Origin of the sequence: Bosea sp. RAC05, assembly GCF_001713455.1 — a bacterium.
In the GTDB taxonomy this organism is placed as follows: domain Bacteria; phylum Pseudomonadota; class Alphaproteobacteria; order Rhizobiales; family Beijerinckiaceae; genus Allobosea.
This window is the reverse complement of the sequence record NZ_CP016463.1, coordinates 170,291-617,413: the sequence shown is the minus strand read 5'-3', so window position 1 is coordinate 617,413 and position 447,123 is coordinate 170,291. Positions and strand designations below refer to the sequence as shown.

At 62.4% G+C, this 447,123-nt stretch carries 457 protein-coding genes, 23 tRNA genes and 1 pseudogene (2 of these 481 only partly in view); 220 read left to right on the top strand and 261 right to left on the bottom strand.

Features of this window, described 5'->3' with window-relative positions:
• Window positions 1-311 carry the 5' portion of a hypothetical protein gene (locus tag BSY19_RS03150; protein WP_069052840.1) on the bottom strand. Its footprint begins 130 nt before the window's first position, so 311 of the gene's 441 nt are visible here — the first part of the coding sequence; the start codon lies at window positions 309-311; its stop codon lies off the left edge, out of view.
• A gap of 18 nt (window positions 312-329) precedes the next feature.
• Here BSY19_RS03150 and BSY19_RS03145 point away from each other — a divergent pair, with 18 nt between their 5' ends.
• Window positions 330-1,214 (top strand): hypothetical protein, encoded by an 885-nt coding sequence (locus BSY19_RS03145; protein ID WP_069052839.1) that lies wholly within the window; start codon window positions 330-332, stop codon window positions 1,212-1,214.
• Window positions 1,215-1,222: 8 nt separating this feature from the next.
• Here BSY19_RS03145 and BSY19_RS03140 read toward each other — a convergent pair whose 3' ends face one another.
• Entirely contained in the window at window positions 1,223-2,596 is a 1,374-nt protein-coding gene (locus tag BSY19_RS03140) for a hypothetical protein (RefSeq protein ID WP_069052838.1), read from the bottom strand.
• A 223-nt stretch (window positions 2,597-2,819) separates the two neighbouring features.
• Between BSY19_RS03140 and BSY19_RS28575 the strand changes: the two genes are divergently transcribed.
• Window positions 2,820-3,206 carry a glycine zipper domain-containing protein gene (locus BSY19_RS28575; RefSeq protein ID WP_171905073.1) on the top strand — a complete coding sequence of 129 codons (387 nt, stop codon included), beginning with the start codon at window positions 2,820-2,822 and terminating at the stop codon, window positions 3,204-3,206.
• A 451-nt stretch (window positions 3,207-3,657) separates the two neighbouring features.
• Here the strand turns inward: BSY19_RS28575 and BSY19_RS27400 are convergent, their stop codons facing one another.
• Window positions 3,658-4,020: a hypothetical protein gene (locus tag BSY19_RS27400; RefSeq protein ID WP_150129460.1), complete on the bottom strand. Its 363-nt coding sequence runs from the start codon at window positions 4,018-4,020 to the stop codon at window positions 3,658-3,660.
• 90 nt (window positions 4,021-4,110) lie between these two features.
• Here BSY19_RS27400 and BSY19_RS03130 point away from each other — a divergent pair, with 90 nt between their 5' ends.
• Complete coding sequence (locus BSY19_RS03130) at window positions 4,111-5,157, top strand: hypothetical protein (RefSeq protein ID WP_069052836.1); 1,047 nt, start codon at window positions 4,111-4,113, stop codon at window positions 5,155-5,157.
• A 44-nt stretch (window positions 5,158-5,201) separates the two neighbouring features.
• On the opposite strand, the gene scpB (BSY19_RS03125) is transcribed toward BSY19_RS03130, so the two are convergent.
• The 5 genes from scpB (BSY19_RS03125) to BSY19_RS03105 form a co-directional block, all read right to left on the bottom strand.
• Window positions 5,202-5,729: an SMC-Scp complex subunit ScpB gene (gene scpB / locus BSY19_RS03125; RefSeq protein WP_069052835.1), complete on the bottom strand. Its 528-nt coding sequence runs from the start codon at window positions 5,727-5,729 to the stop codon at window positions 5,202-5,204.
• Between the two features lies 1 nt (window position 5,730).
• On the bottom strand, window positions 5,731-6,648 hold the full coding sequence (locus tag BSY19_RS03120) for a hypothetical protein (protein WP_150129459.1): 918 nt from the start codon (window positions 6,646-6,648) through the stop codon (window positions 5,731-5,733).
• Between the two features lie 105 nt (window positions 6,649-6,753).
• The gene (locus tag BSY19_RS03115) at window positions 6,754-7,119 is read right to left on the bottom strand and encodes a hypothetical protein (protein WP_069052833.1); all 366 of its coding nucleotides are present in this window, start codon (window positions 7,117-7,119) and stop codon (window positions 6,754-6,756) included.
• A 146-nt stretch (window positions 7,120-7,265) separates the two neighbouring features.
• Window positions 7,266-7,577: a hypothetical protein gene (locus BSY19_RS03110; RefSeq protein WP_069052832.1), complete on the bottom strand. Its 312-nt coding sequence runs from the start codon at window positions 7,575-7,577 to the stop codon at window positions 7,266-7,268.
• A 619-nt stretch (window positions 7,578-8,196) separates the two neighbouring features.
• The gene (locus BSY19_RS03105) at window positions 8,197-8,832 is read right to left on the bottom strand and encodes a DotI/IcmL/TraM family protein (protein WP_069052831.1); all 636 of its coding nucleotides are present in this window, start codon (window positions 8,830-8,832) and stop codon (window positions 8,197-8,199) included.
• A gap of 183 nt (window positions 8,833-9,015) precedes the next feature.
• On the opposite strand from BSY19_RS03105, the gene BSY19_RS03100 reads away from it, so the two are divergent.
• Together BSY19_RS03100 and BSY19_RS03095 are read left to right on the top strand one after the other, a co-directional pair.
• Window positions 9,016-9,411 (top strand): hypothetical protein, encoded by a 396-nt coding sequence (locus BSY19_RS03100; protein ID WP_069052830.1) that lies wholly within the window; start codon window positions 9,016-9,018, stop codon window positions 9,409-9,411.
• A 244-nt stretch (window positions 9,412-9,655) separates the two neighbouring features.
• Window positions 9,656-10,504 carry a hypothetical protein gene (locus BSY19_RS03095; protein WP_150129458.1) on the top strand — a complete coding sequence of 283 codons (849 nt, stop codon included), beginning with the start codon at window positions 9,656-9,658 and terminating at the stop codon, window positions 10,502-10,504.
• Here BSY19_RS03095 and BSY19_RS03090 read toward each other — a convergent pair.
• From BSY19_RS03090 to BSY19_RS03070, 5 genes are all read right to left on the bottom strand, one after another.
• Complete coding sequence (locus tag BSY19_RS03090; RefSeq protein WP_069052828.1) at window positions 10,501-10,929, bottom strand: hypothetical protein; 429 nt, start codon at window positions 10,927-10,929, stop codon at window positions 10,501-10,503. The genes BSY19_RS03095 and BSY19_RS03090 overlap by 4 nt on opposite strands.
• 2 nt (window positions 10,930-10,931) lie before the next feature.
• Entirely contained in the window at window positions 10,932-11,573 is a 642-nt protein-coding gene (locus BSY19_RS03085; protein WP_069052827.1) for a hypothetical protein, read from the bottom strand.
• Between the two features lie 127 nt (window positions 11,574-11,700).
• Window positions 11,701-12,486 carry a helix-turn-helix domain-containing protein gene (locus tag BSY19_RS28555; protein ID WP_083247352.1) on the bottom strand — a complete coding sequence of 262 codons (786 nt, stop codon included), beginning with the start codon at window positions 12,484-12,486 and terminating at the stop codon, window positions 11,701-11,703.
• A gap of 181 nt (window positions 12,487-12,667) precedes the next feature.
• The gene (locus BSY19_RS03075) at window positions 12,668-16,234 is read right to left on the bottom strand and encodes an AAA family ATPase (RefSeq protein WP_083247351.1); all 3,567 of its coding nucleotides are present in this window, start codon (window positions 16,232-16,234) and stop codon (window positions 12,668-12,670) included.
• Window positions 16,231-17,019, bottom strand: a complete 789-nt coding sequence (locus tag BSY19_RS03070; protein WP_069052825.1) for a thioredoxin domain-containing protein — start codon at window positions 17,017-17,019, stop codon at window positions 16,231-16,233. Before BSY19_RS03070 ends, BSY19_RS03075 begins: the two co-directional genes overlap by 4 nt.
• Window positions 17,020-17,414: 395 nt before the next feature.
• Between BSY19_RS03070 and BSY19_RS03065 the strand changes: the two genes are divergently transcribed.
• Window positions 17,415-17,744: a hypothetical protein gene (locus BSY19_RS03065; protein ID WP_150129457.1), complete on the top strand. Its 330-nt coding sequence runs from the start codon at window positions 17,415-17,417 to the stop codon at window positions 17,742-17,744.
• A gap of 7 nt (window positions 17,745-17,751) precedes the next feature.
• Here the strand turns inward: BSY19_RS03065 and BSY19_RS03060 are convergent, their stop codons facing one another.
• The gene (locus BSY19_RS03060; RefSeq protein WP_083247350.1) at window positions 17,752-18,969 is read right to left on the bottom strand and encodes a 2'-deoxycytidine 5'-triphosphate deaminase; all 1,218 of its coding nucleotides are present in this window, start codon (window positions 18,967-18,969) and stop codon (window positions 17,752-17,754) included.
• A gap of 244 nt (window positions 18,970-19,213) precedes the next feature.
• Here BSY19_RS03060 and BSY19_RS03055 point away from each other — a divergent pair, with 244 nt between their 5' ends.
• Window positions 19,214-19,930 (top strand): DNA-methyltransferase, encoded by a 717-nt coding sequence (locus tag BSY19_RS03055; protein WP_171905072.1) that lies wholly within the window; start codon window positions 19,214-19,216, stop codon window positions 19,928-19,930.
• 9 nt (window positions 19,931-19,939) lie between these two features.
• Window positions 19,940-21,190 carry a hypothetical protein gene (locus BSY19_RS03050; RefSeq protein ID WP_069052822.1) on the top strand — a complete coding sequence of 417 codons (1,251 nt, stop codon included), beginning with the start codon at window positions 19,940-19,942 and terminating at the stop codon, window positions 21,188-21,190.
• On the opposite strand, the gene BSY19_RS03045 is transcribed toward BSY19_RS03050, so the two are convergent.
• Window positions 21,097-21,828, bottom strand: a complete 732-nt coding sequence (locus BSY19_RS03045) for a hypothetical protein (protein WP_069052821.1) — start codon at window positions 21,826-21,828, stop codon at window positions 21,097-21,099. The two genes, BSY19_RS03050 and BSY19_RS03045, sit on opposite strands and share 94 nt — an antisense overlap.
• Window positions 21,829-21,949: 121 nt before the next feature.
• Here BSY19_RS03045 and BSY19_RS03040 point away from each other — a divergent pair, with 121 nt between their 5' ends.
• Complete coding sequence (locus BSY19_RS03040; protein WP_150129456.1) at window positions 21,950-23,173, top strand: hypothetical protein; 1,224 nt, start codon at window positions 21,950-21,952, stop codon at window positions 23,171-23,173.
• Window positions 23,174-23,224: 51 nt separating this feature from the next.
• On the opposite strand, the gene BSY19_RS03035 is transcribed toward BSY19_RS03040, so the two are convergent.
• The 4 genes from BSY19_RS03035 to BSY19_RS03020 form a co-directional block, all read right to left on the bottom strand.
• Window positions 23,225-24,298: a hypothetical protein gene (locus tag BSY19_RS03035; RefSeq protein WP_150129455.1), complete on the bottom strand. Its 1,074-nt coding sequence runs from the start codon at window positions 24,296-24,298 to the stop codon at window positions 23,225-23,227.
• Between the two features lie 5 nt (window positions 24,299-24,303).
• Window positions 24,304-25,425 carry a hypothetical protein gene (locus BSY19_RS03030; protein ID WP_069052818.1) on the bottom strand — a complete coding sequence of 374 codons (1,122 nt, stop codon included), beginning with the start codon at window positions 25,423-25,425 and terminating at the stop codon, window positions 24,304-24,306.
• Between the two features lie 40 nt (window positions 25,426-25,465).
• The gene (locus tag BSY19_RS03025) at window positions 25,466-25,945 is read right to left on the bottom strand and encodes a hypothetical protein (RefSeq protein WP_150129454.1); all 480 of its coding nucleotides are present in this window, start codon (window positions 25,943-25,945) and stop codon (window positions 25,466-25,468) included.
• A gap of 162 nt (window positions 25,946-26,107) precedes the next feature.
• Entirely contained in the window at window positions 26,108-26,428 is a 321-nt protein-coding gene (locus BSY19_RS03020; RefSeq protein WP_150129453.1) for a hypothetical protein, read from the bottom strand.
• Window positions 26,429-26,559: 131 nt separating this feature from the next.
• On the opposite strand from BSY19_RS03020, the gene BSY19_RS03015 reads away from it, so the two are divergent.
• Complete coding sequence (locus tag BSY19_RS03015) at window positions 26,560-28,215, top strand: hypothetical protein (RefSeq protein ID WP_069052815.1); 1,656 nt, start codon at window positions 26,560-26,562, stop codon at window positions 28,213-28,215.
• An 82-nt stretch (window positions 28,216-28,297) separates the two neighbouring features.
• Here BSY19_RS03015 and BSY19_RS03010 read toward each other — a convergent pair whose 3' ends face one another.
• Window positions 28,298-28,915: a GcrA family cell cycle regulator gene (locus tag BSY19_RS03010; RefSeq protein WP_069052814.1), complete on the bottom strand. Its 618-nt coding sequence runs from the start codon at window positions 28,913-28,915 to the stop codon at window positions 28,298-28,300.
• Window positions 28,916-29,121: 206 nt separating this feature from the next.
• Between BSY19_RS03010 and BSY19_RS27820 the strand changes: the two genes are divergently transcribed.
• Both BSY19_RS27820 and BSY19_RS03000 read left to right on the top strand, forming a co-directional pair.
• Window positions 29,122-29,763, top strand: a complete 642-nt coding sequence (locus BSY19_RS27820; RefSeq protein WP_069052813.1) for a hypothetical protein — start codon at window positions 29,122-29,124, stop codon at window positions 29,761-29,763.
• A complete protein-coding gene (locus BSY19_RS03000) occupies window positions 29,763-30,965 on the top strand; it encodes a DNA cytosine methyltransferase (protein ID WP_069052934.1) in 1,203 nt (400 codons plus the stop codon). The genes BSY19_RS27820 and BSY19_RS03000 overlap by 1 nt, the downstream gene beginning before the upstream one ends.
• Before the next feature lie 10 nt (window positions 30,966-30,975).
• On the opposite strand, the gene BSY19_RS02995 is transcribed toward BSY19_RS03000, so the two are convergent.
• Both BSY19_RS02995 and BSY19_RS02990 read right to left on the bottom strand, forming a co-directional pair.
• Window positions 30,976-31,497 carry a DUF262 domain-containing protein gene (locus tag BSY19_RS02995; protein ID WP_069052812.1) on the bottom strand — a complete coding sequence of 174 codons (522 nt, stop codon included), beginning with the start codon at window positions 31,495-31,497 and terminating at the stop codon, window positions 30,976-30,978.
• A gap of 14 nt (window positions 31,498-31,511) precedes the next feature.
• Entirely contained in the window at window positions 31,512-33,008 is a 1,497-nt protein-coding gene (locus tag BSY19_RS02990; RefSeq protein ID WP_069052811.1) for a ribonuclease J, read from the bottom strand.
• 124 nt (window positions 33,009-33,132) lie between these two features.
• Between BSY19_RS02990 and BSY19_RS02985 the strand changes: the two genes are divergently transcribed.
• From BSY19_RS02985 to BSY19_RS02965, 5 genes are all read left to right on the top strand, one after another.
• Window positions 33,133-33,978 carry a hypothetical protein gene (locus BSY19_RS02985; RefSeq protein WP_150129452.1) on the top strand — a complete coding sequence of 282 codons (846 nt, stop codon included), beginning with the start codon at window positions 33,133-33,135 and terminating at the stop codon, window positions 33,976-33,978.
• A gap of 171 nt (window positions 33,979-34,149) precedes the next feature.
• Entirely contained in the window at window positions 34,150-35,061 is a 912-nt protein-coding gene (locus tag BSY19_RS02980; protein WP_210184374.1) for a hypothetical protein, read from the top strand.
• A gap of 64 nt (window positions 35,062-35,125) precedes the next feature.
• Complete coding sequence (locus BSY19_RS02975; protein ID WP_069052808.1) at window positions 35,126-36,229, top strand: hypothetical protein; 1,104 nt, start codon at window positions 35,126-35,128, stop codon at window positions 36,227-36,229.
• Window positions 36,226-37,191, top strand: coding sequence for a hypothetical protein (locus BSY19_RS02970; protein ID WP_069052807.1), 966 nt, complete (start codon window positions 36,226-36,228; stop codon window positions 37,189-37,191). The genes BSY19_RS02975 and BSY19_RS02970 overlap by 4 nt, the downstream gene beginning before the upstream one ends.
• A gap of 2 nt (window positions 37,192-37,193) precedes the next feature.
• On the top strand, window positions 37,194-38,315 hold the full coding sequence (locus BSY19_RS02965; protein WP_069052806.1) for a hypothetical protein: 1,122 nt from the start codon (window positions 37,194-37,196) through the stop codon (window positions 38,313-38,315).
• Here BSY19_RS02965 and BSY19_RS02960 read toward each other — a convergent pair.
• A complete protein-coding gene (locus BSY19_RS02960) occupies window positions 38,312-38,893 on the bottom strand; it encodes an adenylate kinase family protein (protein WP_069052805.1) in 582 nt (193 codons plus the stop codon). The genes BSY19_RS02965 and BSY19_RS02960 overlap by 4 nt on opposite strands.
• Window positions 38,894-39,062: 169 nt before the next feature.
• Between BSY19_RS02960 and BSY19_RS02955 the strand changes: the two genes are divergently transcribed.
• Window positions 39,063-39,908 carry a DNA adenine methylase gene (locus tag BSY19_RS02955; protein ID WP_069052804.1) on the top strand — a complete coding sequence of 282 codons (846 nt, stop codon included), beginning with the start codon at window positions 39,063-39,065 and terminating at the stop codon, window positions 39,906-39,908.
• Here BSY19_RS02955 and BSY19_RS02950 read toward each other — a convergent pair whose 3' ends face one another.
• From BSY19_RS02950 to BSY19_RS02925, 6 genes are all read right to left on the bottom strand, one after another.
• Entirely contained in the window at window positions 39,909-40,796 is an 888-nt protein-coding gene (locus BSY19_RS02950) for a hypothetical protein (protein ID WP_150129451.1), read from the bottom strand.
• 72 nt (window positions 40,797-40,868) lie between these two features.
• On the bottom strand, window positions 40,869-41,264 hold the full coding sequence (locus BSY19_RS02945) for an ATP-binding protein (protein ID WP_069052802.1): 396 nt from the start codon (window positions 41,262-41,264) through the stop codon (window positions 40,869-40,871).
• Window positions 41,261-41,698, bottom strand: a complete 438-nt coding sequence (locus BSY19_RS02940; protein WP_069052801.1) for a hypothetical protein — start codon at window positions 41,696-41,698, stop codon at window positions 41,261-41,263. Before BSY19_RS02940 ends, BSY19_RS02945 begins: the two co-directional genes overlap by 4 nt.
• Window positions 41,699-41,745: 47 nt before the next feature.
• Window positions 41,746-42,552: a hypothetical protein gene (locus BSY19_RS02935; protein WP_150129450.1), complete on the bottom strand. Its 807-nt coding sequence runs from the start codon at window positions 42,550-42,552 to the stop codon at window positions 41,746-41,748.
• Window positions 42,507-43,379: a nucleotidyl transferase AbiEii/AbiGii toxin family protein gene (locus BSY19_RS02930; RefSeq protein WP_069052799.1), complete on the bottom strand. Its 873-nt coding sequence runs from the start codon at window positions 43,377-43,379 to the stop codon at window positions 42,507-42,509. The genes BSY19_RS02935 and BSY19_RS02930 overlap by 46 nt, the downstream gene beginning before the upstream one ends.
• An 85-nt stretch (window positions 43,380-43,464) precedes the next feature.
• On the bottom strand, window positions 43,465-44,514 hold the full coding sequence (locus tag BSY19_RS02925; protein ID WP_069052798.1) for a hypothetical protein: 1,050 nt from the start codon (window positions 44,512-44,514) through the stop codon (window positions 43,465-43,467).
• A 218-nt stretch (window positions 44,515-44,732) separates the two neighbouring features.
• Here BSY19_RS02925 and ndk point away from each other — a divergent pair, with 218 nt between their 5' ends.
• Together ndk and BSY19_RS02915 are read left to right on the top strand one after the other, a co-directional pair.
• Complete coding sequence (gene ndk, locus BSY19_RS02920) at window positions 44,733-45,152, top strand: nucleoside-diphosphate kinase (RefSeq protein WP_069052797.1); 420 nt, start codon at window positions 44,733-44,735, stop codon at window positions 45,150-45,152.
• A 26-nt stretch (window positions 45,153-45,178) separates the two neighbouring features.
• A complete protein-coding gene (locus BSY19_RS02915; protein WP_069052796.1) occupies window positions 45,179-45,931 on the top strand; it encodes a hypothetical protein in 753 nt (250 codons plus the stop codon).
• Here the strand turns inward: BSY19_RS02915 and BSY19_RS02910 are convergent.
• From BSY19_RS02910 to BSY19_RS02900, 3 genes are all read right to left on the bottom strand, one after another.
• A complete protein-coding gene (locus BSY19_RS02910) occupies window positions 45,928-47,046 on the bottom strand; it encodes a hypothetical protein (RefSeq protein ID WP_069052795.1) in 1,119 nt (372 codons plus the stop codon). The genes BSY19_RS02915 and BSY19_RS02910 overlap by 4 nt on opposite strands.
• Window positions 47,043-48,149 (bottom strand): hypothetical protein, encoded by a 1,107-nt coding sequence (locus BSY19_RS02905; protein ID WP_069052794.1) that lies wholly within the window; start codon window positions 48,147-48,149, stop codon window positions 47,043-47,045. Before BSY19_RS02905 ends, BSY19_RS02910 begins: the two co-directional genes overlap by 4 nt.
• Window positions 48,150-48,212: 63 nt before the next feature.
• A complete protein-coding gene (locus BSY19_RS02900; protein ID WP_069052793.1) occupies window positions 48,213-48,932 on the bottom strand; it encodes a hypothetical protein in 720 nt (239 codons plus the stop codon).
• A gap of 85 nt (window positions 48,933-49,017) precedes the next feature.
• On the opposite strand from BSY19_RS02900, the gene BSY19_RS26885 reads away from it, so the two are divergent.
• Entirely contained in the window at window positions 49,018-50,187 is a 1,170-nt protein-coding gene (locus tag BSY19_RS26885; protein WP_236840346.1) for a DNA cytosine methyltransferase, read from the top strand.
• A 40-nt stretch (window positions 50,188-50,227) separates the two neighbouring features.
• Here the strand turns inward: BSY19_RS26885 and BSY19_RS02890 are convergent, their stop codons facing one another.
• The 3 genes from BSY19_RS02890 to BSY19_RS02880 form a co-directional block, all read right to left on the bottom strand.
• Complete coding sequence (locus BSY19_RS02890; protein ID WP_069052791.1) at window positions 50,228-50,563, bottom strand: low affinity iron permease family protein; 336 nt, start codon at window positions 50,561-50,563, stop codon at window positions 50,228-50,230.
• A 189-nt stretch (window positions 50,564-50,752) separates the two neighbouring features.
• On the bottom strand, window positions 50,753-51,328 hold the full coding sequence (locus BSY19_RS02885; RefSeq protein WP_150129448.1) for a hypothetical protein: 576 nt from the start codon (window positions 51,326-51,328) through the stop codon (window positions 50,753-50,755).
• Between the two features lie 63 nt (window positions 51,329-51,391).
• Entirely contained in the window at window positions 51,392-51,619 is a 228-nt protein-coding gene (locus BSY19_RS02880) for a hypothetical protein (protein ID WP_150129447.1), read from the bottom strand.
• A gap of 202 nt (window positions 51,620-51,821) precedes the next feature.
• Between BSY19_RS02880 and BSY19_RS02875 the strand changes: the two genes are divergently transcribed.
• Window positions 51,822-52,232: a hypothetical protein gene (locus tag BSY19_RS02875; RefSeq protein WP_210184373.1), complete on the top strand. Its 411-nt coding sequence runs from the start codon at window positions 51,822-51,824 to the stop codon at window positions 52,230-52,232.
• On the opposite strand, the gene BSY19_RS02870 is transcribed toward BSY19_RS02875, so the two are convergent.
• The gene (locus BSY19_RS02870; RefSeq protein ID WP_069052787.1) at window positions 52,233-53,072 is read right to left on the bottom strand and encodes an HD-GYP domain-containing protein; all 840 of its coding nucleotides are present in this window, start codon (window positions 53,070-53,072) and stop codon (window positions 52,233-52,235) included.
• Between the two features lie 361 nt (window positions 53,073-53,433).
• Here BSY19_RS02870 and BSY19_RS02865 point away from each other — a divergent pair, with 361 nt between their 5' ends.
• Complete coding sequence (locus BSY19_RS02865; RefSeq protein WP_210184372.1) at window positions 53,434-54,168, top strand: ATPase, T2SS/T4P/T4SS family; 735 nt, start codon at window positions 53,434-53,436, stop codon at window positions 54,166-54,168.
• 13 nt (window positions 54,169-54,181) lie between these two features.
• Here the strand turns inward: BSY19_RS02865 and BSY19_RS02860 are convergent, their stop codons facing one another.
• The 6 genes from BSY19_RS02860 to BSY19_RS27390 all read right to left on the bottom strand — a co-directional run bounded on the left by BSY19_RS02860 (window position 54,182) and on the right by BSY19_RS27390 (window position 60,130).
• Window positions 54,182-55,300, bottom strand: a complete 1,119-nt coding sequence (locus tag BSY19_RS02860) for a hypothetical protein (protein ID WP_069052785.1) — start codon at window positions 55,298-55,300, stop codon at window positions 54,182-54,184.
• Window position 55,301: 1 nt separating this feature from the next.
• Window positions 55,302-56,033 carry a hypothetical protein gene (locus tag BSY19_RS02855; RefSeq protein ID WP_069052784.1) on the bottom strand — a complete coding sequence of 244 codons (732 nt, stop codon included), beginning with the start codon at window positions 56,031-56,033 and terminating at the stop codon, window positions 55,302-55,304.
• A gap of 64 nt (window positions 56,034-56,097) precedes the next feature.
• Window positions 56,098-56,817, bottom strand: a complete 720-nt coding sequence (gene dnaQ / locus BSY19_RS02850; protein WP_069052783.1) for a DNA polymerase III subunit epsilon — start codon at window positions 56,815-56,817, stop codon at window positions 56,098-56,100.
• A gap of 63 nt (window positions 56,818-56,880) precedes the next feature.
• Window positions 56,881-57,549 (bottom strand): RusA family crossover junction endodeoxyribonuclease, encoded by a 669-nt coding sequence (locus BSY19_RS02845; protein ID WP_171905071.1) that lies wholly within the window; start codon window positions 57,547-57,549, stop codon window positions 56,881-56,883.
• A gap of 8 nt (window positions 57,550-57,557) precedes the next feature.
• A complete protein-coding gene (locus BSY19_RS02840; protein ID WP_069052781.1) occupies window positions 57,558-57,926 on the bottom strand; it encodes a hypothetical protein in 369 nt (122 codons plus the stop codon).
• A gap of 101 nt (window positions 57,927-58,027) precedes the next feature.
• On the bottom strand, window positions 58,028-60,130 hold the full coding sequence (locus tag BSY19_RS27390; RefSeq protein WP_069052780.1) for an ATP-dependent helicase: 2,103 nt from the start codon (window positions 60,128-60,130) through the stop codon (window positions 58,028-58,030).
• A gap of 32 nt (window positions 60,131-60,162) precedes the next feature.
• Between BSY19_RS27390 and dnaE the strand changes: the two genes are divergently transcribed.
• Together dnaE and BSY19_RS02825 are read left to right on the top strand one after the other, a co-directional pair.
• Entirely contained in the window at window positions 60,163-63,936 is a 3,774-nt protein-coding gene (gene dnaE / locus BSY19_RS02830; protein ID WP_083247344.1) for a DNA polymerase III subunit alpha, read from the top strand.
• A 99-nt stretch (window positions 63,937-64,035) separates the two neighbouring features.
• Entirely contained in the window at window positions 64,036-64,494 is a 459-nt protein-coding gene (locus BSY19_RS02825) for a hypothetical protein (protein ID WP_150129443.1), read from the top strand.
• Between the two features lie 40 nt (window positions 64,495-64,534).
• Here BSY19_RS02825 and BSY19_RS27385 read toward each other — a convergent pair whose 3' ends face one another.
• The 7 genes from BSY19_RS27385 to BSY19_RS02795 all read right to left on the bottom strand — a co-directional run bounded on the left by BSY19_RS27385 (window position 64,535) and on the right by BSY19_RS02795 (window position 71,260).
• On the bottom strand, window positions 64,535-64,879 hold the full coding sequence (locus BSY19_RS27385; protein WP_150129442.1) for a hypothetical protein: 345 nt from the start codon (window positions 64,877-64,879) through the stop codon (window positions 64,535-64,537).
• A 78-nt stretch (window positions 64,880-64,957) separates the two neighbouring features.
• Window positions 64,958-66,379, bottom strand: a complete 1,422-nt coding sequence (locus BSY19_RS02820) for a hypothetical protein (protein ID WP_069052777.1) — start codon at window positions 66,377-66,379, stop codon at window positions 64,958-64,960.
• 12 nt (window positions 66,380-66,391) lie between these two features.
• Window positions 66,392-67,141: an HNH endonuclease gene (locus BSY19_RS02815; RefSeq protein WP_069052776.1), complete on the bottom strand. Its 750-nt coding sequence runs from the start codon at window positions 67,139-67,141 to the stop codon at window positions 66,392-66,394.
• Between the two features lie 11 nt (window positions 67,142-67,152).
• A complete protein-coding gene (locus BSY19_RS02810; RefSeq protein ID WP_069052775.1) occupies window positions 67,153-68,331 on the bottom strand; it encodes a hypothetical protein in 1,179 nt (392 codons plus the stop codon).
• 1 nt (window position 68,332) lies between these two features.
• Window positions 68,333-69,529, bottom strand: coding sequence for a DotG/IcmE/VirB10 family type IV secretion system protein (locus BSY19_RS02805; protein ID WP_069052774.1), 1,197 nt, complete (start codon window positions 69,527-69,529; stop codon window positions 68,333-68,335).
• Between the two features lie 10 nt (window positions 69,530-69,539).
• The gene (locus tag BSY19_RS02800) at window positions 69,540-70,508 is read right to left on the bottom strand and encodes a DotH/IcmK family type IV secretion protein (RefSeq protein ID WP_069052773.1); all 969 of its coding nucleotides are present in this window, start codon (window positions 70,506-70,508) and stop codon (window positions 69,540-69,542) included.
• A 47-nt stretch (window positions 70,509-70,555) separates the two neighbouring features.
• The gene (locus tag BSY19_RS02795; protein ID WP_069052772.1) at window positions 70,556-71,260 is read right to left on the bottom strand and encodes a DotI/IcmL family type IV secretion protein; all 705 of its coding nucleotides are present in this window, start codon (window positions 71,258-71,260) and stop codon (window positions 70,556-70,558) included.
• Window positions 71,261-71,382: 122 nt separating this feature from the next.
• Here BSY19_RS02795 and BSY19_RS02790 point away from each other — a divergent pair, with 122 nt between their 5' ends.
• Window positions 71,383-71,937: a hypothetical protein gene (locus BSY19_RS02790; protein ID WP_069052771.1), complete on the top strand. Its 555-nt coding sequence runs from the start codon at window positions 71,383-71,385 to the stop codon at window positions 71,935-71,937.
• Window positions 71,938-71,948: 11 nt separating this feature from the next.
• Here BSY19_RS02790 and BSY19_RS02785 read toward each other — a convergent pair whose 3' ends face one another.
• Window positions 71,949-72,728 carry a hypothetical protein gene (locus BSY19_RS02785; RefSeq protein ID WP_069052770.1) on the bottom strand — a complete coding sequence of 260 codons (780 nt, stop codon included), beginning with the start codon at window positions 72,726-72,728 and terminating at the stop codon, window positions 71,949-71,951.
• Window positions 72,729-72,999: 271 nt separating this feature from the next.
• Between BSY19_RS02785 and BSY19_RS02780 the strand changes: the two genes are divergently transcribed.
• Both BSY19_RS02780 and BSY19_RS02775 read left to right on the top strand, forming a co-directional pair.
• Window positions 73,000-73,422: a hypothetical protein gene (locus BSY19_RS02780; protein WP_069052769.1), complete on the top strand. Its 423-nt coding sequence runs from the start codon at window positions 73,000-73,002 to the stop codon at window positions 73,420-73,422.
• Between the two features lie 177 nt (window positions 73,423-73,599).
• Entirely contained in the window at window positions 73,600-73,848 is a 249-nt protein-coding gene (locus BSY19_RS02775; protein WP_069052768.1) for an acyl carrier protein, read from the top strand.
• A gap of 63 nt (window positions 73,849-73,911) precedes the next feature.
• Here BSY19_RS02775 and BSY19_RS02770 read toward each other — a convergent pair whose 3' ends face one another.
• The 6 genes from BSY19_RS02770 to BSY19_RS02745 form a co-directional block, all read right to left on the bottom strand.
• A complete protein-coding gene (locus BSY19_RS02770; protein WP_069052767.1) occupies window positions 73,912-74,457 on the bottom strand; it encodes an HNH endonuclease in 546 nt (181 codons plus the stop codon).
• 65 nt (window positions 74,458-74,522) lie between these two features.
• The gene (locus tag BSY19_RS02765) at window positions 74,523-76,175 is read right to left on the bottom strand and encodes a hypothetical protein (protein ID WP_069052766.1); all 1,653 of its coding nucleotides are present in this window, start codon (window positions 76,173-76,175) and stop codon (window positions 74,523-74,525) included.
• Between the two features lie 418 nt (window positions 76,176-76,593).
• Window positions 76,594-77,259, bottom strand: coding sequence for a hypothetical protein (locus BSY19_RS02760; RefSeq protein WP_150129439.1), 666 nt, complete (start codon window positions 77,257-77,259; stop codon window positions 76,594-76,596).
• A gap of 8 nt (window positions 77,260-77,267) precedes the next feature.
• Window positions 77,268-78,443 carry a hypothetical protein gene (locus tag BSY19_RS02755; RefSeq protein WP_150129438.1) on the bottom strand — a complete coding sequence of 392 codons (1,176 nt, stop codon included), beginning with the start codon at window positions 78,441-78,443 and terminating at the stop codon, window positions 77,268-77,270.
• The gene (locus BSY19_RS02750; RefSeq protein WP_069052763.1) at window positions 78,440-79,513 is read right to left on the bottom strand and encodes a hypothetical protein; all 1,074 of its coding nucleotides are present in this window, start codon (window positions 79,511-79,513) and stop codon (window positions 78,440-78,442) included. Before BSY19_RS02750 ends, BSY19_RS02755 begins: the two co-directional genes overlap by 4 nt.
• Window positions 79,514-79,560: 47 nt before the next feature.
• Window positions 79,561-80,103 (bottom strand): cold-shock protein, encoded by a 543-nt coding sequence (locus tag BSY19_RS02745; RefSeq protein WP_069052762.1) that lies wholly within the window; start codon window positions 80,101-80,103, stop codon window positions 79,561-79,563.
• Between the two features lie 206 nt (window positions 80,104-80,309).
• Here BSY19_RS02745 and BSY19_RS02740 point away from each other — a divergent pair, with 206 nt between their 5' ends.
• The gene (locus tag BSY19_RS02740) at window positions 80,310-80,726 is read left to right on the top strand and encodes a hypothetical protein (protein WP_069052761.1); all 417 of its coding nucleotides are present in this window, start codon (window positions 80,310-80,312) and stop codon (window positions 80,724-80,726) included.
• 6 nt (window positions 80,727-80,732) lie between these two features.
• On the opposite strand, the gene BSY19_RS02735 is transcribed toward BSY19_RS02740, so the two are convergent.
• On the bottom strand, window positions 80,733-81,866 hold the full coding sequence (locus BSY19_RS02735) for a DNA cytosine methyltransferase (RefSeq protein ID WP_069052760.1): 1,134 nt from the start codon (window positions 81,864-81,866) through the stop codon (window positions 80,733-80,735).
• Between the two features lie 142 nt (window positions 81,867-82,008).
• Here BSY19_RS02735 and BSY19_RS02730 point away from each other — a divergent pair, with 142 nt between their 5' ends.
• From BSY19_RS02730 to BSY19_RS02720, 3 genes are read left to right on the top strand one after another with little or no spacing between them, the layout of a single operon-like run.
• Window positions 82,009-83,022: a hypothetical protein gene (locus BSY19_RS02730; RefSeq protein ID WP_150129437.1), complete on the top strand. Its 1,014-nt coding sequence runs from the start codon at window positions 82,009-82,011 to the stop codon at window positions 83,020-83,022.
• 2 nt (window positions 83,023-83,024) lie between these two features.
• Window positions 83,025-84,047: a hypothetical protein gene (locus BSY19_RS02725; protein ID WP_069052758.1), complete on the top strand. Its 1,023-nt coding sequence runs from the start codon at window positions 83,025-83,027 to the stop codon at window positions 84,045-84,047.
• Complete coding sequence (locus BSY19_RS02720; RefSeq protein ID WP_069052757.1) at window positions 84,044-85,189, top strand: hypothetical protein; 1,146 nt, start codon at window positions 84,044-84,046, stop codon at window positions 85,187-85,189. The genes BSY19_RS02725 and BSY19_RS02720 overlap by 4 nt, the downstream gene beginning before the upstream one ends.
• A 14-nt stretch (window positions 85,190-85,203) precedes the next feature.
• On the opposite strand, the gene BSY19_RS02715 is transcribed toward BSY19_RS02720, so the two are convergent.
• Window positions 85,204-85,803 carry a DUF488 domain-containing protein gene (locus tag BSY19_RS02715; protein ID WP_236840367.1) on the bottom strand — a complete coding sequence of 200 codons (600 nt, stop codon included), beginning with the start codon at window positions 85,801-85,803 and terminating at the stop codon, window positions 85,204-85,206.
• Window positions 85,804-85,951: 148 nt separating this feature from the next.
• Here BSY19_RS02715 and BSY19_RS02710 point away from each other — a divergent pair, with 148 nt between their 5' ends.
• Window positions 85,952-87,115 carry a hypothetical protein gene (locus tag BSY19_RS02710; RefSeq protein ID WP_069052755.1) on the top strand — a complete coding sequence of 388 codons (1,164 nt, stop codon included), beginning with the start codon at window positions 85,952-85,954 and terminating at the stop codon, window positions 87,113-87,115.
• 4 nt (window positions 87,116-87,119) lie between these two features.
• Here BSY19_RS02710 and BSY19_RS02705 read toward each other — a convergent pair whose 3' ends face one another.
• From BSY19_RS02705 to BSY19_RS02685, 5 genes are all read right to left on the bottom strand, one after another.
• Window positions 87,120-89,024, bottom strand: a complete 1,905-nt coding sequence (locus BSY19_RS02705) for a DUF262 domain-containing protein (protein ID WP_069052754.1) — start codon at window positions 89,022-89,024, stop codon at window positions 87,120-87,122.
• Between the two features lie 127 nt (window positions 89,025-89,151).
• On the bottom strand, window positions 89,152-89,553 hold the full coding sequence (locus BSY19_RS02700; protein WP_069052753.1) for a hypothetical protein: 402 nt from the start codon (window positions 89,551-89,553) through the stop codon (window positions 89,152-89,154).
• Window positions 89,554-89,635: 82 nt separating this feature from the next.
• Complete coding sequence (locus tag BSY19_RS02695) at window positions 89,636-90,226, bottom strand: type IV toxin-antitoxin system AbiEi family antitoxin domain-containing protein (protein WP_069052752.1); 591 nt, start codon at window positions 90,224-90,226, stop codon at window positions 89,636-89,638.
• A gap of 203 nt (window positions 90,227-90,429) precedes the next feature.
• Window positions 90,430-91,176: a nucleotidyl transferase AbiEii/AbiGii toxin family protein gene (locus BSY19_RS02690; RefSeq protein WP_069052751.1), complete on the bottom strand. Its 747-nt coding sequence runs from the start codon at window positions 91,174-91,176 to the stop codon at window positions 90,430-90,432.
• Window positions 91,177-91,242: 66 nt separating this feature from the next.
• Entirely contained in the window at window positions 91,243-91,467 is a 225-nt protein-coding gene (locus BSY19_RS02685; RefSeq protein WP_069052750.1) for a hypothetical protein, read from the bottom strand.
• Window positions 91,468-91,856: 389 nt separating this feature from the next.
• Between BSY19_RS02685 and BSY19_RS02680 the strand changes: the two genes are divergently transcribed.
• Window positions 91,857-92,801, top strand: coding sequence for a tyrosine recombinase (locus BSY19_RS02680; protein ID WP_069052749.1), 945 nt, complete (start codon window positions 91,857-91,859; stop codon window positions 92,799-92,801).
• 9 nt (window positions 92,802-92,810) lie between these two features.
• On the opposite strand, the gene BSY19_RS02675 is transcribed toward BSY19_RS02680, so the two are convergent.
• Window positions 92,811-93,290, bottom strand: coding sequence for a hypothetical protein (locus BSY19_RS02675; protein WP_069052748.1), 480 nt, complete (start codon window positions 93,288-93,290; stop codon window positions 92,811-92,813).
• 181 nt (window positions 93,291-93,471) lie between these two features.
• Between BSY19_RS02675 and BSY19_RS27380 the strand changes: the two genes are divergently transcribed.
• Window positions 93,472-94,605: a hypothetical protein gene (locus BSY19_RS27380; RefSeq protein ID WP_150129435.1), complete on the top strand. Its 1,134-nt coding sequence runs from the start codon at window positions 93,472-93,474 to the stop codon at window positions 94,603-94,605.
• An 18-nt stretch (window positions 94,606-94,623) separates the two neighbouring features.
• Here BSY19_RS27380 and tmk read toward each other — a convergent pair whose 3' ends face one another.
• The 3 genes from tmk to BSY19_RS02655 all read right to left on the bottom strand — a co-directional run bounded on the left by tmk (window position 94,624) and on the right by BSY19_RS02655 (window position 96,085).
• On the bottom strand, window positions 94,624-95,511 hold the full coding sequence (gene tmk, locus BSY19_RS02665; protein WP_083247368.1) for a dTMP kinase: 888 nt from the start codon (window positions 95,509-95,511) through the stop codon (window positions 94,624-94,626).
• A 2-nt stretch (window positions 95,512-95,513) separates the two neighbouring features.
• Window positions 95,514-95,747, bottom strand: coding sequence for a hypothetical protein (locus tag BSY19_RS02660; protein ID WP_069052745.1), 234 nt, complete (start codon window positions 95,745-95,747; stop codon window positions 95,514-95,516).
• A 74-nt stretch (window positions 95,748-95,821) separates the two neighbouring features.
• Window positions 95,822-96,085, bottom strand: coding sequence for an HU family DNA-binding protein (locus BSY19_RS02655; RefSeq protein WP_069052744.1), 264 nt, complete (start codon window positions 96,083-96,085; stop codon window positions 95,822-95,824).
• Between the two features lie 259 nt (window positions 96,086-96,344).
• Between BSY19_RS02655 and BSY19_RS02650 the strand changes: the two genes are divergently transcribed.
• The 18 genes from BSY19_RS02650 (at window position 96,345) to BSY19_RS02570 (ending at window position 115,807) form a co-directional block, all read left to right on the top strand.
• Complete coding sequence (locus BSY19_RS02650) at window positions 96,345-96,755, top strand: helix-turn-helix transcriptional regulator (protein ID WP_083247340.1); 411 nt, start codon at window positions 96,345-96,347, stop codon at window positions 96,753-96,755.
• Window positions 96,756-96,807: 52 nt separating this feature from the next.
• Window positions 96,808-97,647, top strand: a complete 840-nt coding sequence (locus tag BSY19_RS02645) for a thermonuclease family protein (protein ID WP_069052742.1) — start codon at window positions 96,808-96,810, stop codon at window positions 97,645-97,647.
• A 569-nt stretch (window positions 97,648-98,216) separates the two neighbouring features.
• Window positions 98,217-99,302, top strand: coding sequence for a replication initiation protein (locus tag BSY19_RS02640; protein ID WP_069052741.1), 1,086 nt, complete (start codon window positions 98,217-98,219; stop codon window positions 99,300-99,302).
• 2 nt (window positions 99,303-99,304) lie between these two features.
• Window positions 99,305-100,492: a hypothetical protein gene (locus BSY19_RS02635; RefSeq protein WP_069052740.1), complete on the top strand. Its 1,188-nt coding sequence runs from the start codon at window positions 99,305-99,307 to the stop codon at window positions 100,490-100,492.
• A gap of 30 nt (window positions 100,493-100,522) precedes the next feature.
• The gene (locus BSY19_RS02630; RefSeq protein WP_069052739.1) at window positions 100,523-100,996 is read left to right on the top strand and encodes a hypothetical protein; all 474 of its coding nucleotides are present in this window, start codon (window positions 100,523-100,525) and stop codon (window positions 100,994-100,996) included.
• Window positions 100,997-101,702: 706 nt separating this feature from the next.
• Window positions 101,703-102,398, top strand: a complete 696-nt coding sequence (locus BSY19_RS02625) for a hypothetical protein (protein WP_150129434.1) — start codon at window positions 101,703-101,705, stop codon at window positions 102,396-102,398.
• A gap of 64 nt (window positions 102,399-102,462) precedes the next feature.
• On the top strand, window positions 102,463-102,654 hold the full coding sequence (locus BSY19_RS27375; RefSeq protein WP_150129433.1) for a hypothetical protein: 192 nt from the start codon (window positions 102,463-102,465) through the stop codon (window positions 102,652-102,654).
• 547 nt (window positions 102,655-103,201) lie between these two features.
• Entirely contained in the window at window positions 103,202-103,999 is a 798-nt protein-coding gene (locus BSY19_RS02620) for a toxin co-regulated pilus biosynthesis Q family protein (protein WP_069052737.1), read from the top strand.
• Between the two features lie 23 nt (window positions 104,000-104,022).
• A complete protein-coding gene (locus BSY19_RS02615; RefSeq protein WP_069052736.1) occupies window positions 104,023-105,810 on the top strand; it encodes a secretin N-terminal domain-containing protein in 1,788 nt (595 codons plus the stop codon).
• Between the two features lie 34 nt (window positions 105,811-105,844).
• Window positions 105,845-107,167 (top strand): type 4b pilus protein PilO2, encoded by a 1,323-nt coding sequence (gene pilO2, locus BSY19_RS02610; protein ID WP_069052735.1) that lies wholly within the window; start codon window positions 105,845-105,847, stop codon window positions 107,165-107,167.
• Window positions 107,157-108,080: a hypothetical protein gene (locus BSY19_RS27815; protein ID WP_069052734.1), complete on the top strand. Its 924-nt coding sequence runs from the start codon at window positions 107,157-107,159 to the stop codon at window positions 108,078-108,080. Before pilO2 ends, BSY19_RS27815 begins: the two co-directional genes overlap by 11 nt.
• A 142-nt stretch (window positions 108,081-108,222) precedes the next feature.
• The gene (locus tag BSY19_RS02600) at window positions 108,223-110,151 is read left to right on the top strand and encodes a GspE/PulE family protein (RefSeq protein ID WP_083247337.1); all 1,929 of its coding nucleotides are present in this window, start codon (window positions 108,223-108,225) and stop codon (window positions 110,149-110,151) included.
• A gap of 10 nt (window positions 110,152-110,161) precedes the next feature.
• Entirely contained in the window at window positions 110,162-111,232 is a 1,071-nt protein-coding gene (locus BSY19_RS02595) for a type II secretion system F family protein (protein ID WP_069052733.1), read from the top strand.
• Window positions 111,232-112,266: an ATPase, T2SS/T4P/T4SS family gene (locus tag BSY19_RS02590; RefSeq protein WP_069052732.1), complete on the top strand. Its 1,035-nt coding sequence runs from the start codon at window positions 111,232-111,234 to the stop codon at window positions 112,264-112,266. Before BSY19_RS02595 ends, BSY19_RS02590 begins: the two co-directional genes overlap by 1 nt.
• Window positions 112,267-112,271: 5 nt before the next feature.
• Window positions 112,272-112,871, top strand: coding sequence for a hypothetical protein (locus BSY19_RS02585; RefSeq protein ID WP_069052731.1), 600 nt, complete (start codon window positions 112,272-112,274; stop codon window positions 112,869-112,871).
• Between the two features lie 85 nt (window positions 112,872-112,956).
• Window positions 112,957-114,483, top strand: a complete 1,527-nt coding sequence (gene pilV / locus BSY19_RS02580) for a shufflon system plasmid conjugative transfer pilus tip adhesin PilV (protein WP_069052730.1) — start codon at window positions 112,957-112,959, stop codon at window positions 114,481-114,483.
• Between the two features lie 96 nt (window positions 114,484-114,579).
• A complete protein-coding gene (locus tag BSY19_RS02575) occupies window positions 114,580-115,089 on the top strand; it encodes a hypothetical protein (RefSeq protein WP_069052729.1) in 510 nt (169 codons plus the stop codon).
• Window positions 115,090-115,390: 301 nt separating this feature from the next.
• Window positions 115,391-115,807 carry a hypothetical protein gene (locus BSY19_RS02570; RefSeq protein WP_069052728.1) on the top strand — a complete coding sequence of 139 codons (417 nt, stop codon included), beginning with the start codon at window positions 115,391-115,393 and terminating at the stop codon, window positions 115,805-115,807.
• Here the strand turns inward: BSY19_RS02570 and BSY19_RS02565 are convergent.
• The 11 genes from BSY19_RS02565 to BSY19_RS02520 all read right to left on the bottom strand — a co-directional run bounded on the left by BSY19_RS02565 (window position 115,802) and on the right by BSY19_RS02520 (window position 130,640).
• Window positions 115,802-117,244 (bottom strand): hypothetical protein, encoded by a 1,443-nt coding sequence (locus BSY19_RS02565; protein ID WP_069052727.1) that lies wholly within the window; start codon window positions 117,242-117,244, stop codon window positions 115,802-115,804. The two genes, BSY19_RS02570 and BSY19_RS02565, sit on opposite strands and share 6 nt — an antisense overlap.
• 9 nt (window positions 117,245-117,253) lie before the next feature.
• Complete coding sequence (locus tag BSY19_RS02560) at window positions 117,254-118,147, bottom strand: thioredoxin domain-containing protein (RefSeq protein WP_069052726.1); 894 nt, start codon at window positions 118,145-118,147, stop codon at window positions 117,254-117,256.
• The gene (locus BSY19_RS27810) at window positions 118,099-118,653 is read right to left on the bottom strand and encodes a hypothetical protein (protein WP_069052725.1); all 555 of its coding nucleotides are present in this window, start codon (window positions 118,651-118,653) and stop codon (window positions 118,099-118,101) included. The genes BSY19_RS02560 and BSY19_RS27810 overlap by 49 nt, the downstream gene beginning before the upstream one ends.
• Window positions 118,654-118,857: 204 nt before the next feature.
• Window positions 118,858-121,557 (bottom strand): DNA topoisomerase 3, encoded by a 2,700-nt coding sequence (locus BSY19_RS02550; RefSeq protein WP_069052724.1) that lies wholly within the window; start codon window positions 121,555-121,557, stop codon window positions 118,858-118,860.
• 76 nt (window positions 121,558-121,633) lie between these two features.
• Entirely contained in the window at window positions 121,634-122,434 is an 801-nt protein-coding gene (locus BSY19_RS02545; RefSeq protein ID WP_150129429.1) for a hypothetical protein, read from the bottom strand.
• Window positions 122,435-122,444: 10 nt separating this feature from the next.
• Entirely contained in the window at window positions 122,445-123,011 is a 567-nt protein-coding gene (locus tag BSY19_RS02540) for a hypothetical protein (RefSeq protein WP_069052722.1), read from the bottom strand.
• A gap of 104 nt (window positions 123,012-123,115) precedes the next feature.
• Window positions 123,116-123,568, bottom strand: a complete 453-nt coding sequence (locus BSY19_RS02535) for a GNAT family N-acetyltransferase (protein WP_069052721.1) — start codon at window positions 123,566-123,568, stop codon at window positions 123,116-123,118.
• A gap of 62 nt (window positions 123,569-123,630) precedes the next feature.
• Window positions 123,631-123,861: a hypothetical protein gene (locus BSY19_RS27365; protein WP_150129428.1), complete on the bottom strand. Its 231-nt coding sequence runs from the start codon at window positions 123,859-123,861 to the stop codon at window positions 123,631-123,633.
• 9 nt (window positions 123,862-123,870) lie between these two features.
• Window positions 123,871-127,641, bottom strand: coding sequence for a strawberry notch C-terminal domain-containing protein (locus BSY19_RS02530; RefSeq protein ID WP_069052720.1), 3,771 nt, complete (start codon window positions 127,639-127,641; stop codon window positions 123,871-123,873).
• A 74-nt stretch (window positions 127,642-127,715) separates the two neighbouring features.
• Entirely contained in the window at window positions 127,716-128,972 is a 1,257-nt protein-coding gene (locus BSY19_RS02525; RefSeq protein WP_069052719.1) for a hypothetical protein, read from the bottom strand.
• Window positions 128,973-129,305: 333 nt separating this feature from the next.
• Complete coding sequence (locus BSY19_RS02520; protein ID WP_069052718.1) at window positions 129,306-130,640, bottom strand: hypothetical protein; 1,335 nt, start codon at window positions 130,638-130,640, stop codon at window positions 129,306-129,308.
• A 182-nt stretch (window positions 130,641-130,822) separates the two neighbouring features.
• On the opposite strand from BSY19_RS02520, the gene BSY19_RS02515 reads away from it, so the two are divergent.
• From BSY19_RS02515 to BSY19_RS02505, 3 genes are all read left to right on the top strand, one after another.
• Window positions 130,823-131,173: a helix-turn-helix domain-containing protein gene (locus tag BSY19_RS02515; protein WP_069052717.1), complete on the top strand. Its 351-nt coding sequence runs from the start codon at window positions 130,823-130,825 to the stop codon at window positions 131,171-131,173.
• Window positions 131,174-131,186: 13 nt separating this feature from the next.
• A complete protein-coding gene (locus tag BSY19_RS02510) occupies window positions 131,187-132,341 on the top strand; it encodes a hypothetical protein (protein ID WP_069052716.1) in 1,155 nt (384 codons plus the stop codon).
• A 254-nt stretch (window positions 132,342-132,595) separates the two neighbouring features.
• Window positions 132,596-133,033, top strand: a complete 438-nt coding sequence (locus tag BSY19_RS02505; protein ID WP_150129427.1) for a hypothetical protein — start codon at window positions 132,596-132,598, stop codon at window positions 133,031-133,033.
• On the opposite strand, the gene BSY19_RS02500 is transcribed toward BSY19_RS02505, so the two are convergent.
• The 3 genes from BSY19_RS02500 to BSY19_RS02490 are packed head-to-tail and all read right to left on the bottom strand — an operon-like array spanning window position 133,034 to window position 136,208.
• Window positions 133,034-134,035, bottom strand: coding sequence for a metallophosphoesterase (locus tag BSY19_RS02500; RefSeq protein ID WP_069052714.1), 1,002 nt, complete (start codon window positions 134,033-134,035; stop codon window positions 133,034-133,036).
• Window positions 134,032-135,945 carry an AAA family ATPase gene (locus BSY19_RS02495; RefSeq protein ID WP_069052713.1) on the bottom strand — a complete coding sequence of 638 codons (1,914 nt, stop codon included), beginning with the start codon at window positions 135,943-135,945 and terminating at the stop codon, window positions 134,032-134,034. The genes BSY19_RS02500 and BSY19_RS02495 overlap by 4 nt, the downstream gene beginning before the upstream one ends.
• Window positions 135,945-136,208, bottom strand: coding sequence for a hypothetical protein (locus tag BSY19_RS02490; RefSeq protein WP_083247335.1), 264 nt, complete (start codon window positions 136,206-136,208; stop codon window positions 135,945-135,947). The genes BSY19_RS02495 and BSY19_RS02490 overlap by 1 nt, the downstream gene beginning before the upstream one ends.
• Here BSY19_RS02490 and BSY19_RS26870 point away from each other — a divergent pair.
• Complete coding sequence (locus tag BSY19_RS26870; protein ID WP_083247334.1) at window positions 136,207-136,677, top strand: hypothetical protein; 471 nt, start codon at window positions 136,207-136,209, stop codon at window positions 136,675-136,677. The genes BSY19_RS02490 and BSY19_RS26870 overlap by 2 nt on opposite strands.
• Before the next feature lie 28 nt (window positions 136,678-136,705).
• On the opposite strand, the gene BSY19_RS02480 is transcribed toward BSY19_RS26870, so the two are convergent.
• The 5 genes from BSY19_RS02480 to BSY19_RS27360 form a co-directional block, all read right to left on the bottom strand.
• Window positions 136,706-137,452, bottom strand: coding sequence for a hypothetical protein (locus tag BSY19_RS02480; protein ID WP_069052710.1), 747 nt, complete (start codon window positions 137,450-137,452; stop codon window positions 136,706-136,708).
• Window positions 137,453-137,539: 87 nt separating this feature from the next.
• Window positions 137,540-138,727 (bottom strand): hypothetical protein, encoded by a 1,188-nt coding sequence (locus BSY19_RS02475; RefSeq protein WP_069052709.1) that lies wholly within the window; start codon window positions 138,725-138,727, stop codon window positions 137,540-137,542.
• 55 nt (window positions 138,728-138,782) lie between these two features.
• Window positions 138,783-138,857, bottom strand: a tRNA-Cys gene (locus BSY19_RS02470).
• A 19-nt stretch (window positions 138,858-138,876) separates the two neighbouring features.
• A tRNA-Trp gene (locus BSY19_RS02465) sits at window positions 138,877-138,952 on the bottom strand.
• A 271-nt stretch (window positions 138,953-139,223) separates the two neighbouring features.
• Window positions 139,224-139,958 (bottom strand): hypothetical protein, encoded by a 735-nt coding sequence (locus tag BSY19_RS27360; protein WP_150129426.1) that lies wholly within the window; start codon window positions 139,956-139,958, stop codon window positions 139,224-139,226.
• 244 nt (window positions 139,959-140,202) lie between these two features.
• On the opposite strand from BSY19_RS27360, the gene BSY19_RS02460 reads away from it, so the two are divergent.
• From BSY19_RS02460 to BSY19_RS27350, 3 genes are all read left to right on the top strand, one after another.
• Window positions 140,203-140,532: a hypothetical protein gene (locus BSY19_RS02460; RefSeq protein ID WP_069052708.1), complete on the top strand. Its 330-nt coding sequence runs from the start codon at window positions 140,203-140,205 to the stop codon at window positions 140,530-140,532.
• A 64-nt stretch (window positions 140,533-140,596) separates the two neighbouring features.
• Window positions 140,597-140,782 carry a hypothetical protein gene (locus BSY19_RS27355; protein WP_150129425.1) on the top strand — a complete coding sequence of 62 codons (186 nt, stop codon included), beginning with the start codon at window positions 140,597-140,599 and terminating at the stop codon, window positions 140,780-140,782.
• 90 nt (window positions 140,783-140,872) lie between these two features.
• Window positions 140,873-141,055, top strand: coding sequence for a hypothetical protein (locus BSY19_RS27350; protein ID WP_150129424.1), 183 nt, complete (start codon window positions 140,873-140,875; stop codon window positions 141,053-141,055).
• 21 nt (window positions 141,056-141,076) lie between these two features.
• On the opposite strand, the gene BSY19_RS02455 is transcribed toward BSY19_RS27350, so the two are convergent.
• Window positions 141,077-141,265, bottom strand: coding sequence for a hypothetical protein (locus BSY19_RS02455; RefSeq protein WP_069052707.1), 189 nt, complete (start codon window positions 141,263-141,265; stop codon window positions 141,077-141,079).
• Window positions 141,266-141,372: 107 nt separating this feature from the next.
• On the opposite strand from BSY19_RS02455, the gene BSY19_RS02450 reads away from it, so the two are divergent.
• Window positions 141,373-141,672, top strand: a complete 300-nt coding sequence (locus BSY19_RS02450; RefSeq protein ID WP_069052706.1) for a hypothetical protein — start codon at window positions 141,373-141,375, stop codon at window positions 141,670-141,672.
• Between the two features lie 352 nt (window positions 141,673-142,024).
• Window positions 142,025-142,876 (top strand): hypothetical protein, encoded by an 852-nt coding sequence (locus BSY19_RS02445; protein ID WP_069052705.1) that lies wholly within the window; start codon window positions 142,025-142,027, stop codon window positions 142,874-142,876.
• Between the two features lie 4 nt (window positions 142,877-142,880).
• Here BSY19_RS02445 and BSY19_RS02440 read toward each other — a convergent pair whose 3' ends face one another.
• The 5 genes from BSY19_RS02440 to BSY19_RS02420 form a co-directional block, all read right to left on the bottom strand.
• Window positions 142,881-143,258, bottom strand: coding sequence for a hypothetical protein (locus tag BSY19_RS02440; protein WP_150129423.1), 378 nt, complete (start codon window positions 143,256-143,258; stop codon window positions 142,881-142,883).
• Between the two features lie 154 nt (window positions 143,259-143,412).
• A tRNA-Arg gene (locus BSY19_RS02435) sits at window positions 143,413-143,489 on the bottom strand.
• Between the two features lie 8 nt (window positions 143,490-143,497).
• Window positions 143,498-143,573: transfer RNA gene (locus BSY19_RS02430), tRNA-Arg, on the bottom strand.
• Between the two features lie 13 nt (window positions 143,574-143,586).
• Window positions 143,587-143,663, bottom strand: a tRNA-Arg gene (locus tag BSY19_RS02425).
• Between the two features lie 39 nt (window positions 143,664-143,702).
• Window positions 143,703-143,778, bottom strand: a tRNA-Phe gene (locus BSY19_RS02420).
• Between the two features lie 500 nt (window positions 143,779-144,278).
• Here BSY19_RS02420 and BSY19_RS02415 point away from each other — a divergent pair.
• Window positions 144,279-144,629, top strand: coding sequence for a hypothetical protein (locus BSY19_RS02415; RefSeq protein WP_069052703.1), 351 nt, complete (start codon window positions 144,279-144,281; stop codon window positions 144,627-144,629).
• Here the strand turns inward: BSY19_RS02415 and BSY19_RS02410 are convergent.
• Window positions 144,621-145,001: a hypothetical protein gene (locus BSY19_RS02410; RefSeq protein ID WP_150129422.1), complete on the bottom strand. Its 381-nt coding sequence runs from the start codon at window positions 144,999-145,001 to the stop codon at window positions 144,621-144,623. The two genes, BSY19_RS02415 and BSY19_RS02410, sit on opposite strands and share 9 nt — an antisense overlap.
• Window positions 145,002-145,098: 97 nt before the next feature.
• Between BSY19_RS02410 and BSY19_RS02405 the strand changes: the two genes are divergently transcribed.
• Window positions 145,099-145,581 carry a hypothetical protein gene (locus BSY19_RS02405; protein WP_150129421.1) on the top strand — a complete coding sequence of 161 codons (483 nt, stop codon included), beginning with the start codon at window positions 145,099-145,101 and terminating at the stop codon, window positions 145,579-145,581.
• A gap of 5 nt (window positions 145,582-145,586) precedes the next feature.
• Here the strand turns inward: BSY19_RS02405 and BSY19_RS02400 are convergent.
• From BSY19_RS02400 to BSY19_RS27805, 13 genes are all read right to left on the bottom strand, one after another.
• Window positions 145,587-145,660 (bottom strand) — tRNA-His (locus tag BSY19_RS02400).
• Window positions 145,661-145,673: 13 nt separating this feature from the next.
• Window positions 145,674-145,759: transfer RNA gene (locus tag BSY19_RS02395), tRNA-Leu, on the bottom strand.
• Between the two features lie 50 nt (window positions 145,760-145,809).
• Window positions 145,810-145,895, bottom strand: a tRNA-Leu gene (locus tag BSY19_RS02390).
• A 6-nt stretch (window positions 145,896-145,901) separates the two neighbouring features.
• A tRNA-Val gene (locus BSY19_RS02385) sits at window positions 145,902-145,976 on the bottom strand.
• Between the two features lie 8 nt (window positions 145,977-145,984).
• Window positions 145,985-146,073, bottom strand: a tRNA-Ser gene (locus BSY19_RS02380).
• A 21-nt stretch (window positions 146,074-146,094) separates the two neighbouring features.
• Window positions 146,095-146,180: transfer RNA gene (locus BSY19_RS02375), tRNA-Leu, on the bottom strand.
• 1 nt (window position 146,181) lies between these two features.
• A tRNA-Leu gene (locus tag BSY19_RS02370) sits at window positions 146,182-146,267 on the bottom strand.
• 47 nt (window positions 146,268-146,314) lie between these two features.
• Window positions 146,315-146,404, bottom strand: a tRNA-Ser gene (locus BSY19_RS02365).
• A 372-nt stretch (window positions 146,405-146,776) separates the two neighbouring features.
• Window positions 146,777-146,870: transfer RNA gene (locus tag BSY19_RS02360), tRNA-Ser, on the bottom strand.
• Between the two features lie 78 nt (window positions 146,871-146,948).
• Window positions 146,949-147,040: transfer RNA gene (locus BSY19_RS02355), tRNA-Ser, on the bottom strand.
• 15 nt (window positions 147,041-147,055) lie between these two features.
• A tRNA-Ser gene (locus tag BSY19_RS02350) sits at window positions 147,056-147,146 on the bottom strand.
• A 192-nt stretch (window positions 147,147-147,338) separates the two neighbouring features.
• Window positions 147,339-147,415, bottom strand: a tRNA-Pro gene (locus BSY19_RS02345).
• A 203-nt stretch (window positions 147,416-147,618) separates the two neighbouring features.
• Window positions 147,619-147,792 carry a hypothetical protein gene (locus tag BSY19_RS27805; protein WP_171905068.1) on the bottom strand — a complete coding sequence of 58 codons (174 nt, stop codon included), beginning with the start codon at window positions 147,790-147,792 and terminating at the stop codon, window positions 147,619-147,621.
• A 272-nt stretch (window positions 147,793-148,064) separates the two neighbouring features.
• Here BSY19_RS27805 and BSY19_RS02340 point away from each other — a divergent pair, with 272 nt between their 5' ends.
• From BSY19_RS02340 to BSY19_RS02330, 3 genes are all read left to right on the top strand, one after another.
• Entirely contained in the window at window positions 148,065-149,981 is a 1,917-nt protein-coding gene (locus tag BSY19_RS02340; protein WP_069052700.1) for an MHYT domain-containing protein, read from the top strand.
• Window positions 149,982-150,134: 153 nt separating this feature from the next.
• On the top strand, window positions 150,135-150,854 hold the full coding sequence (locus BSY19_RS02335) for an RNA ligase family protein (RefSeq protein ID WP_171905067.1): 720 nt from the start codon (window positions 150,135-150,137) through the stop codon (window positions 150,852-150,854).
• Between the two features lie 164 nt (window positions 150,855-151,018).
• Window positions 151,019-152,068 carry an AAA family ATPase gene (locus tag BSY19_RS02330; protein WP_236840366.1) on the top strand — a complete coding sequence of 350 codons (1,050 nt, stop codon included), beginning with the start codon at window positions 151,019-151,021 and terminating at the stop codon, window positions 152,066-152,068.
• Window positions 152,069-152,081: 13 nt separating this feature from the next.
• On the opposite strand, the gene BSY19_RS02325 is transcribed toward BSY19_RS02330, so the two are convergent.
• The gene (locus tag BSY19_RS02325) at window positions 152,082-152,702 is read right to left on the bottom strand and encodes a hypothetical protein (RefSeq protein ID WP_150129419.1); all 621 of its coding nucleotides are present in this window, start codon (window positions 152,700-152,702) and stop codon (window positions 152,082-152,084) included.
• A 241-nt stretch (window positions 152,703-152,943) separates the two neighbouring features.
• Here BSY19_RS02325 and BSY19_RS27345 point away from each other — a divergent pair, with 241 nt between their 5' ends.
• The 3 genes from BSY19_RS27345 (at window position 152,944) to BSY19_RS02310 (ending at window position 155,023) form a co-directional block, all read left to right on the top strand.
• Window positions 152,944-154,116 carry a hypothetical protein gene (locus tag BSY19_RS27345; RefSeq protein WP_150129418.1) on the top strand — a complete coding sequence of 391 codons (1,173 nt, stop codon included), beginning with the start codon at window positions 152,944-152,946 and terminating at the stop codon, window positions 154,114-154,116.
• Between the two features lie 149 nt (window positions 154,117-154,265).
• Window positions 154,266-154,712: a hypothetical protein gene (locus BSY19_RS02315; RefSeq protein WP_069052695.1), complete on the top strand. Its 447-nt coding sequence runs from the start codon at window positions 154,266-154,268 to the stop codon at window positions 154,710-154,712.
• A 56-nt stretch (window positions 154,713-154,768) separates the two neighbouring features.
• Entirely contained in the window at window positions 154,769-155,023 is a 255-nt protein-coding gene (locus tag BSY19_RS02310) for a hypothetical protein (RefSeq protein WP_069052694.1), read from the top strand.
• Between the two features lie 16 nt (window positions 155,024-155,039).
• On the opposite strand, the gene BSY19_RS02305 is transcribed toward BSY19_RS02310, so the two are convergent.
• The 8 genes from BSY19_RS02305 to BSY19_RS02270 all read right to left on the bottom strand — a co-directional run bounded on the left by BSY19_RS02305 (window position 155,040) and on the right by BSY19_RS02270 (window position 160,438).
• Window positions 155,040-156,323 carry a hypothetical protein gene (locus BSY19_RS02305; RefSeq protein ID WP_069052693.1) on the bottom strand — a complete coding sequence of 428 codons (1,284 nt, stop codon included), beginning with the start codon at window positions 156,321-156,323 and terminating at the stop codon, window positions 155,040-155,042.
• 274 nt (window positions 156,324-156,597) lie between these two features.
• Window positions 156,598-157,050: a Ros/MucR family transcriptional regulator gene (locus BSY19_RS02300; protein WP_069052692.1), complete on the bottom strand. Its 453-nt coding sequence runs from the start codon at window positions 157,048-157,050 to the stop codon at window positions 156,598-156,600.
• Between the two features lie 215 nt (window positions 157,051-157,265).
• A complete protein-coding gene (locus tag BSY19_RS02295) occupies window positions 157,266-158,030 on the bottom strand; it encodes a metallophosphoesterase family protein (protein ID WP_069052691.1) in 765 nt (254 codons plus the stop codon).
• A gap of 83 nt (window positions 158,031-158,113) precedes the next feature.
• Window positions 158,114-158,188, bottom strand: a tRNA-Met gene (locus BSY19_RS02290).
• Window positions 158,189-158,215: 27 nt separating this feature from the next.
• A tRNA-Ile gene (locus BSY19_RS02285) sits at window positions 158,216-158,290 on the bottom strand.
• Window positions 158,291-158,301: 11 nt separating this feature from the next.
• Window positions 158,302-158,377: transfer RNA gene (locus BSY19_RS02280), tRNA-Asn, on the bottom strand.
• Window positions 158,378-158,407: 30 nt separating this feature from the next.
• Window positions 158,408-158,483, bottom strand: a tRNA-Ala gene (locus BSY19_RS02275).
• Window positions 158,484-159,397: 914 nt separating this feature from the next.
• Window positions 159,398-160,438, bottom strand: coding sequence for a hypothetical protein (locus BSY19_RS02270; protein ID WP_069052690.1), 1,041 nt, complete (start codon window positions 160,436-160,438; stop codon window positions 159,398-159,400).
• Between the two features lie 344 nt (window positions 160,439-160,782).
• Here BSY19_RS02270 and BSY19_RS02265 point away from each other — a divergent pair, with 344 nt between their 5' ends.
• Window positions 160,783-161,166, top strand: coding sequence for a hypothetical protein (locus tag BSY19_RS02265; RefSeq protein WP_069052689.1), 384 nt, complete (start codon window positions 160,783-160,785; stop codon window positions 161,164-161,166).
• Between the two features lie 43 nt (window positions 161,167-161,209).
• On the opposite strand, the gene BSY19_RS02260 is transcribed toward BSY19_RS02265, so the two are convergent.
• Window positions 161,210-161,521 carry a hypothetical protein gene (locus tag BSY19_RS02260; RefSeq protein WP_069052688.1) on the bottom strand — a complete coding sequence of 104 codons (312 nt, stop codon included), beginning with the start codon at window positions 161,519-161,521 and terminating at the stop codon, window positions 161,210-161,212.
• Between the two features lie 145 nt (window positions 161,522-161,666).
• On the opposite strand from BSY19_RS02260, the gene BSY19_RS02255 reads away from it, so the two are divergent.
• Together BSY19_RS02255 and BSY19_RS02250 are read left to right on the top strand one after the other, a co-directional pair.
• Window positions 161,667-162,404: a hypothetical protein gene (locus BSY19_RS02255; RefSeq protein WP_210184371.1), complete on the top strand. Its 738-nt coding sequence runs from the start codon at window positions 161,667-161,669 to the stop codon at window positions 162,402-162,404.
• 5 nt (window positions 162,405-162,409) lie between these two features.
• Window positions 162,410-162,970, top strand: a complete 561-nt coding sequence (locus BSY19_RS02250; protein ID WP_069052686.1) for a hypothetical protein — start codon at window positions 162,410-162,412, stop codon at window positions 162,968-162,970.
• 15 nt (window positions 162,971-162,985) lie between these two features.
• On the opposite strand, the gene BSY19_RS27800 is transcribed toward BSY19_RS02250, so the two are convergent.
• The 4 genes from BSY19_RS27800 to BSY19_RS02235 all read right to left on the bottom strand — a co-directional run bounded on the left by BSY19_RS27800 (window position 162,986) and on the right by BSY19_RS02235 (window position 165,460).
• Window positions 162,986-163,687 (bottom strand): hypothetical protein, encoded by a 702-nt coding sequence (locus BSY19_RS27800; RefSeq protein ID WP_171905065.1) that lies wholly within the window; start codon window positions 163,685-163,687, stop codon window positions 162,986-162,988.
• A 39-nt stretch (window positions 163,688-163,726) separates the two neighbouring features.
• Window positions 163,727-164,371 carry a hypothetical protein gene (locus BSY19_RS02240; RefSeq protein WP_069052684.1) on the bottom strand — a complete coding sequence of 215 codons (645 nt, stop codon included), beginning with the start codon at window positions 164,369-164,371 and terminating at the stop codon, window positions 163,727-163,729.
• 79 nt (window positions 164,372-164,450) lie between these two features.
• Entirely contained in the window at window positions 164,451-164,603 is a 153-nt protein-coding gene (locus BSY19_RS27795) for a hypothetical protein (protein ID WP_171905064.1), read from the bottom strand.
• Between the two features lie 173 nt (window positions 164,604-164,776).
• The gene (locus tag BSY19_RS02235) at window positions 164,777-165,460 is read right to left on the bottom strand and encodes a hypothetical protein (RefSeq protein WP_069052683.1); all 684 of its coding nucleotides are present in this window, start codon (window positions 165,458-165,460) and stop codon (window positions 164,777-164,779) included.
• 148 nt (window positions 165,461-165,608) lie between these two features.
• Here BSY19_RS02235 and BSY19_RS02230 point away from each other — a divergent pair, with 148 nt between their 5' ends.
• On the top strand, window positions 165,609-165,914 hold the full coding sequence (locus BSY19_RS02230; protein WP_069052682.1) for a hypothetical protein: 306 nt from the start codon (window positions 165,609-165,611) through the stop codon (window positions 165,912-165,914).
• Between the two features lie 534 nt (window positions 165,915-166,448).
• Entirely contained in the window at window positions 166,449-167,687 is a 1,239-nt protein-coding gene (locus BSY19_RS02225; RefSeq protein WP_069052681.1) for a site-specific DNA-methyltransferase, read from the top strand.
• A gap of 43 nt (window positions 167,688-167,730) precedes the next feature.
• Here the strand turns inward: BSY19_RS02225 and BSY19_RS02220 are convergent, their stop codons facing one another.
• The 3 genes from BSY19_RS02220 to BSY19_RS26865 form a co-directional block, all read right to left on the bottom strand.
• On the bottom strand, window positions 167,731-168,924 hold the full coding sequence (locus BSY19_RS02220; RefSeq protein WP_069052680.1) for a Fic family protein: 1,194 nt from the start codon (window positions 168,922-168,924) through the stop codon (window positions 167,731-167,733).
• A gap of 350 nt (window positions 168,925-169,274) precedes the next feature.
• Entirely contained in the window at window positions 169,275-169,886 is a 612-nt protein-coding gene (locus tag BSY19_RS27335) for a hypothetical protein (RefSeq protein WP_150129417.1), read from the bottom strand.
• A gap of 335 nt (window positions 169,887-170,221) precedes the next feature.
• Window positions 170,222-170,413, bottom strand: a complete 192-nt coding sequence (locus tag BSY19_RS26865) for a hypothetical protein (protein WP_150129416.1) — start codon at window positions 170,411-170,413, stop codon at window positions 170,222-170,224.
• Here BSY19_RS26865 and BSY19_RS02210 point away from each other — a divergent pair.
• The 4 genes from BSY19_RS02210 to BSY19_RS02200 all read left to right on the top strand — a co-directional run bounded on the left by BSY19_RS02210 (window position 170,321) and on the right by BSY19_RS02200 (window position 173,585).
• Entirely contained in the window at window positions 170,321-172,075 is a 1,755-nt protein-coding gene (locus BSY19_RS02210; protein WP_442856651.1) for a competence protein CoiA family protein, read from the top strand. The genes BSY19_RS26865 and BSY19_RS02210 overlap by 93 nt on opposite strands.
• Window positions 172,076-172,111: 36 nt before the next feature.
• A complete protein-coding gene (locus tag BSY19_RS27790; RefSeq protein ID WP_171905063.1) occupies window positions 172,112-172,327 on the top strand; it encodes a hypothetical protein in 216 nt (71 codons plus the stop codon).
• 204 nt (window positions 172,328-172,531) lie between these two features.
• Window positions 172,532-173,014, top strand: a complete 483-nt coding sequence (locus BSY19_RS02205) for a hypothetical protein (RefSeq protein WP_210184370.1) — start codon at window positions 172,532-172,534, stop codon at window positions 173,012-173,014.
• A 220-nt stretch (window positions 173,015-173,234) separates the two neighbouring features.
• On the top strand, window positions 173,235-173,585 hold the full coding sequence (locus BSY19_RS02200) for a hypothetical protein (protein ID WP_069052676.1): 351 nt from the start codon (window positions 173,235-173,237) through the stop codon (window positions 173,583-173,585).
• 26 nt (window positions 173,586-173,611) lie between these two features.
• Here the strand turns inward: BSY19_RS02200 and BSY19_RS02195 are convergent, their stop codons facing one another.
• Entirely contained in the window at window positions 173,612-176,548 is a 2,937-nt protein-coding gene (locus tag BSY19_RS02195; protein WP_069052675.1) for a DotA/TraY family protein, read from the bottom strand.
• Between the two features lie 182 nt (window positions 176,549-176,730).
• Here BSY19_RS02195 and BSY19_RS02190 point away from each other — a divergent pair, with 182 nt between their 5' ends.
• From BSY19_RS02190 to BSY19_RS02175, 4 genes are all read left to right on the top strand, one after another.
• The gene (locus tag BSY19_RS02190; RefSeq protein ID WP_069052674.1) at window positions 176,731-178,194 is read left to right on the top strand and encodes a GNAT family protein; all 1,464 of its coding nucleotides are present in this window, start codon (window positions 176,731-176,733) and stop codon (window positions 178,192-178,194) included.
• A complete protein-coding gene (locus tag BSY19_RS02185) occupies window positions 178,187-178,426 on the top strand; it encodes a hypothetical protein (protein WP_069052673.1) in 240 nt (79 codons plus the stop codon). Before BSY19_RS02190 ends, BSY19_RS02185 begins: the two co-directional genes overlap by 8 nt.
• An 85-nt stretch (window positions 178,427-178,511) precedes the next feature.
• The gene (locus BSY19_RS02180) at window positions 178,512-179,021 is read left to right on the top strand and encodes a hypothetical protein (RefSeq protein WP_069052672.1); all 510 of its coding nucleotides are present in this window, start codon (window positions 178,512-178,514) and stop codon (window positions 179,019-179,021) included.
• 92 nt (window positions 179,022-179,113) lie between these two features.
• Window positions 179,114-179,188, top strand: a tRNA-Thr gene (locus BSY19_RS02175).
• Between the two features lie 16 nt (window positions 179,189-179,204).
• On the opposite strand, the gene BSY19_RS02170 is transcribed toward BSY19_RS02175, so the two are convergent.
• Genes BSY19_RS02170 through BSY19_RS02150 form a run of 5 tightly spaced genes read right to left on the bottom strand, consistent with a single transcriptional unit; the run spans window position 179,205 to window position 181,013 of the window.
• Window positions 179,205-179,729, bottom strand: a complete 525-nt coding sequence (locus BSY19_RS02170) for a hypothetical protein (RefSeq protein WP_069052671.1) — start codon at window positions 179,727-179,729, stop codon at window positions 179,205-179,207.
• Window positions 179,726-180,094 carry a hypothetical protein gene (locus tag BSY19_RS02165; protein ID WP_069052670.1) on the bottom strand — a complete coding sequence of 123 codons (369 nt, stop codon included), beginning with the start codon at window positions 180,092-180,094 and terminating at the stop codon, window positions 179,726-179,728. The genes BSY19_RS02170 and BSY19_RS02165 overlap by 4 nt, the downstream gene beginning before the upstream one ends.
• The gene (locus BSY19_RS02160; protein WP_069052669.1) at window positions 180,084-180,326 is read right to left on the bottom strand and encodes a hypothetical protein; all 243 of its coding nucleotides are present in this window, start codon (window positions 180,324-180,326) and stop codon (window positions 180,084-180,086) included. Before BSY19_RS02160 ends, BSY19_RS02165 begins: the two co-directional genes overlap by 11 nt.
• Window positions 180,327-180,330: 4 nt before the next feature.
• Entirely contained in the window at window positions 180,331-180,735 is a 405-nt protein-coding gene (locus BSY19_RS02155) for a hypothetical protein (protein ID WP_069052668.1), read from the bottom strand.
• A gap of 23 nt (window positions 180,736-180,758) precedes the next feature.
• Window positions 180,759-181,013 carry a hypothetical protein gene (locus BSY19_RS02150; RefSeq protein WP_150129413.1) on the bottom strand — a complete coding sequence of 85 codons (255 nt, stop codon included), beginning with the start codon at window positions 181,011-181,013 and terminating at the stop codon, window positions 180,759-180,761.
• A gap of 108 nt (window positions 181,014-181,121) precedes the next feature.
• Between BSY19_RS02150 and BSY19_RS02145 the strand changes: the two genes are divergently transcribed.
• From BSY19_RS02145 to BSY19_RS02135, 3 genes are read left to right on the top strand one after another with little or no spacing between them, the layout of a single operon-like run.
• Window positions 181,122-181,760, top strand: a complete 639-nt coding sequence (locus BSY19_RS02145; RefSeq protein ID WP_069052666.1) for a recombinase family protein — start codon at window positions 181,122-181,124, stop codon at window positions 181,758-181,760.
• Window positions 181,747-182,439 (top strand): hypothetical protein, encoded by a 693-nt coding sequence (locus BSY19_RS02140; protein ID WP_069052665.1) that lies wholly within the window; start codon window positions 181,747-181,749, stop codon window positions 182,437-182,439. The genes BSY19_RS02145 and BSY19_RS02140 overlap by 14 nt, the downstream gene beginning before the upstream one ends.
• 3 nt (window positions 182,440-182,442) lie before the next feature.
• Entirely contained in the window at window positions 182,443-182,706 is a 264-nt protein-coding gene (locus BSY19_RS02135) for a FaeA/PapI family transcriptional regulator (protein ID WP_069052664.1), read from the top strand.
• Window positions 182,707-182,709: 3 nt separating this feature from the next.
• On the opposite strand, the gene BSY19_RS02130 is transcribed toward BSY19_RS02135, so the two are convergent.
• A complete protein-coding gene (locus tag BSY19_RS02130; RefSeq protein WP_069052663.1) occupies window positions 182,710-183,732 on the bottom strand; it encodes a hypothetical protein in 1,023 nt (340 codons plus the stop codon).
• A gap of 129 nt (window positions 183,733-183,861) precedes the next feature.
• On the opposite strand from BSY19_RS02130, the gene BSY19_RS02125 reads away from it, so the two are divergent.
• The 11 genes from BSY19_RS02125 to BSY19_RS02080 all read left to right on the top strand — a co-directional run bounded on the left by BSY19_RS02125 (window position 183,862) and on the right by BSY19_RS02080 (window position 191,743).
• Entirely contained in the window at window positions 183,862-184,263 is a 402-nt protein-coding gene (locus BSY19_RS02125; RefSeq protein WP_069052662.1) for a hypothetical protein, read from the top strand.
• 295 nt (window positions 184,264-184,558) lie between these two features.
• Entirely contained in the window at window positions 184,559-184,720 is a 162-nt protein-coding gene (locus BSY19_RS27785; protein ID WP_210184369.1) for a hypothetical protein, read from the top strand.
• Between the two features lie 226 nt (window positions 184,721-184,946).
• Entirely contained in the window at window positions 184,947-185,876 is a 930-nt protein-coding gene (locus BSY19_RS02120; protein WP_069052661.1) for a hypothetical protein, read from the top strand.
• Window positions 185,873-186,448, top strand: a complete 576-nt coding sequence (locus BSY19_RS02115; RefSeq protein ID WP_069052660.1) for a hypothetical protein — start codon at window positions 185,873-185,875, stop codon at window positions 186,446-186,448. Before BSY19_RS02120 ends, BSY19_RS02115 begins: the two co-directional genes overlap by 4 nt.
• Window positions 186,445-187,032 (top strand): hypothetical protein, encoded by a 588-nt coding sequence (locus tag BSY19_RS27325; protein WP_150129412.1) that lies wholly within the window; start codon window positions 186,445-186,447, stop codon window positions 187,030-187,032. The genes BSY19_RS02115 and BSY19_RS27325 overlap by 4 nt, the downstream gene beginning before the upstream one ends.
• A gap of 225 nt (window positions 187,033-187,257) precedes the next feature.
• The gene (locus BSY19_RS02105; protein ID WP_150129411.1) at window positions 187,258-187,692 is read left to right on the top strand and encodes a hypothetical protein; all 435 of its coding nucleotides are present in this window, start codon (window positions 187,258-187,260) and stop codon (window positions 187,690-187,692) included.
• 17 nt (window positions 187,693-187,709) lie between these two features.
• The gene (locus BSY19_RS02100; protein WP_069052657.1) at window positions 187,710-188,204 is read left to right on the top strand and encodes a hypothetical protein; all 495 of its coding nucleotides are present in this window, start codon (window positions 187,710-187,712) and stop codon (window positions 188,202-188,204) included.
• A 31-nt stretch (window positions 188,205-188,235) separates the two neighbouring features.
• The gene (locus BSY19_RS02095) at window positions 188,236-188,979 is read left to right on the top strand and encodes a hypothetical protein (protein WP_150129410.1); all 744 of its coding nucleotides are present in this window, start codon (window positions 188,236-188,238) and stop codon (window positions 188,977-188,979) included.
• Window positions 188,980-189,055: 76 nt separating this feature from the next.
• A complete protein-coding gene (locus tag BSY19_RS02090) occupies window positions 189,056-189,535 on the top strand; it encodes a hypothetical protein (RefSeq protein WP_150129409.1) in 480 nt (159 codons plus the stop codon).
• Window positions 189,536-189,578: 43 nt separating this feature from the next.
• Window positions 189,579-190,736 (top strand): hypothetical protein, encoded by a 1,158-nt coding sequence (locus BSY19_RS02085; RefSeq protein ID WP_210184368.1) that lies wholly within the window; start codon window positions 189,579-189,581, stop codon window positions 190,734-190,736.
• Window positions 190,733-191,743 carry a hypothetical protein gene (locus tag BSY19_RS02080; protein WP_069052653.1) on the top strand — a complete coding sequence of 337 codons (1,011 nt, stop codon included), beginning with the start codon at window positions 190,733-190,735 and terminating at the stop codon, window positions 191,741-191,743. The genes BSY19_RS02085 and BSY19_RS02080 overlap by 4 nt, the downstream gene beginning before the upstream one ends.
• Here BSY19_RS02080 and BSY19_RS02075 read toward each other — a convergent pair.
• Both BSY19_RS02075 and BSY19_RS02070 read right to left on the bottom strand, forming a co-directional pair.
• Complete coding sequence (locus BSY19_RS02075; RefSeq protein WP_069052652.1) at window positions 191,733-192,938, bottom strand: hypothetical protein; 1,206 nt, start codon at window positions 192,936-192,938, stop codon at window positions 191,733-191,735. The genes BSY19_RS02080 and BSY19_RS02075 overlap by 11 nt on opposite strands.
• 70 nt (window positions 192,939-193,008) lie before the next feature.
• Window positions 193,009-193,776, bottom strand: a complete 768-nt coding sequence (locus tag BSY19_RS02070) for a GntR family transcriptional regulator (RefSeq protein WP_083247328.1) — start codon at window positions 193,774-193,776, stop codon at window positions 193,009-193,011.
• Between the two features lie 187 nt (window positions 193,777-193,963).
• Here BSY19_RS02070 and BSY19_RS27320 point away from each other — a divergent pair, with 187 nt between their 5' ends.
• A complete protein-coding gene (locus BSY19_RS27320) occupies window positions 193,964-194,182 on the top strand; it encodes a hypothetical protein (RefSeq protein WP_150129408.1) in 219 nt (72 codons plus the stop codon).
• A gap of 131 nt (window positions 194,183-194,313) precedes the next feature.
• On the opposite strand, the gene BSY19_RS02065 is transcribed toward BSY19_RS27320, so the two are convergent.
• Window positions 194,314-194,967, bottom strand: coding sequence for a hypothetical protein (locus BSY19_RS02065; RefSeq protein ID WP_069052651.1), 654 nt, complete (start codon window positions 194,965-194,967; stop codon window positions 194,314-194,316).
• Window positions 194,968-195,327: 360 nt separating this feature from the next.
• On the opposite strand from BSY19_RS02065, the gene BSY19_RS02060 reads away from it, so the two are divergent.
• Entirely contained in the window at window positions 195,328-195,822 is a 495-nt protein-coding gene (locus tag BSY19_RS02060) for a transglycosylase SLT domain-containing protein (protein WP_069052650.1), read from the top strand.
• A gap of 11 nt (window positions 195,823-195,833) precedes the next feature.
• On the opposite strand, the gene BSY19_RS02055 is transcribed toward BSY19_RS02060, so the two are convergent.
• Entirely contained in the window at window positions 195,834-196,298 is a 465-nt protein-coding gene (locus tag BSY19_RS02055) for a L,D-transpeptidase (protein WP_442856650.1), read from the bottom strand.
• Between the two features lie 174 nt (window positions 196,299-196,472).
• Here BSY19_RS02055 and BSY19_RS02050 point away from each other — a divergent pair, with 174 nt between their 5' ends.
• The 3 genes from BSY19_RS02050 to BSY19_RS02040 all read left to right on the top strand — a co-directional run bounded on the left by BSY19_RS02050 (window position 196,473) and on the right by BSY19_RS02040 (window position 198,430).
• Complete coding sequence (locus BSY19_RS02050; RefSeq protein ID WP_069052648.1) at window positions 196,473-197,396, top strand: hypothetical protein; 924 nt, start codon at window positions 196,473-196,475, stop codon at window positions 197,394-197,396.
• 270 nt (window positions 197,397-197,666) lie between these two features.
• A complete protein-coding gene (locus BSY19_RS02045) occupies window positions 197,667-197,879 on the top strand; it encodes a hypothetical protein (protein ID WP_069052647.1) in 213 nt (70 codons plus the stop codon).
• A gap of 110 nt (window positions 197,880-197,989) precedes the next feature.
• Window positions 197,990-198,430, top strand: coding sequence for a MarR family winged helix-turn-helix transcriptional regulator (locus BSY19_RS02040; RefSeq protein ID WP_083247327.1), 441 nt, complete (start codon window positions 197,990-197,992; stop codon window positions 198,428-198,430).
• 3 nt (window positions 198,431-198,433) lie between these two features.
• On the opposite strand, the gene BSY19_RS02035 is transcribed toward BSY19_RS02040, so the two are convergent.
• On the bottom strand, window positions 198,434-199,570 hold the full coding sequence (locus BSY19_RS02035) for a hypothetical protein (RefSeq protein ID WP_210184367.1): 1,137 nt from the start codon (window positions 199,568-199,570) through the stop codon (window positions 198,434-198,436).
• Between the two features lie 280 nt (window positions 199,571-199,850).
• Between BSY19_RS02035 and BSY19_RS02030 the strand changes: the two genes are divergently transcribed.
• The 6 genes from BSY19_RS02030 to BSY19_RS02005 all read left to right on the top strand — a co-directional run bounded on the left by BSY19_RS02030 (window position 199,851) and on the right by BSY19_RS02005 (window position 205,024).
• Window positions 199,851-200,387, top strand: coding sequence for a hypothetical protein (locus BSY19_RS02030; protein ID WP_069052644.1), 537 nt, complete (start codon window positions 199,851-199,853; stop codon window positions 200,385-200,387).
• Window positions 200,384-202,687, top strand: a complete 2,304-nt coding sequence (locus BSY19_RS02025; protein WP_069052643.1) for a penicillin-binding protein 1A — start codon at window positions 200,384-200,386, stop codon at window positions 202,685-202,687. Before BSY19_RS02030 ends, BSY19_RS02025 begins: the two co-directional genes overlap by 4 nt.
• A 1-nt stretch (window position 202,688) precedes the next feature.
• Complete coding sequence (locus BSY19_RS02020; RefSeq protein ID WP_069052642.1) at window positions 202,689-203,006, top strand: hypothetical protein; 318 nt, start codon at window positions 202,689-202,691, stop codon at window positions 203,004-203,006.
• A complete protein-coding gene (locus tag BSY19_RS02015; protein ID WP_069052641.1) occupies window positions 202,993-203,835 on the top strand; it encodes a hypothetical protein in 843 nt (280 codons plus the stop codon). Before BSY19_RS02020 ends, BSY19_RS02015 begins: the two co-directional genes overlap by 14 nt.
• Window positions 203,832-204,449, top strand: a complete 618-nt coding sequence (locus tag BSY19_RS02010) for a 3'-5' exonuclease (protein WP_069052640.1) — start codon at window positions 203,832-203,834, stop codon at window positions 204,447-204,449. Before BSY19_RS02015 ends, BSY19_RS02010 begins: the two co-directional genes overlap by 4 nt.
• Window positions 204,450-204,637: 188 nt before the next feature.
• Complete coding sequence (locus BSY19_RS02005) at window positions 204,638-205,024, top strand: hypothetical protein (RefSeq protein WP_150129407.1); 387 nt, start codon at window positions 204,638-204,640, stop codon at window positions 205,022-205,024.
• 6 nt (window positions 205,025-205,030) lie between these two features.
• Here the strand turns inward: BSY19_RS02005 and BSY19_RS02000 are convergent, their stop codons facing one another.
• The 3 genes from BSY19_RS02000 to rtcR form a co-directional block, all read right to left on the bottom strand.
• The gene (locus tag BSY19_RS02000) at window positions 205,031-205,876 is read right to left on the bottom strand and encodes a phosphoadenosine phosphosulfate reductase domain-containing protein (RefSeq protein WP_083247367.1); all 846 of its coding nucleotides are present in this window, start codon (window positions 205,874-205,876) and stop codon (window positions 205,031-205,033) included.
• A gap of 94 nt (window positions 205,877-205,970) precedes the next feature.
• Window positions 205,971-206,495, bottom strand: coding sequence for a DarT ssDNA thymidine ADP-ribosyltransferase family protein (locus BSY19_RS01995; protein ID WP_069052637.1), 525 nt, complete (start codon window positions 206,493-206,495; stop codon window positions 205,971-205,973).
• Between the two features lie 10 nt (window positions 206,496-206,505).
• Entirely contained in the window at window positions 206,506-208,104 is a 1,599-nt protein-coding gene (gene rtcR / locus BSY19_RS01990) for an RNA repair transcriptional activator RtcR (protein ID WP_069052636.1), read from the bottom strand.
• A 318-nt stretch (window positions 208,105-208,422) separates the two neighbouring features.
• Between rtcR and BSY19_RS01985 the strand changes: the two genes are divergently transcribed.
• The gene (locus tag BSY19_RS01985; RefSeq protein WP_171905061.1) at window positions 208,423-209,808 is read left to right on the top strand and encodes an RtcB family protein; all 1,386 of its coding nucleotides are present in this window, start codon (window positions 208,423-208,425) and stop codon (window positions 209,806-209,808) included.
• Window positions 209,809-209,960: 152 nt separating this feature from the next.
• Here the strand turns inward: BSY19_RS01985 and BSY19_RS01980 are convergent, their stop codons facing one another.
• From BSY19_RS01980 to BSY19_RS01965, 4 genes are read right to left on the bottom strand one after another with little or no spacing between them, the layout of a single operon-like run.
• Window positions 209,961-210,485 (bottom strand): hypothetical protein, encoded by a 525-nt coding sequence (locus tag BSY19_RS01980; protein WP_069052635.1) that lies wholly within the window; start codon window positions 210,483-210,485, stop codon window positions 209,961-209,963.
• Entirely contained in the window at window positions 210,482-210,991 is a 510-nt protein-coding gene (locus BSY19_RS01975; RefSeq protein WP_069052634.1) for a dihydrofolate reductase, read from the bottom strand. Before BSY19_RS01975 ends, BSY19_RS01980 begins: the two co-directional genes overlap by 4 nt.
• On the bottom strand, window positions 210,991-211,308 hold the full coding sequence (locus BSY19_RS01970; RefSeq protein ID WP_069052633.1) for a hypothetical protein: 318 nt from the start codon (window positions 211,306-211,308) through the stop codon (window positions 210,991-210,993). Before BSY19_RS01970 ends, BSY19_RS01975 begins: the two co-directional genes overlap by 1 nt.
• 2 nt (window positions 211,309-211,310) lie before the next feature.
• A complete protein-coding gene (locus BSY19_RS01965) occupies window positions 211,311-212,054 on the bottom strand; it encodes a thymidylate synthase (RefSeq protein ID WP_069052632.1) in 744 nt (247 codons plus the stop codon).
• Window positions 212,055-212,250: 196 nt separating this feature from the next.
• Here BSY19_RS01965 and BSY19_RS01960 point away from each other — a divergent pair, with 196 nt between their 5' ends.
• Complete coding sequence (locus BSY19_RS01960; protein WP_210184366.1) at window positions 212,251-212,592, top strand: hypothetical protein; 342 nt, start codon at window positions 212,251-212,253, stop codon at window positions 212,590-212,592.
• A gap of 121 nt (window positions 212,593-212,713) precedes the next feature.
• On the top strand, window positions 212,714-214,138 hold the full coding sequence (locus BSY19_RS01955; RefSeq protein WP_150129406.1) for a hypothetical protein: 1,425 nt from the start codon (window positions 212,714-212,716) through the stop codon (window positions 214,136-214,138).
• Here BSY19_RS01955 and BSY19_RS01950 read toward each other — a convergent pair.
• From BSY19_RS01950 to BSY19_RS01940, 3 genes are all read right to left on the bottom strand, one after another.
• On the bottom strand, window positions 214,128-214,550 hold the full coding sequence (locus BSY19_RS01950) for a hypothetical protein (protein ID WP_069052629.1): 423 nt from the start codon (window positions 214,548-214,550) through the stop codon (window positions 214,128-214,130). The genes BSY19_RS01955 and BSY19_RS01950 overlap by 11 nt on opposite strands.
• A 102-nt stretch (window positions 214,551-214,652) precedes the next feature.
• On the bottom strand, window positions 214,653-215,171 hold the full coding sequence (locus tag BSY19_RS01945) for a SprT family zinc-dependent metalloprotease (RefSeq protein ID WP_069052628.1): 519 nt from the start codon (window positions 215,169-215,171) through the stop codon (window positions 214,653-214,655).
• Between the two features lie 41 nt (window positions 215,172-215,212).
• Window positions 215,213-215,719 (bottom strand): hypothetical protein, encoded by a 507-nt coding sequence (locus BSY19_RS01940; protein ID WP_069052627.1) that lies wholly within the window; start codon window positions 215,717-215,719, stop codon window positions 215,213-215,215.
• A gap of 145 nt (window positions 215,720-215,864) precedes the next feature.
• On the opposite strand from BSY19_RS01940, the gene BSY19_RS01935 reads away from it, so the two are divergent.
• Complete coding sequence (locus BSY19_RS01935; RefSeq protein ID WP_069052626.1) at window positions 215,865-216,458, top strand: hypothetical protein; 594 nt, start codon at window positions 215,865-215,867, stop codon at window positions 216,456-216,458.
• A gap of 6 nt (window positions 216,459-216,464) precedes the next feature.
• Here BSY19_RS01935 and BSY19_RS01930 read toward each other — a convergent pair whose 3' ends face one another.
• Complete coding sequence (locus BSY19_RS01930; protein WP_150129405.1) at window positions 216,465-216,998, bottom strand: hypothetical protein; 534 nt, start codon at window positions 216,996-216,998, stop codon at window positions 216,465-216,467.
• Between the two features lie 155 nt (window positions 216,999-217,153).
• Between BSY19_RS01930 and BSY19_RS01925 the strand changes: the two genes are divergently transcribed.
• Both BSY19_RS01925 and BSY19_RS01920 read left to right on the top strand, forming a co-directional pair.
• Complete coding sequence (locus tag BSY19_RS01925) at window positions 217,154-218,104, top strand: hypothetical protein (protein WP_069052624.1); 951 nt, start codon at window positions 217,154-217,156, stop codon at window positions 218,102-218,104.
• A 2-nt stretch (window positions 218,105-218,106) separates the two neighbouring features.
• Window positions 218,107-218,814 carry a hypothetical protein gene (locus BSY19_RS01920; RefSeq protein WP_150129404.1) on the top strand — a complete coding sequence of 236 codons (708 nt, stop codon included), beginning with the start codon at window positions 218,107-218,109 and terminating at the stop codon, window positions 218,812-218,814.
• Window positions 218,815-218,822: 8 nt separating this feature from the next.
• Here BSY19_RS01920 and BSY19_RS01915 read toward each other — a convergent pair whose 3' ends face one another.
• Both BSY19_RS01915 and recD2 (BSY19_RS01910) read right to left on the bottom strand, forming a co-directional pair.
• Complete coding sequence (locus BSY19_RS01915) at window positions 218,823-219,125, bottom strand: hypothetical protein (protein ID WP_069052622.1); 303 nt, start codon at window positions 219,123-219,125, stop codon at window positions 218,823-218,825.
• Window positions 219,122-221,389, bottom strand: coding sequence for an SF1B family DNA helicase RecD2 (gene recD2, locus BSY19_RS01910; RefSeq protein ID WP_210184365.1), 2,268 nt, complete (start codon window positions 221,387-221,389; stop codon window positions 219,122-219,124). The genes BSY19_RS01915 and recD2 (BSY19_RS01910) overlap by 4 nt, the downstream gene beginning before the upstream one ends.
• A gap of 538 nt (window positions 221,390-221,927) precedes the next feature.
• Here recD2 (BSY19_RS01910) and BSY19_RS01905 point away from each other — a divergent pair.
• Both BSY19_RS01905 and BSY19_RS01900 read left to right on the top strand, forming a co-directional pair.
• Window positions 221,928-222,989 (top strand): patatin-like phospholipase domain-containing protein, encoded by a 1,062-nt coding sequence (locus tag BSY19_RS01905; protein ID WP_069052621.1) that lies wholly within the window; start codon window positions 221,928-221,930, stop codon window positions 222,987-222,989.
• Window positions 222,986-223,987 (top strand): DnaJ C-terminal domain-containing protein, encoded by a 1,002-nt coding sequence (locus BSY19_RS01900; RefSeq protein ID WP_069052620.1) that lies wholly within the window; start codon window positions 222,986-222,988, stop codon window positions 223,985-223,987. The genes BSY19_RS01905 and BSY19_RS01900 overlap by 4 nt, the downstream gene beginning before the upstream one ends.
• Window positions 223,988-223,990: 3 nt before the next feature.
• On the opposite strand, the gene BSY19_RS01895 is transcribed toward BSY19_RS01900, so the two are convergent.
• The 3 genes from BSY19_RS01895 to BSY19_RS01880 all read right to left on the bottom strand — a co-directional run bounded on the left by BSY19_RS01895 (window position 223,991) and on the right by BSY19_RS01880 (window position 227,084).
• Window positions 223,991-226,156 carry a PcfJ domain-containing protein gene (locus BSY19_RS01895; protein ID WP_150129403.1) on the bottom strand — a complete coding sequence of 722 codons (2,166 nt, stop codon included), beginning with the start codon at window positions 226,154-226,156 and terminating at the stop codon, window positions 223,991-223,993.
• Window positions 226,157-226,239: 83 nt separating this feature from the next.
• Complete coding sequence (locus BSY19_RS01885) at window positions 226,240-226,611, bottom strand: hypothetical protein (protein WP_069052617.1); 372 nt, start codon at window positions 226,609-226,611, stop codon at window positions 226,240-226,242.
• Between the two features lie 50 nt (window positions 226,612-226,661).
• Window positions 226,662-227,084 carry a hypothetical protein gene (locus tag BSY19_RS01880; protein ID WP_150129402.1) on the bottom strand — a complete coding sequence of 141 codons (423 nt, stop codon included), beginning with the start codon at window positions 227,082-227,084 and terminating at the stop codon, window positions 226,662-226,664.
• A gap of 319 nt (window positions 227,085-227,403) precedes the next feature.
• Between BSY19_RS01880 and gyrB the strand changes: the two genes are divergently transcribed.
• The 8 genes from gyrB to BSY19_RS27315 all read left to right on the top strand — a co-directional run bounded on the left by gyrB (window position 227,404) and on the right by BSY19_RS27315 (window position 237,314).
• A complete protein-coding gene (gyrB, locus tag BSY19_RS01875; protein ID WP_069052615.1) occupies window positions 227,404-229,836 on the top strand; it encodes a DNA topoisomerase (ATP-hydrolyzing) subunit B in 2,433 nt (810 codons plus the stop codon).
• A gap of 125 nt (window positions 229,837-229,961) precedes the next feature.
• Window positions 229,962-230,402, top strand: a complete 441-nt coding sequence (locus BSY19_RS01870) for a hypothetical protein (RefSeq protein ID WP_069052614.1) — start codon at window positions 229,962-229,964, stop codon at window positions 230,400-230,402.
• Window positions 230,403-230,434: 32 nt separating this feature from the next.
• A complete protein-coding gene (locus BSY19_RS01865; RefSeq protein WP_069052613.1) occupies window positions 230,435-231,226 on the top strand; it encodes a metallophosphoesterase in 792 nt (263 codons plus the stop codon).
• 138 nt (window positions 231,227-231,364) lie between these two features.
• Entirely contained in the window at window positions 231,365-231,727 is a 363-nt protein-coding gene (locus tag BSY19_RS01860) for a hypothetical protein (protein ID WP_069052612.1), read from the top strand.
• Between the two features lie 76 nt (window positions 231,728-231,803).
• Window positions 231,804-232,565, top strand: a complete 762-nt coding sequence (locus tag BSY19_RS01855) for a polymer-forming cytoskeletal protein (protein ID WP_069052611.1) — start codon at window positions 231,804-231,806, stop codon at window positions 232,563-232,565.
• Window positions 232,566-232,590: 25 nt separating this feature from the next.
• On the top strand, window positions 232,591-235,491 hold the full coding sequence (gene gyrA, locus BSY19_RS01850) for a DNA gyrase subunit A (protein WP_069052610.1): 2,901 nt from the start codon (window positions 232,591-232,593) through the stop codon (window positions 235,489-235,491).
• Window positions 235,488-236,423: a hypothetical protein gene (locus BSY19_RS01845; protein WP_069052609.1), complete on the top strand. Its 936-nt coding sequence runs from the start codon at window positions 235,488-235,490 to the stop codon at window positions 236,421-236,423. The genes gyrA and BSY19_RS01845 overlap by 4 nt, the downstream gene beginning before the upstream one ends.
• A 111-nt stretch (window positions 236,424-236,534) precedes the next feature.
• Complete coding sequence (locus tag BSY19_RS27315) at window positions 236,535-237,314, top strand: hypothetical protein (protein WP_150129401.1); 780 nt, start codon at window positions 236,535-236,537, stop codon at window positions 237,312-237,314.
• A gap of 99 nt (window positions 237,315-237,413) precedes the next feature.
• Here the strand turns inward: BSY19_RS27315 and BSY19_RS27310 are convergent, their stop codons facing one another.
• Entirely contained in the window at window positions 237,414-237,761 is a 348-nt protein-coding gene (locus BSY19_RS27310; RefSeq protein ID WP_150129400.1) for a helix-turn-helix domain-containing protein, read from the bottom strand.
• A gap of 68 nt (window positions 237,762-237,829) precedes the next feature.
• Here BSY19_RS27310 and BSY19_RS01840 point away from each other — a divergent pair, with 68 nt between their 5' ends.
• Window positions 237,830-238,135 carry a hypothetical protein gene (locus BSY19_RS01840; RefSeq protein ID WP_069052608.1) on the top strand — a complete coding sequence of 102 codons (306 nt, stop codon included), beginning with the start codon at window positions 237,830-237,832 and terminating at the stop codon, window positions 238,133-238,135.
• A 24-nt stretch (window positions 238,136-238,159) separates the two neighbouring features.
• Here BSY19_RS01840 and BSY19_RS01835 read toward each other — a convergent pair whose 3' ends face one another.
• From BSY19_RS01835 to BSY19_RS26855, 3 genes are all read right to left on the bottom strand, one after another.
• Complete coding sequence (locus BSY19_RS01835) at window positions 238,160-238,585, bottom strand: hypothetical protein (RefSeq protein WP_150129399.1); 426 nt, start codon at window positions 238,583-238,585, stop codon at window positions 238,160-238,162.
• 89 nt (window positions 238,586-238,674) lie between these two features.
• Complete coding sequence (locus BSY19_RS26860) at window positions 238,675-239,136, bottom strand: SMI1/KNR4 family protein (protein ID WP_083247324.1); 462 nt, start codon at window positions 239,134-239,136, stop codon at window positions 238,675-238,677.
• A 12-nt stretch (window positions 239,137-239,148) separates the two neighbouring features.
• Window positions 239,149-239,628, bottom strand: coding sequence for an SMI1/KNR4 family protein (locus tag BSY19_RS26855; RefSeq protein WP_083247323.1), 480 nt, complete (start codon window positions 239,626-239,628; stop codon window positions 239,149-239,151).
• 219 nt (window positions 239,629-239,847) lie between these two features.
• Here BSY19_RS26855 and BSY19_RS01830 point away from each other — a divergent pair, with 219 nt between their 5' ends.
• Together BSY19_RS01830 and BSY19_RS01825 are read left to right on the top strand one after the other, a co-directional pair.
• Window positions 239,848-240,825: a lytic transglycosylase domain-containing protein gene (locus BSY19_RS01830; protein WP_083247322.1), complete on the top strand. Its 978-nt coding sequence runs from the start codon at window positions 239,848-239,850 to the stop codon at window positions 240,823-240,825.
• Window positions 240,822-241,034, top strand: a complete 213-nt coding sequence (locus BSY19_RS01825; protein ID WP_069052605.1) for a hypothetical protein — start codon at window positions 240,822-240,824, stop codon at window positions 241,032-241,034. Before BSY19_RS01830 ends, BSY19_RS01825 begins: the two co-directional genes overlap by 4 nt.
• Window positions 241,035-241,062: 28 nt before the next feature.
• Here BSY19_RS01825 and BSY19_RS01820 read toward each other — a convergent pair whose 3' ends face one another.
• Together BSY19_RS01820 and BSY19_RS01815 are read right to left on the bottom strand one after the other, a co-directional pair.
• Window positions 241,063-242,004 carry a hypothetical protein gene (locus BSY19_RS01820; protein WP_150129398.1) on the bottom strand — a complete coding sequence of 314 codons (942 nt, stop codon included), beginning with the start codon at window positions 242,002-242,004 and terminating at the stop codon, window positions 241,063-241,065.
• Between the two features lie 12 nt (window positions 242,005-242,016).
• Entirely contained in the window at window positions 242,017-242,853 is an 837-nt protein-coding gene (locus BSY19_RS01815; protein WP_150129397.1) for a hypothetical protein, read from the bottom strand.
• A gap of 511 nt (window positions 242,854-243,364) precedes the next feature.
• Between BSY19_RS01815 and BSY19_RS01810 the strand changes: the two genes are divergently transcribed.
• Window positions 243,365-244,387, top strand: coding sequence for a tyrosine-type recombinase/integrase (locus BSY19_RS01810; RefSeq protein WP_083247321.1), 1,023 nt, complete (start codon window positions 243,365-243,367; stop codon window positions 244,385-244,387).
• Window positions 244,388-244,421: 34 nt separating this feature from the next.
• Here the strand turns inward: BSY19_RS01810 and BSY19_RS01805 are convergent, their stop codons facing one another.
• Together BSY19_RS01805 and BSY19_RS01800 are read right to left on the bottom strand one after the other, a co-directional pair.
• Window positions 244,422-246,854, bottom strand: coding sequence for an ATP-binding protein (locus tag BSY19_RS01805; RefSeq protein ID WP_069052602.1), 2,433 nt, complete (start codon window positions 246,852-246,854; stop codon window positions 244,422-244,424).
• Between the two features lie 11 nt (window positions 246,855-246,865).
• The gene (locus BSY19_RS01800; protein WP_069052601.1) at window positions 246,866-247,129 is read right to left on the bottom strand and encodes a hypothetical protein; all 264 of its coding nucleotides are present in this window, start codon (window positions 247,127-247,129) and stop codon (window positions 246,866-246,868) included.
• Window positions 247,130-247,300: 171 nt separating this feature from the next.
• Between BSY19_RS01800 and BSY19_RS01795 the strand changes: the two genes are divergently transcribed.
• Window positions 247,301-247,876, top strand: coding sequence for a YcbK family protein (locus tag BSY19_RS01795; RefSeq protein WP_069052600.1), 576 nt, complete (start codon window positions 247,301-247,303; stop codon window positions 247,874-247,876).
• Between the two features lie 89 nt (window positions 247,877-247,965).
• On the opposite strand, the gene BSY19_RS01790 is transcribed toward BSY19_RS01795, so the two are convergent.
• From BSY19_RS01790 to BSY19_RS01770, 5 genes are read right to left on the bottom strand one after another with little or no spacing between them, the layout of a single operon-like run.
• Window positions 247,966-248,844: a SurA N-terminal domain-containing protein gene (locus BSY19_RS01790; protein ID WP_150129396.1), complete on the bottom strand. Its 879-nt coding sequence runs from the start codon at window positions 248,842-248,844 to the stop codon at window positions 247,966-247,968.
• 5 nt (window positions 248,845-248,849) lie between these two features.
• Complete coding sequence (locus BSY19_RS01785; protein WP_150129395.1) at window positions 248,850-249,773, bottom strand: hypothetical protein; 924 nt, start codon at window positions 249,771-249,773, stop codon at window positions 248,850-248,852.
• Between the two features lie 56 nt (window positions 249,774-249,829).
• Entirely contained in the window at window positions 249,830-250,516 is a 687-nt protein-coding gene (locus BSY19_RS01780) for a hypothetical protein (protein ID WP_150129394.1), read from the bottom strand.
• A gap of 50 nt (window positions 250,517-250,566) precedes the next feature.
• Entirely contained in the window at window positions 250,567-252,039 is a 1,473-nt protein-coding gene (locus BSY19_RS01775) for a hypothetical protein (RefSeq protein WP_150129393.1), read from the bottom strand.
• 3 nt (window positions 252,040-252,042) lie between these two features.
• Entirely contained in the window at window positions 252,043-252,306 is a 264-nt protein-coding gene (locus tag BSY19_RS01770) for a hypothetical protein (protein WP_069052595.1), read from the bottom strand.
• A 122-nt stretch (window positions 252,307-252,428) separates the two neighbouring features.
• Between BSY19_RS01770 and BSY19_RS01765 the strand changes: the two genes are divergently transcribed.
• On the top strand, window positions 252,429-253,718 hold the full coding sequence (locus tag BSY19_RS01765; protein ID WP_069052594.1) for a hypothetical protein: 1,290 nt from the start codon (window positions 252,429-252,431) through the stop codon (window positions 253,716-253,718).
• A gap of 78 nt (window positions 253,719-253,796) precedes the next feature.
• Window positions 253,797-254,306, top strand: coding sequence for a CYTH domain-containing protein (locus tag BSY19_RS01760; protein ID WP_069052593.1), 510 nt, complete (start codon window positions 253,797-253,799; stop codon window positions 254,304-254,306).
• 2 nt (window positions 254,307-254,308) lie between these two features.
• Here the strand turns inward: BSY19_RS01760 and BSY19_RS01755 are convergent, their stop codons facing one another.
• The 5 genes from BSY19_RS01755 to BSY19_RS01735 all read right to left on the bottom strand — a co-directional run bounded on the left by BSY19_RS01755 (window position 254,309) and on the right by BSY19_RS01735 (window position 256,279).
• Complete coding sequence (locus tag BSY19_RS01755) at window positions 254,309-254,599, bottom strand: hypothetical protein (protein ID WP_150129392.1); 291 nt, start codon at window positions 254,597-254,599, stop codon at window positions 254,309-254,311.
• 48 nt (window positions 254,600-254,647) lie between these two features.
• Window positions 254,648-255,097, bottom strand: coding sequence for a GNAT family N-acetyltransferase (locus BSY19_RS01750; protein WP_069052591.1), 450 nt, complete (start codon window positions 255,095-255,097; stop codon window positions 254,648-254,650).
• 3 nt (window positions 255,098-255,100) lie between these two features.
• Complete coding sequence (locus BSY19_RS01745) at window positions 255,101-255,361, bottom strand: hypothetical protein (RefSeq protein ID WP_069052590.1); 261 nt, start codon at window positions 255,359-255,361, stop codon at window positions 255,101-255,103.
• A 64-nt stretch (window positions 255,362-255,425) separates the two neighbouring features.
• Entirely contained in the window at window positions 255,426-255,773 is a 348-nt protein-coding gene (locus BSY19_RS01740) for a hypothetical protein (RefSeq protein WP_069052589.1), read from the bottom strand.
• Window positions 255,770-256,279, bottom strand: coding sequence for a hypothetical protein (locus BSY19_RS01735; RefSeq protein ID WP_150129391.1), 510 nt, complete (start codon window positions 256,277-256,279; stop codon window positions 255,770-255,772). The genes BSY19_RS01740 and BSY19_RS01735 overlap by 4 nt, the downstream gene beginning before the upstream one ends.
• Between BSY19_RS01735 and BSY19_RS01730 the strand changes: the two genes are divergently transcribed.
• Window positions 256,273-257,301 (top strand): alpha/beta hydrolase family protein, encoded by a 1,029-nt coding sequence (locus BSY19_RS01730; protein WP_083247320.1) that lies wholly within the window; start codon window positions 256,273-256,275, stop codon window positions 257,299-257,301. The genes BSY19_RS01735 and BSY19_RS01730 overlap by 7 nt on opposite strands.
• Window positions 257,302-257,360: 59 nt before the next feature.
• Window positions 257,361-258,020, top strand: coding sequence for a hypothetical protein (locus tag BSY19_RS01725; RefSeq protein ID WP_069052587.1), 660 nt, complete (start codon window positions 257,361-257,363; stop codon window positions 258,018-258,020).
• A 4-nt stretch (window positions 258,021-258,024) separates the two neighbouring features.
• On the opposite strand, the gene BSY19_RS01720 is transcribed toward BSY19_RS01725, so the two are convergent.
• Window positions 258,025-258,981 carry a hypothetical protein gene (locus BSY19_RS01720; RefSeq protein WP_083247319.1) on the bottom strand — a complete coding sequence of 319 codons (957 nt, stop codon included), beginning with the start codon at window positions 258,979-258,981 and terminating at the stop codon, window positions 258,025-258,027.
• 74 nt (window positions 258,982-259,055) lie between these two features.
• Window positions 259,056-260,033 (bottom strand): hypothetical protein, encoded by a 978-nt coding sequence (locus tag BSY19_RS01715; protein WP_210184364.1) that lies wholly within the window; start codon window positions 260,031-260,033, stop codon window positions 259,056-259,058.
• Window positions 260,034-260,073: 40 nt separating this feature from the next.
• Between BSY19_RS01715 and BSY19_RS01710 the strand changes: the two genes are divergently transcribed.
• Window positions 260,074-260,877 carry a hypothetical protein gene (locus BSY19_RS01710; RefSeq protein WP_069052585.1) on the top strand — a complete coding sequence of 268 codons (804 nt, stop codon included), beginning with the start codon at window positions 260,074-260,076 and terminating at the stop codon, window positions 260,875-260,877.
• Between the two features lie 43 nt (window positions 260,878-260,920).
• Here the strand turns inward: BSY19_RS01710 and BSY19_RS01705 are convergent, their stop codons facing one another.
• Entirely contained in the window at window positions 260,921-261,325 is a 405-nt protein-coding gene (locus BSY19_RS01705) for a hypothetical protein (protein ID WP_069052584.1), read from the bottom strand.
• Window positions 261,326-261,333: 8 nt separating this feature from the next.
• Window positions 261,334-262,503, bottom strand: coding sequence for a hypothetical protein (locus BSY19_RS27305; RefSeq protein ID WP_150129389.1), 1,170 nt, complete (start codon window positions 262,501-262,503; stop codon window positions 261,334-261,336).
• Window positions 262,504-262,512: 9 nt separating this feature from the next.
• Here BSY19_RS27305 and BSY19_RS01695 point away from each other — a divergent pair, with 9 nt between their 5' ends.
• Window positions 262,513-263,253 (top strand): hypothetical protein, encoded by a 741-nt coding sequence (locus BSY19_RS01695; protein WP_150129388.1) that lies wholly within the window; start codon window positions 262,513-262,515, stop codon window positions 263,251-263,253.
• A 73-nt stretch (window positions 263,254-263,326) separates the two neighbouring features.
• Window positions 263,327-263,650 carry a helix-turn-helix transcriptional regulator gene (locus BSY19_RS26850; protein WP_083247318.1) on the top strand — a complete coding sequence of 108 codons (324 nt, stop codon included), beginning with the start codon at window positions 263,327-263,329 and terminating at the stop codon, window positions 263,648-263,650.
• Window positions 263,651-263,656: 6 nt separating this feature from the next.
• Here BSY19_RS26850 and dut read toward each other — a convergent pair whose 3' ends face one another.
• Entirely contained in the window at window positions 263,657-264,118 is a 462-nt protein-coding gene (gene dut, locus BSY19_RS27780; protein WP_171905059.1) for a dUTP diphosphatase, read from the bottom strand.
• A gap of 96 nt (window positions 264,119-264,214) precedes the next feature.
• Between dut and BSY19_RS01685 the strand changes: the two genes are divergently transcribed.
• Window positions 264,215-269,155 (top strand): strawberry notch C-terminal domain-containing protein, encoded by a 4,941-nt coding sequence (locus BSY19_RS01685; protein WP_069052581.1) that lies wholly within the window; start codon window positions 264,215-264,217, stop codon window positions 269,153-269,155.
• 10 nt (window positions 269,156-269,165) lie between these two features.
• Window positions 269,166-271,049, top strand: coding sequence for a PcfJ domain-containing protein (locus tag BSY19_RS01680; RefSeq protein WP_069052580.1), 1,884 nt, complete (start codon window positions 269,166-269,168; stop codon window positions 271,047-271,049).
• 3 nt (window positions 271,050-271,052) lie between these two features.
• Here the strand turns inward: BSY19_RS01680 and BSY19_RS01675 are convergent, their stop codons facing one another.
• Window positions 271,053-271,877, bottom strand: a complete 825-nt coding sequence (locus BSY19_RS01675; protein WP_069052579.1) for a hypothetical protein — start codon at window positions 271,875-271,877, stop codon at window positions 271,053-271,055.
• Complete coding sequence (locus BSY19_RS01670; RefSeq protein ID WP_069052578.1) at window positions 271,874-272,089, bottom strand: TraR/DksA C4-type zinc finger protein; 216 nt, start codon at window positions 272,087-272,089, stop codon at window positions 271,874-271,876. The genes BSY19_RS01675 and BSY19_RS01670 overlap by 4 nt, the downstream gene beginning before the upstream one ends.
• A 159-nt stretch (window positions 272,090-272,248) precedes the next feature.
• Between BSY19_RS01670 and BSY19_RS01665 the strand changes: the two genes are divergently transcribed.
• Window positions 272,249-272,578 carry a hypothetical protein gene (locus BSY19_RS01665; RefSeq protein WP_069052577.1) on the top strand — a complete coding sequence of 110 codons (330 nt, stop codon included), beginning with the start codon at window positions 272,249-272,251 and terminating at the stop codon, window positions 272,576-272,578.
• A gap of 73 nt (window positions 272,579-272,651) precedes the next feature.
• Here the strand turns inward: BSY19_RS01665 and BSY19_RS01660 are convergent, their stop codons facing one another.
• From BSY19_RS01660 to BSY19_RS01650, 3 genes are all read right to left on the bottom strand, one after another.
• Entirely contained in the window at window positions 272,652-273,785 is a 1,134-nt protein-coding gene (locus tag BSY19_RS01660) for a M50 family metallopeptidase (RefSeq protein WP_069052576.1), read from the bottom strand.
• 64 nt (window positions 273,786-273,849) lie between these two features.
• On the bottom strand, window positions 273,850-274,221 hold the full coding sequence (locus tag BSY19_RS01655; protein ID WP_069052575.1) for a response regulator: 372 nt from the start codon (window positions 274,219-274,221) through the stop codon (window positions 273,850-273,852).
• A gap of 95 nt (window positions 274,222-274,316) precedes the next feature.
• A complete protein-coding gene (locus tag BSY19_RS01650; RefSeq protein ID WP_069052574.1) occupies window positions 274,317-275,084 on the bottom strand; it encodes an EipB family protein in 768 nt (255 codons plus the stop codon).
• Window positions 275,085-275,262: 178 nt separating this feature from the next.
• Between BSY19_RS01650 and gmk the strand changes: the two genes are divergently transcribed.
• Window positions 275,263-275,958 (top strand): guanylate kinase, encoded by a 696-nt coding sequence (gmk, locus tag BSY19_RS01645; RefSeq protein WP_069052573.1) that lies wholly within the window; start codon window positions 275,263-275,265, stop codon window positions 275,956-275,958.
• 97 nt (window positions 275,959-276,055) lie between these two features.
• Window positions 276,056-276,919, top strand: coding sequence for a sigma-70 family RNA polymerase sigma factor (locus tag BSY19_RS01640; RefSeq protein WP_069052572.1), 864 nt, complete (start codon window positions 276,056-276,058; stop codon window positions 276,917-276,919).
• Here the strand turns inward: BSY19_RS01640 and BSY19_RS01635 are convergent, their stop codons facing one another.
• The 5 genes from BSY19_RS01635 to BSY19_RS01615 form a co-directional block, all read right to left on the bottom strand.
• Window positions 276,920-279,061, bottom strand: a complete 2,142-nt coding sequence (locus BSY19_RS01635; RefSeq protein ID WP_171905058.1) for a DEAD/DEAH box helicase — start codon at window positions 279,059-279,061, stop codon at window positions 276,920-276,922. It lies immediately after the preceding gene.
• Between the two features lie 104 nt (window positions 279,062-279,165).
• Window positions 279,166-280,368 carry a deoxyguanosinetriphosphate triphosphohydrolase family protein gene (locus BSY19_RS01630; RefSeq protein WP_069052571.1) on the bottom strand — a complete coding sequence of 401 codons (1,203 nt, stop codon included), beginning with the start codon at window positions 280,366-280,368 and terminating at the stop codon, window positions 279,166-279,168.
• A gap of 8 nt (window positions 280,369-280,376) precedes the next feature.
• Entirely contained in the window at window positions 280,377-281,585 is a 1,209-nt protein-coding gene (locus tag BSY19_RS01625; protein ID WP_069052570.1) for a hypothetical protein, read from the bottom strand.
• A gap of 75 nt (window positions 281,586-281,660) precedes the next feature.
• Entirely contained in the window at window positions 281,661-282,041 is a 381-nt protein-coding gene (locus BSY19_RS01620) for a hypothetical protein (RefSeq protein ID WP_069052569.1), read from the bottom strand.
• A gap of 97 nt (window positions 282,042-282,138) precedes the next feature.
• Window positions 282,139-282,975 (bottom strand): hypothetical protein, encoded by an 837-nt coding sequence (locus tag BSY19_RS01615; RefSeq protein WP_069052568.1) that lies wholly within the window; start codon window positions 282,973-282,975, stop codon window positions 282,139-282,141.
• 155 nt (window positions 282,976-283,130) lie between these two features.
• On the opposite strand from BSY19_RS01615, the gene BSY19_RS01610 reads away from it, so the two are divergent.
• The 7 genes from BSY19_RS01610 to BSY19_RS01580 all read left to right on the top strand — a co-directional run bounded on the left by BSY19_RS01610 (window position 283,131) and on the right by BSY19_RS01580 (window position 288,097).
• Window positions 283,131-283,967 (top strand): hypothetical protein, encoded by an 837-nt coding sequence (locus BSY19_RS01610; RefSeq protein ID WP_069052567.1) that lies wholly within the window; start codon window positions 283,131-283,133, stop codon window positions 283,965-283,967.
• On the top strand, window positions 283,967-284,218 hold the full coding sequence (locus BSY19_RS01605) for an NINE protein (RefSeq protein WP_069052566.1): 252 nt from the start codon (window positions 283,967-283,969) through the stop codon (window positions 284,216-284,218). Before BSY19_RS01610 ends, BSY19_RS01605 begins: the two co-directional genes overlap by 1 nt.
• Window positions 284,200-284,883: a ribonuclease HII gene (locus BSY19_RS01600; protein ID WP_069052565.1), complete on the top strand. Its 684-nt coding sequence runs from the start codon at window positions 284,200-284,202 to the stop codon at window positions 284,881-284,883. Before BSY19_RS01605 ends, BSY19_RS01600 begins: the two co-directional genes overlap by 19 nt.
• A 52-nt stretch (window positions 284,884-284,935) precedes the next feature.
• Window positions 284,936-285,286, top strand: coding sequence for a hypothetical protein (locus tag BSY19_RS01595; protein ID WP_150129387.1), 351 nt, complete (start codon window positions 284,936-284,938; stop codon window positions 285,284-285,286).
• A gap of 74 nt (window positions 285,287-285,360) precedes the next feature.
• Window positions 285,361-286,683: a hypothetical protein gene (locus tag BSY19_RS01590; RefSeq protein WP_150129386.1), complete on the top strand. Its 1,323-nt coding sequence runs from the start codon at window positions 285,361-285,363 to the stop codon at window positions 286,681-286,683.
• 120 nt (window positions 286,684-286,803) lie between these two features.
• Window positions 286,804-287,226 carry a Ros/MucR family transcriptional regulator gene (locus BSY19_RS01585; protein ID WP_069052562.1) on the top strand — a complete coding sequence of 141 codons (423 nt, stop codon included), beginning with the start codon at window positions 286,804-286,806 and terminating at the stop codon, window positions 287,224-287,226.
• Between the two features lie 37 nt (window positions 287,227-287,263).
• A complete protein-coding gene (locus BSY19_RS01580) occupies window positions 287,264-288,097 on the top strand; it encodes a hypothetical protein (protein WP_069052561.1) in 834 nt (277 codons plus the stop codon).
• Here the strand turns inward: BSY19_RS01580 and BSY19_RS01575 are convergent.
• The 5 genes from BSY19_RS01575 to BSY19_RS01555 form a co-directional block, all read right to left on the bottom strand.
• A complete protein-coding gene (locus BSY19_RS01575) occupies window positions 288,094-288,714 on the bottom strand; it encodes a hypothetical protein (protein ID WP_069052560.1) in 621 nt (206 codons plus the stop codon). The two genes, BSY19_RS01580 and BSY19_RS01575, sit on opposite strands and share 4 nt — an antisense overlap.
• A 3-nt stretch (window positions 288,715-288,717) precedes the next feature.
• Window positions 288,718-289,401, bottom strand: coding sequence for a hypothetical protein (locus BSY19_RS01570; RefSeq protein WP_069052559.1), 684 nt, complete (start codon window positions 289,399-289,401; stop codon window positions 288,718-288,720).
• A 52-nt stretch (window positions 289,402-289,453) separates the two neighbouring features.
• Window positions 289,454-290,074: a hypothetical protein gene (locus tag BSY19_RS01565; RefSeq protein ID WP_069052558.1), complete on the bottom strand. Its 621-nt coding sequence runs from the start codon at window positions 290,072-290,074 to the stop codon at window positions 289,454-289,456.
• A 244-nt stretch (window positions 290,075-290,318) separates the two neighbouring features.
• Complete coding sequence (locus BSY19_RS01560) at window positions 290,319-294,020, bottom strand: vitamin B12-dependent ribonucleotide reductase (RefSeq protein ID WP_069052557.1); 3,702 nt, start codon at window positions 294,018-294,020, stop codon at window positions 290,319-290,321.
• A gap of 245 nt (window positions 294,021-294,265) precedes the next feature.
• Window positions 294,266-295,093 carry a hypothetical protein gene (locus BSY19_RS01555; RefSeq protein ID WP_150129384.1) on the bottom strand — a complete coding sequence of 276 codons (828 nt, stop codon included), beginning with the start codon at window positions 295,091-295,093 and terminating at the stop codon, window positions 294,266-294,268.
• 575 nt (window positions 295,094-295,668) lie between these two features.
• Between BSY19_RS01555 and BSY19_RS01550 the strand changes: the two genes are divergently transcribed.
• A complete protein-coding gene (locus tag BSY19_RS01550) occupies window positions 295,669-296,094 on the top strand; it encodes a hypothetical protein (RefSeq protein WP_069052555.1) in 426 nt (141 codons plus the stop codon).
• A 192-nt stretch (window positions 296,095-296,286) separates the two neighbouring features.
• On the opposite strand, the gene BSY19_RS01545 is transcribed toward BSY19_RS01550, so the two are convergent.
• Both BSY19_RS01545 and BSY19_RS01540 read right to left on the bottom strand, forming a co-directional pair.
• Window positions 296,287-296,529, bottom strand: coding sequence for a DUF2312 domain-containing protein (locus BSY19_RS01545; RefSeq protein ID WP_066717565.1), 243 nt, complete (start codon window positions 296,527-296,529; stop codon window positions 296,287-296,289).
• Window positions 296,530-296,679: 150 nt separating this feature from the next.
• Window positions 296,680-296,907, bottom strand: a complete 228-nt coding sequence (locus BSY19_RS01540; protein ID WP_150129383.1) for a hypothetical protein — start codon at window positions 296,905-296,907, stop codon at window positions 296,680-296,682.
• A gap of 100 nt (window positions 296,908-297,007) precedes the next feature.
• Between BSY19_RS01540 and BSY19_RS01535 the strand changes: the two genes are divergently transcribed.
• The 7 genes from BSY19_RS01535 to BSY19_RS01505 are packed head-to-tail and all read left to right on the top strand — an operon-like array spanning window position 297,008 to window position 304,298.
• On the top strand, window positions 297,008-297,511 hold the full coding sequence (locus BSY19_RS01535) for a hypothetical protein (RefSeq protein WP_069052553.1): 504 nt from the start codon (window positions 297,008-297,010) through the stop codon (window positions 297,509-297,511).
• A complete protein-coding gene (locus tag BSY19_RS01530) occupies window positions 297,508-298,032 on the top strand; it encodes a hypothetical protein (RefSeq protein WP_150129382.1) in 525 nt (174 codons plus the stop codon). Before BSY19_RS01535 ends, BSY19_RS01530 begins: the two co-directional genes overlap by 4 nt.
• Window positions 298,029-298,925: a hypothetical protein gene (locus BSY19_RS01525; RefSeq protein WP_069052551.1), complete on the top strand. Its 897-nt coding sequence runs from the start codon at window positions 298,029-298,031 to the stop codon at window positions 298,923-298,925. Before BSY19_RS01530 ends, BSY19_RS01525 begins: the two co-directional genes overlap by 4 nt.
• Entirely contained in the window at window positions 298,922-299,992 is a 1,071-nt protein-coding gene (locus BSY19_RS01520; protein ID WP_150129381.1) for a hypothetical protein, read from the top strand. Before BSY19_RS01525 ends, BSY19_RS01520 begins: the two co-directional genes overlap by 4 nt.
• A gap of 11 nt (window positions 299,993-300,003) precedes the next feature.
• Window positions 300,004-301,170, top strand: coding sequence for a hypothetical protein (locus tag BSY19_RS01515; protein ID WP_069052549.1), 1,167 nt, complete (start codon window positions 300,004-300,006; stop codon window positions 301,168-301,170).
• Between the two features lie 23 nt (window positions 301,171-301,193).
• Window positions 301,194-302,648: a hypothetical protein gene (locus tag BSY19_RS01510; RefSeq protein WP_069052548.1), complete on the top strand. Its 1,455-nt coding sequence runs from the start codon at window positions 301,194-301,196 to the stop codon at window positions 302,646-302,648.
• Window positions 302,649-302,663: 15 nt separating this feature from the next.
• A complete protein-coding gene (locus BSY19_RS01505) occupies window positions 302,664-304,298 on the top strand; it encodes a toprim domain-containing protein (protein ID WP_069052547.1) in 1,635 nt (544 codons plus the stop codon).
• Between the two features lie 11 nt (window positions 304,299-304,309).
• On the opposite strand, the gene BSY19_RS01500 is transcribed toward BSY19_RS01505, so the two are convergent.
• Window positions 304,310-304,813: a hypothetical protein gene (locus BSY19_RS01500; RefSeq protein WP_069052546.1), complete on the bottom strand. Its 504-nt coding sequence runs from the start codon at window positions 304,811-304,813 to the stop codon at window positions 304,310-304,312.
• 182 nt (window positions 304,814-304,995) lie between these two features.
• On the opposite strand from BSY19_RS01500, the gene BSY19_RS01495 reads away from it, so the two are divergent.
• Entirely contained in the window at window positions 304,996-305,550 is a 555-nt protein-coding gene (locus tag BSY19_RS01495; protein WP_069052545.1) for a hypothetical protein, read from the top strand.
• A 128-nt stretch (window positions 305,551-305,678) separates the two neighbouring features.
• Window positions 305,679-306,629, top strand: a complete 951-nt coding sequence (locus BSY19_RS01490; RefSeq protein WP_069052544.1) for a hypothetical protein — start codon at window positions 305,679-305,681, stop codon at window positions 306,627-306,629.
• Window positions 306,630-306,686: 57 nt separating this feature from the next.
• Here BSY19_RS01490 and BSY19_RS01485 read toward each other — a convergent pair whose 3' ends face one another.
• Window positions 306,687-307,472, bottom strand: coding sequence for a hypothetical protein (locus tag BSY19_RS01485; RefSeq protein WP_150129380.1), 786 nt, complete (start codon window positions 307,470-307,472; stop codon window positions 306,687-306,689).
• Window positions 307,473-307,654: 182 nt separating this feature from the next.
• Here BSY19_RS01485 and BSY19_RS01480 point away from each other — a divergent pair, with 182 nt between their 5' ends.
• The gene (locus BSY19_RS01480) at window positions 307,655-308,116 is read left to right on the top strand and encodes a thioredoxin domain-containing protein (RefSeq protein ID WP_069052542.1); all 462 of its coding nucleotides are present in this window, start codon (window positions 307,655-307,657) and stop codon (window positions 308,114-308,116) included.
• Window positions 308,117-308,164: 48 nt separating this feature from the next.
• On the opposite strand, the gene BSY19_RS01475 is transcribed toward BSY19_RS01480, so the two are convergent.
• Entirely contained in the window at window positions 308,165-308,380 is a 216-nt protein-coding gene (locus tag BSY19_RS01475; protein ID WP_069052541.1) for a hypothetical protein, read from the bottom strand.
• A gap of 169 nt (window positions 308,381-308,549) precedes the next feature.
• Here BSY19_RS01475 and BSY19_RS01470 point away from each other — a divergent pair, with 169 nt between their 5' ends.
• The 5 genes from BSY19_RS01470 (at window position 308,550) to BSY19_RS01450 (ending at window position 315,143) form a co-directional block, all read left to right on the top strand.
• The gene (locus tag BSY19_RS01470) at window positions 308,550-311,351 is read left to right on the top strand and encodes a TraM recognition domain-containing protein (RefSeq protein ID WP_069052540.1); all 2,802 of its coding nucleotides are present in this window, start codon (window positions 308,550-308,552) and stop codon (window positions 311,349-311,351) included.
• A 500-nt stretch (window positions 311,352-311,851) separates the two neighbouring features.
• A complete protein-coding gene (locus tag BSY19_RS01465; protein WP_069052539.1) occupies window positions 311,852-312,187 on the top strand; it encodes a hypothetical protein in 336 nt (111 codons plus the stop codon).
• A gap of 103 nt (window positions 312,188-312,290) precedes the next feature.
• The gene (locus tag BSY19_RS01460; RefSeq protein ID WP_150129379.1) at window positions 312,291-312,806 is read left to right on the top strand and encodes a hypothetical protein; all 516 of its coding nucleotides are present in this window, start codon (window positions 312,291-312,293) and stop codon (window positions 312,804-312,806) included.
• A gap of 283 nt (window positions 312,807-313,089) precedes the next feature.
• Window positions 313,090-313,809: a response regulator gene (locus BSY19_RS01455; RefSeq protein ID WP_069052537.1), complete on the top strand. Its 720-nt coding sequence runs from the start codon at window positions 313,090-313,092 to the stop codon at window positions 313,807-313,809.
• A gap of 32 nt (window positions 313,810-313,841) precedes the next feature.
• Window positions 313,842-315,143, top strand: coding sequence for a sensor histidine kinase (locus BSY19_RS01450; protein WP_171905057.1), 1,302 nt, complete (start codon window positions 313,842-313,844; stop codon window positions 315,141-315,143).
• Here the strand turns inward: BSY19_RS01450 and BSY19_RS27300 are convergent.
• Window positions 315,140-315,412: a hypothetical protein gene (locus tag BSY19_RS27300; protein ID WP_150129378.1), complete on the bottom strand. Its 273-nt coding sequence runs from the start codon at window positions 315,410-315,412 to the stop codon at window positions 315,140-315,142. The genes BSY19_RS01450 and BSY19_RS27300 overlap by 4 nt on opposite strands.
• Before the next feature lie 92 nt (window positions 315,413-315,504).
• Entirely contained in the window at window positions 315,505-315,978 is a 474-nt protein-coding gene (locus BSY19_RS01445) for a hypothetical protein (RefSeq protein WP_150129377.1), read from the bottom strand.
• Window positions 315,979-316,142: 164 nt separating this feature from the next.
• Here BSY19_RS01445 and BSY19_RS01440 point away from each other — a divergent pair, with 164 nt between their 5' ends.
• From BSY19_RS01440 to BSY19_RS01390, 11 genes are all read left to right on the top strand, one after another.
• Complete coding sequence (locus tag BSY19_RS01440; RefSeq protein WP_150129376.1) at window positions 316,143-317,036, top strand: hypothetical protein; 894 nt, start codon at window positions 316,143-316,145, stop codon at window positions 317,034-317,036.
• Between the two features lie 11 nt (window positions 317,037-317,047).
• The gene (locus BSY19_RS01435) at window positions 317,048-317,941 is read left to right on the top strand and encodes a hypothetical protein (RefSeq protein ID WP_069052533.1); all 894 of its coding nucleotides are present in this window, start codon (window positions 317,048-317,050) and stop codon (window positions 317,939-317,941) included.
• A complete protein-coding gene (locus tag BSY19_RS01430; RefSeq protein WP_069052532.1) occupies window positions 317,938-318,810 on the top strand; it encodes a prepilin peptidase in 873 nt (290 codons plus the stop codon). The genes BSY19_RS01435 and BSY19_RS01430 overlap by 4 nt, the downstream gene beginning before the upstream one ends.
• Window positions 318,811-318,962: 152 nt before the next feature.
• Window positions 318,963-321,521, top strand: a complete 2,559-nt coding sequence (recD2, locus tag BSY19_RS01425; protein ID WP_069052531.1) for an SF1B family DNA helicase RecD2 — start codon at window positions 318,963-318,965, stop codon at window positions 321,519-321,521.
• A gap of 130 nt (window positions 321,522-321,651) precedes the next feature.
• Entirely contained in the window at window positions 321,652-324,687 is a 3,036-nt protein-coding gene (locus BSY19_RS01420) for a hypothetical protein (RefSeq protein ID WP_069052530.1), read from the top strand.
• 178 nt (window positions 324,688-324,865) lie between these two features.
• Entirely contained in the window at window positions 324,866-327,550 is a 2,685-nt protein-coding gene (locus BSY19_RS01415; protein WP_069052529.1) for a class I SAM-dependent DNA methyltransferase, read from the top strand.
• Window positions 327,550-329,613: a DEAD/DEAH box helicase gene (locus tag BSY19_RS01410; protein WP_069052528.1), complete on the top strand. Its 2,064-nt coding sequence runs from the start codon at window positions 327,550-327,552 to the stop codon at window positions 329,611-329,613. Before BSY19_RS01415 ends, BSY19_RS01410 begins: the two co-directional genes overlap by 1 nt.
• Window positions 329,614-329,621: 8 nt before the next feature.
• The gene (locus tag BSY19_RS01405; RefSeq protein WP_069052527.1) at window positions 329,622-330,812 is read left to right on the top strand and encodes a GIY-YIG nuclease family protein; all 1,191 of its coding nucleotides are present in this window, start codon (window positions 329,622-329,624) and stop codon (window positions 330,810-330,812) included.
• 67 nt (window positions 330,813-330,879) lie between these two features.
• Window positions 330,880-331,512, top strand: a complete 633-nt coding sequence (locus tag BSY19_RS01400; protein WP_069052526.1) for a hypothetical protein — start codon at window positions 330,880-330,882, stop codon at window positions 331,510-331,512.
• 4 nt (window positions 331,513-331,516) lie between these two features.
• Window positions 331,517-331,993, top strand: coding sequence for a hypothetical protein (locus BSY19_RS01395; protein ID WP_069052525.1), 477 nt, complete (start codon window positions 331,517-331,519; stop codon window positions 331,991-331,993).
• Window positions 331,994-332,113: 120 nt separating this feature from the next.
• On the top strand, window positions 332,114-332,755 hold the full coding sequence (locus BSY19_RS01390; protein WP_069052524.1) for a PilZ domain-containing protein: 642 nt from the start codon (window positions 332,114-332,116) through the stop codon (window positions 332,753-332,755).
• Window positions 332,756-332,849: 94 nt separating this feature from the next.
• Here the strand turns inward: BSY19_RS01390 and BSY19_RS01385 are convergent, their stop codons facing one another.
• The 6 genes from BSY19_RS01385 to trxB form a co-directional block, all read right to left on the bottom strand.
• Entirely contained in the window at window positions 332,850-333,254 is a 405-nt protein-coding gene (locus BSY19_RS01385; RefSeq protein ID WP_069052523.1) for a hypothetical protein, read from the bottom strand.
• Window positions 333,254-333,517 carry a type II toxin-antitoxin system Phd/YefM family antitoxin gene (locus tag BSY19_RS01380; RefSeq protein ID WP_069052522.1) on the bottom strand — a complete coding sequence of 88 codons (264 nt, stop codon included), beginning with the start codon at window positions 333,515-333,517 and terminating at the stop codon, window positions 333,254-333,256. Before BSY19_RS01380 ends, BSY19_RS01385 begins: the two co-directional genes overlap by 1 nt.
• Before the next feature lie 152 nt (window positions 333,518-333,669).
• Window positions 333,670-334,443 carry a hypothetical protein gene (locus BSY19_RS01375; protein ID WP_069052521.1) on the bottom strand — a complete coding sequence of 258 codons (774 nt, stop codon included), beginning with the start codon at window positions 334,441-334,443 and terminating at the stop codon, window positions 333,670-333,672.
• A gap of 68 nt (window positions 334,444-334,511) precedes the next feature.
• The gene (locus BSY19_RS01370; protein ID WP_069052520.1) at window positions 334,512-334,934 is read right to left on the bottom strand and encodes a DUF350 domain-containing protein; all 423 of its coding nucleotides are present in this window, start codon (window positions 334,932-334,934) and stop codon (window positions 334,512-334,514) included.
• An 11-nt stretch (window positions 334,935-334,945) separates the two neighbouring features.
• Window positions 334,946-336,064 (bottom strand): DUF2491 family protein, encoded by a 1,119-nt coding sequence (locus BSY19_RS26840; RefSeq protein WP_150129374.1) that lies wholly within the window; start codon window positions 336,062-336,064, stop codon window positions 334,946-334,948.
• Between the two features lie 647 nt (window positions 336,065-336,711).
• Window positions 336,712-337,707, bottom strand: a complete 996-nt coding sequence (gene trxB, locus BSY19_RS01360; RefSeq protein ID WP_069052518.1) for a thioredoxin-disulfide reductase — start codon at window positions 337,705-337,707, stop codon at window positions 336,712-336,714.
• 102 nt (window positions 337,708-337,809) lie between these two features.
• On the opposite strand from trxB, the gene recJ reads away from it, so the two are divergent.
• Together recJ and BSY19_RS01350 are read left to right on the top strand one after the other, a co-directional pair.
• Window positions 337,810-339,624 (top strand): single-stranded-DNA-specific exonuclease RecJ, encoded by a 1,815-nt coding sequence (recJ, locus tag BSY19_RS01355; RefSeq protein WP_150129373.1) that lies wholly within the window; start codon window positions 337,810-337,812, stop codon window positions 339,622-339,624.
• Between the two features lie 93 nt (window positions 339,625-339,717).
• Window positions 339,718-340,107, top strand: a complete 390-nt coding sequence (locus BSY19_RS01350; RefSeq protein WP_171905056.1) for a macro domain-containing protein — start codon at window positions 339,718-339,720, stop codon at window positions 340,105-340,107.
• Between the two features lie 3 nt (window positions 340,108-340,110).
• Here BSY19_RS01350 and BSY19_RS01345 read toward each other — a convergent pair whose 3' ends face one another.
• The 4 genes from BSY19_RS01345 to BSY19_RS01330 all read right to left on the bottom strand — a co-directional run bounded on the left by BSY19_RS01345 (window position 340,111) and on the right by BSY19_RS01330 (window position 345,343).
• Complete coding sequence (locus BSY19_RS01345) at window positions 340,111-340,431, bottom strand: hypothetical protein (protein ID WP_069052515.1); 321 nt, start codon at window positions 340,429-340,431, stop codon at window positions 340,111-340,113.
• 108 nt (window positions 340,432-340,539) lie between these two features.
• On the bottom strand, window positions 340,540-341,991 hold the full coding sequence (locus BSY19_RS01340) for an exopolysaccharide biosynthesis polyprenyl glycosylphosphotransferase (RefSeq protein ID WP_236840361.1): 1,452 nt from the start codon (window positions 341,989-341,991) through the stop codon (window positions 340,540-340,542).
• On the bottom strand, window positions 341,991-343,259 hold the full coding sequence (locus tag BSY19_RS01335) for a glycosyltransferase family 4 protein (RefSeq protein ID WP_069052514.1): 1,269 nt from the start codon (window positions 343,257-343,259) through the stop codon (window positions 341,991-341,993). The genes BSY19_RS01340 and BSY19_RS01335 overlap by 1 nt, the downstream gene beginning before the upstream one ends.
• Window positions 343,256-345,343 carry a hypothetical protein gene (locus tag BSY19_RS01330; protein WP_069052513.1) on the bottom strand — a complete coding sequence of 696 codons (2,088 nt, stop codon included), beginning with the start codon at window positions 345,341-345,343 and terminating at the stop codon, window positions 343,256-343,258. The genes BSY19_RS01335 and BSY19_RS01330 overlap by 4 nt, the downstream gene beginning before the upstream one ends.
• A gap of 175 nt (window positions 345,344-345,518) precedes the next feature.
• Here BSY19_RS01330 and BSY19_RS01325 point away from each other — a divergent pair, with 175 nt between their 5' ends.
• Genes BSY19_RS01325 through BSY19_RS01315 form a run of 3 tightly spaced genes read left to right on the top strand, consistent with a single transcriptional unit; the run spans window position 345,519 to window position 349,353 of the window.
• Window positions 345,519-346,448, top strand: coding sequence for a glycosyltransferase family 2 protein (locus tag BSY19_RS01325; protein WP_069052512.1), 930 nt, complete (start codon window positions 345,519-345,521; stop codon window positions 346,446-346,448).
• Window positions 346,448-348,424, top strand: coding sequence for a hypothetical protein (locus BSY19_RS01320; RefSeq protein ID WP_069052511.1), 1,977 nt, complete (start codon window positions 346,448-346,450; stop codon window positions 348,422-348,424). The genes BSY19_RS01325 and BSY19_RS01320 overlap by 1 nt, the downstream gene beginning before the upstream one ends.
• Window positions 348,424-349,353 carry a glycosyltransferase family 2 protein gene (locus BSY19_RS01315; protein ID WP_069052510.1) on the top strand — a complete coding sequence of 310 codons (930 nt, stop codon included), beginning with the start codon at window positions 348,424-348,426 and terminating at the stop codon, window positions 349,351-349,353. Before BSY19_RS01320 ends, BSY19_RS01315 begins: the two co-directional genes overlap by 1 nt.
• On the opposite strand, the gene BSY19_RS01310 is transcribed toward BSY19_RS01315, so the two are convergent.
• Complete coding sequence (locus BSY19_RS01310) at window positions 349,328-350,317, bottom strand: phosphoribosyltransferase family protein (protein WP_069052509.1); 990 nt, start codon at window positions 350,315-350,317, stop codon at window positions 349,328-349,330. The two genes, BSY19_RS01315 and BSY19_RS01310, sit on opposite strands and share 26 nt — an antisense overlap.
• Window positions 350,318-350,438: 121 nt before the next feature.
• Between BSY19_RS01310 and BSY19_RS01305 the strand changes: the two genes are divergently transcribed.
• Window positions 350,439-351,953, top strand: a complete 1,515-nt coding sequence (locus BSY19_RS01305; protein WP_069052508.1) for a lipopolysaccharide biosynthesis protein — start codon at window positions 350,439-350,441, stop codon at window positions 351,951-351,953.
• On the opposite strand, the gene BSY19_RS01300 is transcribed toward BSY19_RS01305, so the two are convergent.
• The 6 genes from BSY19_RS01300 to BSY19_RS26835 all read right to left on the bottom strand — a co-directional run bounded on the left by BSY19_RS01300 (window position 351,937) and on the right by BSY19_RS26835 (window position 358,766).
• The gene (locus BSY19_RS01300) at window positions 351,937-352,536 is read right to left on the bottom strand and encodes a class I SAM-dependent methyltransferase (protein ID WP_069052507.1); all 600 of its coding nucleotides are present in this window, start codon (window positions 352,534-352,536) and stop codon (window positions 351,937-351,939) included. The two genes, BSY19_RS01305 and BSY19_RS01300, sit on opposite strands and share 17 nt — an antisense overlap.
• A gap of 662 nt (window positions 352,537-353,198) precedes the next feature.
• The gene (locus BSY19_RS01295; protein WP_069052506.1) at window positions 353,199-353,906 is read right to left on the bottom strand and encodes a hypothetical protein; all 708 of its coding nucleotides are present in this window, start codon (window positions 353,904-353,906) and stop codon (window positions 353,199-353,201) included.
• Window positions 353,903-356,128 (bottom strand): ATP-dependent DNA helicase, encoded by a 2,226-nt coding sequence (locus BSY19_RS01290; protein ID WP_069052505.1) that lies wholly within the window; start codon window positions 356,126-356,128, stop codon window positions 353,903-353,905. Before BSY19_RS01290 ends, BSY19_RS01295 begins: the two co-directional genes overlap by 4 nt.
• A 1-nt stretch (window position 356,129) precedes the next feature.
• Entirely contained in the window at window positions 356,130-357,233 is a 1,104-nt protein-coding gene (locus tag BSY19_RS01285; RefSeq protein WP_171905055.1) for an RAMP superfamily CRISPR-associated protein, read from the bottom strand.
• An 8-nt stretch (window positions 357,234-357,241) separates the two neighbouring features.
• Entirely contained in the window at window positions 357,242-358,081 is an 840-nt protein-coding gene (locus BSY19_RS01280) for a hypothetical protein (protein WP_069052503.1), read from the bottom strand.
• Complete coding sequence (locus tag BSY19_RS26835) at window positions 358,071-358,766, bottom strand: type I-E CRISPR-associated protein Cas6/Cse3/CasE (RefSeq protein ID WP_236840365.1); 696 nt, start codon at window positions 358,764-358,766, stop codon at window positions 358,071-358,073. The genes BSY19_RS01280 and BSY19_RS26835 overlap by 11 nt, the downstream gene beginning before the upstream one ends.
• A gap of 260 nt (window positions 358,767-359,026) precedes the next feature.
• Between BSY19_RS26835 and BSY19_RS28625 the strand changes: the two are divergent.
• Window positions 359,027-359,272, top strand: a pseudogene (locus tag BSY19_RS28625) (PCRF domain-containing protein); the annotation flags it as partial.
• Window positions 359,273-359,281: 9 nt separating this feature from the next.
• The gene (locus BSY19_RS28620; protein WP_442856649.1) at window positions 359,282-359,752 is read left to right on the top strand and encodes a peptide chain release factor-like protein; all 471 of its coding nucleotides are present in this window, start codon (window positions 359,282-359,284) and stop codon (window positions 359,750-359,752) included.
• Between the two features lie 18 nt (window positions 359,753-359,770).
• Here BSY19_RS28620 and BSY19_RS01260 read toward each other — a convergent pair whose 3' ends face one another.
• The 4 genes from BSY19_RS01260 to BSY19_RS01245 all read right to left on the bottom strand — a co-directional run bounded on the left by BSY19_RS01260 (window position 359,771) and on the right by BSY19_RS01245 (window position 362,692).
• Window positions 359,771-360,466, bottom strand: a complete 696-nt coding sequence (locus BSY19_RS01260; protein ID WP_069052499.1) for a hypothetical protein — start codon at window positions 360,464-360,466, stop codon at window positions 359,771-359,773.
• A complete protein-coding gene (locus BSY19_RS01255; protein WP_069052498.1) occupies window positions 360,463-361,752 on the bottom strand; it encodes a type II toxin-antitoxin system HipA family toxin in 1,290 nt (429 codons plus the stop codon). Before BSY19_RS01255 ends, BSY19_RS01260 begins: the two co-directional genes overlap by 4 nt.
• A complete protein-coding gene (locus BSY19_RS01250) occupies window positions 361,730-361,999 on the bottom strand; it encodes a helix-turn-helix transcriptional regulator (protein ID WP_083247307.1) in 270 nt (89 codons plus the stop codon). Before BSY19_RS01250 ends, BSY19_RS01255 begins: the two co-directional genes overlap by 23 nt.
• Window positions 362,000-362,134: 135 nt before the next feature.
• Entirely contained in the window at window positions 362,135-362,692 is a 558-nt protein-coding gene (locus BSY19_RS01245) for a hypothetical protein (protein ID WP_069052497.1), read from the bottom strand.
• 85 nt (window positions 362,693-362,777) lie between these two features.
• Here BSY19_RS01245 and BSY19_RS01240 point away from each other — a divergent pair, with 85 nt between their 5' ends.
• From BSY19_RS01240 to BSY19_RS01220, 5 genes are all read left to right on the top strand, one after another.
• Window positions 362,778-363,089, top strand: coding sequence for a hypothetical protein (locus tag BSY19_RS01240; RefSeq protein WP_069052496.1), 312 nt, complete (start codon window positions 362,778-362,780; stop codon window positions 363,087-363,089).
• 8 nt (window positions 363,090-363,097) lie between these two features.
• The gene (locus BSY19_RS01235; protein WP_069052495.1) at window positions 363,098-364,636 is read left to right on the top strand and encodes a hypothetical protein; all 1,539 of its coding nucleotides are present in this window, start codon (window positions 363,098-363,100) and stop codon (window positions 364,634-364,636) included.
• A 166-nt stretch (window positions 364,637-364,802) separates the two neighbouring features.
• Window positions 364,803-368,822 (top strand): bifunctional DNA primase/polymerase, encoded by a 4,020-nt coding sequence (locus BSY19_RS01230; RefSeq protein ID WP_069052494.1) that lies wholly within the window; start codon window positions 364,803-364,805, stop codon window positions 368,820-368,822.
• 47 nt (window positions 368,823-368,869) lie between these two features.
• Window positions 368,870-369,817 carry a DNA adenine methylase gene (locus BSY19_RS01225; protein WP_069052493.1) on the top strand — a complete coding sequence of 316 codons (948 nt, stop codon included), beginning with the start codon at window positions 368,870-368,872 and terminating at the stop codon, window positions 369,815-369,817.
• A gap of 123 nt (window positions 369,818-369,940) precedes the next feature.
• Window positions 369,941-370,642, top strand: coding sequence for an outer membrane protein (locus BSY19_RS01220; RefSeq protein ID WP_069052492.1), 702 nt, complete (start codon window positions 369,941-369,943; stop codon window positions 370,640-370,642).
• Between the two features lie 86 nt (window positions 370,643-370,728).
• Here the strand turns inward: BSY19_RS01220 and BSY19_RS01215 are convergent, their stop codons facing one another.
• The 4 genes from BSY19_RS01215 to BSY19_RS01200 are packed head-to-tail and all read right to left on the bottom strand — an operon-like array spanning window position 370,729 to window position 374,910.
• Window positions 370,729-371,751, bottom strand: a complete 1,023-nt coding sequence (locus BSY19_RS01215; RefSeq protein WP_069052491.1) for a hypothetical protein — start codon at window positions 371,749-371,751, stop codon at window positions 370,729-370,731.
• The gene (locus tag BSY19_RS01210) at window positions 371,748-372,797 is read right to left on the bottom strand and encodes a hypothetical protein (protein WP_069052490.1); all 1,050 of its coding nucleotides are present in this window, start codon (window positions 372,795-372,797) and stop codon (window positions 371,748-371,750) included. The genes BSY19_RS01215 and BSY19_RS01210 overlap by 4 nt, the downstream gene beginning before the upstream one ends.
• Window positions 372,794-373,828, bottom strand: coding sequence for a hypothetical protein (locus BSY19_RS01205; RefSeq protein ID WP_069052489.1), 1,035 nt, complete (start codon window positions 373,826-373,828; stop codon window positions 372,794-372,796). Before BSY19_RS01205 ends, BSY19_RS01210 begins: the two co-directional genes overlap by 4 nt.
• The gene (locus BSY19_RS01200; protein ID WP_069052488.1) at window positions 373,825-374,910 is read right to left on the bottom strand and encodes a hypothetical protein; all 1,086 of its coding nucleotides are present in this window, start codon (window positions 374,908-374,910) and stop codon (window positions 373,825-373,827) included. The genes BSY19_RS01205 and BSY19_RS01200 overlap by 4 nt, the downstream gene beginning before the upstream one ends.
• A gap of 116 nt (window positions 374,911-375,026) precedes the next feature.
• On the opposite strand from BSY19_RS01200, the gene BSY19_RS01195 reads away from it, so the two are divergent.
• Complete coding sequence (locus BSY19_RS01195) at window positions 375,027-375,725, top strand: J domain-containing protein (protein ID WP_069052487.1); 699 nt, start codon at window positions 375,027-375,029, stop codon at window positions 375,723-375,725.
• Here the strand turns inward: BSY19_RS01195 and BSY19_RS27770 are convergent, their stop codons facing one another.
• Window positions 375,726-377,471: a pentapeptide repeat-containing protein gene (locus tag BSY19_RS27770; protein ID WP_236840359.1), complete on the bottom strand. Its 1,746-nt coding sequence runs from the start codon at window positions 377,469-377,471 to the stop codon at window positions 375,726-375,728.
• Between BSY19_RS27770 and BSY19_RS01185 the strand changes: the two genes are divergently transcribed.
• Complete coding sequence (locus BSY19_RS01185) at window positions 377,424-378,518, top strand: hypothetical protein (protein WP_236840358.1); 1,095 nt, start codon at window positions 377,424-377,426, stop codon at window positions 378,516-378,518. The genes BSY19_RS27770 and BSY19_RS01185 overlap by 48 nt on opposite strands.
• A 28-nt stretch (window positions 378,519-378,546) precedes the next feature.
• On the opposite strand, the gene BSY19_RS01180 is transcribed toward BSY19_RS01185, so the two are convergent.
• The 4 genes from BSY19_RS01180 to BSY19_RS01165 form a co-directional block, all read right to left on the bottom strand.
• Window positions 378,547-378,912 carry a hypothetical protein gene (locus tag BSY19_RS01180; RefSeq protein ID WP_069052484.1) on the bottom strand — a complete coding sequence of 122 codons (366 nt, stop codon included), beginning with the start codon at window positions 378,910-378,912 and terminating at the stop codon, window positions 378,547-378,549.
• The gene (locus tag BSY19_RS01175; protein WP_236840364.1) at window positions 378,912-379,871 is read right to left on the bottom strand and encodes a L,D-transpeptidase family protein; all 960 of its coding nucleotides are present in this window, start codon (window positions 379,869-379,871) and stop codon (window positions 378,912-378,914) included. The genes BSY19_RS01180 and BSY19_RS01175 overlap by 1 nt, the downstream gene beginning before the upstream one ends.
• A gap of 4 nt (window positions 379,872-379,875) precedes the next feature.
• The gene (locus BSY19_RS01170) at window positions 379,876-380,928 is read right to left on the bottom strand and encodes a hypothetical protein (RefSeq protein ID WP_069052482.1); all 1,053 of its coding nucleotides are present in this window, start codon (window positions 380,926-380,928) and stop codon (window positions 379,876-379,878) included.
• 110 nt (window positions 380,929-381,038) lie between these two features.
• Window positions 381,039-381,788, bottom strand: a complete 750-nt coding sequence (locus BSY19_RS01165; RefSeq protein ID WP_069052481.1) for a MucR family transcriptional regulator — start codon at window positions 381,786-381,788, stop codon at window positions 381,039-381,041.
• Between the two features lie 581 nt (window positions 381,789-382,369).
• Between BSY19_RS01165 and BSY19_RS01160 the strand changes: the two genes are divergently transcribed.
• A complete protein-coding gene (locus tag BSY19_RS01160; protein WP_150129370.1) occupies window positions 382,370-384,229 on the top strand; it encodes a RecQ family ATP-dependent DNA helicase in 1,860 nt (619 codons plus the stop codon).
• Here BSY19_RS01160 and BSY19_RS27290 read toward each other — a convergent pair whose 3' ends face one another.
• Window positions 384,230-384,724 carry a hypothetical protein gene (locus tag BSY19_RS27290; protein WP_150129369.1) on the bottom strand — a complete coding sequence of 165 codons (495 nt, stop codon included), beginning with the start codon at window positions 384,722-384,724 and terminating at the stop codon, window positions 384,230-384,232. It abuts the gene before it with no gap.
• 139 nt (window positions 384,725-384,863) lie between these two features.
• Here BSY19_RS27290 and BSY19_RS27285 point away from each other — a divergent pair, with 139 nt between their 5' ends.
• The 3 genes from BSY19_RS27285 (at window position 384,864) to ruvB (ending at window position 389,314) form a co-directional block, all read left to right on the top strand.
• A complete protein-coding gene (locus BSY19_RS27285; protein WP_150129368.1) occupies window positions 384,864-385,451 on the top strand; it encodes a hypothetical protein in 588 nt (195 codons plus the stop codon).
• Between the two features lie 101 nt (window positions 385,452-385,552).
• Window positions 385,553-386,479, top strand: a complete 927-nt coding sequence (locus tag BSY19_RS01150; RefSeq protein WP_150129367.1) for a hypothetical protein — start codon at window positions 385,553-385,555, stop codon at window positions 386,477-386,479.
• Window positions 386,480-388,306: 1,827 nt separating this feature from the next.
• Window positions 388,307-389,314, top strand: a complete 1,008-nt coding sequence (ruvB, locus tag BSY19_RS01145) for a Holliday junction branch migration DNA helicase RuvB (protein ID WP_069052477.1) — start codon at window positions 388,307-388,309, stop codon at window positions 389,312-389,314.
• A 56-nt stretch (window positions 389,315-389,370) separates the two neighbouring features.
• Here ruvB and recA read toward each other — a convergent pair whose 3' ends face one another.
• The 13 genes from recA to BSY19_RS27280 form a co-directional block, all read right to left on the bottom strand.
• On the bottom strand, window positions 389,371-390,414 hold the full coding sequence (recA, locus tag BSY19_RS01140; RefSeq protein ID WP_069052476.1) for a recombinase RecA: 1,044 nt from the start codon (window positions 390,412-390,414) through the stop codon (window positions 389,371-389,373).
• A gap of 141 nt (window positions 390,415-390,555) precedes the next feature.
• Complete coding sequence (locus BSY19_RS01135) at window positions 390,556-391,008, bottom strand: hypothetical protein (RefSeq protein ID WP_069052475.1); 453 nt, start codon at window positions 391,006-391,008, stop codon at window positions 390,556-390,558.
• Window positions 391,009-391,236: 228 nt separating this feature from the next.
• Window positions 391,237-391,692: a hypothetical protein gene (locus BSY19_RS01130; RefSeq protein WP_069052474.1), complete on the bottom strand. Its 456-nt coding sequence runs from the start codon at window positions 391,690-391,692 to the stop codon at window positions 391,237-391,239.
• 254 nt (window positions 391,693-391,946) lie between these two features.
• Complete coding sequence (locus BSY19_RS01125) at window positions 391,947-392,594, bottom strand: hypothetical protein (protein WP_069052473.1); 648 nt, start codon at window positions 392,592-392,594, stop codon at window positions 391,947-391,949.
• 68 nt (window positions 392,595-392,662) lie between these two features.
• Complete coding sequence (locus BSY19_RS01120) at window positions 392,663-395,734, bottom strand: hypothetical protein (RefSeq protein WP_069052472.1); 3,072 nt, start codon at window positions 395,732-395,734, stop codon at window positions 392,663-392,665.
• Window positions 395,735-396,438: 704 nt separating this feature from the next.
• Entirely contained in the window at window positions 396,439-397,605 is a 1,167-nt protein-coding gene (locus tag BSY19_RS01115; protein ID WP_069052471.1) for a type II secretion system F family protein, read from the bottom strand.
• Window positions 397,606-397,607: 2 nt separating this feature from the next.
• Window positions 397,608-398,096, bottom strand: a complete 489-nt coding sequence (locus BSY19_RS01110) for a hypothetical protein (protein ID WP_069052470.1) — start codon at window positions 398,094-398,096, stop codon at window positions 397,608-397,610.
• A 48-nt stretch (window positions 398,097-398,144) separates the two neighbouring features.
• Window positions 398,145-399,962, bottom strand: coding sequence for a GspE/PulE family protein (locus BSY19_RS01105; RefSeq protein WP_236840357.1), 1,818 nt, complete (start codon window positions 399,960-399,962; stop codon window positions 398,145-398,147).
• On the bottom strand, window positions 399,859-400,080 hold the full coding sequence (locus BSY19_RS01100; RefSeq protein WP_069052469.1) for a hypothetical protein: 222 nt from the start codon (window positions 400,078-400,080) through the stop codon (window positions 399,859-399,861). The genes BSY19_RS01105 and BSY19_RS01100 overlap by 104 nt, the downstream gene beginning before the upstream one ends.
• A 74-nt stretch (window positions 400,081-400,154) precedes the next feature.
• Window positions 400,155-400,526: a hypothetical protein gene (locus tag BSY19_RS01095; RefSeq protein WP_150129366.1), complete on the bottom strand. Its 372-nt coding sequence runs from the start codon at window positions 400,524-400,526 to the stop codon at window positions 400,155-400,157.
• A complete protein-coding gene (locus BSY19_RS01090; RefSeq protein ID WP_069052467.1) occupies window positions 400,523-401,446 on the bottom strand; it encodes a hypothetical protein in 924 nt (307 codons plus the stop codon). Before BSY19_RS01090 ends, BSY19_RS01095 begins: the two co-directional genes overlap by 4 nt.
• 2 nt (window positions 401,447-401,448) lie before the next feature.
• Complete coding sequence (locus BSY19_RS01085) at window positions 401,449-403,062, bottom strand: hypothetical protein (RefSeq protein ID WP_069052466.1); 1,614 nt, start codon at window positions 403,060-403,062, stop codon at window positions 401,449-401,451.
• A 79-nt stretch (window positions 403,063-403,141) separates the two neighbouring features.
• Complete coding sequence (locus BSY19_RS27280; protein ID WP_150129365.1) at window positions 403,142-403,765, bottom strand: hypothetical protein; 624 nt, start codon at window positions 403,763-403,765, stop codon at window positions 403,142-403,144.
• 164 nt (window positions 403,766-403,929) lie between these two features.
• Here BSY19_RS27280 and BSY19_RS01075 point away from each other — a divergent pair, with 164 nt between their 5' ends.
• The 6 genes from BSY19_RS01075 (at window position 403,930) to BSY19_RS01055 (ending at window position 408,422) form a co-directional block, all read left to right on the top strand.
• Window positions 403,930-405,435, top strand: coding sequence for a hypothetical protein (locus tag BSY19_RS01075; protein WP_069052464.1), 1,506 nt, complete (start codon window positions 403,930-403,932; stop codon window positions 405,433-405,435).
• Between the two features lie 272 nt (window positions 405,436-405,707).
• Entirely contained in the window at window positions 405,708-405,836 is a 129-nt protein-coding gene (locus tag BSY19_RS28485; protein ID WP_257785724.1) for a hypothetical protein, read from the top strand.
• 175 nt (window positions 405,837-406,011) lie between these two features.
• The gene (locus BSY19_RS01070) at window positions 406,012-406,632 is read left to right on the top strand and encodes an outer membrane protein (RefSeq protein ID WP_069052463.1); all 621 of its coding nucleotides are present in this window, start codon (window positions 406,012-406,014) and stop codon (window positions 406,630-406,632) included.
• Window positions 406,633-406,717: 85 nt separating this feature from the next.
• On the top strand, window positions 406,718-407,488 hold the full coding sequence (locus tag BSY19_RS01065) for a segregation and condensation protein A (RefSeq protein WP_069052462.1): 771 nt from the start codon (window positions 406,718-406,720) through the stop codon (window positions 407,486-407,488).
• Window positions 407,485-408,057, top strand: coding sequence for an SMC-Scp complex subunit ScpB (scpB, locus tag BSY19_RS01060; RefSeq protein WP_069052461.1), 573 nt, complete (start codon window positions 407,485-407,487; stop codon window positions 408,055-408,057). Before BSY19_RS01065 ends, scpB (BSY19_RS01060) begins: the two co-directional genes overlap by 4 nt.
• Window positions 408,054-408,422 (top strand): hypothetical protein, encoded by a 369-nt coding sequence (locus tag BSY19_RS01055; protein WP_069052460.1) that lies wholly within the window; start codon window positions 408,054-408,056, stop codon window positions 408,420-408,422. The genes scpB (BSY19_RS01060) and BSY19_RS01055 overlap by 4 nt, the downstream gene beginning before the upstream one ends.
• On the opposite strand, the gene BSY19_RS01050 is transcribed toward BSY19_RS01055, so the two are convergent.
• Window positions 408,407-409,006 carry a hypothetical protein gene (locus tag BSY19_RS01050; RefSeq protein WP_069052459.1) on the bottom strand — a complete coding sequence of 200 codons (600 nt, stop codon included), beginning with the start codon at window positions 409,004-409,006 and terminating at the stop codon, window positions 408,407-408,409. The two genes, BSY19_RS01055 and BSY19_RS01050, sit on opposite strands and share 16 nt — an antisense overlap.
• A gap of 111 nt (window positions 409,007-409,117) precedes the next feature.
• Window positions 409,118-410,095 (bottom strand): DUF1612 domain-containing protein, encoded by a 978-nt coding sequence (locus tag BSY19_RS01045; protein WP_069052458.1) that lies wholly within the window; start codon window positions 410,093-410,095, stop codon window positions 409,118-409,120.
• 1,001 nt (window positions 410,096-411,096) lie between these two features.
• Here BSY19_RS01045 and BSY19_RS01040 point away from each other — a divergent pair.
• On the top strand, window positions 411,097-411,786 hold the full coding sequence (locus BSY19_RS01040; RefSeq protein ID WP_069052457.1) for an AAA family ATPase: 690 nt from the start codon (window positions 411,097-411,099) through the stop codon (window positions 411,784-411,786).
• Between the two features lie 14 nt (window positions 411,787-411,800).
• A complete protein-coding gene (locus BSY19_RS27275) occupies window positions 411,801-412,205 on the top strand; it encodes a hypothetical protein (RefSeq protein ID WP_150129363.1) in 405 nt (134 codons plus the stop codon).
• A gap of 271 nt (window positions 412,206-412,476) precedes the next feature.
• Here the strand turns inward: BSY19_RS27275 and BSY19_RS01030 are convergent, their stop codons facing one another.
• The 4 genes from BSY19_RS01030 to BSY19_RS01015 all read right to left on the bottom strand — a co-directional run bounded on the left by BSY19_RS01030 (window position 412,477) and on the right by BSY19_RS01015 (window position 416,618).
• The gene (locus tag BSY19_RS01030) at window positions 412,477-412,680 is read right to left on the bottom strand and encodes a hypothetical protein (RefSeq protein ID WP_069052455.1); all 204 of its coding nucleotides are present in this window, start codon (window positions 412,678-412,680) and stop codon (window positions 412,477-412,479) included.
• Window positions 412,681-412,785: 105 nt separating this feature from the next.
• Entirely contained in the window at window positions 412,786-414,330 is a 1,545-nt protein-coding gene (locus tag BSY19_RS01025; protein WP_083247304.1) for a sigma-70 family RNA polymerase sigma factor, read from the bottom strand.
• Window positions 414,331-414,450: 120 nt separating this feature from the next.
• A complete protein-coding gene (locus BSY19_RS01020) occupies window positions 414,451-415,029 on the bottom strand; it encodes a hypothetical protein (RefSeq protein ID WP_069052453.1) in 579 nt (192 codons plus the stop codon).
• Window positions 415,029-416,618 (bottom strand): extensin family protein, encoded by a 1,590-nt coding sequence (locus tag BSY19_RS01015; protein ID WP_150129362.1) that lies wholly within the window; start codon window positions 416,616-416,618, stop codon window positions 415,029-415,031. Before BSY19_RS01015 ends, BSY19_RS01020 begins: the two co-directional genes overlap by 1 nt.
• Window positions 416,619-416,786: 168 nt before the next feature.
• Here BSY19_RS01015 and BSY19_RS01010 point away from each other — a divergent pair, with 168 nt between their 5' ends.
• Window positions 416,787-417,197 (top strand): hypothetical protein, encoded by a 411-nt coding sequence (locus BSY19_RS01010; RefSeq protein WP_150129361.1) that lies wholly within the window; start codon window positions 416,787-416,789, stop codon window positions 417,195-417,197.
• 165 nt (window positions 417,198-417,362) lie between these two features.
• On the opposite strand, the gene BSY19_RS01005 is transcribed toward BSY19_RS01010, so the two are convergent.
• Window positions 417,363-419,183 carry a PcfJ domain-containing protein gene (locus BSY19_RS01005; RefSeq protein ID WP_069052450.1) on the bottom strand — a complete coding sequence of 607 codons (1,821 nt, stop codon included), beginning with the start codon at window positions 419,181-419,183 and terminating at the stop codon, window positions 417,363-417,365.
• A gap of 60 nt (window positions 419,184-419,243) precedes the next feature.
• Window positions 419,244-419,999 (bottom strand): hypothetical protein, encoded by a 756-nt coding sequence (locus tag BSY19_RS01000; RefSeq protein ID WP_069052449.1) that lies wholly within the window; start codon window positions 419,997-419,999, stop codon window positions 419,244-419,246.
• 200 nt (window positions 420,000-420,199) lie between these two features.
• On the opposite strand from BSY19_RS01000, the gene BSY19_RS00995 reads away from it, so the two are divergent.
• The 5 genes from BSY19_RS00995 (at window position 420,200) to BSY19_RS00975 (ending at window position 424,428) form a co-directional block, all read left to right on the top strand.
• Complete coding sequence (locus BSY19_RS00995) at window positions 420,200-420,925, top strand: DUF2786 domain-containing protein (RefSeq protein ID WP_069052448.1); 726 nt, start codon at window positions 420,200-420,202, stop codon at window positions 420,923-420,925.
• Window positions 420,926-420,995: 70 nt separating this feature from the next.
• Window positions 420,996-422,240, top strand: coding sequence for a replication initiator protein A (locus tag BSY19_RS00990; protein ID WP_069052447.1), 1,245 nt, complete (start codon window positions 420,996-420,998; stop codon window positions 422,238-422,240).
• A gap of 715 nt (window positions 422,241-422,955) precedes the next feature.
• Window positions 422,956-423,675 carry a hypothetical protein gene (locus tag BSY19_RS00985; protein ID WP_150129360.1) on the top strand — a complete coding sequence of 240 codons (720 nt, stop codon included), beginning with the start codon at window positions 422,956-422,958 and terminating at the stop codon, window positions 423,673-423,675.
• Window positions 423,659-423,889 carry a hypothetical protein gene (locus tag BSY19_RS00980; RefSeq protein WP_069052445.1) on the top strand — a complete coding sequence of 77 codons (231 nt, stop codon included), beginning with the start codon at window positions 423,659-423,661 and terminating at the stop codon, window positions 423,887-423,889. Before BSY19_RS00985 ends, BSY19_RS00980 begins: the two co-directional genes overlap by 17 nt.
• Window positions 423,889-424,428 (top strand): DUF1643 domain-containing protein, encoded by a 540-nt coding sequence (locus BSY19_RS00975; protein ID WP_069052444.1) that lies wholly within the window; start codon window positions 423,889-423,891, stop codon window positions 424,426-424,428. Before BSY19_RS00980 ends, BSY19_RS00975 begins: the two co-directional genes overlap by 1 nt.
• A gap of 13 nt (window positions 424,429-424,441) precedes the next feature.
• Here BSY19_RS00975 and BSY19_RS00970 read toward each other — a convergent pair whose 3' ends face one another.
• The 3 genes from BSY19_RS00970 to BSY19_RS00960 all read right to left on the bottom strand — a co-directional run bounded on the left by BSY19_RS00970 (window position 424,442) and on the right by BSY19_RS00960 (window position 426,398).
• Window positions 424,442-424,954, bottom strand: a complete 513-nt coding sequence (locus tag BSY19_RS00970) for a DUF262 domain-containing protein (RefSeq protein ID WP_069052443.1) — start codon at window positions 424,952-424,954, stop codon at window positions 424,442-424,444.
• A gap of 586 nt (window positions 424,955-425,540) precedes the next feature.
• Entirely contained in the window at window positions 425,541-425,762 is a 222-nt protein-coding gene (locus BSY19_RS00965) for a hypothetical protein (RefSeq protein WP_069052442.1), read from the bottom strand.
• Between the two features lie 33 nt (window positions 425,763-425,795).
• Window positions 425,796-426,398 (bottom strand): phospholipase D-like domain-containing protein, encoded by a 603-nt coding sequence (locus tag BSY19_RS00960; RefSeq protein ID WP_150129358.1) that lies wholly within the window; start codon window positions 426,396-426,398, stop codon window positions 425,796-425,798.
• 167 nt (window positions 426,399-426,565) lie between these two features.
• Here BSY19_RS00960 and BSY19_RS00955 point away from each other — a divergent pair, with 167 nt between their 5' ends.
• The 3 genes from BSY19_RS00955 (at window position 426,566) to BSY19_RS00945 (ending at window position 428,835) form a co-directional block, all read left to right on the top strand.
• Window positions 426,566-427,195 (top strand): hypothetical protein, encoded by a 630-nt coding sequence (locus tag BSY19_RS00955; RefSeq protein WP_069052440.1) that lies wholly within the window; start codon window positions 426,566-426,568, stop codon window positions 427,193-427,195.
• Window positions 427,196-427,198: 3 nt separating this feature from the next.
• Entirely contained in the window at window positions 427,199-427,669 is a 471-nt protein-coding gene (locus BSY19_RS00950; RefSeq protein ID WP_069052439.1) for an HAD domain-containing protein, read from the top strand.
• A gap of 74 nt (window positions 427,670-427,743) precedes the next feature.
• A complete protein-coding gene (locus tag BSY19_RS00945; protein WP_069052438.1) occupies window positions 427,744-428,835 on the top strand; it encodes a hypothetical protein in 1,092 nt (363 codons plus the stop codon).
• Window positions 428,836-428,837: 2 nt separating this feature from the next.
• On the opposite strand, the gene BSY19_RS00940 is transcribed toward BSY19_RS00945, so the two are convergent.
• From BSY19_RS00940 to BSY19_RS26820, 7 genes are all read right to left on the bottom strand, one after another.
• Window positions 428,838-429,719: a hypothetical protein gene (locus tag BSY19_RS00940; protein WP_069052437.1), complete on the bottom strand. Its 882-nt coding sequence runs from the start codon at window positions 429,717-429,719 to the stop codon at window positions 428,838-428,840.
• 54 nt (window positions 429,720-429,773) lie between these two features.
• The gene (locus tag BSY19_RS00935; protein WP_069052436.1) at window positions 429,774-430,124 is read right to left on the bottom strand and encodes a hypothetical protein; all 351 of its coding nucleotides are present in this window, start codon (window positions 430,122-430,124) and stop codon (window positions 429,774-429,776) included.
• An 8-nt stretch (window positions 430,125-430,132) separates the two neighbouring features.
• Window positions 430,133-431,848 carry a mucoidy inhibitor MuiA family protein gene (locus BSY19_RS00930; protein ID WP_083247302.1) on the bottom strand — a complete coding sequence of 572 codons (1,716 nt, stop codon included), beginning with the start codon at window positions 431,846-431,848 and terminating at the stop codon, window positions 430,133-430,135.
• Window positions 431,808-432,572, bottom strand: a complete 765-nt coding sequence (locus BSY19_RS00925; RefSeq protein WP_069052434.1) for a site-2 protease family protein — start codon at window positions 432,570-432,572, stop codon at window positions 431,808-431,810. The genes BSY19_RS00930 and BSY19_RS00925 overlap by 41 nt, the downstream gene beginning before the upstream one ends.
• 134 nt (window positions 432,573-432,706) lie before the next feature.
• Window positions 432,707-434,218 (bottom strand): Fic family protein, encoded by a 1,512-nt coding sequence (locus BSY19_RS00920; protein WP_069052433.1) that lies wholly within the window; start codon window positions 434,216-434,218, stop codon window positions 432,707-432,709.
• A 241-nt stretch (window positions 434,219-434,459) separates the two neighbouring features.
• The gene (locus BSY19_RS00915) at window positions 434,460-435,071 is read right to left on the bottom strand and encodes a hypothetical protein (RefSeq protein WP_069052432.1); all 612 of its coding nucleotides are present in this window, start codon (window positions 435,069-435,071) and stop codon (window positions 434,460-434,462) included.
• A gap of 4 nt (window positions 435,072-435,075) precedes the next feature.
• A complete protein-coding gene (locus BSY19_RS26820) occupies window positions 435,076-436,143 on the bottom strand; it encodes a DNA cytosine methyltransferase (RefSeq protein WP_083247300.1) in 1,068 nt (355 codons plus the stop codon).
• A 220-nt stretch (window positions 436,144-436,363) separates the two neighbouring features.
• On the opposite strand from BSY19_RS26820, the gene BSY19_RS00905 reads away from it, so the two are divergent.
• Window positions 436,364-436,849: a hypothetical protein gene (locus BSY19_RS00905; protein WP_069052430.1), complete on the top strand. Its 486-nt coding sequence runs from the start codon at window positions 436,364-436,366 to the stop codon at window positions 436,847-436,849.
• Between the two features lie 12 nt (window positions 436,850-436,861).
• Here the strand turns inward: BSY19_RS00905 and BSY19_RS00900 are convergent, their stop codons facing one another.
• The gene (locus BSY19_RS00900; RefSeq protein WP_236840356.1) at window positions 436,862-437,356 is read right to left on the bottom strand and encodes an NUDIX hydrolase; all 495 of its coding nucleotides are present in this window, start codon (window positions 437,354-437,356) and stop codon (window positions 436,862-436,864) included.
• Window positions 437,357-437,422: 66 nt separating this feature from the next.
• On the opposite strand from BSY19_RS00900, the gene BSY19_RS00895 reads away from it, so the two are divergent.
• From BSY19_RS00895 to BSY19_RS00860, 8 genes are all read left to right on the top strand, one after another.
• Window positions 437,423-437,833 (top strand): hypothetical protein, encoded by a 411-nt coding sequence (locus tag BSY19_RS00895; protein ID WP_069052429.1) that lies wholly within the window; start codon window positions 437,423-437,425, stop codon window positions 437,831-437,833.
• Window positions 437,751-439,082: a hypothetical protein gene (locus BSY19_RS00890; RefSeq protein WP_150129357.1), complete on the top strand. Its 1,332-nt coding sequence runs from the start codon at window positions 437,751-437,753 to the stop codon at window positions 439,080-439,082. Before BSY19_RS00895 ends, BSY19_RS00890 begins: the two co-directional genes overlap by 83 nt.
• Before the next feature lie 68 nt (window positions 439,083-439,150).
• A complete protein-coding gene (locus BSY19_RS00885) occupies window positions 439,151-441,442 on the top strand; it encodes a Tex family protein (RefSeq protein ID WP_069052427.1) in 2,292 nt (763 codons plus the stop codon).
• 105 nt (window positions 441,443-441,547) lie between these two features.
• Window positions 441,548-442,372 (top strand): hypothetical protein, encoded by an 825-nt coding sequence (locus tag BSY19_RS00880; RefSeq protein ID WP_150129356.1) that lies wholly within the window; start codon window positions 441,548-441,550, stop codon window positions 442,370-442,372.
• A gap of 341 nt (window positions 442,373-442,713) precedes the next feature.
• Window positions 442,714-443,244, top strand: a complete 531-nt coding sequence (locus BSY19_RS00875; RefSeq protein ID WP_083247299.1) for a PilZ domain-containing protein — start codon at window positions 442,714-442,716, stop codon at window positions 443,242-443,244.
• Window positions 443,245-443,253: 9 nt separating this feature from the next.
• Window positions 443,254-443,571, top strand: coding sequence for a hypothetical protein (locus BSY19_RS00870; protein ID WP_069052425.1), 318 nt, complete (start codon window positions 443,254-443,256; stop codon window positions 443,569-443,571).
• Window positions 443,564-444,100 (top strand): hypothetical protein, encoded by a 537-nt coding sequence (locus BSY19_RS00865; protein ID WP_069052424.1) that lies wholly within the window; start codon window positions 443,564-443,566, stop codon window positions 444,098-444,100. The genes BSY19_RS00870 and BSY19_RS00865 overlap by 8 nt, the downstream gene beginning before the upstream one ends.
• Before the next feature lie 61 nt (window positions 444,101-444,161).
• On the top strand, window positions 444,162-444,695 hold the full coding sequence (locus tag BSY19_RS00860) for a hypothetical protein (protein WP_069052423.1): 534 nt from the start codon (window positions 444,162-444,164) through the stop codon (window positions 444,693-444,695).
• 12 nt (window positions 444,696-444,707) lie between these two features.
• Here the strand turns inward: BSY19_RS00860 and BSY19_RS00855 are convergent, their stop codons facing one another.
• Entirely contained in the window at window positions 444,708-445,634 is a 927-nt protein-coding gene (locus BSY19_RS00855; RefSeq protein WP_069052422.1) for a hypothetical protein, read from the bottom strand.
• Window positions 445,635-445,807: 173 nt separating this feature from the next.
• Window positions 445,808-447,123, bottom strand: the 3' portion of a protein-coding gene (locus tag BSY19_RS00850; RefSeq protein WP_069052421.1) for a helicase HerA domain-containing protein. It continues 274 nt past the right edge of the window; only the last 1,316 of its 1,590 coding nucleotides appear in the window; its start codon lies beyond the right edge, outside the window; the stop codon is at window positions 445,808-445,810.

Sequence of the window (447,123 nt, the reverse complement as noted above, 5' to 3'; positions counted from 1 at the left end):
TTGAGTTCGGTGGCGAAGGTCGCCTGGTCGTCGGCAAGAGCTTCGACGATCCGGTCGACGAAGATCAGGCGGAATTCACGCTGGCGGCGATCAGAAGCCGAAGGGAGACTGCCCAGCGCCACGAGGGCTTCCCGGATCCGAACCGCGGCAGCGAAGACGCTTCCCCCGATCTCGATCTGGGAAGCCATCGCCCGGTAGATTGCCGCCCGATCCGCGTCAGGCACGAACGGCTTGATGTCGGACCGTTCCCGATGCGGGCGCGGTACCGGTGGCGCCTCGGTATCCGAAATCGCGTCGCTGGCGTCTGACATGGATAAATCCTCAAATCCATGGGGATGATCCCCTCAAGTTTCGCAATCGTCAACCGAAAGGGGTTGCTCAACAGGACGGAGATCGCGATCCTCCAAAATGGGAGAGGGTTATCCATGCGCATTCCGTTGTTCGAGACTGTCGGCATCTTCTTGGGCGCGTCACTCGCGCTGTCTGCTCAAACTCGCCAGCCAGAGCTTGAGGCCGTCGAGACCGTAGTGAAGGCGCTTGATCGCGGCTACGGCATGACATGCTCCTTGACTGGCGTTCCAGCGCCGACTGGCGGCTACTACCGCTGCATCGACATCGGACCGTACCGGTTCATGAGCGAGTACAACCGCATGCGAGCCTTCGTCCTCGTGGACGGCCAGCCACCTTATCCGGTGATGAGCACCGAGAGCGGTCGCCCTGAGTTTCTGGTCAAGGGGCCCTGGCAAGACGACCTCGCGCAGCGGGTGCGCGATTGGTGGAGCGACGAGGTCGAGGGCGGACGATCGCGGCGAGACAGCGCAGAGGATCAGGCTCGCAGGCGACGCGAAGCGGAGAGGGCCGTCAGGCGCTTCTCTGAACCGGAAGCCGAGCCTGAAGATCAGAGGCCCGGACTTTATCCGCAGGAACAATTGCTGCTGCCAGTGCCAGAGGGCCCCTATTACGGCCAGAGGCCGCAGCAGCTCGACCCACGGCAGTACGAGCGGCCTCGGCAGGCGGCGCCTCCGCCTGCGTCGCTTCCAGCCCCCATGACCGCACCTCGCCCGCTGAACCCGACTGCTCGCGTGCCATCACAGACCACTGCGCCTTTGCCGGGCGGCTCCATTCCGCTCCGCAGCCTTCCAGGAGGACCATCGGTGGTCGCGCCTGGTGTCACGGTCTACCCACCTGGCACGGTTCAAAACCCCAGCCGCTGATCGAGCTGTTAGGGCTTGATCGACTGAGCCGGCAGCGCGATCGCGTCGAGAACATCCTCGTAAGTCACCGCGGCCGCTGCGACCACGGTGCGAGATGCCCCCTCCTCGACCTCGACCCGAAAGGTCGGGGATCGGGTGATGGCTGTCCCCGGCTCGCCGAAGATCAGGGCTACACGCCCCTCGCCGATGGACTTGCGCAGTGCCGGGCCAGAACTCGTGCCAAACGGGCGGAATCCGTCGGCCTTCATCAGGTCCACGACTGGATTGGGCGATACCATGGCCGTTGCCACCGGCAGTGCCTTGATGGCGGCCTTGCGCGCACCAGTCCGATCGGGGATCACCGCCGCCTCGGTCATGTGGTCGAGCCTCACCACTGGCTGCGGCCTGGCACCCCGCCCTGCCTCCTGAAGGACAGCTGCCGGTCGCATCGGCGCAGCGTTATCGCGGGGCGCTGCCAGCTGTGCAGGCGGGGCAGCCAATGCGGGTTGCCGGGCGACCCGGTTGAGGCCGGCGAGTGCCTCGGGGTTGTCCAGGTAGTAGCCTTCGCCGCCGCGCCAGCGATAGATGTACATGGCGTCCATAGGCGCGCCGCGCTCGCGCTTCTCATCGACGAGGAGAAGCGTCTCCGTCTCGGTCACGGCGACAATGATGCGCGGCGTGTAGCCTGGGATCACCGTCGGAAACTGGATCTCGGTCGCGTCGACGACACGACCGTTGCGAGAGACCCATGCCGCAACCTGGTCCAGCTCGCGCTGAGAATTGGGTCCGGTCGGTCCCATATTGGCCAGCAAAGCGATCGACCCCAGGGGGTCATGACCAGCCGCGGTCGCCTGCTCCTCGTGATTGACGAAGCATGGGAACGTCCTGAAAACGAACCGGCCGAACGCCCGGATTGAATTCTGGTAATACCGGGGAGTGTCGTAGATCGTCAGCCACTGAACATCGGCAGGCGGGGGAACCCAGTCTGGATCGCGCGCGAAGACATTCCGCTCGACGCGCGCCGGGAGGTTCTGTGGCGGAGGAGGGGGCACCGGCTCCACAGGCATCTCAGGAACCCCGACGACTTCGGCGCGTCGACGCTGAGCAAACCTCCTGGCCTGCGCGTCGTCGATCTCGTCGTCGACTTGGGGCATATTGGCCATCAGAGCCGCGGCGCGAGCCATGGCCTCAGGCTCGATCCGCATCCCTGCGATACGGCGCGCAGCCTCATCGGCATTCGCCACATCACCTGGCGCAACCCGCTCGGCCTCTGTCGGAGCCACATCAGCCGACTTTGCCTGAGCGACGTCCCCCTTCGACAGGTGCATTTCGAGCACCAGTTCGGGATTGGCGACAATCTCCTCGACCAGGACAGGTTTCGGCTTCTTCTCGTCGTTTGGCATCTGGACCCAGCTTTGACTGATGCGCCATCTGCGCTCTCGGGGAAGCATCGCCCTCCCTTGCGAAACTCGCAAGCTGCCCCGCTCGGGAACAGAACGATCCCGACATAGTTGCGGTCAATGGATTGATGCAAGAACGGCTGATTTGATCCATACTCGATTCGAAATCGGATCATTTCCGTTCAGCATGCGCGCCGATCTGCCGAACTTTTCGCTGGAGACTACCATGAAGAAACTCGCCCTCATTGCCGCGGCCTGCCTGGCTCTCGCTGGATGCTCATCGATCGAGTCGGAGAGGGTCGTTGGCGGGGCTGTCCTTGGTGGCGCCGCGGGAGCGGTGGTCGGAGGCGTTAGCACCGGAAACGCAGGCGGCGCCCTGGCTGGCGCGGCCATCGGCGCTGCCGGCGGGGCCATCGTCGGCCATGCCACGACACCGCGCACCTATCATCGTCCGGTCGCGTCGATGCCGAGCGCCAGGTGCGTCCGGCCCGGATACGACTACTATGGCAACCGCGTCTGCTTCGGCTATGCCGTTCCTGCGCCACATCACTTCGGGGACGGGGTCGTCTATTACGAAGACACCTACCGCCGCCCTTACCCATCCCGCTACTGAAGCGAGAGCCGGGCTGCCAGCGCATCGAGCCGGCGGCCCGACCATCTCTGATATCGCAGGCCAGCCATAGCCGCGCCCGCTCCCATCGGCGCCCCGGCCACAAATCCCAAAACAAGATCCCAGGGAGAAGCGTCGGCCACTGCATATGTGGCTTCAGCCCCTATCGCAGCCCCGCACAGCGCGCCTATCGCCAGAAAACGTTGCAGCGAGTGGGTGGGTGACGTCGAAAATCTCGTAGCTGTCCAGAGGCAGATCGCAGCGATCAAAAGCCAATGGGCACTGCTGGCGAAGATGGTCGCGCCGTCAGCGAATGCTTCCTGCGGCGAAGCGCCAGAGCCGAGCGACAGCGCCGATGCACTTGCCCATACCACCAAGGCAGGGACGGCCAGAAACCCGAGCACAGCGTCGATTGCAGCCTCTCCAGCCAGAGCAGCCCTCAGCAGGTGGCGCCTCACGGCATCGAACCCGATTGCTGGATCATGGCGAGAATCCGCTGCCCTATGGGCCGGAGAAAGACGATGACATCCTGATCGTGGATCAGGCCAGAGTACCAGCCATAGGCGATGCCGATCAGTCCGAGCACGGCCAAGGCCACTGCTGCTTCCGCAGCTCGTATCACGATGCTGAACGGGAGGAGGGTGATGCGCGCACAGGCCTGCAAGACCGATGGAGCGTCGAAGTACCAGGGACGTCCACGCTCCAGAATGGCATCAGCGGCGCTGTCTGCTTGAGCATGACCAGATCTGAGCTTGCGCGCGGGCTCGCTACGCCGGACCCGGTCTACCGGCGAAGCCTCGTCGCTGATGTGTGTCATGAACCCAGCTTTATGTCTCAAGGAATGATTCGGAACTTGAAGGTTTGGTCATCGTGAGTGAAGAATCAAGCTGTCAGACTGGAGAGAATCGTGCGTAACCCAATCGCCTGCCTGCTCGTCGCTGCCGCTGTCGCCTTCGCTTCGCCGGCGACCGCAGCGAGTTGCGTTCCGCCGGCCGAGCCTGAAGTCCAAGGCGTTCGTTTCCTCCTGGGCATCCAGCCCTCTGACGGCATTCTCGACGTATGGTGCAGGATCCAGGCACTGTCGGGCGATTACCGCATCAACGTGCTGTTTCCCGGTCCGAAGGCCCACAAGTCGTTTGATGCGAAGTTCGACGGCAAGCGTTCCCGCTCGCGCGAAGAGCTCGCATCGTTCATCCGAGGCCTTCTCCCCACGGGACCTGGCCCGAAGGAGGACAGCGCCGGGATGAAATGGCCCGAGGTGCTGGCGACCAACGTTCAGGCCATGGCGCCCACGGCGCCGGACGGTCAGGGCCTGGGCATCCCGGCTGTCGTACCTGGTTCGTCATCGATTGCCTTGTGGGCGCCGATTGTGCTTCGCGTGAAGCCTCTCAAGCTCGGGGACGGTGAATTCACGCTGGTCGTGTCGTTCAAGCCGAGTGCTGCGCGACTGCTAATGGCCATGACCGGCTCGGCTGAGCGATTTCAGGTCCAAGGGTGGCGCAACCGGGTCCTGACAACCGGCCATTTCTCGGGAAGTTGCCCCCCCACAATTCCTCTGTGCAAGGACCTGCCCGATGTCGTTCCAATGGAAACGGCCTGGCTCGTCGACACGGTTCGCATCGAGGCTTCGGGTGGCGGCCTGTCGCGCACGGCCCTGACGGTTCTCGGTAATCTTGCCGAGGAGAACAAGCCCTTCATCCAGAGCAACTCGATGCCTCGTTTCGTACCGATGTTCGGCGAGGCAGAGATCATCGCTGAGGACGGGGCGCGTGAGGTCCAGGCTGTGGCGGTCGGCGACGAAAACCGGGCCGCAGGGACTCAATCCATTGTCGTGCGGTGGCGCGAACGGCCGAACTCGAAGACGACCTACGCGATGACACTTGCCAACTGGATGCGCGAGGCTCGGGCGGCTCTCGTGCTGCAGTATGGATCAAAGCCTGGCAGCAAGCCCTGATAACGGCCAGGGCATCCCACGGTGCACTCGGATCCTCGTGATCTCTAGGCCGATGCCAAATCGAGAGCGAATGCCTCTTCTGGTGTCGGGAGATCCGCCAGCGCGTTGAGACCCGTGCGCTCCAGAAAGCGTGCTGTCGTGCCATACGCGACAGCCTGGCCGGTGCCGCGGCGTCGGCCCGCGACGGCCACGAGCCCGGCCTCGACGAGACCTTCGAGGACACCGCGTCCCAGCTTCACACCACGCACCGTCTCAATCTGCTTGACCGTAATTGGCTGGTGCATGGCTATGACGGCAAGCGTTGCTATGGCCTGCTCCGACAGGCGCCGTCCCGATCCCAGACGATGGTCGGTCGGAAGCAGCTGAGGCCTGGCCTTCAATACCCAGCCGCCTTCCTCTTTCCTGACTTCGCCGCCTCTCGTTGACCAGAATGCCTCCAGTCGTGCGATCGCCCCTGACACGTCCGTGCCCTCGGGCAGCAGGCGAGACAGGTCCGCTTCCTTGATCGGCTTCGACGCGGCAAGCAGAGCAGCCTCTATGCGCTGATCGAGCGTCGCAAACAGCGGCTCCATCTCAAGCCGCCCCCGCCCATTCGGCTCTCAGGAGATTGGCGGCCGATCTCAACCGATGCATGGAATTTTCGTCGAACTGAGCCTTCCGAAGCGCGGTTTCGATGCCGTCGTCATCGAGCAGAACGCGTCCTGCCGTAATGAAGCGCAAGGTGGTGTAGACGCGCCCTTCCGCCTGCCGAGCTGTCGCGGCATGCATGCAGTCGACGATCAGCTCCAGCGCCGACGACAGCGTGTCGAAGGCAATGCAGAAATCCTCGGGAAGCGCGCCCGGGAAATGCTCCTGAGCCTTGAACATGGCTGTCGCACAGATGCCTGTGAGATGCGTGATGCTGCGCCTCTCAACCGCGGCCGCATCCGAGAGCAGCGTGATCGCAAAGGCTGCGTGAAGCAGTATGGTCCAGACCTGCTGGTTCAAAACCGGTTCATCACGCAGGCTGTCGACAACCCGTTCGAGCTGCACCATAGCCCGGACCGTCGCCTTCGTGGCGGCCGCGACCTCGGCTCGCTTCAGGCTGAGGAGATCTCGCGTGTCATCGACCGGAAGAGCAGGCAGCGCCTTGAGGCCGGACCCAACCGCGAGGTCCTGAAGTTCCGAGCTGAGCCCGTGTAGGGCAGCCGAAATCGGCCCGCTCGTGATCTCGACCTGATGCAAATCCTCATCTTCATCGAAGAAGTGGGTCGCCTCGCCAGGCTGCGCGACATCCCTGGCGAGCACGTCGAGCGCGTCGAGAAAGCGGGCAAATTCAGGTGAGCCCAGAACCCCCGGCAGATGATCTGAACCGTCAGCGACGAGTCGAGCTGCATCGACAGCGCTTCTGATGCGGCAGCCATGGGCTGGATCGACAGCCAGCGTGTCGAGAAGTTCGAGTGCTCGTTCAGCGAGGATTGTGATCGATCCAAGCTGCTCAGTCCGATTCACGATAGCGACTCCAATCCGTCGGGCAGAGCCCTGATCAGAGTTTCATGGAATAGCAGATCAATCGTGTCCAGCAGCAGGATTGATCTATCCCCCATAGCTGCCGGATTAGGGCGCCGGCGCCTGCAGCACCATCCCCGCCGCGATTGCCACCGCCTCGCGCTGGCTGTCGTCGAGAACTTGGAATGCTGCACGCAAATACGCCTGGAGATCCCCGGCCTCGTGATCTGGGTCGCTCTCCTCGCCATGGGAGCCCGCTGCCGAGATGAGATCCTCGACGTCACTGGCGGGCTTTTCGCAAAAGCTGTCCTCCAGTGTCATGACGACCGTATCGGACGCCAGAAGCGCCTCTGCCGCGGCCGGCTCGATCTGAGCGAATGCCGATCGCAACGCAGCCTGCAGGATGGCGTTCTCGGGCGTTCCCGCTCCTTGCGATGAGGCGTGATCGAGAACTGTTTCTACGTCGAGGCTCATGGGATCTGCTTTCGTTGGTTGACCCGAAAGGTTCAGGGCCGAGGCGCAGGATCCGGCGGCACCAGGCGATTTTCTATCTTGGCCTGGAGAAGGAAAGCGACAACGCCTTCCATCGGGGTGCCGAGGCACAGAATGACAGCTCTATCTCATTCAATCGTAGCGACGACCGCGCAAAAGGATCGGTCGAGCTTCAGCCGAATGCTCGCCTGGTCCTGGCCTGTGCTGGCTACCGCGCGCAGATGTGCCGCCAGTTGCACGAAGGCCGGCGCCGGCAACAGCAGCTGATCACTTTCGAGGCCACCGACACCTTCCATGCCAAACTGGGTCACGAACACAGGACGAGAGCCCGTATACGGCCTGAAGAGAAACCCGCTCGGGCTGCCGTAACCAGGGTTCAGCTCCGAGAACCCGGCATAGACCCCGCTGTCCAATCGGGCATTCAGGTGGGCGCGGATCACGGCGATTTCCACAGGTCTCACTGAGCCTGCGTCCATGACAAGTCGCAATGACCCGTTTGGTCGGCCACAGAGCTCGATACGCCGCGGGAGAGGGGTCTCGTTGTCCAAGGCTGTTCGGACCGGGGTCCGCCGGCCGAGGAGAACAGGATGCCTGCGATCGTCGTGCGTCGCGAACGGCTCGGGCAAAACTCTGCGGCTGTCCCCATTGGACAGGCGGGCCTTTGCGACAGCGCCGCATAAATGGGAGAGCAATCTGGCCGGGTTCATCGGCGCACGATGCTTCCGACCAGGGACCGATTCAAGGACCGTCCCGCTTCTTGGACGATTAGTCCACGATTCGTTGTCGCCGTCCTATCGAAACCAGCGGTTCCCGTGGTCAGCCATTGATCGCCAACGTCGTTTCTTGATCCAACCAGATGCGTGTCATCGAAACCGGTCAGCTCGAACGCTCGTTGAAGTTCTTCGGAGCGCAACAAAGGCCGCCGTCGATCCGATAGGGTTGTACGGTACCTTTGATCCCGGCGCCTTGCTTGATTATCTCACAAAGTCATGCTTTCATAATAAAAGAGTCACTTATCTAGTTTCTAGAGTCAGACTTCTTTGTAAAACGGCATCGTTTTTAGCGCGCGATGATCTGCCTGATCTGGCTGCCAACATAGTTAACGTGACTGGGGACCCTCACGAGATTCACCCGCACGATCAGATCCTGGCTCGTGGTCTGCTTGGACGAGCGGTAGGATACGAGCAGTGGCACGTCGATCATCCACGAATACCGGACATTGCCATAGGCGTCCGACAGCAGACCCTTGCTGACAATGATCGCCGGCCCGCTGGGAGCCGCCGTGGTGATATACCGATTCTCGGTGACCGCGACGAAATTGCCCGAGTCGCGCAGGGCCGCATGAAAATTCTCCCAGCCGATCGGGGTCATCAGCTTCTGGGCGTTCTGGAACTGCCGGCGGAAATTGGCGAAATCGAAGGTGTAGATCTGGGCGACGGCGTTGACGGTCCACTTGATGATCTCATCGTCGGACTGATGAGGTTGATCGAGCGGCACCACCGGCAGCAGCCGGCCGGACGGTTCGGTCATCAGGTATCGATACTGATCCGTCCGGGTGAGAATCGCCCAGGTGCCGATCAGTGAAAAGACGGTCAGCACCGTCGCGGCGATTAGCAAGCGCGACAGATGGTAGAGCCTTTGCCTGCGATAGCTGTCGCGCAACAGGATGGTCGCGACAATGGTCTCCGCCTTCATGATTCCTCCGGCCGGTTCGGCGCCATCAACCTTCCCACGGGAAGGTCGGGCTGGCAAATCATCGAATGTCGAAGGATTGACGAAGAAGGCTCCTTGTGGGTTTCAAGGAACGGCCTTACACTTTGCTCACCACGGCCATCCGTGGCCACGCAACCGGATCCTGATCGGATCATGAGGAACGACATGAAGCACGTCGCAAGGCTCAAGAACTTCTACTATGCGGCGCTGGCCGCGATCACCCTCGAAATCCTGTCGATCGACGGCGCCCTGGCGCAGGCCGGCGGCGGCACGGCTTCCACCGTCGGCGATGCCGCGCAGACCGTGACCAAGCAGGTGACCAACATCGGCAAGCTCGGCGTCGCCGGCTGCTTCCTCGTCGGCATCTTCATGACCGGCGCCGGCCTGATGAAGCTGAAGGAGGCCGCGGCCGCCCACGGCCAGGGCCAGGTGAAGTACTCGGACGGCATCTGGCGCGTCGCGGTCGGCGCCGGCCTGGCGGCTCTGCCGGCGGTGGTGAACATGACCTCGAACTCGGGCGGTCTCGGCGGCGTCTCGATCACGAACGCCTCGGGCTTCTGATCAGCTCCCACCGGCTGCGGCGAACAGGAGAGCGGCAATGATGATCTCGCATGTTCTGCGTCGGGTCATCCCTGCCGCTCTCCTCGTTATGGGGCCTGCATCTGGCGCCTTCGCTCAAGGCGACACGTCGAATACGCTCGGCCAGAGCATCTTCGGCGCCATGGGCGACATGGTCGGGCCGATCCTGGTCGCGATCTCGTTCTTCGCGTTCCTCGTCGGCATCTTCCTGGTCGGCAAGGGCATCATGAAATTCAAGGACGCCTCCAGCCATCATGGCGGCGGCGTTGGCCCGGCAGCGTTCACGCTCATGGCCGGCGTGCTCCTCATCGCCCTGCCGGAAGCGTCAGGCATCGGCATGACTTCGGTGATGGGAACCGGCGGCCTGTTCGGCTCGGGCGATCTCCAGGCGGCGCGCGTCATGGACGCCGCCGACGACGGCACCGGCAAGGCGTCGACCATCACGCGCCGTGTGCTCGGGTTCACCACCCCCAAGGGGGTCGAGAACTGCCTCGTGTTCACCGGCACCGACAACCGCGCCGACGCCGTTGGCTGCATGGCCAAGAACATCGCCAACAACGTGGTTCCGGTCGGCATCATCGCGGTCTTCGCCTTTGTCTTCCTGGCGGGACTCTGGCAGCTCGGCAGCGCCTTCGGGGAGCTTGCCAAGCAGGAGCAGAACCGCGGCTCCCTGCCCAATGGCTGGTGGATGAAGGTTTTTACGGCCATCCTGATGATGAACGGACCCTTCCTCCTCCAGGCGGCATCGAAGTCGGTGACAGGCCAGGTTGGACCGATCGGTGGAACCGGGCTTCAGGAAGGCAGCAGCCTGCTGCGCTACACCAACGTCGGCGGCGTTTTCACTCAGTATGAGAGCCTGATCGGCTACTGCTTTACGATCCTGGCGCTTTTCGGCGTCATGGCGTTCGTACGCGGGCTTTTCATCATGAAGTCAGCCGGTGAAGGCCGATCCAACAGCACGATGGGGCATGGGATCGTTTTCATGGTGGCCGGTGTGCTGCTTGCCAATTCTAAGGTCAGCACATGCGTCATCATGAACACCATGATGGGCTCGGGCTTCGGCTTCTGCAGCTAAGATTCGGCGCCGGCGCCGTCAGCACGCTTCTGATCGGTTACCAGCAGGATCCGGCGCCAGGCCCGGGCGAGCGTGGTGAGAGCGAGCTCGGCCTGATAGCGTCCGATCATATCGCAGGATGTGATGGTTCCGGCCGGGCGACCACGCCACGCCTCGATCTGCAGGTGGATCGATCCACCATCGAGACCAATCCTGACCGCTGTGACACCGCGTGAGGGCAGGTGGCACCTGATCGTGCAACCTTCTGCCCGAAGAAGGACGGGTCCAGATGCCCGCAGCCGGGAAGCCATGTCGCGCGGCATCGTGCTGACGGCCAGACCAACCGCGTCCACCAGGGTCGACCTGAGCTTTGCCTGATCCTGGTCGCCACCGAAGACTGCCTCGAATGCCGCATCGACGAGCCCGTCGGTGGTCAGGCGCTCCACGATCAGGCCGCTGTTCGATAACGGCTGAAGTCAGCGACGACTGCCGAATTGGCGACGACCTCACGGGGGACTGTGAACTCGATGTAGTCGGCCGCCGGCTCCAGCCCAGCCTCGAGGATCGCTTCTCTCACAACCGCCAGAGCCGTCGACGTCCGCAAAGGCCCGCTGAAGGGGTAGCGCAACTCGATGCAATAGTGAGCCTGCGCGCCATCGACTTCGATCAGCTCGACGTCGACGACTTCCATGCCGGCCATACGCGATCGGATCCCGATCACCTTCTGGACGTTCTCCGGCGCCTCGTTTGCGGCGACCGAAATCATCGCATTGGCTGTCATCTCCAGCGCGATCTTGTACTCGTAGGCTGCAAGCACCTCCTCAGCCGGTACGCGCCCGCGGGGCGACCGAGCGAATGAAGCTCCACAGGGCAGGTTGACGCGAAAGTCCTGAGCATCGAAGGCCGCACGGGCCATCAGGCTGAGGCCATAGTCCAGCGACGTCGCAGCGCCGACAATCGGAGCGGATCCATTCTCACTGATCGGACCAGTGACGTGCCACTGGCCACTTGGCCCTTCATTGACCAGGGCCAATCTGAAATCGCCGCGCGACGATGTCGCGACGAACACGCCGTCGGCATCGAGCGTCATAAGCGCTGGGAGATGAGAATTCATAACCGTGATTCGATCCGATGTTCTATCCGGAAGGATAGATTGGACCAATCAAGGAACCCGTCAACGATTCTGACAGCGCCGGCGGAAAAGCCCGTGGATCGGATCAGGCGCTGAGCGCCTCGACCATCGGTTCATCGGCCGCAACGCTGGCGAAATCCTTCGGCTCGACACCCTGATCGACGATGTCCTGGATTTTCGCGATCGCGGCGAGAACGATCTCGTCGCCGGCGAGAATGAGAGCCTCGATCTTCTTGATGGCGTGGATCACCGTGGTGTGGTCACGCCCGCCGAACCGGCGCCCGATATCGCCCGTGGATTTCTTGAAGACGGACCTTGCGAAGTACATCGCCACCTGGCGCGGGATGATGAGGCGCTGCGCGCGGCTGGGGGAAACGAGATCCTCACGGCTGACGCCGAAGTAGTCGCCGGTGACGCCCTGGAGCCAGTGGATCGTGTGGCGCGTCGGGCGCTCGACGAGCTGAACCTCGGTCACGATCGGAGCCGCCGCCGAAGGCTGCTGCGTCTTGATGAACGGGATGGGCGCGGGAGCGATCTTCTTGTGCTGGACGGTGACGCCGCGGACGCGGAAACCGATCGAAACGACGTCGGGACGAAGCTCGCGCAGATGCTGGAGAATGGTCGAAGCATAGTTCGACATCACGTAGCGCGCCAGAAAGACGGTGGGGGTGCTGAGCTCGACGATGCCGGCGGTCTCGTCCTCGAACCGCAGCTGAGCCAGGAACTGGCAGAAAAACTCCGCCCCGATCTCAGCCTCGATCCGCTTGGCGGCGATGGGCCAGATAGCGTCCATGGGAATGACGGCCGGGCACAGATCCGAAGGCACCGAAATGCCGGCGGTGGCAGGAAGCGAGGACTGAACTGCGAACATGACAATGAACCACTTGAACGTTGACCGTGCATGGACATGACCATTTCCCGGGCCATGGTGTCAACAGGATCGAGCAATTAAATCTTCGCCGTTCCTACGCGCTGAAAGGTACGTTGTAGGAAAGCCACATTGGTCCTTACGGTCTGACGATCAGTCCTTGCCCGCGGTGTCTGCGCCGGGCTCAGTCGGTCGCAAACTCGACGGCTTTGTCGAGATCAACGCGGGTTACGCTTGAGACGCCGCGCTCCGCCATCGTGACACCGAACAGCCGGTTCATCCGGGCCATCGTCAGAGGCTTATGCGTCACCACGAGGAAGCGGGTGGCGTCATTGGCCGCCATCTGCTCGATCAGCCGACACAGCCGGTCGGTATTGGCGTCATCCAGTGGCGCGTCGACCTCGTCGAGCACGCAGATCGGGGCAGGGTTCGACAGAAAGGCTGCAAACACCAGAGCCATTGCCGTCAGGGCCTGTTCGCCACCGGACAGCAAGGACAGCACCTGAAGTCGCTTTCCGGGCGGAGAAGCGAAGATCTCCAGGCCGGCATGCAGGATGTCTTCGGACCCGACGAGGCGAAGATGTGCCTCGCCGCCGCCGAAGAGCCGAACGAACAGCTCACCAAAATGCCCGTCGATGAGACGGAAGGCTTCCTGGAGTTTGATCCGCGCCTCGGTTTCCAGATCGTGGATGATCTTGCGAAGCTTGAGGATCGTTTCGCGCAGCTCATTGCGAGCGGCCTCGATCTCGCCGAGCTTTTTCTCCTGCTCGGCCAGCTCCTCTTCGGCCAGGAAGTTTACGGCACCCAGTGACTCCCGTTCCCTTTCCAGCCTGACCAGACGCTGCTCGGCTGCCTGGATGGCAGCTTGCATCTCCGGCGGCCGATCCGGACACGGCGCAATCGTATCGAGCTCGCTCGGCTCGACCTGCAGTTTCTCGCGGATCTGATCTTCCACATTGCGCAGACTGGTGACCGCCTGCTCGATCAGCGCCAGAGACCTGGCCCGGTTCTCGCGAAGTGTGGCGAGCGCGGCCTCATCAGTGCGCAGTTTCATTTCGACGGCTTCGCGGGCCCGCTCGACCTCATCGAGGGCTCGGGCAGCAGCTTCCAGCTGCGATCTGCAACGGCGCACTTCATCGCGAGCCGCCTCGACGACCTCGGCGGGGCTGGCTGGGCGTTGCGCCGCTTCCGACAAAACGCGCTCGGCTTCCTCCGCGCGGTGATTGAGTTCTGCGCGTCGGCTCTCGGCATCTTTCAGCCGGCGATGCCAGTCAGCTTCCTGAGAGAGCAGGGTCCTGAAGCGCTGGTCGTTCAACGCAATCTGGGAGCGCAGTCGCTCGAACTGCGACCTGGCCGACTGCTCTTCCCGACGGGCGGCATCGAGGCGCCGCCGCGCCTCATCGAGCTTGCGAGCTGCTTCGTCCTCGGCAGACAGCTCTGCGAGGGCCTGCGATGCAACCAGCACCCCGGTGTTGGCTTCCGCCTTCTCGCCTCTCAGCAGCGACACCTCATTGTCGAGCAGTGCAAGCTTGTGGCGAATTTCCTCGCCGGCCTTTTCGCGCGCGGCAAGTTCGTCACGGGCTCGCCTCAGCGTGTCGAATGCCTGACGTGAGGCGCGGCGGGCGTCCTCTTCGGCGCGGCGCGCCTGCACAAGGCCGGCCTTGGCGGCCTCCGAACCCCGTCGCTGCGTCTCCAGGTCGCCGGCGGCCTGCTCGATCAGTGCCTTCAGCTCGCGGATGCGGGCAGCTCTCTTCAAAGCCTCGCCCGCCGATTGCGCCCGCTGTCGGCCCCTCAGCCCATCCCACCGGGCGAATGCTCCAGAGGGTGAGACCAGGATGACCCCGAAATCGACGCCCTTATCGGCGCGCTCAAATACCTCGGTGTCGGACTCGCACAGGATGGTTCGCGACAGCGCCGACTTCACCTCGACAGCGCCGTCCACGACAGCTGCGAGACCATCGTCGTCATGGTCGGTTTCGACCCACCAGATTTCCTCAGCGGGATCCGTTCCGGCTGACATGCCGTCGCCCAACGCGGCCGCGATGGCGCTCTCCAGGCCGGGCGGCACGATCAGCCGGTTTGCGACCGGATTTGCCGAAATGCCCTGTTCGCGAACGGCTGCAAGGCCTGCCAGTTCGGCTTCGGCCCGCGATTGGGCCGAGCTGAGCGCCCTCAGTGCTTCGAGACTGCTTTCCTCTGCCTGCCTGGCGAGGGCGAGACGCTCTTCTGCGGCCGCGAGCAGCTCCTCGGATCTGGCAAAGGCCTCCGTTGCTACCTCGGCCGCAGCGGCTGCTTCGGCCAGGCTATCTTCCGGCCCCTGTGACTGTCGGAGGTGAGTGAGCCGCATTTCGGTATCGGCGAGCCTGCGCTCCACCGCTTCCAGCCTGCGCATGGCATCGTCTCGCTGACGTTGCGCGGCAGCTCTCGTTGCCTGACGCGAGGCGAAATCGGCCGCCAGGGTCGAGACCTCGGCTTCGACGAAACGGGCCTGTTCCTCAGCGGCCTCAGTGGCAGCTGCGCCGCGCTCCAGCGCGGCAGGCGCATCCGCGCTCTCCGCTGCGAGTGCCTCGCGCTCGCGGGACATTTCGCTGATGGCTGCCTTTGCCTGAGCGATGTCGTCATCACCGCGTTTGCGGTCACCGGCGATCTCGACGACGCGGCGCTGGGCCTCCTGGAGCTCCTGCACCATGCGGAGGGCCTCAGCCTCGATCCCTTCAAGCCGCGCCGCTGCGCGCGCGTGGGCTGTCTCCTGGTCAGATCGAGCCTGGCGCGCCGGCACAAGCAGCGCCATCGCCTCATCACGCTGCCGCTCAGTCGCGCGAACGACCAGAATGGCTTCTTCGACCAGCTTGTCGCCGCTGGCGTGCAAATCGCGCGCTTTCGCTTCGGCATCGACGGCATCGAGGCGTTTCAGCTGCATCACGCCTGCAAGGGCTTCCTTCACGCGCCCATCGATCTCTCGACGACGCGCAACCTGCCTTGCCTGACGGCGCAGAACCGCAACCACCTCACCGGATTGAGCGATGGCGTCATCGGCGCGAAGGAGGTTCTGCTCCGTCTGCCGGACCTTGAGGTCTGCCTCGTGGCGCCTGGACGACAGGCCCGAGACGCCCGCCGCCTCCTCGAGGACAATGCGGCGATCGGCCGGTTTGTCCTGGATGAGTTTGTTGACCCGCCCTTGACTGACGATGGCTGGCGATGTCGCACCGGCCGCATTGTCCTGGAACAGGACCTGGACATCCCGCTGCCGGGCAGGCCGTCCGTTGACGCGATAGCTCGTGCCCTGGCCGCGGTCGATGCGGCGCGACACTTCCAGAATGTCTGCGTCGTTGAATTCGGGGGTAGCAGTGCGCCGACGGTTGTCGAGGACGATTACGACTTCGGCGACAGAGCGTGCGCTGCGCCTTTCGCTGCCGGCGAAGATAACGTCATCCATCCCCTCGCCACGCATCCGCCGGGCCGAGGTCTCACCCAACGCCCATCGCAGAGATTCGAGAAGATTGGATTTGCCGCAGCCATTGGGCCCGACAACGCCGGTTATCCCAGGCTCGATCGGGATCTCGGCTCGATCCGCGAAGCTCTTGAAACCGTCGATCTGCAGGCGATCAAAGCGAAGCGGCCTACGCCTCGCCGATGGAGCGAGAGTTACGCCGACCGAACCCGAGTCTGCCCCCTCGCTGTCGGCGGCTTCATCGGCTGGCAGCGGTTCCTGGCCGTTGACGTCGGTCCGGTCCTCCATCGCGTCGGTCACTTGGCCGGCGTGCCGCGTGCCTTGTCGATGGCAACCTGGATGCGGTCGGCCGAAACGGCGCCACGGAACAGCCCCTCACGCCCGGCGCCGACGACCATCACGAAGGGCGTGCCATTGATCTTGCCGCGGTGGGTCAGCTCCAGGCCGCTGGCAATCACGCCATCGAGCTCAGCGCGCGTGGTTCCCGACGAAATCTCGCTCTTCAGTGCCAGCATCGCGTCCTGGCCGATGACCGTGGTGGCGATGCGATCGATGCTTTCGGTCGTCAGCGACTGCTTCTGCCCCATCAGCAGACGATCGAACTCGCTATATCGACCCTGATGCCGCTTCCAGACCATCGTCGCCATGCGCGCGGCATAGTCAGATGACGGGGACAGGAAAGGAACATACCGACGGACGACTTTCAGGTCCGGGTTTTTGGTGATCAGCCTGGCGATATCGTCTTCCATGCGCCTGCAGAAGACGCAATTGGCGTCGATCACCTCGACGAGCACGACAGATCCGCTCAACGATCCGAGCACAGGCGTCCATTTGCCGGGATCGGCGAGCTCGGATTCGAGCTTCAGGACGATATCGTCGGCGACCTGCGCTTCCCGCTCCTTCTCCTTGGCCACATAGGCATTGATTGAGCGCAGAACGACATCCGGATTGACCTCGATCCATTTGCGGAGCGCCTGCTCGAACTCAGGGCCTTCGAAAGGACCGGCAGCCGAAGCCCCAAGGGGGGCGCTCAGTGCGAGGCAGCCAGCGAGTGCGAGGCTTTTGAGAATGGTCGCGATACGCATTGGTATTCCGATCGAATCGTGTGACGCGCTCGACTTGAGGGCAATCCATCAGAAGCGTCAATGGAACGATGCGCCGATCCATTGAATCTATGGTGGATGCGCCCGGCCAGGAGCCGCAATCCAGACTTGGCGTAAAGGATCAAGCGCTGAGAGCTCGCGGCCATTAAGGATACAGTAACCTTTCCATTCAAAATTCAAGGAATGAGATTTAGAAGCAGATTCGATATGAGGAGGCGAGCGTGATCATTCCATTCAACCATCACCGCACGACCAACGCCCTGATCGATAGCGGATGCGGCGTCGTGGAAATCGATTTCAGCCGCCCCGACCTCGTGCGCGTCTCGGCTGCATCCCTGAACCCGCCCTGCATCGCGGGCGCCCCGGTCATTCTATCGATGAAACTGGGCTACCGGCTCGAAAGCTCAATGCATGAGCTGGTCTGCGACTCGTGCCCGCTGGTGTCGACGCATGACGGCTCTAGGCCAAAACGGGCGGATTGGATGCCGATCGTTGAAGCCGTGCACCAGGCTGCAGTCGCCTTCATCCGTGACAACGGCAGGCTCCTGACACTGGCTCGCATCGCAGCCCTCGAACGCAAGCGCGAGACGATTGCCGAAGACGAGCGCGCGCTCGCCGGTAAGCTCGACAGCGTCAGGAGCGAGCGCGCCGAGATCGACGCCGAAATCGCAATCAGGAGACGCGCGATGGTCGGGCGCGTCGCCTGATCTGTCCTCAGGAACGAGCGCTTGCCCGCGGCTTCATGCCGAACCGGCTGCGCCAGAACGGCTGCTTCGGGATCGGCTCGACCTGCGGTGCCGGCCACGGCAGGAACGCCTTCGACAGACGCAGCCCCTGACCCTGGTAGTTGCTGCCGGATCCGTAGAGCTGAGAGGGCATGCTGGCCATCCGCTCGTAGACAATGCGGCACACAGTCTGCCGATGGGTCACGAGAAATGGCACATCGTGCGGCCGAACTTCCAGCACAGCCCGGCTCGGGGCATCACATCCAAATCCCGGATCCATGAACCCGGCGTAGTGAATTCGTGCCTCGGCAATTCCGGCATCGAAGGCCACCATTTCGGCTGCAAAGCCCGCTGGCACGCACATCGCCTCATGGGAGGCGAGGATGTAGAACTCGTTGGGTTCGAGGATCACGCCACCGGCCTGAAGCCGAAGCGGCTCCCAGAAATCGAGAGGATCGAGAGCGCCGACCGCATCGACGTCGATTGCGCCTGCGTTGCGACGCGCTCGGAATCCGACAGGACCTGCCTTCGGGGCGAGGTCGATTGTCAGAGCCAGTCCCCCTCGCAGCATCGCATCGCCGCCCTGGAGGAAGGGGTGACCTCCATCGGCCCGCTTTTCGAGAGCGAATATCTCTTCGTCGCTGACGACAGCATGACCGCTGCGAAAGCGCATCTGCGCGAGGCGGCTGCCGGGCCGCACGATGATTGGAAACGTGCGGGGAGCGATTTCGAGCCACAGCTTCCCGGTATAGCCGGCGGGCACATCGTCGAACGACGAGAAGCCGTCGCCGATGACACGAACGAAGACGTCGATGCGCCCAGTCGAGCTCTTGGGGTTGCACCGGGCCGAGACGGCCGCCGGCAGCCGCAATTCGTCGGCCAGTGCGACGAGGTAGACACCTCCCGGTTCGAGCACCGCACCATCGCCGAGCGAGAAGGACTTGATGGCAAGCGCATGAATGAAGTCAGCGACCTTGCCCTCCTGTCCAGGCAGGAAGCTTGAGCGGACGCGAACGGCTTCTCCTGACAGCGCCAGATCGAGGCTCGCGGGCTGGATGCGGCTTTCGTCGGCCGGCCGCACAGATCCGCGCTGCATGAGTGCGCGGATATCCGCGTCCGACAGGACGCCGGCAACCCCCTCATCGAAGGGCCTGATCTGACCAGCAAAACCCAATGCAACATCCTCCAGCCGTCGGCGATTCGCCATTCGAGATCGGCACAATCGCAATGATCCACGGCTACATCAAGAACAGAGGAAACAATCCTTGACGCTATCCTCAGGCAGCTTTCGTATGAGTGGGCACCGGTTGAATCGCCGTGGCTAACCCTATCAGGACGCAGGCACCGACTTGGATCAGATCATCAGCGAGAGCCATGTCGGGAGGGCATCGACGCGAGGGGGCATTGCCTCGGGCGAATGCACCATCATGCATGGCGATTGCCGCGAGCTGTTGGCCACGATCGCGCCTGGATCGATCGATCTCGTCATCGCCGACCCGCCGTACAACGAGACCAAGCTGAAATGGGACAAGGAGGTCAAGGGCTGGCTCAAGGCCTTGTTGCCGCTGATGGCCCCGCACGCCTCTCTCTGGTGCTTCGGCAGCCTACGCTTCTTCATGAACCACAAGGACGAGTTCTCACCCGACTGGTCGATCATGCAGGAAGTCGTCTGGGAAAAGCAGAATGGGGCCGGCCCGCCCGACAAGGGACGGTTCAATCGGGTCCACGAGCTCATCGTTCAGTTTCGTCCGACCGCGGTTCCGCCCAACCAGATCCGAGCGCATTCGCCGATGACCTTCGACGCGGTTGCCAGGAAGATCACGGCGCGCAAGGGGCCCGGCCACCGCGGCGAATACGCCAGCACCGGCTATGAGACACAGGACGGAGGAGCCCGCAGAGCCAGGAGTGTCCAGCGGTTCAAGTCGATGCATCATGCGGCTGTTCATCCGACGCAGAAGCCGGGTGAACTCGTGCGGATGCTGATCGAATCCTATTCAAATCCCGGCGACCTAGTGCTCGACCCCTTCGGCGGATCGGGGACGACAGGTGTCTCGGCCTTGATGGCTGGCCGGCGCGCAATCCTGATCGAGAAACTCCCCCATTTCGTTGCCCTATGCGAGCAACGCATCGAGGAAGCGACCCTTCAACCCGAACTCATCTTCGGCTGAGGACACCCCATGCAGATCCTGTTTCGCCCGCGCTTCCCTGATCCTCACACGGTTGCGCGCGCTCCGCGATGGCAGGACTTCAGTGACGCAATCAGCCGAGACCATTTCGACCAGGCCGTGACCGCCTATGAGGAGCTGGTCAGGTCCTGGGCGCAGATCTTTGGCCTTCGCAACTCGCAACTCGACAGGGCAGCCGATCTGGAGGACTGGAGCGAGAGTGCGGTTCGGCTCGTAAGCTGGGCCAAGTCCGGGCTCCCGGTCTACATCCTCGACCATTCCGCCTGCCTCGACTGCCTTCCGGTCGTGGCGACCTGGAACACGCATTCCCCCTTGAGCGCCAACAGCCCCGCGATATTCAGCGGAACCCCACTGCGGTTCGACCCCATCTTCTCGCGCGCCTATCCGGGTAAGAGCCCTCTGGCGACCTTGGCCTGGCCTCATGAAGGCGTGCTGGGTCGAGGCGGTTCCTACTGGCGCAGTCCCGCCTTGCTTGCTGCGCTCAACCGTGCGGCGATCGTCTCTTCGGGGGACGCTGACGGGGAGCGAGGGTACGTCGCCTCGACGCGATCGCTGATCGACCGCGGCTGCCGCGATTTGATGGCGAAGATCATCTTCCAGCCCAAGTACCAGGCTCCGGCACAGCTCCAGTTCCGGCCCGGCCCGGAGGCGCCTTCCGACCGCGGTATCCAGAAGGCCTTCTTCCAGGCGTTCGATGCCAACCTGATGGATTGTGAGGAGCGCGAGACCTGCTTCCTGATCCAGGAGCGTGTCCCGATGATCCACGAGTACCGGATCTGCGTCGTCGGTGGCGAGCCCGTTGCAGGCGCAGGCACCATCGAATGGCTCAGCCCCATTTTCCGTCGCGATACAGACGGGGCTTTCCATACCCTCGTCGAGGGAAAGCGGAGCGACCGGCAGGTTCGCGATATGCCCAGCCTTATCGGACGCTATGTCAGTGAGGCGAGGCGCTTGTGCGCGTCACTTCGTGCCGAATGGGGGAAGGGCGCTCATCCCTTCACCAACTGCACCATGGACTTCGCGATCAATGCCGACACCCAGGAGGTGTGCCTGATCGAGACCGATGCTCTCGACAATTCCGGGCTCTACGCCCTGGACTTCGCGCAGGTTGCGGCAGCAATCCTGACTGAGGTGTCATCCGTTTACGGTTACGGCCTTGCCGCAGGACCATGGATGGCGGCGACGAATTCCCGGATGAGCTCGGCCGCCATGGTCTCGGACGCCACAGCGTCGCGCAGATAGATGCGGCCGCGGCCAGAAAGGCAGCTCTCGAACGGCGCCACGGCCGACGGCATGTCTTCAGGCAGTTCGGCGATGATCATGCCGGCGCCGCTGATCATGAGCGAAGCCTTCTTGCCTTCCAGCTCGAAAGTGATCGTTGCGCCGCTATAGGCGGTGATGTCCTTCTCCTTGAGCGTCAGCTCAGCACCGATTTCGTCGCGAACGTCGGCCACGATCTCGCGCAGCTTCTCCAGATCTGGCGACGCCTCGACCTGGATCACCTGCGGGTGGAATTCGCGCAGCAGGTTGTTGGATACCTGCTGGTTCGCCAGGCCATAATCTGGCGCCGATGCGGGCTTCGGCATGGCTTCGACGTGTTTGACGTCCTGGGCCAGCATTTCGGCCGGCCTGTAGAGGCCGTAGCTCTTCTCGAACGGCGATTCCTTCGGAGGAGACAGGCCAATGGGCCAGCATTCGTTGCCGCGAACCAGGAACTCACCGCCGACCAGCGCGTGGATTTCGTCGCCAGGCAAGGCGTTGCGCGCTTCCTTGACCGTCGTCAGCATACGCGACGAACCGACATAGGCATTCGACGGACTGATGCCGATGCTGCGCCAGATCCGGAATGGTTTGATGACCTTGAAGTAGCGGTTATGCACGGACAACTCCTTGTTCTGAAGACAAGGTCAGTCACGGCAACGAAAGCGACAAACAGCGCGATTCGTGGGTTTCATCGCGCCATGGAAGATCTGCCTCACGCATCGTTCGTGGAGGCCCACCGTGTCACAGGCTCTTGCTTCAGAATTCACCGCTCGCAATGCCGCGTTTCGCGAGGACGTTGCGGTGGGGGAGTACGACTACGCAGCTCCCGATGCGCGGTTTCGCGACATCACGGCGCGCCTGGGCCTGAGCGCATCGCCTGTCGCATCGACCCTCGCCAAGCATGTCGGTTCAAAGCCCGTCTATTTCGGTGACTGGGCCAACCACCTGCTCGCCGAGCGGGCGCGCAGGGCGATGGAGCAGCTGAGTCAAGCCTCGATCGCGGCGGCTTCGACCGAAGCGGCTGCGGCCGGCCCGGATGCGCCGGTTGCGGAGTTCACGAGCGGCCTGATCGCCAATGCGGCGCCGTCGGCGCCTGGTGCCGGTGCCGAGCGGGTTGGCGAGATGATCGCTTCCGTGACAGACGAGGCGCAGCTGGTTGCGCGCCGGACGATCAAGGAGATGATCGGTGCCATCCGTCATCGCCGGCAGACGCTTCAGCCGCTCGCCAAGTTCGTCTCGAAGGGAGCGACCGTTTTCGTCGGCGGCGGGGCCGAGAGGGATGCCAAGCCGGTTTTCTCCACCATCAAGCAACTCGGCGCGCTCGGGCTGATCGCCTCATTCGCCGTGACCCTGGTCCCGCACGAGGCGGAAGCCCGAAAGCGCGACCGGGTGATGGCGATCCTGGGCGGTGTCGCCGCCGGCCTGGTCGCACCCAAGGTCTACGACATGATGGTCAACGGGCATCCGCAGGGCGGCTATGGCGGCGCCTATCCGGCTCCGGCCTATCCGTCAGCGGGCCCCGTCTATCCGGCGCCCTATCCCGCCTATCGGCCCGATCCCTATGCAGGCAGCGGCTACGGCGCGACGTCCTACGGTGCCGGTCGGCATACGGGTCCGATCCCGATGTCCGACCAGATGACCCTGGCTGCGAAGGCCACTGTCGCGATCTCCGTCGGCAGTGTTCGCCGCGCCGATGCCATCGTCGACCAGGCGACGCAGCAGGGCATGGCCTGCGTCCGCCGTTTCGGCCCCGAAAGCCGCTGCCTGATCCAGACACAGGGTGTCGTGATGGATTTCGGCCGTGGCGCGTTCACTGCAACGCTCCGCGGCAACGTCATCGCGCACGAGGCCAATGGGCTGTTCTCGTCCGACAACCGGATCCTGCGCGGCGTCTGGGACGAGGCCAAGCAGATCAAGCTGGCCGAAGATGGATACGGCCGACGCCCGATGCCGCGCTACTGAGGTTCGATGCATAGAGACCAAAAAGGCGGGCTTCGGCCCGCCTTTTTCGTTTCAGAGCCCCAGCCCAGTAAGGTCGTGATCTACGACCGACTCCGGTGGCCCGATGATCTCTGCCACTGTCAGCGCGCCCATGGCGAACTCTTGGGATTGAGCGCCTCGAGGCCAGTCTGTGTCGCCATATGCACGATAGGCCGCCAGATAGGCGTTGAAAGCCTGGGCACATGCAGCGATCTCGCTGTCATCGGGCGAGATGGCCGGAAGTGAGGCCGCTGCCCTCTGCAGATCGACATAGGCAGCGAGCAGCTCGAACGGCGTATCCCCCAACACGGCTGGCTTCATCGCATCCCGGATGTCATCAGATGCCGATTTGAAGCTGTCTGCTCTCGGATCGGGAACGAACTGAGCGTCGACGATCGCGACGGTACCAGGGTCGACCTCCAGCTCTTTGACCTTCGGCTGCTGCGTGCCCGGCGGGAACTGCTCCGCACGGCGAGCCAGCAACGAGGCAAGCTCGCAAGCCTCCTTGGCCTGATCGCCTCGAAAGCGGATGCACGACGAATGCTCGAAGCCTGGAATGATCAAACTGACGCGGTGAAGGCCGTAGGCCATCGACGCTGACCCGGCCGCGGGCGACCAGACAGGCGGCGGGGAGGCCTTATGGATGATCCCGTCGATGACCAGAATATCCTGATCGAAAATTTTGGCTGCGGCGACCGACGCTTCGAGCCAGGCATCGCTGATCAGCTTTGCTGTATCGAACCCTTCGAGATTTGAGGCTGTCGACTGGATGCCGCGTCCGCCTGTGACAATCGGGAAGTCGGACCAGCTGTCGTTTGGGTTCGCCAGTGCCTGCTGCACGGCCTGCTGAAAACCGGTGACGGCTACCGGGCAACCAGCGTTGTCGAGCAAAGGCCGAAAGAGGCGGCCTGCCACTTCCCTCCAGTCGAGATCGATCGGAGGTCGCAGCCGTGCCCTTAACGAGACAGCGATGGGTGCACGGGCGGACTCTATTCCTTGTAAGCGAACGGGTAGATCTCGTCGCAAATAGACCGTGGATAGGTCGCGCGAGCGACCAAACCGAACGCTGACCGCATAAGGGACCGGAACATGAATGATGGGGTCCATGGGGCTCACAGGGCTGGGAGATGGGTCAGGGCGTCGTCTGCTTCCGGCAGCAATTCCTGCACGCGCAGCAGGTCACCGCGGATCGCGAGATCCGTTGCATGGGTCTCGATCAGCCGGGGAAGATTGCCGTGGCAGTTCAACAGCCCGTTGAGCAGCGCATCGAGGCTGCGCGCCGCGCGAGCAGGCAGATGAACGGAATAAGGCTCATCATCGAGTTGGCGCAGCTCTGCCCAGCTCATCAACACATCCGCGGGAAGGCTTTCGAAGCCCTTCAGGCCTTCCTCTGCGGTTTTGATGCGCAGGTTCCGCGTGAGCATCTTCGACCAGTGTTTGATGGGGTCGAACTTGAGAATTTCCGGCCTCATGACCTCGTAGCGGCATTCTCCGAAGTTCGTCGAGGCATCATCCCCGAGCTTGGCCTGCCCCAGGTCGATGTCTGAGCGCAGCGTGAAATGCCCGGATCGATCGAGCACAGCCTTGGTGAAGGCATTGGCCTGCTCGATCTGATCCAGCCTGAAGCAGTGTATGACCCGGTCGTTGAGGTGCTGGTTTTCGACATCGAGGTCGGCATCCTGACAAAAGCGAGCAGTGCCGGAGCCATCACCGCCACGCCAACCGAACACAACCGGCTCCATCGCAAGACACCAGGGCGAGCCGTCGATCAGGACGAGGTTTGCCGCCAAAGACTGCGCCTGCTGCTCACCGATGTGGCGCTCATCGCGGATGACCTCACGCGAAATCAAACTCTCGACCGGAGGAGAGCTGAGCATGCAGCCTCGGCGGTCAGTGACATGCAGGCGATAGGTCTGCGGGTCGAACGGATTGCACTGCCATTCACGACGTCGCCCGCCATCACGCAGGTACGTCGCCAGCTCCTGAAGGTCCGCGATAGGGCGCCCTTCGGTTCCGAACAATCGCTGGAAAAGCCGGCCTCCGACGTCCCGGTAGATGACCTCTTGATCGGGCTCGATGGACCAGGTCGTCTTCAGGGCGACGGGCGCGTCATCGACAGAGAGTTCCTCGATCTCGACCGGAAATGTCGAGCGCACACGCAATCGCGTTGGATTGCGGTGGCCCTTGGCGACGTGCTCATAGGGGTAGTCGATGCTGGGCCAGACGATTGCCATGGCGCCCTTCCGCAATTCGTCTCAGCTCAGGATGACCCCGTCAGCGTGGAGGCTGAGGCGACGGAGCATCGCGATCGTCGATGATCAGCGTCCAGCCTGGAACCGTCAGATCCTCGGCGCCGGTGAAGACGCCAGCACTGATCGAAGAAATCTGGAATCTCCCCGGAAAGAAGCGCTCCATGCTTTCGACGATATCGTCGCTGTCGGCTCCGTGAGGCATGACCATCAGGAACTTGCGGCCGGTGTCATCCATGATGAGCCAGGCGGCGGTGTCACCGTCCGGATCCAGCTCCGTCTCGCTCAGCTTGACGATGGCTCCAGGCTTGACGACCTCGCTTGCGGGCATCTTGCCCGACCGGAACACCGTACCACCGACCCCGTAGGTCTGGTCCTGCCCCTGAAGGTGTCGCCTGTCGAGGGCGACAGCCCCCATCCGAACCCTGGTGACGGTCGTATAGCGCCGCCCGGCGCCGAGATCGCGGTTCTGAATGTCGAGCCAGACATCGTCTGGCAGATCCATCGCTCCGATCCCGACCTTGTTGGGCAGGCCCTCGCCGCGGAGGATCACGACGCCGGCCCGCTTCGATTCGAGCGAGGCTGTCGTTTCCAGTGTCTCGCCGACGCCATCGAGGTTGGGGCGCATTCCGGTCTCCGTCGCAATCAGAAATCCAAGGATTGATTGCTAATCCAGAGCGGTGAAAGTCTCCAGCCGTTTCACAGCACGCATGGTGACCAGGACGGGGACAGCGCGACGGGCGGCAATCGCCGCAGCTCGGGCGATCTTGGTCTCGGCGATGTCGGCCGGATACGACATCAGCTCGACTTGGCCTGTCAGAGCGCAAATCGCGGCCATTTCGGCAGCCAGATCGACGTCCTTGACCAACGCGCGGCTCAGAACGTCCGCAATATCGCCGGCCTCCGCCCCGCGATTGATGACGATGATCGTCTGATGGACGGGCCTGGTCAGGCGACGCCGAACAGACCCGCCTGGCTTGACCGACATGACAGAGCTCCGGATTCCGATGAAGGAATGATCGAGCAATCAATCAAAAGCGACAACGGGCGATTTCAGTATCCTTGCCACCAGAAAGGAATGCGCCAAAAATCAAGGACGATTCCCGTCGGGTTGTTCTGATGACCGTTGCAGTGCCCACACCCCACGTCGCACAGAGCCTCCACAAGGCCATCGCGGCGCTTGCTGCCTTCAAGTCCGGCTTGCAGCCGCCACAGAGCAGCTGGCCGGCCCGGCTCGCTGCAGCCGTCGTTGCCTTGGACCGTCTCGAAGCGTCGCCGGTTCCACACCTCGCCTCAGGTCTGGGGCTCGACATGCCATTCCATGTCCTGTCCAAGCGAGCTGGTTCGATCATCAAAATGATCGATGAACTGACTGGTGTCACTCACTCGCAGCTGCTGACGCTACCGCTCGCAGACGTCGTTTCGATGCGCGACCGCTGTGATCAGGCATCAACACTCATGCAGTCGTTCCGCGCGACCCAGGAGCAGGCTTTCCGGCAAGGCTTTGAACTGGAGGTCGTCGCGCAGTCCTATGCTGAGTTGACGCCCCAGGAAGATGAGGCCGACTTCCCATCCGTGCTGGCTCGCGTCGAAGCAGGCTGCATACAGGGTTTTGCCCTGCACGGCGCGGCCTGCGCGTTGCTGGCCGAGCTCGGCATCGGCCCGCATCCGGCGGACACGCTTTCGTCGATGAAAGCGCTCGCAGATTGCCTGATCGATACGATCGATCTGAAAGATGTCCAACCCGGACTCGTCGAGAACCTCGACGAAACCGAAAGCCTTGCTCGCTCCGTCGCCCGGATCCTGACGGCCGGGGATGAGCTCGACGCCGATTTCGGCCTGAATTGGCGCAATCAGAGCAGCAAACGGTTGAACGCTGCCGCGGCCATCCTTCGCGGCGCCGACCCATCGCGTCTGGCCAGCGTGAAGACGTTCTGTCGCGGCGTCTGCCCGAGCGAGGACCCAGACACCCTGGAGCGCATGGGCAGGATCGTCGATGCCTGGGCGCGGATGAAAGCCAGCCAGAGGGGCAAGGCGCATTATGGTAGTGCTTGGGAGGTCCCCGATGACGTCCTGGCTCTGTCTGAAGCGGCCGCCGGCTGGGCTCGTGCGGCTCGACGTCATGACCCTGCCCTCGTCGCTCGGCTGATGACTGTATCCGCAACGAAGCGGGAGCAATGTCAGGCCATGGCAGCCGATGTCATCGGCTGCCAGTACGGGGCGGGATCTGCAGTCTCATTGGCAGCTTTGCCCGACCATCTCGACGCATGTCTGGCGGTTGCCCGAGATGCGGCCAAGGCTCTGAAGCATGTCCCGATTTCGCTGGCCCGTGAGTGCGCTGAAGCCCTTGGACACCGCGGAACATCGCGACTGCTTCTGAAAGGGTGCCCCCTCGGCACCGATGTCGATCCTGCCGTCCTTGCAACCGAATGCAGGCTCGTCGTCGCGGCGCATGATGCAATCGGCGCCGACCTGGTCTCGTCCGCCGAGGCACGCGCAGACGCAGCTGTCTTCAGCAAGCTCGTCCTGACGGCGGCCGATGAGATCGCCCCACTCCCTGATGCCTTTCTGCCTGGCGAGCTCGCGACTGCGCGCGAGATCAGGCGGACGCTGTCGACACGCATGGCGGCCCATCATGCCGCGCGCGATCCGGAAAAGCTTCGCGGGCTGGTTTCCGAACTCGGCGGCGGGGCATTGCTGCAGCGCCTGGAAGCCGAACTTGAGCCTGCTGCTTGGGGTGAGGAAGCAGGCAAAATTCTCAACCTCGCAGCCTAGAGCCGGAGTGCCAGGGGCAACCAAATGGAAACGGCCCGGAACCTGTCCGAGCCGCGACCTGATCTTGCCTTGAGGTGGGTGTTCAGCCCATCGCCATCATGGGCTCAGGCATGGCCTCCGGCTCCGCGTAGCGCTCGGCGGCCTTGTCGGCGACGCGCTGCTTGCTGCCGGGCTGGTAGGCGATCTGGTTGTGATAGGGGCAGTATGAACCCTCGCCGCGGTAGGTCGTGTTGCAGAAGCGGAATGTCTTCTCGCAGGGGTCGCCGACCGGCCACTTGCAGGCCTTGCCTTCGAGGCTGGCTTCGAAGAGGGAATTGACAGCCTCGGCGCCGAACCAGGAGGTCTCGGGCATCATCGGGGGCGGGAGCGGCGCGGCCACCTGACGGACCGTCGCGGGCCGGGGAGCAGGCCGGCTGAAGAGAGCATCCAGGGCAGGCGTCTCGCGGGTTCGAGGCTGCTTTGCTGCTTTGGGCTTGGCTTCCTTGGGAAGGCGGTCCGCCTTGGTGGAGCGCGGTGCGACGCTGTCCCTGGCGCCGCCTTTGTAGGCCAGTCCGAGACGGTTGACCTTGCCGATGATCGAGTTCTTGGTCAGTTCCGTGCCGAACATCTCGTTCAGCTTCGTGGCGATGGCCGAGGTGGACAACCTTTCCACCACCCACATCTCGCGCATGATGTTTTCGCGCTCTTCGGTCCAGCTCATCGGTGCCACTCCCGGTCGGTGCATGAGCGGCCTCATGTGAAGCCGCAAGGATCAGATAATCTGTCCTACAAGCGACCCCAGAAAGTGTCGAGAATCCTTTCAGGCACCGAACGATTGATCCGTGGATAAGCGAAGCGGTCCTTTGTTCAGGCCATGGAATCGTCCATCCTGTCGGCTTGCGAGTCCTCACTCGCGAGGAGATCTCGATGCCGACGCCCGCCTTCATCACCTTCACCGGCGCAGACGACAATACGCCTCATGACGATCTGGCTGCCTTCGCTGCTCGCCATCCAAGGACCGAGTTCGGGATCCTGTTTTCACGCAGTCGCGCTGGTCAGCCGCGGTATCCGTCGCGCGAATGGGTTGGCCTCCTGCCGAAAAACCTGATGCTCGCGGCTCATGTCTGTGGCCGGTGGGCGAATGAGCTGGCCGTCGATGGCTCGCAGCCTGACGTCGAATCCCAGCTGTCGGGCTTCGGCCGGGTTCAGATCAATGTCCCCAAACTCCCAAGCGATCTTGGCCCGCTGATCCAGTTTGGAGCGCGGCACAGTGTCGAGATCATCCTCCAGTGCCGGGATCCCGAGATCTTCCCGACAGAGGATCGTGTCTCATGGCTCTATGACGCATCCGGCGGCCGCGGCGTCATGGCCCAAAGCTGGCCGACGCACCCAGGCGATCGCCTGGTGGGCTATGCCGGCGGGCTTGGTCCGGCAACCGTTCACGAGGCTCTCGACGCGATACAGACGGCATCTCCGTTTTGGATCGACATGGAGAGCAAGGTTCGCGACCAGGATGACCTGTTCGATCTCGACCTGTGCTCGGCCGTCGCCGCGCATTCGGGGCTGTGATGAGCACCCGTCCGATCGCCATCGACCTGTTTTCAGGTGCGGGCGGGCTTTCGCTCGGCTTCGAGCAGGCCGGCTTCGACGTGCGCGCGAGCGTCGACGTCGATCCGATCCACTGTGCCGTCCATGAATTCAACTTCCCCGGTTGCGTCTCGATCGCAGGCGATGCCGGCGCGCTCACCGGGGCTGATATCCGCGCGCGCGCCGGGCTGGGCTCGGCTGCGATCGCGTGTGTCTTCGGCGGCCCCCCCTGTCAGGGGTTCTCGACGATGGGCAGACGCTCGATGGAGGATCCGCGCAACGGCCTCGTCATGCATTTTCACCGGCTTGTCCACGAGCTCGATCCCGATACCTTCGCGTTCGAAAACGTGAAGGGGCTGACGGCTGGCTCGCAGAGGGTGTTCCTGGATGCCTTTCTCGATGCCTTCACCGCGTCGGGCCGATATGACATCGTCAGCCCCTGGCAGGTTTTGAATGCTGCCGACTTCGGTGTCCCTCAGGCTCGCAAGCGCCTGATCATCATCGGCGTGCGTCGTGGCAGCACCATGCCTGCCTGGCCTGTGTCCGCCGGCCGGGTGACCGTTGCCGATGCCCTCGACGACATCCCCGATGCCGATACCATCCCGGCTCTGATCGAACGTGACTGGGCTGAGGTCGAACACGGCCAGCCATCCCCATACGCAGCAGTGCTGAGGGGGATTATCGGCGACCCAGGCGACTTCTCAGTTCCGCGCTCGTGGGCGCCGGAGTTGCTGACCTCCAGCCTGAGGACAGAACATTCCGAGCTCTCGAAGGGGCGCTTTGCGATGACACCGCATGGGACCTTCGAGCCGGTCAGCAGGTTCTACAAGCTCAACCCGAAAGGGGTGAGCAATACGATCCGGGCGGGCACCGGGCGCGACCGTGGTGCCTACACCTCGGCTCGCCCGATCCACCCCCATCACCCGCGTTGCATCACCGTGCGCGAGGCTGCGCGGCTGCATTCCTATCCTGACTGGTTCCGCTTTCACGCGACGAAATGGCATGGCTTCAGGCAGGTCGGAAACTCGGTTCCTCCCCTGCTGGGCCGCGCGATCGCGGGCTCGATTGCAAAGGCCATCGGATACTCACCCGTGAAGCCAAGTCACATCCACCAGCTGGGTGATCCGCGGCTCTTGCTGCTCAACGGCACACAGGCCGAAGCGCATTTCGCTTCGCGGCGGTGAGCGATGGCGCCTAAGGCGCCATCGACGTCGACGACTCAGGCTCAGGCTCTGCGTGCGCTGTGCCGCCGTAGGCAAGCCGATCATAGAGATCACGCAGCACGGCCTCATCGTCGTATCGGACGACATGACAGGGGAACACGGTGTTGCGAAACAGGAACTGATCTTCGCGATCAAGCTCTGACCAGACGCGGCCGCGCACAGCGAAGCCGTCCTCGACGAATTCCGTCAGCGCTGTCCAGCGCTGCTGGCCGTCGAGGAGCCAAAGCGATGCCGGGCCACCCAATCTGGAACCGTGATTCACGACGTAGCCGCCAAACGGCAGCCCGATGAAGACGCTCTCGATAAGAGCCACCTTCTGACTTTCGCGCCAAACCGCTTCGCGCTGGAAGGGAGGGAGGATGAACGCCCCGAGCTGGCGCTCTCCCTGAACAGGCTTCCTGACGCAGTTGGCAGGATCGAGACCAGCGGAAATCGGCGTCGACAACGCCTCGCCGAAGAACGTCCGCAGCTCTCGCATCGTCGCCGTCATCATCGATCCTTCATCGACTACATGCCTGGGGCAGGGGCAACCGGCGCGATTTCCCGGCGCGGGGCGAGCGGTCTCGGTCGGCGGAAGGGCTCGACATTCCTGACCAGCGCAGGCTCTCGCCCCGTGGGCCAGGGCGCAAGCTTTTCCTTGCCGGCATTGGAGCCGATGCCGCGCATCACGGCGACGAGGGAGATCTCCATCCGCCCGACACGTGTGATGCCGGCGCGATCGATGCGAAGGATCTCGCCCTCCGACGGCGTCGCGACGGCCTCGACACCCTTCATCGATGCGGCCAGGTCGGCATGGGCGCCGACAAGGGCCCGCGTGCCGTGAACGGGGAGGGCGAAGCGGGGCTGGAGCATGCGGTACATGTCCGCGAGATCCCCGCGCCGGCCGTGGCCAGATGCATGGACGGGAAGCCCTGATTCCGCATCGATCACCACCACGCCATGTGAACGCAGCACATCGAACATGGCACCGATGGTGGCCTCGTTGCCTGGAATCGCGCGGGCCGAGTGAATCACCATGTCACCCTCCTCGAGGCGCATGGCGCCATGAGGGGTGCGACGACCCATTTCGAGATCATCCGCCATCCGACGCAGTGCCGAGCGTTCTTCGGCCTGTGTGCCAGTGCACACCATCGCCAGCCGGTCAGGAGCGATGTCTCGTGGCAGGCGCCGACCGTCGAGGAAGGGTGTCAGCGTAGGGTTGATTACGCCGGTCGCCTTTGCATTCTCGATGTTGCGCGCAATCGACAGGCCCGACGACGCCAGAAGACGCCCCGACCGCTTGGCCGCGAGCCGGATCCCCTCGATGCGCGCCAGGTTGGAAGCGAATGTCGAGACGACGACGCGCCCCTTGTGCTGCTGCATGATCGAGGTCAGCCCGGCCATGACCTCGCCTTCCGTACGGGCCTTCCCTTCGAGGTGGGCATTGGTCGAGTCGCCCATGAAAGCCAGGACGCCATGGTCGCCGATGCGCTGGAGCGAGGTGTAATCCGTGCGGCCGCCGAGAACGGGATCTTCGTCGAGCTTGAAGTCGCTGGCGTGGACGATGCGGCCAGGCCGGGCGGCAATCGACAGAGCCATGGTCTCGGGCGCCGAATGGGTGACCCGAATGGGCGTGATCTCGAAGGGCCCGATGCGGGAGGTGCGCTTGGGGAACATGGTCCGCAGCGGATGCGAACGCCCGATCTCACGCAGCTTGTTCTTGACGATGCCCAGTGTGTAGGGCGTGCCGTAGATTGGAACGGTAGCCAGCTTGGGCCAGGCGGCCGAAAAGGCCAGCAGAGGCGCGATGGCCCCGATATGGTCCTCATGCGCGTGGGTCAGCACGATGGCATCGAGGCGGCGCAGGATGTCCTGGAAGCTGCGCGGATCCGGGATGATCTGGTCAACCTCGGCTTCATGGGCTTCAGCGAAATCGGCCGCCTGATCATCATCGGCGCCGGGAAAGGTCGCCCCCATGTCGACGAGTACCCAACGACCGTTGGTCCCGTAGGCCGTGAAGTTCATTCCGACCCGATCGGTTCCGCCGAGTGGAACGACCAGGATTGAATCGGCGTCAGGAACGGGGATGGGGGCTGCGTTGTGAACGGGCAGCTTCAGAGTGGGCTTGTGCACTAGGCAAGGACTTTCGTTGTCGGTTGTGGCCCTAGAGGGCTCCAGTCCTTTGATCGTATGCGATTCACACGAAACCAAAAAGGATTGCCTGCCGAAGCATGAAGCTATCCTTTATGTGGTCGGTCCAGAGCCTTGTCGCTTGCGAACCGTCAGGCGACTTTGGCTATCCAAGGAGATCGCCATGAACCACGCCTATGACCGCGCGAAGACGTCCGTCCCCGTTCTGCTGAAACGCGATCGTGTCGCCGAGGCGATCGAGATGCTCGCGCGAGCCGCGGCTTCCATGGCCTCGCCCGGCATCCTGGGCGAGCTTCCTGAGAACCCGATGCCAAGCGAGATCTATGACGCACTGTCCAACAAGGATCGCCCTGGCGCCTATCGTGGCAGCCTTCTGGGCTGGGCAGCCGCTTTGGCGGGGAAGGATCCGGTCCAGTTCGCCGATGCCCATGGTGTGGCGTTCGATCAGATCTTCCGCAGCCAGGTTCTGGGGGATATCGAGCATGTCCTGGAAGGACGCGAGCCTCGCGCCGATGGCAGCGCCGAGTCGATCGAGGACTTTTTCCTCAAGAGCGACGAGATGGCAGCATTCGTGAACGAGCATTCGACCGGCCCGGCGCCCTGGAGCACCGCGCTCGACCCGTCGGGAAGCCTGATCGTCTCTGATGCCGATCGATCGGTTTTCTATCGCCTCGCAGCCGACGGCGCCGGCTTCGAAGTCAGTCTCTTCACAGACGCGATGTCCGTCATCGAGGGCAACACGGACGAGGGCACGCCTGTCGGTAACTACCAGGGCATCTCGGAAGCTTTCGAGGCAATCCTCGTCCACGCCGAGCTTTCGTCGTCGGTCGCACCCACGGCCTGAACCATGCGGTCAGTCGAGCTCATCGTTCATGCCCACTATCCGCTGACGTGCCAGAAGCGTCGGGCTCGCCAGACGAAGACGCTTCTGGTCAGGGACGCGTTTCCCATCGAGGTGCCCGTTTTGTCTCTCGATGAAGCGCCCGAGGTCATCCGCGTGCGCGAACGGTTGAACATGCGCGAGATTTCGCGCCGCCTGGGGCCCGCCGGTATGCTCGGGCAGGGGCCCTCACCCCGGGGCGGCCGCCCAGCCACACTCGCGACAGCTCAGCGGCTTCTCGACCAGCACCATGCCGAGAGCGTGTTTGGCACCGGGTTCGGTGCCGAGCTTTTGCCGGAGGAGTTTCGGACTGGGATCACGAAGGTCACGGAGATCCCGATCGACGTCGACCTCGTGACCTTTGATGGGCGCGAGGCCTTCAGCGATCGCCTGCGTGATGACCTTCAGGACTGCGTCTTCGTGGACGACATGCTGCATCGGGCCAACCCGATCCCGTTCATCCAATACGCCTATCGCAACAACACGATCTCGCTCGACCTCAAGGCAGATGTGCGGACGGGGCTCCCTCATGACGTCCTGCTGCGGGGCTTCGCCTTCTCGTGCCTTGAGCAGGAGAAGGCGCAGTTCTTCGGCAATTTCATCGCCGCGAAACGCCCGGGCAACAACCGGTTCGTGCGGGAAGACTGCGTCGACATCCTGTCGGTCGATACCGATGCGCTGAAGCGCTACCCCTTCCCGACCCACTATCACAACGCTGCCGCAGCCATTCGCCATGTCTTCCAGAGCAGCAACAGCTGCTTCGACCTCATGAGCGCGGAAACTCTACGCAGCCTGGCCGACCTGAAGGACTTGCACGATCAGCTCGATCCGCAGCGACCGGACGTTTCGCTGAGGGCAAATGACCTCATGCAGCAGCTCCATGACGATGGCTTTGGTATCCCCAAGAAGAACTCGTCGAGCCGCGCCAGCCTGCTACGGCACTCAGAAATTGCCCTGAAGGCACTCGAAATCTCGGACATTCCCGCCCTGATCGTCGAGGCCGCCCCGGTGCATGACGAGGACCTCGACACCCTGAGCCCGATCTGACCATGGCCAATCCGGGACCAGGTTCCAGCGTCGACGCATCCGTTCAGAACCAGCGAGCCAGCGTATGACGATCCGTGTCTCGATCCCGTTTCTCTACCCAGCCTTCGTGATGAAGCATCGGGCACGCGCGACGCGGCAGGTCCTGCTGCGCGACAGCTTCGATTTCGACGTGCCGGAGATCTCAAGCGCTGAGGCTCCGCTGGCTCTCAGCTCGACGTACTACTGGTACGGACAACAGCTCACGCTGGAGCGACGCGTCTATCAGGACATGCTGATCGGGCCATCCTCACTGGACGGCGGTCGAACGGTGCTGCCGGCGTCGCGTTTGGCGCGGACCATCGCCGAATACGATGATCTGAACGATCTGGAGCGCAGCATGCGCTCGCTCAACGGTGTCCTCGTCAATGCTTCCCTGATCGAGCCCACTCATCTGGGGCCCGAGAAGATTGTCGGCGCCTTCGGTGAACTGCCCATCGACATGGAGGTCGTCCGCAGCGGGCACGAGCAGGCCCTGCAGCGGATGAAGGATGCTTGTGCTGCGCTGGTCTCGATCGACGGCAAGCTGCACCGCGGAGCTTTAATGCCCGCGACCAAGATCCAGATCGACAGCAACTGGATCAAGGTCGACACGGTACCGGAATACGATCCCGAAGGCCTCGTCGAAGACAAGCTGCCGGGCTTCATCTTCGGCCTCGATGATACCGAGCGGGCGCGGGCCTTCATCCTCGAGGCCAGCCGGATCTTCAAGATGACGAAAGAGCCACAGGGCTGGCTCGGCGATCCCATCTTCCATGATCCTGACAAGGCGTCGCCGGTCGATGAGCTTGGCCGCAATGCCACGACCGCATCGCTGCTCGCCCTGAGAGCGCTGAGCCATCATCTGGGACGGCTGAACCGAGACGGGGGACCAGCCATCGCCGAACTGATGACGGCTCGTGACGCGGCCCGCGCTGGCGACCCCACAGCTCCCGCGATCATTACGGCGGCCCTGGAGAGGTTCATTGCAAACGGCTGCTATGTGCCGGACGGACACACCACGATCCGCAACAACATCATGAGCAGCTTCGAAGTCGCAAAGCTCGCGATCGCGTCCTCGCGCGGGCACCAGCTCGATGTGCCCGCACCAGATGACGATCGCGCCCTGGCAACGCTTGGAGCTGGACTGTGACCGCCATCCGCTTTGCGTACACATCCGATCTCACCTACGTCGCGCGTGGAGCGCGGTCGGTCAGCCAGCATGCCATTGCTGGCCAGATCGAGATCGATATACCCGATTACGCTTCCGGGGACGCGCCGGTCGCCCTGACCCTCACGGCCAATGGCTCGCCCTTGCCGTCGGCCAAGCGGCGCTTGGTCGAAGGCAGGCTGTTCAGGGCCTTCAACGGTCCCCTGGTCGGCGACGGCAGCCTAGCCGGTTTCGCCCAGACCATGGACGACCCCGCCAATGTCCGTGCCCTGGCCAACCTGGACCAGCCACGCTTCACCGTCACGCTGCCATACCGCCCGTTTGTCCGCCGGATCGATGCCGACACGAGCTTGGTAGTGGAGGAGAAAATCAAGGCGGCCGCGGAGAAGTTCTGCTTCATCGACGGCCAACTCCATCGCAGGTCCGCACCACCCGTCATCCAGGTCTCAATGACGCAGCAGACCGGGATCCGGTACGTGCTCGCGAACACCAACGACGGCCTCGCCGCACGCAAGATGCTGAGCTTCTCGGCGGAACGGCTCGATGTCATGCGCGAGTTTCGCGAGCAGGTCATCAGATCGATCATCAAGAACCCGACCGGGCCCTTCCAGCCGGATGGGTTTGCTTGCGAGCTCCAACTGCAGCCGGATTGGGCGCCATTCCCCGAGACGTTCGCCAACACCAGGTGCCTGTTCGCGCAGATCCTCTCCCTGTCGCCGGCGCACTTCAGTGACCCGGACCTGCGGCGTCTGAGGACTGAACCCGATCCCTATCAGGCGTCGTTTTGGGCCCAGGACGTCCTCGACTACGCCCGCGGCAAGGGCGTCTCCATCCTGTCCCATCCGCTCGCGGACCTGACGAATGCGGCCGTCGCCGCCATCGAATGGTCAGGCGACTTTTTGAGCCCCTCACGCGACCCCGACCTCGCCAATCTGAGCCTTTGACTATGGATCACATCGAACTCGACGTCGCATTCGCCTACCCGGTCACCTACCAGAAAAGCCGGGCGCGGACTCCCCGCAAGATCCTCGTCGGCGATCGGACGAAGGTGAAGATCCCCAACCTGTCGGCTGAGGATGCACCTGTCGCTCTTCGCCTCATCGAGACTGACAACAACGGCGCTTGGAGACACGTGTTGGAGCGTCGGGTTGCCAATGGCCAATCCCTCTCGCGAGCTACTGCCTTCGTCGATTGTGTCGACTTGGATCGCTGCAGAGAGATGATCCAAACGCATACTGGCACACACGAACTGTTCCAGGGACAGTGGCGGATGGAAACGCAAGGCCATCATCTGGAGCCGTGGCGCGATCCCGAGGCCACACACTTCCACGCCACCCTTCCCCTCGATGCAGACATTGTCCTGAGCGAGCGCCGGGACGAAATGGCGAAGTTCGTCGAACGCGTCGTAGAGAAGTCCTTCGTCATCGACGGTGAACTCTGGTGGCCTGCACCCGAACCGATGATTGAGGTCACTCTGTCACGCGAGGGGCCCACACACCCGATTTCCATTCGCCTTGATCGCGCCAAATCGGCCTACGCCAGCGAGCACGGCTTCATGTTTGCACCGGAGCATTTCGACGTCGCCAAGGATTTCGCTCGTCAATGGGCTCATTTGCAGAAGCCCGAATTCAGCAGGCTCGTGGAGGGTCTCGATGGCCGCAGACGCATCCACTGGCATTTGCGGAATATCGAGGTCGATGTTCGTGATACTGGGCTCCTAGGGTCGATCCGCGAAGCGGCGCTCAACGCAAGCGCCGGCGCGTCGATGTGCATGCGCAGCCTCACTGAGATGATGTTCTCGCTGCCTGCGGAACAGGTCGGGCTGATCCACCAGTTGGCGGTGGTGCGTGACGAAGCTCGGTCAGGCGATACGGATGTCGCCCAATCTTTCATGGCTGTGCTGGACATGATCGAGACTTCGGTCTGTGGAGAGGAGTGGCACTATGCGCGGCAGGCGCTGACGCGAGCCATCGCAGTCAGCCGGGACGCTGTCTCCCGGTCATGCGACATGGCCCTCGATCCCCCGGCGTGCGACAAGGACGACGATCTGTCCGGACTGGCCCCCTAGGCGATCGCGCGTAGGATCCGGTCCTGGACAACCTCGGCCGGCGCGTTGCCATCGACGCGCCTGACTATCCCTCTGGGCTCGAAGACTGCCAAAGCCGGCAGGGTCGTCTCCCGCCAGATCTGAAGCCGACGGCCAACCACGTCGGCATTGTCGTCAGCACGAGGCTCCATCCCCAGCGACCTTGCGTGCTCGGCCCTTGCCTCGATGCGAGCCAGGATCGCGCGCTCGTCGACGTCGATCTGAATGACGTAGTCGGCCGGCAGGCCCATCTCGTCGAGGAGATCGATGCAAAGATGGGCCTGCGCGACATTGCGCGGGTAGCCATCGAGCAGGAACCCGCTTTCGCCGTCCGACACGAGCGTCTCGCGCACGATTTTCGTGCCAAGCGCGTCGTCAACGAAGCCGCCTGCGTTGATGAGAGCGGACACCTCGCGGCCGAGATCGGTATCGGTCGCACCGAGTTTGCGAAGCATGTCTCCGGTGGACAGATGCCGAAGACCGAACCTCGCTGCCAGCATCTTCGCCTGGGTGCCTTTGCCGGCGCCAGGAGCGCCCATCAAGATCAGTCTTGAGGTCATCTGGCCATGGCCCTTTCGAGCTTTCCGTGGATGCCGCTATCGAAGGATTGAACATTCAATCCGATTCGCTTCTTCATCCAGTTCACCAGAGAAGCGATTTCGAGCATAGGGGTGCCAGGGCGTGGTTCGTTCCGGACAATCAGGATCGGTCGAGCCGAGACGCCCAGTGATGCGCTGGCTGGGCGGCAAATGGATGCTCGCACCAAAGATCATCGCCCAGTTTCCGGCGCATCGCGTCTATGTCGAACCTTTTGCAGGGGCAGCCAGCGTTCTGCTGCGCAAGCCACGCTCCTACGCCGAGATCCTCAACGACATCGACCATGACGTCGTCAATCTCTTCAAGGTCCTTCGCGACGATGACAGCGCGGCACGCCTGGTCAGGCTGGTCCAGCTCACCCCTTTCGCCAGGGAAGAGTTCAAGGCAGCCTATGAGCCCTGCGAAGATCCCGTCGAAAGAGCTCGGCGCCTGATCGTTCGATCTTTCCTCGGCTTTGGCTCCGACAGCGCCAATGCTCTCGCCAGCACCAGCTTCCGCGCGTCGTCCAACCGCAATGGCACGACGGCCTCGCACGACTGGGCAAATTATCCGGAAGCCCTGTCGGCCGTTGTCACGAGGCTGTCAGGGGTTCTGGTGGAAAACCGTCCGGCCATCGAGGTCATGCTGCAGCAGGACAGCCCGGACACGCTTCATTATCTCGATCCGCCCTACATGCCCGAGACGCGCTCGACCAAATCCCGCAAGAAGGGCGTGGGCTATGTGAGCTATCGCCACGAGATGGTCGCAGCAGACCATGAGGCTCTCCTCGATGCGATCAGAGAGCTGTCTGGCATGGTCGTGCTGTCGGGGTACCCCAACGCGCTCTATGACGCGAAACTCGCCGGATGGGAGCGTCTGGAGATGCACGCGGTCGCCGATGGTGGCCTCAAGCGCACCGAGGTCCTCTGGATATCACCGAATGCGACGGCGCGCCGGCTCGCCGGCGCGAGCGCCCCATCACTGTTCGATGCAGCCTGATCAGCGCGGTGCCATCGCACTGGCGGTATCGTCGGCTTCCACAGTGCGTTCCGCCTTCATAGCCGCGTCATAGATGGCGCCGCAGGCGCGCAGCGAAGGTTCCAGCTCGCTGACGAGGAGGGCCATCGCGTGTCCGGGCAGGGCATCCGCGGCGCGGCCGCGCGAGAGGTCAGACAGAAGCTGCATCACGCCGCTGAGGTCGCCCTGGCTGATGCCCTGGCCGTCGAGCCCGCGCGCCAGCACACCGACGACCTGGTCGATCTTGGCGGCATTGGCTTCGCTGAGCGGCTGCCCGCCCATCTGCAGTCGCATCCGGGTCTGACCGTAAGCAGCCATCAGGTTCTCCCCCGGTGAGAGCACGCCGGGAGCCATGCGAGCGAGAGCCAGGAGCTGCTCGTCGAAGACCGACTGCGCACGGGGCGCGACGCCGTCGCTGATGCGGCCGGGGCGCCTGGCCGACAGGAAGGACGAAACATCCGAGGCCGGAATCGCGACCCTGCCGGCGCCGATGGTGAGCGCGGTGAAGGTCAGATCGCCCCCGTCTCTCGTCAGCACGACAGGAACGGTCTCGACGGTGCGATTGCCCTCGAAGTCGACGACGGGCCAGCGCGCCTGCATCACGAGACCGTCGGTTGTTGCCCGACCATGAACCAGATCGAGGAAACGCTCGGCGATCAGAGGCTCGCAGGGTCCAGACAGCGTCTGGACAACGCCCTCTCCGGTCCGCCTCCAGACCCGATCACGACCGTCGACCGGACCATAGCCATACTCGGCGCCGTCGACGCCCATTGCCGACCGGTAAGAGCCGTGAGCGCCGTCGGCGTTGGTGAAGGCGAGGCTGGTCGCAGCCCGCGTCGATGCAGCAGCGCGAAGGATGGTTGGCAGCATGAAAGAACTCCCTGTTCATTTCATGCTCGGGTGGGACCTCGAAAGTCACAACAGGTTGGGCTGCGAGCCCCGTCAGCGCCGCGGCCGCGGCGTCCCTTCCGCAACCGGCAGTACTTCGTGCCCGGGCGGAATCTCATAGCGCTTGCTCAACGCCGTGATGTCGGGGGCAACATTGCGCCCATCATTGCGAGCACCAGCGTTTTCGAGGCAGGCGGCCGGATCGTTGTCGAAAAATACCCATTCAACGATCGCGTCCGGAAACCGGTCCTCGATAACGCTGAGAGCTGCCTTTCGGATCTCAGCGTCACAGAAATTGACGTCTGCGATGGCCAGCCAATTGACAGCATGCTGCGGCAGCTCGTCGAGCGACGCGATATCGTCGATGATGACGGCGCCCTGGCCAGCGTAGGTCTTCAGCAAGGTCGACTTGCCGGATCCCGGCAGGCCGGCGACGAGCGTGATCTTCATGGGGCCGGGGCCGCCTCCCTGGCCTGGGCATAGCCGAACTCGACCAGGCGATCATAGACGGCGTCGAAGGAAATGTATTTGAAGGCGTATCGGGTCGAATTTCCGTAATGGCCATCGTCGGAGAAATGGCCGCCTGTGACGATGTCCTCCTTGATCGCGAGGTACTCGCTCAACCGGATGTCGGCACCTTCCAGGGCGGCCAGCAGCCCGTAGAGCGCCTCAGGCTCACCTTCCGGGCTGACGGGCTGAAGAGCTGACGATCCCCAGCAATTGCCACCTTCGGTTCCGCCCGTGATCCATGAGGCCCAGAAGGTGTCGGCAGGCAAGCCGGGTGGCCGCCTCATGTCGGTCCAGTCCTTGTCCGGGCAGTCCGGATCCGGTTTGTCGTTGGACAGCCGGCGAACGCGGTCGATGAAGTCGTCATAGTTGATCATGGAAATGGTCCGCAGAAGAACAGGCCAGGCAGCCTGGGGGGCGAATGTCAGAAGCCGAGCGAGCTCGTGTTGTCCTCGACATCTGGGTCGGCGTCGGCCTCGGCCTTGCGTTCGAGATACGCATCGAGCTGCTCGGTGACACCGAGGTCCCCGCAGCATCGCCGCAGGCGGCCATCGTCGAGCCCTGACAGATCACTGTCGAGGGGTAGCCCTGCAAAGCGCTGGCCTCGAGGCGCGTTCTTCGAACGCTCCGCAATGTAGAGCCAGTCGGCGATGGCGCGTTCGGGCGTCGCGCGGGGGTAGCGGGCCGAGCTGTCGAGCCGATCGGTCTCGTCGCCTGCCTCCGTCAACGCGCTGGTCATGCCGTAGAACCGAAACCCGATTCCACCGAGATCAGACGAGCGCGTTGCCGCCTCGCTGCTGGCGACGCGCTTGAGGGTTTCGCCGATCGCTGTCGGAACGATGGCCACGACGACCCTTGAGGGGTTGTTGAGGATGCCCTTCTCGCCCAGCACGGTGTGGAGGCTGACGATCGCGCCCGGGTGCATCAGCTGGGCCGCCTCATTGGGATGGGGCTGAGGCCTGGCGGACATGTTCATGTAGAGATTGCGCCTGACCTTGATCAGGTCGCCGGTCGCGACGAGATCGTTGATCAGGCGATAGGCCGCGCGCGCAGGCTCCCCGGTCGGCATAAAGCCGGGCCCGCCGCACCGGGCGATGGTCGATGCCATTGCCGGCAGATCGAGGAACGCGATTGCACCCTCTCCCGAAAGGGCTTCGAGTACCTCTCGCTTCCAGAGAAACGTGCTCAAGGTGAGGCTCCTGCCGCAAGATCGCGGGCTTCCCGGAGCCACTTCTCAACGTGCTCCTGCACCCGAAGGCGCATCTCATCCCAGACTTCCTCGGTCAACTGTTCGACGGCAGCGGCGGGCAGGTAGGGCGTCAGCTGAACCTTCGCCAGATCGTAATCCAGCAGTTCGAGCTTGGGCCAGAGCTCTGCGAGCGCGCGATCGAGACCTTCAGCACCGAGACCTGCGAGGAGAGGGGCAGGGGTTTCGACGCGCATCATGATCAGGACATTGAGATCCCAAAGATCGCGAGCCGCGGTGCGATTGGGCGCCAGCAGGGCCTGAACCTTCGATGCCGCCATCGTGGCCGGGGCATAGACTTCGACCATCGTTCCGCCGCCATCCATGCGGTCCATGGTCCGTAGCGGCATTGATCGCAGCAGCTCAGGCGAAGGGAGCCCACGCCGGGAGATCTCGACCGTGAGATGGATCTCGCTCTGGCCGCCGGCGACGCGTCCTCCAATCTTGAAGCGCTGAACGGTTTCAGTCTGCTTGGGCATCGAAAACTCGATGGCGTCGACCAGGCCTGTGCCGCGCAACTCATCCACTGCAGCGGCCATGGCCTGTCGCAGCGCAGCCTGGGGCAATGACGGCCCCGCCTGCAGGTCGACATCCTTGGTCAGCCGCTGACTGCCGTATCCCGAACGCATCGCCATGCCGCCCTTCAGTGCAAGCTGACGCGAGACAGATGATCGGAACAGGCACGAGATCAGCCGCGTCTGGAGGGCCTCTCTCACCACGATATCGGCTGGGAGGCCCATCTGACGGGCAAGGCGTGCCAGTCGCTCGGCAGCGGGAAGAGCGGTGGGGGCATCGACAGGGAGCTTGCGCATCTCACCCTCCGAGGAAACTGCCAATTCCGTCAGTTTCGACGGAGGGCCAGCGTCTCCTCACAAGGATGCGGGGCGGCGTTGAAAGTCAGAAGCTCCCGGCCAGGCTGACCAGCTCGGCATCAGTATCCGGCCTCAGCCGCGGCGTCCGGTCGAGATCGTCATGGATGGCGAGGAAAGCCTTCGAGACCTTCTTGATCAGGGTACTCACCTTGGCGTCCTGACCGACCGTATCGAGAAACCGGATGATGGCGTCGATCATGGGCGCCGGTTCATATTCGTCGGTCGTCCACTTCTCACCAAGCCGACGGATGTCGATCCACGCTTCCAGGGCCGGCAGGGGCAAGCTGGCGAAGTCCCCATCGAGACGCATAATGTCGAAGAGGACGGAGTTGATGGCAGCGTTGGTCTGGTCGAAATAGCCATAGGCTGGATCGAAGTTGACGATCTCAAGCCCACGCAACGTTTCAGGGAATGCTCCCCTGACTCCGGCCTTGCGCAGATAGGCGCGGGCCTGCTCGATCTGATCGAACCGGAACGATACTGCACCACGATCCGAGTAAATCATCCTGGGCCCGGCCTGAAACTCGATTTGCCCCGAGATCCCGGTCAATGTCACATCAAGGATCGGTGCATTGACGCGCTTATAGAGTTCGCCACCGACCATCAAAAATCGGTTCGCTGCGTCCTGCCGTGCGATCTCGCGCCAGGCAGGCTCGTCATCGACCACCCAGGCCTTGATCCCGTTCGCGCGCGCGAATTCGTCGGCGAGCATGTTAAGCGGCCGCAGGCCGCTATCCACGGGCCCCGCACAGTATACCTTCGCGCCATGCGGGAACGACCAGTGATGAATGATCGTGGTCTCCACCGCTCCCGTTTCGCCTGTGGCAGGAAGCTCGACCTTCTTCCACAGCTTGCCGTCGTGCCCATCCAGGCGGATGTCCAAAAACCGCTGTGTGGCCTGATAATAGGCCTGATTGTCATACCGAAGATGCAGCGCTCCCGGCGCTTCGAGAGCGGGCACTTCACGGATATCGATCACGAGGTCACGCGACATCACCTTGGCGTTGGCGGTCCGCATCTTCGGCAGGATGAATTTGCCGGTGAAGTCGTAATTCACCTTGATCTGCGCGCTCATACGAACCTCGGTAATGACGCCGACCCTCCGAGGAAACTGCCAGTTATGGCACTTTTCTCGGAGGGTCGTTCTGTTCCGCCCGGTCGATACTGATCCAACATCAAGGATCGACCGGGCAGTCCGTCTGAATTTGCAGAATGGCCCACTATGCGGAAAGGAAGAAGGCGGCAATCGCATGGAATCGGTGTAGACTTTTGCGATTGTCCAAGGATTCGTACATGCCGATCCAGCGCACCTTCGCCATTATCAAGCCCGATGCCACCCGCCGGCATCTGACCGGGGCCATCGTTCAGCTTGCCGAGCAGGCGGGTCTATCGCCTATCGCGTTGAAGCGCATTCGGCTCACCAATGCGGCGGCAGAGGCCATTTATCAGGAGCACGCCGGACAGCCATGGTTCGGCGAGCAGATCGATTACATGACCTCAGGACCCGTTGTCGCTGTGGTCTTCGAGGGAGACGAGGCGGTTTCCCGCTGGCGCGCGCTGATGGGCCCGACCGACCGCACCAAGGCGCCCGAGGGCACGATCCGCAACCTCTATGCCCTGTCCTATCGCGAAAACAGCGTGCACGGCTCTGACAGCCCCGAAGCGGCCGCGCGTGAAATCGGACTGATCTTCGCCGGCATCGAAATCGTCTGAACGCCCTTCGAGGTCGTGGAAAGCCTATGAACGACGCTATCGCCCTCCTTACCGATCCTGCCGGCCAGTGGCCGTGGCTGTGGGTCATCCTGATCGTTTTTGTGGCCGTCTCCGCATCGATCCTGATCATCGTGTCCATGCGGCACGCCATCAACTCGATGGCACGCGAGGCCGCGAGCGCGCTGACCAAGCTCGACCGTTCCAGCTCTGGGTCGCCTGCTCGTGAGGTGCCGTCCTTCGTCACTGTCGGCGAGGGCGGGAACATCTGGAAGCAGGGAGCATGCCTCGTTCGCCTCGTTCGTCGTCTGAATGGCCAGGATCGCGCCGAGGCTCTCAATGCGGCTTCGGAAGCACTGGACGACCTGGTCGGGCGACTGGCCGATCTCGACATCATCGAGAGCGACGTGCAGAGCAAGATCAGCGCTCATCAGGCGGATGCCGGCGAGTGGTTTGCCATGATCGAGGCAAACGTCACCATCCTGAACAGTGATCTGCAGCCTCGTATTGCGGAGACATCTCTCTCGGCCGGCTTCCGTGAAGAGCGAAACGGCAAGCGCGAAGAGGTCACGGTTGAAGATGCCCACGACCGCGCGTGCCGGATTGCTTTCGACGATGCGACGAACAACATGCGCTCAGTCGTGACGCGTCTGCGCGAAACCGGCGATCAGAACTATGACGATCTGGCGCTGGTCGACATCCGCATGGAGTCGGTCGCCGGTCGCACCAGCGAGGAGATCCGCAAGCGCGCGACCCTCGCCTGGCGTACGAAGGTCGCCTAGAGGGCCGCGATCCGCTCCAGCGAGGCCTCGTCGTCGTGGTCCAGTCGCGACACGAGATCGATGACCCGACGATAGAGGCTCGCGAGCGCTTTCAGGGCGTCCCGTCGCTCACTGAAGCCGTCGTGATGGAGCTCGAACAGACCAGCGGGCTGAACCTCCGGCATCGACAGTACCGCACTGACAGCCGCGTCGAACGAAGCACGGTCCTGTTCGGACCAGCCGATAGGCGCGTTCGATGCAGCCAGTCGCATGGCCCCCATGGCGGCACCCGAGATGGCATCGACCTGACCGTACTGAGCGCCGGAGAAGTAGCGCATGCCCTGATCGACGATGGATGCGGCAAGGATCGGCATTGGATCGAACGCGGGCGGGTCGACGTGAAAGACGAGCTCCTCTCCATGTCGCCGAACCATGTCCACCGGCCGGCCTGGCTGGAGGGCGTCGAGAAGCCATTGGAGGTGCCCGGGATCCGTCGCCACCCAGAGCGCCTGTGACCAGTCGTCATAATCCGGGATGAAGGCGACGCAACTCGCTTCCTCGATATCCCCCCGACCCATGTCCTCGTTGTAGAGAACCCATCCTGGGGGAGGGGCCTCGATATGCAGATGGCCGTCGATCAGCAGCAACTGCTCGGCTCTTGCCTGGGCGACAGCGAGGGCACGAGGAAGATCATCGTGATTGTAAGGCGTCCTGAAGCCGCAGGTCTGCCTTGAGGTATAGATCAACGCGCTGTTGTACCCCCTGATCGAGTTGCGTTCACGGCCGCCCCCGAATGGATAGTCGGCATGATCGCCATAGTAGGCGGACTCCAGTGAGGGCTTGCCGTACACGGGCTTTGCGTCGCCGCCGATCGCGACAGGCCCTCCCTCGGCGTCCAGCAGGCTACGATAGAGGCGCCCCTCATGCTCGCGCCAGGCGAAGGTCTGAAGCCTGCCTCGAACAAGGGCCGGATTGGGCCTGCGCATCTCCGCGACAAGCTTGGTCTCGTTGCCGCCCACGACGCGAACCTCGAAGGGATGCTCTTCGAAGAACCGCTGCCGCGAGGTTGTTCGCTCGCGCGGCCTGACGCCCGTGATGTCATGTGCAACGCGCAACCAGATTATCGTCGAGGTCACAGCCTGCCTCCCGGCGTCAGATAGGCGAGATCGGCGTCCTGATCGGGCCGAGGCGCCGGAGCGTTGGCGGCAAGGCTCGCCTCGATGCCGATATCCCAGGCCGCCTCCGGCCGCGGCCAGGTCCGATCGTCGATGTTGTCGCGAAACATGCGATAGCCCAACACCGCGCGCTCCAGATCCTCCTGACCGGGCACCAGTGATCCGAGCATCATGCCGTAGCCGGCCAGGACAAGCGGCGGCAGGGATTTCATCGCTACATCGCGCATCTTCCAGCCCATGACGGTCATGAAAGCTGACAATGGTGACAGCGGCGCCTGACCGACGCCGCGATCAAAGTCGAGGCTGAGGGTCTCGCAGAGCGCATCGCCACCGGTCACGACCGCCGGGCCGCGATCTTGGCCTGTCGCTTCTCTGAAGAGATCCTGGGCTTGAGCTGCCAGCGCTTCAGCAAACGCATGAGCCTCTTCGACCTGGTCGATGCGGAACGCTGCGTGGGCGCCGGAGCCATAGTCGCGACCGGTGATGCCGGGCACGATCTCGACCTGGAGGGGGCCGGCCAGTGGGCTTACCCCGACATGCAGGACTGGCTCCGCAGCCGGAATCATCAGCTTGCCGTCGACCACAGCAAGGGTGCTTGCGAAGACCTGGGCCTGCGATTGCGCTTCAGGGCGTTGCCGGCGGTCGACATCGACGATGGCACGCCCGGAATAGGCTTGTGCTCCAGGCACGAGCTGGTCGTGATCATAGACCTGATCGAGGAACAGAGCCTCCGCACGCAACCGATAGATAAGGGCTCGGACCTGCTGGTGGTCGGCTGCGCCACCACTCATGAAATGCGTGTGCGCCGCCTTGAGAACCTCAGGACCGCCTGACTGTCCGCCGAAGTCGATGGCTTCCCTCATCAGGGCCCCATCGACAATGCGCCACAGGATCGAGGATCCGCGACGGTTCATTTCGAATGCAATGGGCGCCTGATGGGCGTCGACACGGCGGATCGAGACCGGAAGCTGATCGCGAACGATGGCCCGCACGGGATGCGAGTTGCGCTTCTCGCGCAAAGACGCCTGATAGAGATAGGGGAGCCAATCTGGAGCGTTCATCATCCGGCCTCTTGCGCCGGATTTTGTACCCCATGCCCTCGAAACTCACGAGGAAAGGGCAGTGGCTCAGCCCGCCTGCAGATCCATCTGCTCGAACATGGTCGCCATCAGCCCCGGGATCAGGACGAGCGCCTTGCCAAGGACAGCCCCACAGACTTGCTCATCCTCGGCCGCTCGCGGCAGCAGCAAGGCGGGATTGATGGCGCCTGGCCTGCCCAGATACGCGATCACCCCCGGATAGAGTTTGCGAGCTCGCCGCAGGGATGAACTTGCATCCTTCAGCAACAGACTGTCGACGATCGGCGCGAGCCAGGCTTCCTCGACCGGGGAGATGACGCCGCGGCAACTGGCGAAACTGGTCGCAGCGCGGATGCCTGCGACAGAGCCGGTCGCCGCCGCACTGGCCCACCAGAGCCTGCTGATGCTTCCAGCCAACGAAACCGTAATGTCACCGATCCGCGGAGCGACTGCTGCCATCGTTTCGGCGACGCGATGCTGTCGCCCCATGCCGAAGTCCAGCAACGCTGAGGCTGCAAACATCTCAGGACGCTGCCAGCCGGAACCTGCTTGCCCGGACATTCGCCGCGCCGCTGCCGCGGCGCGCATGGCTTTCGCGAGATCCGGCTGCATGAGGGCGCCGACGGCCTCGATACGCATGCTGTTCGGATCAGCACGGCGCGCATGATCGAGCATCGTCCTCGCGCGATCGCTGAAGCCGATGGCGAGCGCCGTATCGATGAATTCATCGCTGCGCTGTCGCGCGGCCGGATTGGCTGTATCATCCATGGGCCGGTCATAGAGCAGACCCGTTAAGGAATGATTGCGCGATCGTCGTGCGAGCGAAGGTCAATCCTTCAGCTATCATTCCCTCATGGCTATCGATTCGAAAATTCAATCCTATGGAATGGTTGCGGTCGATCTGTTCTCCGGCTGCGGCGGCATGTCTGCAGGCTTCAAGGCAGCCGGCTACAGCCTCAGTGCGGCGGTCGATGCAGAGTTGTCGAAGCCATCGGCCAAACCGGGATCGACAGGCTGCAATGCCACCTACACACGCAATATCGGAACGCAGCCTCGCCTGGCTGATATTGCGACCCTCGACCCGCTTGTCATTGCCGAAAGCCTTCCTTCCGGGCGGTGCGACGTTCTGCTGGCCTGCCCGCCATGCACCGACTACACGAGGACCAAGCCCAGCAATCACCTCGTCGACGGGTCGCGAAACGGGCTGACCGGCCGAGTGGCCGATTTCGCCGCCGTCCTCGCACCGCGCCACATCTTCATGGAAAACGCGCGCGAGTTCCTGAATGGCCGCTTCTCGTATCATGCGCGCGACCTGTTCTCCTCTCTGGAGCGCCTGGGCTATCGCATCGAAGCACATGTCCATGTCCTTTCGCGCTTTGGTCTGCCTCAAGCACGGGAAAGGGCTCTGGTTGTCGCGACAAAGAGTGCGAGGCCCCTTTCGCTCGACCAGTTGTGGGATGGTTTGCGTCTCTCAGCTTCCCCGAGCGTACGCACGGCCCTGTCGAGGATCCCGAAAGCCCCCGACCCGGACGCAAAGGCCCCAGGGATTGGCGAGGCTCTCTCCGCCCGGCTGTCGGCCATTCCAGCTGACGGCGGGTCCTGGGCTGCCCTTTGCGCCTCGGAGGATAGCCGTCGCCATCTGACGCCTTCGATGCAGCGGCGCTTCTCATCAGGCGAGATGGGATCTCATCCCGACGCCTACGGCCGAATGGCCTGGGATCGGCCGGCGCCGACCATCAAGCGCGAATGCGCCCACCCTGGCAACGGTCGCTATGTCCACCCGATCGAGAACAGGATCATGACGATCCGGGAGATGGCCACGCTGCAGGGGTTCCCAACCACCTGGCAGTTCGAAGGCTCGGTAACCGGGCGATACCGACAAATCGGTGATGCGGTGCCGCCGATGATCTCCTGGCAACTCGCACTGCTGGCACGCTGGATGGATGAGGGCACGCGACCTGCGGCCAATGACATCGCCATGCCAGGCACATGCCTGAGGCCCGAAGACCTGATCGCGGCCTGACTTTCACTGAGGGCCCGCGTTGCGTTTGCGGGCCCTCAGGTCACGCGGCTTCCTTCAGGGGCTCGTTCTGGGCGGGCCGGCGGCGCAGTTCATGCAGCAGCTCGCGGTTGATCGCTTCCAGATCCTTCAGCCGGTCCTGCATCTCGACGATCGTCCGGTTTCCGGTGTTCTGGAGCAAGAAAACCATCAGGAAGGTGCAGATGGTCGTGCTGGTGTTGATGACCAGCTGCCAGGTATCGGAGTAACCGAAGAACGGGCCCGACAGCGCCCAGGCCACAACCATGAAACTGGCCAGCGCAAACGCATACGGGCTGCCGAGATTGGCCGAGATCCACTCGGACAGGGCCTCGAAACGGTTGGTGATGTAGATCCTCATGGGGCTCTCCACTGCGATCAGGCCGCCTCCGGCCGCGCAGGAGAGCTGCTCTTCAGCAGACTGCGCGAGCCTTGGGCGGCTTGGTCTTTCGACTGTCGCTCGACATCGGGTTGGTGCTTTCAGTGCTTGACCAGCTGATTTGCGCCGGCAGAGCCCGGATAGCTCGGGCCTTCGATTGAAACAAGGGGTTCAGCGAGGGGTCGGGGAGGTATCCATTTCGCTGACCAGAAAGTCCTGGCCGAGATGGATGACGCGGTCAAAAAGCGGGCCGTCGATCATGGGAGGGCGCGGCTCCTCGGAGGTGCGCTCGCGGCGCAATCCAGCGCAGATCCTGACGATATCGTGCGGGGTCACATCGCGAGCCCGCTCGCCGTTGAACAAGATCGCCACCGGGATCGGCTCATCCCCAAAATGCCTGAGGATGAAGTCTGTGCGGTGCCGGCCTTCATGACTGCGAACCCGCAGGTCATCATCAGCCAGATTGAGAGCAAGAAAGCCCATCGACGCGATTTGTCCCGCGGCCAGCATCTCGGCGAGGGCATCAGCGTCGGGATTGGGCGAGCGCCTTTCGGATTCCAGAGAAGGGCAAAGGCTGAGGAAGACACTCGGGCGCATCATGACGACCAGACCATAGTGGTCGATCTTGGCTACGTCCGGTACGGCACCCAGCCCAGAGACCTGGTCGTAGACGCGGCCGCCATGGCTGAAGCGCTTCAGCGTCTCGGGCGCCAAGTCCGGCTCATTCAATGCGATGGTCTGGCTCACGACGGGCACCCGCAGCATTCTCCTGCCGCAGTGATCAGCGATCGTGACGCAAGCCAGAAGCCTTCAGGCTGCGATCTCGAACGAGCCGACACATCCGATCGGAACCCTGACCGTGGTCGGGCGCATTTCGACGACGGGGATATCCCCTTTGGCGTAACCCTCACGAATGATCTCGATCAGTACGCCGGTCTCCGTGCCAGCGGCCGCGCAGCGCACATGGCGTCTTCCAGCGGGGTCTTCCCAGGCGACAGCAATCGCCGCCATGTCGATGAAACGTTTTGCCTGCGCCATGGCGCTCTCCGCGAATCGAGAACCTATCCCGTCGCCCATCACACCTTGTGCGATGACTGGATCAAGAGAGGCCGAATCGGCGCTTCTGGATATCCACCACCAATCCTTTCAGTGTTGCTAGAAGAACACTTAATCCGTTGATTTATTCGTGCTTCGCATCTCTGATCAGCCCTATCAAACCAACCTTGGGCGACCCGATTCCATGCGCGACACACAAGTGACCAGCTATCGCTATGTCGATCTCGGCGGCACTCTTTTCTGGGAAATTTCGTCAAGCCGTGACGTCCAAGGGCGGACACATATCTGCGACATGAACCAGGAGTTCGGCCTGGCTTACGACAGGGAGAACGGTGCCGTCCTCAAGCACGGTTCCGGCGACCGTGTGCGGTCCTGGGTCGAGGCGAGCCGCTCAAAGCTGATGAAAGGCGGCGAGCTCGGCATCGAGATGGCCAACAGCCTCGAGGCGGCCTACTTCCCTGCGACGCCCGAGACCATCGAGATCATCAACCGGTCCGTCATCGGGTTCACACCAGACATTGGCGCTGTCCTGCGCGCGATTGCCGAGGCAGTGTCGACGCTGCCGCCAGACCACATTGCGTCGATCCCGCGGTGATCACGGCGCGGGCGCGCTGTACGCATCGCTCGCGTGATCGAAGCGCCCCCGTTCGAACCGCGCGCCGTTGACGAGGCGAGATCCATCGCGTTCGAAACGAACGTCGGTTCCCTCGGGAAGATCCAGATTTGGATCAGACAGGACAAAGGCGGCGAGCTCGGCGCGCTCCGGTGCCGTCGCCTGGAACCCCGGTGCAGCCATGCGCATCGCCACAAAGCACCGAAGCAATCCGGGATCGAACATGGATCTGCCGATCCGACCCTCTCGTTCGGCCATCTCGCATAGGACACGCCCTTCGGGCGCCCCAAGCTTGTAGACGCGCTTTCGCGAAAGGGCGTCATGGATGTCGGCGATCTGAACGATGCGGGCAGCGAAGGGAATGTCCTCACCCTTCAGCTTCTCGTAGCCTTTCCCGTCATAGCGTTCGTGATGATAGCGGGCGACGTCCACGAAGACCTGAGGCAGGTCCGCAATCTGCCCAAGCATGCTGGCGCCGCCGGCAGCATGCCCATTCATCGCCAGACGCTCCGCAGGCGTGAAGTCGCCGGCCTTGTTCAGGATGGCCAGGTCGATCTCTGTCTTCCCGACATCGTGGACCAGAGCCGCAGCGCCAATCTGGCGGACATCCTCTTCATCCAGATTGTAGGCCTTTGCGAGGTCCATGGCACTGCGAGCGACCCGGCGCTGATGCCCATCAAGATCGTTGTCCTCGTGCGAGGCGCTGACGGCTGCAACCTTCTCATCGAACGCCTTCAGCGTAGCGAGCCAGGGCTGCGTGACGTCAACGAGCTCAGACAGTGAGGGCAATTCCGGCATGATCGATCCTTCCGTTTCGATCATCCCAACTCCACCGGCATAGAACAAGGATCAAACGATCCAACCTTGCATGCCTGACAGATTCATAGGATCGTTTTCGGCAGCACTTTTCGGGAGCGAATTGTTGACCCCTCCGTCGCACGCCCAGCAATTGGACAGCAAGGCTTACGGGGAGCACTCCGGGGTCTCTCTCGGCGGGCTCAATTTCTCGGACCTCTACATCCGCCTCGACCAGCGAGCGCCATCCAGCTACCGCATCGGGCCCAACGCCCAGGGACATTCGGGCGTCGCCAAAGTTCCCGGACAGTTCGAGCCTCACATCGATTCTGTCAGGACGCAGATCGAGCGGACCACCTCCAATGTCGGAACCCTGACACTCGACGAGATGAGGCTGCGCTTCGTCAAACTCGCTGTGATCGACGAGCAGCAGTGGGCAGCGATCCGCCGGATCCCGATTTCACCCCCGCTTCTGACCGAGCTCGGGCTCGACACAGAGACGATCCGTCTCTTCAGATCGTGGGGGAATCGGCGCGGCCTCATCGCGATCGGCGGGGCGACAGGCGCGGGAAAGACGACAACCACCGTTGCGGCGATGATGGACTATCTCGCGTCCAAGAACGCCGTCGGCTTCGCGATCGAGGATCCAGCCGAGTATCTCCTGCTCGGAAGGGTCGGCACCGGCGGCCTCTGTCTGCAGATGGAGGTGAAGGAAGAGGACGACTGGCGCCTTCGCGTCATGGACGCCCTGCGATCTCGCCCCCGCTATATCCTGTTGGGCGAGATCCGTTCGCCCGAAGCGGCCAACCAGGCGCTTATCGCGTCGCAGAGTGGGCATCTCGTTTTGACGACGGCCCATGGTGGCTCGGTCGACGAGACGATCGGTACCATTCTAGGCCTTGCCGAGGTCAAGCTGGGAGAGGCGGCGGCCCGTCGGCTTCTGGCGACCAATCTCGTGGCGGTCGTTCACCAGAAGATGGGCCGTTATGGCCCCGATCTGGATATCGTCCAGCCAACACCGGGAGCGACGCGGTCCTCCGACCAGGTGCGATCGGCCATCAACGAAGGCCGCATCGATCAGCTGCGCAACCACGTCAAGACCTACAACGCCCGCCGAGCGTGAGCGCAGCGGCGCGTCAGGCTGCGGTCATCCTCTCCTCCGACGCGTCCGCACGGATCGCAACGGGCAGAGTTGAGATTGCGCCCTGTGCTGAAGACCCTTCTCCCGCCAGCTCCCCAAGGTCGCGCAGGGCCATCACGTCGGTGTGGACGCTCGCCATGACGCGCTTCATCCACTCTTCGAACTGAGCCCGCTCTCGACGCAGCGTTGCGAGCTCGTCGTTGATCCGGTCATTCTCCGCAGTCAGCTCGATCAGGCGCTGCTCCTGAGCGCCATAACTGGCGGCAACCTCCATCTCGAAGATCCGCCGGCGCTCGACGAAGCCCTCATGCTGCTGCCGAAGCGCGGCCTCGTGGGCGGACGACATCTCCTCCAGCGAGGACTTGTAGCGATCAATGACCGCGGCGTGCTCTTCGGACAGGCGCGCGGTGTCCTGGGCATACTGGCTGACGAGCTGAGCCCGGTCTTTCAGAGCCAGAGCCTTGATGTCGTCCACGATGGAGCGCAGACGCCCCGTCTCTTCGTCGAATGTCGCGCGCATCGCGACCCGCTCGCTCTCGAAGCCAGTCGTCAGCGCCAGCCTCTCGACGTCGAACGAGCGGGTCAGGGCCTGCCTCTCGGCTTCGAACGTCGCTGTGAGGCGAGCCTTCTCGTCGACGAGCATCGCGGCAGCTGCCTGACGCACCTCCTGGGCCCGCAGCTCGGCCGCTTCGACCTGCTCGGTCAACCGATCGCGCTCGTGAATGTGCTCTGCGCGAACGCGTTCCCGGTCCGCCTTGTTGCTGTTCACGAGGGCCGCGATTTCCTGGCCATAGGCTGCCTTGAGCCTTCCGACCTCGTCCTGATGTTGGGCCAGCAGGCGCTCTCGCACGGTCTCGACATGAGACGCACTGTCCAACTGGTTCTGGTTGAGCTCCCGGCGGATGTCCGCCGTCTCCTGACGGGATTCCGTCAGAAGCCGGGTCAGCTCCCCGATGCGGTCGTCCTTGGCAGCAATTGCATCGTGCAGCTGACCGAGCGAATGCGAGAGCGCTTTGCGGCTTCGCTCGGAATCCAGATTGATCAGAGCGTCCGCGACGGCCTGTGCCTGGGACAGCAGCGACCTGTATTCGCCGGGGTTGGTCATGACGGTCATCTCAGGCTCCCGCCATCATGCGGACGTCACGGCGTCCGGGCAAAAGGTTGGTGAACTCGGCCAGGCCGGCGGCGAGCTCGATTTCGCTCTCTGTGGTCATGGGATGCTGGGGCACCACCCTGAAGCTCGGAGCCTGGACACGGCGTGGAAGCTCGATGATCCCAGTATCCGCGAGCGGCTGGGGCGATACCGGCGGCTCGCTCCGGACCGGCTCGGCGAGGGGCCTGGCAAGATGCGCGATCTCTGCGGCGCTCGTCTCGACGACGGACGCCGCGCCCCCCGGCTCCAGCTGAGCCTGGGTTTCGGTCGCGACGCCGTACTTCACCCGCGCACGTGCGATCTCTTCGAAGGCTCCAATTCGGCTTCCGCCCTCTCCGACGATGCCCATCCCTCGTCCAAACGAGCGCATCATGACGTCGGTGGCGGCGAGCAGCCTCTTCTGCTCATCCACGACCTGAGCTTTCGCGATCTCGGCACTTCTGGCTGTGGCGAGAGCTGCGCTGCGCTCGGCATCACTTCGGGCAATCGCCGCCTTGAGCTGGTCGATTTCAGCACGCAGTTCACGGTTCTCCTGAGCCAGGACAGCGTTTTCGGCGTCCCGCAGTGCCAGGCCATCCTTGATCTTGTCGAGGGACTGACGCGTCAGAGCGGAGAAGCCGCTCGTCAGGCGCTCGACGCTCTGGAGAAACTCGGGAACTGGACCCGGCTGGTCCGACTGAGACAGGACACTCACGATACGATCACCGATTCGACGACGAACAAAGGATTAGGGAATGAGACCATGGCAAAGGTCGTGGTCAAGCTGCAGCCGCCTCCTGGGCCTCCTCTGCCCACTGTTTCCAGAGCGCGCTGTCTCCGAGCTTGGCGAGGAAGGCCTGATGACGAGCAGCTTCGGTCGCGCTGGCCGCGATTGCGTCGCGCCTGGGAAACCACGTCTGCCTGGCCTGGTTCGGGATGACGCTGGCGACGACTTCCGCCGGGGCCTCATCGCGCGTCAGGCGCAGCTGATCGAGATTGAGCAGCTTGATGTAGACCGGGATGAGGAGTTTGGCGTCGAGGAGGGCGCCGTGAAGCGTCCGGTTGGATCGATCGATGCCGAAACGGTCCAACAAGGCATCGAGACTGTTCGGACTACTCGGGAAACGCCGTTTCGCGATGATCAACGTGTCGACGTAGGTTTTCCAGGGCGGCTTGATGCCGACCTTCGCGAACTCCGCCGTCAAGAACTTGATGTCGAACCCTGCATTGTGGGCAACCACGGTCGCGCCGTCGAGAAAATCCGCGATTTCGCGAGCAACGGCCGCGAAAACTGGCTTGTCGCGCAGAAACTCCTCGCTCAGCCCGTGAACCTTGAAGGCGTCCTCGGGCATATCGCGCTGCGGGTTGATGTACTTGTGCAGGACGTTTCCGGTCTCAACCGTGTCGATGACCTCGACACCGCCAAACTCGACCACTCGGTCGGCCGGCGGGGTGAAACCCGTGGTCTCGGTGTCGAAGAAAATCAGGCGGTCGGTCATCTGCCAGGTCCAATCATGGATTGATGATCGAGTCCTAACATCACTCCTTGCCGGCCAAAATCGTCAGTCTGCGTTATCCCCGAATGATGCCTGCGTCGCCTGCCGCACGACGACGGTCGTGGAAGGCGACCTGGAGCATCGCTTCTCGACCGACATGGAGCACACGAGGCGATCGTCCTTCCAGACGATCTTGTTGCAGCCATCGAGGACGGCCTTGACGGCGTTGTCCAGGTCGGGATCCGTCACATCGGTCGGCCAGAGATCAGCCTCACCGTCCAATCTGAACGTGATTTCGACATGCAGCGGGATCAAGGCCGGTGTTCGACCGCGCATCGCCGCGCCTGCCATCATGGCAATGTGCTGTTCGTGAGCCTTGGTCTCGTCAGGCGTGTGCGAGGTGTACTTGATCTCGTCCAGCAATTTGGAAAAGACCTCCAGCCTGCCTTTCGAGCGCGCGAAGGCCGCCAGGATCTCGCGCTTCGACAGGTGCGTCCGGGCTCGATGCTTTGTGCGGGGATCGCCCTGGATGACGAACCTGACCTCGGCGAAGGGCGCGGCTGTCTCGCCGTTGACCTTGTGCCGACCTCCCTTGTGCGCCCGTCGCACTCCTCCCAGCATCGCCGCGATGCGCTTTGGAAGGGCTGTCCCAGCCTGAGGCTTTCTGCGGGCTGAGGCAGGCTCGTCATCACCCTTGGGGACCAGGCCCAGCCTGCGCGCCTCCTCGAGGCTCATCCGGGCTGTCATGAGCGTTTCCAGAAGGCCCAGCGCTGCCCAGCGCCATCATCGACGGCTCTCCGCGCGGTTTCGTCGGCAGCCACCCTGACAGCCAGTAGCGGCCCGACAGGGCAGTCACTCGACGCATAGTCTGCAGCGGCCTGCGCGAGCCGAACCTGGAAGCGGTGACGGGTCGGAAACTCGCCGGCGATGCGAAGGCGAGCCCTGTTCGTCGCATAGTCGATCAAAGCCTGCGTGCATCGACCGGGGATGGGCCGGTCGATGACGCTTGCCACAATGACGGTGCCGTGGTCGCCGTCGACCGCACGTCCCGAAAGATTGGTGTGCGGCCAAACGATTGCGACCACGATCAGGTCGGCAATCGCCAGCCCCATGAACAGGGCAATTCCTTTGTAGGATAATGGCCGTCTTTCTCGTCCCATGCCGACAGCGTCAGCTGCAGGATCGAAACCGACAACCGGCTTTGATCTGCTGCTCATCTGCGATGGAAGCCCTTGCGCCCATAGGAGCTGCCCCGGGACTGGAATTTCGGCCCTCCACGGGACGACGGATCGACCAGGGGATCGAAATGCCTTGTCAGGTCGAGCCCGGACTCTGGCAGGAAGCATGAGGGATCTGTCCGGCGGCCGCTGCGCATGGTCGGCGACGACACCCACAGGGACTGACGGGCTCGTGTGAAGGCCACATGAGCCAGCCGCCTCTCTTCCTCCATGCCTCCGCCTGAAGGCCCCTTCCATCGATCGCCGGCTTTGCCGCGGTCACCCTCGCGCAACGCCCGCGGGCTCGGGATGACGCCGCCGTCGAAGGCCGGACACAGGACATGATCCCATTCGAGCCCTTTGGACGAGTGCATCGTCGAGATCGTCACCGATCCCTTGGTGCGCTTTTCCTCCGAGATCTCGCCGCTCAAGGCGATACGCTCCAGAAAGGCCACGATGTCTGGCTCCTCTCGGGCGATACGCGCGATCGCGGCCACGTTTTCGACCCGGCGCTTGGCCTTTCGATCATTGCCGCGAGCGGCATAGGCGCCATATCCGGCGCCATCTGTGGCGCATGTCATCGCCACGAGCTCTTCCGACTCGGCGTCCTGCTGGCTCAAGGCCCGATGAATGCGGTCGAGAAACGCCCCGAGAGCCAGAAGCGCCTTGTCAGCCCCAGGCGCCAGTCTGGCCGCTGGATCGCCTGCATGGCGGATGCAGGCCTCATAGAAAGGCATCTGCGCCTTCAAGGCTCGATCAACGATCGCATGCTCAGCGACCGGACCCAGCCCCCGGACGGGACGATTGACGATGCGGCTGAACGCGAGGTCATCGTGAGGATTTGCCGCAAGCCGCAGGTAGGCGGCGATATCACGTGTTTCTTCGCGATCCGTGATGCTGGCACCGCCCGTCAGTTCGTAAGGGATCGCGGCACGCAGGAAGAGCTCCTCGATGGCCGGAATGACGAATGACGACCTGACGAGAACAGCGATATCGTCATAGCCGGCGCCGCTGGCGACCAGTTGCTTGATCTGCCCGACGACGGCCGAAGCCTCTTCTCGTTCACCTCCGTTGATGGCGACACCGACCTCCTGACCTTCACGATCGGACCGCAAATTCTTCTCCTGCTTGCGCCGGTTCCAATTCACCAGCGTGACTGCAGGCTTGAGGATCTGGCTCGTGCAGCGACGGTTCAGGGTCAGGTTGAAGTGGCGCGCCTCGGGCCCGCCGAGATGGGCCATCGCTTCGGGGTATCCACCCTGGAACGAAAAGATGCTCTGGTCGGCATCTCCGACCACGAACATGTCCGCACCGCGAGACGCCAGCAGGGCAGCAAACCGGACTTGCACCTGGTTTGCATCCTGGGCCTCGTCGACAAGCAGATGACGAATTGAGCCGGCCTCGATCGCCAGCACATCCTCATTTTGCTCCAGGAGAACGGTCGCCTTCAAAACGAGGTCGCCGAAATCGAGTAAACCGCGGCGTTCGAGCTCGTGCTGATAGGCAACGTAGATCGCCGCGAAGCGCTCATCTTCATCCGACCGCCGTGGGCGGCCTCGCTCCTCGATGTCCTCGATCGTGAGCCCCCAGCATTTCCACCGGCGGATTGCGGTCGGAGCGGCCGTAGCCAGATGATTGATCCGCTCGGCCCGACCCTCGGCGTTCTCCGGAACCAGGGTCTCGATGCAAGTCCGGAAGATGCGATCTGAATCATCGTCGTCAGCGATGACGAAGTTGTTCTGGATCCCGGCCGCGGCTGCGTTCCGCCGCAGGATGCGGGCAGCCAGCGAGTGGAACGTGCCCATCACGAGCCGACCGGCGGAAGCCTTTCCGAGCCGGTCGGCCAGCCGGCTGCGGACTTCCTTGGCTGCCTTGTTGGTGTAGGTCACGACCCAGACGTCCTGGGGATCGATGCTCCTGGCGGTCACCAGATGGCCGATACGCTCGACGAGGGTGCGCGTCTTTCCCGTCCCGGCCCCCGCAACCACAACGACGCGTGACGCTGTCGCTTCAGCCGCGGCCAGCTGCTCATCCGACAGGGCCGCAACGATGCCATGAGCGACGGGCCCACCGGCCGGCACAGAAAACAGATCAAGCATACGCCACCGATTCGATATCCACAGGTCAGACCATGGACTGCCGAATCGTTCCTTGTCCATTGCCGGCCAATCGTGGAACGAGTCTATCAACAATCCATACGACGAATCGCCGGGGTCAGCCCGGAGGAGCTATCGTGACGCAGCCGTTCGTTCACCTCCGGGTCCAGTCGGATTACTCATTCGGCAAGGCGGCGTCTCAGGTGGACGCTCTGATCAAGCAGGCGGTTGCAAACGGCCAGCCGGCCCTCGCCCTGACCGATGAGCACAACTTGCATGGTGCGATGACGCTGGCCGACAAGGGAGCGGCAAAAGGCGTCCAGCCCATCGTCGGCGTGAAGCTGTTCTTGCCCACCGCGGTCAAAGACGTCATCGGCTCGGTGGTGCTGCTTGCGCAAAGCGAGATCGGCTACATCAACATCTGCCGCATCCACAATCTCAGCGTCGAGCCCGGCCGCAAGCCCGGACTGCTCACCGGCGACATCCTCAAGGCGATGAAGATGCGCTCCCTGGGTGAGGGGGTCATCTGCCTGGCCGGCTGCGGCGCCGACGGCGTCATCGGACGCATGCTGTCCCGCGGCACGGACAATATCCCTCATGCCAAGGCGATGCTGCAGTTCCTGCCGGCACTGTTCGAGGACCGCGTTTACGTGGAGATCTGCCGTAACGGCCATCCCGACGAAACCGAAATCGAGGTCGAGAAGCAAACCCTCAAGCTCGCGCTGGATCTGAAGCTGCCGATCGTCGGGACTTCGGAGGTGCTCTACGCATCGCTTGATCGGCATGATGCCTATCTCGTCTCGCAGGCCGTCGCGCTGATGAAGCCGGTCGTGGCCGACGACGACGGGTCCATTCTCGACGAGAGCCCGCGGCGCTTCCATCTGCGTACGACCGCCGAAATGCGGGATTTGTTCTCCGATCTCCCTGAAGCCTTCGAGCAGGCGGCCGCGATCGCGCGCCGGTGCGCGTTTGCCCCGAGCAAGCGCAAGGAAATTCTGCCTCCGTTCAAGACCGAGGGCGGTCGTACCGAGGCAGAGGAGATGGAAGTTCAGGCCAAGGAGGGTCTGGAACGTCGCCTTGCGGCCCACGCCATCCCCGATGCCGACCGCGGCAGGTACCATGATCGCCTGGCCTATGAGCTCGGCATCATTTCGAAGATGGGCTTTCCCGGCTACTTCCTGATCGTTTCCGACTTCATCAAGTGGGCGAAGCTCAACGACATCCCTGTCGGTCCAGGTCGCGGCTCTGGCGCGGGCTCGGTCGTGGCCTGGTCGCTCGAAATCACCGACCTCGACCCGATCCGCTTCGGTCTGCTGTTCGAGCGCTTCCTCAACCCCGACCGCGTCTCGATGCCGGACTTCGACGTCGATTTCTGCACGGACCGCTGCGAAGAGGTTATCCAGTACGTCAGCCACAAGTACGGCCTCGACTGCGTCGCCCGGATCGCGACGTTCACCCAGGTGAAGGCGAAAACGGCGCTGAATGATGCCGGCCGTGTCGTCCAGCACAAGGACGAAGCCGGCCTAAGCGTCTTCGAAGTCAATCGGCTGCGAGCTCTGGTCCATGACAAGCCGTCGGACCCCAAGACCCTCGCCCAGGTCTATGCCGAGGTCGATGAGTTCAAGTCGCTCGTCGGAGAGAGCAAGCGGGCTGGCGCCGCCTATCGGAACGCCCTGAAGATCGAAGGTCTCTTTCGGACGTCCTCCATGCACGCCGCTGGCGTCGTCATGGCAGACAAGCCGCTGACTGAATTCGTTCCGGTCGGCTTCGACGAGAAGACCGGGACGCAGATCGCCCAATTCAACATGAAGGAGGTCGAGAAGGCAGGGCTGGTGAAGTTCGACTTCCTTGCGCTCAAGAACCTGACGGTCATCAAGCACGCCCTGAACCATATCAAGGCGACCAAAGGCATCGATGTCGACATTTCGACATTGCCGCTGGAGGACGCCGCAGTCTACGCGATGCTGGCCGAGGGGCGTGCCAATGGCGTGTTCCAGTTTGAAAGCGCCGGCATGAAGGACGTGCTGACGAAGATGCGCGTCAGCCGGTTCGAGGACCTGATCGCGGCCGTCTCGCTGTTTCGCCCCGGTCCGATGGAGATGATCCCGACCTACTGCAAGCGCAAGCTTGGCGCGGAAACCCCTGTCTATCCCGAGCCTGTCGACCGGACGAAGCCGTTCCTGGAAGAGACCTTCGGGATCATGGTCTATCAGGAGCAGGTGATGAAGGTGGCCCAGGAGGTCGCCGGCTACAGCCTTGGACAGGCGGACCTCCTTCGGCGCGCCATGGGCAAGAAGATCCCCGAGGAGATGGCCAAGGAGAAGGGGCGTTTCATCGAGGGCGCCACGAGCCGGGGTACGCCCGACAAGAAGGCTGCCGAACTCTTCGATCTGATCGAGAAGTTTGCAGGCTACGGCTTCAACAAGTCGCATGCTGCGGCCTATGCGCTGATTGCCTACCAAACGGCCTGGCTGAAATGCCACTATCCGGTGGAGTACTTCTCGGCCCTGCTGAGCTATGAAAAGGAGGCCGAGCGCAAATCCCTCATCAAGGGCGACATGGATGCTGTCGGCGTTGAGTTCCTGCAGCCCGACATCAACCGGTCGAAGGGGCGCTTTGCCCCCGAGCAGCGTGACGACGGCACCTGGGGGATCCGGTTCGGACTGACCGCCATCGGCGGCATTTCCGCCATCGACGGGTTTCTCGCCGAGCGCGAAGCCAACGGCCCGTTCACGGACATCTTCGATTTCTGCAAGCGCGGCGCGTCACACTTCAACACCGCGCAGCTCAAGTCCCTGGCTTCCGCCGGCGCATTCGACTGCCTCGCGCCAGTCAAGAACCGCAAGCGTCTGCGGGAGGCGGTGGTCTATCTCGCCAAGAACCTGCCCAAGGACAACGGCACGGCGGACCTTTTCGGGGGAGCTGCCGAGATCAAGCTGCCGCGTGATATCGACGAGGTCGCTGAGGATGTCGATTCCGTCGTCATCCAGAACGAGTTCGACGCTGTCGGCTTCTTCTTCCGGGAGCATCCGCTCGATCGTTTTGCCGCTCCGCTGCACCAGGCAAGGGCGCGGCGCCGCAAGGCGATCTGCGAATACATGCTCGCCCAGGGCAAGGCGCAGATGCAGAACATGACCGTTTATGGGCTGGTGGAGAACATCTTCATCAACTTCACCAAGCGCGATCGACAGCCCTATGTCCGGTTCGATCTCGTCGAACGAGGCGATCGGTATGCACTCAATGTGTTCAGCGGCCGCGGGAAGCTCGGCAGCATCGACGAAATCAAGTCGGTGCTGAAGGGCGCTTCCGATGAGCGCAAGGCCGTGGTTGTCGTGGTGGATCTTGCGCTGAAGGAAGGCGGCGAGATCTACATGTCGGTCAAGGAAATCCACGATGCCGACGCCTATCTGCAGGCGATCCCGCGCAAGGAAAGCGTGACGATCACGCTCGACCCCAGACCCATGAGATTCGATCCAGACACGGCGGCCAGCATCGCCCAGATCACCGAGGCGGCGAAATCCAACGCCATCACGTTCGATGCCGCCTATCAGCAGCTGAGCGATATCTATTCGCCTCTGACCAACGGGCTGATCGAAACCATCAACAGCCTCATCGGCGAGTTGCCGGAGTCAGACGACGATTCCAGCCATCACGAGATCCGCTACCGCATCCTTCATCCAGTCGGAGACGAGGAGTACAGGTTCACCGTCTGCGATATCGCCCCGACCAAACGGTTCATCGACGGCCAGCTCATGCACGCAATCGGGACCAATATCGGCGTGGTAGGTGTCGAAACCCGCGTGATGTGATCCCTTATCCACGGGCAATTAAGCCGGACAAGATCTCGTTAACGACTGCATCCACGTTGGTCTGATAGGCCTATCCTCAGCTTACGAAGGATAGAAGCCATGATTCTTAGCCGTCGCCGCGCTGGATTGCCGTCTCCCGACAGAATTCGCCTGGCGACAGGATTGGGAGCCAAGCCCGTCAGCGCCGAGCACGCGACCCAGCGGACCATCGAGCATGCATTCGGCATGTTCCACAATCGGATCGTCGCCGGCGGCGCGCCAAGCAACATCGAGATCGAACGCCTCGCGCATGCTCTCGACGCAGCCGACCTGCGCGACAATGGCCCTCGACCGGCGGACACTGCCTCCTACCGTCTGAAGACACTGCTGGACAACGCAATCGATCGACGCCGGACGAAGCTCGGCCCGCAGACTTGCGAGGCCATGCAGAACCACGCCCCAGCCGTCCTCGCGAGAGCGGAGCGACTTGTCAGCCTGCGCACCGGGCACCTCGCCAAGCCTTCCACAGCCAAGCTGGTCGCCGACGCTATCGGTCTGGCGCGCATCAGCCGCGGCTGATCTCATTCGGCCAGGATCGCGTGGGAAGTCGACGCGGCCTTCATGGCATGAGCCTTGTGCCCGAGCGCGGGAATGGGCGCTGTTTGACGGGTGAGGCTTCCAGGGCGAGTCCGATCGCCCATTGCTCGACACCGCCGGCCGCGGCAATCTCAGCCTGCAGAACAACGGGGATCACCGTGGGAGCAGGTTTGGATTCCCGAGCACATTTGAGCACGATCGCCCGGAATTTGCGCCGAACCCTCGCATAATGGCTCTCTGCGGTCTTCCTCTTGGCCTCAGCCCGGCCGAGCGCCCCCGTTCGATAGTCGGTCGGTTCGGTCGGCTTCGCCGTCGACCAGCCGCTCAGCGTGCTTCCGCCGGTTCTCTTCGACGTCGTCTTGTGCATGGTGAGTTCGGCTCAGGCCTGATCGTCCAGCCAGAAATGCCCGACATCTCGTGTGCCTGGCAAGGCCAAAACCCTGGCCTATGCCGCGCGTGAAAACCGCTCCTTGAGCCGCTTCACATAGTCTCCCTGCTTGTCAGGCTTCATGAGCGGGAGCTTGTCGAGGTTCCAGAGCATGTTGGTGTTGCGCGTCACCGTGAATGTCGCCACGGCAGCGGATTCCTTGTCACCGCCCCAAGTCGGCAGGTTGCGAATGTTGAATGCGCTCTCAGGCACGTCGCTGAAGACAGGAACCAGCCCGAGCGTCAGCCCATCCGAGATGAACTGCGTCACCGCCTCCTCAGGAACCGTGCAGCGCACCCAGCCCAAGCCATATCCGGTCACTGCGTGACCCCGCTCGGTCAGGCGCATCGAGCACTGGAACATCGTCGCCTTGTCGGCCGCACGGATCCACAGGCCTTGCCATGAGGTCTGGGCCTTTTCCTCGCCGTCGCGCAGCGGCCCGGCCTTGTTCTTGTCCTCGCCGAGCATGGCCGCGCGCCAGAAGCACTCCGCTATGACCCCAACGGCCCAGGAATACTCGTGGTACTTCGCCGTGAAGAAGTCCTTCACCGGCTCTGCCATGCCAGGCATCAAGGCCCAGTACTCGCGCCCGATGTAGACCGACTTCACGTCCAGGTCGGCGTAGCGCGCGAAAATCTGGAACTCGGGCTGCGCGACCCACTCGCGATTGACGCGCTTGTCCTTGTCGATCGCGTTGCCGAAGCCATAGATCTCAGCGACTTCCTGCTGGATCGAGCGCACGACCACGTTGGCGACGCAGGGGCGGGTGTTGTTGAGCACGAAGTCGAGCTTGTCGGCCGCCTGCGAGCGCATGTCACCGCGAGAGATCCATTCGAACGGGTCACGCGGGACCGGGGTCTGGAGCAGCTCCATGGCATAGGACAGGCGCGGCCGACGCAGCATGAGGCGCCGGCCGCCGCGCGGGGGCTTCACCAGTGTCGAGGTGAATTCTTCCCAGGCCCGTCCGGTCTTGAAGACCTCGGCGGCAGGGCCCTTGGGATATTCCAGCTCAGGCAACAGGCACCGCAGGTCCTCGCGCAGGGTCTTGCCCCTGAACGCGGATTCGATGTCGATCTTGGGGAAGACGTCCGAGATCAGGCGCCATGCGTTGCGCATCACCCGATCGAAGGCGCTTGCGCAGAATGCGCAGGTGAAGTCGGCATCGGTGGTGTCGGGCGGGTGACCCCACTCCTTCAGCACGTCGATGTGGCTGACGACGAGGTATTTGTCGTGCCGCAGGTTCGGGATCCGCCAGATCTCGTTCTGACCACGGAAGAAGTGCTCATAGCTGATATTGGTCCACCAGAGCGTGTCCGTGGACAGCTCATGGGCGCCGGCGAAGCGATCGGCGGCACCGCCGGCGACGCAATACCACCCGCCGCGCGGATCCTGCGCGTCGTCGAAGATGACAACCCCGAACTTCCTACCTTCCTCCGACATCACCACCCCGGCTCATCGCAGTGGCAAGTTCTGGAGAAGGTTCTTCCAGGTCACGGGCTTCAGATTGCCATAGGGGCCGCCGGCCCCCATCCAGTCGTCGACGATCTGGGGCATGATATCGACACCGCGCTCCAGGCAGTGGGGGCCCAGCAGAAGAAGGCGATAGGGTGCCAGGGCCTCCTTGCGCCTTTCGTAATCGGCGTCGTTGAGCTGGAGGAGGGCGTTGGCCAGATCGAGGGGATCGGACGAACCAAGGCGCGACTCTGCCTCCGCTTCCCGGGCCCGGTAGCGATCGAAAAGGGCGTCGGCGGCCTCCTTCATCTGACGGGCCGAGCGCTTCTTGTCGTCGAGCTCCTTCGGATCGGCCTCGATCTTCTCGGCATATCGGCGCGCGACCAGGATGGTGCGGCACATATGCGAGAGGTCCGCCTGGGAGATCTCGGGCAGATAGATGATCGAGGCTTCCTTGCCCTTGCCGCGATCCATGCCCCACAGACCGATGTGATGCGGGGCGTGGCAGTGCATGCAGGTGGTGACCAGGTTCTGAAGGCTCTGGTCGCCATGGTCGTCATTCAGGTGATGCACCTGCATGTAGTAGCCGCCCTTCGGGAAGCGGAAACCGCAGTGCTTGCACGAGTTGTTGTCGCGCTCGCGCACCTTGGGCTTCACGATCTGGAAATCGGCGTTCTTCTCGCCGCTCTCCATATCGTTCTGGCGCCAGTTTTTCGTTTTGACCGACAAGGTCAGTGGGAGCAGCGCCATTGCAGAAAGCCTTACTTGCGGACGATGACGCCGCGCTCGGTGACGACGACAAAATCGTTCTCGTATTTCGAGATCTGCTTCACCGTTCCCGCGCCGTTGGGCAGCGCCTCGCCAGGCTTGACCTGAACGGTGGTCCCGCTCGGGCCCTCGACCCACGCGACACCGCGCGACACGCCTTTCAGCTTCCAGCCGGCGAGAACCTCAGGCTTCAGCGGTACGTCGACAGTCGGCTTGGGCATCTGGGAGACGCCGCGCGCTTCCAGGCTCGCGATCCGCTCGGTCAGCGGCACGATCTTCTGGTCCACTTCCGAACGGCGTGCGCCCTGGGCGACGAGTTCCTGAACCAGCGCCTCGAGGCGAGCCATACGATCCAGTGTCGCCTGGTCAGGACGAGCTTGGACGGCAACTGGCGCCGGGGCCGGGCTCTGGACTGGCATGGACTGGGGCGGCAGCGAAGGAGCAGTGCGAGGCTGTGACGGGACCGGTGCCGCGTTGCCGAGGGGCGGCAGGGGATTGTTGCTGCGCGGTGCGACCTGCTGCCCGACAGGTGTCGGCGGAGCCACCGCAGTGATTGCGGGAGCATCCAGACCAAACAACGGGCCGAGGATCGGCTTCAGGACGAAGCTCCAAGCCCCGAAGATGCCGACCGCGCCCAACGCGGCCGCGCCGACCAGGGTGGCGATCTTGATCAGGCGAGCGCGACTCTCGTCGGGAGCAGCCTCTTCGGTGTCCTCGTCGAGTTCTTCGATCTCATCGTCCTCGCTGGTGTCGGACTTGCCGACCTCACCGTCATCGAAGCCGGGCTCGCTGGGTTTGCCGTTGCTCTCTGCCTCGTCGTCTTCGTCGGGCTTGAAACCCACGAAGCCATCGTCGATGTCATCGACAGGAGCGGCGCGACCACGACCAGGCATCTGAAGCGGCTGCTCGGTGTCGACACCGAACGCCTCATCGGAGAGGTCATCCATGCGGCTGGACCTCGCCGGCACCGGCGGAGTCTCCGGCTCGACGCCGAAATCAGCGAAGTCGTTGCGCGGAGCATCTTCGCTGCTCGCCAAGCCCTTCGGCTTCGCAGCGGCACCAGGCAGCGGCATCGTGTCGATGTCGAAGTCATCACCGCGATCCTTGGGATCGTTCGCGAAGCCACCGAAATTGAGGTCGCTGTCGAAGGCTTCATCGCCCTTCTTTGTCATGTCACTGGCTCCCGGTCGGCAGGAAGAGAATTCCAAGCGGCGTCCCAGACGCCACGGTGATGGTCGGCGGCCGGTTGCCGAACGCCTGGTTCAGTGCGCCACCTGCGGCACCGGCAGCAGCGCCACCGGCGACGTAGAGCTGCTGGCGCGTCGTCAAGGCGGGGTTGGTGATCGTGATACCGCCGGTGCCCTGGACAATCGACGAACCCGACTGGCCGATCGCGGAGCCGAAGCCCTGCGCGAAAGCGGCCGCAGCCGTGAAGCCGACATTGGCCAGCAAGTGACGGTCGACATCGGTCGCCATCGCGGTGCCGATGTTCTTCGTGTCCACGCCAACAGCGTTGATCTGGACGCTCTTGTTGACCTCGGTCCCGTCCCGGAGCGACTGCACCGTCATGGTGCGGAAGGTGATGACCATCGAGTCCCGTCGAGCCTCGAACGTCCCGATGAGCGTTGCGCCGGCGAACTCGCCCTGAGCCACGCGGGCCAGGACCGGGCCGGGCGCGTCCGAATTCGCCGTCGACACCATCTCCGCATAGAGGATGGTCCCCGGCAAAGGCAGCTTGAGCCCCGACAGCGGATCGATGGCGTCTCCGGCCGCTCCCGCAGCGGTCTGCGCCTGAGAGGCCCCCGCGACGCCGTTGGCGCCACCGGTGTCCTTGTAGTGGTACTTCACGTCGGCCGGGCCGAAGCCGAGCTTGGCGATCTGCTCCATCTGGCGCTTCATCAGCTCGGCGAGGTTGTCGTCGACCTGGTTGATCGCCTGCGTCGCCATGACCGGTGCGACCGGAAGGACGGGAGGCGTGATCATCGGGCGGGCGACTGGCGGATCGGGGCGCTGCAGACCGTTGAGGTCGCCTTGGCGGTTGCGATCCTCAGTCGGCAGATCGACCGGAACGATCGGCTGAGCGACGACCGTCGGCAGGGCACTGCCGCCGACCTGCTGCGCGCGTTCCTGCCGAGCGCGGTTCTGCTGGTCGATCATGTTCGCCATTTCGCTGCTGGGCGCATTCGAGCCCGGCACGTTCCGCATGCCATTGGGCGGCACGCGGATGTCCGACACGGGCGCGACGGGGTCGCTCGACGCGAAGAAGTAGGCCGCGAGCGATACGACCGCGACGCCGCCAACGATGATCAGAAAGCGCTTTCCGCCCTGGAAGGACGATGACAGACGCTGCCCCAGTGTTCCTTCGGCCATGGTCGACCTCCTACCTTCCGATGCGCACGTGGAGCGCGCGGCCGCCGGCCGACACGATGACGATGGGCGCATCGATCATCGTGAAGACGTTGACGCCGGACACGTTCGAGCTGCGGGCCGTATAGGCCGGCGAAAGGATGTCGCCGCGGGTGCGGACGTAGAGCATGTCCTCGTATCGCCAGGCCTCGACATCGGGTGACGTGGTCTGCAGACGGCGCGATCCCTGCGGCGGCGTTCCGTCGAGAAACTTGATCATCGAGGAGTCGTTGGTCGGCGCCAGGCTCGACGTCCCGACGATGTCCTGGGCAGCATTGGGCCCACGCGCCTCGACGCGAATGTCGACGCGATAGTCCGTCTCCGGCTCGCCCTGGCGGATCGCCAGGATGACGGGCACGGGATGGCCGACGAGCGTCACGGCGAGATTGCCCGGGGTCCATTCCTGGATGGCGTTGACAACGATGATGTTGCTCTTGCCCTCCTCGCCGGCCGACTGGGCGACGTAGGCCTGGGGGTTGCCGGTGGTCACAGACAGAACCGGCCACGGCTGCCCGGTGACATCCGAGAACGTCATGGTCGAAACGATGCCAGGCTGGACGCGCAGGACAGGCGTCTCTTCGCCGGGCTTCAGAGTGAGCCTGACCGCGCGCGATACCGGCTTGCCGTGGTTCATCGGGGTCGTGATTGACCGACGCGTGTCGTCGAGACCCTTCCGGTACGACTGGATCTGGCCCGGCGTCATCGGCAGCGTCTCGCGGATGGCCTTCTCGAAGGCCTGGTCACGCCGAGACTGCGCGGACTGCGGCGCCGGCTGCGGAGCGGCGCCCGGCTGAACTTGCCCGGCCGGCGGGGGCGGGCTCGCGATCAGGAGCTGATCGATCCCCTGCGCCAGCGCCGGCAGCGGCAGGTGACACAAAGCCGCCAGCAAGGCGACTGCGCCACGGGCCGCCCTGCGGCCACGCGAGTGGGTTTTGACGATCATTCCGATCTCTGCCGCATGTTGAGAGGGGAGGGGACGAGGCACTGCGATCACCTCGCGAAGATCTGCGCGATGCCGAGCCCACGCGGGTTCTCGGATTCAGGACGCCGAACGACGACGAGCTCGACGTTGCGGCTTTCGGAGTGGCGGCCGGACACGTTCTCGTAGGTCAGCAGGACCGGGAACTCGATACGCCAGCCATAGCGGGAGCCTTCGCCGATGATGCCCTGGCTGACGACGACCGGAGCGCCCTGGGGCACAGCCACCAGCGCAAGCTGCTCCTTGATGATGGTGTCGAGGATCTTCGAGCGCTGCAGCGCGTCCTGGAAGCTGCGCCAGCCGCTGTCGGTGTAGGACAGCCGGTACTCGTTCAGCTGGGTCTGGTAGTTGGCGAAATTGAGCGTGAAAGACCGAATGACCGAGTCGGTTGCCCAGTTCAGGACCTCGTTGGTCGTCTGGATCGGGCGCTCCAGCGGGATCACTTCCCGGATCCCGCCCTCGGGGTCGGTCGCGAAGTAGCGAACCTGCACCGGCCGCATTCCGAAAAAGACATTCGCGATCACAGAGATCGTCAGGACGCCGAGCACAGCGAACAGCGTGCGCAGGAGGAACTCGTAGCGCTCCCGCGAGAAGGCATTGCGCGACATCTCCGTCGCGACAGCCTCATCGTGATGAGGACGCGCAGCGGTCGCCCGGAATGCCTGAGGCTTTCCGGAGGCCTTCGGCTTGGCCTGCTGCGAATCGGTACGGCTCATGTGGCTCCATCCAACGTCGTCAAAGGTTCGCGATTCCATTCCTGTTTGGCAACAGGGCTTATTCCTTGACGGGCAGAAAGTTCTCATCCACGTTTCTTCGAAAGTCAAATGAGAGCCCAGGAATGACCGTTCTGGAAACCACTCGCCGTCCTTGGACCGAGACCGACAAAAGAGACCTGATGCGGTTCTGGGAATCGATCGGGAGCATCTTCCTCATCTCGGTTCTGATGGAGCGTCCCGAGGGCGCCATCCAGACGGAGGCGAGCCGCCTGAATCTCCCGCGCAGAGCGGAAGATAAGGGTCACCACAGGAAGAAATGGACGGCGGAAGAGGACCGGCGCCTCGACGATGCGGTCAACCTGTGCCGGGACGACGACGGTCGAATTCGGATCACGGAGGTGGCCGATACGATCGGGCGAAGCGTCGATGCAGTCGCTTCGAAGCTCGTCGAGAAGTTCGAATCGAGTCGCGCGATGCGCGATGCGATCGTGATCCCTCAAGCGGATCTGCTCGCCAAAGCGGAGGCAGCCGCAGCCCGACCCAAGGCCACCTCCGACCGGCGCAGCATGGCGATGATTCGCCGGTGCCTGTGCTGCGAGCGACCCTTCAATTCGTCAGGTGCGGGCAACCGGATCTGCAAGCGCTGCCGCAGCCAGGACGATTCAGACTGGTTCTGAGCAGCCAGCCCTCAGAAGGAAGGCGCCGGGGCCACGTTGGTCTCGATCACAGGCGCAGGACGGCACGCCTCGTCCATGAACAGCGACAGCGTATCGCGCGGGCGGACGAGCCCGACCACGGCACGATTGAGCGAACCGACCTCCCAGGCCATGTCATAGTCGTGCAGTCGCCCCCGGACGGCTCTCCGTGCCGAGCGGACGACGAACCCCAGGCCCGCATCACGACCCTCAGGCGTCTGCGCAGCCAAGTGCGCCAGTGCCAGCGCGCGCGGCCGATCGAACGCCCCTTCCAGCTCGCGCGCCGTCCGGACCAGGTCCCTGCACGCCGGTGTTGTGCCGCGAATGAGCGCTCCTGGGCCTTCGCCGAGACGATAGGCGATCTGCGAGCTCGACGGCTGCCGCGGCTTTTCGCGGCCGGTCCGAACTGACGACGTCAGCCCGAGCCACTTCTGCAGCGCGTAGTCAGTCGGAAACTCGGCTGTTTCCATCAGGCCCTCGCGCACGAGCCATGCCCGCATCAGACCTTCGAGGTTATCCACTGATTCATTGACCAGCGTGGCATCAGACAGCCGCGGATTGCAGCTGTAGAGAACCTCACCGGGATGCGACTGCGGCCAGAGCGTCATGTTCAGGCGATCGTCTTGGATCGAGGCATCCAGCGTCGAGATCTTCTCGCCGTCGCGGGCGATCTGGTAGCCCCAGCGCATTTCACCAACCAGCGCGAAGCCGAGCTGCTCGATCTTCGACCGCAGAAGCTCAGTGAGGTGATGTCCTGTCTCGATGGCTGGCATTGGAGGCTCTCCCGTCAGGCGCCAACGCTATGGGATGGCCATGAAAGCCACCAAAAGGGCCTTTCGGTGGATATCGAGGGGGCTCGGTCTGAATTGCGGTGATCCTTGCTACAATTGAAGGATCGATTCCGGAGATCTCGATGATGCGTATCCCTGCCTGCTCAGTGAAGGCCAAGCCCAAACCGTGTCGCCCGGTGGCCATCACCGCGATCAAGGGTGGCAAGCTGACATTTCGGCTCGTGAGCAGCCGCGGGCCGCTGAGGGCAGGGCGATGAACCTGCGCCGCCCCCTGCTTTTCGTGTTTCCGACGAAGATCCCCATTGGCCGCGTCGGATTCCTGGTGAGGCTGATCCTCGTTTCCATCATGGGAGCTGCCGGATCACACCTCGTCAATCTCGGCATGCAGACGCAGTCTGGTGCGCCTGACCAGTTCAATCCGGCCGGTTTTACCGGTGCAATCCTGCTGTCGGCGATGCTGATCGCGATGGGATGCGCTGTCGTTGCGCGTGCCCGTGATTTCGGGATTCGCCCGGTGCCCGCCCTGATGACCTTCGTGATCGCGCCGATTGCTGCACAAATGGCCGGCGGCCCTGTGCTGGCTTTTCTCGTCCACATGGCGGTTTTGCTGGCGCTGCTGATTGTGCCGACGCGCCAGCGGGCAGAGTTGCCCCTGCTTGCTCACAACGATCGCTGAGCCTGAGCCGCTCGGCTATCCCCGGATTTCAGACACGGCCGGGCATTTTTTCTGGCTGCCGGTTTGACAGGATCGCGCCTCGATAGGATTGTGAATTCAGTCCTTGGCGGCCAGCGATAGTCAGTCGCCGACCATGGGCCTCAACGCTGGCACAGCCACCACAGATAGCAGGAACACATGAGCGACATCTTCGAGCGAGTTCAGAAAGTCGTTGTCGAGAGCCTCGGCGTCGAGAAGGAAGTCGTCACGCGCGACGCCAAGATCATGGACGATCTCGGCGCCGACTCCCTCGACCTGGTCGAGCTGGTGATGGCCTTCGAGGAGGAGTTCAACATCGAGATCCCCGACGACGAGTCGGCCAAGCTCGATTCCGTCGGCGCGGCGACCGACTGGATCACCGAGAAGCTCGGGAAGCTGGCGGCCTGATTTCGGGTCGACCAGGAAGCCCGCGCAGCCCCTGAAAGGGTGGCAGCGCGGGCTTTTTCATGTTCAATCCGGATCGAGCGGCACGTCCCAGTAGGCGTGATCGATCCAGGACTTGTGGACGTTCGGCGGGGGATAGCGCTTGCCGATGTCGACCAGCTGGGCCTGGGTGGGCGCATAGGGCTTCACCCGCAGCGTCATCCCCGCCTCTTCTGGCGTCCGGTTCCCCTTCTTCCCGTTGCACGGCATGCAGGCCAGGACGATGTTCTCGAACGTCAGCGGCCCACCGCGCGAGCGCGGATGAACGTGATCGAACGTCAGATCGTTCTTGTCGCCGCAATATGCGCACGCAAACCCGTCGCGCAGCGACAGGTTGAAGCGCGAGAACGCGGCTCGACGGTTCATGTCCACGTACTGCCGCAGCAGAATGACGGACGGCAGCCGCATCTCGAAGGACGGACTACGCACGACCTCGTCGTACTCGGCCATTACCGAGACGCGATCCAGAAGGACGGCCTTGACGGCATCCTCCCATCCCCACAGCGACAGGGGCGTGTAGCTCAGCGGCCGGCAATCCGCATTGAGAACCAGTGCCGGAAACTCGATACCCATCGATCTTCTCGTTCATTGGAGCCATGCGGCGCTTCCGACCCGATCGGCCGGAAGCGCCTTGATGGTCATTCCGCCGCCTGCATGAAACCAGGCGTCGGAATGCGGCGCTCGTTCGCGAAGGCGAGCAGCGCCTGGGTATCCTCAAGGCTGACACGGCCATCGATCATGAAGCCGTCGCCCACCCGGACCAGCGAGTAGCCTCGCGCCCGGATCGCCGTGATCGCGCCCTCGACAGGATCGACCACCGCCCGCGTCACTCCACGCTCAGCCAGGAAGCGGGCAACCGCATCAGCAGTGCTGGCCTGGATGGCCAGAGCTGCATCACGGCCACCGTCCTTGCCGCGCCGGACCGGTGCAATCGAACCGAAGCTCGACTTCCCATTGCGGCGAGGCGCAGCCGGCGCCTTGACGATCGCAGGCAGAGCCTCGACACGCGCAGGCAGAGCCTCGACACGCGGAGCCTCCGCGCGCTCGGGCTTCTCCACTGCGGGCGCTGCGCGAGCAGCCAGGCGACCAGCCACGGACTGCGCCTCGAGGACGCGCAGGACCGGAGCCTTCGCGGTCATCGGCTCGACCACGGGCCGCTTTGCCACAGCGCCTGGCGGCTTGGCCGGCGCTGCGACCTTCGCCTTGCCGATGGGCTTTGCGACGGCCTCGATCCGACGGACCGGGACAGTTGCCTCGGCCGCCAGCCGGATCATCTCGCGCTTGGTCTCGCGCTCGATGGCGGAAGGGATCCGCACCGAAGCACCGCCGATCGCCGCGACAGGCTTGACCACAGCCGGGCGCTTGAGCGCAGGGCCGCGGGGGGCGGCCTTGAACGCCAGTCCCATCTCGTCGGCAATCGCCTTCAGCGTCCGGACGTCGCGGCCCAGCTTCTGACTGGCAATCGTGATCGAGATCCCGCTGCGAGCCGCCTCGGCGATTTCAGCACGACCGGCCTCGTCCATGGGACGGCGCCGGCGCGCCTTGCCGATCAGACCAAGCTTCAGCCCTCGCAGACGAATGGCCCGCGAAGTCCGACCGAGATCGGAAGCGATCGAACCAAGCGCATTGGCGCCGGATCCGCGCTCTTCCAGCAGTGCCTTCAGCTGACCGTCAGCCTCATCCGTCCAGGAACGGTCGATCGAGCCCTGGAAACGGATCCCCAGAGCGGTCGCCTTTGCCCGAACCGAGCCAAGGTCACGCCCAGTCGCCTCAGCTGCGGCCTCGGCCGAGGCTGCCGCCTTGAGCTGCGCGACCTGGATCTCACTCCAGATGCGCTGCGGCCGCAGGCCGAGCTCGGTGATCTTGGCGCTCACACCGCTCTCCGCACGACCCAGCATGCCTGCAATGGCCCGGTTGCTGATGTCGGGATCCTTCAGCAGGGCATCTCGAAGCATGTCGAGCTGCTCGGGGGTCCAGTCCAGCCGACGGCCAGGCTTGATCCCAAGATGGTCGAGCTTCCAGCGCACGGCAGCCTCGTTGCGACCGAGACGGACCGCGACATCGCGGATGGTGATGGTCTCGTCGCCGAGGAGCTCGTGAAGACGCGCGACCTCGTCGGCCGACCACTCGCGGCGCTCCATGACCAGAGCGTCGAGATTGCGGAAGCGCGCGAAGACGGCCCCGACCTTGCGGTCGACGCGCAGTGCGATCTTCTTGGCCGTCAGCTTCTCGTCGCGACGGAGCCGGATGATCTCTGCATCCAGTTCCGGGGTCCATCTGGTACCGTGCATGGCGCGGCTCCTCTTCGGGAACTTGTCCCGGTGCGAGGGTCCGAACCTGACGGTTCTATGGGGGACCTGTATCGACCGGAACCTTAGGGGGTATCCGGTCTGGGCATCCGATTTCGATCAGCTTGTCGAAATCTCGGATTGCGCCGTCCGGATGTGGCTACCTTCGCTGAGTGGCTGCAGCGGAAACTGCGAGTCCAACCTCGTTGAGCGAACGCAATAGCCAGCGTGTCCCCGCCAATTGCTTTTGGCGGAGGTCGGCATCGATGTGACGATGACAGACACGAGGCGGGCCACTGTTCGGTATCCTTCTAGGATCGACCGTCGATCCTTAGCCTAGACGCATGAACCCAACAAGCGGTTCTGCGGAAGTCGAACGAAATTGATTCACGCGAGACATGACAGCAACACTTGCCGTTGCTCACATAGCCGGAACCGGGGCGTCTGCATCATTGTCTTCGACGTCACCTGCCAGATCATCTGCTGGCTCTCCAGTGCGTAACTGCGTCAGAATCAGGCGGAGCTCGGCCGAGCGTTGTCCGAGCCGTTCTACCTCCGCCGCACTGACGCGCTTGAGGTGTCGAAGCTTCAGTTTCCGGCGCGCGATCTCGGATTCGATTTGGCTGATCTCGCTCGAACGCGCGTGCAGGTCCCGCTGAATGTCGACGAGTTCCGCCTCGACGAAGAGCTTTCGACGGCTTTCGATGGCCTGGACCATGTGGCCGAGGACGTGAGCGACGAGATCATTCTCGACCGCCCGCCCGACAGAAGCAGCATCGAACACCTCGGTCTGGATCCAGGAGACACTGCGCCCGGTGACCTTGGCCTGCAGGTCGAGCCGCAAAAGCCTGTCGCCAACAGCGTATGCTCCCAGCGATTGACCAGGGATGATGAGGTTGGAAATCCGGACCCGCCCGCCTGGCCGGACGACAAACCGCACCTTGCCACCATCGAGGTCGATGACAAGCGAGAAGGGGTTCGCGCCCACGGCACGGCGGGGCTCGGCGAGGCGATGAAGCAGGTCTTGGACCGAAGGATTGGAAGGCGTATTCATGACGCGACTATGGGGATAGGGCTCGCCGGTCACAACCCAGATCAATAGGTCAACGCACCCAAATCCACGTCTTCGTCAGGCGTGGCTTCCAGCAAGCCGGGATAGGCGGCAAAAACAGGATCAATTGCCCCCGCGTAGGTCGTGGCGAAATCCTCCGCCCAAGGCTCTTCAGCCTGGTTGTCGGCATAGCTCCGAAGATTGTCCGCGAAAGCCTTCGCGTTGGCAGCGAAGGTATGCGGTTGCGCTTCACCACCGAGGTAGGCGTTGGCGGCTTGCCGCGTTGAAAGCCAGGCTCGCAGCAGCGCTGCCGGCAGAAACGGCTCGCCAGAGCCCACATAAGGCCCCTTGAACTGGCGCTCCGCATTGCTGTGCTGGACGTTTTGGCCAAGCAGATAGTGAGCAAGGCCGCGCAATGTCCCGGTGGCGCCGTCGTAATGACCCTTGTAGCCGCGGGTCGACTGGGACCGAAGATCGCCACGGTCTCTCAGCTCGACCTTTCGATCGTTCAGGGGCCTGATCTCCAGGGGATTGCGAGGGAAGCGACGGATCTGGGCCTGGAAGCGCTCCAGGTAATCCTCGGCAAATTCGAAGGCCTTCAGCTTTTCATTCGCGCCGAACACCACGGAAAACCGCCGTCCCATTGCCGGTACCGGGATCCAGTGGGTGTGTCTGGGCCAGAAAGGATCAAGGCGGGCCACAATGCGGAGAGGTGCGGTCTGTCCGGCATAGGCTGCTTCCAGACCGGCCTCCACGGAGATCACCATATCGCGACACGGCACATAGAGGGCATTCTGGTGCGTCTGATGGACTGCGCCGTCCATGATGCGCGTGAGCTCCTGAACGACATCCTCGCGATCGGAACTGATGATCTGCGACATGACTGCGAGATCTCTCGCCGCCATATTGGAGGTCAGGCTGATGTCCGACGTCAGGAACTGGACCGGACTGAAGAGCTTGTGAGCGGCTATCGTTACGCCTGTCCTGATGCAGCCTCTGACGGGGTCGAGCAGGATACGGTGATAGAGCTGTTCGCCGTCCTGGAAGAGAAGCGGAACCCCATCTTCCGCGGCAAATTTGAGCACCGGCACGGGCGAGAAGGCGTTTGATGTCTCGATATTGACTGCAGTCTCATCCTGGATTCGGGTCGCGATCGGATTTCGCGCCCGTTTACGGATGCCTTCGGCACGCCAACAAAAGCTGAGCCAATGAACCGTCATGGCCGCAGGCCCTCCTGCGGTGCCAGATGTGGATCGAACTGAAGCCTGTCAGCGACGATGCGAACGCGCTTTCTCACACGCTCCGCGACCTCTGACAGGCCAGGAATGCGCTGGGCTGACTTGGTTAGGTGCTCAGAGAATTGCCTAACCAGGTCGATCTGGTCGAGGGCCGACTGAGGACGCTGTTCTTGAGATTCACGAACTGCGATCCAGGCATCGATGCTGGCAGCGTCGAGCTTGCACAGATCGATGGAGGCCAGCAGCAGGGTAATCTCGGTCAACAGATCGCTGCTGCATGCTGCCGCTTCGTCAATGGTTTCGGGAATCGGGCCGTGAGCCGTAATCTCGATGGGGAAGGGGTTCACATAATGGGGCAGGCGGCGCTCGCCGTTGAGCGCGGCTGCAAATGCATGGGCCTCGGTAAGCCGCGAAAGATCGAAATAGGTTCCAACGTGACCGCTCGTGGACGTCATCCCCTCGACCGCGGCCAGCCGTCCGTCGCTGTGGTGCCGCAAGCGAAGGTCAGGCCGGCCTGGCATCCAACGACCAAACCTGACGCCATAGCCTTCCGCAGCAGCACCGACATGCCAACCATAGCGACCGTCGCAGATGTGCACCTGACCGTCGAGCATCATGAACCGGCGCGCGGCGATGTCCTGCAGACGAGCGTGAGCTCGCGCAACGCAACGGGGATCTACCGCGGCCGCGACCTCGTTTTTGATGCGGGCCTGGAGATAGAGCTTGCCGCGCTCTTCCTCGAAGAAGGGTGAGCGAATGACCTTGTCGAGATAGCGGCCGCGGCCGTCGTTCTCGGTGCCGTACTGAGCGCTGAACTCGTTGGCTGTCATGCCCGTGGCGAGGAACCACTGATCGTGCATCGCCACGAGATCGTAGGCGACGTCTCTGACCGTAACCCGAACCTGAGCGGGCCCTAAGACAGCCGAAGAGTGTTCGGCCACCTCGAGGCTGAACAGCTCTCGCCTCCAGGCACCGTGAACGCGCCCGTCACGCGCGTTGGTGTGCTCGGCGAACACCGATGCGAAGGCGGAAATCGTCGTCGTTCTCAGCATTCCCGCAGATTGCAGGGCATCCTTGCCTTGCACAAACGGAAGCCGCCTCAGAAGCGAGCGATCGAGCCCACCATCCGCCCTTTGGCTCCATCGACGACCCCGATCAACCAGGTCTGCCCTTCGAGGATGGTCTTGATCCCGTGGTGTTCCAGGATGCCGGCATGGATGAAGATGTCGCCGCCACCCTTCGGGTCATAGAAGAAGCCGAAGCCCTCGATGAGCTTGTACCACTTCACCACAGCCGCGAACATCGGACCCGCCATCGTAACCGGCCGCTTCGGCGCAAACGCGTCCGGATCGGCGGTAGCCAGATCGATGCGGGAGATCCTGGCAACACGAAGCCCCTTGGGCGTCGGAATGACCTCGCAGTCCACCGTCGCACCGATCTGAAGATCCGCGGAGGCGATGTTCTCGATCGCATTGGCATGCAGCATCGCGTCGACACCGCGGTCTGCAAGATGCACGAAGCCGTAGCCCTTGGCGGCATCGTACCACTTCACGCGCCCAGTCACGCTCTCGCAGAGGAGCTCGCTTGAAATCACTGCGGTGTTGTCGGCGTCGCGCTCGGCGACGGCGGCGGCATAGTTCATGGCGGGCCATTTCCCGTTATCGATTTGCACTCGATTCGAGCGCCTCACCATGATGAGTAGCTTCGCTCATTTCCCCAAACAAGATTCAGGGTCTAAATCCATCGACCCCATCCACCGGTCCGTTCGCAATCCTTGAAATGCGATGCAGCTCCGCAACGCTCGATGTAGCGTCATCTGAGCGACTCGAATCGAACGAAGGCGAGCAAATGCGTGTGGTTTCGACCCTTTTCTGCGAGAAAGTGCTGAAGCTTCAGTCAGGCCTCAGCCAGCTCATCGGGGTGTTCCCGGGCCGGATCAACTGCCTGCCCGGTCCTGCCGGTTCCTGCGCCACGATGGATGTCCAGATCATGATCGAGCATGATCGCGAGGAAGCGTTCGGGATCGAAATCCGCGGCTGCGCACCTGATGGTGCAGTGGTGTTCCTGCTGCCGATGCAGATCGCTTTCAAGGACCCGATCTGCTGGGTCGATATAGCACTCCACGGACTGATGGTGCCTTTGACGGTATCGGGACGAGTCGTCATCGAAATCCACCGCCTCGGCGAGCCATGGACCGAGGCGGGACGGCTTCTGTTCGATGTTCAGCCCGCGGTCGCCGCGGCGCCGACCAGACTGAGCGCCTGAAGACAGTCAGGCGGCGATATCCTTGGCAGGGCTCATCCGGGTGAGATGATTCTGGATCTTGGCGATGAAGTCGGGCCGGCTGGAGCGTGATTGCGTCACCCTGGACAGGAAGCCTTTCGTGGCTCGGGCAGACAGAAGATGCCCAGGGTGACGGATGAACCGGTCTAGCTGGTCGCGTTCCACCCAGTGCGGATAGTGACTGATGGAGACCCCATGGCGCTGCCCAGGGCCGCCATAGGCCGCTGACGGCCATTTCTCGCCCAATGCCCGTGATCGAGCGACGTCGAACGCTCCGGGCTGCAACAGGCGCCCTGCAACCCATCCTGCAACAGGGACGCAGATGGCATTCCCCACGGCTCGCCACCGAGCAGCCTCGCCGCCTCGATGCGCAGCAGCGGATGTCCAGCCTTCCATGAAGCCCTGGAGACGCTCTGCATCCCTGATGTCAGGGGTTACGATGACCCCGTCGGATTTCAGAATGGCTGGTGCGGAGCCAAGCCCGATCGTCGATCCGCTCTTCAGTGTCGGGACAGCGTTCGAGATCAATCCGATGCCGTTCCGGCCTTCCGTCCAGTAGAAGCCGTGTGGTCCGGCTTCCGGGCCGTCGATCAGGGGAGCGCTCGCCTCGTCGGCAAACAGCACGTCGCGAGGCTCGATGTCACCGCGGGAAGCCACCAGGATGACGCGCTCGCGCCGCTGCGGGAGAAATGCTCTGGCGTCGACGACGCGGTAAGCCCAACGGTATCCGCGCTCCTCCAGCTCGGCGACCAGTCTCGCCATGGCCGAGCCCCCGGCAAGCTTCAGCATGAAGGCAACGTTCTCCAGCACGAGCACCGGCGCCCTGGTGCTGTCGAGGAGCCGGAAAACATGGCTGACGAGTCCAGAACGGTGACCTTCGAGCCCTTTCTTCGGGCCCGTCAGCGACAAGTCCTGGCATGGAAATCCAGCGCATATGACATCGATGGCCGGCACCTTTTCGAGATCCTCGATGTCGCCATGGATTGGAACATCAGGAAATTGCGCCAGCAGAACGTCGCGGGGGCAGGGCGCGTTTTCGCAGAGCAACTCCGTTTGGATGCCCGCCGCGCCAAAGCCGATGTCGAACCCGCCGATGCCGGCGAACAAGGAGAGGGCTTTCATCACCAAGAACTAACGATTCGATTCATGCTGCCATGATCGAAGTGCGCTATGCCTTGGGCAACGATTCATTCATTGCATTTCAGGCCAATGAACGGTTGTTCAATGCGCCGCGCCGACAGATGCTGAAGCCAGAGGTTTGCAGATGAAGCGATCAGCAGTCGGGCCGATCACCGTCCCGTTCACATACTCCGCCCAGTTCATGGTCCGCGGCGGCCGCGTCGCTCGCGCGGTGACGGTGAGGGCCGAAATGCCTGTGATGCTCCGCGAGCTCACAGACGGTGAGGCACCGGTCAGCTTCCGACTGACGGATTGCGGCCGCTTCGACATCTCTCATGGCTCCAGCCTGGACATCAGAACGGCGTCTGGTCAGCACTGGCGCCCCGTTGGCAGCCATGATGGAGAGCCATCCGACATTGCCGCCTTCTGCGCGTTCGTCGAGCGCGGTGGCCACATGGCATCGGGTGGTTCGGTCGCGCTGGAGGAGGCCATCACGGAAGATGAGCTCGCGCGCGGCCGCGTCATCAGCGACAACCAGGTTGAAGCCAAGGCTCGTGTCGCACAACGTTTCGAGCGCCTCATTGCCGTCGACGGGCGGATCTGGGAGCCGACACCCGAGCCCGTCTGGGTCATTCAACATCCCAGCCGGTTCGACGCGGGCTACTCAGCCTATGTCGAGAAGCAAAACGCGATCGCGCGACCAGCCGATCCGCTTTTCGTTTATCCCCTCGATGCGATTGCCGAGCGAGACGCGACGCTGGCGAGGTTCAACGAACATCGCAATCTCCCGCCTGACTTTGCCGCTCTTCGTGGTGAGGTCGAGATCTTGCGTGCCGAAAACATCCAGTATCGGCACGACGAGGAGCCGCGGCTCCGTCACCATCTCAAGACCCATCTCGAATACGCCGGCGACCAGGTCAGGCGGAGCATCGACACCATCTCGCTAAGCGCCTTCGCGCATTATCGCGAATTCCTGGCAGCGGCTTCTCCTGATCGGCCGATCATCGACCTCGTCGACGCCTTACGGTCGTTCAATGAGGGCATTGCTGAAGAGCCCGGCTGGACCGAGTGGCATAAGCGCACCACAAAGGCCTTGGACGACTGGGATCGCTTCTCGTCCGATCGCGCCGACGACCTCGCCATCAAACTGCATCTGTGACCATGTCGAACCCGTCCCGCATCATCGAAATCCCGCTGGTCTACAAGGCCAGCTTCATGCCCAAGCGCGCCCGAAACGCGAAAGAGGTCTACATCAAGGAGACGGTCCCGATCGCGCTCCGGATCGCGTCCGACGACGAGGCGCCGCTGTCTTTCAAGGTTCACCCGCACGCCTATGGAGCGCAGGGGATCACTCCGCTTCCGGTCAGGACGACTGGTGAAGTCCATTGGCTGCCCATCTTGCGCGGCTACAGCGGAGACGACCATGCCGTCGATGCCGAGACCGTCATCGCCGAGCTGAAGGCAGGCAGACGGTCAATCAACCGCCCAGGCCTCTATGATTGGGCGACCGACAATGCCGTCTCGGTCGATAGCCTCGGCCCTGGCAAATTCATGAGCTCGACCCGGGACTGGGCGGTCGAAGAGGCGCAGCGTCAGGCCGGCGAGATGCTGCTCTGCGGGAATCATGTCTTCGTCCCGTGCGGCGAGCCCGTCTATTGCCGCAAGAGCATGGGTGCCAACGAGTACTTCAGCGCGACAAACACGCGTGCGGTGACCGACACTGCTGGCGCTGACGAGATCATCCCCGCAAACCGCCTCGACCTCATTGTCGAGGCACTCAGGCGAAGCGGCGCATCCGCGGCAGAGCTATCTGATCCGATCGCGTCGGAGAGGATCTGGAATGCCATCGAGGTGCTCCGCCCCGATCTCGTCCGGTACCGCCACAACGAAGAGCCGCGGCTGCGCAAGGCGGCCGATGCCCTGGTCACGGTCGCTCGTGAGACAATCCGGCGCACCATCGACACGACCTCTCCCGAGCTGCTGGAAGCATTCCACAACCTGCGAAACGATGTCGCCGCTGGTCTGCCGGCGGCTGATCTGGCGATGTCGATGGCCGTCTTCAGACGGTTCATTGACCAGGGTCCGTGGGCCGATATCGCGAAGCGTCTCGATGAGAACTTGAGCGACTGGGAGAGGTTCACAGCCGACCTCGCTGATGAGGACATGCTGGGTCGCGCGCTATGACGGTTACGGCGCCGTCGGGGCAGGCTGTTATCTGGATCCCGCTCCCGACCATCATCACGGCAATTCCCCGCAACTGTCGGGTCGAACAGCAATTCGTCGACATCGATTGCAAGCCCGTCGCCATCCCCGATCTCAGCCAGGCCGAGGCACCCGAGGTCCTCGACATCAAGCTGCGTACGTCCGATCGCCACATCATCTATCGTCGCTGGGATGATCGGCTCTGGGTTCAGGCGACGAGCGAAGGACAGCCCTTGGACAGCACCACCTTGGCTGCTGTCATCCAACGCGTTTTCCAGCGATCTTATGCAGATCGCCAGCCCGTCCACCTGATCCAGCCCGAAAACCCATTCGAGACCGAGCGGTTCTACGGATTGCGTCAGAAGCCGATCGAGCCGATCGAACTCGGCGAGGCGCCGCTGCGCACGCTCGTCAAGAATGGTGATGAGCAGAGGCAGGCTTCGTTCCAATACGCGAGCGAGAACCTCATCCTGGTCGACGGGATCGTGCACATCAGGCAGTGCGAGCCATTGATGTGCGTCTCGGACCCGAATGCTGAAGGGTACGGGGTGACCCGCCTCTCGCTGCTCCTTCCGCGCCTGGCCGACCGGCGTTCCGAAGAGGGGTCCGGGCCGCGCCGCGATACCTGGATGCCCTGGCTGGAGTTCAGGCTCAACGAGAGCGCAGCAGCGAAAGCGCTGGCTCAGTCGTTCGGCCGGCGCGTCCATGTGGATTTCGAGAGCATTCAATACTGCTTCGACACGTTTCCCGAAGAGGGCCTCCACGGGTGCTCTGAGGCTGCAGGCATCATCGAACGCGCCTTTGGACTGGTCCGCCGGGGCTCTGCCGCCATCGGTGTGATGAGCGATGCAGCCATGCTGGCCTACATGGCCCTGCGACGGACACTCATCGGGCTCGAAGCGCGAATGCCTCCGGCAGCCGTGCGGGCCGTCAGTGGCGATAAGCTCCTCGAGGTGAGACTGGCTATCGTGACACTGGCCGGCGCGGTTGCAGCATCGCCCGAGACGCCCGATCTCCGGACGAGCGAGGCAGAGTTCATTTTTCGTCGAGCCTGCACGGTCTGCGCCGAGCGCGAGTCGGCCGCTGTCGACACTGATCCTGCTCTTGGAGAGCTGGCGGCCTGACCGCCGTCTTCAAGCTACCGAGCCTCGCCGTCCAGATCGTCCTTTGGCTTCCAGGCGACGCGCGCCGCCCGCAAGCGATAGGCGGTCTGAAGCGGATCCTGTGCGTCGGCCAGCGCCTTCTTGCCGCCCCGTGACTTCTCGACCACCTGCAGCAGCCGGGTTTCTGCCGCGGCGTGATCCTCGACGCTGCCATCGAACCCGATGTGAGAGACGCGCGCGCCCAATTGGATGAGACGGCGAGACACCAGAAGGCATCGATGGCAATCGAGCGGATCCCGCTCGGAGCACATCAAAATCGGCCTGGTCTCTGCAGCGAGGTCCATCACGCGCGCGACACCACGCTCGAAATGCGCCTCCTTCGCCATCGCTTCATAGCAAGCCATGCCGTCGCGGATGAGATGGTCCCCCGACGGCCGGCCGCCCAGGAACTGACCGGCCCAGCGGTAGGGAACGCCGATGGCCGGCAGACTGGTTTCGAGCTGCGATCTTTCGAACTGCGGGTTCCATTTCGACACCGGATGCGAACGCACATCCACCACAGTTCCGACCTCGGCCATCGCCAGGCGATCGAAGAACGTCTCGATCGGATGGTTCGAGTGGCCGATGGTGAGCACGTCCGACAACTGGGCAATCTCCAATGGAATGAGCCCCAGATTATCAGCCGATCCTTCCTTTCAACAATTCCACGTCGTCAATCAGGCGTGGATTGCCCATAGATACTTGCTTCCCAAACCGCTTCAATGCCGATGGGAGAATGCCTTCATGGACCGGAAGACCTACTGGCTGCCGACGCCGCATCTGCAATGCGTGATCCGGCAAAAGTGCCGAAACCCGGAATACATCATCGCTGTCGATGCGAGCCCTATCGCGATGCCCGTCCTGTCGTCGGAGGAGGCTCCTGTCTACGCTCGCTCGACTTCGACCAGCCAACTGCGCTCTGTGCGTGAGGCCCGCTATCATCTCTATGACGACGCACTCTGGAGCCCCGTCTTCGCGCGGCAAGAGCCTCTGAAGATCGACGATCTCGCGAGATACATCCTTGCTGATGTCGGCGGCAGGCTGGACGATCTGAATGCGGGCAAAACCAATGTGTCCATTTTCGCGCCCGAGCGTCCGTACCTTGCGGGTGGTCTTCGCGCGTCCGAGGGGGAGGGGTTTCCGAAAGCCACCCGGCTTCTCGATACCTCGGCCGGCGGCATTCGAGACACGATCGAAGCTCACACGGATGAAGCTCAGAAGGTCATATCCGATTTTCTGGCGAACCTGATCGTGATCGATGACACCGTTTTCCGGCGATCACCTGAGCCGACGTTGACCCTGGGCTTCAGCCCGCTCGGGATCCGCATTATGGAGCGGCGGGCCACCCTCGATAAGGAGAACCAGCGCCGGCGCGCCTCGCCCCACCACAAGGACTTCCATCAACCGTGGCTCGATTTTTCGCTGCATCAGCTCGACTTTGCGCGAATGGTCGCCAGCCGCATGTCCGCGCGCAACCCGATCGGGGCCGCGACCACGCAAGCTGAGAACGAGCTGGTGATCTCTGAAGCGTTCCTCATGAGCGACGGACCATTCGGCTGCGGCAACGCACACCAGATGATCAGGCGAGCCAGAGCACTGGTCGAGGCCGCCGACCAAGTCATAGGAACGATGTCCGACGACGCCGTCTCTGCTTACATCTCGCTCCGCCGCACTCTCGCACAGCTGGCGCCGACGGAGACGCCAGCTGTCGCCAGGGCCTTGGGGGATGACGGAGAGCGCAGGATCTCTTCCGAGATCAGGCAGTTCTGCGCCCTCGTCGCGCGCGAGCCGATCAGGGACCGGTCACCCTGCGAGGCGCCTTTCCGCGAAGCCGCCTTCATCTGCGATCTCCGCGAAACCCTGTTTGGACCAGATCTCGATCCTGAACTCGCCGACCTGATGATCTGAGCGCTCACTCGGCCGCTGCAGCGACAGCCCGCACGACCGGGAACGTCCACAACTCATTCGCGACAGCGCCCAACTGGTTCGTTCGCGCCGCGATGGTCGCTTCATCCCAGGTTTCGTGATCGGCGACGTCTCGATTGAGCGCGAGCAGCGATCGGGCGATCCGCGGCTTCTTGCCAGCCCAGCTGTCGTTGCCGATCGAGGGGTTCAAGCTCGTGTTGAGCAACGTCAGATTGCCCAGCGTGTGCTTGGCGAGCTCGCGCTTGTCCATCGCATTGCGCGTTTCCTCGTCGACGGAGATACCCGCGGCTGCGAGGTCGAAATAGGTGTCCTTGGCCACCATGGCACCAGATGGAAGCGCCCAGTTGGCTGACCAGTTCGCCGGCATGATGTGCTCGACTGTCAGCTCGTCCATGATGATCGGCACGTTCTCGTCAAATCGGACACGGTTCTTCCGCTCGATCGCAGTCAGGATGTAGCGAAGCTTCCTCGACCCCATGAGCTGATAGAGCGGCTTGGACGGAAGTTTGCCCATGACCTCGGTATCGTTGGGAAAACGCGACGCCTCGCCGGTCAGGCCGGTGAGATGGCCGGCGAATGCATCCAGCGGGTCAGAGGCCTGATGCATTTCCTTCAAAAGTCCGACGACAACCTTGTTATAATTGCGATTTCCCAGATCGCAGAGGTCGCGCCTGACCATATAGGACTCGATGAGACGGTAGATCGCATCCTTGCGCGCCTGATCAATATCCTGGACCGCGGTCCACAGGACGAGCGGGTGCATCGCTGAAGTATCCCAGACGTGGAGGAAGCGGGCGAGCTTCGCGAGCGATCCGTTTTGCTGCCCGAGCTCCATCTCCTGATAGGCCTGGGCATATTTCAGCAGGGCCCGGACTTCCTCAGCGACGGTGACGAACCCCTTCCTGGTCGCAAAGCCGCGATAGGCGTTGGCCACCTGGCCCTGGATGATCTCATCGGCGGTTTCCGCCACCATGGTGTGGACCACGAGATGGTCTGTGCGCGGCCGCTTGAGGCGACCCTGCTTGATCTCCTCTTGCCAGAACTCGGTTTCGAGCTCCTTCCAATGCTGGTCGTAGAGCTGGTCGTTGTCCTCGCCGACCTTCCTCGCCCTGTGGAAGATGTCGTTCCTGATCAGGTCGAAGGAGGTGAGGGGGGCCGCGTTGCCGTTCAGAGAGCCAAAGATGGCTTGCGCATCGTCCTGCTGCCCGAGTTGAACGACGACGATCTGGAAGCCGGTCAGGAAGCCGGTCAGAAGGGCGTCGAGCACCTTGTCGCCTGCGACATCGTCCTTGAGAAGCTCATCCATGAACTCCTGGATCCGCTCGCGCAGGTACCAGTAGGCTGCCAGGAGCTTGGGCGCCTTGCCCCAGACCAGGTTGCCATTCTTGAAGAAGAACTGGGAGTGCCGGCCGCGCAGGTCGGCCGCAACCGATCGCGCGATGTCGACGTAGTAGGGCCGGTCGAAGCTCGACGACCAGAGTTTGAACTGCTCGCGCTCCGGATCGGCCATCGAGGCGCTTTGGGCGTTGAAGAGGTAGCCCTCGATCGCGCTTGCCGTGCGTTCGAACCCGCGCTCTCGCGCCACTTCCTTCATCGCGCAGAGCACGAGGCTGAAGGTCGTGATCCGCTGCTGGCCGTCGACCAGGAAGCGACGGCTCACCGCGCCGAAAGGCTGCTCTGCCGGCTGCGAGTAAATGATAGCGCCGACGAAATGCGGCTTTGGCTTGCCTCCATCGAGACATTCCTGGGCGCGATCGCGCAGGTCATCCCATAGCTTGGGCAACTGGCCGTCGGCTCCGGTCTCCCAGGTGTAGTTTCGCTGATAGACAGGCACGACCCACTGCTGGCGCTCCTGCAAAACCTCGTTCAGGGAGAAGTCTTTGGCCTGCATGATCCACCTTCGATGACAGATGCGTCATCTAGGTTCTGGCCGCCCCGCTTCGTCAATCCAGAATTGAGCTTTTGATCTGGCGATCCTCAAGGATCATGGTTTGTCAACCCACCCTGGGTGGGGTTGATCACATGGAAAGAGCCGGCGCTTCGGGCGAGGCATCGTTGTCGATGACCTCATTTTTCGGCTCCGGAGCCTTGGATTGCTGGCGCGCCTGTTCGATGACGAGGATGGCAGCATTTCGCTGAGCTTCCTGGACAGCCCGCACAGTCTCCCAAAAGCGGTCAGGGCTGACATCGAGCTTGATATCGATGGCCATCTCGGCATCTGCGACGTTGCTGAAGTAGCAAGCGCCGGGCATCACGTTGATCCCGTCCTTCAGCACGACGTAGGCTTCGGAGAAATAGAAGCCGCGGTGATAGCCGACGAAATCGGCGAAATCCTTCTTCGCCCGGATCTGATGCCCGCGGTACTCGACGCCGCCTCTCTGAAAGCGCGTGCGGGTATCACTGACTGGTTTTGACGACATGAGCCCACCCGTTTCCCTGATACCCGTCAGCCTCGACGAGAAGGGCGCAAGCTACAACTGGAGGGGATGAAGAGACTGGCCCTCAGCCATAAGCCCTCAGCTGCAGAGCAATTGTCACCGGCGCGAGCTGATCGAAAATTCCGAAGACAGCGCTCAACCGGTCGAGCTCCATCACGTCGAGCCCACGGTGCATGTAGGTGACAAGGCTCATGGCAGCGCTTTGCTCGTCGCCCGTGAGGTGCAGATCGATGACAGTGCGAGCGGGGGATGTGATCGGAACCTGATAGCCTGCGACATCGAGCGCCTCGATACCTTCGGTCAGCGCTTCGGGACGCCGGGTTCGCGAGATCGAGATCGGCGTGATGAGCGCCGTCTTGTGCCGGGATACGTGTGGAGCCAAAATCGAGATGGCATGAGGCATCACGTCACAAAGCTCATGTTGCTGCGCCGCCGAAGCTCCCGCGATCACGCTGCGAGGGAAGGCACATGTCGCCACCGCCAGTTCAGCTTTCCAGTGCTCGGACGCGACCGGATCAGCATAGATGCCCAGGTCCATGCGAACGAGATCTCCACGAGCCGTAGCGCGCGCGATCGTTGCCGGATTGAAGCCTGCCTCGATCAGTTCCAAGTGACGAACGAAACGCTTCTCGGCGATGAAATCAGCGATCGGCATGTAATCCATTACCCCCAATTATACCCGAGTGGGGACGATAGCTTACGACCATGCATTGAACGAGTTGAGCTAGGCGGGCAGGAGATCAGGCCTGGACTGAAAAGGCTGAACTGACGATCGCGACCCGCCTCAGTGGCCAGAGCTGGCGAATGAATCTTAAGCTAACCGTCAACCTCGAATGACGAAGAGCCGAATCTTATCGACTAGGGTGAGCAGGTATTCCCGATTGGCGGAAGTTCCGGAAAATCGACAGTTGGCCAGCTTGCGACTGCAGCTTCGCTTAAGGCTCGCGCGGCCAGATTGAAATCGCCAGTTTCCATCTGAAGAACAGCAGCTGCTTTTGCCGCTTCGGCCGGGTTGGCAAGCCTTTCGAGAACCTGCTGAAGGCTGCGAGTTATAATTCCCCCATAGGCTTTCTCTGCGCTGAGCTTGGCCTCCTGTGGGATCACCCCAGTCGCAGTCACCAGCTTTCCGAGGTCGATCGCATCCCGATAAGCAACCGCTCGGTCAAGGCCGCGGTCGGCATTAGCCAGCAGTTTCTCGGCAAACTGACTCGTCGTAGAGAGGAGTGGCACCCCGAGTTCCGGGTCAATACCCCCGTCCAGGGTTATCCTTGCTTCCCTGACGATCTCAAATTTGATGGGTTGTCCGTGCAAAGCTACGATTGCGCGGATGCCGTACTGGTCGGCCATTATCGGGCGTACCGTCTCGATGCCTTCTCCAAAAATTGCGCGTATCCCATCCGGCCGATAAACAGCGTTCCTCAATTCTCGGTAGCCATCCGCGTCTGCACACAGAAAGTCGACGTCCAAGGAGAGGCGATACTCTCCATTCTTGAGAACGATGGCGGTTCCGCCGCCAAAATAGCATTTGGCCCGGTTCAAGAGTTCGGCATCCATAAGGTGGAGCGCTTCGACAATGACGTTATGTTGAGGGCGCTGATAGCTCACCTGATGACTCCTGATGCAGGGACACATCGTAAGGTGATCCCACGCAAGTGTCAGGCGGAGTAAGTGTCAGGCTGCGAGAACGTGTCCGTGCCCGAACTCATCGGCTAAATCCTTGATGAGCCGGGCTTCATTCGGCGTCAGGTTCTGGGTGTCGACAAAACGCCAGTTCCGTTCGTACAACGCAAAGGCGATCTCGCGCTCGATCGGGCGCGCAGGATCGCGATTCCACACCAGCTTGCCGAGCTCGGGGAAATCCTTAGGCACAATCATGTTGTCGGCGATCTGGCCCATGCTCGCAATATACGCCTAGAGTTGCGAAAAGTCGAATTTCGGCGTCCGCCCCCTTTGGGCTACCGCACGCTTGACAGTGCGTTCTGCGGTGTTCTTAGCGGCGGCCGAACGCACGGGGCAGACGCCAATCCGACCACAATCCAAGCAGCCAACATATAACCAGCAATCGGGCTACATCGCGCGATTATTTGGGCTGAACGAGGAGCAATCAGACGGCACAGACTCAGAAATAGGGAATTTTTTGGCTTCCCGATCTGATTCGCAGAATAGGTACTTTGACAAGTCGAATGCGCTGGGTTCAGATCTGAGCTGCGTCTTATGCATTGATGCGGTCATAACGCTTTCAAGGGCGTAGGCCTTCGGTAACCATAGCTCGATAGCCTGCCGGCATGAACGACAGGCGCCTTTGCGAGCTCTGGCTGACGGCGTTGCTCAGCGACGATGGCGCCGCTCTCGGCACGATCGACACCTACCAGGATGACCTGGATGTCTATCTCGGCTGGCTGTCGTCGCAAGGCCTGACGCTGCTCGCCGTGACCCATGCCAACGTGGTCGATTTCCTTCGATTTCTCGATGAGCGCGGCTATTCGCCGGCCAGCATCTCCAAGAAGCGATCAGTGGTCCGCACCCTGCATCGCTTCATCGTCGCCGAGGGATATGGCGAGAGCGATCCGACGACATTGATGGAGCCAGGCAAGCGGGGCCGCCGGCTTCCCCACATCATCTCGATGAAGGATGTCGAAAAGCTTCTGGCCACCGCCCATGCGCGTGCCAGCGACGACAGTCTGAGCCTGTTCGCTCAGGCGAGCTATGCCCGGCGCGCAGCATTGCTGGAGACACTCTACGCCTCCGGTATGCGCGTTTCGGAGGCTGTCACGCTGCCGAGGAAAGCTCTGCGTGACAATTCCCGAATGCTGTTCGTCAAGGGCAAGGGAAACAAGGAGCGCCTAGTCCCAATGCACAACCAGGCCGTCATCGCGATCCAGAGATGGCTGGCGGCCGCGAAGGCCTACGGCGTGACGTCCGAGAAATGGATCTTCCACTCGGTTCGAGATGGCTCGAAGGCGCTCACCCGCCAATCGTCTCTCGCCGAGATCAAGCAGGCCGCGCTCGATGCCGGCCTATCGCAACCGAACCTGATTTCACCACACAAGCTTCGCCATGCCTTCGCGACCCACCTCCTGGCGAATGGCGCCGACCTGCGTGTCATCCAGGAGTTGCTCGGCCATGCCGATCTTGGGTCGACCGAGATCTACACCCATGTCGAGATGTCTCGATCGCAGCGGATGCTCTTTGATCTGCATCCGCTCAGTACGGACGACGCCGCCACGTAAGTACCGAAATCAGATACCCGCCGAGTAGACGGGCTGGTCGGTCAGTGGCTCAAAATCCTCATGCCAGACCCCGGCGAAATCCATCGCGTCCTGAAGGTGGTGCTGGTGGATCCTGATCTGCCCGTCGGGTGAAATCGCGATCAGGGACTGGACGAACGGGTCGGAATAGGCCGTGCGAACGCGCTCGTGGAGGTCAGCCGGCAACAGCCTGACCAGGTCGTCGGCAACGAAGCTGATGGTCTTGCCCTGCAGCTCCCAGTACCTGACGTTCAGCAGCTCCTCGACCACCGACTTCTTGAGATCCTCGTCGTCCATGCTGCGAACGGTCGTGAGGTCCCCGTCCACGAGAACCCAGCATTCGGGACAGCTCCTGATGTCTTCGCCAGAAGCCTGGTGAATGCGATCGCGGAACTCGATCGCGCCTTCCAGCGCCGCCTCGAGGAACGGTTCGAGCTTCTCGATTTCGACGTGCTCGCGATCCTTGGCCATACCCGCTGCTTTCCGCTTGCCGCTGTTGCCGCGGCGTCCTCTTGGTCGGCATTGTAACCGTTGGCGACGCCAGTCACGACTCTGGCTGTTGAACGAAGCCCGGCAGATATCGAGCCCGCTTGATCAGACGAGCCGACAAGGCCATCGTGCACACTCCGGAACGGCGCAAAGGACACCCCTCATGCCACAACGGGCTGATCGACCCTTCCCTGCCGAGTTCGTTCGACAAGGGGGTGTCATCTCAAAAGCCTCGGTCACAATCCGATGCAGTCGCTGCCCCACCACCAGGGTCCACGAATCCAAGAACGTCCTGCCCGACGAAGTCATATCGAAACGCCTCAAATCCTGGGGCTGGGTCTTAGGCCGCAATCGCTCGCATGACATTTGTCCAGGCTGTGCCGGCGTAACGCAGATCAACAGACTCGCGGGTCGCTTCAAGGTCATCAGCGATGGCCAGGAAATCGCCTCTCCTTCCGAGATAGCCGACACCGTCGGGCTCCGCAGAGCCCAGCAGTCAAGAGAAGTCGATGCCCTGATCGACCGGACATTCGGGGTGCCAGTCTGCAGCTCCGATCGCACCCCTCGCCAAGATGCAGCCCCGCCCGACGGTGGGCATCAACCAGGCGAGCGCGGATCCGACAAGTTCGGTCGCATCGAGCAGGCCATCACGTCACTCACTGGCGATTTAGGCCAAATCCGGGCGGCAATGGAGCTCCTGATGGAGCAGATGGGCGAACTCGTCGGGCTACAGCAGCAGCAGGTCAAAGCCATCGGCAACCTCTCAAGCGTTGTGGCTCGATCAAACGAAGGCATCGCAGTCGGCTTGAATATGCTTGGGGCAGCTGTCCGCGAGCTGGGCCAGGGGCGAAAGATACCCCCACTTCCCTCCGCATCCTCCGCGATCGAGGACATCGAACTCCCAGCGATACCCATTCGCTCGTTGCGCAACGACGCTTTCGAGGGCGAAAGCGCGAGAAGGTCGGTCGTACGGAAGCCTGGCCCTGCTCCCAAGGCCGTAGACAAGCCGATCGTGGTCAACTCGTACCGAGACGGCAAAAACCACCGGAAATTCTACACGATGGTCCAGCTGCCGAAGGCGCTGTGGGAAGATTTCGGCTTCCAGGGAGACGACCGGGTCTTCATCGAGCGAGAGGATGGAGACACGATCTCAATCAGACGAGCCGAGGAGGGTGGCGTGAAGCTGAAGAAGGTCACGGACACCACCGTGACGATCCAGACCACTCGCATCGGCAATGTCAATTTTGAGGTTCAGAGGCCGAAGGGCTCGAAAGGTGAGATCTACCTGCACGCCTGAGGTGGAAGGTCGTCAGACCTACGCGGCCGGCGAGGCTCGCCAGCCACGCCCCCAGCAGAATGCGGCATAGTTGGCCACATCGCGCGGATCGCCCTTCTGAACATGATTGGCCAGCTCGGCCTGGCACTCGCCCTCCCAGTCGTCGACGAGCCAATCGTCGCTGCAGCCATACTTGACCTGGGAGGCCAGAAGTTTGGCCTTCATCGCCTGGGCGAAGTCGTCGACGAGAGCATCCGTCTTCGGATCGAGTCGGATCTGCGGGGCGTTCCTCATGAAGCGCGGCTTTGCGGCTTCGAGCGCCAACCAGATCTGGCTGGCAACGTCGTCGACGTCTCGCGATGCATCAATCACGACGCAACGATCCGGCTCGGCCGCGGCGATTGCCAGGAAGCCCTCACGTACGCGCTTGTGAAACTCCAGGCCCTCAATCTCAAATCGATCGGCGCTCACGGAGGATGCGAGATTGCGCCGGCCGGCGCGCGCGATGCCGATCTTCGGATCGATATCCAGGATGAATGTGATGTCGGGCCGGCTGTCACCAGCTGCGATCTGAGTGAGCTGCGCAATCACGCCAGCGGGAACGGTCGATCCGGCACCCTGGTAGGCCTTGGTCGAGTCGTAAAATCGGTCGCACAGAACAATCGAACCGCTTTCGATGGCTGGCTTGATCTTCTTGCGAACGTGGTCGGCACGCGCCGCCGCAAACAGAAGGGCTTCGGCGAGGGGATCGAATTGCCCTGTCCCACCGAGAATGAGTTCCCGAATGAGTTCGGCGCCGACCGATCCACCTGGCTCGCGCGTCAGAACGACTGTCTCGCCCTGCTCGGTCAGGCGCTGTGCCAGACGCCTGATCTGGGAGGTTTTACCTGCCCCCTCCCCGCCTTCGAATGTCACGAGCCCGCGCATGATCACCCAGCCTTCGGCCAAAAGCCGAGAAAATGCGTTTCGTCGTCGTTGGCCTGGCCATGCAGATGATGCCGGCCGTGCCGACACAGCACAAACAGGCCATCTTCATCCTCGTCGACGACCAAGGTTGCACCATCGCGGATGCAGCTGAAATCACCGTCAGCCGACAGCTGCGAGCCCTTAACCGTCTGGTCGATCCTGGCCCACTCTCGGCCATCGGTCGAATGCGTGGACATGCCCGCTCCTCAACGCTCGGGGACCAACTGCCGCCAATCGCGACAGCCGGTCCCCGAAAGGCGCCGCAACGTCCTCAGCCGAGGAACTTGCTGCCAGCCTTCAGCTTCACGACGGTCTTGGCCGGCACCTTGATGGTCGCGCCGTTGGCGGGATTGCGCGCTTCGCGCTCGGGGCGGTCGGCGACCGAGAGCGTCAGCCAGCCCGGCAGGACGACCTTGGTGCGCGCCTTCGCCGCTTCGGCGAGGGTGGCGAGCACGGCGTCGAGCGTCTCACCGGCCTTGACCTTGGTCAGGCCGGTCTTGTCGGCCACGGAGGCCACCAGTTCGGTACGGTTCATGTGTATCCCTGTGTGCAGAATCGCGTGTTCGCGACGGATACGAATCGACAGTCGATCACTGATAGAGTCAAGGACGCCAGATTGTTTCCTTCGATTTTCGAAAGGTTCGCCCCCGATTCAATCCATCGGGACCGTTCCGCCATTCATTCAAAATGTTTGCGATCCTTGAAGGAACTGTTGCAACTCGCCAAAGCCGCTGGCATGATTCCGCCCGACATGAACCGTCAGGTGATGCCTGTGCACCGCCTCGGTTCCGGGCATGGATCAGACAGCTTTGGATAGCCGCACTCGCTCTTCAGCCGGGGTCGATTCGTCGAGCTTCGAAGACAAGCTCTCGATGCTGGGTCGTTTCGAAGAGGTCGTGCTTCTTGCCGCAATTGCCTGCGGCCCGAAGGCGACCTGCAATGCGATCCTGGAGCGCCTCGAACAGAGGACCGGGATCCAGCGAACCCAGACGACGATGCACACAACCCTCGATCGGCTCTCCAAAAAGGGGCTGATCCACTCCACCATGGAATGTGCCTCCTCATCGCGCCGCGGCGGCCGTCGCCGGCGACTGTTCGACGTGACCACCGACGGTCGCGACAGCGTCGAGATCTCGGTCGGGCTCATCACCGGGATGGCGAAAGACGCCGGCCTGGTCGAAGAAGGAAAGAACCGCGCGGCGTAAGGATTGCTTCGCGTTTGCCAAACGAATCGTCTCGGTCGATCATGGTTCATCCATGGAGTCCGAAATGAACTCATCCCTTCGAACATCATTCCTCGTCTCGGCGCTCTTCCTGACAGCCGCTCCCGCGCTGGCTCAGACGACCATCTATGTGCCGAGCCAGACACAGCGCTTCGGCGGAACCACCCTCTACAGCCCCCAGCCCCAGTCCTACGGCGTGCCGCTGGGCTATTTCCAGCAGGGGCAGATCCCGGCGACCGCGGGTCAGACGGGCTACTATGGCCAGGTCCAGCCCGGCTTTGGCCAAACGCAGCAAGGGACGGTCGCTCCCAACGTGGTTCTTCCCGGTCAAGCTCGATCGATTCCTGCCGATGATCTGATGACGCAGGGTCGCGCCCGGACCGATTCCTCCAACACCTCTCGTGCGACTGGTCCGACGATCGTCCCGACTGCTCCGGCCCAGTCGGAGCGGCGCGAGCCGCGTGGTCGACGATTCGCGGGTCCCGCGAAGGTGATCGATGGGAACACGCTGATCGTCGCGGGGGAGGTTCTTGTCCTGAATGGCGCCGACGCTCCTGAGCTGGGGCAAGTCTGTTCCGACCTGAAAGGGTTTGGCTGGAATTGCGGTGACCGGTCCCGCGATCGGCTGATCAACCTGGTGTCCACCCACCCGGTGACCTGCAGTGGCGTCGGAGCGGCTCAGGGCGGCACTGCCGCGACCTGTCGGGTCGGTCAGACGGATCTCGGCCGCCAGCTCGTGCTGGAGGGCCTGGCGGTGGTTCCCAGGACCGTGGCGCCTGTCTATCTCGCGGAGGAAGCTTCGGCTCGGTCTGCGCAAAGGGGCGTCTGGGCCGGGAAGTTCAAATCGCCGTGGGAAGCCCGGGCGGGGAAGTGAGCCGGTCAAGGCTATGAGCTTCTGATCGGGTCAGGATCGGGCATGAAGTTGGAGGGGTCGGGTCGGCCCCTTCTTTTTTTTTGTTGTGACTATCGAGGAAGTGGTGTTCGCGGGCCCGAATCCACCCTCTTCCAGCAGGGTCTTCTGCCTCGAAAATCCAGGCCTTCGACAGGCCTTTCGAGTCGGCTCGTTTGTCCGATTCCGATGCCCTCCATCCTGACTCCAAGGATTGCAGTCTCGATTCCTTCAGCTCGGAATCCTGAGTCCCCTTCTTCTTATAGATTCAGCTTTCGAGTCGTTTCGCTATCCCATTGAGAATGCGGTCAAATTTCGATCGGATTTTCGGAAAGTCACAACAACGGACCGGGAAAGTCACAACAACCGACCGGCTGGCGCGATCCTTCCCGCGCCTAACTTCACCATCGTCGCTCATGGAGATTCATGGGCCATCGGACTCAATTCCCGATGGCTTATCCCCAACATCCGACCCGGATAGTCACAACGAAATTGACACATGCATGTTGTGACTTATGTTGGAACTAATGGGTATTCCTGTTGGGAGTTAAGGAATGAAGGCCGAGACCGCTCGAATGCACCTTCCGAAGGAGTTCAAGAAGGCCGAACAGGTCGTCATGGCGCGTACCGAGGGGGAGGAGTTCACCCTGCTCGATCGCAAGATCTTCAATCTGCTCCTGTGGCATGCATACCGGAACCTCAAAACGCAGGCGGTCCATAAAATCAGCATGGACGAGCTGCGCCAGCTCGTCGGCATCGGCAGCGAAGGAAGCACCGAGCGGCTGAAGGAGTCTCTCGAACGGCTTTGGCGTCAGAACATCGCCGTCGACTACAAGGACGAGGAAACGGGGGCCAAGCACACCCTGCGATGCCACCATCTCTCGTTCGATATGTGCTCGATGCAGAATGGCTACCTCGATTACGCCTTCGATCCGCTGCTGCTGGAGTACATTTCCAACCCGAAGGTGTACTCGCTGCTGTCGTGGGTGACGGCGGTCAAGTTCAAGTCGCTCCACTCGCTGAAGCTCTATGAGCTGATGAAGATGGTTTTTGGACGATTCTCCCAGGTGAAGTCCTTCACCGTCGAGGAATTCCACGACTTCCTGGAGCTCAGCGATGGCTATGACGGGCGCTTCGATCGGGTGAAGGACCGGGTGATCAACCCGGCCGTCAAGGAGATCAACGAGTGCGCCGAGTTCAATATCGCCGTCGAATACGTCAAGGGCGGTCGTGGCGGCAAGGTTGTCGGCATCAAGTTCATCGCTGAGCCGAAGAACGCGAGATCCCTCAGCGATGCCGCGAATTTCGCGACTGCGCCGAAAGATGTCCGTCGCAGGGGTCCTCGCGATGCCGAGACCATCGACATGTTCTCCGGCGCCAGTGACGCCGACATGTCCCAACCGCCTGTTCTCCGGTCCGACACGATGGCGGAGGCTCGTCGCATCGTCGGCGAAGACGGCAATGCCGAGGATGAGTTTTCCGAGTGGCTGAGGGAGTTCCCCTCGGGCCGGCATTTCACCGTCAATCCCGATGAGCTTTTCCTCTCCTGGCTCACCATGAGGGTGAAGAAGCGCAATGATGAGCGCTTCAAGGGCGTGGATATCGACGCGCTGTTCGTTTCGTTCGTGCCCCAGGATTGATGATGTCTGCGATCCCCCAATCATCCGTCCCGGATTTCCTTTCGAACTTCCTTCTCGACCAGCAGCAGCGCCTGGCGCTGACGGATCAGACGCGCAAGCGTGCGGTTGCCATGGTGGCAGAGACGGGCATCGCCGGCATGAGCGAGGCGGACCTCTATCTCGAATGGTTCAACGACGCGTTGTGCGACAAGGATATCCGCACCAAGGCCGGTCTGGATCCCGCCGCGCATTATCTCGACTGGCTCGCCGACCGTCTGCTGGAGCCTTTCCGCGTTTCCTATCGGACCTACAACAAGATCAAGCGCCTCTGGGGCGTCGAGACGGTCAACCTGGTCGTCAATGTGGTCTGGCCGCAGGAGATCGCGTGGGGTCATCGCATGAGGCTCTCGGGCGATGACCGAGTCGCCTTCATGGCCAACGTCTTCCTGGTGTCTGCGGCTCGCGATCCGTCGCGAGAGTGCCTGCGCCTCGCGGAAGCGCGGATGAATGCGGTTCAGGATCTGGGCTACTCTATGGCTGTCGCCCACGAGTTCACACCGAGCCAGATCCGATCTGACCCTCATGTCGGTTCCGGATTCGAACCCTTGTTCATCCGCGCGTACCGGCCTCTGGTCGCAGAACGGATCAGCAGCATGACGCCGGCGCAGCTCAGCCACCTGGCCGAGACCGTCAGGCACAAGGAGAGCCTGGAGCGCCGCGGTCTTGCTGCGCAGCGTGCCGTCATGGCCTGCCGGCGCTCGCCGCTGTCGCGGATCAACGGGGTCATCTCGTCGGCCATCGAGATGAAGTACGATTCCGATCGGCTGGTGCTGGCCGAGGAGATGTTTCTCGATAAGCTCGCTGCCGGCGAGATCACCGTGGATCTCGACGTTGGCCTGCCCTACCGGGATTTCATCAACTTCATCCGGCACACGCCGCCCGACAGCATCCTCGAGGCATCATTGCCCGTCGACGCGATGGTCGCAGAGGCTGCGTTGTTCACGGTGGTGGCCAATCCGGAAGGGTTCATCAGCACGCTGCCCGAACAGTATCATCAGCTTCAGGCGGGTGTGCGCACGGTGTTCGGCAGCTGGCTGAGGCCCATCGCCAGCCGTCAGCGGGCCACACCTCGCGATCTGGTGTGCGACTATGGCTTCCACCTCGTCCGCAACGGATTTCGGAAGATTCCCACTTTCGTGACGGGCCCGTAAAATCGCGCCTGAACAAGTGGATCGAGACCTATGACCGAACAAAACGACGTCCGTGAAGCCATCATCGCGCTGATGGCCAAGAACCGTCTGTCGCTGGAGATCAGCCGGGCTTCGTCGAACCCGATCATGGCGGCCCGGCCGCCCATGCCGATGATCCACTGGACGGCAACAGTGCTGTGCCGCGGCCAAACGGTCGCCACCTTCACCGCCTCCTTCCAGGAGAGCCTCTATGGCGATCGGCCGCCGCCGGACGCCGAATTTCTGGAATTCCTGGCGGCCGACATGCGCGACATCCTTCCCATCGACAATGAGGAGCAGTGGCTTTTGAGCCAGGGCATCGACCCGACGGATTCGATCAGCGTGCGCTGGGCCGAGAGCTGGGCCAAGATCCATGAAATCGCAGATGGGTTCGATGCGGTCGCCGAACCCGGCCTCGTCAATGACCTCATGGCCATCGTCTCAGGCCTACAGATGCCCGAGAACGGCCTCAACGCGACGCCCTGACACCAATCCTCATTTCAACCGAAAAGCCCTTCCTGGGCCTTCCCTGAAGCCCGTCTCTGAAGAGAGGCGGGCTTCTTGCTATGAGGGGCAGCGCGTCTGGCCGTTTGCTCGGGGCAATTCGGCGACGGCTGTTTCATCGGACTCCGCTCCACTCTCCCTAAAATCCTGCAATTCCATGGCATCGGACTCCATCCCCGATGAAGGCGTTCCCGCGGCGATATCTGCCCATTTTGAGGCTTTTTCTCCATGTCTCTCCATGAATCCCAGGCGTCTCATGGTCATCGGACTAAATTCCCGATGAAGAGTCTCACACCTTGCCGATGGCGCCGTCCGGCTGCTTTCGGCGACGAGCAACCCTGAGTCTGCTGAATCAATTCAGGGGTTTGCCTCATCGGACCAAATTCCCGATGGCGAGTCCCACCATATCCAGGCTGTCGTCCATCGCTGCGTCTCCATGGCTTGTGTCTGCAGGCTTCATCGGGAATTTAGTCCGATGAGAATCCGGTTGGGCAAAACCACCGTCATCCACGTGAACTCTGCTGTGGTGACTTGATCCTTGTGCCCTTCGGCACGAAGTTCCCTTTCTGTTCATCGATTCCTCGAATTGGGTCTTCGATCCTTGCCCCTTCCCGACGTTCCCGATGTCTCTCCGGTCTATGCCGGACCGTGCCGTCTGCTCGACTGGAAGCAGGGTGGACGCCACGGCATGACCGTCGATCTGTGCCTGGCGGTCCCGGGGCCTGACGGAGCTCACCCGTTTCGCCTGGTCATGACCGGCAAGGAGAACGGACAGAAGTTCCTGATCGATGTCACCTTCCCGCCCCACAAGGACGCGGAGTCCGGTCAAAGCGTCTATCGTGGCGAGGCGCTGGCGATGCGATGGTCCGAAAACGATCGTACAGGCATGATGGTGCGCCTGTTGCTGGACGATGGGCCAGACGGAGTGGCCGGCAGTCATCCCTTCTTCGGTCTGGCCATCGGCCCCCGCACGGGAGAACCCCTCGTCTTCAAGGCTGTCGCGGTCGGCCATGACGAGAGCCTGATCAAGCCGTCGAGCCTGCGCCGCAAGGTGCCCTTCTCGCAGCTCACCGAAGTTGCGCAGTCCAATATCCTTGGACGCGACCCGCGCTTCCAGCGGTTCCTTGCCCATTCGCTCGCCGAGCTCGTACCCGATGAATCCGTTCGCGCTGCTTTGGCCAACATGGCCGACAAGCCGGAGGCATTCGCCGCGGCCGTCATCAGGACCGTGCTCAAAGTCCCGACGCGCAGCGTCATGAACGGGAATGGCCGCGAAGCCGAAAAGGCCAAAACCGCCTGGCGTCAGCTCATGGCCGACTACCACGACCAGCTTTGGGGTCGACCGCAGATCGGTACGCGGATGACCCCCGAGATGGCCGGCTGAGGCGTGCTTCTGGCTTTCTTCGTCACGCTTTATCGTTCCTCGTTGAAGAGGATTCCGAGCGGGCATGAAGCCTATCCTGAACCATCGCGACCCGGACATGTGGAAGGGCGTCGACTCCGCAGAGATGTGGCGTCGCTACTCTCGCGCGATCGATATTCGCGTGAGTTCTCTCAACGTGCCCGAGCGACCCAACGCCGTCGTCGTCGTTCGCGAGGCGCGTTCGGGTGATGTTTCCAACCCGCAGGGCCGAAGCTGAGATTGGTGAGGTGGCAGGGCTTGTCGCCGAGAGGTGGAATCGAGCTCGACTGTTCGCCTGGTGCGACGAGGTCGGACTCGATTCGCCCGAGCTGATCGCTGTCACTCTCCATCTTTCCGTCGCCACGCTGACAACGTGGAAGGGGAAACCTTCAGGATCGATTCCACCGCGCGTTCTGGCTTGCGTCGACGGCTATGAGGCCTGGCGGGGCGCGGGTCTGGGGGAGCGAGTCGATCTTCCCCCTGCCAGCCGGAATTGGCTCGAATCCTGGATGAAACGTCTCGAAATCACATCGATATCGAGGTTTGCAGCGGAACTCGGATACCCCCGCCAGCGGGTGGCCGACTGGTTTTCAGACGGTTCTGCTCCATCCTGGCTGGGCCTTGCGTGCCTTGGAGTGGAGGCCCGGAAGAGAGGCTTATCCCGGATAATCAAGGACTGATCGCTCATATCTTGCGAAAACTTGAAGGATCTCGCTTGACCGATCCTTGAACGTCTCGGACAATCCACGCAGAGAACCCGTAACCCGTTCCCTGAGGATTTCGAGATGCATCCTTCGAAGCGTACCCTGCGACTGGCGCTGCTCGCCGGGTTCGTCGGCTTCGTTGCCCCCGCCACCGCTCAGGAAGCGGGTTTCGGCAAGGACATTCCGATCGGAGCCGCGGCGCGCCAGATCGTCCCCGACGGTTTCAAGGTCGAGATGGCCGACGGTGTCGACGCTTCGGCGAAGGCGTCCTGGAACGGTGGAGGCTGGCGTCAGTCCCTGGCCGCGGCGGCTCGATCGGCTGGCTATTCGGCGATCATTTCCGGCGAGACTGTTCGCATCGTGAAGGTCGCGAAGGCTGCCCCTGCCCCGGTCGCTGAAGCGACCGAAGAGCCGCGGAAGGCAAGCCGGCAGGGCCGCAAGGAGCGTGTCACCGAACGGCGCGCTCGGCCGCGCTCTGAAGTGGTGGTTCGCGAGACAACGACGGTCGAGACGGTGTCCAGCGCTGGCTTCGTGCTGGTTCAGCCGAAGGCCGAGGCCCCCGCACGCTCGTCCGATTGGAAGAAGTACGACGCCAAGAAGGTGGCCGTCGTCGAGAGCGCTTACGTGGTGCGTGAAGGCCAGAGCCTGCGCGCTGTGCTGGAAGAGTGGAGCGGCCGGGCCGGCTGGAAGCTCGTCTGGAGCACCGATTACGAATACGCGCTGACCTCCAGCGCCAAGTTCACCGGCGATTTTTCGACCGCCGCCCACGAGCTCCTGCGCTCGATGGCCAACGTCCGCCCCCAGGTCACCGCCACCTTCTATGCCGGCAACAAGACGCTCGTGGTCGGCAACGATCTCGCTGACGCGGCCGGCTACTGATGCGCCCTTACGGAGAAAGCCCGATGCGCCGCCCCTTCAACTCCTCTCTCGCTCTGGCCCTCTGCGTCTCCACGATGCTGTCGGCGTGCGCCTCGACCGAAACCATCGTCCAGACCAATCACGCCCGCGAAAACGCCGAACGTCTCGCTGCTGTGGCTCCTCAGCCGATGGCACCGCGTGACGTTTCGGCCGTGAAGACCACCGACCAGGTCTATGTCGGCGCAACTGCGAAGCTGAAGGAGAACGGGGACCCGCTGCCGTCGAAGTTCGAGTCGGGCTCGTTCACGATCGCCAAGTCGCGGCTGGTCAGCTTCCAGGAAGTGGCTGCGGCCATCACTGAGCAGACCGGAATTCCGGTGGCTGTCGCTTCCGTTTCGCCTCGTCAGGCCGGCGGCCAGGCTGCCAGCATCCCCGGCGGGGCAGCTGCCAATCTCGGAGGCAATCCGCTGAGCGCTGCGACCGCGGCCATCGCCGGTGCCGGTGTTCAGGGCGGGCAGATCGGGCCGATCGGCTCTCTGGCTGCGCTGGAAGGTCCGACGGGCGACCTCGGCATCACGGGTCGCATGAAGCTGGCCTATTCCGGTCGCCTCTCGTCGTTCCTCGACCTCGTCGGGTCGAATTTCAACGTGGCCTGGGAGCACAAGGGCGGCAGGATCGTCTTCAGCCGCTACATGACCAAGGTGTTCGAGGTTCCGGGGCTTCCGACCTCGACCAAGCTCGCCTTCTCGATGTCGTCGGGCAGCCAGATCAGCGGCGCATCGCAGGCTGGTGGCGGTCAGAGCGCGACCGGCGGAACCGACCAGTCCGCCAAGACCGAGTCGTCGTTCGAGGTCTGGAAGGATATTTCCGAGAACCTGCAGGCGATGGTCGCCGGCGACGGTGCCGTCCAGGTGGCGACCGGGCAGGGTACGGTGACCGTGGTGGCGACGCCCACCACGATGCGTCGCGTCAGCGACTATCTGCGCAACGTCAATCAGATCCTGGCGCGCCAGGTGGCGATGAGCGTGAAGGTCTACTCCGTCACCCTGCGCGACGGCGATACCTACGGCTCTGACATCAATCTGCTGTTCCAGAACGCCGGCAAGTACGGTCTGCGCTTCGCCACGACGGGATCCCTCCCGGCCCCGGTGACCGCGATCGGTTCCGTTCCTGCTCCGGCGGTCGGCCAGACCCAGGGTGTCGGCTGGGCCATTCTCGATCCCAGCCTGAACACGCAGGGATCGGGCATCGTGCAGGCGCTGTCTACCAAGGGCGATGTCTCCGTCGTGACGTCGGCTTCGGTGACGACCATCAACGGGCAGCCGGTTCCCTTCCAGGTCTCCAACACACGCGGCTATCTCGCCCAGGTCTCGGTCACGCAGTCGACGGGCTCTGGCAGCGGCCCGACAGCGGCTCTGACGCCGGGCTCGGTGACGACCGGCTTCAACCTGCACCTCGTGCCCAAGATCCAGCGCGATGGTTCGGTGCTGCTCCAGTACGCGATGAACATCAGCGAGCTCGTCGGCTCCAACAACGGCTTCGAGGTTGCGTCCTCTGGCGGCAACACGATCCAGCTGCCCAACGTCAACCAGCGCAACTTCATCCAGCAGGCGATCCTGCCCAACAATGCGACGCTGGTTCTGGCCGGCTTCGAGCAGGTTCGCTCGACTTCGACGCAGAGCGGGACCGGACACGCTGCCCTGTGGCCGTTCGGTGGCGTCAGCAGCAAGCAGCTCGCTCGCGAGATCCTCGTGATCACGATCACGCCCACCATCCTGGATGTCGGCTCGGCGGCGAACCTGTCGACCACGGCGCCGCTCCCGGTCCGCTGAGAGCCCGGTCAGCGGCAAAGGGAGGCATTGCCAGATGGCAGATGCGGACAAGATCAGTGTCCTGAAGATTGGCGGCAAGAAATACGCCGTCAATCTGTTCTGGAACGAGGCTGAGGATTCCTCACGCGTCCAGGAAGCGGCCCGTCGGGAGGCCGCACGGCAGAGCGAGCTTGAACTGGACCTCTTCTGCGTGCGCCAGGGCGTGTCGCAGTATGGTCTCGGGCGCAAGCGGCTCGGCCATTCGAAGGGTATGGCTTCGCTTGCGGGCCATATGGCGGATTCGCGTCCCGGCTCCTGGCTGGGCGTATTCTCCGTCGATGACGGCTATTACATCCTGGCAGTCCGGGACAACGAGATCCTGGGTGAAACCGATCGCGTCTTCAGTGACGAGCTCGATGCCCGCACGCAGTTCGAGGAATTTCTGACGCGTGGCGAATGGAGCGAAATCTACGCTCCCGCGTCGCTGAGCATCGATGGCGCGCAGGATCAGTCGATCGAGACGTTCATCGCCTCCGGCCGTCCGCCGCGGCTGCAGGACATCAATCGCGTCGGGTCGGCCTTCAAGTGGATCGTGATCGGCGGCGTCGTCGTGGCGATCATCTTCGGCGGTCTGCTCTACCAGAAGTACCAGGCCGAGGCGGAGTATCAGGAGATGCTGCGCAATCTCGAAGCGCAGGCTCGCAACAACCTCCCCGGCCGCAAGCAGCAGGAGGTCGAGGTTCCGCCCATGCCTTGGGAAGGCCGGTATTCCGCGGCCAAGTATCTGCCGGCCTGTTCGGAGGCGATGAAGCGCGCTGTCCTCGACATTCCAGGCTGGAAGCCGAAGGCAATTCTCTGCAACGGCACCGGTTCGTCCGTGTCGATGAACATCGATCGATCTGCGGCGCTGGGTCAGGGCGGCGGCACCATCAACTGGATCCGGTGGGCGCTCAATCGGAAGGGCCTGGACCGTTCGAGCATCTCGCCTGTCGGTGACAACGGCGCCGAGGCGACGTGGTCGATTTCCGGCGACGTCGAAGTTCTCAAGCCGGCGCTCACCCCGCCTCGCCTCGCGGAAGCACGACGCTACCTTCAGTCGTGGCTCGAAGAGACGTTCACCCAGGTGCGGTTCACCAGCGGGGACAAGAACCAGTTTTTCGAAACATTGAAATTCCGTTTCGAAACACCGTACGATCCTTCTCGCTTTTCGGATATCCTTGGCCGAGTCGAAGGACTGACCATCGACAGGGTGTCGCTCGATCTGGCTCGGTACGTCTACACGGTGGAAGGAGCCGTCCATGAAAAGTTCGAACTGCCCGCGGGCGTCGTTGCAGCTAACCGGTCAGGCAAACCTCAGGAGCCCGCTCGTGCGCGCTAAGACCATCATCGTCGCCTCCAGCCTCGTCGCCCTGATTTCAGGCGCCGCTCTCGCGCAGCAGCCTCTCGGCCTGCCCCAGGGTCTGCCCCCGCTTCCGCCTGCCGCGCCTGCGGCCAACCCTGTGCAGCCGGCACAGCAGCCGGTGTTCATCCGTCCGTTCCAGAACGCCGAGCCTGTCCCCACGGGCGCTCCCGCGCCGATCCCCGCGCAGCCTGAAGGCGGTTACGGCACGACGCTGCCGACCCCTGGGGCCGCCGACCCCGCCTCTCGGATGAACCTCAACAACGCGGCCGGCTATTCGGGGCGCGTGCAGGACGAGGCGCGGACCCGGCTTTCGGAGTTCACGCGGCAGGATGCCTCGCCGGCAACGACTCAGAAGGTCGAGGGTCAGGGCCCGCTCGGCATGGCGCCCGTGTCGAGCCAGTCCGACCTGGAGGCTCTTTCGCGGATCCAGCGCAACATCGCCGTCCTCGATGCCCAGAACAAGGAAGCCGAGCTCGCTGTGAAGCTCTGGGCCACCATGTTCAACAATCCGGCCGCGAAGGAGTGGCGTGAGGCTGAGAAGAAGGAGAAGGAGGAGGCTGCCAAGCAGGCTGCAGCGGCGGCTGCTCCCCTTGCGTCTGCCATGCCTGGCGTGGGTCAGCCGAGCCAGCAGGCCCAGATGCCGACTCCCGATCCGCTCGTCGTCGAAGTTTCCGGCAACCGCGCTCGTCTTCTCCTGCCTGGTCGTGGTGAGATCGTCGTCCGCGCCGGACAGACCATTCCCGAAGGTCGCATTGCGTCCGTCGGGCTCTCAGGCGTCGTCCTGGTCGACAACAAGGGCAATCGCACGACGCTCGGCTTCGGGACGAGCTTCCCCATGGCGAACAACACGCCGCCCGCCAGCGGTTTCGCACGGCCGATTTCTCGGTAGGCCGAAGAATGACCTATGCCCCGAGCCTGATCGACATCCCAGCTCCTTCCGCTCCTCGTCTCGGGTGTGGATCGACGGGCATGCGTATCGGTTCGGGGCTGCTTGCTCGCTCGGTTGAATCCATGCGTATCAGGGCAGCCTCATGAGCGATCTGGGCAAGAAGTTCACCGCGATTTTCGACGGACTGTTCGGAGCCCCGAAGAAGCAGGAGCCGGTCAAGCGTCGAGCTAAGCCGGCAGCGGCCGCTCCAGTGCGAACTCAGCCCGCCAACGGTGCGCGTGCCATCGAGGCAGCCGCCAAGCGCCGCGCTGTGCCGACTTCTCAGCCACCCGTTGCGAGCTTCGTCGACCAGGACGACGAAGCCGATGTCATTCCGATCCGGGCGCCAGGTGCTGCCATCGTTCCCGAAGCGCGCTCCAAGGAAGTGAGTTTCGTCAATGCGGAACTCGGTCGGCCGCGGGTTCCTGAAGAAACCGAAAGCGATGACCTCGTCGGCTTCCAGGGCAACGTTCTGACAGCCCCCGGTGGCCCGTTCCCGCTGACCCCTCGGCAGTGCCAGTTCATCGCGGCTCTCGACAACGGCACGCTGCTCATCGCCAGCTCTGCCATCAGCCATCCGGCTGTCTCGTCGGCCAAGAGCCTTCTGAAGCGCGGCAACTTCGAGGCTTCGCAGACCTTCCTGGTCGAGATGGAGCTCATCCGGACCATCTACGAGCGCTTTCAGAAGCGCTCGGGGTCGTCCGAGTATTCGCGTGACACCGCGACGATGCAGCGTGTCGTGCTGGATCTCATCCGGACGGCTGCTCTGCAGAAGTGCTCGGACATTCATATCGGCATCGGCCGGCACGAGGCGCGTGTTCGCGTTCGTTCTGACGGTGTGATGATGCCTCTGCGCGAGTTGTCGTCGACCAACGCACAGGAGCTTCTGATCGCCGCCTTCAATATGGCTGACGCATCGGATTCGAACTACCGGCCGATGGAGTCTCAGGGCGCGCGCATCACCTCACTGAAGACGACCCTGCCTGAGGGTGTCCAGGCCGTGCGCCTCCAGTTCAACCCCTTGCCCGATCAGGGCCGGCACTGCGTGATGCGTCTGCTCTACTCGCAGCGCAAGGCAGCTCACGTCGATGTCGACGAGCTCGGTTACGCGCAGCACCACATCAAGCAGATCAAGCGCATGCGGGACAAGCCGTATGGCATCAACATCATCTCCGGCCCCACCGGCTCGGGGAAGTCGACGACGCTTCAGACCTCGCTTCAGGCGACCATTCGCCAGAAGAACTACGAGGTGAACGTGATGACGGTCGAGGACCCGCCGGAATACGAAATCCGCGGTGCGATCCAGCTGCCGGTCACCAACGTGAAGACAGAGAGCGAGCGCAACGAGGCGTTCCGCCAGACCATCACGGCTGCGCTGCGCTCGGATCCCGACATCCTGATGATCGGCGAAATTCGTGACGCCTCTTCGTCGGGCCTTGCCTTCCAGGCCGCAATGACCGGCCACCAGGTCTGGGCTTCGCTGCATGCCAACAACGCGATCTCGATCATCGATCGCCTGAAGGATCTCAAGGTCGAGCCCTACAAGCTCGCCGACTGCACGCTGCTGACAGGACTGATCGGTCAGCGTCTGGTTCGCCAGTTGTGCAAACACTGTCGGATGCCCACCGCCGAGGCTCTCGAAAAGGGCGTCGCGACGGATGACGAGGTCCGGGTCCTGCGCGAACTCTTCGGTGACGAGACCGTCGATCGCAAGGTGTTTTTCGCCAATCCTCAGGGCTGCGCGCATTGCCGGGGCGGATACAACGGCCGCTCTGTGGTGGCAGAGACGATCCTCCCTGACGACAAGTTCATGGAGCACGTCGCCAAGAACGACAAGATCGCCGCCAGCGCCTATTGGCTCGAACACCTTGATGGCATGACGATGCTGGAGCACGCGATCCTGAAGGTCGCGGCCGGCGAAGTCGACGCCAAGGAGGTCAGCTACAAGGTCGGCATTGTCGACGAGCTCGATCCGGAACGGGTCAAGCGCTTCCTGGGCGTCGCGGTCGACGCCCTGCAGCTCGCATCGTGAGGACGCCACCATGTCAGCGCTGAAGCGTTTCGAGCAGTGGTTTATCCGAGTCCAGTTCAGCGGAAAGGCGCGGCTGCGCATCTACCGCAAGTTGTCGCGCCTGCAGAAGAACGGCGTCTCGATGCCCGATGCCCTGAGCACGATGTGGACCCACGAGTCGCAGGACGGCAAGAAGAAGACCAAGCCTTCCGCGATTGCGCTTGAGGCCTGGCGCAAGCAGGTCGACAACGGCAAGATCCTGGGTATCGCAATCCAGGGCTGGGTTCCGGAAAACGATCGTCTCGTCATCGAGGCAGGTGAACGGGCTGGTGCGCTCGCGCAGGCCCTCGACGACTCCATTTTCATCTATCAGGGCCAGAAGCGCATCAAGCAGGCCCTGGTCGCTGGCCTCGCCTACCCGATCTTTCTCTTCTTCGTCGCTATCGGCCTGCTGACACTCGTCGGTACCAACATCGTTCCGACGTTCGATTCAATCCTGCCGCGGGATCGGTGGACTGGTGCCGGTGCGTCGATGGCCTGGCTGGCCGATTTCGTGAACGTCGCGATGATGCCTGCACTGGTCGGGATTGCCGGATTGGTCATCGCGATCATCTGGTCGATGCCGCGGTGGACCGGCCGCGCTCGCATCAGGATGGATCGGTTCCCGCCCTACTCGCTCTACAAGCTGGTTCAGGGCTCGGGCTTCCTGCTGTCGTTTGCCACGATGGTGAAGGCGGGCATCAAGACGACCGATGCTTTGCGCCTGATGCAGAGGGACGCCTCTCCCTGGCTGATGGAGCGTCTCTCGAAGACGCTCAACATCATGAACAACGGCGCCAACATCGGTGAGGCGCTGTATCGCAGCCGGCTTGAGTTTCCCGATCAGGAGACCGCGAACGACCTGCGGACCTATGCCGAGCTGGACAAGTTCGACGAGGCTCTCGTCGTGATCGGCCGCGAGAACCTCGAGGAGACGGTGCACCGCATCGAGCAGCAGTCAGCCGCGATGAAAAATGGCGGCATTCTCTTGCTGGCGGTGATCTTCGCGTGGATTGCATCTGGCATCTTCTCGCTTCAGCAGCAGATGACGGCGACCTTCTGATGGCAGGGAAGCAGCACGTCCTCGCCGCTCAGGAAGCGATCGCCGAGGCGATCTATCTGAAGGACCTCGACTTCACCGACATCTACATCTCGGAGACGGGCGAAGCCTTCATGCGCGGGTTGTCGGATGTCGCCGATCCGATTTACGACATCCCCGAGAACGCGATCCAGGACCTCGACATGGTCCACAAGAAGGTCTGCGGCCTCGGTCAGCTCGAACGCGAATTCGTTCTGGATCACGATGAAGTCCGCTATCGCGTCACGAAGATCCAGGGCGACACCTCGGCGACCTATCATGTCCGCCGGTCGATGTTTCCGATCCCGCGGATCGGCAAGCTCGGCATCAATCCGATGGTGGTGCGCGCCCTGGGTACGATCGGGCACCCGGGCGCCGCCAACGTCCCGCGCGGCTCAGGCCTCATTCTCGTCGCCGGTGCGACGGGCCAGGGCAAGACCACGACTGCGTCGTCTCTGCTGCAGGAATATCTGATCACCTATGGCGACATCGCCATTACGATCGAGGACCCGCCTGAGCTGAAGCTCGAAGGCATGCATGGCAAATTCGGCAGGTGCTTCCAGACGCGTGTGATCGGAGGTGATTTCGCGCCCTACCTCCGAGCTGCTCTGCGGCAGATGCCGCGGTTCATCCTGCTGGGCGAGATCCGGGATCCATCGAGCGCCAGCGAAGTCCTGAACGCAGCTCTTTCGGGGCACGTCGTGATCGCGACGATCCATGGCGGGTCGATCGAAGAGGCCCTCACGCGCGTGATCAAATACGTCCAGTCGAACCTCGATGCCGAATTGGCGCGTTCGATGCTGGCAGATGGCATCGCGGCGGTCGTTCACCAGGAGATGCGTCGCATTCGGGCCAATGACGGCCGGGTGGCGCGCCGCATCTTCGCAGAGTCGCTCTTTTTCGGCCATGACAAGGGGCTGCGCCAGAAGATCCGCGACGGGAAGATCGTCCAGCTTTCCTCCGACATCGACCTGCAGAAGAGCCGCATGGATCGCGGAGAGATGCCGGTGAGCAGGTAGGCACGATGCTGTATTTGCTCGTTATGATGTTCGTGCTGTTCCTGGCTGCCTTTTACGGGACGTCTGGTGACGATCAGATACAGGCGAAGCTTGATCGCAGCGCCATCATCGCGCGACAGATGGTTGTACAGCACGCGGCGGCAACGCGGGTCTGCAACGTCCCGTCCTGCCCCCCGGGCCCGATCGATCCCAACCCCGAGCTCCCATCGGCGTTGACCGGGCGGACGCCCTTTGTGGCGGTCGCCGGCGAAGCCCAGCCTCGCATGCGCAGCTACTATGACGGCGAGTTCATCGTCACGGTCTATGTCGAGCCAGGAACGGCTGACTGGCAGCGCAGCGTCTATGGCAACGTCGAGGGACAGATGCTGACCACCGTCAGTCCCGTCTACCGCTGCAGCACCGGTCACTGGGACGCCGCCAACCGAAGCGTCGTCGTCCGAGGCTCCAGCGCCGTCCGTCGCTGGCACACCAATGACAGCGTCGTTCCTTCTTCGCAGATCGTACCGTTGCCGGCTGGGCTGCCCGGTGGGGGCTTCCCGCCAGACCGCGCTCCGATCGTCATCACGAAGCGCCAGACCGCGCTGCACTGCAATCTTTTGAATTGAGGCTTGCGTTGTGACAATGCGGGAATGGGTTTATCCTTTGATGCGTGGCCGAATTGATTGGCCGTTCCAACTGACGAGGCCTTCGATGAAGGAACGCGGCTCCATCGTGATCAAGGCTGTGCCGGCGCGACGCCGTGGTCTGACCCTGATCGAAACCGCGACGGCACTGGGCGTCGTTGCCCTCGTCCTCGCCGGGTTCTCTCAGACCGTTTCCACCACGAGCGAGCAGGTGCGCGCCCGCGGAACGGCCGAGCGCCTCAAAGAGGTCAGCAAGGCAGCCCAGCAGTATATCGATGCCTACTCGCCGCAGATCCTGCGCAACGCGACGGTGGCCGCCGGTGGCAACCTGGTCATCCCGATCGGCCGCACCGTCGCAGGTGGCGCCGTTCCGGCTGGGCCTTCGGCCGAATTGCCGAGCGTTCAGGGTGCCGGCCTGCTCTACAGCGACTACATCGACGTCAATCCCTACGGCCAGCGCCATTCTCTGGTGGTCAAGCGCGGCACCCAGGGGACGGGTCGTGTCGAGGGCATGGTCATCACCCAGGGCGGCTCTCCCATTCCCGATCGGACGATCGGCAATGTCGCGACGCTGACGGGAGCCCAGGGCGGGTTCGTGATGCAGACCCCGCTGGCCGGCCTGGCTGGACAGATCATCGGTACGCGGGGCGGCTGGCAGGCCTCCACCGGCAGCTGGTCATCGGGCGCCGTCGTTCCCACCGGCGGGCGAGTCATGTCGATCGTCGGCCTCAACGACACGTCTCTGTCTGGCCCCTATCTCGCGCGGCTCGATATCGGTGATCCCGAGCAGAATACGATGCGCGTCGACCTGAACATGGGCGACAACCGCATCAACAACGCTCGAACCCTGTGCCGTGAAGGCAATTCTGGCGACACATGCTTGGGCACCGGCACCGTCGAGGTGGGGCCCAACATTCATGCCTCTGGAAGTGTCCGCGCCGATCAGAACGTCGAGGCCGGGCAGAATGTCTTCGCCAACCAGAACGTCATTGCGGGGCAGGACAGCATCGCGCTGCGCGACAGCTTCACCGGGCGCAATTCTGCGGTCGCCGGCAACCTTGCCGTGGCAGGCCAGGCCGACGTTGTCGGCGCCGTCTTTGGCGGCATCTATTACGATCACGTCGACAATCGCTATTACCTGCAGCCGGGGGCGACCTCGAACCTGAACAATCTGAGGACGCAGACGCTGTCCTTGGATACGCGCGTCAACGGCACTTACAACAAGTCCGCGGTGTTCGGCGGCAATGGCACGAACAACCAGTATCGGCTCGGCGACCTCCTGCCCCGCTATGTCCTCCAGGAGGGCTATGCTGCCACCAGCAACACTCCTTACGTCTACAAGCCCAGTTGCGGGCCGGGTGGCGAGCCGAAGGTCATTCTGCAGCCCCAGGCAGATTCAATGGGGTTCCAGGCCAACCTCAATATCACAATCACGGACGACGGCGTCTTTTCGTCGCCCGCGATCACAAATGTCCGGCGTGAGTATAGCGCGCTCGACTACGGCAGCTTCTGGGTCGTGCAGCTGACGGGAACGCCCCAGGAGGCCGGATACATTTGGCGAGCGATGGTGCTGACGTACTGCTACTACCCCTGACAGCAGAACCCGTTCAATGCAGGCCCATTGGATAATGATCTCAAATCGTGTAGAAATGAGACAGTCGTCCTTAACTTGAATGGCTGAGTGCGCCCGATGAAGATTTCGATCCTTGCTGCTTCTATCGTGGCCCTGATGACGCTGTCATCCGCTCACGCGTTCCAGTCGGAAAGTGAGAGCCCGCAGGCTTCCCCGTTCAATCCGATCCTGGAGAAGGCGGACGCTGCGATCGTTCCTATTCCCCGCACCTCAGCGGAGCAGATCGACTTCATCGCTGGCGGCGAAATCGTCGGGGATGCGCCGTCGCAGTCGATGATCCATTCGGCGCAGTATCAGGATCACACCTGGAACCCGACCTGGGGCGCACCATACAACCCCGGAATCTCGGTCCAGGATTCCAGGGCGAGAGGGTCTTGGGAGTATCAGGTCTATTACATCCAGACCTCGGGTACGAACGGCTTCATCATCGTTTACTACAACTTGATCTGCGCTGGTGCCGGAGTGAGGTGCCCATCGACAACGGCTTCCGCGACCTGCTGGATCGCCGGCGGGATCATTGGCGACTGCCTGGATGGTGTGAACGCCACCATTCCGCGGAATTTCTGAGCAGGGCTGCCGGAATCCCGACGGGCCGCTGATCGGATTCTCCGAGTAGAGCTTGGCGGATGGTCTGGTTCTGAGAATACCAGGGCCATGCAAACCAGCACGGGCCGCAGCACCGTTCGGCGGCATCGTTTCCACACGCGGTTGAGCGCTGTCTTGCTACGGCCGGAGATGGTCCCACCATCTTTGAGGCGCCATGTGATCGTCACTCCCTGCTCAACCTGAGCCTGGTGGACCTCCTATCGAGGTTGAGCGAAAAGGCTCGCCCCTGAACCGACTGTGCTGGTTCGCTGGAGGCGAGATTGTGAGCGCGCGGCGCGAGTTCAACCACATCCTCGAGGCGGCTGGTATAGACGCTGATTGCCTTCAATCGGCGCTCGCCGCTGCCGGGCATCACGTCCACCTGAGTACGGTCAGTCGATACATCGCGCCAGATGATCCGGAGAGCGCAAAGGAACCGCCCGCCTGGATGGTCGGGATTGCCCGCCAGCTCGCAGCGAGCATCGGCACGGGCCAAGTTGCGGTTGCAGTCAGCCGCGATGGCTCATCAGGTCAATCCCGCGGCCTGACGATGCTGGTGCCGGCCGAGCTCTTCAATCAGTTCGAGCAGGCCCGCGTAGCCGAAGGTGTGAAATCACGGTCGACCTTCGCGTTAAAGCTTCTCGAAGCTGGCTATCATCGCTACGCGAGGCTCGTTGAAGAGCCAGAGGCTGGCCTATAGCCCAGGAGCAACTCTCATCGGTCGCCGACCTGGTGGTGGTGGCGGGAGGGATCTGACGCTTCGGCCTGTCACCGATGTGGCCGGCGGTCCATCGTCTTGATCGGACATGAACGACGGCAGGAAGCCCGTGAGGTCTGGTTCGGGATTGGGGTCGACCACAACGGCGAGAGTTTCCGCCTGGCGTTCGGACGCTTCCATGGCTGGTGCATCGAGATCATCGGGGTCGCCGAAGGTCATGTCGTCTTCGTCGCCAATTGCCTCGCCAGCATGCGGTTGAGCCTCGAAAGCTGAAGGTGCTGGCACGCTGGGTGGCCTCTGAGCCGCCACTGTGGGCTGAGGATCATCGGCTGGCGCCTGTGTCTGCGTCGCCCGAGCCTCGACCGTTGGTGATGCTGACGGACGCTCCTCGGGAACTTGGGGCGTCTCGACAGCTTCCGCTTCCAATTCGAACTGATGGCCTGCGTCGGCAGCAGGCCCATCATCATGGTGCTGCTCGACGTCTTCGTCGACCTCGGCGGCAGAGCCGGCGACACGTTCCTGGGCCAAGTCCGCTTCACGCGCATCCTCGGTGTCGGCACCATTCGTTGCCGGCGACATCGGAGGGAAAGCTGCGATATCGGCCGCAGTCTCGACGAGCTTGTCGAGGGCGCCTGGACCGTCACTGGGGACAGGGCGCGTCGAGGTCGGTTCTGGTGTGGTCTCGGGCCGCGGCTCGGACTTGGCGGAAGTCCCCACCTCGCCATCGATCGGCGGATCCGGGAAGACCTTGGGTGCAGGTTCGAGGGTTTGGAGGTCAGGCGCGACGCGCGTCGTCTTCGGGCGCTGCGGCTGGGCTGATCCCGGAGCTGCAACGACGGGAATGATCGGAAGGCCAAGCGCTTCGTTGAATGCGGCCTGGTAGACCTCCTTCTTCCAGCTGTGGCGCCCGAACAGGCGGCTGTAGGGGTGCTTCTTGCCGTCGCTGCCTGCTTGGGCAGCCGTGCGCGCTTCCTCGACGATCTGATGCCCCACGATGGCGTTGCGGCCATTCAGGATCAGTCCGTAGAAGTCGTGCGGAGGGTGGTCGTCGGGATCGGGTTCACCCGACGCCTGGAACGTGGACAGCCAGGCGCCCGTGATCAGCGACGTGTCGAGAGCAATCGAGGTCGGGTCGGACGTGGCGGCATGGGCGATGTCCAACTGCTCCGCCAGTCCGGGGATGGCGGCGATGCAGTTCTCAGGCAGGCCGCTTTCGGCGAAGACGTCGACGATCTTGTCGCAAATGACCTGGGTGACGACATCGCCGAATTCGGCCGTCAGGTTCGAGCGCGCGCTGACGACCAGTCCGGCAGCCAGCTTCTCCAGCCGCGCAATCTCTTCCCTGATCGCGAGAGCCGCGGCAATGCGCGCCTGCTCGACGACGAGAACTTCGGAGGGGAGCCGCTTCTGGTCTGCCATGATCGAGGCTCAGCGCAGCGCAGCGAGGAAAGCGTCCATGTCCTGGGGAAGCCCCACAGACGTAAACAGCTTTCCATCGGGCGTGTTGTAGGCGAGGAACGGCGTCGACTTGATCATGTAGCGGGTGGCGAACCCGTTGTTGATGCGCACGTACTGCCCGGCCCGATCGTAGTCGGCGCTGCCGATGGCGGGACCTTCCTTGACAGGCACCTTGTCGATGCTGCCTTCGCCCGAAAGCCACGCCTTGGACGGCTCCGCACGCCCCAGGATAGACCGAGCGAGCGGGTCGGACCCTTTGAGTCCGGCGATCATGATCACCCGCACCTGGATCTTTCCGTCGAAAACGAGCGGCTTCAGTTTGGCCCAGGCCATGTGGCAGAACGGGCATTGGGGATCCGCGAGCATCCAGACCGCCGGCCGATCGCCGAGGCCGACCGTGAAGAAGACGGTCTGCTTGAGCGCTTCCATGAACGCTCCGCCATCCTTGCCGGGATAGATGAAGGCGTCCGAGGCGGAGGCTGGCTTGTTCGAAATCGTCTTGATGTAGGGCACCGGCTGAGGAACCCCATTCGGAATGGCAGGAGACGGCACCCCCTCTCCCCGAAGCGCGCCAGTCGGAGAGACTGGCAAGGTTGCTTCGCCAGGAGTGCTTTCGGCGGGCTTCTCGATCGGCGAGGCGCCGATGCGCTCGGCAAGCGACTGAGCCGTTCCGGGAGACACCGCCTGAGCTTTCGGGACGACGCGGTCAGGCTCGACCGGCGACGCCAGACCGTTCTGCTTGCTCTGCTCCTCTTCGAGGTAGCGCTGCTGCAGCCTGCCGACCTGGACGCCGGTCATCATGGTGCCACCGCGCTTCACCAGGACGCCGGCGACAGCATGCTTCTGGTCGGGCAGGATGTACATCGGCTGGATCTTGCCGGGGGCGCCACCTTCGCTCGGGCTTCGACCAAATAGCCCTGGATGCCCCCGTCGTTGCCATCGAACGGCGTCATCTTCATCCCCAGCGACTTCATCCATTCGACGAAGTCCTGCGCCGGCGGCTGGTACGGCTTGATCTCCGGCACCACGGGCAGAAGCGACTTGTCGATGTTGGGAATGGTCTGCGCCGCCTCGCTGAAACGCTTCAGCATCGCCGCGATCTGGTCGTTGGTGACATTGTGACCGCCCGATCCGAACAGCAGCCCGGCCATCACATGCTCGCCGTCGGGCGTGACATAGAAGGCCTGGAAGCGGCCATTGGCCGCCTCGCCGAGGAACGCGCGAACTCCGCCGATCTCTCCCAGAGACGTGACCTTGACCCCCTCCGAGATGATGTACCGGATGACACCCGGCAGTTCTCCACCACGGCCCGCGAGGGGGTTGTCACGATCAGGGGCGCCGGGGAGTGCCACACTGGATCCCGCCGCCATCGGGGCGGTCCTCGTTCCGATCGAAGGATTCGCCGGGCTCACCTGTGCCACGGCCTGGCTCGCCAGAACGGCGAGGGAGACGGCCCCGGCGAGGTATCGTGTTGCAGCCCGCATGGACCGAATCTCCAAACTCATGAATCTAATAATCGATCTAAGAGAAGCTCGGAGCGATGGTCAACGATAGGACATGCAATCCTTGGTGGATCACGCCCTCGCGCGCTTGGGCGGGGGCGGTCTGCGAGCAGCCGGTGTCGACTGCGCGGCACGAGGGCTGCGATCGTCGAGGAAGACGCGGTTGTCGCAATTATCCGACGCTCCAGCCTTCCAGTTGTTGCAGGCCAGGAAAGGCTTGCCCTTATTGGGCCCGTCTTTCGTGATGGTCCGACGAACCATCATCCCCTTCCCGCATTTGGAGCACTTCTCGCCCTCGCCGCTGATCTTCGGCCCGGTGACCTTCGGCTCCGACGTCCAGTTGAAATGCCGGCACGCACCTTCCGTTTTGAAATCGACCTCAGTGCAGGTGAGGTAGGTTCGACCCTTGTTGGGACCGTCCTTGTTGATGGTGCCACCACGCAGCTTGCCCTTGCCGCAGTCGGGGCACGGCTTGCCCTCTTCCGGGCTGGCTTCGCGCGGCGCGACATCGCCCCAGGCGAAATGCTGGCAGCTCGTGGGTTTCTGGAAATCGGCTTCGCTGCAAATCAGGAACGGACGGCCGAGATTGGGGCCCTTCTTGTTGACCTGTCCGCCCTTCAACAGGCCCTTCCCGCATGAAGGGCAGGGTCCGCCTTCCCCCGGCAGCTTCGGGCGCTCCTTGTAGCCCTCGGGACGGGTCATGAAGCGGCAGGACGTCTCCTTGGCATTCTTGTCGTAGTTGTCACACCGCAGGTAGCGCTTGCCCTTGTAGGCGTCGTCGAACGGCCAGGGAGATGTCTTGAGCTTGCCCTTGTTGCAGGCCTGGCAGGTCTCTCCATGCCCGGGCAGAGGCTCCAACCCCATCTTTCCGACGTTGATGCCGCCGGTCTTCGCTGTCTCGATGACTTTTCGGATCGCATCGATCTGGGTGTTCATGAAGCTGTCGAGGGTGATCTCGCCCTCTTTGACCTTTTCGAGATGGCTCTCCCAGAAAGCTGTCAGATCGGGGCTCGTGATCGCCTTCGGCAACAGATCGATCAGGTCGCGGCCGAGCTTCGTCGAGACGATGATCGACTTCTTGCCCTTGGGCTTGCGGACTAGGTGGCCGACGGCGATGAGCTTCTCGATGATCGACTTGCGCGTCGCCGGCGTCCCGATCCCCGAGCTCTCCTTGAGGCGCTGCTTGATGCCGGGATCGGTGACGAAGCGATGGATCGCCATCATGGCGTCGACGAGCGAGGCGTCGTCGAAATAGGCCGGGGGCTTCGTCCGCTTGGGCCCGAGATCGCCGGCTTCGACGCGAACGTCGTCGCCTTTGGCCATCGCCGGCAGCGTGCCCTCTTCCTCCTCGTCCTTGCCATCTTCCTCGTCATCGGACTCCGCACCGAAGACCCGCTTCCAGCCCTGATCCACGACGCGCTTGCCGGTCGCCTTGAACCGATCTTCGGACGGAAGTCCGCCATCGACCCCCACCATGACGGTGGTGGATTCATAGCGGTAATCGGGATGGAACTGCGCGATGAAGGTCTTCGCAACGAGCATGAAGACGCGCTTCTCGATCGGCGTCAGGCCCGCAATCTTGTCGGCGCTGGCCTCGGTCGTCGGAACGATGCCGTAGTGATCGGTGACCTTGGCATCGTTCCAGACCGGTGATTTCAGCTTGAGATTGGCAGCGCCGGCCATCTCCGCCAGCTCGCCGACGCCGGCTAGGTTCGCGATGATGCCAGGGGCCTCTTCCGCGAGCAGGCTGGTGGGAAGGTAATCGGAGTCGGTTCGCGGATACGAGGTGAGCTTCTTCTCGTAGAGCGACTGGATCGTCTCGTCAGTCTGGCTGAGCTGCATTCCGAACTTGCGGAAGCAGGCCTTCTGCAGCGAGCCCAGCGAGAATGCGAGCGGGGGTGGCGTGGTCTTGGGCGTCTTCTGGAGGTCGCGGATGGTCCCCTGCTGGCCAGTCACGCGCTGGATCACAGCCTGTGCGACAGCCTTGTCGATGAGACGCCCTTCGGAGTCCTGGCCTGCCGTGTCCTCAGGCATCACCCAGGCGGCCTTGAACGTGCCGTTCTGGTGCCGGAACTGGATCGAGGGAACGAAGTGGTCGACGGCCTTGAAGTTCTCGATTTCCCGATCGCGATCGACCACGATCTTCAGGGTCGGTGTCTGGACGCGGCCGACCCGGACCTTCACATCGCGAACGCCGGCGTCCTGGACGAGTACGGAAAAGCAACGGGTCGAATTGAGACCATGCAACCAGTCAGCGCGCTGGCGGGCCACCGCGGCGTGCGACAGGCTGCGCTTCTCGGCATTGGGGAACGCTCCATCGACAGCCTTTACGATGGCCGCATCCGTCATCGACTGGATCCAGACCCTCTTGATCCGATCCGAGAAGGGGTCGATCCCATACTTCTGCAGGATCTCGTCGATGATGAGCTGACCCTCGCGCTCGGCGTCGCCGACGTTGATGATCTCGCGCGGGTTCTGCTTCAGGCAGCGATCGATGACCCGGATGAAGCTGCCCATGTCATCGCGTGCAACATAGTCCCAGCGCGGCGGGATGATCGGCAGGCTGGCGAGGTTCCAGCTGGCGTAGGCGGCGTTGTAGTGCTGAGGAGGGGCGTTCTCGAAGGCATGGCCGCGGGTCCACGTGATGACGTCGTCTCCGACTGTCAGGCACCCGTCGCCTTTCGAGACGCTTCCCCCTCGGAGCGTTGCAACTGCATCGGCGATGGCTTTGCCCAGCGATGGCTTCTCAGCGATGTACAGACGAGCGACCACGCGCACTCCGATCCATGATTTGCAATGGATTGTCCGCGCAATCCATCCCTAAATCAAGGAACGCGGAACCGGCCGGTCAGATCGTCGGACTGGCGGAATGTTCGGGGGCCACGACCGGCTTGAGACGCGCTGTAAACTCTCCTCGGAGGCGGACCGCATCCGACAATCGCCAATCGCCCAGCCTGACTGCATCGGCGTCGATGTTCATCTGGAAGAGGATGCCATCTCCAAACGACAAGATGTGCTGCTGCGGATCGGGCCCGTCGACGACCTCAATTTGGCTGTCTGTGACAACCACATCCTCGGGCCATGTCCGGACCTGTCGGACCATGCCTGTGCTCGTCAGGTACATCGGAGCAGATGCCCTTTCGAGCCGTTGGCCTGGCATCACCAACTGCCAGCGGTCCAGTTTGGGCGGATGAACCAGGTAGGATGCATAATCGCTGCCGGGCTCTGACCAACAGATCCCATGGAAGGCGTCGTCCAACGCAGCGACCTGAGCGGCCAGAACGTGGATCGGGTCGTCGAGGAACGGGGCCCAGCGCCTCACAGCCTGGCTCACGGCGTCTGTGACAAGGACCGGGCGATCATCGCCCTCTTGCGGGCCGGCAGGGCTGCAGAAGCCTGCCTTCAAACCCATTCGAACGAGGGCAGCGCCTGCGCGTCGATCGACGTCGGTCAGGGAAATGAAAAACGAACTGTCAGCCGTGACGAGCCGTTGGACCGATCCTCCAGATGCGATCCATTCGGACGGGTCGCATGTCAGGCGGGCGGTCTGCATGTTCGCAGCACTCGCATCGACGAAAAGTCGCCTGGTGTTCCGGCCTGGCAATTCGAAGGGAGTGGTCGCTCCCATGCGACGATACAGCTCTGTCATGACGGCGATGTCACCTGAACCGGGGGCTCGTGACGGCTCGCGGATCCAGAGCTTCAGCCTCCGCTTCCATGGCTTCCGCACGCTCGATCATCTTGGGGACGCCATGCTGGCGGGCGGCATCCCGCAGCTCCTGAGCCGCAAAACGCAGTTTGGCTGCCTCGGTCGTGGCATCCATGTTCAGTGACTTGATCTCAGGCGCAGGCGCGCGGCGCCGGCGGCGGGTCTGGACCGGCTCTTTCCGGTCAGGAATTCCGAGCAGCGCTGGCTCCCACGTGGCTCGCTTGCGACCGTCTCCTTGCTCGACCCACATGAGCTTGAGCGGGAAAGACGGCTCTCTGATCCTCTGCCAGTCCTTGTATTCGCACGCCGGCTCGAAGTTGCGCGGGCCACCCATGACCGGGCTTTCCCTCCCGATCGTCCGCCCGTCGCGGGCAAACAGCACGAGGTCGACGAGGACGGTTTCGCCTTCCAGGTAAACCGAGCGCACCTTTGCGACCTTGTCGTCTGAAAAGCGGGACACCACCCAGTCGCCGGCCTTGACCGGATGGACTTCTGGGGCGGGTTCGACCTCAGTCATATGCGTTCCCTCTCCGGACCGATGGCGTCAGCGATCGATTGCCGGATCAATCCTTATGCCGCGGGGCAGAAAGCGACGACCCGGTAGCGACCACTACCCACGGTTTATCGCATCGCATACGGCGCATCCGGCTCTGGCGCGTCGACATCGGGTTCATTTCCCGCCGATTGGGCAGCTGCCATCTTGGCAAGCATCATCGAAATGCCGTCGACCTGGACGTAGTCCTCGTTCCTGTCGGGATGAACGAGGTGAAGGCGCTGTTGATCTCGTGCCAGCCAGAACAGTGTGGCGTCACGAGACAGAGCGTGGGACGGGATCAGGGTCTGACCGAGCTTGGCGAGCTCGGCCTCGGCCGCATCGTAGAGCACCGACGCGATCCCATTGCGTCGCAGGTCGGTCACGACAGACGTATGGACGGCGCAGCGGGTCGCAACGCCTTCGACAGCAGGTTCAATCCTCAGGGTCCCGACACACTCGCGATCCAGATACGCGAGGAACACCTCACCCTCGTCGTCGGTGAAAGTCTTGATGTCGAGGCGCTTGAGATCGAACGTCACGGGTGTCGAGCCTAAAGGTTGTCGAAACGCTTGATCGAGCCTACCGCGCTGACAGGCGGGCGCTACTGCATCGTGAATTGGAATTCCGGTTCCAGATCCGCGTTTTCCAGCGCCTCCAAGTCATCATTCATGATGCCAGGAGGGTTCAGAGCATTGATTTGCAGGAGGAGGTTGATCTCATCCATCGTCCAGTTTTCGAAGCCGTCGTCGAAGGGAAGTGGTTTGATGTCTCGCATCTCGCCAGATGGCGGTTCAGTCGCTTTTGCATCAGGCTTCTTGGGGCTATCGGGCATAACGCGACCTCAGTGTCGGGGTGACGGAGAGCTGATTTCTGCGTGCTCCTCACCGACCATGGCTTTGGCAACCGTGGAGCGATGATGGCCAGGATAATGAAATGCGTGGCCTGAGATAAGGAAAGCTTCCAGTAGCGCCTCGGCACGTTTTCCTGGAACTCGTGCGATGCGTTCGCGCGAGCCGCCAAAAGGCCCGGTAATGGCCAAGATGGTCTCGGTCTGGAAGGCTTTCATCGCCTTCGGACGGTTGTTGAACGTCACCGTCAGCTCTGAGCCGTCCATGAAGATTTCGGCTCGGTCGTCCGGGCTGTCTGCGTCCGTCGTGATGCTGCCGCCAGCCTGCAGGACGGCCAGAGCGGCCTTTGGCGAGGTGGTGCGGCCATCGAGCGCGTGCAGCGATTCCTGCTTGCTCTTGGGGACGAGCATGGCCCTGTGCTGATGGCCGGTATCGTCGGTCCAGACGACGGACGATCCCCATTTCTGGTTCCGAGCAGCCACGACAGCGCGCACCAGATTGCCGTCGAGCACCTTGCGGCGCTCGGGGACCATTCCTGACGGCGCCTTGTCGAAGCGTGCCAGTGCCACCGGGTTAGGAGGACCACGCCAGGGATGGATCTCGATGCCCTGGTCCTGTTTCACGGCGGCGGCCGACATCGTGCGCGGGCGCTCATCGCCTGGAACCGCATAGCGGATCGTCCACTGGCCTGGGAGGGCGACATTGGCCATATCCTCGGGAGGACGGACCTCCAGGACGAGACCGGTCTCTACACCGTCCTCACCATGGACCTGGATGCCGCATCCGGGGCGCCACATGGCAATCTGGTTGACGAGCTGGTCGATCCGGCTTTCCGCGATCTTGACCGCGTTGTCTCTGGGATCCTTCAGGGCCTGCTCGACATTGAGGTGCCGCTTCGAGAGTGCAGCATGCAGGATCCGCGGCCGCAGCTTCGCGATGGCCGCCTTGTGCTGGGGGAAGCGATCGGTCCCGTTGCGTGGCAGAGCTTCCTCGGCAGCCTCGATCATCGCAGCGATGTCTTTCGACCGCAGCGGCCGGGCATCGCGCTGTCGCTCCAGGGTCGTGACCGTCACAGGGCGTCCGAACACGGGGCCGTCTTCAGCATCTCCCGGCTCGAAGATCTGGCGGTCGACGACCTTCCACTCGCCTTCGAGCTCGCGAGCACCACGGGGATTGCGACCGCGGGCGATCAGGTCTCGGGTCGTTGCCTCATGAGCGCGAACAACCTCGTCATAGAGCTGCTCCTGCTCATCGGCGGGCAGAAGGATGAGGCGCGAGAGGAACTTGTTGACGTGATAGAGCTCAGTCGCCGCCTTTTCGGGGTCCGGCAGCTTCATCGCAATGAACATCCGGTCGGCGAGGCCCGGCCGCTCCTCGAGGATGAGCCTGCAGACCTCGTTCCCGACCTGATCGATGATGTCGGGTACCTCCATCGCGGTTGCGTTTTCAGCGCTGCCGGTGACGTTGGCCGACATTTGCGCCATCTTGTTGTTCTGGAGCGCGAGGTTGCGGGTTTCCATCGGAAGCCCGGTCGACAGAGTGCCGAAGCTCGGCACCGACACCTGCCCACGGCGGTTCACACGGCCGAAGAACTGCATGCGCTCGACGACGTTGGCCGGGATCTGCAGCTCGGTCATGCGGCGCCGGCGGCGGTCTTTCACCTTCTCCGATGAATGCAGCGACAGGCCGGTCGAGGCCGCACGCGTGATCACCAGGGCGTCGAAACGGCCGCTGTTGAAGCCCGCGACCTGAGCGACGCGATCCTGCTTGGGCATCTGGATGTAGGCGCCATCGGAGACGCGCACGCCGCGCGCCGAGATTTCGTCGGCTTTCCACGATTTGCCGCGTAGCTCGCCTTCACGCTCGATGGCCGCGCGTACATCGTCGATGGGCGACAGCGACAGGTCGGGAAACTGGTCGATGAGCGCGCGCACGCGCGCCGCGTCGGCAATCATCTCCTCATCCTCAATCGGGACCTTCTCCGGATCCTGATTGGGGACCTTGCGGCGCAGGGTCAGGGTACGATCGAGGAAGAGGCGCAAAGCATCCTTGAAGTCGGGGGGCTTGGCTCCCGCCACCGTCTCATCCAGTTCCGTCTCCGAAGCGGATGCCCCGAACTCGGTGTCGGCCTCGGTCAGCTCGTCCCCACCGCCATCATCTGCAGCAAGTTCACGCATGAGGCTTTCCATCGTGGATTCCACGACGATCACCGGCTTCCCGTCGGCTTCCAGCGTCGCGATCGCGTCTTCCACGACCAGCTCGACCTTCAGAGCCGTGAGGAACTGACGCACGATCGCGGCAAGGCCGGAGCCGAAGTTCGCCGCGTACCAGAACTCCTTCTTGCGCTTGGCGCCCTGCTGCTCGGCTTCCTTGCCGCCGTTGCGCTGATCGGCCATGCCAGAAGCCAGGCGCCCCAAGCGCGCGATATGGCCGAGAATGGGCGACAGTGCGTTGGCGTAGATCCGATTGCGCTCCTTGCGGACGTTGTCCTCGATGACCTCGATCTTGATCCCGGACAGATCATGCTCGCGGCGCAGATAGGCACCGTCCTCGGCCAGCATCTGGGAGAGGGCTTCCGAGATCGCCTGGCCGCCCGACGAGAGGACGGACATGAGATCGGACGAGCGCATCGAGGCCGGGAAGAGCCGGCGATAGGCGGCGAGGTTTCGCGCGTTCTTGGCGAAGGTGGCAGAGGAGAACGTGACCGAGTCAGCCTCATCCATCGCCAGGCCGAGCGCCTCGGACGTGTTTGAGTCGCCGACGGCGTTATGGGATTCGTCGCAGACCATACGGGCGCCGCGGGCGATCCTGCGCAGGAACTCCGCCTTGGGCGAGCCTTTCCGGTTGAACTGCGAGTAGCTCGCCATCACGAGCTTCACACCGTCGGGCAGCGTCCCCGACTTGATCGCCTTCTGGACGTCCTGTGGATCCCAGGCGCCATGCAGGACCCGGCGCTCGTCGCCGTCGCCTTCGGAGATCTCGGCCTTGTCGTTGAGGATGAAGGGTCGGCCCAGCAGATCGAACGAGCCGATGTCGATGATGTCGCGATAGAGATCGGAGAACAGGTTCTCCTTCTCGGTGATGAACACCGCCGTGCTACCGCCGACCACAATGGCCCTGATGACAGCGGCGACCACGCGCCCCTTGCCGAGACCGGTGGCGTCCGCAATGACGATGCCCTGGCCCCGGTCCATCGCATCGAGCGCCATCCCGACGGCGTCGATCTGCTCAGGCGACAGCGCTTTTGCCAGCTCGGCAATCGACCAGGCACAGCGCCTGGCCACGTACTGGTCGATCGGGCCATTGCGCTGCTCGACCCTCGCCAGGGCCTGGCCAGTCGCTGCAGCCAGGTTGGTCGGGATGGTCGCGATCGGTGTCCCGAGCTTGGAGGCTGGTTCGTATTTGATCTGGAAGCGATTGACACGCGCAGATCCACCGACAGGCTGGGTCCGCACGATGTCCAGCGGCGACTTCCCATCGTGCTCGACGCGCGTCTCGCTGAAAGGCAGCTTGATCTTGCGAAGCTGCGGAAACGCCTGCCTTAGCTCCTGAAGGCGGAATGTGCCGCCAGGACGCATATAGGTCGGAGGCCTAGTGTCGAGCTCGCGAAAGCCAAGGATGGCCAATGCACGCCGCGTTGCCTCGGGCAGATCATCGCCGCCGATCGTTACGGCACGATCATGTGGCGCTTTGGATCCACCGAACCGGCTGACCTTCACGCTTGCCTTGCCACATTGGAGATCGAGCCACTCGACATCCGCCATCGTCTTCTCCGCCCTCCACAGAAAAGGGCGGGCTTGTGGCCCGCCCCCGTCAGTTCTCAGATCTCAGGCCGAGATCACATGGTGTGACCGGGCGCGTCGTTCTCGGGCGCGTCGTTCTCGGCCGCCGGGTTCGTGTTGCGGCGGTTGGCGTAGCGATCCTCGGCGTTCTTGACGAACGCGGCGGCGATCTCCGGCGGCGTGTTGTTGGTCACCAGCTCGTGGCGGCCCATGCGCAGCGGGAAGCCGGCGAGGAGGCGAACGCCGGTGCCGAACCAGCGGCCGGTCGAGTCGGCGTCGATCTTGCGCTGCATCGGGACGTTGCACTTGACGTGGCCGAACTCGAAGCCCTCGCCCAGGTCGATGCGGAAGCGCTCCGCGTCGTTGAGCTTGCGCTTCTGGTCGTCGGTCAGCGGCGGCGCGTTCTCGTTGCTCTCGCGAGCAGCGATCTTGCCGGAATGCGTCGAGTTGGCGCCGTAGTCGATGCGCACCTGCGGCACGACCTCCCACATCTGGTTGTTCTTGCCGGCGATGGCTTCGGCGACGAAGTCCTTCTTGTTCTCGTCGGCCAGGATCCGGTCGGCGAACTCCGCGGCGGTCTCGGGGCGCTGCTCATCCTTGTTCCAGCGGCGGATGAACTCCTCCGAGAACGGGGTGACGACGCCGTCTTCGGTCTCCAGGCCGCGGACGTAGACCGAGACCTCGTCCATGTAGACCTCGGAGGCCGCGACCGCCTGGGCGATGGCTGCCTTGAAGCCGTCGAGGCCGGTGAACGGGATCGACTGGTCCGAGAAGGTCACGACGGCGGTCTGGACGCTGCGGTCCGGGTTGCCGTCGCGGCCGGGGATCGTGCGCTCGCTGCGAACCGAGGTGTCGACGTTGGTGAAGATGTACATCGAGTTGGGGTCGAAGATGCCGCGCTTGCCGAACGGACGATCGACGAAGGCCGCCGTGATCTGGTTGCCGCGGATCTTGCAGCGATCGAAGGCGACGAACTGGCCGACGGCGACCGGCTCGTTGTTGTTCTTGCCCTTGGCGACCTCGAAGACGCCGTGCTTCACGGTCTTCTTGGCGCGCAGCTTCTCCAGCTCCTCGGGCGTGAACTCGACCTTGATCTCGACCTCGGTCGCGTAGTTGCCCTCGGCGTCGACGGTCGCCTTGAGGCTGTCGGCATCGTTCACGAGCACGCCGATCAGGACGTCCTTGTCGGGGTTCGGGTTCGCCTTGTCGTGGAGCTTGAAGCCCTTCACCTGGACGAGGACGTTGGGGTAGCCGGTGGAGGCCGAGTTGCGGCCGCGGGCGGCGGAGGCCTGCTTGATACCTGCGAGAGACATGTGGTGCTCCTAGCGAACCCCTGGAACGGTGTGCTCAGGGTTGCGGTGTGGTTGGGTTCGCCGAACGCTCATCGCGCCCGGAGCAAGGATTCGATAACGACTCCTTGTCTGCAGGAATGATGTGCGGGATCGTTGAAAGTCACTAGGGGGTGTCAAGCGAAATATCTGGATAGCCAAATCGCACTCCTTTTGGAGCTGACTGATCCTTCAAAATTCGAATGAAAGATCCCTGTGCCCCAATGCAGAGCTGGGCCTTCTCACCGAGCTATCGTGCGTTTGTTGGCCGCCGATCACGGGCGGTGATCGGCGGCTGCCTTGCACAGGCTTGAAAATTCAGCGCGCCGCGTAAGCCAGGGCAGGCGCAGGGCGGCCCTCGATGGCCGGGATGTTGAGGTCTCCGCGAAGCATGGCGGCGGCAATCCGGTGAAAGCCGCCCCAAACGTCGACGCGACCGTCTTCGTATGCGACATGCACGATGTGGGAGTTGGTGTTCTGGATCAGCAGGTGGGCATACCCATAGCGGCCATCTGCTTTCGCGGCCCGGTCTTCCTCAACAAGCCAGTCGATCCATTGCTGCCTCGTCATCACCGCGAGGAACAGGTTGATCGGTTGGGCCGCCGTCGCCGTCCAGGTGGCATCGTCGATATCGAAATCACCGTTGGAGTTCGCTGCCCAGGCATTGACCTCCTGGAGCAGGCCAAGATCGTCGCGAGCATAATCGCGCAGTTCAGTCTCGAAGGCTTCGCCAGCCTGCAGTCCATCGCGGTAGCCAAGCGCATCGAGCTCGGCCGGCGAGCAGTGCTGATCGTCAAAGGAGGCATATTCGTCGCGGTGCCCGAGCCGACTGACGTCTTTCTTCCCGGCCTTGTGATCGGCAAAGCCCTGCCAAAAGGCGTCGATGCGTGGCTTCGTCCAACCCAGATGCGCCTTCGCCAGTTCGAGGCGGTAGGCGACGACTTCGTCGAGCGTGAGGTCTTCTTCCCCCGGTCGAGGGCGCGGTTGCTGGATGGTGGTACGCTCGGGGAACGACTGGTCCCAGCCGGAAACATACCCGCCGAGCTCGATGTCGATATGGCTGTCACCACGGTAGATCGCGGCCGCGAGCCGATGAAATCCGTCCTGGATCGTGAAAGATCCATCCAGGCTGTGGACCTCGATCGAGATGGGCGTCTCGTCCCTGTGCTCGACCAGATAGGCAATGCGTCGGGCATCCCAGCCCGGCGGCACCATGTGGCGGACGCCCATGTTGATGTGGGTTGCGGCGAAGTCAGCTCGCTCGATGGCTTCTCGGACCGCGCGCTTGGTCGTTTGACCTCTGCCCCAGACGTCTGTCTCGAACGGATTGTTGAGGTCGCTTACCGCGGCAAGCGGCACCCGGAAGACAGAGCCCGTGCAGTGGTAGGCAGCATCAAGCCCCAGCTCCTTGTGGAAACGGTGCGGTGTCAGTTCGTCGCTGATTGGATAGCCATGAACCGCTTCCACATGCGCCTTGAAGGCTAGCCAGTTCTCCAGAGAGGCCGGCCTGCCGTGGAAGACCATCTTGCGGGGCTCGCCGGCACTGAACACCTCATAGGCGGCGCGCCCGAAGCGGGCCACGCACTCCCCGTTCTGGTGGACCCAGACGGCATTCAGATCGCTCTCGGCGCTGTAGATGTCAGTCTCGGTCATGGCCGTCTCGACTTCGGGGCTCCTCCGGTGTTGCGGCCATGAAGGGCAACCGACCGGTGTCGATAATCGACATACCCCGCTCCGACGCAACAATCGTCATCGCGTGTCGAATGAGCTGCCCAGGTTGACAGCTGCATGTTCACCATTTACTGAACAGTTCATCACTTGGTGAACACTCTGCCATGAGCATCTTCTCCCAGGCCGTTCGCGCGGCCCGGCAACGTCGACAGGAAGCGGAAGGTCGCAGTTTCTCGCTGCGCGCTGTCGCTGCACGCGTGGGGCTTTCGCCCAGCGCCATGTCGCAGATCGAAAATGGCGAGCTCGTTCCGGAAGAGCAGACGATCAGGAGGATCGCGGAGGACCTCGGGGCGGACCCGGGCGAACTCGTCATCCAGTCGGGTCGGCTTTCTTCCGAGTTGCGGGACGTTCTCCTGGGCCGTCCGGAGTTGCGAGGCCTCGTCGAGCGCCTGGCGACCGCGTCACCGGAACGAGTCGAGCAGGTGATGAAGATGATCGACGAAGGCGAGTGGTGAGGGAGATCTGCACATGGCCGTGGGCTTGAAGAACAACCGCCTGATTTTCGAATTCCCCGAGATCCACCCTGACGCGGTGCTGGAGATCGACTTCCACCGGACCAACCGGCTGCCTGAGGACGCTCACGTCCATTCTCTGCCGCCTTCGCTGGGCTCGTTCCCGCTGCGCGATATCCACGACCTGCCCAAGGACAAGATCCCGGCCAACTGGCTGAAGCGCGGCGGCATCGTTCTGCCGATGCACCAGACCGAAGCCATGTGGATGTCGTTCCATTCGCCCGGCGGCTACCCGATGGCGGTGAAGGTCTGCGTCGGCAAGGTCAACGCGGTCACTGGCAAGCCCTGGTCCGAGGACCTCGCCTTCGGTGACGATCAGGACTTCATGCAGGTGCCAGGTCAGATGTGGATGGACGGGATCTGCATCGGCAAGGGCGTCATCCGGCAGTTCGTCGCGATGCCACTCGGCCAGGGCTACACCGTCGAAGGCCAGGTCACCGGCAAGGAGGACCATGGAGGCCTGCAGATCCTCGTCAAACCGCTTCTGCCTGCCCACTTCACCAAGGTGCCCAAGCTGCCGCGGCGGGCTTCCTATGACAGCTCTTTTGCGGTCATGGCATCGGGCTTCGATGAGCCGGGCGTCCTGTTCTCCGCAGCTCCTTCCAGCGACGGCCCGTCCCTGTCACCGTCGTCGTTCAAGGTCGGCTCGCCACTGCGTGCCATGGCCAGCGTCGATGCCACGATGCGCTCCCCGGCGCCTCGGAAGCTCGATATGGGTCTGGCTGCCGGCGGCCAGATGAAGCAGGAGATCTACGTCTCGCCGATCGAGCCGCAGCACTGGTCGGCTGCGAAATCCAGGTGCTTCGTCGCGATCGCCAACGCGGAGAGCTGGGCAGATATCACCGGCACAAACGCCCCTGCCCTGCCGGAATCCTATGCCACGCACGTCTCCAAGGGCGGCAAGGTCTTCGAGGTCGCCGAGACAGGCCACGCGCTCGAAGGGGGTGCTCCGCTCAAGGGTGTCAAATCACTCAAGGCCCATGGCGAGACCATCGGAGAAAATCCCCTGCCGGTGGACGTCTCCGTGGACCCGGCCTCAGTCAAGACGGTGAAGGTCTATGGCAACCTGCCGATCTCAGGGGCCAAGCTCGTCTCCGAAGGGGTCATTTGATCTCTCGTCCGGACGATTCCTGAGGCACTGAACTGCCTCAGGACGTCACCATCCCTTGTAGCGGCTTTCGCGACGCGGCATTCTCGGCCGTGTAGTTCGTGTTCTGGCTGACTCGCTTCGCCTTTTGCCTGCCCCACGGATGATCTGCGCCACAATGGATCCCCTTGATCAGGCGAGCCATGTAGGCGAGAGGGTCACCGGTTCGGTCAACGTCGCGAATGACGTCTTAGCCCGGCACCGTCGAGGGCTTTGGCATGATCGTGCCCGTCACATCACACGATATACTCGCCCAAGCGATGGCGTTTGCGACGGATTCGTTCGGCAATCAGGACCATCTGCCCTATCGCGCGGTGTTGTTCGTCGACATGCCCCGCGGCGAGCTCGCCATCGTTCCCCTCATGAACGAGGTCGATCGTGCGACCATGCTGAACTCGGCGCGCGAATACATCAGCAGCCACCGCGGCACCCGGTTCGCACTTGCAGTCGCCAGCCCGCGGCATGGTGATGTCGAGCAGATTCACCTGACCTTCGTCGATGGGGCCAACCAGGTCGATCACTACGAGGCGTCAATGGTGGTCGAAGGCGGCCGCCGTAAGCTCGGCCCCTACAACCAGATCGACAGCATGCCGGCAGAGGTCGCCGAGGTCCTGGGTGACACCGTGACGGAGCACTCGGCCATGTCGCCTAGATGATCAGGCGGCGCGGCGGCTGATTGCTTCCGAGAGAAGCGAATTGATGATAGCCCGGATGTCAGTCGGCGTCTTGTCTCGCTCGAATTTGGCCTCGATGTCCTCACGGATCATCGCTCCGTCGTCGCTGGCAACGCTGTCGATGGATTCCTGGGCCTTCAGGATCGTGACGAAGGCTGACTCGACGCTGGCTGCGACTTCCTCCGGTGTCGATGGATCGACAAGCCGACCTGTCAGATCAAAGACGTCGACCCCATGCGGCAGCTCGACCGGTTCGAAATTCGAGCGACCGTCGAGCACCCAGGCTGCCGGAACATGATCGATCAGATCCACTGACTGACGATTGATGTTGCCTGGGTTCAGCCACATCGTCTCGCCGGCTCTGACCGGCTTCTTGCGCGCATGGACATGCCCGTTGACGACGATCTTGCAGCCGGCGATCGGGAACGGATGGACGGCCTTGGGATAGGTCTCGTCGAATGCGATGTCGTGATGGGTGCACCACATCACCGCGTTCACGCCCTCGAACTGGCCAGTCACGTCCGTCGGGATGTCCTGCCCGTAGGGTGTCATCCCAAGTCCCAGAAGCATCCCATCGATATCGAAGGTGCAGACGGGCCCAGAATCGCGGATCACATCGAGAGCGTCGTTGACCGCAAGGAACGACAGCGAGTCACAATCCGACAGCTTCGCATTGGCCTTGTCGTGGTTGCCGACATTGGCAATCGGCGGGATCACTGCAGCTTTCAGGATGCGCGAGACCCTGGTCTTCAGCGCTTCATCCTCCTCGAGGCTCTCGTCGAAGAGATCCCCCAGCAAGAGCATCGCGAGACCGCGCGCATTGGCGGTCTCCACGCAGAATTCGAGCTTGCGCAAGATGGGATCAGGCCACGTCGCATCCTTGCGGCGGCCTGGCCGTTTCGATGACACATGCGGGTCGCCCACGAGCAGGAGCCCGCTGACCTTGATTGGTTCGGCGTAGAGGAGGTGACCCGAGACGATCATGCCGCGAGTTCCTTGTGTTCGAAGACATGGCCGGCATCGAAGGCGCCGCCACAGGTCGGGCAACTCGCGCCGAACTCGGCAGCCAGAGCCTCGGCTTCCTCGTTGAGTTGCTGTTCCTGAATTCGCAGACGCGCCTCCTCGGCCGCTCGTTCGCGTTTCGCCTGCCTCAGTTTCGCGATCGTCGATGCTGCGACCTCGGTCGCCTCCTCCGAGACCACTTCAGGGACATCGGGCAACGCACCGAGAATGGCGCCATTGGCCGCTGTGCTGTCGAACTGATGCTGCAGCCCGTAAAGGGTTCTGATGCACTCGGTATAGCGCTCGATGCTTTCGAACACCGGCACCTCGGGCAAGGTGTCGAGGATCTGTGCGCGCTTGGCCGCCAGGCTGCGCCAAGAGACCGACGCGACGATGGCTGACGAAATGGTCTCGATGGCTTCGGCCGTGACGCCGTCAGCCTGGATATCGACCAGCATGCCTGCATCGGGAAGTCTACGCAGGATGCTCTGGCGCGAGGCCGTCCTGTGCGCGGCTTGCCTGGCAGATGCCAGGGTCTGCACCAGATCCTGGAGGCATTTCAGATCTGCCCCCGTCTGCGCCAGATCGGCCAAGGTGACTCTGGCAGCCTGAAGTTTCTCTGCAATATCAGGACATTGATCGAGCTTCTTAGATTGGTCGATCAGCAGCCCGAGTTCCTTCTCGCCTTCACGGACAACGGACTGGTCGCGCGTGCAGCGCTCCTTGTGGATGGCCAGCATGGAGCGGGCATAGCCAGACTCACGACCAACCGAGAGCACGTTGGCGCGACGGGATGGAGGTTCGTCGAGCAGAAAGACCGGTTGCTTCTGGGTGGAGAGATGCACGTCCATGCCATCGATGCGCCTGATGGCGAAGGCGTCCTGAAGCCATGCAGGCGGCTCACGCCCACCCGTCTCGTGATGGATGCCGTTATCGGTCACGATCGCACCGCTCGCGTCGAGCAGCGTCCAGAGATTGACGGGGTTGCGGCCTGGCTGCCGGCTGAACCGCAGGATCCGGTTGTGGCGCAGTCCAACCTCCACGACAGCCATCTTCGTGCCGTGCCGGATCTGACCGTCATCGGTCTCGCCGAGGAAGAGCGCGCGCAGCGCCCGGACGAAGACCGACTTGCCGAGGTTGTTGGCGCCGACGACGACGTTCATGCCCGGTCCCAGGTGCAACGTCGCGTCCGGGAAGGCCTGGAAGTTGACGAGTCGGATGTAGCGAAGGCCTTCGGCTTCGTCCGACCAGGATGGGTCGGGTTCGCCCGAGTTGACCTCGGAGTGCTCCATGCGCTTGCCGCTGACGCGTGAGATGCGAACGCCGGCGTCGATGTACTTCTCGTCGTGATGCGACACCACGAGACACTGGATATCGAGGCGCGACGCGGCGTCCTGGAGGACACGGTAGAAGCTCGGTACCCGGTCTGGGATGATCCAGCAGTCGGCCTCGTCGAGGGCCACGAAGCGAGCAAGGCCCGATTTCACGACCGCAGCCAGTCGAAGGCCCATGCTGACGACGTTTGTCAGCGCGCCACCCTGGTTACGGAAAATGTCCTCCAGCGCGCCGCTGGGATGCCGCGACGAAATGTCGAGCGCCGGCATGCCGCGCTCGGTCGAAAGCGTCATCGCAATCGGCTTCTCTCCGGGGAGAACCTCGCCGACGAGAGCGGTCAGCAGCGTCTCGAAGGATTCAATCTGGCGTCGGCCGGCATCGGCCTGGATCTCGTCGATGAACTCCTCGACCTCGCGTTTGACCAGAAGGCGACCCTTGGCCTCGCCGACGTCCTTTTCCAGAACTGCCCGTCGCTGGCTGAGAGCTTCCCTGCGCCCCTCTAGACGAGCCAGGCGCTCGGCTGATCGCGCGACCCTCGTCTCTGGGGACATGTCCATCAGGGACGGACTTCCAGGGCCTGAAGTTCGGCTTCGATCTGGCCGATCTGCTCGGCGAAGTCAGACAGGGCCTGGGCATTGCGGCCGCGAATTTCCTCGACCATGGCCATCAGCTTTGTCGTGTCGCTGGTGCCGAACTGCGCGACCGCCCGAGCTTCCGCTTCCGCCAGCTCCCGATCGGCGCGCTCGTTCTCCGACTGGTTCCGGATCAGCTGCGTGCGCAGCGCATCATGGCGCCGGCGAAGGTCATCCAGAAGCTTCATGGCGTCACTGGAACGGGTGGTCGACATCGATTCGATTCCTGGTGCCTATCTGATCTTCAACCTCGACAACAGCGTGCGAAGGGTCAATGTCCCGGTGGATTGCATCCACGATTCAGTTGTTCCTTTCGAGCGGCGGCCAGAGGATCAATGGGCAATTTGCTCACCCGAAGGAATCGTCATCATGAACCGCTTCATCGTCTTCAATGCAGAGTGCGGCTGGATCCAGGGCGACATCGTCGCTCACTCGCCCGCCGAGGCCGTCGCTCGCATGGAAGGCCGCATGTCGACCGAGACCGAGAACGCCGACTGGCACGTCTTCAAGGCGCCCGCGAGCTTCCCGGCTTCTGCTTCGTCCTATTCGGCCGTGGATGCAGCCCTGGTGAGCACGCTGCGCGCGAGCACGCCCATCGCGATCGTCCCCAACAATCGCTTCGCCGCTCCGCTTCCGTCGATGGCGCTGGCCTCCTGAGCAGCAGCTCAGGGCGGCACCTCGCCTTTCAGCCTGCGCCGGTTTGAGCCGGCTGCAGCTTCAAGCTCTGATAGAGCACCGTCAGCCTGCTCCTGATCTCCAGCCGCAATTGATCCTGGAGATCAGCAAGCTCCATGAGAGCGATATCTGTGCAGACGATCACCTGGTGCACGCTCACCAGTGATCCCAGGACACTCGCCAGGAACAGCAGTCGAAAGTGCGGGATCCGGATGCGCGGATCCTCGTGGGACACCCTGTAGATGTCGACCCGGCCTTTCGACGTCGCGATCGAAATGTAGGGCTCCAGCGGCGAAGCAGCATGGGCGATGACGGTGTCTCCAGCTGTAAATTCGCCATCGACATGGGTTGCCTTCAGCTCAGAGAGGTCGATCTCGCCTGCATTGGGCAACGGGCTCGTCCACCGTGCCTCTTCGATGGCTGCCGCCTGGCCACGGAAGTACTCGCGGTTTCCCTGACCTTCCAACAGCTCCCGCAGTAGCCGCACCTCGGCCATGGCGTCGAGCCTGCCGGCGCGCGCAACCGCCTCCACCGACATGAGTGCCGGCTGGGCCTTGATGGTCTCGATTTCAACGCCCATCGCAACGAGATAGCCCAGGGCCGACAGCTGTCGCCGCAGGGTGTTGACCGAGTGCCCGGTCTGAGCCGCCAGGTCCTTGAAGAAGGCGTTCCGCTGGCCGTCCGCGACGCGTTGGAACTTCCGATAATGGACGGACGCGTTGCGGATCCACGCGCCATGACTCCTGACAGACTTCACTCACAACCTCGGCCGCAAAGGATCGCTTATTCGTCGATCCATACGGTCAATTGTGCCGCAGCTCGTGAACGCTGTGGTTCAAATTGCTCAGACGCGCATGTCCGGCACCGATTCATCCTCGATTTTTTGCTCGGGCGCCGCCGGGACGTCCTGGAAGCGACCCGCCTTGAGAGCCCAGCCGACGAATCCATAGGCGCTGTCGAAGCCGTAGCCCGTCTTCTCGGAGACGACGAATTCCTGGCGATCGCCAGCCGGAATGATGACCGTGTTCTCGTTCGTGATCGTGTGGCCCGAGCCGTTGACGAAATTGTGGATGCCGATCTGGCCCGCGACCATGGAGCCCTTGGCGAGGGAATGAGGCTCGATCGTCATGCCGAGGCTCCAGTCGCGCTCGATGAACCACCGAAGCGGCACCTTCACCGTCAGGCACGGCACGCCGCCATAGGTGGCATTCTCCAGCACCTCGAAAGCCTCAGCCGGTGTGATGAGGGCTGGCCGATCGCTATCCACCGTCCAGGACGCGGTCTTCCAGAGCTCAGCCCGTCGAGCATCGTCCTCGACCCGGTAGCTTGAAACGCCGTCGGCGACGAGACGTCCGGTGAGATCGATGCCATGCTGCTCCCTGCAGTAGGCGATGAAGTCGTCCTTGGCGAGATTGATGAGCTTGAAGAACGGGATCAGGCGCTCGTCGAGCAGGACCGTTTCCGCGCTGTGCACGCTGTCGATGGCATTGGTGTGGATGTCTTCGGTCGAAAGGCCGCTGACGCCGGGCACATAGCTCAGAAGGACATCATCCCGCGCCGAGATGAGGTCCAGCGGCTTGGATTTGTCTGATGCGCGCAGCATGTCGGCCAGGGTGTCGTCGATCAGCTCGTCGAACATGGCGCGGATATCGGACGCCTTGTTGCGCCGTGCATCCTTCAGCCCGTCGATTGCGGCGTCGATGAGCTCGGAGATCTCGGGCTTGTCGTTGATCGCGGAAATCGCCTGGTGGAGGCGTCCGTCGACGTTATCGTCGCTCTCTTCCGTGATCCACTCCTCGAGGCCCTCAAGACCATGGTCGATGAAGGCCTTGGCCGCCCGCATGTTCCAGTCGTCGTTGACGCTGCCGTCGTTGCTGTAGGCTTCGAAATACTCGTCCTTCACCGCTGACTGGAGGACCGCCGTGATCTCGGGCGCGTCGATGACAGCGGTCACCGCTTCTCGCAGCGAGGCGCCGGCCTTCACCTCGATGTCGACGGTGGTGTCATTGAATTCGACGTGGATCTTCGGCATCTCGCCCTCCTGATCGGACGAGTTTGGGCGAGGATTATGCAAGTTTCAAAAGCGATGGAGATCCGGGCCAGACTCGAACTGGCGTGAGACGCTTTGCAGGCGCCGGCCTAAACCCCTCGGCCACCGGATCTTGGAGATGGATGTCAGTTTGGCAGGCCGACCCGGATTCGAACCGGGGTCTGCGGGGTTGGAGTCCGCCATCCTGGACCACTGGACGATCGACCCACTGACATGGAAGAGGCGCCTGCAACCCCGGTCGCGGCGCCTCTTCCAGCAGATCGACGGTGGTCCCGAGCTATCTCAGGGCACGCGACGACACGCGGGGGCCGCGACGGGGCCTCGCCAACAACGTGCCGTGATGTGCGCCTGGAGCGTCATGTCCAATCCTTCACCGAGGTGGCGGCGTATGCTTGATGCCCTGATTGTCGTCAAGCGGCCCAATTTAGTGGTCGAGCGCGGCCTTCGGCGTCTGGAACATGAGGTTCGAAGTCGGCGATCAATCGCCCATGTTGATGTTCGGCAATTTGACGTTCGGACCGGCTAGCGATGGTTCATCGCTTTCTATCACTGCGTCATAGGCCTTCACGATAGGCTCGAACACGTAATGAAAGAAAAGGCTTCCCAGAGGCCCGATGCGGACTTGGTACTCATTTTTGACCTGACAAGCACTCCACAGCCCCAGATGGACCATTGGTACCACCCATCTGTTCCTTACCGGATCGGAATTGCCATCTGGCACATAGCCAAAAAATGGCAGCAACTGGTCGAGGTTCAAGTATGATTCCCTCGCTCCGGGATCCAGCTTCCTTAGGCTTTTCCCCAATAGGACTTCGGTCGCCTGGTACTCGGCCAAATTTGTCGCACGGTCCCAGTGCATAGAAGTGCTTGACGAAATTACGTCATCTTCGTTGAGCTGAGACAGCAGGTGCATCACACCATGCCCGTATGTCAGGCGACGCAGGCCGCTCTTGCGAGCTTCTCTGAGTAGCCAGCTGTCGGTCTTTTCATATCGGCTGTTGTTAAACCATCGCTCTCGCTTTTCGATGTTTCCGGCCGAGTTCATGCGCTGATTGTTGGCGAGAAGAAATCTGGCTGTGCGGAAAAGGCCTGATTTGACAATTTTTATCGTATTTTCCTGCCGAAACCACTCTGTCGCTTCATCGATTGACGCCAGCGCTTGTGCGCTGGTCAGATCCGACAGGGTGGTGAGATCGGGCAGGATCGGTGGCATTTGCAATCCTCAGGGAATGAGGCAGTATCGGTCCTATTCTGTTCGAGACTAGCGGAGTGGGTCAGTTACGCAACCGGGCGTGAACGGATTCCCGGTTTGTCAAGAGGTCGGCACCATACTGCCCTTCAGATACTGCAAACCGCAGTAGGCCAGCCCTAAATTTCCAGGGGTTCCGGCGCGTGATTTCTACGTTCCCAGCATCGGCGAGACCGCCGGCGCGCAACTCGTAAGAGGGGAATGTATCGTGACCAACAAGTTCCTGATGATGGCCATGGTGGCGGGATCCGCCATCGCGGCCGGGATGGGTGCAGCCCACGCTGCCCAGTCCCCGCGCTCCTCCGCCCAGGCGGGGGAAGCCACCAACTACTGCCCGGCCGTCCACCTGCCGGTCTTCGCGATCACTCGCGACGGTCGCTGTGTCCAGTTCACCAATGCGTGCGTGGCGAATGCGGCTGGCGCCAAGATCGTTCCTGATGGCACCTGCGGCTTCCATTCGTCTGGCTTCGACAATGGCAACGCCGCGCCCGCAGCCAGCGGCGGGCAGCCGCCCTGGCCCTTCCCCTGGAAGCGCTAGCCACACCAACGCCCGGAGGTCTGCTGCGTCGGATCTCCGGGCCCTTCCATCAAGGAGTACAATCATGATCACCAATCATCAGGCCGCTCGCCGGCTGGCAAATGCGACTGGCTTTGTGACCAAGACTGCCGGGCGCGTCCGCATCATTCCGGTCGGGCGTGTTCGCATCGGACCTATCGGTCGCGTGCGGATCATCCCGATCGGTTCCAGTTGCCGCAGGACGACCGGACTGGTCCGGGATGCTGCCTGACCAGCAAGCTGTCATCAGGGTGAAATCGGCGATCGCCCTGATCGGAGTGCCAGTCCCTTCTCAAGTCAACCAGAGATGAAAGGGTATGCCATGAGGTCACCGAATGCGCCCGAGCCTCCCGCTATGGCTGGAGGCGCCATCGTTCTCGTGTTGCTCATGGTCGCCTTCGTGACCTGGATGCGCATCGAGAGCCCGCCCGTCGGCCAGAATGGCGCTGGCGGTCAACCCAGCCTGTCGGACTGGAAGGCGATCCAGCGCCTGAGCCGTCAATAGCGGCGCATCGCGAGTTTCCGCTCAAGGCTTGAACGGGAACTCGCTCTCTTCTGTCGGTCCCGGCTCCGGAAGGCCCACGAACGAAAGCTCCCTGGCGAGATCTTCCTCATTGGGCAGTTCAAGCAGGGTCGCTGCGACGTCGGCTGCGATGATACCCTTGGAATACGCGGTGAGCGGGTCACCCAGGATCGTCTCCGTATCGTCGGTCATCAGCGCTGCCCACCCGAAGGATTACGGGGGACATCCTACTGCGTTGTCGATCACATTGGAATGCGCCAGCATCTTCTTCAGACAGTGCGATCAGCAGGAGCGGCGTCATGATGGACGACAAGGTGGTGATCGACACCTTCGGTGGTAACTGCCCCTTTCAGGCCGAGGGCACAGTCGACGGCCAGGAATTCTACTTCCGTTCGCGCGGCAGCAGCTGGACCTTCGCCGTCGGCGGTGACGTCGTGATGGACCCAGCGTGGCTCTATGAGGAGACCTACGGCACAGGCCCGTATGACGCCGGCTGGATAACCCCCGATGAGGCCCGAGCCTTCATCTCAAAGGCTGTGGGCCTGTATCGCGAACACGCGGCGTCGGCAGAGTCGTCGCCGGCAAGCCCAGTTGCATGACGCAGGCCAGTCGCGGGGCCCACAACTGAAAACGAGGCCGCCTCGCAGAGACGACCTCGCCCGTATCAGGCCGGCAAAGGCGCCGGCGTTACTTCGGCTTCGCGCCCGCGATCGCCACGTTCACCCAGTGCGGGTTGCTGGAGCTGATCGTCGGAGGTGTCGGGGAGTTCCGAACCGCGTTCTGGATCCCCGCATAGGTCGGCTGAGACATGATGGCTCTCCCTGCTGCTGCGTGGCTTTCGCTGCCACGTCTTCATCCTGCATGGCCACCGGCCGCGGTCAGTCGAAGCCGTTTGAAATCGCCTTGTGAACTTGTCAAAGAGGTTTCGGGACTTTTCGACTGGGCTACGCCATGCGCTACCTCGCCACGACCGAGCAGAAGATGGCCATGCAGAAGGCCATTGATGCGATTGCTGAAAAGCGTGGGGTCAGCATCCACCGGCAGGCCAACAACTACGTCTCCTGGGGTGAGAGACGGAAGAAAGTCACAGGTGCTCGGGTCGAGCCCCTGACATATGCGACGCTGACCAACTGGCGGAAACACGACTTCGTTCGCGACCCCGATCCGAACTGGGACCACGGCAAAGCTTCCGGGTTCTTCGCCTACCTCCAGGAGGTCTACCCTGACATCGGGCTTGAGAACGCTGAACCCGACTTCGGATCCGGTGCGAGCGCAGCGCTGCTTCATGTCGTCGAGCGGCATTTCCGGGCCCCGCAGACCATGCCGCGGGAGAGCCTCGGCGGGCTGACCGGCGGGCCGTTCGCCATGTTCCGACGGCTATGGTCGAACCCTGATAGCGACTGGATCATCCGCTCGATCGTGCAGATCGAGCGCGTCGGCGATGCCTTCACCTTCCATGAGACCCAGGCGTTCGTCGACCCAGAGACAAAGCAGCTCCGGTCCGAATCCGATCGAGGCTACCTCTTCCTGTTCGGATCGAACGTCTTCGCCCTGACCCGCGAGGACGAGTTCCAGTGCATGAAATTTCTGTCCATGCATCGGTTCGATCCCGGCCTCAACGGCTCGACCCCGGTGCATGTCTGCTGGGGCAATCTCATCGGCGTGGCCGGCAACCAGGAGCATCCCGGATATCGCTTCATGCTGCGGCGGATCCAGGCTGAAGACGGGCAGATGGACATGGAGCCGCGGCTGATCGCCAAGTTGGACCTCGACCGAACGACGCTCAACTGGCTCTACCCCTGAGACGTCAGCGTGGCGCCGGCGCGAGCTGTCCGACCTCCACCTGCAGCTCGTCGGGCAGGGAGCTGGCGAAGAGACGCGCCAAGCGCTCGATCAGCGCTTCATCGACAAAGGCGTTCGGCAAGTCGCCTTCACGGATGGGGCGGAAGCCGTGCGCGCGCCAGGGAACGCCGATCATCTCGGTGCGATTGAAGCGCTCCAGGAACCGGGCCGGCTTCAGGGGGCCATCATAGTCCCAGAGCTTGTCGTCCTTCAGCACCGCGGCGTGGTCGGCCGTGTCGTCCGGGCGCACCAGAACGACGATGTCGCCCCCGATCACGCTCTGCAGAGCTCTGGCGACAGTCAGGCAGCCGCCATCGAAAGCGCCGCAGTCGGCGGTCCCCACCAGGTCGTCATAGAACGCCTCGTGGATGTCCTTGAGGTGCGACTTCCATTCTCTGACGTTCATCTGACCTGGGCTCGCGACATCGATGCATCGAGCCTGCCCCAGGTGCGGGCAAGGACCAAATCTGTAGCGATTGGATGGACCCGAAAATGGATGGCGCCCGCAGGAGGACTCGAACCTCCGACCCGTTGCTTAGAAGGCAACCGCTCTTATCCACTGAGCTATGCGGGCCCGATCGCTGGCAGCCTATGAGGGACTCGAACCCCCGGCCTCCGGTTTCGGAAACCGGCGCTCTATCCACTGAGCTAATAGGCTAAGCCGGCAATGGTGGCGCCCTCTCCAGGGCTCGAACCTGGAACCTCAAGATTCGTAATCTTGCGCGCTATCCAGTTGCGCCAAGAGGGCCTTCGGGCAACTCGCGCCCGGTAACTCGATCTCCAATTGTGGTGCCGCCGGATCGGATCGAACGATCACCTCCAGATTTTCAGCCCGGCGCTCAGACCCTCTAAGCTACAGCGGCGAATTCATGCTGCTCATATGCCGGTAAGAGACGTCCCAGTCAAGGCTGTGAAACGTATTTTTATCATTATTATCAGTATGTTAGCTTATGGCTGCTGGCATGCGATCTCGATCTCCGGCTGGGGTTGCCAAAGTCGGTTGGTCATGGGGATCCGGGCGGGACAGCGATGGTAAATCGCCGTCGTCTTCGTCGTCGCATCACGGTTTTCCAGTTCGAATAGGCACAAAAAAGCCTCGGGGCCCGCTCCCGAAAAGGAGGGGCCCCGAGGCTTGCGGGATCCAAGGGTGATCACGCGCGCGTCGTCAGCCGCCTCCCGCCGGGAGCCGGTTGTTTCTGCGCGCAAATCGCAGGGCCATGGCCATGCCTGTCATCTCCTTGATCCGCCGATCCTGTAGCGGATCTTTGTGCATTCCGCACGCGTCAACTGCAGCCCCGCTTGTCGACGGAAGCTGAGCTGCACTAAGCTGGCGCCTCTAACCTCGCTGGGGAGCGACCGGCCTATGTCTGATCAAGAACAGGCTCTGATCATCAAGCTCGCAGGATCTGCCTTCCAGGATCCGGCGAACAGCGTTCAGCAGGTCCGGGATCTGGAGAAAGAGCTCGCTGCCGCGATAGGCAAACTGGGCGAACTCGACGGGCACGAGTTCGAGCTGGTAGCCGGTGAAGGCGTACAGGGTGCGACGATCTTCTTCTATGGCGCCGATGCCGAAGCGATGCTGTCTGCGATCGAGCCGATCATGTTGACCCATGTTCTGGCAGCGAAATCGTCTGTGATCGCGCGCAAGGGGACGCCGGGCGCGGCCGACCGAACGGTCACGTTCCAGTCTAATGACCGCGGCCCTCTACATTGAGGGCATAGGCGCTTCCGCCTCGATGTCCTCATGCATGTCGCGAGCGACAACGCCAGCTGCCTGCACAATTCGCGACGGATCGATCCTGGGGCCGCCTGCCTCCTCGACGACGACGGCGAATGCCGATGACGCCTCCAGCGACGCGACCGACAGAACAGCGAGCGCTCGGCTGACATGGCGGCCGCTGGCGGAAACCTGACGCACATACCGCGCCGACGCCTCCTCCATCTGCAGCACGTACTCGTGGAGTGCCATCTCCTCGACATCGTCGAGCGGCTCGGCAAGCTCAGCGCGCGACGGAACCTTGCTCGCGGGCTTGGTGGCGATCGGATGATCGTTGCTCGCCACCAGGCGCAGTGGGCTTCGGGACATCGTGAAGATCCGATCTATCGATTCTTTAACCTCTGCTGGATCATATGATCAGGCCTTGCATTCCAGCATGTCCAGCCTCGCCTCCCAGGACGCTTTCATGATCAACCGCAATCTTGCATCCGCGCTCGTGATCTCGGGTTCCCTGATTGGCGCGGGCCAGGCACTCGCCGACTGGCAATACACGCGCTGGGGGATGAGCCCGACCGAGGTCATCGAGGCATCAGGCGGCGCTGCCAAGCCCCACAACAACCCAGCCGACAACGGCCCGACGCAGCGCTCCAAGGTCGTTGCTCCCTATCGGAGCGGAGAGCACCTCTTCCGGTCCAGGTTCGTGTTCGACCCCGCTGACCGGCTGATCATCGTCATGCTGGAGCATTCCGATCCGTCCAAATGCCCGGAGCTCTATCGCGACCTGACCTCCGCCTATGGCCCGCCACAGAGCTTCGGCGTCGGACGCAGCCTGCCGAAGTGGTGGGATAAAAAGAACGCCAACGCTGTCCTGCTGATCGATACCCTCAAATCCAGCTGCTCGATCCAGTACACGCCACTGACGACACCTGGGGCGCCCGGCGGACTCTGAACGGCTGGCACCGACGCCTCGGATCGAACGAGGGTATCCGCGGCCACAACGCGGCGCTCTACCATTGAGCTACGCCGGCAAGATCAGTGTGGTGGTGCGCCAGGCAGGGGTCGAACCTGCATGAGTCGAGCTCGCCTGCTCCTGAGGCAGGTGCGTCTTCCAGTTCCGCCACTGGCGCAATCGTTGAAATCTCGGTTTGGGCTGCCTGACGTCAGCAGCCTGGTAGCGTGGTGCGAGCGGCGGGGCTCGAACCCGCACGGCTCTAGGCCGCCGATTTTTAAGATCAGCGCGTCTACCGGTTCCGCCACGCTCGCAAGGGATGGTGCTCCGTCGGCGGTTCGAACGCCGGACCTCTCCCGTGTCGGGGGAGCGCTCTACCACTGAGCTAACGGAGCCAAAACCGCGGAGACAGAGAGATTCGAACTCCCGAGACCCTGTTACGGGTCTGCCCGACTTCCAGACGGGTGCCTTCAGCCTCTCGGCCATGTCTCCAGCGGTATTGTTGGGATGGGGTGGTGCGCTCGGCAGGGTTTGAACCTGCATGATCGAGGATCACCTGGGTTTGAGCCAGGCGCGTCTACCAGTTTCGCCACGAGCGCGTGGTGCGGGCGCCAGGGCTCGAACCTGGAAGGAACGAATGCCGCGGGCTCTCAACCCGCTGCGTCTACCGATTTCGCCACGCCCGCAACACCGAATGGGCATCGCCCAAATTTGATGGAAACTCTGAGCTGACTGGCGGAAAGGGTGGGATTCGAACCCACGGTGGACTTGCGCCCACGCCGGTTTTCAAGACCGGAGCCATAAACCGCTCGACCACCTTTCCAGCGTCAGATGATGAGGTCGCCCGAAGCGGCGCCTGAGCGACACTCCGAGCTATCCTCAGAACCATGGAAGGCCTCGGGATTTCGAACCCGTCGCCGGCGATCCTGCTTTCCGGGCAGTCGCCATGCGATAACGGCTTTCAAGGCCGCCGGCCGTCCATGGTCTTCGGAAGGAAACCAGGTTTCTAGCCTGGGGAAGCTGCAGTCCGGCTTTCGGGGCCGATGCAACCTGCTAACGGCTTTCAAGGCCGCTTCCTTCCAAACTCGCGGCGCCGAAGCGCCTGCCCCTATGAAGCACAGAGCGACCGGGCGCTCAACATGCTTTCAAAGGGAATTCGTGGATTGTCGATGGATTGGTGAATCAATCCGTATTGTGGCGGAAGGGATGGGATTTGAACCCATGGAGGACGTCCCCGCCCCCGGCGGTATTCGAAGCCGCTGCATTAAACCGTGCTCTGCCACCCTTCCGATCTTGCATGCGCCCTGTAAGGCTGCTCGCCGCCCGGCAGGAAGCCGTGTGGCTCTAGCTGCCGGGCGGGGTTGAGATGGCGGAGGGGGTGAGATTTGAACTCACGGGACGCCGAAGCGCCCAGCGGTTTTCGGGACCGCCGCAATAAACCAGGCTCTGCCACCCCTCCGATCTGCGAAACTCATGGCGGATGCGGGAGGGATCGAACCTCCGCGAGACTGTTTGCCCCGGCTACCGCGTAGCAAGCGGACCCCTTCCCACTCGGGCACGCATCCTGACGCTGAATGAGCGTCGTTTCCGCCCGGCAGGGGGCGCGTGGGCCTCTGCGCCTGCCGGGCGGTCCGAAAATGGTGGGTGATGGAGGATTCGAACCTCAGCGCTAAGCGAGCGGATTTACAGTCCGCCGACGGCTCGCCAGTCCGTCTGATCACCACCCGTACGAGGCATGGCCTCGATCCATTGAATGTTGGTCAGGGCGGCAGGCTACGACCCTGCGACCCCCGAGGCCCAAGCTCGGTGCGCTACCAGACTGCGCTACGCCCTGACGGCAGGCCCGAAGGCCCGCATTTCTTTCATGCGCACCGGCGTGGCGGCCGGCGCGCGATCGGATCTTCACGATGTCAAACAGCGGTGGTTCGAAGTCGACCGGGCCCGAGGGCCAGATCCAGAGACAAAAAAGGCGAGGCCCCCGATCGTTTCCGACGGGGGCCTCGCCTTTACCTTCCGGTGTCCTGGTCTTCAGATCCTTCAGGGATCCTTCGTGCCAGGCGTACCTCGGTCGCGCCCCGTCGTTTCGCTGCCCGAATAGGACAGCGATGAAAGCAAGCTCGGGTGCGAGACGAGGGAGGCGAACGCGCGCGCCTTCGCCGTGCGCTGGGCACGGTCGGCGAAGGTTTCGAATCTGGCGCGCTGCTTAGCCATCGAACTCTGGTTCCTGTCCGGAGCGGACAATCGGCGTTTCGTTGAAGAGGCCGCCTGTGTCAAGCGACTTCCTCAAGGATTAGATCGAGCTGGTCGGGAACGATCTCGGAAGGCCACCTACTGGACCTTATTTGAATGCGGATTGCGTGCTCTATTCACAGTTAATGACCGTCGTTCGTGGACATTCCTTGCTTGTCGCCATAGGACTGACCGACAGAAGCTTGTTCGCCGACTGCGTCAGGCAGCGAACCTCCGCAAAAGAGGAACCCGGAATGATCGTGAGCGCATCTCACCCGCCCGTGCTCGTCACGCTGTCGGTGGTCATGGCCTTGCTGGCTTCCTATACCGCTTTGGATCTGTCGGCTCGCGCGAGAGAGAGCGGCGGGACGATGCGGGCGGCCTGGCTCGCGACGTCGGCGGTTGTCATGGGTGGCGGCATCTGGACGATGCATTTTCTGGGAATGCTCGCATTGCAGCTCCCAGTGGCGGTCGAGCATGATTTCCTGCCGACCCTCTTCTCGCTGCTGTCGGCCGTCGGGCTCACAGGCGCCGCTTTTGCCATCGTGACATTTGCCGGCGGGTCCTGGGTCGCGATCATGGCTGCCGGCTTCGTCATGACCATCGGCATCGTCTCGATGCATTACATCAGCATGGCCGGGATCATCGTGGATGCGCAGGTCATCCACGGACCGACCCATATCGCGTTCGCGGTCGTCGCCGCCCTGGTGTCCTGCATTGTCGCCTTGTGGGTCGCGTTCCGTCCGAGCGACCTCAAGCGTCGCGTTGGTGCGGCGATGATGCTGGGCTTTGCCGTCTCGGCCATGCATTACGTCGCCCAATCCGGCGTGAGCTTCATCTGCAATACGGTTGTTGAAGCACCCGAGCGCCTCTTTGGTCCCGAGCAACTCGCTCTGGTCACCGTATTTGGAACGCTGCTCATCCTGGCAACCGGTCTGGGCGCGGCCGCGGTCGATCGTCATGTCGCGGCAGTCGCCGGCCGGGAAGCCGTCCGACTTCGCGAAAGCGAGCGACAGTTCCGAAGCCTGGTCGATGCCGTGCCCGATTACGCGATCTACATGCTCGACGAGGCCGGTGTGATCGTGAACTGGAACGCCGGCGCCGAGGCCCTGTTCGGATACCGTGCCGGCGATGTGCTCGGGCGCAGCATCACCGAGTTTCATCCCGATGCCCGGCGCACCGCGGAGGGGGGACTTGCTATGCTGGATGAAGCGTTGCGTGTCGGGCGCTTCGAGGAGGAAGGCTGGCGCCAGCGCAAGGATGGGTCACCGTTCTACGCTGCGTCTGTCGTCTTCCCCGTCTTCGAGGACGGCAAGCTCGTCGGGTTCTCCCGCATCGTTCGCGACGTCACCCGCAAGCATCAGGCCGAGATCTGCCTCGAGGAGACGCGCGCGCAGCTCGTGCAGTCCCAGAAGGTCGAGGCTCTCGGCCAGCTCACCGGTGGGATCGCGCACGACTTCAACAATCTGCTCACCATCGTCCTGGGCAATCTGGAATTCGCCGAGCGCGGCTTCGAGGCCAAGAAGTACGATCGTGCCCGGAAGAACGTCACCCAGGCTCTCGATGGCGCCCAGCGCGCGGCCGCACTCACGCGGAGGCTTCTCGCTTTCGCTCGCCAGGAGCCTCTGGCTCCGGAGGTGATCGAGGTGAACGAGCTGATGCTGGGGATGGTCGAGCTCCTGCGGCAGAGCATCGGCTCGGGGATCCGGCTCGAAACGGACTTCACCTCCCAGAGCTGGTCATCCCTGATCGATCCGAGCCAGCTTGAAAACGCGATCGTCAATCTCGCCGTCAACGGCAAGCACGCCATGGATGGGCGCGGCCTTCTGTCGATTTCGACGAGAAACGTCACTCTGGATGAGGTCAGCTGCAGGCAGTATCTCGACGGACGTCCCGGCGAATTCGTGCGGATCTGCGTGTCCGACACGGGTGCCGGCATGGACTCTGCGACGCTGTCCAAGGTGTTCGAGCCCTTCTTTACGACCAAGGGGCCGGGCGTCGGCACAGGCTTGGGCCTGAGCATGGTCCATGGGTTCGTTCGCCAGTCGGAGGGGCTGGTGCGCATTACCAGCACTGTAGGCGAAGGTACCTGCGTCGAGATCCTGCTGCCCCGCCATGTCCAGCAGTCGGATGCCGAGCAGACGGCGCCTGCCCTGTCCATCGTGGCTTGAAGTCGACGCCGCGTCCTTCGCCCGGTATCAGCTCTGGCCTTCAGTTTCTGGCAGCCCATGTACGTCCCGCCTCGCTCTCCTCGCACCCACCATCTCGTCGGAAGTCGCCTGGCAGCCGGCGCGAGCGAGGCCGGCCAGGTCAGTGTGAGGTCTTTGTCGACCGGAACGCTCGTCTTCGAGGAGAAGCTCGACGGCAGCGAGGTCGGCATCTTCTTCGACGGAGGAAGACCCTTCATTCGCAATCGCGGTGAGCTTCTGACCGGCGGCCCGAGGGAGCGCCAGTTCGATCCTCTCAAGGCATGGCTGGCGGTCAACGAGGCCTGGCTCTTTGAAGTTCTCGGCGATCGCCTGGTGCTGCTTGCGGAGTGGTGCTTTGCCCACCACACCGCCTTCTATGACCGGCTGTCGACGTTCCTATTCGAGTTCGACATCCTGGATCGCCAGAGCGGTCGATATCTGTCGACGGCGGCCCGACGGAAGATCCTCGATGGTCTGCCAATCATGTCCGTTCCGGTCGTCCATCAGGGCAATCCTGGTCGCGACGAACTCGTCCCAAGGCTGATGAAGCCGTCCCTGTTCAAGTCCCCAGACTGGGAGAAATCTCTCGCTAAGGCCGCAACCCGCCAAGGTGTCGATCCCGATCAGGCTTTGGCGCGAGCCGATCGCTCTGCGATGCCGGAGGGCTTCTACGTGAAGCACGAGGTCGATGATTTCGTGGTCGGGCGCTACAAGTGGATCCGACACGACTTCTTCCGTTCGATCATCGAGTCGGGCTCGCACTGGTCACAGCGTGTGCTGATCGAGAACGAGCTCGCCCCCGGAGTCGATTTTTATGCGGAGCCCGCAACCGCGGCCGCCAGGATGAGGTCATGAGACGCCAACCTTCGCAGGCTGAGCTCCTGCTCGATCTCCTCGATCGATCCGGTCCACTGGACTGGGCTGCGATTGGCGAGCACGTGCCCTGGCGCGATGAGATGGCCGAAAGCGACCAGGATGCCGTCTTCCATGCCGAGGGGGACGTCTGGACCCATACGGTGATGGTGGTCGAGGCTCTTCGGAAGCATGAGCTCTTCGACACTCTCACCAGTTTCGATCGGCGGGCATTGCTTCTGGCGACGCTCTTCCACGACGTCGCCAAGCCGGCGACGCGGACGGCCGAGTTCTCCCACGAGCTGCAGCGTGAGCGCGTGTCCAACCCGGGCCACGCCCTTCGCGGCGCCAAGTTCGCCTGGGGGCACCTCTGGCGAAGCGGCCTCGATACACCCATGCGCGAGCGTGTCTTTGCGCTGATCGCCTGGCATCAGAAGATCTTCCACATCCTCAATCGCGATGATCCGCGCCAGGAGGTGATCCGCTTTTCGCAGCTGGCGCTGGTACGAGACCTCGTCATCCACGCCCAGGCCGACAACCGCGGTCGCATATCGCCCGGATGCGCGCAGGCCGAAGTCGAGCTCGAATGCGTTCGGCTGTTCGCTGAAGAGCTCGGATGTCTCGATCGTCCCTGGCCGTTCGTCAACGACGAGGCTCGTGTCATCGTCGGCCGCGAGAACGGCAAGTCGCCATTCTATGAGCCGCCCGAGCCCAAGGGCAGCCGCCTGACCCTGCTGTCTGGCCTGCCAGGCTCAGGCAAGGATACCTACGCGCGGCAGGTCCTGGGCGAGCTTCCGCAGGTTTCGCTCGACGCAATGAGGGAAGACGAGGACAACGAGGGTACCATGCTGCAGAACGCCTTCGAACAGGCGCGCGTCTATCTGCGGCGCAAGCAGGACTTCTGCTGGAACGCGACCAATCTGACGAAGAGCGTGAGGGACAAGATCATCGCGCTGGCGCGCAGCTATGACGGTCATGTCAGCATCCACGCGTTGGACACCCCATACCAGACGGTGCTGAAGCAGAACCGTGAACGCGCCTCGGCGATCCCCGAGTCAGCCATCGAGCGCTACGCCGATCGCTGGGAACCCCCTACTCCGCTCGAAGCCCATCGCGTGTTCTGGATCGCACCCGATCGCACCGTGCGGCTCGCTTTCTCATTCGACGGCGAGGACGCGGCTCCGGCGCCGCGCCCATTAGCTGCACCCTTTGCTTGAGCCGTAGCGCTCGTCAGTTGCTGTCAGCGGTCGGAAAAGGAAATCCGCCATCCAAAATCCGCTCAAGGTGCATCGTGCCGCCCGGAACATGGCTGGCGCGGTAGCCGGCCTCTTCGCCATAGGCCTCGTAGAGCACGATTGACGATTTGGTGTCGCCCCGGAGCCAGTAGCCATGCTCGCGGCATAGCTCACCCAAGGCCACCAGGAAGCCGCGCAGCTTCTCGTCCTTCTCGTGGGTGACCGGCAGATCGTCGAACAATTCGGTGAGATGGCGCGTCGCGCGTTCGACCATTTCCTCGCTCGTCGGCGCCTCTTTCAGCAATTCCTGCTCGGAGACGTCCTCGACCGCCAAGGGCCCGGCCGACAGATACGGCGCCACGAACTGCGCCTCGTCGAGTGGGCCACGAACATCCCGGAATTGCTTCACACCGGTTCGAATGCCGGCATGTACCAGCGTCCCTCCTCGACGCCGGACCGCGACCAAAGGCTTTCCTGTCGACCGTGACAAAGCCAAGGCCAGCGGGACGCAGTGGCCATGCAGATAGCTGGGGCCGTAATAGCCGCCGAGCTCGATGCGTTCTTTCTCGCTCAAAGGCACGATCTCGGCTTTTGGCTTCGTTCGAGTGCCTTCCATGCTTAATCTCCCCTCTCATACTGCCGTAGCCACCCAAATGGTGACGTCCCGTTGTCGCTTTCAACATGGCGGGCCATGATTGCCCACTGCGCAAAAAGCCACCCCCCGGCGGATTTCCGTTGCGCGACAGTGATGTTCATCGCTGCCGACCACATGATTGAACCGTCCAATCGGGCAGAAGTTTCGAAGTCGGTATGCGAATTTTGAACGTCAGGCTCAACCTCAGAACGGGAATTCTGCCTTGAAGACTCAAATTGTTGAGCTGCCGTTTCTCTACAATGCTCAAATCATCCCGTATCGCGCCCGGCGGCCGGTGCCGCACACCGTTCGCAGCAAAGTTCTCGTCCAGATCCCGTCATTGACGGCAGATGAGGCCCCTTTAGGCGTTGAATGGATCCAGAACGACAGCTTCCGCAGCTATGATCGCGCTGACCGCGACAAGGTCTTGCCGAAGGGTCCACATCGGATTGTCAGTCGATTCCATGACGGGCGCCACTTTGGTGCGGTGGCCAAAGGCGGTGACGGGCTTTTGTCCGTGGATGAGTTTGTCCGCGATGCAGCGACCCCTCGCCCGGCTCGCGTCTGGCTGGGGTCTCGCGACGACGGCTCGCCGTCTTGGAGCACGCGCGACTTTCCTGTTCCGCCAGGAATCCGCAAGGGCTCCTATGGCTACCGAGATCTGTCGGCTTTCCACTTCGGAACGATACAGGAGGCACTGCAAGGCGGTCGCATCCATGGGCACAACGAAGAGGAGATGAAGGCCGACGCCGCGGACTACCTGGCGAAGAACCTGATCTTCGTCGATGGGACCGTGTGGACGACGTCGCTCGCGGCCGAGATGTGGTACGGTGTGCGTGATTTCCCCGGCAAGCCGCCTGAAGTTTTCGTCGGCTACAGGCAGGACATTTCCCACTGGATGGTCCCGTTCAGAGCCGATCGTCGCGACGACGCCATTGCCTATGCTGAGCAGATCGCAGCCAAGTCCGGTGTGGCTGCAAGCATCACCGACGACGAGGTGATCATTCACTCGCCGCACTCGATCGTGCGTGACGATGCGATCATGCTGGCGTCAGCCATCCTGGTTCGCTCGGGCGACAACATCATCAACGGGCGCGAGGGTTGGCCTGACGATGTCGCCAGCGCCCATCAGCAGCTCAAGCATGCAGCACGCGTCGATCCCGGCGCGCGCAACCGGCAGTGGGCGGCTCAGGTCTTCGCGAATGCCGAACTGATCCACGAGCACTCCGACACGATCTCCGGGACGTCGCTTGGCCAGGCGGTCACCACGGGAATTGCCAGCACCATCGAACACTGGCTGGCATCGGAGAAGGCTCGCAACCCAGACCTGGTCGACATGATCGCGGCCATCAAAGACGACGAGATGGCTCTCTCTTCCCACCAGCTCGGCCTTTGAGCTTTCGGAATCGTAAACCAGTCCACGTCTTCCTGGCTGATTCCGATCGCGTATCCTTGCCTTGGTGAGCGCGATCCCTATCCTGCCGGCATGAGATGGCTCGCGCCCTAACGGTGCGTCTCGATCTCGGATGCACTGGAGGTAACCGTATGACGACGGCCATCACGCGGGTTGCGATCTTGGCTGGGGCCATGGCTCTTGGCTCGGCCGCGCAGTCACAGAACATCCAGCCCGACTTTTTCCCGGATGTGCGGGACCTGGACTACGCCTGGACGCTGAGCGTTCCCGAGAACCGGAAGGACGGCTTCCAGTACAACACCCGCATCGCCTTTCAGCCTGTCGGGCCAGCGCCGGTCACCGCCTGGGTCATCGAGGTCGAGTGCGAGAAGACGGACACCAAGACGCGCCATTTCGAACTCGTGAGCGCGAAGGGGACGGCGCGTATCCGTAACGGGCTGGTGGAGATGACGGCCGGCAAAATCGGGCGCGGCACTATGCAGATCAAGGAGCCGATGACCATCCGGTTCGGCGAGATCAAATGCGGATCGGGCTCACCCTGGATTGCGCCCGCCGAGCAGCCCCAGAGCCGACCCTGAGCTTGCACGAGGGGCTGGGTCGGCGCTTATCTGGGCCACAGCCGTTGGAGATCAGCATGTCACAGACGATGTCCGATCAGGACAAGGCCACCATCATGGCATTTGCTGCCGGCGATCACTCGCTGAGGGATGCCGCGATCGAGGCCCATCGGCGCAACATCGACATCGTCGGAGCGCGCGGCAATCTGCATCAGAAATTCATGGCCGAGATCGATACGTCCTCGCCCGACGTCGCCATGCGAGCCTCGCTTCGCCGCGATCTCGTGCAGTCGGCGCCGAGCTCCGAGGCATCCTGCGTACCCAAACCCTGATCCAGGTTAGGGTTGCCTACGGCGCCGGCGATCCGGCATCTAGCTCGTGCGCCAAGCGCCATTCGGCTTCGGAGAAGATCGGAATCGTCTTCTTTCGCCTGCTGAAGCGGTCCTGGGTGAAAAACACCAGGTCCGAGATCTCCGCTCCTGGCGCTGGCAACGGGTCAAATCCTGTACGAGCTTTCATCGTCGCGCGCGTCTCCATCCTGCCGTCGTCGACGATGAAGTAGATGCGGCCTCCGCGGCCGCTGGAGTTGTAACAGAACTGCGCCTCGACGCGCCGGCCGCCCAGGCTGTATCGCGCCCTGGTCTCATGATGCAGCATTGCAATGCCGGCGGGATCCCGCGAGGCATAGGCGAAATCCCTGCAACGGCTCCTGACCTGATGGGCGCCCAGCCTATAGCCTTCTGGGATGCGCACGATCCATTCGCGTTCATGGCGACCGCTCACCTGATCGCGGTCGCCCAGGCAAGGGTCGAGCCCCCAGCCACTAATGATCTCGACGTCCTGGGGCGGCAGGTCGAACACCATCCCCTCATCGTTGGCGAAATACTCGGCGATGGCCGCATTGGCCGTGAAGGAGAGGATCGGGCTGTGCATCACCTCGACGAGTGGACGGCTCAGAAGGTGATCCCTTCGCATCAAGTGCGCCTTGCTGGCGCGAAAAGCCCAAGGCTCGTCATCACGCAGATCGAGCGGGCCTGCGTCGATATCGCGATCGCGGATGCCGCGGTAGAACAGTTTGGGCGGCTTCAGACCGGCATGGACAACCCTTGCTCGGTTACGCAGCTCCCATAGTCGGAAGCCTCGCGCCAGATCGTTGAAGGCTTCCCAGGCTGCCGGGGTCAGGCTGACTGCGATCTCATAGGTCGACACCTTGATGGGGCTGCGATCGGGCGCGTAAACCGATCGCACATCAGCGGGCAGTACGGCGCCGGCCGACAGGGCGCTACCAATCACGCGCGACTGCAGCGCCAGATCGCTGAAGATAGGGCCCTGGAAGTTCCGGATCGCCAAAGACGCAGTCAGGTTCACGAGAGACCGAGACGGGCTCTGGCGCCAGGCCGAAAGGGCCTGAGGGATGATCGTCGAGAACAGTGCGGGAGGCAGGCGGAAGCAATCGACCAGCGCCTGATCCGACGCAACTGCGAGTTCTGCCTGGGACGGAAGCAGGCCGGCAAAGGCCTGCCAGTGATCGTCGAACGGGATCAACGCCTCGTCAGTACCGAGCTCGAAGCGCTTGAAGGGACGCGCAAGCGGAGACTGGATCTGCTGACCGAAGAGGGGATGCGGCATCATCCGGGCAGTGTCTCAAAGGCAGGCGCAAACCACCACAAACGAAAACGGCCATGTCCAGAACGGGCGCGCGTACATCCGGCGTCACTCGTTCGGCTCATGGCCGCCAGGGCGAACAGATCGTTGCTGGAACGCTCAACGTCGCCGTTGGAGTGGTTCTAGACCAATCCTCAAGAATTGCAACTCAATTCCTACGCTGTCCACCAACAGCCCTGAACATAGAAACGCCCGCGGTGCGCGAGGGCACCGCGGGCGTGAAGGCTTCGCTGCTGATCGCTCAGTGGCGGGCGGCAGCGCCGTTGGCTTTGCCGTTGCTGCGACCCTTCGGCTTGGCAGCGACGGCGGCCTTGCGGCCGAGGCCCATCTGCTTGGCCAGAGAAGACCGCGCTTCGGCGTAGCTGGGCGCCACCATCGGGTAGTCGGCCGGCAGCTTCCACTTCCGGCGATAGTCCTCGGGGGTCAGGTTGTAGGACGTCTTCAGATGCCGCTTCAGCGACTTGAACTTCTTGCCGTCCTCGAGGCAGATCAGATAGTCGGGCGTGATCGACTTCTTGATCGAAACAGCCGGGATCTGCTCGGCGACCTCGGGCTCGATCTTGGCCTCGGTAACACGCGAGAGAACCCCATAGGTGTTCTCGATCAGCCCAGGAAGGTCCTGAGCCTGAACGCTGTTGTTGGACACGAATGCCGCAACGATCGTCGCGGTGAGGTCGGCCAGGTGCTCGTTCATGTGAGATCTCTTCTCTTCAGTTTCAGGATCGCCGTGGATGGCGATATCCATCCTTAGAAAAAGGCGTAACCAAGGCCGTCATATAGGAAGCGAGACCGGATATCCTATACCCTCGTCAGGATTTCCCCCGAGAACACCCAAAATTTCTGTTGATTGTCCTGAATGGATGCTTTCTGGAGGGTTGTGTGGAGGGTCAATCCAGATCGATTTCATCGCTATCTGCCGGGCGTAGACCAGTGACCCATCTTCTGTGCTTCCAGCACGAGGCCCGGTTCGAAATCGAAGACCAGCTTGTAGCTCCCTCTTGGGTTACAAACGATCCTGGTGTCGCCGTGACGACTTGTGATGCGCTGATGTATGTGACCATGCACCCACAGCCCAACATTAGGGAGCGACGCGAGATTGGCCATCGTCGGCGGATGATGAGTGACGATCACATCGGCAAACCGCGACTGCAGGACCGCTGAGGTCTGCTTGTGCCGATTGGCGATCGTGGAATTCTTGGCCCTTCTGTCCATGATGTCGGGGCCCTGGACATGCACGGGCTCCTCATATGGAGCGAATGGCTCACGATCGAGCTGAAACGCGGGCTGCGCACCTGTCATGATCTTCAGCAGGTTGGGGCGCTCGTTCTCGGCGGCATTCCCGATGGGATGCCAAAGCGTCCCGCCAGCAAAGGTCAGTCCGCCAACCTCAGCAAAACTGTCATCGAGATAGTGGATGCCCAGGCGCTTTGCTGCTTGTCGACCAAGCTCGGAGACAGCCTCAATCGATGTGCCCCAGTGCTCATGATTACCAGCAACAAACACCGCCTCCAGCGAGCCGCGGAGCTGGTCGACATACTCAAGAGCACCGACAACGTCGCCGTCGAGAATGTCGCCGGCCGCGACCAGGATGTCGGCCTCGGGTTGGTCGAGCTTGAGGGAGCGGTTCTCTTTGATCTCGCGATGGAGGTCTGACAGGATCCAGAGGTTGGGCAAGTCTTCTGGCTCCTCTGCCGGATCGGGAGCGATAACGCTCAACCGACCCGGCGCCTAACCTTGGTGGTCACCAAGGATCGCGGTTGCGGGAGCGGGATTTGAACCCGCGACTTCGAGCTTATGAGGCTCGCGCGCTGACCAGACTGCGCCATCCCGCTTCAACACAACGACCTTTCGGTCAAAACTGGTGGACAAGGCCGGTCTCGAACCTGCGACCTCACCCTTATCAAGGGCGTGCTCTACCGCTGAGCTACTCGTCCTCACATTCTCTTGGCTCCGGTTCCAGGGCTCGAACCTGGGACAACTCGATTAACAGTCGAGTGCTCTACCGACTGAGCTAAACCGAACCAGAAGAATGCACATCAACACACGGGCGGTGGTGGAGCCATTCGGAATCGAACCGAAGACATTCTGCTTGCAAAGCAGATGCTCTACCAACTGAGCTATAGCCCCAAGCCACCGGCTCCGTCGTTGATGATTTGAATATAGTCAGACTTGCTGAACCCGTCAATGGGCATTTTCAATATAATTTCGATCAATACCTTATCGACATGGCTTATCACTCACGCTCTTTGAGCGAGTTGTTGTATTGTCTATAGATCTGGTCTCGCGCTCGATGCGCCGGTTCTCTGGTTGCAGCCATTCTGGCTGCTGGAATTCCATCCTCCATTTCGATCTCCGTGCTGGCCGTGGGCGCTCCAAAGGCACGCCAAAAAGCCAAGGGCCCCGTCCGTTTCCGGAGGGGCCCTTGGCTTTCACGGTCCTTTTCGGGGGTCCGATCTTCTAGCCGCCTCCAGACGCAACGATGCGCACCGCGATATTGGCGGTGGCTGGCATTGCGCACGTGGCGGCCTGGAAGTGCATGCGGGCGTGATTCCTGCTGCGGTGGACCAATTGGATATGCCTGCACATCAGGTTATGGTCAACCCGACAGGATCAAGTCGATGATCCATGAGGGGCGCTCATCGTGGTGATGACGAGCACAGCACCATTCAAACCGAGGGCATTCCCTGTCCGGCCAGGTGTCGGGTCACGGCTGAGCCCCGATGACTGCGAGACACTCGTCTATGTCCTCGTCAGCGGCGGGCAATGTGAGGTCGCCGCACTCGGGCGAGCGTTCGCCGACGGGCAACTGGGGCATGACAGGGCAACATCGAGCGGCCTGCGAAGGACAGCGCGCCTGGTTCGGCACCGGTTTCTTGCGCGGCTGACAGGAACAAGAGACTTGCACCTGACCGAGGCCGGCCGCATCGCCGCGGCCCTGGTGCTCGCCAAGGATGCCGGTCTCCGGGCTGCCTACTTCGATGAGACGTGAGTGCGATTCCAAGATGCCAGGTCGTACCAGGACCGCCTGGCCATCCTGGTGATCACATGGCGGGATAAAACTCGGCCGCCGGCTCGACCAGGGGCTGGGGATCCGCGGGCCGCAGTGCCGGCGCCGGCCTGGGCGTATACTTGTTACCGATCGCATACGACATGACCGGGTCGGTGAGGAGCTGGCGCACGTAATCGGTTGCTCGCTCGAACTCCTTCGACAGAGCGTCGAACCCACCCGGAGCGGCTTCAGCCGGCGTGTCGATCACCGCGTTCATGCGAGGCTGGATCTGAACGATCCGATCGGCCGTCGCCTTGAACAGGCGACGCAGCTCATTCCAGCGCGCGACGTACTCGTGCTGGTTTGCCTTCATCTCGTGCTCGCCAATGAAGGTGAAGGCACGCCAGGAGGTGCAGGTCTTCCCGACCTCGGCTCGCCAGGCCAGGACCTGCGGCAGCACGGTCGAGACGCCACCGAAGTCGCGCTCGTACATGTAGCGCTTGGACGTCCCCTCTGGAGCCCTGAGCTCCTGGACCTCTCCCAGAAGCATACCGTCGGCGCACGGGATGGCCAGCCGCGTCGGAAGCTTCTCGACGGCAACGAGATCGGCTGCGACCGACAGCATGAAATTGTGGAGCATCAACGCCTCGCCGATCTGGCGATTGGCGTCCATGTTTCCCTCGCTGCGCTCGAACACGCGTGCGACCGCATGCTGGAGCCACGAGAAGGGCAGTCGAGACGTCTCGAAGACGGCTGTTTTCCTGGAGGCGAACAACCTGGTCGTCCACAACCAGACCACGCCATCGTTCTCGAAGGGAGACGTGTGGACGCGGATGCGCTCGAAGGCTTCGCCCTTGGGGCGGGTACGCGTCGCGGGGCGATCGCCATCGAAGGCTGCGATCGAGTCGACGTTGCCGTCGAAGTCGCGCTCGAAAGCCTTGAAGATCTCGCTCAGCTCGCCACCCTGGAGCCGACGCCCGGACTGGAAGCGATGCTTGCAGACGCCGTTGACGGAACTGAAGACGTCATGGAACGCGGCGCGCGCCGCGACCCTGGATCCCGCCGCCGTCTGGCGTGCCAGGATCTTGGACACGGTCTGATCTCGGTACGGATCAAGGGCAGGCACGAATCGAATCTCTCGCGATTGACTGATTCAGTGTCCCGCCGGATCATGCATGAATCAAACTGCCCGTAATCCATCTCTGGTCATTGTCCACGCCTTCAATCAGGCCTTGTGCGCCTGCGTTGTGCTTCCGATCCTCCAACTCCGTGGCGCCAGTGAACCGTTCGTCCGTGAACTTGGCGCATACAGCTCTGGACCAGATCGTCGCGGCATTCCCTTCGACGTGCGTCCGCGACCTTGAGGTGGCTACCTTCTTCAGATGTGTTCTTGGTGGAGATGTTCGACCCATAAATCGCTGGGACGAAGTTTCCTCAGTGGATTTTGACGATGGCGCATCCGTCCATTTTGGAGCCATCATCCAATTCATGGATAGCGACAAGTACCGCGCTTTCCTCCCCGCGTGGCTTACCGTTACGCTGATGCACCGCTTGGAGGTGAGCTTCGCGTTTGCGTCGCTGATCGTGACGCTCATTCCCGAGAAGAGTGCGATCATCGACGGACCTGCCCGCTTCAAAGAGCGTATCTGCGCACTCGATGTCGATCAAATGCGTGCGGTCGTCGCCTATGGTCGTGCCATTCAAGGTGATCCGGGAATTGCCAAATTCACGGGGATGGATGCGGGTGCGCGCATCGTGGAAGTCTGGACTGTGCTCGTTGAGGACTCCGTGCATGCGCCGCAGTGCTCAATCGCACCCTAACGACGGACCTTTCCTCTCGATCAAATCTCAGCCGGCACTTCAGCTATCGTTCTTCACCCTCATCGTCATCCCAGGCATCTCCAGCGTCCTCAGCGTCCCAGTTTTCCGTCTCGATTGCGTCCGCCAGGGTGAAGCCCAGCTCTGAGAGCCTCCCCCGCAGATCGCCGCCAACACGATCGCCATCGAAGAAGACCGGGTCGTTGAACGCGGCGCCGGCCTTGATGTGGTCGATGGCAGATTGGGCGGCCGTCCTGGCTTGGTCCTCAGACATGCCGGCAGGCGCGATCGCAAAGAAGTCCTCGGTGCTGCCATCGCGTACAGAGCTCGGGATGAACACGATCAATGGGGTCGACATGGGGTTTCTCTCTGGCTGATGAGCCCCTTCGATAGGATCACCAGACGCTGCCGCAATTGAATTCCTATTCCCATAGGAGCTCTGGAGTTCTGGGTTTCGGCCCCCGCGGGTACAGTGGTCATGACATCGACAGCGAGTGACCCTGATGCCCCTCTATCTCGTCCGCGAAACCGACATCCCCGCGCCCATGAGCGTGGTGGCAGCCGATCGCGTCGCCGAGTTCGAGGTCGAGGCGCCAGACGCGCGAGCTGCCGCTGCGCTTGTGCTCTTCCGCAAGCCTGGTGCCGTCGTCGATGGCGTCACGCCTCGAAAGGCCATGGACCCCTATCTGGAGAGCTACATCCAGCCGGATCCCAGCCGCTATGCCGGTATCCTGAACATCGGGCTCGGCAAGCCTGAGACAATGCCGGTCTGGGAGCCCACAGACAGGCCCAAGAGCATCGGCGCAATCGCACTGGAGGTCATGCGCCTTCACGCGCTGATCCTCGGGCAGCCCTTCGCCGGCGACTTCTCCGCCGATATGCGCAGCCTGCTCGGCTCCATGATCGACTACGCCAAGTCCGAAGGTGTCGACTTCAACGACATCCTGTCGTCGATTGCCGAGGATTATGAGGTGATCACTCACCGGCAACCGCCGCAGTTCCGGAAGCTGGATCTGGACGATCTGCAGCCGTCGGCGGTCGATCCTCGCGTCGGCCGGAGCGCGGTCATCCTGCACACGCAGCTGGTCGATATCGAGGACAACGACGACCCCGAGATCGGCCTATACCACCTCACCTACACGCTGATCGAGGCAGCCTATCGCAACGTTATCGACTTCCCCGATCTCCTCGACCAGGTCGTCGCCGATCGTACGCCCGCCGCCACCTCGCCCAGGATCTGAGAGCCATGAGCAAGCAGCCTCCCTTCAACATCAGCATCGACACCCTGCACAGCCCCAGCGCCGCAGCCGAGCTCGGCACCATGCGCGGATCCATGGTCGGCGCCGCCGAGAAGAAGGCGCTGCCGGATCGCTTCCTGACGGTCCCTCACGCTCATCGTCCGGCCGTGATCATCCATGACAACGAGACCGGACGGTCGACCACGGTTTCGCTGTGCGACTATCACGGGGCCCGCAAGCTGCTCGGAGATCTGTTCGGACCGCCCAAGCCGACCGCGGCTGAACGCCTCGAGGCACTCGGCCTGCCGCTGATCGTCGAACGGGATGGCTTCAAGGCGATCGGCGGCCCGTCGCTCTTTCACGACGATGACCTGTGCTACCGCATCGAGATCGACGGCGTGGATGGAGGCGAGGTCGGCATCGCTCGCATCGAGCTTCGGGCGAAGGATCGCGTCTTCGTCGTCACCAATCAGGACGGACTTGTCTGCCCAAGGACCACCCTCGATGGAGCACTCGATGTGGTCGAGGACCAGGTGCTTCCGCTCTACGCCTCGGGCCCGCGGCCCTGATGGACAGCCGGGCCCTCAAAGGCCCGGCTTCATCCTCGAAAGCTCATCCTCGCTCAGCGGCCTCTCGATCTCGGGATCGGGGCCGATGAGCTCGCCTGAGGCCGTATCGACCCACCAGCCATCCTCGTCCTTGTGGGCGGTGCCGCTGGCGATGATCACCTGCATCTCGGAATTGTAGACCTCCCAACGACGCAGCATCTCGGCATCGTCAGGCTCGTCCCCGAGGTCTTTGGTCTCGAAGACCGGCCATTTCCGCGGCGGCGCTTCATCGGCCCCGCCGGCGCGGCGCTTCATCCCGTCCTCGATCTGTCGATTGACGAAAGCGGCGAGTGCATCCTTTGGCGTTGCGAAAGCCGCCTTGCTGACCCGCGTACCGTTGGTGTCAGACAGGCACCACTGGCCATTGCCGAGCTTCAGCGCCAGGGCGACGACCTGCCCTTCCTGGTCGACGATGCGCTTCGAGACGCTGTCGTAATTCTCCAGCCGATGGCGAAGGCCCAGCTCGGTTTCCACCCCCAGCGGCGTCAGCCGATAGCCATAGAGGCTGTGCTTGGGCTCCTTGCCGTATTCGATCAGCCCGGCGTGGTTGAGCTCTCGCAGCATCGTGCCGGAGACCTTGCCGACCTCGCCCTTGGCGTTGGGGATCTGCGTAGGGATCACCCAGGCCCCGGAGTGCTTGGCCAGGAAGGCTAGCACATGAACACCCGTTGTTCGCATTGTCGGTTCCCCTGTCGGCTGTGCTAGCGAAGAAGGAGCTTAGCGCCCCATACCCATCAGGCTGCCGACGTATGCGTTATGCGCGGCTTCGTCTTCAGCGATAACCTGTTCGAGTCGGTCCTCGCCGTAAAGCTTCGCATAGCTCTTATCCGCGTGAGGAGCGCCGTCCCAGGTCATGCCGGCGCCGACGATCATCCGGTGGATCGGTTCAGGCATGGCGTGACGAGAGAGCTGCATGACGTCAGCCATCTCCCCGTCCGCGATCATGGCACAGTGCAGGGTCTGCCTGCGATCGAGGGTAGCCTCGTAGATGCAGACCTCACGCCCTTGGAGATCGCCCGCAGCGAGCACCACGCTGCGCACAGCGATCGGCTGGAAGTAGCCAGAGCGCTGCCCCTTCGCCAACTCGGGCGTGATCGTCAGATCGACGATCTGCCCGGCGTCGAAACTGGGATCGAACTTCAGGTCGAGACGGAGCGGTCCCATCAGCTCTTGGCAGACCAGGTACTTCAGGGTGTTCAGGATGGCCGGCGCGTCGTCCTCGTAATAGGACACCCGGTCCGACAATCGGATCTTGCCGTTGCGCGCCCTGGAGACCGAAAGCTCGCCGTCGGTGTTCTTTTTGGTGACCTTGAACGCGACCTGGGCGTCCACCAGTTCGAAAAGAAGGTGGTTCGGGATCATGGAAATGGCTCTCAGGCTGATGAGGAGTTGGGTCGGTCACATGCCGCAGATGGCGGGCCTGAGCGCCTTGATACGCTCGTCATAGGCCGCGTAGTCCGTGATCCCGACGCGAGCGGCCTCGGCCTCGGTCATGCTTCTTGAAGTGGACGACCATCCCGTCGGCGACGCCGACCACCTCGCAATCCTCGATCGTCGACGGATCGATATCTGGATTGAATTCGCTGAGCTTCATGGCGGCACCCTTTCGAACCCGAGCATTGCTGTCGGCCACGAAATGGACAAGCGCTCGGCTTGTTCTTGCTCACGAACTTGATCGCACGGACTAGGCTCGTTGCCCCGCCTTCGAGCCATCAGGCCTTGCGATGCCTTCATCGTCTCGACATCGCATCCGAGATTTTCGTCAGGTCACCCCATAGGACGGAAAGCCGGTACGCCGCCGCTATTGCTAGAGTGCTCTTTTTCTCGCCGGACATAGTCGTTCCTGGCGACGTGGCCAATTCTGATGAGGAGATTCCGTTCCATCGTCTGATAAGCGCGGTAAGCGACTTCAATTTCACCCATCTGCTCTGGCTCCAGCACCTGGGCTGCTGACCAACTTGCAAGATGAGAACGACTGCATGTGAATGCGGCGACGTCATCACACCACAGCAGGTTCTCGTCGTCGATGAACTCGACAACCTTTCTGACAGAGCCATTCTTTTTGCCGATGAAATAGCGGCCAGCCTCGATGGCCTGATATAGGTCTTTCCGGCTTTCGAAAGTGATGATCTGCGTCCTTGCACTCCGCAGTTTCAATGCAGCGGCCGCATCGTCCGTCAGTGCTCGGATCAGCAGTGCGAATGCGCGGTCCTTCAGCTGCTCGAAATCCTGACCCGTCTCGACGATGAGATCGCGTTTGCTCGGGTAGATCCAGTCGATCTCGAAGATCACGCGGATTGGCAGAGATCCGCCCCGGTTGGGTTCCACGCGGCACGTTACCGCTGCCGGCGCAAAACCCGTAGCCCTGGACCAAACCTTTCGAGGGAGCCGGGCGATCGCGGTCTGGCCATGCTCAGTCGCAAACTCGTCCCATTCGATCTTAGGGATCATTGGCTCACTCCTACACAGCACTTCTTACACGATAGCCCCCAATAGGTATGCCGAATCGATGAGTCAAACATGGAGTGATTATTGAGTTCATATTGATTGGCGCGATGGCTGCTTGTTTGCTGCAGACGAAACAATGGATTGTAGCGAAATGAACCATCTTGCCCTGAATGAAGACATCGCCACCCGAACCGCTGCCCGCAAGCTCATCGCCTGCGTGTCACTTGCCTTTGCATTGCTTGTCCCCGCGGCGAGCAATGCCGACTGGAAGGTGACGAAGCGCGAGAATGCCGACGGCACGACGTGGACGTATCGCACTATCAAGCCCACCGACTTCTCGATCACCCGGCTGCCGGAACCGGCGCCGCCGAATGATTGCCCCGGCTTGGCCTTCGAGATCGCAAACCCGAAGCCGGGCGAAGCACCCTGCGTCGGCTACCTTCATAAGCGTCGGTGATCAGGCCTGGCGCTTGGCACATGTCGCCGAGCGCCAGGTTCATCTCCTATGAGGATGCTCGACAGAAGGTAATCCCCGAAGTCATCTGCTTCTATGTCCAAATTGCCGTTATCATCTCCACCAATAGGCCATATCACAACACACCCATGATTTGGACCGAGGGTCAGGTCGATTGCAAAGAACGACCTGTCGCCTCCGTTTTCAATCAGGAGGATCGAAGTCAGCCTGTTGGATTTCCTCCTCGGTCGCACCAATGCCTATGCTCCGCCTGGCATCGTCTCCCTGGCGTATGAGGCGAATGGCCTCCCGAACCGATGTCTCGCCCATTGGTTCCTCGATAATCCATCGTCTGGGTCGTCCAGTATTTGTCCTGGGAAGGGCGAAATGCAGCCCGGCTATCCGGAGCAAATTACGCCCCGCCGGCGGAATCACACACCCGTCCTTTGCTATCCCCATGAATAGCGCCTCATTCCCCTTTATTGGATTCCATGCCGTCGATAATGTCAGCTTCTTTTCTTGTTCCAGTGAGTTCCCATGCCCACCAAGCTCGCCGTGAAGTCGACGCCCCTTTCGAGCCTTCAGAAGATGGTTCAGCTGCCGCTCCTGCAGGAGATCGAAGCCATGGGCGGCCGCGGCAAGCCCGGCGACATTTACGAACGGCTCGCCGAGCGCCTCGATATCCCGAAGGAAGCCACGCAGGCCAAGCGGGAGTACGCCGAGGGTCAGACCTATGACGTGTTCAAGGCGCAGGTGCGCTGGGCCCGCCAGACTGCCGTCATGAAGGGCCTGATCGCCGGCGGTAAACGCGGCATCTGGGAGCTCGCGGATCCCGGCTACAAGGAGCTGGAGAAGGCCAGGCGCGGCGTCACGATCCTCATCTACTCCCTCGACGACGGCGTTGCGCTCTGGGGACACGCCGAGGACGTCGCCAGCACGATCGAGAAGGGCTCAGTCAGCCTGATCCTCACCAGTCCGCCCTACCCTGTCATCAACCGCGCCTATGGCCGCTTCACGGTCCCTGAGTGGCTGGCCTGGATGTCGAGGCTCACCGCGATGTGGCGCGAGCTGCTGACCGAGGACGGCACCCTCGCGGTCAACCTGATGGATGTCTTCAGCGCCGGTTCACCGTGCCTCGACCCTTACGTCGAGCGGTTCACGCTTTCAGCGCTCGACGACCATGGTCTCCATCTCGCCGGCCGGATGCCCTGGCACTCGACGACAAAGATGCCTCACATCCAGTGGTCGGTCCGCCAGCGCGTGCGGCCGAAGAACACGGTCGAGCATGTGCTCCTGTTCTCCAAGAACCCGCACCCGAACTGGGACATCCGGCGCCTGCCCAAGCAGCCTTACAAGGAGCGCTCGCAGCGGCAGCTCGACCGCGACAGCGCCCGGGCCAGCGAACTCCGCCCGTCGGGGTACAACATCAAGAGCGGGACATTCGACCGCAACGACAATGGCCCGATCCCGTCCAACCTGATCATCTCGGGCGGCGTCTCGGGGAACGACGCCTACAGCCGCCGCTGCCGAGAGGCGGGCGTGCCGGCCCACCCTGCCCGCTTCCCCGACGAGATTCCGCGCCGGATCATCCTGACGACCACCGAGCCGGGCCAAGTCTGCTACGACCCGATGGCCGGGTCCAACACCACCGGCAGGGTCGCGCTCGATCTCGGCCGCAAGTTCATCTCGTCCGATGCGATGCTGGCCTATGTGAAGTCGTCGGCTTTCCGTTTCGACCAGCGCCCTGACTTCCAGCGGCATTTCGAGGGGGCGTGAGGTCACGGACCGAGCTTGATGCACATCATTCTCGAAGCTGGCTTTAGGGCCTGAAGCCCTCATCGGGCGCGTCTTCTGGCTCCGGCTCGATCGGTTGATCCAACACCCCAATGACTTCCGGTGCTGCGAAGACCCGGTTTCGCGCGCCTTGGGTCACAGCTTGAAGAATGCCAACCTTCACGAGCTCGGCTACCGCGGCATTAGCAGTAGGAAAGCTGATTTCGAGTGCAGCCTCGAGGCTGCGCACCGTCACCGACGGATAGCCGATGAGATGATCGGCGACCCGGTGCGCTGCACTGTCGACGCGAAGCCCCTTGAGGCGGACTGCCCAGCTCTCCCTGAGAGCCAGCAACTGCTTGGAAACGGCAATCGCGTCGACGCACGAGACCTCGACGCCCTTCGCCAGGAGATCGATCCAGCCGACGTACTCGCCATGGGTTTGGGCGGCGAGCAGCGCATCGTAATACTCACGCTGCCGCCCCTTCAGGAACCCGCCCACATAGACCGGCGAGTGCCCCTCGCCTGCCAACATCAGCGGCATCAGAAGCCGGCCGACGCGACCGTTGCCGTCTCGGAACGGGTGGATCGCCTCGAAGTGGGCGTGCGCAATCGCCATGCGGACGATGATTGAGCTGGGTGTGTCAGCATCCTGGTCGCGCAGATATGCCAACAGGCCGTCCATGAGTTCGGGCACATGGCTGGCTGGAGGCGGTACCAACCTCGCCTCATAGATCGATCGGCCACCGATCCAGTTCTGGATCGTGCGGAACTCCCCAGGCTCGTCCCGGTAATCCTCGACCCCTGCCATCAGGATCTGATGCAGGTGCTTGACCAAGTCAGAGGTGAAGCTGGTGGCACCATTGACGCGCTCAAGCCCGTGTTCGAGGGCGAGCACGTAGTTGTGCGTGACCCTGACGTCGGCGGGTAGGCCCTGGGCGTCTCGGGCGGCTTCGTATTGCAGCAGCTCATCGAACTCGGTGTTGGTGCCTTCCATCTGGCTGCTTCGGACGGCCTCGCGCCTGGCCAGTGTCCGTGTCACCAGAGCCGCATTCGGAAGCAGCTTGAGGGTGGCGTCCATAGCAGCGAGGGCTTCGTGCGCCCTTACGAGCTTGTCGTTGATCGATCCCGTGTTGACGGATCGTGGTGGCGCCGGCGGCACGAGCGCAAAGGCACCGGACCTCCCTTCCACGGAGACCAGGCGCTTCTGCAGCGCTTCGCTGAGGTCTGACCGTTTCACCGTGATCCTTTAATAGCTGGCTCGCTTATTAAAGGATATAGACCGATCCCTTCATAAGACAAGGCGCTATGAAGGGATCTCGCTTTGCCGATTTGGTTACCCCGACCCAGCCTGTGAGACGCATCGTTGCCCATGCGAGCTGGGTATGGCGACGGACCATTCTTATCGAACTCCGTCACACCGATCTTATCGAAGGCTGCCGAACACGGTACAGATTGCCGCTCGCACAGGCTGGGGTCGACGTCACTGACGGTCCAGGAATTCACCCTCGCCGAGATCTTTGGCTGCACCAGAGATGGTAGGGCCATCTGCGCCGAGATAGCTTTGAACTGCAGACCGTCAAACTGGCATTACGGCACGACCTTGATAGCCACGCGGGCGTCTTTTGGTAGCGCGCTCGTCTGCTCGAAGAGATAGGCATTGAACGCCGCTCGGGACAGCATGTCCTCTGCATGGAAATCGTCGATGGCTGACGCCTTTGCGGTGATGAATGGCAGGTTGGGTGCAAGGCGTTCGTTCGCGCCGATCATGCGCCCCGCTTCGACCCATGCCTGGAATAGGCCTGCACCGATCAGTGTATCCGGATCGCGATGAACGGCCTCGAAAAATCCGAGAAAATCATCCGCGATCTCATTCATCTCGCCAGTTTCCGGATCAAGCTGAACGATGCGCTCGTTTGCGATGCCGAATGGATAGCCTAGCGTATCGACTGCAAAAAAGAGCGCAGTGGAAACTTCAGGGCCATATGACGCCTTCCAGGCGGCCGCATTAAATTCCTCAATTGTCGGAATCCCATACATGGCCGTCCCTGACGGGAAAAACAGTAATGCGCCTCTATAGAAGTGAAATCCGTTCGATTGGTGGAGAAGGTTGGCAAGCTTTGATTCGAGGCCCTTATCTGAATTGAATGCAGATTTTCCCTCAGATAGCGGGCCATTGGCCTCGACCTCTTGCTCATCCATTAGCGCGCATCCATTGATATAAATTCTACGTCCGTAGCTGAAGCCGTGATTGCTCCCTGCAATTCCACCTCTGGCACGCTCCTGCGATGGATTATAATATACCGATCGCTCGTTCCATTGCCATATGGCTTAGTTCGACCGCTTTTGAACGAGGAGATCGTTAGCATCCAGTGTGTGCCTGCAGCGCAAACGATCATTGTCTCGGTACACCCTAGAGGTATCAAGTGGATGGCATTCAGGCTCGATGGAGGGTTTGAGGGAGGTCGCAGTTGCGGACCTTATCGAAAGCTGCCGAACACGGTACAAACTACTGCTAACTCAGGCTGAGGTCGACGTCACTGACGGTCAAGGAATTCACCCTCGACGAGATATTCGGCTGCACCAGAGATGGTGGGGTCTTCGTTGCCGAGCGCTCCGACGGCAGCCTCGCCTCGATCAGGGATGTCCCATCCGGCCTGGCCTGCAACTGCATCTGCCCCGGCTGCAGGCGGCCCCTGGTCGCCAAGAAGGGTGACGTCCAGACTCATCACTTCGCACACCACGCTATGGCTTCTGGAGCGACGTGCATCAGCGCCGGCGAGACCGCCCTGCACAAATACGCGAAGGAGCTTCTCAACCGGCGCCTGGTGCTGGGCATTCCCGGTCTGGTCATCGGCGACGAAGACGACAAGGAGACCGTCGTCACTGCCAGACGCTGGTCATTCGAGCGCGCGGATCTCGAACAGCGCCAGGGCGAGATCATTCCTGACGTCGTTGTCCACTCCGGCGGGCGCCGGCTGATCGTCGAGTTCATGGTCACCCATGCCTGCGACGAGACGAAGATCGAGCGCATCCGGCAGATGGACGTTGGCGCGATCGAGGTCGATCTGTCTGGCTACCGTGACGCCAATGCCGCGCAACTGGCAAAGGCCATCCTGTTCGACGCGCCCCGCCATTGGCTTCATAATCCCCGCACCGCGGCTGCGGCCGCTCTTATTGCCCAGCGCAAGGCCGATCGGGCAGCCGAACGAGCAGCTCGTGTGGCCGCGGCGGCGGCGCGCTATGTGCACAAGAGGCCTTCAACAGACCGAGGTGACGGGCGCTTCGAAGACGCCGTCAGACAAGAAGGCATGGGCAAGCTGATCAACCTGCCCGTTCTCGGCGCCGGCTGCTTCACAGTCACTGTCGCTGAGTGGCAAGCCTATGTCCTCGCAACGATCACCATGGGCCAGCCCATCACCATTGACAGGCTGCTCGGGAAGATGGACGAGCTCGGCTGGATCGAGCCGTCGTTCCAAAGGCTGCCGTTCTCGATTGCCGCCGATATCGCCGAGCTCAACCCGCTCTTCGCTACCCCCTATGGCGCGATTCGCTTCTATCTCAGCGCGCTGCGGGAGCGATCGGCAACGCAGGAACACGATGGCATCTGGATGCAATCGGCACTGCTCGCTCAACAGCTGGAAGCCGCCCGAGCCAAACGCCTCCGGCCGATCAGGCGGCGCCAGGAGATCCAAGACCTGGTTATGCCCTTGATCAACGCGCTTCCGGGTCCCGAGCGTGAAGGATTCGCCTTCGATACCTGGGCCCAGACGGAGATCCCGGGGCTGGGGCATTCCCTGGCTCACGCTGTCCATTTCGACGATGAACAGTGGTTCGGGTTCAGGAAGCTGGTCACCAGGCTCGCCGAAAAGCTCGGCTTCAGGCCCAAGGCGGACCTGGATCTGCTCGGGCTGCCCTTGAAGGCCGAGCTCACCAGGATCGTCGAGCGCGATGCTGCGAAAGACGCCGAGCGGCTTCGCCTGCGGCAAGAGGAGGCGGAAGCCGCGGCCGCCAAGCGCGAGCGCAGCCTCAAGGTCCGTGCCTGGGAGGCTTTGGGTGGATACGCCGAGGAATGGCTCGCAACGGCCCAGGAGAAGCTCCAGGGCATGACACCGGTCGAAAGCGCACGCTCCAGCCCCGCCGGCGACGAGAAGGCTTTCTATGCACTCGATCGCCGCATCCGAGAGTACGAGGCGGAGCAGAAGCGTCTGGGGATCAGGGATCAGGCCATCGAGACCCTGCGATCAGAGGTCGAGCGGGTCCTTGATCGCAGTCGCGCGCGCCTCTGGATGACGACCACGCAGCCACGCCTGGGAATGTCTCCCGAGTCCTATGTCGTCGACGAGGTCACGCTAGCCCGATGTCGGGAGCTGCTGCCGGCGAAGCGGTGATGGGTGGCACCACTCCGCAGACCATAGTGAGGGCAGATGGTTCGCATTGAAGCAGTCTCGTCGGCGTCACTTGCCATCGAGCTTGACGCGGCATCGCCGGACGACAATACGGGCCTTGGAGCGATCGAACGCCGAGAAGAAGCCATTGCGCTCATTCAGTTCAGAGGCGCTGATTTCCCCACTACGCAGCCGCTCGGCATCTCGCTCTCGCGAGGCGCTCTTCGCTTCACGTCGCTCTGCGACGCTATATGAACGTGCGGCTGCCATGAAAGCTAATGGCCGTCCAGAACTAGGGGCCTCAGAGGGCCATTCTAGCAAGGAACGTGTGGAGGTCCAACCGCCTCATGCGCTCACGTAAAATGCGACGTAGCTGACAGCATGAACGTCAACGCCTCCGCGCAAGGATAGTGCTATCTGACACGTCGCCTCGGGGCCACTGCATTGATGGATTTCGAAATGATGGGCACCATGATTGGTGCTCGGGCTGCGATCCGCGAGGTTGCTTCAAGCGCACAGACAATTATCGACCAAATGGGCGATGAGATTTCACGCAAGGATGGCGTGATCGCCCGGCAGAAATCCGAGATTTCCGCCAAGGATGATTTGATCGCTCGGCAGAAGGCTGCGATTTCCAATAGGGATGGCGTGATCGCCCGCAAATCGGCCGAGGTCGCTTCGAAGGATGCCGAGATCTCGCATTTGCGCACTGCGCTCATCCTTGCGCAGGCCAGCAGTGCGGGGCTGAAGGCATCGATTTTCAGATTGCAAGACGAACTGGTTGAAAAGAGTCCAACGACAGGGGTTATGGAACCAAAAGATCGACCTCTCGACTACACCACTATCGTTGCTAAGGTTGCTGAGGCATGCGGGAAAGCCTTCGATGAACATGCGAGAGCCCACGGTCTGATGAACCCTGAAGCATATCGAGGGCGTGCATAGACACCGAGGGTTCAGCAATGCCTATTCGATTGCCCGTGCCAGCGATTGTGCGCAGCCAAATTTCCGTCGAGGCGTAGGACGCTTACGACGAAGAGCCATCCAATCGGCGATCCATTTATTCCAGAAACCTATTCCAATAATCCTTGACAGCCATCATGCCTTGTCGTATAAGAAAGTCGAATTCGGGCGCAGGCCCAAGCGTTGGAGTGACGTAGCCGTGATGGACTTCGAGAACATGGGCACCATGATCGGCGCGCGGGCGGCGATCGACGACGTGGCTGCTCGTGCCCGCGCCATGTCGGATGCCAAGGACGCTGAGATCGCGCGACTGAAGGCGACGCTGGCCGTTGAGATCGCGCATGCAGCTGGCCTCAACGCATCGCTCGACGCAATGAAGGCGGCTATGGCGCGAGTAAGCCCCTCTGAGCCGCTCCTTGCAGCGACCGGCCGCGTCTTTACTGACGGTTCGAAGGAGACGAGGCTGTCGCTTGTCTACGCGAAGGCATTCGATCTTGCTGCCAAAGCAAAGGGTCTGATGAACCCAGAGCGTCTCCGTTCTCAGTACCGTTGAGCTTGATGGAGGCTAAACGGCCTCCATCAAGCTTTCTTACCCGGATCAGGCGGCAGCGCTGCAGGGGGCTGCTGCCCGTCTCCGCTGATAGGCTGCTTTCCACGCGCACGCATAGCGCTCGCATTTCCCGTGCCCTGAGCGAGCGACGACGCGCGCCGCTCGATGCCACCGACGAAGATGCCGGTTGTCTGCTTGGCATCATGGTCGTCTCCGAGACGATCGCCGCCCTGGCCGAACCAGCGAGACACGCGCTCCGGAATGTCCGTGATCAGCTGGAAGGAGCGGATCGCGATCTGGAAATCGAGATAGGACATGAGGACGATCATGATCAGCATGCCGATGATGCCGATCGAGGACGACTGCGAGAGCGCGTTCGAGGCCGGGATGAAGGTGTAATTCACGAACCAGAGCATCGCACCGAAGACGATGTAGCTCAGCACGACGCCGAAGATCATGAGCACCGGCCGCAGGATCAGGTTGAACGCGACCATGTAGCCGGGCTTCTGGACGTTATCGACGAACTCCTGACCGTCCATGCGGATGTGGAAGAAGGCCCACAGAGGCGCAGCTGCGAGGCCCTCGACGACCAGCGTCAGCATGCCGGCCACGAAGAACACCGTCATGATGTAGGGGATCATCGGGATGACGAAGGCGTGAAGGGCGCCGGCCGCCAGGATCGCCAGGATCACCATCGTCAGGAACGGTGTTAGGAACCCGAAGGCACCCTTGACCATCGAGATGGCACCCGAGAAGAAATTCGCGACCTTGCCGATAGCTTGCTTTTCGCCGCCCTCGATCGCGCCGGCCATGGCCGCTCCACTGACCAGCGCCACCTGTGACGAGACCAGCAGGCCGTTGCCGTACGAGATCATGTCACCCATCGGGTTGATGACGAGCTGCGTGCTGTCGGAGCGCTTGTTGTAGGCATTCGCAAGGCCGCCGAAGACTTGGTTCAGCACATAGGAGACAGGGTTCGAGCTGGTCTCGCTGACCGCCTGTGACGCCTGCGACATCGATGAGTTCGAGGTGGTGATCTCGCGCATGTTGCCGTCCCACCAGGCATCGAACTGGATCATCGCGCCGGGGTTCTCCTTGGTGCCAGACAGCGCGTCCGCAATGAAGGCGCTTTGGCCGTTGGTGCGCGTCGGCGAAACCTGTCCGATCTGGAGGCCTTCCGAGGCCGCGGCATAGACGCGTGCCTGGACGCGAGCGAGCGTCAGGAAGTAGACGCCCGAGGCTGCCCAGCCATCCTTCTTCGCCTGCTCGCGGAGCTGGCGGATCTCGTTCGAGTTGTTCGGATCGGAGGAGTTCAGCGCCTGCATGACCGAATTCGTGACCGCCGTGATGTAGCCTTCACGCGCTTGTTTGAAGAGCTCCATTTTTTCGTTCGCAGTCCCCTGATCCGAGAACATGCGCGCCGCCCCCTGGCCGCTGCCCTGAGTGGTGAAATAGGTCTGGGCGGCCTGGTTGGCGAAATTGCGCAGGCCCTCGTTGTTGACGATCTGGGTGATCGCCTCCTTCTTGGCATCGAGCATCCTCTGCTCGTTCTGGCGCTCGGGCGTATCCCGATCCGTGGTCAGGTTCAGCGAGATCTTGCCGCAGACCGGACCGAAATCCATGTCCTGGGACTTCTGGATCTGCCAGTAGCTGGGGTCCTTCCAGGCAGGAGGCAGCGAGATCTGGGCGTTCTGGATCCCGAGACGCTGGTTGCCGATATTGACCACCTCGGCGCACAGCGTCTTTTCGAAGACAGCCTTCACCGCGGCCGTGGCATTGGCCTGGTTGCCCATCTTCACAGTGTCCTGGGCAGCTGCCTGCGCCCCAGGCAGTGTTCCAACAGTGACAGTGTCGATGTACGGGGCCCAGACGAAGTTGGCGATGTTGCCGCCCCAGGCGATCAGGTAGAGCACGAGGATCTGCGCGGCGCAGAGACCCTTCACGGCCGGCACGAGCATGCCAAAGCCCAGCACGACGCGCATCGGGGCCCAGACCTCGTGGTAGTTGCTGCCGAGAGCCTTGCCTTCCTTGGCGCTGGCGACGAGGCCCTTCAGGATGTGCCAGCCGGTCATGGCGGAACCGATGAAGAGCAGCGTGCCCGAGAAGGCCATGAAGCCGTTCTTGATGGCCGTGTGAAAGGCCTGGACGCCAATGTCGGGGGTGCTGACGGGCCCCGCGTCCGGGATCACGTAGGACATGAGGCGCATGAACAGGTCAGGCGTCTTCTGGGTCTCGAAGATCTGGCTCGGGCTCATCTGCGCGTAGGCGAGATCAGGCATCAGGACCGCGAGCATGGCGCCGGCGAGCGCGATGGCGAAGAGCGCTGCCTTTGAGCCAGGCTTTGTCGTCGGCACCGGCACGGGTGCGCGCGGGGCTTTCTTGGGCCAAATGTCGCCGGACTTCAGGTAATCGGTGATCGCATCGAGGCGCCGGCGACGAAACATCCAGTTCGTGTAGCCGGCGCGCAGAGCCAGAGCTGCAAGCGCCGGAATCAGCGCCAGGCGGAACATGATCTCGAAGATGATCATGATGCCGGAGCTCAGCCCTCCACCGATCAGCCCGCCGATGCCCCAGGCTGCGCCGAGCGCGAGCAGAACCGTGAAGAGCCAGAACTGGCGGTAGGTGTTGTCGACCGAGCGGTTGACGTCGGCGAGTGATCGGCCGTTTGCCTGCATCGCGGCCCGAAAGCGCTCGCGGCTGTCCTCGATGTCCGCCGAAATGGCCACGCCGGCTTCATCTTGGCGGAACGTGTAGCGGAACAGGCTTCCCCAGCGCGACTTCGCATCCCCGACCGGGCCGCTGAAAGACGACGTGGACCGCTTGAGCGCGGTGAAGCCGCTGAGGTAGCCGAACTTGGACGTCTTCCAGTCCTTCGAGCCGATGATCGTGTCCTGAAGGACATCCTTGGCGCCATCAGCGGCTTCCCGGCCCAGGCTCGAATTGTCGGTCTTGCTGCGATCGGACATGAGGATCCACGATTCTCAAGAAATGAGACTACACCCGTGGATTCTCACTCGGATCGATGAAAGTGTCGAGCCAAGGATTGGTGGATATCCAGTCCGGACGGCGGACTCGCGATTGTTCCTGCTCGGATCGACTGATAGTTCGATCCTTGTGGGCCATTACCTGCCATCGGGATGATCATCAGTTGAGCGACGACACCACGCCCCCTCCCGTGAGCCTTAACCCGTCATCCGACATCAAGCCGCCGGCCGCCGGCCGCGTGGCCGCGGTCGTCGACGCCTGGAACGCCAAGCGCAGCGAGTTCGTGATCAATCGCCATATCGGCAATCACCCGTCCTTTGTGTGCCGAAAGGACACCGAGGAGGTCGTCTTCGGGCCTGATGCGGATGATGCCTGCTGGCGCTTCCTCGACGAGCAGTGTGCCGCAGCCGTCCTGGCATCGCTGCCGCCGGTTCGGGCGACCGTGTCAGGTCTGCGCTTGGCGGCCGCGAAGGACTTCGTCGGGGCTAACCCCACTCCCGCCTCAGCGGCCGCATCCGAGTCCGGTGACGTGCCTGCTTCGGCGAGGTCAGAGATCACGCGGATGGCGCAGCATCTCGGTTGCGACGACAAGCCGACGACCGTATTCCGTCAAGCGTTGCGTCTGGCTAAGCGGAATGCCTATGCGCTTCGGCAAGAGGCGTGGGCGCGGTGGTGGGATCCCTCCACCGGCCACGAGCCGTTGGACAGTGGCGACGCTCAAAGCGTCGCATACAACGCCTTCTGCGAGGGCTGGGATCAGCACCGCGAACTTGCCCCTCGCCCTACGAAGAGCGATCCGACTGCGCCGGTGACGATCAAGGTAACCGGCATTCGGCCGCTGGACTGGCGGGCAAGCAAGCACGACATGCATTACGCCGATCCCGATACGGCGTTCTGCGGCTACGTGATTGCGCAGACAGAGGATCGAGTCACCTGGCGTCCTTCGGACAGCGACGAATGGCGCCCTGCTGATGATCTGGCTCATGCCAAGTCGGCCGTTCAAGCAGACTTTCTGCAGCGCCTTTCCAAGTTCGTTTTCCTGGCTGCGGCGGGCGTTTCAGGGGCGCCGGGCAGCTGGGACGGTCTCTCGCCTTTGCAACAGGCTGTCGTTTCGGCCTGGAACTTCATGCAGAGCCCGACCAGCTATTCCGAGATCGAGAAGCGCTTCGTCTTCGAATTGCTCGATGCCGCTCACAAGGATGTCTACGGACGTGGTCACGTGACCGTGGATGTGCCCTCCTCTGCAATGATCGAGGGTATCGCGCGCCCGATCTACGAGGAGATGGGCTACCATTTCGACGGTCGCACCATCCTGGCAGATGGCAAGCCCTACGGGGACTGGGCGCTCGCCATCAGGTGCGCGGAGCGTGTCGTCGGCCATATCGCCAGTCCCCCGGCGCCCGCGGCGGATGCGAGTGATCCGGCAATCGCCGACGACATCCGGGCACTCGGTTGGGCGGTTGCCGTCCATAACGACTATCGACTGCGTGGAGAGGCGCACACGTTCTGGCTCTTCACGAAAGATGGTCGCGCGATCAAGGGTGAGGGCCTCTCGGATGCGGATGCCCTGAACCAGGTGCGCGCTGAGATCGCCAGCATCAGCGGCGAGAGTGAGCGACATGGCTGAACGACTGGAGCTGCCGTGGTCCGAGGAGCAGGTCGCCGCTCTCAACCAGTACCAACGAGGGGGGCAGTATCACCCGTTCACTTGCGGCGGTGACCGCAGCGACGACGCTCACGTCGCCTATGCCACTGCGCACGGCGAGGATAGCGGCCTTCTGGTCGCTACCAAGGATGGCTGGGTCTGCCCCGTATGCGGATATCGGCAAGCCTGGGCGCACGGCTTTATGGCGATCTGAGCTACGCGGGCCGGCAACCCACCCTGGGACCGAGGCATTGTCCCGGAGATCCCATGACCAGAAATCGGAAGAGAGGATCCAGGAAATGCTTGGCGACAAGCCTCATGGCTCGGACGCCGCTGCGGCAGCGGTGGGTGGTGAGCTTTCGACCAACAGCGGGTCTGAGCGTCACATCGCGACGTTGACGAGGCTGATCCTGCAGCTCTCCAGGAATGTGCCTGACAGCAATGTCTGGAAGGAGAGGTCGATCGACTACCTCAAGCGGAATGGGCTGCTGAGCGGCGTATTCCGCGGTGCCACGGCGCCCGAGAAGCTGTTGGGAGAAGAGGGCGTGACCGTCTGGTTCGGCGCAATGCCAGAGAGCAACGGCAAATCAAACTGGACCGCTCTCCTGTTGCGCAAGGAGGGATCCCCGATCGAAGCGATGGCCGATGCCGTGACGCTCGAAAGGTCTGAATACAAGGACCGTGTTCGCTATGTGGCTGACCGGGCTCGCTGGGTTCTCGGCGAGATCAGCGAGCGCCCGGATGTGCTCGACTATGATCCGGACCTTGTCGAGCCTCCGGAGCTCGATGCGTCAGCGAAATCCGACTGATCAGCTCATCTGAGCATGAATTGGGGACGGCCAGTGTGGCGGCGCGCTCTTGGCTTGTTCCTGTCAGTTCGGACTGATACCCCAATCCTGTGGCCGGCGTAGCACAGCGGTAGTGCAGCGGTTTTGTAAACCGAAGGTCGGGAGTTCGATCCTCTCCGCCGGCACCATTTCCTTAGCACCGCATCAGCGAGCGGCCCGCATCAGTTTGAGGCGCCGCACTGCCTCGTTCCAGGTCACGTCGGGGGCGAGCAGGTAGTTGGTGAGCGCAAGGCCTGCCGCCTGCAACTCTCCCTCGGGAGCCGGGCTCTGGGCACTCCCGACTTCAGCGTGTGCCTCCACACTCGACAAAGCCGCCACCCACCGCTTTTTCTCCAGCTCGATCTTGCGCTCGGTCTCGCGTTTGGCTGAAGGCCCGTTGGCGGGATGGCGCAGATGGGTGCGATAGCTGGCGGGATAGTCGACCGCGCAGGCGACGCGAAGCATTTCGTCGGTCTGCTCGACCGGGACGACCATGCATGCGGTCCCGTTGGCCGTGAGACCCCGCTTCCCGATCGTGAGGATCGGATTGGTCAGCGCAGCGAATGCGGCCGCGAGCTGCTGGCGTAGGATGTCGCGCTGCTCTTCGCCGACGTCGCAGAAGGCTACGCGCGACTGCGGTCGACAGGCGAGGAAGGCGTCGACAGCGTTTTCGAGATCCTGGTCGATCATGTCCTGTCGTCGTCCTTCCACGTCTCAATGAAGGCCATCACCTCTTGTGCCTTCGAGATCGCATACTCGATCGACAGCCGTGCTGTGCGCTCGTGCGCGGCAAGAGCCTCGATCTGAGCCGGGTCGTTACCGGAAGGGCCGAGCCTCATCTCCTGAACGCGAGCCAATCCCTGCTCTCGCATAATGAAATCCTCCGGCCGCAGGATCCGGGCCAGACCGACCAGGCGTGCAGTCGCGACGTCGGTTTCCGCCTTTGCGAGCAGGGCGTCCAGTTCCGCCCCCTTGTCCCGCTGCTCCTTCTCGATGCGAGCCCGGCGGGCCTCATCTTCGTCACGCCGGCGCTGCCAATCCGCATCACCCCACATGGGCATCGTCCTTTTTGGGTTGGGGGATCTGATCTCGGCCCGAAGGCGTGATTTCGAAGCCGCCATGAACGTAGGCCGTGAGCCAACCTGCCGAGACCATCGCAGCCGCGTTCTTGTTCCAGGCTACACGTTCGAAGCCAACCAGGTAGGGGCGCTCGACGAGGCCCCCAGGGTGGTTAGCCGCGGACTGCAGGATCTGCAGTCGCTTCTCCGTCAGGCGAAGGGGGCTCATGACGTCAGCCGAAAACGATGTCGTCGAGGACGAGGCACTGCATGAAGACGTCGTACGTCGTGGCGTCGCCGTTGCCGGCCTTGAGATCGGCGAAGTGCCGCGGCGCCTTGTCGACCATCGTCGAGACCGCGCGGTTCAGGTCGCAGTTCGACAGGGTGCGCCGACCCTCGTTGTTGCCCTCGTCGAGGTTGGGATCCTCGAACTGAGCCTCGAAGGAAAAGGGCTGCTTGAAGAATTCTTGATGCCCCCACCAGACGACGCTGCTGCCGGGTTTCTCATAGCCTTCGAGCTTCGCTGCCCCGTGCAGCCAGTAGCGCGACCCGCCTTCGAGCGCGCCGACGATGGCCCCGTGGACTACCCTGATCGGCAGCGAGAGGGACGTGCTCACGGTCTGAGATGTGTCGGTCATGTCTGTGTCCTTTCTCAAGGCGATCAGCCGCTGGCGCTCGTGCAGGCAAAGGTGCCGTTGTCGAGATTGGCCAGGACGATACCGGCCCGGGCGGCCTGGCCGTCGTGGAGCTCGTGAAGCCTGGCTGCGTTGCGATCGATGACCGAGAGCGTGTCAGCGCATTCGAACAGGTAGAGGCGCTTGGGCATCTTTCCCAGCAGCTCGTCGAACTGCGTGATCCACTTCCGCTCCGCGGGAGTGAGCTTCGGCACAGACAGGTCGCTCTCAAATGTCGGCATGTGATCCTCGTTCTCGTATTCCAAATACCTATTCCATAAATTATCCCCCGTCAACAAAATTCCAGAAACCTATTCCAATTATTCAGATTGCGTGCTATGTGATTTCCCATGACGAAGCCTGTCCCTCCCCTCATCGGCTATGCCCGCGATGCGGCCGACGATCCGGATTTGCGCCTGCAGATGGCGGAGCTGGTGCGCTTCGGGGTTCGTCCGGCCGACATCTTCGTCGATGAGGCCGGCCGTGAACCGATCTCTAAGCGCCCGGCATTCGAGGCCATGTCGAGAAAGCTGAGCCCGGGATCAGTTCTGGTGATCTGGCGCCTTGATCGACTGGGCCGCGATTTGTCCGAGCTCGTACAAAACGCTGAGAAGATCCACGAGACAGGTGCTCATCTCTCATTGATCACCGAGAACATCGACAGTCGCACCGAGGCTGGGTGGCAGGCTTTTGAGGTGGTGGTCTTCCTCGCCCGCCTCGAACGCAATCTCACCCGCGAGCGAGCTCGCATCATCTCCCTGGCCCATGGCGCACAAGGCAAGCCAGTCGGGCGACCTTCTGATCTTACGGACGAAAAGAGAGCCGAGATCGTGTCCCTGCTGCTCTCTGGTCTGAACTTCGTACAGATCTCCAAGCGCGTCGGGCTCAGCAAATCCACCCTCTACAATCACAAGGCCGCTCTGCTGGCCGAGGCTGCCATTCTCGCAGCCGGCAACGATGCAAAAGGAGCCCTCGATGGCGAAGGCTAAGCTCCGCACCAGCCCTGGTCGCGGCAAGAAGTTCGATACGGTCTATTTCGACGTCGAGCACGTCATCGGCGAAGGCGAGGAGGGCAAAAGCCGCACCGCCATCCGGAAGGTCGAGATCGATCTCTACCTGGAGAAGCGCTTCGACCAGAAGGACGCACCGCCGCCGGCACAGACTATCGGCGTCGGTGTCTCGGCCCGCTGTGAGGAGACCGGCGACGCCGAGTTCGGTACCGATCTCAACGCCGTGCTGTCGGCCATCCGCGCCAAGCTCGATGCCCGCTTCAAGATCAAATGGGAGCGCTGGTTCCTCGTGAAGGTCGACCCGACGCGTTCATATGATGCATCGGGCGATGGGCTGCAGCTGTCATGGCGCGACATCGAGCGTGGCGTAACCTTCGGCGGCGACGTTCTGATGCGCTCGTACAACGTCAATGGCGATTGGCCGAACCGGTGGATCATCGAGCCATGGCCCAAGGTCGTGAAGGAGCAGGGCCGCATCGTCGCCGCCATTCCCGCCACAGGTGACAACGAGAAGGCTCTGCAGGTCTTCGCGGCCAAAATCGCGGAGCTGCGCAAAGCGCTCGCTGCCCTGGTTGCGCCTGACGAGATCGAACGCACCCTGATGCAGATCGCCGCCGCGCCGATCTCGGCGATGATCGAGCAGCGGCCGGCGGCCTGAGACATGGGCGAGGTCGTACAGCTCGGCGCCGGTTACCCTGATGAAAGCCTGCTCGACTTCCTGAAGCGCGAGGGGCCGGTTCGGACCGATTCAGTCGCAAACCGATTCGGCTGGACGCTGGCGGCCGCGCGTGGTCACCTCAGGCTGCTTGAGCAAAAGGGCCACATCGTCTCGCGGCTGGAAACCGTCCGCGGCAGACGAAGTGGGGGGCGGATCTACGGCTGGTCGATCGTGCCCGCCACCGGTGGTGACACCCCTCGGCCCTGAATGTCAGGCCGCAATGAGCGTCACCTTCACGCCTGACCGCTGCCGATCGACCCGAAAGAGGCGGATCGCGATCGCAAGCTCGGCGAACGCCGCGCGGAACTCCGGCATGATCTCCTGATCCGTTGGCAGCACGACCCAACGCTTGGCGCTCGATCCGGCACTGTGGGTCATCAGCTGTCCGATCGCCTTGTACAGAGAGTCCCGGTCGGTTTTAGGCTTGATCTCATAGATCTCGGTCAGCGCTCCGTTTCGCTTCACGAACAGATCGATGTGGACCGTGCTGGCAACCACCTCGCCTGGTCCTTGCCGCGCTGAGCGTTCCTCGAACAACGCATCGACGATGTCCCCGTGATAGCTCAGGTAGTCGATCTCGCCGGCCGATCGCTTGCCCCTCTTACGCCCTGAAAACTCCCTCCGGTACCGGTCCGTCTCCTCGACCTTGGCCCTGAACTCGTCGTTGTCGAGCGCCCCTGTCGATACCGCTTCCTTGAAACCTGAGACGAGCTGGACAAAGCGCCAGATGCGACCGGTCAGGTCGGCGCCGTCGATGTTTCCGATGATGATCCCGCTGCGCGTGTTGCCCTCGCCATCAGCGACCTTGACAAGCTCCGATTTCGACCAGGCTAGAAAGGCCGACTTGCCGATGCCTTTGCGCCCGCCGCCGACCTTTCCCGAATGCATCAGATAGGTGGCGCCATTGGCCGGATCCTGCGCGAAGAAGCCAGCGACCAGAGCCGCGTTCGTCTCAAGCGGGATGTTGATCTCGACCGTGATGTTCTGCGCCGCTCGACCTTCCTCAAAGATGCCGAAGCCGTTCCAGTAGCGCCGCGTCGATCCATCCTGATCGGGCGGGCTGAAGGCAGCCCAGAGTTCGCCATCGCCAAGCGAATAGACCTTGCGGTCGAAATTGCCGGCCGGAAAGCCGATGTTGCGCGTCCCAATGAAGCGCAGTGACGACCGGACGTTCTTTTCGACGACGGATTGCGCTCGCTTTTTGGTAGCGGTGGTGTCGACGAGCACGAGCATGGGTCACGGCCTTTGGTTGCGATGGTGAGCCTGGCACATCGGGCCGGCGCCTCAAACCGGGCCTGGTACGATGCAGCTGTCGCTTGCATCGGGATCCGCTAGGTTCGTCAATTGAATGGAGATACGCGCATGACCCGAACCCGTGAAGAGAACGCTGCAGACCTGGTTCGCGACGGCGCCTGGCGGGAGACGCTTCTGCCCGTTTATGTGATCGTGCGAGGCGAGGCGTCAGAGTCCGAAGATGAGGCCGTGCCCGGCATCTATCTTTGCTACGTCGACCCCAGCCTGAGCGATGGTGAGCGTGCCGAAGTGGCTCTCGACCACTTTCACGAGAACAACGGCATCGGCTGTCTCGACGATTTCTCGATCCGTGTCGTCGATGCCGACGGGAACGTTCTCCCGCGCCTCGAGGCCTATGAGAACGGCAGCCGCAGTGCCTATGGCGACTATGGCGACAGGCTCGAAGACGGCGATGCTCCCGCGGCGGTGAGCCGGCAGTTCGAGGGCGGCATCGCCGGGCCCGGCATCTGATTTGCTCAAGATCGATGCTGTTGGCGAAGGTTACGACGCTTCTGCTTCCGCTGCCACCATCGATATCCACCATTATCAGAGCTTTGCAGCTTGAGTTTTATGGATTTGATCATCGATCCATGAAACGGTGCTACTCGTTCCAGTGTGAGTACCAGTGACGGTGACGGCGATTTCTCTCCGATCAGGACGTGAGACCGGAGCCGGTGCATCCGGCGACGAGGGGCTGACACCGCTCGATGTTTTGCGTGTCATCAGGCGGCTCGGGAACAGAAAGTCCGCCCGAATGAGCAATCTGATGCTGATCATGGACATCTATGAGCTCAATATGGGAGAGGCTGCTCGTGTCTGCTCGGCCTACCGCATCCTCCCGGACACCCAGGTCGTGGCCGACAAGGCCGAGTATGCGCGCCATCTTGAGCCGGGTGACCAGCTGCTCTCGATCTCCGAGCTTCGCTGATGCCTGATCGCTATCCGCAGCTCGGACCCAGGTCGGCGGCGGCGACCGATGACGAAGCCATGCGGCTCGTTCGCGCAATCCACCCGACTGCGCACAAGGAGGGCTCGACTGGTTTCGAGCGAAGCTGGTGGATGGGACGGATCCTTGTCGCTCACCAGTGGCCGCAGCATCATCGTTCTCTCGAACCGCTCTGGGTTCGAGTCGCGCCCGCAGGAAAGGGACTGGAATGAAGCGGTCTCCCAAGGTCGAAATTCTGTCGAATAATGCAGGTGCTATCTGCGCGATCCTGGTCGGCGCCGACTACACATCTGAGCATGAGTGCGGCATCGGTGGCTTGCGGCACGCTGCCGGCGTGGAAATGCCAGCTCGACCACAGGGCATCGCCTCTCGCACGGCGGCCGGTCCTGTCCCCGTCTCGCTCGAAATCAAGAAGCGCATCGCCATTCCTGCCACTCGGCAGAAGGATACGGTCGCGATCCTGCGCTTCGGCAGCTTCGGTCCGTATCACGAGATCGATTACCGTTCGCACCTGTGGGGCACTGATCTGATCAGCGGCGCCTGGGAGGAGAACCGTCTGTGTCTCGTCGCACGCGGGGAGGCCGTCGAAGCTGTCTCCAAACTGGCTGAGGCCATGCAGCGCGGCGATTTCGCGATCTGGATGGGAGGCAGCTGCAGCAATCCGTTTGCGCGCTCCGGCGTCGTGCTGGCCATCCCCAGCGCGATCGATCCTGAGAAGCTGCAGTATATGCTCGACAGCGATCTCCAGCAGAATGCGCTTCTCGATGACGTTGACGCGACCGGGATCATCGAGCGGATCAAGGCCGCTCAAGAGCGCAACCCGGGCCGGTTCACAAAATGGCCGGACAAGTTCGGGTATCACGCTCTGTCGCCTGGTCGCACCCTGGGCTCTCGGGTAGGGCTGCCCAACCCGATCGAAACCAAGCACCCGGTCATGTTCTTCATGAACCCGATGGACCAGAAGTCCGTCAATTTCGGCTGGTTCACGGTCGAGGAACTCGACGCCTGGCTCGCAGGAAAGGGCCCCTGTCTCAAGTCGAACTGGGACAAGGATATGGCTCGCGCCGAAAATGACCGGATCCTGCAGGAAGCCAAGGGCGCTGAAACCGAGATCGAGGCCGAAGGTCCGCGGCCATGATGAGCAAGGCCGATTTCGACGAGGCAGTCTCCAGGCTCCATCGCCTGGGCTGGGCTCAAGGCGATATCGAATGGGCCGAGGGCATCTGCGAACCGAAGACGCCCGATGACTTCGCCCTGGAGACGATCTTCGTCATCTGCAATTCGGGGATGAAATTCGAGATCGCCCGGAAGATCTTCGACAAGGTCAAGGTCGCACTGCTCGCCGGCGAGAGTGCGTTCTCGGTTTTCCGTCATCCCGGCAAGGCTGGAGCCATCGACCGGATCTGGAAGGATCGCGAGTATCTCCACAGGGGCTTCTTGTTGGCCGCCGATCGGCTGGAGTTTCTGGCAGCGCTGCCTTGGATCGGCCAGATCACGAAGTACCACCTCGCGAAGAATTTCGGCGTGGATGTCGCCAAGCCCGACGTCCATCTCGATCGGCTTGCGCAGCTTCATGGTACCACCGCCCAGCTTCTCTGCGAGCATCTCGCTCGGCTCTCGAACTTCCGCGTCGCCACCGTAGACACCCTGATCTGGCGCGCCTGTGCCACGGGCGTCATCGATTCCAGAACCGGCAGGCTTGCAGCATGACGTCGGCCGCCTCACTTCTCGCCGCACCCATGACGCCTGCAGAGGCACGCGCTCATCGCATCGCGCTCAAGGCCGCCCAAGCTCACCAGTTGCGGGCCCTCGATCCCGGCTTCCCTGAAAACGGCCAGGTGGCTGATCTGGAAAGTGCCTGTATCGCCTACATGCAGGCCTATACCGCGGCGTTGATGCCGGAACCGGTCGTTCCCCCTGCTGCAGTTCACCCGGTGATGGCTCTGGCATCGAATGTCTGCCGATCGGCGGCCGAGTATTTCTCGAAGACCGTGGGCTATTACAGTGCCGAAGACGCCGCTCGGAGCTTTGGCTACAGCGCCGCCACGATCCTGACGGCTCATGCCACTGCAGCCGCGCAACCGCTGCTGAAGCAGTACGGCTCCGCGGCCATGCGGCAGGCTATGGCCGCGGCCGCCGAGCTTTGCCAGGTCAAGATGCGGGAGATGCAGCAGCGCACCGGCGCCTATGATCGCCAGCGTGTCGCCCGCGATTATGCCGAGATGGCCCGCGCCATCGAATGTCTGAGCTTCGCCCCCGGCAGCTCAGAGATGATCGCAAGCGAGGTCGCATGATCTGGCCCTTCTCGAAACTCGGCCCGGAGCGACCTCAGCCTCAAATCGATGCCGACGCTGCTGCCGAGCGGCGACGGCGCGATCGTCAGCGTTCGTCGGCAAGCTCATCTTCAGACGGTGGAAACCCGGCCGGGTTCGGCGGAGCCAATCAGGCAGGCTGCGATACGGCCCCGAACGGCTGCGGAGGTGGCGGGGGCGGTGACGGCGGTGGGGGAGATGGCTAAGATGTCTGAAGCCTCCAGGCCTTCGTGGCGGCTGTTGCCTGTCGATGACGCGCAACGCCAGCACGCTGATAGCGCTCTTCCATTCGAGATGATTGCGGCGGGATCCGAAGCACTGGAGCGGTGCCGAGACGACCTGCAGTCGTATGTCGCCGGCGAGACCATCGATTGGGACGACGGCATGATCGCGGTCGCAGTCTACCGCGGCATGGTTGCAGCTGCGCCCGAGCCCGAGTTGGTCGGCGATCCTTCGCCAGCCGGCCGCGCTCCCGATCATGAGGGATATCGCGCAGCGCTCGATGCGTGCAGGGCTTTCGTCGAAGCCTGCGGCGGTAACCCGCCTGACTGGCTCAAGGACGAGTTTGCGCTCGCAGAAAGCGCGCTGGCGCAGGCGGCCGATGGCGCGTTCCGGATTGCTGGAACTGGCGCTACAGTCTGAACACTGGAGAACGCGGCATGTCAGATTCGAAATCCCCCAAGGCCGATGTCGACCTGGTCGATCTCGCCCAGCGTTGCCAGGACATCCTCGACTGGAAGTCCACCGGGCTGCTCAAGGGCCGCGCCCTGAAGGCTTTCTCGCAGACCGAACGCTTCGCCCCTTTCCGTGAGGATGAGCGCATTGGGCAGGCGGAGCTGGCTACGGTCGCTCAGGCGATGCAGGCGCTGGTCAGGCTTGTGCTTCCGGCCACGCCCAAGGCCGCACCCGCAGAAGACCAGCCCGAGATCGAGCTGGAGAGCCTCAGTGCCGAGCAGATCGACTTCCTGCTGTTCACGGCCCGCCTCAATGAAGCCAAGCTGGGCTCCAAGGGCGCAAACGGCGAGGTCATCGAGGTGGCGGACTCGCTTGTAGCGCTGGGCCTTTCCGAAAATCGGATGGATGGCCGCTGGCTGACGGACGCCGGCAAGCGTCTGGCTGCGTTGGCCGCCGAGCCCACCGCCCCGGCGCCCTGAGAGGACACGTCGTCTCATGGCAACAATCTCGATGACGGGCGTCCAGTGGAGGGCGTTTCTTGACGACCCGATTTCCTGGCCGGGCGACTCCTACGTCGAGGAGTGCATTCTCGTTTTTCGCGGTGAGGAAACCGATGACCTGGACGACGCTCTCGTTCAGGACGATGACATCGTGACGATCAAGGAAGGCTACGTCAGGCAGCCCGAGCCGCCCTACTCCATCTATGCGACCGTGGACATGGTCGAGCTAGCCCAGAAGTTCATGATCCGCCACCTGACGGTGAGCCAGGCCGTTCGCGTCGAGCCCGACCGGGTTGCCGAGGCGCTGGCGTCCGGCAAGGCGGCGAAGCTCAAAGTCGAGTGCCCCTACAATCCGGCGACCGCCAAGGCCCGGCCGAAATCACTGACCCTGACAGGCGCCGACTGGCGGGACTATCTCGCGTCAGAGCCGCCGGAATGGCCCAGCGACGGCTACGTCCACGACTGCATCGGCAAGGTGGACGACAAGGTCGTCGAGAACGATCTCGATACCGAGGCGTGCGCTCCTCATGCGATCGTCAAGGTCGAGAGCGGATCGATCGAATTCAACAGCGGCGCCGATGGCATCGATCTTGTGGATCATCTTGCGGGCTGGCTCTCGGAGCGCAAACTCGTGACCCTCGTCGTCCATGCTCGCAAGGAGCGACAGGACAAGCTGGCGGAGTGGATATCGAAGATCGGCGGTCAGGTCGTCGAGGCCAGGCCCGATCCCGCGGCACCTGTTCCATCCCCCTGATCCTGTGGCCTGCTCGGCCTCTGATCGTGGTTTGCAAGCTGCGAAGCTATGGTCAAACCAGTTTCTGGAGGATTCCATGCGATTGGTGATCGACGTTTCGCGGCCGCTCGAAAAGGCCGGCTACAACGAGACCGGTGTTCTCGCCGCCATGCTGCAGTTCTATATCGCGCGGGCTCATGGCGACGAGGCTTTTCCCGTCCCGGACGCCATGATTTTCCCCCGGACGGACAGCATTGCTGCGATCGGCGATCGCCTGCTGGGCAAGGCCGGCGATCACAACGCCGACTTTTCATTCGATGTCCATGAGGCGCCGTCGCAGCAGGGTGTGACGACCCCTGTCCTCTATCATGCCCAGGCCGTGATCTACGCCTGGCACGAATACAACTGGTACATCGAGGAGGCGACCGACGGCCTCTCGTGCGATCAGGCCGTGGGCGAAGCCGTCGATGAGCAAGCCTTGGGCTTCGATATCTCCCCGCTCGACTGGATGACGAAGAAGGGGATCAGCGAGCGCAGCCTGATCGTCATCGGCGAGCAGCCTTCTCCCTCACCGTGACGATCGCGCTATTCCTGCGGCTGGGGGTCTCGGCTCGATGAACATGACGGCCAAGAAGGCGCGCCTGAAAGCGCGCATCGCCGCGCCTCGAGGCAAAGGCTTCGTCTCCGGCACCCTCGACCTCGATGTCCGTTGCGTCTCCGCCAAAGCGGCGCCTGTCGTTCTGCGCGGGCCTGCCGGCATGGAATGGCGTCATCATGACGGTCAGCTGTGGCGCCCTGTGCGCGATGGCAAAGAGCTGCGCAGCCCTCATGTTCAGGCCGACTACACGGAAGCACGACGGGATCCAACTCTGGCGCTGGGCCTGCGCCTCCTCGGCGAAGCGTCGATGGACTGGGACATCAGTGGCGCTATCGATGCGTCCCTGGGCATTCATACGATGCGGTTCAATGGGACCAAGCGCGCTCAGCCGATCGCGAACATCGAGCGCGAGCCGCTGACAGCCCAGCTGCTGAAGCACGCACCCAATTTCATGGTCATCGGTGACGCCGTTTTCGAGCGGACGCTGGCGCCGATGATGGCGGTGCGCTTTCTTCATCAGATCGATGACAACAAGGGTAGAGTGCCACCGGACAGGCCACTGGTCCCGTTCTGGATCGAGCCGACCGGGCGACCGACCCTTCGGCAGGAACAACCTTTCTGGGCGGGTACCAATTCCGTCGGCTACCGGTCAGCGCCTGTCTATGGACTGTTCGAGCTGCAGGCGATCCGCGAGCTCGCCTTCAAGCATGAGCGAGCCGTCGACACGAGCCATCTCGATGCCGTTCGTTTCGAGGTTCTCGACGTCGAAGCCGTTCAAGGCGCGCGCGGCGATCTTGAAGCCTTTTCCTCCATGCGGCTTGGCCGGGCGCTCCTGACCGAGCTGATCGCCCAAAGGGTCAAATCGGTGCCGATGGAGCGGCTTCGGGCGGCGCATGAGCTGCGTCGCGTTTTCCACGCTCATGACGGCGCGGATCCTATTGCGGTGATGAGAGGCACCAACGACCGCTACAGCGCCTTCGATGTGTTCACCGCGGGTTCTGCGCCGAACTTGGACATGATCGTCCAACAGGCCATCGCGTCGATCGAGCGGCACCCGTTCCGCGCGATCGACCAGGACAGCCTCTACCAGATCGCAGTGGCCGTCTATCGAGACCGAAGCGTGTCTAACGCACTGACGACCGACGGGGATCTAGACGACCTCGGAGCGCTCTGCCCATGACCACGCTCACTGTTCCGGCCGTCTACACGATCAAGGCCATGCTGCGACGGGCACGCAACGCGTCGCTGATGCGTGCCATCGAGCAGGTGCCCGTGATCATCCGGGATGTCTGTCTAGATCAAGCACCGGTGGCCATCGAGGCCGATTATCAGAGCCGCGGGAGGGTTCGGTATCGCATCGTCGACGGGCAGCTGTACGGCCCCGTTTTTTCGACCCCTCATATGCAGGCGCATCAGGCGACCCTCATCAATTGTCGCAACCCGTTTCTGCCTGCGGACTTCAAGTCTCTTCTGCCGAAGCCAAACTATGAAGGGGTTCGTCTCGGCGGACCGCCGCGCCTGCTCGACCCGGTCCTCAATGCCAGCACCGCCACAATGCTTGACGAGGCCATGCTGTCGGTCCGCGAGGTTGTCGAGACCCATCGCGAAGAGGGCGTGGCCGATGCGCAAAAGGCCGCCGACCGCTGTGTGATGATCGATGGTGTCCTGTACCAGCCCAGTCTGGGGCCGGTCTATTCGATCAACAAGGCTGGCACCGTTATCGTCAGCGAAATCGACGATGCGCCAAGCCCCGTCTTTATCGCGCGACTGGACGAATGGCAGCGGCTGCCCGACATGATCGAAGCAGCCATCGATAGGCGCCCCAGCACGCAGCTGCAGCTGTTTCAGGCGAACATCCTGGTGTCAGGCTACCAGACCTTCGACAGCGATGCTCTCGCGATGGTTCGCACTGCCGCCGAGATCATGGACGGCGTCCCTGATCGGTATCTGTACAATTACAGCTTCCAGTACATGGAACTCTATTTCCGGTACCACTCTCCTGGCTTCGACCGGGACAGCGCATCGCCGGAACTCGCTCAGCTGTTGCGCGACTTCGCCGCCACGAAAAGTCGCGCTTACATCAACGGCGCCGGCAAGGACCGCATGCTCGACGGCTTCCGGCAGGCAGAGCTGATCTCACGCCGGCTTCAGCTCTCACCGGAACCGGAAAACGCCCCTAGAATGTGAGGGCGTTCAGGTCCTGATCGTCGTCGGCCGCCGCCGGCGACAATGCGCTGTCGACGAGAGACCAGCGCAGCATCTCTTCCTTGTAGATGTTGGAAGACGGGGCGCGACTGCCAGACTTGAGGCTCTCCCAGATCGGGACGAGGCGATCCATGGCCTCAGCGGTGCCCGCCGGCCCAGGGTTGTCGGTGAACACATCCCGGGCGTCGATCAGCTGATTGACGAGGTCCCTGCTCTCCCAGAGCAGATCCCGCATGAAGCATGCCAGCATAACCTTCATCTGCTCCGGGGCGATCGGGTTGACCGTCGGCTCAGGGAGAAGGTCATGGTCGAGATGGCTGATGAGCCCAGCGCCGCCGGGAGCGAGCGGAACGTGCCCTTTGAATGTCGCCAGGTAAGCGATCGCGTCGTCGATGCTGCGAAGCTGGAAGAGGCGCCAGGTCTCTGTGAACTCCTTGCGCTTCGTCGGGGCCGACATGTGCGATGAGCGACCCGCAACCGATGCTTCGAGAACCGTTGGGCCCTTGATTTCATCGTCATCGCCTTCGATTCGAGAGGTCTCGGGCGTGAGGTAAGGGCCAGTCCCCCTGGGTGCCAGGTGAGTTTCCAGCGTCTTTCGATCCTTGATCGCGAACGTCAGCCAGGCGCGACCGCCATCCTGTTTCAGCACGAGGTAGGGTGCATCGCAGCGAACGTAAACCTCATTGTCGATGACGCAGATCGACTGCGCTTGCAGATTGAGCAAGGCTTCTGCCTCGTTGCGCTTGGACTCGCCCCATTTGCGAACCTGCCAGTCAGGCACCTTGGTCGAGACGGCCCTCGGCTTGCGCTCCTGCCTGTATTCGGGTCGCGCCTTGAACGGGTCGTCGACCCAGGGGATCTCTCCACTGATCGCGTCGGCGAAGGTCTGAAGGTCGCAGCGCCGGCGGGCGCCTGGCGCCATCAGCGAGCGCCAATAGCCTTCAGATGTCCGTCGGACATCGATCAGACACGCATCCTCGCCCGAACCATAGGCCAGGGAAGCTGCGAGGGGCGCGTCCTGCCAGGCCACCTGCCTGATCGCGATCGGCATCGAGGCCATCGCCTGGAAGGTCCGGCCCTCGATCTTGCCGCGGCCTTCGGTCGGATAGTAGCCCTGGCCGTAGGTGAAGCCGACCTCGAGGATCAGACTGCCGTTGGTGGTCTCGAACGAGGTCATTGGAACTCCGGTGGCGCTCGTTTGCGCGCTCTTCCGGAATCCTGGGCACTTCAGATGAAAGGCACCAACCTCAGCGGATCTCGACCTTGTAGGAGAAGCCCTGGGCCGCGCCGCGTGAGCGCCGGTACTCGATGGGCTCACTGGCATAGTCATAAGCCACGCGAATGAGCTCGACGACCGGATCACCGACCTTCAGTCCCAGTTCCGCGTCCTCGCTGGTCGCGACGTCGATCATGAGCGTCTCGCTTGCCGATGCAATGAGCTGGCCGCAGCACTGCTCATAGATGGGGTAGAGCAGCCCGACGATATCGGCGAGATCGTATTCGAGAAGGCCCTCGAAACGGTCGAAGGGCAGCCAGATTGTCTCGAACAGCGCCGGCATGCCTTCGCTGACACTGATTCGTACGAGCTGGATGGCTTCCTGATCGGTACGGAGCCTGAGAATGTCCCGGATCTGCTCTGGAGGGAGCGTTACCTTCCGGTCGATCACCCGGCCTGACGTCGTCTGCCCCTCGTCGGGCTCATAGCCCTCGGCAGATCCCTGCTCGCTTCGAGGAGAGCGCCGGAAGGAGCGATACATCGAGTCGCGGAATGCAGGCCTCGTGATGAACGTGCCGCGGCCGCGATAGCGGATAAGCAGCCCGTCATCGACAAGCATCTGGATGCCTTTTCGGACGGTTCCGAGTGATACCTTGAGGGTACGAGCCAGCTCTGTTTCAGGGGGTATGGGCTCTGTTGTCTTCCATCGGCCTTCGGAGATGTTTTTGGCGAACTGATCTCTCAGCTGCTGGTAAATTGGCACTCTGCTGTCAGTGGACGATGACATCGTGATCTTCATGTTCAACGTCCACCAGCCGGCCTGTTCCGACGGTAGAGCCAGTCAGATAGAATGGTTCCTAGAACCTGCGCGTTCCTGATAATCGGAGAGTTTCACCCGCCTTCATGAACCCGCAGCCCCCTGCCAGATCCGCAGCCAGTTAATCCGGTCGCGGAGGGCCGCACAAGCCGCATTCAGGATCGAAAAGATGCTCATTCTTGCACAGTGGCCGAATCTGGCCGACTGCGTTCGGAATGGCACACAAATCCTCGATCGAGAACATAGCGGCCGGAGATTGCAAAAGACCCCAGCTCAAAGCTTCAGCATTCATGTGCGCTACCGGCCTTCTGCTTATCTTGATTTAGAGCCACTTCTCGACCTGCAGGGCGCTGGCAGGCACATCAGCGACGACAACTCGGTCGGGTAGGAATTCGAGTGGGTTGCTCATCCTATTGCTGATCTCCGGCTGATTCGAAGCAATGGCCCGCCAATTTCCGAACACAGTTGTTCAGTCTCCGCTTTAATGTTTGACATTTTCCGGAAACATTCGCGAGCTGGTCAGCGAGGGCAAACGGCACTGCCGCTATAGTCCTCATCGGGCTCGCGTACCTGCATCAGGCTCCGCTCCAGCACGCCGAGATCGACATGGCGCTTGCAGTTTGTCGCTGACGCCTTCGCCCAGGTGTCTGCCGTTCCCCCTGCTTTCAGACCAGCCATGATAGCGGGCGTGTCTCCCGGCCAGTCTCGGGTCGCAGATCCGTCGCCGAAGGTGAATGCCAGCACCATCGATGCGCTCGCGGCCACTTGCGTGTTGCGCTGCTTGAAGCCCCGACCGATCACGATCTTGGCGCCGGCCCGGCCGGCCTGTGCGATCTCCTTCAGGCCGGGAACGCCCGTCTTCCGCATGAAACCGGAATGGTAGAAGTTGGCAGCTCGGCCATCGCCTCGATCTGCATAGCGACAGCCATCGTCGTCCCAGGCAGCCGGCAGATATAGAACCAGCTCCGGAACGCTTCCCTCCAGGAACAGCGTCACTGCAACATGGTCGGCGAATGCTGCGCCACCGGAGACCAGGCAACGCACGTCGTGGTCATGAACCATGGCTCGTGCCTGCGCGCACATCGCGGCGTACAGGCTTCTCGTCATCCGGTTGGCGTCGGACTGGCGACCAGCAGAGCCGATGACGGCCAGCGATTTCTCGATCATCGACATGGTTGGTCTCGCCGTGCTCCCGGGCGGCAAATCAGAGTTCAGCGACCTTCGCACAATCGTCATGTCGAGAACAGCGCTTTCATGGATTGATGGCTTGCCGGCGCAATGTGACAGGCGTCGATCCATCGTAATCCACGGGCATTTTATCGATCAAACCACTCGTTCCTTGTCTCTAGCAAGGTACGCCCGTACAAACCTATGGTCAGCGCTTCCTACTGAGGGAGTCGACATGAGGGGCTGCCCAGTCAGCCCCGGCGTCAAGCCTTCCGCTTTTCGCTTTCGCAGGGCCCGGCACTCCCGCCAGTCGCCCGAACGAAACCCGTAGGCCGTAGCGCCAAACACATTGCGAGGACTTCCCCCATGAAGAAGCTCACGAGCTTCGTCGCGTTGCTTTTCTGCGGCCTGATGATGGCAGGCTGCGTCACCGTCGACGCCAAACTCGAAGGCGAGAAGACTCATGCTTCGGCCAAGAGCAACACCATCCGCTCGAAGGCAGGCTCGATCCACGCCCTCGTCACCCAGGTCGCCGAGCGCAAGGGGGTGCCGGCTTCGATCGCGCATGCCGTTGTGCGCAAGGAGAGCAACTACAATCCGGCACTGCGCGGCCGCGCCGGCGAGTGGGGCCTCACGCAGATCAAGTGCCCGACCGCGCGCGGTCTGGGGTTCAAGGGTGACTGCTCGCGACTGGCCGATCCCGAGACCAACCTGGTCTGGGGGCTGGAGCATCTGAGCCGGGCAATCGCCCGCGGCGGGCCCGGCTGCGTCGGTGTCGCGCTGCATCAGGCCGGTCTCTATGCCCGCCTGCGCTGCACCAGCTATGGCGTCAGCGTCATGCAGCTCGCCAGCAACTACTGAGCGACTTTCGGCTACCGCCGGACGATCACTTCAGCGCCTATGTCAACGAGCTCATAGAGCTCCGCGACATGGGCGTTGTGCATTCGAAAGCAGCCGCTCGACGCAGCCCTTCCGATAGACCCAGGCGCATTGGTGCCATGGATCCGAAGAGCTCCTGTATCGAGATAGATCGCCCTGATACCCATGGGGTTCCCTGGCCCCGGCGCGACATAGGCCGGCAGCGATGGCTTCTCGGCGCGCATCGATGCGGTGGGTCGCCAGGCCGGGTGCCGGGCTTTTCCGATCACCCGTGTCCGCCCCGACCATTGCTTGCCTTCCCGGCCGACGGCAATCGGCCATGAATGGGCTTCGCCCTCCCCGACGACGAGGTATAGCCGCCTTTCGCTCGTGTTGATGACGACCGAGCCCACCGGCCCGCCTCCATCCCACGCATAGATATCGAGAGCCAGCGCCGGTTGCAGCCAGAGACACGCCATCGCGGCCATGAAGCTCAGCCTTCTGACGCTTCTCCCGACCATGCTCATCTTGCTCCAACCCATGGCGTTGCCATGACCATATCTGCCCCTTGAAGGTTCGTTTGTCGAATTCGGCCATTGATCATATCGTTATTCCAACATGACGCGCCGCGTCGCGGTTTCCAGGACAGTCACATGCCTCACCCCGACCTCAACCGCCTCGCCAATGCGCCGACCTACCGGATGATCGAGACAGCCATTCCGGTCGCAGAAGCGCCCGATGACGCCGACATTGTCCTGTCCATTCCCAAGCGGGCTCTCAGGCTCGATGAAGGGATGCTGCTGGAGGGGCGTGACAACCCTCTTCCCCATGCCGTTTTCTCGGACATGGCGATCCGCTGCACAGATCAGGGCGCTCCCATCGTTCGTGCGACGATGCCCCTGTTCGTTCAGTTGCGGGCACTCAATCTCGCTCAGGAGCAGCTGGAGGCCGATCTTTCCGGTCATCGGGAGGATCTGATCGCCCTGCGTGCTGCGATGCCCGCCAACGTCACCGATATCGTCGACGATGAGATGCGCAAGGACGCCATGCTCTTCGACGTTCTTCGCGCTGATCCGCGCGATCCGAAGATGCCTCAGGCCGACCTCGATGCCGCGCCGGCGCCTGCACCGCATCGCCCGGAGATCGACCCTGTGCTTCTGCGCATGGAGGCTGATACGCGCATCGGCGTCGAGGAATGGACGCGCGTCATCGATCTCCCTCCCTACCAGTCAGAGCCGATCCGGGCGATCGCGCGCGAGATGCTGGCGCCCGTTCTGGGCAATGCCGCCGATCTTGAGGACATGCGGGTCCTGCCGCTGCCCAAGGACGAGGTCGAACGCTCCATGGCCGTGCGCAATTGGCTCCGCAAGGCGCCCGAGACCCGCGAGCTCCAGCCTTTCTCGACACCGGCCATGCCCGGCTACGCCACCAGCGCCCCGATCTTCTCGGAGAAGGATGGCGTCGGCGTCGTCTACTTCGAGGATTTCATGTCGGGGTATGCCTATGTCTTCCAGACAAATCCCGACCTCGTGCTCGATGTCGTCGTGGATCCCGACCGCCCGCCCCGGCCTTTCTAGGCAAATCTGGAGACGGTCGCCCACGGTATCGTCGTATCGACCGTCTTCGAAAAGGACCCGTTAACTGCCCCCTGATGGATTGGGCTGTCGATCCAATTTCGCGCTTGCCATCCAGCCCAGCCCGGTTCATGGTTCGTTCCATCGAAACCGCCAGCAGAGGAGTGGCGAGCATGACCTTCAGCCCCATTCACGCGACGGTTTTCGTATCCCGAGAGCGAGAGATGCGCACGGCCACCCGCGCTTCCATTCCCGCTATCGGAGATCACGATCATGACCACGCATGCCCAAGCCGCAACAGGCGGCACTGACTGTTCGATCCAGGACGACTTCGACCCCTGGACAGATGACCCGCTTCTCTCCGGGTCTTGCCTCGCCAAGGCTTCAGCTGCCGACAGGGACGACCTGATCGCCCTCTTTGCGTCCGACGCCTTCGCCGGCCAATCGACCAACTTCCAGGACTACGGCCTGTCTTTGGCCGCATGACGACAGCAATCCTTCCGGGCGGATTTTTCCGCCCGGATAATCCTTGCTCAATTTCCGGATTCCTTCGATATTCGTCTGAGTAGGTGGCAAACCTAAGAGGCGAAAACGGGATGAGCGGGTTGGAACGCAACGGGAAGGTGCACTGGTCCGATGTTGCTGTCGCCAGCCATCGTGCCCTGCGCTCGTTTGACGAGTTCATCCAGCCGATCCTCGTCGCCGAGGGGCTTGCCGATCTGGGCGTGGCCAACGTGCTCTTCCTGCTCAATGTGAGCGATGGCCCGACGCGCGTCGTCGACCTGGTCCGCGAACAGCGCTACGTCGGCTCGAATGCGTCTTACGCCATCTCTGCCCTGATCGAGTTCGGTCTCGCCGAGCGACATATGGACCCCATCGACAAGCGGGTCCGGGTTATCGAGCTGACGCCGCGCGGCCGCAAGCTCGCCCGCTCAGTCAGGCGCGTCTCGATCGGCGATGCCGACGAGATCAAGCGCGCGCTGGAGGCGGTCTCGGCGTTTGAGAGCCGCTGTGTGCCTATGAGGGCGGAAGCCTGAGGCTCAGCGCATGCCGGGGGGCGGCATGCGTGGCGGCGGTGAGCGCCTGGGCGCAGGACCATCCTGGAGATAGGCAGGCTTGACCCTTGTCGCCTGAGGCTCCGGGGTGAATCGGGTCCTGCGGTCGGCCGACATGGCTTCGAGCTCGTCGGGTCGCCAAAGCTCGCGGCTCTGGTAGGGCGTCATCAACGCCCCCTTCGCGTCGCGCATGAAGGCCGACGGGATCTTGAAGGTGTTGACCGGTGAGCCGATTTCGAGCGGATCGAGACAGGCCGCCACGCGGACCCGTTTGCCGGTCTTGCCGCCAAACGCCCACTCGTCCTCGTCGCAGATGATGGCGATGCTCGGCATGAAACCCGCACCGCGGCCTGTCGAATACAGCTTCGACAGGCGCCCCATGCTCTTGCCAGCCGTCTCGACGCGAGGGTCCAGTCCTTCACGCAGCGATTGCTCGCGTCCCATCGGCATGTGGAAGAGGGGCATCAGCTCGACCGGGCCCTTCGCGACGATCCCATTGGTCTCGACCAACCGCCGCACGAAAGCGTCAGGCTTCTCGCCGGGATCAAACCTGAACTCTTCCTGCCGATCGCGACAGCGAAGGAGAAAGCTGACATCGCCACCCGGGAACGCGCGCAGCTTGTGCTCGACGACCATGGCCGCGACATCGTCATGTGTCCTCACTGCCTTCGCTGCGGCCGGATCAGCCAGGCATGCGTACTGGGTGATGCCGCGCTTGGACACTGAGGTGTAGCTGGCCCGTGCCAACACCTTCATGACCTGGGCATGGCCCTGGATGCCGTCATGGGTGCGCCCTGCGATCCTGCCGACCACCAGCTCGTCGCGGTCGAGATAGCCCGCCTCGAAGACGATGACGTCGCCGGCGACGCTCGGGTGAATGACTTTGGAGCCATCCTTTTTGCCCGCGAGCGCATCGGCGAGGCTCACACCCCAGACATCGTTGCCCTGCCGCAGCCTGACAGGGGTTCCGGCCTTGCCTGCAACGCAGTCGGTCACGAGGGTGCCTTCGTAAGCCGTTTTGGCAAGGCGAACGGTCACGGCCCCGCGGTTGCGCGACAGCTGTTCCGTGGACGTCTCTTCCACCCGGCGGCTTTGCGCGATGCTCCCCAGACCCATGGTCATCTCCTGGCGACGAAGGCAGGGATCCATCGGCAAACCTGCGGACCCTGACGGACCAATCATACGTGAACTGGCGAAAGACGGAAACGGCGGCAATCCCCAGTTTAACTGGATTGAGACTTCGCTCCTTGTTGATTGGCCCGATTGCCCCGAATACCCTTCACCGAACTCCTCGAATCGGCGGCATCGATCCTTGTTCTCCTTCTTTCGTGAACGGCGTGCGCGGACCATCGTGCAACAGGTGAATACCGACTTGGTCAGAGGGCTCCAGGATCTGTCTCCTGTGGACCGTGCCGCCGTACTGTCACTGGTCAACGCGCTGATCGATCTGGCCGCCGACAAGTGGGGGCCAGGCGTCGCTGTGAAACCTGCTGGTATCAAGCGCGACGTCGCGGCCGACATCGTCGCCAAGCTTGCATCCAGTCACTCCCGCGTCCTCACCGAACGGCTTGAGCCGGTCCAGAAACGCGGGATGAAAGACATGACCTACGCTCAGGCCATGCGGCAGATCCGTGCCTACGAGGTGGTGATTGCCACCCTGGGCGTCTGTCTGTCCGAAGGGCCCAAGGATGCCGTCATGCAGGCGTGGAAGCTGCTTTGGGCTTCGCGCGCCCACGCAGGTGAGGCCGCCGCCTCGATGATGCGCTTCGGCACCCACGCCGGCATCGATCCGCTGCCGTTGTCACGCCGCCTTCGCGGTCCGATCAAGTCGGCCGACGTCGAGAGGCTCGCCTCGACCCTGCCAACCTTCCTGATGCGCAAGAAGAGCAACCCGGTCGCAAAACCGCCGGCGAGAACGGCAGTGAAGGCTGCCCGATGAGACTGTTCCGTACGGTCTTCGGGCTTACCGTTCTCGCTGCAGCCGGCGTCGCCCTGGCAGGCTTTTCGGTGGTGCTGGCCGTCGTGTCCGATTACGGCCGCGATCTACCCGACTATCGAGCCTTGTCCACCTATGTCCCGAAGACCGGGTCCGAGATCCGCGCATCTGACGGTTCGCTGCTGGGCCGCCGGGCGGAGCAGCGTCGCGTCTTCGTGCCATATGCCAAGATCCCCAAGCTCGTGGTCCAGGCCTTCGTCTCGGCCGAGGACCGCAACTACTTCAGTCATGATGGCATTGACCCGTTGGCCATCGCGCGCGCCGCCATCGGCAATGCGACCGGGGCCCATTCGTCCGGCGGCTCGACCATCACACAGCAGGTCGCCAAAAACCTGCTTGTCGGCAACGAGAAATCGATATCCCGCAAGATCCGCGAGGCGTTGCTCGCCCAGCGGATGGACCGCGCCCTGGGCAAGGAGCGTATCCTCGAAATCTATCTAAACGAGATCTACCTCGGTCTGGGTGCCTACGGCGTGGCCGAAGCGGCTCAGACCTATTTCGGCAAGACTCTGGATCAGCTTCAGCTCTCCGAGGCGGCCCTGCTCGCCGGCATGCCCAAGGCACCCAGCGCGTTCAACCCGACCCGGAATGGCGGCCGTGCCATCGAGCGGCGCAACTACGTGCTTCGTCGGATGGCCGAGGACGGTGCGGTCAGACAGGATGTCGTGGCGGCATGGGCTGCCGAGCCCATTCGTCTCGCAGAGCGCAAGTCGCGCGAAAATGCGATGGATACACAGGAGGGCTGGTTCCAGGAGCTGGCCTGGAAGCAGGCTGTCCAGGATCTGCCTGCCGATATCCAGTCGAGGCAGGACATCGTCATCACCTCGACGCTGAATCCGGCTGTGCAGCAGGCCGCCGACGACGCGCTGAAGGCCGGGATCCGTCGTGCTGATCAGAGCCTTGGATGGCGCGGGCCACTGGCCCGTGTGAGCCTTCCCATCGACTGGAGCAACCCCAGGCTCGACCCGCCGGCGGGCAGTGCCGATTTTTCTCTCGGAGTGGTCGAGAGCGTCGCTTCCGATGCCGTCGTCGCGATCGGCGCCAAAGAGCGTGTCAGGCTGGGTAGCGATGGCGTGCGTTGGACCGGACGCCGGCTTTCGGACGTCGTTCGGCCCGGCGATGTCATCCTTCTCGATCTGCTCGGCGATCGTCCGCAGCTCGCGCAGATGCCCGAAGTCGACGGCGCACTGGTCGCGCTCGATCCCCGCACCGGGGACGTGCTGGCATTGGTGGGCGGGTTTTCGCGCGAGCGATCCCAATTCGACCGAGCGACCCAGGCGCATCGCCAGGCTGGATCTTCGTTCAAGCCGATCCTGTATTCGGCCGCTCTGGAGATCGGCTATGACGCCACGTCCCCGATCCTCGACGCACCGATCGTCATCGAGCAGGGACCAGGCAAGGAAGACTGGCGCCCGGCCGATTCAGCAGGAGCCGGCAAGGGCGGTCTGGTCACGCTTCGCAGGGCTGTCGAGCAATCGCGCAACACGGCCGCGGCGAGAACGGCATGGACGGTGGGACTGCCCGATCTTGAGGACATGGCACGCCGTCTCGGGATCACCGGCAGCATGACGAATGCGGCTGCTCTTGGTGCCATGGAGGTCACGCCGCTTCAGATGGCGACGGCGTTCGCGGCATTTGCCAACACCGGCAAGGTCGCGCGGCCGCGCTTCGTCAGTCAGGTTCGCAGTCGCGATGGTGCACTGCTGCGCGCTATCGAGCCTGACGTCACGCAGGCGATGGACCCTATCGCAGCGGCCCAAATGGCCTCGATCCTCAAGGGCGTCGTCGATCGTGGGACTGCTCGCCAGGCTTTCGCCGGCTTTACGCATCCGTTCGCGGGCAAGACCGGAACCACCAACGCAGCGCGCGATGCCTGGTTTGTGGGGTTCTCCGGTGACGTCTCCGTAGCGGTCTGGATCGGTCGGGACGACAACAAGGCACTGTTCGATGGAGCGGCCGGCGGCAAGGTTGCCGCGCCCGTCATGCGTGACTTCCTCGACCGGGCGGCCGGTGCTTTCCGCTATCCCGAACTCATCAAGCCGGTAGGTCTCGTCAGCATCACGGTCGATCCCAACACCGGGCTGCCCGCGCGCAACGGTCAGGTCGAACTCGTGCGCCAGGACTCGCCTCTCGTTACCACCACGCCAATTGAGCCGGAGATGCGAGCAGGGGCATCCCGCCGCTCGCGCATGCCGCCAGCCGAGCCGGCGCCCCCTGCCGATTATCTGCCCGAGGAAGACTGAGATGAGCCAGGAACACGACGAGGAACAGTTCGATCCGGCATCTCATGTCGAGATTGCCAACATCGACATGGACGAGCTGCACGGCATGAGCGAGGCCGAGATGAGGGCCTATTTCCTCAAGCTCGCGCGCAGTGCCAAGCCGGGCCAGCTTTCGGAGTTCCTCTACGGGCTGACCGGCAACGGGGACGAAACTCCCGAGGAGATGCATGTCGACTACGTCGAGCGAAGGATGGCCACGATCCGAGGCCTGAATAAGGTGCGCGTCGCCTTCGATGATGTGCTCTCACGCCTCGAGGGAGAGACCGATGGGTCGCGATGAGCCCGTCCGTGTTTTCGAAGACGAGGTCGTCGAGACCAGGAAGCGGACGATCCATGTCTTCGAGGAGCTGACGGCGCGCGTGAGCGCCTGGCACGCTGGCCGGCATATCACCGACTTCACGGCCTTCACCCATCTGCCGACAGCCATCACCGAGGCCGAGGAGATCTGCGAGCGCTACAGCATCAACAAACGGTCATCGCTGCATGTCCGGGTGGATGTCGAGCAGAGACGTGTCTTCAAGGTTCGCGATCCGTCCGACCGGTTCGAGGGCTATCTCCCCCAATCACCGCGGCCTGACGAAATCATCATGCGCCGGCATGTCTGGGACAGCCACAAGGGCATCTTGCACGCGCGCCGTGTCGAGGCCGATGTGGAGCTGTTCATGCCTTTTGGCGTGAAAGCCGCCGATGATCCTGGTGATCAGATCGTTCAGATCCTGGCGACGGTGCAACCTCGCATGGGACCCAAATGGCCGTTTTTCTACGAAGGGCTGGGGCTGGGTGAAATCCGCTCGACCTTTATCGAGCGCCGCGATGCGGGTCCTCCCAAGGGTGATCCCGATCGTCTGAGCAAGTCGATGGATCGCTGGGGCGAGCTTGCGATCAAGGGACGCTTGAGCCTGGAAATCCCTGATCATGTGAAGGCAGCCGAGGTGCAGTCGCATCTCAAGGAGATCGACATGTCCATCCTTCTGGATCGAACTTTCCTCGGCGGAGTCGTCAACCGGATGTGCATCTATAGCGGTACGCCCACCCTGCGCTTTCGCGTGACTTATCCGGCTGCGCTCGACGGTCAGGTCGTCGTTCCCGCTCTGGAGCTCATGTCGTGAGCCCGCCCCTTCCCAGCCGCGTCCTGCGACCTGACTTCCTCTTCCTCGACATGGAGGCCTCGTCTCTTGAGGGTGGCTTCCCGATCGAGATCGGTGTCTGCGATGACGCACTGCAGGCCCATAGCTGGCTGATCCAGCCGCACCCCTCTTGGCAGGACCTGGAGTGGAACGACGTGTCCCAGCAGATCCACGGCATCAGCCAGGCCAAGTTGATCGCCGACGGCCTCCCTGTCGACGCGGTCCTGCTGGAAATGAGCAAGATCGTCTCGCCTGGACATGCGATGCACTCCGACAACCCCACCTATGATGCCCGCTGGCTTCAGCAGCTCTGCTGTGCCGGCCGGCGCTGGGTAACCCAGGAGATCAACCCTTTCCTGCAGGCGAGCTTCGACGTTCTGGAAGGCAATCAATGGGCCGACGTCATCGAGCACCGTCTTGAGCGCTCGCAGGAACTCGCTCGCCTCTATTGGCCTCACATTCATCGTGCGGGGCCCGACGCGAAGAGCATGGCCGCTGTGTTCCGGATGCTCGTCGACGAGGACTATTTTGAAGAGGTCGAGCGGTACGATCGCGAGATGAAGGGGAAGCCTTCAGCCATCGGTCTACGCGCGTGAGATTTCGGACGAAACCCAACCCCGGAGCACGCATCGACCCAGGCCTGCTGTTCCTGGGGTCTATACTGTCGTCGCCTGGGCACGGCCACCCGGTCGAGATCGCCGTCTGCGACGACCGGTTGAAGGTGACCTCTTGGACAGTAGCACCCCACCGGGACTGGTCTGCACGGTTTGCTGAGGCGCCGGCCATGGCGGATGCGCCGGGAGGTGCATCTACCGTTGTCGAAGCCGGGATGGTCGCCGCGGCGCTCCACGAGCACTTGGCTGGGGCAACGATGGTCTGCTCCACCGACTTCGTCACCGATGCCTGCGCGCTGCAGCTGCTCTATCATGCCACAGGCATCTCCTGCGGCACTGATCTCTTCGATGATGCGGTCGCGTTCGACGGTCGCCCCGAGATGGAGCGGCCGGGCATGATGAACCGCTACCAGATCGCGGCCGCTCTCAGTCAGCGTCACTGGGGATGCGACGGGACGCTGATCGGCAGGATCCAGGCGCGAGCTGCAGCCAGACGACTTCTGGTCGACGACGTGTTCTTCGAAAGCCTGGCGACTTACGACGCCGGGCTTTCCTGAAGCCCTTCACATCGCCGGTGCTGGCATGTCGAAATCGAGCTCCGCCTGAGGGGCAGAGGCGACGGTCGGCATTGCGGCCGCAGGCTTGGCGGGGCGGCCGGCGGCGATGCCCGTGATCTCTTCGAGCGACTTTGCGACCCCGCCGCGCGGCATCATCATGGTCCGGCCGATGGCCTGTTCCATGTCGACGTACTTCTGGTAGAGGTCCGGGCTGAGGCGCGCCGCCGTCCGGAGGTCCTCGTCGGACGCCATGATGCAGAAGCGGCACGAGAGGCGCGACATGCCCCTCGCATAGGCCGGGTGCGGCGTCTGGCCGGCGTCCTCGATCACCTTCCAGACTTGGTCGATCGTGTAGTGATGGATCGGGAGCCAGTCGTACCACTCGCGGCCGGCGATGCTGTTGCCCTCATTGGCCTTGAACACCTTCTGCTTGGCGCGGTTGGCGCTCTCCTGGGCTCGGAGACCCATGCAGTTGACGATGCGGCCCTCGAATTCGGGATGGGCCTTGAGATAGCGACGGATTTCGCGCTCGATCGGGCCACGCTTCAGATCCGATGTGCACTGCCGCTGCTGCGGAGACGGAAACATGCCGCGCTTCTCGACCATTTCGAGGAACGTCTTGTTCTCGTTCTTGCAGACCAGAAGGGGGTGGTCGTCGATGGTCGCCTTGATGTGCGAAATGACGCCGTCCCACTCGACCTCGCCGAGATTGGCGTGGATGACGAGGATCTGGCGGGCTGGCACCCGGCTCTTGACCACGTGATACATGGCCTGGGAGTCCTTGCCTCCGCTGTGATTGATGACGAACAGCGCGCCGGCATCGATCAGCTCTTGGATTTTCTGTTCGATCATCATCAACTCCATGGATCTTTCCACGAAGCGTAATGCTGATTCTTGCAAGGCAGATGGACTTCCGGTCGCCGCCTGATCCGGATAGGGCGATGGTCTATTCGATACCGACGATGTACGCCCTCTCCACGACCTTTGGCACCAGGATCTCGTACTTCCAGACGCGGTCCACGCGCGCGGCATTCATGATCGCCTTTGCGTCGAACTCCGGTTCGAACACCTCCCAGTCGATCTTCGCGAAGGCCCGGCCGACCGAATAGGTGTCGGTGTTGCGGTGGTTGGCCGGCCCAAGCGCGAGCCTGACACCTCGCTTCAGCAGGATGCTCGGATCGATATGAAGCGTGCGCGGCCTACGGCGTCGTTGCTCTGGGTGCGCAGGCATCACTCTGCTGGGGAAGAACCCGAGGAAGACGTAATCGGTCAGCATGGCCCGCTCGTCGAGTTCCTGTGTCAGGGGACTGCCTCCTGGCAATGCCGCTGATACGTCCCTCAACCGCGCCTCATCGCGGGACAATAGACCGTGCTGGTCGACCGATTCGAGATTGGCCTGGTCGGTGACGTGAAACAGAACGCCCCCGAGGTGCTGCCGAACGATCTCTGCCAGTCGCTGTTCGGGACCCATCTGGTTCACCCTATCGCGGTGCCGCGATGAGATCGAAGGACAGACCAAACCGAGCGAGGTACTTGCGCAGCCGGTCGGCATCGTTGCCTGACGACTTCTGGGTCCGCGAGACATTGAAGAGCTCTCTGCCGGCTTCGCTCAGGGAACGCGACCTGCGGCAGACGTCGATGACGTTGGCGATCTGCCCCTGATCGAATGCGTCGATGGCAGACAGACGCTCTCCAAGGAGTTCCTGGAGGTGTTCCGCGGCGCTGCTATGCAACGTGCTCCACTGGCGGCGAAGCCTCGCAATCTCGGCTCGGGCGGTCTGTTCGTCGATGCGAGAATTCGGGGCCAGTGTGGCCATGCGGGTCACCGACGCCGAGAGGTCTCGGAAGTTGGCGCTCCAGGTTGCTTCGGGCGATTGGGCAAATGCCAGGTAGATGGCACGAGCCTCCCGGTTGAAGGTCGCCTTGCGTCCCTCTCGCTGCGTGAAGCGCGCAAGCTCGTATTCGAGATTGGGCTCGATATCCTCGCGGCGATCGCGCAGTGCCGGAAGCTCGAACGTCCACAGGTTCAGCCGCGCCAGCAGGTCCTCGCGGAATCGTCCCTGCTTCACGTCGATCTGCAGATCACGGTTCGTCCCGGCGATCAGCTGGAAATCCGACGTCGCGTCCTTGTCTGCCCCGACCGGCAAGAAGCTCTTCTCCTCGATCGCACGCAGGCACATGGCCTGCTCGTCCAGTCCAAGCTCGCCAATCTCGTCGAGGAAGAGGATGCCCTTGTCGGCCGATCGCATAAGCCCTGCCCGACCAGCAAGGGCACCGGTGTAGGCACCCTTCACATGGCCAAAGAGCGTCGACATCGCCTGATCGCCTCGCAGAGTTGCGCAGTTGACCTCGACGAAGGCCCCGGACACCTGGCGCTGCGCCTTCTTGAGCTCGTAAATGCGCTTGGCCAGATGCGACTTCCCCGCCCCCGTCTGACCCATCAGAAGAACGGGAGCGCGCGAGCGGATGGCGACCTGCTCGATTTCATCGATCATCGCATTGAAGGCGCGGTTGCGCGTCGCGATGCCCGATTTAAGAAACGAGGCAGCCTCATTCCGCTCGGCCGCGAACCGGGTTGCGATGGCATCATAGCGGGAGAGATCGAGGTCGATGATCGAGTGCGTTCCGATCGATCCTTCCTCGCCGTCGCGCTTCTTGGCGGGCGACAGCTGCAGCAGCTCAGCCGGGACGAACCGGGCCTCGGTCAGCAGGAACCAGCAGATCTGGTGCACATGCGTGCCGGTGGTGATGTTGACCAGATAGCGCTCGCGCTCGTGGTCGAACTCATAGGACTCCGCAAAGGCACGCAGGCCCTCATAGACCTCGCTGAAGTCCCATGGGTTCTTGATGGTCAGGAGATGGCGCCGAACCTCCGTCGCGGGCGAAACCTCCGCGATATCCGCGCAGACCTGGGCATAGGTTCCGTCGGAATGCCGGTCGGTCAAAAGCTCCAGCCGATCGATGAAAAGGCCAGGCTGCTGGCATAGCGAAACCGTCGGACGCCACTTCCCCCAGCGTGTGCTCTTAGAACCGCTGTCGAGGGTCGATCCGAGAATGCCGATGGCAACTGTCCGACGCATGATGCCTTTATCCCAAAATCTAAATCGCGATCTCTCCGTATCTGCTTTCGGACGCCCCGTCTACAGCGGCCATGCATTCATCCGGGCGGATCGGTTTTTTATTCCTTACTGATCTCAACGCCTTGCCGCTCTGCAACGCTCTAAATCCAACGCCTCGGTGCCAGCTGGCACAGGCTTTGGAACTCATTCCTCGTCACTGGCGAGGAATGAGGCAGCCGACGCGCTCCTAATCCATCGCCTCCCATCAGCGACGACCAGCCTTCGGGCTGGAACTCACACCCAGTCTGAGCGGCAGCCCCGCTCGGAAGGCGAGGACTCATGCCTATCGTCATCAGCGGACAGGATCTCATCAACGCCGGCCATATCCAGGGCCGGTGGTTCAAGCCGGCACTCCAGGAGGCCAATGCCATCCTGGAGGCGGGAGCGACTTTCGAGGAGGCGCTGGCTCTGGCCGGCACTCACGCTCCGCCTCCAGTTCTCGCACTGCGTCAGGAGCCCCTGCCCTATCATGCCAATATCGAGATCGAGGCGCCCGAGGAGGCGGTCAACGTCGCTTCAGTCCATGCCACGATGGCCGAACTCATGAAGACGCCCGTGGTGCGTTCTGGCGCTGTCATGCCCGATGCATGTCCCGCTGGTCCGCTCGGAACGATCCCTGTCGGTGGCGTTGTTGCCTCGGATGCGATCCATCCGGGAATGCACTCGGCCGACATCTGCTGCTCGATGACGATCTCGGTCTTCCCCGGGGTCTCGCCGGCGGCTTTGCTGGATGCCGTCGGCGCCATCACGCATTTCGGTCCGGGCGGTCGGCCGCGCGGTCAGCAGTTGCGTCCCGGCGCCGAGCTGCTCGCGCGCTTCGAGGGGAACTCATTCCTGGCCGATCTGATCAGCCCGGCCATCGAGCACTTCGGCACGCAGGGCGACGGCAATCACTTCGCATTCGTCGGCCAGCTCAAGTCCTCAGGGGAAACGGCACTCGTCACCCATCATGGGTCGCGCGCGCCGGGAGCGCGCCTTTACAGCAAGGGCATGAAGGTGGCCGATATGTTCCGTCGTCAGCTCTCGCCCGAGACGCTGCAGCAGAACGGCTGGATCCCGGCCGAGACGGGCGAGGGCGAGCGCTACTGGGAAGCGCTGCAGATTGTTCGCGCCTGGACCAAGGCATCGCACGAGGTCATCCACGATCTCGCCGCGGCCCGTCTGTCGGCAAAGGTCAGCGATCGGTTCTGGAACGAGCACAACTTCGTTTTCCGCCGCAGTGATGGGCTGTTCTACCATGCGAAGGGAGCAACGCCTGCTTTCGATGGCTGGGCGGACGATGCAACCACGCTGACGCTGATCCCGCTCAACATGGCTCAGCCGGTGCTGATCGCTCGCGGCCGCAATGCCGATCATGGGCTTGGCTTTGCCCCTCACGGGGCCGGGCGCAACTTCTCTCGCACGCAGCACAAGCGCATGCAGGGTGAGCGTACCGTCGAGGAGATCTTCGCCTCCGAGACGGCCGGGCTCGACATCCGCTCATTCTGTGGCAAGCCCGATATCAGCGAGCTGCCGAGCGCCTACAAGAACGCGGCGTCGGTGCGCCGTCAGATCGAGAGCTTCGGGCTGGCGGAGATCGTCGACGAGGTCTTGCCCTACGGCTCAATCATGGCCGGTGATTGGGAGGTCGATGCACCGTGGCGCAAGCGGAAGCGGTCGGCATAGGGCACCACCTGAGAGGCGCGGTAGGCCTTGGCGGCTATGCCGCGCCTTGAACACTCGCAGTCGGCCCACCGTCCACGTGATCGGGCGCAACGCCGCCTGCGCCGCTTACAGAGCCGGCTTCAGCGACTATGAGGCTCGGACCGCGCCCGGCTTCAGCCGTACGCCAGAGAGGTCTGGCGCAGCTCGTGCGATCGTCTTACGCCCGCGGCATAGACCGCTGCCATGTCGTCCTTCCAGTAGCGAACGACCTGACGCTCCAGATCGGTGCGGCGAACGTAGCGGCGCACCGTCTGCATGTCGTGGTCGGTCTCGATCGCCGGGCCGTCGTAACCGTACATCGCGTCGAACGCGAAACCCTCCTCGATCTCGATCCAGGTATGCCCGTTGAAACCGCCATCCGCTTCCATCGGGTTCATGTCGACATAGAGAAGCCCGCGATCGCGATCTGCGCCGGCCAACCCCCAGCCCCCGCGGATCGCGAGTGCGAAGTCGTCTTTTACGCCTTCGGGCCAGTACAAGGCCCCCACGCGGATCTTCGACAGCTTCAGCCCGAGCAAGCCCGCGGCTGCCGCCTGGATCAGGATGCAGAGCGTGTCGATCTGAAGATCAGGGCGACGCTCTGTGACGATCTCTCGGGCAATCGTGCCCGCTCTCGATGGATCGACCTCGAAGCTCATTTCGATGTGCCCGCGGCTGTCGACCGGACGGCGTGATCCCTGCGCCAGAGTTGCCGTCGAAGACCGTCTCCAATCTCCTCCTCGGAGTGAAAGACGTAGCCGTGGTCGGCCCAGTCGGGGAAGAACCGGTCACAGCCGTGCGTGCCCGGGATCCGGGTGAGAACGAGGACATCGCCGATACCGATAGCGGCGTCGTACAACACGCTGCCACCACAGATGTAGGCCTCGTCCGCACCTGCAGTCCGAACGATGTCGATCGCCTTTTCGAGGGAGGCGCTGGAGAAGACGCTGGCCGGCAAGTCCATTTCGCTCCGGCTCAGGACGATAATCTGCCGACCAGGCAGCGGCCGTCCGATCGATTGCCACGTCGCCCGCCCCATGATCAGCCAGCCGCGCAGGGTCGTCTCGCGGAACGAGCGCATGTCGGCCGAATGATGCCATGCCAGATCGCCGTCTCGGCCGATCCCGCGCTCATCATCGATCGCTGCGACAAGAATGAGCTTCATCAGGACTTCCAACGCTGCGCGAACTTGAAGGCGACCGGTAGAGCGTACACCGCCAAAATGAAGCCGAGGACGCCCGCCGCCGCAAGCGGCCGCCGGCTATCGATGAGATCGCGCGCTATGAACGCGCTGATCAAATTCACCGGCATCGAGAACAGCACGCCGAGCGGCACGATGAGGCCGGCAGCCCAGCTCTCGACGATCGCTGCCGCAACACAGCAGATGACCGTGGAGAGTGCCATCTGGCCGGCAAGGATCCATCCGAAGGTTAGCCTCGCGAAGGGCACCCTCTCGTCCGACAGATGGGCGGGATTGGTCATGTTCAGACCGCGACCTTCATCGGGATCGCGGGATGAGGGTCATAGCCCTCAATGGCAATGTCCTCGAAGCGGAAGGCGAACAGGTCGGTCACGTCGGGATTGAGCTTCAGCCGGGGCATCGGGCGAGGTTCGCGCTCCAGCTGTGTCCTGATGGCATCGACGTGGTTGCTGTAGATGTGAGCGTCCCCGATCGAGTGGATGAACTCGCCTGGCTCGCGGCCGACGCTTTGAGCCATCATCGCCAGCAACAAGGCGTAGCTCGCGATGTTGAAAGGGCAGCCGAGCCCATGATCCATCGAGCGCTGGGTCAGCATCAGGTGAACACGATCATCGGAGGTCGTGAAGAACTGGATCATGCAGTGACAGGGACTCAGCGCCATCGCGTCGAGGTCCGCAGGGTTCCACGCCGTCACGATGATCCGCCTCGAGGCGGGGTCGCGCCTCAGCAAGTCGACGGCATTGGCCATCTGGTCGATGACGCGCCCGTCCGGAGCCTGGAAAGCACGCCACTGACGACCATACACGGGTCCAAGATCGAGGTTCTCGTCGGCCCATTCATCCCAGATCGTGACGCCGTTCTCCTTGAGGTAGGCGATATTGGTGTCGCCGCGCAGAAACCACAGCAGTTCATGGATCACCGACCTGGTGTGGATCTTCTTGGTCGTCAGCAGGGGGAAGCCGTCAGCCAGGTCGAAACGCATCATCGCGCCGAAAATTGCGCGGGTTCCTACGCCGGTCCGGTCCATCCGGTCGTCACCCGTTTCGAGGATCCGTCGAGCCAACCCCGCGTACTGAACGTCGACATGCTGATCGCCGATGGCGTTGGTCCGTGTCACGATTCGTCTCCTCGATAATGGCCGAGAGGATTGTCGCCATCCTCAAAAACCACAATCCTTGTAGCTACCCTCATCCCCGCATATCGTTCTTTGAACGAACCTTGCCGTGAGAATCGATATGCAGCGTCACCTCAAGCGTCTGAAGAAGCTCCTGGCTGCCGCGTGCGAGTCCGTTTCGATCCAGGGCGAGATCCAGTGGGACGCCGCGTCGTCGACATTCGGGATCCCAGGGAGCGGCGTCGAGATCGCTGTCGAAACCCGAGACTCCGGCTTCGGGTGGAGGGTTCGTGAGATCTATGAGGTGCCAGACCTTCGCGATGGCGGGCACAGGCCCGTCGAGGACGTCATTGCTCGCCTTATGCCGGGTGACGAAGTCGAAGCGACACGCCTTGCCGTCCTGAGGGCCGTGTCGCGGCGCCTCGATATTGCCCTCGATGCTGCGGCCTGACCGGCTGGCGTACGGATCAGATGCCCGGTCCGAACGTTCGTCCTGGATCGGAAGGGTCAGTGTTCGAGTTGTCGTTTTCGACTCGGCCCGGCATCTTCCATGACCAACTCGGAGAACGGCCATGGCGACGGCACTTCAGGCACGCGCATTGAAGCTTGATGAAGGGACGATCCGTCGTCTTTCGGCCGGGCTGGTGAACGCGACTGCTCTGGTTCGCCCCTCGTCGCGCTCACCCTTCGACGATTTCGGCGTGATTGCCGGGCGCAACCTCGCTCCGACGCGTCGGCCGACCACCGAGATCGGCTTCACCATCCAGGAAGCCCGCGAGCGCATCGCCGATTTCATCGAGAACCGCTTCAACGCGAAGACGCTCGCGGATCTGATGCTGTTCCTGCGCGACCACTTGCTGCGCATCGAGTCGCGCCGGCAGCCGGACGGGCGTAGCGCCAACTACCTCGTCGACGTCGCAACCAAACAGAGCGTGCTCGCTGCCTCCGTCGATCGGCGTCTGGCTCGCCCTGGTCTGGCTCGCATGTTCGGCCGCACGCTCGATGCCGAAGCCGAGGCAAAGCTGCGCGATTCCCTGGAGACCCCGGAGCAGACCGAAGCCCGGCGCCTGCGCTCCTTCAACATGGCCCGACTGCGCGGTCGTGTGGGAGATCCGCATGCTCCGCCGTTCGGAAACTGGGAAGATATGCGCTTCTCGGCGCCGTCGATGTTCCGCGGCCGAGAGATGACGGTTCAGGGTGGCGAGGTCTGGGTCGGCTATCAGCTGGCGCTCGCCTCCGAGGATCCGGCCGAGAACTTGGCCATGCTGCGCAGGCTCAAGGCCGAAGGTCACAAGTTCATCGTGCCCGCCAAGACGCTGGCGGATGCCAAGGCTGGCGTCTTCGTCGCCGGCATGCCGATCGTGGCAGCCGAGGGTGCGGTGCGTGGGAAGCTCATCGCGCCCTCCTTGAGCTTCAAGAAGCTCAGCCAGGCATTCGGCGAAAGCCCCTTCGCCTACTTCGAGGAGATGGCTCGGCGCAAGAATGCCCGCGCTCCCAAGGCCAACAAGGTCATCGATCTGGCCGAGTTCCGCAGCCGGTTCCAGCGCGTCGAGCGCAACGATCCGATCATGGCGACATCGACGATGCGCCCGGATGTGGTGCGCCAGGTTCTGATCCGTGTCGGGGAGGAGAGGCTCACCGTCGTCGACCCCCATACAGGTGCGGAGCGCGCGTTCGATCCGGCAACGATGGATGCAGGCCGCTATCAGAAGGAAGATGGGTTCGGTCTGCCTTGCGGCTTTGTCGAGATCGACGCCTATGGCGGCTTCGCCCATCTCGACGAGCAGGAGCGCTACCACAACGCCTATGGGCCCGCCATCGTGCCTCCGAAGGCCAGCAACGAGCGCCAGCGCTACGCTGTCGATGGGGTGTTCATGACCCGAGCCGAATTCGCTGACCGGTCGATGGCCGATCGTGTCTCGGTGCGTCGCGAGCCTGAGCCGGAACCCGAAGTGCAGTCCAACCTGCCGCGGCCAAAGCCCGGCTTCAGGCTGTAATCCGCCGACGGGGCTGCTGGCCCCCGGTATGGCGCATCGAGGCGCCGATGCGGACTTCGCCGATGGCCCGCTCGGCTGCCTTACCCTCGCAGAATGGGTCGCTGGCGCGCATGTCGCCAGGATCGCTGAGCCTGGCTGCAGGGGTATCCCAGAGCGAGGCAATGGCAGCGACAGCTTCCGATCGTTCCGCGGCCGCCCTCGCCTGTTCCTGAAGTCGCGACGTCGAGGCCTTGGCCAGCCCGATCGCACAGGCCACAAAGCTCTCCTTGTCGAGGATTTCAGGCGCCATTGCGAGAGCTGCAGTCGCCTGCATTTCGGTCAAACCGAGCTCCAGCGCGAAGGCATTGAGCTGGACAGCCAAGTCTTTCCCGGCGGGGTCGAGGATCGAAAGAATGTGGTTTAGTGCGTCCATGACGCATTCATAGCAACTCGACGGATTGAGGCGAGTCCTGAAGCTTCACCCATCGGACTTGTCCACAGGATCGGATTCGCAGTCCTTCGCTGAGAAGGAAGCTCAGAACTCTCCGGCAAAGAACGCAGGCTCTTCCAACTTCGCTGGCGCGATGGGGCGGGTGCGCTCGATGAGCTTCCACTCACGGGCGGTTTTCATCAGCTTCTCGCCATCCAGGCCCATGAAGGTCACGTAGAGGTCGATGACCTGGAAGATGAACCGCTCACCGTGGGGAGCCTCGCCGGTCAAAACGTAGTCGAGCGTCGCAATGTGGGCCATCTCATGCAGGATGGTCTGATGCGTCCTGCCCCAGTCGGCCAGGGTGATCGTCCCGGAGGTGGTAGCGAAACAGTGCCCTCCCTGAACGAATGTCAGCTCAGGGACCCGAACACCGAGGTGAAGGGCCACCATCCTGACGAAGTCAGAGCACTCGTCCCTGGACATGATCGCAGCCTGGAGGTGCCGATCGATGTTGGTCCTCTCCCACTCATAGACCCGGCCGACGTTGGCTCGCTCCCACTCATAGGCCTTGTTGAGCGTATGATCGTGCCAGCTGGACAGATTAAGGATTGGTTCTGACACTGTGGCTCTTCCGGTTGGCGCTGGTGCGGCCGATGGAACGGTTAAAACTCGCAGGCGAAGAGAGGTGGCTGCTCCCATTTCGCTGGAGCGACGCACTCGTCTTTCAACACGCCCATCCTCCTCGCCGCATCGGTCAACTGCGTCGGGTTCAGCCCCAGAAAGGTCGCATAGAGGTCGATGACTGTCGCAACGAACCGGTAGTCATGGGGTGGCGTGCCGGCCAGGATGTAGTCGAGGTTCGCGATGTGAGCCATCTCATGCAGGATCGCCTGTTGCGTAGCGCCCCAATCAGCGAGTGTCATTGATCCCGACAGGTCGGCTGCACATAGCGCTCCAGGCCTGAACGTCAGGTCCGGGATCTTGACCCCGAGATGGTGCGAAACTGTGCGGACAAACCGATGGCATTGCTCCCGCGTCAGGACGGCAGGCGCGAGTGGCCGAATGACATGCAGCCGCTCCCACTTGATGACGTCTTTCATCATCCAGTCGCCGCCCCAGTCCGCGTAAGGATCTGGCTCGTCGTGGTCATGCGGGAGCTTTGTCGGCATGGAACAATCCGTCGTGATCGGGCACCGAGCATGACTCAATTCGTGACGCTTTCAAAGGTCCGTGGATAATATCCTTCATTCCTTGCGAAGCAGTCCGATTCGCGGCTAACCATCGGGAATTAGGTCCGATGAATTGGATGCCGCCTTGCTCCCAGCAACCCTCAACGACACGCTTGCAGCCACGACCGGCGTCGAAAGCGCCACGGTTCGTGCCTACATGCGGGTTCTGAGGGAGAACGGCTACCTGTCGAAGCACGGTCGTGGGATCGCAGCAGCCAAGATGAGCGATCGCGACGCATCCGTCTGCCTGACTGCACTGGCCGGTGCGCCTCGCCCGCTCGATGTGCTGCCTCAAGTCAAGCACTTCTCGAAAACCGTCTTCTCCCAGGGCGACAGTGGCGGACTCCTTGGAATGCTCAGCGAGAAGGGAAGCGGCATCGATGCCGTTGCCGATCTCATCCGGCTCTACACGCAAGGCCTCGTCGAGCAGCATTTCGAGACTATCGAGGTCGAGCCCGCCATGCGCCACAGCTCGATGGACGTGGTCTTTCTGACGACGGCGCCCGTTTCAATCCAGTTCCGGATCATCAAGAACGGGCAGCTCTTGGAAGCCCGGATGTATCAGGACCCCTCCGACGACATCACGCCGCCGGATCTGCGATCGTATCGAAGGGTCAGTGGACGCACATTCGACGCCCTGGCGGCGTCGTTCCACGCGACAGTGCGCGAGGACCTCTGAGGAGGCCTAGCGCTTCTTGCCCTTGACCGGGGCGGTGTCGGACGATTTCTCGACTTTCGCAGGCGCTGACCCCGGCCGCGGGCAGGCGGTATCGATGGTCTTCTTGGCGGTGGTGAAGCCGTCGAGCTTGTAGACCTGGATCACGAGGCCATCCTTCCGGAACCACGTCACCCGTGCTTCCTTGCCGGCTTCCAGCGCCGCAACAACCTTCTGCTCGGGCTCGCCTGACCGGACAAAGCCGGCGCCGTTGTAGATCAGCAGCCCGAATTCCTGGCCGTCGATGTCGAGCGTTCCCTCGTTACCGGTGTCGTCGCCGAACCCAGAAACCACCACCACGCCATTGTGGTTGTCGAGCTTGGGGGCGTTCTTGATTGCGATATAGGGCCGCGCAGCCGGCCGCACCGTCACCTCGGCAGCAGGGTCCATGCCGAGCAGCGCGAAGCACTCCCCGTCCTTGGTCCATGTCTCCCAGGCGTGCGCGCCCTGGATGCCTGTGCATGTGGCGGCGATCAGCGCAGCCACTCGTACCAACCTCAACATCAATCGACTCCTTGCCGACGATTCGTATGAATTTCGGACGACTATCCATGCCGCTCGCGAGCCCGTCCATACGCATCTCCTCGATCGCTTCTTTCTTTCATGGATAGCCACCACAATCTGCGCATCAATCGTGTGATCGCGCCCTGGAGAATGTGATGAAGCTCGTTTTGGAGATCGTGAAGTGCCAGAACGGCATCTACGATCAGAAGCGCCCCTACACCGTGCTGGTCGGACGGACCGACAACAGCAAGTGGATCAAGGCATTTGCCTGGGATCAGGTGGGCACCAAGCTCCTGGAGAAGATCGAGGGTCTGCTGCAACCTGACGAGGACGTCGCGGCTCGTCGGATCATGGTCGACTGCGAAGGCTACTGGAGTGCCCGCACCAAGGAGCACAAGGACAAGCCGGCGACTGTCGAGCACAAGTTCATCATCAAGACCTTCACGATCCTCAATGGCCCGTCCCTTGAGGCCGCCCGCATGCGCCTCGACGCCGGCGTTGCGCTGGCCGAGGCCGAGAAGAACCGCCAGAACGATGATCTGCTGTCAGCCTATCGCATGCTGGAGAGCTACGTGGCGTCGATCGCGCGCTGCCCCGCTCCTTCGCAGACCATCGATGCGCCCACTGAAGAGGTCGAGGACGCTCCTGACGAGATCTCCGCCGATGGCCCCGAGGAGGCCGCACAGCGCCGCTTCCGCGAGGCAGATGCAGCGCGCGGCGCAGGCTCTCCTGAAGCGGTCGATCAGGCTGTTCCTGTCGTCAAGCCGGATGCCGAGCCGGTCCAGAGCCTGAGCGAGCCCGAGGGTCTGGCGGACGCAAACGCCGCGATCGAGAGCTCCGCTGCGCCTGTCGACACGGTCTCGAAGGGTGATGCGCCCGAGCAGCTCGACACGGCTGCTGACCACACGGCTCTGGTGGATGAGGATGCCGATCAGACCTTCGGCAACGAGGACGGCGAGCCCGCAGCTGCGGCCGAGGTTTCGGTTGAGGCTACGGTGCCCACCGACGAGCCCAAGGTCGCTGCACCTGTCGAGCGGCCGCTGATGGCTCGCCGGCCTCCCCCGCCCCGCCGCCTGCCGGCCGCATCGCCTGCTCCGGGCATGTGACGATGCTGGTCAGCATTTCACGAGTGACGAAAGACGGGTGCCTTCACGGCGCCCGTTTGTCGTCTGGCCTCGAGGCCGTGGCCACTGATCTTGCAGAGCCTTCGACAGCTGCAGTTGAGGTCGACTGGGAGACTCATTTCGACGGCGGGTCCGTTCTCGACCAACGTATGCTGGTCTACCCCGACGGCCGGCATGCGTTGTTTTCGAGGCTGGCGTCGGTCGAAGCCATCGTCGGGAGCGATGTTGCCTTCTTTGAGGGGACACGGGCTCGCTACGGGCGTGTGGATGTCGTGGACGGGGACAGCCTGCACGTTCTCTTCGATGGAGAGGGTGAACATGACCCCATCTGCCTGCCACTCTCGCATCCAGCACTGCCGGGCAGCATCGTGGCGACCGTTCGTTTCGGCGAGCTTCCTTCGGTCGGCGTCGACATCACCGATGAAGTCCTCGCGCTGCGCCACTCGGATCTGGCGAAGCTGAAGGACATGTCTCTGTCCGGGTCAGGCGATCTGCCTCCTGGGCTGGCTGCGAGGCTCTTCGGCGCGAGTTCTGTCGAAATGGTCGGCGCGATCTCTGCCTTCTTCGGCAGGCTGCCGTCTGCCGGCAACGCAGGCGCACGGGTCGCACGGGAGATCACGGCAGCAGAATTCGAGTGCCGTCGACAGGTTCATTACGGGCTGGCCTTCTCGACGCTCGCGCCGGGCCTCTAGGCCAGCCTTCAGGAATTCTGGGGTAAGGCGACCAGCGAGGCCAAAATGCGCGTCTCGTGGTCGCTCTGTGCGCCTGCAAGCGCTCTTGCCAGGGTGGGCGCGTGCGAGATCTGCACTCTAGCGGCGTCACCTTCGTGGATGGTCAGCTTGAACCTGTTTTCGGTCCAGGCGCCGAACTCAAGCACCTCGTAAACGGCACCGGTGCTGGCGCGAGCAAGATGGCGGTACTGACCGCAGCTTTCGAACTCCAGTGGCCGGATGGCCCAGCCGTCGGCAACTCCCGGCTTCTTTTCCGGCAGCACTTCGCTCATGGCTCGTCGATCTGAATGAATCCGCCCGGCGCCGGAGCATAGGCTGCCGGCTCAAGCACTAGGTCCATTTCTGCCTTCAGGCGATGAGCCAAGCCCGTATAGCGGCTGGAGGTGTCGGCTGAGGCCGCGGCATTGCTGATGGTCTCAGGCGTCCCCACCAGCGTGCAGATCTTCTTTGCCCGCGTCACGCCGGTGTAGAGCAGATTGCGCTTGAGCATGTTCGACTGGCTGCGATGGCAGGCCATGATCACGACCGGGAACTCGCAGCCCTGGCTCTTATGGACCGTGGTCGCGTAAGCCATCTCAAGATCGTCGCAGTCTGTGGCGTTATAGATCGCAGCGAAATCCTGGTAGTCGACCCGCATGTACTGGTGCGACTTGCCGTTGTCGTCCTCCTTCATCCCAACGAAGCCGACGATGCCGATCTCGCCGTTGAAAACGCCTTTGATGTAGTCGTTGCGCGTATGCATGACGCGGTCGCCGATCGTGAACTGGCGGATCCCGAAATCGGCCGTGCGCCCGTCGCCCTCGATAACGGGGTTGACCACCGCCTTGATGGCCTTGTTCAGCGCATCGACACCGCAATCATGGCGCCGCATCGGCGCAAGGACCTGGATGTCCTTCATCGGGTCGAAGCCCATCTCGGGCAACTGGCGCGTGAAGAGGTCGACGACCCGCTTGATCAGCTGAGAAGGCTCAGCGACGTTCTCAATCGAGAAGCCTTCGACCCGGCTGACGCCAGGCTCCAGAGGTGGCAGGCCCTTGTTGATGCGACTGGCTGCCGTCGGGATCGGGGAATCGTTGGACTGGCGATGGACGACGTTGAGTCTGGATGTCGGGATCACGCCGGACTGGATCAGATCGCGCAGCACCTGTCCGTCGCCCACGGAAGGGAGCTGGTCGACGTCGCCGACGATGGTCAGGCCACTGCCAGAAGCGATCGCCTGGACGAAAGAATGGGCCAAGCCGAGGTCGACCATCGAGAACTCGTCGACGATGAACCAGTCGTCGTTCATCTGATTGTTGACGTCGTGGACGAAGCGCCCTTCCTGCCACTGCAGCAGGCGATGGCAGGTCGATGCATCGCGGCCTGAGACTTCCTGCAGGCGCTTGGATGCCCGACCTGTCGGAGCCGCCAGGCAAACCTTTCGCTCGAAGGTCGCCAGTGCGTGAACGATCACTTTCTGAGTGGTGGACTTGCCTGTGCCCGGGCCACCGGTGATCACGCAGACCTTGTTGGTCAGCGCCATCATCGCTGCGTCCCGCTGGCTGGGATCGAGCTCGATGCCGAGATCGTACTCCGCGGCCGCGATCGCTTCAGCCGCGGCCTCCCTGTCGAGCCCGTTGTGGGAAAGAAGGCGGGCCAGATGCTTCGTCAGTGATTTCTCACGCTCCAGCACACCAACAGAGATCGCAAGGCCGGTGAGCTCGTCGAAAACCGCACTCTCGCCGTTGAGGGCTTCATCGACATGTTGCGCGACGATTTTCTCGCTCAGCCCGGCCAGCCGAGCCGCCTTTTCGATCATGATCTCGACCGGCAATCCGCAATGACCGTCGGTCTGCGTGGCCGTGAACAACACCGATCTCATCGCCGCGCAGATGCGCTTGGGTGAATCGGCAGGATGGCCAAACCGCTTTGCGATATCGTCAGCCGTCTTGAATGCCATGCCGCGGACACGCTCGGCCATGCGCCAAGGGTTTTCCTTGATCTGGACCCGAACGGTGCTTCCGTAGGCCTCAAGCACGCGGCGGATCATGCCGGCGCCGAGCCCGAGGTCGCCGAGAAAGACGACCAGCTCGGGCTGCATGGCATTCTTGACCCAGGCCTCTGCGATCGCCTCGGCCTTCTGCCGATCAATGCCGGCTTCGACCAGCCGGTCGGGCTGGTCCATGACGTCCTTGGCCTCGTCGCCGAAATGGGCAACCAGCTTCAATGCAGATCTGTGGCCGACGCCCAGCACGGCACGGCTTTTCAGCCAGGTGACGATACCGTTCTTGGTCTCGGGCGCGTGCTGAAGCACCAGCTCGGCCTTGAATGTGCGCCATCCTTTGTGACTGCCCCAATGGCCACGCCCGGTGATCATGTCCTCGGGCTCGACGTCGAACGGGCATTTGGTCGCCATTGAAAAGGTCTCTCGACCCTTCTGGACCTTGAGGACGGTAAAGCCGTCGTTGGCGCGATGCAGAACGGAAACCACCTTGACCTTGATCTCGGTCAGTTCGGGCTCCTGCTCCTTCCGTGCCGGGCGCGGGGCCTCATCCACTTCCTGGGACGGAGGGCGACCATCATCGAATTCGTCCTCGGGCGGCGCAGAAGACCGCAGAGCCGACAACCCCGATTTTGGTTTGGTCAGATTCGGTGGAGGTGCTGCAGCCGGAACCTGCGCCTCTACGGGCCGCTGAACAGGTCGAGACGCAAGTGATGGCAGCCGCGGAGGCGGACGACGTGGCGGCGGCGGCATGCGAACCGCATAAACCGGAGGCTTCGGGTTCGCGCTCTGAAGCTGAACCGGACCCGCAGGCGCTGTCGCGGGTGGCCCGGCGAACAGATCCCCCTGCCCTGCCGGTGGCGGAGCTTTCCTGATGCGAGGGGGAGGAAGGTGTCGCATTTCAATCCATAAGCGGGCGCCCGATCACGTTCACATTTCGGTCCAGGGATGCGAATGTCAATGATGCGGGAAGGCCAATCCATTCTTTTGCGAAGGATGGATTGGCGATTTCGAACGCCAGGCTCTTGCGATTGTGCCGTTATCCTTCGACACTGGAACGATCTTGCACGATTTGCGCCCGAGAGGCCCAGGAATGAGACACGTCGTTGCCGCTCTGGCCTGGCTGATGATCGCTGCCTTTCTCTCACCCGGCATGGCTCAGCAGGGGTGCGGCAGCTTGTCTGTCGAGCCCTTTGTGAAGAATGTCCCGTTCTTCGGCACCAAGATGACGCCGGTGCGGTCGACCAGCCCCGAAGTTCTCAGTTTCGTCCATCCTGACGACGCACGGCTTGCGGTCTCGTTTTTCCTCAGGGCGCGGACGACAGCTGTCGAATCCCGCTCCGACTTCCTGCAGAACCTGAGATCTCGCCTGGATGCCGAAGTGGCATCGCGGCGGGCTGGTGGTGCCGTCGTGGAGAGTGGCATTTTCCCCTACGATCCGGTGGCCTGGACGGTCGCGACCAGGTCATCGCGTCAGGACGGAGCCGATGTGTCAGGCGAACTCGTCATCCGCCTGACCGCCACGTGCCAGCTGGTTGCGTCCTGGAACGTCTATGAGACGTCGGTCCTGGCAAAGCGCATCACAGAGATCACGAACGCCCTGGATGCCGTACGCCTCCTGTCCGTGCGTCTGCTGCCGGCATCTGAGTTTCTTCCGGATCGCCGCATCCCCTCAGGTCCGTCTTCCCTGATCTTCGGATTTTTCGGGCCGCTCGCGGCTGCCGGCGTGATCATCGTGCTCTTGCGGGGCTGGCTGAACTACGATCGCCCAGGGCTGCTGCCGCGGATCATCAGCGGCGCCGGCGCTGTGGTGGGCGTCTACGCAATTCTGGTCCAGTCTCCCGTCTATCGTGAAGCTATCGAACAGTTCCGCTACATCGATAGCCTGTTGCTCACAGGTTGCGCCACGCTGTTGCTGTTGATCGCTGTCGTCTCCGGAAATCAGAAGACGGCTCTCACGGCGTACGCGGCTTCTCTCTGCGCAGGCCTCTCGTTGGGGGTGTCCGCCTGGTTCGGCTGGTCGCCTGTCGATGCGATCGCCCCGTCACTGTCGGCTTTCTTCGTCTTCGTCGGCTTCTTCGGGCTCCTCTTGTGGGGCATGCAGGCCAGGCCCACCGGCATCCGCGGAATGAGAACCGCCGCTGCAGCGCGATGACTGCTGAATTCGATCCATTCGACCTGCTCGGCTTGCCAGAGACGGCAGATGAGGCTGCGGTCAAAGCCGCGTACCGTCGCCTCGCCAAAGACTGGCATCCGGACAAGGGAGCAAAGCCCGAGGACGTCGAGCGGTTCAAGGCCCTCAACGCTGCGCGTCAATGCCTTCTCGATCCTCAACTGCGTGCGCGGGCGCTTGCCCAACGCGCTGCCCGACGCAAGCCCTCGTTCCATGAGGGCTTTGATCAGGTCTTCAGGGACATGGAAGCGGCAAGCCAGCGTCGCGATCACCGCCGCGCAGCGCCACCCCCGGTACGCGCGGAGATAGAGATCTCTCTGGAGCAGGCCTACCGTGGCGGCGTGGTGTCTCTCGGTGGGCATCAGGCAAGCTGTACGGGTTGCAAGGGCCTCGGCCGCGTCGAGGTTCCTGTCGGAGTTACCTGTCCCTCTTGCCGGGGTCACGGCATGTTCCAGCAGTCCTATGGACTGACCACAGCACGGATTGCCTGTGTCGACTGCTCATCGACCGGGAAAATTCAATGGTGCGTCTGCTCGACCTGCCAGGGCTATGGCGCGGCCCATGGCAAGCTCGGGAAAATCCGGGTGCCAGCAGGCATCGAGACAGGCTCGATCATCAAAGAGACCGGCAGGGTCTCTGGCGCGGATCTCGAAGTCAGGGTCACGATCAAGCCGCACCAAGTGTTCCTGAGGAAGCAAGATGACCTCGTTGCCCGGATACGGATCCCCGTCTGGGATGCGGCGCTGGGGTGTACGAGGAAGCTGACCGCCATCGACGGCACGATCGTTGCCGTGGATTTCTCACCCGGTACCCAATCGCGATCAATGCGCAGTTATGGCGGTCTGGGCATGCCCGGAGCTGATGGTCGCCGCGGTGCCATGGTGGTCATCGCCGATGTCGTCATTCCCGATGCGAGCGTCGGCGAGAGCCAAGTCCTCTTTTCTCAGATGCGTGCCAGATTGGGGGCCAGCGCAGTCTGACGGTCAGGCCGCGTTGCGCCGCGGCATTTCATCCAAGGCGTAGTTCTGAACGAGATAATCGACCAGCATGCGGCGGCCCATCCTGCGCCAGTGGTTCGGCAGGTAGCTCTTCACCGCCTCGAAGTGCAGATCCGCGATCATGGTCTGGCCCTCGATGGTCAACGCGCCGGATTTGACGTCGGAAAGCGTCTCGGCAGAAGCATGAGCCCGCTCCACCCGCTCTGCAAGTGCCGGCAAGGTCTCAAGCCCGATCTGGCGCAGCAGGCCCTCCAGCGCCGACACGTGCTTCGTCAGCGGGTCGACGTTTCCCGGTCCCAGGTGCTGAACGATCTCCAGCCGCCATTCCGCACTGATGTCGTCACCTTCCTGGTAGGGCGTGAGGCGCAGCTCGGCGGTCGAGGAACCCTCATCGCAGGTCAACGAAACCAGAAAACAGGCACCCGAGGCCGCATCGGCGACGAAGCTTGCGACGCAGTGGTTCATCTTGTGGCCCTCTGCGAAGATGGCGTCCTCAGTCACCAGAGGCGTTATCGCGACGCCGGCCACCGTTGTGGCTGCGCTCATGGGATGGGGGTAGAGGTCCGCCATCAGCATGTCCTCGTCCTCGTCGGCGTGGACGCGATGATTCAAGCGGATGGCCTCGATCTTCTTGCGGAGGACCTCTGAATCTGAGGTAATCGAGGCATGCCAGCGCTCGTTGAGAGCTTTGAGAGCGTGAACGCGTCGACCGGCCGGGAACAGGGCATCCAACGATGCAGCACCAGCCTTGAAGCGCACGATACCGCGCTGCATGTCCATTGCATTCAGGGATCTCGCCATCCAGCCATAGACGTCCTGCAGGCCCTTCCCCGGATAGCAGAAGCGACCATCGTCATCGCGATGCGCCAGCAAGATCCGCGGTATGTCCGCGAGCAGACTGCTACGGTCTGACTGGTCTTGAATCACCAGGCTGATGGCTGCCAGCTCCGCGCGACCCAGAAGTGGAACATGGGGGTCGTGCTTATAGAGGGCATCGAGGCAAGCAATCAGCGCCGCGGCCGGCGCCGATAGCTTGCCTCGCATGGTGATTGCGACCTTCACGGCCTTGGGGTGCAGTGGCCTGGCGAGCTTGCATCTTAGCCGGATGACCTCCTCGATCGGACGGCCGGCGGTGATGAGGTGCACGAGCTCGTTGCTGATCTTTTTGGGGTCGAGCCACTTCAGAACGGAGAAAGCCTGGTTCATCCGGGTGTAGTGCTGCTCGTCCCATCCTGCCCTGGCGAGAAGAAACTTCTCGATCGCCTCGAAGGAGACGAACGCACCGCCCACCCTCGAGGCGTAGCGCTGAAGCTGTTCAGACAACGACCGCCGGAATTTTGCGATCGCGGCCTGATTGCCGATGGCACCCGCGCGCCGAATAACATGGATCAGGCGCTTCCGATCGACCTCGTCGAGTAAAGGGGATGTCCGATTGAGGAAATTGCGGACATGATCATGCATCGGCACCACGTCTTCGACGCCGAATTTGGTCTCACGCCCCGCCAAAATCGCCTGGTCCACTGCCGCGCGCAGTGCCTGGTCCCCCGCGTCGGTGAAGGTGAAGCCGGCATGATCGCGCTGCATCACGAGCTCAGCGATATGGACCTGTGTGCACCCAGGGTCGGATACCGCAAGCACCTTGAACACCGGGCCGGCAGACCCTTCCGACTGAAGCAGCAGGGCTGAATGCCAGCCGCTGCCGTGACCAGAAACGAAGCGGCTGGTGCGGCGCATCGCGAAGTCCGTGACAGCGAAACGCATCATCGCGTCCACTGCAGGATCTTTCGACAGCGGACGAACTCTCGCGAGCCTCAGCCCCGATTTTTTCGCGAGAGCGGGAACGAACGGACCATGCAGCTGAACTGGCAAAGCCCGGCGATGCGCTACGGCGTGTGCAATCGCAACCGCATCCTCGGGACCCGCAACGCGATGCCCAACGGTGCGGTTTCCTTCCTTGATGGCCACCACGGCGGCGATGGCTTTGGTGTCGACGTACTTCTTTGCGATCGCCTGGCAAGCGCGTGCGAGGCTATTTGCGGTGCGCAGCGACTTTGGCGCGACCTCGGCAATGGCCGCAACACACTCGACGAAGCCCACGAGGTTGCGGAGCTTCACAGCAGACGGGGCAAGGCTTGCCGCAACTTCACGCATGAACAGGGTCTCAGAGGATTGAACGTCACATCCTTGAGGTTTGCGCTCGATTAGTGCGAGTCGATTCTGTCAATGCGGCGACGCTATCCACCAACGGCTTGGTCAGGCGTGTTTCGCGTCGCCAGATCCGCCAGTCCCTCGACAATGATGACCTGCGCAGGCATCCCGAGTTCGGCACACACCGCTCCGAAGGTGATGACTTCCTGACGATCAAACCATCCTGCAAGAATCTTCGTGCCTTGCCGTGCTGCCGTATGGCCGTCGACGGGTCGAACAGCAGCAGCCTGCTGCTTTCGCACGAAATGGGAGAGCTTGAGCTCGTTCAGCACAGGGCCGATGCCATACGCGGCGAGCCGGATGTTTACCGCCTTGGCGATCGTCTCCTGAATGGTCTCGCCGGCGGCCGCCGCTCGCGACCTGATCTGATCCGCCTCATCGGATGGGAGGTAAGCCACGACCTGTCGGCGTGAACTCCGATCTGATGGCTTCCCGAAGCGTCCGGCGTTCATTTGTCCCTGCGGCGGCTCGATCTGAAGCGGTTCCAGGGCTGCTCCTGGCGCCACTTCTCCCGGCGAGAGCGCTGCTGCTCCCGTGCAGCGACCTTCTGTCGGGCAGCATCACTGTCGAGCAATTCGAGAAATGACTCAACCATGCCGTTATAGAAAAAGTCATCACGCCGGATGACTTCGATAGGGTCCTGCACTGCCAGGCCCGACCCATCTCTTTTAAGGAAGCCGTATTTAACCAGCCAGTTGCCGGCAGTCTCGAACTGCTCCAGCGACCCGCCATTCACGCTGGAATAAAGGTACAGAGCCCGATCAATGTCGACACGACACATTGGGTCCATTGTCGTGCAAACGCACACGAATACGGCATAGGCGTCTGCGGACTCATTAGCTCGCGCCATCACCGACCGAACAGCCGGCATGCCCCGCAGCCTCATGCGGAGGTATTCCCGGCGGCTATCCTCCTGAGTCATTAGATGGCGGTTCATGGGCAATGCATAGCATCGTCAATTCAATGAGTCGATGGATGCAGACCTTCTACATTGATTATGCACAGTGAAATGAGGGCGATACCGTCATGTACTCTTGCTTTAGTGCATGGAGGCAGGCTGTGCTTAATTTGAGCTTCAATCCTTTCTTGGCATCCCTGCGCCGTGGATAGCGCGTCAGCGGTCATTGACCTGTTCATTGAATCCCATGAAGGTCTGATGATTCAATTCATCTGACTCGCCAGGATTACCGATGGACAACGTCGAAGCCGTCACCGCCCCAGCCGCTCCCAAGGCCGATTATGGCGCAGGCAGCATTCGCGTCCTGAAGGGCCTCGACGCCGTTCGCAAGCGCCCTGGCATGTACATCGGCGACACCGACGACGGGTCCGGCCTGCACCACATGATCTGGGAGGCTGTCGACAACGCGATCGACGAGCATCTCGCCGGCCACGGCAAGACCGTCTACATCAAGCTCGGTCGTGACGGCTCCTGCTCGGTCACCGACGAGGGCCGCGGCATCCCGGTCGACATCCATCCCGAAGAGGGCGTTCCCGCGGTCGAGGTCATCATGACCCAGCTGCACGCAGGCGGAAAGTTCGACCAGGACTCCTACAAGGTCTCTGGCGGCCTTCACGGCGTCGGCGTCTCCGTCGTCAACGCGCTGTCGTCGCGCCTCGAGGTGTTCGTCCGCCGAAACGGGCGCGAGTACTTCATGGCCTTCGAAGACGGCGAGACCGTCGAGAAGCTGCGGGAGGTTCGCGACGGCGTCACCGGGACCGGCACGACGGTTCGCTTCACGCCGTCACCGCGCACCTTCACCGGCGTCACCAAGTTCGAGCGCTCGATCGTCGAGAAACGCCTTCGCGAGCTGGCCTTCCTGAACTCGACCCTGACGATCGTGCTCGAAGACGAGCGCGACGAGGCGCCGCCGCTGACCATGCATTACGAGGGCGGCCTGGCTGAGTTCGTTCGCTACCGCGACCATGCCCGCAAGTCCTTGCTCAAGGATCCCATCTTCGCCAAGGGCGAGCGCGGCATCGTCAACGCCGAGGTGTCGCTCCAGTGGAACGATGGGTTCGCGGAGAACATCCTCGCCTTCACGAACACGATCCCGCAGAAGGACCACGGCACTCACGTGGCCGGCTTCCGCGCCGCCATCACCCGCTCGGTTCAGGCCTATTTCGAGGCCAATCCGCCGGCCAAGAACATGAAGGGCGACATCGTCGCCGAGGACATTCGCGAGGGACTGACCGCGGTGATCTCGGTCAAGATGCCCGATCCGAAGTACTCATCGCAGACCAAGGACAAGCTGGTCTCGTCGGAAGTCACGACCCCGGTTCAGCAGATCGTCGCCGAAGCCGTCACCATGTGGCTCGACGAGAACCCGGCGGAAGCCAAGCTGGTGATGATGAAGATCGCCGACGCAGCACGCGGCCGCGAGGCGGCCCGCAAGGCGCGCGAACTCACCCGCAAGAGCGCGCTCAGCGTCACCTCGCTCCCCGGCAAGCTGGCGGACTGCCAGGAGCGCGATCCGGCGAAATCCGAGCTCTTCATCGTCGAGGGTGACTCGGCCGGCGGCTCGGCCAAGCAGGGACGATTCCGTGAGTTCCAGGCCATCCTGCCGTTGCGGGGCAAGATCCTGAACGTCGAGCGCGCTCGCATGGACAAGATCCTCCAGAACGAGCAGGTCGGCACGCTCATCACGGCGCTCGGCGCCGGCATCTCGACCGACTTCGATCCGGCCAAGGTGCGCTACCACAAGATCATCATCATGACGGACGCGGACGTCGACGGCGCCCACATTCGGACCCTGTTGCTGACCTTCCTGTACCGGCACATGCCGCAGCTCATCGAGGCCGGCTTCGTCTACGCCGCGCAGCCGCCGCTGTTCAGCGTGGCTCGAAAGCGTGGCAAGTCGAAGATCTACCTCAAGGACGAGCGTGCGCTCGACATGCACCTGTTCGAGTCGGGTCTGGACGGCGCCACTCTGACGCGGGCCGACGGCACGGTGCTCTCTGGCCCCGAACTCCTGGCCTACGCCATGCAGGCGCGCTCTGACGCGGCCTTGATCAGCGACCTGGACATCCAGATCGGCTGCCCGGAGCTGACCAGCTACGTGGCGATCTCCGGCGCCATCTCGCCCTACGCCTTCCGCGAGCCGGCAACCACCGCGGCCGCGGCCGCTCATGTGGCCACCAAGCTTTCCGAGCAGACTGGCCTGACCTGGACGGGCCGCGTCTCTGACGATGGGTATGAGATCACGCGCAAGTCGCGCTCGGGCATCATGACGACATTCCGGATCCGCCAGGAGATGTCGCGCCTGTCGGTCGCCAACGAGATCGCCAGCCGCCTCAAGGCCCTCAACGAGGCCTACAGCAAGCCATCGAAGCTGAAGTCCGGCTCCGAGGAGGTCATGATCTACGGCCCGCTCGATTTCTGCCGGACCGCCAAGGCCTGGGGCTCCGAGGGTACTGACATCCAGCGCTACAAGGGTCTGGGCGAAATGAACCCCGACCAGCTGCGCGACACCACCCTGGACCCTGCATCACGGACGCTCCTGCGCATCACGATCGCGGATGCCCAGGCGGCCGATGACATCATGTCGGTGCTGATGGGAGATCTCGTTCCGCCGCGGAAGGCCTACATTTTCGACAATTACGACAAGGCCCAGGTCGACGCTTGATCGCTGAGGTGTGTCCGCTTTAGCGCGGAATCCCGCTCGCTACTCGGGCAGGTGGCCAAACGCTTCCTGCCTTTCGACCATGACGGCTATCGTGGTCGTCATTCGGTCAATCATCGGAGTCAGCCATGCGCGCCAAGGATTACAATTTCAGCCAGAAGATCGTTGGCGGGATCACCTTCACGGCCTTTGTTGGTCGCGAGGGCCCGTATCTGATGGCAGAGGCTGGGCGGCAGCGCCTGGGTGACGTCCGTATCTCTGCTGGCAAAATTTTCCAGAACGGAGAACGCTGGTCCATCTGCAAATACGGACCGAGAGAAGTCCGTGTCGCTCTCCCGAATTTCACAAAGGAAGACGTCGAGACACTGGCACAGCATTTTGGTCTCGGTGTCGATTACCGGGCATCGAAAATTCCGTTTAACGAACTGGGCATGTTTTCGGACCTTTGCGATTGGGTCGAAGCGAACCCTGTCGCAGCCCGGAAGATCCAGCCGCACGAACCAAGCATGGGCGCCTGGCTCCACTATGTCACCGAAGCGCAGAACGCTGCCGCCGCTCCGAGCCTGTGAGGCTCCGGCCCTTGGAAGCGATTTGAGCTTTCATGAGATTGCTTTGCCTGTCCGACCTCCACCTGGAGCGCAAATCCGACTGGGAGTTTCCCGCTGATCTGCCTCCATTCGACGTCGCTGTCTTTGCCGGCGACGTCGACGCATCGCCTATGGATTCGATCCGATACCTGCTGGATCTGAAGGCGCTGCAGGATCGCCCGATCGTTTACGTTGCCGGCAATCACGAGCTTTATGACGGATTTCTGCCACTAAACGAGATCGCCGGCCTGGGAGCTGCATCCGGCAGCCGCCTTCATTATCTGGTCGGATCCCGCAACTCCGTCACCATCGAGGGGCAAACCTTCATCGGCTCGACGCTCTGGACAGATTACCGCCTCAGCGGCGATCGGCAGAAGGCGATGATCGAAGCCGAGCTCGGCATGGCAGATCACAAGCGGATCTTCGATTGGATCGACGGCGAGCCTGTCCCTTTCATGCCGATCGATGCGCTAAGGCGCCATCGCATCGAACTCGCTCACATGAAACGCGCCCTCCTGCATCATGGCCCGGGCGCGGTCGTTGTGACCCACCATGGGCCGTCACCGCGATCGGTGCATCACCGCTATGCCGGTGATCATGCCAACGCCGCCTATTGCTCAGACCTGACCCGGCTGATCGAGCGGACCAGGCCGGCGTTGTGGGTACATGGGCATATCCACGATTCCGTCGACTACCGGATCGGGTCAACGCGCGTTGTCGCCAACCCGAAGGGCTATGGTCCCGACGAAGGCGAGTGGCGCTGCGAGAACCCGGCCTTCGACGAGCGTCTCGTCATCGAGATCTAGGGCTCGCCGTCCACGGCAAATCAGGCCGCTGCCTCGATCCTTTGTGGTTCGCCCCCGATTCTCAGGTTAAATCTCAATCCATGGTCGCCGCACAGATTCGTGCCTCGATCCTTCGTCAGCAACACAGGACAGATCCACGTGCAGACCACTGCCCCGACGACGGCCCCCAAAGTTCGCTTCTTCTTCAAGGAGAAGGAGATCATCCCGACCACCACCGAGCGCTTCCTCGACCGCAAGTTTCGACGCATGCTGCAGTCCATCGGCGACAAGCAGGTCAAGAAGTTCGGTCACCTGGTCCATCCCGAGACCGGCGAGCGGCCTGAGATCTGGCTGGTGGTCGAGAACCCCCTGACGGGCAGCGTCAGCATTCGTCTCGTCACGGATTCCGAGCCGCTCCGCAGCTGGCTCAAGTCGAAGGGTGTCGTGATCGGCGAGGCCCTGCAGAAGGAAGGCGTCGACGAGCCCGCGGTTATCCCCGAGAATCCTTCTCAGGCCGCCTGATTTCACGCCTCAATCGTTGACCCTCTCAAGGACCATTGCATACGCTCCTTGGATCAATTCATTGGATCGAATCGCAATGACCCTCGCGACACCAACGGACGCCGCTCCTGAGCGCGGCGTCATTCAGCAGGACGGCGAAGTCGTCCTGCGTGAGCCCTTCATCGGGATGATCCATTGCGACCGCTTGGTCCTGGAAGCCGGCGCTGCCGTCAATGCCGAAATTCGGGTCGACGAGCTGGAGCTGAAAGCCGGCGCCAAGCTGACCGGACCGGTCGATGCGCTGCGCGTTCGCATCCACGACGGCGCCGAACTGACTGGTGAGCTGCGGGCTGAGCGGCTGACGGTCAAGGGGCGTGTCGTCGGTATCGTCATTGCCGGTCTCGTCCAGGCTGCTCGAACCGCCTCCTTCCAGGGCTTCGTCATCGCCGAGAGCTATGGAAGCGAGATCGGAGCCGAGGTGCGGGGATCGATGCGCGCCTCGGTTGGCCAGACGGCGCAGATCGCTCACATCGACCGCGATCGCGAGCGTGTCGTCCAGGGTGGGGTTGTCTCGCGTGAGGACGTCTGGAGCACGGCCTCGCGGCCCTATATGGCGCCCGAGCCCCCCGAGCGATCCACTCCGGCCCAGCCTGCTGCCCTGTCCCCGGCCAGCACTGATGTGAAAATCGAGCCGGCCGCTCCGATCCACGTTTCCGCTGCCGCGCCAGTGGCGCCTGCGCCGCGCCCTGAGATCGCTTCGGCTGTCCGGCTGGTCGATCCCGAGCGCCGCCCGAGCCCTCAGCCCGTCTTCAATGCCCCGCCTTCTCGCGCGGACGAATACCGCCCCCGCCTGATCTGACGTTTCCAGAACGCGAAAGCCCGACATGACCGAACAGAGTGCCCCGCCGTCCGGCGGCGATCGGATCGAGATCGCCGACATCTCGAAGATCTTCTCGCAGGACTACCTCGATTACGCGATGAGCGTGATCGTCAGCCGTGCCCTGCCGGACGTTCGGGACGGCCTCAAGCCAGTTCACCGCCGCATCATGTACGGCATGGAGACGGGCGGCTACGACGCCAACAAGCCCTACAAGAAATCGGCCCGCATCGTCGGCGACGTGATGGGTAAGTATCACCCGCATGGCGACCAGGCGATCTACTTCGCCCTGGTCCGCCTGGCGCAGGACTTCAAGGTCCGCCACCCCCTCATCGACGGCCAGGGCAATTTCGGTTCGATGGATGGCGATCCCCCGGCCGCCATGCGTTACACCGAATCCCGGATGACGCGTCTGGCGCACTTCCTGACTGCCGACATCGACAAGTCGACGGTCGACTTCAAGCCGAACTACGATGGCAAGGAGAAGGAGCCCGTCGTTCTTCCGGCTCGCTTTCCGAACCTTCTGGTCAACGGCCAGATGGGCATTGCCGTCGGCATGGCGGCCAACATCCCGACCCACAATCTGGGCGAAGTGATCGACGCCTGTCTCATCGTGCTCGACAACGAGCATGCGACGCTCGACGACCTGATGCAGGTCATGCCCGGCCCGGACTTCCCCACCGCCGGCATCATCATGGGGCGCAGCGGTATCCGACAGGCCTACCTGACCGGACGTGGCTCGATCATGATGTCGGGCATCGCCGTGATCGAGGAGGGCAAGCGCGGCCGCAATCGCATCGTGATCACCGAGCTGCCCTATGACGTCAACAAGACCTTTCTCGTCGAGAAGATCGCCGAGTACGTCAACATGGTCGCCAAGGCGAAGGTCGACGATGCGAGCGTCTCGCAGTACCGGCCCTTCGGCGGGATCTCCGATATCCGCGACGAGTCCAATCAGGAGTCGATGCGCGTCGTCATCGACTTGAAGCCCGACGCCGAGCCTGCGGTCGTGCTCAACGCGCTTCGCAAGTACACCGACTTCCAGTCGACGTTCGGCTACAACGCGACCTGCCTGAATTCCAAGGGTCAGCCCAACGAGATGGGCCTGCAGCAGATCCTGACCGAGTTCGTGGCGTTTCGGCGTGAGTGCGTGACGAAGCGCACGATCCACGAGCTCGACGAGGCACGCGGCCGGCAGCTCAAGCAGATCGCGCTCTATGCGGCGATGGACCGGATCGATCAGATCATCGCTCTGATCCGCTCGGCCGAGGACGACGACGAGGCTGCCTCCAAGCTGATGCAGATCGACTTCGCGATCACTGAGGAACTGGCGACCCTTATTCGTGACGCCGATCCCGACGCCGCGCCGGCCGCCACTTTCCGGCTTTCGCTTCCGCAGGCCAATGCCATCCTGGCAGTCAGCCTGAAGCAGCTCAGCCGCATGGGTCGCGACAAGATCGCCAATGAACTGCGGACGATCGCCGCCACCATCCGCGGCCTTCTGCCTATCCTGAGCGACCGCAGGGTTCTCGATAACGTCATCCGCATGGAGTTCATGGAGATCCGCGACAAGCACGCCAACAAGCGTCTGACCCGGATCGAGACCACCGAGGCCGATGAGATCGACAACGAGGCTCTCATCGAGCGCCGCGACGTCGTCGTCACGCTGACCAGCAGCGGCTACGTCAAGCGCACCGAGCTCTCGGCCTATCGCGCCCAGCGCCGCGGCGGCAAGGGCAAGACCGGCATGGAGACCAAGGACGACGATTTCGTCATCTCCACGAGCGTCTGCACGACCCGCACTCCGCTTCTCGCCTTCACCGCCAAGGGCCACGTCTACGCGATCAAGGCCCACCGTCTGCCCGACGCGAACGCGAACGCGAAGGGTCGCCCGATCGTCAACTTCATCGAGCTGAAGCCGGGCGATTCCGTCCGCTCACTCGTCCCTCTGCCCGAGGATCGCGCCAGCCTCGACAACCTGAACCTGCTCTTCGTCACCGATTTCGGCGACGTCCGGCGCAGCCGCGCAACCGACTTCTCCGACCTGCGTCGCGGCGGCAAGATCGCCATGCGCCTGGAGAACGAGGACGGCAGCAGCATCGGCAAGATCGTCTCGGTGCTGGTCGCCCGGGATGACGAGGACATCCTGCTGGCAACCGCATCGGGCCAGGTCATCCGCTTCCCGATCGAGGATCTGCGGATCATCGCCAGCAACCTGTCGACTGGCGTCCGCGGCATCTCGTTCAAGGGGAAGGACGGCAAGGACTTCGTGGTCGATGCCTGCATCCTGGCCCACACCGATGCCAACTGGATCGAGCGCGACCTCTATCTCGCCAAGGGCACGCTGTTCCTCAAGAAGGGCGACCTCGTCAACGAGCAGGGCGAGTCCCGGATCACCGACAACGTGACGGTCGAAGACGCCCCCGAAGCCGACAAGCCGGATCGGGTCAAGGTGACGCTGTCTGTCCCGCGCATGGCGGAGATGGCAGCCGAGGAGCGCTTCCTGCTGACCATCAGCGCGCTGGGTTACGGCAAGCGTACCTCCAGCCACGAGTATCGCGTCACCGGCCGTTCCGGCTCCGGGATCGTCGGCGCCGTCATCAACGAGGGGACCGGCGACCTGGTTACCTGCCTGCCCGTCAACGACGACGACGGTCTGGTCATCGTTACGGACGGCGGACAGGCGATCCGTACGCGGGTCAGCGACATCAGCTCGCTCGGACGTGCGACCAAGGGGGTTCGCGTCTTCTCGCTTCCAGAGGGGCAGAAGGTTTCGGGCGTGGCTCGGATTGCGTCCGACGACGGAGCGGAGGAGGGCCTCGAGGACGATGGTACTCCCAGCTCGCCGCTTCCTGCCGCTTCCCCCGCCCTCTCCACTGACATCGCCAACGAGGAGCCGTCCGAATGACCGGCCAAGCCCAACTTCACACCCTCCTGGCCGACGCCGACCGGCTGGCAATTTCCCGGCTGATCTTCGAGCCGCGCGTCAGCAGCCTGCGCAGCCAGATCTCTGCGCTGCAGGCCGATCTCGATGCTGTCCTCGAAGAGAGGCGTACCGGCGACGAAGCCTTCGAAGCGATCGGCCGTCAGATCGAAGTCTTCGGCATCGATCGCGACACGCTGGACAAGCTGGTGGAGAGCCGCCTCGCGCTGCTCTCTGGGATCGTCAGCGTTCCCTCGACACCGGGCTACGTTTCGCCGATCGCTGCTGGCGCAGCGGCGGCCGGTTCCTCGGCTTCGGTGGTCGAGAAGCCCGTGATGGCTGCGGTTTCTCCGGAGACCGCTCCGCCGGCATCGGTTCCGCCGGAGACGCCTGCAGTCGATGCCGAGGCTTCGAAGCCGCGACAGCGCCGCGCCCGGCCCGCCGCGGTCGTGGAAGTGGCTCCTGCGGCCGCGATCTCGGCGGCGGCGCTGGACACCGAAGATCGTTCGGGCGCGGCCGAGAACGGCGATCCGATGGACCAGGGTGAAGTTCCCGACGATGTTGCTCCGCTGGCCGATGATCGCGAGCCGGCATTGCACGAAGACGTCGTCGCGGCAGACCAGGCCGACTCCGGCGAACGCGAAGAGAGCGAGCCAGCCTCGGACGCCGCCCCGGATCTGAAGACAGAAGACGACGTGCTGAACCCGTTCGACCCCGCCCATGCTGCGGCCAGCGAGGTCATTTCTGCGCCGGCTGCCAAGGCCGAGCCCGACTTCGTTCCGTCCTTCGGTGCCGATCCCGTCGCAACTGCGAACGTGGTGAAGAACGAAGCCGATTTCATCCCGAGCTTCGAAACGCCCAAGTCAGCGGGATCCGGAGACGATTTCCTGCCTCCCTTCCTCCAGGGGCAGGGCTGACCACACTGTCCTGACCAATCAACATGGATTGGCAGGACAGTCCTTGAGAGGCGAGAGCGGCCGTGGTGTCCTCTCTCGTCGTTTGTGCAGTGACGATTCGTTGGAGAGGTAATGCGTTTCGATCGCCACAAGATCAGTCAGGCCGCCATCGCAGCAGCTTTCTGCGCGGCATTGTCTGCCTGCCAGACGACGAATACGCCGACAGCGACCGCTCAGGTCTCACCATCGGCCGCCGGCGTCGAGCCTGATATCCGCAGGATCCTCGCAGGTGGTGGCCTCGACCCCAATGCTCCGGCCGCCGCACGCCAGCAGGCTGCCCAAGCACCCGCGGCTACGGGTGTCGCCCAGGGGCTGGTGCCTGTTGGGCCTCCGAGCGCGGCATCGCTCGCCTATGCCCAGCAGCCGGGTGGAGCGCCACCTCTCGCAGCTGGCGCTGCGCCCTTGACCTTATCCGGTGCCGTCGTCCCGCCGCCTCCCCAGGCGCCTGCGATCGCAGCCGCGGTGGCTGCTCCGACATCCAAGGGTCGTCGCAAGGGAAAGTCGTTCGAGCCTATCCCCAACCTCGCGATCGTTCCGGTGGCGCCCACCCAGGCTGTGCCGACCAGTCCTGTGAGCACGATGCCTCTGGCAGCTGCGAACGGAGTTGGCGTGACCCCTGTCCAGGTCCCTGGTTTGCCGCCTGGCCTGCTGCAGGCTGCGCCGCAACTCCCGTCAGCGATGACCACGTCGATCGTGCCTGCGCCGCTCGTCCCGAAGGTCGTCGATATCACTGGCCCGAGCGCGATCCGTCTTCGCAACGCCGGCGCCGACGACAATGCGGCCAAGCGCGCCGAGGCCCCTGTCGCACCCGCAGCGCCCGAACCATACGTCCCAAAAATTCGTCGGTTTTGACCTGATAGGTCACAAATAGATCAGGGCGCGGCGGCGCTTTTGAAGCTCAGGCCTAAATTGGTCGATGTCGCAATAGCGAGCTGACAGGTGGGGTGACATTCATTCCTGGGGCGAGCGCGCGACAAGCTCTCCAGAAACCCAATTGATCATGGCAGCCAGAACCATTTTTTTGTCCCATCCCGCACGTCTTGCGGTCAGCACGAGCTGATGCATCCCGGCGTCGATCGCAGTGCATGCGTTGTGCACGGTTTCTTCGCCGCCTGGGAACTGTGAAGGGCTCTGAATATGGTACCGCACCATCTCGCGAAAAAATGGAACGATGAACTCAGGCGGTCCGTTTCCAGCCCAGTTCTGGACCGTTCGCACACTGAGATTATGCCGCCTGGCAAACTCGGCTTGGTTCACGCCCAATTTACTCAATGCTGCTTTGAACCCATCCCCATCCACGGTCTGGATCTCCTGATTCGTTGCCTGAGGCCATGCCTTGCATGCTTCTGGGCTAATCACGACCAATAATGGCTAGCTGGTTCGGACAGGAGCGAAGGGTGATTGTTTATCACGGGACAAATGCCGAGCTAGCAGCGATCAAGGCAGGTAGCTGGGTCACGACCGATATCGATGCCGCCCGGAGCTTTGCTGTCGAGAAGACGGCGGAAGCCGGCGGCATCGCGCTCGTTGCGGCCATCGATATCGATGAAGCCGCGATCGATTGGGATGCGCTCGGCGCTGTCGCTGGCGTCGAGGACGAGCGCGGGACGTTGCTTAGGCAGGCTGCTGTTATGACCTGGTCAGAGGTCCGCCCAGGCCCAGGTGGACCATGAAGGTCTACAGATAGCGCTGAGGCTTCACTTCACGAACGTCACAGCTCGCTCGGAGACCACCAGCTTGAAGCGGGCGCTGCCCCTGGGGTTTGCGCGATTGTCCCGCGGGCCGACCACGGTTCCGGTGTAGCTGATCTCGCCCGAACCGAACTCCAGGGCGCGCGGGTTGGTCCCGATCGTGTTGTCCGCCCGGCCGATCGCGGTCCATCGCCCGCCGACCTCCTTGAAGACGACAGCCATCTGGTCCATCGCGTTGCCGGTGGCATCATACTGGTAGCCGATGAAGGCGACTGCGATCGGCGCCGGGTCGTTCTTCAGCGTGCCATAGAACACCTTGGCATCGGAGGCCGTCTCCTTGAGGAGGCAGGTCGTCTCGCCCGTCATCTTGTAGCAAGGGATCCTCGTCCCCTGAACGTAGCGGGTGATGGCTGACTTGGCCGCGCCGGTCACTCCGTCGAGCTCCTGGGCCTGGACAGCGCACGCGGAGCTGGCCAGCAGGATGGCAACGGAAAGCTGATGAAACATGGTTCGTACTGAGGTCACGACTTGTCACTCCAATTCACCGGTGGCCCGGCTCTGCGTAGAAAATCTTGAAGGCTGTCGGCGAGCCGCACCTTCTCTTCAGTGTCTCGTATGAACACGCACACCGGTCGCTCTGGGCCGCTCGTGTCGAAGCCAAAAAACCAGCCCCCAGGGTCTGAGCCAAACACGAGAAAATCCCGGCAATAGAGCTCCGCAACGAGCCGGTTCACGTTCACAAATTCTGAGCCGCCTTCTCCGCGACCAATCCGGTAGAGTTCCCCAAACGTCGTCCTCTCCGCGTGCTCACCGTTGTCAGATTCGAAATCGATGGGGCCGATATTCGGCGACCCTCCATCGTGAGAGCCTATAAAATCGATCAGCTCTTGAGGAATCTTTGTGCAGAGATCGGCTTCCGCTGCCCGTACGTCCTCGCTTGTCAGCGGTACTCCGATAATCTCCCATTGAACAATGAGTGTCATCTTATGAAATACCTATGATATCTCGCTATTGATACCTAGATCGCTCGTCATGGCTGAATTTGTGAATTCATTATAGTTTTCTGCCACATAAATAGGATCAAATTCAAACGCTGGTATCAAAACAATAGTCGGATCAAATCCCTTTGTGAAATCGAAAGCGAACGAATTACCGCCTATATCGTCGGCAAATATGACGTATCCGGTAGTGTGTGATCTCACTTTCCGATTTATCATTGTGAACGGCGAAATTTTGCCGCCTTCTGACTTCAAAGAGATGATCTCACACAGCTCCGTTCGTATGTCGAGATTGCCTCCGCGCGGATTGCAGAATGGCACGATCCAGCATTCTGGGCGTCCCCCATCATTCTTTTGAAGCAGGGTCCTGAATGCTTGTGGAAAGCTAAATCCGAATTCCTTCTCCGCTTCAATAATCTTGCTTTCGGGCAGATCTGACCCGCCAATCCATTGGATCCTGCTCTCAGCCACTTTCATACCGGTGTGAACTGCCTTCGATAGGACGGACGCCGTTAGGAGCGTCCGAAGTCATCTATTGCGCCAGCAATTCGATGGCCTGGCCGGATCCGTCATATGAACTACAGGTTACGTCGAAGGGGATTTGATCACCAGCATTTTACGAACTCGCATATTTATCCTTGAGGGGCCACCGGCATCCAGTCACAATCCTTCATCTGAGGATTCGGTGCCGCATTCATGTTCCTGTTCCGCCTTCTGGCTGCTGCTGTCGTCGCCATCGTTTTGATACCCTCGCTGGCAATGGCAGCATCCCCGTCCTGGCTTCGTGTTCGCGACGCAGCCATGACCTGGCGCGAGCGTGGCAACCCGCAGAATGCCTATGCTCTCGTCGCCCAGCATCGAGGTGCCACCGCCGCTGAAGAGGTCGATCGGAACTTCGTCGCTGGCTTTCTGGCGTTGCGCGCACTCGGTCAGAACGAAGTCGCGATCGGTCATTTCAAGTCGATGGCGATCGCGACCGCCGGCCTACGCAGCTCGGAGGACCCGGCAGCTCTGAGGGCCATGGCTGGCTACTGGCTCGGTCGAACCCTGCAGGTCATGGGCAAGGGTGAGGAGGCACGAACTCTCTACACGACCGCGGCGATGTACCGGAACACCTTCTACGGACTGCTGGCCGCCTCGCAGGCTGGACTGGCCGACACCACCAGCGCGATCGCGGCGGTCGCTCCTAACTACCCCAGGCCAGAGCTGTTCTGGCACGACCCGCGGATGAACAAGGACTTGGTCCTGGCGATTATCAAGACCGAGAGCAATTTCAGGTCGCAGATCGTGAGCTCGGCCGGCGCCATGGGCGACATGCAGATCATGCCTGGCACAGTGCGGGCGATCTCACGAAAGACAGGTGTGCCGCTCGACCCCCGGCTCGTCGCGAGCAATCGGAATTACAATGTGGCCGTCGGCTCGCACTATTTCGCCGAGATGCTGACCCAGTACAGCGGCAACGTCACGCTCGCGGCGGCCGCCTACAACGCCGGCCCCGGCGCCTCGAACGACTGGATCCGTCGCTTCGGCGATCCTCGAGGCACTGCGATCGACATCGTCGACTGGATCGAACTGATCCCGTTCAGAGAGACACGCGGCTACGTGAAGAAGATCGTGGCGACGTATGTGTCCTATCTCGCGATCTCGGCCGTCGCCCAGAACGGCAAGCCATGAGCAGCAAGACGCCCAAGGTTAGCACATTCGCATTGCGGCGCACGGCGTCGAGCCGCACCGTTACGGCCGGCTGCTTCCAGTGCAACGGCTCGATGGCGATTTGGACGAGCGGGAACGCGATGGGCGTCGCTGCCAGGCATCACGACGCCACCGGACACGAGACCTGGGTCGATCAGATCATTATGACTAGGTATGGATCCAAGGACTGAGAGTCCTCGCGACGCGGCGCCAGCCAGGTCAGACAGCCATAGCCTTTCGGCACACGTAGCTGCGGTTTTGTTTGCTGCTGCCGTCAGCCTTCTGGACGACGCCGGCCTTGACCATCTTCTCGATGATCAGCGTCGTGCCGTAATCCGACATCCCCAAATCTGACGCCAGGTCCTGAACAGTCCGCACCGGGCGCTGCAGGAACAGCTCCAGCGCCTTGGCCTTCCTGGATCCCGCGCGCTCGGCGGGCATCAGGTTGTTCAGATCGATGGTCAGTCGAGACAGGGTCTGTGTCGCCTCATATGCGCGACGCGCGGAGACTGCGACGGCCTCGAAGAAATGGGCGATCCACGTCTCCGGATCTGCGCTGGCCTGCTTCGTCGCATCGGGGTCGGCATTCAGGGCACGAGCCAGACCGACTTGGGCCAGCGGTGCATCAAACGTCATTTTGAGGAAGTGCGGGGCGAGCAGCAACGCCATTCTGCGCCCCTTGCCATCGAAGGACGGCGAAAGCCAGAGCTGCCGCAGACACTCAGCGGTCATCGAGTAGGAGCGCGTACCGAGAATGCTGCGGATCGGTGCTGCCGATTCCCAGATCGAAGTCTCGTTGCGCCATTCCGCGGCGCCGGCATCGAGATGTCGGTTGGAGCTCTCGGATTCGCTCCACACCGCGGTGAGCCAGTCGGCAACGTCTTCATCGCCCTGCGGGCCATCGATAGCCCGATCGAGCGCCGCGTGGATGCAGACCGAAACCCTCTGCTTCAGGTTCGATAACCCGTAGAGGTCGTCGACGAGCAGATGGCAAAGGATCTGCTCTGGGACTTTTTCGCCCTCAGAGCACTCCATGATCGCCAGTGTCTCAGATCGCAGCATCCAGGCCCGCGCGACGGCTGGCATACGGTGATGCCGCATGCTTTCGTCGAGACGGGCCATGGCTGCACTGGCATTCGCCAGCGCAAAGCGTTCGTCCAAGTCGCACCCCTGTCAATTCATCGCCGGGAATCGCGATTCCATCGCGTTGCGACGAGTGTCGACCGGAATGCCGAGGCTGACCAGAGACGATGCGATCGCGTCATGCACGATGTTGGCAACGTCTTCGAGGACAGCCGGATTGTTGGACCTGGCGCGGCGCACCACAGTCTCTCGCGCAATGGCGTCAGACAGCGGGAACCATGCCGGGAACTTGGTGATGGCCTGCCCCGTGGCATTCCATGTGCCGTCATAGGCAGAGGCCAGCCCAGCGAAGCAACGGGTTGCCGACTTTTCGAGGTAGCTCTCGGATGCTCCCTTCGTCAGCGCGATGGAAGCCGACATGCGCACCAGCCAGGGCATCATGACAGCGATCGGGCCCTCGGATTTGACGGGGAAGAGGGTCGCGACGAGGTGCGCGAGGTCGCTCGACACCTGCTCTTCGAACTCGGCTTCGTCACCATCCCAACCAGCGACCGCGGGCCCGATGACGACGATGAGGTCGTAACGGCCAATCTTGCGCTGGCTGATGTCGGCGATGTTCTGAGCAAGCGAGGGCTCTTCGCCGGCGACGATGAGGTACTTGGCACTGCGATTGCCGTCGGCAACGAGGCCGGGGTCGAAAACGATGTGCAGACCCTTCTTCGAACCCGGGATCAGGCGCTCGGCAGCAGCGAGATAGTTTTGAGCTGCCTCCTGGGCGTGAAGGGCGATACCGCCCGGATCGTCTTCATAAGGCGTGGCCCGGGACGTTTCCCGATCGATGGAAACGAGGGGAATGGGATCCTCGAAGGGCGTCTCGCCCATCCAGAATGAGGCGTCTCGCCCGCCAGGAGCGTCACCTGAGTTCATTTGCGGCATCCCTAACTCCAGTCTGCGGCTGCCCTGGCCAATCCGGCTCGAAAGGCGGCCGTTGCTCGGTTTGCAAGCGAATTGCGATTCACTTGCGCTTCGTTGCATCGTTATCCGTTCGATTTTCCTCCTTGAGCGCCATGGATTGGTGCCTCATCCGACCTGTAGAGGCTCGATAATCCACCATTATCGACCTCGCTTTCCTAGCCCGCCAAAAGGTCTGTCGCAAGACGGATTTTAAGCTCAATTCACGCTCTCCTTCAATGCACACAAGCGCAATCGAATCTCCGTTCACTTGTGAACTGACATTCCTTTGACCTTTGGTCATCCACGAAACTGCCAAATCTCGGCATTTTTGGCCCAAAAATGGGGCTTTGCCGGATTTTCCGATCGATCAGGCCTTGGTCCATGGTCATTTCGCTAGAACTTGATCGCGCACCCCCACCTTGCCGGACGCATCCTTCTGGATGATCCTGAAACCAATCCTTAAGGGCTCGTGGTGGAATCGACGTTGAGCGACGCGCAGCAGATGATCGTGTCTGGAGGACCGTCTCTTCCGGACGGCTTCGTCGATGCCACCCGGCGGATCCTTGAGGAAGGCACCGCAGCCAACACACTTCGAGCCTATGGCGCCGATCTTCGCTACTGGTCAGCCTGGTCGGAGCTCCGGAAAGTCTCCTGTCAGCCGTGCTCGGTGGATGCGGCGATCATGTTCGTCGTCGATCATCTCGATGGCCTGCCGGCCGAGATCGACGCCGAACTCTGTCGTCGCAAGGTCAAATCCACCACAGGTCCTTTGGCCATCTCGACCATTCGCAGACGCGTTTCGTCACTGTCTGCTCTGCATCGAGCAAAGGGCCTGCCCAATCCTTTCGAGGATCCGCGCTTCCGGCTGTTTCTGTCCAAGGCCGGCCGAGCTGCCGCGCGGCGTGGCTATGCCCCCCGCAGGAAGTCCGCGCTCGTCCTCGAACTTCTGCAGCCGTTGATGGATGTCTGCGGAGATGACCTTCGCGGCAAGCGAGACCTCGCGCTCGTCCTGTTCGCGTTTGCAAGCGGCGGCCGCAGACGATCGGAAGTCGCAGGCGCTGTGGTCGAGCGCCTCGTCCGGCATGGCGACGACTTCGTCTATGAAATGGGGGTGACGAAGACGAGCCAAGACGGTGACGCCGGCACCGTTCCCGTCGCGGGTCGTGCTGCGGTGGCGATGGATGCCTGGCTTTCGTCGGCCGGCATCACGAAGGGACCAATCTTCCGGGCAGTCCTGCCAGACGGCACAGTGTCAGGCCGAGCTCTGGCGCCGGGCCAGGTCAACCGCATCGTCAAGCGATTGGCTGCAGGCGCGGGTTTCGACCCGTCACCATTTGGCGCTCATTCGCTCAGGTCAGGCTTCATGACCGAGACCGGCTTGCAGGGTGTCAGCCTGGTCGAAGCCATGGAGCTGTCTCTGCATTCCGACATCCGCACGGCTGGACGCTACCATCAGGCCGGCCGGGGCCTGAAGAACAAGGCAGCTCGAATTCTCGACACGCTTTGAGCAAGCGCTCGGCTGACGCCGGGCGTCTGGCTGTTCAAATTGCCGGCGTGAGCATCGGGTCGTCGACGAACTCACCCTCGACCTCGGACAGCCGATCGCAGTCGACCGTGAACCCTGCGCTGTCATGGCTGATTGTCTCAGCTCCAGGGGCTGTCAGCGAATCCAGAAACCGGCTCGCCGGCCGCAGCCCCTTCTCGTTGTCCAGGGCGACGACGCGGGTGCGGCCGCGTCCGTACATACGGTCGATGGCACGCAGTGTCTCGTCGATCTCCTTGTTCAGCTCGCGCACCCGCTTCGGGGTGAGCCCGACCATGAGGGACGTCAACGCGTTCGCGAAGTTCTGGTTGTGATCGGCCGGCGCGAAGATGTGCGCGACCTCATGAGCTGCGAGCGCGATGATCTCGTGCCGATCGTCTGGCTTGGCCGGGTTGAACGCGAGTTGGAAATTGTTGTCGAGCGGGTTCAGCAGGAAATAGCGCATGTCCCCGCTGGGATCGGGTCGATAGAAGGCCGCAGCCTTGTTGGTCCAGGCATCATTCCCCGACAGGGAGTTGTAGCTCCAAGTCGGCTGGCTCATGATCCAGCCTACCGAATAGGGGAAGGCCGGCAGCGTCGGAACCTGCTCGCGAGCGATCTCGACGATCTGCTGGACCGCGACCTGCCAGACGGCCAGCAGCTTGCGCGCCTGCAGGCCCTTGCCGTTTTCGAGCTCCCAGTTGCGCGGATCCATCTTCCTCGTGGCCTTGGCGAAGTCGCGGCGCATCTTCTTCGCCTCGGCCTCGCCCAGGCGCTCGGTATCCGGGTCGCAATTCTCCTTCCAGATTGGGAAATCGTTCAGATCGGCGAGCTTTTCCCGGTTGCGGACGCTCTCCTCCTCGTCGGCAATTGCCATCCTGAGCTTCAGGTTGCTCGTGATGAAGCCGAAGAGATAGCGAGAAGCCGATGTCAGCGCCTTGCGTTCGCCATACCGCTGAGCGGTCTGGACGAAGGCATCGACCTCCGATTTCGCATGGTAGCCATCGAGGAAGGTGCCCTTGGCTTCGCCGCGCGTCTGGACGTCCTTGATCAGCGACAGGAACGCGGTCGGCGGCACCGACTCGAATCCGTCCTTGAGGAAATCATCCCACATCCAGTCGCTGAAGCGCTTGCCGTTGGTCTGGTCCGCAGCCTCGATCGAGAGCTTCTTCGCGCGGGCCGTCGCAAACCCGGCCGTGACAGGAGCGGACCAGTCAGCGTCCGCAGGCATGCCCGTGCGGACTGGCGGGATGGTCATCATGTGACCTTTGCCGCCGGCGAGAACACTGAATTCGCTGCGCGGCTTTCCACGCAGCGCCTCGTCGGTGTCCGTCGCCATGCGCTGCGAGAACTCTTCCAGCGCCGTGCGGAAGCTGTCGCGCAGCCCGTCCCGGTTGGACGTCATGACATCACGCGCCATGCTCGGATCCAGTTCCAGGATCAGCGTGTGCGAGGCACTGCCGGACGTCGTCTCGAACATCAGCGCGCCCGACGACCGCACGAGGATCGACCCTTTGGGCAGGCCGTGCTCCTTGGATGGGTCGACCAGCCGGATCTCGCCGAATGCGATATCATGGCGCCCCGATGCGCCCTCCATGATCTCGATCTTGGGGTTGTTGCGCCAGGCGGTCGGGATCTCGTCATCATAGATCGAGGCCAGGATCTTGATCGGAGGCTTCACCGCCACCTTGCCGGGGACGAAGGCCTCGCCGTTGATCTCGACCTTCGCCTTCAGGCTGGACTTGGTCAGATAGGACTTGAGGGTGTCGAGCATGCGCTCGACCGTAGGCCGGCGGCTGGGAGTTTCGTTGTCCGAGACATCGAGATCCAGTTCGACCCTGCAACCCTTGAGCACCTTGGGCTGCTCAGTCATGCTGGCGATGTCGGCTTCCAGTGCCTCCACTTCAGCGCGATGGCGGTCAGCCTCGTAGCTGTCGCCCGCCTGTCTGGCATCGACGTACCGCTGCTCTGCTGCCAATTTCCAGACGCGCAGTTCTGCGAGCGCCTCATCCACCGTCCGAAGAGCGTATTCCGAGCCCACGCCCTGGGCCCAGCGATCGCCGGTCCGGATGAAGAACCGGGGTTGGGAAAAGGTCGTCATCAACCGAGCCCGGCCGAAGCCGCCGACGCTGTCGCCATCGCGCTTGGTCGTGCCGTGCATCGAGAAATAGACGTTTTCGAGCACGTCTGCGGTCATCCCACGGCCGTCATCCTCATAGACGACGCGGGTGACATTCTTCAGTTCGGCAGGGCGGCCGAGCACACCCCGCCCGGCCTCGCTCGTGATCGAGATCTTGATCGTCCTGGCGCCGGAATCGACGGCATTCTGAAGCATCTCGCGATGAAGCGACTCGCTCCAGTCCGAGTACGCCTTGTTGCGCTCGGCGACGTAGAACTCGCGGTTTGCCCTGACCTGGGCGATGGAACCGATCTTGCTCGACGCGTCCGACATAGCCAGGCCCTTCAGGAGACCAGGCGGACCGGGATCGTTGCCCGGGCGACTGGTCTCAAACCGTCCATCCTCACGATCTCAGCCGACACGATGTCGGCGAGACTGGTTCGGACGTCATCGGGCAGCTGGCGGGCCATGTGGCGCAGCGAGCCATCCTTCATCGCGATCACGCAGTGCCCGTCCGGTTTCACGATGAAGGTGCCGGCCGCATCGAGCTCGGGCTCGTCGTGCACCAAAGTGAAGCCGGACACATCGTTGAGGACTGCGTCGATCACGATTGTTCGTCCTTGAGCAGAGGGTGGGTCACGGGCATGAAACCGACAAACGTGGGATTGGTCCTTCGTGTCGTCACTTTAGGGTAGACCGGATAGATAGAATCTGGAAGGATTGTTGCATCAATCCTATAGCGACCGTGGTTTCCGTCGCGATTTCCGGAGCCGGCCTCTATGACCGTCATGCCATCGCGCAGATCCTTCATCACCGGATTGGGTCTCGGCGCGTCGTCGATCTTCATGGGCCTGCCGTCGTGCCTGGCTCAGCCCGCCATCGCCGCGGCTCAAAAGTCGATCCCTCTCCGACTGTTCAACCCCAACACGCGGGAAGCGTACGACCTGGAGCTTTTCATCGGCGACCAGTGGAATTCTGACGCTGTCAAAGTCTGCGACTGGCTGATGCGCGACTGGCGCCAGCAGCGGGCCGTCGAGTGCGATCGCCGTCTCTATGCCGGCCTCTATGTGATCCAGCGGTACTTCTCTGAGCAGGGCAGGATCAACATCAACAGCGGATTCCGCACCCACGAGACCAACGAGTCTCTCCGCGAGAAGGGCTACGCCCCGGCTGTGAACAGCCTGCATCTGCGCGCCAAGGCCGTCGATTTCAGTCTTCCCGGTGTGCGAATGCTCAACGTCGCAAAGGCTGTCTGGGCACTGCGTCTCGGCGGCGTCGGCTACTATGAGGACATGAACTTCGTCCACATGGACTCCCGCGGTCAGCAGGCACGCTGGGCCGACAACTTCCTCTGAACTGCCCGGTGCCTGTCTGCCGACCTGAAAAGAAGCCCTGGCGACCGGATCGCCAGGGCTTCTTTCGTTTGGGCCGTGTATGAGAGCGTTCAGTCGAGGTCGGCGTACACCTTCGGAACCGGAACCAGCCATTCGATCGGCGTTTGCTTCAGCACGGATTTGAAGAACGCTTCCTCCTGGTACTGGGCGAACTCCGATCGAACGACTTCACGCGAGGTTTCGTCGAGATCCTTGTAGGGACGCCGTGGCCGATCGATGACGGCCTCCACGATCCAGATCCCCCAGGTCCCGTTGTTCATTCGGCCTGGCCCTCCGAACGTGCTCATCCGCGAGCCGTCTACCGCGATTCCGTGCTTCCAGCGCCAGAGAAAGGCTGAATCCGTCCGGGATGGGATGGCGAAACCCTTTCCCTCGCCCGCCGGACGAAGCTTCAGGCGTTCGAAGTCGCCGACATTGCGGACCTCCTTGCGCGCGGCAGACGCTTCCTTCTGCGTAGCGAAGGTCAACACCTGGACCCGATAATCGGGGCCGGCCGTCAGCTTGCCCCAGAACGCCTCGAGGTCCGCGTCTGTCGCAGTCGCCTTCGCTGTAGCAAGCCGGCGATCGCTCCATAGGAAGGCGAGCAGAAGGTTCTCGTCGATCTTCCCGAGCTTGCCTTTGCCAGCCTCTCCGACTGAGTGCGCGATATCGCTCTTGTCTGCGAGTCCGGCTTTGCGTGCAGCCTCGCCGAACGCGACACTGGACACCAGATCTCCCAACGAAGCGCTCTCGACCTCGGCCTTGAGCCTGGCCGGGATATCAACCTTGCCGCCGCGCTCCTTGGCCAACTGTTCCAGCTGGCGGGCGACGAACTCGTCGACATGTTCGCGTTCGATCTTGATCCCGGACACGATCGCGAGGGTTTCGGACCACGCTGGCGTTGAAGCCAGCAAGCCAGACAGCAAGATGGGAAGAAAGCGGATGGTCACTCTGATCACTCCTCGGTGAAAGCAGGGCGAGCCAGGATCGAGTTCCAGCCCGCCGGTATCGTTGTCTTCCATGTGACACCGGCTGATCGAAGCGCTTCCGCATGGACCGCCCGCGCAGCGATGTCGGCCCTCATGACGGTCAGCGTGCTCTTCTCAGCCGCTGAAAGCTCGTCGAACGGCCGGGGTGGCGAGGTTTCGATGTCGTCGATCATCCAAAGCGAGCAGATCAGGCCTTCACACATCGGTCCGCCAATCGTGCCGATGGCTCCGGCGCCAATGTCGAGACCCACCTGACGCCAGGCCCAATCGCTTGCAGCCAGGAAGAGCTGCATGACCGGAGGCGATGTGTCGAAAGCCGGCCGGCCGTAGTTCAGGACGTCGGCATCCTTGAATGTCGTTTTCGACTTGATCCGCGATGCCAAAGCAGTCTCGAACTCAGCCTTGCCAGCCAGCTTCTTGAGCGCAAGCGACGCTTCGCTGGCATCGGCGAAGTGCAGGAACCGCAAGCGGTAGCGTGGAGCCGTGACGGCGTGATCATAGAACGCCTCCAGCTTCTCATCGCTCGGTGAGGAAATCCGAGCATCCACATCAGCCATCCAGGCCGCCTTCAGCACTTGGTCACGACGGGTTCGCGACGACCCGACGGCCTCCAGCCGGAGCAGCACGTCCGGATCCCGATCAAGTCCGGACTTTCGTGCAGAGGAAGCCAGGGCCTTCCGCTCCACCGCCGATAGCAGAGCAATGTCGCTCATCCGCGCCAGAGCTGATCTCGACCTGATCGGCTTGGGCGCCCCTTTCGTCATCTCATCGCGGATCAGCTTGACGTCCTGAGCGGTGACCGGCGTTCCATCGACAACGGCCAAGACGTCGGCACTTGCCGGCAGAGCCGCAGCAGCGCCGATCAGGATTGCGATAATGGACAAACGCACGGGGACCTCGATTCAGAGATGTCGAGGTAGCCTAGAAGGATTCCCGTCTCATTGCTTTACGGCGACGGCTGATTTGGGCCGTAATCCACGTGTTCGATCGGTCCCATCCCCATAGGCTCGATCCCAAACTCCGTCTCGTACGGGCTCCCGGCGACGACCTTGGAACGCAGATTCCCGATCACGGACGGTACGATTGCGCCGCGAGGCGCTGAGAGTGCATCCGGATCAAAACGCTCCTCCCACCACAAACCGATGATGTCAGGCATCTGCTCACGGAGTACGTCCTCGATCCAGAATAGGGTTGCGACGTCAGTTGCGTCGCAGTCCCGCCCATAGCCGTCTGCACGGAGAGCCCCCGCCTCAGTCAGCCTGATGATGCCCATAGGCTCAGTGAGAGCCGTTGCGCCGGGCGGAAGGTCGGAGTCGTCCTCATCGCTCACTTCTGCCAGGGCTGCTGCTTGCGATGGGCAGATCATGAATGACCAGGCTTCAACCTCATCATCCCAGCGCCAGGCTTTCCAGACGGAGGTGCGCTCCGCAAGCCCGCTTGCCTCAGCCCAATCGATGACTGTGGCCCGGGCGTCATCATCCATGTCATGGAATGACAGGAATGCCTGTCCGGCGCCGTCAATCTCGCGGACGGGTCCACCCAATCTCGCGATCCGGGACCAGGCTTCGGGGCAAAGCGATACCGATAACGCGCTGCCCTCATACGAGATGCGACGCTTGTCCGGTTTCACCATGCTCCCGACGTGGAAGACGGTTGAGGGCCTGTAGAGGCTCAGCCTCATGGCTAGCGAAGCGCCGGGCGCAGATCCTCGGACGCCTCTTCGGACACCAGCCGTCGAAGACCAGGCGCAGCCGGCTTCTGCCAGCGGCCGCGGAGCTCGATGTTCAGACCTTCCAGGCTCGTGACGACATGACCAGCTGAGACCACCCTCCCATTCTCCGCGTCCCGGACGGCGAAGGACGACTGATCCTTCGAGAACGAGATTGTCTGGCAGGTAGCGTTGTAGTCGATGAGCTTCTGGGCAATTTCCTTGCCGTTCTGGAACTTCAACGGAATGTTGCGGTCGTACATGACCGCATGGGCGTGCGCCTGTTTCAGCACGGTTGGGGCGACCTTCGAGAGCTCCGCGATCGCCGCAAGCGCCGTCTTGGCTGTCGGGTCTCCAGCCTTCGCGAGCTTCTGGAGCGCCTTTCTGAAGGCTGCCCGGTCGAGCGCCGGCGGATCCCCCGGATCAGAGCCCTCGTGCAGTGCACGCGTCAGATCGAACAGGCGGGCGAACGGCTTCAGGTCCTGGTGACCGTGCATCCATTCCACGAAGGAAACCGGCCGCAGGCCCTTCTCCTCCGGGAGATAGTGCACCTTCTTCTGGCTGATCGCCAAAAGGGCAATCCTCGTCTCACGGAGCAGGAGCGTCTCGTCGGTCGTGAAGCCGTAGCGATCGCCCATCGTATTGGCGAGCGCGGCGAGCCCGTTGATATCGAGGCTCATGAACTCGGGGTTCGCCCGAAGCTCGTCCTGCATGCGCACGATCGGCCAGAGACCCTTCGACGTGTCATGGTCATCGAAGATCTCCTGGTTCTGGAGCTCACCTGATTCACGCCACATCGCCCAGCGCTGGAGCATGTCCCGGTTCTTCGAGCTGCGGACCGTCATCAGGGCAGCGAAGATGTCGGCCTTCATCTCGGATGCGCCCAGGAGGCAGTGACCGACCTCGTGCCAGGTCACCTGGGTGTGGAAATCAACCGCCGTCATGTCGCCGCGGTCGATCTGTACCCCGACCATGCCGGCTAGCATGTTGTCGATGTCGAGCTTGGGATGAAACGGGGAGACAAAGCACATCCGGCCGCCGCCCTTCTTGGCGAGGTTGTGCGAAACGCCGCCCTCGAACTTCTTGTTCTTGACGTCCTTCTGCCACGCCTTGGCCTGTGACGTCATGCTCGACAGCCGGGCGATTTCCTTGTTCAGGTCGCTGGTGGTGAGGTCGACGAACTCGATGCGGTAGCTGCCTTCCTGATTGATTTCGCGATCAACCTGCTCACGGACATCCGTCATCGCCACACGATAGAGATCGGCATCGACCTTGCTGCCGGGCCTTTCCGGGAGAGTTGGGCGCGCGTGTCGCTCCGAGCTGCGCTTCGCCATTGCAGCGATGACGCCTGTGCGCACATCAGTGGGAGCTGATGGCGCTTCGATAACGAAGGGGGCGGAGGCGAGCCGGTCAAACAGCGCGGCTGCGTCGACGGGAGGCATTTCCATGTCTCAGCCCTCCATCGAGATCTGGAAGGCCCGGCCGTGCTGGCCCGATGCCAGCATCTCGAAAACGATGCAGGCCTTGTTCAGCGAGAGCCGCTCGATCGTGATGGGGCCGTAGGTTTCGTCACTGACGACCACATCCTTTGCCAGGACCTGGATGCGCTGCCCATCGAGCCGGACCCGGTCAGGAGAGGCCGTCGTCGGCGGAATGAACAGCACGACCTCATTGTCCGCGCTGATGAGGCTGGTTCCAGTGACGTCCTGCGACATGCTGAGATCCTTTGGCTCTCCCTAGCATGACATGATTCCTTGCAAGGAACGAACATGGGATCCCTATTGGAATTTGCGGCTTTCATGGTCGCGGCGGATCTTCCAGACAACGGAGATCAGCCATGTCCACGAGCCGCGCCCTCGCTTCCCGCACATTCCTTCTTCTCGATCGTGACGGTCGCAACGTCGACGTGACGGCGGAACTGAAGTCGCATTCACGCCAGTCGCCCTATTTCAGCATTACGTCCCAGAACGGGTGCAACCACGACGTCATCGTGGAGTCGGCGCCCAAAGAGGTGCTGAAGGACATCAAGGCGCTGGTCGACCTGCACCTCTGTGATTTCCAGGGCAAGCCGATGCATGCCGTGGAGAACGCCATCTATCACCTCAACAAGGCGGAGTTCGAGAAGGCGCGCCAGGCCCTCGGCGCCGGCTTCCCGGTGGAGGAGATGTACAAGGTCCATGCCCAGGTGGCGGCGCTCATCGACGGACGGGCCGAGATCGACCCGGTCCGTGAGGCTGTCTCCGAGCGCATTCGGCTCGCAAAGGCGGTCCTGACGGCAAAGGAGGTCGCGGCGCAGGAGATCAAAGACGGCTCCTCCATGTTCATGCCGCGCCAGGAAGCCTACATCGTCGCCATCAAGCGCTATCAGGCTGTGAAAGAGCGGCGGGACTACAAGGCGATCCTGAAGTCTGGGATTCCCGCTCCGGAGCGCGCCGCGTTCGTCAAGGCGTTCGAGAAGGGCAAGCTTTTCGATGAGGTCAAGTCTCTGGAGCGCTATGCGCCCGAGGGGATCGTCGAGGCGATCAGGGCTCAGCTTGCGCCCAAGTGCATGAGGGAGGCTGTCGAGGACTTCGTCGACCGCATGTGCGCGCCCAAATGGGCTGCTGCCGCCGAGCTGGGCCGAGCCATTCTCGCCAAGCCGTCGTTCCGCGTCGAAAACCGTCCTGACCCCGCTGTCGATCCGAAAACATTCGACGGCTTCCTGGCCACCAACGGGTTCAAATTCGAGGCTCGGATAATCGGGCCCTCGAAGAACCCGACCTTCCGCAATTCGCTGGAGTGGGTCTGCACGCTCACGGGCCCAGTCTGCAGCATGACCATGCCCTTCTTCATGGGCTCGGCGCATGGAGCGACACCGCCGTCGGCCGCGACATTCCTCGAAACCCTCCAGATGGATATCTCGTCCATCGAGGGTCACACCTGCGACTCGTGGATGGAGGAGCTGGGCTTCACCGATAGCGTGGCCAGCTTCCGCTCCGGCCAGAAGGCTTACGAGCAGATCATCGAGAACCGGACGGAGCTGCAGAACGTCTTCGGTGATGCCTATCCGGCTTTCATGACCGAGGTCGGCGACAACCCGCCGTTCAGCAAGAGCCATAACTTCGAGCCATCCACGCCTAAAATGTGAGGTGCCAAGCGGTTGGGTTGAGCGGCGTTCACCGCGAACCTACGCTTCCAGGAGATTTGGACGGCTCAGAGGGTCAGGATGCCGATCGAGAACGAGTTCAAGTATCCCCTGCGCCTGTCGCGCGAGATCATTGGTCGGCTTGAGGCAAAGTTCTCGCAGAAGTCCTTGGAGCAGGGGTACCTGCCTGGAGACGGTCGCGTTCGGCGGGTGATCGAGGACGGGGCGGCATCGTGCTGGTTTACCTACAAGCAGGACACCGAGGACGGCCCGGTCGAGATCGAAGCTCAAATCTCGAAGGTCGATTTCAACAGGCTCTGGCCAACGACGTCGAACAGGCTTTCGAAGACACGCTTTTCCTTCAAGGAAGCCGGCGTTCGTTGGGACGTCGACTTCTTCGGTACGCTCTCAGAGCCCTATTTCGCAATGGCTGAAGCTGAGGTCCCGAAAGGCGCAAGCGAGCCTGCACCGTGCGCGCTGATCGCCGATCACGTGGTGGCATGTGTCGGCAGGGACAAGCGGTTCACGAGCAAGAAGCTGGCGAACCGCGAACACGCACAGGCGATGCTCGCGGTTCTGCACGGACGCTGAAGCTACGGCGCCGGGCTGGTGGCCGGCTGGACCCAATCAGGCAACTCGTCGGTCTCTTCGAGACCCCAGGCTTCTGGGTCTTCGAGGCATTCGCTGTTGGCGTTGACGACGCTGTCTTCGAGGTCTGCGAGCATCTCGGGGCTCGCATCATAGACCTTGTGCTCGAACATGTAGGTTGCGGCCACGAGTTTGTTGCTCTCGCGATCAAGAACCCACTCGGTCATGCGCTCGCCTTCGACATCGTCGAAGATGTGACCCCACGAACCGGCAACCAGGTATTTCGTCTTTGGCATGATGGGCTCCTTTGATCCGATCATCGGTTCAACCGCTGCAAGCGACAATCAGGGTGCCGGACTGGCCGGCCGGAGATGAGCGGCCTCAAGGCGCGCTTCCGAATCCGGCGTTGGGGCCTGAGGCCGTCTCAGCATATCTCGCGCGCCCCAGGATCCGGTGTCGGCAAAGCCGAACCGTTGGTAGAAGCTCTCCAGGGCTCCCTGCATATCGGGCAGCGTCTCGTCGTCTTCGGAATCGGCGTGGGCCCGCACGTAGATCTTGAGGCCATGGCGGTCAGCCAGGTCCACGACGACCTGCATGATCTTCGACCCCCAGCCTTCGCCGGGTCGCTCGGCAGCCAAGGCATCCAGATCGATATCGCCAGTGTTCTCCGGCATGACCCCGAAATGATGCTGCGCTGGGAACAGCCCGATGCTGCCGGCCTCAGCCAGATCCGGCCGCGCCTCGAGGAAGGTCTCGATGTCGCTCAGGAATGCGGTCACGGCATCGGCTGACATCAGTCAATGCATCCCAGGCGCATGAGCAGCGGCAAAATGAGCGCGGATCAGTTTCAGCGCTTCGTCGATGCGCTCCTCAGAGGTCGCCTTGAGGCAGAACCTGGAGAACTCCGAGTCGTTGTCGGACTCGAAAGTCTCGGCGTCGACCTCGACACAGGCGTCGAAGAAGGTGTTCTCGGCCTCGATCTGGCGCTCGCTGTCAGCCTCGGAATCGTCGATGGGACGCGCGAGAGCCGCCAGGGCTTCGATCTGTTCGAGGGTCATGGTCGCCTGATCCCGTCTCATGCTGATCAGGCGACGGTGCCTTCACGCATCGAAACCGACAAGCTCAGGGAGATGGCAATGCCGACCGGTCCGGAAGAAGCATTCCGGTGAGCTTCTCAAGCGCGTCGTCGAGCGTATTGAACACCTCTCGCGTTCCCGCGATCTCGATGCGTTCGAACGCGGTCTCCCGCAATGTGACAGCCCGCCCCGTCGGCCCGAAAGCCCGCCACTCGTAACGTCGCTCTTCGACCAGGGCCAGCATCCGGCCGCGGGCCAGCGCCTTCGCGATTTCGTGCCCTCGCGCGGGCCTGTTGTGGCGGATATGGTTCGCCGTAATGGTGATCCTCTCGCCATCGAGGTCGATCACCTTGCGCCAATTTGGCTGGTATTCGGGCCTTGTTCTGTCAATCACGCTGTGATCACCGGCATGCCGCGGGTCAGTCGCCTCCAGATCGAGGCTGCAGACCGGGGGTCTCTGGGCTCGCTGCTCTCACCTGAAGCATCTTCCCCGGTCACCAGGAAGCTGTCGTCCTCCGCGTCATAGCGCCCGTCGAGATTGACGATCGGTATCGCGTCGTCGCCATCGACCAACTCGACAAGGTTGGCCGAGATGAAGCGTCCCACGATCGTGATGGTCGCGCGTCGAGGTCCGTCTTCCATGATCTGGCGGAAGCCGCCGGGATCGAGCGTCTTCAGGTCGACGTTGTCGAGACCGAGCAGCTCGTAAAGCTCCATCCGCCCGAGGACCATGCTGAACTCCTGCGACATCACGGCCCATCCTGTCCCGAAGATGGCATTTCTACAACAGATTTCCTGCTGATCGGTTAAGTCGATGGACTTGACCCGCAATTCTTCGCACACGACCCTGTTTGAGGATGAATCGCATTTCGCTTTCATCGAATTGGCATTGAATGACAATGATCGATCGCCGCGCAGTGCTGCTTGGGTCTCTGGCCGGTCTCGCAACAGGAGCGAAGGCCAACCAGGAAAACCTGATCATGCGCCGGACCCCGGTGCCGGGCGAGGATACCCGTTGGTACCAGATGAGCCAGAATGGGCCCTGGAACCCTTATGAGGAGCCGTTCGTCGTCCCCTTCCAGTCGACAAGGCTGATGGTTCATGCCCCTCGAGGCCTGAAGTCGGGTCGCCTGGTTGTCTTTTCCCATGGCGCGCTGACAGATCCACAGGTCTATCGCCCGATCCTGCAGCACTGGGCGTCACACGGCTTCGTTGTGGTCGCGCCGGTCCATGACGACAGCATTTTCCAGCGAGGCCTGCTGGCGAGGCGGGCGGAGGTGCGCGGGGGCGCGTCCTGGGATGTGGACCGGGTGCTCAACGATGCGCTTGCCTGGGACGGGCGTTGCGAAGCGTGCCGGCTTCCTCTGGAACATGTCGATCTGATCGCGAAGGTCGTCGGCATGGAGGTCAATATCGACCGCCCCATCGTCATCGGCCACGAATTCGGCGCGTATGTCGTGCAGATCCTGCTCGGTGCCAAGGTCGAGGCCGACATGGGCCGGCCGATGAAGTTCTCGGACCCGCGCTGGTATGCAGGGTTGATGCTGTCGCCTCAGGGCGTCGGCATCATGGGGCTGAACGAGGACAGCTGGCAGGACGTGACGCGCCCTTTCATGCTGGTGCAGCCCGGCCTCGACAGCGATTTCACGGGCCAGTCGCCGGCGCAGCGGATCGACCCGTTCACGCGCTCGGCGCCCAACAACAAGCATCTGGCCTGGTTCCCGGAGGCCCGCCGCAATCTGCCGATCGGTCCGCGGGCGGGCGCGCGCCTGGCAGAAGTCACTCAGTTCGAGGACTTCCGTGCCGTGACCACGGCCTTCCTGTACGCCTACGCTAACTATGACGAGCAGACTTTCAGCCTGATCGCATCCGATTGGCCTGAACGCGCGACCCTCGGTCGGGTCAAGGTCAGCTATCGTTAGAGGCTGTTTCCGGCTTGCGTCGCTTAGCCCGATGCTGCCGGTAACAAGAGAGGTCCAACATGTTTGAAGAGCCGACGACAGCCGAGCCCGTCACCACCCCTTTCGGAACGCTGCAGGTCGAGCGTTACCATCAGCTGCGCAATGCTCGCGACAGCTTCAGCACCGCGGCGGTCTCCGTTGCGACAGAGGCAGGCGATGCGCGGCTGAGCTTTCATCTCGACCTCAACGACGGAATCCCTTCCACCATCAGAGCCGTCCTGGCCGTTGGCGATTCCAGCCTGATTCGACTCCCCTCGGGCAACGAGGGGCCACAGAGCGTGCATATCGATGGGAAGTCGGTCTCGTGGCTGGTTCATCTGCGGATGGACGCAGCCACTGGCGAGCACGCCGAAAAGCTCGAAGCCACCGTCAGGGACCATGACGCGCCTCGTTCGGAGAAGGCGATGTTCATGCCGCGGTCCAGCGATCCTGCGCTCTCGGCAAAGGTCGAAGGTGCCGTTCAGGACCTGCTCGACCGGGCAATCACCAGCGACCCTGGTTATCTGCTGCGCATCCGCGGCGCCCTGCTTCAGGAGCACCTGAAGGACATGGAGATCGACGTCGGCCATGCCGAGCGTTCATTACGCTCGGCGCAAGAAGCGCGCGATGCCGCCCAGGCGGAAGTCGATGCCGTTGGCGAGGCCCTTCAGTCGATCAGCGGATCTACGCCGGCGCCGTGATCGGTCAGCGCTGGCCTGCGATCGACTCGGCCGTCGACCACGCATAGGCAACGCCGTCGGCGAAGCTCCTGAAGCTCTTGAACGGCGTATAGGCCTGGGGAGGCATTCCGACGCGCTGTCCCCAGAGCCAAAGGTTGGCGTCGCTGACCTGTCCCTTGGCAGCGCCACCCGTACCCTGAGAACAGTCCTCGCCTGGCGGCAGCATCGCATCCCGCTGGATCGAGTCGGTTGCCAGGTTCGCCGAAGGGACCAGAGTGGCGTTGCAGCTGCCATTGGACGACAGGATCGCGACCGCCTCCGCCTTCCATTGGTCGAGCATGATCCGCTCAGCCACATTGACCGACCAGCGGGTCGACTCGGCGTTGCGGTACAGCGAGAACTTCCGGGCGGGGGTCACGTCCTGACCGGGGACGAAGCCTGCGTATCCTTCCAGGAGCGCCAGCGTCATCGCCGCGAACCCGTCTGCGCGCTTCACCTCCTTGGTGTCATCGGTCGTGTTGAGGCAGTTGGCGCCGTGCATCAGCGTCAGGAACGCCTCCATCTGCGAGCTGCTGGGGAGCTCGCGGTACGAGTAAACCGCGCCACTGGAGAGACCTGACGCGGCAAACCCAGCAGAGATACCGACCGTCGGCGGAAGGATGACACAGACCTTCTTGGTCACCCCTTGCGCGTTCTTGTAGGTCAGGACGCGCGACCAGCCGATCGGGTTGGTCGTGTCCTGCAGCATCGTCAAATCGGAATCGCACCAGTTATCGCCGGTTTTCGTGCAAAGCTTCTGCATCGCCCGGTACCAGAACTGTCCCGGGTCATCCCCGGTGCGATCGAGGAATACGATCTGGATCTGTCCGATCGGTTCCAGCGCCGCGACAGCCGTCTGTGACAGCTCGGTCAGGCTCTGCGCGCGGGCTGATCCCATTGAGGCAAGGAGGGCCAAAGACAGTGCGATCAGGTGCCGGCGCATGAAGCGACTCCGCTCAAAAGGTCAAGAAGCGTACCTGCGGGGGCGGATATCAACAAGGATCGTTCCGGCAATCCTTATGGACGGCGGAAGATTTCCTCCTGAATCCGCTTGCTCACCGCTTCGGCATAAGCCAGGTCGTAAGCGTTCTTGTTCTCAGCCACCACGTCGTCGGCGATCTTGACCAAGACCGAGATCGACTCCGGCGTGAACCGGCGCCGCAATGCGGCTGCCTTGTTGAAGCGCAGCACCATTTCCCTGGCCGTTCTCGACAGCATCGTGGGCGGGATCTGCGCGCCGTCGGCGTCGTTGATGACGAGGTCGGTCTCCCGATGTCCCCATTCGCGCCATTCCGCGCGCCTTTTCAGGATCAACAGCGCCTTGTCCATGATGGCGCCGACAAGCTCTTTTCCTTGAGCCTCGCGCCACCCCTTGACCGACTTTGCGTAGTCGGGAAGGTACAGGAGGCACTCGTTGACGTACTTCACGGCCGTTTCCAGGTCGCTATCCGACATCTGCATGAAGCTCTGACCGAAGACCTCCTTCGAGGTATCAGTCATCGCGTGCGGGTCGATCTTGAAGTCGGCCATCCTCCAGCAGGCCGGCAGCCGGATTGCCTCAGTGGTGAGGGTGCGGGCGTACTCATCCACCTGGATAGCCTTCTCGGCGACAGGCAAAACAGCATCGCGCGCGCCTTCGACCATGGCCTTCCAGTTGTTGCCGTCCACCATTTCGCCATTGCGCGAGAAACCGTGGCAGGCACGAGCAAGATCGACCACCTTTTGGTAGTCTTCCGCCGACCATTTGATCGCCGCCTTTCCGAAGACCGGTTCGAAAGCCAGCAGTCTCAAGCGTATCCGGCTCGCAGACTCGGCAAGCAGCGGGGAACAGGCCTTGGCATAGTCCTCGGCTGACCAGCCATGCTGAGAGCCGGCGCGTGCGGGGCCCGGCTGCTCTTGTGCTGCAGCCGGCGCGAGGCAGGCCAGCATGGTGACCATGATCAGGAACGAGCGCGCCATCGAATCCAAATTTCTTGTGCCCTGCCCAATATCCATCAACAATCCTTGCAAGGAAATAGGATCGTGGAATCAGTCGATGCTGGCCAAGGCTCTCGCCGTTGTTGAAGCTGTCAGGACGCTTGAGCCCTACATCAGCCAGATCGGCATCTGGCGCATGGGCATCCAGCCCCGCGCCCTGCCCGCCGCACTCCGCGAAATCGGTGAAGCGTTGCAGGCGCTGGACAAGGCCACCGCGCCCGGTCTCGATCAAACCGATGCTCTTGCTGCCATGATCCATGAACCCGGCTCACAGATCGATATCGCGCGCCTGGTCGACATCCTGCGTAACGGTGGTCCCGGCCTCAGGTCAGATCCCATCATGGAGAACGTGCCGATGCCAGGTGACCTGGGTCGGCCCGACAAGGACCCGTCTAGCCCTGACGGATATTTTCACGGGCATGACGGCGTCATGAACCGGTTTGCCCCGAAATTTCAGATCGCGGAGCACGAGCCGGCCCTGAAGGGCGAAAAAGACCCCGACGATCTTCGAGAAGAACTCAAGGACGATGAGCCAGACAGCCCGAGCCTGAAGCCTGGGAAGCGCAAGCAAGGCGTGACCTACAAGGCATCCACCTCGGAGCTCGAAAAGATCGAAGGACGTCTGCGATCAATCCTGGCCCGCATCGACGTCGCCGACAATGCCAAGCTCGCCGGGGTTGTCGCCGCCTTCGCGGAGGTCAAAGCCGATATCGCCAACCAACCATCGGTGGCGAGCGGGGAGTTCAAGATCAGCGCCGGCGCCCTCTCGGCGCTTGTGACCGTCATGAAACAGATCGAAGAACTAGATCGCGAACTCATGACGTCAGCCGATCACGATCCGCCGGCCATGCGGATGGGCTGAAGCGTTTTTGCCCGACAGGCGCCAACTGGCGGACAGTCTGAGCTCAGTGCCGGTAGCCGGCCGCTGATGCTGGAATTCGTGGCTGGAGCGCTTCACCGCTGTCGAAATCATAGAAGTCGTCGTGCCACTCGAAGGCGGTACCGTAGACTTCCATGAGCTTGAAAAATTCCTTGGGCTCCAGCGAGGTCGTCATCAGCCTCAGGAGCTCCGGGGGCGTCACCGGCACTTCGATGTTGCCCGAGCGGTAAAGCACGGCCGGTTCACCCGAGAGGATGCTCTTGGTGTTCGGTAGCGCTGCAAGTTCGAGGACTTCACCTGGGGTGACGACGGCCATCATGATCGAGGAGTTGGGGTCGAGCACGGTCGTGCCTTGAGCATGCTGAATCTCGATGCTCAGGACCGGCAACTCTTGCGCCAGCCGGTTACGTGGCCTCGGGTCGATCGGCATTATGCCCCTCAGTTGCGTTGTGGCGTCTGGAGCGAATTCGCTGCCTGCCTCGGAGTGTCGATTTTGGTCCCTAACAGCGGCGGTGTCGAGGTCAGCTTCGGCATCAGATCAAGCGGAGCCTGGGGCTTTGTCTGTGGAACAGCTGGTTTCTGCGTCCGAACGACTTTCACCAGCGGCGGCCGGCGCGGCGGTAGTGGCGCCACAACGACGTCCGCAGCCGGCGCCTCTCTCGGGACGAAATTGGCCAGATCGAAGAACCGGCGCGGCGCATCGAAGGGTGAGCGCCAGCTGATCAGTCCACCCCGGCGATGGTCGGCATAGGTTGTGTTCTCGATCTCGATCCCAAGCACATGCTCGCTTTGGTCAGCTGCCTCCCATTCAATAACGGTTCCGGGCCAGCTGGCTGCCATCGTCATGGCAGCCTCCTTGGCCTCGCGGATCGGGTCACTGTCTGGCGTCTCACCAGGAATGCAATCCAGGTCGAGAGAATTGACGGCCACGCAGAGCCCATTGCGCTCGATCGGATCGCGGATCGGACCGGCACTCAGCATCAGCCAGCCATCCGGGGTCTGGGTAACAGCAGGCACCAAATAGGCGAGTGCCGGCACCGACACGAGAATCCGCCGCCAGTCTGCCAAGGCATCCATGCTGTCCTGGGACTTGTAGACACCCAGCCTGACCCAGGACTGCGATCGGGGCTTCAGCGTCGCCGGGCCCGTCTGTGTGGAGACGATGGCTTGAGCGCCGGGTTCTGCTGGCTGAGGCTCCCGCCTGGAAGCCGAGCCAAGCGTTTCACCCCGGAGGGCCCTTAGGGCTGCGCCCAACCCTCCTGATCCCGCTTCCGTTGGCGTTGATGCCGCTAACGACTGGGCATCGGGGGCTGAGATGTCTCCGAACTGATTTTCCGTCTGCGGCGCCAGCGTGATGCAGGTCGCGCCCGGATAGCGGCCGAGCGCGCGCGCCTCTGCCTCAAAGGGTACGGGCTCGGGATGACGCTCAAGGAGAACCGTCTGGCCCTTGCTGGAACACAGCAAAGTCCAGGTCTTCGCTTTCAGCGGGGCTGGAAGCGTGAGCAGTCCCGCCACAAGGGCGATGGTGCCTGCCAGTCTCAATGTGAGGGGCCCTCTGAGGCGCGGATTCGTGCTCGGACCATGAAGGATTGCCGTGACATCCGCCATCGGATTTCGATGCAATCCACGACCAACAATGATTTGGCCTACTCATTCTCGTTGTGGCTTGCCGATCGACTGTCCATTGTCGAGCGATCAAAGGAGAGCCCGATGACCGAGCAAGCGCGTGACACCCCTGTGAACGACCGTCCCGCATTCGATCCGACCCTGGCGGAAGATGCGCTGCAGCAGGTCATGGAGAAAATGTTCGGTGGCGGGATCGAGATTTTCGAATCGACCACCCCGGGCGTTATCGCTTTCGAACGCATCTGGCTGCGCGACGCGCCGGGCAGCACCCCGACCTGGCAGGAGGTCGCGTCCGCGATCGCGATCAAAACAGGCTATGACGTGCTCGCCATCGCCCATTGCGACTGGACTTTCGACGATCGTCCAGACGAGGAAGCCATTCTGATGGCTTTCGACATCCCGGAGCTGCCGGAAGATTACCGCAGCGAGTCGCGCAACATGATCTTCCCCGTCGAGGCGGCGACGGCTCCAACTGCAGAAGACTTCGCAGCCTATCGCAAGGCGACTGCGCTCCTCGAAGCGCGCAGCCGCGAACTCTCCGGCCGGATCGACCAGCTCGTCGCGACCGAGACGAAGTCATCCGAGATCGAGGGTAACCTCGCTGAGCTGAACGAGATGCGCGAAGCCTTCCAGGCTGACGACAAGGAGATCGTCGCTCAGGTTCTGAAGCTCGACTTCGATGGCGCACTGGAGACATTCAGGGCTGCGCAGGCGGCTTCCCCCGCCCCCTAAGGGTCGCCCGTCTATTGCCGGAACGGCCAAATAATGCAATTATAGCTTCACTTAAATCCAATCAAGTGGCGCTATGATTGCAATTCGATCAGCTCACCCAGGGTCTTCCCCGGCGCAAAACGATCTCGTCGAAATCGGGAAGTCGCTGAAGGTCGCAAGGCTCAGGCGCCGCATGTCGGCAGCCGACGCAGCCGGCAGGTCTGGCGTTTCCCTTCCGACCTATCGCAAGATCGAGACTGGCGACCCGTCAGTCTCGCTCGGTGTTTTCGTCTCCGCTCTTCGCGAGCTCGGCCTTCTGGGAAACCTTCGTTCTGCTCTGGAACCCGAAAGCGACAGGGGAGCCGCAGCCTTCGAGATCGACAGGCTGCCGCAGCGCGTGTCGCGCCGCCGGCCCTGATCGGCTTTAGCCGGCCATACCGGTCGAGCCAAACCCGCCACTGCCACGCTTCGTGTCGTTCAAGGTATCGACTTCGGTAAGCTGAACCTGCTCGGCTCGCTCGAAGACGAGCTGCGCGATCCGGTCGCCATGCTTGACTTGGATCGGCGCGTGGCCCGGTGCCTGCACGAGAATCACGCCGAGCTCATCCCGATAATCGGGGTCGATCACACCGCCCATCACATGGACGCCCTTGCTGCCGAGCCCTGAACGCGGCGCAATCCGGACGTAGAAACCCGGCGGCGGGACGATTGCCAGGCCGGTTTTGAAGATCTGGGTCTGCGATGTTATCTCCGCCCCGCGGCCGTCGGGGTCATGGAAGTGAAGATCCGCCCCGATCGCGTCCGGTGTCTGATATGAAGGGAGGCTTGCCGTCGGGTAGAGCTTCCTGACCAGAGCGGTAGCAGAGGTGTCACGGGCGGGAATCATGGCGCATCCTGTTGTGCTATGCAGAGTCACGGTGGAGGATTCGATTTCAAATCGCCAGCCGTTCCTTGACGGCATCCACATTCCTGGAACGGATCCATGAAAGCTGCCTGGGTAGACCTTTCCGACTATGGGCTGCAGCTCAACCTGGTGCGGACGCCGAAGAACACCCACAAGCTCGTCATCCGGGGGCTCGACGCGCGCAAGTACGCCACCGATGCCCTGCGCCTGGGCTTCCGCACGCACGCGGAAAACGTCCATGTTCTCGTCAAGGATGTGACCCTCAACGAACTCGGCACGATGGAAGAGAGCGTCTCTCTCTCGTCATGGAAGACCGTCTTCCAGAAGGCCCGGCCGGACGTCTTCGAGGAAGAGCGCCATCTGATCGTGATCCAGGCACCCGGCCAGGCTGCGGCTCCCGCCGTCAAGCCGGTCATCAACGCGGATGGCAGCCGGCTGCTTTCGGGCGGCCGCTCGGTCGGTCTGAACAAATTCGGCCAGGAGGTCTTCGATCTCGATGGAGAGCGCTATGTGAAGGATCAGCGCGGCCAGGGCGTTTCGGAGCGCGATGGCGGTGCTGCGTCTCTCTTCCTGCGCGCCCTGGACGCTGATTCCCTCAATGCCTGCGCGGAAGGCTTCCTGGAGCAGGCCGTGAAGGGGCGGATTCTGCGCTCCGAGGACCTGACCAAGTTCATCGAGACCATCGGCTACGAGGGAGAACGCTCGGCGGTCGTCGATGCGATCCGCGCAGCGTTTGCCCGCCATCTCGCCAAGCGCGGCGGCAACACCCTGGGTGACGCCTTCATCGTGGCGTCGAGGCTGCACGAGTCTCTGGCATGCCTGGCGGACGGCTCTGTCGAGGCCACCAATGCGGCGCCCCCGATGGTCGTGGCTGCCCAGCGCATTCTCGGGCTCGAACCCGGCCTCAAGGATCGACGGGTCGCCGTCGAGGACAACGGACCCGGATTCATCCTGTCGCATCTGCCGAAGCAGGCAGACTATGAGATCCACACCACTGCCCCGGCTTTCGCGAAAGCGACCGCGGCAGTGCGTGCCCTGGGCTCGATCACGATCAAGGACGGTGGAGCCCCGGCGCCGGGTCTGCGCGCGCTCTACTCCGAGCTCGGCTCAGATTACAGCCTGATCGATGGCCGTGTCGCGGCACTCGCAGACGATGCCACGGCCGTCATTCTCGTCGACGCCCCGCGCGACAGCGAAGGCCGCAAGGAACTGGATGCCATTCGCGATCGGCTGGCGCGCGAGCGCAAGTTCGAAGGCGAGGCTCGTGTCGAAGCCGGTCTCTGGAGTGGCCGCCCGGACCAGCCCGAGAAGATCATGCTGGCCGTCGGTGCCAAGCGTCCGACAGCATCCGATGACGCCCTGCCCCCACCGGCGCGTTCCATCCATGACTGGACCTCGCTCTGGACGTGGACGGCTGAGGTCGTTTCCGCCCGCTCGCGTGATGCTGAAAAGCTCGTCGCCGGTGAAGAGGCCGCGGTCAATCTGAACAAGGGTATCGATCCCAACGGCGCCAACAGCTTCCAGGCTCCGTATGTCAGCGCTTCGCGTGTCGGCACGCCCAGCACCATGGTGCCTCGCAACCTCGAAGCGGCGACACGCGAGGCTCTCGCCCGGGTCGTGCGTCTGCATGGCGACATCGATGCCTATGTGGCGCGCGAGTTCTCCTACGAGGTCGAAGAGCTCGCCAAGCTGTTCTCGCCCGAGCAGGTCGACGCGCTGGCGCTCTATCTGCATGCCGAAGAGCGCGGCCGCGGCTTTCTCAACGCAGACCAGACCGGCGTGGGCAAGGGCCGAACCCTGGCCGCCATCCTCCGTCGTGCTGCCATCAAGGGCAAGAAGGTGCTGTTCCTCACAGAGCGGCAGCAGAACCTGTCCGACATCTGGCGCGACGTGATGCACACGAAGTCGGCCGAGTACTTCAACCCGATGGTCATCAACGAGGACGCTTCGCTGATCGACGAGGCGACGAAGAAGGTCGTGATGCGCGGCGCGGCCCGCGAGGAGGTCGATGCGATGCTGTCGTCCGGCGCCTGGCCGACGGGCGTCAATCTGATCCTGGGCACCTACAGCCAGTTCAACCGGGATGCGGAGAGCAAGAAGACCAAGGACACCATCTCCACTCGCAAGTCAGGCTGGCTGTCGAGCGCCATCGATGCGGATGCGCTGATGGCGCTCGACGAATCCCACAATGCGGCGTCGGCCGATTCCAATGTCGGCAAGAACATCGCCGAGGCCGTGAAGCGCGCCGGCTCCGTCGTCTATTCGTCAGCGACGTTCGCCAAGACTGCCGATCACATGGCCTTCTATGCACCCCTGATGCCCGATGGTCTCTCGGGGACCGAGCTCGAAGCGATGATGGAGCGCGGCGGCGAGACCTTCCAGGAGGTGCTGTCCGGCATGCTCGTGCAGGACGGCGTGATGATCCGCCGAGAGTTCGATCTGTCGCGCGTCACGTACCGGACGATCGTGGACACGACCCGCTTTGAACGCAATCGCGGCTACATGGATGCGATTGCGCCGATCCTCAGCGAGCTGGTGAAGCTGTCTGGCTCGATCGACCAGCATATCAGGGCTGCCAACGAGCGGGCAGACAGGCGTGGTGCTGGTGGCGAGCCCGGCGGCGCAGCTGCGCGCGCCGGCGAGATGCCCTACAAGCTCACGCGGTCCGGCTTCGGCAGCCCGTTGTATACGATTTCGCGGCTCTTCGTCGCTGCGCTGAAGATCGACGTGGTCGTGGAGAGTGCGCTCGACGCGCTGCGCAACAACAAGAAGCCCGTCATCGTCGTCGAGAATACGATCCAGAGCCTGCTTGAAGAGCTGGCCGATCGCGATGTCGATGTCGAAGGTGACGTCGTCGCCGACTTCAGGGCGCTGTTCCACCGGATCACGCGCCGGATGACGGAGTCGCAGTTCAGGGACGAGAAACAGGTCGTCCATCGTCGCGACATGACAGCCGGCCAGCCCGCGCTGGTGGCTGCGGTCGACCGCATCCGCCGGATGATCGATGCCCTGCCCGACCTTCCGGCGAGCGCCGTGGACGAGGTCAAGCGCCGCATCGATGAGACCGGCTTCACCTGCGACGAGATTACCGGCCGCACGCTGGAAATCCGGAACGGACGGGTCATGCGGCGCAATGCTGCCTCGTCGACCGTGATCAAGAACATGTTCAACTCGGGCGAACTCGATGCTGTCATCATCAACAGCGCGGGATCGACGGGCATCGACCTTCATGCCGGCTCACGCTTCGCCGACCAGCGTCCTCGCATTCTGATGGAGCTGCAGGCTCCGGCCGACATCCTGCGCAAGGTCCAGGGCCACGGTCGCGTCAACCGTTACGACCAGGTCGAGGATCCCGAAATCTGGTCGTTCCTGTCGGGCCTCCCGATCGAGACACGTCTCGCGGCGATGGAGAACGCCAAGCTGCGCAGGCTGTCGGCCAACACGACATCAAATCGCGACGCAGCCATCCTCGTGCGCGGCATCCCTGATCTGATCAATCCGGTCGGCGACATCGTCTGCTCGCGCTATGCCGAGGCCCGCCCGGATCTGATGCGCAAGCTCGGCTTCAAGGTCGACTCGATCCAGCAGGGTGCCGAGGTCAACCGCACCAAGGAGACGGCTGCAGCCGACAACCTGCGCGATCGGCTCAAGAGCGCCCGCGGTCGCAAGGTTGTCGGCAATGCCGCCCGCGTCGAGGAATACGTGGTGGCCGACACCAAGCGCACGGCCAACGAGATCCTGTCTCGTCTGATCATGCTGCCTGTCTCGGTCCAGGAGCGGGTCTGCAACGAACTCACCGCCGAGTTCAATGCTGCCATCGAGGAGCTCGAAGCCCGCGGCGAGACCCCGCTGCGTACACACGAACTCTCGGGCATCGTTCACGAGCGCAGCCGCTCGATCTTCGACGGCGCCGACTCCGACGATGTGGATTCTGTCTTCCAGGAGCCTCTCTACGTCGTCGAGGGTGCGATCGAGCGCACCGGCAAGCCGATCAAGACCGACGGGCTTCTGGAGCGTATCCAGATCGGTGAAATGGCTTCCGGGCGCGCGCTGGGCTGCATCGAGCGCCTCCGTCTGGGCATGCATGAGATCCTGACGCCCTATCTCCCCGATGGCATGACCGTGGACGAAGCTCTCGTCGCCGGCCACAAGGAGATCACCAAGCGCAAGGATATCATCGACCGGCTGGCCAACGGGCTGGAGACGATCAAGCCCGGCGTCCAGGTGACCTACACGCTCGACGGTGCCGCCACGAGCGGTATCGTCACCCGTATCGATTACCCGCAGCGCGGCTATGAGCACGTTCCCAGCGCCTATGGCGTGGAGTTTGTCGTGCCTGGCGATGAGAAGCCGCGCAGCATGCGGCTTGAGACGCTGCTGAAGGATCCGTCCTTCGCCGTCGACAAGGGGCTGGAGTCGAACGACTACGAGAAGATCCTGAAGCGGTTCGACGACGCGAACGCGATCAAGCTCCAGTCCGTCCGCATCCTGGTCAACAACCTCTATCGGGCGATGAAGTACAATGCCGAGTACAAGCTCGGCCGCCTGGTGACGTTCAAGACCGCCGACGGCGTCATCAACCGTGGCATCGTCATCTCGAATCGCCACCGTGAGCTCAAGTCGCTTCCGGTCGAGGTTCCGGGCGCGAAGATGTGCGAGGACGCTATTGCCGAGGGGATCGAGATCGTCGGCTCGTCCATGATGACCGACAAGTCTCTGTCGCTCAGAAGTGCAGGCGATGGTGCTGTCGAGGTCAAGCTGCCTGCGCGCAACTCGCGCAAGCTCGCCTACGTCTTCGACAACCCGCGGATCGACAGCCTGGCTCGCCGGGGTGTCGAAAGCACAGGCGCGATCACGGTGACGATCCTGAAGACCGAGCTGAAGGAAGTTCTGGAGGCACTGCACGAGGCCGGCGCTGCGTTCTATGCGGCACCCGTTCACCGGCAGTGGACGCTCGACTGGGCGAAGATCCACTCTTCCAGCCGCGAGCGCCTCACCGCGCCAGCGATGATCCCGTGAGGTCGGCATCATGACAACCGTCGAGTCGAACTCCCGCATGGAGCTGCTCAGCCTTCTCACGCTGATGCCTGTCGCCTCTCGCACACTGTCCGATGGAACCCGTCAGATCATCTCTGTCGATCGGACGGGTTCCCCCGCAGTCGCCAATTTCCTGTCCTGCGCTCCTGATGGCACAGCAGAGGCGAAGCGCTGGCGCACGCATTTGATGTCGGGTTCCCCTTTCGAAGTGGTGGACACGGCAACCGACGAGGACGAGATCGCCGCTCCCTTCTCCGAGATCGCCGACTGGTTCGGTGCGCGTGGAAAGCCGTCGGGTTATGCCAGCCATTTCGCGAGCGCCTTTGCGGTCCGCTATCCGCGGTCGGAGATCGACACCGAGGTCGCTCGCGATCTCGGGGCAGCTCAGCTCGTGGCCGGCGGTGCCCCGGCTGTCCTCGAGGCGCTGAATCGCGACGCCCTGTCTGCCCTGCGCGCGATCTCCAGCTTTCCGCAATCAGCATTCGCATTCTATGCAACGCCCGAGCGCGGTCTGTTCCGTCGCCAGGCGGCCGAAGCCTATCCGCTTCTGGCACTCGACTTTGCGACCAAGCCGACGCTCAAGATGGCGATCGATCTCAAGAAGCCGCTGAACGAAACGATCATGCGGGCTTACGGCGAGATCGATACCGGCGTGCCCAAGATGTCAAAGGCGGTGCTGCGCCGCCTGGAGAAGGTCGACTGGGCTGATCGCGGGACGACGCCGGCGCTGCTTGCGGAGATGCTGTCGCGCATTCCGGCTGACTGGTTCCCGAAGAGCCAGTCCGAGTTCGAGGCCTTCATGGACCTTGTCGACGGACCCTTCAGGGTTCTGGCGCCTGAATTGCCCGACGGCATCACATCCCTGGTCGAGGGCTGTGGTGGCAAATGGGCTGACTTGCGCAAGCGCACGGCTCGGGGCGCGGCATCGACCCTGGCGCCCGATGGGCTTTCGCCTGAGGAAGAGCGGCGGTGGAAGCCAACGGGCGATGAGAGCGCCGAAGGCCTGAGGGCTTCAGCACACGGCGCGGTCGAAATGCTCAGAGCATTCCGGGACCAGGTCGTTCTGCCGATTGCGGCCTCGGCTGCCGGCGACTGCGACGTTTATCTCGGACCCGAGAGCCGCCGCATGGCAACGGATGCCGCCGCGCGACTGCTTCTGTCCAGCAAAGCGTTGCCTGCTGTCATGGAGGCGCAGCGTGACTGGCACGTGAAAGCCAATGACATCCTTGAGGCCACAGGTGGCGCTCCAGAGCGGATGCAGCGTGGCAGCTTGAAGGTTGTCGCTGAGGATGGCTGGGCACCGCTGACCGATATCTGGGTGGCTCCCAATGGTATCCAGATCGTGCCGCTGACAGATCCGCGCGAGCTTGCAGAAGAGGGCAGACGCCTCCGACACTGCGTCGGCGGCTACAACGCCAAGGCCCAACGCGGCGACTGCCACATCGTGTCATTCCGTCTGGAGCACGAGGGCGCCTTGCGGCCGCTCTCGACGGCCGAATTTGGCCGTCTGTCAGCTGACAGCGACCGACTGCACACAGTGCAGCATCATGGCCCCGGCAACGGTACCCCTTGCGAACTCGCCAAGGCCGCTTTCAACTGGTTCACCCAGGAGGTTGAGGCGCGCCGGATCCCGCTGAATCGCGACGGGATCATGTCCTATTTGTCAGGACGCCGCCGCCCAACCGACGATGTCCATTATCAGGCTGGATATGACCGCAAGGATCTGGAGCTCGTCGGCAAGGTCGTTTCGGCCTGGCAGCCTCTGCTCGGCAAGCGACTGCGTGGACTCGACATCGAGGCGTTTCGGCAGCTCCCCGAAATGACGGATCTCGTGGAAGCCCTGGCGCCCAGCTTCATGCCGGCATCGCGGTTTTGAGGCTCAGACCGGCCGGTAAGAAACCATAGGCTGGCTAGGGTCGCCGCGGCGGCGGAAGCCGTTCTTGTTGAAGCGGCCCAGGCCAATCTTGTCGAGAAAGCCCGGATTGGGAGCGTCGATATCGACCTCCCAGATCTTGTCCTGTTCGCTCCAGGAATGCGTGTTCTGGGCGGCCGTCACCAGCAACAGTGCGGCCAGTGCGAAGGGCAGTTCCAGGACGACATCCCTGCGCGCATCTTCGAGCGACTTGAAGGACACCTTCGCCCCCATCGCGCCGACATCGATGCTTGACGCGAAGATGACCTCTTCCTTGAAGCCCGCCGGGTGATAGACGACGGCCATATCGATCATCCGGGCAATCGATTCCAGGTGACCTTTGCCGTATCGGTTGCGAGCCAAATAGGCCCTTTCCGAGATGTCGGACACGCTCATAGCAATCGCCGCGAAGGAGTGATGCACTGTCCCGTCGGGCAGGTCCCACGCAGTCATCATGATGATTCGGTCGAAATCCGTCGGATCCGGACAAGCGAAGATGCCCACGCTGCAAGGATGGACAGAGCCAGCGATGGGCTCGACGTCGCCTCGGCGAGGCTGATCCTCGAACTCGATCCAGATCCCGTCTTCGCGGAACCTGATCAGGTCCATGTTCTCCTCGATCGAGGCTGTCGCCGTCTCGATGGCTCTGGCGAGTGAGCCGGACGCTGCATCAGCTAGGCGGAAGCATTCTGCCTCGGAAATCAGGCGAGCGAGGTCGAGATGGGTGTCGACACCGCGCATTGCGACGGTGGTCTCGATCAGGCGATCGCGCAGCGTCGTATGAGGCGTCACCGGCGCTCGACCCGTGTCTGGCAGCTGATGCACCGTTTGGTCGACGGGATGGCGCGCCTGCGGGCCTCGGGAATCTCATCGCCGCAATCTTCGCAGTCGACAACCTCAGGACCGCCGATATCCATCACCGAAGCCTGGATACGGCGGATCTGCCGATCACGCATGTTGTCCTCTCGCTCGATGGCAAGAGTGATGTCGCTCTCTTCGCTCATAACCTGTCCGCATGAAGGCTGCCCGCGGTGAATCGCCGGGCTCGGACCTCAGGCTAGCGAGTGGTGTTTCCTGGTGTCAACAAGGAGAGATTGCCTATTCCTTGACGGGCCATTGATTCTCTCGTCTACTCTTTGAGAATCTTGAACTGGAGATCACCAATGAAACCGATCGCAGCACTTGTGGTCCTCGTCGCCCTCGTCGCCGCGGCGGGGACAGCCCATGCAGGAGAGTTCTCGCGCTTCTCCACGCCTGACGAGAACATCAGGGCCGCCATTCCCACGACCACCCATGGTCGGTATCCGATTCCCAGCGGCCATGGCGAGTACGTTCCGGTCGGCGCCTATCTGCCCAAGCCGGCGAACTCCGCAGCCAATGTCCGGCACTATGCGGTCGGCGAGGCCTCGGTCGACACCTACCGCAAGGTGCGGAGCCGTGATGCCAAGGGGCGCGCCAGGTACGACCGGCGTCGCGCCGCCTGGTCGCGCTGAGATCGCAGACGAGAAAGCCAAGGGGCGCGCTCAGCTCTGAGCGCGCCCCTTTTTGTGTCCGGTGCGAAGAGCGTCAGACCGCCATGGACCTGATCAGCGTCCAGAGGTCGTTCAGTGTCAGCACCGTCATGATGGTCAGGAGCAGGCAAGCGCCGAATATCTGGACGTAGACCATGACTTGCGGCTTCATCGGACGCCGCATAGCGCCTTCGATAGCGCAGAGTACGAGCTGCCCGCCGTCGAGCACAGGAAGTGGCAGCAGGTTCACGACGGCGAGATTGATGGAGAAGACGGCCAGCATGAAGGTCCAGCTGGACAGGCCGTCCGCTGCTGCATTCTTGGCAATCGAGGCCATCCTGATCGGGCTGCCGACGTCGTCGATCGAGCGATTGCCTGACAGGAGCTGCCCAAGGGTGATGATGAAGGCTCGCGTCTGCTTCGCGACATCCCAAAACCCCAGCGCGACAGCATCGATTGGACCCGTCGGCTGGTTGATTGCGCTGCCAGACGTGATCCCAATCCGGCCAACGGTCTGGGCCGAACCGAACGTGACGACCTTGACGCCCTTTGGAGTGATTTCAGCCTCGACGGGCTGCTCGACACCCTCTCGCCTGTAGACGACGAGGACGGGCTCATCCGGATGGAGGGCGATTTCGCTGTAGATGTCCCCGAAGCTGTCCGTGCGCATGCCATTGATGGAAGTGATCCGGTCACCCTGCCGTAGCCCGGCAACGTCGGCAGGGGCGCCAGGAATGACTGACTGGATGACGGGTGGCACCATGGGCCGGCCGTAACCGCTGTAGAGTGCGGCGAGCACCACCAGGCCCAGCGCGATGTTGGCGGCCGGCCCGGCGGCCAGGACCAGCGCCCGATCAAGAGGCGAGCGATACAGCAGGCGCCTGCGTTTCTCATCGGGGCTGAGAGCGCTTCCTGCGCCGTCTGGGGCCACGCTGGTGGCATCCCGGTCTCCAAGGAACCTCACGAAGCCGCCCAGCGGGATTGCCCGCAGTTGCCATTCGCAACCATCGCGGTCTGTCATTGACCAGAGAACCCGCCCCACTCCGATGGAGAACTGGGTGCATGAAATGCCCAGGTAGCGGGCCATTCGGAAATGCCCCCACTCGTGAACACCGACAAGCAGGGCGAACATAGCGACGAACGGAACGATCGTTTCAAGGATCGCGACCAGGATATCGAGCAAAGCCATTTCCGCTCCCGAAGCATCAATGGCTCAATCCTACATCGGCATGATGCCAATCGGAACGGACCGGTCAATGACTGGGGTTACGGGTCACTTTTCCGACTGCGCCGATCAGGCTGTCCGAGGTATATGGCTTGGCGATGAATGAGGCCTCGCGCGGCAAATCAGACGATCGTGGGTTTGCTGTCCCGGAGGTGACGACGATGTTCAGCTCGGGTCGCGCATGCTTCGCCATCGCCGCCAATGTCAGGCCATCCATCGCCCCGATCAAAACCACGTCCGTGAACAGGACCGTGATGTCGTCTCGGGCATCAAGAAGACGCAACGCCTCGTTGCCGGTGCGCGCTTCGACCACGTCATAGCCCGCGTCCGACAGGATGTCGGCGCCATACATTGCAATCAGTGGCTCGTCTTCGACGAGAAGGACAACATTACGGGGCATGGGATCGCCTTTCGCATCGTGCTCACGGCACGGATGCTGCGTGATGACTGGGGTAACGCTCTCGATCAGATCCGGTTCGATGATCGTGATTCAGTTCATCGGTTGCACTCGACGACCTCATAGAGGTCGAGAGATCTGAGCCTGGCTCGCGCGGTAGCGCCTTCCCGGGTGATCTCCATGCTCTGCACGACGCCATTGCCGAACTGGATCGAGCGCACTGTGTAGTCGGGCCCGGTATCGGGCCGGCCGCCAGCCTCATAGAATGAAGACGTCACATTCCACGATGGCTGGCCGTCGAGCTCAGGGTGATCTCCTGGTGTCGAGGCCCGCGGAGACAGAACGCTGGTGATCTCCAACGGCAATGCTCCTTCGGATGAGGTGCCGAGAAACACCTTGTTGGACGACAGCACCGATCTGTCTCGTTTCGCCTGCGTCAGAAGCGTCTTCGTCTGAAGGGTCGGCAGAAGCGTCCCCTGAGGCAGTTGACCGAAGCTCTCCCCGCCCTCACCGTCCGTGAAGACGGCAAATCCGTTCGATCCTGACGCCGCTTGACCTCGAAACCGCGATACCGTCTGGCCATCTCGCTCGGTCGTTTCGTGAAACCGCATGGCACTGCCATCAGCAGCTTCCCACGATGCGTTCGTGGTGACGACACGTGCCCCGGCTTTCGGGATGTCGATCTTCTGCAGTACGGCCCACCCGTCGCAGGCGTTGCCGAGTATCTCATACTCGACCCTGCCGCCGGTGGCCGCGCCGTCTTCATCGACGAGGTCATAGATGGCCTTGTGCGGCTGGATATCGGCTCGTGCCAGCGATGGGACTGCCAGGGCCAAAACGACAGCAATGATGGGGGCGCGGCGCATGGTCTGTCCTGAGGCGACGATTCGATGAATCGATTGCAATGCGATCCTTGAGCGACAGCAAGACGAACGAACCGATATCCACTTTTATTGAGACCGATCCATCCACGATCCGACCAGCGCCTGATTGTTCCTTTGCACGGTCGCGACTTATCGTTTGCCCGTAGAATCGGAGCCTTGCATGTCACCCCTGCCGAAGCGCGGAATCCTCCTTGCCCTCTGCTCTCCTTCAGGTGCCGGGAAATCGACGCTCGCCCGGGCGCTGCTGCGCAGTGATACCAATATCCGGCCATCCATCTCGATGACGACCCGCCCGCCTCGTCCGAGCGAGGTCAATGGGAAAGACTATCATTTCGTCGACCGGGCCGGCTTTCAGCGCGCGCTGGACGCCGGGTTGCTCCTGGAATGGGCGGAGGTCCATGGCAATCTCTACGGCACGCCGCTGGAGCCCGTGCGCGAGCTGATCGAGACCGGCCGGGATGTCGTGTTCGACATCGACTGGCAGGGTGCCGCCGTCATTCAGCGCGCATATCCTGATGACTATGTCGGTGTTTTCGTCCTCCCTCCATCTGCCGAGCACCTGAGATCGCGGCTTCAGACACGGGCCGAAGATGCGCCGGACGTGATTGCTCAAAGGCTGAAGAATGCGAGGGACGAGATCAGCCACTGGCGCGAATTCCAGCATGTCATCGTCAACGACGACGTCGACCGGTGCTTTGCCCGTCTCACCGCGGTTGTTTACGTCGAGCGGGTGAAGCGGCTCCACACACTGGTCGTCGAACAGTTTGCGCCGAAATTGCTCGACGACATCGATCGCCTCGTGGAAGAGATCGCGATTGGCCTCGAATTGGAAGCCGGAACCAATCCAGGCCCGTAATGCCACGACAAGGATTGATTTACTCAATCAGAGTTCCGCGGTGGAAACTTCACCGTCTGTTCTTGTGAGGCGGGTGTCGCTGCGATAACGATCGCCTATGGCACGCACGACACCATTCATTTCCACCGCCACGCGCCAGCTGATGCCGGCCAACACGGCTCACCTCTCCCGCGATCAGGAGGCCGATCTCGTCACACGCTGGCAGCAGCAGGGCGATCGCGCGGCGCTCGACACGATCACGCAGGCGTTCCAGCCGTTCCTCCACAAGCTGGCTCGGCCGTTCGTTCGTGGCGGCATGTCCATCGACGATCTCATGCAGGCTGCCAATGTCGGGTTCATGCAGGGGCTGGCCGGCTTCAAGCTCGAAACCGGCTTCCGGCTGTCGACGTTCGCCCAGTGGTGGGTGCGCTCGGCCATCCAGGAGCACGTTGCCCTGATGCAGACCGCAACGAAGATCACGAACGGTCGCAACCAGCGCCGGATCCTGTTCGGCATCGGGCGGGCGGTCACGAAAATTGAACGCCGCGGCGGAACTGTCAGCGATGCCAGCCTCGCTGACGTCCTGCAGGTCAACGAGGCCGAGATTGCCTCCGTTCGCAGGGCCATGGCGGTGGCGACGTCTCTCGATACACCGCTTGCGTCCGACGATGACGAAGCGAGCACACTCGGCTCGTTGCTGGCCAACGACGATGAGCCGCTGGACCTTCGATACGAGAGAGAACAGCTTCGCTGCATTCGTCAGCGCGGGATCGACGCTGCAGTGGAGACACTCGACCCCCGCTCACGCGAGATCTTCAAGGCACGCAGGCTGCGTGATGACCCTGAGACCCTTGAGGAGCTCTCGCAGCGTTTCGACGTTTCGCGTGAGCGGATCCGCCAGATCGAGGTCAAGGCGTTCGAGAAAGTCGCACGCCACATGCGCGAAAACGATCCCCTCGCCATGCAGGCGCAGGCGGCCTGATCAGGTCGGCTGGGCACCGCCTGACAGCACGATAGCCGCGGCTTCGGATGCGAGATCCGCAATAGCGTTCGCCGACGCCCACCATTCAAGCCGGAAACGGTGCGGAAGGGCTGCGTCGAACTTGCCCTCGGGGATGGCGCCTTTCCGCGATAACCAGGTTCCTACGCGGGCCCGAGCTTCGCGGCGAACCCGTTCGAGAACCGGTTTCAGCATCTCGGACGTCACCGATGCGACCCATAATCCGTAAGGACCAGCCGTCGCATTGAGGCCCTCCCCGCATAGGGCCATGGTCAGGGCCTCCAGCTTTCGCGTCCCGATCCATGGAAGAAGGATGAGCCCTTCTCTCTCGTTCAGCGACACGAACCGATCGAGTTCCTGTGCTCGGTAGCCGGCTCGCGCGTTGGACAGCATCCGTCGCGCTGCCGGCGTCCAAGCCTCGTCGACATGCTGGGTCGATAGAATAGCCCGCATGCGTGCAGCGAGCCTGTCGTGCATTGGCTCTTGGTCACCACCTTCGAACCTCGGCTGCTTGCCTTTGTCTGAGGGCTGGACCTCGGCAACACGCTTGTCGATGTCCAGCTTCATGATCGACCATCGTGACCCAGCGAAAAGCACGCCGTCACCCGGCCCGATCGCGCTTCCACCCATAAGAGGCAATCGGCCGAGCGGCATGCCGGCGTGGATGAGGTCGATCTCGAACGGGGTCGAGAAGACGGCATAGATATCAGGCGAGCCGGCGAGCTGCGCACCTTTAGAGCCAAGGCCCATCAGGCCACCACGATGTTCGAGCAGCCGCACCTCTGGGCGAGCCATTGCCTGACAAAGCTTCTCGAAGGCGGCACGACCGACGCCGGACATCGGCTGCGATCGGGAGAGGATGCCGAAGATCCGATCAAAGCTCAGATCTCCGCGGCTTCGCAGCAGACAAAGCGTCTCGTGGACGACCACTGAGAGGCTCGCAGGTCGCTCTCCTGGTGGCTCCACAAAGCCTTCCCTGAGCAGCGAGAGTGCAGCTGCGGCACAGACGAGGTTGAGGCGCAGGCGCCCCTCCTGGTGCTGCTCAAGGCCTTCAAGCTCGATCAGAGACAGGTCGAGCGTCGAGCGCGTCCCAGCCCTCCGGCCTGAGCGCCCCACCCGCTGACGCAAGCCCGAGACCGACCGTGGCGGTCCAATCTGACAGACGGTTCCAACCTCACCGATGTCGATGCCCAGTTCGAGCGTCGTTGTGGCGATTGCCGTAGCGTGGGCAACGGCAGGATCGCGAAGCCTGCGCTCTGCGGTTTCCCTGACCTCTCGCGACAGCGAGCCATGGTGGGCGAAAAATACGTTCTCCTGCCCAGCGGCGGAGCGTCGGCGGCGGAGAATGTCGCAAAGCGCCTCTGTCATTCGGCGCGATCCAGCGAACACCAGGTTCTTGCCAGTCCCCAACCTCTGGTCGAGCCTTGTTGCTGTCTGCATCAGCCCCGTCTCGATACCGGCTTCCTCGGCCATCGTATCGTCCATGCCTGGCAGCCGAGGCGGATCAAGCGCAACGTGAAGCGATGCATCGAGATCGACGCCCTTCTTGCCATCGGTCACAAGCACAACACGGTCTGGTCTGCCCGGTCGCAGCCATCTTGCAGCGATGGCCGGGTCTCCCAGGGTTGCCGATAGCCCGATCCGCCGCGGGCTGGCGCCAGACGCATCCTCGAGGCGCTCCAACAACGAGGCCAGATGCGCGCCGCGATCCCCGATCAGGAAAGCATGCAGTTCGTCGACGATCGTGAACATCGTTTGCCCGAACACCGCAGCCAGTCGGTGGGCGCGATGCAGCAGCAAGGCTTCGATCGATTCCGGAGTGATCAGGCAGATCCCGCGTGCTGTCTTGAAGAAGGCCTCCTTGGCATCACGGCTCTCGTCGCCGTGCCAACGGATGATCGGCAGACCATGCTCGGCCGCCAGCGGCCGGAGACGCTGGTACTGATCGTTGATCAAGCTCTTGAGGGGCGAGACACAGATGATCCCGACCGACTGTGGCTGGACACGGTCGACCAGTGAGATCGCTGGTAGGAAAGCAGCTTCCGTCTTTCCGCCGGCGGTGCCGGCGGAAATCAGGAGATCGCCCTGCCCCGCCATCAGCGCAGCGCCTGCGCGCAGCTGCATGGGTCGCAAACCCGACCAGCTCTGACCTGAGATCCATCGGCGACATCCCGTAGAGAGGTCGTGATGGGTGAACGTGTCGGGATCGGCAGATTGGGCCGGTAGCATCACCTGTTCAACGCTGGCCGGTTCAACTCGTCTGACAGCCGGTCCAACCGCGTCATCTCAGCCTGGGCGAAACGATCCGTCATCCCCGAGACGTAATCACGCACCCGCCCGGCAACGCCTGCCTTGTCGAGATCGTCAACGCCCAAGGACCACCGCTCGGGGAGCAAGCAGGGATCGGCGAGGAGCCGTTCGACCAGCTCCTTGACACAGGTCTGCCCGCGGTTGGTCTCCGTCATCAGAGCATCATGACGATAGAGGTTCTTGCGCAGCCAGGCCTTCAGGATCTTCTCGTGAGCCGCCATCTCATCGGAAAAACCGATGACGGGCTCATCTGCATCCCTCACGTTGGCAACGGTCACGCAGTCTTTCAACCGCTGCCGCGCCGTCGCCAGGACGTCTTCCACAAACCCCGACATCATACGCCGGAGCAGCTCGTGGATCCGGCGGTCGGGATCGCTGATCATGTCGAGATTGGCCTCGCGCCAGATCTTGCTGATCAGCGGCACTTCGCGAAGTCGATTGGGATCGAGGATGCCGGAACGGACACCGTCTTCGACGTCGTGGCAGTTGTAGGCGATGTCATCGGCCACCGCTGCCGCCTGCGCCTCGGCCGACGCGTAACGCGTCAGGTCGAGGCCGTAGAGCTTAGCTGCGCTGACGATGGCTGCCGGTGGATCCCTGTCCGGATGCTTCCCGATCCAGTCTCCCTCGCGAGAAAGCATCGGACCATTGTGCGCGAGGATGCCCTCGATGGTCGCATAGGTCAGGTTCAGGCCATCAAAGGCGGCGTAGCGATGTTCCAGGCGCATCACGACAGCGAGCGCCTGAGCGTTGTGGTCGAAACCACCCCATTCCCGCAGGGCTTCGTCGAGCGCGTCCTCTCCCGCGTGGCCAAACGGCGGATGCCCCAGATCATGGGCCAGCGCAATCGTCTCGGCCAGATCCTCGCAGAGCCCGAGGCGCCGTGCGATGTCGCGCGCGATCTGTGCGACCTCGATCGTGTGTGTCAGCCGTGAGCGCACATGGTCGCCTTCCGTCCCGCCCACGAAAACCTGCGTTTTGTGGGCCAGCCGGCGGAAGGCAGCAGAGTGCAAAATGCGCTCGCGATCACGCTGAAACTCGCTTCGTCCGGCCTGGATCAGCTCCGGGATCAACCGGGCGCCCGACTTCGCCTCATGTGCCGCAGAGACCGAGCTCAGCATGATCGTTCCTAGAGTGCTGGGGTCGGAGCCATCAGATTGGCGGCGATGCGCTCTCGCTCTTCCAGACCGGAGTGGGCCTCGACGACATCGAGCACGAAGCTGTCCTTCGCATCTGCCTCCACCATGGCATCGACCAGGGCATCGACTGTCAGGGACAATGCCATCGCGACCTTGGCGAATTCCGCTGCCGGAAGGTCATAGGTCAGGGCATCGTCGACAGCCAGGGCAGGCGTGGAGCGCCAGATGCTTTCAACCTCGAAGCGCCTGAAGTTCATGTGCGAGTCGAAAATCTCGCGCGGCGATGCCAGATCGGCATCGAAGACCGCGATACCCTTGTAGAAATTGACGAGCTCCGGATCGCTCAATTCTTCGAGAAAGACCTGATACTCGTCGAACGAGCTGAACTCCATGCGACGGCCCTGCCACTGCGACAGGATCAGCCAGCCGCCGCTGCGCCCTTCTGTGCGGAACTCCCAGTCGCCCTGGTCATCACCAGGCCAGGTGGTCGCTTCCGCATTGACGTACTGCATCAGCGCATCGGAGCTTGCCGACCAGAACAGGTCTCCGTCGCCGGCCAGGCGTGCCTTCCAGAGCACATCGAACGCCGCATCGACCTCGTTCTCGCCGGTCTTGGCCAGCTCGTCGTAATCGTGGATCTTGATGTTCCAGGCGAGCGCGCGGCCGAACTGCATATTGGTCGGATGCGAAGCGTGCTTCAGCAGCCTTGCCATGATCTCAGAGCGGGTCGCTTCGGGGAAGGCGTAGGGCACCGTCTCGGAATTGGTCGCCTCGATCATCTCAGGCGAACGGATGTCGGGCCCTTGGGCAAGCGTGACATCTCGCCCGCGTGCAGCCTGAAGGACAAGATCGCCACGCGCAGGCTCCGAGCCGATGCGTAGGTCGGAGGCAAGCTCCCGGCGACGACGTGGATGGTTCGCGATGAAGCTCATCAACTCAGGCCAGGTCATCGCCTTGAGCCGGTCGAATTCGGCCCGCTGCGCGCTGCTCGGGCCGTTTGAACCGCTGGCCTCGCGCTGATGCAGGTCCAGGACGGTCTGGCCATGATCGTCGTCGAGGATGGCGATGCCGTTGTACTCCGGCCCGATGATACCAGCCTGATAGGACTGATAGAGGACGACCGTCAGTCCCCGGTCGATGCCGAAGGTCAGGCGGGCGATGCAGTCGTCCTGGTGGATATATGGGCCGATCTTGGGCATGTGTGTTCGCATCCTGTCGGGTGGGGCACGCCCAAGATAGAGTCGAGGCTTGAAAGTCAGTGGCAGGCTGAAGCGTCAGACGATGAGCTCGTGGACGCCGACCGGGCGGTGATGGCATTCCGTGCGCGTCGAGCGGCGATAGCCAACGCAACGCCAGTTGCCGTCGTTGAACAGAACGCCCATCACCCGGCCATCGACACCCTTGGGGATCGCGATGAGCTTGCGCACGTCGTCGGCCGTGACCTGGCCGATCGTGCGTCCGAGGTGCAGCGCGATCTTGCGAGCCTCGACGAGCCAGTCACGCCGTGCGGCTTCGAGCTTGGGCTGGATGTCGCGCTTGAAGTCGCTGCCTGCGCGGCTGCTTGTCCGGGAGCGCGTGCCGGCGCCTGCTCGTGCGCGGGTCGAGTTGCTGTTGGGCTGGCGGCTGCGCGGCGCTTCGTTCAGGTTCGGCGTCATGACTGGATCCTTGAATGAGTTCGATTCTTCGATCCTTTGACACGCTGATGAGAGCCACAAGCGTTCATTGCTGGATCGCGATTGCAATCCACGAAAGTCAGGAACGGCGACGACTCCATCCAAGACCGCACTGGCGTGACCCGATGGCGCGAAAGCTTGAGTCCGGCAAACCAGCTTGCCTGCGCCTTACAAGCTTCCACGCATCCACACCGCAGATGAAGGAGAGCTTCACCGTGCATTCGGTCTCGGAGCGCCTGAAATCGAACACCCGCATCGGATAGACGTCGACCGGTTCGTTCGGGATCGAGCCGTCAGCCTTCTTGACGAAGGAAGGTTCGGCGAAAATGACCGAGTTGTCGCCGCGGTCGAGCCCAAACTCAGCGATCTCTTCATCGGCCAGATTGAGCGGGCCTTTCATGACGAATCCGTCCAGATAGCCGAAGGCCTGTTCCAGTGCCTTGCGGTCATCTTCGACGATGTCGCGGATGATCGACATGACCTTTTGTGTCTGGCAAAGCCGGGCCGGGATGAGCCATGAAACTCCGTCCTTCTCGATGGCTTTTTCCTTTGCCATCGCGTCGAGCGTCCATTCATGGCGATGTCCGCGAGGAAGCTCGATGCGCATGCCTCCGACTGCAATCGACAACAAGAACCTCCGCGTCGTCGCCTTGATCCGACTGAACTCGACGGCCTTCTCGGGCCAGGCTTCCGGAGCGTCTGCCGCCAAGGAGGCCCCGATCTTCGCGATCACATCCTCCTTGGTGCACCGCGTGTAGCGCGGCATCACGCGCCAGGATTTCCTCGTTGGATCGAAAAACGCTTTCAGGGCCCTGAGCGTCTCGCGCGTCTTCGTGTCGAAGCGGGGAGAGAAAACGTCGAGACCCTCTCCGGCGTCATAGATGCGAACGGTGCCGAGATCGGTGAAGTTGGTCATGTCGGCTCCGGGAATCGAAGGAGCATTATCTAAAGTCATGGATAGAGCGTCAAATCCTTGACGCAGCGCTTGACCTGTGTGGGGCCGGTGGAAAGGATCGCGGATCAGATTGCGATTCGACCCGTATCGTTTCTTGTTGGAGTGAGGACGCACCCATGGATCTCAAAAGCTGCACACTGATTGGCTCCGACAAGGGCGGTGTGGGAAAGTCGATGCTGGCCCATCTCGTCATCCAGGCTCATGACGTTGCCGCTGGTGAGGTTCCCGGCGCGCCGCGCATCAAGGTGATCGAGGTCGATCACCAGAAGCGTCTGACATCGCTCCTGGGCGAAGGCCGCGTCGACGTCAGCCTGCCGGCCTCGCCATCGATCGGGCAGGCGATGAGCAGTCGCTGGTCGCATGAGAGCTTCTACAACCCGGTCTATTCGGCCTGGGCGGCTGGCGATTCCATCACCGATCTCGGCGCAAACGCCTCGTCCAGCCTGTTCGACTGGGCTCGACACAACGATATCGCCACCTTCGCCCGCGACGACGGTATCGCGTTCCGCTTCGTTGCCGTGGCGACGCCTGACGATCTCGCCCTGCGATCGGCCCGAGCTGCTCTGGCCGGCGCCCGGGAAGCATTCGGTGGCGAGTTGTTCCTCGCGCTCAACGACCCCAATGGCGGCGAGGACGGCTATGCTCCCTATGAGGGAAGCGATGTCTATCGCGGACTGCTCGCCGACGTCGTCTCGATGGGCGCACGCGTCATCCAGATCCCCTACTGCGACTGCATGCTGTACGCCTATGCCAAGGCGCGCGGCTACACCGTGCTCGATCTGCTCCGCAACAGGGACGGCGTGCTCTCCACCATCCGCGCGGCGGCCAAGCTCGACGAGACGACCGAGCGCTTCCAGGTCCGTCGCTTCACCAACTGGGTCCGGGCAGTGCAGGCGTCGATCTCACCGATTTTCGAGCCCGCGGGCTTTTCGAAGCGCGCAAGCGCAGCGTGATGGCTGACACGAACCGGACTACCCGGCTCGTGATCGCCTACACTCTGCTCGTCCTGGGGCTGCACCGATTCTATCTGGGGCGGCCGATCACTGGTCTGATTCAGGTCACGGCAGGTTTCGCACCAATGGTTTTCATCGGTATCGGCAACGGTAGCATGGCGGAAGGCCTCAGCGTTATCGCCATGATCGCCGTTGCGGTCTGGTGCCTGATCGATGCCTTTTTCATCCCAAGGTGGGTCTCGAAGCCGTGACGCGCACAGGGCCAAATTTCGACATCGAGACTGATGCCGGTCGATGGATCAGGCATCCGATCGCAGGTTCTGATGAAGCGGGCCGCGGGCCTTTGGCTGGCCCAGTGGTCGCTGCTGCCGTCGTCCTCGATCCAACGCGTCTGCCCTATGGCATCGACGACTCCAAGAAGCTGTCGCAGAAGCGGCTTGAGGAGGCCTATGCCGAAATCACAGCGCATGCGCTGGGTTATGCGGTCGCAATGGTCTCGGCTGCCGACATCGACAGGATCAACATCCGCCAGGCGACCCTGCAGGCCATGCGCGAAGCCGTCCTGGCCCTGCCCAGGTTCCCTGGCCTCGTCCTGTTCGACGGACGCGATGTTCCGCCGGGCCTTCCCTGCAAAGGGCGAGCGATCATCCAGGGCGATGCCAAATCGCTTTCGATCGCAGCTGCTTCGATCATCGCGAAGGTCCGCCGTGACCTTCACATGAAGGAACTGGCGACGCGTTTCCCGGGCTACGGCTTTGAGACGCATGCCGGCTATGGCACTGCATTTCACCTGAAAGCCATCGCCGAGCTCGGACCGACCACCGAGCACCGCATGACCTTTGCACCCCTGAAGCCACGCCCCGTGCCGGCACCGGCTCCAGCACAGATCGATCTGTTCGAGCGCCTGGGTTCGTGACTTTCATGGTCGCGCGGCATGATCGGGTAAATCCATCATTGGCCGGCAGATCATGCTTCACACACCCGTCGACAAAGAAATCCGAGACGCTGCCACGATTCTTCTGAACGCTGACTGTTCGGGCTCGATGCTCGTGGTCTTCGTCGAACACGAGCCCGATGAAGACCATCCGGGCACCTATCGCGGCATCGGCTGCGACGAAGAGGGTGTGTATCTGGAAGCGACCGATGGAGAGATTCGGCGTCTGGATTCCGTGAAGAAGCAGGATTTCGAGCTGGCGGTGTCGTTCAATCCGGACAACACCTTCATTCAAGAGATGAGCTACGCGTCGTCGAAGTTCGGCAAGGCGTACGCGCTGCCATATCTCACGAACATGACCAACGAGGCGGGACCCTCCCTGTGAAAGAAGCCCTCGTCCTTGGAACAGTTCGCGGTCGCAGTGGCCGTCGCCACGCCGTGGCGCTCCAGGACGGGAGCGTGCTCAAGGTCGTCTTCGAAGGAGACATCCTGCCCCGGATCGGCGCCGATGTGATCGGCATCATCTCCGGTGAAGGCGACGAGATCCGCATGGAGCTCGTGCCTGACCTGGCCAAGCGGCTTCTGAAGGGCAAGCGGGTCCAGATCAAGACTTTCGGGCGCCCCGATCTGACGGCGCGCATGCTGGCTCATCTGCTCGATGGTACGGGCCCGGCCGTCATTCGCCCTGGCGTCGGCGGCATCATCGAGCGCACACCCGATGTCCGGGATCCGGATCTGCGCTGGGCTCTCAGCCAGCTGGAGCCTGAAGCTCGCCGTCTTGGCATTGCGCTGAACGTGATCGACCCGCTGGCTCTTGCCGCTGCTCCCTGGGCTGATCGCGGTCTTGTCGACGGCATCCTGCCAGCCGATTCGACCGGTGAGCGCGGCGCTCTGTCTGATCTCAAGGCTCTGATGGCCGATGCCTTCCAGCCTGCCTGCAGGCGAACCCTCGTGGCGATGGGGCGCGGCCTGAAGGTCCCCAGCGTCGACTTCGTGATCCCTTATTCGCCCTTCCTCACCGGCTCCGGCTTTTGCGCTCGCATCGGTGGTGCCTGGAAGTCGGAATACGCTTTCCCCGGCATGCGATCGCAGGACGCCCGGCGCCTGTCGTCGTTTCGTGAGATCTCGCTCGCCTTCGCCGCTCGCCATCTCGGGCGCATTGCTGGTGGCGAAGAGGTGGCTCGCCAGGTTGAGGAGAGCTTCGCGGACGCGGCTGCGGTCATCGCTTTCCTGCGCGCCGGCGGCGACCCATCCTCTGCCTTGCGATTTGCCCAGTATCGCGAGGCCGGCGCAGCGCGCTGGAATGGCGAGGGTGATTGCCCGCCTCTCTCGTGGTTGGCCATCCGGACGGCAGTCGCCACGGCGGGCGCCATGGAGATCGCCGATACCGAAGCTCTGCTTTCACAGGCAGCATCCCTCGCGATGGCGCATGCTCCGCGGTCGGAAGAGGCGATGTCCAGGCTGAAGGCGAGCGCAACCGACCGGGACGCCTTCGTGGATCTAGACCGGACTGCATTCCGCACGCGCGATGTTCTGGAGCGTCATTATCGCTCTGAGGTCGCCGAACTCGTCGCGCGTCTGGCATCGTCACCGGCTGCTATCGAGCGTCTGTCGAGGTTCGCCGTGATGACGGTTCCGTCTGGCTTCGAAGATGCCTTCGCCGAGATGATCGAGCCGGCGCGCTCGCTCGTCGACCTCGGCGCCGACGAGATCAGGCCGCTCGCCTTCCTCGACGATGATCGCGAGCCATCCCTCGACGAAGTAAGCTTGCCGACGCCCTGAGCGGCATCTCAATCCACGTCAATCTGCCCGAGCCGGCAGCCAAATGGTGGACACGTTCTTCCTGCACAGAGGCCGACATGGTCTAGTTGACCCGTGCCGACGAAAAGGAAGAACGACTTTATGAGTGCTCAGCTGAACTCCCCCGAAGAGACCGGTTTCATCGTCGACTGCACGGCTCGCATCGTGGCTGCCTATGTCGGGTCGAACCGAATTCAGGGCTCGGAATTGCCTGCAATCATCGACGATGTGCATCGCTCACTGGCGGGGCTCTCGGCCCGTCCGGCAGAGCCAGTCGAGGCCGCTCCGCTGGTGCCGGCCGTTCCCGTCAAGAAGTCGGTCCATCCCGAGCACCTGATCTGCCTCGAGGACGGGCAGAAGTTCCAGTCTCTCAGGCGGCACCTGCGTGTGAAGTACAACCTCACGCCGGAGCAGTACCGGGCCAAATGGGGCCTGCCCGTCGACTATCCGATGACGGCGCCGAACTATTCGATGCGGCGCAGCGAGCTCGCGCGCACGATCGGCCTGGGTCGCCCGAAAGGCTGAAGGGTCGCTCGTGTCCGCGAACGTAACGGCTCGGCCGATGGGTCGCCGGGAAATCATCCAGCAGCTCGGCGTTACCTACGCCCATAAGGGGGATTGGCAGCAGCCGATCGTCGAGATGCCGGGTGACAGCCGAAAATCGCCAAGCCCGACGATCAAGATGTTCGGCTCTGAGGTCGAGGCCGCTGCCCATGTCAGGGCCCTGGCCCGCCGGTCTGCCGAACGTGACATCGCGAGCGCGCAAGCCCTGCTGTCGAGCCCCGTGGTGCGCTTCAGGCTCTGGCTGGCACGCAATACGATGTTCTTTCGAGAACGAGAGATCGGCCTGATCCAGACAGAGGCCGCGCTCAGCCTTCGTCTCAAGGAGGCTCGGGCCATCGCTGCCGGCGCCGTTCCTGTGACGTTTGTCCGCCTGCAAGACGACGTCGTCTGCCCGCCCGTGCTCGATCCTGGCCTGACCGTTTACCTCGTCGACAGTCGCGGGCATCCCAGCGATGCAGCCCGGCTGATCGAGACCGTCATCACCACGCGATACGTGACATCGCCGAGGACTGGCCACGACATCGGGTTGCGATATGCGCTCTGTGGAGCCTCGGTGCTGTTCGAGGTCGACGAGCGCGAAGACGGTCAGCTCGTCCTGTCATGCGCTGACGGAGATCTCGTCGCCTACCGCGATCGAGAGCTCGCTCAGGATCTCCTCGACAGCTTGGCTATGGAAGTCGACGCCATGCCTGATGCTCCCGACCACGATACCCAGATCCCGGCGCAGAAGCGCCACGTCCTGCGCCTTCTCGACCAGGTTGGCCATCTGGGTGGCCTTGACCCCTCACAATGGCGCAGAGCGCCCCAGCAGGCGGTCTCCAGCCCGAACTAGGGGGTTGGGGCCGTTGTCTCGTCCGGCACGGCTGACAGGATCCGGTTGAGGTCTGCGATGGCTGCAGCGATACGCTCCTGGCCGATGATGGTGCTGTCGCAATCCTCGCGCGGATCGAGCTCCCGCATCAGATAGATCAGGAACGTGTCGCCGGTGGCGCGCAGGGCCTTATCGAAAAGCCTGGCGCTCTGCGAAGCTGTTTCGACGAGGCCTGCGTACTCTCCGCCGGCATAGACATCGAGGCAAGCCTTCTGCGGCTGCGACAGTTCCAGCGGAAGGTCGAGGATTTCGAGCTTCCGGAAACCCGCGCGGATCTCCGATGACGGGATGATCCGCTTTGTTCCGTCAGCGGTAACTTCGATGTCCTGACTGGCCAGCTGTGAACACAGACGGATCAGGCCAGAGAAGTCATCGGATGTACCCAGAAGCTCATAGGCTCCTGTCGCCCTGCTTCGCACGATAGCCGCGAAGTCTGCAGGCTGGCCCTTCAGGGCATGCACTTGGACGATCGGATCATCGAGATGCCGAAAGTCTCGCTGCCGCGGCATCGACAGCAAGAATGCGGCCGCCACGCTGGAGCCTTCCAGCGAGAGCTTTTTCGTTGCTCCGATTGTCATGCCTCAGCCCATGCCAGGGGTGCGAGCCGGCTCCACGTCATCGCCGAATTCTCGCAGCAGATCGGTGACATCGGCAAGGCCGTCGATATCGAGTCCCTCGGCGTGCGCGGCGCGGACCATGATCGCGACCTTGGCGCGGAAATCTTCCAGAGAGATAGGCTCCTTGAACACGCTGATCGGCACGACCTCGGCCATCGTTCCTACGAAACTTGAGATCGATGTCCTCTTGAGGCTGTCCTGATCGAACCCGACACCCTTGTCCTTGCCAGGGACGTCGAACCCCTTGGCCATCTCGAAGCGCATGATCAGGTCGGCTTCCTCGTCACTGGCAGCCATGACAGCGTCCAGCCAGGTACCTTCCTCGATGTCCTCGGAATGATGGGCTTCCGCAGACCAGCGAACGCGCTTGTCGGCCGCGTCGCCAATCTGGAGGGAAATGATCACCTGCTCCTCGCAATGGCGATCGAGTTCGTCGAGATAGCGACTGTCGTTGTTGATCTCATCATAGTCCACGAAACGGGAGGCGACATTCTTCTGTGCCGTCCGCATGGCATCTTCGAGCTGATCGAGCAGCTCGACCTGGGGGTCCAGCTCGACGAAAGTCTCGATGCAGCCATTGGCGTCGATGTCTTCGTGCACCCTGTTCTCAGGGACCTTCACGACGAAGCGGAATTTCTGGGAGGTCATGACGGGCTCCGGCCTGCGAACGCGTGGGTCTTGGTGTCGGGTATGGACTGCCTCAAGGCTGAGGTGTCGGTGTGTCCTCGACGGCGAACTTGACCTTCATGATGTCCATGATGGCCCGATCGAGCCGGGACACCGCCTCCTCGCTGTTGCTGCAGTCTTCCCGCGGATCGAGCTCGCGCATCAGAAATCGGAATAGGCTGTCACCGCAGCCGGCGAGCTCTTTTTCGTAAAGCCTGCCGCTCGTCTGGGCGAGCTCGACCAAATGGGCGAAATCGCCTTCAGCATAGGTGATCGCGCAGGTGATCTGGGCCTGCGACAGCTCGATGGGTGAGTTGTCAGGTGCCAGGGCCGCGAAGCGCTCCTTGAGCTCCGCGCCGGTGACCAGCCGTACCTTCCCATCAGCATCGCGCTCGTGTTCACGCGACGCGATTGACGAGCAGGCGTCGATCATCTTCGCCAGGTCGTCGGAGTATCCGAGTATCTCGGTCTGCGCGGGCCTTGGTCCGTTGAGAATGGCGACATAGTCCGCATCCTGGTCCTTGAGCTTTTTCAGGCTGACAACGCCGACGGGCGAGAGTCCGAACTCCCTCATTCGCGGGGCCGAGAGCTGGAAGGAAGCAATATGCTGCGCGCCAGTGAGAATGTCCTGGGTGCTGGTCGGCCTGTTCGTCATAGAAGCTCGTCCTAGATCCAGCCGCATCTGGCGACTGCGATTCGACTTCCACACTGACCCTGATCCTTGAAAGCAACCAGGGTAGCGCCTACCCGGAGATCAGGAGGTGCGCACAAGCTCATTCGGGTCGTAGCATTGCCTCATGAAGCGCAAAGAGCCCGACGTTTCCGCCGGGCTCTTTGGAGGTTGCTGTCAACGAGAAAGCTGAGTGTTAAAAATCGTTTTCTCGTTATATTTCAATGTCTTAGGAGCATCCCGATGTCGTGTGGCACGACTCGCATACGGTGCAGGTGCCCGTTTTCCTGACGCGGTCAGAGCCGCAGTTCGGGTTCTGGCAGAGATCGCCCGTGTAGCCCATCATCGTTGCCTGTGAGCGCCTCGCGGCACTATCGGAGACGACCTTCTGTGCCGGCTCAGGGAAAAGCTTGAGCACACCAATGTCGGACTTGAGAGCCGCATTGCCGTCGAAAGCGACCTGAGCCACGACCCGGCCTGCATCGTTGGCCGGCGCCGGATCGCGCTGGATGCTCTGGCCGCCCTCCAGGACGCGCAGGCTCTCCTGCACCCGGCCGCGGACCATGCCGGTCGACATCGGCAGCGAGCTCGGCTGCCCGATCGTGCCGACATCGTCAGCCGGGGGGATGTTCGCGAACTCATGCCGACCGAGATAGGAGATCGCCAGCTCCCGGAAGACGTAGTCGAGGAGCGAGGACGCCATCTTGATGGTGTCGTTGCCGCTGACCATGCCCGCCGGCTCGAACCGGGTGTTCGTGAAGGCCTCGACATACTCCTCCAGCGGCACGCCGTACTGGAGACCCAGCGACACCGCGATGGCGAAGTTGTTCATCATCGCCCGGAAGGCAGCGCCCTCCTTGTGCATGTCGATGAAGATCTCGCCGAGACGACCGTCCTTGTACTCGCCCGTGTGCAGGTAGACCTTGTGCCCACCGACGGTCGCCTTCTGGATGTAGCCGGTCCGGCGCTCGGGGAGCTTCTCACGCTCGCGCACGACCTCGATGCGTTCGACGACCTTCTCGACGATGCGCTCGGCGACCTGGACAGCACGGACGACAGGCGGCTGCTCGATCAGCTTCTCCACCGCATCGGCAGCGTCCTCGTCCGCATCGTCCGCGTCGGAAATCAGCGCCGAGTTCAGCGGCTGCGAGAGCTTCGAGCCATCGCGGTAGAGAGCATTCGCCTTCAGCGCCAGCTTCCAGGACAGCAGATAGGCGCTCTTGCAGTCCTCGACGGTAGCATCGTTGGGCATGTTGATCGTCTTCGAGATCGCACCCGAGATGAACGGCTGGGCCGCTGCCATCATGCGGATGTGGCTCTCGACCGAGAGATAGCGCTTGCCGATGCGACCGCACGGGTTGGCGCAGTCGAACACGCTGAGGTGCTCATCCTTGAGGTGCGGCGCGCCTTCCAGCGTCATCGCCCCGCAGACATGGACGTTGGCACCATCGATCTCGGCCTTGCTGAAGCCGAGGAACGGCAGCAGCTCGAAGCTCTGGTCATTGAGCTTCTCGGCCGGGACCTTGAGCGTCTGGGTCAGGAAATCCTCGCCCAGCGTCCACTTGTTGAAGACGAACTTGATGTCGAAGGCGGCCTTCAGGTCCTTCTCGATCGCGTCGATCTTCTCCTGGGTGAAGCCCTTGGCGCGCAGGCTGCCATGGTTCACGCCCGGCGCCTGTGCCAGCGAACCGTGACCGACCGCATAGGCCTCGATCTCGGCGATGTCCGCCTCACGGTAGCCCAGCGCCCGCAGTGCGGCCGGCACAGCCTGGTTGATGATCTTGAAGTAGCCGCCGCCGGCGAGCTTCTTGAACTTGACCAGGGCGAAGTCAGGCTCGATGCCGGTGGTATCGCAGTCCATCAGAAGGCCGATCGTGCCGGTCGGCGCGATGCAGGTCGTCTGCGCGTTGCGATAGCCGAACGTCTCGCCGAGATTGACAGCCTGATCCCAGGAGTCGCGCGCGGCCGCGGACATCTGCAGGAACACCGGGTTGCCGGTCTCCTTCGACATGGCTTCGAGCGTCGCGTGATCGAGGCCGACAGGAGCGACCGAGAGACCCTCATAGGGAGCGTTGCCGCCATGAGCCGCAGTGCGATGGTTGCGCATGACGCGCAGCATCGCCTGGGCGTTCTCCCCATAGAGAGCGAACGGCCCGCGCTCGCCGGCGATCTCCGCCGACGTCGCATAGGCGTCGCCCGTCATGATGGCGCTGAGCACGCCGCACAGGGCCCGCCCCTCGACCGAGTCGTACGAGATGCCCATGGTCATGAACAGGCCGCCGATGTTGGCGTAGCCGAGGCCCAGCGTGCGGTAGTCGTACGAGCGCTGCGCGATCTCCCTCGACGGGAACTGCGCCATCAGCACCGAGATCTCCAGGACCAGGGTCCAGATCCGGTTGGCATGGCGATAGTCGTCGAGCAGGAAGCTCTTGGTCTCGACGTCATAGAACTTGAGCAGGTTCGTCGAAGCCAGGTTGCAGGCCGTGTCGTCGAGGAACATGTACTCCGAGCACGGGTTCGAGCCGTTGATGCGGCCGCCGGCCGGGCTGGTGTGCCACTCGTTCATCGTGGTGTTGAAGTGCAGGCCCGGATCAGCCGACGCCCAGGCTGCCTGGCCGATCGCTTCCCACAGGTCGCGGGCCTTGACGGTCTTCGAGACCTTGCCGTCGGTGCGCTGGATCAGGTTCCAGTCGCCGCCGGTTTCCACGGCACGGAGGAACTCGTCGCTGAGCGAAACCGAATTGTTCGAGTTCTGGCCGGCGACCGTGTTGTAGGCCTCCGAGTCCCAGTCGGTGTCGTATTCGTCGAAGTCGATCTTCTCGTAGCCCTGGCTGGCGAACTGGATCACCCGCTTGATGTAGCTGTCGGCGACGAGCTCGCGGCGCGCGAGCTTGATGGCGCGCTTGAGCGGCTGGTTCTTCTCGGGATCCGCCTCGACGACGCCCTCGCCGTTGCGAGCCGCGGCCATGATCGCGCGCAGGTGCTTCTTGACGATCTTCGAGCCGGTGACGAGAGCGGCGACCTTCTGCTCCTCCTTCACCTTCCAGTCGATGTAGGTCTCGATGTCGGGATGATCGATGTCGAGCACGACCATCTTCGCCGCACGGCGCGTGGTGCCGCCCGACTTGATCGCGCCGGCAGCGCGGTCGCCGATCTTGAGGAAGCTCATCACGCCCGACGACTTGCCGCCGCCAGCGAGCTTCTCATTGGCCCCGCGCAGTGCGGAGAAGTTGGTGCCGGTGCCCGAGCCGTACTTGAAGAGGCGCGCCTCGCGGACCCAGAGGTCCATGATGCCGCCTTCGTTGACCAGATCGTCCTTGATGCCCTGGATGAAGCACGCATGCGGCTGCGGGTGCTCATAGGACGAGGTGGAGCTGACCAGCTGGCCGGTCTCGTGGTCCACATAGAAGTGCCCCTGGCCGGGGCCGTCGATGCCATAGGCCCAGTGAAGCCCGGTGTTGAACCACTGCGGCGAGTTGGGGGCCGCCATCTGCCTCGCGAGCATGGCGCCGAGCTCGTCATGGAAGACGCGGGCATCGTTCTCGCTGTCGAAATAACCGCCCTTCCAGCCCCAGTAGGTCCAGCAGCCGATCAGGCGGTCGAACACCTGCGTGGCCGAGGTCTCCGAGCCGAAACGCTCGTTGGCGGGCATGGCCTCCAGAGCAGCCTCGTCGGGCACCGAGCGCCAGAGCCAGGACGGGACGCTCTCCTCCTCGACCTTCTTCAGCACCGCCGGCACGCCCGCCTTGCGGAAATACTTCTGGGCGAGGATGTCGACGGCCACCTGACTGAACTGCGCCGGCACGTCGATGTCGGCCGCGCGGAAGACGATCGACCCGTCGGGATTGCGGATCTCACTCGTCGCCTTGCGGAACTCGATTGCCCCATAGGGGCCATTGCCTGACGTGGTGAAGCGACGCTCGAACTTCATGGAGAACCTCGTGTGGGACTGAACAATCCATCCCTATGGATCGCTCGAATTGATCGATGGAACTTGAGAACGAATCGTTGCTCAGGTCGATGACCTTGAACGAGTCGTATGAAAGCGCAAAACACTAAATCTTGTATGCGGCCCTGCCGTTCAAGGATTGTTGATACCAGTCCTTGTGCCACCGAGCCGTATCCGGCGAAATGAGGGTGGAGTCGCAATCCCCGGATTTCTGCTCCAGAGCGCGATCACATCGACGGCGCCGGATCGAAAAGTCCGAGATAGCTCTCGTCGACCGGCTCGGGCGGCTTGATGCGCGCGAACCGGGCCCGGTCGTCGATCTTCGTGTAACGACGCTCGGCGCCGTACGGGATCCACATTGTTGGCGTGATGCCGGGGAAGGAGGGGACGCCGCGGAACTTCGGGTCGGTGATCCAGATGAACCAGGCGTAAGCCGTAGCCGTGCTGGCGTCGGGATCCCAGCCACCCTTCGTCATCGGAACGCGTTCCGAATACTGCGCGATGAGATCCGGCTGGCGCGGCAGGAAGAGCCGATTGTAGCGGTCCTTGCCCTCGACCCATACGGTGCGCAGCAGCATCGCGACGGCCATCTTGGCTTCCTCCAGGCCGCGCTCCACGAAGTCAACAGCCAGATTGAAGGGCGGATTGGTCACGATCAGGTCGACCGGCTTCGGCAGGCGGGCGATATCGGCGCCCTGGCCGACAAACGACCCCAGGTCGTACCCCTTCCCATAGTCGAAGACGTCGGAGGCGTAGACCTCGCCGACATACTCCCGCTGGACCTCGGTCATGTGTCCCTCGCCGGCGGCCGGGTCCCAGATCGAAAGCCCGGGGATCGGGCCATCGCCATCATGAAGCTGATGAGATCCAAACCACGGCCGGGTTCTCCAGGTCGTATGGTTTGACGGAAACCCCTGCTTCTCCAGAAAGACGTCCTCGAAGAAGGCGCGTGTGGCCCAGGGTGGCGTGGGAAAGAAATCGAGACTGTCGGCAGCTTCATGGCGTTGTGCCATGACAGCATGCGACGTCGTTCCCTTGTTCTTCGGCTTGGCCATCATACCCTCTTGCAGGAAGTCATAACTTCCTGAATATCTGCTAAGTCACTGATATTACAGGCACATCAGAACGGTATGTCGTCGGCGAACTCCGGCGGGACGGTGGGACGGTTCACAGGCGCCGGGCTGCCAGGACGAGCGGCGCCTGGGCGGGCCGGAGGAGCGGGCCTCGCGACGCCATTGACAGGCGGGGGAGCGGCAGGTGCGGGACGCGGCCCGCCGGGCGCCGGGCGGGGCGGCGGGGATCCAGGCCGGGCAGCGCTGGCTACGCCGGCCAGGCCAGAACCCGGCCGACTGACCTGGGAAGCAGCCTGCTCGGGCCGTGTCGCTCCCGACGTGGCGTCGTCCGAGCTGTCGGGCGGATCGCGACCGTCGTCATGAATGTCGTCATCGTTGGATGGCGATGCCGCACCGGCGACGGCGGCAAGGCCACCTGGGCGTCCACCGGGAGCCGGACGCGTCGGCGGGGGAGAAGATGTCGGGGGCGTGTGGGTGGAACCAGGCCTGGACTGCCCCGGCTGAGCGGCTGCGCTACCTGCGTCCTGACCCTGGGCTTGCGGGGTCGCCACAGTCGAGTGCTGCGCCGCTGCGCCGGCAGCCTTCGGCGGCACATCCTGACGCACGACGATGGGCTGCGCCCTTCTCTCGGTGGACGATGCTGCACGGGCATCGCCTTCGATGGCTGGCGCCAGAAGTTGCAGGTCGCAGCCGCGACGCGCCGGCACCGAAACGAAGGTGCCCTTCTCGTCGAAATCCAGCTGTCCGATGACCTGCACGATGCTGCCGACCACCAGCGCATCGAAGATCGGCTGCACCAGCATTTCCTCATAGACAACGACGCGATGGGTTCTGTCGGCGTCGTCGTCCATGGTCATGACGGCGAGGGTCGTGATCCTGCGCTTGCCATCCGCCTCGACCTGAGGCTGCCGATCGAGCTTTCCGATCAGGTGGACGTGATTGAGAGAGGGGAACGGGAGCGTCATGGAATTCCGAATCGCTGACGGTGATCTTGGGTGGTCAGACTTTCAGGTCGCCGTGACCGTCACAAGGACTGTTGGATCGTTCCTTTCCATCATCCCCGAAAAACGTCACTTAGCATGCTTGAGCCAAAGACCGATGCGACACAGCAAAAAGCCCGGCCTAGCGGCCGGGCTTTCATAGAGATGCAGTTGCTTGAGGCTGCCGAGGTCGTGTCAGGCGCTCTCGCCGACGGCCTGCAGGTAGAGATCGAGGATCGCTTCCTCTTCGGCGCGCTCGTTGGCGTCACGCTTGCGGATGGCGATGACCTTGCGCAGCACCTTGACGTCGTAGCCGTTGCCCTTCGCCTCGGCATAGACCTCCTTGATGTCGTCGGCGATGGTCTTCTTCTCTTCCTCGAGGCGCTCGATGCGCTCCACGATGCTCTTGAGCTGGTCGCCCGCGATCGGATCATCCATGTCTGTGTGACTCTCTCTGCTGTTGAAGACCAGTCCGACACGGACGCTGATCTGCGTTGATGCGAGCCAATCCTTGGACGATCGGACCGCGAATCGTCAATTCCAATCCTTCGATTTTCAACGCTTATCCACGATCCATGCAGGCGGTCCTTACATGCGCGGCGCGGGTGTCGTCGGTGTGGCGACGAAATCCGGGGTGTGCTCGTAGGCGTCATCAAGCACAGGCGCTTCGGGGGCGAGCCCTTCCACCAGATTGCTCGACTGCCCATAGATCGCGACGACTTCCGGAAGCCTCGGCGCCGCACGGTCGGTGACGACGGTCGTTCCGAACAGCGGCACCATCGGCAGCGGAGCGTCAAGGATAGATGTGTCCTTCACCACAAACCTCTTTCTCGTTTTCCTGTGATGATGCTACCGTCTTTGTGGATCGATGTCTCGATTCATGAATCGATGTTAGCCTGGGAGTTCGAAACCCACCATGCAGCGGCTGGATCTCTCCGCAGCGACAACGATGGCGTGGCGCGACATGCTGCCCGCGGACCTGCAATGGGCTGTTCCTCAGGACGCAGATCCCGCGCAGGACGATATCGCCGAATCGATCATGAACGAGCTTTCCGTCGTGTCGCCGAGGCGCTGTGCCGACGTCATCTCGCGTCGAGTCGATGATTTCCTCGCGATCGGCGGTGCGCGCCGCCAGCGGATCATTTGCTGGGCGATTCATCGTGGCTGGGACAATTGCCACATCATCGCGATGTCGATTGTCGGCAGCGATGACGAGGGGCGCGGTGATGCTGGCCGCGGCGAGACCGGGCGGGGCAAGGTCGTCCCTCATTTCAGGCGGAATTTCGATGCCCTGGCCGGCGTCTGCTGCGCGCGTGCAGCTTATGGGGTGCTGTGCCGGGAAACGGCTGTGACCCTGATCCAGAGCGCGCAGCGCTACGAAATCGAATTCGGCCATGGCCAAACCGGAGGTCTGTCGTGAAGTTGAGGTCTCTTGCAGCCGTCACGCTCGCGCTCAGCATTGCTGTGTCGAGCATCGCACATGCCAACGAATGCTCGTCTGACATCCAGAGTGCGATGGATCAGTCCCGCATGACCTATGTGAACGGCATGAACGGACTGGCGAGCAACAATTTCTCCAGTCGGCCGGGCACCTATTCCAACATCGCCTGCCTCGACAAGTTCATGAAGGGCAGCATGGACATCTTCTTCAAGCCGCCCCAGTTGACGGACCTTCTGGGTCAGGTGCTCAACTTCGCATGTCAGCAGGCCAAGCAGGCCATGTCCGGCGGCGGTGGCGGCTCGACCAATCTCGGGTCTCTGATCGGTTCGCTCGCCGGTGGTCTCAGCGTCCCCGGCAGCAATGGCGGGTCGCAGACGATCAACCTGAACCAGGTGCTCGGCGCCGTGATCGGTGGGTCTGGTTCCGGTTCCTCGTTTGGCTCTGGCTCGGGTGGTCGCTCCGGCTCGACGAGCAGCGGCATTCAGGGTCTCTTTCGATGAGCGCTCGGCGCCGCTCGCATCTGCTGCTTTCAGCTGCGCTCATCGTGGTCGTCTCGGCTGACCAGGGCTTCGCTCAGGCATCTTCGGGCCGGTCTTCGCTCAACAGCGAAGCTGGTCCGGTGGCGATGACCGAGCCAGCGAAGACGGCGCGCGACCGCGAGATCGTCACCAGCCTCATCCCAGAGGCTGCGGCCGTCGGTGATGTCGTGATCGAGACGGCGCTGGTCGACGTCGAGAGCGATCGCAACGCTGAAGTTTTCGCGCGGATCCGCTCCAAGACGACATGCGATGCCGATGGCAAGCGGTGCCGCACCGTGTTGGCCCGCTACAGCGGCAACTCCTGGAAGGTCGTTCTGGATCGCCGGTCGACCGGCGTGGCCATGGCATCGCCTGGCTTCGGCGGCATGCGCTCGATCGTCATCGACGGGCGCGAGACGTGGTCATGGAACGGAGCGGTGTATGCTCTCGACGTGGCAGCGTCGGGTCAGCCCGTCTCGTTCAGGGAAGCGCCCGCAGCCAACCGTGATCTGCTCGTCGCGCAGTTCGGGGCTGCCGCATCCCGCCTGTCCACGAAGATGCCGGCCAAGGTCATGGTCGGCGCAGTCGATCCGACCGGCAAGGGGGCAAGCCTGGTCGTCGCACGCCTGGAAGGTCCAGGCTGGTGCGGCGTTGTCCTGGGCTGTCCGACCCGCGTCCTGCAGGTCAAAGACGGTGGCTACGTTTCGCTGATGGACGGCCTGACGAACGGCAAGGTCTCGGTCATGAGCGTGACCCGGGATGGCTGGAAGGACCTCGTGGCGGAGATGCCGCGCTCCGGCTCGCGCGTGATCTACGGCTGGTCAGGGAAGCAGTACGGCGTTGCCGAGCGTATCGGACTGGGAGTGACGCGATGACCTCTTTCCTTCGCACGACGGCATTCGGGGCTCTTGTTCTCGCTGCTGGGCTGGCTCTGATGCCGGTTCCAGCTCACGCGCAGACGACGTCCTTCATCGCGGCGACCTGCGGCACAACTTGCTCGGATCCCCTTGGCGAGGAATCCGCGGCCCGGTCAAACTGGGCTGCGCTTTCGGCAATGGGTACCACCCAATACGTCGGCGCCGCCTTCAACGGAGGCACCATCGACGCCTCGGCCCTGCTCTCGGCCTCTCGCATCGCCGGGCCTGTGGTGCTCGATGGTTTCCTTCGCACGGGCCAGACGTCCGACCAGGCCACGACCCAGGCGATCATTCAGGCGCTGACCGTGACCGGGATCGATGTCAGCGGCATCACCGGTGTTTCCGCCTCCCAGTCGACGAACAGCACGTCGAGCTACAACCCGACCTCATCTTCCGATCCGTATGGCTTCAGCTCGGATCCGAACAACTCGTCGATTGCCAGCCAGCTGACGCAGGTTCTCGCCGGCAACACCAATGGGCAGTTCGGCAGCGCCGGCAATTCCAGCAACGTGGCGTGCGATCAGTCGATCGCGTCCGCGCAGGTCGCGTCGGCCCAGCAGTTCGTCAACAACATGGTCACGATCGCGACCAGCGGCGATCTCGGGTTTTCGCAGAATGGCGGCCAGGCCGTTTCGTCTGGGCAGCGATCCCAGAGCGGTTACTTCGGTTCATCGTGCCTCGATTCTCTGATGCAGGGGAAAAGCGATCTGCTGTTTCGACCGCCGCAGCTCGGGCAGCTGATCTCGCAGCTTTCGAGCATGTTCGGCGGCGGAGGCAGCGGGTCTGGAGGGTCCGGCTCATCCGGCGGCGGGTGCGGAAACGCGCCCAGCATCCTGTCTCAGGTCGCTCAGTCGATGCCGTCAGCTATCTTCTCGATGACAGGCAATGGCGGGTTCCTGCCTCACTTGGCGTTCGGCGGCGAAGACGGAAACGGGCCGACGATGAACGCCTTCGGCCTCAACACGACACCCCGGACCGCAAATACCGCGAGCACCGGCGGTATCGCTTCACTCTTTTCGCGCTGACGGAGACCCCGATGTTTCGCAGGACACTCACGATTGCTGCCGGGATCACACTCGGCGCCCTCGCCTACAGCACGTCGGCCCGCGCTGCATGCTGCACGGCGTACGACTACAACGACTCCGGCAGCAACACGAAGCAGATCATCTCGCAGCTGAGCGAGCGCATCAACGCGATGCAGCTGGCCATCATCGAGGCGATGCGTCTGGGCACCGGCCAGCTCTCGGGCAACTCGAAGGAGCAGATCGGCGCGCAGTCGAACATGGCCAATGTCAACGACGATCGCCGCGTGGTGGGCAACGTCGAGATGGCCCGCTTCAACGCGATCAAGGGCGCGGCCTCCGGCGCTTCGTCGTGCAACGTCATCACCGGCAGCCGCGCAGGCTCTGCGCTGGGTGCGTCGGCAGCGTCGCTGGGTGCGGCCCTGTCGGCCGACACCACGTCCTGGGATCTGGGCAGCGCCGACGGCATGCCGTCCGCTCAGGGTCGCGACGTCGCGATTGCCAAGCGCCTGTCGCGTCACTGCTCGCTCTATGCCAATCAGGACGACGTGCGCTCGGGTCTGTGCTCGTCGGCAGCAGGCTCTGACATGCAGAATGCCTCGATCGACGTCGGTAAAAGCCTGTTCTTCACGCCCTCGGGAAGCGACAGCTACAGCCTCGATCAGCAGCGGGCGGAAGCCGCCAAGACCTTCCTGATCAACGCGATCGCCCCCAACCCCCAGGGCGGCATGCTCGCGAATGAAGCGACCTCTGCGGCCGGTCGCGAAAAGGCCGCTCAGCGTCACGCCTCGGCGGCGCGTCTGTCGATTGCCAGTCATGCTGCGGGCGGCATCCTGGCGCGCAACACGCAGGTCCAGAACAGCGAAGTCCAGCAGTGGGCACAGGGTCTGGCCAGCCAGATCTCGGGCTATCAGGCGAACTACACCAACGGTGTCTCCTGGCATGACTGGATGGATGTGCGCGCGAGCGGCTGGTACCGCAATTCCAGCTGGGGCGTGGCCATGAACAACAGCTACGAGCAGGCCATCAAGGACGGGGTGATGATCCAGTCGTTCCAGGCCTATCTCGGCTGGGAGACCTACAAGCTCATCGAGAAGCAGACCTTGATCCTTTCAGCGATGCTGTCCATCCAGACTGAGGCGAACAGGAATATCGCCCCGATTCAGACGACAGTTCGCTGACGGCATCAAGCCAGGAGAATTCGATGGGACTCGCCGCGCTCAAGAAGGCTTCCAAGCCCGTCCAGGAGGACGAGGATTCGGGTATGCCGCTGGCAGCCATCGACATGAAGGGCGGCGACGAGGACACGATCGTCGCCGGCGCTGCCAAGGAGGCACCGGCCGCCCCGGTCGCAGCCGCCGCTCCTCCCGGCCGCCGGCCACCTCCGCCCGCGCCATCTCCGGTCGTGTCGGGTCCGAGCTCTGACGATGATCTGTCTCAGTTCTCGGCTCTGGCCGAGGCCGTGCAGCCGGCCACCGCGCCGGCAGTCGCCACCTCAAGCGCGAGTGGCGATCTGTCGACGGCGCTTCATGAACATCTTTCGCGTGAAAAGCCGGCCCCGATCTTCAGCCACGACACCTCATCTGCGGCCACTTCTGCACCGGCCGCTTCCGAACCTGTGAAGGACGAGCCGTCATCGGGAGCGGATGCGACCGCGGCAGTCGATCCCGAGTTGCCGGTCGTCGATCCCGATTCTCTTCCTGATGCGGCGTCAGCCATGTCGCCGGGAATGGTCGACAAGCAGCTCGCTTTCGAGCTCCTGAGTTCCGCTGGCCTGGATCCCGAAGAAGCAAACGCGATCGCGCAGGCCTACCTCTCCGACGTCGAGCGCGACATCGAGCCTTTCCGGCTCGATGTCGATCAGCGCACGCGCAACGAAGAGGAGCTGATGAAGCGCTACGCGGAGATGGAAGCGGCCGCGCGTGGTGGCTCGCAGTCGCTGCTGGGCGCGCTGGTGTCCAACATCGGCTCGCTGTTCTCGACCGATCCGCGCCGTCGTGCCGCCCAGCGGCTCAGCGCCCTGGCCGAAGACCGCAGCAAGCTGGAGATGCTGGAGCGTGACCAGCTCAGCACGATGCGCGATCGCATCTTTTCGGCCAAGCAGCGCCAGTACCAGACCCGGATGCTGGAGATCGCCGGCGGCGCCAACGCCGTCGCGCGATCGGTCAAGGCCTACAACGAGGTGATGGTCGGCAGCCCCGCCGCTGTTCCCTTCCGCGAGGCTCTCGAAGCGTTTGCCGCTGACAGGGAGATCGATCTCGGGCAGGCCGTCGAGCGCTTCATCAAGGGTGAGGCACCCGATGCGGTGGTGAAGGCGTATGAAGGCGCCGAAGCGGCCATTCTCGCCGATCCCAACGTTCGCGCGGCCAGCGAGGGCATCGAGAAAGCTCGCAACGAACTCGGCGGCGTTCTGGCGTCTGCAGTCTCCGACGCCGACACCATGTCCAAGAACTTCTCGCACAAGTTCGATGCCGAGATCTCGCGCAAGCATCTCGTCCAGGCGATGGAGCAGGTCGCCGAGAAGATGCCCAAGCCCATCTCGAAGGATGAGCAGGAGAAGATGGACGAGGCCTTCAAGAAGGCTGTCGATGCCATCAAGGCCGCTTTCCAGCGCATGTTCGATCGACTGATCAGCATGGTCTCCGGCCCCAGGGCCTGACGGGAGCGCTTGGACTTGGACCTGTTCGTCATCGAGGCGCCGATGAAGGCGCGCACGCTCGAAAACCTGCTCGCAAGGCTTGGTTTCAGCGCGAAGGTCCAGGCCACCAAAGGCCACTTCTTCCAGATGCCGAAGTCGCTTGAGACTGTCGGCATCGACGTTCAGATGCGGGAGTTCGCCCGCGTCGGAGATGCGGGCATCATCCAGCGTCTGAGAGCCGAAGCGCAGATCGCCGACAACGTCATCATCGCGACCGATGCCGACGCTGAAGGCGACGTGATCGCATGGGACGTTGCAGAGGTCATTCGGGATATTCATCCCAATCCGCTGCGCGTGCGCCTCAGGGCGCTCGACGACGTCTCCGTCAAGGAGGCCATCAACGCCGCAGTACCGGTCAGCAAGGCTGATGCCGTAGCCGGTCGAACGCGCGCTATCATCGATCGCATGATCGGGGCGGGCTTCTCCCGGCCCGATCTTTCCGTCGGGCGGGTTGGCACTGCTCTCCTGGGCCTCCTCGACAAAGCCAAGCCCTCGGTCTTCAAGATGCAGCTCGTCGCGCCCTCGAAGGATGGGGGGCGGCCCTGGATGGCAGAGGCGCCTTGTACGGCCCCCTTCGACGAATCTGTTGGGCGCCGCCTTGTCGCGTTGCAGTTTCCGATGCTGGCCATCGGATCCCAGCGCACGATCTGCCCGCCGCCGGGTCACACCGGTGACTGCATGGTGCGAGCCGTCGACCAACTCGACATGTCGCCTCTCGAAGCCTCTGATGCGATGCAGAACCTCTATGAGGTTGGGCGCCTGTCGTACCCTCGGGCCGGCTCGCGAGGCATGTCCACAGCCAGCGCTGCCCGCGTCGCTGAGCTTCTCCGCAAGGCCGGCTACAACACCGATCCAACCAAGATCGCGTCCAAAGCGCCTGAAGGGGTTCACGACTCCCCTCATCCGATCGGCAAGGTGGATCTCAACAGCCCACCAGCCCAGCTCGGTCACGCCGAGGGCGTCCGCGCACTGATCGCCCGCGACCTGGTCAAGAGCGGTCAAACCTACATTGAGGAGACAGCGGTTGCCGCTGGTCTCATCCCGTTCCTGACGAGCCATGGGTTCTCGCCCGCGGTGGCCCAGGCTGTCGCATCGCTGAACTGGAGACGCGAGAGCGGGCCTCGGTATCCGGGCCAGAACAGCTGGCCGAAATCCGAACTCCAGGAACGACGTGCCGATGCCGTCATCCTCGAAATGGCTGTCGAGGCCAATCTCGGCCGGCCCTCGACCTGGGGCAAGCACATCGAACGCTTCATGAGCCGCAACCTGATCGACGATCGGATGCGGCTGACGGCGAAGGGACGTGCCTGGCTGGCGCGCTCGCCTGCCGAGCTGCTGGATCCGCGCGTTTCTGCCGCCATCGAGATGGCGTGCGAACGACCGCGGCCGGACGCCTTTACCGATCCCTCGCGCGAGCCCTGGGAGATTAACGCCGAGCGGATCGTGAAAGCCCTTCCGCCCGGGCTTCGCCAGCCGCTTGAGCGGATGGTTGCTCACGAGCCCGCGCGCCCCAAGGTGGATCCGGTCGAAGCGCTCGGACTACGCAACTCCACGCTGGCCGAGATCGAAGCGCGAGATGCTTCGCCCGCCTACGTGCCCCAGGAAAACTGAGGTCTGCAGCTTCACGCAGGAGGCAAATTCTCTTTCGTGAGCTTGCGCGCGCCTTCGGTCTGCTCAGCGATGAAGGCATTCGGGTCTGACCCCGTGTCGACGCCCAGGCCTTGCGCGAATTCGAAGATGTGGTCGATGGCCTCGGCAGCGAGCTTCTTACTGTTGGAGCGTACGACCAGGGTGGTGATGATGGGCAACTTGTTGTCGATGCAGTACGCGGCCACCCGGCCGAGCGCTTGGCTCATGATCCGTCCGCTCGCATTGCCCTTCCATGGGTCATTTGGGCGAAAGGCATTCCATAGCTCGCCATAGGTCGTCAGCCCATCAGGGGAAGCCTGAGCGAGTTCGATGATCTTGGCCGTCGATTCGCGCACTCCAAACGGGTTCGGCATGCGACGCAGCTTTTCAATTCTGACCTCGCTGAGCGAATAGATCGCCCCTTCCGTCTTTTTCGCCTTGAGGTAGTTGTTCTCCAGGTTGTTCAGCTGCTCGTTCGAAAGATCGCCGATTGGCATTGTTCGCCCTTCCGTTGCTCGCGATCATTGTGTCACGCCTGATTTTGGCGAGGAAGCCACTCGCATCGACCGATGAGGCGCTTTCCAACTGAGCGATTTTTTTTGAAGAATGTCGTTTGTGGCTTTCAACGACCCGATCCATCCTGACCATGAGGCATCACGCCGAGGAGCGGAGAGAAGGCATGGGTCGTCAGGTCAACCCGGAAAAGGCGGAGTACATGAAGGCGGTCAACGTGAACATGGCGGACCTCTTCGGCGTCGGGTTCTCCGAGGTCTACAAGGACATCGATCCTGAACTGTCGCTCATGAGCCGCGCCCTCGAATCCGGCACATTCGCGAATGCCTGGGCCGAGCAGATCGGCGATTCATTCGGCTTCGTGAAGGTCGGTGGCGACGTGACCTTCGACGACGCACGCGCGCGCAATGTGCGCAGCGCGGCTCTGGTCACCCTGGCGCGAGATGAGGCGGGCTGGTCGGTCGGCGGCGATGGTGCGATCTACAAGGAAGCCGACGACGGCGTCCTGAAGATCGAGGCCGTGGCGGTCAAGTCCGGTGTGGGCAAGGCATGGGGCTTCAAGGCCGACTATGCCTCAGGCGCCGTGATCGAGATCGACAACGGTCGCGTGAAGATCTCCTCAGGCGAATTCGAGCGGCTCGGCTCGGGCATCGATATCTCGGATGCCATCGCCAAGTACGAGAACCGCCTCGAGGCATCCCAGGGCATCGGCCTGCGCTGATCCGAAGTCTGTTCATGAAGGGCTCGTGGTCTCCGCCGCGGGCCCTTTTGCCGTTTCCGACTTTCGCGGTCGGAGTTGACCATCATTGGGATCACCGACCCAAGTCTGACCGCACAGGATGATCCCAGATGGCGCCGACCGAAGCTCAATTTGCAGCAGCTCTTGCTCACATCGCGAAACTGAACCGTGCGCTCGGACTGGATCCCACCAAGGACCCGATCCTGACAGCCCACAACCCTGAGCCCGTATCGTCTGAGGCGGCGGCCGCAGAAGGCGTTCCTTTGCCTGTCGCCCTCGCGGCGCGCGATCTCGTCAGCGACATGAAAAGGGTGCTGGCGAAAGTCGAAGCAAAGCAGCGGGATCATCAGGATCGCATCGACCGCTATACCCGGATGCGGGATAGCGCCGTTGACGATTCACAAAGGATGGAAACCCAGGGCTATATCGACGACCTCACCGGTCCATCCGGGGAGACTCTCGCCGCGTTCAGCGATCATGAACGGCATCTGCGGTCGAAGATCGCGCGCTTGGAAAGCGAGCCCCTGAGCATGTTCCTCCCTCTGGGAACAGTGGTTCGGTTCACTGATGTCCCCTCGCATGTGAACAGCCTCGGGATCATCCAGGAGAGCAACGATCGAGCTTACCCTGTTCCTGGCTCGATCGGCGTCGTGACGAGGCTGAACCACAAGGGAGAGTATCCGATCTCCGTCACCATGCGGCGACCCTACAAGGACGGATATGGTGACCGGGTAGTGCCGGATTATGATCGCATGCCGACCTACTTCGTCGACCCGCAGAAGGTGGAAGTCATCGGGCCTGGCATGTTGCCTGGCGGGCGCCCCTGCGAGGCCTATGGTTATGTCGGAACCCATCATCGCGAATCCGACACGGTCTCCGAACGTGAGGACGAGATGATCGTGGAGGCAGACGGGTTCTTCTGGCGCTTCCATGACTTTGGCGGCACTCAGGCGATGGAGGCGCTCCAGGCATATGAGAGCATCGAGGAGATGTCCTGGGTCCGCGAGCCCCTGGATTTCGACGATGGGGATGCAATCGCGCTCAGCTGCCCTGGAGTGTGAGCCAGCTATCTGCGCAGAGGACGTCGGTTGTTTGAGTGATGCGGATCTGCCTCATCTTCAGCGCACCGAAAAACCCAGCGCTCTGAGCTCGGCCTCGATGCGGCCCTGCGCTTTGGAGACGACCAGTCGCAGACCCTCGGCGTACGGCTCGGCCGACAAGGTCACGAGCCCCGGCAACTGCTCAAGCGTCGACCGCGCGTCCTCTGCCGTCCCACCTGGTGCCGGAAGAAGGACCAGCCGGTACTCGGTCTCTCCGTTGTTCCCTGTTCGGTAAGCCTCGATTTCGATGTCGCCCGCATTGACGCGTGTCGTCTCTCGGACAGGCGAGCGTGCCTGACCAGTCGACCGGAACATCGACGAAAGCGTCGACAGAGCCCTTTTCCTGGTTTCGGATGGGTCGGAGATGTATTCCGATGGTTCCCAGGAAGCCGACCAGCCTGGCACCCAGCCTGCGAGCGCGACTGAATTTCCATCGGTGACTGCCAGCGCAATCGCCGGCGCGCCGTATTTGCGCATGACGATGTCGAGGCTGTCGACGATCATGCCGTCGATGGCCTCGGCCGTGATCGAGCGCTTGTCCTGGTCGTCGCCAAACACCGGTACGAAACGCAGCCCGTCGATGGTTGCGGGCGCTCGCCACATGCGAGCCCAGCTGTCAGTCCTGTCCCAGATCGACAGAGCGCCTGAAGGTAACCGCCTCGCCGGCACGACCAGCACCCATGATGGTCGCGGCAGCGGGCGCGATCTTGCCGCATCAGGCCAGGGCGCGGCAGGCTCAACGGCAGAAGCCTGCGGGCCGGATAGACAAACCATGGATAGGGCCAGCAGAATGAACTTGAGCATGGATCGATGTCCGATTCGTATAGGCCGTACTGTCTACGTTGCAGCGCGCCGAAGCCATGACTGGAAGGAATGATTCGGTGGATCATGGGAGGCGCGCGGTTCTGACGGGTCTGGCAGCATCGCTGCTTGGACCGCCGGCTCAGGCTCGGGTCGGACTTGTCGGGCGCCGGGAGCTCGTTGACATGCTTGCAGAGCTTGAAGCTGTCGAGGAAGGAGCGGGCGGTCTTGTCCAGGTGATCATCTCGCCCGATTGCGGGCACTCGCTCGCGATCTTCGATGTCGCTGCAGAGCTGCTCGGCCAGTGCCGCTGGCGCTGGATCCCGTTCTCCGGTCAGACAGCTGAAGGGCGATCGTCTGTGGCCAGGGTCCTGGCAAACCGTGACCGAGCGACGCTTCAGGGTGAGCTTGTCGAACGATCGTTGAAGGGATCACTCCCGCGGCAGATCGATTCCCATCTGGACGCCATCATTCGCAAGCAGGACGACATTCTCGATCTGAAGATCGGAAGATGGCTTTGGGAGGCGACTTTCAGGGCGTTTTCGACCCCAACGGCCGTCTTTACGGACAGGGCCGGGCTGACTCGTGTCGTCCGGGGTGATCCGAGACCCGACGACATCGCCTGGATGGCTGGCGCGGCTTCTTGAGGAGGGAGCGGTGGGGGCCATGCCTGGGCAAGCATGGCCCAGGCCGTTTCAGAAATCGTAAGAGCCGCTCGTACGAACAGCCCCGTCAGCGAAACGCGTCGGGCACTTGGTGACCTTGTTGTTGGCCAAGTACTCGTCGATGAGGTCCTGGTTGCTGCGCCCACCGGTGGGTATCTTGCGGCGCGCGCGCGGGCCGGCGCCGAAGCCGAAGGTGCGCTGCTCGATGCGCGGGGAAGCCGCCTGCTGGTCTTGGTTCGCTGACATTGTCACTCTCCGAATCGGCCTCACGAGTCGTACGGAGGCGAAGGATCGGTAACTTCTGATCCTTCGACATTCAATCAAATTCTCGATGCAATCCATCTGGTCTCGTTACCCCATTTGAATGTCATCTGATTCCGTAGTTTAATCCTTTCGAACGGACTCAGGATCGCCAATGTCGAACAACCGCAAAACGCGTGGCATCACGCAGGCGCAGGAGATCAACGAGGAGTTTATCCAGCGGGATACGACTCCTCGTACCAAGCGATTCCTGATCTGGCTGAGCAATCCGCAGAACGCGGCATTGTTCGTCGGCTCCCTCGCGGGCGCCGGGTTCTATGCACCGGCTATCGCCGACATCATGTTGATCTTGTCCGGTTTCGTCACTTGGTGGGCAGTGGCGCGGCGCCACGACATGCCGCTCAAAATGCCGATCGTCGCTGCACAGCCCGACCCTCGCAATCCAGATCCGGACCCAAAACGCCGCGGCAAACTCAAAAACGGCGAAGGCATCTTCTACCTGGGAACCGATCTGGTCACTGGCCGACAGGCGTGGTTGACCAACGACGATTGCCGCCAGCATTTCCTGGTCCTGGGCACGACGGGCGCCGGTAAAACCGAAACGCTCATCGGCTTCGTCGCGAACGCGCTGACGTGGTCATCGGGCTGTCTGTTCTGCGACGGCAAGGGTGACGTCTCGCTATTTGCCAAGCTCTACATGCTCGCTCGCCGATTTGGCCGCGAAGATGATGTCCTCGTGCTGAACTTCATGACCGGAAACCGCGACATCGGCGCCGGCGGCTGGGGCATGATGTCGAACTCCCTGAATCCGTTCTCAACGGGCGCGTCGGATTCGCTGACCCAGATGGTCGTCTCGCTCATGGATGACGCGGGTGGCGATGGTGGCATGTGGAAGGGTCGTGCCACGGCGATGTTCACCGGTGTGATGCGCGCCCTGACCTATCTTCGAGACCAGAACGTTGTCGATCTGAACGTCGGCACGATCCGCGACTATCTCAACCTCAAGCGCATTATCGACCTCGCCAGCGTCAAGAAGAACCCTGACCTTCCAGGCCACATCCGCAAGTCGCTGCAGAGCTACCTGACCTCTCTGCCCGGCTATGTGGAGGAGAAGGAATACAAGCAGGCGCAGACGACGCTCGATCAGCACGGCTACCTGGAGATGCAGTTCACCAGGATCATGGGCTCGCTGGCCGACGTCTACGGCCACATTTTCTCGACTCCGTTCGGCGAAGTCGACATGCACGATGTCGTCCTCAACCGCCGCATCCTCGTCATCATGCTCCCGGCTCTGGAAAAGGCGGGCGACGAAATCGCAAACCTCGGCAAGATCGTCGTGGCGAACCTCAAGGGCATGATGGGCGGCACGCTCGGCTCGGAGATCGAGGGTTCCTGGAACAAGGTCGTCAAGGTTCGTGTCACGAACGCTCCTAGCCCGTTCCTGGTGATCCTTGACGAGGTTGGCTACTACACCGTTGAAGGCATGGCGCTGATGGCCGCCCAGGCCCGAAGCCTGGGCTTTTCGATGGTCTATGCATCGCAGGACATCTCCGCGATGAAGCGCCTGGCCGATAAGGAAGCCGACTCGATCATCGGCAACACCAACATCAAGATCTATATGCGGACGGAAGACCCGGATAAGACGGCCGAGCTCGCGACCAAGCGCGGCGGCAAGGCGATCCGGACGCAGCTGCGCGGCTACCAGGGCGAAGTCGGCGAGATCGGCGGGCAGCTCTACCGTGACCAGACCGAAGCCGGGCTCGAACAGGGCGACGTCATCAATTTCCGCGATCTCGCCGACCAGAGCGAAGGTGAGATGCACATCACCTTCAAGAGCCTGGTCGTACGCGCCAGGGGCTTTTATGCCTCGCCTTCGACCTCTTTCGACGCCGAGAAGCACCGGATCAAGCCAAACCACTTCATCCAGGTCGAGAAGCCCTCGCTGGACGACGTCGAGCATGTCGACCGCATGCCCGATGTGCTGGAGCGTCTTCTGGATCCGGGGTTCGCCGCCGCGATGGCGCGCGAGGCCGTGAGTGCCAAAGGTCAGATCTTGGCGCGCGCTGAGGCCGGCGACGAGATCGCAATGGCAGCGATGGCCTTTGACGACTACCGGACCCGTCGGCCCAAGCAGTCCCTCGCCGAGGCTGCGTCTGCGGCAGTCTTCCACGTCGCTCGCGCCGTGATGAGCAACGGCGCGGCTCTCGCAGGTGCGGCGGTCGCCAGCAAGTCTGCCCTGGCTGCAGCCGGGCGGCCGATCGCCGTGCAGCGCGCCGACATCCCGCCCGATGCCATCAGCGCAGCGACCAGCGGGCGGATGATGTTGCCGGAGGATCTCGACGACGAGGATATGATCCCGCCGTCCAGCAATGCAGACAAGGCCGGGTGGCAGGCTGCGATCGCCGACGCTGCCGCCAACAAGCGCGTGCCGCCTCCCTCGCGGCCTGGCCAGCCGATCGCGTGGCGCCCACCATCCGATGTTCCGCCGGCCGATTTGATGGACAACGATTTCGTGCCGCCTGATGACGATGAGGACATCGGTCAGTTCATCCCAGCTGACATCCAGATGCCGCAGGCCCGGCCGGTGCTGATGCGCACCGACCTCGATCACCGGACGGACATTGCTGGTCGCACGGCAACCGCGACCGACGAGATGGTCGCCAACGATGCCGTCATGCGCATGCTTTCGGATCTCGACTTCGACCCGACCAAGGTCACGAGGGAGGAAGTCGAGGAAAAGGTCTTCCATGCGACAGGCAGTGGGCCGGTTCCGGAAACCGACACCCGAGAAAACCGCGAGGCCATCGACGCCGCGGCCTACGCCGTGGAGCGCGCGATCGATCCGGCTCCCTCACTGGCTCAGGGCGACGGGACCGAAACCGGCTTCATCACCGACTTCCTATCGAGCCTTCTCGATACGAACTCGGCCGACGAGGATGAAGTCGCAGGCGCCTGACCGGCTCACCTGTCAAAAAACAATGCCGACTTTCATCGACCTCTGCCAGAAGCCTGGCAGAGGTCGATTGCGGTTGAGTGTGTCACGCTTTGGCAGGAATAAAATCCGGATGCCTTGACGGTGGACAGGATTTTGTTCATGTTCCGTTCTGTCGCCGAAACGCGGTTTCGAGTGTCTTAAGCTGACATTCGAAAGCGGGCCTGGTGGGAGTTGATCAAAGTTTACCAAGTTCCAACCGGCTCCCGAGTACGGCGAATTTGGGGCTAGGCCAGGGGTTAACCCCATGGCTAAAAGAGAGAGACCGGATGGGGGTGGCAGCCTCCTCCGGGAGGTGGACAAACGTCAGGTTGTGGCTTTTCGGCACCTCGCCGGGGAAACCAAAATCGGCGCGTTTGGAAACTTCTAAATCTATAGACATTTCCATGACGGTCGTGTCATGGATCGGAGGATCGAGCAGCAGGAAACTGCTCATCCGGGCAGGCGGAAGGTCACACCCCAGAATGGCGTACGACGAACCAGGTTTCTTGGCTGCCGCCGAAGCGGACCAGGTCATTTTCCGCTTGGCCATTGTTGGCCTGAGCGATTACGAGGCCGAACTGCTGGCCCCGCTGGAAGCATCCATGCGCAGCTATGTAGAGGGCGCTGTCCCGCTCGGCATGTCGCCGGAAGACATCATCGAAGACCTTCGTGCCAAGTCGAAGAACTCGTTCCAGGGGCTGGAGCTCTCGATCATCCGTCCCAAGATCGGCCCTGTCGTTTACTCGGTTTTCGGGTTCAAGAAGCAGAGCGTCACCGCCCCTGTCTCTGCGGTCAAATCTGTTTCTGCAACGGCCTGAGAGGTCGCTTCGAGGGGCAACGGCCTTTGCGAAACGCTTGAGAATTTCAAAGGATCGCGAGAGCATATCTCTCGCGATCCTTTTTCCTTGAGCGATTTGGCCAATGCGACCCGAACTCAGCGCGCTTCTTGAAAGCGCTCGCGCCCTTCAACTCAAGGCGACCGGCGAGCCAGGCCCGCGGTGTGTTCGATTTGGTATCGAGAATGCGTTGATCCCCGAGAAGCTGCTGGCGCTGCAGCAGGCGATCGAGGCGGTCGACAAGGCAGGCAGCGCTTCTTTGAGCGGCGAGCCTCTGGACCCCGGCCAAGATCCCGCCAAGCTTCGTCTCGCCATCGACGGGCTGTTCGCCTGGATCAGGGTCCAGGGCCTCGATCCGACAGATGCGTCAGACATCGTCGCCAGCGCCATCACGGGGCAGCAGAAGCGCCAGAAGCGATACGTGACGCTTCCGCGGTTTGCGCCTGAGGCGGTCAAACGCAAAAAGAAATGGAAGCCCAAAACCCTCTTGGGCTCGGCTCTGGATGGCAGTGATACGCCAACCACGCTTTCCGAGCATCAAAAGCTCGGAAGGGAAATGGACGAGGTCGCAATGCGTCTGGGCCATTCGGCACCGCGCTAGCGATCTCCAGGCTCCGGCCGGCGCCTGGATTTTTAAAGCATCCGCGAGAGTCTGGCAGGAGACTCGCGGCAGGGGGCGTTGGTCACCTCTCCCTTCTAGTGCCTCGTTGTATCTCCGGTTTGTCTGGATCGGACGAGTTTGTAACATATTGTATCTGACGCCTCGGGCCGCCGCTACGCTTGCCTATCAGGGGTGGCCTTCGTGAGGGCGATGAGTCAAAAGGCTCCGCGCACGGATCCTGAGATTGGGCCGTCATGCTTCAGACACAGGCCGGCCCGCACGAATGTCACAGGTCACCCCAAACCTCCTGATCGTCGAGGACGACAACGAGATCAGCTCGCTGATGTCGCGCTATCTGTCGACCAATGGGATGACCGTCACGGTGGTCACCGACGGCGTTGCGATGGACCGGGCTTTTGCCGAAGATCAATTCGATCTCCTGGTGCTCGACATCATGCTCCCTGGAGAGGATGGCATCTCCATTTGCCGTCGCGTGCGGGCGTCTTCTCCCATCCCCATCATCATCGTTTCGGCCAAGATCGATGAGATTGACCGGATCGTCGGCTTGGAGATGGGCGCGGACGACTATCTCACCAAGCCCTTCAATCCGCGCGAGCTGCTGGCTCGCGTCAGAGCAAACCTGCGTCGGGAGACCCTCGTTCAGGCCGTAACGAAAAGCGCTGGGCGCGTGCTCGTGTTTGAGGGCTTCGAGATGGATCTGGGGTTGAGGCAACTCAGCGACCCACAAGGGGCCATTGTCGGCCTGACCAGCGCTGAGTTCGATCTCCTGCGCGTCCTCGTGGAGCGACCGCGGCGGGTCATCACGCGCGACGGACTGCTCGACCTAACCAAGGGTCGGCAGGCTGGGCCATACGAACGGTCGATCGACATTCTCATCAGCAGGATCCGGCAGAAGATCGAGATCGACGCAAAGGAGCCGCTGATGATCAAAACGATGCGCGGCGAGGGGTACATTTTCACGCCGGAGGTGACGACAAAATGATGAGACGCCTTCTGCGGCGACCAAGCATCGCCATGCAGATCGTGATCTTCCTGGTTCTGAGTGAAGCGGCGTTCCAGGCGCTTATCGCGGTCGACACCTATGTCGTCCGTTCCGGCATGGCGCGACGCTGCGATTCACCCCGCTCAGACGGATTTGCGTACGCCGTTCGCATCTACAACGCCCTGCCTGAGAGCAGTCGGCCGGCGCATCTGACTGCCATGAGGCAGGCATTCCCGAATGCTGATGTGAAATTACTCCCATCCGACACCAGGGTCAGCGTCCCCAGCGCCTCCAGCATGCACGTCTGGGCGATCACGAGTGTGCTCGGGAAGCAGCATCCCGTCTTGCTGCCGGTCGAAGCCGAGGCCCCGGATGGACGCGTCCTGGTGCGCCTGGATGACGGCCGATTCATTGCTGCGACCGTGCCTTGCCGGCCTCCTCCGCAGGAGCGAGCCTATGACGCGCTCGTGCGGGGGCTATTTTATGCGTTCGTCGTCCTGCCGCTCCTGATCTGGTGGATGCGACGCAACATCCGCGTGCCGCTCAAGCGGTTCGAGGCGGTCGCCAATGATTTCTCACTCACCCTCGATCCGATCGATCTGCAGGTCGTGGGCCCCCGTGAAATTCGCCGAGCAACCCAGGCTCTGAACGCCGCATCAGCTCGCATTCGCAGCCTCGTCAACGAGCGTCAACGCATGCTGGGTGCTGTGTCGCATGACCTGCTGACACCCCTCACCCGATTGCGGCTGCGGGCCGAGTTCATCGAAGACGCCAAGCTGCGAGACGATATGTCTCGCGACATTGACCAGATGGCGGCCATGACAGAGGCGACACTGCGCTTCCTTGTCGATGGACGCGGCGTCCGGAACCTATCTGCGGTGGACATCGCGACCGTGCTGTCCACCGTCGTCGATCAGTTCACCGACATGAACCATACCGTCAGCTACCAGGGCCCCGCGCACCTGATCGTCGAGGCGGATCCGGTGCGCATCGAGAGGGCCGTGACCAACCTCGTCGGCAATGCCGTCAAATATGGAACCCGTGCCACTGTCTCCCTGCAGTTGAAATTCAGTCAGGTTCTGGTCGATGTCGATGATGACGGGCCTGGCATTCCTGATTCCGAGAAGGAGCTCATGATGGAGCCCTTCATGAGGGGCGACAAAGCACGGCCGATCGATGGGAGTAGCTTTGGACTGGGCCTCTCGATCGTGAAGACGATTGCCGAGCAGCACGGCGGGCGGCTGATCCTTCTTGACGCCAAACCAAAGGGGCTGAAGGCCAGGCTGGTGTTTCCGTTTGTAAAGCCCGCTACCAAGCTATCGAAACCCACCTAATACCCATCCTGCATTGTTAAAATCATCGAATCATTTTCAGATCTTACATGATATAGCAAATCACAGAAGCAGTCGCAGTCCGCGTATGTGGACACGAATTGATCCATGCGAGCTACGGCAATCTGTAATATGCCATGAGCGATATCGCTGTTTTCTTCAAATTCCCTTTTCGCCCTTGCAATCAAAGCCAGAGCTTCGGCCAGAACTCTGATTTCGCGTATAAGATTTTTCCTTTCTTTTCTCCCGAAAATGCCAGCTTCTTCGGTCATAAGGATATCCGTCTTGATGGATATCCTGCAAAGCCCAAGATCCAACAAGCCCGATAGTATCGCCGATTTACCGCTCATGTGAGGGTGTGTCATCAGACCTTGATAGCCTCAAAAGGTAGATCGGCTTTCGGCGCTCCCTTCGCGCCCAAGGGCTGACCGTTGATCACCTTCATCGGGCGAAGACGCAGGCGTTTCGGGCCAGCCTTCTCGATCGCATCGGCAACATCGGTGGTGACATTCAGAAAGACCCGCCAGCCCATGGGAGCCTTGGCCCCGACATCGCGGCAGCTGAGAGCCAGGAAATCCTGGCCTTTCAGTCCACGGAGAAGGGCCGCCGAATTCCACTGCACAGAGGTGAAAGCATCGAGATCGCGCAGCGGTACACCAATAGCCAACGAGCCGTCCGGCTCGAAACCGCACGCGAAAGCGCTTGATCCAAGAGTGCCCAGCTGCAGGTCCTTCTGACCGATGACCTTGGCACCGACCCTCGACACCGCGCGCAGGAACGACAGCATCGGATGAGACTCGGCGATCTCGGCCACCGGGCGCTTTGTTTGAGAGGCCATGATCCTTGCTCGACTCCGATTGATTCTTAGCAAGGTTGCGGTCGGACTGCTTCGATGTAAAGTCTACGATGTCGATTCATGAATCGATCCTTGTCTCCCTGTCCTGGAACGTGGCGTAGATGCAAGCTGGCCCTGACGATCTGATCCGCAACAATGCGACGATCATGGCGCTCGCACCGCATCTGTCCGCTGGCTTCATGGTCGTTCCTCCGACCGTTCGCTTTCCGCACGGGGCCATCGCTCATCCCGAGATGGGATTATGCGCTCTCGTCATCGTCACCGGCGTCGTGCTTTTCGACGAGCGTGACCATCGCTGGTACGGCGAGAACCCGATCGATCCTGAGAAGATTTCCGGAGACGCCATCGTCGAACTGGCGACGGCGGCCAAGGCCCCGATGGATCGCATCTGCTGCCTGGTTTGGCTCACCAACGCCTTCACGACGACTGATGTGCCCGGCATCTGCGTGAGCACCGATCCGCTGATGGCGGCGGCCATGGCTGAGCGGATGCTCACCCATATCGCCAACGGAACGGACACGCCGCTCAACCCCTGGCTGGCAACCTATGTGGTCGGTGCCAGTGGGCCGAAGGGGCCGCCGAGTGAGCCTGTCCAGCGCATTTCGGCACTGGTCGAGCACACACTCTCGGTGATGTTCGGCGACAGCGAGGCTGTGATCTCTGGCACGACGCTTTCGCCGGCCGATTTTGCCGATCCCAGGTTCCTGCTCCCGGCCGTGCTCGTCGCCGCTGCCGAGGACTGGGCAGTCACGCGCCACGCCATGCGGCCGAACCTTCGGAAGCCGACAGGGCATCCTGGTTTCGTGTTGCAGATGACGCCCGATCCCGGAGCTCTGCTGGGCTATCGGGTCGACGGCGTCTCGCCATCCACCCAGTTTCTGGTGCATGGCCCGGTCGTGTCCGTGATCCGCCGCTTTCGCTTCGACGGCGAATTCACCTTCGAGGACCTCGTCGGCCAGTTCGCCCGCTACCTGCAGAAGAACGGCTTCGATTCCTCAGTGGTGGACGATTACGAAGTCCGCCTGGCAACGAGCGGCTGAGGAACGGTTCGATGTCACTTGCCGCTCTGAAGCGCGATTCCGCTCGCAACGAAGCCAACGCCGAGGCTGACCGCCTGAAGCGGGATCATCTGTTTCGTCAGAAGATCGCCTCGCAGCAGTTCATCAAGCACAACGCAGCCCTCTATCGTGCCTGGATCGCCAAGGGGCGCCGCGGCGATGACGCCTTCCGCTCCAGCGAATTCGAAGCCATGGGCCTCGATGCTCGCACGCTTGCGGTCCGGATCACGCAGATCCTGTTCCCCACCCTCGAAGAGAGCGCGGTCATGGAGACGGCGCGCCACTTCCGCGTCGAAGCATCCGAAGCAGTTGCTTCGTTCTGGGTCGATGGCCGGCCGCTCGACATCGATTCCGCAGCTCGGGTGATTGCAGGCGCCGCCGACCGGGCAAACATCGTGTTCGACGGCGAAACCATGAGATGGCGCGACATCAGCGAAGCCGGTTCGGTTACGCTGAGCGCCGCGGCGGCATCGGCTCTGCTGTTCAGATCGGTATCGATCTACGATTTCAGACTCGGCCGAAGCGAGACGCTCTCACGGCTCAGTCGCATTCTCGTGGAAGCGACGTCCGAGAACGTTCGCGCAATCCTGCCGGCCGACGCCTCCAATGAGGACCGGCGCAGCGTCTTTCAGACGTGTATGCGGGAAAACGCCATCCTGCTTTCGACGATCTACGAGCAGATCGCGAGACGCACCGTCGACGCTATCACAGGCAGGCCCGAGGCCGATCGGCGGGTCTGGCTGGTCCGCGAGCAGCCGCTCGACGCCATCGAGCGCAGCTTTCTGGATAGCGCATCGAGCTTCGGTCAGGCTGCCGCTCTTGTCGCGCAGATGGCGCTGCAGGCGCTGAAGGCCCCTGGCCCAGAAGCACCGGCGCCCGGGAAATGAACGCTACATCGTGCACCGCGAGTGCGTGCCAGCTTGTCGATGCCATCGGCTACTCGGTGAGTGGCGTTCTTGATCCAATCGGCGACCGGATCTTCAGCCTCCATGAAGCCCAGCCGATCTTTCTGCCCATCATCGCTGGCATCATCGGTGCGACGGTTGCAAGCCTGATCGGACTTCTGGCCGATCGGCTGCCCAGGATCTACGGATGGGGTGTCGAGCGCGAGCATGGACTGACCCTGTCCTCGCCGCCTTCTCACTGTGACAGCTGCGGAGAGCCAATTCCGTGGCTATCGCTCGTTCCAGTTCTGGGATGGATCCATTCGGAAGGCCGCTGTCGCAGCTGCGGGGCAAAGGTGCCCTGGATCTACCCGGCGATCGAGGGACTGACTGCGATCGTCAGCGCGGCCGCGATCGCGTGGACCGGGCCGCTCCTGTCGACCTGGTTGATGCTTCTGGCAGGCTACGCCGTTCTGTTTTGCGCCTGGATCGACTGGAAGAGCCACGAGATTCCCGATGGCGCTACCGTCCCTCTCGCTTTCCTGGGCCTGCTCGCGTCGCCGATCGAGGTCGATGCATTGTCCCGCATCTGGGGAGCGCTCGCCTGTGGCGTGACCGTTCTGCTCGTCTTCAAAGTCGTCGGAGACATCAAGCGCGTCGACACCACCTCTTTGGGCGACGTGGCAATGGCGGGCGCCTGCGGTGCGTGGCTCGGCGTGTGCGGCGGCTTCTCCTTCCTTTTCGCGTCGGTGGTCGTCTACCTTGCCTATGCGATCCCGTTGCGGCGCCGCGGTACAGTATGGGTTCCTATGGGCCCCGGGCTTGCGGCTGGCTTCCTCGCAGTCGCAACGACGGGGCTGCGCCTGTTCTGATCCGACAGCCGGTTGTCCGGTATCTGGCCGATCCTTGCGCGCCCCAATCGCTGTAGCAGTGCACCAAGCGCACAGAGATCTGCATCGCATCGCCTCGTCTGCCTTGCATGTCTCCAGGCTATGTTACGCCTGAAGAATGGCGACTGGAGTCCATGGAGAGCATCAAGGCCATCGTTACGCGGGTTCTGAGCAAGAACGAGAAGACGGGCAGCGTCTTCGCGGCGATTCGCTATGAGAGCCCCACCGGCCTGGTCGATGCCAAGATGCGTGGCCCCGGAGCCGAGCTGCAGCCTGGCGACTTCGTTCTGGCCGAAGGTGTCTGGCGCCCCAACACCTATCAGGGGCGGACTGAAGAGATCTTCACCGCCAAGAGCGTTCGACCTGACCTTCCTGCGACGGCTGACGGTGCCGCGCGCTGGTTCTCGACCATCTTCACGGCAGACAAGCACGGCGTCACGCTGGCGACCGCAAAGGCGTTCGTCGATTCGGTGGGCTCTCAGGCTGCGGCTCTGTGCGAGCGTTCTCCGGAAACTGTCCTAAAGCTCTCACGCGACCCCAAGGCTTTCAGGGAAGCGCTTCTGAGAGATTGGGGGAGGCGTATTTCTGGCCGCCAGGCCATCACCTTGATGGAGAAGTCCGGCGTCGATGGGCGAGCCATCGACTCGATCCTGGATGCCTTCCGCGACGCCGCGCTCGAAACGATCAAGCGTGATCCCTATCGCGCTGCGCGAGTGAAGAACGTCGGCTTCGGCAACGCCGACAAGATCGGCACGCATATTGGCATTTCGGCTGAGGACGAGAGGCGGGTGGGCGCTGCTCTGGTCGAGGTCCTGAATGGATTTCGAGCCGACGGGCATTCCTTTGCATCTGCATCGGCTGTCGGTGCTCGCATGGTCGATGGCTTCAACATCACCATGCAGACGACCATCGACTACATCCTCTCGAATGCGAGCAGCCAGACCGCGCCGTTCGTTGCCGATCGGCATGACGGACAGCCCGTCGTCGCGCTGCGCGAGATGCACAACTGCGAAATCGCCATCGCTCAGAACGCTTCCATGATGCTGAGTGCCGGACGTCGCAATCCGCCCGAGAAGGCGAAAGCTGTCGTCGACGCTCTCTTCGCGACCGACAAGTACAAGAAATTCGACGACGTTCAGCGGGCCGCGGTCGCTATGGCAGCAAGCGAGCCCCTTGCCATTCTCACTGGCGGCCCCGGCACGGGTAAGTCGACGGTGTCCGAGGTCGTCGTCCTGGCGGCCGAGAAGCTCGACAGCGGCCCCATCCTGCTGTGCGCACCCACGGGGAAGGCCGCCAAGCGCCTCGAGGAGACGACCAAGCGCAAGGCCGCCACGATCCACCACCTGCTCCAGGCGAAGGAAGACCTGCAGAACGGGCGAACGACCTTTGGGCGCAACCGTGCCAATCCCTTGCCCTCGGGATGCCTTGTCGTCGTCGACGAGGCATCCATGGTGGATCTCACGACGATGCAGGCTCTGCTGGACGCCATACCGCGTGATGGCCGGCTGGTCCTGGTCGGAGATCGAAACCAGCTCCCTTCAGTCGATGCCGGCGCCGTGCTCAATGATCTGATGGAGGCCCGCGACCAGCAGGGTCGACGGATCGTGCCGTGCACGGAGCTCGTCAATGTCTATCGCCAGTCAGGCGATTCCAGGATTGCGACAGGAGCAGCCGAGATCCGCGAAGGCAAGGTTCCGTTCCTGAGCAACAAGTTCGACGGCGGCCTCATCCTCTATGAGCGCAATCTCGATGAGGTCGTGGCGCGTGTGAAGTGGGTCGTCGAAGAGGCCTGTGTCAAAAGCCTGCGGCTGAAGCCAAGCCAGATTGCTGTCCTCGTGCCGCAGGCGCCCGGGCCGGCCGGCACATGGCAGATCAACCGTGTCCTGTCGAAGTCTCTCAACCCGAACGGCCGCGCGATCCCGGGCATCTTCACCTCGGCAACCGATCACAAGGACCAGCCGATTCCTCGGGTCGGCGACCGGGTCATGTTGACCGAAAACGACGATGCCAACGACGTCATGAATGGCGATGTCGGCACGATTGTCGACGCCATGCCGGCTGCGACGCCCAACGGCGGCAGTCGCAACATGATCCGTATCGAGTTCGATTGCGGGAAGACAGTCGAGTACCCGGCGAGTCTCTGGCGGCGGCTCATTTTGGCCTATGCGATGACGGTCCACAAAAGCCAGGGCTCGCAATACGCCGCGGTGATCATGCCGGTGTGTTCGACGCATTCCAAGATGCTCGACCGTTCGCTGCTCTACACGAGCTGGACACGCGCGAAGACGGCGCTGTTCCTCGTGGGTGAACGCGAGGCTATCGAGGCCGCCGTGGCCAATGTCGAGACGTCTCGTCGCGACACAAGGCTGAAGGGCTTCCTCGCCCGAGCGGCTGTGGAACTCGGCCTGGATGGGCGGGCTGATGTCGTTTCTCAGCCCCAGTTGCGTGCGCCGACGGCCCCGATCTCTTTCAACCGACCGCCTCCGCCGCGGCGCCTTGGCGTGGGCGTCTCTGCCGCCGCGGCCGTCGCTACGCCGGCGCCGGTGTCGGCACCTGAAGTCGCTGCAAGCCCCGCAGCTCCGGCGCCGCCTCCCATGCGCCGGGCGCCTCCGCCGCGCTTTCCGATCCGAGCGCCGTTGAAGGAGGCTGCGACCCCGCCAGCTGACGAGGAACAGCCCTATCCATCACCGTGAGTGGATAGGGCTTCTCATCTGACGGTCATTCCTTGACCTCGTTCCTTGATCGGGTTCTGCTCAGGCTCGTCGAATCCTGACTGGACAGGCGCGATTCCCATCTGGGTCTCTGCGCCGCCTGGAGCCCCTCATGGCCATCGCCACCCTGATTTCGAGCGCCTACGAAGCCTTTTCCATGACGGTCCGAAAGCCCGTCTCCAGCTTCTCGATGCTCGAAACCACCGATGGCGCGAACATCTTCGTGGCCAAGGATGGCTCGCTCATGTCGATCGTGAAGATCGACGGCGTCACCCAGGTCGTTGGCGAGCCCGAGATCGACGAGATCATCAGGCGCATGACCACCAACATGGCCAAGTACCTGGGTCAGGCCGGGCATGCGCTTCAGTTCTCGTTCGTTCGCGATCCCGACTGGTCCTCGGAGATGATCAAGTCGCAGCTCGTCGCCGCGCGCGGCACGGCGCGGACCCTCGATCTCAACCTCAAGGACCTCTTCGACGAGCGGGTGAACTACCTGAAGAATTTCGTCGTGTACGAGGCCTATTATGTCGTGCTCTGGACCCGGCTCAGCGCGCTGTCCAAGCAGGAACGCGATCGCGCCCGCATTAGCTCGAAGCCGCCCAAGATGTGGCCTGAGGTCTCTGACGCTCAGGATGTCTTCAGGGCAGCGCGGCCTTTGCGGGATCGGCACAAGGCCTTCGTGTCCAGCTTTGTCCAGGAGCTGAGGGATGTGCGCATCCGGGCCCGTGTGGTGCCCGCCCATGAGGGTGTGAAGAACATCCGGGCGTCGGTTTACCCCGACTTCGTTGGTGCCGACTGGCGTCCGACCCTGATCAACGATCCAACCCCGATGCGTCATCCCGAGGCGTCCCAGGGAGACGCCTCCCACCTCCTGTGGCCGCGCCTCGACGAGCAGATCTTCGTGCGTGAAGCGGAGCGCGTGAACCAGCGCATCGTCACGATCGGCTCGCGTCATTTCGCTGGCATCGACATGGCTGTCGGGCCCCAGGAGCTGTTCGGCTTCAGCAAGCTGCTGCAGCGGATGATCGATGCTGACGAATTCCCATGGCGGGCATCGTTCCTGATCGAGGGAGACGGGCTTTCAGGGCTGGGCCTGAAAGCCTTCCTGGCGAGCATCTTCAGCTGGTCGAGCAGTGAGAACCGGCCGATCAAGGACGCGATCAAGGAGCTCCAGGAAGCCCGCCTCAACGGGACGATCATCACCAAGTTCAGGGCCTCTTTCGCCACCTGGGCGGCATCCGACAACCTCGCCCTCATCGAAGAGCGCTCAAGCCGCCTCCAGACCGCTGTCGAGAGCTGGGGATACTGCATCGCGGCGCCGACAGCCGGCGATCCGCTGGCCTGTGTCATGTCGAGCGCACTCGGTGTCGATGCGGCCTCCACTGCAGTTCCGACGGCGATGCCCCTTTCCGACGTCATCACGCTGTTGCCGTGGGACCGTGATGCGAGCCCCTGGACGTCCGGGGCTATCATGTTCCGCACGCCCGACAAGCGGATCTGGCCCTTCCAGCCGGGCTCGTCGCTTCAGGACACCTTCATCGACATCATTTTCGCCCCACCGGGCAAGGGAAAGTCGGTCTATCTGAACACGGCCAACTTCGCCTCGTGCCTGTCGCCGGTATCAACGCAGGGTGTCGGCGGTGCGAAGCTTCCGCGGATCGCCATCATCGACATCGGGCCGTCGTCGTCAGGCCTGATCTCGCTGCTCAAGGAAGCACTGCCACCCTCTCGTCGTCACGAGGCCCTCTATACGCGCCTGAGCAACACCGAGGCTTTCGCGATCAATCCATTCGACACGCAGGTCGGATGTCGACACTGCTTTCCGCACGAGCGCCAGTTCCTGATCAACTTCATCTGCGCCATCGGCACCCAGATCGGCGAAAAGGCTCCGCCTAAATCTCTCGCGGAGCTGGCCGGCTTCTGCGTCGACGCGCTCTACGATATGTACTCCGACGAGAACAAGAAGTCGGAGCCCAAGCCGTATATTCCTGGCGTCGACCACGCCGTCGACGAGGCGATCACCCGCTACAACCTCCCCCTGTCGGATCAGCCCATCTGGTGGGAGATCGTCGACGCCTTCTTCCAGCGCGGCGAGCTTCACTATGCCACGCTGGCTCAGCGCCACGCCGTTCCCATGCTGCAGGACATCGCCGTCATCCTGCGCAATCCCGAAATCGCCGACATCTTCGAGGGCGCCAAGGACGATGGCGAACGGATCATTTCGATCCTCGAACGCACCGTCATCAGCGCGGCCAAGGAATATCCGATCCTGTCGCGTCCGACCCGCTTCGACATTGGTGATGCACGCGTCGTCGCGCTCGATCTGGACGAGGTCGCTCGCGGCGGTACCGGTGCTGCCGACAAGCAGGCAGCGCTGATGTACATGCTGGCGCGCTTCACGCTGGCGAAGGACTTCTACCTCAACGCGGCACTGCTCAACATCAACAGCAGCGGCGGTCGACCGATCATCCCCGTCTCCTACCGGGCGCACCACACCGCGCGGATCCAGCGCATCCAGGAAGTCCCCAAGCGCCTCGTCTATGATGAGTTCCATCGAACCGGTGGATCCCGGGCTGTGCGAGACCAGGTCGTCGTGGACATGCGCGAAGGCCGGAAGTGGAACGTTCACATCGCGCTGGCGAGCCAGCTCCTCGGTGATTTCGACGAGGATATGGTCAAGCTGGCGAGCGGCATCTGGATCATGGGCGGATCGACGCCGGCCGACGCCGAGGAATGCCAGAAGATCTTCGGGCTCAGCGATACGGCAACTATGATCGTGCGCGATCGCCTCAACGGCCCCGGTCCCGGTGGCGCGCCGTTCCTGGCCATTCTTGGCATGAAGGACGGGCGCCAGGAGCATCTGCTCTACAACACGCTCAGCCCAATCGAGATCTGGGCGTTCTCGACGACTGCCGAGGATGCGGCCCTGCGCAATCGCCTCTATGCCCGTCTCGGCGCGATCGAGGCGCGCCGGCGGCTGGCGATCCGCTATCCGACAGGCACGGCGAAGACCGACATCGAGCGTCGGATCCAGATCATGATCGAGTCGGGCACCGCGGTTGACCGGTCGAAAGCCCAGGACGGCATCATCTCCCAGATCGCCGACGAGATCGTTGACGAGAAGGCGAGCCCTCGCATTCGAGCTTGATTACAACGAATCAAGTCTCTGTTCAGAACTAGTCCTTGCGCGAATGGATAGTTTTATCAATCTATCCATTCGCGGTTTAACCCTGATCCATAACTGGGTCTGAGGGCTCTTCTCCTTCCGTAAAATTGCATCTATGCTCGATATTCGCGTTTCTTTCCGTATCAGTGAGCCTTCCTGCATGAACATCGCCGAGATCGAAGCCAACCTGCGCTCTCTCTCCGAGAAGCCGTTCGATCCCGCGACATTCCCCCTTCGCATCCTCGAAATCTATGACGCGCCTCGCGCGACTGTGACGAAGCTGCAGAACGGGTCGATGAACAAGGGCGAGCGGTCTGGCGACCTGCTCTGGAAAGGGAAGCTCTTCTTCCGGGCATCGGCGAGTGGCAAGGCGGCCGCTACTGTCGACGAGATGAAGCTCAGCAACGCGGCTCGATTGCAGAAGCCGCGGTTCCTGCTCTCATCCGACGGGGTTGAAGCCTATTGCTTCGATACTAAGGCCGATGAGGGGCGCGCGCTACCGATCCAGGATCTTGGCGATCTGTTCGACTTCATGCTGCCGCTGGCGGGCATCGAACGATACCAGGCTGCCAAGGAAAATCCTGCCGACATCAAGGCCGCCGGACGCCTGGCGCGGCTCTACGACGCCATCCTCGACTGCAATCCCGACTGGAAGAAGCCCGAACGCGCCCATGCCCTGAACCTGTTCATGACGCGGCTGCTCTTCTGCATGTTCGCGGAGGATACCGGCATTCTGGAGGCCGGGCTGTTCAGTTCTGCGATCAACGAGTTTACGAAGGAAGACGGCAGCAACACCGGCTCTGTCCTGAAGACCATCTTCGATGTGATGGACGCCAAGGAGCGGACAGACGAGCATCCTGGCTTCGCTCAGCGCTTTCCCTATGTGAACGGCGGTTTGTTCAGGGTTCGCTCCGACGTCCCCGTCTTCTCCAAGCTGGCTCGAAGGCTCCTGATCGAAGCCGCGCGCCTGACATGGTCCGAGATCAATCCCGATATTTTCGGCAGCATGATCCAGGGCGTCGTCGACAAGGAGCTTCGAGCCGACCTGGGGATGCATTACACCTCAGTGCCCAACATTTTGAGGCTACTGCGGCCGCTGTTTCTGGATGACTTAGAGCGCGAATTCGCAGCGTCCAACGAGAACGCAGCCCAGCTTTCCAAACTGCTCAGCCGGATCTATCGGATCCGCGTCTTCGATCCGGCGTGCGGCTCCGGCAACTTTCTGATCATCGCCTATCGAGAGCTGCGGCGACTGGAGATGCGTATCTTCCTGCGGCTGAAGGAGCTGTCGAGGCAATTCACACTCCCGATGTCTCAGGTCAGACTTAGTCAGTTTTTTGGGATCGAATACGCCGACTTCGCGGCCGAGACTGCCAAGCTTTCTCTTTGGATTGCCGAGCACCAGCTCAACAAGGAGTTCGAACAGATCATCGGGCCTGGCAGACCGGCTCTCCCGCTTCAGGACAGCGGCAACATCGAATGTGGCAACGCGACCAGATTGTCGTGGCTCAAGGTGTGCCCAGCGTCGGCCAATTCCGAGACCTACATCGTCGGCAACCCGCCGTACCTCGGCCGTGGTCAGCAGACCGACGAGCAGAAGTCGGATATGCATCACGTGTTCGACGGGGTGAGCGATACCTATGGCAATATGGACTACGTCGCCTGCTGGATGATCAAGGCGTCAGACTATATTCAGCGAGCGGGCGGGCAGTTCGCTTTCGTAACTACCAATTCGATCTGCCAAGGCGAACACGTCGCCTTGTTGTGGCCGCTGATCTTCCGTCGCAATCAGGAACTGGTTTTTGCCCACCAGGCCTTCAAGTGGAAAAATAGCGCCGCCAGCAATGCGGGCGTGACGTGTGTCATTGCCGGCGTCGGCACGGTTGGCACTGCCGACAAGCTCCTGTTCAACGAGACCTCGTTTAAGAAGGTCAAGAATATCAACCCCTACTTGGTCGACGCACCGACCGTCATCGTGACATCGAAGACCTTGCCGACATCCGATCTGCCTCGGATGAATTTCGGTAGCATGTCCAATGATGGTGGCCATCTCATTTTCTCACCGGACGAAATGAGGGCAATTACGTCCAAGCATCCAGATACGAAACGGCTCTTCAAGCGCATCTTCGGTGCGCAGGAGTTCATCAAGGGAATTGAGCGCTGGTGCCTATGGCTCGACAAAGACAATGTCGCTGACGCCCGAGCAGTCCCGTCCATTAAGGATCGCCTCGATCTTTGTGCGGAGTACCGCGGCAAGAGCAAGCGGCCGGCAACAAGTGCCTGGGCGGACGTTCCACACCTCTTCATTGAGAACAGGCACGAAGCCGGCGAACTTTTCTTCGTTCCCCAGGTATCGTCGGAGAAGCGTCATTACCTGCCCTGCGGTTATCTTCCGACCGATTCACTCGTGATCGCGCCCCATTTCGCTATCGTTGATGCGCCTCATTTCGTCATGGGGCTGCTGAGTTCACGCATGCATGCTCTCTGGTGCTTGGCTGTCGGAGGCGGTCTGGAGACCAGGATACGTTATTCGAACACGCTGATCTATAACACCTTCCCGGTTCCGGATCTGTCCGCGAAGCAGAAGGAAATCCTGTCAGACTGTGCCTGGCAAATCGTCGAGGAACGGGAAAACAACCCGGGTTCCCGGATCTCGGATCTCTACGACCCCGAGAAAATGCCCTCTGGACTTCTGAAGGCTCACCAGGATCTCGATGTCGCGCTGGAGACCATCTATCGCGGCCGCCCATTCAAAACTGACGAGGAGAGGCTTGAGCATCTGTTCAAGCTCTACGCGGCCAGACATCGTGACGAAGTGCTCGCATCCTCGGGGAGAGCTGCCTGATGCCAAACCTGGTGAACGTCGCTTACGCCCAGACCGGCACGAGCAAGAAGACCAATGCCATGGGCATGCGAGAGATGCAGGCTCGCGTCTTCGAGCACCGCAACGCCCAGTTTCTCCTGGTCAAGGCGCCGCCTGCCTCCGGCAAGAGCCGTGCCCTGATGTTCGTGGGGCTCGACAAGCTCCGCAAGCAGGGCGTCAAGAAGGTGATCGTTGGCGTTCCCGAGCGTTCGATCGGCGCGTCATTTGCCAGCACTCGGCTCACTGAGGATGGCTTCTATGCAGATTGGCATGTGAAGCCGGAGTGGAATTTATGCACTTCGGCTGGCAACTCCGGAAAGGTACCAGAGTTCATTCGCTTCCTTTCGAGCCCGGATGAGGTTCTGGTCTGCACCCACGCGACGCTCCGTTTCGCCTATGAGAAGGTCGGAGCTGCAGCTTTCGAAAACGTCTGCCTGGCCGTTGACGAATTTCACCATGCGTCGGCCGACGAGGACAGCCGGCTCGGCGAGCTTGTGCGCGCTCTGCTGCAGAACAAGGACACCCATATCGTCGCGATGACCGGCTCGTACTTTCGCGGCGATGCGAACGCGATTCTGCGCCCGGATGACGAGATGAAGTTCTCTCGTGTGACGTATACGTACTACGAGCAGCTTTCAGGCTACAATCACCTTCGCACTCTCGGCATCGGCTATCACTTCTATCGCGGCCGCTATACGGACGTCATCGGAGAGGTCATCAACGGTGACCTGAAGACGATCATCCACATCCCGAGCGTCCAGTCCGGCGAATCTACCAAGGACAAGTACATCGAGATCGATCGCATTCTCGATCACATTGGGGATGTCGTCGGCGATCGCGATCCAGCGACGGGCCTTTATCATGTCCGCGAGCCCAGCGGCCGCGTTCTCAAGGTCGCCGACCTCGTGACCGAGGAAGGGCGGGACCTGGTCATGGCGACGATCCGGGGCATCAAAGCCAAGGAAGACCTCGATATCATCATCGCTCTCGGGATGGCGAAGGAAGGGTTCGACTGGGTCTGGTGCGAACACGCCTTGACCGTTGGCTACCGCGGATCCTTGACAGAGGTCATCCAGATCATCGGGCGAGTGACCCGCGACGCCGAGGGCAAGTCACATGCGCAGTTCACCAACCTGATCGCCGAGCCCGATGCGGCCGAAGAAAAGGTCACCGGCGCCGTCAACAACATGCTGAAGGCGATCGCCTGCTCGCTCCTCATGGAGCAGGTCCTGGCGCCCGTCTTCAAATTCAAGGCTCGACGCGACGGTGACGATGTCGAAGGCCATCGTCAGGATAAAGATGGCGATGCCGGCGAGGGCACCCACACCATCAAGATCACCGGATTCCGGGAGGCATCAACTGAGCGCTCGCGGCAGATCATCGCGACGGATCTCAATGACCTGAAGGCGGCGATCCTCCAAAACGAAACGATCATGCGCGCCGCAATGGATCCCAACGAGTTCGCGCCGGAGGTTATCAACAAGGTCTTTATCCCGACGATCATCGAACAGCGCTATCCGGATCTAACGCCCGACGAGGTCGAGGAAGTCCGCCAGCATGTCGTCGTCGATACCGTCATCAAGAAGGAAGCTGTCGAGGGTGGCGATCTCACCGGCACGAGTGCCAAACCCGACGATGATTCCACCGGCACGGGGGGCGGGGGTGGCGGTGGACGCATGACTGGCGACGAGGATCCTGGAGGAAGTCGGTTCGTCCAGATGGCCGATCGCTTCGTCAACATCGATGAGCTGCACATCGACCTGATTGACGCTGTGAACCCTTTCCAGAGGGCGTACGAGGTCCTATCCAAATCCGTGACCGCATCCGTACTGCAGCGTATCCACGATTCGATCCGGTCGACCAAGATCGCGATGACCGAGGCGGAGGCAGTGCTGCTGTACGACAGGATCGTCGAGTTCAAGAAGGCCCATGGGACAATGCCTAACTTGCAGAGCGTCAACCCCATGGAAAAGCGGATGGCGGAGGCTGTGCTGTGGCTTCAGAACGAGAAGATGAAGCGCAAACGTGAGGCGCAGGCGGTCTGAGGCAGGTGATGACGAAGCGATCGCTCGACGACATCCTTGCAGACGACGACCTGATCCCGCTTCGTGAAGAGACGAATGGATCAGTCACGTCAGATATGCGCGTGCGCCAGGATTTCGAGGAAATCCTGCGGTTCGTCGATGATGAAGGGCGACTTCCACAGTCGCCCGACGCTACCCGCGGTATCTCATCTTCCACCTCAGAGCGTCGTCTGGCTATCCGCCTGGCAAAGTACCGCTCGAAGCCTGGGATCGTGGCTTCGCTGGCCCAACATGACCGCCATGGAGTGCTGCAGCCGCCGGCGGAGGCAGCCAAGGAGAAGCTTGTCTCCCCTGCCTCTCTCGACGAGATCCTGTCCGGCGATGACGACATCCTGGCAACAGAGCACGATGACATCTTCGAATTGAAGTTCGTTGGCGCCAAGAAGGCTGAACCGGACTGGATCGCCAACCGCGTGGTCTGCGAGAATTTTGCAGCTTTCAAGCCGCTGTTCGATGCCTGCGCAGCCGACCTCTCGTCCGGCATTCGTAAGTCCTATCGGTTCGTCAACGAGCAGGACATCAATGCCGGCGACTTCTTCATCCTGAATGGCGTCATCGTCTATGTCGCCGAGGTCAACGACCCTCATGTCCGCTACGGGCGCAAGGATGCGCGCCTGCGATGCATTTATGACAACGGAACGGAGTCGGAGCTGCTGCTGCGAAGCCTGGCGCGACACCTCTACAAGGACGACAACGGGCGTCGCATTTCGAACCCCGAAGCTGGCCCTCTCTTCAACAGTGAGGTCAAGGAAGGGGACGTCCGCTCAGGCTGTGTCTACATCGCGGTCTCGCTGTCGACGGATCCCGCCATCCGGTCGATGAAGAACCTGCATAAGCTCGGTGTGACGACCGGAAAGCCCGAAAGGCGCGTTGCCCGGGCCAATCTCGACCCGACGTTCCTGATGGCGCCGGCGCGGCTCGTGAAGTCGTACACGATCTACAACGCAGACCCCGCCAAGATCGAGCGCATCCTGCATAGCTTCTTCGCTCCAGTATCCCTTGCTATCGATGTCCGTGACCGGTTCGGAACACCGATCAAGCCACGCGAGTGGTTTCTGGTACCCCTTGAAGCCTTGGACGAGGCGATCAAACGATTGATGGAAGGTTCGATCGCCGCCTACCGCTATGACGAGATACAGCAGACCGTCGTTCTGGCCTGAAGCGCCCCCTGACCCGCACTTGTGGTAGGCATGCTCTGATGCTTGGCTGGCATCAAAGGAGCCGGCCATGACCGACATCGAGAAGGCAACCATCCAGGCTCGCGAAGCCTTTGCGGTCGAGCGCGCGAAATTCGAGCCGCTCATCGTCTCGATGGACACGTCGGTCGACGGGCTCGGCAAGTCGGCCCACTTCACGGCCAAGGCCATCGACGGCTCGAACATCGAGGTGACCTATGTCGGCGTCTCGGAGAGGATGCACGACCTCACCTGCGTTTCCGTCCTGACGACCGAACCACTGGGCCGCGACAGCATCGGCGATGGCTCATTGCGGTTCATCGCACATGGCTGGAAGGGCAAGCCGGACTTCACCACCACCGGGATCGATCCGGCGGCCGATGCCGACCCGCAGGTGTTCGAGGTCGGCCCCTCCGAGAACAACCGCATCGTGGCGGCCATCATTGATGCGGCTTCTGCCTATCTCAGGGATCATCCCGGCTCGATGGCTGCGGCAGGCTGCCTGCACTCGGCGCGAAAGATCTATCTCGCTGAGATCGAGGTTGCTCGGCATCAGTCGGCGCTCACGAACTCCGAAACGGCCTTGGCCAACTGCCGTTTCGCTTACGAGATGTTCCTGGAGAAGGCGCTGGAGCTCCATCCCGAGCTCCAGGAAGAGAACGCCCCCTCCTCACCAGCGATGTGAAGCAATGACCGACACAAGCCCGATCCAACACGCATTCGATCGTCTCGACGAGAATACCTACTGGCACCCTCTGCCCAGCCAGTCCTTGGCCGAGGCCTTTTCGGATGAGGCAGCATCGCTGTTCCTGACCAGGACCGACGGGCAATGGTGGGTGACGCGGGAGAACCGCGCGCCTGATGCCGGGCCATTCGACTCGCTCGACGATTGCCTGGTGGCGGGCAACGCGTTCCTCAGCGCGGCCTGGGAACGCCAGTCATCGCAGCTCGCGTCAGCTGCCGGTCTTGATCCTGCTATCTGGGGCTGGATCGACGATGAGAAGGTCTTTGCGAAGATCGGTTCCGACACGACCAAGATCGCAGTCGGCGGCGTGCGTGGCCCGTTCATTCTTCGCGAGGGCGAAGACGAGATCGAGACCTGCGATAGCGCAAGGGCCGCAGACGAAGTCCTCGAGGCCAGGTCGCAGCCGATCCCCTGCATCTGAGCCGGGCAGCAACAACCGAATTCCTGGAGCAATCCCTGGTCGGTTTCAAGGATCCGCGGTTCAATCAAATCAGCCCTATCTCGTAATACGGCGTTGAGGGTTTGACCGTAGGGACTGTCGATGACTCCGGATGCCCACCAGGATCGTTCCCTGAACAGACGGCGCTATTCGCGCAACCTGCAGCGCGTCGAGCCCGTGTTTCCGCTTTTTGTCGTCGGTACCTCGACATCCGATCTCATGGGGGATTCCCCCATCGTCCTTCACGAGGCGAGCAATGATGGCTTGAGGTTCAAGTCGGACACGCCTCCCGAGGTCGGCGACGTCGTTCAGCTCAAAATGCGCGGCTTGCGCGATTTCAGCGCCATGATCACCCGGATCGAAGCTGGCGGCTTTGTCGCCATGCCGACGCTGATCACTGACATCCGCGCTTTTGCCAACGAGATCGCCGCGATCTCGCGCGAACAGGCGGCCGAGGCCAAGCGCCGGCATGAGCGCATCGTTCCTGAACAGTCGTCGGCGCTGGTGAGGACGTCCGATGGCACCACGACCAGGGCCAAGGTGCTCGACGTCTCCTTGTCAGGCGCTGCGATCGAAAGTTCCCTCCGGCCTCCCCTGCGTTCAGAGATCTCGTTGGGCAAGCTCGATGCCACCGTCGTTAGGCACCTGCCCAACGGCTTTGCGGTCGAGTTCAATAACCTCCTAAGCGAGGTCCTGGTGAAGGCTTTCGAAGCCGAAGCGCCACTGGCTCCGCCTGGTCCCTGATCGAGATCAGAAGTGCGTCACAGGAGATCGCTAGGCAGTTTGCGGGGAATTGAGCTGGCGGCTGTCCACGATCGCCAAGGCCCGCGATTTCGGATCAAGGCCTGGTCAAACCGTGGATCGCACGCTTGTCACGTATCGCAGCCTGGAACAGGCGAGCGACCTCGGCCATGAAATCAAGGCTGAGGGTGCCTGTAGGTGTCAGGCTCTCGAAATCGTAAAGCCGGTCCGAACGAACCCGATTGTAGTCATCGAGGACCAGGAAACTCGGCTTATTGAGCTGCAGATTGATCCGGCGTTTCTCGGCTTCGGGAATTTCGACGTGTAGGCGATCATCCCCGTCCTCGGTCCTGGGTTGCCGGCTGGTGATGGGGAACAGATACAGGTATCCGCCGATCTGCATTGCCAGGCAGACGCGCCTGATCTTCCGGCTTCCCGTCCAGCCCTTTTTGGCCTCGTGGCCCCACAGGTAGTTGAATCGGTAGATCTCGCCGGGCGTCATTAGCGACCCTCTCGGTCCGCCTGATCGACGATTTCCTGAAATCCGGTCATCAGGTTCTCGATGTCCTCCTCCGGAGCCGTGTCGAGCGTGAACGCGGTCTGCTCATTGGACCTGGCAGCATCCCTCATCCGCTCGTATTGCTCCTGCGGCAGCATCACGATCTTCGCCTTGCCTCGCTTCATCAGCTTCACGGGCTCCGCCAAAGCCGCGTCGAGGACATCGCCAGAACGACGGTTCAGATCCGAAAACGAGAACTCTTTCATGGAAGCCTCCCTATGCATGAAATACGTATAACACGTATGTTCTGCATTTGGCAAGTCTGCCGGTCCATGAGGCAGAGGACGTAGAGGCAGTCACCAATCAGCCCCGGCGGATACCGGGGCTGATGTTCACGATGGCTGTACCAGCCGTGATGTCAGGCGTGGGCCTTCACGGCGGCAAGGCGCTCCGCCAGGGACTTCGGCCCCACCGGCTTGCCTTGGGCCGCAGCGAGGGCAGCGGCGATGTTGTCGTCGGACTTCTCCGGATTGCTCGGCGTCAGCAGCCGGGCCTTGGCGTCGGCGGCCGCCGCGTCGCGCGACGCCTTGTTCGCCGCGTCCTGCATCGCCTTGAGGGCGACGTCGATGCCATTGGTGGCCCCGGACAGGCCAGCCGCCTCGCGAGCAGCCTGCTCGCGCTGCTTGGCGAGATCGAGCTGCTGGTCGGCCCGGTTCATGTCGCGCTGGGCACGCTCCAGGTCGGCGCGCGCCGCCTTGAGCTTGTTGCCGGCTTCGACATAGCGCTGCTGCAGACCGTCGAGGAATTCCTTGGCGTCGACGGCATCCTGCGCCTCGCGCTCGACGTCGGCCGGCATGCTCTCGATGATCGTCATGAGGCTGGCGAGGCTGTGTTCCAGCGACGAACGCTTGGCCGGGTCCTGCTCGGCATCGAGCTGCTGCTGCAGGATCTCCGCGGCCGCGACACGCTGTCCGAACAGCGCCTTGATCTGATCGGCCTCGTGCTTCTCCTTGACGAAGACGGCCTGGGCCGTGGCGACGGAGCGACCGAGCTGGTCGAGGTTGTCCTCCATCGAGCGCAGCTCGGCCTCGGTCGACGCCTTGGGATCCCAGCGAACGAGGGCCTCGATCGCGCCGTTGACAGCCTGATCGGTCTTCACGCCCAGCAGGTTCTTGATGAATGAGAAGGTCATGGTGGTCTCCGACCGGTCAGATGAAAGCCCCCGCCGCCCGGCTCAGGCGAGGGCAAAGGGAGGTGTCGTCAGACGGCCAGTGCCGCGGCGACCAGGAAGGCGATGCCGATCTGCGCTGCAGCCAGGACGGTGCCGACTGCGACGTTCCCAGCCTCGACGAGACCGCGCAGACCCCGCACCGTGAGCGATGCCACCGCGTACAAGGCGAGCTGAACGATCAGAGCGACGATGCCCCAGAGCACGATGTCGAGGGCCGACTTGCTCGTCGCGAGCGTCGCCGCCAGGGGAATGGCCATGCCGAGGATAGCTCCCGACAGAGCGATGCCGGCTGCCGTGTTGCCCGCAGCAACGAGACGAGGCTCGTCGATGGGAGTGATCGCGATGTGAATGCGAACGCCCGCGGCGAACAGAACCATCGCCAGCAGGATGTGGCCGATGAGGACGGGAACGCCGGTAGCGAGGGCCGAGACGATCGTGTTGAGGTCGAACATGGGTGGTCCAGTCAGATGAGCGAGAGGAAAGACGGATCGATGTCGATGCCGGCGTGGATGAGCACGCTGGCGTCCTCGCCGTCTTCGACGGCCGCGACGAGCAGGTACTCGCGGGTCGGAGAAGGAGTGCTTCGGCCGGTGTCGGCGGCGTAGAGCATCGCGGACGACTTCACGCGGCGGGTTCCGGCTTCATCAGTCCGGCTCTCGGTGATCGTGCGAGGCTCGACCCGAGCTTCGCCAGCCTGCCAGACGCGCTGGTAGGCCTTGCCGTCTTTGGTTTCGAAGGTCGGGAAACCGATCATGCCCTCAGCATCGTCGAGCCAGAATGCCCACTCCTCGCCCGATGATGGTGTGACCTCGTCGAAGCGCGAGAAGTAGCGGGCTTCGACAGGCTTTCCGGCGTCGAGCTGGATCTGGAGGAAGGCTTCGCTGCCCAGGTGCAGCCGCCAGAGATCACGATCGAGGCGACCGACTGCTGTGACCGTGACCGCCGACGGCCCGACCGAAACCCCCTCCGGTGCGACCACTTTCGTGGCGGCCCCCGCCAGAAGGAACATGCTGCCGTCGAGAGTGATGACCTGCCCAAGCCGGAAAGGATCACGGGGCTTGGCGTCGGCTGTCGTTACCCTCGCCTTTGCCAGATTCCTCAGGGTCGAAAGCGCACCCATTTTATTGTCCCTCTTGCGTGCGGAGTTTCTGAGGGCGGCTCGGACCAGCAGCACGCCGATCAGTCCAAATCCCAGGCAGAAGATGAGGATCATCAGGAATGACAGGAACGATCCCGCCGACGATGCAGTGGCCTGCCCTGCGTTGACGGTCTGCGCCGTACCGAAGGGATTGCTGACGCGGGCCTGTTCAGGCCGCACCCCGGCCGGAACGACTTGCGCGGATGGAGAGGGAACAGGTTCGGCTTTCAGCCTCTCGTCCAGATCCGAGAGCTTCAGCCTGAGATCGAGATTGTCCTTCGCGATCTCGTCGGCCTGGGAACGCCATGCGGTGTAGCCTGGGTCTGATCGATTGGCAGCAAACCATGCAGCGTGACCAGGACGAGACAGGCTCTCCAGCATCCACCACATGAAGAACGGATTCCAGGAACCGTAGGCGGCATCGGTGCGTGCGTAGGAAGGCACGTTCCAGGAGGGATCACGCTGCCAACCGCCAGACGGCGCCTGCTGCGGCCTTGGCTGGCTCCAACCCGTCGCTCGGGGCTCGGCCGGCCGCGAAGGCCGCGACCAGGTCCATCCTGTATTCGGGACGCTGCTGGGCACCGATGGCGCCGAGACCGATGGCCGAGAGGAAGGCTCGGTGCGTGTTTCCGGAGCAGCCCGATCCTGCCGGAACTGGCGCAGTGCGTCCGAAGACGCCTTGCGATCATAGGAGCGGTCCGAAAGCGAAGACGCCGGCGCAGCACTGCCGGTCGAAGCCGAAGGAGCAGACGGGCGGCCATAGCCCCCTGAGCTCGCCGGCGAGCGCGAAGGAGCCGAGACCGATGGACGCGAATAGCTCGACGACGACGAAACCGACGGACGGGAATACCCGCCACTGCTGCTGCGCCCTTTGGCCAGAGCATCGCCGACCGCGCTGAGCAGCACGAGTCCGACAACAGAAAGGCGAAGAATATGGTTCAGCGTCTCAATCCCTGCGAAGTTGCTTCGCGACGCCCCCAATATGGATGGGCTCGCTGGTAAATCCATATGATGGGCAAATCATTTCTTGCCTATCCACGGATTGGATTGCCTATCCTTAATGTCGAGCTAAGGAGCGGCGCTTCCCGTCTTCAGGCTGCGACTGCCTGATCGATGTCAGCGCCCGCCTCCGCGCCCGACGAAATGGGGCGCTCCATGAGAAATCGCTCCACTTCGAGCGCGGCCATGCACCCCATGGCCGCGGCAACGACGGCTTGTCGCTGAGGGGTCTGGGCCGCGTCACCCGCGCACCATGCGACCTCGCTTGAGGTCTGCGTCGACCAGGGCTTGATCGCGATGTAGCCGGTCTCGTCCATGTCGAGCTGACCGCGAAACAGGGCCGTCGCCGGGTCATGGCCGATCGCAACGAAGACGCCGTGTGTGGAGATCTCCTGCATCTCACCGGTGGCGACATGGCGCAGGCGCACCCCGGTGACCGACTTGACCGGCTCCCGATCGCCGAGGACCTCCTCGACGACGTGGTCCCAGATCACGGTGATCTTCGGGTTTGCGAGAAGGCGATCGCGCAACACAGCCTCGGCGCGCACGAAGTTGCGGCGATGCACGAGGGTCACCTTCGAGGCCAGATTGGACAGGTAGAGCGCCTCCTCGACAGCCGTGTTTCCGCCGCCGACGACCACGACCTCCTTGCCGCGATAGAAGAAGCCGTCGCAGACGGCACAGCTGCTGACGCCGGATCCGGAGAACTCCAGCTCTGAAGGCAGGCCAAGCCACCGCGCCTGGGCACCGGTGGCGATGATCACCGTGTCGGCGAGATATTCGTCGCCCGAATCCCCAACAGCGCGCACCGGGCGGCACGACAGGTCAACAGAGACGATGATGTCGCTGACCAGGGTGCTGCCCACGTTCTGCGCCTGTTGGCGCATCTGCTCCATCAGATCGGGACCCTGGACCGCATGAGCGAACCCCGGATAGTTCTCCACCTCCGACGTGATGGTCAGCTGACCACCAGGCTGGAGCCCGGTCACCAGAATGGGCGCGAGATTGGCCCTGGCCGCATAGATTGCAGCCGAGTAACCGGCAGGGCCCGATCCGATGATCAGAACCTTTGTTGTGTGAACCGTCATGTCCGTCGCCTTGCCGCTCGAATCGTGAACTGATCGCGATCTGAAGCGACTGCCTGGCGAGCGTCAAACGATTCGCTTTTCATTCCTTCGGATTGACGTGGATTGCGAATTGCCGACGTCGACACTTGCCGCCGATTCATTCACATTCGGACCATGACAGAAATCGCCAATTCGCCTCCGAAGTTCTGCGCCCCGCGATCGGCCAAGAACCGGACGTACTCGCTGCGCGCCGCGCCTCCCCATAGCGTTCCCGGCGAAATCGATCCTCGCGTGGCGGCCGTTGCCGCAGCACGCGGGGCCGGCGATCTGGAGTCGTTTTTCAACCCCAACTTCAAGGCGTCGATGCCGGACCCCAGCCGGCTTGCGGATATGCAGGTCGCCGCGGCTCGCTTCGCCAAAGCCGTCGAGGCCGGGGAAAGCATCGGACTGATCGGGGACTATGACGTCGATGGCGCGACCTCGTCGGCTATCGTCATTCGTTTCCTGCGGATGCTCGGGCATGAGAAGGTCGTCTGGCGGATCCCGCATCGCATTCGAGACGGATACGGCCCCAATACGAGGCTCGTGGACGAGATCGCCGCGGTCGGCGCCAGTCTTCTGGTCATTCTCGATTCCGGCACGGCTGCGATCGAGCCGGTCGCGCGCGCCCGGTCGCTCGAACTCGACGTTCTGATCATCGATCACCACGAGGCGGGTGAGACGCTGCCCGATGCCGTCTTGGTCAATCCCAAGCGTCCTGACGAAGATCGCTCGCTCGACTATCTCTGCACGGCCGGCCTGGCCTTCCTGTTTGCTGTCGCCGTCATGCGCGAGCTGCGAGTGACAGGCTTCTTCGAGCGCAAGGCCATGACGCCTCCCGACATTCGTGGCCTGCTGGGCCTCGTCGCCCTGGGAACAGTCGCTGACGTCGTGCCACTCGTCGGCCTCAACCGGGCTTATGTCGCCTTGGGCCTTCCCCGCATGGGCGACATCGCCGGCATTCGCGCCCTGGTCGACGCGACTGGCGAGCAGAACTTCACCCCTGTCTCCTGCGGCTTCGTCTTCGGTCCCTGCATCAATGCCGCGGGGAGGATCGACGATATGAGCCTGGGCGCGGAGCTCCTCGTGACCGAGGATCCCAAGCGCGCCGAGTTCCTCGCGCTTCAGCTCCACGAAATGAACCAGGAGCGACAGAAGATGCAAAAGCTGGCTGTCCAGTCGGCGAAGGACGCTGTCGTCGAAACCGGGCAGGATACCGGCACCGGCGTCATCGTCCTTCACGATGAGAACTGGCATCCGGGTGTCGTCGGCCTGGTCGCGGCAAAGGTGCGTGAGGCCTTCGACAAGCCGGCGATCATCATCGGCAATTCAGGCAAGGGCTCCTGCCGGTCGGTCGATGGCTACAATATCGGTGAGAACGTGATCGCGGCCTATCAAGCAGGTCTTCTGGTCAAGGGAGGCGGTCACGCAGCTGCAGCTGGCCTCACCCTCGATGCGCCCAAGCTCGACGCGCTCAGGGCGTTCATGAACGCGTCCATTACGGGCTTCGAGCCGCCGGCTGTCGCCGTCGATTTCCTCATGGAATGCGGGGCGCTCCAGCCAGACCTCGTCGAAGCGTTCGACAAGCTGGCGCCGTTCGGCCAGGGCAACCCAAAGCCGCGTATCGGCGTAATCGGGGGCTTCGTTCGCAAGGTGCAGATTCTGAAGTCACTTCACGTGAAGGCTTGGCTGTCAGGATCCGAAGGCGATACCGTCATCCTGCTCTTCAACGCGATCGGAACGCCTCTCGGCGACCAGCTGTCGCGCTCCGAAGGCAAGCAGGTGGATGTGGTCGGAGTTGCCGAGGTCTCAACCTATGGCGGCGTCACCAGCGTCGTCCTGAAGCCCGAGGACGTCTTCTTCGGGGTCGATGCTCACGCCCAGGCCTACGCGGCCTGACGGGGATCCCTGATGAAGCTTGAGTACCGTCGTGGGGATCTGTTCAAGGGCCCGGAGCGCGCGATCGCCCATGGCTGCAACGCGCTCGGGAAAATGGGCAAGGGCTTCGCAAAAGCTCTGGCGGACACCTATCCCGAGGCTGCCCAGATCTACCTCGACCAACCCGGATACACGCTTGGTCAGGTCATCCCCTGGATCGGTCCCGACCGCATCGTCTTGCACCTGATCACACAGGAGAAGATCCAGAGGAAGGGTGAACCGAGACAGCGCTGGGTCAGCTATGACGCCGTGCGAGCAGCGTTCGCGATGATCGAGCGCGGCGCGGCCAGACACCTCGCCCGTCAGGAAGGGTTCTTCTTCGATCAGCCGCGGCTGGCAATCCCGAAGATCGGCTCGGATCTGGGCGGCGGCGACTGGAAGGAGATCGAGGCGATCATCGAACAGGAAATCGCCTCGATCCAGGTCGTGGTCTACGAACTCTGAGGCTCAGCCGTCCCAGGCCGAGCGCGGCCGGCGGCGGAAGTCGGTCGAGCGGTCCATGCGCTTCAGATCGATGCGCTCCTCGACAATGACTTCGTGAGCCGGGATTGCAGTGTTGATCCCGCAGCCGAGCACGGCCTTCTCGCAGGGTGTCCAGTAGCTGCGGGCGTCCTGCGACCGGATTTCCTGGGACGGGCAGCAGACGCCATCCCGAATGTCGGGTCGCGCAGCTCCGATCAGGAAAGGTCCGTGCTGCAGCGTATCGCGCGCACACCCCCCAAGGACAGAGGTAGCGACGATGAAAAGCGCGATGGTCTGAATACGCATGGCGTGTCCTGATGCAATGAATCGTATCGTTCCATCATGCTTGAACATGCGGATCAAAAATACTCAATCCTTGTACGCTATCCACGATTCGCGTGGTTGGCGGATGCCTCAATAGGCGCCGCGCCGCACCATGAGCGCCGGCAATGTCTTCATCAGCACGACAGCATCGATCCAAAGAGACCAGTTTCTGACGTACCAGGCATCGAGCTCGATGCGGCGGTCATAGGTTGTGTCGTTGCGGCCCGAGACCTGCCACAGACCGGTCAGCCCCGGGTTTACGCCGAGATAGATCCTGGCTGCATCTCCGTAGCGCTCAAGCTCCGCCGCAACGACGGGCCGCGGACCGACAAGAGACATCTCGCCTGCCAGGACATTCCAGAGCTGGGGAATTTCGTCGATGGCACTGGTGCGCATGAAGCGGCCGATCCTGGTCGTGCGAGGATCTTGCTTCAGCTTGCGGTCTCGGGCCCATTCGTCTCTTGCCTGCGGGTCGGACGCCAATAGCGAGGCCAAACGCTGGTCTGCGTCCAAAACCATGGAGCGGATCTTCCAGACGCGGATCATGCGGCCGCGGCGCCCAACGCGCGTCTGGGCGTAGAACGGATTGCCGCCGTCCAACGCGACCAGCATGGCAAACGTTACAGCGACAGGTCCAAGAACGATGAGGCCGAGCATCGAGCACATGACGTCGACCAATCGCTTGATGACCCGAGCGACCGGATTGTCGAGGCCGCGGCGCTCGACCAGGAGAACGGCATCATGGCCAAACAGCACGAGCGGCCGCATCGAGGCGAGGCCCAGCCCACCCAAAGGCGGGCACAATGCGAACGGGACGCCCTCATGCGACAGGTGGTGGGCAATGCTGGTGGCCTGGATGTCGCTATCGCCTCCCATGGCAATCACCGCCATCCTGGCCCCGGATCGGCGCACGAGGTGCGCCGCATCGCCAGCATGAGCGTCGATGCTGGCTCCGACCACCTTGAACCCCAGCAGCGTCTCTGCCTCGATCGCGGTCCGGACGGGTCCCTCAGGGTCACCGAACAGAAAAACGTCCATTCGACGGATCGCCAGGCGTGTCAGCGCCCATTTGATCCACGAGCGCACCAGGACGCAGATCGGGATGTAGAGAGCCCAGGATATGGCCACCCACAGGCGGCTGACATGCTCCTTTGCCGCGTATTCGATGAATCCCTCGGCAACCAGGCAGAGCGCGGCTGCCGAGATGACGTCACGAACTTCGCTCCAGAACGGGATGCGTTCGCTGTAATGCCCCCGCGAGTGCATCCACAATGCGCAGACCAGCAGGACCGGGAATGCGAATGGTGCCCTGTCCTGCACTGCTTTTGACAGGCTCACGAATTGATGGTCGCGCAGCAACTCGCTGATCATATGCGCCAGCTTGAACGCCAGCCCTGATGCCACGAACGCGGCAACGATGTCGGACGAAACAAGGGCGCCGGCGTGAACCAGCCGGCTGAGGACGCCGCGCGATCGCAGCGGCATCGTCACCGGCTTGCCAACCTGCCGAAAGCGATGGTCCGCAGCGTCGGGCGAGGTCATCAGGCAGCAACGCGCAGCAGGTCGCGCTCTCTGTTCAGCAGTCCCGTGATCGTCGCAGCAATGGTCTCGGGGTCATGGTCCTTCCGGGCCACGGCTGCACTCGCCATGCCCAGCCAGCTGAGGACGTCCTTCCTTCCACCCTCTGCGACCAGATTCCCGATTGTCTTCTCGATCATATCGGGAGAGGCGCACACCACGGCGTCGATACCCTCTTGCAGGTCGAGCCCCTCCACGCCCTTGAGGGTGGTGATGATGGGGACACCGCGCGCCATCGCATCGAGGAGTTTCGTCTTGATCCCCGTGCCGGTGACGATCGGGGCAACCATCACGGCATCGGGCCCGAGGAAGCTGTCGAGATCAGCGACGAAGCCAAGCCCTTCGACGTGTTCCAGCGGAAAACTCTCGGTGCCCGGGCCCGCAGCCTGAAAGCTGAAGGAGGTGCGTGATGCTGCGTCTCCCTTCAGGCGCCCGGCCATTGCATCGAGATAGCGCAGCGCCTGAGCGTTTGGCGCATAATTGGCGTTCCCGAGAAAAACGAACCGGATGCCATGGCTGAAGTCCCGCCGCGCAACGACGGCTTTCTCGACGGACGGAGGGATTGCCACGACTTCCAGGCCAGTGCGTGCGAAGTCGGTGTGGTAGTTCCTCGCTTCTCGCGGTGATACCAGCACGACCGCATCAGCCTGACGGGCGGCTCTAGCCTCGGCATTCGCTGTCAGCCTGGCCTCGAGGCCGAGGAGAAGCCCCGGAGCAATGCCCGCAATTCGCTTCAGCAAAGAGGGCGTCTTTGCAGCATATGAACCCAGCAGGTTTCTCTCTCCGCCGCGGCGCATCTGCCGATAGCGGTCGGACAGTCGATCGTCCATGTCGACGATCACGCGGCTATTTGCCGACACCAGCCGAATATCCTCGACCAGACCTGCCAATCGGATCATGTCGAGCATCACGACGGACGGCTTCGTATCGGCGATCTCACGCAGGATCGCCTTCGACGTCTCGCCGGCCGCAAACAGATGGCTCTGAAGCGGAGCGTGAGGCTCGAAGATCACCGAGATCGCCGAGCTGATGACGCCCGGGCGGCGCAGGTGAACCGTCTTGGCGACATAGCCGGGAATGGCAGAGCCAGGATGCGCGTCGTTCGAGACCGCGATCAGCACGATTTCATGCGTCCTGGCCGCGACTTCCAAGGTCTGGGCAATCATACGCTGGCGGCCCGAGGCGATGGGCCATGGCCAGCGCGACGCCACATAGACGAGGGTCGGTTTCATGAGCGCGCCTCGAAAAAGGAACGCACAACCGCCAGATCGATGGGCATCAGGTTTGCCAGCCCGAGTTCCAGGGCGCGTTTGATGGCGGTCTGATAGGCGCGCTTGTCGCCGAGAGCCTGAGCCTGTTTGGCGAGTAGCCAGTGCCTGACAGGGTCAGTCTCGATAGTGCGCGGCAGAAACCGGCCGACGGCCGCGACAACCTCCTGGGGCCGCTTCTCAGCGTCCAGCCAGGTGATGAAAGGGATGACCTTGTCGGTCCGGCCGGGGGCCAGCTTCAGGTACAGGTCGAGGTCATCGCCCCAGAAGGCAAAATCCTCGCTCAGCGTCTTCAACAGGATTGGGTTGTCAGAACCCAACACCTGAGCGAGGCGCCAGCGCGCGTCGAGCGAGGTCATGGCTCCAAGCACGTCACCACGCGCCGCATAGGAGCGCATCAGGCATGAATAACTGGCGATGTTGTTCCTCAGCATGGCGAGGTCGACGATTGCCAGCTGATCGGGCCTAGCCTCGATCCGACGAAGCATGACGCGATAGAGCTGGGCATTCAGTTCATGGCTCGGCATCGAAACGGCGCTGAAGCCGCTGCAGACACCGGCCGGCACGGCCGGCAGCGGGACAAAAGCTCGCTCGAAGCGTGCGCCCGCTGCTGCAGAATAGGCGAACGCGGCAGCGGCAGCGAAGCAGATCGAAACCAGGCCGAAGCCCAGCGTCATGATCACCGAGGAAAGGCTCACTGAATTGAGATTGGGCTGCACCAGCGGGCCTGATCGCCGAGCTGCAGGGTTGAGAACGGCCACGAGGCCGAGCGCAATCAGCGGAGCGGCCGCGTTGACGAAGAACCAGAGAGAGCCACCCACCACGATTGCCGAGAGGAAAGTGATGGCTGCTTCCGGTCTCCAGGCGCGAATTTCTCGGCCGACGGAATAGACAAAACCCAGCCAGAGAAGGCCTCCCAGAAGGCCAACGGACAGCACAGTTTCGAGCAGGGCGTTATGAGAGTGGAACGCTGCCTTCTGGTCGCCGTCCCAGTAGGCGAGCGACGCCGTTGGCAACGGAGTCTGCATGCGGCGACCCGGCGCCTCACGGCTTCGCGTCTGGGCAACCGTATCGAAAGCGCCGAAGCCGCGGCCTGCGATGAGGTGAGCCGGATCGGCGAGCACGTCATGGGCAACCAGTCGCGCGGTCACCGAACGCTGCCAGAGCGTCCCATAGGGCTTGGTCGCAATAGCGACATGGTCGATTGGCGCCGTTGAGGGAATGCCAGGAGCGACGCTGACCGAGGAAATCGCAACGCCCTGGAACACTGGTGCCAGTAGTGGAAGCGCGACGGCTATTGCCAGCGTCGCCGCGACAGCCAGTGAAGCCGCCGCCTGCGATAGCTTCCTCTGGTCATGACAGCGCCTCGCCAGAACGATCCCGAGTAGGGCGATGGCCAGCGCAAGCCCGACAGAGCGATTGGCCGCCACCACCGTACCCGCCAGCGCGATCGTAATCGCCATCGCAACGCTCCAACGGCGGCGAAGGGCCAGAAGCGGCACGGCGGCGAAGAGCGCATTGATGCCGATGTATTCCGGGAAGTCATAGACGGTGAAGGTGACGCCTTCGCTCCAGACAGGCTTGGTCAGATGCAGGATCGCGCAGATGGCGACCGAGATCGGTGCGCCCAAAGCCATCGCGACACGCCATTCGGGTCTGTCGCGCCATGCAACGTGGAAGCCCAGCACGAGGATCGCCAGCTCCAGATGCCAGAGGATGCCAACCCCATGCTCCATCGTGCCGTGGAGCGACCGGCGCCAGTCATCGCCGAAGCCGAAGGTCGCCAGCAGCGCGCCAAGCGCCGCAATCGCAGCGATCCATAGTGCTGGCTTAGAGATGGAATGACTGACTGCGGCCGGCGCAACCGTCGTCAGCAGCATCAGAAGCATCGCTGTCGCACTCGCGAGGACATGCAGTCCGACCGATACCGTCTCGACCTGCCGAAATACCCCGCCGTCAAACACCGGCAAGGCCATGAAGATCACGAATGGGGAAACGACCGCAATCGCCGCCAGGGCTGCGACGATCAGGTTGGCTGTCTTCTGCATGTCGATTCCGGGTTTGCGCTTTTCAGTCCCAGGATCGTGGTGCATTCCAATTTTCGGATCAAGGATCGGTTCACAGATCGTTTCGCAATCCACGAGGATTGCGTTCGCCAGACCATTGATAAGCGCTCTCTCCTATAGGAGTTTAGCTCATTCCTTTCACGGTGCCGCGAATCGCATGACGTCTCCCGACCAGTCCCTGTCCATCGCTATCTGCACCAGAAACCGCCCCGCCAGCGTGGCGCTCACGCTCAGCCACATCTGGCGTCAGGCGCGCCATCTCGGCACCGGCGTCGAGGTCATCCTGGTCGACGACGGCGAAATCGAAGACGCTACGGTCGAAGCCTGGGCAATGGATGCCGTCGTTGCCGGCGCCACTCTGCGATATCTGCGCAAGAGCCCCGATATGCGGGGGCTGTATGAGTCCAGAAAGCTGGCGGTCTTAGAGGCCAGCTCTGAGATCGTCCTGTTCCTTGATGACGACGTCACCATCGGACGCAACTACCTGAGCCGGGTGCTGAACACCTTCGCGGACAATCCGGATATCGCCGGTGTTGGCGGTGTCGATCAGCTGTCGTTGCCAGCTGGGCAGGGTGGGCTGGGAGAAGCCTTCGCGCGGCTTTTTCTCATGTCGTCCGGTGATCCCGGCAAATTGAGTGCAAGCGGCATGAACTACTCCCAGGCGATGTGGCGACTGCAGGCCGACGCCTTCGCCTCGGAGTTCCTTCACGGATGCAACATGGCCTTCAGGCGCTCTGCTCTGCTTCGCCTGCCTGACATGTCCTGGCTCACAGGCCACTCCCCCTGTGAAGACCTCGTCCTGTCTTATGAGGCGAGCCGATGGGGCAAGCTGGTGGTCGATCCGAACCTCCGAGTTTACCACCTCGCCATCGAAGGCGGTCGTGGCAACATGCGCGAGCGCCTGAAGGCTCGTGTCGGCAATGCCGCGAGGTTCCAGATCCATCGGAAGGGCCGTCTCGGCCTGCCGTTCATCTGGTCCGCGTGCGGCATGCTGGCAAAAGACCTCGCAAAGGCGATCAAGGATACCCGATCCCCCTTCGTGGGCATTCGTGATGTCCTGTTCGGATATGCGGGAGCGATCAGGTGATGGGTGCTCCCCTGATGGGTTTCCCCACTGACCTTGACCTCGTTTCTTTCGATGTCTTCGACACGCTCGTGTTGCGCGCCGTCGGGCGCCCTGTTGACGTCTTCGAGATCATGGCACGGCGTCGGCCTGACCTCTTTCCATCTGACTTCGCCAAATTGCGGGTAGCCGCTGAGATGAATGCGCGTCGTCATTCGGGCACCTCCACGGCAGAAGATGTCACCCTGGCGCAAATTTATGCCCAGATGGCTGGGCGCCTTCGAGGCACGCCAGACGCTTGCATGACTGCCGAAATCGAAACCGAGATCTCGCTCTGTCGCCCGCGGTCCGACATCAAGACTATCTTCGATGAGGCTGTCGCGGCCGGTCACCGGATCATCGCGATCTCGGACATGTATCTGCCGGCAGATGCTGTCAGTGCTATTCTGGCCAAATGCGGGTACGGCTCGATCCCATTGTACGTTTCGAGCGAATTGGGCTTCACCAAGAACTCTGGGCGCATCTTTGATGAGATCGAGGCGCTGGAGGGTGTCCCCTTTCGCCGATGGCTTCATCTTGGGGATAATGAGCGCGCAGACGTCATGAGTGCCCGCAGTCGGGGCATCCGAACCATACACACTCATCTCAAGGAGGATCCTCTCGGGATCAGCTCAGATACCGACTGGGTGGACGGGATCTACCGGCGCATCGGCACGATCGTCGCGCAGTCCGAACCCAAAGTCGGCGATGCGGATGATTTCTGGCAGCAGATTGCAGTCTCGATTGCAGCACCGATGATCGTCGGTCTTTGCGCGGAAATCCGCCGCAGAGCTGATCGACTCGGCGCGCATTCGATCTACTTCCTCGCTCGTGACGGCCTCGTGATCCAGAAGGCATACGAGGTGCTCTATCCAGATGATCAGCGTCCGCATGTCTACCTGCATGCCTCGCGTCGGGTCGTGAACTTCACAGCCATCACGCGGATCGACGCAACGGCGCTCAAATTCCTGTCAGGCGGGAAAGACCACATGACGCTCGGAGATATCCTTCGGCGCGTCGGCATCGTGGATCCAGACCTGACCATGCGCGCAGCGGCGGCTGGCGGCTTTGATATCGAGACTGTCAATCCTCGAAGCGACAAGCTCGCCAAGGCACTGCTCGTGTGCGAAGCGGCCATAGTGGCCCGCGCTTCGCAAGAGCGAGCGGTGTTCAGACGCTACCTGGAAAGTGTGGGTTTCGACCGGTCAGGAACGAGCTTGATCGTCGATGTCGGTTGGTTTTGCTCGATTCAGCACGCGCTTCAAAAGCTCGTCGACGAGAGCAACTGGGCAACCACAGTGGCTGGTGTCTATCTCGGTACCAAGCCCGAAGCCTATGCCGCCAATGCCAGCTTCCCCGCTTGGGGCTGGCTCTATCACGGCGACGGACCCGCACACGCCCGCAAAGCGCTCGATCGATGCACCGAGTTCGTTGAGCTGCTGTTTGCATCGCCCGAGCACGGGATCATCGGGCTGGAGGAGAGATCCGGTTCGTTTGAGCCGGTGCGTCACGTCCAGGCGGATGAAGAGACCCGGATCTTCGTCGCAGAGCGGCTCCACCAGGGAGTTGTAGCGACCTGCCGTCTCTTGGTTGAGCATCAGCTCGTCGACGAAGCGACGAACAGCGCTGATCTCACATTGCGCCGTCTCGATGGGTTCCTTCTCAAGCCACAGGCGCCGTGGGTCGCCTTCCTCTCGCCCTTGCGACATTCGCTTGGCTTCGGAGCATCCCATTACAGCTCGTTCGTGCATCAGAACACGCGTTGGCGCTCACCGAAGTCGATCATCAATGCGATGCTGACCTCGTTCTGGCGGGAGGGCTTCGTCGCTACGGCGCCTCGGCAGATCAGGTTCCCGGTCTATCTCGCTGTGTCCTTCGGACTTCCCGCCTGGCGTCTTTGCTGCCGCATTGCCAAGGCGCTCCAAAGACGCCTCCCCCGCGTTGAGCGCGAGGTTCTCTGATGAAGCTTTCCGTCGTCATTCCGACCCACAACCGTCGCGACCAGGTCATTGCAGCGGTCGAGAGTGCTCTGAATCAAACCCATGCCGTCGACGAGGTCATTGTCGTCGACGACTGTTCGGCCGACGACACCATCGAGCACGTCAACGCATCGTTCCGGAGCGATGCCCGGGTTCGCATTCTCGCCTCACCAGTCAACGGCGGAGCCTGCGTGGCGCGCAACAACGGGATCGAGGCAGCTCAAGGAGACTGGATTGCGTTCCTTGACTCGGACGACCTCTGGGATGCCGAAAAGATCGAGGTTCAGCTCGACGAGCTAGGGCGCAACGCTGAAGCGATCGCATGTTTTTGCGGGATGACAGCCTATCGTGATGGCGAGACCCTTTACGAGCTCATCCCGCCCGCACCATTCCAGGAAAGCGACCTCTGGATCAAAAACACTCTGGGTTCGACATCAAACGCGATTGTCCGGGCGGATGTGCTCAAGTCGATAGGCGGCTTCGATCCGGCACTGCCTTCTTGCCAGGATTGGGATCTTTTCCTGAGGATCGCAGCCACGGGCCCGATCTCGACAGTCACGCGATCGCTCGTCCGATACAGTGAGGGCAATCACGTTCGCATCTCGAACTCCCAGTCGAAAGTCCTGGCGGGCCACAAGGCGATCTTCGCCCGGATCCTGCCGCGTATTTCTGACCCAGAGCGGCGCTCAGACGTTGCGGCTGAACATGCTCTCTTTCCGGCTGAGCTCGCTTTCCATGTCGAAGGACGGCGGATAATCGGCTTGATGAAGGGTCTCCGCGCCGTCGTTATCACTCCTCGTGCAGTGGCATTGAAGCGGTTTCTTCAACTGGTCGCGGCAGCTGCATGGCAGATCAAGTCGTCGACGCTTTCACCCATCAAACGCCTCATGCACGCCCAGCGAGACGCTTGAAGGTTCCGTAGACCCTGTCGCCGACCACCTTCTTGCCCGCACTTTTGGTGATCCAGATCAAGCTTCGAGCGATCTGCCCAGAACGGTTCGAAATTGCCGGCGCAGTAAAGCTGCCTGGCGTATGAACGCTTCGGTCCTCCAGACAATACACGGGCTTTCCTGACAACCGGGCGATCTCGGATGCCTGCCGAACGTCGCTCTCGACGAACAGCTCGAACGCTGACTGCCGGTAGAATGTCGCCTTGTGGAGCGCATGCGAGCCGCTCCGAATACGAGCTGCCTTGTTTGGCAGGTCGAGCATGATCAGGTGACCGTAGCTGAGCCCAGCCTGTTCGAGCCACCGCTCGGTATGAGGCCTGTACTTTTCGAGGCGATTGGTCACGAAGGCTCCGACCCGACGCGTGGGCAGGTGAAGCGCCTTGGCGTGATCGAGAAACTGGGCATAGCGCAGTCCATCATCGTTTTCGTCTTCGGTCGGATCGACACAGACGACGCCATCAATATCCACGCAGGCCCTTTCAAGGATAGGGTGATGCATGATGTTCCACTCGAATGCGCGCGGGTGGGGAACGACTTCAAGCGAGATGTCGACGGGAGCACTCCGGGTAGTTGCAAAGGCGACGAGCGTCACCACTTCAACCGCCGGCCGTGCTGCAGCAATCGCCCGCTGTGCCTGCGTGAGAGACGTGCCGGTGTCGATGCTGTCGTCGATGAGCAGGATCCGCCTGACAACGCCTGCCTCGACATCGAGACCTGCATGTCGACGGGTGTGCCCTGAGGCCAGGAGACGTCCCTCGCAAAATCCTGCGACGTCGGCCATCGGGCGGTTCGTGGCGAGCGCGATCAACGATGCGACCATCAGACCACTACGCGGGATGCCCACGACGACATCGATGTCACGGGGCAATCGATCCATGTTCCTGGCAATCAGGAGGCTGAGATCTGAAACCGAGCGGTAGTTCATCAAGAGCACCGATTCACAGGAACGTTCCTGCAATCATTGCCATGATTATGGATAGCGCACGATCTGGAATTGACGTTCCCCACCGATTGGTTGCTGATCGAGCAATGACCCGAGATGCTCTGTGACCGATTCATCAACCCCGTCCCATACCTTCAAGGCCAATGAAGTCGCCGGGCGCGCGGCGGCTGCCCGCAGCGTTCTCGTGCTCGGCATCTCGCAGGTCTTGAGGATCCTCATCGGGATGGCGGGGATTGTCCTCATCTCACGACTTCTTGCCCCCGATGACTATGGTCTCTTCGCGATGGCTCTGCCGGTTCTGGGGCTGGCCGCGCTGTTCCAGGATCTCGGCATATCTCAGGTGACGATCCGTGAGGCGGAGATGGATCACGAGCGATCGTCGACGCTCTTCTGGTTAGCGATTGCGTCTGGAGCTGCCGCCAGCCTTCTCGTTTTTGTCTGTGCCTGGCCGATCGCCTCGTTCTTTGGACGCCAAGAGCTCGCCGGCATTCTGCAGGCGTGCTCCATCTTGCCCTTGATTGGCTCGCTCCAGGCTCAGCACAGCGCCCTTCTAACGCGCCAGATGCGCTTTCGGCATCTTGCTGTCATCGAAGTCGCGGGACCGCTGCTGGGCTTCATCACAGCTTTGGCCTGCGCATTGATGTGGCGCAGCTACTGGGCTTTGGTCGCGTCGGCGATTGCAGGCTCCGTGGTAGCCGTAGTCGGAACATGGCTGGCCTGTCAGTGGGTGCCCGGTCGGCCAAAGCTGAATGGGATCCGCAATCTCGTTAGGTTCGGCGCCGGCGTGTCGGTGTTCAATGTCCTGAATTTCGTCACGCGCAATGCCGACAACGTCATCATCGGACGCTTTCTCGGCGTCGGGGCATTGGGCCTTTACGATCGAGCGTACCGTTTGCTGATGATGCCGATCCAGCAGGTCAACGCTCCCATCGGCCGGGTCATGGTCCCTGCCCTGTCGCGGCTTGCCGCACAGCCGGAACGCTATCGATCAGCCTACCTGGAGGCCGCTGCATTGGTGATGATGGTCACCCAGCCAGCCATCCTGACGGCGACGATCCTGGCTTCACCTCTGATCCTTGTCGCGCTTGGGCCGCAATGGTCCGGCGTCGCTCCCATCTTCGCCTGGCTCGGGCTTTGCTCGCTTCACCAGGTCTTCACCAGCACGATCGGCTGGCTGCTGTTGAGCCAGGGTCGAGGCGGCGATCTCGTCAGGGTGTCGGGCTTCTCTGCGGTCACTGCGATCGCGGCATTCGCTGCCGGCCTGCCCTGGGGGGCAGTCGGGGTTGCGGCGGCGTACTCGATCACCGATTGGGTTATCCGGCTACCCGTGCTCTGGTGGCTCGCCGGGCGCAGCGGGCCTGTGTCCGCCCGCGACCTTGCTGCAGGCTTCCTGCCCCATGGCGTCGCCTGCAGCGTTACGGCAGCCCTGCTTGTCGGGGTCGACCACTTCATGCCGCTCCGGAGCCTCTGGGAGCTCGCCGTGGCGGGTTTCGCCATGCAGGTGAGCTATGTGGCGATCATGCTGCTGTTCCCCTCCAGGCGGGTTTTGATCGCACGCTACGTGGAGGTGGTCATCAAGCGGCTTCAGCCTGCGAGGCCGTTCACCGCCTCGCGATAGCCCAGACCATGATCGGGTACTCGGGATCGTTTCTCATGTCGCGCCACAGGCCGTAATCGCGAACAGGACCGCCGAGGTGCGCTTTAACGCACGCTTTGTTTCCCCACGCGAAGGTCTGCACGTCATCGCGATCAAATCCTGCTTCGACGAGCAGCTCGGCCAGCCCATCCTTCGTCCAGCGCGAAAAATCGAATGGCCGGGCGTGAACTCGAAACAGGAAGGGCGTCGCGATCAGCGCATGCCCGCCAGGCTCCAGCATCGCATGGATGTTGCGAAGCGCATCGAGAGGCCGCGGCACATGTTCGAGCACCTGGTCGGCAATGACGAGATCTGCCCGAGCATCGCGACGATCCTTGCAGATGTCGAACTCGGGGAAATGCAGGGCCTCGTATCGTCCCGCGAGAAGATCGGACCAGCGCGCGCTCCAGCCTGGTGAGATCTCGACGGCTCGCTTGATGTCGCTCGATGCGATGAAGCGTTCGAACGCCTCGATCTGACGCACGCGCAGCCAGTTACGATCGTCGTAGCCGATTGCTCGATACACAGCGCGCTTGAGCGCACGGAGTGCGGATCGGGCGCTCATTTGATGTCTGTCTCGATCATGTATTCCAAACGATTCATCAGCGACATCCCTTCTTCAAGGAATGTCGCTGTGACTCGTTTGGACTGCAAACGCTATCGTTTGTGAGAGCAGGGATCCTGGCGGCCCGTCCCCGATTTTCGTTATCTGAATACCCACGTGCGCAGGGGCGTGACAATTGCCGCTGGGGCACTCAGATGGCAGCGCGTGGTTCTCCCACGCCCGCAGGGGCGTGACCCGTCCAGGACCACCTTGATCCGTCGATAATCAGGCTCTCCCACGCCTGTAAGGGCGTGACAGCATGAACACTTGGCTAGAGACCAGCGGCCCAGATTCTCCCACGCCCGCAGGGGCGTGACGCAACACTGACAGCAGCCGCCGTCCACGGCAGCGGTTCTCCCACGCCCGCAGGGGCGTGACGGATGGGAGCGGGTCCAGCAGCTCGGGATCCACGGTTCTCCCACGCCCGCGAGGGCGTGACTGCCTTCGGCTTTGCGGATCCGGCCGCGACAGCGGTTCTCCCACGCCCGCAGGGGCGTGACATCCGGTGGCTCACCGTACAGCGAGATGGGCCCGGTTCTCCCACGCCCGCAGGGGCGTGACTCTAGAAATCAACCTATTGAGGATATTCGTTTTTCAAACAGCGGTCCTGGTTCGGGCAAGTCTCAGAAGGCGAGAATGGCCCTTGCGGTCATGGACGATCCGAGCATGGCGGTAAGGGTCGGCTTGACGATTTCGATGCGGCCTTCAGCGCCCCCGTAGCTCGGCTCGACTCGCCCTATGTCTGGCATGCTGCCTGGTGGGTGCCGACCGGAGATGAAGGACCGAGGAAGATTCCGCAGGACCTCTCCTCCCTGACCAAACCAGCCAGCCTTGTCCGAACTGGCTGAACACGGGAGCACATCCCACCGTTCGACGCGGCCATATCCGTTGTTGCGACGGCCACCTACGCAGAAGATACGTCTGGCCAGCATCAGCGCTTTATCCGCGTTCCCGCGGCACTGCCATAGGATTGCCACGGCGCCCTCGATCGTCGGATTCTGTGTGACAGTGGGACGATGCGGGCTCATCTTCGGGATATATCGTCCGTCATTCCGGAACCAGTCCTCGTCACCACCGCCATTGGTCTGCAGGCGCTTGATTGTCACATGCTTCGTTTCGACAACTGGCGTCAGCCCCGAGCCCACGAAAAAGCCGGCTGAGGCATGAAATACACCATCGGTCTTGGCAAGGGCATCGAAAGGCGTTCCGACACTATCCGGGCCGTCGCGATCCTCCCGCATCGCAAGCAGCAAGCCGTCGATATGGATCGGTTTGTCGGTCATGACCGGCGAACGCAGGCTCGCTTTCAGGATGAATACGTCATTACTCATGCGAGCGCTTTACCCTTGGCGGCTTGCTCTCTCTTCCCAGAATGAGGGATCGGGATGATCCCTGCCTTCGCCAAAGCTGGCTGGAAACGATGTTCCACACAGGCGAGGTAGGATGGATGGGCTTTCGGATGAACTGCCAGCCACTTCTCGGCAGCAAGATCGCCCGGCATCCCGAACCTGGGGTCACAGATCCAGACGCAGACCTTGTCCGACGCCCTGCGAATGCCCCGGCCGATACCTTGGCGAAGTAGGCGCATCATGCTGGTGACGGCCAACGACGTGCCTTCGTCGTATTGGGCGAAGCGGCCGCTTGGCGGCTCGAAGGGCAGCCGATGGATTACGAGATGGTCGATCCAGCCTGGGATATCGAGGCCTTCCCACGCGCCTGCGGTGACCAGAATTCTGCCTCGCTCAGCCTTGAACCAGTCGACCAAGTCGCTGAGCTTTTCGCCTGGTTTTCTCGCACGAACCTCGCTCGGAAGCACCCTATCGAGTTTGTCTGCGATCTTGATACCGGCTTCGTGACTCTTCACCAGCACAAGGACATTCGCATTCCCGCCTGTCGTTCGCGTTGCAGCTGCCATTCCTACTGCATGCGCAGTGTAGGCGATGGAGGGCGGCTCATCCTCGAGGCTACGCTCGGGAACAGGCGCAGATGGATGAGCGAGCATAAATGTCATCGTCCCGAACGTTTCCGGCGCGTAAACGCCGCTTAGGTCCGTGCGGATAAGTTCTCGGCGCCGGTCAAGGCCGACCATCTCGATCATGTCGTCGAATGCGCGCTCCGGCGGCTTTCCCGGAGCTGTAAGCGTCGCACTGGTAAAAATGATCGACTTGGCGCGGGATCTGGTCCCCGTCCACAGGCGAGAGACCAGCATCTTGTGCGATCGCGGGATCAGCGAAATCGACGGCTGGCTTCGAACCGGGGAGAATGAGACGACGGGCCGGCTGTAGCGCTGGCTTTTCTCCAGACCGACTTCCTGGAGGAAATTGTCAATGTGGTAGACCTGCTGCTCCAGGCCCTCGACCACATCGTGGAAGATCGGAAACTTGCCCCTGCTGATGGCTGCCGAAAGAGCCTGCAGGCCGACGGAAACGTCGCTCAGAATAACCGAGACGGGGTCCGACTTCTGGACCTCAAGCTGAACTCGGTCCTTCAGTTCTTTGTCCTGCACGCGCAAGTGATCGAACAGCTGATCGATTTTCGTATGAAGATCGATTGCGCTCTCTGCGATCTTTTTGCGGATCTCCAGCGGAACCTCGTCTGCTGCCGCTGCCTGAAGTACGGCAGCAATGTCCGACCCGATAGCGCCGATCGAGTTGGTGGAAGCGATTATCGATTTTGCCACATCGGGCAACCGATCGGCCTCGTCGAAAACGATACCTTCGAACTTCGCACTTATTCCGTCGAGGATACTCCCGATCTTGAGGTCGATGACAGCTGCGGCATGGGTGGTTACGAGCACATTCGCGAGCCTGGAGCGCGCAGCATATCTCTCGTAGAGAAGGCGTTCGGACTTCGATGACTGCGGATTGATGCAGATGCGATCCGTCTGAAGGCTGGCGAGTAGTGCCCACTGGTCCGGATAAGCGTCGGCAAAAGTGTCGATAAGACCTTCGAAATCGTCGACAGCCTCATCGCACCTAGCCTTGCTCCTGGCGGCGACATCCATCACGTCCTGGACGTAATTCGCCAGTTCGTCTAGCGCGGCCGCCTGCATCAGCAGCAGGCCAGGGGATTCAACACCGGGCACCGACGCTTGGGCACGCAGCATCTCAGCATACTTCTGCGTTCTGCTGCAGGAGACGAACGACCGTTGTGACCGCCGCAGAGCAACGATCGGGCGAATTCCGGTCAGCTTGTCCACGACATCAGCGACGATTCGGCCGTCCTTGCCAGTCCATTGACGCTGCAGATTGATCGTGTGGGTGGCCACCATCACCCGCCCGCCTGTCAGGACAGCATGCAGGGCAAGCGGCACACCGTAGGCGATTCCCTTGCCGATCCCGGTCGATGCCTGCTGGAAGGAGATGCTGGCTGCCTCTGCCTTGCCCGCAACAATGGTCGCGGCGCAGTTTTGAGCCATGCGGCTCTGTTCGGGCTGCGCGGCGTAGCCAGGCATGACTTGCGATAGGGACCCGCCATCGGCGAAGACAGCTCGAATGATGCCCGGCGCGTCCGCTCGCCATGATGCGAGGTCGAGGTGGGGCACTTTGGCCATGTCAGGCCGCCCGCTTCGGGGCCGCGAAATCGAAGCCCGCGAGCTTGTTCGCTTTGGCATCCTTCCAGACCTTACGGGCCGACGTCAGCACATCACCGACTGGCTCTATGGCAAAAGCGCCGCGGGCGAGCGTAAGACGCCCGACATCGACATAGGCAGGGTTGTCGTTCTCGTCGAAGGTCTTGCCGTCATGCATGCGCACGGCATAGTCCGCCAGAATCTCGCCGCAGCCGCGGTTCTCCAATCCACCGACCCTGCAGTCGATGCTGAACCTGCGAAGGGCATCAAGCAGGCAGCCGAGTTGCAGCTGGTCGACCGATGTCGCTCTGATCCAGTGATCGAACACTGTCCCGGCGGCGATGACCTGGTTCGAATGGGGCATGTTGATCGCGTTCTTGTAGATGCCGCCAGCCTGAGATTCCCTGATCTGGGCATCGATGCCGGTCTTTTTCTCCTCAAGGTCTGCCAGATCTGCGCGTTCTTCAGTCGTGAGAGAGGCCTCGCGCTTCTTGAGGGCCTTGATTTTCATTTGCATCTCGGCGAGTTGGCGCTTGTTGGCCGAGACGTCCTTCTTGGTTGTTGTGTATGCCTCATGATCACTGGCATCCTGATCGCTGATCCTCGCGAACAGCTCGGGGTCGGACATCAGGTCGTCCCGACGCTGGCCGACGCGAGTGAAGTTGAGATCGCGGGCCCGTAAGTCCGAGGACTGGCGCGCCTCACCGACAGCGACTTTGCCGCGAACGAAAACCTCGCCGGCGCCGAACAGTGCAATGACAGGATTTTTCTTCATCATCTCGCCGGCGATGAGGACGTCGGTGCCGCGCAAGTCCTTGTCGGTGCCCTTCACGCCGCCGATGCGGTTCCAGTAGTAAGTGTTCCGATCAAAAGGCAGTTTCGGTCCATCCGAAATCGCGTCTATCACGTTTTTCACTGCGGCCGTCCGCAGCATCCCGCGCAACGACGTGGAGGGGATGTAGATCTGCTGCACGATTTCACCGCCGACCACGAATGGCATCATGGGAACGCCCGGCGTGCGAGAATCCATCTGGGTGATCGAAAGAGGCTGGACGGCGGTGATGGTGCCGACGATCTCAATGTTCATGGACATGCTCACTGTTCCGTCTGTTCGATGCCGGCTTCGTCGGCGAGAATGGTTTGGACGGCCCAGGCGATTGGGCCTGAGACGGGGACGTCTTCGAAGATCTCCCGCAGATTGCTGAGGCCAAGAGACTTCAGAGCCTCCATGGCCTCCGGCACTGTCAGAGTGCGCTTCTTTCCGTCGATATTGGCACTGAGCGTTCCAGACGGGCCTGCATTGAGCAGCGTCATCTTCATCCGGCTTGCCAACTGGAAATGGCCCAGGCCCAGCGCTTTGCCGGCCGCAAGCGCCTTGGCGAAAGCTCTCCTGTCGAGCTTCGTCGGCGTATCGTCACCGCTGATCACGACCTCGACGTCGTTATCGACGAGTATGATCGGGATGGAGGCGTTGCGTCCCTCCAAGATAACCGCAACGTAAGGTGCGGCCGGTGGATCCTCCAAAAGATCGCGCCGTATCGCGCCGATCGGCTTCTCACCCTTGCGGACGGCGACAATGCTGTCAGGAAGCGGCATGACAGGGCGGATATTCGTATTGATGAAGGCCCTCTCGGCAGATGCGATCATCACGGTGTACTTGTCGTTGAAAGCGTTGAAGCCTGGTCTGACAGGGGCGTCGTGGGTCGGGCGAGCGCCGTCGGCCAGCTGTTCCGAGCGCTTCGACGTAATCCCGTGTTGCGCGAGGCAGGTGCCTTCATTTTTGGACGTGTCGACCCTCACACAGTCGACCATCGCGCCGCAAATCTTGCATTTGGCTTGACCGATTGGCTGGGCCGTAGCCTCGTCGGTGAAGTAGCGAAGCAGGTGTTCGTATAAAAGCCGCCGGCCCGGATCGAAACAGAAGTCAGGCCGCATCGGCGAAGCCTCCATGCGAAGCGAGGCTAGACAGGACAGTGCGCGGGATCAGCGATCCGAACCCGAATGCGCGCTGGCGGCCGATCCCGCCGGAAACCGTATTTCGGAAGAGTGCGAGATCGGTCACATTGGCTTTGAATCTCGCCCTGCAGGATGGGATCATGACCAGCTTGACCCTGCGGTCCTCGAACTTGCGGGGCACGCGGACATCGCGCACGAAAGCGATCTGGATGTCGCCGTCGATCTCGATCCCGGCACTGGCCGGCTGGATCTTGTTGGCGACCCAGTCGCGGTAAGCAGCTGACCGGTCATGCGATCCGACTGCGGCATCGAAAAGCCGGCTGCGCCGCGGGAGGTCGCGATCACCTGGGACATCGCGGAAGCGACATTGCAGCTGCGGCGTGACGTGCAGATCGAGCTCGATCATGCCATTTTCCGGCTCCCAATCAGCCGTAGCGCAGACCGATCCTCCGAGGTTGGTCAGAGCACTGGTCTCGACATCCCCATCGACGGCGCCGCAAATCCGGTATGACATCGGGTCGGACGCAAGGAAGCGCCAAGGCCTCAAGGGAATGGACGCTTCTGCCAGAACGGTTTTCACCTGATAGCCGGCATCCATCGACGTCGCCGCGTGAGTCTTCCGGGCGAGCGTGAAGGCATCCTCACGTGGGATATCGATCAGCATGAACTTCAAGGCGGGCGCTCCGACTCGGGGTCTCTCGGCAGCCGGTGATTCTGCTTTTACCGTTGTCTTTCCCGCGTCTCGGAAGCGTCAACCCCCTTGGGGTGACAGCAGGTTCAAGCTCACAAGAGTGCACATGAATCGCATCTCCGGGTGCCTTTTGCGCTGCGATAACCCGTGATATGGCTGATGCCATGAGCAGAGAGATCGCCCAGCGCTTTCCTTGACGTCCGCGGACCAGCCGGTTCTGCGACCCATCCGTCATGTCTGAAGCAAGGGCTCTCCCCATGTCATCCCGCACCATCGAGATACGCGCCGGCGAAGGCGGCGACGATGCACGCCAGTTCGTGGCCGAGCTCGCAGTCGCTTATCTGCGTCTGGCCGAGCGCGAAGCTTGAACAGCTCGCGCCGACATCCAACCGGACAGGCGCGCCGGCCATCAATCCATCGTCCTTCAGATCTCGGGTAAGGGAGCTGATCGTCTCGATCATGAGCGAGGCGGTCATCGCATTCAGCGTGTGCCCGCCAATGAGAAGCGAGGTCGGGTTCACTCGTCGACTGTGACTGTCGCCGTGATTGAAACCGGTCAGATTGATCGTGATCCGCATCAGTGCCGATCTGACATCGACTTCCAGGTCGAGTGGTTCAGCGGCACTGGCGCCGGTGGTCAGCATCGCAACAAGCACCAGAACAGCTGCCGGCTGCGTCATCTGCCGACTGGTTTGGTGGTGAGTGCTCAGACCCGTAGCCGCACTACCAGCCTGCAGCAGGCCAGGGCCGAGCTTCTGATCGAACTGGATCGACGCTTGGACCTGGTGAACTCTGCGCGCGAGAACGCCGCCCGCCGGCACCAACTCGGCTCGGGCGAGCGGTCGGACAAGCGCCGCACATACCGCTTCCAGGATGACAGCGTCGTCGACCATGAACTCGGTACGGCCGCGAGGGCGACGGACGTCATGCGTGGAGGCTTCGCTCGCCTGTGGCGCTAACTCGTCAGGCCGGGTTGGCTACGGCTTTGGAGCCTGCCCGGCCTTCTCCAGCTTCCTGCTCTCGACGGCTGCGTGAATGGCCCTAAATCGGGCCAGCGCCTTGTCGCGCAGCGCTTCGATGTCGGCAATCGAACGGGGCAGATCCCCATTCTTCAGCCATTCCCGCGTGGGCCGGAGATCGTCTCCGACGCGCACGCAGGTCGGGTCGAGGTGCATCAGCTTGCCGATAAGGGGGCGTGCATGGCTGACAACCACCAGTCCCTGTGTCGTCTCCGGCAAATTGCTGGCGAACTCCTCGACCATCTCACCGAGCGCGCCCTGGTACCCCTCAGACAACCCGATATCGGGCTCGTCGAGCAGGAGCACATGAGGCGTGTCCCGTCCGCGGCAGGTGGTCAGCGCGCCCCGCACCGCCCGAAATGAGGTCTGTCCGGTCGACGATGTCGATTCGTCACCGAACATGAACGCCCTGTGCATGCCCGACGACGTCCTCGTGGTCATCGAGATCGGGATCCATTCGCAGTGTGGGAGAGCCTCCCTCATCCGCGAGCGCATGACCTTCGCGAAGAAGCTCTTCCCGCCGGCGTTCTCGCCAGAGATCACAAGCAGTCTCGGGTGACCCGGCTCGATCGATGCCGGGCAGGCGCCCTGCGGTCCGAAGAACTCGGCGTCGTCGATGCAGCTCTGGATGACCTGGGTGAACGCGTTCGTCATCGGCAGCCAGGTCCGTCGGTCTCGTTGTCCTCGGTAACCTCTTCCGGTTGGACAGATGCGCCCTGGCTCCAGCTTCGTGTTCGGCCCAGGCTGAAAGAGACGCCGGACGACCATGCCGCGAGAATCCGCTCACCGATCTCGGGCGAGCGGTCGGCAAAATAGGTCCGCACAGCCGGTGCGAGCTCGGCCAGCGTGTCCGCAATCTGCTCGAACATCTCGTTGATCTGCTTGAGCGAGACGTCGGCGCGCGTCTGGCCGAGCTGCGTCAGTTTCTGAGCCGACGGCCAGGCTGTCGTCCCATTGAGTGTCAGCGCCATCTTGTCGGCCGGCAGATAGGCGGTGGTCGTGATCAGGTCATAGACAGGAGCCAGAGCGGCTGCGCCGGTGGGCAAGTCATAGAGCAGCGCGAAATTCTTGGCATGCGCGTCGCCGTTCTGGATCGCGCAGTTCAGGACGAAGAGCTTGAACAGGTCATGCAGGGCCTTCGATCGTCCGGCACCTCCCACAAATTCCCGCGTGCGCTTGAAGAGGCGAGCCTCGTATCCACCCTCGTATTTCCTGTCGCTGCCGACACCGTTCAGGACGCAGAAATCCTCAAAGCCGTTGTATGTGCCCTCTGGTCGGAGGTCGAACCGCTCGACGATCAATGCACTCCCGTCATCGGCCAGGCTGAAACCTGGCACCTGAAGGCCAATGCGCCGGGCCGCCTCGAGGCAGAAGAACTCGTTTGCCGCAAGTTCGGCATACTCGTCCTTGTCCCAGAATTTCACGATGTGGGTGGCGCCTTTGACCGAGTCGGACTTTCTCGGCGCCGAGACATCCTCCTCGCCCCGGATCATGACCTTCGGTTGAACGCCAGACAGGCCCGAGTGAACGGCGAATTTCGCAACCAGGTAGTCGTATAGTTCGCCGCCGCGGCGAGCCCGCAGAATCTCGTCTACCGACTGGAGCGGGACATTCTCGTCGAGGTCTGAGTCCGGCGCAGTGAACCGAAGCCGCCCGATCTGGGAGCGGCCGACAACGCCCAGCAGGTCGAGATCACTGAAACGACCCGTCGCCTTGGCGAACCGGCGATTGAGTTCCGCTCGCAGGGCGCCTTCTGGCAGGTTCATCTCGAAAATCGGGTGAATCCCGAAGGCGTGGTCCCAGGAGGCTGTTCTCACCGGCATCGTCAACGAAATGGCGTCGCCCGGCTGTGCCTTCTCGTCATAGACAAATGTCGCACCATGCGCGCCGTGGCGATCGAGCAGGCCGACAGGTCTCTTACCGGCCCAAACGCGAAGCATGGGTGGCCTCCTCGGTGAGATCCTCAAGCGTTGGGCGCGATGCGTTGAAGGTCGTGATCTTGATGTCGAGATCCAGCGGAGCGAGTATCTTCATCAACAGTTTGAAGCCAAACTCTGCCGCCCGCCCGTTTTCGAGCGCTGCGATCCGTGCGCGACTGACCCCTGATGCTTCGGACAAGTCATCCTGCGACCAGCCCTTGTCGCGCCTGGCATTGCGCACGCTCTCGCCGATCTCGATCAGATCCAAAGGACTGGCTCCCGCGGCGGGTCATCCGCCCTGTCGTTCAATGTCTCATATAGAACACGTCAACGAAAGCCAGAATTGCGTCACATACGACACATTCAGGCCCTTACCATTTATAATGCGTCATATGTGACACAATCAGGTTAGCTGAACGTCGTCGTCTGACATGGGCCCGAACGGGATAGCCTCAATTGGAGGTTCGGGATTGTCCCATGGATCCCCAGGCTCGCCGGTAGCTTCCGCCTCAATCAGAGGAAGGCCTGCCATCTTGAGAAACTCCCGTATGGCCACCTTCGCGACCTTTTCGTTCGGTGCCAGGCGTTCCAATTGTTCGACCGCGATCTCCCTTTGACCGCCAGCCTCAAGCTCTGCCGATGCCAACTCTTCCGTAACAGCCGCGAGAGCAATGATGGCCGGCTTGATCCGTCCTGCCGGTGTTCTCACCGGGGGAGGCCAGTAGAGGCTGATCGGGTGGATGGTGGCCCATGAAGCGTGGCGCTCCGCTTCGCGGATATCGAGATCCATCCCGTCTCTGGCCAGCACGAGCGCCATGTTCGAAGTGATGCCGCCCCGCATGACCAGATAGCTCGCGCGCGAAAGCACCTCAGGCCGATCGTCCGGATGGACGTCGTTCCACAGATCATCCCTGAACGCTTTGGGCTTCCGATCCTGCAATTTATCCATCATGCTTGTCATGAATCGACAACGAATCCATTTGCCGTTCCTGGCGGCCGATCTACCATCTCGTCACTTTCATCGAACCCGGCAAGGATCCTTCATCATGTCGCTTGCAACCCTCGAATCCACTCCTGCTTACGTCTCTGTCGCCGAGGATGGCGATGTCCTGATTTGGGTGAATGGCTGCGAAATCGCGCAGAACTCCGAGATCACGATCGAACTCGACGACCAGGTTGTCCTGAAGCAGGACGGGGCTGTGAAGGCGAGCTTCACGCTCGCCGACGAAGGAATGGACGCGATTCGCTCCGCACCAGTCCTTCGCATCGACGAGGTATACGCAGATCCGGCCGGTGACGAAAACCTCGACAGGCACGTCGTCCACGACTGGATCGTTCTGGTGGACAGGAAGAACTGAGAAGGCCGATGACCATGCAGCCTGGGGACATCTTCGACGTCGAGGCGATCGCCAATGCGGTCTCGCCCTATCATGCGGCGGTCGGCAAATTCGTCGACGCGCGAGGGTTCGCCTCCGGTGACGGCACGTCCCTTCTGCGACGTGGACAGGAAGTCATCGCCCGCATCCGCGGCGCTGTCCGCACCGGCGTGACGGAAGTTGCCATCGATCAGGCCATCGCCAATCGGCCGCTGGCAGATCACGAGCTGTTTGCGCTGGCCGCGCATGGTCCTTTCCAGGACGAGGTCTCCAGAGCTCGGCTGCGGGCAATCTTCAGCCCGACGCCGCCACCTCGGAATTTCCGCGTTCCGTTCGCGGCGCGCACCGCTGCTGTCGTCGCTGCGGGCTCCATGATTTCGAACACCCGTCGCCTCCATGGCTCTGTTGCCAAGGTTCGCGCCGGCGTTGCTTCTCTCGTCGAGACCGGCCGCGTTGCGGGTGCCATCGTTCCGGGTCTCGTCATCGACAATCTGCGCCGCGACCTTCGGGGCCTTTCGATCGTGACCGAAATGGCGGTTCGGCAGGCCCGCCGCACCGCCGAGGGCTTCGCTGCTTCCGTGATCGGCTATGTCGAAAACGAAATGGGCAAGGTCGCCGGCATGATGGCGCCGCTGGCCAAGTTCGTGTCGAAGGGTGCTGTGATCCACCAGTCGATTGGCCCCAATGACCCCCGGCTGCTGTCCCGGGCTATTCGCAATATCGCGATCGGATCGGCGGCCGGCGCCGCGTTTTTCGTTGGCATGGCTGGCGCTGCCGAACCCAACCAGGCCGCTCGGATGCGCCAGCCCGTGATTTCCGGTCAGATCGATCAGAAGGTCGTCGACAGCTACTGGGCAGATGTCGCTCGCATGACCGCGACCCAGCCGCAGGCTCCGCGCCTCTCGGTGCCAGGTGGGGTTGCTCCCATCAAGATGGCACAGACTGCCCAGGCCCCGAATGTCCGTCCCGGAGGCTCCCTTCCCCCGGCCATGCCGGCTGGTGGTGGTCTGACGCCTTCCATGCCCGGCAGCATGTCTCCCGGCGGCGGCATCATGCCTTCGGTCAGCCCAGTGGCGCCTTCGAAGCCGGGAGCCACTGGCATGAACAAGGACGATTTCCTCTACCCGACCTACGCGCCGACATCGGCGTTCATCCGCTTCGCCGTGGCTACGCTCGGCGTCAACACAGAGAACCATGAAGCCGCCGAGCATACGATCGGGCGCATGGTGGCAAACGGCATGGCCTGCATGAAATCGGCCGGGTCCGGCGGGCGTTGCTCGGCCCAGGCACCTGGCATCACCATGGACTTCGCGACGGGTCGTTTCACGGCGACCCTCAAGCCCATGCGTAATGTCACCACCATTGACCGGGCTGTCGCTGTCGAGACGCCTCGGGATGGCATCCGGGTGACCGATCAGGATGCTCTGAACATCGTTCTCGCCGAGCACGAGGGCTGGGAAAAATCCAGGTCGATGGAAGCTGTGGATGGCGACGACGATCCGGACATCAGCACCAAGAAACCGAATTGACCTCAGCCGGCTACGCTCATAACAAATCTTGAGACGGTAAGGATCGATATTCTGATTCTTACCGCTGGCGCACCAGTGAGGTTTGGTTTTGGCTTCGACGAGCGACATTGCACCGGCTTTGGCCGCTGGGATCGCGCGGGGCGTCAAGGATCCTGGTGTTCGCCAGATGCGCTACGCGCTCGGCGAAAGCCATTTCTCTCTGCATGGTCCGGCTCTGGCTGCCCAAGGCTGGTCCGTGTTTCCTCAGGAGCGAGGCGAGAAGCGTCGCAGCGCCATCATCGATGGTGAGGGTCTCAAGTGGCGGCCCTACCAGTACGTCGCTGCGGACGCCGCAACCGTGCGCCGCTGGGCCGCTCTGGTCCCCAACCACAATGTGGCGGTCATCTTCGGGCAGGCGTCGGGCAATACCTTCGCGCTCGATATCGACGTCACGGACGAGCGACTGTCCTGGAACATCGAGAAGGCCGCCGACCGGCATCTGGGCGTGTCACCGTTCAAACGTGTCGGACGCAAGCCCAAGATCCTGCTGATCTACCGGATCGCGCCCGAGACCGAGCTGCGCAATCGCTCGTATCGCTTCTCCATGCCTGTCGAGGAAGGCGCCGAGCCCGAGCGCTCCGAGGATCAGATTGAAATCCTGGCGCAGGGCAAGCCTGCGACGTTCTACGGACTTCACCACAAGACGAGCCAGTATTTTACGTGGCTGAACCAACACCCGAGCCGCAAGCCGCCCGATGCGGCTCCCTTGGTCACGCCTGAGCAGCTCGACGCCTTCCTCGAGGAGGTCCAGAAGCTGCGTCCGTTCTATCGCCCACCGGCGGCAGCCGGCGGCGGCGTCGAATGGTCTTTCGACGAGACGACCGAGATGCGCGTTCCACGTCTTCGCGATCTCGGCGAGCACTGGTCGACAAACGCCGATGGTCTCGTGACCGACGGCCGCGAGCGTTACCTCTATGAGCTGGCCCGGCGGGCCGTGCGCTTGAACGCGGGTGCCGCCAACGACACGTCCGACCGTGGCCCTGGCACGATCAAGCACATGGTCTCGACGCAATTCCGGGAAACCGCGGTCATCGACGGCCGCTGGACAGAGGAATTCATCAGACGCGAGGTCTCCGAGAAGGTCGACCGTTCGATCCGCATGTTGCGCGAGGGCGAACTGACCCCGATCAGCGAACGTCGCGATTCATCTGGTCAGGTCGTCGCTCCCGAAGCGCGCAGCCGCGCTCCCGAGCGGGCTGATGTCAGCGGCCTGGACAGCCTCAGCTTCCTGCCCAAATCCAGCGCGGTGACGGCTGTCGGTGGCCGGCGTGCGATCGCGGCCGTGGTCTCGACGCAGGAGGCGAAAGCCAAGGCGGAACGAGCACTGATCCCCGACCGAAGCCAGATCGCCAAGCAGGTCCAGGCCGGCATCGGCGAAACCCTGGATACGTTCTTCGACCAGATCTACCAGGACGACCCCGAGGCTCAGAGCCCGATCCGGGTGCTGGCGGCACCAACCGGCGCCGGCAAGACCACGGCCACCATCCGCTATATCGCCAAGGACGAACGCACCTATGCCTGGGACAGCGATCCCGACAATTCGCCAGGCCCGATCCTCTTCCTGCTGCCCACCTATGCCAACATCGAGGAGTTGCGCGTCCGGTCACAGGTTTTGAACCTCGACGCCAGCCTCGATGACGATGAACTCGCTGCTCAGGCCATCGAGAAGGGACTGATCCCCGAAAGCGAGATGGAAGCCCGCATTGCCGATCTTCGGCGCGATGCGATGTCGGCGTCCCTGCGCACGATGACCTACAAGGGCAAGCTCGCAGCCGGGTGCAAGATGGAGGACAAGCTGCGTCTCCTGATGCAGGCCGGGATCGGTTCTGCTGGCCTGTGTCGAGCAACGGTGACTGACTCGGAAGGCGAAAAGGAGGACCGCTACTGCGTCCACTATTCGACCTGCCCCGCAATCCAGCAGCGCAAGGAGATCGCGCGCTCGCATGTCGTGTTCCTCCCGCATGCCTTCTTCACGCTGACCATTCCGGAGGAGCTGAAGAAGGTGCGCGCGGTCATCGCCGACGAGCGCATCTTCCACCTGTTCGTCCACACGACGACGTTGTCCTTCGAGACCCTCAAGAGCCCTCGCCGCCCACCCAAGCTGACCAAGCGCGAGCGCGAGGACGGGGTGCTGCCGGACGAATTGCTTCTTGATCGCGAGCGGGCTGCGGAAATCGCGGCCAATGCGCTCCAGGGCGGCCGCTGCCCTGCCAGGGCGCTCGCCGATTATCACGTCACCAACCACGACACGGTCGTCACCGGCGCCATGCTGGTGAAGTCGGCGTTGCGGGTCTGCGGCAACGCGATGACGTCGAGCGCGGCGATCACACCAGAGACCGCGGTCGAGGAACTGCGCGATCTCTGCAACATGCCGACGGGCACGGAAGTGCGCGAAGAGTACCGGTTCTGGAAAATCATCGAGGAACGGCTTGAGCTGCTCGACAAGGACAAGGCTCACGCCCCGCTGGCCGAGCTGACGGGTCTGCCCTATGAGTGCAAGGCCAAGGGCAAGCGCGAGATGCGCATCCAGTTCCTGCTCGAAGACACCGACAGCGGTTTCAAGCGCGAGAAGATCCGACTGTCCTGGCGCTCCAGCCCGAACTGGATCAACGCGCCGATCATGCTGTTGGACGCCTCCGCCTCCAAGGAGATCATCGGGAAGGTCTTCGATCAGCGCGAGGTCAGGCTGCATGATGTCGACGCGCCACTGAATGTGCGCACCGTCGTCGCCATCGACAGCACCTACTCGAACGCCTCGATCGTGGCCGGCCGCAACAAGACCTGGGAAGAGAAGGCCTATGCCGGCCGGCGCAAGGAGAACCTCCGGCGGCTGCTCAGCAACATCTCAGGCCTCTATGGCAACGGACGGGTCGTCTTCGGGGCGAGCGTGGTGGTGCGGCGTGCCTTGAATACGGCGTGGGCAGCACCCAGCAATGTCGATTTCTGCCATTTCGGCGCCATGCGCGGTCTGGACTTCGCCAAGAACCATGTCGCGGCGGTTTCGGTCGGGCGCATGGAAGTGCCCGTGCACACCATCGATGGCATCGTTGCCGCCCTCACCTTCGATGACGACGATCCGGAAGAGCCCTTTGATCGCAATGGCGACAGCACAGGGTATGATGGTCAGCCGCTGCGGCTGCCGGTGGAAAACCAGGTCCTGCGCATGCGCGGCGGCGAGGATGCCACCGTCGGTGTCCCGACCTATCCTGGATCCTGGGCCCGCATCGTGCAGCGTCAGTACCGGGAGGAAGAACTCAAGCAGTTCGTCGGACGACTGAGACCTGTCTACCGCGAAGGCGAGGCGCCGGTCTGGTTCGCGATTTCCAAGGTCGTTCCCGACAACGTCATCGTCGACGAGCTCGTCAACCTCGAAGACCTGATCAAGCGCAACACGCGATACATCCGGCTCTTCGAAGCTGTCCGGTTGTGCGGCGGCGTGCTCCACAGCGCGCTCGCCCATGCCGTGATGAGCGAGTATCGCAGTCCGGAGGCAGCAGCCAACGACATCAAGTCCTATGGCTTCGGTGAGCAGGACGGCAGCTGCGGTATCGAGCATCGCTGGACCTGGGGTTTCACCCCCGTCAAGGTGCGTGGCCCTGATCAGGCCGTGACCTACGCCTTCGTCCGAACCGACATTCGAGATCCCGAAGCTCAGGTCCGCAATGCCTTTTCGCATGTGCTCGGCTGGAACGTCGACGACTTCGACATCGAGGCCGGGGATCCGGTGCGGCCGCGCATGTTCGGCAACGAGCGCGAGGAAGATTGGGTCGATGCACAGATCGGAACGAGGCCTGATCGCAAGATCGACGAGGATCTGACGCTTCGGCGCTGCGCCGAGAACGCGCTGATGATCAACTCGGAGGCCGAGATGCTCGATTCGTACGGACGGGCATACGCAGTTTCGCCGACCTTCAGATTGGCGCGCGAGATCACGTCGCCTGCTGCCATCGTCAACCTGCAGGAAGCTGCGGCGATCGCCTCGACCGATCTGATGTGGGACCGGCTTCACGGATCGGAAGACGAAGCTCTATCCTCGCCTGTGCTCGCCCTTGGCGATGACTATTCGGATCTCGGTGCAGGCGCCTGGGACGAGGACGAAGCTCTCCCCATGGTCGAAGGTGCCTTGACCTCCGTCCACGCCGAATAGACTGGCATAGGTTGCCGCTTTCCTCGATCAATTCGAGGATCGTCGCCATGAATTACAAACCGAATCGAAATGTTGATCCTTCGCTCCGCCTGCCTGAGCCCTTCATTCGCTGGGCTGGCGGCAAGCGCTGGCTCGCCGCAGGGCTTGGCTACGCCATTCGCCAGCGCCTGGCCCAGACGCAAGGGCGCTACATCGAGCCGTTCATTGGAGGGGGTGCCGTCTTTCTCGCGACCGGCATCCGTTCCGGTATCATCTCGGACTTGAACAGCGAGCTCGTCGAAGCGTGGCGCATTGTTCGCGATCAGCCTGAGGCGCTCGTCGACATGATCGCCAGCTGGCCGGTCGAGCAGGCGTTTTACAACCAGATGCGGCTGGCTCAGCCAGAGACCGCACTGGAGAGGGCGGCGCGCTTCATCTGGCTCAACCGGTGCTGCTACGGCGGGATCCATCGCACCAACCGCAAGGGTCAGTTCAACGTCGCTTTCGGCGGCGGATCCAGAACGCCGGCTCATATGATCGAGAACCGACTGATCGAAACCGCGAGCCTGGCTCTGCAGTCAGCCGATCTGTCGATCGAGGCATGCGATTTCGAGACGAGCATCGATCGGGCTGGCCCCGGCGACCTCGTCTATTGCGACCCCGCCTACACGGAGGCCGCAAGCTCGGGGGAAGAGCGGCGTTTCGTCCGATATGGGCAGATCGTCTTCACCTGGTCTGATCAGGAGCGCCTGGCGCTTGCTTGCCGCCGCGCGGCAGCTCGCAAGGCCTGCGTCATCGTCTCGACCGGCGCCGAGCCCGAGATCACGGAGCTCTACGGCAAGGCGTCTCGGATCGCGCTGTCGAGGACAAAGTCCATCGGCAAGTCCGCGGGCGACGCATCATTCCACGGCGAGTCCATTTTCGTGCTCGACCCCATGGCAGACGTCGCTTCTTGGCTGCCCTACCTGCCAGAGGACGCATGCCTGGAGGCTGAGGGCGCCAGGCTCGCAGCCTGAAAGACTGGATGGGCATTTGGCTATCCACCGATTGATTCGATAATTGCAGGGATGGATCGCTCCAAGGATTGACTTGCTGATCGTTTGGCCAATTCTAGAGGGCATCAACTTCTGGAGAACCACATGAATCGCAAGATCCTGATCGCCGGCCTGCTCGCTCTCACTGGCACCGCAGCAGTCGCCGCCGATCTCCCCGTCACCTACGATGCGCCGGCGCCGGCGGCCCCGGTCGTCACCCGCGCCCCGATCGTCGTCTCGGACTGGACGGGCTTCAGCATCGGCGCGCAGGGCGGCTATGCCTTCAACTACCTGGAGCCGGGCGGCGTCCTGAAAGGCACCTGGGCCACCCGCGGCATCAAGGTCCCCGATGCGCATGGCGGCTTCGGCGGTCTGTTCGCGGCGGCCAACTGGCAGTTCCCGTCCAACCTCGTCGTCGGCGGCCTGATCGAGGCCAACCTGTCGGGCCAGACGAAGCGCTCCTTCAACGGTTTCGGTGACACCGCTCGCGCCAATGTCGAGGGCTTCGGTCTCGGCGCCGTGAAGGTCGGCTACGCCTATGGCAACGTGCTGCCCTACGTCCTGGCCGGCGTCGCCTATCAGGAGCTCAAGGCGACCACGACCCTCGGCGGCGTCTCCTTCCGCGGCACGGCCGACAACTGGGGCTACGCTCTGGGCGCCGGCGTCGATTACCTCGTGACCCCCAATGTCGTCCTCGGCGTCGGCTACCGCTTCATGGACTTCGACAAGTCCAGCGCCGGCAACTTCCCCGGCAAGCTCGGCGGCCAGCAGCACGTCGTGCAGGGCAGCGTCGGCTACAAGTGGTGATCGCGAGCGAGCATCTTCGCTCGCCGTATTCAGCATGAAGACGGGACGGCCGCTCACCAGCGGCCGTTTTCGTTTGTGGGCTCTCTTCAGAACCCAGGGAGAGAAGGTAGCGGTCCCGGAAGATGGGAAAGCTGCCGCATTCGGGCGACCATCCGTTCCAGCCTGGGCTTCTGAACGCCACCGCACGAGGCATAGGCCTCATACCCAGCCTCGATCAGGCGCTCTTCTTTCTCGCTCGAAATCGGCTCGCGTGCTTCCAGAACCTTGCGGATCCGGTCATAGGCGATAGCCATTTCCGGGGTTCCGCGCGGAAGAGCCTCTGCCAACGCATTCCTCACGGCATGCAGGAGATTGCGGCGATGTAGCTCAGACAGGTCGTAGGCGCATAGCGCTGGCTCGACGATTTCCAGGCTCCTGACACTGGAACCCAGGCCCCACGTCGCATTGTCTCCTTTCTCCAGCGCCCTGAGCTTGAGTTCCGCTTCGGCGTCCTCGCGATCGCAGGGAGCAAAAGCGTTGGGCCAGTCTCCCGATTTCATCTGCTCAGGATGCATGAGGTGCAGGTAAGCGCCGTGCTCCCCAGAGCCCTGCGCACGCCGAACCACAAGCATGGGCAAGGCCGACCTTGCCCAGACTGTGCCGTTGACGATCAGGAGATGGTCCCTGGCATAGAGGCATGCCTTCAGCTCTGCTGCACGGTGCTCGGCCTGGAGCTTCTCGGACGGCCGCTTGGGCAATGGTGTCGCGATGTCGCTGGCTGTGGCGATCCCTCGGCCAGGGTCCGTCACCCGCAGCATGTCGCACAGTTTCAGGAAGGGCTCGTGCCTTTGCTCCGGGACCGGGAGTGGGACCATCGGCTCGGGCCCGTTGGTCGTCAGGATCGGCTCATAGACGTGACCGTCTCCGCCATAGACGCGCACCTCCTGAGGCCCGGAATTGGCGGGCGTCTCACGATTGAAGCCACCGCTGGCCCATCTCAGGGCAATCGGGGCTTCTGCGTTTCCAGCTTCCCGGACATCGACATCCAGCAGAGCACGATAGCGGCGCTGCCGATGAGCTCCCCGCTCCGTGTACTGGTAATGGACGACAAACGGGATCGTCAGCTTCATGGCACACCCGGCAGTCCAATTGTTGCGAGCAGATCGTCGTCTGCAGCCGCGTTGCGACGCTCCAGCAGGCGCTTCGCATAGGAGTGCGTAGTGTCCGGCTGGCGGTCGTTTGGATATGACACCAGATAGGCCTCAAGGCAGTCCAGAAGACGTTCTGTGTCCGCCTCGGCTGCAAGGCTATCTCTGAGCGCATACCACGCCAGGATCGTCTCCAGTGGCAGATCGTGTAACGGGCGTCGGTAGCTTGCTGCAGTGCTGATTTGGCTCTGGATGAGCTGGCTTGCCACGTTCGAAGCATCGACGGCGAGCGGATGCCGTGCCGGGACCAGATCCGGCCTGACGATCTCGGGCTTATCGAACGGGACTTTGGGAGCGCTCTGGTGAGAGTAAGCTGCAGCCAACGCCGCTTCGAGCTGATCGAGCGCGAAGGTTTGAAACCCGGCGCCTGCGTTATGGCCTGCCGTGATCGTTCCATTGAAAACGGAGATGAAGGGCATCGTGATGCGGCAGTGAACAACCCCGCCGATCACAACCAGCCTGGCAAGCTCCTTTGCGATCCTGGCTTCCATCGCGTCGCGATTGGTTGTCCCGCATTCGGCGATGGTCCTGTCGTCCTCGATCCGCGGCAATCTCAAGGGTTCGGGATGGCATACCATCGCAATGCCTGAACTCAGCAGGCCAGAAAACGAGACCGAAGCCATATCCTGAAGAGCACCAGGGCTGACGAACGCCGGGTTTTTCAACCTGGTCGTCACATGCTGCCCGCCTGCGGGGCGGTAGAAGTCTCCCGCCTGATCAAGGGGCAACGCCGTCGGATCCGACTCGGTCGCCATCGGCTGATAGAGTGCGTTCTCAAACGACCTCAGGGCCGTTTGATGGACTCCGGACAATTCTGGAGGCGTCCACCATGCGACGAGATCGGTCTCTTCGAGCGCGACCTCTGGAAGCGAGAACGTCGCCGTCCCCCGGTACTGCCGGTCCGACCACGTCCGCGCACGCGGAACGCGGACGCTCGCCGTGTAGCCGTAGGTGACCTCAAGGATCATAGATCGAGTTCACTCAGCGCCAGATCGCCGATTGCGCGATTGAAGCGTTCGACCGCGGCGCTGACGAACCAGGCATCCTCGCCGCCCTCGCTCGCATACACTGCTGCGGCGTGTTGCAGGATGGCCAGATCGTCCTCGGGCGAAGCCTCACTATCGTCCTTTCGGTTTGGCCAGCGCATCTGCCGAACCGACTCGTAGCAATCTGCAGATTCCTTCGACCCCTTGACCAGGTGGTAGGCGAGCGCGTGCTCGACATGACGAATGAGAGCTGACCTCAGTACGTCGGATACGTCATGGGTGACCAAGTTGGCGTCGACGATCTCAACTGGGAAACTCGTCGGCGGCTTGTAGACGGCCTTGTACCCGCGCTGCTCCAGATTCTCTGCCAGGGCCTTGGCTGCAGCGGATGCCGCCTCGAACTCGGTGATGGGATAGGCGTTCAGCCAGTTAGACCCCTCGATGGTTCCAGCCGATACGAGCTCCACACCAACTGTCGTCGGACCATGAAACGATGATCCCGTGCGAACCTGCAGCATGGGAAGATGACCCAGCCCATGCAGGACGCCGTCGATCGAGCGGAGATTGTCTCTCACGAACTCTCCGAGCGTCTCGATGACCGAGTCCCGGTCGCTGCGGATCACAGTCTGAGGACGCGGCGGGCCAGCGCGCTTGACCTCCAGCGCTGCGATCAAGCTGCGGGTCGCGTAACGCTCCCGGACGACGTGAGCAAGCTGGTCGGCGAGGTCTGGCAGGTCCGAACGCATCGGGTCATGCACGAATTCCTCCCGCTCCCGATCATAGCGGCCAGGCGAGAAGTATGGCTCGAACGGCTTCCCGTCGACGATCCGGATATCCTTGTCGTGATCGCCGGCGCCTGTCTGTATTCCAGATCCAGCCCAGCGACAGGCGACGGGCGCACCATCGGCCTCGGGCAGGTCGAATTCGACAACTTCGCGATAGGTACGCTTGTCAGTGTCCCCACGCGCGGTGCGGACGGTCGCCTCATAAGTAAGGGGAATGCAGATCTTCACGGCGCCGGCTCCGTCTGCGTCAGCATCATCGGCTCGTCCAGCTGGCCGTTGCGTTCGATCAATCGCTCGATCATCTGCGTGCTCTCGTGCAGCATGCCCTGATCACCTGACGCTTCCCGGTAACGGACGAGCGCAGCCATCACCGCCGAGGTCTGGGAACGATCTGCGTCGCGGACATCGATCCATGCCTTGATCACATCGATGTCGTATGAGGCGATGGCAGGACCGCGCCGACCACCGCGATGGTCGTCCTGGGACTGACGATGGACGATGAACGCGGCCGTCGCCCTCGCCGCTGCTCCGAGCGGATCCGACAGGTCGAGAAGATCTGGCCGCACGATATCGGGCGGTGCCATCTGATCACGAACCGATCCTGTGCGCCCTTTGACGTCGTCGAGGGCCTCGGAGAACCTGTCGATCTGATAGATCCGGTCCACAGCATAGATCGAAGCGTCGGGCTCATAAGCGGTGTCGATGCTGGGATATCTGCCGTTCACGCGCAGTCCGGGCTGGGCAATCTTGCGATGCGCGATCCCGTCGATGATCAGAAGCCCGTCGGCGAACTGCGCGATCTTGGCCGCTTGTGCCTCGATGTCCGAATTCAGGATGTGCCGGACATTCGCATCTTCCGGACGGCGGATGTCTTCCGGCGGCGCATCGGCGACACGGGTGGAGCCATGACCCTGCATCGTCGTACCGGTCACGCCCCTGGCCAGGACATCGGCGAAGGCAGCACCAGTGATCAGGCGTGGCTTCGCCAGCACATCGCGCAGGCCGGCATGGCGCTGTTTGCGGACCTTGCGCAGGAAATCCTCGGTCGAGCGGGCGTAATCGCAATCAAGCTGATCACGGCTCTCCTGGAGAAAAATCGGGTGATAGAGGTCGCCATCAACCGACCTGATCGCGACCTGGAGATCGACGTTCAGGTCGGGCGCGGTCCACCACAGCGCGATCGGCGCCTCGTCTGAATGGATCTCGCGGACGATCACTTCGGTGTCGCCCAGCAGCTTCATTTTCTCGCTGTTGCGGGCGCGACCGACCTTGACCTCGGCTTGATACGGGAAGGGGATCTTGATCAGCATGGTCGCAGGATCATTCCGCCAGACGCATAGGACAAGGCCACCGATTCCGATCTTCGACAGGGGCTGTATTCGAGGCGATCATTTCGAATGCTCGTTGATCCACTTCGATTCGATCGATGATCCGCTCGATCCTGCGCGGCTTGTCGCAGCTTCTGACGCTGGCCACCAAGTCTATCGCGATTCTGTTCGCGATCGTCCTGGCAGCTGCTGTCTCAGCTCCCTTGATCGAGCAGCATTTCCAGATCCGGCTTCCCGCCAGTCAGGATGCGATCTGGCTTGGCGTCGCGGTCGGCGTGATCGTCATGGAGACCATGGCGCGCAGCCAGATCCGCGCAGCCAGGCGCCGTCGAAACGAGCGCGATGCGGCTGCAGCCTGCAAACTGATCGAGGCAGGGCTTTCTGACTGGTCAGTTCGAATTGAGGTCACCTGGTCACACGACACGACAGCCCTGCTCATCGTGGCTCATGTCGAAGGCATCGGCACGATCGAGTTCATGGCCGCGGGCCATAGCCGTATCGAGAACGCCAGGCGAGCGCTTGGTTTCATTGAAGCGGAACTGGAAGAGTTCGAGCAGGCCGCGGCCGAGCGGGTCTTTGACCCAGATGAGCCAATCCATCCGGAACCGCCGCGACGCGGCTGGTGGACGACACTGGGCGTTTCACCCGATGCCACGATCGAGGAGGTCAACCGAGCCTGGCGTAAGCTCACAGCCATCCATCACCCCGATCGTGGAGGATCCGATGACGCGATGGCCAAGGTCAACGTTGCAAGGGATGAGGCCCACAGGGATCTCGCCATGCGGGCCTCATCTTGATCACATCCGCGGGGCAGATGCTGCGATATCGTCCGCATCGATGTCGACATCAGGGATAACGATCGCCTCGCCGCCATTGCGGAAATTGCGGCTGGTCCCGTCGACCGTCAGAAGAGCCGGGCCTTGCGGGTTGTCCGGGCGTCCGTCAGCAGACCTGAAGACGAGAACCGAACCATCTCGGCCGGCCCGCAGCTCGTGTGTTTTCCTGGGATACGACAGGTTCACAGCATGATCGTCGAGCATCGCCGCTTCGAACTCGTCGAGAACCGTCGAGAGTTCCGACTTCATTGAGACATCGCCCGTGAAGGCAATCATGGCGCCATCGATGTCGAATTCGACCGTCTTCGCGACCGCCGTGCCCTCGACCCACGCCATCGACGTGCCGCCGTCTGCGCGATACCTGACGATTGCCGGCGCATCGATTCTGGAAGATCCCCTGCGGACGACCACGAGATCGCCTTCCAGGCGATGCCGCGACCGGCCGGCGCTGATCGACTCCAGAGCAAGCGCCAGGTGGCGCCGGTCACAGAAGATCATCTTGCCCCTGCTGCCTTCGACCTCCGTTACGCCGGCATAGCCGCCTTCGTGCTTGTAGCGGGCGCGAGTGGCCTTCAGCCCGGCCCGAACGGCCCGCAGGCCCGGCCCAAAGATGCTGGCTGCAACCATCTCCTTGAGGTTGGCGCCGAGCTTCCACGCTTCGTCATAGGCGCGCCTGATGCCGACATGGAGATCCTCGAACTTCTCCTCGACCCAGTCGCGGATGTGCTCGACGACGAACTCCTTCATGGCAATGGCGAGCCCCGTTACCACCACTACGGTGGCTGTGCTCTGGAGCACGTCCGAGACGACGCCATAGCCGCTGGGGCCCTGGACATGATGGATGGGCAACATATGCGACGTGAAAGCGATCGGGGCGGTCGCCACACCCCAGGCGAGGTATTTCAGCGCGCGCGACCAGCGATGGTCGCTCTGGAAGGCCGGTGTGGTGACATCCATCACTGCCTGCGAGAACGCGTTGTTCACGCAGGTCATGCCTCGCGTCCGGTCTGGGAGATGTGCCGCGCTCATCCTGGTGGAAGCGGTGATCTGCGCCTTCTTGAAGCTGCAGCCGATCAGGATGGAATAGGAGAAGTCGGCATCGTGAAGGCTCGCATTGACGAAGCTCGTCTTGCGTCCCTTCGCATGGGCAAACGAGGTACGCGACAGGCCGGCATTCTCAAACGACGCGTGATCGATCAGCGCACCGCACAGCTCGGAGTAGGCCAGACGGGCGCCATCGAACCGCGACGAGAGCTTTTCCGAAGGGCGAAGGTCCACTCCATGGAAAAGCGAGTGCTCGGCGTTGAGGCCCTGAGCCTGGACGCCCTTGAGCGAGGCATGGTTGATGCTCGCGTGCCGAAGCGACGCTCCTCGCAGGTCGGCGTCATCGAGCAGCGCGCCATCGAGAATGGCACCGTCGAGGTTGAGCCCAGAGAGATCGAGGCCGGTCAGATCCGCACCCGCGAGCGACTGCTTCTCCTGGACGAGCCACTCGACGAACTCCTTCAGCGTTCGTCCGGGGCCAGACCATAGCACCGCCCCGCTGCGGTCGCGGATGATCTGGGTTTTTGCCTTGGCCATAAGTGTCACTCCATTGTGGAGCAAAACATCGCCGGATTCGTTGCAAGTCGGAATCCGCGTCGCCGCGGGCACCCGTTCTTGTCCAGCGGCATCAATCTCGGCAGTATTGCAGCGATGAACCGTCATTCTCCCAACGAATCGAAGGTCGATTTCTGGTCTGGTCAGCAGATCGCCCAGTGGGCCGATCACATCTTTGATGGAGCAGCCGGCGATCCCGGCCTGCCCGCCGGTGCACTCGCAGAGATGATCGATAGCTGCGGCCTGGCCTTCAAGGAGCTCACTTCCTTCGAGGGCAATGCATCCGTTGGTGTCGTATTCGACCCGCTCGCGCGGATCGACCATCCCGGCAGGGCTACCGTGCGTGTGTCGTCATTGCTCCGGATCCTGGAGCAGCAGGGCCTCTCATCAGATCTCGATGCGATCGCCCAGCGCGTCCGCGACGACACGCGACGGGACCTGAGGGTTGTTCGGGAGCCGCTGGGCTTCGTCGAGCTGCTGTTCCGCGACAAATGCGTGTCCGGGATCAGGCTGCATTGGGTCGGCAATGCCCGGGACGAGTGGATCCTGCCGAGCGGTGCTATCGAGAGCCAGCCATCGGACTCGGTCAGCGCGACCCTGCTCCACGACGTGGTGGTTTCGGCCTGCCGCCTGCCGCCTGATCAGACCCGTTTTGCAGACCTCGCCCAGGCTATGGAAAGCGAAGGATGCCTGCTCGATTCCATCTCGGTCATGCTCGATGGCGACGAGATTGGGCTGCCCAAATGTCACTTCGTCTCGTCGGCCGGCAATGCGGAGGAGTTGCTGCGATCCTCATTTGAAGCCATTGGGCGCGAGAGCGCTCGTGATTTCGCCTTGACGATCGCAGCGCTCATCATGAGCCAGCCTGATGCCGTGGTCGAGCATGCTGCCGTCACCCTCGGAAGCATGAACACTGTCGAGGTCTGTGTCGGACTGGATGCGATTACCGACCATGATGAGGTAGTGAAGTTCGTGCTCCAGATGTGCTGGGCATTCGGCCGCCCTGAGCTCGAAGAGCGGATCCGGCGCTTGGGCCAGCAGCTCAAGGATACCGGTGGGCGCTTTGCCCGGATCGGGTTCGAGCTTGCGACGATCGGCAGGCCGTTTGTGACCTTCAACCTGCGGCCGGCTGGCGCAAATGCGAGCCAGGTCTAGCGGCCAATGCGGTCCGTTTCCGGCTCCTTCAGGCCAGTGCTCGCAGCGCTCCATGGATCCGCCAGATAAGTGACCTCACTCCCGCGAGGGAGATCAAGACAAACCCGCCGGCGAAGACATAGGCGGCCCACGCCATCGACCACCAGATCACACGCTCCTTCAGGCCTGGCGCATAGGCGATCTGGCGCGCGTACTCGAAACTCGGGTACGGCCAGCCACCTGCATTGATCATCCAGGTCTGTGCCATGCCCCAAAGGCGCCAGGCGATGAGAATGGCAGCGAAGGCGAGTACCAGATTGAAGGCGAAAGAAGCCACGCGTACGCAACGACGCATGATCGCGATCAACCCATAGCCGCCTTCACGACCCGTCAGCGTTGCTGTCTGGCCTGTCATCACTCAACCTCGTAATCACTGGGAAAGCCGCTGGGGACCCACTGCCGCATTGGCTCCGTGTCGCTTGAACATCGCGCGACCCTGCGATCGCGGGCATAGATGTCGGGATAGTACTGCACCACCCCCTGATCATCCGGCCATGCTGTGAAATACGTCGTCACCACGCGAACCGGGCCGGGCCTGTGATCTCGCTTGTCCCCGCCTCGCCGCATCTCTCGTGCGGCGTCGGGGTCGATGCCCATGACCCATGCCGCGAGTTCCATCGCCTTTTCGACCCGGATGCATCCGTGAGACTGGGCTCGGTCGTCTTCCCCGAAAGCCTCCTGATCGTTGGTGTCATGCAGATAGACTGAGCCGCCAGCCGCCAGGCCGATCTTCACACGCCCGAGCGCATTGCTGCGGCCTGGTTGCTGCACGAACCGAACCGGGCGCAGACCCGATTCTGAAACGTCGGTCGGCGTCATCATCCGGCCGCCAGCTTCGATCCGGAAGTTGAGGTTCTCGAAATAGGAGGGATCGGCGAGCACCTTGTCGCGCCAGCGCCGCGCCGAGACAATCGACTCCGGAACTGTCCATGTTGGATTGAACCGCACGAACGTTGTGACCGTGTCGAGATCCGGGGTCCGCCATCCCTCGTCACCGATGACGACACGGCATTCCATTACGATCGAACCGTCCTGATAGGCCACGAGCTGCTGCGATGGCAGATCGACGGTGATCGTGCGGCCCGAGGTCGGTGGCTTCAGCCGCGAAAGCCTTGTCAGCGTCGCCTCGATCGCGGCAGCACGCCTCCCGCACACGCGAGGCAATTCAGCCCGCAGGATCTCCGCGGTTGTCCCGCGGGCCTGCACGCCAGTCGAGGCCAAAAGTCCGGCCGTCATCAACAGGAAGGATCGGCGATTCATGCAGTTCTCGAAGGATTCGTCATTGAGGATCGTAACCCCCAACGCTCCGAGCACCAACTCAGTTCGCTGCCTTGCTCACATCTGCGAGCTTGTGGCGAAGGATTTTATCGCAGCGCTGATCCAGTGGCCCGTCAGTTGCCGGCTGCCGGACTTGCCAACGCACCTGCCAGGAACGGGCAGCCTCTTCGATCTCGTGCCATGACGTGGCTTCGGCGGCCGACATTCCCGATCTGGCTGGCGCTCCTTCGGTCACCTCTGTCACGAGGAACGAGGAGTTCGTCGAGATCCTTGCCTGATCGCCTTCGCGTGGGGAGCCCAGCCCTCGAAACAGATCGAGGCATGCCTCGATGTGAGCGGCTTTGACGTCCAATCCCTGCCGCGTTCCTATGACCTCACGTACCTCTGCGCGCGTGCCGTCGGATGAACGAATGGTCAGTGCCACCACCCAGATCATGCACTCACGAACCGCAGCCGTCTCGATCACAGCTTCCACTGACCGTGGCGCATAGGTGGGTTCGTCCTTGCTCGCGAGCTTCTCGGACTTGATCTCGAATGGACGTTCCCGACCGAGATTGTTGGCAACAGCAGGTTCAGCCGGCATGACCGGCTTTGTGCGACCTGTTGCGACCGCTTCAGCCTGTTCGCGCATGGCCTTGCGCAGATGGACTGGGCCCCAGGCTTCACTCAGCAGCACAATGGCAGCGTCCAGGATCGCTTCAGGCATCGGATCGTCGCCATCCTCGTCGACTGATCCTTCTGCGAACTCGTCGATGGCCTGGACGATGATGTCGGCAGCATAAGACGCCTCAGCCACGCGCCTTCGTAGGCTCAGGTCATCGTACTGGATAGGCGCCGCGTCTGCGTTGCGACCGTAGCCTTGGATCTTTCCAATGCGATCCACGAGAAGAGCGCAGACATCCTCACCCTCCCCGGCCTCAAGCAGCGTTCCGATCGCGACCTGCCACAAGCCCAGGAGGAAGGATCCGATCTTGACCCCTCGACCATCGCTCGTTCTCAAGGCGCGCTGGATCGCGTCGCGGGCGCAGCGTTTTGCTGTCGCCGCGGACATTGCTCCTGCCAAAGCAAGGCTGTTGCCCTCGTAGCCCATCATGCCTTCCGAACGAATCCAGCGAAAGGAATCGTCCAAAAAGGATCGCCCGCCGAACGGAATGCAGCAAGCATCCATTCGGCGGGCGATGATTAGAAGGCGAGGTCGCCTTGTCAGGCGTGAGCAGCGGTCCGGCGGCGCGTGGTGGTCGCTTTCTGCTGCTTCGCGTCGTCCCTCTTCTTCTTGTGCTTGCCGAGGCCGGAAGCCGCCGCCTGCAGGCGCTTCGACTCGGAGTAGGCCGGGCCGGCATGCGGGAGCTCGGTGTCGCTCAGCTTGAACATCGCGAGCAGCTCGTTGTAGTTCAGCTCGTACTCGACCTCCAGATGGCGGCGAAGCATCTTGTAGTACTTGCCGTCGATCGGATCGGCGACGTAGAGGCGATCCTCGCTGATGAGCCGATCCTTCTTGACGGCCGGCAGCGGCGTGCCGTCCATCTCGGTGCGGATGTTGCGCTCATCGATCAGCCTGCGGAACTTGGCACGCATCTCGGGCGTGGCCGTCGGCCAGATGCGCTCGTCCATCCGCTCGCTGCGATCCGGGATCGAGCCCATGAAGGCGGTCGATCCGGCCAGCGAAGCGCGCGCCTCGCTCGTCATCACGTCGGAGGTGGGGGCCGGCAGGGCCGGGACCGAAGCGGGCGCAGGGCTCGCCAGAGCCAGGGCCGGAGCGCTCAGGGTCAGACCCTTGTTCTGGTCGCCGACGGCGATGTCGGTGATGACCGAATGAATGTTCTGGATGAAGGACCCGAGATCCGACGCCTCGATCTTGGTGTTGGGATTGCGGACATAGCCACCGATGATCTCGGTCGTCATCGCAAGGAGGTCGTTGGCGGCGGGGCCGCGCAGGTCGTGATTGAAGGACATACTTTTCTATCTCCCAATTTCGATCGCTTCGACCCTGGCCGACCCGATCTTTCCTAGCCCGCCCGCCGGATCATACCGCCGGGTCATCCTCTGGTTTCGTTTACAACCCCAAGTCGTCCGGAGGTTGTTGCCCCCAATTCCGTGACGTCTCAGGCCCTATCCTTGCATTTCCAAGCTCTGACGAATCATTGCTATTCGATGTCGTCAGGGATGGCAACGCTCCAGCGCAAGATTCCTTCGTCTTTTCCTGTCATCGCGAAATGTGTGAACATTTGAACTTTGACGGTGTCTGTCTCGGCAGCACAACTCCGGGCGGTATGGATTGGTTCCCGAGATCGTTCAACCTTTCGTGGATCGCCTTCGCTATCCAGAGGCGATGAGCCCCTGTACCTTCCGGCGAGTTAAGGACTGGTGAAAGAATCTGGCCTTTTTACGATCAAGTGCACGAGATTGACCTATCCTGCGCCTAATCCGGCGGCAGCGCCCGCCGTGGATAAGGCCAGACACCGCTTTCCTTGTACGCAATCATCCGCGAGATTGGATCTGTATTCCTTCGCGATTTGGTCAGGACCTACCCCGCTATGAGGCACTCGTTCCACGGTTTGGGTCTCCCGCCGGTGAGTTTGCGCCGCATCGGCGAGCCCATCGAGGAAGTCTTGAAGCGTGTCTTCGGGTTCGATCACTTTCGCGGCATTCAGCGTGAGGCGGTCGAAGGACTGGTTGAGGGCCGAGATGTCCTCGCCCTGATGACGACGGGCGGCGGAAAGTCCCTCTGCTACCAGGTTCCTGGACTGGTCCTTCCCGGGACCGCCCTGATCGTATCCCCGCTGTTGGCTTTGATGCGCGATCAGGCCGATGCCCTCAGACGGAAAGGCATCCGCGCCGCGGCGCTCGCCAGTGAGGATGCACAGGGTCAAATCGAACGCCAAGAGGTTCTGTCCGCGCTCAGGGATGGAACGTTGGACTTCCTCTATGTCTCCCCTGAAAGACTGTCCAGCCCGTCGTTTCGCTCACGCCTTTCGGGCCTGTGCATATCTGTGATCGCGGTCGATGAAGCTCACGCCGTCTGTGAATGGGGCAAGGACTTCCGGCCTGCCTATCTCGAACTGGCAGATGCGCTCGGGCCCATTTCAGCGCCTCGGATCGCTCTCACCGCGACCGCCTCGCCCGATATGGCCAACGAGATACGCTCTCGGCTGCTCGCGCCGGATGCCATCGAGGTGCGAACGGGCTTCGATCGGCCCAATATCGCGCTCAATGTGCGACGCTGCGCTTCTCCCAGCGATGAATTGCGCAAGCTGCTTCGCAATCACCCCGTCTCGGGATCGACACTCGTCTACCTGCCCACTCGGCAGCTCGCAGAAGAAACCGCTCAGGCCATCGGGCAGTGGGGAATGCCGGCCGTCGCCTATCATGCGGGCCTGGCCGATACGCAGCGTTCGTCCATCCAGGACGACTTCCTTGCAGGCAGGGCCCCCATTGTCTGCGCGACCTCAGCCTTCGGCATGGGCATCGACCACCCCGATGTCCGCAGGGTTGTCCATCTCGGGCTGCCTTCTTCCCTGTCTGCCTACTATCAGGAGATCGGGCGCGCCGGTCGAGATGGTGAAGCAGCCGAGGCCCGACTGTTCTGGACCCCTGGCGACATTGCTCGCAGGACGAGACTTCTCATTGGCGTTGAACCTGTGCCGCGCAGACGCGAAGTTGCTCGCCTCGAAAGCGTGCTGGGATATGTCGAGACGCCGGGGTGCAGGCGTTCGACGATCCTGCGCTGCTTTGGGGATGAGCATCCAGGCGATTGCGGAAACTGTGACCTGTGTCAGCACCCGCCTGCCCGGACCGACGGCTCGGTTATCCTGCGTTCGGTCATCAGTCTGGCTGGCAGGCTCGGGGAGGATTCCAGCGTTTCGCTGCTGGCAGAAGGCCTGGCAGGGAACATGACGGCCAGGGTTCGCGATGCCGGGATCCACCGGCTTCCCGAGTTCGGCGCAGGCAAGGCAAAGGGATTGATCGAGTGCAAGTCCCTTATTCGACAGGGGATCGGGCTCGGCCTGCTCGAAGCCTCCGAAATCAACGGTGTTGTCCTTCCGACGAAGCGAGGGAGGGCGCAGCTTCGCTCGTCGGATCCAGTGCTTGTCATCAGCACCAGCGCACGGGGGCCACGACAAGCCTCTTCTGGCGCCGGAAGCCGGCGTGACGGCTATTGGGCCGACATCATCGAGGCGCGGCTTCGGGTTTCGACATGGCTGGGAGAGAGGCCGTCAGCAATTCTGTCAGACGCGGCCGCGATCGCATTGGTCGAGGCAATCGACGATGAAAAGACAACGCGCGCCCTCCTGCGACCGGCGCCGGAGGAATTCTCCGATCTGGTCGAGGAGGCACGCGCGCGTCACGCGCCGATGCGGGAGCAACCCACCGCACTGGCGCTCGATCTGTTCTGATCAGGCCGTTTCGAGCTTGGGCGCCGGCGCCAGAGCCATGATGCGGTAAAGCGCTGCTTCTGGATTGCGATGCAAGGACGGTTTCGCCTGCAAGCCTGGAGCAACCAGCGCCACGCCGCCCTGGACGAGAACGTGACCAATCTGCTTGCCATGGGCGATGGCGTTGTAAGCCGGCACATGCAGAGCGCTCGGATGGTCCTCGACCGATCCCAGCACACGACGAGGGAAGGCCGGGTCGACGGCGATCCTTGTGAGTTCCAGGACGATCCCCGGCAACCCGACCACGCTCACCTTCTTGGCCAGCGACTTCATGCTCACAGGTGCCGAAGGAGCAGGCCTGCGGCCGGGCGGCCGGCGCTCGGGTGATGCAGCCTGCTCGTGAACCGGTGAGGTCGCGCTTTTCGAGCCAGCAAGCGCTTCGAGTGCCTTCAGGACGTCCGGGGTCGACGACGCTGCGACTGTGACCTCTGCACCCGATGTCGTGTCAGTGATCACGTGGTTCTTTCCGCTCGTCCGGACCGAGTAGCGCGAGGTCGAGGCGGGTTTTGCCTCAGCGACGGGGGCGCTCGCTTGGGTCGCTGCGGGTGCTGCAGCCTTTGCAGTCGCCGTTTTCGCCTTCGGGCCAGGCTTACCCTTGACTGCAGATTTCGCCTTCGTCTTGGCAGACACCTTCTTCGCCGCCGTTGTCGAAGGCTTCACATCAGCCGGTGCCGGTGCAGGCGCGGCCGGCGGCTCTGAAGCAGCCACTGTCGGTGCTGATGCCTTCGTCTTCGATGCGGCCTTTGCCGCGGGAGATTTTGCGGTGGCGGTATCCGTCGAAGCCTTGGCCTTGCCCGCCTTGGCTTTCGCAGGAGATTTGGCTTTCGCAGGAGATTTCGCCTTCACAGGCGGGCTGGCTTTCGCCTTCGCGGGGGTCGCTTTCTCTGGGGCAGCCTCACCTGCAGGAGCTGCCTCGGCATTCTCCGTGGCAGGTGCGGGCGGCGCCGACTTTGTCGAATTGGCTTTCGCAGCAACAGGCTTGGCAGATTTGCCAGCCGTGCTCTTGGCTGCAGATGACGGCTTCTTCATTTGGGGGTCCTCCTCAGGATGGAGCATCGGCAATCTGGGATCGCGTTCCTTTGAAGTCAACGCGCGAAAGCCCTCATGGTACAATTATGATTACTCTTCCAATGGTTTTTTCAGCGCCTGCAAATGGATCATCAACCTGACATTACCTTGGTGAAGGGTGTTTGTTTATGTATTGTTCCTTCATCAATCCTTTATCGCCCATATTGATCCTTGATGCAGTCGCTGCCTCGTGCGAGATTCGCATCAGGAGGGCGAATGCACGCTACCCGGGAATCGAAACCGAGCCATGTCGCAATCGAGGACGTCGTCGAGGCGCTGGCTGCCCAGTGCGATGGCGCGCGTCGTCGAGACGGCCGCGGCTTCAACCGGGCTGATGCTCAGGAAGGCGGACGTCTGTCTGCATTGCGTCGTCGGGACATGGCCTGGTCCATCGCAGACGCCAAGAAAGCCATGGAGATTGTTCAGCGCTATCCTGGGCAGGCGGCCGCGCTCCTTTCCGGTGGCTCTGAAACGAAAGCGGCCGGTATCGAAAAAGCCATTCGCGCTGGCAGAATCCCGCTTCGCGACGAACCCGTCGAGAAGCAGCAGCCCTATTGCTATGCAGGCTTCTCACCTGGTGGGCGATACGTCTACTTCTGGAAGCTCGCCTGGGTCGACGACATCGGCGCGTTGATGAAGACCCTGCGTGGGCTGACGCGCGAGCGTCACGGTGTCCGACGGATCTATTTCCAGGCCCCCGAGCGCGCGGATCTGACGATCAACGGTGAGCGCAAGCGAGCGGAACGTCTGGCTATCGACTTCAATGGAACGACGCAGGCAACCATCGTCGCCGCAGCGAAGGCGCATGGCTATGTCCTTGAACCAGCCATCGAAGAGCCTGTCGATCTGGAGATCGATCGCCTGCGCATGAACGAGCGCGCGGTCTGGCTTCACGAGGGCACGCGCGACGGCGTCCGCGGCACCTGGGCCGTATTCGATCTGGCCAGCAAGCACGAGCCATTTTCGAATGTCGTGAAGACGTATCTCAAGGGGCGATATGAGTGCCGGCCGGACGACGACTGGAACTGGTACGTCGAATGGAACGCGGAGACCGCCGAGCTGGTGACCCGAGTGGCCAAGCATTTCGGGTTTGCCTGTGCGGATAGCTTCAAGGCGGGGTTCAAGGAAGAACGGCGCCGATAGTCGCGTCCACGCCTTTCGGCGACATTGATAGCAAAACCGTTTCTTGAATCGATCCTTAGACGCTATCGTCCACCAAGGATTCCTATGGTGGCTCAATGATCTCTCTGCTCATCATCATGACCCTTATCATCGGGCTCGGCGCCTCGATCGGGTACACGGTCTACAGCTTTCAAAGGTCAAACGACCTGATCTCGCTGGCGCAGCGGAATGCCGCTCAGATGGAAGGTCTGGCTGCCGCGATGCGGGGAGCACTCAGGGTTGTGGAGCAGGATGGCCCGGTTAGGTCCCCGCTCGGTGAACCCTTTGAGGGGCAATCTGACGGGCGATCGCTCCTCCCGACGTGGGTCGCTGGCACTGATAGAACGCCATGGGGCGGTCGTTATGGATGGTGCCCATACTCTACCGAGAAACTGCAGCCTAGCGATGCAGCTGGATCTGTCAGTTCTGGCGTCGGTAAGACCTACAGCGTTGTCACCGAGATTGATCGAGGAAGGTCGTTCGTCGTTCGGAGCTCTGCGCCCTCGGGTCAGGATTCGATGCAGTCGCCGAACATCGGGGTTGTCGGATTCATCGTCTCGCCTGCCCCCTTCAAGACGTCTATCTCCGATATTCCCGATTGCGACGATGTGCAGTTGATTGATGGCGCTTACCTTGTGAAGGGAAGGCCTGAAGCCTCATCCTCTTCGGCAGAGGCCCCGACTGCCCCCGCAGCTATGATTCCTCCTCGCGTTCCAGGTTCTGTCGTTGCTGTGGTTGCCCGTGGCTCACATGCTGCGGGCGGTACAGCCGTTGGAACTCTGGTCCTCTATGCCCGGCCTTCCGGGGTGAACGGTTTGACGCCATCGACACGCGGCACAACCTCTCCAGGAGATTCAGCGGATACGCCACTCTCGATCGGGGCAGCGCTGTCAGCCTTGCAGAAGACTGGCTACAAGAACGCCGTCCTGTCATTGGACGCAGGTGAGTATACTCTCCCTGTGGCAGCGCTCGACATCCCAGGCCTAAATCTGGAGATCAGGGCCACTTCCGCTCAGGCTTCCCCAACACTGATCGGCGGAGGAGTGTCTCGCGTCAGCGGCGAGCTCACGATCCACAACGTGCGCTTTGGCTCAGATACCGGTCTTTGGTTGGCTCCTGGAGCACGACTGCGGATGTCCAATGGCGCGCTGGCTTACCTCAGAATCGATGGCGGTGACGCGGCTCTGTCTAGCGTTTCCATCGCTGCTCCCAGCGACCGATCTCACGCCGTTGAGGTCACAGGTGGCAGATTGTCGCTTGCTGGAGCCATTTCACTCAGTGCCGGAAGCATTGATGGCTATGGAGTCTACGCATCGGGAGGAGAGATCGTCCTCGACAACGCAGCCCTCACTCACACGGGGGCGGCGGCCGGACCTTGGCTACTCTTCAACCAAGCCAGGCTGTCGATGGCTGGGACGCCAACCCTGAATGGGTCTCCAATTCTGCTCTCCTCCACGATTTCTGAGACGTGCGAGCAGGGCTCGGCGAGTGCCGCGTGTGTCGCGACTTGCCCTACGTTGCTCTACCCCGCTTCTGCGTCGTGCGTCGCAGATGACGACATCCCTGAGACACCAGGGACGTCGGCGCCAGCGCAGCTTCGATCAAGCAGCCGAGTTGGTAACGACGCTTGGAGTTGCGCCTGGAACCCCGGTCGTCGCTTTCAGATCCGCAATAACGGCACGATCATCGATGGGAACTCTGCTCAGGTCGAGATCCCTATCGGACCAGATGCTCTCGTGGAGACCATTCTGCCACTGCCCCGCAGGCGAGTGACACTTCAGTGCCTGCCGACGTTGCAGTGAGGCCATCATGAGTGATGATATCGATCAGTTCCTTCGCCCCCAGACCCTGGCCGACTTCAACGGCCAGGCAGCGGCCCGTGCCAACCTGAAGATCTTCATCGACGCCGCGCGGTCGCGGAAGGACGCGCTCGACCATGTGCTCTTTGTTGGTCCGCCTGGCCTGGGCAAGACCACGCTGGCGCAGATCGTCGCACGAGAGATGGGCGTGAACTTCAAGTCGACGTCGGGGCCCGTCATTGCCAAGGCTGGCGATCTTGCAGCCCTGCTGACAACGCTCGACGAGCATGACGTGCTCTTCATCGACGAAATCCACCGGCTGGCGCCCCAGATCGAGGAAATCCTCTACCCGGCGATGGAGGACTACCAGCTTGATCTGATCATCGGCGAAGGCCCGGCGGCCCGATCGGTGAAGATCGATCTGCCGCGCTTCACCCTGGTTGGCGCAACCACGCGGGCTGGGCTCCTGACAACGCCCTTGCGCGATCGCTTCGGGATCCCGATCCGGCTGGCTTACTACTCGATCGAGGAGCTCGAACTAGTCGTGAGCCGGGCCGCGCGCGTGCTCGGGATCCAGATGTCTCCGGAAGGCGCCCTGGAAATCGCTCGGCGGTCCCGCGGTACCCCGCGCATCGCCGGCCGGCTGATCCGCCGTGTGCGTGACTTCGCGGTCGTCGCCGGCGAGCCCACAATTACGCGGGAGATCGCCGACCACGCTCTCGGCCGGCTGGGTGTCGATTCAATCGGGCTCGACCAGATGGATCGCCGCTACATCGACATCGTAGCCAAGTCATTCGGCGGCGGCCCTGTCGGCATCGAGACCATCGCGGCAGCTCTGTCGGAGCCTCGCGATGCCCTGGAGGACGTCGTCGAGCCCTACATGATCCAGCAGGGCTTCCTCCAACGCACACCTCGAGGCCGGGTTCTCACTCCGCGGGCTTTCGATCACATCGGCATGCAGGCGCCGGCCGACAAGCCGCAGGTTCAGTTCGGGCTGTTTGCGGAAGCCGACGCCTGACACAGAAAAGGGAGGCTCTCGCCTCCCCTGTCGCTGTCGGCCCATGATGCCGGCGCCTACTCCTCCATCATCACCTTGTCGATGACCGCAGGCGCGTTGGCGCGGATCTTCGCCTCGATGTCGGCTGCGATGGCAGGGTTCTCCTTCAGGAAGGTCTTCGCGTTCTCGCGGCCCTGACCCAGGCGCTGGCTGTCATAGGAGAACCAGGCACCCGACTTCTCGACGATAGACGCCTTCACCCCCAGATCGACGAGCTCGCCGACTTTCGAGATGCCCTCGCCGAACATGATGTCGAACTCGACCTGCTTGAACGGCGGCGCGACCTTGTTCTTGACGACCTTGACGCGAACCTGGTTGCCGGTGGCCTCGTCGCGCTCCTTCAGCGTCGAAATGCGGCGGATGTCGAGACGTACCGAGGCGTAGAACTTCAGCGCATTGCCTCCGGTGGTCGTCTCCGGGCTGCCGTACATCACGCCGATCTTCATGCGGATCTGGTTGACGAAGATCACCATGCAGTTCGAGCGTGAGATCGAGGCTGTCAGCTTGCGCAGCGCCTGGCTCATCAGGCGAGCCTGCAGGCCGGGCAGCTGATCGCCCATCTCGCCCTCGATTTCCGCCTTCGGCGTGAGAGCTGCGACCGAGTCCACGACCAGAATGTCGATGGCGCCCGAGCGCACCAGCGTGTCTGTGATCTCCAGGGCCTGCTCGCCGGTGTCGGGCTGCGAGATCAGCAGGTTGTCCAGATCGACGCCGAGCTTGCGCGCGTAGACCGGATCGAGCGCGTGCTCGGCATCGACGAAGGCGCAGACGCCACCCTTCTTCTGCGCCTCGGCGATGGTGTGAAGCGTCAGCGTGGTCTTGCCCGACGACTCCGGACCATAGATCTCGATGATGCGTCCCTTGGGAAGCCCGCCTACGCCCAGTGCGATGTCGAGGCCCAGTGAGCCCGTCGAGACCGTCTCGACACCTGCCAGCGCGTCCTTGGAGCCCAACCGCATGATCGAGCCCTTGCCGAACGAGCGCTCGATTTGTGCCAGCGCTTGGTCGAGTGCCTTCTGCTTGTCATCCGAGCCGCCGCCCTTGTTCGTCGTGTCCTTCATCCGCTTTCCCTTGGATGTGTCGCCGAATGGATTCTCGACGATTCGTGGACAGACCTTACTGGCCAAGCTCGCAGGCGAAGGCCCGAAACGACAAAGGCCCCGGTTTCCCGGGGCCTCATCCACGACTTTGAGGGCATCTTGTCAGTTGATCGAGGTGCGCGCGCAGGCCGGCCACTCGGAGAAGACCGCATCGTCACAGGGCGGGCAGCCGTTGCTGGCGGACGCCAGGCTCACGTCCTTGCCGGCGACCGTGTTCATCCGCTTGCATTCTTCGTTGTCGAGCAGCTTGCGGTAGATGATACCCTCGGTCACATACCAGTCGCCGACCGGGCTGCTCGACAGGTAAGTGCGGCCGCTCGCATCCGACTGGGAGAGGATCTGAACGATCTCAGTGGCCGTTCCGGATGGAGCCGCACCCTTGTCGATCTGGTAGAGCTTGATCGCCGCTGCGATCTGCTCACCGTGGTTGATGTACTGGGCGTAACGCCCCTTGTCGCTCGCCAGCGAGAATGCATTGCCGCCATAGAAGATGCTCGCAATGGTCAAGATGGCGATGACGACGACGACGATCGCAGCGATGATCAAATTGAACATGGCCCTAGGACCTCCTGGCGGAACGGCGGCGCGAGGTTTCTATCCTCGTTGGAACGCGATTCATGAATCGAAGAATTCAGCTTCTATAGATTAACGGCTGACACGGTTCGGTCAATGCTGAACTCATGGATTGACCTGCAATCCAGCAACCCAGTCCTTGATAAAAGAAAAGGCGGGGCACGAGGCCCCGCCTTCCCTACCGTCCCGATGGACGTCAGACCCGAAGGATCAGACGCGGAACTCGAAGGACGCCGCCGAGGCGGTGCCGACGCAGCCGAACTGCTGGGTCGAGGGCAGGTTCGCGTCGACGGGGTTGGCGCCGCCGGCCTGCTTCGCGACTTCCGTGCAGAAGTTGGTGAGCGGGGTGCCGGTCAGGTCGATCGCGATCGAAGCCGTGGAGCCGTTCGTGGCCCAGGTGCCGTTCGAGGCAGCCGCCGGCTTGGCCGGGGTCGAAGCGAGGTACTTGCCGTCATAGAGCAGGGCGGCGAGCGTGCCGGCCTTGGAGCCCGTGTCGGTGGCGTAGAGAGCCTGCGCGCCGGCGACCTGCTGGCCGGCGTTGACGAGCGCCGTCACCTGGCCCTTCAGCGAGGACTGGTTGAAGGCGGTGCCGCCGTAGTAGAACGAAGCCGCAGCGAGGACGGCGATCAGGGCGATCGAGATGACAGCGACGATCAGCTGGAACATGGTGTGAGACTCTCTCCGAGAGGCCGGGACGGCCAAGGTTTTCTGGTTGGTAGCCCCTCGGCCTCAAGGACTGATCTGCGTCAGTCCTTGGTGCCGCCGGGCATGAATTGAAGATGTGTGAATCGCGGATTCGGGACAATCCTCATTTGTAGAGGAAATAGCCGATTTTCTTCACGGCCCGTTCACCAATCCATCCATCATCCTGAAAACATTGATAAAAATGCCTCGAAAAAATTTATCATTCCATCCAGACCTCAAGGACTGATGGCGTTATCCTCCATGGTCATGTGCAGGAAGTCCTCTCGCGCATCGACCTCGGCCACTTCGGGGGAGCCATCGATGTGGGTGCCGCTCACCATGATCCAATCGATGGCTTCTGGTTTGCCTTCGAGCCCGTTCTTGGCCATGAAATCACGGTATTCTGCCGTGTCGGCGCGCGAAAACGTCGCCAGGCCGTGATCGGTGATGCCGGTGAACCGCACAGGTTCGCCGCTCTCCCAGTCGACGGTCAGCGTCGCTTCCTCGCCCGTGAGGTCGACAGTGGGGTTCACCGACTCGCGCCAGAACACGATCTCGGCGTCCTCACCGATTCCGTTCAGCGCGAAGGATAGAGCGTGCTCGCGCGACTCGTGGTCGGAGATCGCCTGAGCGAGGTATTGGGTCTCTTTGCCCACGCGCTCGGGATGGCGGGTATAGACCGTCCAGAACTGGGCATCCGCGGCATCGACGCGTTCGATGCTGTCGCCGTCGAAGCGGCAGGGTGCGATCTCGGCATAGGGCCGGCCGTTCATGCGGCCATAGGCGATGGATTCGGTCACCGCGGCGAACGACACCTTGCCGTCGTCGCCCTGAATGGCGTGCTGAGGCGTGGCAGAGACGGCGATGCGACGGGTGCTGGACATAGAGAACCTCCTGGATGATCGGAGGAGGTTACTGCTGATCCTTGCGAGGCACTAAGGCGCGGGGTTGGTCACCAAGTGCCTATTGACGTTTCGATGAGCTGGGACTCGGCCCTCGCGCCGTTTGTCAGGGCCCAACGCGCAGTTTCCCTTGCGCGCGGGGTCATTGCCGAAATCCGGGCCGCCGCTTCATCGATAGGGCCTTTGGCGCCTTCAGATCCGCCTGCCGATGCTCGCCCTGCCGCCGAGAGCAAGGCATCCGCTGCGTTGGCCTGGTTGCGAATGTCGAACCGTCCTCGCAACTCGACCAGCCTCGCGACCGGCAGGCTCTGCTCCAGAAAGCCCGAGGTCAGCTCGCTTGCCATCGGAAACAGGATCGTTCGCGTCGCGATGCCGGGCTCCTGGTACGACCAGGTCCAGGAGAGCTTGTTGGCAGGATCCGATCGCTTCAGCGTCGTGACGGCCGGCATGAGATCCTTCATCCAGGCTTCGGAAGCCAGGTAGGCCTGCGCGATTGTCAGTCGGCTGTTCCCTTTGCCATCGAGCTGCTCAGCGGCAATCATTCGGCCGACATTGCGTGCGAGAAGCGGGTTGTTGCTGACGAGGCAGGCTGCGGCCAGATACGGTGCTGATGTCCAGCTTCGCGATGTGACAGCGCAGTGCTTCCGGTCTGCCGCGGCGATGCCTGCTTCATCCTGACCGTCTGCCGCTGCCAGATCCTTCTTGATCGAACCCCGTGATGTTGCCGGCAGGTTGGCACCAAATGCATGGGCCATGAGTGTTTTCGCCAGAACTGGGGCGAGCGCAGTGCCGCTCATGACGGTTTCCTGAGCGATGGCGAGGTTGATCTGATCAGGATAGCTCGCGGTCATCGCAACCGCCCTGGCGGCGTTTGCAAGGCGTTTTGGATCCTTTCCCGCTGCTCCGGAGAGCAGCTCCTTCGGCAGCGGCAGCCGGAGCTTGTCGCCGGGTGCCTGGATCGCGAGCTCGAAGAACGGAGTTATGAACAGGATCATCTCGCCCAGATGGTTGGCGAGCTGACTGGAAATGATGTGCTTGGACAGTTCCGAACTGCCGACGTCCCTGCCGGCCGTGTCGCGCAGCCACCGGCCTGCGGGGATGTCTTCCTTCTCGGGGGTGCAGGCGAACCTTTCATCGCGCAGGGATCCCACGCGTGTGGGCGCCATCGCCAGGAATCCGGCTGCTCGCTTCACGCAGTTCTCTTTGATGCTCCCGACGGATCCGCCCGGACCAACAGTACCCCACCCGAGCATCGCAACATGCGCAGTCCACATGGCATCGAAGATGCCTTTTGTGCTGTTAGGGGAGCCTATATCGGAGGCTTCCCAAGTCACTGCCCTCATCACGAAAGCAGGTTCGAAGACAGTCTGTCCAGGCATGGGTTCCCCAGGCACGATGACGTCCTGGAGCCACTGGTAGCAGTCAGCAGCTCGTGACTGGCCGACGGCGAGTTGGTCCGCTTCAAAATGTTCGATGCGTTTCCGGTAAGTCGGATAGACGCCCGACTTGATTTCGATCTTTTTCTCACGTGCGATGTTCAGGAAGCCTCTGCACGCCGCATAAGGCTTAGCTTTTTCGTTTGCAGCCATGGCATTCGCGTGGTCGATCTTCTCCTCCATTCTGCGCAGCGTCGACATGATCTCGATCTGGTTTCGGTCGATCTTGTCGGACAGGTCCTGGATCCGCTGCAGGGTCTCCCGCTGGAGCGCCATGACCTTGTCGAGCTTACCGCTGATCTCCGCCAAGGCCGCTGTCGTTCCGTCCTGGCCCCCTCCCCCACCAAAAAGCCCGCCCATCGAGCTCAACGCACCGAAGTAGTTCCCTGTCGCCAGAGACGCCACGAGGTTGATACCTGCTTTGGCGGTCGCGATGTTACGATTGAGATTGTAGGTGTCGATCGGTATCCCGATGGCGACAGCGAAGCCGGCAGCCTGGCCAATCCCATCGAGGCCATCGCTCAGGCTGTCCCTGGTCGTCATGACGCGATCAAATCGCCTGAGTGACTGAACCTCAATTGCTCGCTGTGCGGCCTCCTCGGCCGTCTTCGGTCGCAGGAACGCGGGGTCCTCAAGCGCCATCAGCCTGTCTCTCGGAGACATCTGCCTGAGCATTGCATTCTGAGTGGCCCTTGCCTGGTCATCGAGACCCGCGATCTTGGCATCGAGGCGCTGCATCTGCGTCGCTGTATTGCGAGCGAGGAGGTCAATCGCCTCGACCTGGTTTGCGACGGCTTTTCGCAGCGTCTGAACCTGAGAGACCAATTGGGTCGTGCGCTGCTTCTGAGCTTCGAATTGGTCGCCGGCCGATTTCTTGAACGCCTCGAGGTCTTTCTCGCCACGCGCCTGTCTCGCCGCGACGGTTTCAATCCCCTTCTTCAGAATGCCCGTTTGGATGCCCGCCAGCTCCGCACGCAGCTCTTGCGGCAAGGCCTTGCCCATTCCGTCCTGGAAGAACTGGTTCGAATCTCCAAAAAGCTCGTTTGCGGCAACCTCTCGGTTTGCGTCCGTGATGCCTTGCTTCGTCCACTTGGCTCGCACCGCAGGGTCTGTTCGCAACAGCGCGAGTTCCACGGCATTGTTGACCGCCGCCTTGTAGTCCTTCTCGTAACCCGACAGATCCTGGACGCCCCGATTGAACTTGTCGCTGAGTGCAGGTCCCGCCAGCGTCAATGCGGCGCCGGTGGCCCCTCCGGTTGCCAATCCGGCACCTGCCAGGATGATATTGGCTGCGACGCCAGCGTCCTCAGCCTGTCGCTTGTCGAGCACCATCCTCTGGTGCGCCACCCTCAGCGTGTCGATGAGGTTGTCTGCTGCCTGCGAACGCTCTGCCTGGGACACTTTGGCCGGCCCGGCCGCGTCGCGGAGTTGCTCGACCCGCTTAGCCTCGTCCCGCATCCGATCTCTGGACGCTTGGCGGAATGCAGCCTGCTCCTGCTCGGTCAGCGCTTCCGCCTGGATCAGTGCATAAGGGACCGGACCGAACTGTCTAGGACCAGCGGCCCATAGTTGGGCACCCTCGGATGGGGTCTGGTACTGCGCGTGTCCTGGTCCGATGGTCGCAAAAAGCGCGATCGTCAGGCTGGCAAGAGAGATCTGGCTATTTTGGAGCCGGGATCGTGACATCGCATGTCTCCGGCTTGGGGGAGTAAGATTTGCAGAAGCCGTTCAGGAGCGTACGCATGTCAGAGCGTAAAATGGCGTTCGTTTCGGCCAGCTCCTTGATGACGCCGGCGCTGTTGGCGAGAGACGGCAGATCGATCGTTCTCAAGCAGGTTCGAGCCTCATGAGCATCCGCTCGAATAATGCACTGTTCCGCTATCGACCCTTTCCCTGACGAAGCGGGGCCATCGGGGCATATAGCGTCTCCAACGGGGCCAAGTACCGCAACTGCGCCTAGTGGACAGTGATTAGGACGTTCTTTGTTGTACGCCAAACATGCAGCTATGATATTTGCCCTGCACTGCGCATCGACGACCGTGATTTGCTGAGCCGAAGAGTCATCTGCTCCCAACACCCAAAACATCACAGCCAATAGGACGGCAGGTAGCGCGCGCGCCTGCGGATGAAGCGGCTCCGACCTAACATTGACGGTTAAGTCTCGCATCTGGACGCCCCCAAATCTGGTAAGTCAGACTTGCAGGTCTAATATGTGGACGCAAGCACCTCTTATGCCGTGGCGCTCGACCTAGCCCGAACAAATACCGCGGCTTGTCACGCGAGCACCGTTCACTTATAAATATATTGACTGTCGAATTTATTTCTCAGCGTTATTCAACTATATATGATGCGTATTTATATTAGAAAACGAATATCGGGCCACATGTAGGTTAATTAAATCCAGCTGAAAGCTGAAGCATTGGAAGAATTGTTTGCGCGAACATTACTCCGCCTGCAAGTGTGATAAAAATCGCACTTACTGTGCCCATGAGGGGGCCTAGTGTTTCAACCCTGCTCCTGTACAATTCGGCATACTGCCCAGCCAAAGCATCAAGTGTCCGAGCGATATCCTTGCGGTCTGGCGACGTCGTCAACGCTGCCTTGTCGGTGTCATGAAGCGTCTTCATCTGCAACGCCCAGTTCTTTTGCCCTTCCTTCACGGCTTTCTTGGCTCGATTGAGATCCGTCTTCAGGGCTCCGCGGGGTGCGCCCTCTTCAGCCAGCTTCAGGGCTTCTTCGATCCGAACGCCGGATCCGACCAGAAGACCCAGCTTGTAGAGCGTCACATGGTTGTTCCTCGCCAGGATCAAGTCCCGGTAGAAGGGCAGCTTCATGATGAGCCAGTCAGCAGCATTCGGGATGGCCGCCTTGCCGACGCTGCCCAGCATGAAAAACAGCAGGAAGACGACAACCAGGGCCGTCATGACGACCGTCGAGACGTCGCCCAGGGTTCTGGCCCACTCGACGTCAACGCCCTTGCCGTTCTTGAACATCGGGTTGTCCATGACCATCGGACCGAAATACATCGTCGTTCCGAGCAGCAGGCCATAGGCGACGAAGAAAGAGCCGATCGCAGCGTAGACCTGCTTCATCGCGCCCCGGGCGGTGTGCGACATCTTGTATTCGAAATCGGCGGCATCCTTCAGAGCCCGCCAGGTATCACCCGTCGCCACGCCGGCCTGGACGAGCGCCGATGTCGTCGATGGGAAGTTCTTCCGATCCTGATACATCGCGTCGGGCAGGCTCATGCCAGCCTCGACCCGCTCCAGCATGCCGGCGGACGCCTTTTTGATGTTGCCGCCGAATGTCGACGCCATCAGGCGCAGCGCATCGCCAGTGGACACCTTGGAGCCCAGCATCGAGCTCATGCGCAGCATCCAGGTGTGGCGCTCGCCAACTGTCATCCCTGGAACGATGTCGATGCCGATATTGCGGTTCGTCGACAGGACGCGTCCCTGTCGAGCCGCAATGCGCGCAGCCTCCTTGCTGTCGGAGGCCTGGACGAGGATCGTCTTTGGCCCGCCGCGCCCCGTGATCCTGACCTTGAAGCTCGGCATTCTCAGGCCCCCGCCTGCAGTTCGAACTTCAAAACCACGTTGCCAATCTGGGCCCCGCACTCATTGGTTTCGTTGGTGAGCGTGCCTGGAGCCCGCGACAGCGTGTTCTTCAGTCCTTCGATGGCTGCGCCGGAGATCGGCCCGGTGCTTCGCAAGCACAACTGATACCGACCACCCCGCTTCTCGAACTCCCAGCGCATGTTCCGGGGCGGCGACATCGCACCTCTGAGATCCTCGCCGGGCTGCCTGACGAGCCGGCCGTCAGGCAGATAGGGAGCGAGGTCGTTGCGCCACGTCGTTTCGCCAGGCATGGCACCGCCATTGGCAATGCGATAGGCCGCCAAAGCGAGTTCGAATGATCGCTGGCCGGCGATGGCCTGCTCCGTCGTGGAAGCGCGAATGCCGAACTCCGGATTGAGGTAACTGCTGCCACCCGAGAGCAGCATGGCGCTGATACCGACGACCATCACCGCGATGACAAGCTGATACAAGGACTGAACTCCGGAATCGGTTTCTCGTGAAGGATAGACCGAGCTTCCTTAGGCTGCCAGCAGGAGTTGGGTGTGTTCGTTCTTCGCGAGGCGGTGTTTCATCACATCGATTCCCCGCTCCTCGCATTTCTCGATCGCATAGGAACCGAAGACACGGATGAGCTCGTCGATGGTGGTTTGACCTGCGACCATCTTGTCGATGGCGTCGTCGATCATCTCTCGCCATGGCAGCGGCCCGTCGAACTGGGCGCCGGGTTTGGTCATCGCGATGATCCTGTCGACCGACTGGAAGTCGCTGAACGACACGCATTCGGAAACGATCGTTCGATCCGAGTATCCGCCGCCGTGGCAGACCGGGCAGAGCTTCGCCGCATCCTCCGGATCCTGCCCTGTCCCATGACAGTGGCGACAGACCACCTTGACCAGGGTCTGCACCAGCACGGCGCGCAGGTTGAACCGCAGCTCGTGCGCCTCGACGCCGAGATCTCGCAGGCGCGACAGCGAGGACAGGATCGAGCTTGTGTGAAGGGTCGCGATGACGAGATGGCCGGTGTCGGCAGCCTTGACGGCGTTACGAGCTGTTTCTGCGTCTCGCACCTCGCCGACGGCGATGATGTCGGGATCGGCTCGCATGAAGGCCTTAACCGCACGGGCGAAGTCGAGACCAACCTGAGGGTTTGCCGTGACCTGACCGATGCCGGGGATACGGTATTCGACCGGATCTTCGATCGTGTAGATCTTCTTGCCGAACCGGTCGAAGCTTCGCAGCGAGGCGTTGAGCGTTGTCGTCTTGCCCGAGCCTGTTGGACCGCAGATCAGGTTGAGCCCGTTCTGGCGCGTGACGCCGCGCTGCCACTGCTTGTACTCGGTAATGCCGAGATCCTGGAGCTTGGGGCGTGCCCGTTCGGGGTCGAGGACACGCACGATGATCTGCTCGCCCTCGGTGTCGGGAACAGTCGCCACGCGAAGGTCGATGAATTTGCCCGACTGCTCGATCTGGAAGCCGCCGTCCTGGTTCACGCGGCGCTCAGCCAGGTCCATCCGCGACCTGTCCTTCAGCTGGGCCGCGATGATGTTGTACTCGTCGATGCCGCCCTCATGGATGAGGATGCGGTCACCGAGAATACGAAAGAAAACCGAGTACGAACGCGCTTTCGGCTCGATATGGATGTCCGAGGCGCCTTCCTTCAGAGCCCTGAACAGCAGGCGCTCCATGATCTCTTCCTGGCGCACATCCTCGACGCCAGAGCTCGTGCGTCGAACGCGCTCGATGAATTCAGGCATCAGCTCGGGCAGGAACGCCACGAACTGGACCTGCTTCTCGGGATAGTACGTCTTGCAGATGTCGGTGACCTCTGCCTCGTCGCTCATCGTGCCGATGTAGAGCGTTCCGCGCACGTCGGCCGAAATGATGATCGACTTCGCCTCGAGGATGTCCACCGGGATGCGCGAGGTCGTCACCTTTTCGGTAGCGATGCGGTCCGGATTGAACTCCAGGATCGAGTGGACCAGGGCATCCTGCTGCATGAAGCCGTTGCGCACGAGCGTCGCGCCGATGCGCTCGTCGGTCACTCGCTGCTCCATCAGAGCAGCCACGACGTGATCGCGCTCGGCGAGCTTGCGCTCGATCAGCCACTCGGCGAACCGGTGGCGCTCGCCATCCCCCATCAGGCCGCCGGTGACCCCGTGCTCGTCGACAACGGGTGGCGTCAGTTCAGGCTCGCGGCGGCGGAACAGGTCGAGAATGCCCATCGCGCTGACCTCAGCGACGGACGCGGATGAAGCGGCCCGTGACGTTCTGGCGGATCCATCCCATCCAGTCGAAGAAGGCGAGCGGAACGGCCAAGATCGCCATGGCGATGGCAATCCAGGTCCAGAACGTCGGGTTGGGCCAGTCGCGCCATGTGAGCCAGATCGCGAGGCCAATGCCGATAACGGCCAGCACACGATCCATCAGCCGCGCGAACTTCATGTAGGAATCCATGGTTTCTCCTGTGCGACCGCTGAAGGCCGCGTCTCGTGAGTGTCTGGTCTGCATGAGACCGCGAACGCCTCGCTTCACTTCCTGATGCTGCCGAGCCGCATGGTGAGCCGGACCGGCCCCTGCCCTCCGGTCGGATTGCAGGCAGCGCCCAGACACATGTCGATGATCGTTCGGGTCGGGCAGGCGGCGAGCGCCGTGGTGGCGTCCGCCAGGGCCTGCCGCGGGTCGTCTCGCACCTCACCGAAGTCGAGCTCGTAGATGTTGCCGGCCGGCGTCACGCGGGCAAACTTCACCAGCTCTGTCCGACATGCGAGTTCCGCGCGACGGCTCAGATCTTCGTTGGCGCGATCGCGATCGAGCGCCTGGCTCAGCACCGCGCCGCCGGCCGCAAACATGCCGACGCCGGCCAATCCCAGAATGATGCCGCTAAGGGTTCTCACCTTCATTTCCGGCTCCCTGCCTCAGACACGGGCTGAATGGCCGACAGCGGCCGCGGAGGAGCGGGCATTGGCGCCGGCTGGGCCGCCACGGGCGGGTTGGGGCTGACGACGACAGGTCTGGGCGCCTGTGGCGGCCCTGATGGCGCCTGGGCGGCGTTGGCTGGCGATTCCATGGGAGGCGGAACAATCGGCATCGGCTGCGGTGCCGTTGCCGGGGCTGTCGATGGCATCGGGGCGGGCCCCGGGATGGGCTCTGAGGGACGCTGGGCGAAGGGTCGCGAGACGATCGGCTTGATGCTCGTCGTCCACTGGTTGTTCTGGAAGCGCAGAGCTTCGACGTAGAGATTGGGCGGGATCCGGTCGACCTGCGTCCATGCCCGGTGAGGCAGCTGAGGCACGTCGAGGCGCCTGATCTCGGGCAGATAGATGCTGGTCACCATCACGTAGAAGATGCCCGAGGCGACCATGAAGGTGCCGCCGGCGCCGAAGAGCGTCGAGCCGACGATCAGCGTTCCCGTGCCGCGCCGAATGAGCCTGCTCATCTTGCCGCGGGGCGTGAGCCTGCCAATTTCGGCGTCGAAGAGCGCCTTGCTCTCCTTTTCCGGCTTCATGACGCAGTAGGGCTTCTTGTCACGCATGGTGACAGAGAACGCGCGCTGACCGACCCGGAACCACGCCGGATCGCGACGATCGGCCATCGCCTGGGCCGCCGCCGGCAGATAGGACAGGCCAGGGCCGTTCTCTTGCAGCTCATAGAGCCAGCCGCCCAGGAACGGCATCACCGCATAGAAGGCCGAGTTCGGCGAATCGAAGTACTTCGCCGCGTAGTCCTTCACATGCTCCATGGTGTCGCGCCTCGAACCGCCTGGTTCGAGCCAGCCGATGACCGCTTTCGTCGGGGCGCCGAATTCGGGTTCGGGGGTCATGCTCACTCCACCGGCTCGTAAGTCGTCACGACCGGGCGCAGGATGATGAAGAGCGCATTGCGATTGACGGTCTGCGAGCGAAGGCCGGCTGACTGGCTCGTCTGACGCATGCGGTCACGCATGAAGGTCGGCTCGTTGCCGTCGAACTGCTCCTGATCGTACTGGATGCCGCCGATCACGACCGTTTGCCCGGCCCGCAGGCGAACGATGTTGGACAGCTCCTGATCCTGGGTGCGCGGCTGCGTCAGCCTGCCGAGCTGATTGCCGGCGTCGAGCTGGATGAACTCGACCACAGATTTCAGCTCCATCTTCAGCTCGGTGGTGACGAGCTCCGAGTCGGAATCGAAGCGAGGAACCATCTCCACTGTCAGACCCGTCTTCACGGTGTCCGTCTGAGCCGTTCCGAGCTGGCTGTTGCTGGACGCACCCGAACCGCTGAGGTTCGAATTCTGGACAGCCGAGCTGCCGAGATTGCCGACGCCGATGCCCTTCACATACGGGATCTCGTCGCCCGAGCGGATCTTGACCTGACGTCCGGACAGCGTGCGCAGCTCGACGTTCTGGGTGACGTTCGTGTTGCCGAAGGTCGACAGGAAGGCGATGGCCGTCGAGATCGAGCTGACCGTCGACACGCCGAAGGCCTTGCCCACACCTGTGGTGCCCAGGATGATGCCGTCCTTCGTGAGATCGAAGACGCCGCCCTTCTGGTTGATCGGGTTGGTCGGCAGCAACGTGGTCTGCTGCGCGGTCTGCCCCACGCTGCCCACGCCGGTGCCGGCCGAGGCGAGGCTCGACCCAACCGTCGTGGCCGTATTGGAAGCCGTCGCAGTGGTCTGCGTCCCGACGGAATTGGCCTGCGTGACCGCAGCCGAACGCTGATCGATGATGGCGCCGAACTTCGACCAGTCGAAGCCCTGGCCCGACTTGTCGTTCATGGCGAGCGAGACCACCGCGACCTGCAGGTCGATAGTCGCCAGGTTCTTTACCGTGCGCTTCAGGAACGGCGAGATCAGATCGTCCTGGATGGCGGGATTGGCCGAGTAGACAATCTTGCCGGCGTCGAGGGAGCTGACGACGTCGGTCGCCCCGAGCGAGCGCAGTGACTCAGAGATGTTCTTGAGGATGTCCTCGTTCTGCGGCAGCGCGATCGCGAAACGGTTCTTGTCCGACAGGAAGATCGTGTTCCCTTCCTGCCAGAAGACCAGGCCCAAGCCCGTCTTCAGCGCGTCGAGCAGACCGCCGAGCGTTCCCTCGTACTGGGGGAACGGCAGGCGCTTGCGAAGCACCTCATCGCCATTCGTGCTGCCTGAACCACCCACCACGCCGGGCGCCGCTCCTGGACGCGGCGCAGCGCCTGGAGCCACCGGGGCATTGGTGCCGCCGCCGCGATCACCCCAGCTGAAGGCGACCTGGATGCCGGCAGCCGACAGCGTCTGGACGAGATCGCCCAGCGTTCCGTCCGTTCCAGGGAACTGCACCTTGATCTGCCGCGCGCGCAACGCCGGGGAAATCCCCTGACGCATCGACTTCGCCTGCATCGAGGACGCCTTGACGCGCACCCGGTTGATCGGGACGATTCCACCGTCCTGGTAGAAGCGCTCCTTGGTTGCCTTCACGGCCTCGCTCTGCGTCGGCAGCCGGCCCGGCTCAGGCAGGTTCTGGGCGCACCCCGAAACGGCCAGCGCGGTCGCGACGCTAAGGAGCGATGCAGCCGAAAACCTCCGCTTCAGGTCCAGTCCAGAAGAAGTTGTAGCCTTGGTTGCCGTCACGATAGAGCGCCTTTCCGTTTACGCATCCGATGAACTTCGCCTTCTCGGGCAGCTTGGCGGCCGACTTCGCGGCTGAGCCAGGCGGCTGAGGTGAGGCAGGCGCACTCGGGGCAATTGCAGGGACCTTCGCCAGGGCGTCGGCCATCTGCTTTTTGGTGTCGTCTGTGAGCTGCTGACGAAGCGTAGCCATGTCGGGCTGCATCATGCTTCGCATCTCAGGGAACATTTCCCTGACGACAGAGCGCATCCGCTCGCGGTCGGCGATGCGCCGCTCTTCTTCGGATGTGGTCGACGTCAAGAAAGGATTTTCGCGGGAATCCACGGGCGGAGGGCTTGCCGGCCGCTGCGGTGCCTGGGCCTGCGCTGGAACAGTAGGGTTCACAGGCTGGCTGATCGAGGCCGGCGAAGGCTGACCCGGCAGCGGTGCGGGACGTTGAATTGTCGGCGAACCTTGAGGCGCCGGGCTCACCTGACCGGGAACCTGAGCCAGCGCTGTGGCGCCAAGCACAAGACTCGTCGTCAGGAGAAGGATCGAACGGATCGCGGACATGCTCTGCCGATTCTGGTGTGGCTCAATTTCTCCCATGATGTTTCCGTGAGATTCAAAGGACGGTCAAGCACGAGCGAACCTTTTCCCCATGGATTGAGTTATTGGTTCTTGGTCCTTTCCAGAAGCGATGCGAGGATCAGGTACCGCAACGCGAGGCAGGCTAGATGGAGGCGCTCGACATTGTCCGCCGCTCTCTGGTGGACGCCGGTCGGCTGGTGAGGGCAGCAGAGCAGGCCGCACAGTCCATGCGCGGCCGACTCGTCGTGCGTTCGCGCACGCTGCAGGCCGAGAGAGAGACCCATGTCGATGCGGCCGCGGATTTCCGTTTCAAGGCCCGCCTGTGGGGCTCGTTCAGCCTTTTGCCGGGCACAGCAGCGCTCTCCCGTCGGTTCGAGGCCCGGTGCCAGGCAGAGATCGAATCGCGGCGCATCGTCGACCAGCGCCTCGATGCGATCCATTCGGCCATCAATTCGGTGGAGCTGGATACGAAGCGTTGCCGGAAAACGTTCGACCACATCGGCAAGGCAACGCGCGCGCTACCCGATCTCGGGCATCCACCACGAGAGATAACCGACCAGGCGAGCGTCGTTCAGGGGCGAATTGTTCAGGCGCTCCGAACCAAGCGCGCCGATCGCTGGCATGTCGAAGCCGAGGCCCTGGCACGCCAGGCCGTCGCGGTGGTTCGTAACTGGGCGCAGGCGAAGGTCATTGCCGATGCGCGCCGTAGAGAAGCCGCCATCACCAGACCTGCAATCCTGGGATCCAACGGCCAGCCGGCGCGCGGTCAGCCTATCTTCCTGCCAATCCCCTCGACACTCAGCCCGATGGCCGCAAGGCTCGGCGCTCGGCGTGACCCGCAATCGCCGCAGGGCGCCTCGCCCTGGTATGTCACCCGGGATATGGATCTGGCGCCCTTCAAGGACATGCTGCCGCTTGCCTACCGGCCCGTTCCGACGCCGTTCGACTATTTCCCCATCCCGATCGCAGCCAGCTCACAGAACCTTTGGGGCGTGATGTCCAAGGATAGCTGGGGGCACATTCGGCGGTCTGTCTATGCTTCGAGCGGGCATCGCTGCGTCATCTGTGGCGGCCGCGGCAAGGGCTTCATTGCCGACGCCATTTCGCAGCCCGAGGAGCGCAGGCAAACGATCGAGGCGCACGAGGTCTGGGACTGGTCGGTGCCCAGCATGCGCACCGGCATCGGCGTCCAGAAGCTCAAGAAGGTCCTCACTCTGTGCCCGAATTGCCATTCGATGTTCCATGAGGCTCATTTTGTCCGGATGGCAGGCATCAACGGTCTCGGTGAAGAGGTCCGTGAGGCCATCGAGAAGCGACGCATGCTGGTCAATCGGATCGGCCAGGAAGCGTTGTCGAGCCAGCTTCAGGCTGCCAGCAGCCACCTCAAATCACTCGCCAGCATCGACACATGGGTGGTGGACCTGTCCCATCTTTCAGGACAGCAATACATGGCTCATGCCACCGTCACCATGATGGAAGGCAATCGGGCGGGGCTTCCTGCGGAAAGGATTGCAGGTATCGACTTCACCACCGATTCGGGGCGAGACTTCCATGCTCGCTCGGCGCAATCCATCGTTGCCGAGCTAACCGACACGCTTGAACAACGCTGGCAGCAGGAAGCCTCGACGGTCGTTCCATTCCGGAAACGATAGCAGGCCTGACCCAGCAACCTAATGACCAGCACACCGGAACGCTGACGATGACGTCTCCTCAGATCCGCAAGAAAAAGCCGACCGGCCTGGGGCCCATGCCCCGGATCGACCCCAATTTCGCACCGCTGGCGTCGCCGAAAGCGCCTCGTCCTGCCGCGACTGCTCCACGAGCCAAACCGCGACCGGCGGGCAAGCCTCGCAAACGCCCGCCCCCTCCCCCGCCGCGCAAGACACTGGGCACGATTCGATTCGTATTGACGGCTCTTGGGTGCATGGCCGCTGGAATGTGGGTCGGCTATGAGGCGCAGGCGATGGTCAAGGCCACCTATTCACCCGAGACCGCGGTGAAGGTCGTTCCCGGCCCGGCGCGGCCAGGAGGATCGTCAGCCTTTACCTTCTGACAACAAAGGGCGATTTGTCCTATCCCCGGCTAAATCGATCCTATAATCAAAGCCACAGTCCTTTGGCATCCGTGGATAGCCTAATGGACTTCGTTGACAATCCTTTTGGCGGCTGTCCTCTTCATAGCATTCGGTGCCGGAATCGCCGGCCGAACCCGGAAAGGACTCGACCACCATGAGGAAGCTCCTCCTCGCTGCCAGCACTGCCCTCACTCTCGCCGCCATCTCCGGCGGCGCCCAGGCCCAGAGCCTCGGTTTCGACGGTTTCTACGCCGGCATCGCCGCCGGCGGCGTCGCATCGACCATCGAGCTCGACAACACCCGGCCGGGCTTCGGGCGCAACTCCACCGACATCGGCCTCAAGGGCGTGACCGGTGGCGCGTTCCTCGGCTACGGCTTCAAGATGACGAACTTCTACATCGGTATCGAGGGCGAGTACGACGTCTCCAACGCCGAGCATCGGACGTCGAACTTCGGCCTCAACACCGATGTCAACCGCGAGCAGGCGCTCGGCGGCTCGGCCCGTCTCGGCTACTACTTCGGCCGCGACACCATGCTGTACGGCAAGGTCGGCTACTCCCACGCCCAGTTCGAGATCGAGTCGCTCGGCTTCCGTGAGCGCAAGTGGAACGGCGGGCTGAAGGTCGGCGCCGGCATGGAACACGCCATCACCCAGAACCTGTTCGCGCGCATCGGCTACGACGTCGACTTCGCCGAGGTGAAGCTGCCGGCGGCCGGCTTCAAGGGTGACACCCTCACCCAGGTCGGCAAGCTCGGCATCGGCTGGAAGTTCTGACGATCGCACTGGTCGGATCTGGCCCGGTCCCTGCTCGATTGCTGGGGCCGGGCCATCTCGTATCTGGAGATCAGTTTTCGTGACGATGGCCCACGATGAATTCGCCAGCGGACGCGATCCGGCCGATGTGCTGGTCGTGACGACGGATGCATTCGAGGGCCCGCTCGACCTGCTGCTGCATCTGGTGCGCGCCAAGAAGGTCGAAATCGAGCGCATCTCCGTACTGGACGTTGTCGACCAGTTCATCCTCTGGATGACGACGGCGCGGGAGATGCGCTTGGAACTTGCCGCCGACTGGCTGGTCATGATGGCCAACCTGGCCTTCATCAAATCCAAGCTGCTCCTGCCTGTCCCCAAGGACGAACGCGCCGCGGCGGAAGCCGTCGTCGAAGATCTCACTGTGCGGCTGCGGCGTCTCGATGCGATCCGCTCGATTGCAGAGGCTCTGGGCGGACGAGCAAGGCTCGGTATCGATTGCTTCGGCCCTGGTCTGCCTGATGCCGCCAAGGGCCCTGGGAAGCGCCTGGAGGCCAGTCTGCATGCGATCCTCAGCGCCTATGTCCAAGAGGCGCGCTACACGTTGGTGCCCCAGCAGGCCCCCGTACGCAATCCACACCACGTCCTGACCGTCGAGGACGCCATCGCTCATCTGGGCAAGGCCGACGTTCCCACCGACCGGTTCGCCAGCGTGCTGGAATTCGTTTCCCCCGAGCCACCCCACGACCTCATTCATGCGCGCTCGCGCATCGCTTCGACCTATGTGGCTGCTCTGGAACTCGCGAAACGGGGGCGCGTCGAGGTCGAGCAGCACCCCGTCGTTATCGGCATCCGACGGATCGAAGAGGCCCGATCATGAGCGATCCCGATCCAAAATACGTGGTCGAGGCGATCCTGCTGAATGCGGCAGCCCCGGTCTCCGAAGACCAGCTGGTCGAAGCGGTGTCCGGGAGCGGTGAGGCAATCACCGACGTTCTGACCAGGCTCGCCGGCGACTACGTCGGCCGAGGCATTCACCTTCATGGCTCGCCACGAGGGTGGATGCTGCGCACGTCGATCGAGGTATCTGACCTTGCTCGACAGCTCGTCCCCCCTCCCCCGCGCCTTACGCGGGCCGCGATGGAGACCTTGGTTGCAATCGCCGCATTTCAGCCGGTCACTCGAAGCGAGATCGAGCGGATCCGAGCTGTCCAGCTCTCGCCTGGCATTCTCGATGCCCTGCTGCAGGCCGACCTCGTTCGACCTGGTCGCAGACGTGACGGGCCGGGTCGTCCGCTGACATGGTCGACGACCGAGAATTTCCTCGACCATTTTGGCATCGAAAGCCTCGATGAGCTCGCAGCCTGCGAGCGTGCGAGGGCAGCCGGATACCTGACGCTGCCACCGGCGAGGGCCGATCTCACCTCGACATCGGAAGCAGAACCATGAGCCTGCCATTCACTCCAGAGGAACGACAGGCCATCGAGAAGGAGTTCGATCGCTTGATCGACATCCTCGAGGCGCCTGGTCGCCGCATCGATCGCATCGCGATGATGAAAGACCATCACCGCAGCGCGCTCGCGGCATTGCGCGTCGCGACCGGGCGGAGGCTCAGCCACAGCGAAATCGCTCCGCTGCTTCTGTCCTGGGCCAGAGCCAATCACGAAATCAGGCTTTACGCACAGAGGATCGCTCTCGTGCATGCTCGCTCGCTGGGCGTCGACACTCAAATCAACGTCGACCCCCGCGCGGCAGCCGGCGATTTCATCGCATCTGCCAGCAAGTCGATCCGCGGTGTTCAGACCAGCGTCTGAGCCATCGACGTGTTCACGGAATAGGCGTCATCGCTGCCGCGGATGTTGCGGTGGATCTTGCTGCTGCGCACCGTCCCGACAATCCACCCGCCCGGCTTCAGGTCGCCATCGAAACCGACGAGCTCGATCTCGGGTGAAGGGATCCACTGATCCTTGCGGACGGTGATCACCGCGGGTGGTTCGTCGAAATGCCAGAAGGTGAATACGACAGCGCCGATGTTGTCGGGCACGATACGCCTTGTGGACGCACCCATGCCTGGTTTCAGTTCGATGCGAACCTCCAGCATAGGCTCCTGCGACGCCAGTGCCGGCTCGACGCCACGCCCGGCGATGATGGCATGGCGTTGCTCCTGAGTGAGCGCAAACGGCACAAAGGCGATCGTGGCCGAGCGCTCATCGAGATCCTGCCAGGCAACGGCATCGGCGAACATGACGCGATTGGCGCCCTTCGCTGCCGAGGCATTGAACTCTCGGTTCTCCGACTTGCAGCCGAGCAACGGCAGCGCGGCCGCGAAGACGGCCGTCAGGACAGCATCACGACGCGTGCGGCCGCCATTCGCTACAGTTGGATCGGTGTTGGGCAAAACAATAACGGGCCTCGGGCGATTCACGCCAAGGATTGTACGTTCAGATCTGTCGGCGAGCAACGATTGATGCCCCGGCAAGATGCATATCGTGGATGCAGTCGAACGTCATCAGACGCCGATCGACCACGCTCTGTAGCGCCGGCGGCCCGTAACCTCTCGCAGTAGCGAGCCGCATTCGTCGATGAGCACCTGTGCTGCCTGGGGAGATACCTTCAGCTTGGCGGCAACCAGCGGCACGGTCACAATCGGCAGAGACAGGACGAGATCGACGAAATCAGGCATGCGCGACGATGTCCGACGATCCTTCAATTTCGTTCCAAGCGTCTCACGAGCCAGCGCCATCCGATCATGCTCCGCCAAACCATAATCGGCCCCGACGGCGAAGGATTCGAGGATCCAGATCGCTCGGTCGGTCGCGCTGGATTCCCTGTTCCGCCGCAAATTGAACTGGCTTTCCCGCAGGCCGATGTTGATCAGAGGGAGGAAGCTTGTTGTGGCCCCTGCGGCCCGGATCTGAGCACCAACCATCATTGCTCCCGCCCATGGTGAGCGCTCGGACGGTTCCGTTCGTTTCCAAAGATCGAGTGCCAGAGCGGCCCGGATCAATGGCGACAACCCCTCGATCTTTCGAACGAATTCCGTCCATTCCGTCAGCCGATCAGCGTGATCTGCCTTTGGCACGAACCAGTCGTCGACCTCCCGCGGCCGCGATGCTCCGTCGAGATGCCCCAGGATGGCAGACCTGCCCTCTTCTGAGTTCGCCCAATCCTTAGAGGACCGCCAGATTTTACGCCGCAAACCGTAGGCTACCATGGCGCGCGACAGTTCCGGAGTTGGCGCGCGGATATCCATGCCGGCGTCGCGTAGTACCAGATCTTCGACCGAGACCAGGACGCCGTCCACCCACAGCGCAGCCTGAGCTTCGCGAAAGTCTGTTCGGGACCGCCAGCCCTCTGCCAAGGAACTCGTTCTCAAACGTTCATCCAGGCGAGCAATCCTGTCTGCCGCCTTGTTCAAAGGATCGAGCAATCGTTCCCATTCCAATTGCGGCGCCTGCAGCCGAGGCGCCTTCTCGTCGAGCTCCATTACGTCATCCTCAACCGAAACCGCAGTTGGGTTGAGTCATGGAGATCTGTCCAGATAGCGATCGCCTGTTCTCAACAGCAATGAGATGCCGGCCTGCTCCAGGCCCGGACGCTCGCCCCGCCAGAAGGCCAGCAAGGGCTCGCTGAAGGGCCGCGATTTGGCGGACATGATTGCACCGAAGCAGCTCTGAGGCGCGGCAAGTCTCTCAAAATGGCCCTATCTGACCCTCCAAACAGCCAGCAACCGCCTGATTATGTTCCATTTTTTGGCTGTTCGCCCAAGGCTTCGGAATGACGCTCGCCGATCTATTTCGGGTTGCGGTAACGCTATTCTGACTGCCGTTCGGTCATGATCGCATGTCCGACGCGCTGCAGGCACCTGTCTTCAGCTGGTATGGCTCACGGCGCAAGCCGGTCATCGAGGATCCTCCGGGAAGGTTAGAGGCTCGACGCTCCCCTCTCTTTCGATGAGGCGCGAGATGATCCTCTCTGCACAGTCGTCATCACGTCTCGTCTGATGCGCTGTGGTGTCCGATCACCCTTGTCCATTCAGCATCATCACCTTCGGTGCGCGATCACCTGGTGCGCTATGCCATCCACTCTTTCGTCTTGCCCTCGCATCGTATGGCCCCATTGCCAAAGAGACGGTTCGATCTGCAATCGGCTCGATCCGCCTCACCCCGGATCCGATGCCCCTTCATCATGCGGTCTGGTTTGCTCACTTGTCACGTGATCCCAGTTGATACCATCTGGTATCATATCATTTCAGGTCGTCGCATTGCCCATCGCATGAGCGCGGCAGGGACCATCGGGTATTCAACGCCAGGCTATCGTGTGCTATAGAAGGGGGGTGGGTGATTTGCCCCAGTTTCTGTTGCGTTGGTCATGCCTGGGAGAGACTGGGAACCTGCGCTAGCTCCTCCTCCCAAACCGTAAGCGTTAAGCTGAAATTAACGGCTTCCGGGCAATTTTAACTGATTGCAGGGCATAGGAGGCCGAATCATGCCTGTCATTACGATGGCATCGCCGAAGGGTGGATGCGGGAAGACCACCACGGCATTGGTGTTGGGCACAACGCTCGCAGCGTTGGGCGCCAGCGTATCCATCATCGACGCCGACCCCAATCATCCGATCGAGCGCTGGGCCAACGACCGCACGGAGCCGTCACCGGTGAACGTCGTCGTCGGCGTGACGGAGAAAAACATCGCCAGTGTCATTGATCGCGAGGCCAATGAGCGCAAATTCGTCATCGTTGACCTCGAAGGATCCGCCAGCCTGCTGGCGTCGCGAGCCTTAACCAGGACTCACATGGCCCTCATCTGCATGCAGGCGAGTGCGGTCGACGCTCATCAAGCAACCAGAGCGTTGGGTCTCATCGCCGACGAGCAGCACGTCCTGGAGCGCCCGATTCCGCACTGGATGCTTATGACCCGCACCAGCCCACTCATCCCCACCAAGAACGAGATGATCATTCTCGGCCAGCTGAAGGCCATGAACGTTCCGATGCTGGAGACGCGCCTCAACCAGCGTGTCGCTTTCGCGAGCCTCTTCACTTACGGGCAGACACTCCAGGAGCTGGATCCGAAGGCCGTCAACGGCATTCCGGCAGCGATCGAAAATGCTGCTTGCCTCGCACGTGAGGTTATTCAGCTGCTCCTAACCGCAAATGGCCCGCGCGCTGTTGCTGCTTAAGATAGGGCGAACCAATGGCACTCACACTCTCCAACCCAGACACGAACATGACGCAACCTGAGCCCGCGCCAGCCTCAGCCGGCGTTACCGATATCTTCGCAGGTCTGAGAAAGACCCTTGGCGACATTCCAGAGGGCGCGCGACCGAAGGACAGCATCAGTGCGGTCGACAAGGTCTCAGCCAGTCACGGCTATACGAGCCGCGAGCGAGTGGAGGTGGCCGACGACGAGATCCAGGTCATCAAAAAGCGCAAGCTGCGCAAGGCTGACGCCGACACCGAGCAGGTCGAGCAGCTCGGCATCCGCTGCTATATCGAGGACTACAACAAGTTCGTCGATTACGCGGCCAGCCGGCGCATCAGCTACAAGGTCGCGTTTGCTGAGATCATGGCGATGGTGCCTGACGCGACGAAGCGCTGAGGCGGGCCGACATCAGCTTTTGTGAGCCGCTTTCCGCGGGACGCGATCGCTGGGAAACGCCAGCACTGTCGAAGGCCCTGACCTGGGGCGTGCCACGAGCCTGGCGCGCCCCGTCGACGTGAGGACAAAGCGTCCGGCGTCAGGCGACCACCGAGCCATCCCTTTGCGCAGAACGGTTTCGCGCATCGCTACCTGACGCGGACCAGATAGATCTGCGTCAGCAATGTCTCCGACCTTGTCGACGAGCTTCAGCGCTTGAACAAGCGCGTCCTCAGTGGGCACTGACCGATCCAGCGCTTCGATCTTCGGCCGCCTTCAGCACAGCCGTGATCTCCCGATCCACGAAATCGCCTTCGTCGGCAATCACGACGCCGTCGGCCGCCAGCTTCGCAAGGCGTGTGAACGCCCGCTCGGCAGCGAGATTGGCGAGGACCTGGGTCTGGGTGAGGGCAGGGGGTTCATTGGGGTTTGTCATGCCCTACCATCTGGCACATTTTGCAGGCGACTTCCAACGTCGCCCGGGAACCTGGTGAAGGGTTTGTTGACAAGCTGTGGACGACTGATCCTTTCCGCGGATGGATCAATCGTCCAGCAATTCACGCAGCGAGCTGGATCGCCTGTGATGACGCAGCTTGGAGAGGCATTTTGCCTCGATCTGGCGAATCCGCTCGCGCGTCACACCGAAGAACTCGCCGCAGTCCTCCAAGGTGTGAGCATCGCTCAGGCCAATTCCATAGCGCATCCGGATGACCCGTTCTTCGCGGGCCGAGAGCCGTAGCATTGCGGAAGATACCAGGCGCCGTGTCTCGCTCAGGGCGGCAGCGTGCTCTGGGCCGACGCTGGCGCGATCCTCAACCAGCTCCCCGACAGTGGTGTCGTTGCCATCCGCGGCCGGCGCATCGAGCGACACCGGATCGCGGGTCATTGACTGGATCCTGCGCAGTGTGTCGATCGAGACGCCTGCCTTCTCCGACAGCTCGACCAATGTCGGTTCGCGTCCGAGTTCGCGGAGGAGGATGTCGGCCGCGCGTCGGACCTGGACAGCTTTCTCCACGGTATGGACCGGCACACGAATCAGCCGACCCTGATCGGCGAGGGCTCGTGAGACTGCCTGCCTCACCCAAAACGATGAGTACGTCGCGAACTTGAAGCCTCGACGCGCATCGAACTTCTCAACGGCTCGGATGAGACCGATGTTGCCCTCTGAACAGAGGTCGAGGAGGCCAAGGCCACGGTTTGCGAGCGGTCGGGCAATCGAGACCACCAGTCGCAGATTGCTGGCGATCATCTCGTTCTTGGCCGACGTCAGCTCACGGCGTGCCTGCGTCATGCGTTCCCGCGCCCAGACGTAATCGGGCCACGACATGCCCCAGGCGTCCAGCATCTCGTCGATCTGACCCACCTCGGATCCGCAGGCATTAGACAGAACACGAAGTTGCGACAGGCTATCTCCGCGCAGCGTCTTCACCTTGCCGTTTCGCCACAGCGCCAGCACGAGTGCCCGATCGGCGCCGGCGGCCACCGCTTCCTTGCCGAGACGGATTCCTGCTGCCTCGATCGATTTGCTCAGGTCCTCAAACGGGCGGCTGAGCTCGTCGAGCCTGACGGCATCCAATCGCGCCGAGATCCACCTCGAGGCCAAAGCACAGGCCCGTGCGTCAACAGGATGTCCGGGTTGCATCAGCTCGACGGCCGCGTCGATGAGCATGCGCATTTCCGCCAGAGCCTCGGCCGGCAGCTCCGTGGCGAAGTCGTCCTCGTCGATCAGATCCGCAGCAACCGGGAAGACCGGATCGACGCCGTCGTCATCGGCCAGATCTGGCAGGGGGATGTCGCGCAACGCGAAGATCGCTTCAAGCTTGACCTTGCCGGTTTCGACGCCTTCGACCCAGCCTTTGACGATCGGCGAGCAGGTTCGAGTTCGAAACAGCGTCGACAGCATTGCGATGCGCGAGGCGTCGATACGCATGGCGAGGGCGGCTTCGCCTTCTCGTGTCAGCAAAGGCCGGCGACCAATGTCGTTCAGGTACATCCTGGTGACGTCGGTGGCACTGTCGTCGACCCGCTTCACTGCCCCAGGCGCCCTGGAAGAGCCGTTCACTTCACCAGGATGGTCGTGGCTCATGTGAGGGGAATGCCCTTGGATGCACTGATGAATCGGCGACTCTCACTCCGAACGCTGTCCTTGAGATATGACCGACAACAATGAGTCGTTCAAGGAATGGATCGTCGGTTCTTCAGACGTCTATTTCGTCTTCGAGAAGCGCTCGCCGTCCCAAACCAGCCGCTCGAAACCGACGCCGTGGATCAGCGCGATCTCATGTCGCTTGACGCCATAGGCCATGTCGACCCGGCGGTAGCCGACCTCGACCGCGAATGCGTCGAGTGATCGTTTCCAGGACTCGCCATCGAAGGTGAAAATCACGACCCGCGGGCCATCCTGGGTTTCCGAGAAAGTCGACTTCGCATCGACGATCCTCGGGAACAGGATCAGGTCGTCGTATCCGTCGCCGTTGAGGTCGAACAGCGCATAGTCGGTGATGCCGATGATGCTGGCTCCGGCCTCGTTGGCGAGGGGCTCGACGAATTTTTCCCGGATCATCTGGGTGCGCTCTTCCGACGGCCAGTCACCGGTCTGGATCGTCCGAAACCCTGCATCGCGCGAAGCCTTCTCATCGGCGATGATCTCGGGCTCGTCGAAGAGAGAAGGCGACTGCGCCCCGTTCGGCCCGGCCCAGAGCATCAGCTGCTCAGATCGACCTGGTCCGGCCGTCAGCCCCAGAGCCAGCGAAGCCAGCAAGGCGATGTGCACCACCCTCTTCATCACGGGCTTCCGTTCGATTTGGCATTGATGCCGACTGCGCTGCATTCGGTCGTCCCCTTTGTCTGGCTCTCGACGTGCAGGTGCTTGTAGCCGCCCTTGTTGATGTAGAAGATCGGGCCCAGGACGCCTCGGAACTTGGCGCAGGCGATCGGGATGATTTTCCCCTGCATGAACGACTTCACCTCCGGGTTGGAGAAGAACTGCGAGGTGTCATAGGTGCCGCCGGCGTAGAACACCCCGATGTCGTGAGCCTTCCCGACGGCATGCGAGGACAGCTTGCCGCCACTGGTGGTCTGACCGCGGCAGCTGATCGTTCCCAGCGACTTGATGCGCGTCAGACCGGCGCCTTTGGCTGCCTCGCCGAAGTTCTCCATCTGCTCGGCGAGCGAGCAGTCCATCGTCAACTCCTGGCCGAAGTCGATGGCCTTGCCGCGATAGCGGACGGCGCTTGGAACCGTGCAGGATTGACCCTGGAAGGATCCGAAGCTGGCCTGGCCGAGCACCTTGATGTCCGGCACCTTTGCCTTCAGCCGGTCGATGCATTTCGGGTCGTCGGCCGCGCCGGTAACCGAGCCACCACCGCCACCGCCACCGCCGCCACCGCCGCCGCCTTTGCCTGCGGACGAGTACTTCGAGGGGTTGTTCTTGGCCTCCTCGGAATCACCCGTCGCGCCCTGGTCGGTCTTGGCGTAGGAGCACGCCAGCACAAACGACCAGGCAGAGGTGCCGCGTTGGAAAGTCTGCTGCGAGCACTCGTTCTCGCGCTGTCCCTTGCCGGCCGACTGGGCATATTTCTCCGCCGAATTGCACTCCGACATGTTCATCTGGAGCGGCTTGTACTTCTGGCAGAAACCCTGGAGCGCGGCCGGGTACTTCTCGCAGGGGATGTTCTGGAGCATCGGCACGGTCGGCGTGCAGGTCTTCGATGTTTTGTCGAGATTGTTGGTGTCTTCGGTCTTCTTCGAGCAGCTGTCGCCGCCGGAGCCCCCATCCTTCGATCCCGTGATCGAAGAGATGTCGATGCCGTTTCCCTTGCCGATGAATGTCCCGACGCAGGTGCCACTGCCGTCTGATGACGCCGCGTTGCACTGCATGCCGCCATTGAGATAGTTGCCGACACGCACGGAGCCGAATTGCATCCCCATCAGGATGCCTGACTGGGTGATGGTCTGGCCGTTGGGCAGTTTCTGGCCCACAAATTTGTCGTATCCGGCCGCCTTCGCGTAAGTCCAGTTCTTGGCCAGGTACTTGTTGTAGGCGTCGTCCTGGGCGGTCTCGTTCTTGAGGAAGTCGCCCCAGCTGTTGACGCCGTTCGTGCCGTTGAAGCCGCCACCCTTATTGATATAGCCGGCATCGATCAGCGCGGACTCGCCCATCTGGTAGCGACCGTAATAGCTGCCGTTGCGCGCCTGATAGTTCCCGCTTCCTGCGGACTCGCTACCAGCAATTCGATCTCGGAAGGCTTGGGAGCCGGCACAGCTCCCCGAGCTTTCCGATGAGCTGGATGAACTCGCCGGCGGCGTCTGCGCGAAAGACGGAATGCACAGGGCAATCCATGCGGCCGAGGCGAGGAGCAGAATCCGATTCATGATCACATCCGAAGGATTTGTTCCCGAATGCTACCCACGATCCTTGCCTATGTCCAAATCGATCTAAAGCTCACTCCTTTGTCGCCTGTTAAGGATGGAAATTCCTTGTCCTTTCGACCTTTCGGGGACGCGTGCTAAGGTACTCTCACTGAACTCGGGGATTCGACCATGAACGGCTTTTTCAGGACAGCGCTGGTATTGGTCGCTTCGGCGGGGATCGCGCTTGCGCAGACGCCCGTGCCGCAGAGCTCGCCGATCGCCTACCAGGCTCGCAGCGCGCAGTCTGATCCCGACATCCTCAAGGCCTGGCCGGAGCTCGTTCCGATCAAGGCCAATGCGCCAGCGCTGTTCAAGGACATGACCCATTATGTCGCCAGCGTGCAGACGATCTATGGTCCTGCAACCCTTTCGATGGTCATTGGCGGCAGCCTGTGCGGTCGACCTGAGTGCGATGTCCGCATCTTCATCGAGGGTCGCCAGCCCAACACGGTTCCTGCCTGCTCCGACCTGACGGCTCACTACGTCTCCGAGGACAAGCAGGGCATTGTCGCCTGCGGGAAGTTCCTCCCCTTCCTCTGAGGTCCCAAATTTGCTAGTCTGACGACCTGCTGCTTCGCGCCGGAGGTCCGTCCCTGGACCCGGTTCCTGGGTGCCTTCTACGTCGGCGTCCACGATGCGTTGCTCAAGGCAAAACCCGACTAGCTTGAGTCACTCAGACTCTTCAGAAACGCGTCTTTTCAGGCGTCAGGCGGCCAATTGGACGGGCGCCGCGCGAGGCTCTGGTGACTCTGGCTTTCGATGGGCCCTCATCCAGTCGAGCAGCATCATGACGTGGCCTGAAAAGGCACTGAGGCTCATGCGGCGCAGACGGCGGGGCAGGAGAGGGCGGTAGAGCTGATGCGCCCGCGTGAGTGCTCCTACTGCCGTCGCGTCGTACTCCGCCGGCCCGAAGGGTCCTGATACCCTGCGCCGTGCAGCACGCTCCTGAGCCATCGCCTGGTAGTCGATTGTGAGGAGACCTGATTTCACGCTTTCGCAAAGAGCGGCGAGAGCTTGCCTGCAGTCGTTGTCTGGCTCGTTGTTCTCCGCGCCTGCGTGCTGCACGACGACGAGTTCAATCCGATGGTCATGATCGACCAACTTCACCTCGGCAGTTGACCGCCGCCTCCCGGCATGATCGCAAAACGAGAGAATGTGCGATCGCAGTAGCCAGGCTTCGGGAGCGTATGAGCCCACGCAATGGCCCAAGAGCCGGCCTTCCTCCTGCAGTGCTTCCTGAGTCGACAGAGCCGTGATCGAGCGCATGCCGGAATGCCATTCACCGGCGAATAGGGCGGGCCAACTCGATCGGCGATCGGACGAGAGCCGCGGGAATTCCAGGTCCAGTGCCCTCCGGACGCTGTCATGGCGCCGGTGCCAGGCCTCAGCCATGGCGCTGATCTGCACGGGGTCACTTCCCAGCAGCGCAAGCTCGGTGACAGACCTCACTTCGTCTGCACTGGGCTGCTGCTGGCATCCCTGCCCGAGTAGCGGGCCAATGAGGTTCAAGCCAAGGTCACGCACGGCGTCCCTGACGCTCCAATCCTTGAGAGGATGGAACAGTCCGTTGTACCCCAGAGCCCCATGAAGCGCTTCAACAGGGATAATCGACGGCAACGAACCCTGCTCACGGCCTATTGCGTTCTCGACGATCTCGAACATGGCCACCGCGACGGGCGCATTGAACGATAGCGGTTCTGCCCCCTGGCTCTGATGCAGCGCTTTTGCAGCCCGGCGCATCGTGTCGATACCGTTGCCGAGATGAGCCATGAACGCCGTGTCAGCACCAGGCCATGGATAGGCGATCAGCCGCCGCGCCGCCGCGGCGCGAACCTCGAATAGATCGGCAACGACGGCCGTCAGGCTCTCACCCCTGGCGAGGCGCGCGAGAGCCGCTATGGCACCGGTGGTTGGCTTTCCGGACAACAGGAACCGAACGGCCTGCTGCTCTGCCTGAAGCCTTCTCAAGGCGGGACTGGTCAGCAGGTTGAATGTGACAGCCAGGCGGCTGCCCGTTAAGTCGAGACTGGTCAGGGTGTCAGCATCGAGTGCCTGCTCGAACGCCGCCAGCGCGCTGGTCGCAAGGACGGCCGCAGGTGAGAGCGGTGCCCTGGCTGAAGCAGCCTGCGATCCCCAGACAGGACCAGGATGGCCCTGCCCCTGGAACAGATGCGCGTAGTGCGACGTCCGGGGCAGTTCGGCGCCGTCATCGAACAGATCGCATGGCGGGGTGAGGTAGGCGCAGCTGCAGATGTCGCGAGCCAATCTGGCATCGCCTTCGAGCCTGCGCAGCGAAAGCGTCCCGTCTCGCTCGGCAAACCAGATCTGGCGCAGCGGCGGCGCGATCAGGGCTGCCGACCAGCCATCACTCTCATGTCCGACGATGAACCGGGGCAGGATCCGGTTCAGCCGGTCAAGCTCGTCGTTTTCCACGCCCGGCAAAGCCAGTGCCGGCAGCAGCTTGGGCCTGCCGGCAGATGACAAGGCATCGAGCCTGTTCACGTAGAAGAAGATCTGGGCTGCCATGGATCGATTCGTGATGGATCGTTGGCATTATTCTTCCACAGGTCCTTCCGATCGCAACGCTCAGAGCGTTGGCGTGGCAGCCTCATCAGCGAAAGAAGCGGGGATTTCGCCCGACTCGCGAAGGGAGCCGTGCTCATGGAAGAGCACATAGCCGGTTTCGAGCGTCGTGGTCGACGAGACCGCAGTCCCCTCGGGAAGGATGTGGATGGCGCAGTCGGGCTGCTCCGAGACCTCGGGATCGCGATAGGTCAGGATCTTCAGGTTGCCCTGCTCGATCTCGATCATGAGCTGGCGCTGGGTGCCGTCGGGCGCCTTGAACTCCAGGATGAGGCCGTCATAGCCGGATTTCACGATCTCGACCGGCCACGGCTTCTTCTGGACTTCCGTCAGATCCTCGTCGGCCCCGTCCGAAACGCGCCAGTCCACGACCGTCCCCGTCATGAGCCGCTCGACACCGTCGCCGCGCATGCCGACCGATTCCCGCAGCTTGCTGAGCCCCGGCCAATCGATGGCAGTGAGCTCTGCAGGCGTGGTCCCGATAGCCTTGCACCAGTCTTCGAAGTCGATCGGATCGATGTCGACATAGAACGGGCCGTTGTGGCGGCCTTCTCCGCCGACCAACCCTTCCCGTTCCGCGACAGGGTCGAGGTCGTGGTTCTTGCCCGCGATGATCGACCGAACGGCCGCGCTCATCTTCGGAGGATCGAGAAGGAGGAAGGCTTTCCCCGCATCGAATCGCGTCGAGCTCACATCGACAGCGTGGTCCTTGATCCAGGTCTGGGCCTGGAAACGGGCATTCAATTTCGGGATCTTCATCGGAATCGTCTCCTTGTCGGATTAGGAAACGGGCGATCCATGAAAGGGACAACGAGCAGGCGTCCCAGCTATCAAACGATCCACGGTTACGAGGCTGGATCCCTATCTCTCGTGGATTACGGTTCCAGGCTCTCCTTTCTGTCTTCCGGCCCGCGTAGAATTTGGCCTTGCGACAGGCGCCGCGTTTGCGGGAGTGAGACTTGGATCCGGAACGCAGGAAGATACTCGACAAGATCGCGGCGCTGCGCAGCAAGACGCAGGCCGCCGGTTGCACCGAGGAAGAAGCGATGTCCGCATCATCGAAGGCGGCCGAGCTGCTTGATCGCTATGGTCTCGACGAAAGCGATCTGCGGGCCGTCAAGCAGTCCGACTTCGAACGTGCTGATTACGAGGTCAGCGACGCCGTCGGCGAGAGGTTGTGGCGCGTCGCGACAGCCATTGCAGTCCTGACCGACACCCGCTCCTGGAGCAACGGCATCAAGGGTCGCCCCGACACCTGCATCTCTTTTTGGGGGCTCAGTGTCGATGTCAGCATTGCCCAGTACCTGCTCGACATTTGCGATCGAGCCGTTCGGTCTGCAGCCGCCCGGCATGAGGCCAGTCTGGTGCTGCTGCGGCCGAACGTTCGGCGCAGACGGCTGCATGCCTTCCTCGACGGGATGATGATCAGGCTCGCCAAACGCATTCGGGAAATCGACTGGACGCGCAAGCGATCAAAAGGGGAGGGCAGTGGCCTCGTCGTGCTCAAGATGGCGCTGGTCGATGCCGGCCTGAAGGGGCAAGGGATCGTTCTGCAAGCTTATGCACAACGCCACTTCACGGACGCCGAGCCCGAGTTCGAGCTCGGCGCTGGGGCAGCTGACCAGGTCCGGCTCGACGCCGGCGTCGGCACCCGTCGTGCTCATACGCCCCTGATTGGCCCCTAATCGCTGTGGAAACGTCTCTGACTGCATTTTGAGGGCTTCCTGCGACTCAGCAACGTCGCCAAGATGGGGCATGGCCGACCGCAAGATCCCTCTCAAGCCGAGACAGGAGTTCGCTGCCCTCTCGCTTCACGAGAAGAACAGCTACCTCCAGGACATCGCGCACAAGCTGCGGAGCATCGCAGGCGAGACCGTCGATGCTCTCGACAAAGATGCGCTGAGCCGCCTGCGACGCTATTACAGCCGCCGCTCCCTGGCCGATCTGAAGCTCGAAGAGATCAAAAGCGACGGCCTGAGGGCGTCCTTGAGCCGAATGGCCGACGCGATCCGAGCCGAAGAAATCCGGCGGATCGTGCTTCATGACACCGCAAAATCGCCTGCCGCGCCCGTTCCGATGTATCGCGAACGGCCGATCGACGATGCGCAGCTCGATCTGCTCGTCCCCATGATCCATGACGCTCCCATCAAGGACGACATGAACCTGATGGACGTTGCGCCCTTCAGCCTCTCGAAATCGGGCGGCCCCAGCCTCATCCGCTACGAACTGAAGGACGCCATCATCACGGTCGAAGGGGGCGCCGACGTCGGCATGGCCACGGCTTACGACTATGACATCGTCATCAACATGGTCAGCCATCTGGCCGAGGCGATGCGTCAGTACCTCATCGACGAGAAGAAGGGCCTGCGCCCCTCACTCCCGCCGCGGGTCTACCGGCCGGCAGCAGCAGACATCCTGAAATTCTGCCGCAGAAACCTGGGTGGCAAGCAGTACCTGGACCTGGAAAGGTCGCTTGATCGTCTGCAGGCAACCCGCGTGAAGATCACCAATTTGTCGCCAGGGCCCGATCGAACCGGGCGTCGCGAGACCGAGTCGTTTCCCTTGATCGGCCGCTACAAGGTCGTTTCGCGTACCAGCATGGATCGGATCGATCTGGTCGAGATCGACATACCCGACTGGGTCTATTCGGGCGTGATCCGCCCGGACGGAAAACCCACGATCCTGACGATGCATCCGGACTACTTCCTCATCACCCGTCCGATTGCGAAGTTCCTGTACCGGATTGCGCGCAAAGCCGCTGGCGAGAGCGAGGCGAGATATTCTCTGACCGAGTTGCGCAAGCGCTCGGGATCGAGGTTGGCCAAACACAAATTCAGGGCTGCGATCGAAGAGATCGTCAAAGCGTCCGAAGGTCCGGAATCGTTCCCGGATTATGAGCTGTCGCTGCATCAGGGGAAGCAGGATGCCATTCTGCTGATGCGGATCAAGCCAGGGACAAAGCGTCTGGCCGCTGCCGAGCGCGAACCGCAGGCCGATTGATCGGCTCTGCCAAAAACGACGTACATCGCACCCCGTCGCCGATGACAAAACCACCGCCCTCAGTCTCGATCTGAGGCCCAACGTGATGGCGATTTTGTCACCGCACCGTACTTCGGGCCTGACAAAAATTCAGTCGGAAGCCGTACATCGGACCGCTTCGATCTGCCAAAAATAGGCCGTACATCGCGCCGAAATCTCTGCCAAAAATCCGTACATCGGACTCTGACATCCCAACGACCGTTTTTGGCAGAGGCTTTCCGTATTTCGGTCCGCCCCGGAATGACAAAACCGAATCGGGCGCGGCACGGAAGGCGAGGCTTGGGCTAAGCTGATCGTCGACTCAGGACGTACTTCGATCCGCGAAATTCCGTACTTCGTTCTGGCGTTTCCGTACATCGATCTGTCATTTGCGTACATCACGCCGCAAACCAGAACGCAACTCGTTGCCAAAGCAGCGATTTTCCGACCTAAAACTTAAGTCTGAAACTATAGAAACTGATTCTTAAAACGCCTTCGGCTGACAGATTTTGAATTTACTTTGAATAAACCCGAATTCTGATAGCCTTCGGCCATGGTCGGAGATTCGGTGGTAGGCGAGGCAGCGCCGGTATCCACGTCGCAATCGATCGACAGGGTTGTCTCCCGCAATGAAGCGGGGCAACGATCCATGCGCCAGACGATTCCAAATGCGGATTGAAGGCATCAGGGATCTGAAATGAACGCCGTATCCTTCCTGCCTAATCCGTCCGACGCGGCGGTCCCAGTTCGCTTTGCCGATACTTCACCGCACAGCCCTGCAGTTGATTTGCTGATCGGCAACCTCGAGGCCAGCGAGCGCGACGCGACCTGGATCGGCTGCCCTGGCGACGATGATGAGCCAAAGCCCGTCCGCCTGTTCTGGGATGGGCCCGCCGGCACAGCCCTCCTGACACTCGTGGTGGCACTCAGCTTCGTTGGCGGAGTGGAGTGGTTTCTTCAGGCGCGGCAGTCTGGGAGCCTTCTTCAGGAAGGATGGATCCTGCTGGGCGCTCTGGCAATCCCGGTGATTGGTGTTCCCGGCTTCGCCTACTGGGTGACGCGAAAACTGACCAAGCAGCTCGACGAAGAAGAGAGGCAGTCGCGTGCTTCGCGCGCCTTCGCGATCATGCCTGACGGGATCGCCATGGCATCGATCCGCGGCGACGGGACAAGGATCCTCCATACCGTTCCATGGGAAGCCGTCGACTCCGTCACCTGGTTCGTGAATGATGGCGTCACCGAGAAGATCCGGTTTGGCACAGTCGACGGCCGGATCGTCTGGGATCTTCCCTGTGCCGTTGAGGGCCAGCCCGACGCAGGGGCTTGCATCGCCGCCTGTTCCGACCATGCTCCCGTCTGCTTCGTGATCGTCACGTCGCCAGATGGTGCGGGGAAACAGCATGCCCATTCCGCTTGAACGAGAACCCCAGGGCCTGGACCGGGGAAGCGATCGCGGCAGCGAGCATTGCTGCTTCTGCTACGTCGTGACGCCCTACTGGTACCCGAAGAAGGATGTCGCGGTCTGCCTCGTCTGCGCGGCAGAGCATGACGTCGACGAGGTTCCGGTCAAGCGAGACTGGTGCGCAGCCGTGCAAGACCGCTTCCCGTGGCTCCGAGAGACCCGCTACTGATGCAGTCTGACCCGCTTCCGGCCTGGGTCGAGGACGACGCGCATTTTTCAAGCCCGCGGCACCGTGTGTGGCTGCGACGCCGGCTCTCGATGTTCGGCTGCCCCGTCGTTTTTGTATTGCACAACCCCAGCACTGCCGGATTGGGCGTCGAGGATCCGACATCGCGCCGCGGTATTGCCTTCGCCAACATGCTCGGCGCCAGCGATCTGATCTTCGTCAACGCGGTGACCGGAATCGCGACGAATGCCGACGATCTTGCCGCTATGGACGATCCGGTCGGGCCTCTGGCCGATGAAGCACTGCTTGCGGCCGCGCGCTTTTGCGAAACCAGGCAAGGCATCATGATTGCCAGCTGGGGCTGCCCGAAGGGCCGCGCTAAAACCCGAAGCCTGATGACCGACCGGTTCCGGCACATCCTCGGGCTGGGGCTGCCACTGCATGCCTTGCGGATCACGGCGAGCGGGCATCCTGAACACCTTCTGTATCTGCCCAGTTCGCTACGGCCAGTGCCCTGGGACTACGCGGCCCAGGCTGCCTGACGTCGCTTCTGCCTCAGCGAAACGCCGGGGCGTGCTCGGGCTCGTGGGCTGTGCCGCCATACGCCAGGCGGTGGTAGATGTCCTTCAGCTTCTCCGGGTCGTCGTACTTCGTCACGATGCAAGAGAACGGACGCAACATGAAGTGGCGCTGATCCGCCGCGTCGAGATCGGTGTAGAGATGGCCAAAGACCTCGAACTCGCCGGCGACATAGGACGTGATCGAGGTCCAGCGCTGCTGACCTTCGATCAGCCAGCCATCCGTAGCACCCAGCGTCGGGGACTCATTGTAGACGTAGACACCAATCGGCAGACCCAGCCAGATCGACTCGATGAAACGCACAGCCTGCTCCTGCTGCCAGACCGGCGGTCGCTGGAAGGGAGGCAGGATGTAGGCGCCGAGCCCACGCTCGCCGATCGCTTCGTTGGGCTGACGCGCTCTGAAATCGAGAGCCAGACCCTGCCGGATCGGCAAGACCTCGTTCTTGCCGCTGAAATCTCTAGCGGTCATCTCGCGCAGGTCTGTCATTGCTCGCAATCTCCTTGGGATCAGGGTCCATGATGAGGCACTTGGATGCAAGCCGCGACCTGCGTGCGCCCACGGTTTCATGCCCTCAAGCCGGTGATCTGCAGAAGCGAGACGATTTCCCTGAATCAGATTACCGATTCTTAGGATGAGAATGCCATTGAGGGTGCCCAACACGGAGGACGCCGCATTGCCCCGAAATCATGTCGCTTGTCTCGCAGCCTCGGTCCTCGGATCGGCCATGTGCGTGATGGCTGGATCTGCGGGCGCACAGAGTGTCGATCTCTCGGGCTTCCTCGACGCGCAGTCGCGCGACCTCGCTCAATCGACTGCTCCCGTGGCTCAGATCGCGCGGTGCGCTGCCGCGAGCGCAACCGCTTCAGCGACTGCGTCCGATGCGGCAGATCGCCGGAAATTCGAGGAGGACCTCTCGCGCCTGGTGTCGCTGATCGGGCCCGTCGCCGATCGCACAGGGGTTCCGCGCTCCCGGGCAGCGGCCGTCCTCGCCTACCGCCTCATGCCGGTCACCGCGACATCGATCATGCCGATGCCGCCAGGGCAGAAGCCGTCGGCTGTTCCGAGCGATTGCTCAGTGGCTGCTGACGAGGCGCAGGCGCTCATAGACGACCTCGCCGGGGAGTGAGAGACGGGTGCTGACGGCCACCGCGGCTCGCATGCGCTCGGGTGCATCGCACCCTTCCGCGCCAGGCAGACGTTCGATGCGGTCGGCCAGGCGCAGAAGCCACTGAGCGTTGCTCTTGAGGACGATCGGCTGAGACTGGGCGACTTCGAGGGTGGCTGCGGTCTTCATCGGGGCTCTCCGGTTATCTATCGGGTTCAAATTCTATTGGGGCCGCGCGTTGGTGGTGTAACTGCGCGGGTGCTCCAGATCTGGCTGGAGCGGCGTGAACGGCTTGTCGTCGGACCGAGACCACAGGGTCTCGAAATGGGTACGGAAATCGTCTGCGAGCTCCTTGGAGCGGATGAGAACCAGATCATTGTCCTGGCCCTTGAAAGCCACACCAGAAAAATTCGATGAGCCCGTCCGCAGCAGGTTTCCGCACGCATAGGATTTGAGATGCATGGCCTGACGGCCGGCCTTCATGCGGATCTTCACGTTGGGCATGTCGGCCAGCGCGAGGTAGCCAGGGCTGCGATGCACGCCGGCGCCGGCCGCTTCGCCCTGATCGATGTAGATGCGCACCGGTGCGCCACCATTGCCGGCGGCCGCTGCAGCGATCGCGGCCAGGACGTTGGTGTCGGTGAGAACAAACCCAGCCAGATCGAGCGGCTCGCGGCACGCACGGATTACCGATGCGTCGACCTTCTCGATATTCTCCGCTGGCGAGCGGAACACCTGGATTTTGGCGTCACGGATCGCACCGGCCTGCACGGGTGCGCACGACATGCCAAGGGCCAGCACGGACAATCGAACGAGAATCGACACCACTTCCTCCACCGTTCGATAACGATATCAGTGATAGGCCGGCGTCACCTCCGTTCAGATGGATTGTTCCATGAAAGACGTGGATGAGGTTATGGACCGATCCGCCAATGCGGTGGTGGCTTGCGTGAATGGGCCATACGATCCTCTAAATCATCCATGAGGCTCTAATGACCGAGATCGTACCCTTTGCAGTCGGCGATGGTGTCATCATCACAGACGCTGCCCTGCAGAACATCCGCGCCAGCAATCGCAATCGCACGGCGATGCGCGCCTATACGAGCGACAGCTTTCTGGCGATTGCCGAGGATCTGCATGCGCGCCAGGTCGTCGGCGTGGTGACTCACATTTTCCCGCCGGGTTATGAGGTTTCGGTGGATTTTGCAGGCCAGGGCCTGCATGCCAAGCACCACTTCATCGAGCGCGCGACCCTCGATCCGCGGCCGCCTCGCGAGCGCTTGGCGGACTTCGCCAAGCAGATCGAGCAGACCCTGGCCCAGGGCAAGATGCCCAACACGAACTTCTTCTTCGCATCCCTGATCAACGCGATCCGCGAGAACGAGGCCGCACCGACTGTCGTCCTGACCGTCGAAAACGGCATGGCGGAAGTCACCGGGACGTCGGGCCCCGTGCGCGTGGTCATCGCCGACATGGATCGTAACGAAGACATCGAGCCCGACACCATCGACGCAATCCTCGACGGCATCGTTCACGAAGGCAGCGCGTCCGAGCTGAGCAAGGCTCTTCAGAGCGCGCGCGAAGGCCTCGATCGCTTCAAATCCGATGATCTGACACTCTGAGCGATGTCGGTCCTCTTCCTTGATCTCGACGGCGTCCTGGTGACGTCATCATCAAGGCGTGCCGGTGGGCGCAATACGTCCATGGATCCCGCCAAGGTCGCCATGCTGGATGAGCTTGTGGTTGAGGTCGGTGCGAGCATCGTCGTCTCATCGACCTGGCGCAGCAGTCACGACATGCCAGGCATCCTGCTTGCCCAGTGGCCAGGCATCCCGCTTCACCAAGACTGGCGAACCGGGCACTGGGCGGATATCGCGCCGGATGCGACGAATGCGTTTCGCGGAATCGAGATCGCAGACTGGCTGGCGAGGCATCCAGAGGTCAGCACCTACGTCGTCCTCGACGACGAGACCGGTTTTCTTCCGGATCAAGTCGCCAACGTCGTCATGACCGAAACAGACCGCGGGCTCGAACACCAGCATATCGCTTTGCTGAGGCACCGCTTGGGTGGCAGCTCTCTGACGATCCTGCGATAGCCAGCCCGGCCGCATTGGCCGTTTTCAAGCTCGCGATCTAGCATCCGTGATCACTTGCGCCAGGACACGAATCGATGCGACGTTCCTTTGCCGACCTCGTTGCTGGTGACCGCTTCATCACCTTGCAGTCGTCCCTGTCGCTGTTGTCCAAGCCGCAGCTCACGCTTTGGACGCTCGCCGAGATCGCCTCGGAGCGGCGCATCGCAAAGGACGAGGCTGGTGCCGATCACGCTGTCGAGGTCACGGCTTACGGGAGCTGGTTCATCCGCGGCACCGGTGACATCGTCTGGACGGCGCCGCTTCCAAACGGTCCTGCTGAGGCGGTCAAAAATTACGCCCTGGCGCTGCTGAGCGACCGCCCGAACTCAATCCTGCTGCACATTGATTCCGTCGAGGGCCGCAGAGCCCAGGCATCTTTGGTGATGCGTTCGATCCTGGCGGGCGGCCCCGACCAGCTGTCGCCTGTCGAAGACGAGCCCGAGGGGACGTTCACCGACATCGGTGGGGCGCGCTTCTGGAGCACGTCCATCGCGATCCAGCTACCGGAGACTTGGTCAGGGGCTGCAGGCGACCTCATCGCTGCGGTGAACCCCGATTGTCGAAGGGATGACGTCGGGGTGCCGGTGTTCGATGTCGTGGATCCTCTTTCCCTCGGGCAAGGCATGTCACGCCTCGATGTCGGGGCCTTCATGCCGAATCCCGAACTTGGCATGTCCAGTTTTCTGCAGCGACCCGCAGGGCCCATGTGGGTGCTCGACTGTTGGGAACTCGCCTACCAGCGCACGCTTCCAAATGAGGCTCTGGTGCTCTGGTATGGCGAGGCAGGCTCATCGACCTCCTGCTCCTTTCTCGCCCGTACAGGCTCAGTCTTCCACGGCCTCGATGGGGTCGAGGATTACTTCTGGCGCAATGACTGGCCCCAGGGTCTCTATGTCCTGGAGAATGCCGAAGGCTGGAGCAGCCGGTCCCATGAGGGTGAGGTCGACTTCGGAATCGAAGGGCTGTGGCGCCCGGCCACTCAGGACGATCTCGCACGCTTCGGATTTTCGCTCGACCAGGTCGATCATGAAGCAGCCAGCATTATGGATATCGAGCACCGGTCGGGGCTGGCGATCGATCTGATCGCGTCGGCCGTCCCGGCTGAGGCAATTCTGCCCCGCTTCTGATCTCAGCAGCGGGGAGCGATGATCTCGTTTTCCTCGCGCATCATCGATGCGACGATCTCGCGGACCATGGTGTCGTGCTTCGCGCACTCGACTGCTGTCGGATAGGTGTCGAGGGGTCGATAGCCACCCTGTTCGGCGACACGGCGTTTGAACTCCTCGAACTGCTCCCCCTTGGTCCAGCGGATCGGGTCTGTCATGCCACTCGCATGGAGAGCCGCGATCTGAGCTCTCTTCTCGTCATCCATCGGGCCTGACATCTCGATCCGGTGGACCTCGTTGCAGGCATCGATGCAGTCGAGCCGCAGCGTCGAGCGGATTGAGCGCGGCTCTTCGCCAAAGCCCCAGATCGGCAGGCCATAGGTCTGACCCATGGCGCCGCCGATCGGGAACGAATCCGGGATCTTGCGCTGATCGATGACATCAAGTCGGCCATTATCGCCGGCGAGCGTGAGCATCTCGCGCTGGGGCAGGATATCCACCGGCGAGCGCACCAGGGCAGCGATGGCGTGCACCACCTTGCCGTCGGACGCAGCCATCCGTGTCTTCCGCAGAACCATACCACCACAGATCATCAGGGCCCCGAGAAACGGGGGCTCGACGTCCATCTGGGTCATGACGCCGCCGAGATCCGAGATTGCACTCTCGGGAGGCAGAGAGTGGATCGACCCCGTCAGCTGGAGCTGCGTGCTGGAGCCGCGCTTGTTGATCACGAAGCCCAGAACCTTCTCGGCGGGGAGTGCTGCCTCCGTAGCCTCGAGGATACCGACTGCAAGGTAATAGCTGAACGGCACCTCGGATGACGGGGTCCGAAACAAGCGATCCATGCTTCGGTTCGCACCGATCGCGTTACGAAAGATGATCTGGCCGCGCAGTTGATGTGTCATGCCGACATGGTCATGCCGGCTCTCGCAAGCGACAAGCCGATCCGTCTCAGCAGGTCAGAGCGTTTCAGCTGGCTCCATGACACTGCCGTATGCGTAGCGATACGACTTCAGCCAGGGCTGCTCGGTCGGCAGGATGGCCAGGTAGCCGAGCCACAGTTCCAGTGCCTGCTTCAACGTGAACCGGGTCGTGGAGAAAAACTCCTCTGTCCGGTTTGACGGCATCCGTTCGGTCACGAAGACCATACCGTCGGTGCTGAGACAGGCGCTGCCTTCGACAATGGCCCAGCGATCCTCGTCATACCGACCGCGGCGCTCAAGCCTGATGGCCGTCCGTCCAGACTGATCGACCAGGAGGACATAGGAGTCGACAACCAGTCCGGCGTCGGGGTGGGGCATGGATGCCATGTCAGACCTCATCTCGGACGGGAAAGCAGGATCTGGCGGTCCGCCGGCCAGCGCAGCCGGTAGCCCGTGCGGACCTCCTTCTCGCCATTGGCCGGGATGTCGAACTTCCACGCGATCACGCCACGTTTCTCCTCGGAGACCGGCTCCGAGCCGGGTGTCATTGTCGAAAGGCGCTCGATCTCGACATTGGACTGTTCGGAAACCGGAAGGCGATCGACCACCGTCATTGCGACAGGCGTCTGCCTGAGATTGCGGATCGTCGCCTTGAACTCACGCGTGTCGGATCTCGTCGAGCCCATGATGCCGGGCCCTTCTTCCTTGCGCGAGAGGGGAGCGTAGGTGACCTGGATGCGATCATCGATGCCGAAGCCGAGCTTGACCTGAGCTCCCGGAGCCGTGAGCGGAATCTGACCCTGGCCGATCATCTGGGAATCGCGCGTCAGCGTGACGGGCCCCGGAAACAGTGGCGCCTCGTCGGGGGCTGTGAAGGTCGCCTCGATGTATGCCGCGGGGTCGAGTGATGGTGCCGTCTGCAGGCTCACCGCCGGGGTCAACGCGGTCTGCTTCAGGAGGATCGTCCTGTTCGAGGCATCGCCGGCGATGCTGACGCGACCAGGCACTTCGAAGACGACGCTGTACCCGGCCGTCTCCACAGTTGCCTGCTGCTCGGTCGCAGCCACCGACATCCTCATATCGGCAAGTCCGGCTCCTCCGAATTCCTGCATCGGGGCCGTGGGCATGCCTGGGCGAGGCATCGGTGCTGGCCGCGGTGGTTCAGCGACGCGAGCGACGAGCGTGCCGACATCGGGCACTGATGTGCGTCGCTGGGTCTGGATCGTCGAAACGCTCAAGGCGACGTCGGTCCAGTCTTCGCCTGTCGCCTGCGAAATGCGGGCACGGCGTGCAAGCTGGAGGCTGGCTGCTTCCTTCGCCGTGGCCGAGACGAGCTTGGCATCATAGGCGGCCGACCAGCGCGCGGATCCGACCTTGTAGGAGACGCGGAAATCGAAGCTGCCTGCGGCCGGGCTCTCCACCGCAATGGTGATGTCGCGCAACGGGTTTCCCCCGCCGTGATGTGGCATGATCGAGGGCGGTCGGCCGACGTCGGTGGCCTCAAGCGCGTCGATCTCGGCGTCGGTCTGCTCGATGCGGATCCCGATCGCACGCGCGTCTTCTGCGGCCTTGGCCAGGCCATTGCCCAGGACGACCCAGCGCTCTTCCCAACGCAGGGGATCTGTCTGTTCGTCCGGCAGTGTCGCCAGTGGCGCCTCGGCAAACTTGGCGATGAAGGCTCTTCGCCGCTCGATCAGATCCGCGGCGGCTGCATACTCGGCGCGCTTCGCCTTGAGAATGGAGAGCTTGGCCGCCAGCTCACGGCTGACGACGGGCCGCGCGGGCGCCGGTGCCGGTTTGTCATCAACAGACAGGATCCGGAGATCGCCGCTGCCCGATGCTTCGACCCTGACCGATGCGATGTCGAGTTCCGGGGGAAGCCCACGCAGGACGATCTGGTGCGAACCAGCTGGAACCTCGACCTTTGCCGCTCTCGTCACGATCGCGGCGTCGGGATGAACGCTGACCTTGTCGATCCGAGAGTTGGCCTCGACGACAGCTGCGAGAACGGAGGTTGACGACAGAAGGCCAAAAGCCAGGGAGAGCGTGAGCAGGCGGGTTTTCATTCGATCATTCCCAAAAGGTGAGACGCCCCAGTCCGTACGCGGCATAGGTCACATCGAAGCCGAGCCCCGCGATCAGGACCGCGCTCAGCCTGGCAATGGCTGCCCCGAAGCCGGGCACGAAGATCAGGACGCCGACAAACAGCAGCGTCAGGCCCGTCATCCGGTTGCCGGCATCCCTGATGTGAGGCGGGAGCCAGGGGCTGATCGCACCCCATCCATCCAGACCTGGAACCGGCATGAGGTTGAGGACGAGCGCCATGGCCTGGAAGAAAGCCAAGGCCGCCAGAGCTGCATCGAATTCGGCGGGACTGTTCTCGTCGACCAGCATCGTCCAAAGGATGGCCAAAGCAAGGAGGCAGAGCGCGTTGGCCGCCGGGCCCGCAAGCGAGATCAGGCTGTCCCAGAGCCGGCCCGGGATCCGCGATGTCTCAAGCCAGACTGCACCTCCAGGCAAGGCAATGCCCCCGATTGCGAGGACGATGGCCGGCAGCACGATCGAAGTGAGCGGATCGACATACCGGGCCGGATCGAACGTCAGGTAGCTCAGGGTCCGTTCGCTATGGTCGCCTGCGAGGTAGGCGGCATAGGCATGGGCGAATTCATGCAGGCAAAGCGAGACCAGCCAGCCCGAGACAATTGCGACGAAGACCAGGGGCGAGCCCACGGCATACTCGGCATGGAGGGCTGCGAAGGCGCCGGCGCACAGCAGGACGAGCATCGAGAAGTTGAGGCTGGGCCTGACCAGCCAGGTTGCTGCAGTGGCTTGCACCCGATCTGTCCTTTCCCCGATCAATCCTCTGATCGAGGAAGATCCAGGAATGATAGATGGATTCGAGCCAAGTCACGAATCGATCCATCAATAGATCGGTGGATGAGCTGTCCCGGCCGGGGCAGCCGCGTCCGTTACGGGCCGGACATCGCCATCGGTGCCGGATCGTCTATGGCCACCGTATCGGCGAGCGACGCCTCGATGGCCTTGACATCGGCGTCGTTGAGCATGGCGAAGTGATCGACACGCTTCTTGTTAGAGAGCGTTCCGCCATTTTGCAGGAGCAGACGCGCCAACAGCATCGCGTCCTTGTTCGGCATGTCCACGACGTCGTTGATGGCCTTCATGGCCGCATCGAATTTGACGATGTAGGTGATCTCTTCCTTCAGGTCCGTCTCGATCGTGTTGGCGACCTTGTCGAACAGGAACTCGACCTGTGGCGTGGCATCGAAGTAGCGGTACAGGTGGTCGGTCTCGCTGAGGACCTCGACCTCGCGTTGCGGCGTCATCTTCCAGTCCATGTAGTCGAATAGCGGCTTGGAGAAGCTCTCCAGGGCATCGTCGTAGCCGCGGGGATCGCGCACGATTGCGGCTGAGACCGGGAAGATGGCGTGCTCTGGGGTGAAGCCCCGCGAGGACAGCGTCGAATGCACCAGGAAGCGCGAGATGCGGCCGTTGCCGTCCTCGAACATGTGCAGGAAGACGAATGTCGACGAGATGAGCGCAGCTGCGACCACCGGGTCGGTTCCGCCCAGGCGCCGTGTCATCCCAGTCCAGCTTCGCGTCAGGTCAGCGATATCGCCCGGCTTGGGGCAGATGAAGTGAACCTTCTCCCTGTGATCGCCCATCGTCTCGCCGACGAAATTCTGGAAGTCGCGAAGACCGGTGGCTGCAAAGCGCGGGTCGACGATGGCGTTCTGGAGATCGACGAGGCTTGCAAGGCTGGTCGGATCGAAGGAAGTCGCGTTCTCCAGCGCGTTGATGAACCGGCTGGCACGTTGCGGCGACGGCTTCTCGCGCTCGATCTCGAAGGAGGACTTGGTCTCCTTGGCCATCAGGTAGCGGTTAGCGCGGGCCAGGATGTCGGGCGAGGTCTCCGCGATCATGTCGCCGGCGACCCGGCTCAGATCCTCCGCCTGCCGGCGCCGGATGCGGTCCGTGCGCCGAACGGTCAGACAGAACTCGCCTGTCCCGAGCAGGTTGTCGAAGACCTTGTGACGAGGCGAGCGAACCTGGTCGCAGACAATGTGGAGGTCGGGGTCGAGCGCGTCGACATAGGTGACGGTCCCGGCATCGGGGACATCGAGCCTGCGGCCGGTGAGGGTCTCGTACAAAAACCAGGCCCGACGTGCCACGGAGCCGTTGGGCTCGTCACGGACCATCTTCGCGATAGGGTCTGGGCCGATTGTTCGGAACGCCGCGGCCATGACCCCCATGTCGAGGGGCTCATAGCGCAGCGCGAACCGTAGCTGACCAGCGATGCTGTCCTCGGGCATGTAGCGGGCGGGGTAGTGCTCCCGCTGCGACTTCAGACCCTCGATGGTGCGCCGTGCGCCCTTACCGCAAGTCGAGACGACAAAGGCCGGCGGAACCCGCAGGCCGAGCATCTCTTGCAGTCGAGCTTGGCCGACTAGGGTTTCAGACACAGAAGCTGCTCCCGTGGTGGATCGCTCAGCACCCTAGCAAAACACTCAGAAAATCACAACTGGCTGGTAAAATGCTCAGTTCGTACGGCAGTCGAGATGCTGACTGAGCATTTTGCCACATCTGCTCGCCACTCTGATCAATCTACCAGTCTGCTGAGCGTTCTGCCAGTCTGAACGAATCGCCAGAACAGGCTTCGCATCTGGGCGGATCGCCACTCGCCTGAGCCGATCCCCACGCCAGTCAGAAGCCGCCCGGTCCGAGGCCCCAGTTGCGATCTTCGTCATTGCGGCGGTTGTCGGCTTCCGGCGGCGTCCGGCCAGAGCTGCGCTGCACGCCGTCTGATCCGGTCCAGCTGAAGGTCACGCCCCAGCCTGTGCTCTTGCCCGAGTTCGATGGGTATGACCTGAGGGACTTCGTCACCGAAACACCGCCGAGCGTCATCGTCCCGGCCTTGAGCCCCAGAGCCGAGATGAAAACCTGATCGATCAGATCTTCGTCGACGAGGTCGCTCTCGCGGATCAGGGACGGGTCCTTGATCGCTGCTTCACGGCGCTTCCTCTCCGCAATCTCTGCCCGCAGTTCCGGAGCGCGTTCGAGATAGGCGTCGGCATGCGGCGTGGCCACGGGCACCTTGCCGCGCTGCATGGGCAGGTAACCGTCGCGGTAGGCGGCCAGGATCGCTGCTGCAGCATCAGGGCCGACGATCAGGACGGTGTCGATGAGGCTGGCGTTGCGCATCAGGATGTCGTCCTTCAGCGCTTGCGGCAGCAGATCGCCTTCGAGGATGACCCTGCGAGCGTTGCGCGGCAGGATCCCGGGCAGGGTGGCCAGAAAATCAGTCAGAGAGAGCATGCTGTCAGTTGCGTCCTTCAATGAATACGGCCTCGACCTTCATGATCGCACGGCCGATCGCTTCGGGCACTTGCGGGATGACCGCGTCGCCGAACGCTGAGGTGAGGAGACGAGATCCAGATGTCCCGCGTGGACCGCCGACCGCAATGCGGAGGCCAGCCATTGAGGTGGATAGCCCATCATCCAATTGTAGGTGACGCACAAGCCCGCCGTTCCATCGAGGCCAAAGCGAAGGCATGCCTTCGCGATCTCCCCCGCCGCGGCCCACTTCTCCTGCCTTGGGTCCAGCGGCGCCGTGACCAGGGGAGGGGGCGGAACGCCGTCGAGCACCATCTGACTGCCGGGACTTGAGAGCGATGACGTTTCCTGCAGCTGTGCCTGACGCTGCTTCTTCGTGGCGGGCTTGCGTTTGCGGGCCTGGGCTTCGAGCATCAGCACCGACTGCCTGATCATCGTTGACGTCGAATGCCTGATCGGGCCGGCCCGCCCGGCCGCCCCGCCCCGGTTGGACCCGCTCGTGCCCGCGATCGGCGTTGGAAGCTTGACCTGGTCGACCCAGCTGGTCGAGGTCGCAGGCAATGATCCATGACCGTGGCCGATCATGGTTGGCGCCGAGCGTCGAAGCGTGGACCAATAATGGCCAGAAGGCGTAGCGCTGACGTCCCAGCTCATCGAGCACAGCGTCACCGCCTCGATTTCGGAGGCGATCGCTGTTTTCAAAAGCTGCCCAACGAGGGCGCGTTTCTCCGACAATGCGCAGGGCTTCGAAGTAGAGGTTGGACTGGTCTCCGTCGAGGCCACGTCCTTTGGCGTTGGCTCCGGAGATGTCCTGACATGGAGGGCTTCCGACGACGATATCGGGGAGAAAGCCCAGATCTCGGCGAAGTCCGGCTGCCGTGACGCTTCGAACGTCGTCATAGAGGAGCACATTCGGGTTGTTTTGCGCGTAGAGCGCGCGTCGCCAGGCCACCTTCTCGGCGGCTGCGACCGTCGTGAAGCCGGCGCGATGCAATCCCAGCGACCAGCCGCCAGCGGCCGCGCTGAACAGGTCCAGGACGCGATACCGGTTCATCGACGACGAGCATGGCGAGCGATATGAAGGAATGCCAATGGAAGCCCCATGGAATGAATCGCAAGGAGCATAGGATTGAATCTCGCGTCCATCAAAGACGAATAGAGGTCGATCCTTGAAAGTCGTGGATCATGCTTCGCCCATCTCCCATTTCTCTCATGGAGCTAGGCAAACGCTGCCTGATTCTTCACAGTTCGAGCGCACCAAGCCGAGGCCGCTGATGACGCCAACCACTGACACGCTGACGCTCTCGGTCTTTGCCGACTACTTCCAGTTCTATCTGCTCGATGAGTCCGTCGACGAGGATCTCGGCGCATTGTGGGACGACGAGGCTGTCGAGCGGCTGCTTGCAGTCGGGCGTTCCAGCATTGGAATCGGCACAGCGCGCAACATGGCCGTGCCGGTCGCAATCTCGCTCTTCGACGAGGCCCCCGATCTCGACCTCGACGCCTGGGACATGGTCAACGAGTGCTCGCTGTTGCTTCGGTCGGGCCGGCTCGTCATCCTCGGCGGTACCGCCTATCTGCCCGATGCACCGCGCCTGCCGGTGGCGCCTGGGGATTACCGCGTGCGCATCTCCTATGCCGGGCTCGACACTCTCAGCGAGAATGGGCTTGAGGGCGACGACTTCTACCGGATCGATATCTGGCCCGCGGAGCCGGGTTCGCTCGTGATCCACAAGGCGCGAGCCGAAACGCCACTGTGAAGGATGCCGGGCTCAGGCGCGGGTTGCCGATAACTGCAGCAGGATCGTTGACAGCTCCGCACACTCCACGAGGCGCATAGCCTCGTCGACTGAGAAATCCGAGACGGTGCGCTCGGCCCTCTCGGGGAACTTCTTTGCCCGCTTTTGGACTTCGAGAGGGAAGACCTCGACGATTGCCTGATCGTGGCCACTGCGGAACTGCTTGCGGTAGCTGTAGCTTCCGATCGCACGGTGCCCGATGCGGCCGCGGACGCCGGCCTCCTCGAAGGCTTCGATCTCGGCGGCCTTGTGCGGCTTCTTTCCCTTGATCGGATTGCCCTTGGGGATTGACCAGCGCCTTGTCTCACGGGTCGTGACGAGGACGACCCTCACCTGCCCGTCAGAGCCGATGAAGTAGGGCAGTGCCCCAATCTGAGGTCGTTTGTCACCGGGATCGTGGATCATGGCGGCATGCTTTCGAGGGAGGGTCGCTCCGTTGCGGATTAAACCGGTGATACGCAGTTGCATCACCTGTCCCGGCATTGCACGCAAGAATAAATATCGTGATCCTTGAGTTCGAATCGGGATGCGACCATGAAGGCCATGACCACCATGACAATCGACCTTGGAGACAGTGCCATTCGCGTGGCCGAGCTCGCGATCGAAATGTCACTCCCGCCAGAAGGCGTCGTTCTGATCGCCCTGGCCGAGCGCATGTCCTCGGATGGCAGCTGCTCGACATCTCCCGCCTGCGAGCAGCTGCTGAGGCTGGCCGACGAGGTCGAGGCTGCGCCACCCGTGACGGAAGCCGATGCCCGTCTGCTGGCTGAACGCATTCGCTATTTCGCTCAGCTGACGACCACGCTGCCGATGATCGATCTGGCGGACATGGCTGCTGCGGCTGAGGCGACTGCCGCTGCTGATGATGCTGATGATGCTGATGCCGGCGCCCCTGCCGATGCTGGGACGGGTGCTGCTGACGGTGCTGCTGCCGATGATCGCTGAGGCATCGTCGGAACTGGCCGACAATCCAGGTCATCTCGCGTTGCTGTCGCAGGCGCAAAGCCGGATCGATCACCTCACGGCGAGGCTGGAGGCGGCGGAGCTGACCGCTGCCAAGCTGCTGACGACTCAAACGCCCCGTGCCGCTCTTGCGCGCACTCATGAGCGACTGCGCTGGCTGCTCCGGATCGTTTCCTCATCCGGTGGACACATGGAGGATGATGGCGGCACGAGCCATGCGCTTGCAGCGTTCTGCAATGACGGAGAGCCCGACACTTTCAATCTGGCCATCAATCTTGGTCTGCTGAACTGGACGCACAACAGCGACACCGACGTCTCCACGGTGCGGATAAGCCCCCTGGGAACCGCTTTCATCCAGGAGAGCGAACGCATTCACGCTCGCGCCGCAGGCTGGCGCCGGATGACAGCCGATGAGCTCAAGGCGCTGCCTGGCAACGGCTCCTATCCAGCCCTGGTGCGTTTCGAGGCCGGCGAGTGGGCCGGCCATGTCGGCCTGCCAGGTGAACCCTGGGACTGGCACGATCAGGATCTGCAGGAGGCCTTGTGGCTTCCGGTCGATGAAGCTGTCGGCCGTGTCCCCACCGACGCGCACGGGATCTACATCGCCTCGAAGTCGGTCCATGGTCCACGCTGGCGCAAGCTGCGAGCCAAGGGCGTCCCGATTATCTCGACATGGATCGACGAGGCTGAGATCGGCAGCACCCGCGACTGGCCCGATCTCTGGTCTCGGTGCGTGATCGAGGCCGCATCCTGCTCGGTGCTGATCGTCTACCGTGATGGTCCCGACGAGATCCTGAAGGGTGCATGGGTCGAGGCAGGGGCAGCCCTGGCAGCAGGCCGGCATGTCATCGCCGTCGGTTGCGACGAGTTCACTGTTCGCCACCACCCGCGACTGATGCTCGCGCCGGATCTCGAAACGGCTCTGCAGCTCGCCCACCTGCTGTCGCTCAAGGACCAGAGCAGGGCCAAGACCGTGCCTTCGGATGCCGCAGAGCTGCGCCGCGATCTCGCACGGGCTCTAACGTCCTATGGTGGCCGGTTGAACAGCGACTTCCCCGCCGGATCCGACGTCCAGGCGTGGCACGGTAGCCTGCACGATGCCGATGTGAGCGTGCGCATCGTGGCTGAGAACTGCCTTCGCATCGTCAGCGAGCAGGGTGGATCTACCGATATGGCCTTACGGATCAGCGAACGCATTGCCGCGCTCATCCACAGCCAGCCGGTCACCTGACTTCACTCTGCGGTTTCGGCTTGCTGCCGGCGCCTTCAAGATCGCCTTCCAACGAATCGAGGACATGCATGTCGACCGTCGCCAGCCGTATCGCCCAGGAACTCGCCGTCGAACTCTGGCAGGTGGAGGCTGCGATCGCGCTGCTCGACGAAGGCGCGACGGTTCCGTTCATCTCCCGCTACCGGAAGGAAGCCACAGGCGCGCTGGACGATATCCAGCTGCGCAATCTCGCCGAGAAGCTCACCTACATGCGCGAGCTCGATGCCCGGCGCCAGGCCATCCTGGAGAGCATCACCGAGCAGGGCGTTCTCACCGACGCGCTGCGCGAGCAGTTGGAGACGGCTGACACCAAGGCACGCCTCGAGGACATCTATCTCCCCTACCGCCCCAAACGCCGCACCAAGGCGCAGATCGCGATCGAGGCCGGGCTTGGACCACTCGCAGATATCCTCCTCGCATCACCGGTTCATGATCCTGTTGTCCAGGCCGCCAAGTTCGTCGAGCCGGACAAGGGCATCGACAACCCGCAGGCCGCTCTCGAAGGCGCTCGTTCCATCCTCATCGAGCGCTTCGGTGAGAGCGCCGATCTGATCGGCGCGCTGCGCGAGACCTTCTGGCGTCATGGCGTCCTCACCGCCAAGGTCAGACCGGGCAAGGACAGCGCCGATTCCAAGTACCGCGACTATTTCGACCATACCGTTGCGATCGCGAAGATCCCTGCCCATCGCATGCTCGCGATCATGCGCGGCGAGAAGGAGGAGGTCCTGGACGTCAGGCTACTGCCTGAGGCCGAGGAAGGCAGTCAGGGATACGAGGGCCGCATTGCTCGCCAGTTCGGGATCGCCGATCGCGGCCGTCCGGGTGACCGCTGGCTGCTGGACGCGGTCCGCTTCGCCTGGCGGACCCGCATCGAGATGAGCCTGTCCCTCGATGTCCGCATGCGCCTGCTGGAGAAGGCGGAAGAGGAATCGATCACGGTGTTCGCGGCCAATCTGCGCGACCTTCTGCTGGCAGCTCCCGCCGGCGGTCGGCCGACGTTGGCCCTCGACCCCGGCTTCCGGACCGGCGTCAAGGTTGCGGCCATCGACGCCACCGGCAAGGTCGTCGATCACGCCACCATCTATCCGCACGAGCCCATGAGGCGGTGGGATGATTCCCTGCGGACACTCGCGAGCCTGGTCCGGCGGCACAAGATCGAGATCATCGCTGTCGGCAATGCGACCGCCAGCCGCGAGACAGACCAGCTCGCCGGCGAACTGATCAAGTCCATGCCCGACCACGCGTTGATCAAGGTGATGGTGTCCGAGGCCGGAGCGTCGGTCTACTCGGCTTCCGAATACGCCTCCCGCGAGCTTCCCGACCTCGACGTCACGATCCGCGGCGCCGTCTCGATCGGCCGGCGGCTTCAGGACCCGCTCGCCGAACTGGTCAAGGTTCCGCCGCGGTCCATCGGCGTCGGGTCCTATCAGCACGATGTCTCGGAATACCGGCTCGATCGAACCCTCGACGCCGTCGTCGAAGACGTCGTCAACAAGGTCGGTGTCGACGTCAATTCGGCGTCGGCCAAGCTCCTGGCCCGGGTATCAGGCATCGGCGAGTTCCTGGCCGAGAGCATCGTCCAGTACCGCGACACACATGGTGCCTTCAAAAGCCGCGAGGAGCTGCGCAACGTTCCCCGACTCGGCCCGAAGACGTTCGAGCAGTGTGCCGGCTTCCTTCGCATCCGCGATGGCGAGAACCCCCTCGATAGCTCATGCGTCCATCCCGAGGCCTATCCCGTCGTCCGAAAGGTCCTCGAAGCGACCAAGAGCGACATCCGCGTCGTGATGGGAAACCCAACCCTGCTGCGCAAGCTGAAGCCCCAGCAGTTCGTCGACGACGCCTTTGGACTGCTCACGGTCAAGGACATCCTGACCGAGTTGGAGAAGCCCGGGCGTGACCCGCGGCCCGCCTTCCGCGCCGCTGAATTCAAGGCCGGCATCGAGAAGATCACCGACCTTGAGCCGGGCATGATCCTCGAAGGCACGGTCAGCAACGTCGCCCCTTATGGAGCCTTCGTGAATGTCGGAGTCGGGGTGGATGGGCTCGTGCACGTCACAGCCATGGCGAAAACCTTCGTCAAGGACCCGCGTTCGATTGCCAAGCCCGGCGACATCGTTTCGGTCAAGGTCATGAAGGTGGATGTGCCTCGCAAGCGCATCGAACTGACCATGCGCCTCGATGATCCTCTGTCATCCGATACGGCGGGGAACGACTTCCGGCCGGCTTCGAAGTCGATGAAAGCGCCGAAGGCGACCTCTACGCCGTCCTCAAACCCGTTCGCCGAGGCGTTCGCCAAGGCCGGGATGACGCGGCGCTGATCTGAAACCAGCCTTCAGCCAGGCTGGCCAGTCCGAAGACGCTCGTTCGATCCTCGCGAATCTGGTTCAAGGTTCAGGTGCCTTTGGCGCCTGGGCCCAGTTGCGATGAACGCCGACCATATCCACGACGCCGAGACTGGCGCGATTGCAAAAGAAGGGGAGGGACCACCTCCCGACTTGCGTGCGCGCGCAGCTGCCGTGGTGGCACAAGCTGATGCATCGGGACGCGATGGCTGGATGGCCATCGAGGTGCCAGACGAGATCAGCCGCGACGGCTACCTGCGCATCCCGCGCGCCCCGTTCGAGCAATGGGCATTGTCGCGGACAATCGACGGGGCGTCCAAAGCGCAACTCTGGACGCCAGTCTGCCAGCCAGGCGACCCTGGCGTTCATGACCGCTTTCTTGCCGACTGGCTCCTTGGCGCTGGCTTCAACCCGGCCGACATTCAACCTGGAGGGGCGGACCCGGTCATGGATGCATTTCGCGCGTCCGTCCTGGCAGCAAGGGCTAGAATCGAGAAAGAGGTGCTCGCGCGCAGCCCGCGGCCAGCTCGCCCTGAGCGAAATGAGCCTTCTCGCCCCGAGAGGCGCCACTCCAATGCGATCCCGCCCGCCAGGGGGCGACCGAACCCTATGTCGAAGCCAAGCAAGGCTTTCCAATGGACGCTGGAAGAGGACTGCGACTACGCGCGGCTGGCCGAAAAATCTGACTTCATCGGCTACCTGTTCAGGCTGCCGTCAGTGAGCACGACAATCGTCGCGCAGGTCATGCATATGCATGAGGACGCCGATGACGGCTACCTTATCGTTCGTGCCGAGCCGATCGGTGAAGGGCAGGCGTCCCGGAGCTATTACGGCCCATTGCGCACCTGGTCTCAGGAAGACGTCAGGGCTGCGGCATGGCTGGTCCTTGAGCGCGTCGAAGCGTGATCAAGGATCGCGCCTCGTTCAATCCATCAATTCATTGTTACGCTGACGCATAATCCGCCCGCCAATCGGATTGATCCATCATTTTTGTGCAGAATCCATGCGCTTGCTTAGAAACGGGATATCCGAATTCGGTTCTTGTTAAGCTCTGTGGAGCTAGGTGTCATTCCGACGGTGATTGCCGTGGCGTCCTGTGGAGTGTGTCCGTGAATCTGGCAGTGAAGACCGAATTGGATCCCGCGGTGTCAGCCCGGATTTCTCGCTTTCCTGTCGCGACATTCCTTCCGGCCTCGCTCGACAGCCGCCGGCACCGCCGTGTCGCACTGCGTCTTTCCGGGCGGTGCATGTTCGAAGACCGCACCGAATACGACTGCCAGACGATCAACGTCTCCGTCGGCGGCGCAGCGCTCAGCTGCACGGAGCAGCCGAAGGTCGGGACCAGGGTCGTGGTCTACCTCTCCTTCCTGGGCCGGCTTCAGGGCAAGGTCGTTCGTTCGCTGTTCGGCGCTTTCGCCATCGAGTTCGAGGTGAGCGACTACAAGCGCCGGAAGCTGGACGAGCAGATCAGGTGGCTCGAAAACAAGCCCGCGGAAGATCTGGTCGACGGGCGTCGCGAGGAACGCATCATGCCGCTGAAGCGCGATGCCACCCTGACCCACGAGACGGCTCCCTATCGGGTGAAGATCATCGATGTCTCGCGTTCCGGCGCGGCGATCCAGACCGACCTCGATCTGCCGGTCGACGCCATCGTGACACTCGGCGAGGATGTGAAGGCTCGCGTCGTGCGCACGTTCGTCGGCGGGATCGGCGTCGAGTTCTTTCGGCTTTTGCCGTTCACCCGTTTCGATGACACCATCACCTTCGACATCGACTGAGGGGTGGCCATGGGAAGCGTCTACGCAGCGAGGGCAGCCAACGCACGCCGGATCGGCGAGCGCCTGATTGCGCAGCTGGAGCAGGGCTATCTCGTCTTCACCCACGAAGGCGAGATGCTCAAGCGCGAGGACGTCAGCCTGACTGGCTTTGGGGGCAATGGGGGACTCACTGTGCAGCAGGTCGTGTACATGGATGAAGATCGCGAGTGCGATAACGGGATGCATATGCCCATCGCAGAGTTCGATGCCCTCTTCCGGGACTGGCGCGTCGTCGATCCGCGCCATGTGAAGCCCTTCGTGCCTGCGGCGTCACGCGGGCGTGTCTGAAGCTCATCGCAGCAGATCCTGGGGCTCATTCAGCGCCCCCTTCATCCACGAGCTCGCAGATCGCCTGACAGGGCTGCGCGTCCTGGAAGTCTTCGCCGGCAATGGCCTGTTGGCCGCACTGCTGAAGGAATGCGACGTCACCGTCACCGCGACCAGCGTGCTGTCAGGCCAGGACTGGCATGAGCATGGACTGCTTCATCCCGTCGAGAAGCTGCGCGCACGGGAGGCGGTTGAACGTCACGGCTCCCAACACGACGTCCTGCTGATGTCGTGGCCGCCGGCGAACGAGGCTGCGGCCGACGCCGCCATCGCCTGGGGCTGCGAACGCCCGATCATCTTCATTGGCGAGATCACCGATGCCTCGCGTGGCTTCGCGGGCCTGGGAGGTTGCGCAAGCGATCTCTTCTTTGCCATCACCCGGATCGATCGCGAGTTTGCAGCCTATCGCGGCCGCGGATCTCTGGATCGTGCCGTCGAAATGCATCTCGACGCAGGTCTGCTCGGCAATGCGCGCGCGGACGCTCGATAGCCACTGACATCGGACCAAAGCCCCTGCATAGTCGGCGCCGCGCAAGGCCGAGGACATCAGCATGAACCGCTTCGTACCCGTGATCCTTGCCGCGGCCGCTATCGGATCTGCCTCCAGCGCAGCCAGATCGGCCGAGCTGATCGAGACGCGCTGCCACATGGACTATTGCGGGTGGGTGTCGATCGAGGAACGCGACATCATCGCGTCAAACGCTTCCGGAGCGCTATTCAAAGTGCGGACCAAGGGGTGGTCGGCGCACTATCCCGGCGGGGACTACAGCAAGCGTGTTCCTCGCAAGTACGGCGGCGAGAGTACCTCCTATGTATTCTGCTCGAAGACCGAACCAGCGACCCTGTTCTCCTATGAGGGCAAGATCACCGTCAGCCCTCTGCCACTGGGAACGCCCGACGTTTCGGTCGGAGCCAGCATCAGCGCTGTGATTTTCTATTTTGCTGTCTGCCACGGACTGAACGTGAAGCAGCAGGACGTTGCCGAGGTCGGCGAGCAAGGCGCCAGGCGTCTGGGCTATCGCGTTGCTGACCCCGACAAGGCCCAGTATCCGATCGCCCGCATTGAGGACTTTCTGCGCCGGTGACGCTTCAGGCCGTTACCTCAGGCTCCCAGGGGTGAATGGCTGCGGCCGCAGGGGCGCCGCGGCGGCCCCAACCAGCGCCGGCTGGTAAATTGCAGCTCGCTCCCGCGAAAGCAGCCTTTCAAGTGAATCATAGGGGCGCAGTACGGCTTTGTGCCGTCCAGTCGCCTCCCAGACGCTGGGCGATACCAGTCCATATGCGTTGTTGATGACGAGCGGGCCCCACATCACGATCCAATCGACGACAGGCTTGAAGGCCATCCTCAGCCTGTCCGTGAGACCTCTCCCCCAGGTCCGCAAGGCCGAAAGAGCCAGATCTTCGCGGTCGTGGTCGAACACCGAGAGCAGTTCGTCCTTTGCCTCGACGAAACGGCCAACGATGGGATGATTGCGGCACAATTCGGCGACGCGTTCGAACTCGACCTGGCGAAGGGCGTAACGATGCATCGCCATCTGACGCGAGAGGGGGAACGCGTCGCGCGACGCAGGCGTGGGCAGAAGCGCGATAAATCCTTTCCAGCATGATGCGAGCAGAGCCTCGACCGCTCGTGCTGCAGCCATACGATGAATGGCGACCACGCCATTTATGCCCTGGGTTTTCAGGGCCTGAGCATTGGCGACATCGGTGATGAATGCGATATCCCCGCTCGTCCCGATCGATCTCCGGATCATGGGATCAAGGACGCTGCTGAACACTGCAACGACCTTTCCGCCCTTGGGATCGAACCCAAACAGGGGCTTGTGCCGGCCGGCTTCGATGCCTCGCAGCACAAGGTTCCTCGGTGAATTGGCAGAGGCAGCAGCAGCGATGTCCAGGGAGGCGCAGAGCCTGTCTGCAATAGCTGTCACTGTTTTTCGTGAGACCTCGAACCGACGAGCCAGGTCCACATGGCTCTCCAGGAGGCAATCTGACTCGATTGCCGCAACGAGCGCAGGCGTCATGCGGAAGTCAGGATCCAGTCGCACGCCTGGCTCTACCGCTGTGCGGCCGCAATCTGCGCAGGCCCATCGCCTGCGTTCTTGCCGCATCAGCACCGTTCCGACGGCTGCCAGGCCCCGGTAACGGGACACAGCATGGCCATGGATGACGACCCTCTTGCTGCCGCAGACGCATTTCATGCCGGCGCCATCTCCAGCAACGCCTCGAACGTGATCCTTGCCACATCCTCCGGGGTCAACCCGTCGCGGATCTTTGCGACGAGGCACGCGGGCATGGCGGGACTTCCGTCCGATACGGCCTTCTGGAACGCATGCAGCGTCATGACCGATGAGGTGACTGGGCCATTCAGGCTGGTGCAGGTAGGGAATGGTCCAAGATCAACAGCTGTGAGGGGACGGAGCCCTTCTGCGACCAGCATCTTGCCCGGCATGAGCGCGGTCAAATCCTGCTGGCTGGGATCTTCAGTGGCCGACATCGCCATGAGCTCGGCCGCATCGGATGCGTAGTTCTTCCGAATGAGCGCGACGATCTCTTCATCGAGCCCGGTCTCTCGCTGCATGAAGATCATCTCGCGAGCATCGGCCATCCTCTGCCGCAGCCGGGACCGAGCCGCCTCGATCGGCTTCTCGACCAGGGCTGGCGCGACCTGTGCCAGGCGCGCCATATCGACCCGACCAGTCCGCATGAGGAGTTTGGTCCCGGTGTTGCTCAGGACGGCGTCCAAGACACGGCCTTCGTGGTCACCTCTGGCGTCGATCAAGGCCTGCATCGAGAAGACGAAGGAGTAGCCCAGCGAACGGCCCTGCGCCGCCATCGCTTCGATCCCCCCAGTCGCATACGAGCCGAACTCGTCGAGGAAAACCATGAAAGGCTCTGACCGTGGGACCGAGTCCATGCCTTCTGCGATCATCTCCTGCAGCAGGCAAAGGATCACCTGAGCGACGAAGCTCGTTTCCCTGGCGCTCTTTCCAAGGGTCGGAATGAGAACGACAAGGATTTTGCTGTTATCCCGGATGTCGTCGAGGTCGATCTCACCGCGCCCGTCCGAGATCGCATGCCCATAATCATCGATGAGGCCACTGAGCAGCCTCGTCAGCTGCATATGCAGATATCCATGCTGGTCCGTCGTCGTCACGGCCTGCTTGTGGCGCCTCGCCCATTGGAAAGAGGGCAGGGATTCCAGATAGGTCTTCAGCGAATTCCTGACCGCGTGAGGCATGTCAGGGTGAATCTCCGGATCGGCCAAGTCGATGATCTTGGTCAAAGAGAGGTTCTCCCTGACATGGACAGGGCTGAGATCCATCCGCCCGGTCTCGCGCAGGAAATGCAGGGCCCTAACGACGCATGATACAAGTGCGATTGCCCGATCATGCCAGAAAATGCCATCTCCCGAGGGTGGCGACATCATACCGACAATCAGCTGGATGATGCTGGATGCCCCCGTCTTCGCGAAGGGATTGATCGTGTTGGAGGACACTCCTCCACGCTTGC

Bases quoted from the DNA above. Each gene is read 5' to 3' on its own strand.
- BSY19_RS03145 (WP_069052839.1), top strand. From the start codon at position 330: ATGGGGATGATCCCCTCAAGTTTCGCAATCGTCAACCGAAAGGGGTTG.
- BSY19_RS03140 (WP_069052838.1), bottom strand. From the start codon at position 2,596: ATGCCAAACGACGAGAAGAAGCCGAAACCTGTCCTGGTCGAGGAGATT.
- BSY19_RS28575 (WP_171905073.1), top strand. From the start codon at position 2,820: ATGAAGAAACTCGCCCTCATTGCCGCGGCCTGCCTGGCTCTCGCTGGA.
- BSY19_RS27400 (WP_150129460.1), bottom strand. From the start codon at position 4,020: ATGACACACATCAGCGACGAGGCTTCGCCGGTAGACCGGGTCCGGCGT.
- scpB (WP_069052835.1), bottom strand. From the start codon at position 5,729: ATGGAGCCGCTGTTTGCGACGCTCGATCAGCGCATAGAGGCTGCTCTG.
- BSY19_RS03115 (WP_069052833.1), bottom strand. From the start codon at position 7,119: ATGAGCCTCGACGTAGAAACAGTTCTCGATCACGCCTCATCGCAAGGA.
- BSY19_RS03105 (WP_069052831.1), bottom strand. From the start codon at position 8,832: ATGAAGGCGGAGACCATTGTCGCGACCATCCTGTTGCGCGACAGCTAT.
- BSY19_RS03100 (WP_069052830.1), top strand. From the start codon at position 9,016: ATGAAGCACGTCGCAAGGCTCAAGAACTTCTACTATGCGGCGCTGGCC.
- BSY19_RS03095 (WP_150129458.1), top strand. From the start codon at position 9,656: ATGAAATTCAAGGACGCCTCCAGCCATCATGGCGGCGGCGTTGGCCCG.
- BSY19_RS03085 (WP_069052827.1), bottom strand. From the start codon at position 11,573: ATGACGCTCGATGCCGACGGCGTGTTCGTCGCGACATCGTCGCGCGGC.
- BSY19_RS28555 (WP_083247352.1), bottom strand. From the start codon at position 12,486: ATGTTCGCAGTTCAGTCCTCGCTTCCTGCCACCGCCGGCATTTCGGTG.
- BSY19_RS03070 (WP_069052825.1), bottom strand. From the start codon at position 17,019: ATGCGTATCGCGACCATTCTCAAAAGCCTCGCACTCGCTGGCTGCCTC.
- BSY19_RS03065 (WP_150129457.1), top strand. From the start codon at position 17,415: ATGAAACTGGGCTACCGGCTCGAAAGCTCAATGCATGAGCTGGTCTGC.
- BSY19_RS03060 (WP_083247350.1), bottom strand. From the start codon at position 18,969: ATGGCGAATCGCCGACGGCTGGAGGATGTTGCATTGGGTTTTGCTGGT.
- BSY19_RS03050 (WP_069052822.1), top strand. From the start codon at position 19,940: ATGCAGATCCTGTTTCGCCCGCGCTTCCCTGATCCTCACACGGTTGCG.
- BSY19_RS03035 (WP_150129455.1), bottom strand. From the start codon at position 24,298: ATGGACCCCATCATTCATGTTCCGGTCCCTTATGCGGTCAGCGTTCGG.
- BSY19_RS03030 (WP_069052818.1), bottom strand. From the start codon at position 25,425: ATGGCAATCGTCTGGCCCAGCATCGACTACCCCTATGAGCACGTCGCC.
- BSY19_RS03025 (WP_150129454.1), bottom strand. From the start codon at position 25,945: ATGGATCTGCCAGACGATGTCTGGCTCGACATTCAGAACCGCGATCTC.
- BSY19_RS03020 (WP_150129453.1), bottom strand. From the start codon at position 26,428: ATGTCGGTCAAGCCAGGCGGGTCTGTTCGGCGTCGCCTGACCAGGCCC.
- BSY19_RS03015 (WP_069052815.1), top strand. From the start codon at position 26,560: ATGACCGTTGCAGTGCCCACACCCCACGTCGCACAGAGCCTCCACAAG.
- BSY19_RS03010 (WP_069052814.1), bottom strand. From the start codon at position 28,915: ATGAGCTGGACCGAAGAGCGCGAAAACATCATGCGCGAGATGTGGGTG.
- BSY19_RS27820 (WP_069052813.1), top strand. From the start codon at position 29,122: ATGCCGACGCCCGCCTTCATCACCTTCACCGGCGCAGACGACAATACG.
- BSY19_RS03000 (WP_069052934.1), top strand. From the start codon at position 29,763: ATGAGCACCCGTCCGATCGCCATCGACCTGTTTTCAGGTGCGGGCGGG.
- BSY19_RS02995 (WP_069052812.1), bottom strand. From the start codon at position 31,497: ATGATGACGGCGACGATGCGAGAGCTGCGGACGTTCTTCGGCGAGGCG.
- BSY19_RS02990 (WP_069052811.1), bottom strand. From the start codon at position 33,008: ATGAACTTCACGGCCTACGGGACCAACGGTCGTTGGGTACTCGTCGAC.
- BSY19_RS02980 (WP_210184374.1), top strand. From the start codon at position 34,150: ATGCGCGAGATTTCGCGCCGCCTGGGGCCCGCCGGTATGCTCGGGCAG.
- BSY19_RS02975 (WP_069052808.1), top strand. From the start codon at position 35,126: ATGACGATCCGTGTCTCGATCCCGTTTCTCTACCCAGCCTTCGTGATG.
- BSY19_RS02965 (WP_069052806.1), top strand. From the start codon at position 37,194: ATGGATCACATCGAACTCGACGTCGCATTCGCCTACCCGGTCACCTAC.
- BSY19_RS02960 (WP_069052805.1), bottom strand. From the start codon at position 38,893: ATGACCTCAAGACTGATCTTGATGGGCGCTCCTGGCGCCGGCAAAGGC.
- BSY19_RS02955 (WP_069052804.1), top strand. From the start codon at position 39,063: ATGCGCTGGCTGGGCGGCAAATGGATGCTCGCACCAAAGATCATCGCC.
- BSY19_RS02950 (WP_150129451.1), bottom strand. From the start codon at position 40,796: ATGCTGCCAACCATCCTTCGCGCTGCTGCATCGACGCGGGCTGCGACC.
- BSY19_RS02945 (WP_069052802.1), bottom strand. From the start codon at position 41,264: ATGAAGATCACGCTCGTCGCCGGCCTGCCGGGATCCGGCAAGTCGACC.
- BSY19_RS02940 (WP_069052801.1), bottom strand. From the start codon at position 41,698: ATGATCAACTATGACGACTTCATCGACCGCGTTCGCCGGCTGTCCAAC.
- BSY19_RS02930 (WP_069052799.1), bottom strand. From the start codon at position 43,379: ATGCGCAAGCTCCCTGTCGATGCCCCCACCGCTCTTCCCGCTGCCGAG.
- BSY19_RS02925 (WP_069052798.1), bottom strand. From the start codon at position 44,514: ATGAGCGCGCAGATCAAGGTGAATTACGACTTCACCGGCAAATTCATC.
- ndk (WP_069052797.1), top strand. From the start codon at position 44,733: ATGCCGATCCAGCGCACCTTCGCCATTATCAAGCCCGATGCCACCCGC.
- BSY19_RS02915 (WP_069052796.1), top strand. From the start codon at position 45,179: ATGAACGACGCTATCGCCCTCCTTACCGATCCTGCCGGCCAGTGGCCG.
- BSY19_RS02905 (WP_069052794.1), bottom strand. From the start codon at position 48,149: ATGATGAACGCTCCAGATTGGCTCCCCTATCTCTATCAGGCGTCTTTG.
- BSY19_RS02900 (WP_069052793.1), bottom strand. From the start codon at position 48,932: ATGGATGATACAGCCAATCCGGCCGCGCGACAGCGCAGCGATGAATTC.
- BSY19_RS26885 (WP_236840346.1), top strand. From the start codon at position 49,018: ATGGCTATCGATTCGAAAATTCAATCCTATGGAATGGTTGCGGTCGAT.
- BSY19_RS02890 (WP_069052791.1), bottom strand. From the start codon at position 50,563: ATGAGGATCTACATCACCAACCGTTTCGAGGCCCTGTCCGAGTGGATC.
- BSY19_RS02880 (WP_150129447.1), bottom strand. From the start codon at position 51,619: ATGGCGCAGGCAAAACGTTTCATCGACATGGCGGCGATTGCTGTCGCC.
- BSY19_RS02875 (WP_210184373.1), top strand. From the start codon at position 51,822: ATGCGCGACACACAAGTGACCAGCTATCGCTATGTCGATCTCGGCGGC.
- BSY19_RS02870 (WP_069052787.1), bottom strand. From the start codon at position 53,072: ATGATCGAAACGGAAGGATCGATCATGCCGGAATTGCCCTCACTGTCT.
- BSY19_RS02865 (WP_210184372.1), top strand. From the start codon at position 53,434: ATGAGGCTGCGCTTCGTCAAACTCGCTGTGATCGACGAGCAGCAGTGG.
- BSY19_RS02860 (WP_069052785.1), bottom strand. From the start codon at position 55,300: ATGACCGTCATGACCAACCCCGGCGAATACAGGTCGCTGCTGTCCCAG.
- dnaQ (WP_069052783.1), bottom strand. From the start codon at position 56,817: ATGACCGACCGCCTGATTTTCTTCGACACCGAGACCACGGGTTTCACC.
- BSY19_RS02845 (WP_171905071.1), bottom strand. From the start codon at position 57,549: ATGAGCCTCGAGGAGGCGCGCAGGCTGGGCCTGGTCCCCAAGGGTGAT.
- BSY19_RS02840 (WP_069052781.1), bottom strand. From the start codon at position 57,926: ATGGGGCTGGCGATTGCCGACCTGATCGTGGTCGCAATCGTTTGGCCG.
- BSY19_RS27390 (WP_069052780.1), bottom strand. From the start codon at position 60,130: ATGCTTGATCTGTTTTCTGTGCCGGCCGGTGGGCCCGTCGCTCATGGC.
- dnaE (WP_083247344.1), top strand. From the start codon at position 60,163: ATGGACTGCCGAATCGTTCCTTGTCCATTGCCGGCCAATCGTGGAACG.
- BSY19_RS02825 (WP_150129443.1), top strand. From the start codon at position 64,036: ATGATTCTTAGCCGTCGCCGCGCTGGATTGCCGTCTCCCGACAGAATT.
- BSY19_RS27385 (WP_150129442.1), bottom strand. From the start codon at position 64,879: ATGCACAAGACGACGTCGAAGAGAACCGGCGGAAGCACGCTGAGCGGC.
- BSY19_RS02820 (WP_069052777.1), bottom strand. From the start codon at position 66,379: ATGTCGGAGGAAGGTAGGAAGTTCGGGGTTGTCATCTTCGACGACGCG.
- BSY19_RS02815 (WP_069052776.1), bottom strand. From the start codon at position 67,141: ATGGCGCTGCTCCCACTGACCTTGTCGGTCAAAACGAAAAACTGGCGC.
- BSY19_RS02810 (WP_069052775.1), bottom strand. From the start codon at position 68,331: ATGACAAAGAAGGGCGATGAAGCCTTCGACAGCGACCTCAATTTCGGT.
- BSY19_RS02805 (WP_069052774.1), bottom strand. From the start codon at position 69,529: ATGGCCGAAGGAACACTGGGGCAGCGTCTGTCATCGTCCTTCCAGGGC.
- BSY19_RS02800 (WP_069052773.1), bottom strand. From the start codon at position 70,508: ATGATCGTCAAAACCCACTCGCGTGGCCGCAGGGCGGCCCGTGGCGCA.
- BSY19_RS02795 (WP_069052772.1), bottom strand. From the start codon at position 71,260: ATGAGCCGTACCGATTCGCAGCAGGCCAAGCCGAAGGCCTCCGGAAAG.
- BSY19_RS02790 (WP_069052771.1), top strand. From the start codon at position 71,383: ATGACCGTTCTGGAAACCACTCGCCGTCCTTGGACCGAGACCGACAAA.
- BSY19_RS02785 (WP_069052770.1), bottom strand. From the start codon at position 72,728: ATGCCAGCCATCGAGACAGGACATCACCTCACTGAGCTTCTGCGGTCG.
- BSY19_RS02780 (WP_069052769.1), top strand. From the start codon at position 73,000: ATGAACCTGCGCCGCCCCCTGCTTTTCGTGTTTCCGACGAAGATCCCC.
- BSY19_RS02775 (WP_069052768.1), top strand. From the start codon at position 73,600: ATGAGCGACATCTTCGAGCGAGTTCAGAAAGTCGTTGTCGAGAGCCTC.
- BSY19_RS02770 (WP_069052767.1), bottom strand. From the start codon at position 74,457: ATGGGTATCGAGTTTCCGGCACTGGTTCTCAATGCGGATTGCCGGCCG.
- BSY19_RS02765 (WP_069052766.1), bottom strand. From the start codon at position 76,175: ATGCACGGTACCAGATGGACCCCGGAACTGGATGCAGAGATCATCCGG.
- BSY19_RS02755 (WP_150129438.1), bottom strand. From the start codon at position 78,443: ATGACGGTTCATTGGCTCAGCTTTTGTTGGCGTGCCGAAGGCATCCGT.
- BSY19_RS02750 (WP_069052763.1), bottom strand. From the start codon at position 79,513: ATGCTGAGAACGACGACGATTTCCGCCTTCGCATCGGTGTTCGCCGAG.
- BSY19_RS02745 (WP_069052762.1), bottom strand. From the start codon at position 80,103: ATGAACTATGCCGCCGCCGTCGCCGAGCGCGACGCCGACAACACCGCA.
- BSY19_RS02740 (WP_069052761.1), top strand. From the start codon at position 80,310: ATGCGTGTGGTTTCGACCCTTTTCTGCGAGAAAGTGCTGAAGCTTCAG.
- BSY19_RS02735 (WP_069052760.1), bottom strand. From the start codon at position 81,866: ATGAAAGCCCTCTCCTTGTTCGCCGGCATCGGCGGGTTCGACATCGGC.
- BSY19_RS02730 (WP_150129437.1), top strand. From the start codon at position 82,009: ATGAAGCGATCAGCAGTCGGGCCGATCACCGTCCCGTTCACATACTCC.
- BSY19_RS02725 (WP_069052758.1), top strand. From the start codon at position 83,025: ATGTCGAACCCGTCCCGCATCATCGAAATCCCGCTGGTCTACAAGGCC.
- BSY19_RS02720 (WP_069052757.1), top strand. From the start codon at position 84,044: ATGACGGTTACGGCGCCGTCGGGGCAGGCTGTTATCTGGATCCCGCTC.
- BSY19_RS02710 (WP_069052755.1), top strand. From the start codon at position 85,952: ATGGACCGGAAGACCTACTGGCTGCCGACGCCGCATCTGCAATGCGTG.
- BSY19_RS02705 (WP_069052754.1), bottom strand. From the start codon at position 89,024: ATGCAGGCCAAAGACTTCTCCCTGAACGAGGTTTTGCAGGAGCGCCAG.
- BSY19_RS02700 (WP_069052753.1), bottom strand. From the start codon at position 89,553: ATGTCGTCAAAACCAGTCAGTGATACCCGCACGCGCTTTCAGAGAGGC.
- BSY19_RS02695 (WP_069052752.1), bottom strand. From the start codon at position 90,226: ATGCCGATCGCTGATTTCATCGCCGAGAAGCGTTTCGTTCGTCACTTG.
- BSY19_RS02685 (WP_069052750.1), bottom strand. From the start codon at position 91,467: ATGGGCCAGATCGCCGACAACATGATTGTGCCTAAGGATTTCCCCGAG.
- BSY19_RS02680 (WP_069052749.1), top strand. From the start codon at position 91,857: ATGAACGACAGGCGCCTTTGCGAGCTCTGGCTGACGGCGTTGCTCAGC.
- BSY19_RS02675 (WP_069052748.1), bottom strand. From the start codon at position 93,290: ATGGCCAAGGATCGCGAGCACGTCGAAATCGAGAAGCTCGAACCGTTC.
- BSY19_RS27380 (WP_150129435.1), top strand. From the start codon at position 93,472: ATGCCACAACGGGCTGATCGACCCTTCCCTGCCGAGTTCGTTCGACAA.
- tmk (WP_083247368.1), bottom strand. From the start codon at position 95,511: ATGCGCGGGCTCGTGACATTCGAAGGCGGGGAGGGGGCAGGTAAAACC.
- BSY19_RS02660 (WP_069052745.1), bottom strand. From the start codon at position 95,747: ATGTCCACGCATTCGACCGATGGCCGAGAGTGGGCCAGGATCGACCAG.
- BSY19_RS02655 (WP_069052744.1), bottom strand. From the start codon at position 96,085: ATGAACCGTACCGAACTGGTGGCCTCCGTGGCCGACAAGACCGGCCTG.
- BSY19_RS02650 (WP_083247340.1), top strand. From the start codon at position 96,345: ATGGATCAGACAGCTTTGGATAGCCGCACTCGCTCTTCAGCCGGGGTC.
- BSY19_RS02645 (WP_069052742.1), top strand. From the start codon at position 96,808: ATGGAGTCCGAAATGAACTCATCCCTTCGAACATCATTCCTCGTCTCG.
- BSY19_RS02640 (WP_069052741.1), top strand. From the start codon at position 98,217: ATGAAGGCCGAGACCGCTCGAATGCACCTTCCGAAGGAGTTCAAGAAG.
- BSY19_RS02635 (WP_069052740.1), top strand. From the start codon at position 99,305: ATGTCTGCGATCCCCCAATCATCCGTCCCGGATTTCCTTTCGAACTTC.
- BSY19_RS02630 (WP_069052739.1), top strand. From the start codon at position 100,523: ATGACCGAACAAAACGACGTCCGTGAAGCCATCATCGCGCTGATGGCC.
- BSY19_RS02625 (WP_150129434.1), top strand. From the start codon at position 101,703: ATGACCGTCGATCTGTGCCTGGCGGTCCCGGGGCCTGACGGAGCTCAC.
- BSY19_RS27375 (WP_150129433.1), top strand. From the start codon at position 102,463: ATGAAGCCTATCCTGAACCATCGCGACCCGGACATGTGGAAGGGCGTC.
- BSY19_RS02620 (WP_069052737.1), top strand. From the start codon at position 103,202: ATGCATCCTTCGAAGCGTACCCTGCGACTGGCGCTGCTCGCCGGGTTC.
- BSY19_RS02615 (WP_069052736.1), top strand. From the start codon at position 104,023: ATGCGCCGCCCCTTCAACTCCTCTCTCGCTCTGGCCCTCTGCGTCTCC.
- pilO2 (WP_069052735.1), top strand. From the start codon at position 105,845: ATGGCAGATGCGGACAAGATCAGTGTCCTGAAGATTGGCGGCAAGAAA.
- BSY19_RS02600 (WP_083247337.1), top strand. From the start codon at position 108,223: ATGAGCGATCTGGGCAAGAAGTTCACCGCGATTTTCGACGGACTGTTC.
- BSY19_RS02595 (WP_069052733.1), top strand. From the start codon at position 110,162: ATGTCAGCGCTGAAGCGTTTCGAGCAGTGGTTTATCCGAGTCCAGTTC.
- BSY19_RS02590 (WP_069052732.1), top strand. From the start codon at position 111,232: ATGGCAGGGAAGCAGCACGTCCTCGCCGCTCAGGAAGCGATCGCCGAG.
- BSY19_RS02585 (WP_069052731.1), top strand. From the start codon at position 112,272: ATGCTGTATTTGCTCGTTATGATGTTCGTGCTGTTCCTGGCTGCCTTT.
- pilV (WP_069052730.1), top strand. From the start codon at position 112,957: ATGAAGGAACGCGGCTCCATCGTGATCAAGGCTGTGCCGGCGCGACGC.
- BSY19_RS02575 (WP_069052729.1), top strand. From the start codon at position 114,580: ATGAAGATTTCGATCCTTGCTGCTTCTATCGTGGCCCTGATGACGCTG.
- BSY19_RS02565 (WP_069052727.1), bottom strand. From the start codon at position 117,244: ATGGCAGACCAGAAGCGGCTCCCCTCCGAAGTTCTCGTCGTCGAGCAG.
- BSY19_RS02560 (WP_069052726.1), bottom strand. From the start codon at position 118,147: ATGTACATCCTGCCCGACCAGAAGCATGCTGTCGCCGGCGTCCTGGTG.
- BSY19_RS27810 (WP_069052725.1), bottom strand. From the start codon at position 118,653: ATGGCGGCGGGATCCAGTGTGGCACTCCCCGGCGCCCCTGATCGTGAC.
- BSY19_RS02545 (WP_150129429.1), bottom strand. From the start codon at position 122,434: ATGACAGAGCTGTATCGTCGCATGGGAGCGACCACTCCCTTCGAATTG.
- BSY19_RS02540 (WP_069052722.1), bottom strand. From the start codon at position 123,011: ATGACTGAGGTCGAACCCGCCCCAGAAGTCCATCCGGTCAAGGCCGGC.
- BSY19_RS27365 (WP_150129428.1), bottom strand. From the start codon at position 123,861: ATGCCCGATAGCCCCAAGAAGCCTGATGCAAAAGCGACTGAACCGCCA.
- BSY19_RS02530 (WP_069052720.1), bottom strand. From the start codon at position 127,641: ATGGCGGATGTCGAGTGGCTCGATCTCCAATGTGGCAAGGCAAGCGTG.
- BSY19_RS02525 (WP_069052719.1), bottom strand. From the start codon at position 128,972: ATGTCTCTCGCAGGTATCAAGCAGGCCTCCGCCGCCCGCGGCCGCAAC.
- BSY19_RS02520 (WP_069052718.1), bottom strand. From the start codon at position 130,640: ATGACCGAGACTGACATCTACAGCGCCGAGAGCGATCTGAATGCCGTC.
- BSY19_RS02515 (WP_069052717.1), top strand. From the start codon at position 130,823: ATGAGCATCTTCTCCCAGGCCGTTCGCGCGGCCCGGCAACGTCGACAG.
- BSY19_RS02510 (WP_069052716.1), top strand. From the start codon at position 131,187: ATGGCCGTGGGCTTGAAGAACAACCGCCTGATTTTCGAATTCCCCGAG.
- BSY19_RS02505 (WP_150129427.1), top strand. From the start codon at position 132,596: ATGATCGTGCCCGTCACATCACACGATATACTCGCCCAAGCGATGGCG.
- BSY19_RS02500 (WP_069052714.1), bottom strand. From the start codon at position 134,035: ATGATCGTCTCGGGTCACCTCCTCTACGCCGAACCAATCAAGGTCAGC.
- BSY19_RS02495 (WP_069052713.1), bottom strand. From the start codon at position 135,945: ATGGACATGTCCCCAGAGACGAGGGTCGCGCGATCAGCCGAGCGCCTG.
- BSY19_RS26870 (WP_083247334.1), top strand. From the start codon at position 136,207: ATGGCGTCACTGGAACGGGTGGTCGACATCGATTCGATTCCTGGTGCC.
- BSY19_RS02490 (WP_083247335.1), bottom strand. From the start codon at position 136,208: ATGAAGCTTCTGGATGACCTTCGCCGGCGCCATGATGCGCTGCGCACG.
- BSY19_RS02475 (WP_069052709.1), bottom strand. From the start codon at position 138,727: ATGCCGAAGATCCACGTCGAATTCAATGACACCACCGTCGACATCGAG.
- BSY19_RS27360 (WP_150129426.1), bottom strand. From the start codon at position 139,958: ATGCCACCGATCCTGCCCGATCTCACCACCCTGTCGGATCTGACCAGC.
- BSY19_RS27355 (WP_150129425.1), top strand. From the start codon at position 140,597: ATGATCACCAATCATCAGGCCGCTCGCCGGCTGGCAAATGCGACTGGC.
- BSY19_RS27350 (WP_150129424.1), top strand. From the start codon at position 140,873: ATGAGGTCACCGAATGCGCCCGAGCCTCCCGCTATGGCTGGAGGCGCC.
- BSY19_RS02455 (WP_069052707.1), bottom strand. From the start codon at position 141,265: ATGACCGACGATACGGAGACGATCCTGGGTGACCCGCTCACCGCGTAT.
- BSY19_RS02450 (WP_069052706.1), top strand. From the start codon at position 141,373: ATGATGGACGACAAGGTGGTGATCGACACCTTCGGTGGTAACTGCCCC.
- BSY19_RS02445 (WP_069052705.1), top strand. From the start codon at position 142,025: ATGCGCTACCTCGCCACGACCGAGCAGAAGATGGCCATGCAGAAGGCC.
- BSY19_RS02415 (WP_069052703.1), top strand. From the start codon at position 144,279: ATGTCTGATCAAGAACAGGCTCTGATCATCAAGCTCGCAGGATCTGCC.
- BSY19_RS02410 (WP_150129422.1), bottom strand. From the start codon at position 145,001: ATGTCCCGAAGCCCACTGCGCCTGGTGGCGAGCAACGATCATCCGATC.
- BSY19_RS02405 (WP_150129421.1), top strand. From the start codon at position 145,099: ATGATCAACCGCAATCTTGCATCCGCGCTCGTGATCTCGGGTTCCCTG.
- BSY19_RS27805 (WP_171905068.1), bottom strand. From the start codon at position 147,792: ATGGCTAAGCAGCGCGCCAGATTCGAAACCTTCGCCGACCGTGCCCAG.
- BSY19_RS02340 (WP_069052700.1), top strand. From the start codon at position 148,065: ATGATCGTGAGCGCATCTCACCCGCCCGTGCTCGTCACGCTGTCGGTG.
- BSY19_RS02330 (WP_236840366.1), top strand. From the start codon at position 151,019: ATGGTGGTCGAGGCTCTTCGGAAGCATGAGCTCTTCGACACTCTCACC.
- BSY19_RS02325 (WP_150129419.1), bottom strand. From the start codon at position 152,702: ATGGAAGGCACTCGAACGAAGCCAAAAGCCGAGATCGTGCCTTTGAGC.
- BSY19_RS02315 (WP_069052695.1), top strand. From the start codon at position 154,266: ATGACGACGGCCATCACGCGGGTTGCGATCTTGGCTGGGGCCATGGCT.
- BSY19_RS02310 (WP_069052694.1), top strand. From the start codon at position 154,769: ATGTCACAGACGATGTCCGATCAGGACAAGGCCACCATCATGGCATTT.
- BSY19_RS02305 (WP_069052693.1), bottom strand. From the start codon at position 156,323: ATGATGCCGCATCCCCTCTTCGGTCAGCAGATCCAGTCTCCGCTTGCG.
- BSY19_RS02300 (WP_069052692.1), bottom strand. From the start codon at position 157,050: ATGAACGAGCACCTGGCCGACCTCACCGCGACGATCGTTGCGGCATTC.
- BSY19_RS02260 (WP_069052688.1), bottom strand. From the start codon at position 161,521: ATGTCGACCCCATTGATCGTGTTCATCCCGAGCTCTGTACGCGATGGC.
- BSY19_RS02255 (WP_210184371.1), top strand. From the start codon at position 161,667: ATGCCCCTCTATCTCGTCCGCGAAACCGACATCCCCGCGCCCATGAGC.
- BSY19_RS02250 (WP_069052686.1), top strand. From the start codon at position 162,410: ATGAGCAAGCAGCCTCCCTTCAACATCAGCATCGACACCCTGCACAGC.
- BSY19_RS27800 (WP_171905065.1), bottom strand. From the start codon at position 163,687: ATGCGAACAACGGGTGTTCATGTGCTAGCCTTCCTGGCCAAGCACTCC.
- BSY19_RS02240 (WP_069052684.1), bottom strand. From the start codon at position 164,371: ATGATCCCGAACCACCTTCTTTTCGAACTGGTGGACGCCCAGGTCGCG.
- BSY19_RS27795 (WP_171905064.1), bottom strand. From the start codon at position 164,603: ATGAAGCTCAGCGAATTCAATCCAGATATCGATCCGTCGACGATCGAG.
- BSY19_RS02235 (WP_069052683.1), bottom strand. From the start codon at position 165,460: ATGATCCCTAAGATCGAATGGGACGAGTTTGCGACTGAGCATGGCCAG.
- BSY19_RS02230 (WP_069052682.1), top strand. From the start codon at position 165,609: ATGAACCATCTTGCCCTGAATGAAGACATCGCCACCCGAACCGCTGCC.
- BSY19_RS02225 (WP_069052681.1), top strand. From the start codon at position 166,449: ATGCCCACCAAGCTCGCCGTGAAGTCGACGCCCCTTTCGAGCCTTCAG.
- BSY19_RS27335 (WP_150129417.1), bottom strand. From the start codon at position 169,886: ATGGATGAGCAAGAGGTCGAGGCCAATGGCCCGCTATCTGAGGGAAAA.
- BSY19_RS26865 (WP_150129416.1), bottom strand. From the start codon at position 170,413: ATGAGTCTGGACGTCACCCTTCTTGGCGACCAGGGGCCGCCTGCAGCC.
- BSY19_RS27790 (WP_171905063.1), top strand. From the start codon at position 172,112: ATGGTTCGCATTGAAGCAGTCTCGTCGGCGTCACTTGCCATCGAGCTT.
- BSY19_RS02205 (WP_210184370.1), top strand. From the start codon at position 172,532: ATGATGGGCACCATGATTGGTGCTCGGGCTGCGATCCGCGAGGTTGCT.
- BSY19_RS02200 (WP_069052676.1), top strand. From the start codon at position 173,235: ATGGACTTCGAGAACATGGGCACCATGATCGGCGCGCGGGCGGCGATC.
- BSY19_RS02195 (WP_069052675.1), bottom strand. From the start codon at position 176,548: ATGTCCGATCGCAGCAAGACCGACAATTCGAGCCTGGGCCGGGAAGCC.
- BSY19_RS02185 (WP_069052673.1), top strand. From the start codon at position 178,187: ATGGCTGAACGACTGGAGCTGCCGTGGTCCGAGGAGCAGGTCGCCGCT.
- BSY19_RS02180 (WP_069052672.1), top strand. From the start codon at position 178,512: ATGCTTGGCGACAAGCCTCATGGCTCGGACGCCGCTGCGGCAGCGGTG.
- BSY19_RS02170 (WP_069052671.1), bottom strand. From the start codon at position 179,729: ATGATCGACCAGGATCTCGAAAACGCTGTCGACGCCTTCCTCGCCTGT.
- BSY19_RS02165 (WP_069052670.1), bottom strand. From the start codon at position 180,094: ATGTGGGGTGATGCGGATTGGCAGCGCCGGCGTGACGAAGATGAGGCC.
- BSY19_RS02160 (WP_069052669.1), bottom strand. From the start codon at position 180,326: ATGAGCCCCCTTCGCCTGACGGAGAAGCGACTGCAGATCCTGCAGTCC.
- BSY19_RS02155 (WP_069052668.1), bottom strand. From the start codon at position 180,735: ATGACCGACACATCTCAGACCGTGAGCACGTCCCTCTCGCTGCCGATC.
- BSY19_RS02150 (WP_150129413.1), bottom strand. From the start codon at position 181,013: ATGCCGACATTTGAGAGCGACCTGTCTGTGCCGAAGCTCACTCCCGCG.
- BSY19_RS02145 (WP_069052666.1), top strand. From the start codon at position 181,122: ATGACGAAGCCTGTCCCTCCCCTCATCGGCTATGCCCGCGATGCGGCC.
- BSY19_RS02140 (WP_069052665.1), top strand. From the start codon at position 181,747: ATGGCGAAGGCTAAGCTCCGCACCAGCCCTGGTCGCGGCAAGAAGTTC.
- BSY19_RS02135 (WP_069052664.1), top strand. From the start codon at position 182,443: ATGGGCGAGGTCGTACAGCTCGGCGCCGGTTACCCTGATGAAAGCCTG.
- BSY19_RS02130 (WP_069052663.1), bottom strand. From the start codon at position 183,732: ATGCTCGTGCTCGTCGACACCACCGCTACCAAAAAGCGAGCGCAATCC.
- BSY19_RS02125 (WP_069052662.1), top strand. From the start codon at position 183,862: ATGACCCGAACCCGTGAAGAGAACGCTGCAGACCTGGTTCGCGACGGC.
- BSY19_RS27785 (WP_210184369.1), top strand. From the start codon at position 184,559: ATGCTGATCATGGACATCTATGAGCTCAATATGGGAGAGGCTGCTCGT.
- BSY19_RS02120 (WP_069052661.1), top strand. From the start codon at position 184,947: ATGAAGCGGTCTCCCAAGGTCGAAATTCTGTCGAATAATGCAGGTGCT.
- BSY19_RS02115 (WP_069052660.1), top strand. From the start codon at position 185,873: ATGATGAGCAAGGCCGATTTCGACGAGGCAGTCTCCAGGCTCCATCGC.
- BSY19_RS27325 (WP_150129412.1), top strand. From the start codon at position 186,445: ATGACGTCGGCCGCCTCACTTCTCGCCGCACCCATGACGCCTGCAGAG.
- BSY19_RS02105 (WP_150129411.1), top strand. From the start codon at position 187,258: ATGTCTGAAGCCTCCAGGCCTTCGTGGCGGCTGTTGCCTGTCGATGAC.
- BSY19_RS02100 (WP_069052657.1), top strand. From the start codon at position 187,710: ATGTCAGATTCGAAATCCCCCAAGGCCGATGTCGACCTGGTCGATCTC.
- BSY19_RS02095 (WP_150129410.1), top strand. From the start codon at position 188,236: ATGACGGGCGTCCAGTGGAGGGCGTTTCTTGACGACCCGATTTCCTGG.
- BSY19_RS02090 (WP_150129409.1), top strand. From the start codon at position 189,056: ATGCGATTGGTGATCGACGTTTCGCGGCCGCTCGAAAAGGCCGGCTAC.
- BSY19_RS02085 (WP_210184368.1), top strand. From the start codon at position 189,579: ATGACGGCCAAGAAGGCGCGCCTGAAAGCGCGCATCGCCGCGCCTCGA.
- BSY19_RS02080 (WP_069052653.1), top strand. From the start codon at position 190,733: ATGACCACGCTCACTGTTCCGGCCGTCTACACGATCAAGGCCATGCTG.
- BSY19_RS02075 (WP_069052652.1), bottom strand. From the start codon at position 192,938: ATGACCTCGTTCGAGACCACCAACGGCAGTCTGATCCTCGAGGTCGGC.
- BSY19_RS02070 (WP_083247328.1), bottom strand. From the start codon at position 193,776: ATGAAGATCACGATGTCATCGTCCACTGACAGCAGAGTGCCAATTTAC.
- BSY19_RS27320 (WP_150129408.1), top strand. From the start codon at position 193,964: ATGCTCATTCTTGCACAGTGGCCGAATCTGGCCGACTGCGTTCGGAAT.
- BSY19_RS02065 (WP_069052651.1), bottom strand. From the start codon at position 194,967: ATGTCGATGATCGAGAAATCGCTGGCCGTCATCGGCTCTGCTGGTCGC.
- BSY19_RS02060 (WP_069052650.1), top strand. From the start codon at position 195,328: ATGAAGAAGCTCACGAGCTTCGTCGCGTTGCTTTTCTGCGGCCTGATG.
- BSY19_RS02055 (WP_442856650.1), bottom strand. From the start codon at position 196,298: ATGGCGTGTCTCTGGCTGCAACCGGCGCTGGCTCTCGATATCTATGCG.
- BSY19_RS02050 (WP_069052648.1), top strand. From the start codon at position 196,473: ATGCCTCACCCCGACCTCAACCGCCTCGCCAATGCGCCGACCTACCGG.
- BSY19_RS02045 (WP_069052647.1), top strand. From the start codon at position 197,667: ATGACCACGCATGCCCAAGCCGCAACAGGCGGCACTGACTGTTCGATC.
- BSY19_RS02040 (WP_083247327.1), top strand. From the start codon at position 197,990: ATGAGCGGGTTGGAACGCAACGGGAAGGTGCACTGGTCCGATGTTGCT.
- BSY19_RS02035 (WP_210184367.1), bottom strand. From the start codon at position 199,570: ATGACCATGGGTCTGGGGAGCATCGCGCAAAGCCGCCGGGTGGAAGAG.
- BSY19_RS02025 (WP_069052643.1), top strand. From the start codon at position 200,384: ATGAGACTGTTCCGTACGGTCTTCGGGCTTACCGTTCTCGCTGCAGCC.
- BSY19_RS02020 (WP_069052642.1), top strand. From the start codon at position 202,689: ATGAGCCAGGAACACGACGAGGAACAGTTCGATCCGGCATCTCATGTC.
- BSY19_RS02015 (WP_069052641.1), top strand. From the start codon at position 202,993: ATGGGTCGCGATGAGCCCGTCCGTGTTTTCGAAGACGAGGTCGTCGAG.
- BSY19_RS02005 (WP_150129407.1), top strand. From the start codon at position 204,638: ATGGCGGATGCGCCGGGAGGTGCATCTACCGTTGTCGAAGCCGGGATG.
- BSY19_RS02000 (WP_083247367.1), bottom strand. From the start codon at position 205,876: ATGATCGAACAGAAAATCCAAGAGCTGATCGATGCCGGCGCGCTGTTC.
- BSY19_RS01995 (WP_069052637.1), bottom strand. From the start codon at position 206,495: ATGGGTCCCGAACAGCGACTGGCAGAGATCGTTCGGCAGCACCTCGGG.
- rtcR (WP_069052636.1), bottom strand. From the start codon at position 208,104: ATGCGTCGGACAGTTGCCATCGGCATTCTCGGATCGACCCTCGACAGC.
- BSY19_RS01985 (WP_171905061.1), top strand. From the start codon at position 208,423: ATGCCTATCGTCATCAGCGGACAGGATCTCATCAACGCCGGCCATATC.
- BSY19_RS01980 (WP_069052635.1), bottom strand. From the start codon at position 210,485: ATGAGCTTCGAGGTCGATCCATCGAGAGCGGGCACGATTGCCCGAGAG.
- BSY19_RS01975 (WP_069052634.1), bottom strand. From the start codon at position 210,991: ATGAAGCTCATTCTTGTCGCAGCGATCGATGATGAGCGCGGGATCGGC.
- BSY19_RS01970 (WP_069052633.1), bottom strand. From the start codon at position 211,308: ATGACCAATCCCGCCCATCTGTCGGACGAGAGGGTGCCCTTCGCGAGG.
- BSY19_RS01965 (WP_069052632.1), bottom strand. From the start codon at position 212,054: ATGGACCGGACCGGCGTAGGAACCCGCGCAATTTTCGGCGCGATGATG.
- BSY19_RS01955 (WP_150129406.1), top strand. From the start codon at position 212,714: ATGGCGACGGCACTTCAGGCACGCGCATTGAAGCTTGATGAAGGGACG.
- BSY19_RS01950 (WP_069052629.1), bottom strand. From the start codon at position 214,550: ATGGACGCACTAAACCACATTCTTTCGATCCTCGACCCCGCCGGGAAA.
- BSY19_RS01940 (WP_069052627.1), bottom strand. From the start codon at position 215,719: ATGCCGACAAAGCTCCCGCATGACCACGACGAGCCAGATCCTTACGCG.
- BSY19_RS01930 (WP_150129405.1), bottom strand. From the start codon at position 216,998: ATGTTGAGGTTGGTACGAGTGGCTGCGCTGATCGCCGCCACATGCACA.
- BSY19_RS01925 (WP_069052624.1), top strand. From the start codon at position 217,154: ATGAAGCTCGTTTTGGAGATCGTGAAGTGCCAGAACGGCATCTACGAT.
- BSY19_RS01920 (WP_150129404.1), top strand. From the start codon at position 218,107: ATGCTGGTCAGCATTTCACGAGTGACGAAAGACGGGTGCCTTCACGGC.
- BSY19_RS01915 (WP_069052622.1), bottom strand. From the start codon at position 219,125: ATGAGCGAAGTGCTGCCGGAAAAGAAGCCGGGAGTTGCCGACGGCTGG.
- BSY19_RS01905 (WP_069052621.1), top strand. From the start codon at position 221,928: ATGAGACACGTCGTTGCCGCTCTGGCCTGGCTGATGATCGCTGCCTTT.
- BSY19_RS01900 (WP_069052620.1), top strand. From the start codon at position 222,986: ATGACTGCTGAATTCGATCCATTCGACCTGCTCGGCTTGCCAGAGACG.
- BSY19_RS01895 (WP_150129403.1), bottom strand. From the start codon at position 226,156: ATGCGTGAAGTTGCGGCAAGCCTTGCCCCGTCTGCTGTGAAGCTCCGC.
- BSY19_RS01880 (WP_150129402.1), bottom strand. From the start codon at position 227,084: ATGCCGGCTGTTCGGTCGGTGATGGCGCGAGCTAATGAGTCCGCAGAC.
- gyrB (WP_069052615.1), top strand. From the start codon at position 227,404: ATGGACAACGTCGAAGCCGTCACCGCCCCAGCCGCTCCCAAGGCCGAT.
- BSY19_RS01870 (WP_069052614.1), top strand. From the start codon at position 229,962: ATGCGCGCCAAGGATTACAATTTCAGCCAGAAGATCGTTGGCGGGATC.
- BSY19_RS01865 (WP_069052613.1), top strand. From the start codon at position 230,435: ATGAGATTGCTTTGCCTGTCCGACCTCCACCTGGAGCGCAAATCCGAC.
- BSY19_RS01855 (WP_069052611.1), top strand. From the start codon at position 231,804: ATGACCCTCGCGACACCAACGGACGCCGCTCCTGAGCGCGGCGTCATT.
- gyrA (WP_069052610.1), top strand. From the start codon at position 232,591: ATGACCGAACAGAGTGCCCCGCCGTCCGGCGGCGATCGGATCGAGATC.
- BSY19_RS01845 (WP_069052609.1), top strand. From the start codon at position 235,488: ATGACCGGCCAAGCCCAACTTCACACCCTCCTGGCCGACGCCGACCGG.
- BSY19_RS27315 (WP_150129401.1), top strand. From the start codon at position 236,535: ATGCGTTTCGATCGCCACAAGATCAGTCAGGCCGCCATCGCAGCAGCT.
- BSY19_RS01840 (WP_069052608.1), top strand. From the start codon at position 237,830: ATGGCTAGCTGGTTCGGACAGGAGCGAAGGGTGATTGTTTATCACGGG.
- BSY19_RS26860 (WP_083247324.1), bottom strand. From the start codon at position 239,136: ATGACACTCATTGTTCAATGGGAGATTATCGGAGTACCGCTGACAAGC.
- BSY19_RS26855 (WP_083247323.1), bottom strand. From the start codon at position 239,628: ATGAAAGTGGCTGAGAGCAGGATCCAATGGATTGGCGGGTCAGATCTG.
- BSY19_RS01830 (WP_083247322.1), top strand. From the start codon at position 239,848: ATGTTCCTGTTCCGCCTTCTGGCTGCTGCTGTCGTCGCCATCGTTTTG.
- BSY19_RS01825 (WP_069052605.1), top strand. From the start codon at position 240,822: ATGAGCAGCAAGACGCCCAAGGTTAGCACATTCGCATTGCGGCGCACG.
- BSY19_RS01815 (WP_150129397.1), bottom strand. From the start codon at position 242,853: ATGAACTCAGGTGACGCTCCTGGCGGGCGAGACGCCTCATTCTGGATG.
- BSY19_RS01805 (WP_069052602.1), bottom strand. From the start codon at position 246,854: ATGTCGGACGCGTCGAGCAAGATCGGTTCCATCGCCCAGGTCAGGGCA.
- BSY19_RS01795 (WP_069052600.1), top strand. From the start codon at position 247,301: ATGACCGTCATGCCATCGCGCAGATCCTTCATCACCGGATTGGGTCTC.
- BSY19_RS01780 (WP_150129394.1), bottom strand. From the start codon at position 250,516: ATGGTGAAACCGGACAAGCGTCGCATCTCGTATGAGGGCAGCGCGTTA.
- BSY19_RS01775 (WP_150129393.1), bottom strand. From the start codon at position 252,039: ATGGAAATGCCTCCCGTCGACGCAGCCGCGCTGTTTGACCGGCTCGCC.
- BSY19_RS01770 (WP_069052595.1), bottom strand. From the start codon at position 252,306: ATGTCGCAGGACGTCACTGGAACCAGCCTCATCAGCGCGGACAATGAG.
- BSY19_RS01765 (WP_069052594.1), top strand. From the start codon at position 252,429: ATGTCCACGAGCCGCGCCCTCGCTTCCCGCACATTCCTTCTTCTCGAT.
- BSY19_RS01760 (WP_069052593.1), top strand. From the start codon at position 253,797: ATGCCGATCGAGAACGAGTTCAAGTATCCCCTGCGCCTGTCGCGCGAG.
- BSY19_RS01755 (WP_150129392.1), bottom strand. From the start codon at position 254,599: ATGCCAAAGACGAAATACCTGGTTGCCGGTTCGTGGGGTCACATCTTC.
- BSY19_RS01750 (WP_069052591.1), bottom strand. From the start codon at position 255,097: ATGTCAGCCGATGCCGTGACCGCATTCCTGAGCGACATCGAGACCTTC.
- BSY19_RS01745 (WP_069052590.1), bottom strand. From the start codon at position 255,361: ATGACCCTCGAACAGATCGAAGCCCTGGCGGCTCTCGCGCGTCCCATC.
- BSY19_RS01730 (WP_083247320.1), top strand. From the start codon at position 256,273: ATGACAATGATCGATCGCCGCGCAGTGCTGCTTGGGTCTCTGGCCGGT.
- BSY19_RS01725 (WP_069052587.1), top strand. From the start codon at position 257,361: ATGTTTGAAGAGCCGACGACAGCCGAGCCCGTCACCACCCCTTTCGGA.
- BSY19_RS01720 (WP_083247319.1), bottom strand. From the start codon at position 258,981: ATGCGCCGGCACCTGATCGCACTGTCTTTGGCCCTCCTTGCCTCAATG.
- BSY19_RS01715 (WP_210184364.1), bottom strand. From the start codon at position 260,033: ATGGATATTGGGCAGGGCACAAGAAATTTGGATTCGATGGCGCGCTCG.
- BSY19_RS01710 (WP_069052585.1), top strand. From the start codon at position 260,074: ATGCTGGCCAAGGCTCTCGCCGTTGTTGAAGCTGTCAGGACGCTTGAG.
- BSY19_RS01705 (WP_069052584.1), bottom strand. From the start codon at position 261,325: ATGCCGATCGACCCGAGGCCACGTAACCGGCTGGCGCAAGAGTTGCCG.
- BSY19_RS27305 (WP_150129389.1), bottom strand. From the start codon at position 262,503: ATGGCGGATGTCACGGCAATCCTTCATGGTCCGAGCACGAATCCGCGC.
- BSY19_RS01695 (WP_150129388.1), top strand. From the start codon at position 262,513: ATGCAATCCACGACCAACAATGATTTGGCCTACTCATTCTCGTTGTGG.
- BSY19_RS26850 (WP_083247318.1), top strand. From the start codon at position 263,327: ATGATTGCAATTCGATCAGCTCACCCAGGGTCTTCCCCGGCGCAAAAC.
- dut (WP_171905059.1), bottom strand. From the start codon at position 264,118: ATGATTCCCGCCCGTGACACCTCTGCTACCGCTCTGGTCAGGAAGCTC.
- BSY19_RS01685 (WP_069052581.1), top strand. From the start codon at position 264,215: ATGAAAGCTGCCTGGGTAGACCTTTCCGACTATGGGCTGCAGCTCAAC.
- BSY19_RS01680 (WP_069052580.1), top strand. From the start codon at position 269,166: ATGACAACCGTCGAGTCGAACTCCCGCATGGAGCTGCTCAGCCTTCTC.
- BSY19_RS01670 (WP_069052578.1), bottom strand. From the start codon at position 272,089: ATGAGCGAAGAGAGCGACATCACTCTTGCCATCGAGCGAGAGGACAAC.
- BSY19_RS01665 (WP_069052577.1), top strand. From the start codon at position 272,249: ATGAAACCGATCGCAGCACTTGTGGTCCTCGTCGCCCTCGTCGCCGCG.
- BSY19_RS01660 (WP_069052576.1), bottom strand. From the start codon at position 273,785: ATGGCTTTGCTCGATATCCTGGTCGCGATCCTTGAAACGATCGTTCCG.
- BSY19_RS01655 (WP_069052575.1), bottom strand. From the start codon at position 274,221: ATGCCCCGTAATGTTGTCCTTCTCGTCGAAGACGAGCCACTGATTGCA.
- BSY19_RS01650 (WP_069052574.1), bottom strand. From the start codon at position 275,084: ATGCGCCGCGCCCCCATCATTGCTGTCGTTTTGGCCCTGGCAGTCCCA.
- gmk (WP_069052573.1), top strand. From the start codon at position 275,263: ATGTCACCCCTGCCGAAGCGCGGAATCCTCCTTGCCCTCTGCTCTCCT.
- BSY19_RS01640 (WP_069052572.1), top strand. From the start codon at position 276,056: ATGGCACGCACGACACCATTCATTTCCACCGCCACGCGCCAGCTGATG.
- BSY19_RS01635 (WP_171905058.1), bottom strand. From the start codon at position 279,061: ATGCAGCTGCGCGCAGGCGCTGCGCTGATGGCGGGGCAGGGCGATCTC.
- BSY19_RS01630 (WP_069052571.1), bottom strand. From the start codon at position 280,368: ATGCTGAGCTCGGTCTCTGCGGCACATGAGGCGAAGTCGGGCGCCCGG.
- BSY19_RS01625 (WP_069052570.1), bottom strand. From the start codon at position 281,585: ATGCCCAAGATCGGCCCATATATCCACCAGGACGACTGCATCGCCCGC.
- BSY19_RS01620 (WP_069052569.1), bottom strand. From the start codon at position 282,041: ATGACGCCGAACCTGAACGAAGCGCCGCGCAGCCGCCAGCCCAACAGC.
- BSY19_RS01615 (WP_069052568.1), bottom strand. From the start codon at position 282,975: ATGACCAACTTCACCGATCTCGGCACCGTTCGCATCTATGACGCCGGA.
- BSY19_RS01610 (WP_069052567.1), top strand. From the start codon at position 283,131: ATGGATCTCAAAAGCTGCACACTGATTGGCTCCGACAAGGGCGGTGTG.
- BSY19_RS01605 (WP_069052566.1), top strand. From the start codon at position 283,967: ATGGCTGACACGAACCGGACTACCCGGCTCGTGATCGCCTACACTCTG.
- BSY19_RS01595 (WP_150129387.1), top strand. From the start codon at position 284,936: ATGCTTCACACACCCGTCGACAAAGAAATCCGAGACGCTGCCACGATT.
- BSY19_RS01585 (WP_069052562.1), top strand. From the start codon at position 286,804: ATGAGTGCTCAGCTGAACTCCCCCGAAGAGACCGGTTTCATCGTCGAC.
- BSY19_RS01580 (WP_069052561.1), top strand. From the start codon at position 287,264: ATGGGTCGCCGGGAAATCATCCAGCAGCTCGGCGTTACCTACGCCCAT.
- BSY19_RS01575 (WP_069052560.1), bottom strand. From the start codon at position 288,714: ATGACAATCGGAGCAACGAAAAAGCTCTCGCTGGAAGGCTCCAGCGTG.
- BSY19_RS01570 (WP_069052559.1), bottom strand. From the start codon at position 289,401: ATGACCTCCCAGAAATTCCGCTTCGTCGTGAAGGTCCCTGAGAACAGG.
- BSY19_RS01565 (WP_069052558.1), bottom strand. From the start codon at position 290,074: ATGACGAACAGGCCGACCAGCACCCAGGACATTCTCACTGGCGCGCAG.
- BSY19_RS01560 (WP_069052557.1), bottom strand. From the start codon at position 294,020: ATGAAGTTCGAGCGTCGCTTCACCACGTCAGGCAATGGCCCCTATGGG.
- BSY19_RS01555 (WP_150129384.1), bottom strand. From the start codon at position 295,093: ATGGCCAAGCCGAAGAACAAGGGAACGACGTCGCATGCTGTCATGGCA.
- BSY19_RS01545 (WP_066717565.1), bottom strand. From the start codon at position 296,529: ATGGATGATCCGATCGCGGGCGACCAGCTCAAGAGCATCGTGGAGCGC.
- BSY19_RS01535 (WP_069052553.1), top strand. From the start codon at position 297,008: ATGCAGCGGCTGGATCTCTCCGCAGCGACAACGATGGCGTGGCGCGAC.
- BSY19_RS01525 (WP_069052551.1), top strand. From the start codon at position 298,029: ATGAGCGCTCGGCGCCGCTCGCATCTGCTGCTTTCAGCTGCGCTCATC.
- BSY19_RS01520 (WP_150129381.1), top strand. From the start codon at position 298,922: ATGACCTCTTTCCTTCGCACGACGGCATTCGGGGCTCTTGTTCTCGCT.
- BSY19_RS01515 (WP_069052549.1), top strand. From the start codon at position 300,004: ATGTTTCGCAGGACACTCACGATTGCTGCCGGGATCACACTCGGCGCC.
- BSY19_RS01510 (WP_069052548.1), top strand. From the start codon at position 301,194: ATGGGACTCGCCGCGCTCAAGAAGGCTTCCAAGCCCGTCCAGGAGGAC.
- BSY19_RS01500 (WP_069052546.1), bottom strand. From the start codon at position 304,813: ATGCCAATCGGCGATCTTTCGAACGAGCAGCTGAACAACCTGGAGAAC.
- BSY19_RS01495 (WP_069052545.1), top strand. From the start codon at position 304,996: ATGGGTCGTCAGGTCAACCCGGAAAAGGCGGAGTACATGAAGGCGGTC.
- BSY19_RS01490 (WP_069052544.1), top strand. From the start codon at position 305,679: ATGGCGCCGACCGAAGCTCAATTTGCAGCAGCTCTTGCTCACATCGCG.
- BSY19_RS01485 (WP_150129380.1), bottom strand. From the start codon at position 307,472: ATGCTCAAGTTCATTCTGCTGGCCCTATCCATGGTTTGTCTATCCGGC.
- BSY19_RS01480 (WP_069052542.1), top strand. From the start codon at position 307,655: ATGCTTGCAGAGCTTGAAGCTGTCGAGGAAGGAGCGGGCGGTCTTGTC.
- BSY19_RS01475 (WP_069052541.1), bottom strand. From the start codon at position 308,380: ATGTCAGCGAACCAAGACCAGCAGGCGGCTTCCCCGCGCATCGAGCAG.
- BSY19_RS01470 (WP_069052540.1), top strand. From the start codon at position 308,550: ATGTCGAACAACCGCAAAACGCGTGGCATCACGCAGGCGCAGGAGATC.
- BSY19_RS01465 (WP_069052539.1), top strand. From the start codon at position 311,852: ATGGCGTACGACGAACCAGGTTTCTTGGCTGCCGCCGAAGCGGACCAG.
- BSY19_RS01460 (WP_150129379.1), top strand. From the start codon at position 312,291: ATGCGACCCGAACTCAGCGCGCTTCTTGAAAGCGCTCGCGCCCTTCAA.
- BSY19_RS01455 (WP_069052537.1), top strand. From the start codon at position 313,090: ATGTCACAGGTCACCCCAAACCTCCTGATCGTCGAGGACGACAACGAG.
- BSY19_RS01450 (WP_171905057.1), top strand. From the start codon at position 313,842: ATGCAGATCGTGATCTTCCTGGTTCTGAGTGAAGCGGCGTTCCAGGCG.
- BSY19_RS27300 (WP_150129378.1), bottom strand. From the start codon at position 315,412: ATGACCGAAGAAGCTGGCATTTTCGGGAGAAAAGAAAGGAAAAATCTT.
- BSY19_RS01445 (WP_150129377.1), bottom strand. From the start codon at position 315,978: ATGGCCTCTCAAACAAAGCGCCCGGTGGCCGAGATCGCCGAGTCTCAT.
- BSY19_RS01440 (WP_150129376.1), top strand. From the start codon at position 316,143: ATGGCGCTCGCACCGCATCTGTCCGCTGGCTTCATGGTCGTTCCTCCG.
- BSY19_RS01435 (WP_069052533.1), top strand. From the start codon at position 317,048: ATGTCACTTGCCGCTCTGAAGCGCGATTCCGCTCGCAACGAAGCCAAC.
- BSY19_RS01430 (WP_069052532.1), top strand. From the start codon at position 317,938: ATGAACGCTACATCGTGCACCGCGAGTGCGTGCCAGCTTGTCGATGCC.
- recD2 (WP_069052531.1), top strand. From the start codon at position 318,963: ATGGAGAGCATCAAGGCCATCGTTACGCGGGTTCTGAGCAAGAACGAG.
- BSY19_RS01420 (WP_069052530.1), top strand. From the start codon at position 321,652: ATGGCCATCGCCACCCTGATTTCGAGCGCCTACGAAGCCTTTTCCATG.
- BSY19_RS01415 (WP_069052529.1), top strand. From the start codon at position 324,866: ATGAACATCGCCGAGATCGAAGCCAACCTGCGCTCTCTCTCCGAGAAG.
- BSY19_RS01410 (WP_069052528.1), top strand. From the start codon at position 327,550: ATGCCAAACCTGGTGAACGTCGCTTACGCCCAGACCGGCACGAGCAAG.
- BSY19_RS01405 (WP_069052527.1), top strand. From the start codon at position 329,622: ATGACGAAGCGATCGCTCGACGACATCCTTGCAGACGACGACCTGATC.
- BSY19_RS01400 (WP_069052526.1), top strand. From the start codon at position 330,880: ATGACCGACATCGAGAAGGCAACCATCCAGGCTCGCGAAGCCTTTGCG.
- BSY19_RS01395 (WP_069052525.1), top strand. From the start codon at position 331,517: ATGACCGACACAAGCCCGATCCAACACGCATTCGATCGTCTCGACGAG.
- BSY19_RS01390 (WP_069052524.1), top strand. From the start codon at position 332,114: ATGACTCCGGATGCCCACCAGGATCGTTCCCTGAACAGACGGCGCTAT.
- BSY19_RS01385 (WP_069052523.1), bottom strand. From the start codon at position 333,254: ATGACGCCCGGCGAGATCTACCGATTCAACTACCTGTGGGGCCACGAG.
- BSY19_RS01380 (WP_069052522.1), bottom strand. From the start codon at position 333,517: ATGAAAGAGTTCTCGTTTTCGGATCTGAACCGTCGTTCTGGCGATGTC.
- BSY19_RS01375 (WP_069052521.1), bottom strand. From the start codon at position 334,443: ATGACCTTCTCATTCATCAAGAACCTGCTGGGCGTGAAGACCGATCAG.
- BSY19_RS01370 (WP_069052520.1), bottom strand. From the start codon at position 334,934: ATGTTCGACCTCAACACGATCGTCTCGGCCCTCGCTACCGGCGTTCCC.
- trxB (WP_069052518.1), bottom strand. From the start codon at position 337,707: ATGACGGTTCACACAACAAAGGTTCTGATCATCGGATCGGGCCCTGCC.
- BSY19_RS01350 (WP_171905056.1), top strand. From the start codon at position 339,718: ATGGGCAAGGGCTTCGCAAAAGCTCTGGCGGACACCTATCCCGAGGCT.
- BSY19_RS01345 (WP_069052515.1), bottom strand. From the start codon at position 340,431: ATGCGTATTCAGACCATCGCGCTTTTCATCGTCGCTACCTCTGTCCTT.
- BSY19_RS01340 (WP_236840361.1), bottom strand. From the start codon at position 341,991: ATGACCTCGCCCGACGCTGCGGACCATCGCTTTCGGCAGGTTGGCAAG.
- BSY19_RS01335 (WP_069052514.1), bottom strand. From the start codon at position 343,259: ATGAAACCGACCCTCGTCTATGTGGCGTCGCGCTGGCCATGGCCCATC.
- BSY19_RS01330 (WP_069052513.1), bottom strand. From the start codon at position 345,343: ATGCAGAAGACAGCCAACCTGATCGTCGCAGCCCTGGCGGCGATTGCG.
- BSY19_RS01325 (WP_069052512.1), top strand. From the start codon at position 345,519: ATGACGTCTCCCGACCAGTCCCTGTCCATCGCTATCTGCACCAGAAAC.
- BSY19_RS01320 (WP_069052511.1), top strand. From the start codon at position 346,448: ATGGGTGCTCCCCTGATGGGTTTCCCCACTGACCTTGACCTCGTTTCT.
- BSY19_RS01315 (WP_069052510.1), top strand. From the start codon at position 348,424: ATGAAGCTTTCCGTCGTCATTCCGACCCACAACCGTCGCGACCAGGTC.
- BSY19_RS01310 (WP_069052509.1), bottom strand. From the start codon at position 350,317: ATGAACTACCGCTCGGTTTCAGATCTCAGCCTCCTGATTGCCAGGAAC.
- BSY19_RS01300 (WP_069052507.1), bottom strand. From the start codon at position 352,536: ATGAGCGCCCGATCCGCACTCCGTGCGCTCAAGCGCGCTGTGTATCGA.
- BSY19_RS01295 (WP_069052506.1), bottom strand. From the start codon at position 353,906: ATGAGTAATGACGTATTCATCCTGAAAGCGAGCCTGCGTTCGCCGGTC.
- BSY19_RS01290 (WP_069052505.1), bottom strand. From the start codon at position 356,128: ATGGCCAAAGTGCCCCACCTCGACCTCGCATCATGGCGAGCGGACGCG.
- BSY19_RS01285 (WP_171905055.1), bottom strand. From the start codon at position 357,233: ATGAACATTGAGATCGTCGGCACCATCACCGCCGTCCAGCCTCTTTCG.
- BSY19_RS01280 (WP_069052503.1), bottom strand. From the start codon at position 358,081: ATGCGGCCTGACTTCTGTTTCGATCCGGGCCGGCGGCTTTTATACGAA.
- BSY19_RS26835 (WP_236840365.1), bottom strand. From the start codon at position 358,766: ATGCTGATCGATATCCCACGTGAGGATGCCTTCACGCTCGCCCGGAAG.
- BSY19_RS01260 (WP_069052499.1), bottom strand. From the start codon at position 360,466: ATGACGAACGCGTTCACCCAGGTCATCCAGAGCTGCATCGACGACGCC.
- BSY19_RS01255 (WP_069052498.1), bottom strand. From the start codon at position 361,752: ATGCTTCGCGTTTGGGCCGGTAAGAGACCTGTCGGCCTGCTCGATCGC.
- BSY19_RS01245 (WP_069052497.1), bottom strand. From the start codon at position 362,692: ATGACAAGCATGATGGATAAATTGCAGGATCGGAAGCCCAAAGCGTTC.
- BSY19_RS01240 (WP_069052496.1), top strand. From the start codon at position 362,778: ATGTCGCTTGCAACCCTCGAATCCACTCCTGCTTACGTCTCTGTCGCC.
- BSY19_RS01235 (WP_069052495.1), top strand. From the start codon at position 363,098: ATGACCATGCAGCCTGGGGACATCTTCGACGTCGAGGCGATCGCCAAT.
- BSY19_RS01230 (WP_069052494.1), top strand. From the start codon at position 364,803: ATGCGCTACGCGCTCGGCGAAAGCCATTTCTCTCTGCATGGTCCGGCT.
- BSY19_RS01225 (WP_069052493.1), top strand. From the start codon at position 368,870: ATGAATTACAAACCGAATCGAAATGTTGATCCTTCGCTCCGCCTGCCT.
- BSY19_RS01220 (WP_069052492.1), top strand. From the start codon at position 369,941: ATGAATCGCAAGATCCTGATCGCCGGCCTGCTCGCTCTCACTGGCACC.
- BSY19_RS01215 (WP_069052491.1), bottom strand. From the start codon at position 371,751: ATGAAGCTGACGATCCCGTTTGTCGTCCATTACCAGTACACGGAGCGG.
- BSY19_RS01210 (WP_069052490.1), bottom strand. From the start codon at position 372,797: ATGATCCTTGAGGTCACCTACGGCTACACGGCGAGCGTCCGCGTTCCG.
- BSY19_RS01200 (WP_069052488.1), bottom strand. From the start codon at position 374,910: ATGCTGATCAAGATCCCCTTCCCGTATCAAGCCGAGGTCAAGGTCGGT.
- BSY19_RS01195 (WP_069052487.1), top strand. From the start codon at position 375,027: ATGATCCGCTCGATCCTGCGCGGCTTGTCGCAGCTTCTGACGCTGGCC.
- BSY19_RS27770 (WP_236840359.1), bottom strand. From the start codon at position 377,471: ATGACGGTTCATCGCTGCAATACTGCCGAGATTGATGCCGCTGGACAA.
- BSY19_RS01180 (WP_069052484.1), bottom strand. From the start codon at position 378,912: ATGACAGGCCAGACAGCAACGCTGACGGGTCGTGAAGGCGGCTATGGG.
- BSY19_RS01170 (WP_069052482.1), bottom strand. From the start codon at position 380,928: ATGATGGGCTACGAGGGCAACAGCCTTGCTTTGGCAGGAGCAATGTCC.
- BSY19_RS01165 (WP_069052481.1), bottom strand. From the start codon at position 381,788: ATGTCCTTCAATCACGACCTGCGCGGCCCCGCCGCCAACGACCTCCTT.
- BSY19_RS01160 (WP_150129370.1), top strand. From the start codon at position 382,370: ATGAGGCACTCGTTCCACGGTTTGGGTCTCCCGCCGGTGAGTTTGCGC.
- BSY19_RS01150 (WP_150129367.1), top strand. From the start codon at position 385,553: ATGCACGCTACCCGGGAATCGAAACCGAGCCATGTCGCAATCGAGGAC.
- ruvB (WP_069052477.1), top strand. From the start codon at position 388,307: ATGAGTGATGATATCGATCAGTTCCTTCGCCCCCAGACCCTGGCCGAC.
- recA (WP_069052476.1), bottom strand. From the start codon at position 390,414: ATGAAGGACACGACGAACAAGGGCGGCGGCTCGGATGACAAGCAGAAG.
- BSY19_RS01135 (WP_069052475.1), bottom strand. From the start codon at position 391,008: ATGTTCAATTTGATCATCGCTGCGATCGTCGTCGTCGTCATCGCCATC.
- BSY19_RS01130 (WP_069052474.1), bottom strand. From the start codon at position 391,692: ATGTTCCAGCTGATCGTCGCTGTCATCTCGATCGCCCTGATCGCCGTC.
- BSY19_RS01125 (WP_069052473.1), bottom strand. From the start codon at position 392,594: ATGTCCAGCACCCGTCGCATCGCCGTCTCTGCCACGCCTCAGCACGCC.
- BSY19_RS01120 (WP_069052472.1), bottom strand. From the start codon at position 395,734: ATGTCACGATCCCGGCTCCAAAATAGCCAGATCTCTCTTGCCAGCCTG.
- BSY19_RS01115 (WP_069052471.1), bottom strand. From the start codon at position 397,605: ATGCCGAGCTTCAAGGTCAGGATCACGGGGCGCGGCGGGCCAAAGACG.
- BSY19_RS01100 (WP_069052469.1), bottom strand. From the start codon at position 400,080: ATGGATTCCTACATGAAGTTCGCGCGGCTGATGGATCGTGTGCTGGCC.
- BSY19_RS01095 (WP_150129366.1), bottom strand. From the start codon at position 400,526: ATGAAGGTGAGAACCCTTAGCGGCATCATTCTGGGATTGGCCGGCGTC.
- BSY19_RS01090 (WP_069052467.1), bottom strand. From the start codon at position 401,446: ATGACCCCCGAACCCGAATTCGGCGCCCCGACGAAAGCGGTCATCGGC.
- BSY19_RS27280 (WP_150129365.1), bottom strand. From the start codon at position 403,765: ATGTCCGCGATCCGTTCGATCCTTCTCCTGACGACGAGTCTTGTGCTT.
- BSY19_RS01075 (WP_069052464.1), top strand. From the start codon at position 403,930: ATGGAGGCGCTCGACATTGTCCGCCGCTCTCTGGTGGACGCCGGTCGG.
- BSY19_RS28485 (WP_257785724.1), top strand. From the start codon at position 405,708: ATGGCCGCTGGAATGTGGGTCGGCTATGAGGCGCAGGCGATGGTCAAG.
- BSY19_RS01070 (WP_069052463.1), top strand. From the start codon at position 406,012: ATGAGGAAGCTCCTCCTCGCTGCCAGCACTGCCCTCACTCTCGCCGCC.
- BSY19_RS01065 (WP_069052462.1), top strand. From the start codon at position 406,718: ATGGCCCACGATGAATTCGCCAGCGGACGCGATCCGGCCGATGTGCTG.
- scpB (WP_069052461.1), top strand. From the start codon at position 407,485: ATGAGCGATCCCGATCCAAAATACGTGGTCGAGGCGATCCTGCTGAAT.
- BSY19_RS01055 (WP_069052460.1), top strand. From the start codon at position 408,054: ATGAGCCTGCCATTCACTCCAGAGGAACGACAGGCCATCGAGAAGGAG.
- BSY19_RS01045 (WP_069052458.1), bottom strand. From the start codon at position 410,095: ATGGAGCTCGACGAGAAGGCGCCTCGGCTGCAGGCGCCGCAATTGGAA.
- BSY19_RS01040 (WP_069052457.1), top strand. From the start codon at position 411,097: ATGCCTGTCATTACGATGGCATCGCCGAAGGGTGGATGCGGGAAGACC.
- BSY19_RS27275 (WP_150129363.1), top strand. From the start codon at position 411,801: ATGGCACTCACACTCTCCAACCCAGACACGAACATGACGCAACCTGAG.
- BSY19_RS01030 (WP_069052455.1), bottom strand. From the start codon at position 412,680: ATGACAAACCCCAATGAACCCCCTGCCCTCACCCAGACCCAGGTCCTC.
- BSY19_RS01025 (WP_083247304.1), bottom strand. From the start codon at position 414,330: ATGAGCCACGACCATCCTGGTGAAGTGAACGGCTCTTCCAGGGCGCCT.
- BSY19_RS01020 (WP_069052453.1), bottom strand. From the start codon at position 415,029: ATGAAGAGGGTGGTGCACATCGCCTTGCTGGCTTCGCTGGCTCTGGGG.
- BSY19_RS01015 (WP_150129362.1), bottom strand. From the start codon at position 416,618: ATGAATCGGATTCTGCTCCTCGCCTCGGCCGCATGGATTGCCCTGTGC.
- BSY19_RS01010 (WP_150129361.1), top strand. From the start codon at position 416,787: ATGAACGGCTTTTTCAGGACAGCGCTGGTATTGGTCGCTTCGGCGGGG.
- BSY19_RS01005 (WP_069052450.1), bottom strand. From the start codon at position 419,183: ATGGCAGCCCAGATCTTCTTCTACGTGAACAGGCTCGATGCCTTGTCA.
- BSY19_RS01000 (WP_069052449.1), bottom strand. From the start codon at position 419,999: ATGAAGATCCCGAAATTGAATGCCCGTTTCCAGGCCCAGACCTGGATC.
- BSY19_RS00990 (WP_069052447.1), top strand. From the start codon at position 420,996: ATGGCCGACCGCAAGATCCCTCTCAAGCCGAGACAGGAGTTCGCTGCC.
- BSY19_RS00985 (WP_150129360.1), top strand. From the start codon at position 422,956: ATGAACGCCGTATCCTTCCTGCCTAATCCGTCCGACGCGGCGGTCCCA.
- BSY19_RS00980 (WP_069052445.1), top strand. From the start codon at position 423,659: ATGCCCATTCCGCTTGAACGAGAACCCCAGGGCCTGGACCGGGGAAGC.
- BSY19_RS00975 (WP_069052444.1), top strand. From the start codon at position 423,889: ATGCAGTCTGACCCGCTTCCGGCCTGGGTCGAGGACGACGCGCATTTT.
- BSY19_RS00970 (WP_069052443.1), bottom strand. From the start codon at position 424,954: ATGACAGACCTGCGCGAGATGACCGCTAGAGATTTCAGCGGCAAGAAC.
- BSY19_RS00965 (WP_069052442.1), bottom strand. From the start codon at position 425,762: ATGAAGACCGCAGCCACCCTCGAAGTCGCCCAGTCTCAGCCGATCGTC.
- BSY19_RS00955 (WP_069052440.1), top strand. From the start codon at position 426,566: ATGACCGAGATCGTACCCTTTGCAGTCGGCGATGGTGTCATCATCACA.
- BSY19_RS00950 (WP_069052439.1), top strand. From the start codon at position 427,199: ATGTCGGTCCTCTTCCTTGATCTCGACGGCGTCCTGGTGACGTCATCA.
- BSY19_RS00945 (WP_069052438.1), top strand. From the start codon at position 427,744: ATGCGACGTTCCTTTGCCGACCTCGTTGCTGGTGACCGCTTCATCACC.
- BSY19_RS00940 (WP_069052437.1), bottom strand. From the start codon at position 429,719: ATGACACATCAACTGCGCGGCCAGATCATCTTTCGTAACGCGATCGGT.
- BSY19_RS00935 (WP_069052436.1), bottom strand. From the start codon at position 430,124: ATGGCATCCATGCCCCACCCCGACGCCGGACTGGTTGTCGACTCCTAT.
- BSY19_RS00930 (WP_083247302.1), bottom strand. From the start codon at position 431,848: ATGCCGCGTACGGACTGGGGCGTCTCACCTTTTGGGAATGATCGAATG.
- BSY19_RS00915 (WP_069052432.1), bottom strand. From the start codon at position 435,071: ATGCTCTCTCTGACTGATTTTCTGGCCACCCTGCCCGGGATCCTGCCG.
- BSY19_RS26820 (WP_083247300.1), bottom strand. From the start codon at position 436,143: ATGAACCGGTATCGCGTCCTGGACCTGTTCAGCGCGGCCGCTGGCGGC.
- BSY19_RS00905 (WP_069052430.1), top strand. From the start codon at position 436,364: ATGACGCCAACCACTGACACGCTGACGCTCTCGGTCTTTGCCGACTAC.
- BSY19_RS00900 (WP_236840356.1), bottom strand. From the start codon at position 437,356: ATGCAACTGCGTATCACCGGTTTAATCCGCAACGGAGCGACCCTCCCT.
- BSY19_RS00895 (WP_069052429.1), top strand. From the start codon at position 437,423: ATGAAGGCCATGACCACCATGACAATCGACCTTGGAGACAGTGCCATT.
- BSY19_RS00890 (WP_150129357.1), top strand. From the start codon at position 437,751: ATGATGCTGATGATGCTGATGCCGGCGCCCCTGCCGATGCTGGGACGG.
- BSY19_RS00885 (WP_069052427.1), top strand. From the start codon at position 439,151: ATGTCGACCGTCGCCAGCCGTATCGCCCAGGAACTCGCCGTCGAACTC.
- BSY19_RS00880 (WP_150129356.1), top strand. From the start codon at position 441,548: ATGAACGCCGACCATATCCACGACGCCGAGACTGGCGCGATTGCAAAA.
- BSY19_RS00875 (WP_083247299.1), top strand. From the start codon at position 442,714: ATGTTCGAAGACCGCACCGAATACGACTGCCAGACGATCAACGTCTCC.
- BSY19_RS00870 (WP_069052425.1), top strand. From the start codon at position 443,254: ATGGGAAGCGTCTACGCAGCGAGGGCAGCCAACGCACGCCGGATCGGC.
- BSY19_RS00860 (WP_069052423.1), top strand. From the start codon at position 444,162: ATGAACCGCTTCGTACCCGTGATCCTTGCCGCGGCCGCTATCGGATCT.
- BSY19_RS00855 (WP_069052422.1), bottom strand. From the start codon at position 445,634: ATGACGCCTGCGCTCGTTGCGGCAATCGAGTCAGATTGCCTCCTGGAG.